Annotated in this window: 427 protein-coding genes, 4 tRNA genes, 1 other RNA gene, 5 pseudogenes and 1 riboswitch (2 of these 438 only partly in view); of the genes and pseudogenes, 195 read left to right on the forward strand and 242 right to left on the reverse strand. The window is 65.1% G+C overall.

The annotated features are described in order from the left end of the window. Nucleotides 1-49 carry the 5' portion of a homoserine kinase gene (locus AC0WRY_RS31625; RefSeq protein WP_194404629.1) on the reverse strand. It extends 935 nt beyond the left edge of the window, so the window shows 49 of its 984 coding nt (coding positions 1-49); its start codon is at nucleotides 47-49; its stop codon lies off the left edge, out of view. A gap of 6 nt (nucleotides 50-55) precedes the next feature. Then, nucleotides 56-1,024 carry a 4-hydroxy-3-methylbut-2-enyl diphosphate reductase gene (ispH, locus tag AC0WRY_RS31630; RefSeq protein ID WP_194404630.1) on the reverse strand — a complete coding sequence of 323 codons (969 nt, stop codon included), beginning with the start codon at nucleotides 1,022-1,024 and terminating at the stop codon, nucleotides 56-58. Nucleotides 1,025-1,288: 264 nt separating this feature from the next. On the opposite strand from ispH, the gene AC0WRY_RS31635 reads away from it, so the two are divergent. After that, nucleotides 1,289-1,984 (forward strand): DUF1013 domain-containing protein, encoded by a 696-nt coding sequence (locus AC0WRY_RS31635; RefSeq protein WP_194404631.1) that lies wholly within the window; start codon nucleotides 1,289-1,291, stop codon nucleotides 1,982-1,984. Nucleotides 1,985-2,114: 130 nt separating this feature from the next. On the opposite strand, the gene AC0WRY_RS31640 is transcribed toward AC0WRY_RS31635, so the two are convergent. The 5 genes from AC0WRY_RS31640 to AC0WRY_RS31660 all read right to left on the reverse strand — a co-directional run bounded on the left by AC0WRY_RS31640 (nucleotide 2,115) and on the right by AC0WRY_RS31660 (nucleotide 8,167). Continuing rightward, nucleotides 2,115-2,861, reverse strand: a complete 747-nt coding sequence (locus AC0WRY_RS31640; protein ID WP_194404632.1) for an OmpW/AlkL family protein — start codon at nucleotides 2,859-2,861, stop codon at nucleotides 2,115-2,117. 192 nt (nucleotides 2,862-3,053) lie between these two features. Further along, nucleotides 3,054-3,323: a hypothetical protein gene (locus AC0WRY_RS31645; RefSeq protein WP_491122322.1), complete on the reverse strand. Its 270-nt coding sequence runs from the start codon at nucleotides 3,321-3,323 to the stop codon at nucleotides 3,054-3,056. Between the two features lie 234 nt (nucleotides 3,324-3,557). Beyond that, nucleotides 3,558-5,468, reverse strand: a complete 1,911-nt coding sequence (locus AC0WRY_RS31650; RefSeq protein ID WP_491122323.1) for a propionyl-CoA synthetase — start codon at nucleotides 5,466-5,468, stop codon at nucleotides 3,558-3,560. Between the two features lie 360 nt (nucleotides 5,469-5,828). Continuing rightward, nucleotides 5,829-7,214 (reverse strand): tetratricopeptide repeat protein, encoded by a 1,386-nt coding sequence (locus AC0WRY_RS31655; protein WP_491122324.1) that lies wholly within the window; start codon nucleotides 7,212-7,214, stop codon nucleotides 5,829-5,831. A 188-nt stretch (nucleotides 7,215-7,402) separates the two neighbouring features. After that, nucleotides 7,403-8,167 (reverse strand): tetratricopeptide repeat protein, encoded by a 765-nt coding sequence (locus AC0WRY_RS31660; RefSeq protein ID WP_491123522.1) that lies wholly within the window; start codon nucleotides 8,165-8,167, stop codon nucleotides 7,403-7,405. A gap of 133 nt (nucleotides 8,168-8,300) precedes the next feature. On the opposite strand from AC0WRY_RS31660, the gene AC0WRY_RS31665 reads away from it, so the two are divergent. Continuing rightward, nucleotides 8,301-9,878 (forward strand): cation:proton antiporter, encoded by a 1,578-nt coding sequence (locus tag AC0WRY_RS31665; protein WP_491122325.1) that lies wholly within the window; start codon nucleotides 8,301-8,303, stop codon nucleotides 9,876-9,878. 66 nt (nucleotides 9,879-9,944) lie between these two features. Further along, nucleotides 9,945-10,715, forward strand: coding sequence for a hypothetical protein (locus AC0WRY_RS31670; RefSeq protein ID WP_194404637.1), 771 nt, complete (start codon nucleotides 9,945-9,947; stop codon nucleotides 10,713-10,715). A gap of 57 nt (nucleotides 10,716-10,772) precedes the next feature. On the opposite strand, the gene AC0WRY_RS31675 is transcribed toward AC0WRY_RS31670, so the two are convergent. The 5 genes from AC0WRY_RS31675 to AC0WRY_RS31695 form a co-directional block, all read right to left on the reverse strand. Further along, a complete protein-coding gene (locus AC0WRY_RS31675) occupies nucleotides 10,773-11,579 on the reverse strand; it encodes an SDR family NAD(P)-dependent oxidoreductase (protein WP_491122326.1) in 807 nt (268 codons plus the stop codon). A gap of 55 nt (nucleotides 11,580-11,634) precedes the next feature. Then, nucleotides 11,635-12,048, reverse strand: a complete 414-nt coding sequence (locus AC0WRY_RS31680; protein WP_491122327.1) for a DUF1850 domain-containing protein — start codon at nucleotides 12,046-12,048, stop codon at nucleotides 11,635-11,637. Then, nucleotides 12,009-14,120 (reverse strand): TRAP transporter permease, encoded by a 2,112-nt coding sequence (locus AC0WRY_RS31685; RefSeq protein ID WP_491122328.1) that lies wholly within the window; start codon nucleotides 14,118-14,120, stop codon nucleotides 12,009-12,011. Before AC0WRY_RS31685 ends, AC0WRY_RS31680 begins: the two co-directional genes overlap by 40 nt. A 184-nt stretch (nucleotides 14,121-14,304) precedes the next feature. Further along, nucleotides 14,305-15,252, reverse strand: a complete 948-nt coding sequence (locus tag AC0WRY_RS31690; protein ID WP_194404640.1) for a TAXI family TRAP transporter solute-binding subunit — start codon at nucleotides 15,250-15,252, stop codon at nucleotides 14,305-14,307. 194 nt (nucleotides 15,253-15,446) lie between these two features. Next, complete coding sequence (locus AC0WRY_RS31695) at nucleotides 15,447-15,926, reverse strand: hypothetical protein (RefSeq protein ID WP_194404641.1); 480 nt, start codon at nucleotides 15,924-15,926, stop codon at nucleotides 15,447-15,449. A gap of 193 nt (nucleotides 15,927-16,119) precedes the next feature. On the opposite strand from AC0WRY_RS31695, the gene AC0WRY_RS31700 reads away from it, so the two are divergent. After that, a complete protein-coding gene (locus AC0WRY_RS31700) occupies nucleotides 16,120-16,425 on the forward strand; it encodes a hypothetical protein (RefSeq protein WP_063203784.1) in 306 nt (101 codons plus the stop codon). A 148-nt stretch (nucleotides 16,426-16,573) separates the two neighbouring features. Here AC0WRY_RS31700 and AC0WRY_RS31705 read toward each other — a convergent pair whose 3' ends face one another. Continuing rightward, a complete protein-coding gene (locus AC0WRY_RS31705) occupies nucleotides 16,574-17,788 on the reverse strand; it encodes a hypothetical protein (protein ID WP_491122329.1) in 1,215 nt (404 codons plus the stop codon). A 53-nt stretch (nucleotides 17,789-17,841) separates the two neighbouring features. Next, nucleotides 17,842-18,468: an NUDIX hydrolase gene (locus AC0WRY_RS31710; RefSeq protein ID WP_491122330.1), complete on the reverse strand. Its 627-nt coding sequence runs from the start codon at nucleotides 18,466-18,468 to the stop codon at nucleotides 17,842-17,844. A gap of 70 nt (nucleotides 18,469-18,538) precedes the next feature. Between AC0WRY_RS31710 and AC0WRY_RS31715 the strand changes: the two genes are divergently transcribed. The 5 genes and pseudogenes from AC0WRY_RS31715 to AC0WRY_RS31735 form a co-directional block, all read left to right on the forward strand. Continuing rightward, on the forward strand, nucleotides 18,539-18,964 hold the full coding sequence (locus AC0WRY_RS31715; protein WP_194404644.1) for a PaaI family thioesterase: 426 nt from the start codon (nucleotides 18,539-18,541) through the stop codon (nucleotides 18,962-18,964). Nucleotides 18,965-19,261: 297 nt separating this feature from the next. After that, nucleotides 19,262-20,284 carry an aldo/keto reductase gene (locus tag AC0WRY_RS31720; protein ID WP_491122331.1) on the forward strand — a complete coding sequence of 341 codons (1,023 nt, stop codon included), beginning with the start codon at nucleotides 19,262-19,264 and terminating at the stop codon, nucleotides 20,282-20,284. Nucleotides 20,285-20,299: 15 nt separating this feature from the next. Beyond that, nucleotides 20,300-21,613 (forward strand): tetratricopeptide repeat protein, encoded by a 1,314-nt coding sequence (locus tag AC0WRY_RS31725; protein WP_491122332.1) that lies wholly within the window; start codon nucleotides 20,300-20,302, stop codon nucleotides 21,611-21,613. Nucleotides 21,614-21,814: 201 nt separating this feature from the next. Beyond that, entirely contained in the window at nucleotides 21,815-22,405 is a 591-nt protein-coding gene (locus AC0WRY_RS31730) for a hypothetical protein (protein ID WP_491122333.1), read from the forward strand. 1,377 nt (nucleotides 22,406-23,782) lie between these two features. Next, a pseudogene (locus AC0WRY_RS31735) lies at nucleotides 23,783-24,301 on the forward strand (sensor histidine kinase); the annotation flags it as partial. A gap of 132 nt (nucleotides 24,302-24,433) precedes the next feature. On the opposite strand, the gene AC0WRY_RS31740 reads toward AC0WRY_RS31735, so the two are convergent. Together AC0WRY_RS31740 and AC0WRY_RS31745 are read right to left on the reverse strand one after the other, a co-directional pair. Next, the gene (locus AC0WRY_RS31740) at nucleotides 24,434-25,993 is read right to left on the reverse strand and encodes an oleate hydratase (protein WP_194404649.1); all 1,560 of its coding nucleotides are present in this window, start codon (nucleotides 25,991-25,993) and stop codon (nucleotides 24,434-24,436) included. Between the two features lie 97 nt (nucleotides 25,994-26,090). Further along, nucleotides 26,091-27,953: an AMP-dependent synthetase/ligase gene (locus tag AC0WRY_RS31745; protein ID WP_491122334.1), complete on the reverse strand. Its 1,863-nt coding sequence runs from the start codon at nucleotides 27,951-27,953 to the stop codon at nucleotides 26,091-26,093. Between the two features lie 95 nt (nucleotides 27,954-28,048). On the opposite strand from AC0WRY_RS31745, the gene AC0WRY_RS31750 reads away from it, so the two are divergent. From AC0WRY_RS31750 to AC0WRY_RS31760, 3 genes are all read left to right on the forward strand, one after another. Beyond that, the gene (locus AC0WRY_RS31750; RefSeq protein ID WP_194404651.1) at nucleotides 28,049-28,396 is read left to right on the forward strand and encodes a DUF3088 domain-containing protein; all 348 of its coding nucleotides are present in this window, start codon (nucleotides 28,049-28,051) and stop codon (nucleotides 28,394-28,396) included. Between the two features lie 122 nt (nucleotides 28,397-28,518). Further along, nucleotides 28,519-29,088, forward strand: coding sequence for a cysteine hydrolase family protein (locus AC0WRY_RS31755; RefSeq protein ID WP_491122335.1), 570 nt, complete (start codon nucleotides 28,519-28,521; stop codon nucleotides 29,086-29,088). Nucleotides 29,089-29,251: 163 nt separating this feature from the next. Next, nucleotides 29,252-29,569 (forward strand): hypothetical protein, encoded by a 318-nt coding sequence (locus AC0WRY_RS31760; RefSeq protein WP_211415716.1) that lies wholly within the window; start codon nucleotides 29,252-29,254, stop codon nucleotides 29,567-29,569. Nucleotides 29,570-29,601: 32 nt separating this feature from the next. On the opposite strand, the pseudogene AC0WRY_RS31765 reads toward AC0WRY_RS31760, so the two are convergent. The 5 genes and pseudogenes from AC0WRY_RS31765 to AC0WRY_RS31785 all read right to left on the reverse strand — a co-directional run bounded on the left by AC0WRY_RS31765 (nucleotide 29,602) and on the right by AC0WRY_RS31785 (nucleotide 33,122). Further along, a pseudogene (locus tag AC0WRY_RS31765) lies at nucleotides 29,602-30,872 on the reverse strand (flavin monoamine oxidase family protein). Between the two features lie 8 nt (nucleotides 30,873-30,880). After that, nucleotides 30,881-31,588 carry a RibD family protein gene (locus AC0WRY_RS31770; RefSeq protein WP_491122336.1) on the reverse strand — a complete coding sequence of 236 codons (708 nt, stop codon included), beginning with the start codon at nucleotides 31,586-31,588 and terminating at the stop codon, nucleotides 30,881-30,883. Nucleotides 31,589-31,609: 21 nt separating this feature from the next. After that, complete coding sequence (locus tag AC0WRY_RS31775) at nucleotides 31,610-32,281, reverse strand: FABP family protein (RefSeq protein ID WP_491122337.1); 672 nt, start codon at nucleotides 32,279-32,281, stop codon at nucleotides 31,610-31,612. A gap of 233 nt (nucleotides 32,282-32,514) precedes the next feature. Beyond that, nucleotides 32,515-32,694 carry a hypothetical protein gene (locus AC0WRY_RS31780; RefSeq protein ID WP_211415712.1) on the reverse strand — a complete coding sequence of 60 codons (180 nt, stop codon included), beginning with the start codon at nucleotides 32,692-32,694 and terminating at the stop codon, nucleotides 32,515-32,517. A gap of 179 nt (nucleotides 32,695-32,873) precedes the next feature. Next, on the reverse strand, nucleotides 32,874-33,122 hold the full coding sequence (locus tag AC0WRY_RS31785; protein WP_491122338.1) for a hypothetical protein: 249 nt from the start codon (nucleotides 33,120-33,122) through the stop codon (nucleotides 32,874-32,876). 299 nt (nucleotides 33,123-33,421) lie between these two features. Here AC0WRY_RS31785 and AC0WRY_RS31790 point away from each other — a divergent pair, with 299 nt between their 5' ends. From AC0WRY_RS31790 to AC0WRY_RS31805, 4 genes are all read left to right on the forward strand, one after another. Then, on the forward strand, nucleotides 33,422-33,967 hold the full coding sequence (locus AC0WRY_RS31790; RefSeq protein WP_491123523.1) for a sigma-70 family RNA polymerase sigma factor: 546 nt from the start codon (nucleotides 33,422-33,424) through the stop codon (nucleotides 33,965-33,967). Continuing rightward, entirely contained in the window at nucleotides 33,964-34,605 is a 642-nt protein-coding gene (locus AC0WRY_RS31795) for a ChrR family anti-sigma-E factor (protein WP_491122339.1), read from the forward strand. Before AC0WRY_RS31790 ends, AC0WRY_RS31795 begins: the two co-directional genes overlap by 4 nt. Nucleotides 34,606-34,685: 80 nt before the next feature. Beyond that, entirely contained in the window at nucleotides 34,686-35,270 is a 585-nt protein-coding gene (locus AC0WRY_RS31800) for an RNA polymerase sigma factor (RefSeq protein ID WP_491122340.1), read from the forward strand. 19 nt (nucleotides 35,271-35,289) lie between these two features. Continuing rightward, entirely contained in the window at nucleotides 35,290-35,607 is a 318-nt protein-coding gene (locus tag AC0WRY_RS31805) for a hypothetical protein (protein WP_491122341.1), read from the forward strand. A 25-nt stretch (nucleotides 35,608-35,632) separates the two neighbouring features. On the opposite strand, the gene AC0WRY_RS31810 is transcribed toward AC0WRY_RS31805, so the two are convergent. Beyond that, nucleotides 35,633-36,034: a DUF2177 family protein gene (locus AC0WRY_RS31810; RefSeq protein WP_211416589.1), complete on the reverse strand. Its 402-nt coding sequence runs from the start codon at nucleotides 36,032-36,034 to the stop codon at nucleotides 35,633-35,635. A 138-nt stretch (nucleotides 36,035-36,172) separates the two neighbouring features. After that, entirely contained in the window at nucleotides 36,173-36,946 is a 774-nt protein-coding gene (locus tag AC0WRY_RS31815) for a DUF1295 domain-containing protein (RefSeq protein WP_491122342.1), read from the reverse strand. A gap of 192 nt (nucleotides 36,947-37,138) precedes the next feature. Here AC0WRY_RS31815 and AC0WRY_RS31820 point away from each other — a divergent pair, with 192 nt between their 5' ends. From AC0WRY_RS31820 to AC0WRY_RS31830, 3 genes are all read left to right on the forward strand, one after another. Then, nucleotides 37,139-38,452, forward strand: coding sequence for an NAD(P)/FAD-dependent oxidoreductase (locus AC0WRY_RS31820; RefSeq protein ID WP_491122343.1), 1,314 nt, complete (start codon nucleotides 37,139-37,141; stop codon nucleotides 38,450-38,452). A gap of 73 nt (nucleotides 38,453-38,525) precedes the next feature. After that, the gene (locus AC0WRY_RS31825) at nucleotides 38,526-39,245 is read left to right on the forward strand and encodes a DUF1365 domain-containing protein (RefSeq protein WP_491122344.1); all 720 of its coding nucleotides are present in this window, start codon (nucleotides 38,526-38,528) and stop codon (nucleotides 39,243-39,245) included. 3 nt (nucleotides 39,246-39,248) lie between these two features. Then, nucleotides 39,249-40,466: a class I SAM-dependent methyltransferase gene (locus tag AC0WRY_RS31830; protein ID WP_491122345.1), complete on the forward strand. Its 1,218-nt coding sequence runs from the start codon at nucleotides 39,249-39,251 to the stop codon at nucleotides 40,464-40,466. A gap of 25 nt (nucleotides 40,467-40,491) precedes the next feature. Here the strand turns inward: AC0WRY_RS31830 and AC0WRY_RS31835 are convergent, their stop codons facing one another. The 10 genes from AC0WRY_RS31835 to AC0WRY_RS31880 all read right to left on the reverse strand — a co-directional run bounded on the left by AC0WRY_RS31835 (nucleotide 40,492) and on the right by AC0WRY_RS31880 (nucleotide 48,045). Further along, complete coding sequence (locus AC0WRY_RS31835; protein ID WP_491122346.1) at nucleotides 40,492-41,643, reverse strand: hypothetical protein; 1,152 nt, start codon at nucleotides 41,641-41,643, stop codon at nucleotides 40,492-40,494. Nucleotides 41,644-41,963: 320 nt separating this feature from the next. After that, a tRNA-Phe gene (locus tag AC0WRY_RS31840) sits at nucleotides 41,964-42,039 on the reverse strand. 182 nt (nucleotides 42,040-42,221) lie between these two features. Further along, a complete protein-coding gene (gene yacG, locus AC0WRY_RS31845; protein WP_491122347.1) occupies nucleotides 42,222-42,407 on the reverse strand; it encodes a DNA gyrase inhibitor YacG in 186 nt (61 codons plus the stop codon). A 142-nt stretch (nucleotides 42,408-42,549) separates the two neighbouring features. Then, nucleotides 42,550-43,182, reverse strand: a complete 633-nt coding sequence (locus AC0WRY_RS31850; protein ID WP_194404668.1) for a Maf-like protein — start codon at nucleotides 43,180-43,182, stop codon at nucleotides 42,550-42,552. Nucleotides 43,183-43,467: 285 nt separating this feature from the next. Continuing rightward, complete coding sequence (locus AC0WRY_RS31855) at nucleotides 43,468-43,935, reverse strand: arsenate-mycothiol transferase ArsC (RefSeq protein WP_194404669.1); 468 nt, start codon at nucleotides 43,933-43,935, stop codon at nucleotides 43,468-43,470. 5 nt (nucleotides 43,936-43,940) lie between these two features. Continuing rightward, complete coding sequence (locus AC0WRY_RS31860) at nucleotides 43,941-44,438, reverse strand: UPF0262 family protein (RefSeq protein WP_491122348.1); 498 nt, start codon at nucleotides 44,436-44,438, stop codon at nucleotides 43,941-43,943. Next, nucleotides 44,435-45,730: a histidinol dehydrogenase gene (hisD, locus tag AC0WRY_RS31865; protein ID WP_194404671.1), complete on the reverse strand. Its 1,296-nt coding sequence runs from the start codon at nucleotides 45,728-45,730 to the stop codon at nucleotides 44,435-44,437. The genes AC0WRY_RS31860 and hisD overlap by 4 nt, the downstream gene beginning before the upstream one ends. A gap of 157 nt (nucleotides 45,731-45,887) precedes the next feature. Beyond that, on the reverse strand, nucleotides 45,888-46,337 hold the full coding sequence (locus tag AC0WRY_RS31870) for a DUF2948 family protein (RefSeq protein WP_194404672.1): 450 nt from the start codon (nucleotides 46,335-46,337) through the stop codon (nucleotides 45,888-45,890). 83 nt (nucleotides 46,338-46,420) lie between these two features. Continuing rightward, nucleotides 46,421-47,080 (reverse strand): Rossmann-fold NAD(P)-binding domain-containing protein, encoded by a 660-nt coding sequence (locus AC0WRY_RS31875; RefSeq protein ID WP_211415701.1) that lies wholly within the window; start codon nucleotides 47,078-47,080, stop codon nucleotides 46,421-46,423. A 26-nt stretch (nucleotides 47,081-47,106) separates the two neighbouring features. Further along, on the reverse strand, nucleotides 47,107-48,045 hold the full coding sequence (locus AC0WRY_RS31880) for an SDR family oxidoreductase (RefSeq protein ID WP_491122349.1): 939 nt from the start codon (nucleotides 48,043-48,045) through the stop codon (nucleotides 47,107-47,109). Nucleotides 48,046-48,129: 84 nt separating this feature from the next. On the opposite strand from AC0WRY_RS31880, the gene AC0WRY_RS31885 reads away from it, so the two are divergent. Further along, a complete protein-coding gene (locus tag AC0WRY_RS31885; protein WP_491122350.1) occupies nucleotides 48,130-48,759 on the forward strand; it encodes a TetR/AcrR family transcriptional regulator in 630 nt (209 codons plus the stop codon). A gap of 49 nt (nucleotides 48,760-48,808) precedes the next feature. Here the strand turns inward: AC0WRY_RS31885 and AC0WRY_RS31890 are convergent, their stop codons facing one another. The 5 genes from AC0WRY_RS31890 to AC0WRY_RS31910 form a co-directional block, all read right to left on the reverse strand. Continuing rightward, the gene (locus AC0WRY_RS31890; protein ID WP_194404676.1) at nucleotides 48,809-49,633 is read right to left on the reverse strand and encodes an alpha/beta fold hydrolase; all 825 of its coding nucleotides are present in this window, start codon (nucleotides 49,631-49,633) and stop codon (nucleotides 48,809-48,811) included. A 166-nt stretch (nucleotides 49,634-49,799) separates the two neighbouring features. Then, a complete protein-coding gene (locus AC0WRY_RS31895; RefSeq protein WP_491122351.1) occupies nucleotides 49,800-50,309 on the reverse strand; it encodes a hypothetical protein in 510 nt (169 codons plus the stop codon). A gap of 295 nt (nucleotides 50,310-50,604) precedes the next feature. After that, nucleotides 50,605-50,913 (reverse strand): EthD family reductase, encoded by a 309-nt coding sequence (locus AC0WRY_RS31900; RefSeq protein ID WP_194404678.1) that lies wholly within the window; start codon nucleotides 50,911-50,913, stop codon nucleotides 50,605-50,607. A 229-nt stretch (nucleotides 50,914-51,142) separates the two neighbouring features. Then, nucleotides 51,143-52,849 carry an FAD-dependent oxidoreductase gene (locus AC0WRY_RS31905; protein WP_491123524.1) on the reverse strand — a complete coding sequence of 569 codons (1,707 nt, stop codon included), beginning with the start codon at nucleotides 52,847-52,849 and terminating at the stop codon, nucleotides 51,143-51,145. A gap of 25 nt (nucleotides 52,850-52,874) precedes the next feature. Further along, on the reverse strand, nucleotides 52,875-53,063 hold the full coding sequence (locus AC0WRY_RS31910; RefSeq protein WP_194404679.1) for a hypothetical protein: 189 nt from the start codon (nucleotides 53,061-53,063) through the stop codon (nucleotides 52,875-52,877). A 318-nt stretch (nucleotides 53,064-53,381) separates the two neighbouring features. On the opposite strand from AC0WRY_RS31910, the gene AC0WRY_RS31915 reads away from it, so the two are divergent. The 3 genes from AC0WRY_RS31915 (at nucleotide 53,382) to AC0WRY_RS31925 (ending at nucleotide 54,789) form a co-directional block, all read left to right on the forward strand. After that, nucleotides 53,382-53,456, forward strand: a tRNA-Thr gene (locus AC0WRY_RS31915). 70 nt (nucleotides 53,457-53,526) lie between these two features. Beyond that, nucleotides 53,527-53,877, forward strand: a complete 351-nt coding sequence (locus AC0WRY_RS31920; RefSeq protein ID WP_491122352.1) for a RidA family protein — start codon at nucleotides 53,527-53,529, stop codon at nucleotides 53,875-53,877. A 732-nt stretch (nucleotides 53,878-54,609) separates the two neighbouring features. Continuing rightward, nucleotides 54,610-54,789 (forward strand): hypothetical protein, encoded by a 180-nt coding sequence (locus AC0WRY_RS31925; protein WP_211415695.1) that lies wholly within the window; start codon nucleotides 54,610-54,612, stop codon nucleotides 54,787-54,789. A gap of 30 nt (nucleotides 54,790-54,819) precedes the next feature. Here AC0WRY_RS31925 and AC0WRY_RS31930 read toward each other — a convergent pair whose 3' ends face one another. The 3 genes from AC0WRY_RS31930 to AC0WRY_RS31940 all read right to left on the reverse strand — a co-directional run bounded on the left by AC0WRY_RS31930 (nucleotide 54,820) and on the right by AC0WRY_RS31940 (nucleotide 56,566). Beyond that, nucleotides 54,820-55,296 carry a Crp/Fnr family transcriptional regulator gene (locus AC0WRY_RS31930; protein ID WP_491122353.1) on the reverse strand — a complete coding sequence of 159 codons (477 nt, stop codon included), beginning with the start codon at nucleotides 55,294-55,296 and terminating at the stop codon, nucleotides 54,820-54,822. A gap of 127 nt (nucleotides 55,297-55,423) precedes the next feature. Further along, a complete protein-coding gene (locus AC0WRY_RS31935; protein WP_491122354.1) occupies nucleotides 55,424-56,053 on the reverse strand; it encodes a ferric reductase-like transmembrane domain-containing protein in 630 nt (209 codons plus the stop codon). A 12-nt stretch (nucleotides 56,054-56,065) separates the two neighbouring features. After that, nucleotides 56,066-56,566, reverse strand: a complete 501-nt coding sequence (locus AC0WRY_RS31940) for a peptidase associated/transthyretin-like domain-containing protein (protein ID WP_491122355.1) — start codon at nucleotides 56,564-56,566, stop codon at nucleotides 56,066-56,068. A gap of 334 nt (nucleotides 56,567-56,900) precedes the next feature. Here AC0WRY_RS31940 and AC0WRY_RS31945 point away from each other — a divergent pair, with 334 nt between their 5' ends. Beyond that, complete coding sequence (locus AC0WRY_RS31945) at nucleotides 56,901-57,896, forward strand: LLM class flavin-dependent oxidoreductase (RefSeq protein ID WP_491122356.1); 996 nt, start codon at nucleotides 56,901-56,903, stop codon at nucleotides 57,894-57,896. A 7-nt stretch (nucleotides 57,897-57,903) separates the two neighbouring features. On the opposite strand, the gene AC0WRY_RS31950 is transcribed toward AC0WRY_RS31945, so the two are convergent. From AC0WRY_RS31950 to AC0WRY_RS31975, 6 genes are read right to left on the reverse strand one after another with little or no spacing between them, the layout of a single operon-like run. Further along, complete coding sequence (locus AC0WRY_RS31950; RefSeq protein WP_491122357.1) at nucleotides 57,904-58,779, reverse strand: amidohydrolase family protein; 876 nt, start codon at nucleotides 58,777-58,779, stop codon at nucleotides 57,904-57,906. A gap of 12 nt (nucleotides 58,780-58,791) precedes the next feature. Beyond that, a complete protein-coding gene (locus AC0WRY_RS31955) occupies nucleotides 58,792-59,187 on the reverse strand; it encodes a RidA family protein (protein ID WP_491122358.1) in 396 nt (131 codons plus the stop codon). A 25-nt stretch (nucleotides 59,188-59,212) separates the two neighbouring features. Beyond that, nucleotides 59,213-60,016, reverse strand: a complete 804-nt coding sequence (gene hpaH / locus AC0WRY_RS31960) for a 2-oxo-hept-4-ene-1,7-dioate hydratase (protein ID WP_491122359.1) — start codon at nucleotides 60,014-60,016, stop codon at nucleotides 59,213-59,215. A 3-nt stretch (nucleotides 60,017-60,019) separates the two neighbouring features. Next, on the reverse strand, nucleotides 60,020-60,880 hold the full coding sequence (locus AC0WRY_RS31965; RefSeq protein ID WP_491122360.1) for a fumarylacetoacetate hydrolase family protein: 861 nt from the start codon (nucleotides 60,878-60,880) through the stop codon (nucleotides 60,020-60,022). Between the two features lie 53 nt (nucleotides 60,881-60,933). Continuing rightward, the gene (locus AC0WRY_RS31970) at nucleotides 60,934-61,551 is read right to left on the reverse strand and encodes a flavin reductase family protein (RefSeq protein WP_212065199.1); all 618 of its coding nucleotides are present in this window, start codon (nucleotides 61,549-61,551) and stop codon (nucleotides 60,934-60,936) included. Nucleotides 61,552-61,554: 3 nt separating this feature from the next. Next, the gene (locus AC0WRY_RS31975) at nucleotides 61,555-62,520 is read right to left on the reverse strand and encodes a Bug family tripartite tricarboxylate transporter substrate binding protein (RefSeq protein ID WP_491122361.1); all 966 of its coding nucleotides are present in this window, start codon (nucleotides 62,518-62,520) and stop codon (nucleotides 61,555-61,557) included. Nucleotides 62,521-62,665: 145 nt separating this feature from the next. Between AC0WRY_RS31975 and AC0WRY_RS31980 the strand changes: the two genes are divergently transcribed. The 4 genes from AC0WRY_RS31980 to AC0WRY_RS31995 all read left to right on the forward strand — a co-directional run bounded on the left by AC0WRY_RS31980 (nucleotide 62,666) and on the right by AC0WRY_RS31995 (nucleotide 66,201). Beyond that, nucleotides 62,666-63,466 carry an IclR family transcriptional regulator gene (locus AC0WRY_RS31980; protein ID WP_491122362.1) on the forward strand — a complete coding sequence of 267 codons (801 nt, stop codon included), beginning with the start codon at nucleotides 62,666-62,668 and terminating at the stop codon, nucleotides 63,464-63,466. Between the two features lie 80 nt (nucleotides 63,467-63,546). Beyond that, nucleotides 63,547-64,842, forward strand: coding sequence for an O-acetylhomoserine aminocarboxypropyltransferase (locus tag AC0WRY_RS31985; protein WP_491122363.1), 1,296 nt, complete (start codon nucleotides 63,547-63,549; stop codon nucleotides 64,840-64,842). Between the two features lie 4 nt (nucleotides 64,843-64,846). Next, nucleotides 64,847-65,629, forward strand: coding sequence for an alpha/beta fold hydrolase (locus AC0WRY_RS31990; protein WP_491122364.1), 783 nt, complete (start codon nucleotides 64,847-64,849; stop codon nucleotides 65,627-65,629). Between the two features lie 68 nt (nucleotides 65,630-65,697). Beyond that, complete coding sequence (locus AC0WRY_RS31995) at nucleotides 65,698-66,201, forward strand: DUF6496 domain-containing protein (protein ID WP_491122365.1); 504 nt, start codon at nucleotides 65,698-65,700, stop codon at nucleotides 66,199-66,201. Here the strand turns inward: AC0WRY_RS31995 and AC0WRY_RS32000 are convergent, their stop codons facing one another. Further along, nucleotides 66,202-66,405 (reverse strand): hypothetical protein, encoded by a 204-nt coding sequence (locus AC0WRY_RS32000; protein ID WP_194408469.1) that lies wholly within the window; start codon nucleotides 66,403-66,405, stop codon nucleotides 66,202-66,204. Between the two features lie 393 nt (nucleotides 66,406-66,798). On the opposite strand from AC0WRY_RS32000, the gene AC0WRY_RS32005 reads away from it, so the two are divergent. Further along, nucleotides 66,799-67,530 (forward strand): SDR family NAD(P)-dependent oxidoreductase, encoded by a 732-nt coding sequence (locus tag AC0WRY_RS32005; protein ID WP_491122366.1) that lies wholly within the window; start codon nucleotides 66,799-66,801, stop codon nucleotides 67,528-67,530. A 186-nt stretch (nucleotides 67,531-67,716) separates the two neighbouring features. Here the strand turns inward: AC0WRY_RS32005 and AC0WRY_RS32010 are convergent, their stop codons facing one another. From AC0WRY_RS32010 to phnG, 9 genes are read right to left on the reverse strand one after another with little or no spacing between them, the layout of a single operon-like run. Then, entirely contained in the window at nucleotides 67,717-68,328 is a 612-nt protein-coding gene (locus AC0WRY_RS32010) for a pyridoxamine 5'-phosphate oxidase family protein (protein ID WP_491122367.1), read from the reverse strand. A gap of 22 nt (nucleotides 68,329-68,350) precedes the next feature. Then, complete coding sequence (gene phnN, locus AC0WRY_RS32015) at nucleotides 68,351-68,947, reverse strand: phosphonate metabolism protein/1,5-bisphosphokinase (PRPP-forming) PhnN (protein WP_491122368.1); 597 nt, start codon at nucleotides 68,945-68,947, stop codon at nucleotides 68,351-68,353. Continuing rightward, entirely contained in the window at nucleotides 68,944-70,098 is a 1,155-nt protein-coding gene (locus AC0WRY_RS32020) for an alpha-D-ribose 1-methylphosphonate 5-triphosphate diphosphatase (protein WP_194404698.1), read from the reverse strand. Before AC0WRY_RS32020 ends, phnN begins: the two co-directional genes overlap by 4 nt. An 11-nt stretch (nucleotides 70,099-70,109) precedes the next feature. Next, entirely contained in the window at nucleotides 70,110-70,808 is a 699-nt protein-coding gene (gene phnL / locus AC0WRY_RS32025) for a phosphonate C-P lyase system protein PhnL (protein WP_194408470.1), read from the reverse strand. Nucleotides 70,809-70,830: 22 nt separating this feature from the next. Next, on the reverse strand, nucleotides 70,831-71,628 hold the full coding sequence (phnK, locus tag AC0WRY_RS32030) for a phosphonate C-P lyase system protein PhnK (RefSeq protein WP_194404699.1): 798 nt from the start codon (nucleotides 71,626-71,628) through the stop codon (nucleotides 70,831-70,833). Then, nucleotides 71,621-72,517, reverse strand: a complete 897-nt coding sequence (locus tag AC0WRY_RS32035; RefSeq protein WP_211415677.1) for an alpha-D-ribose 1-methylphosphonate 5-phosphate C-P-lyase PhnJ — start codon at nucleotides 72,515-72,517, stop codon at nucleotides 71,621-71,623. The genes phnK and AC0WRY_RS32035 overlap by 8 nt, the downstream gene beginning before the upstream one ends. Beyond that, nucleotides 72,514-73,617 carry a carbon-phosphorus lyase complex subunit gene (locus tag AC0WRY_RS32040; RefSeq protein WP_194404701.1) on the reverse strand — a complete coding sequence of 368 codons (1,104 nt, stop codon included), beginning with the start codon at nucleotides 73,615-73,617 and terminating at the stop codon, nucleotides 72,514-72,516. Before AC0WRY_RS32040 ends, AC0WRY_RS32035 begins: the two co-directional genes overlap by 4 nt. A 3-nt stretch (nucleotides 73,618-73,620) precedes the next feature. Further along, the gene (gene phnH, locus AC0WRY_RS32045) at nucleotides 73,621-74,229 is read right to left on the reverse strand and encodes a phosphonate C-P lyase system protein PhnH (RefSeq protein WP_491122369.1); all 609 of its coding nucleotides are present in this window, start codon (nucleotides 74,227-74,229) and stop codon (nucleotides 73,621-73,623) included. 4 nt (nucleotides 74,230-74,233) lie between these two features. Then, a complete protein-coding gene (gene phnG / locus AC0WRY_RS32050; protein ID WP_491122370.1) occupies nucleotides 74,234-74,710 on the reverse strand; it encodes a phosphonate C-P lyase system protein PhnG in 477 nt (158 codons plus the stop codon). A gap of 120 nt (nucleotides 74,711-74,830) precedes the next feature. On the opposite strand from phnG, the gene phnF reads away from it, so the two are divergent. Then, the gene (phnF, locus tag AC0WRY_RS32055; RefSeq protein WP_491122371.1) at nucleotides 74,831-75,562 is read left to right on the forward strand and encodes a phosphonate metabolism transcriptional regulator PhnF; all 732 of its coding nucleotides are present in this window, start codon (nucleotides 74,831-74,833) and stop codon (nucleotides 75,560-75,562) included. 176 nt (nucleotides 75,563-75,738) lie between these two features. Here the strand turns inward: phnF and phnE (AC0WRY_RS32060) are convergent, their stop codons facing one another. From phnE (AC0WRY_RS32060) to phnC, 4 genes are all read right to left on the reverse strand, one after another. Then, on the reverse strand, nucleotides 75,739-76,584 hold the full coding sequence (phnE, locus tag AC0WRY_RS32060; RefSeq protein ID WP_491122372.1) for a phosphonate ABC transporter, permease protein PhnE: 846 nt from the start codon (nucleotides 76,582-76,584) through the stop codon (nucleotides 75,739-75,741). Next, on the reverse strand, nucleotides 76,581-77,465 hold the full coding sequence (gene phnE, locus AC0WRY_RS32065; protein ID WP_491122373.1) for a phosphonate ABC transporter, permease protein PhnE: 885 nt from the start codon (nucleotides 77,463-77,465) through the stop codon (nucleotides 76,581-76,583). The genes phnE (AC0WRY_RS32060) and phnE (AC0WRY_RS32065) overlap by 4 nt, the downstream gene beginning before the upstream one ends. Before the next feature lie 70 nt (nucleotides 77,466-77,535). After that, a complete protein-coding gene (gene phnD / locus AC0WRY_RS32070) occupies nucleotides 77,536-78,471 on the reverse strand; it encodes a phosphonate ABC transporter substrate-binding protein (RefSeq protein WP_211415670.1) in 936 nt (311 codons plus the stop codon). Between the two features lie 60 nt (nucleotides 78,472-78,531). Beyond that, nucleotides 78,532-79,341 (reverse strand): phosphonate ABC transporter ATP-binding protein, encoded by an 810-nt coding sequence (phnC, locus tag AC0WRY_RS32075; RefSeq protein WP_491122374.1) that lies wholly within the window; start codon nucleotides 79,339-79,341, stop codon nucleotides 78,532-78,534. Nucleotides 79,342-79,513: 172 nt separating this feature from the next. Between phnC and AC0WRY_RS32080 the strand changes: the two genes are divergently transcribed. From AC0WRY_RS32080 to AC0WRY_RS32090, 3 genes are read left to right on the forward strand one after another with little or no spacing between them, the layout of a single operon-like run. Then, on the forward strand, nucleotides 79,514-80,173 hold the full coding sequence (locus AC0WRY_RS32080) for a transferase hexapeptide repeat family protein (RefSeq protein WP_491122375.1): 660 nt from the start codon (nucleotides 79,514-79,516) through the stop codon (nucleotides 80,171-80,173). Further along, on the forward strand, nucleotides 80,170-81,363 hold the full coding sequence (locus AC0WRY_RS32085) for an alpha-D-ribose 1-methylphosphonate 5-triphosphate diphosphatase (protein ID WP_491122376.1): 1,194 nt from the start codon (nucleotides 80,170-80,172) through the stop codon (nucleotides 81,361-81,363). The genes AC0WRY_RS32080 and AC0WRY_RS32085 overlap by 4 nt, the downstream gene beginning before the upstream one ends. A gap of 18 nt (nucleotides 81,364-81,381) precedes the next feature. Continuing rightward, the gene (locus tag AC0WRY_RS32090) at nucleotides 81,382-82,080 is read left to right on the forward strand and encodes a DUF1045 domain-containing protein (protein ID WP_491122377.1); all 699 of its coding nucleotides are present in this window, start codon (nucleotides 81,382-81,384) and stop codon (nucleotides 82,078-82,080) included. A 118-nt stretch (nucleotides 82,081-82,198) separates the two neighbouring features. Here the strand turns inward: AC0WRY_RS32090 and AC0WRY_RS32095 are convergent, their stop codons facing one another. From AC0WRY_RS32095 to AC0WRY_RS32140, 10 genes and pseudogenes are all read right to left on the reverse strand, one after another. Continuing rightward, nucleotides 82,199-83,137 (reverse strand): dihydrodipicolinate synthase family protein, encoded by a 939-nt coding sequence (locus AC0WRY_RS32095; protein WP_491122378.1) that lies wholly within the window; start codon nucleotides 83,135-83,137, stop codon nucleotides 82,199-82,201. A gap of 127 nt (nucleotides 83,138-83,264) precedes the next feature. Continuing rightward, a complete protein-coding gene (locus AC0WRY_RS32100) occupies nucleotides 83,265-85,346 on the reverse strand; it encodes a methyl-accepting chemotaxis protein (RefSeq protein WP_491122379.1) in 2,082 nt (693 codons plus the stop codon). A gap of 105 nt (nucleotides 85,347-85,451) precedes the next feature. Beyond that, nucleotides 85,452-86,222: an enoyl-CoA hydratase gene (locus AC0WRY_RS32105; RefSeq protein ID WP_491122380.1), complete on the reverse strand. Its 771-nt coding sequence runs from the start codon at nucleotides 86,220-86,222 to the stop codon at nucleotides 85,452-85,454. Further along, entirely contained in the window at nucleotides 86,219-86,695 is a 477-nt protein-coding gene (locus AC0WRY_RS32110; protein WP_491122381.1) for a MarR family winged helix-turn-helix transcriptional regulator, read from the reverse strand. Before AC0WRY_RS32110 ends, AC0WRY_RS32105 begins: the two co-directional genes overlap by 4 nt. A gap of 48 nt (nucleotides 86,696-86,743) precedes the next feature. Beyond that, the gene (locus AC0WRY_RS32115; protein ID WP_491122382.1) at nucleotides 86,744-88,405 is read right to left on the reverse strand and encodes a tannase/feruloyl esterase family alpha/beta hydrolase; all 1,662 of its coding nucleotides are present in this window, start codon (nucleotides 88,403-88,405) and stop codon (nucleotides 86,744-86,746) included. Between the two features lie 77 nt (nucleotides 88,406-88,482). Then, nucleotides 88,483-89,727, reverse strand: a complete 1,245-nt coding sequence (gene serA, locus AC0WRY_RS32120; protein WP_194404717.1) for a phosphoglycerate dehydrogenase — start codon at nucleotides 89,725-89,727, stop codon at nucleotides 88,483-88,485. 160 nt (nucleotides 89,728-89,887) lie between these two features. Continuing rightward, entirely contained in the window at nucleotides 89,888-91,114 is a 1,227-nt protein-coding gene (locus AC0WRY_RS32125) for a rhodanese-like domain-containing protein (protein WP_194404718.1), read from the reverse strand. 71 nt (nucleotides 91,115-91,185) lie between these two features. Then, nucleotides 91,186-92,368: pseudogene (locus tag AC0WRY_RS32130) on the reverse strand (PepSY-associated TM helix domain-containing protein). Nucleotides 92,369-92,370: 2 nt separating this feature from the next. Further along, the gene (locus AC0WRY_RS32135) at nucleotides 92,371-94,701 is read right to left on the reverse strand and encodes a TonB-dependent siderophore receptor (RefSeq protein WP_491122383.1); all 2,331 of its coding nucleotides are present in this window, start codon (nucleotides 94,699-94,701) and stop codon (nucleotides 92,371-92,373) included. Nucleotides 94,702-94,904: 203 nt separating this feature from the next. Continuing rightward, the gene (locus AC0WRY_RS32140; RefSeq protein WP_491122384.1) at nucleotides 94,905-95,789 is read right to left on the reverse strand and encodes a dihydrodipicolinate synthase family protein; all 885 of its coding nucleotides are present in this window, start codon (nucleotides 95,787-95,789) and stop codon (nucleotides 94,905-94,907) included. A gap of 178 nt (nucleotides 95,790-95,967) precedes the next feature. Between AC0WRY_RS32140 and AC0WRY_RS32145 the strand changes: the two genes are divergently transcribed. Together AC0WRY_RS32145 and AC0WRY_RS32150 are read left to right on the forward strand one after the other, a co-directional pair. Then, the gene (locus AC0WRY_RS32145) at nucleotides 95,968-97,380 is read left to right on the forward strand and encodes an FAD-binding oxidoreductase (protein ID WP_491122385.1); all 1,413 of its coding nucleotides are present in this window, start codon (nucleotides 95,968-95,970) and stop codon (nucleotides 97,378-97,380) included. A 9-nt stretch (nucleotides 97,381-97,389) separates the two neighbouring features. Continuing rightward, nucleotides 97,390-98,070, forward strand: a complete 681-nt coding sequence (locus tag AC0WRY_RS32150; RefSeq protein ID WP_491122386.1) for a GntR family transcriptional regulator — start codon at nucleotides 97,390-97,392, stop codon at nucleotides 98,068-98,070. Between the two features lie 6 nt (nucleotides 98,071-98,076). Here AC0WRY_RS32150 and AC0WRY_RS32155 read toward each other — a convergent pair whose 3' ends face one another. From AC0WRY_RS32155 to AC0WRY_RS32165, 3 genes are all read right to left on the reverse strand, one after another. After that, nucleotides 98,077-98,241 carry a hypothetical protein gene (locus AC0WRY_RS32155; RefSeq protein ID WP_194404723.1) on the reverse strand — a complete coding sequence of 55 codons (165 nt, stop codon included), beginning with the start codon at nucleotides 98,239-98,241 and terminating at the stop codon, nucleotides 98,077-98,079. A gap of 126 nt (nucleotides 98,242-98,367) precedes the next feature. Next, nucleotides 98,368-99,324, reverse strand: a complete 957-nt coding sequence (locus AC0WRY_RS32160; RefSeq protein WP_491122387.1) for a DMT family transporter — start codon at nucleotides 99,322-99,324, stop codon at nucleotides 98,368-98,370. Continuing rightward, on the reverse strand, nucleotides 99,293-99,592 hold the full coding sequence (locus AC0WRY_RS32165; protein WP_491122388.1) for a hypothetical protein: 300 nt from the start codon (nucleotides 99,590-99,592) through the stop codon (nucleotides 99,293-99,295). The genes AC0WRY_RS32160 and AC0WRY_RS32165 overlap by 32 nt, the downstream gene beginning before the upstream one ends. Before the next feature lie 209 nt (nucleotides 99,593-99,801). On the opposite strand from AC0WRY_RS32165, the gene AC0WRY_RS32170 reads away from it, so the two are divergent. After that, nucleotides 99,802-101,823 carry a YgiQ family radical SAM protein gene (locus tag AC0WRY_RS32170; RefSeq protein ID WP_259217862.1) on the forward strand — a complete coding sequence of 674 codons (2,022 nt, stop codon included), beginning with the start codon at nucleotides 99,802-99,804 and terminating at the stop codon, nucleotides 101,821-101,823. A 15-nt stretch (nucleotides 101,824-101,838) separates the two neighbouring features. Here the strand turns inward: AC0WRY_RS32170 and AC0WRY_RS32175 are convergent, their stop codons facing one another. Then, nucleotides 101,839-102,132, reverse strand: coding sequence for a DUF718 domain-containing protein (locus AC0WRY_RS32175; protein ID WP_194404727.1), 294 nt, complete (start codon nucleotides 102,130-102,132; stop codon nucleotides 101,839-101,841). Between the two features lie 292 nt (nucleotides 102,133-102,424). Between AC0WRY_RS32175 and AC0WRY_RS32180 the strand changes: the two genes are divergently transcribed. The 3 genes from AC0WRY_RS32180 to AC0WRY_RS32190 all read left to right on the forward strand — a co-directional run bounded on the left by AC0WRY_RS32180 (nucleotide 102,425) and on the right by AC0WRY_RS32190 (nucleotide 104,137). Next, a complete protein-coding gene (locus AC0WRY_RS32180; protein ID WP_194404728.1) occupies nucleotides 102,425-102,883 on the forward strand; it encodes an Rrf2 family transcriptional regulator in 459 nt (152 codons plus the stop codon). Nucleotides 102,884-102,908: 25 nt separating this feature from the next. Beyond that, complete coding sequence (locus AC0WRY_RS32185; protein ID WP_491122389.1) at nucleotides 102,909-103,592, forward strand: class I SAM-dependent methyltransferase; 684 nt, start codon at nucleotides 102,909-102,911, stop codon at nucleotides 103,590-103,592. 239 nt (nucleotides 103,593-103,831) lie between these two features. After that, on the forward strand, nucleotides 103,832-104,137 hold the full coding sequence (locus AC0WRY_RS32190; protein ID WP_491122390.1) for a hypothetical protein: 306 nt from the start codon (nucleotides 103,832-103,834) through the stop codon (nucleotides 104,135-104,137). 159 nt (nucleotides 104,138-104,296) lie between these two features. Here AC0WRY_RS32190 and AC0WRY_RS32195 read toward each other — a convergent pair whose 3' ends face one another. Further along, nucleotides 104,297-105,487, reverse strand: a complete 1,191-nt coding sequence (locus AC0WRY_RS32195; RefSeq protein WP_194404730.1) for a sensor histidine kinase — start codon at nucleotides 105,485-105,487, stop codon at nucleotides 104,297-104,299. A 676-nt stretch (nucleotides 105,488-106,163) separates the two neighbouring features. Between AC0WRY_RS32195 and AC0WRY_RS32200 the strand changes: the two genes are divergently transcribed. The 3 genes from AC0WRY_RS32200 (at nucleotide 106,164) to AC0WRY_RS32210 (ending at nucleotide 108,234) form a co-directional block, all read left to right on the forward strand. Next, nucleotides 106,164-106,361: a hypothetical protein gene (locus AC0WRY_RS32200; RefSeq protein ID WP_491122391.1), complete on the forward strand. Its 198-nt coding sequence runs from the start codon at nucleotides 106,164-106,166 to the stop codon at nucleotides 106,359-106,361. A gap of 250 nt (nucleotides 106,362-106,611) precedes the next feature. Beyond that, nucleotides 106,612-107,085, forward strand: coding sequence for a hypothetical protein (locus AC0WRY_RS32205; protein ID WP_491122392.1), 474 nt, complete (start codon nucleotides 106,612-106,614; stop codon nucleotides 107,083-107,085). 126 nt (nucleotides 107,086-107,211) lie between these two features. Beyond that, nucleotides 107,212-108,234 carry an LLM class flavin-dependent oxidoreductase gene (locus AC0WRY_RS32210; protein WP_491122393.1) on the forward strand — a complete coding sequence of 341 codons (1,023 nt, stop codon included), beginning with the start codon at nucleotides 107,212-107,214 and terminating at the stop codon, nucleotides 108,232-108,234. A gap of 223 nt (nucleotides 108,235-108,457) precedes the next feature. Here AC0WRY_RS32210 and AC0WRY_RS32215 read toward each other — a convergent pair whose 3' ends face one another. Then, nucleotides 108,458-109,087: an IclR family transcriptional regulator gene (locus AC0WRY_RS32215; protein ID WP_491123525.1), complete on the reverse strand. Its 630-nt coding sequence runs from the start codon at nucleotides 109,085-109,087 to the stop codon at nucleotides 108,458-108,460. 21 nt (nucleotides 109,088-109,108) lie between these two features. Continuing rightward, nucleotides 109,109-109,270, reverse strand: a pseudogene (locus tag AC0WRY_RS32220) (helix-turn-helix domain-containing protein); the annotation flags it as partial. A gap of 238 nt (nucleotides 109,271-109,508) precedes the next feature. Here AC0WRY_RS32220 and modA point away from each other — a divergent pair. Both modA and AC0WRY_RS32230 read left to right on the forward strand, forming a co-directional pair. Beyond that, on the forward strand, nucleotides 109,509-110,285 hold the full coding sequence (gene modA, locus AC0WRY_RS32225) for a molybdate ABC transporter substrate-binding protein (protein ID WP_491122394.1): 777 nt from the start codon (nucleotides 109,509-109,511) through the stop codon (nucleotides 110,283-110,285). Nucleotides 110,286-110,416: 131 nt separating this feature from the next. Further along, complete coding sequence (locus AC0WRY_RS32230; RefSeq protein WP_491122395.1) at nucleotides 110,417-111,304, forward strand: class I SAM-dependent methyltransferase; 888 nt, start codon at nucleotides 110,417-110,419, stop codon at nucleotides 111,302-111,304. Between the two features lie 238 nt (nucleotides 111,305-111,542). Here AC0WRY_RS32230 and AC0WRY_RS32235 read toward each other — a convergent pair whose 3' ends face one another. After that, nucleotides 111,543-111,746 (reverse strand): hypothetical protein, encoded by a 204-nt coding sequence (locus tag AC0WRY_RS32235; RefSeq protein ID WP_491122396.1) that lies wholly within the window; start codon nucleotides 111,744-111,746, stop codon nucleotides 111,543-111,545. Between the two features lie 396 nt (nucleotides 111,747-112,142). Here AC0WRY_RS32235 and AC0WRY_RS32240 point away from each other — a divergent pair, with 396 nt between their 5' ends. The 3 genes from AC0WRY_RS32240 to AC0WRY_RS32250 all read left to right on the forward strand — a co-directional run bounded on the left by AC0WRY_RS32240 (nucleotide 112,143) and on the right by AC0WRY_RS32250 (nucleotide 113,730). Further along, entirely contained in the window at nucleotides 112,143-112,487 is a 345-nt protein-coding gene (locus AC0WRY_RS32240) for a DUF1236 domain-containing protein (RefSeq protein WP_194404737.1), read from the forward strand. Nucleotides 112,488-112,564: 77 nt separating this feature from the next. Further along, complete coding sequence (locus AC0WRY_RS32245; protein WP_491122397.1) at nucleotides 112,565-112,975, forward strand: hypothetical protein; 411 nt, start codon at nucleotides 112,565-112,567, stop codon at nucleotides 112,973-112,975. Nucleotides 112,976-113,196: 221 nt separating this feature from the next. After that, nucleotides 113,197-113,730 (forward strand): hypothetical protein, encoded by a 534-nt coding sequence (locus AC0WRY_RS32250; protein WP_371746207.1) that lies wholly within the window; start codon nucleotides 113,197-113,199, stop codon nucleotides 113,728-113,730. Between the two features lie 113 nt (nucleotides 113,731-113,843). Here the strand turns inward: AC0WRY_RS32250 and AC0WRY_RS32255 are convergent, their stop codons facing one another. Continuing rightward, nucleotides 113,844-114,113: a hypothetical protein gene (locus tag AC0WRY_RS32255; RefSeq protein ID WP_194404739.1), complete on the reverse strand. Its 270-nt coding sequence runs from the start codon at nucleotides 114,111-114,113 to the stop codon at nucleotides 113,844-113,846. Nucleotides 114,114-114,166: 53 nt separating this feature from the next. Between AC0WRY_RS32255 and AC0WRY_RS32260 the strand changes: the two genes are divergently transcribed. Continuing rightward, the gene (locus AC0WRY_RS32260) at nucleotides 114,167-114,595 is read left to right on the forward strand and encodes a hypothetical protein (RefSeq protein WP_491122398.1); all 429 of its coding nucleotides are present in this window, start codon (nucleotides 114,167-114,169) and stop codon (nucleotides 114,593-114,595) included. Between the two features lie 53 nt (nucleotides 114,596-114,648). On the opposite strand, the gene AC0WRY_RS32265 is transcribed toward AC0WRY_RS32260, so the two are convergent. The 6 genes from AC0WRY_RS32265 to AC0WRY_RS32290 all read right to left on the reverse strand — a co-directional run bounded on the left by AC0WRY_RS32265 (nucleotide 114,649) and on the right by AC0WRY_RS32290 (nucleotide 121,126). After that, nucleotides 114,649-115,119 (reverse strand): hypothetical protein, encoded by a 471-nt coding sequence (locus AC0WRY_RS32265; protein ID WP_491122399.1) that lies wholly within the window; start codon nucleotides 115,117-115,119, stop codon nucleotides 114,649-114,651. 10 nt (nucleotides 115,120-115,129) lie between these two features. Continuing rightward, nucleotides 115,130-115,348 (reverse strand): hypothetical protein, encoded by a 219-nt coding sequence (locus AC0WRY_RS32270; RefSeq protein ID WP_194408475.1) that lies wholly within the window; start codon nucleotides 115,346-115,348, stop codon nucleotides 115,130-115,132. Nucleotides 115,349-115,437: 89 nt separating this feature from the next. Beyond that, nucleotides 115,438-116,997 (reverse strand): hypothetical protein, encoded by a 1,560-nt coding sequence (locus tag AC0WRY_RS32275; protein WP_491122400.1) that lies wholly within the window; start codon nucleotides 116,995-116,997, stop codon nucleotides 115,438-115,440. Between the two features lie 84 nt (nucleotides 116,998-117,081). Next, nucleotides 117,082-118,221: a glycoside hydrolase family 5 protein gene (locus AC0WRY_RS32280; protein ID WP_491122401.1), complete on the reverse strand. Its 1,140-nt coding sequence runs from the start codon at nucleotides 118,219-118,221 to the stop codon at nucleotides 117,082-117,084. A gap of 2 nt (nucleotides 118,222-118,223) precedes the next feature. Beyond that, a complete protein-coding gene (locus tag AC0WRY_RS32285) occupies nucleotides 118,224-120,401 on the reverse strand; it encodes a GumC family protein (protein WP_491122402.1) in 2,178 nt (725 codons plus the stop codon). A 77-nt stretch (nucleotides 120,402-120,478) separates the two neighbouring features. Beyond that, nucleotides 120,479-121,126, reverse strand: coding sequence for a LysR family transcriptional regulator (locus AC0WRY_RS32290; protein ID WP_491122403.1), 648 nt, complete (start codon nucleotides 121,124-121,126; stop codon nucleotides 120,479-120,481). A gap of 198 nt (nucleotides 121,127-121,324) precedes the next feature. Here AC0WRY_RS32290 and AC0WRY_RS32295 point away from each other — a divergent pair, with 198 nt between their 5' ends. Then, on the forward strand, nucleotides 121,325-122,497 hold the full coding sequence (locus tag AC0WRY_RS32295; protein ID WP_194408476.1) for an MFS transporter: 1,173 nt from the start codon (nucleotides 121,325-121,327) through the stop codon (nucleotides 122,495-122,497). On the opposite strand, the gene AC0WRY_RS32300 is transcribed toward AC0WRY_RS32295, so the two are convergent. Both AC0WRY_RS32300 and AC0WRY_RS32305 read right to left on the reverse strand, forming a co-directional pair. Next, nucleotides 122,490-123,533, reverse strand: a complete 1,044-nt coding sequence (locus AC0WRY_RS32300; RefSeq protein ID WP_259217878.1) for a zinc-binding dehydrogenase — start codon at nucleotides 123,531-123,533, stop codon at nucleotides 122,490-122,492. The two genes, AC0WRY_RS32295 and AC0WRY_RS32300, sit on opposite strands and share 8 nt — an antisense overlap. A 13-nt stretch (nucleotides 123,534-123,546) precedes the next feature. Continuing rightward, nucleotides 123,547-124,212 carry a class I SAM-dependent methyltransferase gene (locus AC0WRY_RS32305; protein WP_491122404.1) on the reverse strand — a complete coding sequence of 222 codons (666 nt, stop codon included), beginning with the start codon at nucleotides 124,210-124,212 and terminating at the stop codon, nucleotides 123,547-123,549. Between the two features lie 268 nt (nucleotides 124,213-124,480). Here AC0WRY_RS32305 and AC0WRY_RS32310 point away from each other — a divergent pair, with 268 nt between their 5' ends. From AC0WRY_RS32310 to AC0WRY_RS32330, 5 genes are all read left to right on the forward strand, one after another. Then, nucleotides 124,481-124,807: a hypothetical protein gene (locus AC0WRY_RS32310; protein ID WP_491122405.1), complete on the forward strand. Its 327-nt coding sequence runs from the start codon at nucleotides 124,481-124,483 to the stop codon at nucleotides 124,805-124,807. A gap of 275 nt (nucleotides 124,808-125,082) precedes the next feature. Next, on the forward strand, nucleotides 125,083-125,568 hold the full coding sequence (locus AC0WRY_RS32315) for a GreA/GreB family elongation factor (protein WP_491122406.1): 486 nt from the start codon (nucleotides 125,083-125,085) through the stop codon (nucleotides 125,566-125,568). Nucleotides 125,569-125,578: 10 nt separating this feature from the next. Continuing rightward, nucleotides 125,579-126,013 carry a nucleoside diphosphate kinase regulator gene (rnk, locus tag AC0WRY_RS32320; RefSeq protein WP_194404748.1) on the forward strand — a complete coding sequence of 145 codons (435 nt, stop codon included), beginning with the start codon at nucleotides 125,579-125,581 and terminating at the stop codon, nucleotides 126,011-126,013. Nucleotides 126,014-126,247: 234 nt separating this feature from the next. Beyond that, a complete protein-coding gene (locus AC0WRY_RS32325) occupies nucleotides 126,248-126,511 on the forward strand; it encodes a hypothetical protein (protein WP_212065152.1) in 264 nt (87 codons plus the stop codon). A gap of 127 nt (nucleotides 126,512-126,638) precedes the next feature. Beyond that, on the forward strand, nucleotides 126,639-127,004 hold the full coding sequence (locus tag AC0WRY_RS32330) for a BA14K family protein (protein WP_491122407.1): 366 nt from the start codon (nucleotides 126,639-126,641) through the stop codon (nucleotides 127,002-127,004). Between the two features lie 107 nt (nucleotides 127,005-127,111). On the opposite strand, the gene AC0WRY_RS32335 is transcribed toward AC0WRY_RS32330, so the two are convergent. From AC0WRY_RS32335 to AC0WRY_RS32345, 3 genes and pseudogenes are all read right to left on the reverse strand, one after another. Continuing rightward, on the reverse strand, nucleotides 127,112-128,146 hold the full coding sequence (locus AC0WRY_RS32335; RefSeq protein ID WP_491123526.1) for a tripartite tricarboxylate transporter substrate binding protein: 1,035 nt from the start codon (nucleotides 128,144-128,146) through the stop codon (nucleotides 127,112-127,114). A gap of 10 nt (nucleotides 128,147-128,156) precedes the next feature. Further along, nucleotides 128,157-130,244: an acetate--CoA ligase family protein gene (locus AC0WRY_RS32340; RefSeq protein WP_491122408.1), complete on the reverse strand. Its 2,088-nt coding sequence runs from the start codon at nucleotides 130,242-130,244 to the stop codon at nucleotides 128,157-128,159. Nucleotides 130,245-130,247: 3 nt separating this feature from the next. After that, a pseudogene (locus AC0WRY_RS32345) lies at nucleotides 130,248-131,038 on the reverse strand (enoyl-CoA hydratase/isomerase family protein). A 206-nt stretch (nucleotides 131,039-131,244) separates the two neighbouring features. Here AC0WRY_RS32345 and AC0WRY_RS32350 point away from each other — a divergent pair. Further along, nucleotides 131,245-132,018 (forward strand): IclR family transcriptional regulator, encoded by a 774-nt coding sequence (locus tag AC0WRY_RS32350; RefSeq protein WP_491122409.1) that lies wholly within the window; start codon nucleotides 131,245-131,247, stop codon nucleotides 132,016-132,018. A 14-nt stretch (nucleotides 132,019-132,032) separates the two neighbouring features. Here the strand turns inward: AC0WRY_RS32350 and AC0WRY_RS32355 are convergent, their stop codons facing one another. The 4 genes from AC0WRY_RS32355 to AC0WRY_RS32370 form a co-directional block, all read right to left on the reverse strand. Then, entirely contained in the window at nucleotides 132,033-132,926 is an 894-nt protein-coding gene (locus AC0WRY_RS32355) for a hypothetical protein (protein WP_491122410.1), read from the reverse strand. Nucleotides 132,927-132,975: 49 nt separating this feature from the next. After that, on the reverse strand, nucleotides 132,976-133,332 hold the full coding sequence (gene queD / locus AC0WRY_RS32360) for a 6-carboxytetrahydropterin synthase QueD (protein ID WP_491122411.1): 357 nt from the start codon (nucleotides 133,330-133,332) through the stop codon (nucleotides 132,976-132,978). Between the two features lie 84 nt (nucleotides 133,333-133,416). Further along, nucleotides 133,417-133,493, reverse strand: a tRNA-Arg gene (locus tag AC0WRY_RS32365). A gap of 287 nt (nucleotides 133,494-133,780) precedes the next feature. Continuing rightward, a complete protein-coding gene (locus AC0WRY_RS32370) occupies nucleotides 133,781-135,280 on the reverse strand; it encodes a sensor histidine kinase (RefSeq protein WP_211415620.1) in 1,500 nt (499 codons plus the stop codon). Nucleotides 135,281-135,662: 382 nt separating this feature from the next. Between AC0WRY_RS32370 and rpmH the strand changes: the two genes are divergently transcribed. From rpmH to dapE, 11 genes are all read left to right on the forward strand, one after another. Further along, entirely contained in the window at nucleotides 135,663-135,797 is a 135-nt protein-coding gene (gene rpmH / locus AC0WRY_RS32375) for a 50S ribosomal protein L34 (RefSeq protein WP_008542748.1), read from the forward strand. A 27-nt stretch (nucleotides 135,798-135,824) separates the two neighbouring features. Further along, nucleotides 135,825-136,226, forward strand: a complete 402-nt coding sequence (gene rnpA, locus AC0WRY_RS32380) for a ribonuclease P protein component (protein ID WP_194404756.1) — start codon at nucleotides 135,825-135,827, stop codon at nucleotides 136,224-136,226. Between the two features lie 13 nt (nucleotides 136,227-136,239). Beyond that, a complete protein-coding gene (gene yidC, locus AC0WRY_RS32385) occupies nucleotides 136,240-138,099 on the forward strand; it encodes a membrane protein insertase YidC (protein WP_194404757.1) in 1,860 nt (619 codons plus the stop codon). Nucleotides 138,100-138,280: 181 nt separating this feature from the next. Beyond that, nucleotides 138,281-138,943: a ribosome biogenesis GTP-binding protein YihA/YsxC gene (gene yihA, locus AC0WRY_RS32390; protein ID WP_194404758.1), complete on the forward strand. Its 663-nt coding sequence runs from the start codon at nucleotides 138,281-138,283 to the stop codon at nucleotides 138,941-138,943. Further along, entirely contained in the window at nucleotides 138,943-139,308 is a 366-nt protein-coding gene (locus tag AC0WRY_RS32395) for a DUF423 domain-containing protein (RefSeq protein ID WP_212065130.1), read from the forward strand. Before yihA ends, AC0WRY_RS32395 begins: the two co-directional genes overlap by 1 nt. A 204-nt stretch (nucleotides 139,309-139,512) precedes the next feature. After that, nucleotides 139,513-140,400 (forward strand): acetylglutamate kinase, encoded by an 888-nt coding sequence (gene argB, locus AC0WRY_RS32400; RefSeq protein ID WP_194404760.1) that lies wholly within the window; start codon nucleotides 139,513-139,515, stop codon nucleotides 140,398-140,400. Nucleotides 140,401-140,582: 182 nt separating this feature from the next. Continuing rightward, nucleotides 140,583-141,569, forward strand: coding sequence for a DUF1036 domain-containing protein (locus AC0WRY_RS32405; protein ID WP_491123527.1), 987 nt, complete (start codon nucleotides 140,583-140,585; stop codon nucleotides 141,567-141,569). Nucleotides 141,570-141,583: 14 nt separating this feature from the next. Then, nucleotides 141,584-142,276 (forward strand): pyrimidine 5'-nucleotidase, encoded by a 693-nt coding sequence (locus AC0WRY_RS32410; protein WP_194404761.1) that lies wholly within the window; start codon nucleotides 141,584-141,586, stop codon nucleotides 142,274-142,276. Between the two features lie 121 nt (nucleotides 142,277-142,397). After that, a complete protein-coding gene (gene dapD / locus AC0WRY_RS32415) occupies nucleotides 142,398-143,243 on the forward strand; it encodes a 2,3,4,5-tetrahydropyridine-2,6-dicarboxylate N-succinyltransferase (protein ID WP_194404762.1) in 846 nt (281 codons plus the stop codon). A 153-nt stretch (nucleotides 143,244-143,396) separates the two neighbouring features. Beyond that, nucleotides 143,397-144,044: a DUF805 domain-containing protein gene (locus AC0WRY_RS32420; protein ID WP_491122412.1), complete on the forward strand. Its 648-nt coding sequence runs from the start codon at nucleotides 143,397-143,399 to the stop codon at nucleotides 144,042-144,044. Further along, on the forward strand, nucleotides 144,041-145,207 hold the full coding sequence (dapE, locus tag AC0WRY_RS32425) for a succinyl-diaminopimelate desuccinylase (RefSeq protein ID WP_194404764.1): 1,167 nt from the start codon (nucleotides 144,041-144,043) through the stop codon (nucleotides 145,205-145,207). The genes AC0WRY_RS32420 and dapE overlap by 4 nt, the downstream gene beginning before the upstream one ends. A 75-nt stretch (nucleotides 145,208-145,282) precedes the next feature. Here the strand turns inward: dapE and truA are convergent, their stop codons facing one another. The 3 genes from truA to def all read right to left on the reverse strand — a co-directional run bounded on the left by truA (nucleotide 145,283) and on the right by def (nucleotide 147,612). Next, nucleotides 145,283-146,020 (reverse strand): tRNA pseudouridine(38-40) synthase TruA, encoded by a 738-nt coding sequence (truA, locus tag AC0WRY_RS32430; RefSeq protein ID WP_491122413.1) that lies wholly within the window; start codon nucleotides 146,018-146,020, stop codon nucleotides 145,283-145,285. A 6-nt stretch (nucleotides 146,021-146,026) separates the two neighbouring features. Beyond that, nucleotides 146,027-146,950, reverse strand: a complete 924-nt coding sequence (gene fmt, locus AC0WRY_RS32435; RefSeq protein ID WP_194404766.1) for a methionyl-tRNA formyltransferase — start codon at nucleotides 146,948-146,950, stop codon at nucleotides 146,027-146,029. 137 nt (nucleotides 146,951-147,087) lie between these two features. Continuing rightward, a complete protein-coding gene (gene def / locus AC0WRY_RS32440; protein ID WP_211415612.1) occupies nucleotides 147,088-147,612 on the reverse strand; it encodes a peptide deformylase in 525 nt (174 codons plus the stop codon). Nucleotides 147,613-147,782: 170 nt separating this feature from the next. Here def and AC0WRY_RS32445 point away from each other — a divergent pair, with 170 nt between their 5' ends. From AC0WRY_RS32445 to AC0WRY_RS32455, 3 genes are all read left to right on the forward strand, one after another. Continuing rightward, nucleotides 147,783-148,979, forward strand: a complete 1,197-nt coding sequence (locus tag AC0WRY_RS32445) for a DNA recombination protein RmuC (protein WP_194404768.1) — start codon at nucleotides 147,783-147,785, stop codon at nucleotides 148,977-148,979. A gap of 174 nt (nucleotides 148,980-149,153) precedes the next feature. Continuing rightward, nucleotides 149,154-149,510: a GIY-YIG nuclease family protein gene (locus AC0WRY_RS32450; RefSeq protein WP_491123528.1), complete on the forward strand. Its 357-nt coding sequence runs from the start codon at nucleotides 149,154-149,156 to the stop codon at nucleotides 149,508-149,510. A 111-nt stretch (nucleotides 149,511-149,621) separates the two neighbouring features. After that, nucleotides 149,622-150,980: an AmpG family muropeptide MFS transporter gene (locus AC0WRY_RS32455; protein WP_491122414.1), complete on the forward strand. Its 1,359-nt coding sequence runs from the start codon at nucleotides 149,622-149,624 to the stop codon at nucleotides 150,978-150,980. 155 nt (nucleotides 150,981-151,135) lie between these two features. Here the strand turns inward: AC0WRY_RS32455 and AC0WRY_RS32460 are convergent, their stop codons facing one another. From AC0WRY_RS32460 to ffs, 5 genes are all read right to left on the reverse strand, one after another. Beyond that, nucleotides 151,136-151,573: a hypothetical protein gene (locus tag AC0WRY_RS32460; protein WP_194404770.1), complete on the reverse strand. Its 438-nt coding sequence runs from the start codon at nucleotides 151,571-151,573 to the stop codon at nucleotides 151,136-151,138. Nucleotides 151,574-151,603: 30 nt separating this feature from the next. Continuing rightward, complete coding sequence (recR, locus tag AC0WRY_RS32465; protein WP_194404771.1) at nucleotides 151,604-152,206, reverse strand: recombination mediator RecR; 603 nt, start codon at nucleotides 152,204-152,206, stop codon at nucleotides 151,604-151,606. Between the two features lies 1 nt (nucleotide 152,207). After that, a complete protein-coding gene (locus AC0WRY_RS32470; RefSeq protein ID WP_194404772.1) occupies nucleotides 152,208-152,528 on the reverse strand; it encodes a YbaB/EbfC family nucleoid-associated protein in 321 nt (106 codons plus the stop codon). Nucleotides 152,529-152,554: 26 nt separating this feature from the next. Continuing rightward, nucleotides 152,555-154,393 (reverse strand): DNA polymerase III subunit gamma/tau, encoded by a 1,839-nt coding sequence (locus AC0WRY_RS32475; protein ID WP_491122415.1) that lies wholly within the window; start codon nucleotides 154,391-154,393, stop codon nucleotides 152,555-152,557. Nucleotides 154,394-154,489: 96 nt separating this feature from the next. Further along, nucleotides 154,490-154,586: signal recognition particle sRNA small type (gene ffs, locus AC0WRY_RS32480), an RNA gene on the reverse strand. Between the two features lie 181 nt (nucleotides 154,587-154,767). Between ffs and AC0WRY_RS32485 the strand changes: the two genes are divergently transcribed. The 9 genes from AC0WRY_RS32485 to AC0WRY_RS32525 all read left to right on the forward strand — a co-directional run bounded on the left by AC0WRY_RS32485 (nucleotide 154,768) and on the right by AC0WRY_RS32525 (nucleotide 162,156). After that, nucleotides 154,768-155,613, forward strand: coding sequence for a transporter substrate-binding domain-containing protein (locus AC0WRY_RS32485; RefSeq protein WP_194404774.1), 846 nt, complete (start codon nucleotides 154,768-154,770; stop codon nucleotides 155,611-155,613). A gap of 135 nt (nucleotides 155,614-155,748) precedes the next feature. Beyond that, nucleotides 155,749-156,411, forward strand: a complete 663-nt coding sequence (locus AC0WRY_RS32490) for an amino acid ABC transporter permease (protein ID WP_194404775.1) — start codon at nucleotides 155,749-155,751, stop codon at nucleotides 156,409-156,411. Next, nucleotides 156,408-157,202, forward strand: coding sequence for an amino acid ABC transporter ATP-binding protein (locus tag AC0WRY_RS32495; protein WP_194404776.1), 795 nt, complete (start codon nucleotides 156,408-156,410; stop codon nucleotides 157,200-157,202). Before AC0WRY_RS32490 ends, AC0WRY_RS32495 begins: the two co-directional genes overlap by 4 nt. Next, the gene (locus tag AC0WRY_RS32500) at nucleotides 157,202-157,957 is read left to right on the forward strand and encodes an SDR family NAD(P)-dependent oxidoreductase (RefSeq protein ID WP_194404777.1); all 756 of its coding nucleotides are present in this window, start codon (nucleotides 157,202-157,204) and stop codon (nucleotides 157,955-157,957) included. Before AC0WRY_RS32495 ends, AC0WRY_RS32500 begins: the two co-directional genes overlap by 1 nt. Then, nucleotides 157,954-159,081: a muconate cycloisomerase family protein gene (locus AC0WRY_RS32505; protein WP_491122416.1), complete on the forward strand. Its 1,128-nt coding sequence runs from the start codon at nucleotides 157,954-157,956 to the stop codon at nucleotides 159,079-159,081. Before AC0WRY_RS32500 ends, AC0WRY_RS32505 begins: the two co-directional genes overlap by 4 nt. Nucleotides 159,082-159,252: 171 nt before the next feature. Continuing rightward, nucleotides 159,253-159,672, forward strand: coding sequence for an HIT domain-containing protein (locus AC0WRY_RS32510; RefSeq protein ID WP_194404779.1), 420 nt, complete (start codon nucleotides 159,253-159,255; stop codon nucleotides 159,670-159,672). 9 nt (nucleotides 159,673-159,681) lie between these two features. Further along, nucleotides 159,682-160,620 (forward strand): NAD(+) diphosphatase, encoded by a 939-nt coding sequence (gene nudC, locus AC0WRY_RS32515; RefSeq protein WP_194404780.1) that lies wholly within the window; start codon nucleotides 159,682-159,684, stop codon nucleotides 160,618-160,620. Nucleotides 160,621-160,626: 6 nt separating this feature from the next. Continuing rightward, the gene (locus AC0WRY_RS32520) at nucleotides 160,627-161,544 is read left to right on the forward strand and encodes a sugar kinase (protein ID WP_194404781.1); all 918 of its coding nucleotides are present in this window, start codon (nucleotides 160,627-160,629) and stop codon (nucleotides 161,542-161,544) included. Nucleotides 161,545-161,646: 102 nt separating this feature from the next. Further along, nucleotides 161,647-162,156 (forward strand): Lrp/AsnC family transcriptional regulator, encoded by a 510-nt coding sequence (locus tag AC0WRY_RS32525; protein ID WP_025032510.1) that lies wholly within the window; start codon nucleotides 161,647-161,649, stop codon nucleotides 162,154-162,156. A gap of 3 nt (nucleotides 162,157-162,159) precedes the next feature. Here the strand turns inward: AC0WRY_RS32525 and AC0WRY_RS32530 are convergent, their stop codons facing one another. Both AC0WRY_RS32530 and AC0WRY_RS32535 read right to left on the reverse strand, forming a co-directional pair. Continuing rightward, nucleotides 162,160-163,512: a sensor histidine kinase gene (locus AC0WRY_RS32530; RefSeq protein WP_491122417.1), complete on the reverse strand. Its 1,353-nt coding sequence runs from the start codon at nucleotides 163,510-163,512 to the stop codon at nucleotides 162,160-162,162. Beyond that, on the reverse strand, nucleotides 163,509-164,231 hold the full coding sequence (locus tag AC0WRY_RS32535; RefSeq protein ID WP_491122418.1) for a response regulator: 723 nt from the start codon (nucleotides 164,229-164,231) through the stop codon (nucleotides 163,509-163,511). Before AC0WRY_RS32535 ends, AC0WRY_RS32530 begins: the two co-directional genes overlap by 4 nt. 182 nt (nucleotides 164,232-164,413) lie before the next feature. On the opposite strand from AC0WRY_RS32535, the gene AC0WRY_RS32540 reads away from it, so the two are divergent. The 3 genes from AC0WRY_RS32540 (at nucleotide 164,414) to AC0WRY_RS32550 (ending at nucleotide 165,869) form a co-directional block, all read left to right on the forward strand. Further along, nucleotides 164,414-164,635: a hypothetical protein gene (locus AC0WRY_RS32540; protein WP_194404783.1), complete on the forward strand. Its 222-nt coding sequence runs from the start codon at nucleotides 164,414-164,416 to the stop codon at nucleotides 164,633-164,635. A gap of 73 nt (nucleotides 164,636-164,708) precedes the next feature. Then, the gene (locus tag AC0WRY_RS32545) at nucleotides 164,709-165,020 is read left to right on the forward strand and encodes a cysteine rich repeat-containing protein (RefSeq protein WP_491122419.1); all 312 of its coding nucleotides are present in this window, start codon (nucleotides 164,709-164,711) and stop codon (nucleotides 165,018-165,020) included. 9 nt (nucleotides 165,021-165,029) lie between these two features. Beyond that, nucleotides 165,030-165,869 (forward strand): sterol desaturase family protein, encoded by an 840-nt coding sequence (locus tag AC0WRY_RS32550; RefSeq protein WP_491122420.1) that lies wholly within the window; start codon nucleotides 165,030-165,032, stop codon nucleotides 165,867-165,869. Between the two features lie 10 nt (nucleotides 165,870-165,879). Here AC0WRY_RS32550 and AC0WRY_RS32555 read toward each other — a convergent pair whose 3' ends face one another. The 6 genes from AC0WRY_RS32555 to AC0WRY_RS32580 form a co-directional block, all read right to left on the reverse strand. After that, the gene (locus AC0WRY_RS32555) at nucleotides 165,880-167,379 is read right to left on the reverse strand and encodes a phosphomannomutase/phosphoglucomutase (protein WP_491122421.1); all 1,500 of its coding nucleotides are present in this window, start codon (nucleotides 167,377-167,379) and stop codon (nucleotides 165,880-165,882) included. Nucleotides 167,380-167,539: 160 nt separating this feature from the next. After that, nucleotides 167,540-167,896, reverse strand: a complete 357-nt coding sequence (locus tag AC0WRY_RS32560) for a HepT-like ribonuclease domain-containing protein (RefSeq protein WP_491122422.1) — start codon at nucleotides 167,894-167,896, stop codon at nucleotides 167,540-167,542. Next, on the reverse strand, nucleotides 167,877-168,173 hold the full coding sequence (locus AC0WRY_RS32565) for a nucleotidyltransferase family protein (protein ID WP_194404786.1): 297 nt from the start codon (nucleotides 168,171-168,173) through the stop codon (nucleotides 167,877-167,879). The genes AC0WRY_RS32560 and AC0WRY_RS32565 overlap by 20 nt, the downstream gene beginning before the upstream one ends. A 58-nt stretch (nucleotides 168,174-168,231) precedes the next feature. Then, a complete protein-coding gene (locus AC0WRY_RS32570; RefSeq protein ID WP_211415600.1) occupies nucleotides 168,232-168,744 on the reverse strand; it encodes a TIGR02281 family clan AA aspartic protease in 513 nt (170 codons plus the stop codon). A 127-nt stretch (nucleotides 168,745-168,871) separates the two neighbouring features. Continuing rightward, the gene (gene hrpB / locus AC0WRY_RS32575) at nucleotides 168,872-171,346 is read right to left on the reverse strand and encodes an ATP-dependent helicase HrpB (RefSeq protein WP_491122423.1); all 2,475 of its coding nucleotides are present in this window, start codon (nucleotides 171,344-171,346) and stop codon (nucleotides 168,872-168,874) included. Between the two features lie 119 nt (nucleotides 171,347-171,465). Continuing rightward, nucleotides 171,466-172,782, reverse strand: coding sequence for a UDP-glucose dehydrogenase family protein (locus tag AC0WRY_RS32580; protein WP_491122424.1), 1,317 nt, complete (start codon nucleotides 172,780-172,782; stop codon nucleotides 171,466-171,468). A gap of 202 nt (nucleotides 172,783-172,984) precedes the next feature. Between AC0WRY_RS32580 and AC0WRY_RS32585 the strand changes: the two genes are divergently transcribed. Continuing rightward, entirely contained in the window at nucleotides 172,985-174,052 is a 1,068-nt protein-coding gene (locus AC0WRY_RS32585) for an acyltransferase family protein (RefSeq protein WP_491122425.1), read from the forward strand. Between the two features lie 130 nt (nucleotides 174,053-174,182). Continuing rightward, complete coding sequence (gene polA / locus AC0WRY_RS32590) at nucleotides 174,183-177,263, forward strand: DNA polymerase I (RefSeq protein ID WP_491122426.1); 3,081 nt, start codon at nucleotides 174,183-174,185, stop codon at nucleotides 177,261-177,263. Here the strand turns inward: polA and AC0WRY_RS32595 are convergent. From AC0WRY_RS32595 to AC0WRY_RS32605, 3 genes are read right to left on the reverse strand one after another with little or no spacing between them, the layout of a single operon-like run. Continuing rightward, nucleotides 177,260-179,962: a hypothetical protein gene (locus AC0WRY_RS32595; RefSeq protein ID WP_491122427.1), complete on the reverse strand. Its 2,703-nt coding sequence runs from the start codon at nucleotides 179,960-179,962 to the stop codon at nucleotides 177,260-177,262. The genes polA and AC0WRY_RS32595 overlap by 4 nt on opposite strands. Further along, nucleotides 179,916-181,061 carry a cyclophane-forming radical SAM/SPASM peptide maturase GrrM/OscB gene (gene grrM / locus AC0WRY_RS32600; protein WP_491122428.1) on the reverse strand — a complete coding sequence of 382 codons (1,146 nt, stop codon included), beginning with the start codon at nucleotides 181,059-181,061 and terminating at the stop codon, nucleotides 179,916-179,918. The genes AC0WRY_RS32595 and grrM overlap by 47 nt, the downstream gene beginning before the upstream one ends. A gap of 14 nt (nucleotides 181,062-181,075) precedes the next feature. Continuing rightward, complete coding sequence (locus AC0WRY_RS32605) at nucleotides 181,076-181,399, reverse strand: hypothetical protein (RefSeq protein WP_194404794.1); 324 nt, start codon at nucleotides 181,397-181,399, stop codon at nucleotides 181,076-181,078. Between the two features lie 352 nt (nucleotides 181,400-181,751). On the opposite strand from AC0WRY_RS32605, the gene AC0WRY_RS32610 reads away from it, so the two are divergent. Continuing rightward, a complete protein-coding gene (locus AC0WRY_RS32610; protein ID WP_491122429.1) occupies nucleotides 181,752-182,387 on the forward strand; it encodes a LysE family translocator in 636 nt (211 codons plus the stop codon). 46 nt (nucleotides 182,388-182,433) lie between these two features. Here the strand turns inward: AC0WRY_RS32610 and AC0WRY_RS32615 are convergent, their stop codons facing one another. Continuing rightward, nucleotides 182,434-183,060: a glutathione S-transferase family protein gene (locus AC0WRY_RS32615; protein ID WP_259217922.1), complete on the reverse strand. Its 627-nt coding sequence runs from the start codon at nucleotides 183,058-183,060 to the stop codon at nucleotides 182,434-182,436. A gap of 185 nt (nucleotides 183,061-183,245) precedes the next feature. On the opposite strand from AC0WRY_RS32615, the gene pyrE reads away from it, so the two are divergent. Both pyrE and AC0WRY_RS32625 read left to right on the forward strand, forming a co-directional pair. Next, the gene (gene pyrE, locus AC0WRY_RS32620) at nucleotides 183,246-183,809 is read left to right on the forward strand and encodes an orotate phosphoribosyltransferase (protein WP_018320808.1); all 564 of its coding nucleotides are present in this window, start codon (nucleotides 183,246-183,248) and stop codon (nucleotides 183,807-183,809) included. A 217-nt stretch (nucleotides 183,810-184,026) separates the two neighbouring features. Continuing rightward, nucleotides 184,027-184,806, forward strand: a complete 780-nt coding sequence (locus tag AC0WRY_RS32625) for a DUF2865 domain-containing protein (RefSeq protein WP_491122430.1) — start codon at nucleotides 184,027-184,029, stop codon at nucleotides 184,804-184,806. Between the two features lie 60 nt (nucleotides 184,807-184,866). On the opposite strand, the gene AC0WRY_RS32630 is transcribed toward AC0WRY_RS32625, so the two are convergent. The 7 genes from AC0WRY_RS32630 to AC0WRY_RS32660 form a co-directional block, all read right to left on the reverse strand. After that, a complete protein-coding gene (locus AC0WRY_RS32630) occupies nucleotides 184,867-185,298 on the reverse strand; it encodes a hypothetical protein (RefSeq protein WP_194404798.1) in 432 nt (143 codons plus the stop codon). A gap of 295 nt (nucleotides 185,299-185,593) precedes the next feature. Beyond that, complete coding sequence (gene pdeM / locus AC0WRY_RS32635; RefSeq protein WP_491122431.1) at nucleotides 185,594-186,265, reverse strand: ligase-associated DNA damage response endonuclease PdeM; 672 nt, start codon at nucleotides 186,263-186,265, stop codon at nucleotides 185,594-185,596. Nucleotides 186,266-186,307: 42 nt separating this feature from the next. After that, a complete protein-coding gene (locus AC0WRY_RS32640) occupies nucleotides 186,308-188,905 on the reverse strand; it encodes a ligase-associated DNA damage response DEXH box helicase (RefSeq protein WP_491122432.1) in 2,598 nt (865 codons plus the stop codon). A gap of 258 nt (nucleotides 188,906-189,163) precedes the next feature. Further along, entirely contained in the window at nucleotides 189,164-189,529 is a 366-nt protein-coding gene (locus AC0WRY_RS32645) for a nuclear transport factor 2 family protein (RefSeq protein ID WP_194404801.1), read from the reverse strand. A gap of 154 nt (nucleotides 189,530-189,683) precedes the next feature. After that, nucleotides 189,684-190,034, reverse strand: coding sequence for a RidA family protein (locus AC0WRY_RS32650; RefSeq protein ID WP_194404802.1), 351 nt, complete (start codon nucleotides 190,032-190,034; stop codon nucleotides 189,684-189,686). 115 nt (nucleotides 190,035-190,149) lie between these two features. Further along, nucleotides 190,150-191,070 (reverse strand): CE1 family esterase, encoded by a 921-nt coding sequence (locus tag AC0WRY_RS32655; protein WP_491122433.1) that lies wholly within the window; start codon nucleotides 191,068-191,070, stop codon nucleotides 190,150-190,152. Between the two features lie 3 nt (nucleotides 191,071-191,073). Beyond that, the gene (locus AC0WRY_RS32660; RefSeq protein ID WP_491122434.1) at nucleotides 191,074-192,732 is read right to left on the reverse strand and encodes an FAD-binding dehydrogenase; all 1,659 of its coding nucleotides are present in this window, start codon (nucleotides 192,730-192,732) and stop codon (nucleotides 191,074-191,076) included. A gap of 277 nt (nucleotides 192,733-193,009) precedes the next feature. On the opposite strand from AC0WRY_RS32660, the gene AC0WRY_RS32665 reads away from it, so the two are divergent. The 5 genes from AC0WRY_RS32665 (at nucleotide 193,010) to AC0WRY_RS32685 (ending at nucleotide 197,389) form a co-directional block, all read left to right on the forward strand. Continuing rightward, entirely contained in the window at nucleotides 193,010-193,531 is a 522-nt protein-coding gene (locus AC0WRY_RS32665) for a hypothetical protein (protein ID WP_194404805.1), read from the forward strand. Nucleotides 193,532-193,639: 108 nt separating this feature from the next. After that, nucleotides 193,640-193,834 (forward strand): hypothetical protein, encoded by a 195-nt coding sequence (locus AC0WRY_RS32670; protein ID WP_194404806.1) that lies wholly within the window; start codon nucleotides 193,640-193,642, stop codon nucleotides 193,832-193,834. 24 nt (nucleotides 193,835-193,858) lie between these two features. Beyond that, nucleotides 193,859-194,449, forward strand: coding sequence for an SCO family protein (locus AC0WRY_RS32675; protein ID WP_194404807.1), 591 nt, complete (start codon nucleotides 193,859-193,861; stop codon nucleotides 194,447-194,449). Nucleotides 194,450-194,644: 195 nt separating this feature from the next. Continuing rightward, nucleotides 194,645-195,580: an ABC transporter substrate-binding protein gene (locus tag AC0WRY_RS32680; protein ID WP_491122435.1), complete on the forward strand. Its 936-nt coding sequence runs from the start codon at nucleotides 194,645-194,647 to the stop codon at nucleotides 195,578-195,580. A 165-nt stretch (nucleotides 195,581-195,745) separates the two neighbouring features. Continuing rightward, nucleotides 195,746-197,389: a lysine--tRNA ligase gene (locus tag AC0WRY_RS32685; protein WP_491122436.1), complete on the forward strand. Its 1,644-nt coding sequence runs from the start codon at nucleotides 195,746-195,748 to the stop codon at nucleotides 197,387-197,389. A gap of 103 nt (nucleotides 197,390-197,492) precedes the next feature. Here the strand turns inward: AC0WRY_RS32685 and AC0WRY_RS32690 are convergent, their stop codons facing one another. Together AC0WRY_RS32690 and AC0WRY_RS32695 are read right to left on the reverse strand one after the other, a co-directional pair. Continuing rightward, nucleotides 197,493-198,245 carry a carbonic anhydrase gene (locus tag AC0WRY_RS32690; RefSeq protein ID WP_194404810.1) on the reverse strand — a complete coding sequence of 251 codons (753 nt, stop codon included), beginning with the start codon at nucleotides 198,243-198,245 and terminating at the stop codon, nucleotides 197,493-197,495. Between the two features lie 97 nt (nucleotides 198,246-198,342). Continuing rightward, nucleotides 198,343-198,954 carry a TetR/AcrR family transcriptional regulator gene (locus AC0WRY_RS32695; RefSeq protein WP_194404811.1) on the reverse strand — a complete coding sequence of 204 codons (612 nt, stop codon included), beginning with the start codon at nucleotides 198,952-198,954 and terminating at the stop codon, nucleotides 198,343-198,345. A 93-nt stretch (nucleotides 198,955-199,047) separates the two neighbouring features. Here AC0WRY_RS32695 and AC0WRY_RS32700 point away from each other — a divergent pair, with 93 nt between their 5' ends. The 3 genes from AC0WRY_RS32700 (at nucleotide 199,048) to AC0WRY_RS32710 (ending at nucleotide 200,764) form a co-directional block, all read left to right on the forward strand. Beyond that, nucleotides 199,048-199,506 carry an ester cyclase gene (locus tag AC0WRY_RS32700; protein ID WP_194404812.1) on the forward strand — a complete coding sequence of 153 codons (459 nt, stop codon included), beginning with the start codon at nucleotides 199,048-199,050 and terminating at the stop codon, nucleotides 199,504-199,506. A 53-nt stretch (nucleotides 199,507-199,559) separates the two neighbouring features. Next, nucleotides 199,560-200,051, forward strand: a complete 492-nt coding sequence (locus AC0WRY_RS32705) for a DUF3237 domain-containing protein (RefSeq protein ID WP_194404813.1) — start codon at nucleotides 199,560-199,562, stop codon at nucleotides 200,049-200,051. 77 nt (nucleotides 200,052-200,128) lie between these two features. After that, on the forward strand, nucleotides 200,129-200,764 hold the full coding sequence (locus tag AC0WRY_RS32710) for an aquaporin (protein WP_305825907.1): 636 nt from the start codon (nucleotides 200,129-200,131) through the stop codon (nucleotides 200,762-200,764). A gap of 12 nt (nucleotides 200,765-200,776) precedes the next feature. Here the strand turns inward: AC0WRY_RS32710 and AC0WRY_RS32715 are convergent, their stop codons facing one another. Then, the gene (locus AC0WRY_RS32715) at nucleotides 200,777-201,430 is read right to left on the reverse strand and encodes a S24 family peptidase (protein WP_194404814.1); all 654 of its coding nucleotides are present in this window, start codon (nucleotides 201,428-201,430) and stop codon (nucleotides 200,777-200,779) included. A gap of 276 nt (nucleotides 201,431-201,706) precedes the next feature. Between AC0WRY_RS32715 and AC0WRY_RS32720 the strand changes: the two genes are divergently transcribed. After that, entirely contained in the window at nucleotides 201,707-202,051 is a 345-nt protein-coding gene (locus tag AC0WRY_RS32720; protein ID WP_194404815.1) for a DUF952 domain-containing protein, read from the forward strand. Then, nucleotides 202,048-203,145: a quinone-dependent dihydroorotate dehydrogenase gene (locus AC0WRY_RS32725; protein WP_194404816.1), complete on the forward strand. Its 1,098-nt coding sequence runs from the start codon at nucleotides 202,048-202,050 to the stop codon at nucleotides 203,143-203,145. The genes AC0WRY_RS32720 and AC0WRY_RS32725 overlap by 4 nt, the downstream gene beginning before the upstream one ends. Nucleotides 203,146-203,210: 65 nt before the next feature. On the opposite strand, the gene AC0WRY_RS32730 is transcribed toward AC0WRY_RS32725, so the two are convergent. From AC0WRY_RS32730 to AC0WRY_RS32750, 5 genes are all read right to left on the reverse strand, one after another. Next, entirely contained in the window at nucleotides 203,211-204,536 is a 1,326-nt protein-coding gene (locus AC0WRY_RS32730) for an MATE family efflux transporter (protein ID WP_491122437.1), read from the reverse strand. Between the two features lies 1 nt (nucleotide 204,537). Beyond that, nucleotides 204,538-205,272, reverse strand: a complete 735-nt coding sequence (locus tag AC0WRY_RS32735; RefSeq protein ID WP_194404818.1) for an MBL fold metallo-hydrolase — start codon at nucleotides 205,270-205,272, stop codon at nucleotides 204,538-204,540. Nucleotides 205,273-205,293: 21 nt separating this feature from the next. Then, nucleotides 205,294-205,599, reverse strand: a complete 306-nt coding sequence (locus tag AC0WRY_RS32740) for a DUF6460 domain-containing protein (RefSeq protein WP_491122438.1) — start codon at nucleotides 205,597-205,599, stop codon at nucleotides 205,294-205,296. 314 nt (nucleotides 205,600-205,913) lie between these two features. Then, entirely contained in the window at nucleotides 205,914-207,581 is a 1,668-nt protein-coding gene (locus AC0WRY_RS32745; RefSeq protein ID WP_194404820.1) for an ATP-dependent DNA ligase, read from the reverse strand. Continuing rightward, on the reverse strand, nucleotides 207,578-208,615 hold the full coding sequence (locus AC0WRY_RS32750; protein ID WP_194408485.1) for a ligase-associated DNA damage response exonuclease: 1,038 nt from the start codon (nucleotides 208,613-208,615) through the stop codon (nucleotides 207,578-207,580). Before AC0WRY_RS32750 ends, AC0WRY_RS32745 begins: the two co-directional genes overlap by 4 nt. Before the next feature lie 60 nt (nucleotides 208,616-208,675). On the opposite strand from AC0WRY_RS32750, the gene AC0WRY_RS32755 reads away from it, so the two are divergent. Continuing rightward, a complete protein-coding gene (locus AC0WRY_RS32755) occupies nucleotides 208,676-209,602 on the forward strand; it encodes a class I SAM-dependent DNA methyltransferase (protein ID WP_194404821.1) in 927 nt (308 codons plus the stop codon). A gap of 114 nt (nucleotides 209,603-209,716) precedes the next feature. Further along, on the forward strand, nucleotides 209,717-210,946 hold the full coding sequence (locus tag AC0WRY_RS32760; RefSeq protein ID WP_194404822.1) for an ABC transporter substrate-binding protein: 1,230 nt from the start codon (nucleotides 209,717-209,719) through the stop codon (nucleotides 210,944-210,946). A gap of 96 nt (nucleotides 210,947-211,042) precedes the next feature. Here AC0WRY_RS32760 and AC0WRY_RS32765 read toward each other — a convergent pair whose 3' ends face one another. From AC0WRY_RS32765 to AC0WRY_RS32815, 11 genes are all read right to left on the reverse strand, one after another. Further along, complete coding sequence (locus AC0WRY_RS32765) at nucleotides 211,043-211,894, reverse strand: amidohydrolase family protein (RefSeq protein WP_194404823.1); 852 nt, start codon at nucleotides 211,892-211,894, stop codon at nucleotides 211,043-211,045. A 3-nt stretch (nucleotides 211,895-211,897) separates the two neighbouring features. After that, entirely contained in the window at nucleotides 211,898-212,875 is a 978-nt protein-coding gene (locus AC0WRY_RS32770) for an aldo/keto reductase (protein ID WP_194404824.1), read from the reverse strand. A 108-nt stretch (nucleotides 212,876-212,983) separates the two neighbouring features. Then, on the reverse strand, nucleotides 212,984-213,916 hold the full coding sequence (locus tag AC0WRY_RS32775) for a sugar-binding protein (protein ID WP_194404825.1): 933 nt from the start codon (nucleotides 213,914-213,916) through the stop codon (nucleotides 212,984-212,986). A 96-nt stretch (nucleotides 213,917-214,012) separates the two neighbouring features. After that, nucleotides 214,013-215,083: an ABC transporter permease gene (locus AC0WRY_RS32780; RefSeq protein WP_194404826.1), complete on the reverse strand. Its 1,071-nt coding sequence runs from the start codon at nucleotides 215,081-215,083 to the stop codon at nucleotides 214,013-214,015. Next, nucleotides 215,083-215,841: an ATP-binding cassette domain-containing protein gene (locus tag AC0WRY_RS32785; RefSeq protein ID WP_194404827.1), complete on the reverse strand. Its 759-nt coding sequence runs from the start codon at nucleotides 215,839-215,841 to the stop codon at nucleotides 215,083-215,085. The genes AC0WRY_RS32780 and AC0WRY_RS32785 overlap by 1 nt, the downstream gene beginning before the upstream one ends. 10 nt (nucleotides 215,842-215,851) lie before the next feature. Next, nucleotides 215,852-217,174, reverse strand: a complete 1,323-nt coding sequence (gene xylA, locus AC0WRY_RS32790; protein WP_194404828.1) for a xylose isomerase — start codon at nucleotides 217,172-217,174, stop codon at nucleotides 215,852-215,854. Continuing rightward, a complete protein-coding gene (gene xylB, locus AC0WRY_RS32795; protein ID WP_194404829.1) occupies nucleotides 217,175-218,629 on the reverse strand; it encodes a xylulokinase in 1,455 nt (484 codons plus the stop codon). It abuts the gene before it with no gap. A gap of 82 nt (nucleotides 218,630-218,711) precedes the next feature. Beyond that, nucleotides 218,712-219,752, reverse strand: coding sequence for a LacI family DNA-binding transcriptional regulator (locus tag AC0WRY_RS32800; protein WP_194404830.1), 1,041 nt, complete (start codon nucleotides 219,750-219,752; stop codon nucleotides 218,712-218,714). Nucleotides 219,753-219,850: 98 nt separating this feature from the next. After that, a complete protein-coding gene (locus AC0WRY_RS32805) occupies nucleotides 219,851-220,315 on the reverse strand; it encodes a GNAT family N-acetyltransferase (protein WP_194404831.1) in 465 nt (154 codons plus the stop codon). Between the two features lie 2 nt (nucleotides 220,316-220,317). Continuing rightward, complete coding sequence (locus tag AC0WRY_RS32810) at nucleotides 220,318-220,830, reverse strand: GNAT family N-acetyltransferase (RefSeq protein WP_194404832.1); 513 nt, start codon at nucleotides 220,828-220,830, stop codon at nucleotides 220,318-220,320. Beyond that, entirely contained in the window at nucleotides 220,830-221,411 is a 582-nt protein-coding gene (locus AC0WRY_RS32815; RefSeq protein WP_194404833.1) for a helix-turn-helix domain-containing protein, read from the reverse strand. The genes AC0WRY_RS32810 and AC0WRY_RS32815 overlap by 1 nt, the downstream gene beginning before the upstream one ends. 169 nt (nucleotides 221,412-221,580) lie before the next feature. Between AC0WRY_RS32815 and AC0WRY_RS32820 the strand changes: the two genes are divergently transcribed. Further along, on the forward strand, nucleotides 221,581-222,573 hold the full coding sequence (locus tag AC0WRY_RS32820; RefSeq protein WP_194404834.1) for an alpha/beta fold hydrolase: 993 nt from the start codon (nucleotides 221,581-221,583) through the stop codon (nucleotides 222,571-222,573). Between the two features lie 5 nt (nucleotides 222,574-222,578). Here the strand turns inward: AC0WRY_RS32820 and AC0WRY_RS32825 are convergent. Next, nucleotides 222,579-222,652 (reverse strand) — tRNA-Gly (locus AC0WRY_RS32825). A 174-nt stretch (nucleotides 222,653-222,826) separates the two neighbouring features. On the opposite strand from AC0WRY_RS32825, the gene AC0WRY_RS32830 reads away from it, so the two are divergent. From AC0WRY_RS32830 to AC0WRY_RS32860, 7 genes are all read left to right on the forward strand, one after another. Continuing rightward, nucleotides 222,827-223,405: a methylated-DNA--[protein]-cysteine S-methyltransferase gene (locus AC0WRY_RS32830; protein ID WP_194404855.1), complete on the forward strand. Its 579-nt coding sequence runs from the start codon at nucleotides 222,827-222,829 to the stop codon at nucleotides 223,403-223,405. 96 nt (nucleotides 223,406-223,501) lie between these two features. Next, nucleotides 223,502-224,341: a helix-turn-helix transcriptional regulator gene (locus AC0WRY_RS32835; RefSeq protein ID WP_491122439.1), complete on the forward strand. Its 840-nt coding sequence runs from the start codon at nucleotides 223,502-223,504 to the stop codon at nucleotides 224,339-224,341. Between the two features lie 130 nt (nucleotides 224,342-224,471). Continuing rightward, the gene (locus AC0WRY_RS32840) at nucleotides 224,472-224,831 is read left to right on the forward strand and encodes a hypothetical protein (RefSeq protein WP_194404857.1); all 360 of its coding nucleotides are present in this window, start codon (nucleotides 224,472-224,474) and stop codon (nucleotides 224,829-224,831) included. 12 nt (nucleotides 224,832-224,843) lie between these two features. Next, nucleotides 224,844-225,122, forward strand: coding sequence for a hypothetical protein (locus AC0WRY_RS32845; RefSeq protein WP_194404858.1), 279 nt, complete (start codon nucleotides 224,844-224,846; stop codon nucleotides 225,120-225,122). Between the two features lie 118 nt (nucleotides 225,123-225,240). Further along, complete coding sequence (locus AC0WRY_RS32850; protein WP_194404859.1) at nucleotides 225,241-225,600, forward strand: VOC family protein; 360 nt, start codon at nucleotides 225,241-225,243, stop codon at nucleotides 225,598-225,600. A 146-nt stretch (nucleotides 225,601-225,746) separates the two neighbouring features. Continuing rightward, nucleotides 225,747-226,148, forward strand: a complete 402-nt coding sequence (locus tag AC0WRY_RS32855; protein WP_194404860.1) for an SRPBCC family protein — start codon at nucleotides 225,747-225,749, stop codon at nucleotides 226,146-226,148. Nucleotides 226,149-226,261: 113 nt separating this feature from the next. After that, complete coding sequence (locus AC0WRY_RS32860) at nucleotides 226,262-226,765, forward strand: hypothetical protein (RefSeq protein WP_194404861.1); 504 nt, start codon at nucleotides 226,262-226,264, stop codon at nucleotides 226,763-226,765. On the opposite strand, the gene AC0WRY_RS32865 is transcribed toward AC0WRY_RS32860, so the two are convergent. The 4 genes from AC0WRY_RS32865 to AC0WRY_RS32880 all read right to left on the reverse strand — a co-directional run bounded on the left by AC0WRY_RS32865 (nucleotide 226,762) and on the right by AC0WRY_RS32880 (nucleotide 231,186). Then, nucleotides 226,762-228,204: an MATE family efflux transporter gene (locus AC0WRY_RS32865; protein ID WP_491122440.1), complete on the reverse strand. Its 1,443-nt coding sequence runs from the start codon at nucleotides 228,202-228,204 to the stop codon at nucleotides 226,762-226,764. The genes AC0WRY_RS32860 and AC0WRY_RS32865 overlap by 4 nt on opposite strands. Before the next feature lie 166 nt (nucleotides 228,205-228,370). Continuing rightward, nucleotides 228,371-229,423, reverse strand: coding sequence for a hypothetical protein (locus tag AC0WRY_RS32870; RefSeq protein WP_194404863.1), 1,053 nt, complete (start codon nucleotides 229,421-229,423; stop codon nucleotides 228,371-228,373). Between the two features lie 104 nt (nucleotides 229,424-229,527). Beyond that, complete coding sequence (locus tag AC0WRY_RS32875) at nucleotides 229,528-229,944, reverse strand: PAS domain S-box protein (protein WP_194404864.1); 417 nt, start codon at nucleotides 229,942-229,944, stop codon at nucleotides 229,528-229,530. 105 nt (nucleotides 229,945-230,049) lie between these two features. Continuing rightward, nucleotides 230,050-231,186 (reverse strand): 2'-deoxycytidine 5'-triphosphate deaminase, encoded by a 1,137-nt coding sequence (locus tag AC0WRY_RS32880; protein WP_371746215.1) that lies wholly within the window; start codon nucleotides 231,184-231,186, stop codon nucleotides 230,050-230,052. Nucleotides 231,187-231,266: 80 nt separating this feature from the next. Beyond that, a riboswitch (SAM riboswitch) is annotated at nucleotides 231,267-231,346 on the forward strand. A 74-nt stretch (nucleotides 231,347-231,420) separates the two neighbouring features. On the opposite strand from AC0WRY_RS32880, the gene AC0WRY_RS32885 reads away from it, so the two are divergent. Then, nucleotides 231,421-232,608, forward strand: coding sequence for an O-succinylhomoserine sulfhydrylase (locus AC0WRY_RS32885; protein ID WP_194408487.1), 1,188 nt, complete (start codon nucleotides 231,421-231,423; stop codon nucleotides 232,606-232,608). Nucleotides 232,609-232,742: 134 nt separating this feature from the next. Here AC0WRY_RS32885 and AC0WRY_RS32890 read toward each other — a convergent pair whose 3' ends face one another. The 3 genes from AC0WRY_RS32890 to AC0WRY_RS32900 are packed head-to-tail and all read right to left on the reverse strand — an operon-like array spanning nucleotide 232,743 to nucleotide 235,789. Continuing rightward, nucleotides 232,743-233,741 carry an SGNH/GDSL hydrolase family protein gene (locus AC0WRY_RS32890; RefSeq protein ID WP_194404866.1) on the reverse strand — a complete coding sequence of 333 codons (999 nt, stop codon included), beginning with the start codon at nucleotides 233,739-233,741 and terminating at the stop codon, nucleotides 232,743-232,745. Nucleotides 233,742-233,753: 12 nt separating this feature from the next. Beyond that, the gene (locus tag AC0WRY_RS32895; protein ID WP_194404867.1) at nucleotides 233,754-234,524 is read right to left on the reverse strand and encodes an SGNH/GDSL hydrolase family protein; all 771 of its coding nucleotides are present in this window, start codon (nucleotides 234,522-234,524) and stop codon (nucleotides 233,754-233,756) included. Beyond that, entirely contained in the window at nucleotides 234,524-235,789 is a 1,266-nt protein-coding gene (locus AC0WRY_RS32900; RefSeq protein WP_194404868.1) for an OpgC domain-containing protein, read from the reverse strand. The genes AC0WRY_RS32895 and AC0WRY_RS32900 overlap by 1 nt, the downstream gene beginning before the upstream one ends. A 236-nt stretch (nucleotides 235,790-236,025) precedes the next feature. Here AC0WRY_RS32900 and apaG point away from each other — a divergent pair, with 236 nt between their 5' ends. Beyond that, nucleotides 236,026-236,418 (forward strand): Co2+/Mg2+ efflux protein ApaG, encoded by a 393-nt coding sequence (gene apaG, locus AC0WRY_RS32905; RefSeq protein WP_028138966.1) that lies wholly within the window; start codon nucleotides 236,026-236,028, stop codon nucleotides 236,416-236,418. Between the two features lie 147 nt (nucleotides 236,419-236,565). Here the strand turns inward: apaG and AC0WRY_RS32910 are convergent, their stop codons facing one another. The 3 genes from AC0WRY_RS32910 to AC0WRY_RS32920 all read right to left on the reverse strand — a co-directional run bounded on the left by AC0WRY_RS32910 (nucleotide 236,566) and on the right by AC0WRY_RS32920 (nucleotide 239,876). Next, nucleotides 236,566-237,585 carry an Hsp33 family molecular chaperone gene (locus tag AC0WRY_RS32910; protein ID WP_194404869.1) on the reverse strand — a complete coding sequence of 340 codons (1,020 nt, stop codon included), beginning with the start codon at nucleotides 237,583-237,585 and terminating at the stop codon, nucleotides 236,566-236,568. Between the two features lie 162 nt (nucleotides 237,586-237,747). Further along, complete coding sequence (gene argF / locus AC0WRY_RS32915; protein ID WP_194404870.1) at nucleotides 237,748-238,671, reverse strand: ornithine carbamoyltransferase; 924 nt, start codon at nucleotides 238,669-238,671, stop codon at nucleotides 237,748-237,750. Next, the gene (locus AC0WRY_RS32920; protein ID WP_194404871.1) at nucleotides 238,671-239,876 is read right to left on the reverse strand and encodes an aspartate aminotransferase family protein; all 1,206 of its coding nucleotides are present in this window, start codon (nucleotides 239,874-239,876) and stop codon (nucleotides 238,671-238,673) included. The genes argF and AC0WRY_RS32920 overlap by 1 nt, the downstream gene beginning before the upstream one ends. Before the next feature lie 457 nt (nucleotides 239,877-240,333). Between AC0WRY_RS32920 and AC0WRY_RS32925 the strand changes: the two genes are divergently transcribed. Then, nucleotides 240,334-240,846, forward strand: coding sequence for a GcrA family cell cycle regulator (locus tag AC0WRY_RS32925; RefSeq protein ID WP_014491301.1), 513 nt, complete (start codon nucleotides 240,334-240,336; stop codon nucleotides 240,844-240,846). 72 nt (nucleotides 240,847-240,918) lie between these two features. On the opposite strand, the gene phoB is transcribed toward AC0WRY_RS32925, so the two are convergent. The 13 genes from phoB to AC0WRY_RS32990 all read right to left on the reverse strand — a co-directional run bounded on the left by phoB (nucleotide 240,919) and on the right by AC0WRY_RS32990 (nucleotide 252,931). Then, nucleotides 240,919-241,626: a phosphate regulon transcriptional regulator PhoB gene (gene phoB, locus AC0WRY_RS32930; RefSeq protein WP_008143479.1), complete on the reverse strand. Its 708-nt coding sequence runs from the start codon at nucleotides 241,624-241,626 to the stop codon at nucleotides 240,919-240,921. 38 nt (nucleotides 241,627-241,664) lie between these two features. Next, nucleotides 241,665-242,381 (reverse strand): phosphate signaling complex protein PhoU, encoded by a 717-nt coding sequence (phoU, locus tag AC0WRY_RS32935; protein WP_194404872.1) that lies wholly within the window; start codon nucleotides 242,379-242,381, stop codon nucleotides 241,665-241,667. 11 nt (nucleotides 242,382-242,392) lie between these two features. Next, nucleotides 242,393-243,214 (reverse strand): phosphate ABC transporter ATP-binding protein PstB, encoded by an 822-nt coding sequence (gene pstB / locus AC0WRY_RS32940; protein ID WP_194404873.1) that lies wholly within the window; start codon nucleotides 243,212-243,214, stop codon nucleotides 242,393-242,395. Further along, nucleotides 243,211-244,056, reverse strand: a complete 846-nt coding sequence (gene pstA / locus AC0WRY_RS32945) for a phosphate ABC transporter permease PstA (RefSeq protein ID WP_194404874.1) — start codon at nucleotides 244,054-244,056, stop codon at nucleotides 243,211-243,213. The genes pstB and pstA overlap by 4 nt, the downstream gene beginning before the upstream one ends. Nucleotides 244,057-244,060: 4 nt before the next feature. Then, nucleotides 244,061-245,050, reverse strand: a complete 990-nt coding sequence (pstC, locus tag AC0WRY_RS32950; RefSeq protein WP_194408488.1) for a phosphate ABC transporter permease subunit PstC — start codon at nucleotides 245,048-245,050, stop codon at nucleotides 244,061-244,063. Nucleotides 245,051-245,224: 174 nt separating this feature from the next. After that, a complete protein-coding gene (pstS, locus tag AC0WRY_RS32955; RefSeq protein WP_194404875.1) occupies nucleotides 245,225-246,238 on the reverse strand; it encodes a phosphate ABC transporter substrate-binding protein PstS in 1,014 nt (337 codons plus the stop codon). A gap of 145 nt (nucleotides 246,239-246,383) precedes the next feature. Further along, on the reverse strand, nucleotides 246,384-247,682 hold the full coding sequence (locus AC0WRY_RS32960) for an ATP-binding protein (protein WP_491122441.1): 1,299 nt from the start codon (nucleotides 247,680-247,682) through the stop codon (nucleotides 246,384-246,386). Nucleotides 247,683-247,724: 42 nt separating this feature from the next. Next, complete coding sequence (locus AC0WRY_RS32965) at nucleotides 247,725-248,783, reverse strand: lysylphosphatidylglycerol synthase domain-containing protein (RefSeq protein WP_194404877.1); 1,059 nt, start codon at nucleotides 248,781-248,783, stop codon at nucleotides 247,725-247,727. Nucleotides 248,784-249,209: 426 nt separating this feature from the next. Then, nucleotides 249,210-249,641 (reverse strand): GNAT family N-acetyltransferase, encoded by a 432-nt coding sequence (locus AC0WRY_RS32970; protein ID WP_194404878.1) that lies wholly within the window; start codon nucleotides 249,639-249,641, stop codon nucleotides 249,210-249,212. A gap of 11 nt (nucleotides 249,642-249,652) precedes the next feature. Continuing rightward, complete coding sequence (locus tag AC0WRY_RS32975; RefSeq protein WP_194404879.1) at nucleotides 249,653-250,558, reverse strand: haloalkane dehalogenase; 906 nt, start codon at nucleotides 250,556-250,558, stop codon at nucleotides 249,653-249,655. Continuing rightward, the gene (locus AC0WRY_RS32980; RefSeq protein WP_194404880.1) at nucleotides 250,555-251,145 is read right to left on the reverse strand and encodes a TetR/AcrR family transcriptional regulator; all 591 of its coding nucleotides are present in this window, start codon (nucleotides 251,143-251,145) and stop codon (nucleotides 250,555-250,557) included. The genes AC0WRY_RS32975 and AC0WRY_RS32980 overlap by 4 nt, the downstream gene beginning before the upstream one ends. Nucleotides 251,146-251,237: 92 nt before the next feature. Continuing rightward, nucleotides 251,238-251,534 (reverse strand): hypothetical protein, encoded by a 297-nt coding sequence (locus AC0WRY_RS32985; RefSeq protein ID WP_194404881.1) that lies wholly within the window; start codon nucleotides 251,532-251,534, stop codon nucleotides 251,238-251,240. Between the two features lie 2 nt (nucleotides 251,535-251,536). Continuing rightward, a complete protein-coding gene (locus AC0WRY_RS32990; RefSeq protein ID WP_194404882.1) occupies nucleotides 251,537-252,931 on the reverse strand; it encodes an OmpA family protein in 1,395 nt (464 codons plus the stop codon). A gap of 164 nt (nucleotides 252,932-253,095) precedes the next feature. Between AC0WRY_RS32990 and AC0WRY_RS32995 the strand changes: the two genes are divergently transcribed. Both AC0WRY_RS32995 and AC0WRY_RS33000 read left to right on the forward strand, forming a co-directional pair. Beyond that, nucleotides 253,096-254,154, forward strand: coding sequence for a polysaccharide deacetylase family protein (locus AC0WRY_RS32995; RefSeq protein ID WP_194404883.1), 1,059 nt, complete (start codon nucleotides 253,096-253,098; stop codon nucleotides 254,152-254,154). Nucleotides 254,155-254,405: 251 nt separating this feature from the next. Further along, complete coding sequence (locus AC0WRY_RS33000) at nucleotides 254,406-255,206, forward strand: SDR family NAD(P)-dependent oxidoreductase (protein ID WP_491122442.1); 801 nt, start codon at nucleotides 254,406-254,408, stop codon at nucleotides 255,204-255,206. 83 nt (nucleotides 255,207-255,289) lie between these two features. On the opposite strand, the gene boxB is transcribed toward AC0WRY_RS33000, so the two are convergent. The 5 genes from boxB to AC0WRY_RS33025 form a co-directional block, all read right to left on the reverse strand. Then, the gene (gene boxB / locus AC0WRY_RS33005; RefSeq protein ID WP_194404885.1) at nucleotides 255,290-256,741 is read right to left on the reverse strand and encodes a benzoyl-CoA 2,3-epoxidase subunit BoxB; all 1,452 of its coding nucleotides are present in this window, start codon (nucleotides 256,739-256,741) and stop codon (nucleotides 255,290-255,292) included. Between the two features lie 149 nt (nucleotides 256,742-256,890). Then, nucleotides 256,891-258,579: a 2,3-epoxybenzoyl-CoA dihydrolase gene (gene boxC / locus AC0WRY_RS33010; RefSeq protein ID WP_491122443.1), complete on the reverse strand. Its 1,689-nt coding sequence runs from the start codon at nucleotides 258,577-258,579 to the stop codon at nucleotides 256,891-256,893. 118 nt (nucleotides 258,580-258,697) lie between these two features. Then, a complete protein-coding gene (locus AC0WRY_RS33015) occupies nucleotides 258,698-259,222 on the reverse strand; it encodes a DUF309 domain-containing protein (RefSeq protein ID WP_491122444.1) in 525 nt (174 codons plus the stop codon). Between the two features lie 18 nt (nucleotides 259,223-259,240). Next, on the reverse strand, nucleotides 259,241-260,059 hold the full coding sequence (locus AC0WRY_RS33020; protein WP_194404888.1) for an alpha/beta fold hydrolase: 819 nt from the start codon (nucleotides 260,057-260,059) through the stop codon (nucleotides 259,241-259,243). Nucleotides 260,060-260,154: 95 nt separating this feature from the next. After that, a complete protein-coding gene (locus AC0WRY_RS33025; RefSeq protein WP_491122445.1) occupies nucleotides 260,155-261,696 on the reverse strand; it encodes a benzoate-CoA ligase family protein in 1,542 nt (513 codons plus the stop codon). Between the two features lie 136 nt (nucleotides 261,697-261,832). On the opposite strand from AC0WRY_RS33025, the gene AC0WRY_RS33030 reads away from it, so the two are divergent. The 3 genes from AC0WRY_RS33030 (at nucleotide 261,833) to AC0WRY_RS33040 (ending at nucleotide 263,929) form a co-directional block, all read left to right on the forward strand. After that, nucleotides 261,833-262,741 (forward strand): helix-turn-helix transcriptional regulator, encoded by a 909-nt coding sequence (locus AC0WRY_RS33030; protein WP_211415534.1) that lies wholly within the window; start codon nucleotides 261,833-261,835, stop codon nucleotides 262,739-262,741. Nucleotides 262,742-262,743: 2 nt separating this feature from the next. After that, complete coding sequence (locus tag AC0WRY_RS33035; protein WP_194404891.1) at nucleotides 262,744-263,136, forward strand: group II truncated hemoglobin; 393 nt, start codon at nucleotides 262,744-262,746, stop codon at nucleotides 263,134-263,136. A gap of 112 nt (nucleotides 263,137-263,248) precedes the next feature. Further along, a complete protein-coding gene (locus tag AC0WRY_RS33040) occupies nucleotides 263,249-263,929 on the forward strand; it encodes a transglutaminase-like domain-containing protein (RefSeq protein WP_211415532.1) in 681 nt (226 codons plus the stop codon). Nucleotides 263,930-264,027: 98 nt separating this feature from the next. Here AC0WRY_RS33040 and AC0WRY_RS33045 read toward each other — a convergent pair whose 3' ends face one another. Then, nucleotides 264,028-264,813 (reverse strand): IclR family transcriptional regulator domain-containing protein, encoded by a 786-nt coding sequence (locus tag AC0WRY_RS33045; RefSeq protein ID WP_491122446.1) that lies wholly within the window; start codon nucleotides 264,811-264,813, stop codon nucleotides 264,028-264,030. 111 nt (nucleotides 264,814-264,924) lie between these two features. On the opposite strand from AC0WRY_RS33045, the gene AC0WRY_RS33050 reads away from it, so the two are divergent. Both AC0WRY_RS33050 and AC0WRY_RS33055 read left to right on the forward strand, forming a co-directional pair. Further along, nucleotides 264,925-266,283: an aromatic ring-hydroxylating dioxygenase subunit alpha gene (locus AC0WRY_RS33050; protein ID WP_491122447.1), complete on the forward strand. Its 1,359-nt coding sequence runs from the start codon at nucleotides 264,925-264,927 to the stop codon at nucleotides 266,281-266,283. 133 nt (nucleotides 266,284-266,416) lie between these two features. Beyond that, nucleotides 266,417-267,853 (forward strand): glutamine synthetase family protein, encoded by a 1,437-nt coding sequence (locus AC0WRY_RS33055; RefSeq protein ID WP_491122448.1) that lies wholly within the window; start codon nucleotides 266,417-266,419, stop codon nucleotides 267,851-267,853. Nucleotides 267,854-268,278: 425 nt separating this feature from the next. Here the strand turns inward: AC0WRY_RS33055 and AC0WRY_RS33060 are convergent, their stop codons facing one another. The 9 genes from AC0WRY_RS33060 to AC0WRY_RS33100 all read right to left on the reverse strand — a co-directional run bounded on the left by AC0WRY_RS33060 (nucleotide 268,279) and on the right by AC0WRY_RS33100 (nucleotide 277,031). Then, nucleotides 268,279-270,522 carry a TonB-dependent siderophore receptor gene (locus AC0WRY_RS33060; protein WP_491122449.1) on the reverse strand — a complete coding sequence of 748 codons (2,244 nt, stop codon included), beginning with the start codon at nucleotides 270,520-270,522 and terminating at the stop codon, nucleotides 268,279-268,281. Nucleotides 270,523-270,689: 167 nt separating this feature from the next. Further along, nucleotides 270,690-271,466 carry a helix-turn-helix transcriptional regulator gene (locus AC0WRY_RS33065; protein ID WP_246776375.1) on the reverse strand — a complete coding sequence of 259 codons (777 nt, stop codon included), beginning with the start codon at nucleotides 271,464-271,466 and terminating at the stop codon, nucleotides 270,690-270,692. A 191-nt stretch (nucleotides 271,467-271,657) separates the two neighbouring features. After that, a complete protein-coding gene (locus tag AC0WRY_RS33070) occupies nucleotides 271,658-272,371 on the reverse strand; it encodes an ABC transporter ATP-binding protein (protein ID WP_194404897.1) in 714 nt (237 codons plus the stop codon). Next, nucleotides 272,364-273,131 (reverse strand): ABC transporter ATP-binding protein, encoded by a 768-nt coding sequence (locus AC0WRY_RS33075; RefSeq protein ID WP_194404898.1) that lies wholly within the window; start codon nucleotides 273,129-273,131, stop codon nucleotides 272,364-272,366. The genes AC0WRY_RS33070 and AC0WRY_RS33075 overlap by 8 nt, the downstream gene beginning before the upstream one ends. Continuing rightward, on the reverse strand, nucleotides 273,124-274,068 hold the full coding sequence (locus tag AC0WRY_RS33080) for a branched-chain amino acid ABC transporter permease (RefSeq protein WP_194404899.1): 945 nt from the start codon (nucleotides 274,066-274,068) through the stop codon (nucleotides 273,124-273,126). The genes AC0WRY_RS33075 and AC0WRY_RS33080 overlap by 8 nt, the downstream gene beginning before the upstream one ends. Beyond that, nucleotides 274,065-274,982 carry a branched-chain amino acid ABC transporter permease gene (locus tag AC0WRY_RS33085; protein WP_194404900.1) on the reverse strand — a complete coding sequence of 306 codons (918 nt, stop codon included), beginning with the start codon at nucleotides 274,980-274,982 and terminating at the stop codon, nucleotides 274,065-274,067. Before AC0WRY_RS33085 ends, AC0WRY_RS33080 begins: the two co-directional genes overlap by 4 nt. 349 nt (nucleotides 274,983-275,331) lie before the next feature. Continuing rightward, on the reverse strand, nucleotides 275,332-275,550 hold the full coding sequence (locus AC0WRY_RS33090; protein ID WP_128922916.1) for a hypothetical protein: 219 nt from the start codon (nucleotides 275,548-275,550) through the stop codon (nucleotides 275,332-275,334). Between the two features lies 1 nt (nucleotide 275,551). After that, complete coding sequence (locus tag AC0WRY_RS33095) at nucleotides 275,552-276,211, reverse strand: acyl-homoserine-lactone synthase (protein ID WP_194404901.1); 660 nt, start codon at nucleotides 276,209-276,211, stop codon at nucleotides 275,552-275,554. Nucleotides 276,212-276,293: 82 nt separating this feature from the next. Next, entirely contained in the window at nucleotides 276,294-277,031 is a 738-nt protein-coding gene (locus AC0WRY_RS33100) for a LuxR family transcriptional regulator (protein WP_194404902.1), read from the reverse strand. A 169-nt stretch (nucleotides 277,032-277,200) separates the two neighbouring features. Here AC0WRY_RS33100 and AC0WRY_RS33105 point away from each other — a divergent pair, with 169 nt between their 5' ends. The 10 genes from AC0WRY_RS33105 (at nucleotide 277,201) to AC0WRY_RS33150 (ending at nucleotide 287,299) form a co-directional block, all read left to right on the forward strand. Next, entirely contained in the window at nucleotides 277,201-277,377 is a 177-nt protein-coding gene (locus AC0WRY_RS33105; RefSeq protein ID WP_194404903.1) for a nucleoside triphosphate pyrophosphohydrolase family protein, read from the forward strand. A 336-nt stretch (nucleotides 277,378-277,713) separates the two neighbouring features. Continuing rightward, the gene (locus tag AC0WRY_RS33110; RefSeq protein WP_246776376.1) at nucleotides 277,714-278,691 is read left to right on the forward strand and encodes a LysR family transcriptional regulator; all 978 of its coding nucleotides are present in this window, start codon (nucleotides 277,714-277,716) and stop codon (nucleotides 278,689-278,691) included. A gap of 153 nt (nucleotides 278,692-278,844) precedes the next feature. Further along, a complete protein-coding gene (locus AC0WRY_RS33115; RefSeq protein WP_491122450.1) occupies nucleotides 278,845-279,723 on the forward strand; it encodes a shikimate dehydrogenase in 879 nt (292 codons plus the stop codon). A 55-nt stretch (nucleotides 279,724-279,778) separates the two neighbouring features. Next, nucleotides 279,779-280,909: an ABC transporter substrate-binding protein gene (locus tag AC0WRY_RS33120; RefSeq protein WP_491122451.1), complete on the forward strand. Its 1,131-nt coding sequence runs from the start codon at nucleotides 279,779-279,781 to the stop codon at nucleotides 280,907-280,909. Between the two features lie 116 nt (nucleotides 280,910-281,025). After that, a complete protein-coding gene (locus AC0WRY_RS33125) occupies nucleotides 281,026-281,901 on the forward strand; it encodes a branched-chain amino acid ABC transporter permease (RefSeq protein WP_194404906.1) in 876 nt (291 codons plus the stop codon). Then, entirely contained in the window at nucleotides 281,898-282,896 is a 999-nt protein-coding gene (locus AC0WRY_RS33130) for a branched-chain amino acid ABC transporter permease (RefSeq protein ID WP_194404907.1), read from the forward strand. The genes AC0WRY_RS33125 and AC0WRY_RS33130 overlap by 4 nt, the downstream gene beginning before the upstream one ends. Continuing rightward, nucleotides 282,893-283,636: an ABC transporter ATP-binding protein gene (locus AC0WRY_RS33135; RefSeq protein ID WP_194404908.1), complete on the forward strand. Its 744-nt coding sequence runs from the start codon at nucleotides 282,893-282,895 to the stop codon at nucleotides 283,634-283,636. Before AC0WRY_RS33130 ends, AC0WRY_RS33135 begins: the two co-directional genes overlap by 4 nt. Nucleotides 283,637-283,638: 2 nt before the next feature. After that, nucleotides 283,639-284,376, forward strand: coding sequence for an ABC transporter ATP-binding protein (locus AC0WRY_RS33140; protein WP_491122452.1), 738 nt, complete (start codon nucleotides 283,639-283,641; stop codon nucleotides 284,374-284,376). Further along, entirely contained in the window at nucleotides 284,373-285,431 is a 1,059-nt protein-coding gene (locus AC0WRY_RS33145) for a Gfo/Idh/MocA family protein (protein ID WP_491122453.1), read from the forward strand. The genes AC0WRY_RS33140 and AC0WRY_RS33145 overlap by 4 nt, the downstream gene beginning before the upstream one ends. After that, entirely contained in the window at nucleotides 285,428-287,299 is a 1,872-nt protein-coding gene (locus AC0WRY_RS33150) for a bifunctional sugar phosphate isomerase/epimerase/4-hydroxyphenylpyruvate dioxygenase family protein (protein ID WP_194404911.1), read from the forward strand. The genes AC0WRY_RS33145 and AC0WRY_RS33150 overlap by 4 nt, the downstream gene beginning before the upstream one ends. Before the next feature lie 226 nt (nucleotides 287,300-287,525). Here AC0WRY_RS33150 and AC0WRY_RS33155 read toward each other — a convergent pair whose 3' ends face one another. After that, entirely contained in the window at nucleotides 287,526-288,698 is a 1,173-nt protein-coding gene (locus tag AC0WRY_RS33155; RefSeq protein WP_194404912.1) for an ABC transporter substrate-binding protein, read from the reverse strand. 321 nt (nucleotides 288,699-289,019) lie between these two features. Between AC0WRY_RS33155 and AC0WRY_RS33160 the strand changes: the two genes are divergently transcribed. Beyond that, on the forward strand, nucleotides 289,020-290,282 hold the full coding sequence (locus tag AC0WRY_RS33160) for an NAD(P)/FAD-dependent oxidoreductase (protein WP_194404913.1): 1,263 nt from the start codon (nucleotides 289,020-289,022) through the stop codon (nucleotides 290,280-290,282). A gap of 167 nt (nucleotides 290,283-290,449) precedes the next feature. On the opposite strand, the gene AC0WRY_RS33165 is transcribed toward AC0WRY_RS33160, so the two are convergent. From AC0WRY_RS33165 to AC0WRY_RS33175, 3 genes are read right to left on the reverse strand one after another with little or no spacing between them, the layout of a single operon-like run. Then, nucleotides 290,450-291,661, reverse strand: coding sequence for an ABC transporter substrate-binding protein (locus tag AC0WRY_RS33165; RefSeq protein ID WP_491122454.1), 1,212 nt, complete (start codon nucleotides 291,659-291,661; stop codon nucleotides 290,450-290,452). A gap of 52 nt (nucleotides 291,662-291,713) precedes the next feature. Further along, nucleotides 291,714-292,037 carry a 2Fe-2S iron-sulfur cluster-binding protein gene (locus AC0WRY_RS33170; RefSeq protein WP_194404915.1) on the reverse strand — a complete coding sequence of 108 codons (324 nt, stop codon included), beginning with the start codon at nucleotides 292,035-292,037 and terminating at the stop codon, nucleotides 291,714-291,716. A 12-nt stretch (nucleotides 292,038-292,049) separates the two neighbouring features. Next, on the reverse strand, nucleotides 292,050-293,258 hold the full coding sequence (locus AC0WRY_RS33175) for a cytochrome P450 (protein ID WP_194404916.1): 1,209 nt from the start codon (nucleotides 293,256-293,258) through the stop codon (nucleotides 292,050-292,052). Between the two features lie 83 nt (nucleotides 293,259-293,341). Here AC0WRY_RS33175 and AC0WRY_RS33180 point away from each other — a divergent pair, with 83 nt between their 5' ends. Continuing rightward, nucleotides 293,342-293,848, forward strand: coding sequence for a MarR family winged helix-turn-helix transcriptional regulator (locus AC0WRY_RS33180; protein ID WP_194404917.1), 507 nt, complete (start codon nucleotides 293,342-293,344; stop codon nucleotides 293,846-293,848). A gap of 399 nt (nucleotides 293,849-294,247) precedes the next feature. On the opposite strand, the gene AC0WRY_RS33185 is transcribed toward AC0WRY_RS33180, so the two are convergent. Further along, the gene (locus AC0WRY_RS33185; RefSeq protein WP_194404918.1) at nucleotides 294,248-296,107 is read right to left on the reverse strand and encodes a feruloyl-CoA synthase; all 1,860 of its coding nucleotides are present in this window, start codon (nucleotides 296,105-296,107) and stop codon (nucleotides 294,248-294,250) included. A gap of 149 nt (nucleotides 296,108-296,256) precedes the next feature. Here AC0WRY_RS33185 and AC0WRY_RS33190 point away from each other — a divergent pair, with 149 nt between their 5' ends. Together AC0WRY_RS33190 and atzF are read left to right on the forward strand one after the other, a co-directional pair. After that, a complete protein-coding gene (locus AC0WRY_RS33190; RefSeq protein ID WP_194404919.1) occupies nucleotides 296,257-296,745 on the forward strand; it encodes a MarR family winged helix-turn-helix transcriptional regulator in 489 nt (162 codons plus the stop codon). Between the two features lie 196 nt (nucleotides 296,746-296,941). Continuing rightward, complete coding sequence (gene atzF, locus AC0WRY_RS33195) at nucleotides 296,942-298,747, forward strand: allophanate hydrolase (RefSeq protein WP_194408490.1); 1,806 nt, start codon at nucleotides 296,942-296,944, stop codon at nucleotides 298,745-298,747. Between the two features lie 169 nt (nucleotides 298,748-298,916). On the opposite strand, the gene AC0WRY_RS33200 is transcribed toward atzF, so the two are convergent. The 10 genes from AC0WRY_RS33200 to ugpB all read right to left on the reverse strand — a co-directional run bounded on the left by AC0WRY_RS33200 (nucleotide 298,917) and on the right by ugpB (nucleotide 309,966). Then, the gene (locus AC0WRY_RS33200; RefSeq protein WP_194404920.1) at nucleotides 298,917-299,639 is read right to left on the reverse strand and encodes a GntR family transcriptional regulator; all 723 of its coding nucleotides are present in this window, start codon (nucleotides 299,637-299,639) and stop codon (nucleotides 298,917-298,919) included. 4 nt (nucleotides 299,640-299,643) lie between these two features. Beyond that, nucleotides 299,644-300,036: an oxalurate catabolism protein HpxZ gene (hpxZ, locus tag AC0WRY_RS33205; RefSeq protein ID WP_194404921.1), complete on the reverse strand. Its 393-nt coding sequence runs from the start codon at nucleotides 300,034-300,036 to the stop codon at nucleotides 299,644-299,646. Nucleotides 300,037-300,048: 12 nt separating this feature from the next. Next, a complete protein-coding gene (locus tag AC0WRY_RS33210; RefSeq protein ID WP_194404922.1) occupies nucleotides 300,049-301,443 on the reverse strand; it encodes an AtzE family amidohydrolase in 1,395 nt (464 codons plus the stop codon). A gap of 7 nt (nucleotides 301,444-301,450) precedes the next feature. Beyond that, nucleotides 301,451-301,630, reverse strand: a complete 180-nt coding sequence (locus AC0WRY_RS33215) for a DUF4089 domain-containing protein (RefSeq protein WP_194404923.1) — start codon at nucleotides 301,628-301,630, stop codon at nucleotides 301,451-301,453. A 15-nt stretch (nucleotides 301,631-301,645) separates the two neighbouring features. Next, a complete protein-coding gene (locus AC0WRY_RS33220; RefSeq protein WP_194404924.1) occupies nucleotides 301,646-303,415 on the reverse strand; it encodes a dipeptide ABC transporter ATP-binding protein in 1,770 nt (589 codons plus the stop codon). A gap of 91 nt (nucleotides 303,416-303,506) precedes the next feature. Next, a complete protein-coding gene (locus AC0WRY_RS33225; protein WP_194404925.1) occupies nucleotides 303,507-304,406 on the reverse strand; it encodes an ABC transporter permease in 900 nt (299 codons plus the stop codon). Nucleotides 304,407-304,415: 9 nt separating this feature from the next. Then, the gene (locus AC0WRY_RS33230) at nucleotides 304,416-305,429 is read right to left on the reverse strand and encodes an ABC transporter permease (RefSeq protein WP_194404926.1); all 1,014 of its coding nucleotides are present in this window, start codon (nucleotides 305,427-305,429) and stop codon (nucleotides 304,416-304,418) included. A gap of 232 nt (nucleotides 305,430-305,661) precedes the next feature. Beyond that, nucleotides 305,662-307,284: an ABC transporter substrate-binding protein gene (locus AC0WRY_RS33235; protein ID WP_491122455.1), complete on the reverse strand. Its 1,623-nt coding sequence runs from the start codon at nucleotides 307,282-307,284 to the stop codon at nucleotides 305,662-305,664. A gap of 225 nt (nucleotides 307,285-307,509) precedes the next feature. After that, entirely contained in the window at nucleotides 307,510-308,469 is a 960-nt protein-coding gene (locus AC0WRY_RS33240; RefSeq protein ID WP_491122456.1) for an aminoglycoside phosphotransferase family protein, read from the reverse strand. Nucleotides 308,470-308,631: 162 nt separating this feature from the next. Then, complete coding sequence (gene ugpB, locus AC0WRY_RS33245; protein ID WP_194404929.1) at nucleotides 308,632-309,966, reverse strand: sn-glycerol-3-phosphate ABC transporter substrate-binding protein UgpB; 1,335 nt, start codon at nucleotides 309,964-309,966, stop codon at nucleotides 308,632-308,634. Nucleotides 309,967-310,170: 204 nt separating this feature from the next. Here ugpB and AC0WRY_RS33250 point away from each other — a divergent pair, with 204 nt between their 5' ends. From AC0WRY_RS33250 to AC0WRY_RS33295, 10 genes are all read left to right on the forward strand, one after another. Then, nucleotides 310,171-311,181 (forward strand): TRAP transporter substrate-binding protein, encoded by a 1,011-nt coding sequence (locus tag AC0WRY_RS33250; RefSeq protein ID WP_194404930.1) that lies wholly within the window; start codon nucleotides 310,171-310,173, stop codon nucleotides 311,179-311,181. A 6-nt stretch (nucleotides 311,182-311,187) separates the two neighbouring features. Beyond that, nucleotides 311,188-313,266, forward strand: coding sequence for a sensor histidine kinase (locus tag AC0WRY_RS33255; protein ID WP_246776377.1), 2,079 nt, complete (start codon nucleotides 311,188-311,190; stop codon nucleotides 313,264-313,266). Beyond that, entirely contained in the window at nucleotides 313,236-314,981 is a 1,746-nt protein-coding gene (locus tag AC0WRY_RS33260; RefSeq protein ID WP_491122457.1) for an ATP-binding response regulator, read from the forward strand. Before AC0WRY_RS33255 ends, AC0WRY_RS33260 begins: the two co-directional genes overlap by 31 nt. A 10-nt stretch (nucleotides 314,982-314,991) precedes the next feature. Continuing rightward, complete coding sequence (locus tag AC0WRY_RS33265) at nucleotides 314,992-315,726, forward strand: response regulator (protein WP_194404932.1); 735 nt, start codon at nucleotides 314,992-314,994, stop codon at nucleotides 315,724-315,726. Between the two features lie 428 nt (nucleotides 315,727-316,154). Further along, nucleotides 316,155-316,766 (forward strand): sigma-70 family RNA polymerase sigma factor, encoded by a 612-nt coding sequence (locus AC0WRY_RS33270; protein ID WP_194404933.1) that lies wholly within the window; start codon nucleotides 316,155-316,157, stop codon nucleotides 316,764-316,766. 347 nt (nucleotides 316,767-317,113) lie between these two features. Further along, the gene (locus AC0WRY_RS33275) at nucleotides 317,114-317,812 is read left to right on the forward strand and encodes a cytochrome c biogenesis CcdA family protein (RefSeq protein WP_194404934.1); all 699 of its coding nucleotides are present in this window, start codon (nucleotides 317,114-317,116) and stop codon (nucleotides 317,810-317,812) included. Nucleotides 317,813-317,840: 28 nt separating this feature from the next. Then, nucleotides 317,841-318,404: a thioredoxin family protein gene (locus AC0WRY_RS33280; protein WP_491122458.1), complete on the forward strand. Its 564-nt coding sequence runs from the start codon at nucleotides 317,841-317,843 to the stop codon at nucleotides 318,402-318,404. A 102-nt stretch (nucleotides 318,405-318,506) separates the two neighbouring features. Beyond that, a complete protein-coding gene (locus AC0WRY_RS33285; RefSeq protein WP_194404936.1) occupies nucleotides 318,507-319,481 on the forward strand; it encodes a hypothetical protein in 975 nt (324 codons plus the stop codon). A 350-nt stretch (nucleotides 319,482-319,831) separates the two neighbouring features. Then, complete coding sequence (locus AC0WRY_RS33290; RefSeq protein WP_194404937.1) at nucleotides 319,832-320,425, forward strand: L,D-transpeptidase; 594 nt, start codon at nucleotides 319,832-319,834, stop codon at nucleotides 320,423-320,425. A gap of 86 nt (nucleotides 320,426-320,511) precedes the next feature. After that, entirely contained in the window at nucleotides 320,512-321,549 is a 1,038-nt protein-coding gene (locus AC0WRY_RS33295; protein ID WP_194408492.1) for an amino acid ABC transporter substrate-binding protein, read from the forward strand. A gap of 207 nt (nucleotides 321,550-321,756) precedes the next feature. Here AC0WRY_RS33295 and AC0WRY_RS33300 read toward each other — a convergent pair whose 3' ends face one another. Further along, entirely contained in the window at nucleotides 321,757-322,896 is a 1,140-nt protein-coding gene (locus AC0WRY_RS33300; protein WP_194404938.1) for an acyl-CoA dehydrogenase family protein, read from the reverse strand. Between the two features lie 128 nt (nucleotides 322,897-323,024). Beyond that, on the reverse strand, nucleotides 323,025-324,224 hold the full coding sequence (locus AC0WRY_RS33305) for an acyl-CoA dehydrogenase family protein (RefSeq protein WP_491122459.1): 1,200 nt from the start codon (nucleotides 324,222-324,224) through the stop codon (nucleotides 323,025-323,027). Between the two features lie 137 nt (nucleotides 324,225-324,361). On the opposite strand from AC0WRY_RS33305, the gene AC0WRY_RS33310 reads away from it, so the two are divergent. Both AC0WRY_RS33310 and AC0WRY_RS33315 read left to right on the forward strand, forming a co-directional pair. Further along, a complete protein-coding gene (locus AC0WRY_RS33310) occupies nucleotides 324,362-324,907 on the forward strand; it encodes a carboxymuconolactone decarboxylase family protein (RefSeq protein WP_491122460.1) in 546 nt (181 codons plus the stop codon). Between the two features lie 110 nt (nucleotides 324,908-325,017). Then, nucleotides 325,018-325,512: a VOC family protein gene (locus AC0WRY_RS33315; protein ID WP_194404941.1), complete on the forward strand. Its 495-nt coding sequence runs from the start codon at nucleotides 325,018-325,020 to the stop codon at nucleotides 325,510-325,512. Between the two features lie 89 nt (nucleotides 325,513-325,601). On the opposite strand, the gene AC0WRY_RS33320 is transcribed toward AC0WRY_RS33315, so the two are convergent. Together AC0WRY_RS33320 and AC0WRY_RS33325 are read right to left on the reverse strand one after the other, a co-directional pair. Further along, nucleotides 325,602-326,831 (reverse strand): MFS transporter, encoded by a 1,230-nt coding sequence (locus AC0WRY_RS33320; protein WP_194404942.1) that lies wholly within the window; start codon nucleotides 326,829-326,831, stop codon nucleotides 325,602-325,604. Between the two features lie 140 nt (nucleotides 326,832-326,971). Further along, nucleotides 326,972-328,219, reverse strand: a complete 1,248-nt coding sequence (locus tag AC0WRY_RS33325; RefSeq protein WP_194404943.1) for an MFS transporter — start codon at nucleotides 328,217-328,219, stop codon at nucleotides 326,972-326,974. Between the two features lie 188 nt (nucleotides 328,220-328,407). Between AC0WRY_RS33325 and AC0WRY_RS33330 the strand changes: the two genes are divergently transcribed. After that, nucleotides 328,408-330,477 (forward strand): prolyl oligopeptidase family serine peptidase, encoded by a 2,070-nt coding sequence (locus tag AC0WRY_RS33330; protein WP_194404944.1) that lies wholly within the window; start codon nucleotides 328,408-328,410, stop codon nucleotides 330,475-330,477. Nucleotides 330,478-330,584: 107 nt separating this feature from the next. Here the strand turns inward: AC0WRY_RS33330 and AC0WRY_RS33335 are convergent, their stop codons facing one another. Continuing rightward, complete coding sequence (locus tag AC0WRY_RS33335; protein ID WP_194404945.1) at nucleotides 330,585-331,256, reverse strand: DUF938 domain-containing protein; 672 nt, start codon at nucleotides 331,254-331,256, stop codon at nucleotides 330,585-330,587. A gap of 245 nt (nucleotides 331,257-331,501) precedes the next feature. On the opposite strand from AC0WRY_RS33335, the gene soxX reads away from it, so the two are divergent. The 11 genes from soxX to AC0WRY_RS33390 all read left to right on the forward strand — a co-directional run bounded on the left by soxX (nucleotide 331,502) and on the right by AC0WRY_RS33390 (nucleotide 340,913). Beyond that, nucleotides 331,502-331,849, forward strand: a complete 348-nt coding sequence (gene soxX / locus AC0WRY_RS33340; protein WP_371746372.1) for a sulfur oxidation c-type cytochrome SoxX — start codon at nucleotides 331,502-331,504, stop codon at nucleotides 331,847-331,849. Between the two features lie 25 nt (nucleotides 331,850-331,874). After that, the gene (gene soxY / locus AC0WRY_RS33345; RefSeq protein WP_491122461.1) at nucleotides 331,875-332,366 is read left to right on the forward strand and encodes a thiosulfate oxidation carrier protein SoxY; all 492 of its coding nucleotides are present in this window, start codon (nucleotides 331,875-331,877) and stop codon (nucleotides 332,364-332,366) included. A 13-nt stretch (nucleotides 332,367-332,379) separates the two neighbouring features. Then, nucleotides 332,380-332,691, forward strand: a complete 312-nt coding sequence (gene soxZ / locus AC0WRY_RS33350) for a thiosulfate oxidation carrier complex protein SoxZ (protein WP_194404948.1) — start codon at nucleotides 332,380-332,382, stop codon at nucleotides 332,689-332,691. Further along, complete coding sequence (soxA, locus tag AC0WRY_RS33355; protein WP_212065025.1) at nucleotides 332,691-333,554, forward strand: sulfur oxidation c-type cytochrome SoxA; 864 nt, start codon at nucleotides 332,691-332,693, stop codon at nucleotides 333,552-333,554. Before soxZ ends, soxA begins: the two co-directional genes overlap by 1 nt. Next, nucleotides 333,551-333,856, forward strand: coding sequence for a hypothetical protein (locus AC0WRY_RS33360; RefSeq protein ID WP_491122462.1), 306 nt, complete (start codon nucleotides 333,551-333,553; stop codon nucleotides 333,854-333,856). Before soxA ends, AC0WRY_RS33360 begins: the two co-directional genes overlap by 4 nt. A 117-nt stretch (nucleotides 333,857-333,973) precedes the next feature. After that, complete coding sequence (gene soxB / locus AC0WRY_RS33365) at nucleotides 333,974-335,725, forward strand: thiosulfohydrolase SoxB (RefSeq protein ID WP_491122463.1); 1,752 nt, start codon at nucleotides 333,974-333,976, stop codon at nucleotides 335,723-335,725. Next, nucleotides 335,722-336,180, forward strand: a complete 459-nt coding sequence (locus AC0WRY_RS33370; RefSeq protein ID WP_491122464.1) for a DsrE family protein — start codon at nucleotides 335,722-335,724, stop codon at nucleotides 336,178-336,180. Before soxB ends, AC0WRY_RS33370 begins: the two co-directional genes overlap by 4 nt. A gap of 274 nt (nucleotides 336,181-336,454) precedes the next feature. After that, a complete protein-coding gene (locus AC0WRY_RS33375) occupies nucleotides 336,455-337,492 on the forward strand; it encodes an MBL fold metallo-hydrolase (RefSeq protein ID WP_211415485.1) in 1,038 nt (345 codons plus the stop codon). Between the two features lie 99 nt (nucleotides 337,493-337,591). Further along, nucleotides 337,592-337,774, forward strand: coding sequence for a hypothetical protein (locus AC0WRY_RS33380; RefSeq protein ID WP_491122465.1), 183 nt, complete (start codon nucleotides 337,592-337,594; stop codon nucleotides 337,772-337,774). Between the two features lie 122 nt (nucleotides 337,775-337,896). Then, nucleotides 337,897-339,117 (forward strand): MFS transporter, encoded by a 1,221-nt coding sequence (locus AC0WRY_RS33385; RefSeq protein WP_491122466.1) that lies wholly within the window; start codon nucleotides 337,897-337,899, stop codon nucleotides 339,115-339,117. Between the two features lie 80 nt (nucleotides 339,118-339,197). Continuing rightward, nucleotides 339,198-340,913, forward strand: coding sequence for an N-acyl-D-amino-acid deacylase family protein (locus tag AC0WRY_RS33390; RefSeq protein ID WP_491122467.1), 1,716 nt, complete (start codon nucleotides 339,198-339,200; stop codon nucleotides 340,911-340,913). Nucleotides 340,914-341,109: 196 nt separating this feature from the next. Here the strand turns inward: AC0WRY_RS33390 and AC0WRY_RS33395 are convergent, their stop codons facing one another. After that, complete coding sequence (locus AC0WRY_RS33395) at nucleotides 341,110-342,459, reverse strand: MFS transporter (RefSeq protein WP_491122468.1); 1,350 nt, start codon at nucleotides 342,457-342,459, stop codon at nucleotides 341,110-341,112. Nucleotides 342,460-342,604: 145 nt separating this feature from the next. Here AC0WRY_RS33395 and AC0WRY_RS33400 point away from each other — a divergent pair, with 145 nt between their 5' ends. From AC0WRY_RS33400 to AC0WRY_RS33415, 4 genes are read left to right on the forward strand one after another with little or no spacing between them, the layout of a single operon-like run. Then, nucleotides 342,605-343,258, forward strand: a complete 654-nt coding sequence (locus AC0WRY_RS33400; RefSeq protein WP_491122469.1) for an ABC transporter ATP-binding protein — start codon at nucleotides 342,605-342,607, stop codon at nucleotides 343,256-343,258. Next, a complete protein-coding gene (locus AC0WRY_RS33405) occupies nucleotides 343,255-345,717 on the forward strand; it encodes an FtsX-like permease family protein (RefSeq protein ID WP_491122470.1) in 2,463 nt (820 codons plus the stop codon). The genes AC0WRY_RS33400 and AC0WRY_RS33405 overlap by 4 nt, the downstream gene beginning before the upstream one ends. Further along, nucleotides 345,707-346,789, forward strand: coding sequence for a lipocalin-like domain-containing protein (locus AC0WRY_RS33410; protein WP_194404960.1), 1,083 nt, complete (start codon nucleotides 345,707-345,709; stop codon nucleotides 346,787-346,789). The genes AC0WRY_RS33405 and AC0WRY_RS33410 overlap by 11 nt, the downstream gene beginning before the upstream one ends. Nucleotides 346,790-346,816: 27 nt before the next feature. After that, nucleotides 346,817-347,206 carry an MAPEG family protein gene (locus AC0WRY_RS33415; RefSeq protein ID WP_194404961.1) on the forward strand — a complete coding sequence of 130 codons (390 nt, stop codon included), beginning with the start codon at nucleotides 346,817-346,819 and terminating at the stop codon, nucleotides 347,204-347,206. Nucleotides 347,207-347,279: 73 nt separating this feature from the next. Here the strand turns inward: AC0WRY_RS33415 and AC0WRY_RS33420 are convergent, their stop codons facing one another. From AC0WRY_RS33420 to AC0WRY_RS33435, 4 genes are all read right to left on the reverse strand, one after another. After that, complete coding sequence (locus AC0WRY_RS33420) at nucleotides 347,280-348,212, reverse strand: IS110 family RNA-guided transposase (RefSeq protein ID WP_491122471.1); 933 nt, start codon at nucleotides 348,210-348,212, stop codon at nucleotides 347,280-347,282. A gap of 253 nt (nucleotides 348,213-348,465) precedes the next feature. Next, complete coding sequence (locus AC0WRY_RS33425) at nucleotides 348,466-349,659, reverse strand: ABC transporter substrate-binding protein (RefSeq protein WP_194404962.1); 1,194 nt, start codon at nucleotides 349,657-349,659, stop codon at nucleotides 348,466-348,468. Nucleotides 349,660-349,951: 292 nt separating this feature from the next. Further along, on the reverse strand, nucleotides 349,952-353,119 hold the full coding sequence (locus AC0WRY_RS33430; protein WP_194404963.1) for an efflux RND transporter permease subunit: 3,168 nt from the start codon (nucleotides 353,117-353,119) through the stop codon (nucleotides 349,952-349,954). After that, nucleotides 353,116-354,327, reverse strand: a complete 1,212-nt coding sequence (locus AC0WRY_RS33435) for an efflux RND transporter periplasmic adaptor subunit (RefSeq protein ID WP_194404964.1) — start codon at nucleotides 354,325-354,327, stop codon at nucleotides 353,116-353,118. Before AC0WRY_RS33435 ends, AC0WRY_RS33430 begins: the two co-directional genes overlap by 4 nt. A gap of 270 nt (nucleotides 354,328-354,597) precedes the next feature. On the opposite strand from AC0WRY_RS33435, the gene AC0WRY_RS33440 reads away from it, so the two are divergent. The 7 genes from AC0WRY_RS33440 (at nucleotide 354,598) to AC0WRY_RS33470 (ending at nucleotide 363,034) form a co-directional block, all read left to right on the forward strand. After that, on the forward strand, nucleotides 354,598-355,752 hold the full coding sequence (locus AC0WRY_RS33440; protein ID WP_491122472.1) for an iron-containing alcohol dehydrogenase: 1,155 nt from the start codon (nucleotides 354,598-354,600) through the stop codon (nucleotides 355,750-355,752). A 17-nt stretch (nucleotides 355,753-355,769) separates the two neighbouring features. Then, entirely contained in the window at nucleotides 355,770-357,320 is a 1,551-nt protein-coding gene (locus AC0WRY_RS33445) for an AMP-binding protein (RefSeq protein WP_194404966.1), read from the forward strand. 225 nt (nucleotides 357,321-357,545) lie between these two features. Further along, entirely contained in the window at nucleotides 357,546-359,144 is a 1,599-nt protein-coding gene (locus AC0WRY_RS33450) for an ABC transporter substrate-binding protein (protein WP_194404967.1), read from the forward strand. A gap of 40 nt (nucleotides 359,145-359,184) precedes the next feature. Continuing rightward, the gene (locus tag AC0WRY_RS33455; protein WP_194404968.1) at nucleotides 359,185-360,132 is read left to right on the forward strand and encodes an ABC transporter permease; all 948 of its coding nucleotides are present in this window, start codon (nucleotides 359,185-359,187) and stop codon (nucleotides 360,130-360,132) included. Nucleotides 360,133-360,141: 9 nt separating this feature from the next. Continuing rightward, nucleotides 360,142-361,035 (forward strand): ABC transporter permease, encoded by an 894-nt coding sequence (locus AC0WRY_RS33460; RefSeq protein WP_194404969.1) that lies wholly within the window; start codon nucleotides 360,142-360,144, stop codon nucleotides 361,033-361,035. Then, nucleotides 361,035-362,042, forward strand: coding sequence for an ABC transporter ATP-binding protein (locus AC0WRY_RS33465; RefSeq protein ID WP_194404970.1), 1,008 nt, complete (start codon nucleotides 361,035-361,037; stop codon nucleotides 362,040-362,042). Before AC0WRY_RS33460 ends, AC0WRY_RS33465 begins: the two co-directional genes overlap by 1 nt. Next, nucleotides 362,039-363,034, forward strand: a complete 996-nt coding sequence (locus AC0WRY_RS33470; RefSeq protein ID WP_194404971.1) for an ABC transporter ATP-binding protein — start codon at nucleotides 362,039-362,041, stop codon at nucleotides 363,032-363,034. The genes AC0WRY_RS33465 and AC0WRY_RS33470 overlap by 4 nt, the downstream gene beginning before the upstream one ends. A gap of 73 nt (nucleotides 363,035-363,107) precedes the next feature. On the opposite strand, the gene AC0WRY_RS33475 is transcribed toward AC0WRY_RS33470, so the two are convergent. Continuing rightward, entirely contained in the window at nucleotides 363,108-363,893 is a 786-nt protein-coding gene (locus AC0WRY_RS33475) for a hypothetical protein (RefSeq protein WP_194404972.1), read from the reverse strand. Between the two features lie 315 nt (nucleotides 363,894-364,208). On the opposite strand from AC0WRY_RS33475, the gene AC0WRY_RS33480 reads away from it, so the two are divergent. Continuing rightward, nucleotides 364,209-364,718 carry a hypothetical protein gene (locus AC0WRY_RS33480; protein ID WP_491122473.1) on the forward strand — a complete coding sequence of 170 codons (510 nt, stop codon included), beginning with the start codon at nucleotides 364,209-364,211 and terminating at the stop codon, nucleotides 364,716-364,718. Nucleotides 364,719-364,776: 58 nt separating this feature from the next. On the opposite strand, the gene AC0WRY_RS33485 is transcribed toward AC0WRY_RS33480, so the two are convergent. The 7 genes from AC0WRY_RS33485 to AC0WRY_RS33515 all read right to left on the reverse strand — a co-directional run bounded on the left by AC0WRY_RS33485 (nucleotide 364,777) and on the right by AC0WRY_RS33515 (nucleotide 373,509). Beyond that, nucleotides 364,777-366,753: an acetyl/propionyl/methylcrotonyl-CoA carboxylase subunit alpha gene (locus AC0WRY_RS33485; RefSeq protein WP_194404974.1), complete on the reverse strand. Its 1,977-nt coding sequence runs from the start codon at nucleotides 366,751-366,753 to the stop codon at nucleotides 364,777-364,779. Further along, the gene (locus AC0WRY_RS33490; protein ID WP_194404975.1) at nucleotides 366,750-368,366 is read right to left on the reverse strand and encodes an acyl-CoA carboxylase subunit beta; all 1,617 of its coding nucleotides are present in this window, start codon (nucleotides 368,364-368,366) and stop codon (nucleotides 366,750-366,752) included. The genes AC0WRY_RS33485 and AC0WRY_RS33490 overlap by 4 nt, the downstream gene beginning before the upstream one ends. Nucleotides 368,367-368,466: 100 nt before the next feature. Continuing rightward, complete coding sequence (locus AC0WRY_RS33495) at nucleotides 368,467-369,333, reverse strand: beta-keto acid cleavage family enzyme (RefSeq protein WP_194404976.1); 867 nt, start codon at nucleotides 369,331-369,333, stop codon at nucleotides 368,467-368,469. A gap of 204 nt (nucleotides 369,334-369,537) precedes the next feature. Beyond that, complete coding sequence (locus tag AC0WRY_RS33500) at nucleotides 369,538-370,338, reverse strand: helix-turn-helix domain-containing protein (RefSeq protein WP_194404977.1); 801 nt, start codon at nucleotides 370,336-370,338, stop codon at nucleotides 369,538-369,540. A gap of 174 nt (nucleotides 370,339-370,512) precedes the next feature. After that, nucleotides 370,513-371,169: a glutathione S-transferase family protein gene (locus AC0WRY_RS33505; RefSeq protein WP_194404978.1), complete on the reverse strand. Its 657-nt coding sequence runs from the start codon at nucleotides 371,167-371,169 to the stop codon at nucleotides 370,513-370,515. After that, a complete protein-coding gene (locus AC0WRY_RS33510; protein ID WP_194404979.1) occupies nucleotides 371,169-372,332 on the reverse strand; it encodes an acyl-CoA dehydrogenase family protein in 1,164 nt (387 codons plus the stop codon). The genes AC0WRY_RS33505 and AC0WRY_RS33510 overlap by 1 nt, the downstream gene beginning before the upstream one ends. Nucleotides 372,333-372,372: 40 nt before the next feature. Beyond that, complete coding sequence (locus AC0WRY_RS33515) at nucleotides 372,373-373,509, reverse strand: acyl-CoA dehydrogenase family protein (protein ID WP_194404980.1); 1,137 nt, start codon at nucleotides 373,507-373,509, stop codon at nucleotides 372,373-372,375. 235 nt (nucleotides 373,510-373,744) lie between these two features. Here AC0WRY_RS33515 and AC0WRY_RS33520 point away from each other — a divergent pair, with 235 nt between their 5' ends. Beyond that, on the forward strand, nucleotides 373,745-375,295 hold the full coding sequence (locus tag AC0WRY_RS33520; protein WP_194404981.1) for an acyl-CoA synthetase: 1,551 nt from the start codon (nucleotides 373,745-373,747) through the stop codon (nucleotides 375,293-375,295). Between the two features lie 71 nt (nucleotides 375,296-375,366). After that, nucleotides 375,367-376,590 (forward strand): ABC transporter substrate-binding protein, encoded by a 1,224-nt coding sequence (locus AC0WRY_RS33525; protein WP_194404982.1) that lies wholly within the window; start codon nucleotides 375,367-375,369, stop codon nucleotides 376,588-376,590. 79 nt (nucleotides 376,591-376,669) lie between these two features. Here AC0WRY_RS33525 and AC0WRY_RS33530 read toward each other — a convergent pair whose 3' ends face one another. Beyond that, nucleotides 376,670-378,181 (reverse strand): glycosyltransferase family 2 protein, encoded by a 1,512-nt coding sequence (locus AC0WRY_RS33530; protein WP_491122474.1) that lies wholly within the window; start codon nucleotides 378,179-378,181, stop codon nucleotides 376,670-376,672. Between the two features lie 52 nt (nucleotides 378,182-378,233). Beyond that, complete coding sequence (locus AC0WRY_RS33535) at nucleotides 378,234-379,004, reverse strand: helix-turn-helix domain-containing protein (protein WP_194404983.1); 771 nt, start codon at nucleotides 379,002-379,004, stop codon at nucleotides 378,234-378,236. Nucleotides 379,005-379,191: 187 nt separating this feature from the next. Here AC0WRY_RS33535 and AC0WRY_RS33540 point away from each other — a divergent pair, with 187 nt between their 5' ends. The 3 genes from AC0WRY_RS33540 (at nucleotide 379,192) to AC0WRY_RS33550 (ending at nucleotide 383,327) form a co-directional block, all read left to right on the forward strand. Next, a complete protein-coding gene (locus AC0WRY_RS33540; RefSeq protein ID WP_491122475.1) occupies nucleotides 379,192-381,453 on the forward strand; it encodes a marine proteobacterial sortase target protein in 2,262 nt (753 codons plus the stop codon). Nucleotides 381,454-381,623: 170 nt separating this feature from the next. Continuing rightward, on the forward strand, nucleotides 381,624-382,193 hold the full coding sequence (locus AC0WRY_RS33545; RefSeq protein WP_194404985.1) for a class GN sortase: 570 nt from the start codon (nucleotides 381,624-381,626) through the stop codon (nucleotides 382,191-382,193). A 141-nt stretch (nucleotides 382,194-382,334) separates the two neighbouring features. Next, nucleotides 382,335-383,327 carry a glycosyltransferase gene (locus AC0WRY_RS33550; protein WP_194404986.1) on the forward strand — a complete coding sequence of 331 codons (993 nt, stop codon included), beginning with the start codon at nucleotides 382,335-382,337 and terminating at the stop codon, nucleotides 383,325-383,327. A gap of 11 nt (nucleotides 383,328-383,338) precedes the next feature. Here AC0WRY_RS33550 and AC0WRY_RS33555 read toward each other — a convergent pair whose 3' ends face one another. Further along, a complete protein-coding gene (locus AC0WRY_RS33555) occupies nucleotides 383,339-384,988 on the reverse strand; it encodes a glycosyltransferase family 2 protein (RefSeq protein WP_194404987.1) in 1,650 nt (549 codons plus the stop codon). 210 nt (nucleotides 384,989-385,198) lie between these two features. On the opposite strand from AC0WRY_RS33555, the gene AC0WRY_RS33560 reads away from it, so the two are divergent. Together AC0WRY_RS33560 and AC0WRY_RS33565 are read left to right on the forward strand one after the other, a co-directional pair. Continuing rightward, the gene (locus AC0WRY_RS33560; RefSeq protein ID WP_194404988.1) at nucleotides 385,199-387,418 is read left to right on the forward strand and encodes an acetate--CoA ligase family protein; all 2,220 of its coding nucleotides are present in this window, start codon (nucleotides 385,199-385,201) and stop codon (nucleotides 387,416-387,418) included. Nucleotides 387,419-387,571: 153 nt separating this feature from the next. Next, nucleotides 387,572-388,402, forward strand: coding sequence for an MlaD family protein (locus AC0WRY_RS33565; RefSeq protein WP_194404989.1), 831 nt, complete (start codon nucleotides 387,572-387,574; stop codon nucleotides 388,400-388,402). A gap of 4 nt (nucleotides 388,403-388,406) precedes the next feature. Here AC0WRY_RS33565 and AC0WRY_RS33570 read toward each other — a convergent pair whose 3' ends face one another. The 9 genes from AC0WRY_RS33570 to urtA all read right to left on the reverse strand — a co-directional run bounded on the left by AC0WRY_RS33570 (nucleotide 388,407) and on the right by urtA (nucleotide 399,753). Next, nucleotides 388,407-391,544 carry an autotransporter outer membrane beta-barrel domain-containing protein gene (locus tag AC0WRY_RS33570; RefSeq protein WP_194404990.1) on the reverse strand — a complete coding sequence of 1,046 codons (3,138 nt, stop codon included), beginning with the start codon at nucleotides 391,542-391,544 and terminating at the stop codon, nucleotides 388,407-388,409. 189 nt (nucleotides 391,545-391,733) lie between these two features. Continuing rightward, nucleotides 391,734-392,774 carry an aliphatic amidase gene (locus AC0WRY_RS33575; RefSeq protein WP_194404991.1) on the reverse strand — a complete coding sequence of 347 codons (1,041 nt, stop codon included), beginning with the start codon at nucleotides 392,772-392,774 and terminating at the stop codon, nucleotides 391,734-391,736. A 38-nt stretch (nucleotides 392,775-392,812) separates the two neighbouring features. Beyond that, entirely contained in the window at nucleotides 392,813-393,190 is a 378-nt protein-coding gene (locus AC0WRY_RS33580; protein WP_194404992.1) for an FmdB family zinc ribbon protein, read from the reverse strand. 93 nt (nucleotides 393,191-393,283) lie between these two features. Beyond that, a complete protein-coding gene (gene fmdA / locus AC0WRY_RS33585) occupies nucleotides 393,284-394,513 on the reverse strand; it encodes a formamidase (RefSeq protein WP_157285379.1) in 1,230 nt (409 codons plus the stop codon). A 28-nt stretch (nucleotides 394,514-394,541) separates the two neighbouring features. Then, nucleotides 394,542-395,231, reverse strand: a complete 690-nt coding sequence (gene urtE / locus AC0WRY_RS33590) for an urea ABC transporter ATP-binding subunit UrtE (RefSeq protein WP_028133834.1) — start codon at nucleotides 395,229-395,231, stop codon at nucleotides 394,542-394,544. A gap of 223 nt (nucleotides 395,232-395,454) precedes the next feature. Next, on the reverse strand, nucleotides 395,455-396,210 hold the full coding sequence (gene urtD, locus AC0WRY_RS33595; RefSeq protein WP_194404993.1) for an urea ABC transporter ATP-binding protein UrtD: 756 nt from the start codon (nucleotides 396,208-396,210) through the stop codon (nucleotides 395,455-395,457). A 64-nt stretch (nucleotides 396,211-396,274) separates the two neighbouring features. Then, entirely contained in the window at nucleotides 396,275-397,417 is a 1,143-nt protein-coding gene (gene urtC, locus AC0WRY_RS33600; RefSeq protein WP_194404994.1) for an urea ABC transporter permease subunit UrtC, read from the reverse strand. 17 nt (nucleotides 397,418-397,434) lie between these two features. After that, nucleotides 397,435-398,361 carry an urea ABC transporter permease subunit UrtB gene (gene urtB / locus AC0WRY_RS33605; protein ID WP_194404995.1) on the reverse strand — a complete coding sequence of 309 codons (927 nt, stop codon included), beginning with the start codon at nucleotides 398,359-398,361 and terminating at the stop codon, nucleotides 397,435-397,437. A 132-nt stretch (nucleotides 398,362-398,493) separates the two neighbouring features. Further along, complete coding sequence (urtA, locus tag AC0WRY_RS33610) at nucleotides 398,494-399,753, reverse strand: urea ABC transporter substrate-binding protein (protein WP_194404996.1); 1,260 nt, start codon at nucleotides 399,751-399,753, stop codon at nucleotides 398,494-398,496. A 170-nt stretch (nucleotides 399,754-399,923) separates the two neighbouring features. On the opposite strand from urtA, the gene AC0WRY_RS33615 reads away from it, so the two are divergent. Together AC0WRY_RS33615 and AC0WRY_RS33620 are read left to right on the forward strand one after the other, a co-directional pair. After that, nucleotides 399,924-403,295 (forward strand): hybrid sensor histidine kinase/response regulator, encoded by a 3,372-nt coding sequence (locus AC0WRY_RS33615; RefSeq protein WP_194404997.1) that lies wholly within the window; start codon nucleotides 399,924-399,926, stop codon nucleotides 403,293-403,295. Then, nucleotides 403,279-404,205, forward strand: a complete 927-nt coding sequence (locus tag AC0WRY_RS33620; RefSeq protein WP_194404998.1) for a response regulator — start codon at nucleotides 403,279-403,281, stop codon at nucleotides 404,203-404,205. The genes AC0WRY_RS33615 and AC0WRY_RS33620 overlap by 17 nt, the downstream gene beginning before the upstream one ends. 21 nt (nucleotides 404,206-404,226) lie before the next feature. On the opposite strand, the gene AC0WRY_RS33625 is transcribed toward AC0WRY_RS33620, so the two are convergent. Together AC0WRY_RS33625 and AC0WRY_RS33630 are read right to left on the reverse strand one after the other, a co-directional pair. Beyond that, on the reverse strand, nucleotides 404,227-405,729 hold the full coding sequence (locus tag AC0WRY_RS33625) for a flavin-containing monooxygenase (RefSeq protein ID WP_491122476.1): 1,503 nt from the start codon (nucleotides 405,727-405,729) through the stop codon (nucleotides 404,227-404,229). A 125-nt stretch (nucleotides 405,730-405,854) separates the two neighbouring features. After that, the gene (locus AC0WRY_RS33630; RefSeq protein ID WP_491122477.1) at nucleotides 405,855-406,613 is read right to left on the reverse strand and encodes a S1 family peptidase; all 759 of its coding nucleotides are present in this window, start codon (nucleotides 406,611-406,613) and stop codon (nucleotides 405,855-405,857) included. Between the two features lie 99 nt (nucleotides 406,614-406,712). On the opposite strand from AC0WRY_RS33630, the gene AC0WRY_RS33635 reads away from it, so the two are divergent. The 4 genes from AC0WRY_RS33635 (at nucleotide 406,713) to AC0WRY_RS33650 (ending at nucleotide 411,457) form a co-directional block, all read left to right on the forward strand. Next, a complete protein-coding gene (locus tag AC0WRY_RS33635) occupies nucleotides 406,713-407,348 on the forward strand; it encodes an HAD-IA family hydrolase (RefSeq protein ID WP_491122478.1) in 636 nt (211 codons plus the stop codon). Nucleotides 407,349-407,411: 63 nt separating this feature from the next. After that, nucleotides 407,412-408,521, forward strand: a complete 1,110-nt coding sequence (locus AC0WRY_RS33640; protein ID WP_194402635.1) for an IS630 family transposase — start codon at nucleotides 407,412-407,414, stop codon at nucleotides 408,519-408,521. 77 nt (nucleotides 408,522-408,598) lie between these two features. After that, nucleotides 408,599-409,708, forward strand: a complete 1,110-nt coding sequence (locus AC0WRY_RS33645) for an IS630 family transposase (RefSeq protein WP_194402635.1) — start codon at nucleotides 408,599-408,601, stop codon at nucleotides 409,706-409,708. A 639-nt stretch (nucleotides 409,709-410,347) separates the two neighbouring features. Continuing rightward, the gene (locus tag AC0WRY_RS33650; RefSeq protein ID WP_194402635.1) at nucleotides 410,348-411,457 is read left to right on the forward strand and encodes an IS630 family transposase; all 1,110 of its coding nucleotides are present in this window, start codon (nucleotides 410,348-410,350) and stop codon (nucleotides 411,455-411,457) included. 106 nt (nucleotides 411,458-411,563) lie between these two features. On the opposite strand, the gene mtnA is transcribed toward AC0WRY_RS33650, so the two are convergent. From mtnA to AC0WRY_RS33665, 3 genes are all read right to left on the reverse strand, one after another. Then, nucleotides 411,564-412,670: an S-methyl-5-thioribose-1-phosphate isomerase gene (gene mtnA / locus AC0WRY_RS33655; RefSeq protein WP_491122479.1), complete on the reverse strand. Its 1,107-nt coding sequence runs from the start codon at nucleotides 412,668-412,670 to the stop codon at nucleotides 411,564-411,566. 30 nt (nucleotides 412,671-412,700) lie between these two features. Next, nucleotides 412,701-413,576 carry an S-methyl-5'-thioadenosine phosphorylase gene (locus AC0WRY_RS33660; RefSeq protein ID WP_194405003.1) on the reverse strand — a complete coding sequence of 292 codons (876 nt, stop codon included), beginning with the start codon at nucleotides 413,574-413,576 and terminating at the stop codon, nucleotides 412,701-412,703. 159 nt (nucleotides 413,577-413,735) lie between these two features. Next, on the reverse strand, nucleotides 413,736-414,008 hold the full coding sequence (locus AC0WRY_RS33665; RefSeq protein WP_194405004.1) for a phosphopantetheine-binding protein: 273 nt from the start codon (nucleotides 414,006-414,008) through the stop codon (nucleotides 413,736-413,738). A gap of 358 nt (nucleotides 414,009-414,366) precedes the next feature. Between AC0WRY_RS33665 and AC0WRY_RS33670 the strand changes: the two genes are divergently transcribed. The 7 genes from AC0WRY_RS33670 to AC0WRY_RS33700 all read left to right on the forward strand — a co-directional run bounded on the left by AC0WRY_RS33670 (nucleotide 414,367) and on the right by AC0WRY_RS33700 (nucleotide 423,943). Beyond that, nucleotides 414,367-415,584, forward strand: coding sequence for an acyl-CoA dehydrogenase family protein (locus AC0WRY_RS33670; RefSeq protein ID WP_491122480.1), 1,218 nt, complete (start codon nucleotides 414,367-414,369; stop codon nucleotides 415,582-415,584). Nucleotides 415,585-415,638: 54 nt separating this feature from the next. Continuing rightward, a complete protein-coding gene (locus AC0WRY_RS33675; RefSeq protein WP_259218070.1) occupies nucleotides 415,639-416,619 on the forward strand; it encodes an amino acid--[acyl-carrier-protein] ligase in 981 nt (326 codons plus the stop codon). Between the two features lie 38 nt (nucleotides 416,620-416,657). Further along, the gene (locus AC0WRY_RS33680) at nucleotides 416,658-417,533 is read left to right on the forward strand and encodes a GNAT family N-acetyltransferase (protein ID WP_194405007.1); all 876 of its coding nucleotides are present in this window, start codon (nucleotides 416,658-416,660) and stop codon (nucleotides 417,531-417,533) included. A 208-nt stretch (nucleotides 417,534-417,741) separates the two neighbouring features. After that, nucleotides 417,742-420,609: a PAS-domain containing protein gene (locus tag AC0WRY_RS33685; RefSeq protein ID WP_491122481.1), complete on the forward strand. Its 2,868-nt coding sequence runs from the start codon at nucleotides 417,742-417,744 to the stop codon at nucleotides 420,607-420,609. A gap of 203 nt (nucleotides 420,610-420,812) precedes the next feature. Next, on the forward strand, nucleotides 420,813-421,790 hold the full coding sequence (locus AC0WRY_RS33690) for a tripartite tricarboxylate transporter substrate binding protein (protein ID WP_491122482.1): 978 nt from the start codon (nucleotides 420,813-420,815) through the stop codon (nucleotides 421,788-421,790). A gap of 155 nt (nucleotides 421,791-421,945) precedes the next feature. Further along, complete coding sequence (locus AC0WRY_RS33695) at nucleotides 421,946-422,431, forward strand: tripartite tricarboxylate transporter TctB family protein (RefSeq protein ID WP_491122483.1); 486 nt, start codon at nucleotides 421,946-421,948, stop codon at nucleotides 422,429-422,431. Nucleotides 422,432-422,434: 3 nt separating this feature from the next. Further along, nucleotides 422,435-423,943 (forward strand): tripartite tricarboxylate transporter permease, encoded by a 1,509-nt coding sequence (locus AC0WRY_RS33700; protein ID WP_194405011.1) that lies wholly within the window; start codon nucleotides 422,435-422,437, stop codon nucleotides 423,941-423,943. A 98-nt stretch (nucleotides 423,944-424,041) separates the two neighbouring features. Here AC0WRY_RS33700 and AC0WRY_RS33705 read toward each other — a convergent pair whose 3' ends face one another. Beyond that, nucleotides 424,042-425,736 (reverse strand): EAL domain-containing protein, encoded by a 1,695-nt coding sequence (locus tag AC0WRY_RS33705; protein ID WP_491122484.1) that lies wholly within the window; start codon nucleotides 425,734-425,736, stop codon nucleotides 424,042-424,044. A 220-nt stretch (nucleotides 425,737-425,956) separates the two neighbouring features. Here AC0WRY_RS33705 and AC0WRY_RS33710 point away from each other — a divergent pair, with 220 nt between their 5' ends. After that, nucleotides 425,957-426,217: a hypothetical protein gene (locus tag AC0WRY_RS33710; RefSeq protein ID WP_194408493.1), complete on the forward strand. Its 261-nt coding sequence runs from the start codon at nucleotides 425,957-425,959 to the stop codon at nucleotides 426,215-426,217. A gap of 6 nt (nucleotides 426,218-426,223) precedes the next feature. On the opposite strand, the gene AC0WRY_RS33715 is transcribed toward AC0WRY_RS33710, so the two are convergent. From AC0WRY_RS33715 to mtgA, 3 genes are all read right to left on the reverse strand, one after another. Next, nucleotides 426,224-426,877 (reverse strand): hypothetical protein, encoded by a 654-nt coding sequence (locus AC0WRY_RS33715; protein ID WP_194405013.1) that lies wholly within the window; start codon nucleotides 426,875-426,877, stop codon nucleotides 426,224-426,226. A gap of 142 nt (nucleotides 426,878-427,019) precedes the next feature. Beyond that, the gene (gene rpmF / locus AC0WRY_RS33720; protein WP_007598106.1) at nucleotides 427,020-427,202 is read right to left on the reverse strand and encodes a 50S ribosomal protein L32; all 183 of its coding nucleotides are present in this window, start codon (nucleotides 427,200-427,202) and stop codon (nucleotides 427,020-427,022) included. 163 nt (nucleotides 427,203-427,365) lie between these two features. Beyond that, on the reverse strand, nucleotides 427,366-428,040 hold the full coding sequence (gene mtgA, locus AC0WRY_RS33725) for a monofunctional biosynthetic peptidoglycan transglycosylase (RefSeq protein WP_194408494.1): 675 nt from the start codon (nucleotides 428,038-428,040) through the stop codon (nucleotides 427,366-427,368). A 161-nt stretch (nucleotides 428,041-428,201) separates the two neighbouring features. On the opposite strand from mtgA, the gene AC0WRY_RS33730 reads away from it, so the two are divergent. Together AC0WRY_RS33730 and AC0WRY_RS33735 are read left to right on the forward strand one after the other, a co-directional pair. After that, complete coding sequence (locus AC0WRY_RS33730; RefSeq protein ID WP_194405014.1) at nucleotides 428,202-429,125, forward strand: polyprenyl synthetase family protein; 924 nt, start codon at nucleotides 428,202-428,204, stop codon at nucleotides 429,123-429,125. A gap of 9 nt (nucleotides 429,126-429,134) precedes the next feature. Further along, entirely contained in the window at nucleotides 429,135-429,827 is a 693-nt protein-coding gene (locus AC0WRY_RS33735) for a DUF1345 domain-containing protein (protein WP_194405015.1), read from the forward strand. Between the two features lie 32 nt (nucleotides 429,828-429,859). On the opposite strand, the gene AC0WRY_RS33740 is transcribed toward AC0WRY_RS33735, so the two are convergent. Both AC0WRY_RS33740 and AC0WRY_RS33745 read right to left on the reverse strand, forming a co-directional pair. Then, complete coding sequence (locus AC0WRY_RS33740; RefSeq protein WP_194405016.1) at nucleotides 429,860-431,686, reverse strand: caspase family protein; 1,827 nt, start codon at nucleotides 431,684-431,686, stop codon at nucleotides 429,860-429,862. 183 nt (nucleotides 431,687-431,869) lie between these two features. After that, the gene (locus AC0WRY_RS33745) at nucleotides 431,870-432,298 is read right to left on the reverse strand and encodes a GFA family protein (protein ID WP_194405017.1); all 429 of its coding nucleotides are present in this window, start codon (nucleotides 432,296-432,298) and stop codon (nucleotides 431,870-431,872) included. A gap of 93 nt (nucleotides 432,299-432,391) precedes the next feature. Here AC0WRY_RS33745 and AC0WRY_RS33750 point away from each other — a divergent pair, with 93 nt between their 5' ends. The 3 genes from AC0WRY_RS33750 to AC0WRY_RS33760 all read left to right on the forward strand — a co-directional run bounded on the left by AC0WRY_RS33750 (nucleotide 432,392) and on the right by AC0WRY_RS33760 (nucleotide 435,494). Continuing rightward, the gene (locus AC0WRY_RS33750; protein ID WP_194405018.1) at nucleotides 432,392-432,766 is read left to right on the forward strand and encodes a nuclear transport factor 2 family protein; all 375 of its coding nucleotides are present in this window, start codon (nucleotides 432,392-432,394) and stop codon (nucleotides 432,764-432,766) included. Between the two features lie 216 nt (nucleotides 432,767-432,982). Beyond that, entirely contained in the window at nucleotides 432,983-433,840 is an 858-nt protein-coding gene (gene bla, locus AC0WRY_RS33755; RefSeq protein WP_194405019.1) for a class A beta-lactamase, read from the forward strand. A 46-nt stretch (nucleotides 433,841-433,886) separates the two neighbouring features. Further along, nucleotides 433,887-435,494, forward strand: coding sequence for a Na+/H+ antiporter (locus AC0WRY_RS33760; protein ID WP_194405020.1), 1,608 nt, complete (start codon nucleotides 433,887-433,889; stop codon nucleotides 435,492-435,494). A gap of 9 nt (nucleotides 435,495-435,503) precedes the next feature. On the opposite strand, the gene AC0WRY_RS33765 is transcribed toward AC0WRY_RS33760, so the two are convergent. The 6 genes from AC0WRY_RS33765 to AC0WRY_RS33790 all read right to left on the reverse strand — a co-directional run bounded on the left by AC0WRY_RS33765 (nucleotide 435,504) and on the right by AC0WRY_RS33790 (nucleotide 441,631). Beyond that, nucleotides 435,504-436,319: an N-acetylmuramoyl-L-alanine amidase gene (locus AC0WRY_RS33765; RefSeq protein ID WP_194405021.1), complete on the reverse strand. Its 816-nt coding sequence runs from the start codon at nucleotides 436,317-436,319 to the stop codon at nucleotides 435,504-435,506. A 3-nt stretch (nucleotides 436,320-436,322) separates the two neighbouring features. Continuing rightward, a complete protein-coding gene (locus tag AC0WRY_RS33770; protein ID WP_491122485.1) occupies nucleotides 436,323-437,660 on the reverse strand; it encodes a Rieske 2Fe-2S domain-containing protein in 1,338 nt (445 codons plus the stop codon). Nucleotides 437,661-437,804: 144 nt separating this feature from the next. Then, the gene (locus tag AC0WRY_RS33775; protein WP_194405023.1) at nucleotides 437,805-438,701 is read right to left on the reverse strand and encodes a TauD/TfdA dioxygenase family protein; all 897 of its coding nucleotides are present in this window, start codon (nucleotides 438,699-438,701) and stop codon (nucleotides 437,805-437,807) included. A gap of 149 nt (nucleotides 438,702-438,850) precedes the next feature. Continuing rightward, complete coding sequence (gene ispG / locus AC0WRY_RS33780; RefSeq protein WP_194405024.1) at nucleotides 438,851-440,134, reverse strand: flavodoxin-dependent (E)-4-hydroxy-3-methylbut-2-enyl-diphosphate synthase; 1,284 nt, start codon at nucleotides 440,132-440,134, stop codon at nucleotides 438,851-438,853. Nucleotides 440,135-440,146: 12 nt separating this feature from the next. Beyond that, nucleotides 440,147-441,100: a DMT family transporter gene (locus AC0WRY_RS33785; RefSeq protein WP_194405025.1), complete on the reverse strand. Its 954-nt coding sequence runs from the start codon at nucleotides 441,098-441,100 to the stop codon at nucleotides 440,147-440,149. Nucleotides 441,101-441,136: 36 nt separating this feature from the next. Continuing rightward, nucleotides 441,137-441,631 (reverse strand): Fur family transcriptional regulator, encoded by a 495-nt coding sequence (locus AC0WRY_RS33790; RefSeq protein ID WP_194405026.1) that lies wholly within the window; start codon nucleotides 441,629-441,631, stop codon nucleotides 441,137-441,139. Nucleotides 441,632-441,788: 157 nt separating this feature from the next. Here AC0WRY_RS33790 and AC0WRY_RS33795 point away from each other — a divergent pair, with 157 nt between their 5' ends. The 3 genes in view from AC0WRY_RS33795 to AC0WRY_RS33805 are tightly spaced (at most 14 nt apart) and all read left to right on the forward strand, a layout consistent with a single transcriptional unit that may run on beyond the window. Beyond that, nucleotides 441,789-442,271 carry a MarR family winged helix-turn-helix transcriptional regulator gene (locus AC0WRY_RS33795; protein ID WP_194405027.1) on the forward strand — a complete coding sequence of 161 codons (483 nt, stop codon included), beginning with the start codon at nucleotides 441,789-441,791 and terminating at the stop codon, nucleotides 442,269-442,271. Next, entirely contained in the window at nucleotides 442,264-443,433 is a 1,170-nt protein-coding gene (locus AC0WRY_RS33800; protein ID WP_194405028.1) for an HlyD family secretion protein, read from the forward strand. The genes AC0WRY_RS33795 and AC0WRY_RS33800 overlap by 8 nt, the downstream gene beginning before the upstream one ends. Before the next feature lie 14 nt (nucleotides 443,434-443,447). Next, nucleotides 443,448-444,118: the 5' end (the start) of an MDR family MFS transporter gene (locus tag AC0WRY_RS33805; protein ID WP_194405029.1), read on the forward strand. Its footprint extends 886 nt past the window's final position; the window shows 671 of its 1,557 coding nt (coding positions 1-671); it begins with the start codon at nucleotides 443,448-443,450; its stop codon lies off the right edge, out of view.

Raw genomic sequence — 444,118 nt, forward strand, 5'->3', positions numbered from 1 at the left:
TCAAGAAGTCCGCAAGCTCGTCGGCGGCGACGTCGGTGTAGACCGCCATAAAGGTCTACTCGGCGGCAGCTTCGGGACGCACCTGACGCGGCAGCGGGAAGAACTCGTTCTCTTCCGCGGCCGAGACCGTCTCCACATGCAGCGTGTAGCGCTCGGCGAAGGCGTCCATGATCTCTTCGACGATCACCTCCGGCGCGGAGGCGCCCGCCGTGATGCCAAGGCTCGAGATGTTGCTGAACCGCTCCCAGTCGAGGTCAGCCGCGCGCTGCGCCAGCACCGCGATCCGGCAGCCCTCGCGCTCGGCGACCTCGCGCAGGCGCTGCGAGTTCGACGAGTTCGGCGCACCGACCACGATCAGGGCGTCCACCACCGGCGCCACCTTCTTCACCGCGAGCTGGCGGTTAGTGGTGGCGTAGCAGATGTCTTCCTTGTGCGGCCCGTTGATGTTGGGGAAGCGCTCCTTCAAGAGCGCCACGATCTCCGCGGTGTCGTCGATCGACAGCGTGGTCTGGGTCACGAAGGCGAGGTTGTTGGGGTCCTTCGGGGCGATGGTCTTGGCGTCCTCGGCGGTCTCGATCAGCGTCACGGCGCCGGTCGGAAGCTGGCCGAGCGTGCCCACCACCTCGGGGTGATGGGAGTGGCCGATCAGGAAGATCTCGCGGCCACGCTTGAAATGGATCGCGGCCTCGCGATGGACCTTGGTCACCAGCGGGCAAGTCGCATCCAGCGAGAACAGATTGCGGGACTGCGCGTCGGCCGGAACCGATTTCGGCACGCCATGGGCCGAAAACACCACCGGCGCGGTGGTGTTTTCCGGGATCTCGGCGAGCTCCTCGACGAAGATGGCGCCCTTCTTCTTCAACCCGTCGACGACGTACTTGTTGTGTACAATCTCGTGGCGAACATAGACGGGGGCGCCGTATTTATCGAGCGCCCGTTCCACGGTGTCGATCGCCCGGACCACCCCGGCACAGAAGCCGCGGGGAGAACAAAGCACGATCTTGAGGTCTGGTTTGGCTGACATTGAGCGATCTCGGGACCGAATCACCCGTTTCGCCTTCCGGCAGGGGCGGTCGATGGATGGAATGGGCTTAAAACGGTCGGCTTGAACTATACCGCGAGTTCTAAGGGAATTGGGCCCCCTTTCGGGCGCTGTCAAGGCACTATCTATAGCAGAACCATTGCGTGGCTACCCCCTCCGGGCTTATATAGCGCGAATTCCCTGTCATCGCTGATGACCACCGGTTTCGCCTCCAGAGGGGTGGGCGAAGCACAAAGGAGATTTGCCATGAGCAACGCACCTCTGATGCCCAAGGCGACCGCCGTCTGGCTGCTCGACAACACCGCGCTGACCTTCGACCAGGTCGCCGATTTCACCAAGATGCATCCCCTCGAGGTGCGCGCGATCGCCGACGGCGATGCGGCCCAAGGCATCAAGGGCATGGATCCCCTCTCCAACGGCCAGCTCACCCGCGAGGAGATCGAGAAGGGCGAGAGGAACCCGGATTACCGGCTCCGCCTTCAGGAGAGCAAGGTGGTGCTGCCGCCGCAGCCCAAGCGCAAGGGCCCGCGCTACACCCCGGTGTCGCGCCGCCACGAGCGTCCGAGCGCCATCCTCTGGCTGCTGCGCAGCCATCCGGAGCTCAAGGACGCCCAGATCATGCGCCTGGTCGGCACCACCAAGAGCACCATCGCCAGCGTGCGCGACCGCACTCACTGGAACACGTCCCAGCTCACCCCGATCGATCCCGTCACCCTCGGCCTCTGCTCGCAGATCGAGCTCGATTTCGAGGTGGCGCGCGCAGCCAAGGAAAAGCCGATCGACGCAGCCTATGGCGGCGCCACGCTGCTGCCGGCCTCCGAGACCACGAAGAAGGACGAGTTCGAGCCCGCCGAGCGATCAAGCGACGACCTCAACGTCGATGCCGTGTTCGCCAAGCTGAAGACGCTCGGTGGCAAGAAGCAGGAAGAAGAGGAGGAGTAATTCCTCTCTCTTACACTCATTATCGAATGCAAACGCGGCGGGAAAACCCGCCGCGTTTTTGTTTTTGCCCGCGCTCGCGAGGACGACAGCAGAACTTGTTGCCGCTGGATACTTTTTATCGGCAACGCCCTCAGAACTTATACGTCACGCCCGCGCCGACCAGCCACGGATCGATATGGGCGGTGCCGGTGACCGGCAGGCCCGAGACGGTCGCGCTGTAATCCGGGCGCAGCCAGAGCTTCTTGACGTCGACGTTGAGACCCCAGTGCCGGTCGATCATGTAGTCGAAGCCGAACTGCACGGCGCCGCCCCAGGCGTTGCTGACATGCAGGTTGGTCGTGGTGGCGACGATCGCGGGCGGACCGGCGATCGCGGCCGGCGCATTGGCCGCGGAATTGTTGAAGAACACGGTGTAGTTCACGCCGGCGCCGATATACGGCTTGAACGCGCCGAACTGATCGAAGTGATATTGCAGCGTCAGCGTCGGCGGCAGCAGCGTGGTCTTGCCGATCGGCAGGCTCGCGAGCGAGCCGGTGCCGGTGATCGAGTGCCGCGTCACGCCGAGGATCAGCTCGGCCGCGATGTTCTTGGTGAAGAAATAGCTGATGTCGAGCTCGGGAACGACCTGGTCGCTGATCGACAGGCCGGAGTTCGGCGAGGACAGCGAGGGCACGCCTGCCACATTGACGGTCGAGCCGCCGGCATCCGGCAACACGCCGAGCACGCGCAGGCGCACCATCCACGGATTGAAGGCTTCCACCGGCGGCGGTGCCTTCTTGTAAACCGGCAAATCGGCAGCTTGCACCGTTGCAAGCGTGCCCGCGAGCATCGCGCCAACGGTCGCAAGCCGCGCCAGGTTTCTTGTCGTTCTCTGCATTTCAATCCCCTTCAGCCTTCTCTCGCGCGTCGTTGCGCGACATGAGCGTCAGAGCAGAAAGGGACCGCTGAAGGATTTGACCTTGATCAATTCAGGCCAAGGTCGCCACGATTTGGCCATGGCGTTGCAGATGTGTCACGAAAGCCACGAAGGCGGGATGCATTGCGCGGCAAGATAGTGCCGCACATCATGTCAGGGCCGTTCGGGATGATTCAGCATGTATTCGCCGAGGTCGCGCTGGCGGCGGTCGGCGCGCGCGGTGGCGGCGTTGCGCTGGACGTCACGGTCCTTGCGGCAGGCCACGTATTCCGGCGAGCCCTGCGCGTAACCGCGGCCCTGGCAGACCGCATCGTCATCGTCGCCGCCCACCGCTACGGCATTCTGGTGACGCGCGGAGCAGGCGGAGAGGGCGATGGCGAGCAGCACGGCTGCAAGCAGGCGCGGCACAGCGGCGAGTGGCATACGAGGTCCCTTGTTGGCGGCCCCTGTTTAGCGCGGAATGAGGAGATTGTAAGTCCCCGGACGCCGTTCCAACCCACTGTCATTCCCCGCGAAGGCGGGGAATCCAGTACGCCGCGCCGGTCGTTGGGTCACACTGCTGCCGCGGAGTACTGGATCACCCGCTTTCGCGGGTGATGACAGCGGAAGGTGGTGAAGCAAAGTTGCACCTCACGAGCATGACCGCCAGAGCAAACCTCACACCCGCCCCTTCAGAGCGTCCCCGATCTCCTCGAGCGTCTTGGGATCCTCGATCGTTGCCGGCATGGTCCAGGATTCGCCGTCGGCAATCTTCTTGATGGTGCCGCGCAGAATCTTGCCGGAGCGCGTCTTGGGCAGGCGGCCGACGGTGATCGCGAGCTTGAAGGCGGCGACGGGGCCGAGCTTGTCGCGCACCAGCGCGACGATCTCCTTCTCGATCTCGGCCGGGGCACGCTTCACGCCGGCCTTGAGCACCAGGAAGCCGCAGGGCACCTCGCCCTTGATCGCGTCCTTGACGCCGAGCACGGCGCATTCGGCGACGTCGGGATGCGAGGCCAAAATCTCCTCCATGCCGCCGGTGGAGAGCCGATGGCCGGCGACGTTGATGATGTCGTCGGTGCGGCCCATGACGAAGACATAGCCGTCCTCGTCCTTGTAGCCGGCGTCCGAGGTTTTGTAATAGCCGGGGAATTCGCTCAAATACGCTTCCTTGAAGCGCGCATCCTGATTCCACAGAGTCGGCAGGCAGCCCGGCGGCATCGGCAGCTTGATGACGATCGAGCCCATGGTGTTGGGCCCCACTGGCTTTGCCGCCTCGTCGACCACGTCGACCTGGTAGCCCGGCATCGGCACCGTCGGCGAGCCGTGCTTCACCGGCAGCATGCCGAGCCCGACCGGGTTGCCGGCGATGCACCAGCCGGTCTCGGTCTGCCACCAATGGTCGATCACCGGCACCTTCAGCTGCTGCTCCGCCCATTCGACCGTCGGCGGATCGGCGCGCTCGCCGGCCAAGAAGAGCGTGCGGAACTTCGAGAGGTCGTACTCCCGGATGAATTTTCCTTCCGGGTCCTCTTTCCGGATCGCGCGGAACGCGGTCGGCGCGGTGAAGAACGCGACCGCCTTGTGCTCGGAGATCACGCGCCAGAATGCGCCGGCATCGGGCGTGCCGACCGGCTTGCCTTCGTACATGATCGTGGTCGCGCCATGCAGCAGCGGGCCATAGACGATATAGCTGTGGCCGACCACCCAGCCGATGTCTGAGCCGCACCACCACACCTCGCCCGGCTTGACGCCATAGAGGTTGAACATCGACCATTTCACCGCGACGAGATGACCGCCATTGTCGCGCACGACGCCCTTGGGGATGCCCGTGGTGCCCGAGGTGTAGAGGATGTAGAGCGGATCGGTGGCGGCCACAGGCACGCAAGGTGCCTTCTTGCCGTCGTTCAGCGCCTTGCGGCGCAGGCTCGCCCAATCATAGTCCCTTCCCGGCGCCAGATCGCAGGTGAGCTGCGGACGCTGCAGCACGATGCAGGCTTTCGGCTTGCTGCCGGCAAGCTTGATCGCCTCGTCGAGCAGCGGCTTGTACTGCACAATGCGGCCGGGCTCGATGCCGCAGCTTGCGGACAGAATGAGTTTCGGCTGCGCGTCGTCGATGCGGGTGGCGAGCTCCTTCGCGGCAAAGCCGCCGAACACCACGGAGTGCACCGCCCCGATCCGCGCGCAGGCGAGCATCGCGACCACGGCCTCCGGCACCATCGGCATATAGAGGATGACGAGATCGCCCTTGGCGACGCCGAAATCCTGCATGATGGCGGCAAGCGCCTGCACCTCGTTCAGCAGTTCGGCATAGGTCAGTTTGGTGACGCTGCCCGTCAACGGCGAATCATGGATCAGCGCGACCTGGCCGGCGCGGCCGCCTTCGACATGGCGATCGAGCGCGTTGTAGCAGGTATTGACGACACCGCCGGTGAACCAGCGGCCGTAGGTTCCTTGGCTGGGATCGAAAATCGTCTTGGGCGGCTCGATCCAGTCGATCTCCTTGGCCGCCTCAGCCCAGAAGCCTTCGGGGTCGGCGAGCGAGCGCGCATGGACCTCATGATAGAGACTCTTGCCCTGGATGTTCATTCCCGCGCTCCCGTTCCCTTTATTCGGCTGGCTTTGAGCCTCGTGGCAGGGCGGGCGTGCCGCCATGACCAGGATCAATCGCCGGCCTTGTTTGAGGGCTATTTTCCCGGGAACGGGCCGCGGTTCAAGCTGAAAAGGATGGGTCTTCTGAGGTAGAGTTCGCGCGGCATTGGCCGGTGCGCTCCCTCTCCCGCTTGCGGGGGAGGGCCGGGGTGGGGATGCTTCCGCGTCGGGATTGCTTGAGGCCCTAGCAGGTAATCCCCAAGGGGAGAGAGCCCCCACCCGCCGCGCTCTTCGAGCGCGTGTACCTCCCCCGCAAGCGGGAGAGGTAGCCAAGCCAGCTGCGCGACCTCGGTCCGCTCAGCTCTCGATCGCATTCAGCTTCTGCAAGCGTTCCTGCATGACCTTCTTGAGGTCATAGCCCGGGCGGCCGAAGCTCGTGTTGCGCGTCGTCAGGAAATCGCGCTGGGTCTTGCGCAGGTCGCTCGCCGAGCGCTTGCTCGCCGTCTTCAGCACGCGCGCGCAGGTCTCGGCGATCTGGCGGTCGAGCACGCCGAGGTCGGGATCGGCGCAGATCACCTTCTCGACCTCGCGCCTGGCGGTCGCGCATGCGAAGGACGGACCGTTACCGGACGCCGCATTCAGCGCCCGCGGCGGTTCGGTGCCGAATTTGGCGATCTCGGCGATCATGGTGCGGCGACCGCTCGCGGCATTGTCGTTGGCGGGATCGAGCCGCAGGGCCGCCTCGTAATCGGCCAGGGCCTTCGCGCGCTCCCCCATCTTCTTGTAGAGCACGGCGCGGTTGTTGTAGGTCTTCGCAAAGTTCGGATCGAGCTTGAGCGCGGCATCATAGTCGCTCAAGGCAGCGCCGAGCTCACCCTTGAACTGGTAGGAATCGCCTCGATTGGTCAGGAAGTTCGCGCGCTGCTCGCGCCGGATCGCCTGGTCGTAATCGGCGATGGCCTTGTCGTACTCGCCCATCGCGGCATAGGCGAGGCCGCGATTGTCGTAATATTCCGGCTGCTTCGGATCGAGCCTGATCGCCTCGCTATTGTCGGCAACGGACTTGTCGAACTGGCCGAGCTTCTTCCAGGCCGCGCCGCGGTTGGAATAGGTGCGGGCTCGGTTGGGATCGAGCCGCAGGGCCTCGTCGAAATTCCTGATCGCCTTGTCGTTGTCGCCGCCGAGATAATAGGTCGCGCCGCGGTCGGACCAGGCCTGCGCGTCATCCGGCTTCAGCTTGATCGCCTGATCGTAATCGGCGAGCGCGCGGTCGAGCCGGCGCTGATTGGTGTAGACGACGCCGCGCAGCCCGTAAGCCTCCGCATCCGAAGGATCGAGCTCGATCGCCCTGCTGAGATCGGCCGCGGCGCGATTGAGATCGCCGCCGGCCTCGCGCAGCAAGTCGCCGCGCAGGCGCCAGGCCTTTGCATTCTTGCCGTCGAGCGCAATGGCGCGGTCGATGTCGCGCAAGGCCTGGGTGAGGCCGCCCGAAGTCCGGGCATGGGCGTCGGCACGAACCAGCAATGCCGCGGCACGGTCGGACGTGGGATTGGCCGCCTGGTCGATGATGACGGCGCAGGCCGGGATCAGCTCGGCCGGGGGAGCCTTGCTGCCCATCACACAATCGGTGCCGGCGGAGGCTGGGTTTGCAACGACGAAGCTCATGGCCGCGCCAGCGAGAAGGATGCGCAGCGATGTCTTGGTAAACGAAGAGATTTGCGCGGAAAAATGCGTGCCGCACATGACAGAGGACTCCGTGACGTCAGGTTTTCACCATTGTCGCGGCGGGAAAGGGATGGGTTCAATTCGGGCCTGTCGTCGTCGTCATGGCCGGGCTTGTCCCGGCCATCCACGTCTAGCCCCCGGGACGGAAAGAACGTGGATGCCCGGGACAAGCCCGGGCATGACGAACTCTCACAAGGCGACGACGCTCAATATCCGTCCACCCCGTTGATCTCTTGCACCCGCTCCTGCATCGCCTTCTTCAGATCGTACCCCGGCCGGCCATACGCCGCGTTGCGGCGGGCGATGAACGCGTCCTGCTCACGCTGGAGCTTCTTCGCCGCCGCCGGATTGGGCGCCTCCCGGATCGCACGCACATGCGATCCGTAGATCTCGCGGTCGAGATCGGCGAGCTCGCGATTGCCGCAGATCGCTCTTTCCACCGCGCGACGCGCTCGTGCGCAATTGAAGCTGGGCTTGCCGGCGACGGCCATCTGCGCGCCGATCCGCTCTATCTCGCGCGCCATCGCCTTGTGGTTGGCCTTGGCCTTCTCGTGGTTCGGATCGATCTTCAGGGCCGCGCCGAAATCCTGCACCGCTTTGGGCTTGTCGCCCTTCCTGAGCCAGAGCTCGCCGCGCGCATTGAAGATGTCGGCAAGCGTGGGGTCGAGCTGGAGAGCGCGGCTGTCGTCGGCGATGGCGCGATCGACCTGACCGTGCCGCGCAAAGAGCGCCCCGCGCGCGATCAGCGCCTTGATCAGATCCCCCTTCGCGGTCTTCTCATTGTCGATCACGGCGGCACAGGCCGTGGCGGCCTTGTCCATGTCGTCGGCCGCGGTCGCCGCGAGGCACGATGCGACATCGACCTGGATCACCGCAGCCGGCTCGCCGCCGGTCGCAGCCTTCGCGCCGGCGAGCGGGAGCGCGCAAAGCAACAATGCACCTGACGATTGGATGAGTTTTCGAAAACGCATGCTCATGGCGGTCAGAAGTCTTGCTTTCGGTCTTGCCTTACGTCTTGCCTTTTTGGACTTGCCTTTAGGACTTGCCATCAAGACTTGCCTCGGGGCCGTACTATCCATCATACGGCCCGATTGGTGCTGGCTTGTGGCACCGCTCACATCGAGTTCGAGGATCATCGTGTCGACATTCGAATGGATCATCGTGCTGCTGCTCGGCGCCGTTGCCTTATCGGCGCTGGCGCGGCGGATCAAGGTCCCCTACCCGACCTTTCTCGCCATCGGCGGCGCGCTGATCGCCTTCGTGCCCTCCAGCCCGTCCTGGACGCTGGAGCCCGACCTGGCATTGGCCCTTTTTGTCGCACCGGTCCTGCTCGACGCCGCGTTCGACACCTCGCTGCGCGATCTGCGCAACAATTGGGTTCCCGTCTCGACCCTGGTCGTCGCGGCGGTCGGCCTGACCACGGCCGGCGTCGCCGTCGTTGCGCACCGGCTGATGCCCGAGATGCCCTGGGCCGCCGCGGTTGCGCTCGGCGCGATCGTGGCGCCACCCGATGCAGCTGCCGCAGTCGCGATCCTGAGCCAGGTCAAGCTGCCCCACCGCATGGTGAAGGTGCTGGAGGGCGAAAGCCTGCTCAACGATGCCAGTGCGCTGCTGATCTATCGCATTGCGGTCGGGGCGGTCGCCACCGAGCATCTGACGTGGAGCCAGATTGCACCGACCATGGCGCTGGCCCTGGTCGGCAGCGTCGTCGCCGGCCTGCTCGCAGGCCGCATCATTCCGCTGTTCCTGGAGCGGGTGACGGAGGCGCCGAGTGCCATCATCGTGCAGTTCGCCACCACCTTCATGGTCTGGATCGCCGCCGAGCATCTCGGCCTCTCCGGCATCCTCACCATCGTGGTCTATGCCATGACGATGGCGCGCTCGGCGGGGATGCGCATGCCGGCGCGGCTGCGGGTGCCGTCTTACGCGGTCTGGGAGACCATGGTGTTCGTGCTCAACGTGCTCGCCTTCATGCTGATCGGCATGCAGATGCGGCCGATCTGGACACGGCTGGATGCGGACGTGCGCTGGGAATATTGCGTGGCTGCGGCCTGGATCCTGCTCACCGTGGTGCTGGTCCGGCTGCTCTGGGTGACGTTCTACCGCACCACCTTGCGCGTGCTGGTCGCACAGGGAATCTATCATCCGAAGGACCCCAGGGCCGTCGCTTCGCCGAAGGGCGGCCTCATCATCTCCTGGTGCGGCATGCGCGGCCTCGTCACGCTCGCCACTGCCTTCGCGCTGCCGGAGAATTTTCCCCAGCGCGACTTCATCGTCTTCATCGCCTTTGCGGTGGTGCTGGGATCGCTGGTGATCCAAGGCCTGACGCTGCGGCCGCTGATCCTTGCGTTCGGCCTCAGGGATGATGATCCCGTCGGCACCGAGGTCGCGCACGCACGCGCCGTCGCTTATCGCGCAGCGCTCGATGCGATCGAGAGCGATCCGTCCGAGGAAGCGGAGATCCTGCGCCTCGAATATCGCGCCGTCCTGATGCAGGCCGAGAGCGATCCCAAGGGCGGCATCGCCAATGGCGAACTGCCCGCCGATCCCCTGCGCCGCCGCGCCATCGAAGCCGCTCGCAAATCGATCGTCGACCTCCGCGCCACCGAGGTGATCGGCGACGATGCCTTCCACCGGATCGAGGAGGAACTCGATCGCGCAGAATTGAGCGCAGGGGGATGAGGTAGCGACAGTGGAGGGGGAACAGCCGGCATTGAACCAAACCACTCCTTCCCAGACTCACTCCTGATGACGACCCTGACCGACGACCGTCGTGTACGCGCGCGAGATGCGTCGCCTGCACGATATTTTTATCTGCACATGGCTCTGGCCTGCGCCGCCACCGCCTTTCTCGGTTTTGCGCCGACCTATTGGGTCCCGCTCGCCCACCGGACGCTCTCCGCAAGCCCGGTGATTCATTTTCACGGATTCTTGTTCTTCACCTGGTCGCTTTATTTCGTGTTGCAGACCTGGCTCGCGGCCTCCGGCCGCGTGGTCAATCACCGTTCGCTCGGCATTGCCGGTGTCTCGCTCGCGACTGCGATGACCATCTTCGGCTTCCTTGCCTCCGTGCACGTGATGCAGCATTCCGCCGCGCTCGGGCAGCGCGAAGCGGGCATCGGCTTCTCGATCGTGCCGATGAGCGGCATCGCATTCTTCGCGGTGGTGTTCGTGCTGGCGATCATGAACACGCGCAAGCCCGAGGTTCACAAGCGCCTGATGCTACTGGCCGCGGTTTCGATTCTCGACGCCGCGATCGCGCGCTGGTTCCTGACCTTCCTGGCGCCTCCGGGACCGCCCGGCCCGCCCCCGGTGCCGGTGACGATCGCGCCGGCCGTCGTCGCCTCGCTGTTGCTCGTCGTCGCGATGGTGCGCGACTGGCGCACCGAAGGCCGCGTGCATCCCGTCTACATCTACGGCACGCTCGCGCTGCTGGCGGTGAAGGTGCTGAACTGGCCGATCAGCGAGACCGCGGCCTGGCATTCGTTTGCCGGCGGCATTCTGGCGCTGGCGCAGTAATCACCGCTGTCGTCCCGGACCGGCGCAGCCGCCGGGACGACGGCAGAGTGTGGGCGCCTACGCCCCCGCCTTGCACGTGATGCCGCCGTCCACCACGAGCTCGATCCCGGTCACATATTTCGACTCGTCCGACGCCAGGAACAGCGCGGCGTTGGCGACGTCGAAGGCATCGCCCATGTGGCCCATCGGCACTTGCGCATCGCGGGCGCGCCACATCGCCTCGACATCGCCCTTGGCGTAGCTGGCGGCAAGGCCTGCCGAATGCTCGACCATCGGCGTCTTCATCAGGCCGGGCAGGATCGCGTTGACGCGCACATGATGGCGCGCGAACTCGATCGCCGTGGTGCGGGTCATCTGGTTCATCGCCGCCTTGGAGGTGCCGTAAGTGACGTAGGAAATGCCCATGTGGCGGATCGAGGCGATCGAGGAGATGTTGATGATCGAGCCGCCGCCCTGCTTCACCATGACGGGAATGACGCGCTTCATGGCGAAATAGGCGCTCTTGAGGTTGACGCTGAAGACGCGGTCCCAGCTCTCTTCGGTCACCTCGACCACGCTGCCCATCTCGGCGATGCCGACATTGTTGTCGAGCACGTCGATGCGGCCATAGGCCTTCAGGCACGCCGCCACCATCGCCTCGATCTCGCTCGCCCGCGACACATCGGCCGTGAAGGCCGTCGCCTTGCCGCCCTCGCCGGTGATGATCTTCGCCGTCTCCTCGGCAGCGGCGCCGTTGCGGTCGACGCAAAACACCTGCGCGCCCTCGCGCGCAAAGGTCACCGCGGTTGCCTTGCCATTGCCCCAGCCGGGCCCGATCGAGCCGGCCCCCACCACCATCGCAACCTTGCCCTTGAGCCGATCCATTTGTGTCTCCTTGTTGTTGTTCTTGTAGCCCGGATGAAGCGAGGCGTAATCCGGGCTACGGATCGTCGCACACCTTCATCGTCGTCACGTTAGCACCAATGGGATGTCCGACAATCTCCGACAACGTCCGGCACTGTCCGTCATGGCACAACCGCCATTCGCCCGCCGCGCCGGAATTGCCGAGCACCACCTCTTGCATCGGTGCCCGCTTCGGCTGCCACTGAAACCAGCCGTCGACCAGCCGTGCCTCCGGCGGCGGCTCCATGCCGGGGCCGGTGCCCTTGACGCGGGCCTGCACCAGTTCGAGACCGGCGGGCGTGACGCGCCAATCCTCCTGCCAGTCGATCTTGGCGATCGAATGCGTCCAGACCAGCGTGAAGGCGGACAGCGTCAGCGCCTTCACCCCGAATGCCGTGGCGAAGCAGAGGCTCACACCGCCTCGACCGGCGCCGGCGGGCGCTGCCGCCATTGCCACAGCACGAGAGCCGCGGCGAGCACGAATCCGGCGGTGTCGCTGAACGCAAATTCGCCGAGCAGGCAGAACGCGGCACCAAGCCCGACCAGGCGCTCGATCAGCGTCAACCGCGTGAACAAGAAGCCGATCGCGACCATGCCGAACAGGGCGATCGCCACCAAGGCCTTAAGGCTCGCCAGCGCGACCGCGCCGTAGAAGCCGAGCTTGGCAGCCATGGGATCGCCGGCCTGCAGCATCAAGGCGGGCGAATAGACGAAGATGAAGGGGATGACGTAGCCGGCGAGCGCGATGCGCATCGCCTCCCAGCCGATCTTGTCCGGATTCTCCTTGGCGATCGGCGCCGCCGCGAGCGCGGCCAGCGCCACCGGCGGCGAGAGGTCGGCCATGATACCGTAATAGAACGCGAACATGTGGCTCGCGATCAGGGGCACGCCGAGCTTGGCGAGCGCGGGCGCGGCCAGCGCGGCGGTGATGATGTAGGTCGGGATGGTCGGAATGCCGGTGCCGAGCAGGATCGACAGCAGCATGGTCATGATCAGCGCCAGGAACAGGCTCTTCTCGCCGAGCCCGATCACCCAGCCGCCGAAGATGGTGCCGACGCCGGTCTGCGACATCATGCCGATGATGACGCCGACGATGGCGCAGGCCATGCCGACGGTGATGGCGGATTTCGCACTCTCGGCGAGCGCGTCGCGGCACTCGCGCAACGCCTTGAACCCGCCGCGTACGAAGGCGGCGATCAGGATCAACCCGACGACGACGCCCGCGACCGGCACGATCTTGAGACCGTCACGCGACAGCGCAGCGACGACGAGCGCAAGGCCGACCCAGAAGATGATGCGGATCGCATTGGAGGAGGCGCCCGTCGTGATGGCGGTGCCGAGGATCAGCGCCACCGTGAGCGCAAGGCCCATGCTGCCGGCATAAAGCGGCGTGAAGCCCTCGAACAGCATGTAGACCAGCGCGGCGAGCGGCAGCACGAGATACCAGCGCGTCACCAGCGCCTTCCACGCGCTCGGGATCTCCGAGCGCTTCATGCCGACGAGGCCGTGCTTGCCGGCCTCCAGATGCACCATCCAGAAGGCCGAGGCGAAATAGAGGATCGCGGGGATCGCCGCCGCCTTGACGATCTCCGAATATTGCACGCCGAGCGTTTCGGCCATGATGAAGGCGACCGCGCCCATCACCGGCGGCATGATCTGCCCGCCCATCGAGGCCGTCGCCTCGACGCCCGCCGCAAAGGCGCGGCGATAGCCGAACCTGATCATCAAGGGAATCGTGAACTGGCCGACGGTGACGACGTTGGCGACGCCGGAGCCCGAGATCGTGCCCATCATGCCCGAAGCGAACACCGCAACCTTGGCGGGGCCGCCGCGGGTCCTGCCAAACAGCCCGAGCGAAACATCGGTGAAGAGCTGGATCATGCCGGCGCGCTCCAGGAACGAGCCGAACAGGATGAACAGGAAGATGTAGGTCGCCGAGACGTAGATCGGCACGCCGTAGAAGCCTTCGGTACCGAACGACAGATGGGTGATGACCTGGTCGAAATCGTAGCCGCGATGGTTGAGCGGCGACGGCAGATATTGGCCGAAGAACCAGTAGACGAGGCACGCGCCGCACATCAGTGGCAGCGCCGCGCCCATCAGGCGCCGCGTGCCCTCGAAGATCAAAACCGCCAGCACCGTGCCGACCGCGAGATCGAGCCGGGTCGGATCGCCGTCGCGCGCGATCAGGTCGGCGTAGAAAATCCACTGGTAGAGCCCGCAGAGGAAGCCCGCGCCGCCGATCACCCAGCCGAGCGCGCGGCCGGCATTGCTCTTCGCGGTGAAATTGGCGATCAGGCCGAAAGTGAGGAGCACCAGGAAGCCGACATGGACGCCGCGTACCACCTGGCTCGGCAGATAGTTGAAGGCGGCGACATAGAGCTGGAAGGTGGCGAAGGCGATGCCGATCCAATAAGCGAGCGCGCCCCACCAGCCCGGGCCGAACCCTTCGGGGAAACCGTGCTCGAAATTGTCGAACTCGACCTTGATGGGGGCCTGGGTGGCCTCTGCCTTTTCCAGCATCTAAATCGTCCTTAGCCCGTGAGGGCGATAATAGCACCGGCACTGCTGCCGCATACGTCATGGCCGGGCTTGTCCCGGCCATCCACGGCTTACGGTGCCTCTAAGAACGTGGATGCCCGGGACATCTGCGCGAAGACGCGCTTCGCGCTTTTGCCCCGGGCATGACGTCGGCGGATGAGGCTGATTACTTGATCAGCCCTTTTTCCTTGTAATAGCGGATCGCGCCGGGATGCAGCGGAACCGGGCTGCCGCTGGCGGCGGTCTCGAGCTTGATCTCCTTGCCGGCGGCATGCGCATTCACGAGTTCCGGCAGCGACTCGTAGACCAGCTTGGTCATCTGATAGGCGAGGTCGTCCGACACGGCTGAGCTCGTGACGAGATAGTTGATCACGGCCGCCGTCGGCACGTCCTTGTCCTGGCCGGCATAGGTGTTGGCCGGAATGATCGCGGAGACGAAGGGCGGGCCGATCTTGTCGACCGTCTCCTTCGGCACCGACACCACCGTGATCGGGCTCGAGGTCGACAGGTCCTTCAGCGAGGCAACGCCAAGGCCGGCCGATTGCAGCGTCGCGTTGAGCTGCCGGTTCTTCATGAGATCGACGGATTCGGCGAACGGCAGATACTCGACCTTGCCGAGATCCTTGTAGCTCATGCCGGCCGCGGACAGGATGGCGCGCGAATTCAGCTCGGTGCCGGACTTCGGCGCGCCGACAGAAAGGCTCTTGCCCTTGAGGTCGGCCAGCGTCTTGATGCCGGACTCGGTGGTCGCGACGATCTGGATGTAGTTCGGGTAGATCGCGCCGATGGTGCGAAGCTTGTCGAGCTTGGTCTTGAAGCCCGCTTCCTCCTCGCCGTCCCAGGCCGCCTTCAGCGAATCGCCCAGCGTGAATGCCAGCTCGCCGCGGCCCTGCTGCAGCAGGATCAGATTCTCGACCGACGCCTTGGTGGCCTGCACCTGCGTCTTCACGTTCGGGATCTTGTCGCCGTAGATCTTCCCGATCGCGACCCCGAGCGGATAATAGACGCCGGAGGTGCCGCCGGTCAGCACGTTGATAAAGGATTGCGCCTGCGCGCAAGGTGCCGACGCCGCCAGAGCAAGAGCCGCGGCCGCGCCGAAAATGGTCCGTTTCATGGTTGTTGTTCTCCCCAAACCGGCCGCGAAATTGGCCGGATGACGCGAGCGGGTCAACCCATCCAAAAGATAAAGCTGGGCTGCGGTAAATGGCCGATCCGGCTCGATTTTTCGGGAACCGGCGGGTGCGGCGACGTGGCGCAGCGGCCGCTGCGCGGCCGGAACGCGTCAGATTCGGGCGCGCGATCCCGGTCTCACTGGAACGTCATGTCCAGACACTTGGAGATGTCGGAGCCGAGGCCGGAGGAGATGGTGATGCAGCCGCGGATCTTCTGCGCGCCGACGTCGGCGGCCCACACCGAATAGCCGCCGGGACCGAAGAACGAGTTGGTGTTCGGCGGCTCGGTCTCGGTCGCGTCGAAATCATACTTGCCGTCGGTCTCGAAGATGCGCGGCTTCTTGGTGCAGCCGCCGTCGGTCTGGACGTTGATGACTTCCTTGTTGTCGCGGGTCAGCGCCAGCGAAACCTGGCAGCGGAAATATTCCGAGGTCTTGGAATTGAAGAGATAGGTGTAGGACTTGCAGGTCGCCGTGTTCAGCTTGCCCGGGGCAAGGCCGCGGCTGCACGAAATGCGCTGGTTGTGGCTGAGCTGGTAGTCATCGGCCCGGGCGGCCGGCACCAGGGCCGTCAACGACAATGCCGCAGCCCAGCAAAGTTTAATCCCATGGCGCATCCGAATCATCCCTGCCAATAATTTTGTCGAGTTGCGTTCTAGACGGAAAGCGGAACATAGTCGCGAGGGGACGAAGGGAAAATCACAAACTGCTGGGCAAGACGTGATGTGCTGCGGCGCTTTCGCAAATTGACCCGGACATACCGTTCGTGATTTGTTCAAGCCCGGATGTCCCGACCGTGGGAGGATGGGAATGACGGCATTTTCAATCAAGCCATTTGCAATCGCAGTCGCACTCGGCGCCTTTTCAGCGCCCGCATTGGCGCAAGCCCCGGCAACGCCGTGGGAGCTCAAGCCCGACACCGGCTACGCCTATGACAAGGAGGGCAAGACCTTTTCCTACAAGATGGGCACCAGCAATGCCGGCGAACTGCTGAAGGGCGCCAAGAAAGTGCCGAAGGGCACGCTGTTCTTCATCGGTCACAACGGCCAGCTCTACATGCGCAGCGGCCCGTATCTGGAAGGCGACGGCAAGTTCAAGTTCGGCCCGGATCAGTAAGGGCTGCGGCTCTCGCCACAAACGAAGCTGTCGTAGTGTGGGCAAAGGCGCCCTTGCGCCGTGCCCACCATCTCTCTCCATCGCAGAAGGTGCGTGGGCACGCTTCGACTTGCCCAACCCTGCGGCAGGTCGCTACGGCGGCGGATTGCTAAAATGCCGCCGCCAATTCCCTCGCGCCGGGCTTGCTGCTGTTCGCATCCATCCGATCGTCCGTCACCGCGAGCAGCTTCGCCACCGTGTTGTGGCGGATCGCGACCGGGTTGCGCTCGTAGCCGCCGCGCTGGAAGAAGTTCGAGGTCGGCACCTGCTCGCGCATCGCCTGCGGCATCGTCACCATGTCGAGCCCGGTGCCGTCGCCGGTGAGGTTCATCATCTCGAGCTCGGCGGCGGTGAGCGGACGGGTGTAGCCCTTGGCGCGGGCGAACAGCACCGAGGTCAGCAGCTTGTGGGTCTGCAGCATCGGCCCGACATCGATGTCGAGCACCATCGCATGCATGGCCCAGCCCTGCGCGGTGTTGCCGATCTTCTCGTGCTCCGACCAGGTGTCGGGCACCGCCTTGGCATGCGCGACCATCTTCTTCAGCACGACGAGCTTGTGCTCGAGCGACTGCCGCGCCGGTCCTGATGTCCGCGCCACCTTGTCGGAGAGCGCACGAATGAGCTCGTGGCCCTGCTCGGCCAGCAGCTCGACGCTGTTGGTGGTCAGGAGTTGGTTGTAGCCCATCGCGGTCGAGATCGCTCGCTTGCCGCCATGCTCGATTCCCGCCTGCACATCGTGAGTGCCGGTGCCGCCGGTCTCGAACGAATAAACGCGCACGGCCTGCTCGCGGGTCAACCCGGAGGCGAGCGCGTAGCGCGCATAGGCGCGCTTGAACTCGACCTCGCTTGTGGGTCGCTGCGGCATGAACTGGTAGAGCTCCTGCGCCGCGCGCAGGAAATCGGCGACGACGGGGATCGGCTTTTTGACAGGCCGGTCCGGCGTTTCCTCCGGCTCCGGATTCACCGGCTTCTTCGGCCCGTTATAGAGCGGCGGATGCTCCAGCACGTAATCGTCGAGCGTCACCTGCTGCCCGCTGCGCCGCTTGGCGTTGCGGCCTTTGCGCTTCTCGGAGATCTGGCTCCAATAGGCGCCGGCCTCGGCGTCGAACGCCGCGCGCGCCGCCTGGTACTCCGCGAGCTTGCGGCGATATTCGAGCATGGCGGGCGAAGCGCCACCTTGCGCGAAAAACTGCGACAGCAGCTGGGCGTTGGCGTCGCGGATGCCGGGCGGCAGCGCGTCCAACTCGCCGCCATGTGCGATGGGTGTGACCAGGACAAGCGCGAGTGGAACCAGCGCCAATGTGTTTCGAATCGATCGATGCATGCCGCCCTCTTAGCAGGCATCCGGTAACCGTCACGTTAACGCGCCGTTTACCATCACTTCCAGGCGAATACCGGTTGTTCCAGGTCGGTGACGCGGGTGTGCCGCCCCGCCAGCACCTCGCGGAACTGGTAGATCAGCGCCGCCGTCGGCGCGTGGATCAGGCTCATCTGGTGATGGAAGCGGATCACGCGGCGGGTGCTTTCGGGGATCGCGGTGAAATCGAACGCGTCATCGCGCTCGATCGTGTCGAGCGCGATGCGATGGACGGAGGCGACCTCGTCCGGGTTCGGCGAGATCGCGGCACGGCCCGCCGCCCACACCACGACCGGCGTGATCAGATAGCCGGAACGGGTCGGATAATCGTCGAGCAGGCCGAGCACCGCGTCGGCTGAAAGTTTTAGCGCGAGCTCTTCATCCAGCTCGCGCAACGCCGCCTCGACCGGCGTCTCGCCGGCATCGCAGCGTCCGCCCGGCAGCGCCCACTGCCCGCGATGGGAGCGCAAGCTCGACGCGCGCCTGGTGAGGAGGAAGGCGGTGTCGTCACCGTCGCTGGATTCGGTCAGCGCCAGCACCACCGCGGCGCGCTTCAGCGCCGACGGCTCGGCCTCGTCAGGCAGCCGTGCGAAGGACGCGCAGGCCGCTTCGATATTCCGTCTGGTGGCATCGCCGAAAGGTCTCATGATGCTTGACTACACCAGGACCGCATCTGATGAAACGAGCAGAGACAGCGTTGCAGGGATGAACCTGAAGATGACGAACAAGGCCGCCGCAAGGCTGAAATCAGAGGGCTGGAGCATCCTCGAGACCACCGGCTTCATGCACCTGGTCGGTCCCCTGTGGGAGCGCAAGGTCGACGGCCATTACGAGTTCGCGCTCGCCACCGAAGACAAGCACCACAACCGCCGCGGCATGGTCCAGGGCGGCGTCATGATGACCTTCGCCGACCGCACCTGCGGCATGACCGCCCGTTACGTCTCCGGCAAGGAGTTCATGGCGACGGTGCAGCTCGACACCCATTTCGTCGAAGCCGGCCAGATCGGCGACATCCTCATTTCCCGTCCCCGCGTGGTGCGCTCGACCCGCAGCCTGATCTTCATGAGCACGGAAGTGACGGTCGACGACCGCTGCATCGTGATGGCGAACGGCGTGTTCAAGATCCTGAAGGGGCCGGGGTAGGCGCGCGTCAGCGGCCCCCGTTGCCACCAAACCCACCGCTGTCATTCCCCGCGAAGGCGGGGAATCCAGTACGCCGCGGCCTCTCTGCTCGATCACTGCCGCCTCTGGAATACTGGATCGCCCGCCTTCGCGGGCGATGACACCGATTGCAGGGCACCGGCGTACGCGTCATTGCGAGCGCAGCGAAGCAATCGAGAAATCTCCCCGCGGACGCAGCTCTGGATTGCTTCGCTGCGCTCGCAATGACCGACGTAGCTGGCTATGCTGCCCTCAATCGAACGATCGAGGAAATCGCCCATGCAATACCGTCAGCTCGGCCGCTCCGGCCTGAAAGTGTCGCCGATCTGTCTGGGCTCCATGATGTTCGGCGGGCCCACCGATGAAGCCACATCGAAGCGGATCATCGCGAAAGCTCGCGATGCCGGCATCAACTTCATCGACACCGCAGACGCCTATTCGAAGGGCGCATCCGAGGAGGTCGTCGGCCGCGCCATCGCAGGCAACCGCCACGCCTGGGTGCTTGCGACCAAGCTCGCCAACCCCATGACCACCGGGACGGGGGACGATCCCAACCGCGTCGGCCTGTCGCGGCGCTGGGTGCTGCAGGCCGCCGACGAAAGCTTGACGCGGCTCGGCACCGACCACATCGACATCTACTATCTGCACAAGGAAGACCATGCGACTCCGCTGGAGGAGACGGTGCGCGCGATGGGCGATTTGATCCGCGCCGGCAAGGTGCGCTATTTCGGCGTCTCCAACTACCGCGCCTGGCGCGTCGCCGAGATCTGCAACATCTGCGACCGGCTCGGCATCGACCGTCCCGCGGTGAGCCAGCCCTATTACAACGCGATGAACCGCATGCCCGAGGTCGAACATTTTCCGGCCTGCTCCTATTACGGCCTCGGCATCGTGCCCTACAGCCCGCTGGCGCGCGGCGTGCTCACGGGCAAGTACAAGCCGGACGCCGCCCCCGACAAGGAGACGCGCGCGGGACGCAACGACACCCGCATGATGCAGACCGAATGGCGGCCGGAATCGCTTCAGCTCGCACAGGAGATCAAGACTTACGCGGAGAGGCGCGGCATCACAGCCGGCCAGTTCGCGGTCGCCTGGGTGCTCAACTCCGCCTTCGTCTCCTCGATCGTCGCGGGGCCGCGCACCGAGGAGCAGTGGGACGGCTACATCAGCGCGCTCGACTATCGCTTCACCGCCGATGACGAAGCATTGATCGACCGGCTCGTCGTTCCCGGCCATCCGTCGACGCCGGGCTACAACGACCCCGCCTACCCGATCGAAGGCCGCCGCGCGCGGACGGCGTGAACTTCGGAGAGGATCATGCTCCACGAAGACCGCTACGGCCTGCCGCTCTCCACCGCATCCGATGCGGCTGCCTCTGCCTATCGCGAGGGCGTGGACCTCATGCTCGCGGGCTGGACCGGCATGGCAGAGGCCTTGGAGCGCGCCATTGCGGCCGACCCGGATTTTGCGCTTCCCCATATCGCCCGTGCCCGCGTGCACGCCTTCTATCAGCAGGGCGATCTCGCACGTCAGAAGGCGGCGCTCGCGCGCGAGCTGGCCGCCAGGCGCGGCACGGAGCGCGAGCGCTCGCATGTCGAGACGCTGGGGCTGGCGATCGAGGGCCGGCTGCCGGAAGCGATCGCAGCGACGTTGAAGCATGTCGAGAGCTGGCCGCGCGATGCCCTGGTGCTGTCGCTGCCACTCGGCGCCTTCGGCCTGTTCGCCTTCTCCGGCATGGCGGACCACGATCGCGCGCGGCATGAGCTGTGCGAGCGCGTCAAGCAGCATTACGGCGAGGACTGGTGGTTTCTCACCATGGCCGGCTGGGCGATGACCGAGAACGGCGACATTGCGCGCGGCCGCAGCGTGACCGAGCGCGGCTTCAATCTGCGTCGAACGAACGCCCATGCCGCGCATGCGGTGCTGCATGCGATGTTCGAGGACGGCTCGATCGACGCGGCCGACCGCCTCGTCGGCGAGTGGATTCCGACTTACGACCGCGCCGGAATCCTGCACGGCCACATTCGCTGGCACCAGGCGCTCGGCGCGCTCGAGCAGGACGATGCGGCCCGCGCGCTCGCGATCTATGCCGACGTGCTCCAGCCCACAGCCACGCAAGCGCCGCCGCTCAACGTCATCACCGATGCCGCCTCGCTGCTGTGGCGCCTGTCGGCCTACGGCCACACCGTACCAAAGGCGCTCTGGGCTGAAGCCGACGCCACTGCGCAAAAACTGTTTCCGAAGTCGAGCCTGCCTTTCGCTGACGTCCACATGGCGCTGTTCGCGGCGGCGACGCAGAATCAGGAGGCGCTCGCTGCACGTCTTGCGGTGATCGAGCAGCGGCTCGCCGAGGGCAGGTTGCCGGCCGGCCCCGTGGTGCCGGCGATCTTCCGCGCGCTGGCGGCCTTTGCCGATGAGGACTACGCCTCATGCGTGCAAACGCTCGCGCCAGTCCTCACGGAGGTCGTGCGGATCGGCGGCAGCCACGCCCAGCGCGAACTGGTCGAGGACACCTACATCGTCGCGCTCATGCGCAGCGGCGAGCTGCCCCGCGCCCGCGCCGTGCTGGACGCCCGCCTGCACCGCCGCCCCTCGCTTCGCGATGCACGCTGGCAGGCGGCGATGGGCTAGCTCTGCCACGAAAAAAACACCGGCCTGACGGCAAGTGCCGGCCGGGACGGTTGGGCGATTGCGGCGAATCGCCGTCGGGGTGGCGCGGTGGTATTCCAGAACGGTCTTGCGGAACAAACGGGATCGCAACCAATTTGCGGTTCGATCGTTATGGTGCGGACCTTTTCCGCCGCCACGGCCCTCCGGCACACGAGCCCGACGATGCGCCTTCGCCGACCGGTCCTCTTCGCCATGGCCATGATCTTGACCATGCCCTTGGCAAGTCCTTGTTTTGCCGAGACTTCCGAACCGATCCCGGTCAACAATCCGCCGGCGCAGCAGAATGCCCTCATCGACCTCCTGGCGCTGATGTCGGGCCATTGCAAGACGCTCAAGGTCGCCGGCCGCGCCTTTGCCTGCAAGACGGTGGCCTACGCCCATGGCGACAAGGGCCGGGTCAATTTCGCGGTCGCAGTCGACGATCCCTCCGACGACAGCCACGTGGTGTCGTTCTCCGGCGAGAACGGCAAGCGCGCCGACGACAATTCCTACGAGCTGCCGATCGACCGCATGCTGCTCAACTCCAAGGACCGCCCCAAGGTCGATGGCCTGCCGGTGCCGGCCGAGCAGACCTCCACCGGCCTCTGCCGCCAAACCGGCAATTTCGCCGCCAGGAAGGTGACCGACGTCACCTGCTCGGCGACCGACAACGAAGGCCGTCGATATGAACTGCTGTTCGTCTCCGACGGTACGCCGGTGAGCGTTCGCCGCATCCGGCAGTCCTCGCCGTCGATCCAGGATCCGTTCAAGTAGCGGCACTTCGTCTGGGCTTGCGTGGTAGCGCAACCGTCACGCATCGCTCCGTTGAAACTCCAGGCGAGGCGGTTATGCTCACGCCAGCGTTCTCATCGCGGAGACGCGATCGCAGTGGGGGCGGGCCGACGGTCCAGCAACGCGCGTATGATCACCGGGCTGGTGCGCATCCTGATCGTCTGCCTGCTTGCAAGCCTGTCGCGCGACTGCATCGCGGCCGAGGGCAAGCGGCAGCGTTCGATCCTGGTTCTTGAAGAAGCCGATTTTCGCTCGCCGTTTTATTCCGAGATCTTTGCCGGCATCCGCGCCGCCGCGAAGCAGAGCGGCACGGCTGACACGGTGATCTACGGCGAGAGCCTCGATCTCAGCCGCTTCCCGGGACCCGGCTATGAAGAGAGCGTGGTCGGCCACCTCAGGACCAAATATGCACAGCGGCCGATCGACGTCATCGTTTCCATTGGCGTCACATCGGCGAAATTCCTTCAAAAGCGCAAGCAGGAGATTTGGCCGGCCGCGCCGGTCGTCTACGGCTTCGTGCCCGATCTGCCCGATACGCGCGCGCTGTTTCTGCCCGATACCACCGCCGTCTTCGCCCGCGTGACGCCAGCACATTTGCTGAATGCTGCGCGCGCCATCGTCCCAGACCTGACCCGTGTCGTCCTCGTGGGCGATGCCTGGAAGAATCCGCTGGTGTATGGACATTGGAAGCAGGACTTCGCGGCCATGATGCCGGGCCTCGAAGTCATGGATCTCTCCGATGCCGTGCTGCGCGACGTCCGCAAGCAAGTCGCTTCGCTGCCGGACCGTTCCGCGATCCTGACCTCCGCGATGTATTCCGACGGCGAAGGCACCTATTATTCCCCGGCGTCGGCGCTCGCGCTCGTCGCCGAGACTGCGAACCGTCCGATCGTCATCACGTCCGACACATTCCTCGGGCGATCGGGCGTCGGCGGCTTCCTGCTGATGCCGGAGATCATCGGACGGGAAGCCGGCGAAGTCGCCATGCGGATACTCGACGGCGAAGCGCCGTCGAACATCGTCCCCTTCGGCGGGGACAACGTGAAACCGATCTTCGACTGGCGCCAGCTGAAGCGCTGGAACGTGAACGAGGCCAATCTGCCCCCCGGCAGCGAGGTACGTTTCCGTGAACCGACCTTCTGGGGGCAGTATCACTGGCACGTCACCATCGTTGCGAGCATCGTTCTGCTGCAGGCGATGATGATCGCGATTCTGCTGCGCGAGCGCCACCTGCGCTTCGTGGCCGAGGTCGAAGCGCGGCAGCGCATGTCGGAGCTCGCTCACTTGAATCGTCGCGCCACCGTCGGCGAGATGTCTGCCTCGCTCGCCCACGAGCTGAACCAGCCGCTCGCCGCCATCATGATCAATGCCGAGTCGGCCCAGCAGATATTGCGAAATCCGGCTCCCGACCTCGGCGAGATCGAGGACATGTTGGCCCACATTCGCCGAGACGATCAGCGGGCAGCCGAAATCATCAGCCGGCTGCGTGCGTTTCTGAAACGAGACCCGACGGTACGGCACGAGCTCGACCTCAATGCGATGGTCGGCGAGGTGTTTCGCTTCCTCTCCGTGCAGGCCTTGACGCACGATGTCGAGCTCGTGACGGAGCCCTCGCCCGCGGATATCCGCGTCAAGGGCGACAAGGTTCAGCTCCAGCAGGCCATTCTGAATCTGGCCATGAACGGCATCGATGCGGTGGCCCATCTACCGAACAAGCGGCGCCGCGTGGTCGGCCGAACCGGTCTCGCCGAGGGCAATCTGGCCCTCGTCTCCGTCGCCGATGCCGGTGACGGAATCCTCGCAGAGAAGGTGACGGAGATATTCAAGCCGTTCTTCACGACCAAGGCGCAAGGCATGGGCATCGGCCTGTCGATCGCCCATACCATCGTCGAAGCGCATGGCGGGCGGATCTGGGCCGAGAACGCGCCCTCAGGCGGCCTTCTTTCACGTCGCCCTGCCGCTGGCGGCGCCATAGCCGCGATCGCAGGCACCAGCGCCGCCGAACCGGCATCACGCGAACGCCTTTTCCAGCGTCGCGAAGATCACCGCGAGCGACTTGTCGTGCCGCGTCACCGGCGGCACCGGGCGGTCGATCTTCATGAGCTGATAGACCGCCATCTGTGCTGCCCGCACCGAATATTCGACGGTGAACACGACGTCGTCGGGGATTTCGACGAACTGGCTGACGAAAGCGAGGTTGACCGAATTCTTCGGCACCGGCAGCGGCCGATCGGTCAGGTTACGCGGCATGAACATGCTCGTGATGTAGGGCATGCGGCAGGGAACGCAGATCGCGTCGTCGAGCACGCTCGCATCGAAGTTCAAGTGGCCGCACAGCTCCTTCAAAATATCCGCGCCGCCGCAATCGGACATCGGCTTGCCGACGAAATTGCCGACGCGGTCGGGATGCAGCGCATAGCCCCAGAACACCTGCACGTTCTTCGGCTGGCCTGCGAAATGCGGCTGGTGATACAGCACGACCGACATCAGCCAGTTGGAATCCTTGAACGTCACGAGGCCGCCGGTGCCGGCCCTGTTGCCGGAGAACGCCTCCATCCGGTCGAAGAACTGCGGATCGCGGCAGGTGACGGTGAAGGACAGCCAATAGGATTCGGGGATCGACGAGTTGAAGGCGGCGGGATTGCCGAACTCGGGACGGCCTTGCGCGATCGTCTCCCACAGCGCCCAGCCCTGGCTCTCCTTCTTGGTCAGGCGCGACGGCGGCTCGGTCATCGAGCCCAGGCTCGAGGCGTCCGTCATCGAGCCGTTCTGGAAGAACACGAGATCGTCGTCCTCGAGCCGGACATTGGCGATGCGGCCGTCGCGGTCGAGCACGAGCTGGCGCACCCGCAAGCGTCCGCCTTCGCTCTCGATCGCCATGTCGGTGACGCGCGTGCCGCGCACGAATTGCACGCCCTGGCGCTTCAGCCAGTCGGCGAGCGGCCGCACGATCGCATCATACTGATTGTAGACGGTGCGCTTGACGCCGGCGAGCGTCTCGATGCGCGGAAACTCGTTCATGAAGCGATGCAGGTATCGCTTCAGCTCGACCGCACTGTGCCAGGGCTGGAAGGCAAAGGTGGTCTGCCACATGTACCAGAAATTGGACTCGAAGAACTTCGGCGAGAGCCAGTCGGTGATGCGGCTGTCGCCGAGCGTCTCCTCCGAGGCCTCAGTCAGCCTCAGCAGCTCCAGCCTGTCGCGCGCGGAGAAGCCCATATGCGAGACATCGACCTTGAAGCGGTTGCGGTCGACCAGCCGCGCCTGCGAATGCGCGGGGTTGTCCAGGTTGAACGCGATGGTCTCGTCGCGCACGCTGAGGCCGGGATGCTCGAGCGAGGGAATGCTGGAGAGCAGATCCCAGGTGCATTCGTAGTGGTCGGTAGTCAGCATGCGGCCGCCGCGCAGCGAATAGGCGCCGTTCGCGAGCAGCGCGCCGTCGAGACTTCCGCCGACCAGAGGCTGCGCCTCGTAGATCACGATGTCTCGCCCCGCCTGTTGCGCGTCGCGGATCAGGAACGCCGCGCCCGCGAGCGATCCAATGCCACCGCCGATGAAATACGCCTTCATGACTTGCCTCGATTGCCATACGAATTTGTCGTGGGCGACATTGCATGCGGAGGCAGCGGCCGAAGTTGCGCTGGATCAAGCGCGGCGGAAGCAACGTTCAAGAGGACGTGAGCGCGCTCGCGGGGAGAGCCGAAACATTCGCCTTCTTCGCATAGATGTGCTCGATCTCGTCCGCGAAGCGGCGCTCGAGCGCGGGCCGCTTGTTCTTCAGCGTCGGCGTCAGCAGGCCCGCCGCAATGGTCCACGGATCGAGCGTCCACCACACCGCGCGCGGTGTGGCGTAGGACGGATAGGCCTTCACGGCCGCGGCGATCCGCGCCAGCAGCGCCGCCCGTTCCGCCGCCCCGCCTTGCTGGCCGCGCGCCGCCAGCCTTTCCTTCTCCTCTACCCAGGCCTTGGCATTCAGCACCACGAGCGCGGCGAGGAACGGCCGCTGCTCGCCAACCACCAGCGCCTGCTCGAACAAGGGATCGGCGAGGATCGCGGTCTCCAGATCCACCGGCGCGATCTTCTCGCCGGTGGAGGTGACCAGGATGTCCTTGATGCGACCGGTGATGGTGATGCGCCCGTTCTCGATGCGGGCCTGGTCGCCGGTATGCAGCCAGCCATCGGCGTCCTTGACGCGGCGCGTCTCCTCGTCCTTGTGCCAGTAGCCGAGCATGACGCTCGGACCGCGCACCAGCAATTCGTCGTTCTCGCCGAGCCTGACCTCGACGCCGTCGAGGACATGGCCGACCGAATGCGGATCGTTATCCTCGACGGTATTCACGGAGACCACCGGCGAGGTCTCCGTCATGCCGTAGCCCTGGAGGACGTCGAGCCCGAGCGCGAGAAACAGGCGAATGACGGGCGCCGCGATCGGCGCGCCACCGGACACCGCGACGCGCAGGCGACCGCCGAGTTGCGCCAGCACCTTGTCGGCGACGAGCCGCTTCAGCAGCGGCCAGGCCAGCCGGTCCAGCAGCGACGGCATGGCGTGCTGCTGCCGCGCGTCGAAGCGCCGCCCGCCGACGGCGACGGTGAGATCGAGCAGCGCGCGCTCGATCCAGCCCGCGGATGCCCGATGCTGCATGATCTGCGCGTAGATGCGCTCGTAGATCCGGGGCACCGAGACCAGCACCGTCGGCCGTACATGCTTCAGATCCTCCGCCAGTTGCGGCACCGAGCGGGCATAGGCGACGCAGGCGCCGGCCGCGATCGGGTAGTAATAGCCGCCGGTGCGCTCGAAGGTGTGCGAGAGCGGCAGAAAGGACAGGAAGACGTCGTGCGGCTCGGCTTCGATGCGGCGCGCGATCGCCTTCACATTGGCGACGACGTTGCCTTGCGACAGCATCACGCCCTTGGGCCGCCCCGTGGTACCCGAGGTGTAGACGATGGCGGCGAGATCGTGCGGTTCGATCGCGACATCGGGCAGCGGCGCGCTCGCCCCAGGGGCTTGCGCGAGCCAATGGTCGAGCCCGATGATCCGCGCGTTCGGCGTGATGAGCCCGCTTGCATCCGCGCAGACGACGCGCTTGAGATGGTCGAGCGGCTGGCCGGTCGCCACGATCGCCTGCCAGCGCTCCAGGGTATCGACGAACAAGAGCAGTGCGCCGGCATCGACGAGGACGTAGGCGATGCTGTCGGGGTTGTCGACGGCGTGCATCGGCACCGGGACGAGGCCGCGCGACAACGCCGCCTGGTCCATCGCGATATGCGCGATGCCGTTCGGCATCAGGATCGCGACGCGCTCGCCGGGCGCGAAATTCTCCGCGGCCAGCGCCCGCCGCCACAGCTCGAATTCGGCATCGATTTCCCGCCAGGACTGGCTGACCCAGCGCTTGGCACCGGCGTCGAAATGGCGATAGGCCGCCGCCGCTGGCGTCGCCTTGATTCGCCAGCGCAGGAGCTCCGGCAGCGTCTTGATGTCGGCAAGACCGTCTGGTTGACTCGCCTGTCCCGGCATGGCGTTCTCTCGCATCTCGTCGATTCCCAACCATTTGGTGCCTCGACCCTAGGCCGGCCAGTCCTTGCCGCTTTGATCCTCAGCAAGGCGGCCATGCTTTGGAGCGACCCATGACGCGCGACCGCCTGTTTCTGCTGCGGCCCGGTTTCGAGGATCCGGCCTTTCCGGGGCGACTGTTCTACTGCTGGCATTGCGCGCTGATCGAGGGCGTGCTGGCCTCGTTTCCGCAGCTTGCCGCAGAGCTCGAGGTCGAGCGCATCGCGTGGCCGCGCCCGCGGCAGCCGGTGATCGCGCTTCTTGGCGAGGAGAACCAGTCGCTGCCGCTGCTGGTATTGGCCGACGGCGCGACATCGCCGCACCAGACCGGCAGCCATCAGGGCCGCGCCTTCATCGCCGACAAGGATGCGATCCTCGCCGCACTTTCCGAACGCCACGGCTTTCCTGATCCGCATCCGTGAGGCGCATCCGCCAGCCGGCATGACCGCTCTCGTGTCCCGTCGCAAAACGAGGGAAGATCGGCATTGCGCGCCTTCCCCATCCTCGCATATTCGCTTCCACGACCCGCGCGAAAGATCCGATCATGCCCCACGCCCTCCCCGCTCTCATCGTCATCGACGTCCAGCGCGCGTTCGACGAATGGGAGGCCGCGGGGAAACGGCGCAACAATCCGGATGCGGTGGCGCGGATCGCCGATCTGCTGCAGGCGTTCAGAACCCGCGGCGCGCCGATCTTTCATATCCGCCATGAAGGCACCAATCCGAACTCGTCGTTCCTGCCTCAAAGCTCCGGCTATGCCGTCAAGGACGAGGCGCGCGAGCAGCCCGGAGAGACCGTCATCGTCAAGCGCGTCAACAGCGCCTTCATCGGCACGGATCTGGAGACGCGCCTGCGCGCGGCCGGCATCGGCACGCTCGTGATCTGCGGCGCGACCACCAATCATTGCGTCGAGACGACGACGCGGATGGCCGGCAATCTCGGCTTCGACGCGCGCCTCGTGCGCGATGCGACATGGACGTTCGACCGCATCGGGCCCGACGGCGACGTGCACGCAGCCGAGGAGATCCATGCGATGACGCTGTCGAACCTCAACGGCGAGTTCGCCCGCATCGTGACAACGCGTGACGTGATCGGGTCATTCGCGGCCAAGTGATGGCAGCAATGTGATCGACGCGATAATGCGACAATAAATCTCACGACGCGCGTTCAAGGGTGCGAATCATGTACCGCGCACTGCGTCGTTTCGACGCCCGCACTGTCCTGGAACGCAGCCGACGCCCATCTGTTGTCTCACGACATTCAACTGGAGTGATGACATGAAATATCTCATTGTCGCGATGGCGGTCGGAGCTGCGGCGCTTGCCGGCGGATCGGCGGCGAACGCGGCAGGCAGTTCGAGCGCTAAGCAGAGCGCGCAGGGCGGCCAATCGACCGACATCAGCGCGCAGCACCGGCACCACGGCCATCACCATCATTGGCGCCGTCATCACCACCATCACGGCTACTACCGTCCGCACTACCGCAGCTACGGCTACTACCCGCGGCATCACGGCTATTACGGCGGCGGGCCGTATGGATATTACGGAGGCGGCGGCCCGGGCGTGACGTTCAGCTTCGGCGGCGGACGCTGGTGAGACATGAGGCCCGCAAGTGTGCGGGCCTCTTTTCATTTCCGCAGGATCATCCCCGCCGTCTCCGCCCCGCTCGCCAGCGCCGCTTCCACCGTGCCCATGTCGCGGCCGCGATAGAGCGCTTCACCGGAGAACAACACCAGGCCATCGGCCGCGCCAGAATCGCTTGCGCCTCGCGCGTCCGCGGTGTCGCCCAGGAATAGGCGCCGCGGGCGAAGGGGTCGTGCGCCCAGTTGGTCGCCGCCGCGGTCACCAGCTCGCTTGCGACATCCTCGCGCGGCAGCTTGAAGATGCCGGCGAGTGAATCGAGCCCGGCTTCGATCGATTCCTGCGCATTGAGCCTGTCCAGCTCCCTTGTGCGCGGGCCGCCGAACCAGCCGGTGAGCACGGCATGCTGGCTCGGATATTGCGTCCACCACACCGGGATCTTCTGTTCGGACAGCAGGAAGGTCATGCCTGCGAGCTCATGGTGCCGCTCGCGCCACCATGGCCGCGCGAAGCGCAGCAGGATCTTGATGACGTTGCCGAAGCCGATGTCATCAATGGCGGCAAGCCTCGCGCGCGCGCTCGCCGGCAGCGTCATCTCGCGCAGCAAAGGCAGCGGCACGGTGAGGATCACGCTGTCGCAGCCTTGTCGGTCGCCGCCGGCGCAGCGAACGGTAACTTCGCCGCGCTCCTCCTCGATCGCCGTCACCGCGCAGCCGAGATTGATTGTGACGCCAAGCCTGCGGCAGTCCGCCGCGAGAAAGTCGATCAGCGCGCCATAGCCGCGATCGATGCGCGCCTGCGGCGCGTGCCCGCCATCCATCCATTCCTCGCGCAGCGCCAGCGTCGAGGCGCGCTCGGGGTCGGCCGCGTCATAGCCCTCGACCATCCGCTCGATCGAATGGCGCATCGGCGCATACTCATCCCCGGAAAAATGCCGGCGCAGGAAATCGGCGACGGAGAGATCGTCCTGCAAATCCCTCAGCGCGGCCTGAAGCTCCGCCTCGTGCGGATCGTCACGCGCCTCGCGCGAGAGCCTCGTTCCGTCAAAGCTCCACTGCTCGCCTTCGATCTCCTGAAGCGACAGCCCGGCCTCGCGCAGCAATCCGCGCGTGACCGGCGCCTCGCCATGGACGAATTCGGCGCCGCCCGCGGCGGGATAGCCGAACTCCTCAGCCGGCAGCGGAAGGATGCGGCCGCCGCAGTGCCCGCGCGCCTCCAGCACCGTCACCTTCCGGCCGGCACGCGCCAGCTCGCGCGCCGCCATCAGTCCTGCCGCGCCGGCGCCGACGATGACGATATGCTGTAACGTCTCGGACATGGCCGGCTTTACCGGCTCGCGCCTGGCGGGTCGTTCTTGATCAGATAGCGCAGCAGCAGCACACCGCCGCCGAGCTCCCGCGTGCTCTCCAGCGTCATTGCCGCGATCGGCGCGCGCTTGTCGCTGTCCGCCTCCGTCGAGGAGAACACGAAGGGCGCACCCGTGGCGCCATCGATCGCGGGACTGAGGATCAGGTTGAACTCGTCGATCAGGCCGGCCCGCAGGAATGCGCCATTGGCGAGGCCGCCGCCCTCCACCAAGAGGCGCTTCACGCCGAGCTCGCGGTGGAGAATGTCCAGCGCCAGCGCCAGGTCGATCTCGGACTTGCCGGCAAAGACATAGGAGACGCCCTCGCCGCGGAGCCCTGCGAGATGCGAATCCGGAACGCTCTCGGTCAGCACCACGACGATGGGGTCGCCGCCGATGTCCGAGCGGCCCCAGCCGATCTTGCCCTGCGCATCGAGCACGATTCCATAGGTTTTCGAGTCGCGCCGCGCGAGCCAGTTTTCGCGCGGCAGCTTCTCCTTCGTCGCGGGATAGGGCTGGCCCTTGGCGAACTCCGATCCGGTGACGCGGCCGATCACCCAGGCATCGCCGCCGAGCTCCTCATGGATCTTCTCGAACCAGTCGGTGCCCGCCCCTTTCGGACGCCAGCGGCTGGGATGCGTGCGGCCGTCGAGGCTGGAATGCATCAGGCAGATGACGTAGGGCTTCATGCAATTCTCCGCAAATGCGCTTCACACCGCCGCATCGCTCTTCTCATCGCCTCTCGCGCGATCCCTGGCAATCGCCGCGAGCGGATTGAGCTTTGGCGGCGCGACCAGCTGCAGCGTGTTGGTGTCGTGATGATTGAACGGCGCGCCGCGCACGAACAACTCGGTCTGGATCAGATAGGTCCAACTGCCGTCGTCGTTGAAGGTGATGTCGCAGCGGTAGGAATCGGTGCGAAATGCCTGCTCCAGGAAATCGGTCGAGCAGATCCCGTAGGCGGTGTCGCCGCGCTTGGCAGTGACCGAGATCGTCTTGTCGCCGGGGCCGGCCTTGCCTGAGGCCAGCAGCACCTGCCCGCGCGGAATCGCCAGCGTCTGCATGATCAGCCCGGTCGCGGGCTCCCAGAGCCAGTAGCCGACCTGATCGTGGAAGGTGATGTCTTCCTCGGGCGTGTTGATGTGGATGTGGTAGCGCAGCCCGTAGAGGAGCTGCGGGCCGTTGGCCTGCGGATCGATCGGATCCATGCGAATGCGCTCGATGAAGGTCCGCCGCTCGGGTCCCTCCGCCTTCGGATTGACGTCGATGCCCTTGTCCGCCTGCCAACGGCCAGCGAGGCGGCGCAGCGGGCCGAGATTGGCAAGGCCGTCGGGCGAGACGTCCTCGGGCTCGGTGAAGATGTCGGCGGGAACGGGGAGCATGGCGGCCTCGCGGGAAATTTCAGAGGCAGCCATAGCACGGCGGCGCGAACCTGGCGCGTGCTCAGGCCTCACAATCGCGAATGGACACCGGCGTTGCGCGCGGAGCGATTGTCGGGCTTTCTGGAAAGATCGTGCATTGCTGGTCGCGGTAACGTCTTCGGGGAAGAGGCGTGTCGGCCACGCCGGCCGACGCGGAGTCGAACCTGTTCGATTCGACTCCGCCGCCAGAACGCTTAGTGGCGATGGTCGCGCACCTCGGGCTGATTGCGGTGATCGCGGACGATGGTCTGATTGCGATGGTCGCGCACGACGGGCGGATCGCGATGATCGCGCACGATGGTGAGCGCGCTGGCGGGGGTCACCGCGCCCGCCAGGGTGATCGCTGCGAAAGCCACGAGGATGAAATTGCGCATGAGTCTTTTCCTTTGCCTGGTGGATCACTGCGAACCACCTGACGCAAAGCTAGATCGACCCGCGAGGAAGTTATGTGTCACGCCTCACGCGCGGACGATCGATGCACTGGCGGCGGCGTCATCCGATCGGATGAGCGCAGCCCCTTGAATCACCGACCTGCCGCGTCAGCGACGAGCAGTCAAGCCGCCTCGGACACCGACTTCGCGCGCTGCTCGAGCACACCGATCGTGGAGACGAGATTGTCGCGCCGCGCGCGGAGGTTGGCGGCCAGCATCGGATAGGTCGGCTGCTGCACGTCGAACACCCCGGCTCTGGCTTCTTCCTCGAGAATGTCGGTGTTCAACAGCCGAACGCGCCACCACAGATCGGCGATCAACGCATCGAGCCGGAGCTCGCCGGCAGTACCAGAACGGGACATGTCTTGCATCGCTTGCCTCAACCTGAAACGGGCCTCGCCGCCGAGGCCTGACTTTGGTCATGACTGAGCAAGCGGGGTGCCAAGGCCGGATCGCCACGCCCGGCAGGCGTGGGGAACTCGCAACAATGCGCCTCCCGGGGTGATCCAGCGGCTGGCGGCGGTCGTTGTTTGTCCGAGAGGTCGCTTGTCGAGGTGTTATGATCGCTGCTATCCCGGCTTTGAAGGTGCCGATCCGGGCTGAAGCCGGTTTACCCCGGATGGTGCCGGCGCGGCCGTCGATTGGTGCGAGCAAAGGGCCAAAGGCAAAGGTGGATTGGGCTGATTTGATCGGACGGGTCGCCGCTGATGGCGACCGGGAGGCTTTCAAGCGGCTGTTCGAGCATTTCGCGCCCCGCATCAAGGGGCTGATGCTGAAAGCCGGTTGCAGCTCCGACGAGGCAGAAGAGATCGCTCAAAGCACCCTGATCGCCGTGTGGCGGAAGGCGCACCAGTTCGATCCTGCGACCGCGGGAGCGCCGGCCTGGATCTTCACGATCGCGCGCAATCTACGGATCGATTTGTTCCGCCGCAGGGCGCGGATAGACCGTTTGCAAGCCGGTCCCGAGCTGCCGGACGAGCCGGATCAAGCCGAGCCGGCCGATATCCTGATTTCGCGCGGGCAGGATGCGGCGCGGATCGCGTCGGCCATCCGGCAGCTCTCGGCGGAGCAATCCATGGTGGTGAGGCTGTCCTTCATCGAGGAGAGGCCGCATCCCGAAATCGCGAGCGCGCTCGGGATTCCGCTTGGGACGGTCAAATCCCGGATCAGGCTGGCGATGAACCGGTTGCGAGACATTTTGGACGAAGAAGCATGACGATCAGCCATCATCCGCCGGAAGATCTTCTGGCCGATTTCGCGGCCGGCAAGCTCGAAGAAGCCCATCATTTGGTCGTCGGTGTGCATGTGGCCGGCTGCGCGCGCTGCGCCCGTTTCGTGCAGGCCATCGAGCAGCTCGCGGGGGCGGCGCTCGAGGAGGTCGAGCCAGCACCGATCGCACCGGATGCGTTCGATCGCGTGATGTCACGAATTCACGAGGCTCCGAAGGAGATAGCCGCGCCTCCGCCGGCGTCGGCCACCGATGACGATGTTCCACCGGCCTTGCGCAAATATCGCATCGGCAAGCGCCGGCGGGTCGCGCCCGGTCTCAGCCTGCGGCCGATCGAGCTCTCCGGTTCGGGCACGGCGCGCGCCTTCCTGCTTCGGTCAGCGCCGGGCTCGCGGATGCTCGAGCATACCCACACCGGCACCGAGCTGACGCTCGTGCTCGAAGGCAGCTTCAGCCATGAGGGCGGACGCTTCGGTCCTGGTGATTTCGACTATGGCGACGACGAGGTCGATCACCGCCCCATCGTCGGCGACGAAGGTCCTTGCCTCTGCCTGGTCGCGATGACCGGCGACTTGCGCATGAACGGTTTCCTCGGCCGGTTGATCGGGCCCTTCGTGCGGCTCTGAACTGCTGCTCCCTTTCCCGTCAGGTGATCCGGGCCCGCGCTCGGAGCGTTTCGTAAGGAAACGCAAGGGAGAGACAGGACATGACCTGTTCGAGCCTCGCCAATCGGGCGCAAAGCGAGATGTTGCCCGGACTGCTGGTACGCGTCTCAGCAGGCGAGACACGCGCCTTCGCAGAGCTTCATACGATGACCCGCGGCAGGCTGCGCAGGATCGCGCTGGCCGTCGGGACGGCGCCGCACGATGCGGACGACATCCTGCAGGAAAGTTTCCTGAAGATCTGGCGCAATGCGGCTCGGTTCGATCCCGGTCGGGCGTCGGCCATGACCTGGATGGCTGCAATCGTCCGTCACACCGCGATTGACCAGCTGCGGACCAGGCGGCAGCCCAGTGTCGAACTGGACAAGGCGCTCGCGGTCCCCGCAACGGCCGGGCTGTCACCAACCGAGCACTTCGACTACGCCAGCGCCGAACCCATTGCGCTGGGCGCATTGGCCCGCTTGCCGGAAGATCGCCGCAGGCTGGTCGCACTGGCCTATCTCGAAGGCGAGAGCCGCGCGAGCCTGTCTCAGCGCTTCGGCGTGCCGGTGGGCACGATCAAGACCTGGCTGCACCGAACCATCTTGTCGGTGCGCAAGGATTGCCTCAGCGCATCGGCTGCGGCTTGAAGCCGGCGAGAACGCGTGCATGGACGCAGAGATCATTGAATTTCCCGAGCGTGGGCGCGAGAACCGGCTTGTCTCCTCGACGGCAAGGCTCGAAGCGATCGTGAGAGAAGTCGAAAGTGTCGTCGCCCACGAGCCCGCGGCCGGTGTCGATCGGCTGCTCGCAATCATGGAGCGCATGGCCGATCAACTGGTCGAGCTCGCGAGCCTCTTGCTCGACGAGCCGACAAAGATCCAGGCTCACGAGACCTTCAAATCCTTGTCCGACAAGATCGCGGAAACCAGAGAGGCGTTCGAACTGCTCGAAGGTCGGAAGCAATCGGACCCGACGGCCCCCTGATGCAAGGTGATGCGGTCGCGCCGACTCAGTGCGCCAGCTTCTGCGCGACAAGAAATCCGATCCAGGCACTGACGCCGGCGAGACAGGATCCCCAGCACACGTCCGCAAGGGTCAGTCCGGTCGACCAGTTTCGCAACGTCGCCTGGTTGGTCAGATCGTAGGTCGCATAGGTGAAGCAGCCAAGCAGCAGGCCGGATGTGAAAGCGCGCAGCGCGCCGCCATCCTGCTGCGCCGGCAGCACGGCAAACCAGATCAATCCGAGGGGATACAACACGTAGAACGCGGCCGCGGCCGGCAGGTTCGGCTGAGCCCGCAACATGTCACCCAGCACCGGTCGATACAGTCTTTCGACCATGATCGTCAGCCAGACCATGTCGACGGCAACGAAGGTCACGGCCACAGCCAGGTAGGTCAAGAACAGATTCATGTCGCGCGTCTCGTCGCCCTGCATCCGGCTTATCGGCCGCCCGTCAGATTAACGCTCGACAAGCCGTTGCGGATCACATCCGCCACGCATTCGGTTTGCCGGCCCAGCTGGCCGGCATCGCGGCGGCCTCGACACTGTTCATCGCGAAGCCTGCCGCGGCGGCCATGGAAAGAAGGCGCTGGTGCGCGCCTGATATCGGCGATAGCGGTCGCCGCGCGATCGCAGCATCTGCTCTTCGAGCGGTGGTATTCCCGTCACATGGACTAGGATCCAGTACATGATCGCCGGCGCCGCCAGGCTGGCCCAGCCCCAGGCATATCCTGATGATAGCGCGATGACCGGGTAAGCCAGCCACCCCAGCCATTCGAAGAAATAGTTCGGATGCCGCGACCAGCGCCACAGACCGACATCGCAGACCTGTCCCTTGCTTGAGGGGTCGCGTTTGAAGAGCCGCAGCTGCCGGTCCGCCATGGCCTCGCCGGCGACGGCAATCAGGACGATGACGATGCCGATGTAGTCCTGCAGCCGCAGCCCCGGCGCCGGTGCGTGCGCCGCGAGGAACACGGCGAAGGGGAGCGGCAGCGAGACCAGCGCCTGTGATTGCAGAAAAAAGAACATTCGGCGCGGGGCATCCGCTCCCCATTCGCGCGCATAGTTCGCATATCTGGGATCGTCGATCCCGGCTGCGGAGCGGCGCGCAATGTGCGTGCCCAGCCTTACCGACCAGAGCAGCACAAGCCCGGCAACGAGCGCCTGGCGGCCCGGCAAGGAGCCGGCAAGCGGCCACAGGGCACCTGCTGCACCGACGAGACCGCACGAATAGGACCAGATCGCGTCGACCCAGCCGGAATTTCCCGTGCGCTGCTGGATAACCCAGGCCAATCCCATCAAGAGACAGAAGCCCAGCGCCATGCAGCCGACCGCCTGAATGTACGGAAGGATCATGTCCTCACCCAAATTGACCCTGTCGATACGTCATGTCCGGGCTGCGGTTTCACCCCCGGCGCCAGGCTCGGGCGAGTGATCCGCGACCTCCCGCCGAACGTTTCCTAAGAGTTGCTTCAAGGGCCGCAGCTGACGGTACCGCAGTGGGGGCGAAATAGAATGCGTTTGGCCGTGATCGGGACGGGAATTGCCGGCAATGCCGCCGCGTGGCTCCTGTCGAAACGTTACGCAGTCACCGTTTACGAGCGCGAGCTGCAGCCGGGGGGGCATAGCCACACCGTTCGCGTCGACTATGACGGTGAGCCCATCGATGTCGATGTCGGCTTCATCGTGTTCAACGAGACCAACTACCCGCAATTGACGTCGCTGTTCACGCATCTCGGCGTGAAGACCGTCGAGACTTGCATGAGCTTCGCCCTGTCCTCCGACCACGGCCGGTTCGAATGGCGCGGTGGCGGCGAGACCGCCCTGCAAACGGTCTGCGGCCTGTTCGCGCAACCCCGCAACCTCGCATCCCCGTCATATTTCCGCATGCTGGCCGAGGTCGCGCGGTTCAACAAGCAGAGCGTGGCCGATCTGCGCGCCGGCCGGCTGCATGGCCTGACCCTCGGCGAATATCTGCGCCGGAAATCGTTCGGGCCGCGCCTGTTCTCCGACTATCTCGGTCCGATGGGGGCGGCGATCTGGTCGTCTTCGTCCGACGACATCCTGTCGTTCCCGGCGGAGAACTTCGTCGCCTTCTTCGACAATCACCGCCTTCTGCACCTCGATCGACCGCGCTGGCGCACGGTCGAGGGTGGCAGCCGGCGCTATGTCGACAAGCTGACCACTTCGTTCAAGCACAACATTCGGCTAGGTTGCGCGGTGACATCGATCGACCGGACGGGGCCTGGCGTGACCATCCGCGACAGTCATGGCGGTATAGAGACTTACGATGCTGTGGTGATGGCTTGTCACAGCGACCAGGCCTTGGCGACGTTGTCGGACGCCGACGCCACGGAGCGTTCCATCCTTGGCGCCATCAGATATGCTCCGAACACCATTTATCTGCACCGCGATCCCAGTCTCATGCCCCGGCGGCGTCAGGCGTGGGCCTCCTGGAACTTCCTGCGCTGGCCGCGGCAAACGCCTGCCCTGAACGACGTCGCGGTGACCTATTGGATGAACCGGCTGCAGGGGATCGACGAGCGCAGACCCTTGTTCGTCAGCCTCAACCCTCCCTTCGAGCCGGCGGCCGGTCTGACGTTCGGACAATTCACCTTCGCCCATCCGCAATACGACATGGCTGCGTTCGCGGCGCAGCGAAAGCTGCCCGCGATTCAAGGACGCCGTCGAACCTGGTTCTGCGGCGCCTGGACCGGCTACGGCTTTCACGAGGATGGCCTGCAGGCCGGCATTTCCGTTGCCGAGGCACTCGGCGTCGAACTTCCTTGGCGTCAACCGGATCCGGCCCTGGCCGAGGCTGCCGAGTAAGGCGATGGTCCGAACTACACCAGCCGAAACTGAGACTGCGACAGCGCCCGCCGCGCTCTATTGGGGAAAGGTGATGCACGCGCGCTGGCGCCCCGTGCAGCACAGGTTCACCTATCGCGTGATGAGTCTGCTGATCGATCTCGACCGGCTGGGCGAAGCGGATCGCCAATCCCGGCTGTTCGGCGTCAACCGAGCGGCCCCCTTCAGCTTTCACGAGCGCGATCATGGCGACGGCAGCGGCGCAGGCCTCAGCGAACACGCCCGACAGCTCGCGGCCGACCACGGCATCGACCTGTCCGGGGGCCGCGTTCTCCTGCTTTGCTATCCCAGGGTCTTCGGTTACGTGTTCAATCCGCTCTCGGTCTACTTCTGCTATGGCGCGTCCGGCAATGTCGCGCTGATGATCTACGAAGTCCGCAACACCTTCGGCGGGATGCACTCCTACGTCCTGCCAGTGCAACAGGACAGCGCGGGCTCGGCCATCCGCCAAAACCAGGCGAAGGCGTTCTACGTTTCACCCTTCATGGAGATGGAAACGTATTACCGTTTCAGCGTTTCTCCACCCCAGCAGGATGTGAAAGTCAGGATCCTGCAGAGCGGCGCGCAGGGCGCGATGTTTGCGGCAGCATTTTGTGGGCGACGCCGCGCTCTGACGAGCCGCTCCCTGCTGGCGGCGCTCTTTGGTCTGCCTTTCCTGACCTTGAAGGTCATCGCAGCCATTCACTGGGAAGCGATGCGGCTCTGGCTGAAAGGCGTTCCGTACGTGCCTCGTTTGAAACAACGCGAGATCTGAACCATGGACCTGGCAGCCACCCATCCCGCCGTTCGATTTGATGGCGTCCCGTTCTTCGCCCGCCTGGCTCTGCGCCTTGCATCACAGCTTCGCTGTGGCACCCTTCATGTGCGTCTCCCCGACCAGAGGATGGTGACGTTGCGCGGGCAGCTTCAGGGGCCGTCGGCCACGATCGAGCTGAAGAACTACAGGTTCGCGCGCAGCCTCGTCATCGGTGGCGACATCGGCATGGCCGAAGCCTACATCCGGGGCGACTGGACCACGCCCGATCTCGCTCAGCTTCTCTACGTGTTCTGTCTCAACGAGGAGCTGGTCGACAGCGCATTCGCCGGGAATATGCTGGTTCGCCTCTGCCGGCGAGCGCTCCATCGCCTGCGCCGCAACACCAAGGAAGGATCGCGGCACAACATCCACCAGCATTACGATCTCGGAAACGAGTTCTTCTCTGCATGGCTCGATTCCAGCATGACCTACTCGTCGGCGCTGTTCTCGTCCGAGACGACCGATCTCCCTGCTGCGCAACATCACAAATACGAACAGCTGGCAAAGGCGATCGAATTGCAGCCCGGTCAGAGCGTGCTCGAGATCGGATGCGGTTGGGGTGGCTTTGCGGAATTCGCCGCCAAGACTTACGGCGCCAGGGTTTTGGCCCTCACCATCAGCAAGGAGCAGCATGATTTTGCCCGCCGCCGGATCCACAAGGCCGGGCTGGCCGAGAAGGTCGAGATCCGCTTGCAGGATTACCGCGACCAGGACGGCCGCTTCGACCGCATCGCCTCCATCGAGATGATCGAAGCCGTCGGCGAGCAATTCTGGCCTGCCTATTTCAATCAGCTGAAGCAGCGGCTGAAGCCCGGCGGACTTGCCGGCATCCAGGCCATCACGGTTCACGACGAGCTCTTCGGCAGCTATCGGCAGCGGGTCGACTTCATCCAGAGATACATTTTCCCGGGCGGCATGCTGCCGTCGGCCGCCATTTTGCGGACGCTCGGCGAACGTTTCGAGATGCCCGTCGTTCGCGAGCGCATGTTCGGGCAGGACTACGCCAGGACGATCTCACTCTGGCGCGATAGTTTCAGCCGGGCCTGGATCGACTTGACCTCACTGGGATTCGACGAGCCCTTCCGCCGGATGTGGGAATATTATCTGTGCTACTGCGAGGCAGGCTTTCGCGCCGGAAAGATCGACGTCGGGCACTTCGTGTTTGCACGGCGTGGGTAAGGGGAATCGCGCGCCCGCTGGGCTGCTAAAACCCCGCTGCCGGCACCGTCAGTGGACGTCCGCGTATCGCCCGTCCCGCAATGTCCTTGCCGCTCTGGGTGTCGTCGGTCCAGGCCGCGAAGGCCACTTCGTCCCTTGGACCTGAAGCCGCGGCAACCGCGAGGCTGAAGCGGTTATCGCCGGTCGACGTGTTGAACTGGACGACCTTGCCCAGCGGACCCCCGGTCGAGAAAACCCGCGCCTTCACGTTGGTGGTGGCGGGCTGGTCGACGTTGAGCTGGACCCAGCCGATCAGGAAGCGTCCGCCCGAGAGCGGCGAGAGGGTCGGCCAGGTCGCCTGGATACGTTGTTCGCTGGTCGAGACGAGGTGGAGATTGGCGGGCGAACCATCGGCCTTGTATACGTCAGCTTCCACGACGATCAGGGTGCTCGCCGTGGCGTCTTCGCCGAAATCGTTCAGATGCGCGATGACAAACTGGCCGCCGTCGATCGCGGCCATGGCTGCCGCGGTGGTCGTCGAGGGCGTGATGTGCTCGCTGCCCACCGCTCCCTTCGCGTTGAAGAGCTGATAGCGGATATGCAGGGGACCTGTGATCCGCGCCCGCCATCCGATGACGACGTCGCCGGTGGTCAGGCACGCCACCATCGGGACCTTGTGCAGCCCGGCGGTGGTGTTGGCGCGAAACTCGGCGCCGATCCTGCTTCCGTCGGCGCCGAAACGTTGCGCGCGGATGCGCTGGTCGGCCCGCTTGTCCGCCCAGACGACAATGAAGTTTCCGTCCTGCAGGCGCGCCAGAGCGGGCCGGATCAAAGGCTCGACCGGCGACGTAGAGACCTGGATTTCCGGTCCGGACAGCGTATCGGCATCGAAGATACGAAGCTTGAGCTGGGTCGGCGCCGTCGCGGCACTGCCGGCCGCCTGCTCGTTCCAGGCCACAACGAAGCCCGATCCGTACTCCACGGCCACGGGAAGCTGCCGCCGCGGTCCCGGCGGCGTCGGCAGGTTGATCAGGATCTGGTCGCTGCTCCTGGCACCGCCCGCACCGAACATCTGGCCCTTGATCGTGTTGTCGCTGTGGTCCTCCCACACGACGACGAATTGGGTGCCCTGAAGGCCGCACACGCTGGGCTGGCTTTGATCGCCGGCCGTGGTCGTGTTGATCAAGACCTCGTCCATGGCGTTTCCCTTCCTCAATCCAAACGTGATGAAAAGCGCGGGGCCGACCGAAAGTTGGGACTATAACACGAGCGCTTGCGGCGATTGCAATCGAGCAAGGGGGGCAATGTGGCCCATGGCGCGCAGGTTCGGCGGGCGACGAGCGTGGTCGCCACTATGCATTTCCATTTGAGGCTAGGCTTCAACGTGGGGAAGCGACAGCGCCCGCCTGGATGCGGCAAGGACTTTCCGCGCTGCTGCGAACCATAGTCGGCGCCGGTCGGCGACCTTCACGCGTTCGCTGCGGGATGAGCGTGGCTACGCTAGGCGTAACCGAAGCGTGGTGCCCAGGGGCGGAATCGAACCACCGACACTGCGATTTTCAGTCGCATGCTCTACCAACTGAGCTACCTGGGCGTGCTCCAAGAGAGGGGCCAAAGCCCATCGAGCGGGCGGTTTATAGTGGGCCGGAAGCGGCCTGTCCACCCGGCTTCGCCAAGAGGCTTCGCCCGGCGCGGCCCGGCTGTGCACAAGCTCGCACGGGCTCGCCGCGGCTGGCGCGCAGCGTTACGACCGCTCAGTCAAGACATTGATAATATTTAGTATTCTACGTCGTCCACTTCGTCGTCGCGGCCGGGGATGACGTAGGAGCCTTTCAGCCATCGGTTCAGATCGACATCGCGGCAGCGCGAGGAGCAGAACGGGCGGGTGGCCTCTGACTGCGGCTTGCCGCAGATCGGGCAGGTTTTGAGCGGGCTGGCGGGCTTTTTGACCTTGTCGTCCATGATGTCGGCAGCTTGCAGGGGAGTGAAAGGGTTCAAGAGCCTGTCGGCAGACGGGTTCCCCAGATGGCGGCGCATCGTCCCCGTCAGGCCATTCTACTGTGCATGGGGTTGTTTTCGCGATTTTGTTGGGCGGCTGGCCGGCTCACACCGCAGTGGTGGCGTTGAGCCAGCCGAAGCGGATTGGGAAACCTTCACCGCCGAGCAGCGTCGTGGTCTCGTAGAGCGGCAGTCCGACCACGTTGGTGTAGGACCCCACCATCTTCACCACGAAGGAGCCGGCGATGCCCTGCACGGCGTAGCCGCCGGCTTTGCCGCGCCATTCGCCGGAGCCGATATAGGCCTGGATGTCGTCTTCCGAGAGACGCTTGAAGCGGACGCGGGTCTCGACCAGGCGCTGGCGGAAGGCTTCACGCGGCGTCACCAGCGTGATCGCGGTGTAGACGCGGTGGTTGCGACCCGACAGCAGGCGCAGGCACTGCGCGGCTTCGTCGACCAGATTCGCCTTGGGCAGGATGCGGCGGCCGACCGCGACCACCGTGTCGGCGGAGAGGATGAAGGCACCACGCAGCTCGTCGTCGAGCTGCACCGATTTCAGCGCCGCATCGGCCTTGGCCCGCGCCAGCCGATTGGCGCAGGCGCGCGGCAGCTCGCCCCGCTTCGGCGTCTCGTCGACGTCGGCCGGCCGGAGCGCGTCCGGCTCGATGCCGGCCTGGTTGAGCAGCGACAGACGCCGCGGCGAACCGGAGGCAAGTACGAATTTGGGGCGGCCAAGCATCAGGTGATTTGGGGGATGAAGCGGGGGTGAATTGCGCGCGGAACCTATCGGAAGGGGGCTGATTTCACAACCCGGGAACCCGAGGTTTGGTGATTCGAGGTTTCCGACATCCGTGCCCGCGGTCTGTGACGCCGGTGTTACGGAGGTCTCGCGTCCCGGACGCGGCGCGGCATGAAATGCTGCGACGCTGAGCCGGACCCACGGCTTCCCACCTGGAGGTGAGATGGGCCCCCGGCTCTGCAGCGCCTCGCGAAGACGCGCTGCGCTGCCTCCGGGGCACGCGCGCTATCCGCTGGCGGCACCCACCTTCGCGAACCGCCGGCGGATGCGCATCGAGAGCTGGTCGCAGACGTCGCGATAGGCCGCCAGCTTCTGGTCGCGGCTGCCCTCGATGGTGGTGGGATCCTGCGTCGGCCAGTATTCGACGTCGGCCGCGAGCGTCCGCGTCAGCTCCAGCGCCTTGTGGTGCGCCTCGGGCGAGAGCGTGATGATGAGGTCGAAATTCAGCCCCTCCCAGTCCTCCAGCTCCTCGAAGGTCTGCGGCTTGTGGGCAGAGATGTCCTGGCCGAGCTCGGCCATCACGGCGACCGCGAAGGGATCGAGCTCGCCCTTCCTCGCACCGGCCGACTTCACGTAGAGGCCCTGCGGAAACATGTGCTGCAGCAGGCTCTCGGCCATCGGCGAGCGCACGCTGTTCATCGCACAGGCGAACAGCACCGATTGCGGATCGCGTGCGCGTGGCGGCGCCGCCATCGCGCTTAACCCTTCCAGTGAAGGACGGTTATGAGCGTGAACAGCCGGCGCGAGGTCTCGAAATCGACCCGCACCTTGCCCTTCAGCCGCTCCTGCAGCGTGCGCGATCCCTCGTCATGGATGCCGCGACGGCCCATGTCGATGGCCTCGATCTTGTCGGGGGTCGCGGTGCGGATCGCCTGGTAGTAGCTGTCGCAGATCATGAAATAGTCTTTCACGATCCGCCGGAACGGCGTCAGCGACAACAGATGCGCGACGACGGGCGTGCCGTCCTCGCGGCGGATGTCGAACATCAGCCGGTTGCCGGTGATGCCGAGATGCAGCGTGAACGGGCCCTTGCCCTCGGCGCCATCGGGCGCGAACAGGTTCTGCTCGATCAAATCGTAGATCGCGATCGCACGCTCGTGCTCGATATCGGGCCCGGAACGGCCGATCGACTCTTCGTCGAGCGTGACGCCGACGATGCGATTGTTGGAGTCGTCCTGTTCGGGCAGCCCTGTCATGACAGATTGAGGCGCAGTCCAATCGAACGCGAATGGGCGTCCAGCCCCTCCGCTTGTCCGAGCGTCATCGCGGCCGGTCCCAGTGCACGCAGCTGGTCCGGGCCACATTTCAGGATGGAGGTGCGCTTCATGAAGTCGTGCACCGACAGCCCCGAGGAGAATCGCGCCGAGCGCGCCGTCGGCAGCACGTGGTTGGAGCCGCCGACGTAATCGCCGATCGCCTCGGGCGTATGGGCCCCAAGGAACACCGCGCCGGCATTGCGGATCTCTGAGGCAAGCGCATCGGGATCGACAGTCATGATCTCGAGATGCTCGGCGGCGATCGCATTGGCGAGCGGAATGCTGTCGGCAAGGCTCTTCACCATGATGATGGCGCCGAAATCGGCCCAGGACGCGCCGGCGATCGCGGCGCGCGGCAGCGTCTTCAACTGCGCCTCGACAGCCTTTTCGACGTCGGCGGCAAGGCGCGCGGAATCGGTGATCAGGATCGACTGCGCGCTGGCATCATGCTCGGCCTGCGCCAGAAGGTCGGCGGCGATCCAGTCGGCATTGCCGGTGTCGTCGGCGATCACGAGCACCTCGGAGGGACCTGCGATCATGTCGATGCCGACCTTGCCGAACACCAGCCGCTTGGCGGCGGCGACATAGGCATTGCCGGGGCCGACGATCTTGGCGACCGGCGCGATGGTCGCGGTGCCGTGCGCCAGCGCGGCCACGGCCTGCGCACCGCCGACACGGTAGATCTCGGTGACGCCGCCGAGATGCGCGGCCGCCAGCACCAGCGGATTGAGCTTGCCGTCGGGCGACGGCACCACCATCACGAGGCGCGAGACGCCGGCGACCCTTGCGGGCACCGCATTCATCAGCACCGAGGACGGATAGGCCGCGGTGCCGCCGGGCACATAAAGGCCGGCGGATTCGATCGCGGTATAGCGCCAGCCGAGTTCGACGCCGAGCGCGTCGGTGAAGCGTTCGTCCTGCGGAAGCTGGCGGCGATGGTAGGTCTCGATGCGGTCGCGCGCGAGCTTGAGCGCATCCAGCGTCGGGGCATCGCAGGCCTTCACGGCGGCCTCGATCTCCGCGGCGGTGACGCGCAGGCCGGATGCATCCAGCGTCAATCGGTCGAACTTGGCGGTGGCCTCGAGCAGGGCCGCGTCGCCGCGCCTGGCGACATCGTCGACGATGGCGCGCGCGGCGGCCTCGACGTCGGCCGAGACCTCGCGTTTGGCGGCGAGGAAGGCCGCGAATCGCTGGTCAAAATCGGCGCTGCTGCGGTCGAGGCGAACGGGCATGTCTGGCTTGATGTCTGGCTTGGCTTCTGGCTGGTCTTTGGGGCGGGTTGGCGCACCAGGTCCCCTGCTCAATGGCGCGGCGGGGAAGCGGCGTCAACCCTTGCGGGCTGCCGTTCTGGCGCAGGCCCGAGCCGGTGCCGCTGGTATACAGGCCGCCTCAACCTTCCCCCTCGATCTCCAGCCCCGTTCCCAGCGCGTCCGCCCCGAGATCGGTCAGCTCACATTCCAGGCATTCGACGTCGAGCCGGATGGCACCGCCTTCAGCGAACAAAAGCAGGGCACTGCCGGCGGGCTCCTCGTCGCGCCCGTCCCTCGGGTGAAACTCGATGCCGACGAGGTCCAGGACCTTGTCGGGAGCATTGAGGTCGATGTTGCGCGACTTGCAGGCGAGCACGCGGTCGAAGCGGAGCGCCGCAACCAGTCGGCGCGGCTCGGCCTCGCCCTCCAGCGTCTGCTCCCAGTCCAGCCGGCTCATTCCGACCACAAGCCGCTTCTCGCTTTGCCGCCAGATGATGTCGGAGGCATGGACACGGGCGTCCTGGACGTGGGTCGAGATCACGGCGAGATCGTCGGCGTCGAGCGCGATCAGTTTGAGCTGGGGCGACATCGCCGACGCTTCTCCTTCGGACATGGACAGGGCTCAACGCGTGCAGGCCCCGAAATTTCCGCACAAACTAACGGGCCGGCGGCCTAGAGGCTATTGATATCCTCCATCTCCAGCACCTTCCGCGGATACCCCTCCCGGACGACGCGGATCATGGCGCGGCCGATCTGCTCGGTCGAGGTGACGAGCGAAGGCGAGAGCCGGCGCAGCACCGACCAGAGCGGCCAGGTGGCGGTATAGACCGCCTGCACCCAGGCGGTCTTGGAACGGGCGCCGTGCAAGGGCTGGATCGCGCCGGGCCGGAACATGTAGGCCGCCCTGAACGGCAGCTTGAGCAGGTCATTCTCGGTCTTGCCCTTGATCCGCGCCCACATCCGCGATCCCTGCTCGGTGGAATCGGTACCGGCACCGGTGACATAGGTGAAGACCATCTGCGGGTTGAGGCGTGCCAGCATTGTCGCTGCCGCGAGCGTGAGGTCATAGGTGAGGTGGCGGTAGCGCTCCTCGCTCATGCCGATCGAGGAGACGCCCAAGCAGAAAAAGCAGGCATCGAAGCCGGTCAGCTGCGCTTCGATCGCCGAATAGTCCAGGAAATTGTCGTGGATGATCTCGACGAGCTTGGCGTTGCGCACGCCGGTCGGGCTGCGGCCGACCACGAGCACACGGCCAATTCCGGGATCGATCAGGCATTCGCGCAAGACGCCCTGCCCGACCATGCCGGTCGCGCCGAAGATGATGACTTGCATCGGAACGTCCCCCACGGGCTCGCGGCTCATGCGGCGGCCGCGATCTCGTCGAACGATACACCGGTGAGCGTGGCCGAGACATCCCACAGCATGGCGGCGGTGGCAAAGTCCTTCGCGTGCGGCATGATCCGCGCCGGTCCCGGTGCCCCCTTCATTTCGTAGAATCCGGTCGGACCGTAATAGCCGCCGGGCTCGGCTGTCGGCGAGGTCGCCGCGAACAGCGTGGGCAGCGCGCCCTCGGCGGCGGACTGGCTGAACAGCGGCTGGAGCAGCCGGCCGATCCGCCACTGGAACGTGTTGGCGCCCGGCCCGTTCGCAATGAGGTCGGTGCGCGCAAAGCCGGGATGCGCCGCAATGCTCTTCACGCCCCAGCCGGCCGCGAGGCTGCGACGTTGCAGCTCCAGCGCAAACATCAGCATCGCGAGCTTCGACTGGCAGTAGGCGCGCCACGGACGATAGGAATGCTTGGCTTGCAGATCGTCGAAATTGATCGCGCCGGAGCGGTGCGCGAGACTCGAGAGATTGACGACACGCGCCGCCTTGGCGCGGCGCAGCTGCGGCAACAGCCGCGCCGTCAGGACGTAGTGGCCGAAATAGTTGGTGCCGAGCTGCATCTCGAAACCATCCGCGGTCTGTTGCCGTTTCGGCAGCGCCATCACGCCGGCATTGTTGATGAGGAGGTCGAGCTGCTCGTTGCCGGCGGCAAAGCGCCTGGCGAAATCGGCGACGGAGGCGAGGCTGGCGAGGTCGAGATGCTCGTAGGCGATCAGCGCATTGGGAAACCGTTCGCAAATGCCTTCGATCGCCCGCAGGCCCTTTGCGTCGTTGCGTCCGGTGAGTATGACAATGGCACCGGCGCCCGCCAGCGCCATCGCCGTCTCGTAACCGAGGCCGCCCGTCGCTCCGGTCACGACGACCGTCTTGCCGCTGAGCGAGGGGATGTCTGCCGTGGTCCAGTCGGTCATGCCATGTCTCCGTTCGGGGCTGGAATGAGGCCCGCGGCCTGTCTAAATGTGCACTGAGTGCAACTTTGCAAGAGGTGAACCGATTTGAAGGCTTCGAAGGTTGCCCGGAAATTGCCCGCGGGCGGAAAAGCCCCTGATGTCACCGGCCTACGCCAGCGCAAGCAGCAGGAGACCCGCGCGCGGCTGACCCGGGCGGCAATGACGCTGTTCCTGGAGCGCGGCTTCGAGGCCACGACCATCGACGACATCGCGGCGTCGGCGGAGGTGTCGCGCCGGAGCTTCTTCCATTATTTCGCGTCCAAGGAGGACGTCGTCACCGCCTGGCAGGAGAATGCCGCCAGCGCATTGACCGCCGAGATCATCGCACGGCCTGCGGACGAGTCCATGCTGACGGCAGCGGAGAACGCGATCGCCGCGGCGATCAAGCGGATCGATCCGGCGGAAGCCGCGGCGATGTCGCGGCTCAAGCGCGACAATCCCGCGCTTCAGGCCCGCGACCAGCTCAAATACGAGAAGCTCGAGCGCGCGCTGGCCGATGGGCTCGCCCAGCGCGGGCGAAGCAAATCCGACCGGCTGAAGGCGAGGCTCGTCGCCATGATCGCCACCGGCGCGATGCGCGTCGGCGGCGAGAGCTGGATCGGCGACGGCGCGCGCGAGAAGCCGGAGGCGTTCGTCAAGCGCACCTTCGATGCGATCCGGGCGATCTTGAAGTGAGCTTCCCTTACCTTCTCCCTTGCGGGAGAAGGTAAGGAATCGCGCGCCCCTATTCCTTGAAGAACGCCAGCAGGTCCGCGTTGATGGTTTCGGCGTGCGTGGTCGGCATGCCGTGCGGGAAGCCCTTGTAGGTCTTCAGGATGCCCTTCTTCAGCAGCTTGGCCGAGAGCGGGGCGGAATCGGCGTAGGGCACGATCTGGTCGTCGTCGCCGTGCATCACCAGCACGGGCACGTTGATCTTCTTGAGGTCTTCGGTGAAGTCGGTCTGCGAGAACGCGACGATGCCGTCGTAATGCGCTTTTGCGCCGCCCATCATGCCCTGGCGCCACCAGTTCTGGATCACGGCCTCGGAGGGCTTTGCGCCCGGGCGGTTGTAGCCGTAGAAGGGGCCTGCGGCGATGTCGCGGTAGAACGCCGAGCGGCCGGCGGCAAGTTGCTTTTGGAAATCGTCGAACACGCTCTTGGGCAGGCCGCCCGGATTGGCCGCGGTCTGCAGCATCAGCGGCGGCACCGCCGAGAGGATCGCGGCCTTCGCCACCCGGCTCTCGCCGTGGCGCGCGATGTAGTGCACGACCTCGCCGCCGCCGGTGGAATGGCCGACATGGAGCGCGTTCTTGAGGTCGAGATGCGCGGTCACCGCCGCGAGGTCGTCGGCATAGTGATCCATGTCGTGACCGTCGGCGACCTGCGCCGAGCGGCCGTGGCCGCGGCGGTCGTGGGCGACGACACGGTAGCCGCGCGTGACGAAGTACATCATCTGCGCGTCCCAATCGTCCGACGACAGCGGCCAGCCATGGCTGAACACGATCGGCTGGCCACTGCCCCAGTCCTTGTAGAAGATCTCGACGCCGTCTTTGGTGGTGATGGTGGGCATGTTGGGGCTCCTTTGAGTGAAACGTCATTCCGGGGCGCGCGAAGCGCGAACCCCGGAACCTAGAGATTGTTGAATCGAGAATCTCAGGCGCGCGATTGCGCACCGGAGTTCATCGCTGCGCGATGCCCCGGAAATGACGGTGACTGCGTCGCGTGTTCGAGATCGCTCAGGCAAACGCGATCGGCTTGAAGCGGCGCCAGGCGCCGATGGTGAGCACGACGAAGAACACCAGCACGAGGCCCTGCACCGCGGCGAACACCGGTCCCGACGGCGGCGCCGGCGCCACCGCCGGTGCGAGCGCGGCGAGCGCCGGCACTTTGAGGAACGACTGGATCACCAGCACGAAGACGTTGAAATAGAGCGAGATCATCGCGGTCACGACATAGACCGGACGCCAGACTCCTTTGAGCTTCATGCCGTACAGCGCGACGCAGGCGATGGCGAGCAGCGCCAGCGAGATGATGCCGATGATGTGCGAGGGCAGCAGCTTCTCGAACGGGAACAGGAAGCCGGTGGCGCTGGTCAGGATCGTGAACGCCAGGAAGATCGCGGTGAGGCCCGGCATCGGCTTCGAGCCGAGCAGGCCGAACATCACGACGAGGCCGGCGGCGATGGCGATCAGGCTGATGACGACATGGACCAGCGTGAAGGCGGGTAGACTCAAGCCAAGGACCATGACATCCCTCCTACTCTCCATTGAGATTCAGGAGAGTAGTATTACGGCCCTCATGGGATTGCCACCTGCGTTGACGTCACAGGCACGTGCGAAGCCATGCGTCATCGTGCGAATCGACAAACGCATGGCTGAATTTTTTGCACCGCTGTCACAAACGACAGCAGGCTGTTGTTTGTAGCCCGGATGGAGCGCTGCGTAATCCGGGGTTCTCGCGTGTGGATGGCGCTGTCCCGGATTGCGCTGCGCTCCATCCGGGCTACGAGCTCTCAGGTTTCGACGAAAGTCGAATCGCGGCTCACACTTCCTTGGTGTCGAAGATCAGGAGGTCGGCGCCGCCACTGGCGAATTTCGGCACGTCGCCTGCGGCCGCCTTGCCGGCTTCGCTGCCGAAGGCCTTCTGGATATCGCCCACGCTGTCGAAGGTGAGGATGGCGACGAGATGAACTCCGGAGGGACCGGCGGGTGAGCCGACCGTGCCCGTGCTCACGGCGTATTTCTTCAGGCCGGGAAGTTTCTTCGCGAGCGGAATGTGCGTTTCGGCATAATGCTTGTCGAAAGCCGCAGCATCCTTGGGCGTCTTGTAGAGCACGACGAGTTCAGCCATTCCTAGTCCTCCCGTTAAGCGTTTTGTTTGTCAGTCTCAGATCCTCATGGTGAGGAGATAGTCTGCAGTTGGCGGCACGATGGCAAGCCTCATTCGACTTGCCATTCGCTTGAGTTCTCGTTGCCTAGAGCCTCGTTCCGCTTCCGATGCAATCGGAACGAGGCTCTAGATTCTTGTTTTGACGCGTTTTCTCGACGCGAACCGGAATCCACTTCGCTCGAAAACGCTTCTAAAGCGCCGGTTTTGCGGCATCGCCGAGATAGCCGTGCAGGGAGGCCACGACCTGCGCGCCCTCGCCGATGGCGCCGCCGACGCGCTTGACCGAGCCGGAGCGGACGTCGCCGACGGCATAGACGCCGGGAACGGAGGTCTCCAGCGGCGCCACGAGGCGGCCCTGGTTCTGCTCGGACTGCGCGCCCGTCACGACGAAGCCGCCGCGATCGAGCGTGACTCCGCAGCCGTCGAGCCAGGCGGTGGCGGGATCGGCGCCGACGAACAGGAAGAGGTTGCGGATGTCGGCAGCATCCTCGTCGTCGGACAGCCGGCTCTTCCAGCGGATGCGCCGCAGCAGCGCGGCCTCGTCGCCCTCGAGCGCAGTGATCTCGGTGTTGAACATCAATTCGATGTTCGGCGTCGCTTCGATGCGCTCGATGAGATAGCGCGACATGCTGGCGCCGAGACCGCCGCCGCGGATGATCATCAGGACGCGCTTGGCGTGACCCGACAGGAACACGGCCGCCTGGCCTGCCGAATTGCCGGCACCGACCAGGGCCACCTCCTCGCCGGCGCAGAGCCGCGCCTCGATCGGCGAGGCCCAGTACCAGACGCCGCGTCCCTCGAAGGTGTCGAGGTTTGCGATCTCGGGACGGCGATAGCGCGCGCCGCTCGCGACCACGACCGAACGCGCGCGCAGGGGATCGCAGCCGTCGAGCGCCACCGCGAAGGCGCCCTCCTTGCGCGTGCAGTCGAGCGACTTCACCGTCACGGGGATCATGATGTCGGCACCGAATTTCTGCGCCTGGGTGAAGGCGCGCGCGGTCAGCGCCTGGCCGGAGATGCCGGTGGGAAAGCCCAGATAATTCTCGATGCGCGCACTGGCGCCGGCCTGGCCGCCGAAGGCGCGGATGTCGAGCACGGCGACCGACAGCCCTTCCGACGCCGCATACACCGCGGTAGCGAGCCCGGCCGGTCCGCAGCCGACCACCGCGACGTCGTAGATGCGGCCATCCTTGGCGCCGCCGATCATGCCGATGGCGCGCGCCAGCTCGGTCTCACTGGGGTTGCGCAGCACCGCGCCATCAGCGGCGACGACCAGGGGCCAGTCCTCGGGCTTGGGCGAATAACGCGCGATCACCTCGGCGGCGTCGCGATCGCGCTCGGGATCGAGCAGATGATGCGGCTGACCGTTGCGGGTGAGAAAGCCCTGCAACCGCACGACGCCGGCGGAATTCGACGGTCCGATCAGCACCGGACCGCCGATGCCGCCCTGGATCAGATTGACCCGGCGCAGGATCAGCGCGCGCATGATGCGCTCGCCGAGCTCGGCCTCGGCGACCAGCAGCGCGCGCAGCCGGTCCGGCGGCAGCAGCAGCGTCTCGACATCGCCCTCGGCGCGGCCGTCGACCAGCGCCGGCTGTCCCGAGAGCTGGCTGAGCTCGGCCAAAAATTGCCCCGGTCCCTGGTCGATCACCGGCGTGACATGACCAAGACCGTCGCGCTGGGTGATGGCGACATGGCCCCTCAGCACGACGAACATGCCGGGACCGGGCTTGCCGGTCTCGAACAGGAACTCGCCGTCCCGATAGAGGCGGACCTCGCCGAAATGCCTGATCCGCTCGATCTCGGCCGGCGTCAGCGTCGGAAAGGTCTGTTCGGGGCGCGTGAACCGCGACATCAGCGCCTCACCACCGGTTCGTTGCTGTTCGTCCTGCCCCATGGTCATTCCCATTCATTCCAATGTCTCAAGTGCCGGCTTTCCCGGCGGCCCCCTCATTGAGGGAACCATCGTCGTTTGGCGAGGGCTCAGCGCTTGCGGCGCGTTCGCGCGCCTGCAGCTTCCGCCGCTTCAGGTTTTCGCGCAGCGCCGATTTCAGGCGCTCGTCCCGGGACGTCTTCGCCTGGCGCGCGCTCTTCTCGTTCTCGTCCATCATCACGGGGTCCGATATTGCCGTCGGCGATACCATGCCCAGAGATTGCGGCAGCTCAAGAGGCTCCTCGCGATCCGATCGTGCGAAACTCGAAATGGACCGAATCCGGTCGCGTGGCCACCTGGCCAGTTGGCGGGGGAGGAGCGGAACGCGAATCGGCGGAAAGCCGGTAGTTTCGAGCCGAAATGAGCATTTTGGCTCCGATATCGGCCCGATTTTCTCGTTTTGACCGGCCGAGCAAGCTTGCACAGGAGGGGGGCTTGTGGCAGATATCGGCCCGCTTGGTAGGCCCCTCGGGCGCCCGATTCTTCACCAGCACATGCTGCCGTAGCTCAGTGGTAGAGCACTCCATTGGTAATGGAGAGGTCGACAGTTCAATCCTGTCTGGCAGCACCATTCTCTTCCCCGATTGACGCGAGCCGTCTTCGCCTGACCAGCGAGCCGCCAACTTTCCACGGATGCCATCGTGATCAAACGTTCCCTGCCCTATGAAGGACTGCTCCACGAGATCGTCGAGCATAACGGCGTGCTCTATCTCGGCGGCATCGTCCCTGAGGATGCTGGGCTCGACATGGCCGGCCAGGCCGATGATGTGCTCCGACAACTCAAGACGTTGCTAGAGGGGGCCGGCTCCGATCTCTCCTGCGTTCTGCAGGTGACCATCTTCATGGCCGATCTCTCCGACAAGGCGGCGTTCAACGAGGTGTGGAAGCGCTATTTCACCGCGGACCAGCTGCCGGCGCGCGCCGCCATTGGCGTTGCGGATATCGGCAAGGGCGTCAGGCTGGAGCTGACGGCGACCGCCGCCCGTCGCTGATGGGCGAGGCGCGATCGTAGGGTCATTGTGATCTCCACACATGAAGCAGCATTCTCGCGGCTCGAAGCGCCCGAGTTTTGCTCGTTTCCTTGACCCTCTTCCTCGAAGAGGGTGCAGGGAAGGCCGGGTGCTGACATCGCACCCGCGGTCCGCTGCGCGAATTGCACGCGCACGCAGAAAACCGCACAGCAGCATACAGGTGGTGCCGATCACTCGGCCTTCCCTGCGCGGTGGTCGGACGGCTTATGCCGTGCTCTCCCGGGAGCCGAACTTTCCTTTGGCCTCCCTCGCCGTTCGAATTGACGATGCCGTCCACCCGGTTGGGCTCGCGCGCATCTTCGATCCGGCTTGACCGTAGCAACGACGGCCAGGACCACACGGTTTTGCCGTACGCACGGCCCGCCATGTCGCCGCAGTATTTCCAGCCCTGTCGACGGCGCTGCGAAACTTACAGGCGAGACGAAGCCTAGCAGCGCCGTTCGTCTGCACGCGGCCGCGAGCTCACAGGGACACCCCGCCTGCCCACACCTCTCATGCCGACGCTGCCGCGTCCACCGCAAACCCGGCTCGCGATCAAGACGACCTCGAGATCGCCCCTCTTGGTGAGCCGGGATGGGCGACACATACGCCAAAACCGAATTTCGGTAAACTGGAATATTTTTGCGGGAGGGACTTGACGGGGTTTCGGTGTTTTGCCCGACGGGTCGCGATCGGGGCCGCAGGTAAGGTTAATTGTTCCTTTCGATTGTCGGTAAAGTTTTATCTATTATTCTCTTTGCCGTGGATGACGAATTCGGGGCTTCGATAGTGCTTGCGTTTTGCCTGATCGTGATTGGGACTGCGTTGCTTCTCTCCGGCATTGTTGCCTTCGGCTTTCATCGAAACTCGCTGCACTCGATGGCGTTGCTGTAGCCGCATCGGGAGCGCTGGCTCTACCCGTGATCAATTGTCGTTATCCGCCGCGCGCCTCGCGAACCGCTCATCCGCGCGGCGCAGGCGCCGGCACAGTTCGCGGTTGATGTTCTGCAGGACGATCACATAGGCGTGGATGTCGGCCTTGTAGCAGGCGTAGAGATTCTTGGCGGTCAGCTCGTACAGCACCGTCGGCATTTCCGCGACCACCGTGGCGGAGCGGTTCTGCATCTCGATCAGCGTCATTTCGCCGAAGAAGTCGCCGCGCTCCAGAACGGAGATCGGGATGACGCGGCCCGCATGCGTCCGCTTGCTCACCGCGAGCCGGCCGGATTTGACGATGAACATCGAACGTCCCGGCTCGCCTTCCGCCACCACGGTGGCGCCTGCCTCGAAGCGGCGCTCGACCAGCATCGACATCAGGAGATCGAGGCTTCCGTCCGGAAGGCCGCCGAAGAACGGCGTCGCGAGCAGGAACACTTTCAGATCGGGGGCCGTGACGGTCATGCCGCAAGGATATGCCGCGTCGCCAACCGCGACAAGCAGTGCGACGTAGCCCGATGGAACGCAGCGTAATCCGGGGCTGTCGGCCGCGGGTACAGCGGTCCCGGATTACGCTTGCGCTCCATCCGGACTACGGGCTCTCCCCGCGCAGCGTCCGTCGCTTTCGCCAGACCTGCAGATCGACCATCACCTTTGCGGTGGCCGCGACGACCAGCACGCACAGCACGGCCTTCGAAACCATCTCCATGGTTCCTTCGATGAGGAGGCAGTGCACCACGCTGCCAACGACGATGACGATCGCGAGCGGCATGTGAATGAAGCGCCAGGTGCGCGGCCGCAGCTCGAAGCGACGGCGCAGGGACGCGAGCAGCGCGACGATGAAGATGGCCCACATCGCGGTGACGCCGAAGGGCGAGAACGGCGTCGGCGAGGCATAGGTCAGCGCGTCGATCATGTCGGGCGGGCTGGTGATCCAGAGGCCGGCGACGTGGATCACCACGGCCAGCAGCAGCGCGCCGCCGACCCAGTGATGGGCACGCCGGCCGCGATAGGCCGACAGCGGCGCCAGATAGCCGCCGATCAGCAGCGGCTGCACCAGCACGAGACCGAGCGCGGCGATGCCGGCGAAACCGGCGAGGATGTAGACCGGCCCGCGCCAGGCGAGCTGCTCGCTCGTTGCTGCAAACCCGGCCGGCACGCCGATGGCCACGGCAAGGGCGACCCAGATCAGGATCACCCGCGGCGACTTCCACCCCGTCATCCGCCGGCCCGGTCAGGCCGGCTGCAGCACGAAGTGCGCTTCGAGACTGGTTTCCTTGGCGCTCCGCATCACCGGCCGCAGGAAGACGGTCTTGAACTCGCCGCTGTCATAGGCGAGGTGGCCATGCGGCTGGCCGAAGATCGGAACGATCTGCGGCATCTCGAGCCGGAACTTGCCGTCCTTGTCGGTGAGCGTGGCGCCGTGACTCTGCGGCTCGTGCTCCTGGCCTTCGACCGTGTGCGCCCAGATCTGGATGCGCTGGCCGGCGAGCGGCGCGCCGTCACCGGCGCGGCGCACGGTGCCGCTCATCCAGAAACCGCCCTTGCCGATCCGCTCCACGACCGCCGCGCCCTTGCGGTAGTTGTTCGCGCCGCCGGACATCGACTCGGTCGGAGCGAGGCCGTCGGCGCGGGCGGGCAGAACGAGACCGGGCATGCCGGTTGCCACAATACCGGTTGTCAGGACCGCGCCGCCGGCGACGAGCAGGTTGCGGCGGTTGAGTACGGTGGTCATATCGGTTCCTCCTGGCGGTCGGCGCGATCGCGCGCCGCAAGATGATCTCTCGTGCCGCGGACGCGGTGCAGCACGAAGTGATGCGCCGCGTCCGGGACACGGGGATCGCCGTGCGATGGCTACGCCAAGCTACAACAGCAGGCGCCAAACTCCCAGTTGCGACTAACGGCACCTAAGGTCGCAATAACAGTGTTGTGAACGGGCGCGCGAGGCACTTAAGCACCCTTCGTAGGATGCTTGGAGCGGCGAAGATGATGGGTTTGGCAAGTGCTCTACCCATCCTACGCACCGACACTACATGTGGTGGCGCAGTTCCTCCTCGCCGGTATTCCTCATGATCCCTTTCTCCGTGCTCGACCTCGCGCCCATCCGAGAGGGCGGCGACGCCGCGCAGGCGTTTCGTAACTCGCTCGATCTGGCCCGGCATGCGGAAGGCTGGGGCTACAAGCGGTTCTGGCTGGCCGAGCACCACAACATGACCGGCATCGCCAGCGCGGCAACGTCCGTGGTGATCGGGCACATCGCGGGCGGCACCAAGACGATCCGCGTCGGCTCCGGCGGGATCATGCTGCCGAACCATTCGCCGCTGATCATCGCCGAGCAGTTCGGCACGCTGGAATCGCTCTATCCCGGGCGGATCGATCTCGGGCTGGGCCGCGCGCCGGGCACCGACCAGTTCACGGCACGGGCGCTGCGGCGCGACCTCGCGACGAGCTCCGAGAACTTTCCGCACGACGTGCTGGAATTGCAGGCCCTGCTCGGCGAGGCGCAGCCGAACCAGGCGATCCGCGCCGTGCCCGGCATGGGGACCAAGGTGCCACTGTGGATTTTGGGGTCGAGCACCTTTGGCGCGCAGCTTGCCGCGATGCTCGGCTTGCCGTTCGCCTTCGCCTCGCATTTCGCGCCGCAGATGATGATGCCGGCGCTGCGCGAATATCGCGCGCGTTTCGAGCCGTCAGCGCAGCTCGACAAGCCCTATGCGATGATCGGCGTCAACGTGTTCGCCGCCGATAGCGATGATGAGGCGCGGCGGATCTTCTCCTCGCTGCAGCAGGCGTTCATCAATCTGCGCCGCGGCACGCCGGGTCCGCTGCCGCCGCCGGTCGACGACATGGACGCGCGGTGGTCGCCGGCGGAAAAGGCCATGGTCGGCCAGTCGCTGTCGTGCTCCGCGGTCGGCTCGCCCGATGTGGTCGAAGCGAAGCTGAAGACGTTGATCGCCGAGACCGGCGCGGACGAGCTGATCGCCACCGGGCAGATCTACGACCACGATGCACGGCTGCGCTCGTTCGAGATCGCGGCCGAGGTGCGGGAGAGGTTGGGGGCGTGAGCGGGCCCTAATCCGCAAACCCGAACAACCTCGCCGGATTGTGCACCAAGATCTTTTCCAGCTCGGTCTGGTCCGCGACGTAGCGGTACATCAGCTCGAGCAGGTCGGCATCGTTCGGTGGCTGCTTCACCGACACCGGATGCGGCCAGTCAGAGGCCCAGACGCAGCGATCGACAGCGGCCTCGATATAGGCGCGCGCGGTCGGGATCACGTCGTCATAGGGCGCGCCTGTCTTCGAGGTCTTCTCGCCGAGCGACAGCATCACCCAGAAATTGCCCTTGGCCAGCAGCTCCAGCATCTTGCGCAAATTCGGATCGTTCCTGCCGGCCTCGGGATCGGGGCGGGCCATGTGATCGATCAGCACGGGGACGTCGAGATTCTCGTATTTGGCGACGCTCGACATGATGCCGTCCTTCTCCGGCTGGATCTTGGCGTACCAGCCGAGCTCGCGGATGCGCGCGATGGCGCGGGCGAAATCGGCGTCCGACAGTACGGCGCCGAGCTCCTGGCGGAAGCTGAAGCGCGCGCCGCGCACGCCGGCGTCATGCAGCTTGGCAAGATAAGCATCGTCCGCTTCCGCAAACACAAGCGCGTTGGCGCAGCCGCGATAGTTCGGACCCATCGCGGCCAAGCCGTCGAGCACGACGGCATGATCGGCGCCGTAGGTCGTGGTCTGCACGATGATGCCGCGCTCGATGCCGAGCGCCCTGTGCATGCGCAATGCCGCTTCCCAGGTCGCGGTCGGCATCCGATAGGCCGCACCGGGGCGTTCCGGATATTTCTCGATCGGACCCAGCACGTGAAACTGGCTGTCGATGGTTTTCGGCGGCGGCGCCTTGCTGGGGCGGCGCGGGTTGGGATCGAACGGCAGATAGGTCGGCATGCCAAAACTCCTTCAGTCGATCACGGCGGTGAAGTCGCAACTGACCAGTGCGCCGCCATCCATATTGTCCATCGGCAGCGCGTGGCGCGCCGGGCGCGAATGCTCGTCCGGAAACATCTTCAGCCACTCGACATTGACGGGGCCGCGGTTGCCGCGGTCCTTCAGCCATACCGTCATCTTGATGATGTCGTCGGTGGTGCCGCCGGCGGCTTCCACCGTCGCCTTCATATGCGCGAACATGTTGGCACATTGGGCGTCGAGGCCCTCCGGCATCGCGTTGGTCGCGGGGTCGCGGCCGAGGATGACGCCCGACATCACGAGATTGCCGATGCGGCAGGCGTTCGGGATCGGGTTGACGTGCTTGAAGCCGCCGATGTGGATGCTCTTGCGCCGTTTTTGACTTGTCATTGTGCGCTCCCTCTTGTGTGTGTTTTCAGACGAACTGGCACGACACCGAGCCGAACGGGCCGTAGTCGGCGTGGAACGTGTCGCCGCGCCGGATGTCGACGGGCCGCGTGAACGATCCCGCCAGCACGACCTCGCCAGCTTTGAGATGCTCGTCATGCGGCGCGAGACGATTGGCCAGCCAGGCGATGCCGTTGGCGGGATGGTTGAGCACGCCGGCGGCAAGCCCGGTCTCCTCGACCTCGCCGTTGCGGAACAGCAGCGCGCCGATCCAGCGCAGATCCGCATCCATCGGGCGGAACGGCCGGCCGCCGAGCACCAGCGCGGCATTGGCCGCATTGTCCGAGATCGTGTCCATCACCTTGCGCGTCTTGCCGGTCTCGGGGTCGACGCGGTGCATGCGCGTCTCCAGGATTTCCAGAGCCGGCGTGACGTAATCGGTGGCGTTGAGCACGTCGAAGATGGTGCAGTCGGGCCCCCGCAGCGGCGCCTTCAGCACGAAGGCGAGCTCGACCTCGATGCGCGGCGCATGGAAGCGGTCGAACGGGATCGGCGTGGCATCGGCGTAGAACATGTCGGCGAACAGCACGCCGTAATCGGGCTCCGAGATGCCGACCGCGTTCTGCATCGCCTTGGAGGTCAGGCCGATCTTGTGGCCCTTGACGATGCGGCCGCGGCCGAGCTGGAGTTTCGTCCAGGCGCGCTGGACGGCGTAGGCATCCTCGATGCTGAAATCGGGATGCTCCTTCGTGAACATCGGGATCAGCGTCTTGGTCCGCTCGGCCTCGTCGAGGCGCGCGGCAAGGCGTTCGATCGTGGCGGCATCCAGCATGGTCTACTGCTCCGCCGCGACAATGTTGCTGAGCACACCGATGCGGCTCGACTCGACCTCGACGATGTCGCCGGCTTTCAGCCAACGCGGCGGATCGAAGCGCGCGCCGGCGCCGGTCGGCGTGCCCGTGACGATCAGGTCGCCGGGCTTCAGCGTCGCGAAGGTCGAGAGATAGGAGATCAGGAAGTCGAACGGGAACATCAGCCGCTCGGTTGTGTCCTGCTGCCGCACCTCGCCGTTGACGCGCGTGGTGATGTCGTGCGGTCCGCGCGGATCCAATTCGTCCGACGTGACGATCCACGGGCCGATGCTGCCGGAGCGATCGAAATTCTTGCCCTGCGTGACGTTGAACTTGCCGTGGCGCAGCCAGTCGCGGATCGTGCCCTCGTTGCACAGCGTCATGCCGAAGATGTAGGACCATGCCTCTTCGCGCGGGATGTGCCGGCCGCCCTGCCCGATCACGATGACGAGCTCGCCTTCGTAGTCGAGCTGGTCCGACACTTTCGGCTTCTCCAGCGGCTGGCCCGAGCCGGTCATCGAGGACATGCTGCGCACGAACAGGCTGGGATATTTAGGCAGGTCCGAATTGTCCTTGTATTCGGCGTTGCGCTCGGCGTAATTGACGCCGATGCACCACAGCTTCTCCGGCGCCAGCACCGGCGGCAGCAGCACGAGCTTGTCCAACGCGTAGTCGGGCTTTTGTCCGGCGATGGCTTCCTGCGCATCGGCCAACCCATTGCCCGCGATCAGCGCCCTGACGTCCGAGAAGTCGCGGCCGATCCGCCTGGTCAGGTCGATCACGCCGCCGTCGACGGCCGCGCCGTAACGCGGCTCTCCGTCGACGAGATAGGTCAGGAGTCGCATTGTCATTCCTCCGATGATGTCGAGGCGTCCTGGCCGGTGACAGGCCTGCGCGTTCAGTCTTTCGATTTGGGCGTCTGGAACACCGTGTTCAGCGTCACGATCTCGCCGAGCCGGGCGTAACGGGGGCCGCCGATGCGCGCGATGGGGTCGAGCGCTTTGGTTTCGACCTTGCCGTCATTCACGAGGCCGTCGCGGATGTGAAACATCACGACCTCGCCGACGATGAGCCGGCTCTTGGCGTCACCGAATTCCAGGCACTGCCGGAAACGGCATTCCATCGCGACCGGTGCAAGGCTAAGCCGCGGCACCTTGATGCGCTCGCTCGCGATCGTCTCGAGCCCGAGATGCGCGACCTCGCTGATCTCAGGGGGATGCTCGACCGACGAGTCGTGCAAGGCCTGCATCAGCGGGGTGTCGGCGATGTGGATGACGTATTCCTCGGTGTCGAGGATGTTGTGCGCGGTGTCCTTGTAGTCGGCGCCCTTGCGGCCGACGCTGATGGCGAGCATCGGCGGCTTCTGCGAGACGAAGGTGAAGGCGCTGAAGGGCGCGAGGTTGAGCACGCCCTTGGCCGACAGGCTCGTGACCCACGCGATCGGGCGCGGCACCACGATGCCGGTCATCAGCCGGTAGATGCGCTCCGCGCCGAGCTCACCGGGATCGATCCGCATCGATCAATCCGCCCTGATGTTGGCCTTGCGCACGACCGGAATCCACTTGGCGTCCTCGCGCTCGAGATAGGCCTTGAATTCGTCCGGCGTCATCGGCGCGGCTTCGCCGCCGAGTTTTTCGAATTTGTCGACCACGGCGGGATCTCTGAGGATCGCGACCAGCGTCTCGTGCAGCTTGTCGATGACAGGCGCCGGCGTACCCGCGGGCGCGAACAGGCCGGTGAAGGTCTGGCCGTCGAAGTCCTTGTAGCCGAGCTCGGCGAAGGTCGGCACGTCCGGCAGCGACTTCAGGCGGTGCGGTGAGGTGACGGCGAGCGCGCGGAACAGGCCGGCCTTGATGTGCTGCAGGCTGACCGTGAGCTGGTCGAAGGCGAACTGCACTTGCCCGCCGAGCAGATCGTTGATCGCTGGCGCGTTGCCGCGGTAATGCGCGGTGACCCACTGCAGGCCGAGGTTCTCCTGCATCAGCTCGCTGAGCAGATGGTTGGTGGTGCCGGGACCGGGCGATGCCATGGTCAGCTTGCCGGGCTCGCGCTTGGCGAGCTCGATGAATTCCTTGAAAGTGTTGGCCTGCACCGACGGATGCACCTCGAGCACCAGCGGCGTCATCGAGATCGTCGAGATCGGCATGAAGTCCTTTTTCCAATTATAGGCTTCGCGCTTGTTGATCTCGGTCGCGAACAGCACCGGACCGTTGGCGCCGACGAACAGCGTGTAGCCGTCGGGCGCCGATTTCGCGAAGGCTTCGCCCGCGATCATGCCGCCGGCGCCGGCCTTGTTCTCGATGATGAAGGGCTGGCCGAGCTTTTCCTGAAGCTTGTCGGCGACGATGCGCGCGGCGCTGTCGACATTGCCGCCGGCGGGATAAGGCACGATCAGCTTGACGCTGCGCGCCGGCCATTGCTGGGCCGATACGGGCCTCGCCAGCATCGCGGCAGCGGCGGCTACGGCAATCCAGATTAATCTCATGTTAACCTCCCGGCAGCGCTTCCAATTTCTACGTCGAATGCCGCTGGCGTCGCCCAAGGAAAACGAGGACGGCATCTCGATCGCGGCGCAATCTCCAGATGCGCTCTTGTCCTGTCGAGAGAATTGTGGCGTTCTTGTCCATATTATGGACAAAACAAATTCCGCGAAAGCCGGCCGCGAAGCGCTGGAACCGCGACAGGGCGCGCAGGCGATCCGGCGCGCCCTCGCCGTGCTGCGTATTCTTGCCGCAGGCCGCGAGGACGGTGTGCCATTGGCCGAGGTGATCCGGGCGACCGGTCTCACCCGCCCCACCGTGCATCGCATCGTCCACGTGCTGATCGAGGAAGGCATCGTCGAACGGCACGAGCGCAGCGGCCGCTACGCGATCGGCAACCAGGTGCCGGAGCTAGCGCTGGCACGGCCGCGGCCGTCGCCGCTGCTGGTCGCCGCCAATCCCTCGTTGCGGCGCGCGTCCGCCGAGATCGGCGACACGCTGTTTCTGACGGTAAGAACCGGCAACGATACGCTGTGCGTCGACCGCAGGATCGGCATCTATCCGATCCAGGTGCTGTCGATCGAGGTCGGCGCGCGCCGGCCGCTCGGCGTCTCCAGCGCGGGCGTCGCCATCCTCGCCGCGATGCCGGCGCAGGAGGCGCGAAAGATCGTCGCAGCCAACGAGAAGCGGTTCGAGGCGTACCGGACCGACACGGCGAGGGTCCTGGGCGAGATCACCGCCGCGCGGCGGCTGGGATACGGCATGCGGGAGATCGGCCTCGTGCAGGGCACGAAGTCGATCTCAACCTGGATCAAGACCCCGGACGGGCGGCCGGCCGCGGCGATGACCGTCTCCGCGGTGCGGACGAGGCTCGGCCCAAGGCGGGAGCAGGAGGTTGCGGAGATCCTGCTGCGGGAGGCCAAGATCATCGAGCAGGCGATCGGGGGATAACCCGCGCTGTCAATGGGCTGACGCCGCGCGCCGTTTTGTGGCAAAACGACCGCCTCGCGACCGACCCAACGAGGCCATGCATGCCCGCGCCGAAACCGCCTGCCTTCGAGACCCTGAGCCTGCATGCGGGCCAGCATCCGGACCCCGTGACCGGGGCCCGCGCGGTGCCGATCTACCAGACCACGTCCTACGTGTTCCAGGATTCCGATCACGCGGCCGCGCTGTTCAATCTGGAGCGCGCCGGCCACATCTATACGCGCATCTCCAATCCGACCACCGGCGTGCTGGAAGAGCGGCTCGCCGCGCTCGAAGGCGGCGTCGGCGCAATCTGCACCGCGAGCGGCATGGCCGCGCTGCATCTGGCGATCGCCACGCTGCTCAACGCCGGCGACCACATCGTGGCGTCGAGCTCGCTCTATGGCGGCACCATCAATTTGCTGGCGCACACGCTGCCGCGCTTCGGCATCACCACGACGTTTGTGAAGCCGCGCGATCTCGACGCGTTCCGCAGCGCCATCAAGCCCAACACCAGGCTCGTGATCGGCGAGACCATCGGCAATCCCGGCCTCGAGGTGCTCGACATTCCCAAGGTCGCACAGATCGCGCATGACGCCAAGATTCCGCTGCTGATCGACAACACCTTTGCCACCCCCTATCTCAGCCGTCCCATCGAGCTTGGGGCCGACATCGTCATGCATTCGGCGACCAAATGGATCGGCGGCCACGGTATCGCGATCGGCGGCGCGATCATCGACGGCGGCCGTTTCGACTGGCGCGCATCGGGCAAGTTCGGCGTGCTGACCGAGCCCTATGGCGGCTATCACGGCATCGTCTTCGACGAGCAGTTCGGCACGGCGGCCTTCATCATGCGCGCGCGCACCGAAGGCCTGCGCGATTTCGGCGCCTGCCTGTCGCCGACCAATGCGTTCCAGCTGCTGCAGGGCGTCGAGACGCTGGGCGTGCGCATCGACCGCCACATGCAGAACACGCACCTTGTGCTGGAAGCCCTGAAGTCCAACAAGGCGGTCGACTGGGTGCTGCATCCCTCGCTGGAGACGCACACGGATTATCAGCTCGCCAAGCAGCTCCTGCCGCGCGGCGCGGGCTCGATCATCTCCTTCGGCATCAAGGGCGGACGACCTGCAGGGCGCAAATTCATCGAGAGCCTGCGCATGATCAGCCATCTCGCCAATGTCGGCGACGCCAAGACGCTGGTGATCCACCCGGCCTCGACCACGCATCAGCAGATGGACGCCGAACAGCTCAAGGCGGCCGGCATCGGCGAGGAATTGGTGCGGCTCTCGGTCGGCATCGAGACCGCGAGCGACATCATCGACGATCTCGCGCAGGCGCTGCGCATCTCGCAGAAGGTCTGACACCATGAAGCTCTCCGTCAACGGCCTCGAGGTGTTCGCCGCCACCGGCGGCCGCGACTTCGACAAGTCGCTGCCCGCGGTCGTCTTCATCCATGGCGCCGGCTTCGACCATTCCACCTGGGCGCTGCACACGCGCTGGTTCGCCCATCACGGCTTTGCCGTGCTCGCGCCTGACCTTCCCGGGCACGGCCGTTCGGCCGGCCCCTCGCTCGGCAGCATCGCCGAGATGGCGGACTGGACCGCGGCGCTGCTCGATGCCGCAGGCGCCGCGAAGGCGCAACTGATCGGCCATTCCATGGGATCGCTGATCTCGCTGGAGACCGCGGCGAGGCATCCGGACAAAGTCTCAGCGCTCAGCCTGGTCGGCACCGCCGCGACCATGACGGTGGGCCCGGATCTCCTGAAGGCCGCCGAAGCCAATTCGCAGGATGCCAACGACATGGTGTCGATCTGGGGCCTCGGCTTCAACGCCGAGCTCGGCGGCAGCCTTGCGCCGGGCCTGTGGATGCATGGCGGCGCGCAGGCCGTGTTGAAAGCTTGCGAGCCGGGTGTGCTGTTCAGGGATCTGTCGGCCTGCAACGCCTATGCAAATGCGCTTGCCGCCGCGGCGACCGTCAAGGTACCGACGACGCTGATCCTCGGCGAGCGGGACATGATGACGCCTGCGAAGGCAGGCAAGGCGCTTGCCGCCGCGATTCCGCATGCAAAAACCGTCGTGGTGCCGGGCGCCGGCCACATGATCATGGCCGAGCGGCCAGACGAACTGCTGGCGGCCTTACGGAGCTGAAAAGGATCAATCGATCCTCTCGCGCGTTGCGGTGAGACATCCCTGTACATGTTGAGGGAACTCACCCCATGCCAAGACAAGAAGTGATCCGCAAAGCGAAGCAGGACAAGCGCGCGGGCAAATCGGCCAGCACGCAGGCCGGCGAATTCGTCAAGGATGAGATCGATAGGATCCGCAAGGGCAAGCACGGCGCGCGCTCGACGAAGCAGGCTATCGCGATCGGCCTCTCCGAAGCACGCCGGGCCGGCGTCGACCTACCGCCTCCGCGCAAGGGAAAAGCCAAAAAGTCGACGCGCCGCAGCGCCAAATATGCCTACGAGGTCGGCCAGGGCAAACGCACGCCGAAGCGTAGGACGCTTGTGTCGCGCGCCGTCGAAGGCGTGTTGAAGAAGGAGCCGCGCTCGACCGCGTCGCGGAGCGCGCTGTCGAAGCAAAGCAAGCGTGCCGCGAGCCGGCGAAGCGCCGCGTCGCGTTCGGCGGCCGCGCGCAAGGCGAGCCATACCAAGGGTGCCAAGGTCCGCTCGGCCGCCGCAAAGAAGGCGGCACGCACCAGGGCGCGCCGCCGCAGCTGATCAACTGAGACGCCGGCCCCGCTCGGAGAGCACCGCACGTGCGGCGCGTTCAGCCTCGCGCGCCGAGCGGAACTGGCGGCCTTCGAGACTATCGAACAGCCGCTCGGAGGAGAAAAAACGGAAGCCGCGCTGGTCTCTGGTGACGATGCCGGCGGCGCGGTCGTGGATCTCGATGATGTAGGCGTTCGATTGGGCTTGGGACATGACTGCTCGCTCGCCGAGGTCCCGGCGTTCCTGTTTTGAGATTTGTCGTGTGGGCTGTTGCTGGAAGGCGATCAGCAATAACAACAGGCGCCGGTGGCCGCCGAGAAACAGCGCCGCGTCATGCACGCATGCATGTCGTTGGGATTGCGCTGGTGACCGGTTCTCATATGGCGGCTTCGGCTCGAGGAGCAGTTTCTATGCTGCGACTATCGAGCGATCGGGGCGATTGGTCAATGAAATGGCTCTCCATATTTGCGATGACGGCGCTGGAGCGCTTCTCCTGCGGCAAGCACCGGCAACTGGATTCATCTCGCGATGAGTTCAACGCGGGGACGCAGTCGTCATGATAGGATCTCAGCAGCCTACAGAACAGAAGAACCGGGAGGTCCAGCGATGACGCATGATTTGAAAGGACGCACCGCGCTCGTGACCGGCGGCTCGCGCGGGATTGGCGCTGCCGTCTGTCGCGCGCTGGCCGCATCAGGCGCGGCGGTGGCGATCAACTGCCGCGAACAGATCGGCCAAGCCGAGCAGCTTGCAGGCGAGATCGTCAAGCAGGGCGGCCGCGCCATCGTCGTTGCCGCCGACGTCTCGCAAGCTGGGGCCGTGGCCGGCTTGGTCGAACGCGTGACAGGCGGGCTCGGACCGATCGACATCCTCGTCAACAACGCCGGCATCGCCATCACGCGCGGCATCGAGAACCTCACCGAGGAGGATTTCGACCGAACGATCCTGGTCAATCTGAAATCCGTCTTTCTGTGCACGCAGGCCGTGCTGCCCTCGATGCGCGCGCGGAAATGGGGCCGCATCGTCAACATCTCCTCGGGCGCAGCGCGCGGCGCTGGCTCTATCGGACCGCACTACAATGCATCCAAGGCCGGCATGGAGGGCTTGACGCGAGGCTATGCGGCGCGGCTGGTGAAGGACGGCATCACCGTCAATGCGGTGGCGCCGTCGCTGATCGAGACCGACATGATGAGCGGCCAGCCCCAGCTCGTCAGCCGCATCCCGCTCGGCCGCTTCGGAACGGCGGACGAGGTGGCCAAGGCGGTGATGCTGCTCGTGGACAATGCCTATATGACCGGACAGACGATCGCGCTGAGCGGCGGTATGGCGTTCAATTGAGGGGGCGAAGCGGCAATCTCCACTTTCCTTCTCCCCTTGCAGGAGAAGGTGGCGCGAAGAGCCGGATGAGGGGTATCTCTCCACGAACTCGATCGCGAGAGATGCGCGAATGGAGAGATACCCCTCACCCATCTCGCCGCAATTGCGTCGAGCCGCCCTCTCCCGCAAGGGGAGAGGGTAAGACAATCACCACATCGTAGCGGCTGCGCGTTCCGGCCAGATCCGATCATATTCGTCGCCGCCGACCTTGTTGTCGCTCATCTCGGCGAGAATCTGACCGGGCGTCGGCAGAGTCTTGGGATCAACGCGCTTGTCGGGATTCCAGAGATTGGAGCGGACGATGGCGCGGGCGCATTGGAAGTAGATCTCGTCGACCTTCATCACCATGACGCTGCGCGGCGCCTTGCCTTCGACCTTGAACGAGGCCAAGAGCTCGGGATCGACCGAGAGATGGGCGCGGCCGTTGACACGGGTCGCGTTGCCCGAGCCGGGGATCAGGAACATCAGCGACACCCTTGGGTCGCGCACGATGTTGCGCAAGGAATCGACCCGGTTGTTGCCGCGGCGATCCGGCAGCATCAGCGTCTTGGGGTCGTGGATCCGGACGAAACCGGGCAGATCGCCGCGCGGCGAGCAATCGATGCCTTCGGGCCCGATGGTGGCGAGCGCGGCGAACGGCGCCTTCTCGATGAAGATCCGGTAGAGCGGGGTGACGTGGTCGGCGACTTTCACGGTCGAGGCGTCATTGGTGACGCCGTAGATGGCTTCCAGTTGCTCGACCGTCGTGATCACCGTCATTCCGTTCTCCTGGTTGCAGTGGCTATTCCTGCCGGCCTTGGTTCCTGATGACGCTCACGAGTTCGCGGCTGTGACGGTCCGCGCTGCCGGCGTTGAGGATCGTGACATCGGCCTGCGCCGAGGCGTCATCGACGCTGCGGGTGAGACGCTCCGCGATGTCGCCATCGCTCTGCCGCGCGCGCGCGGCAAGCCGCGCGGCCAGGACCTCCGGCGGCGCGGTGATCGCGACCACCACGACATTGGCGTAGGCCCGGCGCAGGGTACCAAGCACGGTGCGCGAGACGTTGGCGACGACCGTGCGGCCGGCACGGATATCGCCGTTGATCTCGCGCGGCAGTGCGTAGGAATGCCCATGCGCGTCCCAGTGCACGGCGAAATCGCCGTGCTCGCGCGCCCGGCGGAATTCGTCCGGGCTGACCGCGATATTGTCTTCATCGGCCGACGACGCACGCGTCACGACACGGCGCGGAAAGACGATGTCGCGATCACCGGCGCAGGCCGCCTGCGCGAGCCGCAGCAACGTGTCCTTGCCGGCGCCGCTGGGGCCGACCACGAGCACGAGCCGGCCGGGGCCGATCGCCCCCGCCTCGCCCTGCGCCGTGGCCGCGATCCCGCTCATGCGACGCGGTGTCCCTCGCGCCAGACGCTGCGGACGACGGGAACGTGGCCGGCGACGTGCACGCGGATCAGATCTGCGCGCTTGCCGGCCGCGACCTCGCCGCGGTCGGTGAGGCCAACCGCCTCGGCGGGCGCCTTCGTCACCGTGCGGACCGCCGCCGGAAGGCTGATCGCCGGCACATGCTCGGGAAGATGCAGCGCGGCCATCAGCAGGCTGGACGGGATGTAGTCCGACGAGAGGATATCGAGCAAGCCTTCGCGGGCGAGATCGACCGCGGCGATGTTGCCGGAATGCGAGCCGCCGCGCACGACGTTCGGCGCGCCCATCAGGATGTCGATGCCTGCCTCGTGCAGGCCGCGCGCGGCCTCCAGCGTGGTCGGGAATTCGGCGACCGAGACGCGATCGCGCACGGCATCCGCGACGTTCTCCTCGGTGGTGTCGTCGTGGCTGGCGAGCGGGATGTTGTACTGATGCGCCAGCGCGACGATCTCGCGCATGTTGGCGGCGGCGTATTGCTTCTGATATTCGAAGCGCTTTGCGAACAGCTCGTCGAGCTCGGCATCGGTCTTGCCGCCGTTCTTGCCGCGGTAATAGTCGCGCAGCTTGCCTTCGTCGCGGAACTGGCGCTGGCCGGGGGTGTGATCCATCAGCGACATCAGCTTGACGTCGGGACGGTCGATCAGCTCCCTGGCCTCCTCGACCACGCTCGGCATCGGGATCTCGCAGCGCAGATGCAGGAAATGGTCGGCGCGCAGCAGGCTGGCGTCACGCGCCGTGGCGATCGCTGCGGCCAGCACGCCGGCACGGCCGTCCACCTCCTCGGCGCCGTCCTCGCGCCAGACCCGGAGCGAATCGAACACCGTGGTGATGCCTGACGTGGCGAGCTGGCCGTCATAGGAGATCACGGCCGCGACGGGATTCCAGAACACTTTTGGCCGCGGCACGTAATGGGCTTCGAGATGATCGGTGTGGAGCTCGATCAGGCCGGGCATGATGAGGTCGCCACCGGCATCCTCCGCTCCTGCTGGCGCTGTCCCATCGCCGATCTCGGCAATGCGGCCATTGGCAAGGGCGAGCCAGCCTTGCTCGATCACCCGGTCCGCCAGTACGATCCTGGCATTGGCGATCACGATGTCCTTCGGGGCGTTCATGTCCATGTCCTTCAGGCGGCGGCGGCAAAGCTGGTGACGTCGACGATACGGTCGGCAATCAAATGGCGGATTTCGTCGTCATGGACAATGGCGACCATCGCAACACCCTGGCGTTTCTTTTCAGCGACCAGTTCGACCACCACAGCGCGGTTGGCGGCATCGAGCGAGGCGGTAGGCTCGTCGAGCAGCAGGATCGGCAGGTCCGAGATGAAGCCGCGCGCGATGTTGACGCGCTGCTGCTCGCCGCCGGAGAAGGTCGCGGGCGGAAGCTGCCATAGCCGCTCCGGGATGTTGAGACGATGCAGCAACTCGCCGGCGCGGGCCTGCGCATCGGCGCGGGCCATGCCGTTCACGATCAGGGGCTCGGCGACGACGTCGATGGTTGCAACCCGCGGCACCGCTCGCAGGAACTGGCTGACATAGCCGATGGTGGCACGGCGGACGTTGAGCACCTGGCGCGGCTCGGCGCTGGCGAGATCGATCAGCGCGCCGCGATGGCGGATGCCGATGCGGCCGCTATCGCAGCGGTAATTGCCGAAGATCATCTTCAGGATCGACGACTTGCCGGCACCCGATGGCCCCGAGAGCACGACGCACTCGCCGGGATTGACCTGGAAGGTCACGCCGCGCACGACCGGCAGCTCGATGCCGCCCTGCAGGTGCATCGTGAAGGTCTTGTTGGCATCGGCGATGTCGATCATGGCGGTCATTGCAATGCTCATATCGAAAGGCTCATGGCGGCAGAATCGAGGAGACAAGGAGCTGGGTATAGGGCTCGCGGGGATCGTCGAGCACCTGGTCGGTGAGACCGGTCTCGATGACGCGGCCGCCCTTCATCACCATCACGCGATGCGACAAGAGGCGCGCGACCGCGAGATCGTGGGTGACGATGATGACGGCGAGGTTCAGCTCGGCGACGAGGCTGCGCAGGAGGTCGAGCAGGCGGGCCTGCACCGACACATCGAGTCCGCCGGTCGGCTCGTCCATGAACACCAGCCGCGGCTCGGTGACGAGGTTGCGCGCGATTTGGAGCCGCTGGCGCATGCCGCCGGAATAGGTGCGCGGCGCATCATCGATGCGCGCTGTGTCGATCTCGACGCGGGTCAGCCAGTCGGACGCGGTGTCGCGAATGCGGCCGTAGTGGTTCCAGCCCACCGCCATCAACCGCTCGCCGACATTGGCGCCGGCCGAGACAGCCATGCGCAGGCCCTGCGCCGGATCCTGGTGAACGAAACCCCAATCGGTGCGAAACAGGAAACGCCGCTCGGCCTCGCCGAGCGTGGCGAGATCGCGCGCGACACCGTCGCGCATTCGGTAGGAGACGTGGCCGGCACTGGCGGCGAGCTGACCCGACAGCAGCTGCAGCAGCGTCGACTTGCCCGAGCCGGATTCGCCGACGATCGCCAGCACCTCGCCGGGATAGAGCGAGAACGAGACGTCGCGGCACGCGGCGATGCGGCCGAAGGACTTGCCGAGCGATGTCGCGACCAGCAGCGGCTCGTCGTTCTCGTGCAGGTCTGGATCAGCCATTCGACGCCTCCTGCGCCTTCTCCTTGTAGGGCGCAGCGCTAAGGCTGCCGTGATGGCCGGCGGCCTGACGGCCCTCGCAATAATCGGTGTCCGAGCAGACGAACATGCGCCCGCCCTTGTCGTCGGTGACGATTTCGTCGAGGTAGGAATTTTCGGCCGCACACAGCGCGCAGGGCGCGTTGAAGCGATAGGGCTCGAACGGGTGATCCTCGAAATCGAGCGACACCACTTGCGTATAGGGCGGAATCGCGTAGATGCGCTTCTCGCGGCCGGCGCCGAACAATTGCAGCGCCGGGCAATTGTCCATCTTGGGATTGTCGAATTTCGGCGTCGGCGAGGGATCCATCACGTAGCGCGCATTGACCTTGACCGGATAGGCATAGGCGGTCGCGATGTGGCCGAAGCGGGCGATGTCCTCATAGAGCTTCACATGCATCAGGCCGTATTCGGCGAGCGCATGCATGCGCCGCGTCTCGGTCTCGCGCGGCTCGAGGAAGCGCAGCGGCTCAGGGATCGGCACTTGGTAGACCAGCACCTGGTTTTCGCCGAGCGCTGCCTCGGGGATGCGGTGACGGGTCTGGATCACGGTCGCCTCTTCCGTCGCCGTGGTGGTGGCGACCCCGGCGGTCTTGGCGAAGAATTTGCGGATCGAGATCGCGTTGGTGGTGTCGTCGGAGCCCTGGTCGATCACCTTCAGCACGTCGGAAGGACCGAGGATCGCCGCCGTGACCTGCACGCCGCCGGTGCCCCAGCCATAGGGCATCGGCATCTCGCGGCTGGCGAACGGCACCTGATAGCCGGGGATCGCGATCGCCTTGAGGATCGCCCGGCGGATCATCCGCTTGGTCTGCTCGTCGAGATAGGCGAAATTATAGGCCGGCGCGTTCATTCCGCGGCCTCCTTCATGGCATCGGGCGTCTGGGCATCGGCAAATTCTTTCCGCAGCTTGCGCAGCAGGCCGAGCTCGGACTGGAAGTCGACATAATGCGGCAGCTTGAGATGCTCGACGAAGCCGGTCGCCTGGACGTTGTCCGAATGCGACATGACGAACTCTTCGTCCTGCGCGGGTGCACGCACCTCCTCGCCGAGCTCGCGGGCACGCAGCGCGCGGTCGACCAGCGCCATCGACATGGTCTTGCGCTCGCTCTGGCCGAAGGCGAGGCCATAGCCGCGGGTGAAGCACGGCGCTTCGGTCGCCGAGCCCTTGAACTGGTTGACCATCTGGCACTCGGTCAGCTCGATCGCGCCGAGCGGCACGGCGAAGCCGGCGTCTTCCGCCAAAAATTCCACCTCGACCTCGCCGAAGCGGATCTCGCCGGCGAAGGGATGGTTGCGGCCATAGCCGCGCTGGGTGGAATAGCCCATCGCCAGCAGGAATCCTTCGTCGCCGCGCGCGAGGTTTTGCAGACGCAGATCGCGGTCAGCGGGAAAATTCAGCGGCTCGCGGGTGAGATCGCCGACGCCGGCACCGTCCTCCGCCTGCGGCGAGGATTCGATCAGCCCGTCGCGGCCGAGAATGTCGGTCACGCGCGGCGTCGGCGCGGTGGAGGCTTCCGCCGTGGCCGGAGCCTCCGGCGCAAATCCTTGCGCGAGCGAGGGATCGAGCAGGCGGTGGGTGTAGTCGAAAGTCGGCCCAAGGATCTGGCCACCCGGGATGTCCTTGAAGGTCGAGGACACCCGCCGCTGCACGCGCATCGCGCCGGTATCGACCGGCTCGCTGGCACCGAAGCGCGGCAGCGTGGCGCGGAAGGCGCGGACCAGGAAGATCGCCTCGATCAGATCGCCGCGTGCCTGCTTGATCGCGAGTGCCGCGAGCTCGCGGTCATAGAGCGAGCCTTCGCTCATGACGCGGTCCACGGCGAGGCCGAGCTGCTCGGAGATCTGGTCGAGCGAAACCTCCGCAACGTCCTGGTCGCCGCGCCGCTTATGGGCGAGCAGGCGATGGGCGTTCTCGATGGCGCGTTCGCCGCCTTTGACTGCGACATACATGCTTCAGCTTCCCTTGCTCACGACGCGAATGGTACGGGGGATCGCTACCACCGAGTCATCGGCGACCAGCACCACGTCGATGCCGCGCGGAAACAGCGGCTCGTTGAACCGCAGGCGCTCGAACAGGTCGAACGGCTTGATCGAGGCCTGCAACGTCGCGGCGCCGTCGATGCCGGGACCGCGCAGCTCGAAGCTGCGGCCTGCGTCAAGGCTCTCGACCTGGAGGATGACCGTGGTCGAGCGATCCGGATATTCGCTGGTGCCGAGCGCGAATCGCTCGAGCGGAGGAAGCACCGCGCCGTCACCGATCAGTGCAAAACTCGCGATGGAAGAATCCTGCACCACCGGCGCACCGGTGTGGAATTTCAGCCATTTCACGACGTCCAGACTCTCAGCCATCCGCGCATCGAGCCAGAGCGGCGTATCGTGATCGAACAGCGTCAGCGCGATCGCGGCGGTGCCGCGCATCATCGTTTCGGGCGCCCCCGCTCCCGGCACGATGCGCTGGACCGAGCCGGGCCGCGCCATCGCGTCCATGACGGAGCGAAAGGTCGATTGCGCCGACAGCACCTTGTCGGCGAACCCCGGCGGCAATTCCGCAATCGTGGTCATGATCTCACCCCTCACCGCGCACCATGGTGTAGAAATCAACCTTCGTCGCAGCGGTCTCGGCCGCTGCCTGCTGGCGCCTGACCATGAGCTGCTCCCGCAGCGGAGCGATCACGTCGCGCTCCACGGCGCCGCCGAAATCACGGGATTGCACCAGCGCATCGCACAGCGCGATCAGCCGCGCCTTTTCACCGTCGCGCCCGAGCGTGTAGCCGAAGCCAACCTCGCCGCTCGCAAGCCGCACCGCCGCGCGTGACACCGTGGCTTCACCGAGATTGAAGGGCGCGCCGTCACCGCCGACCCGGCCGCGCAGCATGACGAGGCCGTTTTCGGGCGCGCGCAGGTCCTGATGGGCCGGAAGAGCCAAATCCAGGGCCAAGTCGCGGAGACGGGCGGCGATCTCGCCCGCCTCCGCGTGCGCCAGCACGACCATCGCGGCCTTGCGCTGGGCTTGCTGGTTGTTGTGCTGGGTCACCCGATCCACCGAACCTTTTGACAGAACTTGCCGCGCCGAAGTTGTCTATGATAATAGACAACTTCATACGGGAGCGCCATGACTGTTTCGTGACAAGAGCGTGATTTCTGGGCTAGGCTGACCGGCGATATGAGCATGCAAGACACCGCATCGTCCGGCGTTGCGCTGTGGCGCCTCGTTGCCGACGGCATCGAGCGCGGCATCGCCGACGGCCGCTTTGCGGCCGGCGACAAATTGCCGGGCGAGATGGAGATCGCCGAAAGCTATCGCGTGAACCGCCACACCGTGCGGCGCGCACTGGCGGCCCTCGCCGAGCGCGGCCTGGTGCGCGCCGCGCGCGGCAGCGGAACCTATGTCGAGGCGCAGAAGCTCGCCTATCCTCTGCGCTCGCGCACCCGTTTCTCGGAGATCGTCGGCGCCGGCGGCCGCGAGCCGCGTGGCCAGCTGATCGAGGCCTCCGACGATGTCGCGACCCGCGAGCTGGCGCGCGAGCTGGGCCTGAAGGCCGGCGCGCCGCTGGTGCGGATCGAGGCGATCCGCCTCGCCGACCGCACGCCGATCTGTGTCTCGACCACCTGGCTCTCGGCCGAGCTGTTTCCCGGCGCGGGCGCCGTGTTCGCAGCGACGCGATCGATGACGAAACTGCTGGCGCATTATGGCGTGCGCGACTATCGCCGCGGCGCAACCCGGATCACCGCCGGCATCGTGGACGCCACCGACGCGACTCGGCTGGATCTGGCGCTGGGACGCCCGATCCTGGTGGTGGACGCGACCGACCACGATCTCCAGGGCAAGCCGCTGATGACCAAGCACTCGCGATTTGCGGCAGAGCGGGTGGAGTTTCTGGTGGAGAACGGGTGACGTGACCGCTTCTTCCCCTCTCCCCTTGTGGGAGAGGGTGGTTCGCCGCAATTGCGGCGAGACGGGTGAGGGGTTCTCTCCGCGAGCGAATCTCTCGCGCCGAACTTGCGGAGACAGACCCCTCATCCGGCGCTTCGCGCCACCTTCTCCCACAGAGGGGGAGAAAGGAAAAAAACTCAGGCCACCGCCCTACGCCCAATGATCGCAAAGCGCAGCTTGCCCGAGATGAAATCTATCGCGGCGACGGCGACCAGGATCATCAGGATCAGGAACGACACCTTCTGCCATTCCAGGACGCGGATCTGCTCGGCGAGCTGGAGGCCGATGCCGCCGGCGCCGACGATGCCGATGATGGTGGCCGAGCGCGTGTTGGATTCGATGAAATACAGCACCTGGCCGGCGATGACAGGCAGCACCTGCGGCAACAGGCCGAAGCGGATCTCGTGCAGCGGGCTGCCGCCGGAGGCGCGGATGCCCTCGACCTGCTTCTGGTCGGCGCCTTCGATCGCCTCCGAGAACAGCTTGCCGAACGCTCCGAAATCCGACACGGCGATGGCGAGCACACCGGCGAACGGGCCGAGCCCGACGACGTTGATCCACACCAGCGCCCAGATCAGCGTGTCGACGCCGCGGATCGAATCGAGAAAACGACGGACCGGAAAGCGCAGGATCTTCGACGGCACCACGTTGCGCGCGGCCAGCAGGCTGACCGGCAACGCGAAGATTGCGGCGAGCGTCGTCCCCAGCAGCGCGATCGACAGCGTCTCGCCGAGCGCTTTCAGATAGATCGGCAGTGAGGAGCCGGGATCAGGCGGGATCATCATCAACGTGATCCAGCCGAGATGGCTGAGGCCCGCGAAGAACCGCGACGGCGAGAAGTCGAGATCGACGAGGCCGTAAACGAGCACCGCAAAGGCCGCGACGATCATCGCGGGTATGGCGAGCCGCGCCGAGGCGGGCCGGTCGAACACATCAGGATAGCGCGCGCGAAGCGCCTGCGGATCGACCTCGTGCGGCGTCACGTCCGCGCCTCCTTGCCGAACAGGCGTCCGCGCAGCCAGCCGGTGGTGATGTCGATGATGAAAACCGCGATGATGATGGTAAGCAGATTGGCGCTGACGTCCGAATAATAGAATTTGCGGATGGCTACGACGAGCTCCTGGCCGATGCCGCCGGCACCGACGAACCCCATGACGGAAGCTTCGCGGACGTTGATCTCAAAGCGCAGCAGTGCGTAGCTGGCATAGCCCGCCGTCACCTGCGGCACCACCGCGAAGCGCATGCAGGACAGCCAGCTGGCGCCGGTGGAGCGGATGCCCTCGACCGGCTTCATGTCGGCGTTCTCGACGATCTCCGAGAACAGCTTTCCGAGCGCGCCGGTCGAATGGATCGCGATCGCGAGCACGCCGGCCATCGGACCGAGCCCGAAGGCGATCACGAACACCAGCGCGAAGACGATGCCGGGAACGGTGCGGGCGAATTCGAGCAGGCGCCGGACGACGAAGCGCAGCCAGGGCGCGGGCGAGGTGTTCTCGGCCGCGAAGAAGTTGAGGCAAAATGCGACAGTCGCGCCGATCAGCGTGCCGACATAGGAGATCAGCAGGGTCTCGCCCAGCATCTTCAGCCATTTGCGCCAGCCCCACAGCCACTCGCCGACATCGGTCCAGACGCGCTGGCCGCTGTCGAGCGTGAGGATGCGATCGAAATAGCTGACGAAATTGCCAAAATGCGTGAACAGCGTGCGCAGATTCACTTCCGCGCCGATCGCGGCGAGAACCAGCGCCGCGCCGAAGATCACGATTCCCAGCAGCAGGCGGAGCCGCTTGCGCCCGACCGCCCGGCGATAGGCGGCGTCGAGCACGGCGAGCTGCTGGGCAGGGAGGATCGAAACCGCTGTCGTCATCGGCCTGAGATGGTCCCGTCAAAGAAAGAGCCGGGTCCAGGGACCCGGCTCAGGTGCGTTGTCCCGATACTCAGGACGCCTTCTTCTTACGCAGCGCGTCGACGAACTTGATCAGCTCGATCGTGCCATCCCAGTCCTTGGTGGTGGCGTGGTTGAACCCCTTCTTCTGGCCGTCCTGGAGGCGATCGAACGCCGCCTTGTCCTTCGCCGGCGCGTCGAAAAAGGCCTTCGCGATGGCCGCCTTGGCGTCATCAGGCAGGTCGGAATTGTAGGCGTAGGGACCGTTGATGATCGGCGCCGACTTGTGGATGATGCGGAAGTCGTCCTTCTTCATCGCCGAGCCGTCGGCATTCTTCAGCATGCCCTTGGTCAACATCTGCGCCAGCGTCGAATCGTCGTCGGTGGTCCACTGGTTAGCCGCGACGTCGACCGTTCCTTGCGACAAGGCCAGCATCGCGTTCTCGTGGCTGCCGGTGAAGACGACCTTGCTGAAATAGCCCTCGGCATCGTGGATGCCCATCTTGTCGAGCTCGAAGCGCGGCACGTTGTTGCCGGAGGTCGAGTTGGGATCGACGAGGCCGAGGTTCTTGCCCTTGAGGTCGTCGATCTTCTTGTAGGCGCTGCTCGCCTTGACGAAGAACACCGAATAGTAACCGGTGGAGCCGTCGGCGTTGATGTCGTTGGCGAAGGCGTCGGTCTTGACGCCGGTCAGGCGGGCACGCGCGAACGAGGCCGAGCCGTAGCTGGCGATGTGGATGTTGCCGGCGCGCTGGCCTTCGATCACCGCGGCATAGTCATTGGCGATGCGCAGCGTGACCTTCACGCCCAGCTCCTTCGAAAGGTAGCTCATGAACGGCGCCCAGCGCTCGGTGACGCCGGAAGCGTTCTCGGCCGGGACGACGGCGAAGGTCAGCTCGGGATATTTGGCCTTCCAGTCGTCGGCGGAGGCGGAGGCCGTGAACGCAAGCGCGGCGGCGCCGGCAAGAACCAGTCTGCGAGTGATCATGTTACCCTCTTCATCGGTTGGGGTCGGTTGACGCAAAGATTTGCAAACTAAACGAATGGATCAGGCGGCCGCGGCCGTTCCGAGCGCGGGCACGCCAGCGGGCGCTGGCACGGGCAACGCGCCCATGACGTCGGCGGCTTCGAGATCGTAGAGCTCACGGGCGACGTGGTCGGTCAGCGCGGACGGCGCGCCGTCGAACACCACGCGCCCCTGCGCCATGCCGATCAGGCGATCGCAATAGCTGCGCGCCAGATCGAGCGAATGCAGGTTGCAGAGCACCGTGATGCCGAAATGCTTGTTGATGCGCAGCAGCGCATCCATCACGATCTTGGTGTTGCGCGGATCGAGCGAGGCGATCGGCTCGTCTGCAAGGATGATGTCGGGCTGCTGTACCAGCGCACGGGCGATCGCGACGCGCTGCTGCTGGCCGCCGGAGAGCTGATCGGCGCGCTGCGCGGCGAGTGAAGCGATGTCGAACTGCTCGAGTGCCGACATCGCCAGCGCCTTGTCCTGCTCCGTCCAAGTTTGCGACAACGAGCGCCAGGCCGGCATCGTCGCAAGCCGCCCCATCAGGACATTGGTGAGGACATCGAGCCGGCCGACCAGGTTGAACTGCTGGAATATCATCGCCGAGCGCGCGCGCCATTGCCGCAACTCCTTGCCGCGCAGCGCGGTGACGTCGATGCTGTCGAACAGGATACGTCCCTCGGTCGGCGTCACCAGGCGGTTGATGCTCCGCAGCAGAGTCGACTTGCCGGCGCCGGACCGTCCGATCACACCGACGAAGCCGCCGGGGGAGATTTGAAACGAGGCGTCGTCCACCGCGGCTTTCGCGCCGAAGCGACACGTCAGACCATCCACCACCAGCATGCAAGGCTCCAGATTAGCTGGGGCCCACCGCTAACGCCGGCGCTTAACACTTGTGTGACAGATGCGTTGCGATGCGGCGATCCTACACACCTCATCCCCTGTCATCGCCGCGTCATGACACTGTCATCAAGCCGATCGAAGAGGAACGCCCGCCTCGCATTTCGGATTCACCATGGCCGCCAAAGCGCTTTCGGTCCCGCCGACCATCGATCCCTCGGCCAAGCTGCACGAGACCCGGCTCGGCACCTACACCGAGGTCGGCGCGCGCACGATCCTGCACGAGGTGGCGATGGGCGATTACTCCTATGTCGTGAACGACGCCCAGATCACCTACACCACCATCGGAAAGTTCTGCTCGATCGCGGCGATGACGCGGATCAATCCCGGCAATCATCCGATGCACCGCGCGACGCAGGCGCATTTCACCTATCGGTCCAGCGCCTATTTTGAAGGCGAGAGCGACGATGCCGATTTCTTCGACTGGCGGCGGCAGCATCACGTTCATATCGGCCACGACGTCTGGATCGGCCACGGCGCGATCGTGCTGCCCGGCCGCAACGTCGGCACCGGCGCGGTGATCGCGGCCGGCGCCGTCGTCACCAAGGACGTCCCGGCCTACACCATCGTCGCGGGCAATCCGGCCCGCATCGTGCGCCGGAGGTTCACCGAGGAGATCGCCGGAAGGCTCGCGCGGCTCGCCTGGTGGGACTGGGATCACGACAAATTGCGTGAAGCGCTGCCCGATTTCCGCAAGCTCGGGATTGAAGATTTCCTCTCGACGTATGAAGCACAGGCAGCTTCCCCTGCAAGCAAGCAAAGCGCGGTCGCGTGACAGACATTTTCCTTGAAGGCGGCCGGGCCCTGGTCGGCACTGAAATCGTCGAAACGTCATTGGCGGTGTCCGGGCAGGACATCGCAGAAGTGGACGCCTCCCGCCGCCGGGCGCGGCTGGCGATCGATGCACGAGGCCTGCTGGTGCTGCCCGGCATCGTCGACCTTCACGGCGATGCCTTCGAGCGCCAGATGATGCCGCGCGCCGGCGTCGACTTCCCGATCGACGTCGCGCTCGCCGACAGCGACCGCCAGGCCATCAGCAACGGCATCACCACCGTATTTCACGCCACGACCTGTTCGTGGGAGCCGGGCCTGCGCAGCAGCGACAATGCGCGCGGGCTGATGGAGGCGATCGAGCGACAGCGCCCGCAATTCGCCGCCGAGACCCGCTTCCATCTCAGGCACGAAACCTACAATCTCGAGGCCGAGACCGAGATCGCACAATGGCTCAGCGAGGGTCGTGTCGACCTGTTCGCCTTCAACGACCACATGGACGGCACGGTCGCCGACATGGCCAAGCCGCGCAAGCGCAACCGCATGGTGGAGCGCACCGGGCTGTCGGGCGAAGAATTCGACCGGCTGGTCGAGCGCGTGGTCTCGCGTGCCGACGAGGTGCCCGCTTCGGTGTCGCGGCTGGCCGCCGCGGCCCGCGCGGCCGAGGTGCGGATGCTCTCGCACGATGACGCGACGCCGGCGATGCGCCGGGAGTTTCGCGAGCTCGGTGCCGACATCGCGGAGTTTCCGATCAACGAGGAAACGGCGCAGGCGGCGGCAAGCCACGGCGATGCCATCGTCTATGGCGCGCCGAACGTCGTGCGCGGCGGCAGCCACACCGGCTGGACCAAGGCTTCCGATATGATCGCCAAGGGGCTCTGCTCGGTGCTGGCCTCTGACTATTATTATCCCGCGCAGCTGCTCGCCGCGTTCCGGCTCGCTGCCGATGGCGTGCTGCCGCTGACGAAAGCCTGGGATCTGATCTCGGCCGGGCCCGCACGCGCGACCGGCCTTGTCGATCGCGGTGTGCTCGCCGAAGGCCGCCGCGCAGATATCCTGCTGGTCGACGACGGCGTGCCGCTGCGGCCGCGGCTGATCGCGGTGATCTCGGGCGGCAAGCTCGTGCATCTCACCGATGCGACGCGGCTGCTCACCGCGGCAGCGACGCCGCGCGAGGCTGTCGTTGCGGCGTAAATTGGTTATGCTGAGGCAATGACAGGTTTTCCCCGCTACGCGATCTATTTTGCCGCCGGCAGCGACAGCGCCCTTTCCCGCTTCGGCGCCGAGTTGCTCGGCTATGATGCCTATACCGGCAGCGAACTGGCCTTTCCCGCGGACGCAGTGCGCGTCGCCCCGGACTGGCGCGACGTCAGCGCCGATCCCCGCAAATACGGCTTTCACGGCACGCTGAAGGCGCCGATGGCGCTGGCATCGGGCAAGACCGAGGCCGAGTTGATGAACGCATGCGCGGCATTCGCCGGCAAGGCGCGGCCCCTCCCCCTGATCCGGCCGGTCGTCGATTCCATCAGCGGCTTCATCGCCGTCATTCCGGCCGAGCCGGTCGATGCGCTGCAGCAGCTCGCCGCCGATTGCGTCCGCGAATTCGATTCGTTTCGCGCCGAGCTGACGGCCGAGGACCGCGCACGGCGCAGACCCGACAAGCTGAGCGAACGGCAGCGCGACCATCTCGACCGCTGGGGCTACCCTTACGTGATGGAAGAGTTCCGCTTCCACATGACTCTGACCGGGCGGTTGGATGCGGAACGGCGCGGGCCGATCCTGGAGATGCTGGGAGCGCGGTTTGCGACTCTCGAAATCGAGACGCTCGAAATCGACCGCATCGCGTTGTTCAAGCAGGATGATGCGAAGGCAAGATTCCGCATCATCGGCGAATGGGTCTTGGCGCGTTAGCCGAGATCTCCCGGCAGGCTCCGTCATTGCGAGCGCAGCGTAGGAATCCAGAGTCTTTCCGCGGAGTCAGTCTGGATTGCTTCGTCGCAAGGGCTCCTTGCAATGACGCTGGAGAGGCTTACTTCCCCCACCTGAGTGCCAGCGCATCGCGCTCTTTCGCCAGCTCCAGCAATCCCGCCCTTGCCGCCGGATGCAGCGGCTGCAGCGGGTGGCGCACGGCGTCCGATTTGATCACGCCGCCGGCCTGCATCATGACCTTGCAGGCGATCAGGCCGCATTGACGGTTCTCGTAATTGATCAACGGCAGCCAGCGTTCATAGGCGGCCTTCGCCTTCTCGCGGTCACCGGCGAAATAGGGATCGACGATCTGGCGGATGCCGTCGGGATAGCCGCCGCCGGTCATCGCGCCGGTGGCGCCGGCGTCGAGATCGGCGAGCAGCGTGATCGCCTCCTCGCCGTCCCACGGGCCCTCGAGGTCCTTGCCGCCCGCCTCGATCAGGCTGCGCAGCTTGGCCGCGGCGAAGGGCACCTCGATCTTGAAGTAGCGAATGTTGGAGAAGTCGTGCGCCAGCCGCGCCAGCAGCTCGACCGACAGCGGCGTGCCGGCCACCGGTGCGTCCTGGATCATGATCGGAATGTCGATCGCGCCCGAGAGCACCTTGAAGAATTCGACGACGCCTTTCTCGGGCACGCGGAAAGTGGCGCCGTGATAGGGCGGCATCACCATCACCATGGCCGCGCCCGCCGCTTCGGCCTGCTTGCTGCGCGCGGCGCAGACGGCCGAGCTGAAATGGGTGGTGGTGACGATCACGGGAACTCGGCCCGCGACGTGCTCCAGCACCGCATGCATCACGGTCTCGCGCTCGGCATCGGTGAGCACGAACTGCTCGGAGAAATTGGCGAGGATGCAGATGCCGTTCGAGCCGGCGTCGATCATGAAATCGATGCAGCGGCGCTGGCCCTCGAGATCGAGCTCGCCGCGCTCGTCGAAGATGGTGGGCGCGACCGGAAACACGCCGCGATAGGGGCGCTGGGCCTTGTGTGGGGTGACCGGCATCGAATTCTCCATCCCTGATGTCTTACGTCTGTCGCCGCAAATGTGATGCTGCGGCACAGATGTACCCGCCGAGCGGATCGGCGGCAATGCCGAACGCACGACGTCAGGATGGAAGAATGAGGCAAAACTACGCGGTCTTCACCGCGCCCAGGAAGCCCTCGACCGCGACGCGGAGACGATCGGCGTCGGCCGACATTTTCTTGACGGATTCCGACAACACCGTGCCGGCGTTGCCGGTCTCCTGGTTGAGCCTTGCAACGCTGCCGATGGTGTCGGTGACCTCGCGGGTGCCTTGCGCGGCCTGCTGGAAGTTGCGCGAGATCTCGGTGGTCGCGGCGCGCTGCTGCTCGACGGCGGCGGCAATCGCCGTCATCTTCTCGTCGATTCCGCCGATAGCGCCGCCGATCGAACGGATGGCTGCGACCGCCTGGCCCGTCGCGCCCTGGATCTCCGCGACCTGACGCGAGATCTCTTCCGTCGCGGTCGCGGTCTGGGAGGCGAGGCTCTTGACCTCGCCGGCAACCACGGCGAAACCGCGGCCGGCCTCGCCCGCACGCGCGGCCTCGATGGTGGCGTTCAAGGCCAGAAGGTTGGTCTGGCCGGCGATGGCGTTGATCATCTTCACGACCTCACCGATGCGGCTTGCGGTCTGGTCGAGGATCTCGACCGTCGCGTTGGTCTGCTCGGCCTGCGATACGGCTTCACGGGCCTCGCGGGCGCTGGCCTGCACCTGCGCGGAGATCTCGCCGACGGACGCGGAGAGTTCTTCGGTCGCCGCCGCGATGGTCTCCAGGTTGTTGGTGGCCTGCTCGGCGGCGGAGGAGACGGCGGCGGTCTGGCTGCTCGATTGCGACACCAGCGAGCGCACGCCGGTCGCGGTGGCATCGAGCTCCCGTGTCGAGGCCGCAACGCTCTGGATCACCGCCTGAACCGTATCGTCGAAGCTACGGCATGCGGAATCGACGGTGCCGGAGCGGGCGAGCTGCAGCGCCTGCTGCGATTGGCGCTCATGGCCCAGACGCTCGGCGGTCGCCGCGCTCTCGCGCAGGCTTTCGAGCGCGGCGGCCATGGTGCCGAACTCGTCAGGATGCCGGGATTGCGGCACCGGCGTCGCATAATCGTGCGCGCTGATGCGGGCGATGGCGTCGAGGATGGCGCGCACCGGGCGCATCAGGCGAGTGCGTACCACGAACACGCCGGCCAGAGTCACGGCCAGGGCGAGCAGGAACGCGAGCGACTGCACGATGAGATTGGTGAGGGCCTTGGCCTGAACCATCTCGGCACGCGCGATCGACTGGTCGAGCGCCTTGTTGGCGACCGCGACGATGGACGCGAAGGGCGACTGACACAGCGTGTTCCATTCCGCAGGGGGCATCGCCGGCTTGCCGCTGCCGTCAAAGTTCTTGGTGAGATCGTTGATCTGCTTGAGGACGCCATCGGTCTTGGCCTTCGCGTCCGTCGCCGCCGTGACCAGTTCCGCCGGCACGTCGGGCGCTGCCAGCAACTCGGCCATGCCTGCCCAGCCGGACGTGATGGTGCCATCCCATTGCGCCACCGACCGCTTCTGGGCGTCATCGAGCGGCTTGCTGCTGTTGACGTTCGAGCGAAGCGACGAGCAATGGATGCCGTAGCGATCGCGGACCTGCCAGGCGAAGCGGCGCACCTGAATCATGCGCGCGATATAGGGATCGTTCATCCAGGCACGGTTCGAGACCGCGGTGGAGGCAAGGTTCGCGGTATCAATGACCTTCGTAACGGCATCGTACCAGGAACTGGTCCGATCGATCTTGCGCTCCGCCCGCGGCAGCTTCGCCTCGTCGTAGAACAGCTGGAACTTCGGCGCGGCCTCGCTCCAGCGCTGCTTCAGCGTGCTGGCAAGCTCGTCGCGGCGGGCAAATGCGACGGTGGACAGCGCCCCGACGATGGAATCATAGCCGGCCTGCTCGGCCTTCTCGGCCACACCGAGCTTGGCGCGCGGATCATCCTCGCCGAGCAGCGCGCTCTGGGCATCACCGCGATTGTTACGCAAGGCCAGAACGCCATGGAAGATCGCCTTGTCGGCGTTGGCGAGCCGCTCGGTCTCCAGACTGTCGCTGTAGCGGCCGAAGGCCCCGAACATCTGGATCGCGGTGCTGGTCAGCGCGCCCAGAGCCAAAAGCGCCATCAGAACAAGAAGGAGCTTGCTTACCGATTTCTTAAAAAATGACATGGGCCAGGGGACCTACTCTCCACGAGAGGTCACCCTGCACCGCCACATGCCAATGTTCCGTTAAACTTGTATCAAATGTTAAGCGCCGTCCTGGCAGGCAGCCCCTCACGCGACCTTGGTGAAATCGGGCGGACGGCGCTCGGCAAAGGCCGTGAACGCCTCGCGCGCCTCGGCGGTGCGCAGGCGCTGGGCGAACTGCTCGCCTTCGGCCTGCATCTGCGCGACCAGCACCTCGCCGTTGCGCATCAGGCGCTTGGTGGCGGTGAGCGCGCCGGCCGGCTGGCGGGCCAGGCGCCGCGCCAGCGCGAGCGCCTCGGCATCGAGCCTGTCGAGCGGCACCACACGATTGGCGAGGCCCCATTGCAGCGCGGCCTGCGCGGGCACCGTCTCGCCGAGCGCGAACATCTCATAGGCGCGGGCATAGCCGATGCGCGCGGGCATCAGCAGGCTGGAGGCTGCTTCCGGCACCAGCGCGAGGCTGACGAAGGGCGTCGACAATTGCGCGTCGTCGGCGAGCACGACGAGGTCGCAATGCAGCAGCATCGTGGTGCCGACGCCGACGGCGCGGCCCTGCACCGCCGCGACCAGCGGCCGGGTGCAGCGCGCCAGCGACTGGATGAAGCGGATGACGTTGCGGCTGCCTTCGGACTTGCCGGCCGCGACCGCGGCGAATTCGCCGACGTCGTTGCCGGCGGTGAACATGTCGCCCTCGCCGCGGATCAGGATCACGCGGGCTGATACGTCGCTCACGGCGGCTTCGATGGCGTCGGCGAGCTTGCCGTACATCGCATCGGTCAGCGCGTTCTTCTTGTCGGGCCGCGCCAGCGTGAGGGTGAGGATTCCGCTATTGGTCTCGATCCGGACATGCTCGGTCATTGATCTGCTCCCTGGTCTGAATGTCGTGTTTCTGAAGATCTTGGAAACTTGTCCTGAACGCTGGTCAGCCAGCGCGCGACGATGTCGATCTCGGCCGCCGTAAATCCCTCCGTCAGCGCCGCGTTAACCTGCTCTGCGCCGGCTTTCGCCTGCGCCAGCGCGGTGCGTCCCTTCGGCGTCAGAAAGATGCGCCAGGCGCGTCCGTCTTCGCGATCGACCCGTCGCTCGATCAGCTTCGCAGCCTCCGTGCGGTCGACGAGGCCGGAAATGCCGGCCGGACCCATGTCGAGCGCCGCGCCCGCCTCGCCCATCAGGACACCGTCCTGCTTGCCGAGGATGAACAGCAGTCCCGCTTGTGCCGGCGTCACCTCGTTGTCCGGGCGCGCCGCCATCCAGCGCTGCAGGCGGCGCTGTGCGACGTTGAGCAGGTAAATCAGCCGATGATGCCGCGCGCCAGCCGTTTTATTTCGCATGCGAAATATTTAGCCGGGCGCGAGGTGGTTGTCAAACGAACCGTTTGACTACGGCGCGCAGGTGAAGCTCGCCGCCTCCGTCACCGGTCCCGACTTGTAGTGCGGCCAGGCCGGCCATCGGCACAGCGGCAGTGCACGGGTCACTGCGAAGGACGGCGCCTCGACTTTCTGCTCGCTGACTTCGAGATCGCCGGGCGCCTTGCCCTTCTCGACCCAGTCGACCAGCACGCTGAGCATGTCGACATTGGCCGGCGCGCCGGAGCCGACATGGTCGACGCCGGGTGCGGTGTAGAGCCGCGCGAATTCGGCCGTCTCGGCCTTGCCCAGCTTGCGCTCGACGCTCTCGAAATAGCGGATGCCGGCATAGGGGCTCTGGGCATAATCGGCCATGTGCTCGAGCATGATCAGCCGGCCGCCGCGCGCGCGGAAGCGGCTGAGATCGGGATCGGTCGAATCCATCAGCTTCGACACTTCGAGCAACCGCGCCTTGTGCTCCTCCACCTTGTAGGTGGTGACGTCGAGCTTGGGATCGCGCGCGAACACATATTGGATGCCGCCGGCGCCGTAGATCCAGGCGATGCCGTTGTTGGGCGCGGGCGGCTGGGCCGGCGGCGCCGTGCCGAGCCACCACGCGGTCCAGCCGCCGGTCGGCCCGATCGCCGGCGTGTCCTCGCCCGAGATCCCCCAACCCGGATAATCGTCGAGACCATTGGCAAGCGCGAACGGGAATTTGTAAGGTCCGTGCAAGGTCTCGATCGCCTTGATCTGCGCATCGGTGAGACACTGATCGCCTGTCTTTCCGTCCGCGCAGCGCAACGTTTCGGCCTTGAAGGCGGCCTTGCAGCCGACGGGATCCTGCACCAGCGCATCGTCGGAGCCGTCGGCCTTGTCGCACGCCGCCCGCACGGCCTCGCCGACGAGCTTCACCTGCGCCGGGTTGATCCAGCCTGCGCCCATGGTGACGAGACCCGAGCGCGTGCCGGCGTGCTGCAGGCCGACCCAGTTGATCACGGGCACGCGGGCGAAGATGCCGTCGAAATCGTCGGGGTAACGCTGTGCCATGGTGAGGCCTTCGCGGCCGCCCTCGGACGAGCCCATGAAGTACATCTTGTCAGGCTTCTTGCCGTAAGCGCGCTCCATCAGCCCAACAGCCGCGTCGCGCACCCGCTTGTAGGCGCGATGGGCAAAGTTCTCGAACGCCTCGTCATTGAGCGCAAAAACCTGCGGCAGCTCGCCTTGCTTGGTCTCATGGCCCGAATCCGTGCCGTAGGTGACGAAGCCGCGCGCCAGCGGCGACGGCTTGTCGAACGGATAGGCTGGCGGCAGCGCAAGGCCGGTGATCAGCACGCCGTTGAATCCGCCGCCGCCATATTGCAGCGAGCGCCCGTTCCACTCGACGGGAAGGTTGACCTGAAACTTGATCGGCGGCGCCTTGGGGTCGACGGGGTCGATATGGCCGAGCACCTTGCAGAAGGCGGGACTGGCCGGCGTGACGCGCCCCGACGGCGTCGGCCCGCGTTCGGCAATAGCGAGCGGCGACGGTGCTTGCAGCGTTGCGGAATCGATCTTCGCGGCGTCAGTGCCGCCGTTGAGGCCCTTGCAGACTGTTTCTGCATTCTCCGCCAGGGTGGCGGCGACCACTGCGTTCGCGCTCAGGGCGGCCGCAGCGCCCACGAGCCATGCGCACAGCTTCGCTGTTGTGAGCGTCATCGTTTCCACCCCTTGTGTCTTATTCAGTCTACCAGAGGCCGCATTCAATGCGACCTCCGGGCAGCCGTCAATGGACGTTAGTGCTCGAACACCAGCCGCGCGCCGACCGTGCCGTCGAGGCTGCGGATCTGCTGGAGCAGCGCGGCGGAATCCTGGCCACCGAGATCGGCATCGAGCACGACGTAGCCGAGATCGCCTGCCGTCTCCAGATATTGCGCGGCGATGTTGATGTCGCGCTGCAGGAAGACCTCGTTGAGCCTGCGCAGCATGCCGGGCACGTTGCGATGGACGTGACTGAAGCGCGCGCCGGAAGGCCGCAGATGCAGCTGCACCTCCGGAAAATTCACCGCGCCCATGGTCGAGCCCGTGATGAAATAGTCGACCAGTTTTCGCGCGACTTCCCCACCGATACGCTCCTGGGCCTCTTCGGTGGAGCCGCCGATATGCGGGGTTAGGATGACGTTCTCGAGGCCCTGCACCGGGCTCTTGAAGCGGTCCGCGTTCGAGGACGGCTCGACCGGAAACACGTCGATGGCGGCGCCGGCGAGGTGACCGTCGCGCAGGGCACGCGCCAGCGCGTCGAGATCGACCACGGTCCCGCGGCTGTTGTTGATCAGGAACGAGCCCGGCTTCATCGCCCGCAGCTCCTTCTCGCCGATCATGCCCGCGGTCTCCGGCGTCTCCGGCACGTGCAGGCTGACGACATCGCTCTGCGCCAGCAGCTCGTCCAGCCGCTCGACCGGCTCGGTGTTGCCGTGGCGGAGCTTGTCGGTGCGGTCGAAATAGATCACGCGCATGCCGATCGCTTCCGCCAGCGTCGAGAGCTGCGAGCCGATATTGCCGTAGCCGACGATGCCGAGGGTGCGGCCTCGCACCTCGCGGCTGCCGGTCGCCGACTTGTCCCAGCCGCCGTCGTGGGCCGACACCGAGCGCGGGAATATGCGACGCAGCAGCATCACGATCTCGCCGATCACGAGCTCGGCGACGCTGCGCGTGTTGGAGAACGGCGCGTTGAACACGGGAATGCCGCGCTTGCGCGCGGCCGCAAGGTCGACCTGGTTGGTGCCGACGCTGAAGCAGCCGACCGCGAGCAGCCCGTCGGCGGCGGCGAGCACCTCGTCGGTGATCTGGGTGCGCGAGCGGATGCCGAGCAGCGACACGCCTTTGAGCGCCTTGCGCAGATCCTCGCCGTCCAGCGCCTTGGTCAGCCGCTCGACATTGGCGAAGCCCGCACTCCTGAAAAGGTCGACAGCGCTATCATTGACGCCTTCGAGCAACAGTGCCTTCGCGCTCCGCTCAGGGCTTTGGCCTGGGGCTGACATGGTGTCTCCGTGGATCATGAGCTTTGGCTGAGCACATAGACCGCTGACGATGCACAGCACAATAGGGGTCGGATACGGGAAGAAGATGGCGGAACGCGAGATGCGCTTGGCATCCCACCAGCGCGGTCATATCAGTGCGCCGTGGTCGTTTCGCTCGCCGTCAAATCACATAAAACCCGTGCGTGCCGTCGCGGCGGAGCTGCTCGACGAGGCCGTATTCCCAATCGAGATAGGCCTGCATCGCTTTCTCCGCGACGTCGGTACCTTCGTAGGGACGGCGGTAGCGGTGCGCCGGATCTGGCTTGGGCAGCACGTGCGGCGCGCCGAGCTCGAGCGCGCCGTCATAGCCGCCTTCGAGCACATAGACCTCCCAGCCCATCTGCGCCAGCCACGACGCCGTCATGTCGGCGCGGACGCTCCTGTCGTCGGTCAGCACGATGCGCGCGCCGCGCACGGGCGCGGCCATGTCGGTTTCCTGCACGAGCTGGCCCCCCGGATAGTGGCGGAAGCCCGGCAGATGGCCGGCCGCATATTCTTCCGCATCGCGCACGTCGAAGCGGTACAGCGTGCGATCCCTCTGCGCGACGAGCGCAGCCATCTCGCTGGCGCCGATGTGGCGCACGCCGGCGCGATAGGCGACATCGCGCGCATTGGCCGGACCGCCGTCGAACGATCCGATCGCGCCGCGCCGGTCGGCGCCGTGATCGAGCGTGTGCCGCGCCAGCGTCCAGCCGATTGTGCCGTTGCGCAGCGCCCGCACTTTGTTGGGCACGCCGGCATTGATCAGCGATTGGGTGCCGATGATGGAGCGGGTGCGGCCGGCGCAATTGACGATGATGGTGGTGTCAGGATCGGGCGCGGCCTGGCCTGCCCGCAGCACCAGCTCCGCGCCGGGCACGCTGACCGAGCCCGGAATGTTCATGGTCGCGTATTCGTCGAAGCGGCGAACGTCGAGGATGGCGATGTCGGCCTTGTCCGCGATCAGCTTGGCCACCTCATCCGCGCTGAGCGAGGGCGTATGCCTGCGCGACTCGACCAGCTCGCCGAACGCCTTCGAATAGGAGTTGACGTCCTCGAAGACCTCATAGCCCGCCGCACGCCAGGCCTTCAGCCCGCCCTCGAGCGCACTGACATTGGTGTAGCCGAGCGCGGCGAGACTTTCAGCACCGCTCGCGACCAGCCCCTCGCCGTCATCATAGAGAACGATCGCCACGCCCTTGCGCGGCAGCCGCGTCTCGGCCTCGATCGCGATCCGGTCGGCGGCCATGTTGGCGGCGAACAGCGGATGCCCGGTCGCAAAACCCGCCTCGTATCTGAGATCGAGCAGCGCGATTTCTTCGCGCAACAGCAGCGCGCGGCGGATATCGGCGGGGGTGACGGTCTTCATGGCATCAATCCTGGCAAGGACAAGCCAGGGGCTTTTGACCGATTAGAGGCGCGTTGGCTAGCCTTGTCGGCTCACTCGCCGGGAACGAGCCGGGCCAGCGGCTTCTGCGCGGGTTGCCGCAGCCCGGCGCGACAGATAGAGCAGGATTCCGGTGACCGCGAACAGCGGCATCAGGATCGCGGCGATCATGAAGGCGAGCTTGCCCGGCCATCCCAGGATCTCGCCACGATGGATGTCGTAGATCGCCGCGAGGATCTTTTCGCCAAAAGTCTTGTCGGCGTAGCGCTCGGCGGAGACCAACTGGCCGGTGACAGCATCGATGCGGAATTCATCGCGCGTGGTCTCCAGAAGCGACGCCTTGCCCCACGAGCGGATTCGGATCGCCGTGCCCGATCCCGCCGGCAGCGTCAGCAAGGTCCGGGAGAACCGGTCGCCCTCCTCGCGCTGGAACGTCATCCAGGCCTGATCGAATCCGATCGGCTGCGCGGTCTCGGCTGGGCGCGCAGCACGTGGCGGCTTTGCGGTCATCTTTGTGGCGGCAACCTGCGGGCGCGCCAGCAGCCAGGTCACGCCGTCCTTGTACCATTCGAAGGAGAAATACAGCCCGGTGAGCGCCATCGTCAGATAGATCGGCAAAACCCAGGTGCCGATCACCGTGTGCAGAGAGCGATGCAGCGCGCGGCCTCCGGGTGCGATATTCGGCTTCAGCCACATCTTCATGCTGCCCGCGCGACGCGGCCAGCGCAGCACGAGGCCGGAGACGAGCATGACGATCAGGCCGAGCGCGATGCTGCCGGTGATCGGACGTCCCCAGCCCTTGCCGTCGCCGGGAACCAGCAGCCAGCGATGCAGCCGGCGCACGGTCGCGAAGAACGCCTCGCCGCGCGGTGAGCCCAGCACCCGCGCATCGGTGGGATCGACATAGAGCGAGGTCGGCCGGTCGCCCCGGTCGTCGCGCGCAAAGCGGACATGGATCGCCGCCGACGGATCGCTCGACAGCGTGACGGCCGAGACCTTGCCGAGGTCCTGCGCCGCCTTCAGCCGCGCTACCAGCGCGTCCGGCGTCAAGGCCGGCGCCTGACGCGGCGCGACCTGCATGATGCCGGCGTTGAGATGATCGACGATCTCGTCCTCGAAACTCATGATCGCGCCGGTCAGCGCGATCAGGGACACCAGCAGCGCCAGGACCAAGCCCGCGACGGAGTGGACCTGAAACAGGACCGCCTTGACCGTGTGTCCCAGCCGCGCCGCCATGGCTAGAACTTCACCGTCGCCGACAGCGAGACGCGCCTGGCATCGCCGATGGCGACGTTGAGATTGTTGACCGCTGAGGGATAGTAGACGGTGTCGAACAGGTTCTTGACGTTGAACTGATAGATGACAGGCGTGTTCTGATACTTCGTCTCATAGGTCGCGAAGATATCGGCGACGACATAGGACGGCAGAAAGAAGGAGTTGATGGAATCTCCTGGACGGTCGCCGACATAGCGCGCGCCGCCGCCGAGGCGGAGCTGGCCGGGCAATGCGGCGCCGAAGTCGTAGACCAGATAGAGCGATGCGGTGTTCAAGGCGACGTTTTGCAGCTTCTTGCCATACAGCGTCGGATCTTCCGACGCCGTCACGCGGGCATCCGTATAGCCATAGCTGCCGATCAGAGCCCAGCTGTCGGTGAGCCTCCCGGTGACGTCCAGCTCGACGCCGCGCGAACGCGCACGCCCGACGGTGTGGAGTTCCACGATACCCGCGCTGTTCGTCTTCGTCGTCTGCACGTTCTTCTTGTCGAGATCATAGAGCGCCAGCGTGCCGGAGATGCGCTTGTTCAGATCGAACTTGACGCCGGCCTCGTATGACACGCCCTCTTCCGGAGGGACGTTGGAATCGATCACCACGCCGATCGGCGCAATGGTCGAGTTCGGCTTCAGCGATTGAGTGTAGCTCGCATAGAGCGAGATCTGGTCGGTCAGCTTGAAGATGGCACCGCCGAGGGGCAGCACCTTGTCCTGGGACACGTTGGTATTGGTGTTGAACGGCTTTCCGCGACCCGCGATCTGATCGTAGTCCATGTAACGCACGCCGCCGACCAGCGCGAAGCGTTCGGTCAGATGCAGGGTGTCCTGGGCAAACAGCGACCATTGGCCGAGCTTGTCGGTCTGCGCGCTGTCGGAGTTCGATGCCGTGGTGCCCGGTCCGATCAGCCCGTAGACGGGATTGTAGACATTGAAGGCGGGCGTCGTCTGCCGGATCAGGGTGTCGCGATAGATCGTGCGATATTGCCCGTCACCGCCGAACACCACCTCGTTGCGCATGTCGCCGAGCCAGAAGCTGCCGGAAACATAGGACGTTCCGTAGCTGACGTTGCTGAGCGAACTTCCCGTGCCATCGTTGCTGCGCGTCTCCCTGCCGGTCGTGAAGTCAATATTGGTGATGCGGAGCTGGTTGGCGCTGAAGGTCTCCGTGTTGTAGCTGTAGCCGGCGTAGAGCTTCCAATCCTGGTTGAAGCGGTGCTCGACAGATGCCTGCATCAGGTCGGAGGTGCCCCAGGTGTTGTTGAAGGGTTCATCCAGCCGTCGCGTTGCAGGCACGGCCAGCGGCGCCTTGGTCACTGGATTGAACGCCGTGCCGCGATCGAATGGGTAGATGAACTCGCGGTGCTCGTAGTTGAGCTGCACCGTGGTGTCCTGGCCGTACCAGGCCAGCGACGGCGCTATGAGCATCTCGCGGTGCCGGCCGAAATTGCGCCAATAATCTTCGCTGACGCCGTAGCCGATGAAACGATAGGCGAGGCCCTGGTCACCGATCGGACCGGTGACGTCGAGCAGGCCGTCGGCGCCGGTCTTCGAAGCGCTGAAGGCCGAGCCGAGCAGCGTGACCGAACCGTGCTGGTAGAGCTCGGGCCGCTTGCTGATGGTGTTGACGATGCCGCCAGGATCCATGATGCCGTAGAGCAGCGACGCCGGCCCTTTCAGCACCTCGACGCTCTCGACCGCAGGATTGAAGCTGCGGCCTTGCACCAGCGGCATGCCGTTGCGCATGATCGAGCCGTCGCGGTTGTCGCCGAAGCCGCGGCGGATCACGGCGTCCTGGCTGCCCGCGAGCGTATTGGTCTGGGTAATGCCGGAGACGTTGATGAGCGCGTCGTCGATGTTGCGCGGCAGCTGGTCCTTCAGCACCTGCTCGGGCACGACGTTGACCGCCTGCGATGTGTCGAGCGGCGAGGCGCCGCTGCGCAGAGTCGTGGCGCTCGGCATCGCGCGGTATCCGAGCTTGGCGGCCTGCTGTGCGGCTGCGTCCGCGGCGGCGCGCTCCGAGAGCGTCGGCGTAGCAGGTGCCGGATTGCGATTCGACTGGCGGCGCGCCGCAGTCTGCGTGCGGCGGGAAGACTGATCCGAAGCGCGCGCCGGTTTCGGCCGCGGCGCCGGCGCGTCCACCGTGACGGGCGGCAGCGCCGATTGGGCCTGCGCAGCCGTCGTATTGAGGGGAGATGCGAGCAGCACCGCTGCACCGATGAGAAGACCTGCGCGGCTCTCGCCGGCGCGAAGACGATGGCTGCCGAGATGCAGGCCATCCACGGAGGCACGCACTTTCATTCCACTTCAATTCAGGAACATTGAAGTGTGCGCGTGTAACAGTCGTCTCGATTGAAGAGAACCGCAGACGGATTTGAATCGCTCTAGTGTTGAATCGTTCTAAGCGTAAATCCACGCCGAACGGCAATCACCGATCGATGCCGCAGCAAAGTCGGCACGCTGCGCGAATTTGCGAAGCAGCGTGCGGCGGAATTTTTGCGCCTTTACGCGGTGGCGGGCGCCGTCAACTCGTCGATCTTGCGCTTCAACGCAGCACCGTCGGACGACGCGCGCAGCGGCGGGCGCACGCGCAGCCAGGCGGCATCGCCGGCCTGTGCCGCGAGGATCGCCTTCAACGTCGCAGTGAAGGAGGCCGTCTTCAGCACGACGTCGATCGCAGCCTGCATCCGCGCTTCGACATCCTTGCCCTCGACCATTCCCTTGACCAGCTCGGGCACGACATTGGCCATGCCGCAAATGGTGCCGGCACCGCCCGCGGCAATCGCGCGGGCGATATCGGCTTCGTTGCCGACGGTGATGGCGAGTTCGGGAGCTGCAGCACGGAACGCCTGGAACTGCTTGAAGTCGCCGCTGGAGTCTTTCAGACCCGCGACCACCTTGCCGTAACGCTTGCGCAAGCTCGCAGCGACGGTCGTGGGGATCGCAACGCCCGACGTCTGCGGGATGTGATAGAGATAGGCGCGCAACCGATCGTCGGCGACGCCGTCGATGATCGCAGCAAAGGCATCCTCGATGCCTTCAGGCGTGACGCTGCGGTCGAAATAGGGCGGCAGCACCAGCACGTGACGCAGGCCGAGGCCGAGCACGGCGCGCGTCAGGGCGATGCTGTCGTTGATGGCAGGGAAGCCGCCGCCGATGCCGATGCGCTCCGGCGCAATGCCGGCCTTGAGCACGGCCTCGATGGTCGCGGTGCGCTCGCTGACATTGAAGGAGGTGCCCTCGCCCGTGGTGCCGAACAGCACGACGCCGTCGACTCCCTTGCCGAACAGCTGCCTGGCGTGGGCCGCGAGCTTTGCCGAATCCACGCTGCCGTCGGACGCCAGCGGCGTCGCCGATGCCACCCAGAACCCGCGAATTGCCTCGGTCATCACACTGCCCTTTGTTTCGATCCCGACCTAAGCCTCTGATCTCTAACGATCTTACGGAGCTGCGCCGAGCCTTGTTTTTGCTTTACTTTTCATCTTGTACCTTACATACAAGAGACACGCAAACTCTTTCCGGCGTCACGGCGCGCATGGGCGCAGCCAAATATTGAGGAGGTCTCGCATGAACATGGTGACCCCCATAGGGCGACCCGACCAATTGCTCGGCGCCCTGCGCGACAAGCTTGGCGCGGCCGCCGTGTTGATCGGCACCGACGTGCCGGCACGCAATTGCAACGACTGGAGCGCGAGCCTGCCGCAGGCGCCGCTGGCGGTGATCCGCCCCGTGGACGCGCAAGGCGTGGCTGATGCGATTGCGACATGCCGGCAGGCGCATCTGCCGTTCGTGCCGCAGGGCGGACTGACCGGACTGTGCCGCGGCGCCTCGCCCGAGGCCGGCTGGGTCGCGATCTCGCTGGAGCGCATGACCGGCATCGAGGAGATCGATCCGGCGTCGATGACGATGACGGTGAAGGCCGGAACGCCGCTGGAGACGATCCAGAAGGCCGCGGACGAGGCCGGCTTCTTCTTCCCGCTCGACCTCGGCTCGCGCGGCTCCTGCGCGATCGGCGGCAATCTCTCGACCAATGCCGGCGGCAACCGCGTGATCCGCTACGGCATGACGCGCGAGCTGGTGCTCGGTCTCGAAGTAGTGCTGCCCGACGGCACCGTCATCACCAGCCTCAACAAGCTGATGAAGAACAATGCGGGCTATGACCTCAAGCATCTCTTCATCGGCTCCGAAGGCACGCTCGGCATCATCACCCGCGTGGTGCTGAAACTGTTTCCGAAGCCGCGCTCGACCATGGCCGCGCTGTGCGCGCTGAAGGATTATGCCGCGGTGGTCGCGCTGCTCGGCGCGGCGCGCAGTGGGCTCGGCCCACTGCTGTCGGCCTTCGAGGTGATGTGGCCGGACTATTGGGACGTGATCACGACACGCGCCGGCGTGAAGCCGCCGGTCGCAGCTAACCAAGGCCTCTACGTGCTGGTGGAAGCGCAAGGCACCGACGAGAGCGTCGACGCGCCGCGCTTCCAGGCCTGGCTCGAAGAGCTGATGGAACGCGGGCTGCTGGCGGATGCCGCCGTGGCGCAGTCGCTGACGCAGACGCAGGCCTTCTGGCGCGTGCGCGACATCTGCGCCGAGTTCGGCCAGGTGCTGGGCCCGCACATCTCCTACGATATCGGTCTTGCCGTGGCGCGGATGGACGAGTTCGCGACGCGCTGCAAGGCGGCGTTGGCCTCCGGCATCAAGGGCTGCGAAAGCGTCTATTACGGCCATATCGGCGACGGCAATCTGCACCTCGTCTCCTGGGTCACCGGCCTTGCCGTCGAGCAGCAGCCGAAGGAAGAGATGGATACGATCATCTACGGCCTAGTGCGCGAGCTCGGCGGCAGCGTCTCGGCCGAGCACGGCATCGGCACCATCAAGAAGAAATGGCTGGGACATGCCCGGAGCGAGGCCGAGATCGCGCTGATGCGAACGCTGAAAGCGGCGCTCGATCCCGACCAATTGCTCAATCCCGGCAAGGTGGTCTGAGACAGGCAGATGCGCTCGCTCAAGCTCGATACGCCGAAATCGCTGTCGCAGCGGGTGATACAGCGGCTGCGGCAGGCGATCATCGACGGCGAGTTCGCGCTGGGGGCCGCGATCTCAGAGGAGATGGTGGCGAATTCCTTCGGCGTCAGCCGCACGCCGGTGCGCGAGGCCATGGGACAATTGCAGGCGCAAGGCCTCGTGGTGATCCGCCCGCAGGTCGGCAGTTTCGTCTTTACGCCGAGTGCGGAAGATATCAATGCGCTCTGCACCTTCCGCATCGCGCTCGAACCCAGGGCCGCCGAGCTCGCCTGTCGCCACGACCGCGACGGTGCGATCGCCGCGATGAGCGAGGCGATCGCGGCGATGGAGCCGGCGGTCGCGGCCAAGGACAACATCGCCTATGGCCGCGCCGATGCCGCCTTTCACGAGGCGCTGTTCACCCATTGCGGCAACCGCTACCTCGCCGAATCCTATCAGCTGGTCTCGGGGCGCGTCGCCGCGCTCCGCACCAATCTGACCTCGCCGATCGACGTGCGCACCCGCACCTCGTTCGACGAGCATCGCAAGCTGCTCGATCTGTTCGCACGCGGCGAGCTGGCCGCCTTCGAGGAATTGATGACCACGCACATCACCAATTCGGGGCTGGTCTATGCCAGGGCTTTGAAGGTCGAGACATCTGAGGTGGATTGAGCGCGGCTATTTCGCGTCCTTCGATCCCGGCCGGTCCAGGAAATCCAGCGCGGTGTTGATCTGATCGAGCTGGTGCTCGATCTTGTCGCGATCCTCGACCGACGGCGCCTTTTCGAGCTGCTCCACGAGCTTCTGCTTCCGCAACAGCAGGTTCTCTATGACTGTACTCACAGCTCCCCCAGCGCCAGAGGCGAACGTTGCGAGCGCGCGCGAGCCGGGCCCGCCGCAACACCTCCATCAGAATGTTCACGAGACCGGATGGTTCCTGCGGATGAACCGGCACGCGTGCGGATGGAACTAGCGGCGCAGGCTGGCCCAGACTCCGCCCAGGATCAGCAGGCCGCCGAAGAGATGGATCAGCTTCGGCGGTTCGCCGAGGATGGCAAAAGACAGCAGCGCGCTCGCGATCGGCCCGAGATAGAGCACGAGCGAGGTCCGCACCGAGCCGAACTTTCCGCCGAGCCAGGCAAAGCCGGCGTAAGCGAGCAGGCCGGGAACGATCCCGGCGAAGACATAGGCCGAGAACGCCTTGGTGCTGAAGACCTGAGCGGGCATCGCCCACATCTCCATGGCCGCCAGCGGCAGCGAGAACAGGGCGCCGGCGCCGGAGAACAGGCTGATGCGTGCCAGCAGCGAGGCCCTTGGCGCGGCGCGCGATTGCAACAGCGTGTAGCCGGACCAGCCGAGCATGGCGATCACGACGAGGCCGTCGCCTGCCGCGGTCTGAAGCTCGATCAGCGTCTGCGGATGGCCGCCGGAGATGATCAGCAGCGCGCCCGCGAGCGCGAGCGCCGTGCCGAGCCATTGCAGCGGACCGACATGCTCGATGCCGCGCAGGGCCGAAATCAGCAGCACTGTGATCGGCGACAGCGCCATGATCAGCGCGATGTGGATCGCCGTCGTCGATACGCCGGCGGCATAAACCGGGCCGCCGCACAGGAACATGCCCATGAATCCGGCAGCGAGGATGGGCCAGATGTTCCCGGCCAGCGGCACGCGGCCATCGCGGATCTCCTTGAGCGCGATCGGCGCGAGCCCGATGGCGACGATGCTCCAGCGGAAGAAGGCGAGCGCGAAGGGCGGGACCGAGCCGGCAAGTCCGCGCGCCAGAATCTGATTGGAGGCCTGCGCGGTCGCCACCAGGATGAAGCCGATCAGCGCGATCGCGCCGAGCCAGGCGTGCGTGGACGGTGATGCACCGGTGCTCGCGTCACGACCGCCGTCAGAGGTTTCCTTGCCCGTTCCCTTGCCCATGGATCAATCGGATATCCGATGTCCGCCGCGGTGAGAACCCCGACGACGGCTCGTCCATATGCATATGCGGCACGCGCACCATTCCGGGAGGGGCGGAGATGCTCGCGAGCAGCACCGGCACGACGGGGGTACGGGTGACCGAGACCGAGAACACCGCGAGCAGCGCGCACAGCATGCAGAGCCTCATCCGCACCGTCCGGCGATCGGTGATCGGCAGGAACAGGAAAAACAACATCGCCAGGATCAGCAGCGCATCGACCAGAAACATTGGGGCTCTCCTTGAGGGCTGGAGGGAGCATGACGCGACGGCACCGGCTGGTATGTGGACGGCGTCACACACCTGCCGCCGCGGGTCGGGGAGGAGACGGCAGGCGCTCGCGAACCCGTTAACGCACCGCATGGGGCGGCTCGGGAACCGCCATCTTTCACGCGTCCGTCGGTTGTATTCGCAGGCCCGGAGTCCTATGCCTACGCCCCATGGACACCCAGATCATCACCGCCGCAAAGCCCCTGATGGCGCACGCCCAAAAGCGCAAGCCGGCGCCGTTCCTCCCCATGAGCCGCGCCGAAATGGACGCGCTCGGCTGGGACGCCTGCGACATCGTGCTGGTGACCGGGGATGCCTATGTCGACCATCCCAGTTTCGGCATGGCGATCATCGGCCGATTGCTGGAGGCGCAGGGCTTTCGGGTCGGCATCATCTCGCAGCCCGACTGGCACTCGGCCGAACCGTTCAAGGCCTTGGGCAAGCCAAAGGTCTTCTTCGGCGTCACCGGCGGCAACATGGATTCCATGGTCAACCGCTACACGGCGGACCGCCGCATCCGTAGCGACGATGCCTATACGGCGGGCGGCGAAGGCGGCAAGCGGCCGGACCGCTGCACCGTCGTCTACGCCCAGCGCTGCCGCGAGGCGTTCAAGGACGTGCCGATCGTGCTCGGCGGCATCGAGGCCTCGCTGCGCCGGATCGCACATTACGACTATTGGTCCGACAAGGTGCGCCGCTCGGTGCTGGCCGACGCCAAAGCAGACCTCCTGCTGTACGGCAATGCCGAGCGCGCCGTGGTCGAAGTCGCGCAGCGGCTCGCCGCGGGTGAAGCGCCGCGCGCGCTCGACGACATCCGCGGCGTCGCGCTGTTCCGGAAAGTCCCGGAGGATTACACCGAGCTGCACGCCGACGATCTCGATTCCGCCGACGAGGGCGCGACGCGCCAAAAGGGCGCGACCGTGATCCGGCTGCCGGCGCTGGAGCAGGTCGAGCAGGACAAGGAAGCCTATGCGCGGGCCTCACGCGTGCTGCATCGGGAGAGCAACCCCGGCAATGCGCGGCCGCTGGTGCAGCGCCATGGCGACCGCGACCTCTGGCTCAACCCGCCGCCGATCCCGCTGAGCAGCGAGGAGATGGACGCGGTCTACGATCTGCCCTACGCCCGCGCGCCGCATCCGTCCTATGGCGATGCGAAGATCCCGGCCTGGGACATGATCAAGTTCTCGGTGACGATCATGCGCGGCTGTTTCGGCGGCTGCACCTTCTGCTCGATCACCGAGCACGAAGGCCGCATCATCCAGAACCGCTCCGAAGGTTCTATTTTGCGCGAGATCGAAAAAATCCGCGACAAGACGCCCGGCTTCACCGGCGTGATCTCCGACATCGGCGGCCCCACCGCCAACATGTACCGGATGGCCTGCAAGGATCCGAAGGTAGAAGCGGCGTGCCGGCGTCCGTCCTGCGTCTTCCCCGAGATCTGCCCGAACCTCAACACCTCGCATGACGATCTCATCAGGCTCTATCGCAAGGTGCGCGAGACCAAAGGCATCAAGAAGGTGATGGTCGCCTCCGGCGTGCGCTACGACCTCGCGGTCGAGAGCCCGGAATACATCAAGGAGCTCGTCACCCATCACGTCGGCGGCTATTTGAAGATCGCGCCTGAGCATACCGAGCGCGGCCCGCTCGACAAGATGATGAAGCCGGGCATCGGCGCCTACAACAAGTTCAAGCGGATGTTCGACGAAGCCGCTGAACGCGCCGGCAAGAAATATTACCTGATCCCCTATTTCATCGCGGCGCATCCGGGCACGACCGACGAGGACATGATGAACCTCGCGCTGTGGCTCAAGAAGAACCGCTATCGCGCCGATCAGGTGCAGACCTTCCTGCCCTCGCCGATGGCGACGGCGACCGCGATGTATCACACCGGCGTCAATCCCTTGCGCGGCGTGCGGCACGGCGGCAGCGACAAGGTCGAGGCGATCAAGGGCCTGCGCCAGCGCCGGCTGCACAAGGCATTCCTGCGCTACCACGATCCTGATAATTGGCCGGTGCTGCGCGAGGCCTTGATCGAGATGGGTCGCCGCGACCTGATCGGCTCGCAGCCGCATCAGCTCGTCCCCGCGCACCAGCCGCCCGGTACCGGCAAGGCCGCCGGCACGCGGCGGCCGGTGCGGCCGGGCGACAAGGCGCAGCGGTTCACGACCAAGGGTCTGCGGGTCATGAAGTAGCGGTTGGCGCGGCTCCTAAAGAGCCAGCACCACCTCACCCGACACCGCATCGGTCACGCCGCGGCCGTTGCCCTGGTCCTCGAGCACCGACCTGAAACTGTCGAGCGTCTTGATCATCGCCGGACGCGCCGCGATCATCGCGTCCTGACTTGACCAGGTGCCGATCAGGCAGAAGGTCTGCTCGCCGGTCTTGATGATGACGCCATGCTCGAGGCCCGGCCATTTCGCCTTGCCGTTCCGGTGCGCGTCGAGGAAGGCGGCTTCCTCGCCCTGCTTCACCCTGAACTTCACCACATTGTAAACCTGCATGACGCGCCTCCAAAAAAATGGATGAATGAAAACGGCGCCGCGCGAGGTGACGGACGAAAAGTCCACGCGGTGCCTGGCCGATTGTTGTCCCGGCGCGCGACGGCGTCACCGTGACAAATCGGCATGGCGGTGTCGGTCTTCATGCCTGCCGAAACAAAAAGCCGAAAACAACCCCATGCACAGTAGCCGGCATGAGCGGAATCAATGGGTTAGCGCGTAGCAAAATTGGGAGAACGTCATAGGGCCTTGGCAGCGATTGACATTTGAGCTATCACGCAACATATAAAGTTACATGAAACGAGATTCCCGACTGTCCGGCGTGCTCCATGTGCTCTTGCACATGACGCAACACCCCGGCCCGTTTACGTCCGAGACGCTGGCGAAAGCCATGGACACCAACCCCGTGGTGATCCGCCGCATCATGGCGGGCCTGCGCGACCTCGGTTACGTCCACTCCGAGAAAGGCCATGGCGGCGGCTGGACGCTGGCGTGCGACCTCTCGAAGGTGACGCTGCGCGACGTCTATGCCGCGCTTGGCAGCCCGGCGTTGCTGGCGATGGGCAATCGCACGGAAGCGCCGGGTTGCCTGGTCGAGAAGGCCGTCAACGCCGCGCTCGATCAAGCCTTTGCCGATGCGGAAGCGCTGCTGCTGTCGCGGCTCGGCGAGGTGACCCTGGCGATGCTGAGCGAGGATTTTCGCAAGCGCCTCGGCTCCCGCAAGCTTCAAGGCATCAGCGCACATCACGCCTGATGCCGGCCTAGCCAAGGACAACGCAATGACCAGCATTCAAGATATGTTCTCCGATCCGCAAGCCGTGGCGACCTACACCGAGGGACCGCCGCGCTTCGTTCCCGGCTACAATTCCATGCTGTCGATGGCGACGATCCTGCTGGCCGAGCGCGCGCGTGAGGATGCACGGATCCTCGTGCTCGGCGCCGGCGGCGGCCTCGAGTTGAAGACGTTTGCGCAGGCGCAGCCCGCCTGGCGTTTCGAGGGCGTGGATCCGTCCGCGGCGATGCTGGCGCTCGCACGGAAGACCCTGGGCCCACTCGCATCGCGCGCACATCTTCATCAAGGCTATATCGACGACGCGCCGCAGGGGCCGTTCGACGGTGCGAGCTGCCTGCTCACCCTGCACTTCGTGGACGTCACGGAGCGACGCCGCATTGCCTCGGAAATCCGCCGACGGCTCAAGCCGGGCGCGCCCTTCGTGGTCGCGCATTTGAGCGCGCCCGACGGCGAGGAGGAACGCCCGCGATGGCTGTCGCGGTACTCCGCGTTCCTCGCTTTCTCCGGCGTCGAGCCCGACAAGGCGGCAGCCGCGCGGGACGCCGTCACCAACCATCTGGACATCCTCACGCCCGCGCAGGACGAAGCGGTTTTGCGCGACGCCGGCTTCGCCGAGCCGACCCTGTTCTACACCGGCTTCACGTTCCGCGGTTGGGTGGCCTACGCGTGAGGCGGCACGGCTTTGTCATCTCTGCAGGGATGCAACCGCTGAAGCGATCCTGCCTCGGGACATGAACCGATTGCGAAGCGTTATCTGCGGGAAGACCGAATTCATCGGTGTTCATGAAAGCAGCCGATCCAAGCGAACACACACGTTTTTCCGCGCAGGAGTTTCTTCATGGGCTCACGGAACCATTGTTCCTCGAGTCCATTGGCTCACTGACACAAGCTTCATTCAGGAGATACTTCATGAGAATATTCACAGTCTTGGCCGCCGCAGCCGGCACCCTCATGGTAACGGCTGCTTCGGCAGCACCGCTTACCCTCAGCACGTCGTCCGCGCCGGAAAGCAACCTTCAAAACGTTCGCATGGTGTGCAACGAAGACGGACGGTGCTGGCGCGGGCGCAGCGAAAGACGCGTCATCATCCGCGAAGGCCGCGATGCCTACGGATATGCACCGCGTGAGCGCTACATCGAGCGGCGTGGCTATGAGGAACGCAGCGGCGTTGGCTTCCGTGCTCCGGGCGTAAGTGTCGGAATCGGCACCTACTGAGCGGCGAAGCGAGTGGATTCAAGAGGCCGCGGTGCAAACCGCGGCCTTTTTGTTTGATTCTCAGGCGATCGGCGAGCCAAGCAGCGCCGGCCCAGCTGGGCAAGCCAGGGTATCGGACGCTTTCGACAGAGCTCGCGCACGGCTCGAACCAAAGCCAGCTCACGCGACCGTGGCGATCGAGCCGAGTGGCACGTCCAAAGCGTAAACGAATCCGTCCCGTTCATATGCGAGGCTTACCTGTCCGGTCAGTTGCTGACCGAGAGACCCCATCATCCGGGTGCCGAAACTCCGGCGTGTTGGCGGTTCGACCGGGGGACCGCCCCTTTCGGTCCAGACAAGGCGAAGCCTTTGCTTCGCCTCATCAATCGCCCACGAAATCTCGACGCGGCCTGTCGGGACCGACAGCGCGCCGAACTTGGTGGTGTTGGTGCACAGTTCGTTGAACGTCATCGCAAGCGCAATGACGGCAACGGAGGTAATCCGGATATCCGGTCCATTGAAGTGGAAGCGTCGGTCTCCCTGACTGTCGTAGGGCTCCGTTGCGCTACTCAGCGTGTGGGTCAGGCTCGCATCGGCCCAACTCACCTGCATCAAGAGATCATGGGCTCGCCCCAATGCGAGCAGCCTGCCCTCCATGGCCTTCTGTCCATGCTCGATACTCGGCGCTCCGCGGAAGCTCTGGGACGCGATCGCACTCACCATCGCAAGCGTATTCTTGACGCGATGATGCAGCTCTCCGAGAATCAGCTTCTGCAGCTTGTCTGCGGCGCTTCGCTGCTCGGCATCGATACCGGCCTGAACGATCATAGCCTGTGCGTCGATCTCGGCCTGTTCGAGCAGCAAGCGAAGGCTGTCGTTCTCGGCAGACAGGGAAGCCTCCTGCTCCGACCGGGAGGTGGGCGCAGCGGTCCGCGCGGCGTCAAATATCCTGCTTGGCGTCCAGTCGCCTGCCGTCGGAACGATCTGCAAAGCACCCGCGCCGACCATGGCCTGCAACTCGGTGATCATTTGCTCGACACCGAGCGGTTTACCGAAAAACCTGCTGTCCGCTGGCCGTTCCGCCTCGGACGGCTTCACTTGGCCGGACACCAGAATGATCTTGATCGAGGGCCAGCGCTCGTGCACCGCATGGGCGAGCTTGAGGCCATCGATGCTGCCGGGCATCTGAATGTCGGTCAGCAGCAGCGAGATGTCCGAGCGGGACTCCAGAACCGAGATTGCCTCGTCGGCATTGATCGCCTCTATGGGACAGAACCCGGCATCCTCCACGATGTCGACCGCACGCATCCGCAGGATCATCTCGTCCTCCACGACGAGGACGTTCGGCACCTGGATTGGATCTGTCGACATGGTGATCTCGCTCTCTCTCGGCGGGCCCGAGCGGTCTCGGCACCCGCGCAATGCTCTAGGCCGATTGCACTTGACCGACGTCCGCACCCATTGCTGCGCTTCTCGAGCGGAGAAGGCGAGCCAATTCGCCTGCGTCAGCGGTATCTCGTCTCGGCGCGACGGTCCGATCACGACCAGGCTGATTGGATGGAAGCACTGGAGGTTGGGCTGATCCCTCAGGCGAGCGGATTGACGGACGACCGATCTATCGCCGGGCAGTCACGAGGCGAGCTTCCTGGATCTTCGTTCCAGCACCGGCGTGTCGCAAGCAGGACGTGGTAAGGTCCGGCCAGACCTGTGCTGAGCAATCCGATGAAGCGGCTTGGATTGCGAGCCGGTCCCCTTTGGCCAGTGCCTGAAGCTCATCCGCCTGCACTTTTGGAGCAAAAGCCGGCAAAGCGATCACCGACGCTCCAAGGAGCACGAAAGCCGCGAGGGATGACAGAGATCCTACCATTTTGTTCTGCTGACTTTTTGTCGTCGACCCTGCCACGTCTGAGGATCCGGCATGACAACAACCATAACGAGATATCGTTCCCCCTTCTCAACTCTGCCGTTTGGCCTTGCTCGTTCCTGTGGCTGCTGCGCCTCGGGTATCCTGCGGAGCGACGCGCGCTGATGCAACAGATCTGAACCATTGGCCCTGCTGATCGTCATCCTCCGTGGAGGACAACAGATGATGGAAGACCAATTGGCGCGCCAGGAGCAGATCGCTTCTCGTTTAGAGCAATCCAAGCGCCTGCTGCGGGCTGCGAAAAGCCCCACGACCACCCAGCGCATTGGGAAGCTGATCAGTGCCCTGGAGCGGGAGCAAGCGGAAGAAAGCGAAAAATAATCACCGCTCGCGGCCGCGAGCCAGCCCCGGATCAGGCTTGCGCCGGCATGGAGCGTCACGGCGTCAGCGGTAGCGGTAGCGGTGGGTCGCAGCTCCCACTCGCCGAACTGAAAGACCCGCCAGCTATCATCAGCACCGCCCCCGTTAACCCTGTCGGCAAATGATCCGCCGCAGGTCGGCAGCCGCCGGCAAAGTTGCCTTATTGGCGCGGAGAATTTTCCGCGGGGCTAACTTGGGTTAGAGGCGCGTGATGCTGAGAATGGCGCTGTTGGGCCTCCTCATCCTGTTGAGTGTGGGAATGCTGTCGGCCATGGAGCTGAGCGCCCCGCCGCGTCGCGCCGCCGCGATCGTCCAGCCGCCCGCCGAAAGCACAGGCATCTCTGCTACGCATGACGCGCTTGAGAAGGGGGATCGCCTCGAAGTCGCCGCCGTAAGCAGCGCGGTGCCGATGGCGCCAACTTCGGTCGGCACCCCCGTTGCTCCGCAGGACGTCCACGTCGGTTCGTCCGCGCCGGCGCCGATCGTCCGTCAGCGAAACAAGCCGAAGCCGGTTGCCACCGCCGAACATCCCAAGCCCAAGCCAAAGCCAAAGCCAACAGCAGCTGTCGTCAAGCCGACAGCCAATATTCAGCGTGCAAAGGCCGCCAGCGAGAGCGAGTCCTGTCGGCTCAAGGCGTTCGGCGGCTTGCTAAAAGCGCTGAACTTGGCCCGCTGCGAAATCTGAGGACTCCGCGAGCACTCCAAGCCTGCCTGCTTGCTTCAAGAGGCACTTAGGGGCGACACGCATTGTCGCCATCTTTCCCTCGGCCAACGTCTCGCAAACTGTTCCGATCATCCCTAAATTGCCCGCATGAAGAAGATCGGATTCCTGTCCTTTGGGCACTGGACGCCCTCGCCGCAATCGCAGACCCGCTCCGCCGGCGACACGCTGCTGCAATCGATCGAGCTTGCGGTTGCGGCCGAGCAGCTCGGGGCCGACGGCGCCTATTTCCGCGTGCATCATTTCGCGCGGCAGCTGGCTTCGCCCTTTCCGCTGCTCGCGGCCGTCGGCGCCAGGACCAGCACGATCGAGATCGGCACGGCCGTGATCGACATGCGCTACGAGAACCCGCTCTACATGGTGGAGGACGCCGGCAGTGCCGACCTCATCGCCGGCGGGCGGCTGCAGCTCGGCATCAGCCGCGGCTCGCCCGAGCAGGTGATCGATGGCTGGCGCTATTTCGGATATCAGCCGGCCGAGGGCCAGAGCGATGCCGACATGGGCCGGCGGCACGCCGAAGTTTTCCTCGACCTCTTGCGCGGCGAAGGCTTCGCCGAGCCCAATCCGCGGCCGATGTTTCCCAATCCGCCGGGCCTCTTGCGCCTCGAGCCGCATGCGCAAGGCCTGCGCGAGCGGATCTGGTGGGGCGCCGGCTCGAATGCGACCGCCATGTGGGCGGCCAAGCTCGGCATGAATTTGCAGAGCTCGACGCTGAAGAACGACGAGACCGGCGAAGCCTTTCATGTGCAGCAGGCCGCACAAATCCGCACCTACCGTGCGGCATGGAAGGAAGCCGGCCACGCCCGCGAGCCCCGCGTGTCCGTCAGCCGCAGCATCTTCGCACTGATGAACGATCGCGACCGCGCCTATTTCGGCGGAGAGCGCGGCGGCGAGGACCAGATCGGCTTCATCGACCCGCAGACCCGCGCGATCTTCGGCCGCTCCTATGCAGGGGACCCTGACGTGCTGATCGAGCAGCTCAAGCAGGACGAAGCCATCGCCGAGGCCGATACGTTGCTGCTGACGATCCCGAACCAGCTCGGCGTCGATTACTGCGCGCATGCGATCGAGGCGATCCTGAAGCACGTCGCGCCTGCGCTGGGGTGGCGTTAAGGCACTGCCGTGCGTTCAGCCTGTTCACGCGAGCCGCGCCCCGGGCCGCTTGCGGGAGGGCTTCTCGCAGGCCGAACTAGGGCGTGTACTCATGAACGTCAGCTTTCGAGGCTTAAGCGGAAGTCGCCCCGCTCGGTCGGCATCGCCTGCTTATGATCCGAACCGGACCTGCCCCCGTATTTGCATTGGCGAAGCCGCCTGGCAAAGCTAACGGCGCGGAGGCTCAGGTTGGCCGCTTGCTGAGTTCAAATTCAACCGCCGCGGCGTGCCTGCGAAGGCAAGCTGCGATCTCCTCGGTGCGTTCGGGCGAGCGCTGCCGCGTTGTTGGCGTTATGGTAAGAGCGCCACGAGCTACGCCACCAGTAGACCGGATGGTCACGGATATGGGGCTTGCGCCAGGAATGAGGGATATCGCGCGACTTGCAAAGCCTTTCGATCGTGCCATTGCGACCTCCTGCAAGATCGCTTCCGTCGACAAATCGTAGCGAGAGAAACGCGATCGGTTCTTGACGAGCACTTCGCGCGCCGCGTCGGGTTGCATGCTGGATAGGATCGCAATTCCGGCATTGGTAACGCCAAGGGGGCGACGTTCACCGACATCCCAAGCGAGCGCCTGGATAGGGTAGCTTCCCAGTTGTCTTGCAACGCAGACCGTCTCAAGGCCCACACGGCGTGTGAAAAAGCCGGTGTCACCGAGTTCACTGACCGCGGCCCGCAGATGAGGGCTAACGATATCGAGGAGGGGATCGCGTATCCGCCGCGACAGCGCCAGCAATGGTACCTGCTCGCCGATCAGATATCGCCGAGAGCCATGTCGCCTCTCGACCATGCCTTCAGCAATCAAGACGTTCAAGATGCGATGTGTCGTTGGGCGGGTTAGTTCCGCCTGTTTCGAAATTTGGGTGAGTCCCAGGCCTGTCTCGCGGGCCGTCGCCAGGATCCGCAACACAGCCACAGCTCTCTGAATACTTTGCGTTCCGCCAGGCTTATCGAGCAATGGGGCGCCGGTGGTATCGCGAGGGCCAGGAGACGTCATGGGATGCGCCTTCAAGAAACGATGTTGCTTCCCGGTGAGGTGCCGACGTTACTGTGGCACAGCTGCTCGTCAGTGTCCACGATGTGGAAACAATCTGCGCTTTTCCATTGCGTCGCACCGGTTTGCGCCAAACTCTGGGCGAAGAACTCGGCGCGGGGAGCCATGAGCGTGCGTCCTGATCATTGGATGATTGCGCATCTCGCCGAAACCGAAACAAAACGTACAAGGGGGAAATGCCATGAACCGGCACGACTTGCTAAGTACATTTGCGGGAGTTGCGATTGGGCTGGTATCGCTCGGCGTTACAGTGGGAGCTGCCGCCAAAGCCGCCGAAGTCAAGCTCCTATCCGCCTCTGCCTTGCATCCCGCGATTGATGCCCTGATCCCGGAGTTTGAAAAATCCTCAGGGTACAAGGTGACGGTCGAGTACGGGACCGCCGGTGCTGTCGCGGAGCGCGTTCTAAAGGGTGAGGCAGCCGACATCATCTTGAGTTCGGTTCAAGCAGTCGGTCGGCTTGAGACGCAAGGCAAGGTCGAGCCTGGGAACCGCATCGTTGTCGCAAAGGTCGGCGTTGGTGCGTTTGTGCGCAAGGGTGCCGCGAAGCCCGATATAAGTTCGGCCGACGCTTTCAAAAGCGCCATGCTGGCCGCAAGATCGATCGCTTATCCCGATCCGGCAGGCGGAGGTGCCAGTGGCATCTACGTGGCCAAATTGCTCGAACGAATGGGGATCGTCGCGGAAATGAAATCCAAGACCAGGCTGTCAACGCTCGAAACACTTTATGCAAGCGTGGCCAACGGCGAGGTCGAGATAGGCTTCAATCAAGTAAGCGAAATCCTGGCTCAGCCGACGGTTGAACTCATTGCCCCGTTGCCGCCGGATATACAGAATTACACCCAGTTCGCCCCCGGGATCATAACCGGCAGCAATCAGGCTGACGCCGCAAAAGCGCTGGTCGCATTCCTGTCCTCGCCTGCCAGCCGGGCCGTTTTGAAGGCTAAAGGCTTTGAATAGTGTCGCGCAGCGTGGAAAGATCCGCTCGGGTTGACGATTATCCGTCAACCTCGTTTCGTGCGCAGCAGTGGCTCGTCTCCTTGACGAATGATGGGGATCCTTCCGGGCGAAGCTAATCCGGTGTGCTGGACTTGAGCAGCGGCGATGCCACGAGCCCTGTACCCGTTGCCGAGATCATCATGCGCGATGGACAACCTAGTCAGACCGCTCAGGGTGCAGCTGCTTATCGTGCCATTCATCAAGACCTGGAGGGCGGAGCGATCTTCAAAGATCCGTTGGCGTCGAGGATATTGGACCAAGAGACAGCCGCTGCCCTAAAGGAGATCGCTGCAAATGACGCGATGCGGCCCTGGCGCCTATTTATCGCAGCGCGCAGCCGGTTTTCCGAGGACACGATGGGCAATTGCATCGCATCCGGCGTCCGACAGGTCGTCGTGCTGGGCGCAGGCCTGGATACCTTCTCGTTGCGAAATCCCTATGCTCATCTCGGCGTTCGCGCTTTCGAGGTCGACCATCCGTCGACACAAAATTGGAAACGCGACCGGATAAAAGCCGCCGGCCTCGCGGAGCCGCCGTCGCTTGTTTTCGCACCGGTAGATTTTGAACGAGAAAGCCTCGCGGAGGGGTTGGCAAGAGCCGGGTTTAAGCTGAATGAGCCGACATTTTTCCAGTGGCTTGGGGTAGTGCCCTATCTGACAAAGGATGCGGTCTCTTCCACATTGAGGTTTATTTCCGAGGTGCCGCGGGCCGCCGTGGTTTTCGACTACGCCGAACCATTCGAGAACTATCCTGTTGAACGCCGCGCTGGCGTCATGGCAACGGCAGAAAGGGCGGCGTCGAGAGGCGAACCCTGGCTCAGCTTTTTTGATCCAATCGAACTGCTGCAACTGCTGCGACGCAAGGCGTTTGATGTGATCGAAGATCTAGGGCTTTCCGAAATCGCGGATCGGTACTACGGCGTCCTGAGGCGAAACATCGTGCTCGGGCCTGGTCCTCACATCGTGCGGGCGCACCGATAGGCCATTGCCCAAGCATAGCTCGGGACCAGTTTCGACTTCCGGTTCTGGCCCAACCCCGGACGGCGTCCCCGATTAATGAGTACCCGCCCAGCCAGCCGCATGGGCCGCGAAAGGACCAGCGATCGATAGAGAGCGAATGACGAAAGGGTGACAATTCGATGATGCCGCCACGCCAAGTGCCGGCGTGACGGGCTCACCGTCCCGTTCGCTCCGCCGAAGCGGAGCAACTCATCCGATGTCACCAAAAGGCGGCGTTCGCGGCCTGCTGGTAGATCATCGCGGCAACGAGGGAGAGCAGCAGGCCTGCGCCTGCAAAAATCGCCAGCACCTTCAGAGTTTCGACGTCGACATTGGTTCGCGTCGCGCGGGATATTGCCCTTGCCAGTGCAGCCATCATCGCCAGCTCCGAACCGGGCCGCGCGGCAGGCGGGGCCTGCTTCATCTAACGTCATTGGCGCGGTTTGCGTGTGAAGCAGATTACAAGTGAGCTTGCGTTACGAAGGCGCGCCGCGGCTCGATCGCGAAAAAGGCTGCCACCGGCATGATGGTCGGTGCAACCTCGGCTACTTCAAAGCAGGCAGATGACGGGCCCCGGTTCTCCGTCACAGAACCGGGGCCCTTGACGCTCAATGCATATGGCCAATGAGATAGATGCCGCCGCCGACAACCAGGATGGCGGGCACGGCCCAGAGAATCAACACAGGCATTTTCCTCTCCTCCAATCGCTGCTCCCACCGATAAAAACAGGAAAAAGTGGCAAACGTTCCCTCGTCGGCGGAACGGGCAGGTAGATGGCGAGTTCATTGCAGCGCCGCACACAGCGGCGAGGGAGAATGCGATGAAGAAGTTCATACTGATATCGGCCGCCGCTTTGCTCGTGTCGACGAGCGCGATGGCCCAGACCACTGTCGTCACCACGACCGGCGCCGGCCATGGCGCTGCGGTGCAGATCGAGCCGGAATATCGCACCAAGATCCGGTCTTACGTCACCGAGCACAAGATCCGGCCCGTCGAAACGCGCGAGAAGATCGTGATCGGCTCGCCGGTGCCCCGCGACGTCGAGCTCGCGACCGTTCCGAGCGACTGGGGTCCTTCGCTCACCAAGTATCGCTACGTCTATTCGGGCAGCCACGTGATGCTGGTCGATCCCGAGACCCGCATGGTCGTCCAGGAGGTCGACTAACGCCCCGCGCGGCGGGCCGTGGAAGAGCGGCCCGCCGCGTCATCGCACCTTGTTCATTCCCCCCGCGGTCTTCCCTGATGCCCATTGTTCGATACTTTCTGTTTGCAGGCGCATTCGTCGTCGCGCTGCTGTTCGCACTCGATCGCGCTCTGCCACCGCTCGCCGAGAGTTCCGTAGGCCCCGGCGTCGACCGCAGCATCATCCGCATCCACTCCGCACGCGCCTGGCCCGAAAAGATCATCTTCGATACGTCCACAGAGATCGCGACCATGGTCTCATCGCCCCTGCTTGCCACCGAGCGGCGGAACGATTCCAGCCAGGCGTTTGCGATGGCGGCGCCGCAGAAGCCGGAAACGAAGATCACAGCTGCATCTCAGCCGAGCGCCGTTCGAGCAACGAGCTTTCGCGCGAAACGAACGGCGCGTACAGCCGCTGCCCGCCGGCCCTACGAGCGTCAGGTGATGGTCGGCGCATTCTCAGAGAATTGAACTCTGCCCCGGCGCACGTCGCGTTCGTTGCCGCGAGCGTTCAGCGCGGATGAACAACGAATGAATGAGCGAGCGCGGCGCGCGGCCGCGTCGCCGCGGAACTCAGCACGAGCACGAATCTGTGTGTCAGCGTCTTCCGACACAGGAACGTTTGCGCGATTGCCAGTTTATCCCGGGCCTGATTTGGCAATTTGGTTTTTGAAAACCTGGAGGAGAACGACATGAGGATCCTGAAGCTTTCTGCGGCTGCGGCCGCGCTGCTCGCCGGCACGGCGCTCGCCGTTGCGCAATCGAGCTCGACCGTCGGCACCGGCGGTTCGTCGGCGGGCGGCGGCACCAGCAGCTCGACCGTCGGTACCGGCGGATCTTCCGCAGGCGGCAGCGGGTCGGGCTCGGCCTCGACGCTCGGCACCGGCGGCTCGTCGGCCGGCGGCGGCACCAGCAGCTCGAGCGTGGGCACGGGCGGCTCGGCGGCGGGTAGCGGCTCGGGCAGCGGCTCGGCTTCGACACTCGGCACCGGTGGTTCATCGGCCGGCGGCGGCAAGAGCTCGTCCAGCGTCGGCACCGGTGGCTCGGCGGCTGGCAGTGGCTCCAACTCCGCATCGACCGTCGGCACCGGCGGCTCGTCGGCCGGCGACGGCAAGAGCGGCTCGACGGTCGGCGCAGCCGGCTCGTCTGCGGGTCACGCCAGCGACATGGGCATGGAAAAGGGCAAGGGCCACCACAAGGACGAGATGAAGAAGGACAAGAATTGATGCCTTGACCGGGGAGCGGCAGCGATGCCGCTCCTTTGTCTTTGTTGGAGGAGAACTCGCATGAACAGATCAATCAAAGCGATCGCAGTGTTGGCCTTGATGACCGGCGCTGCTCAGGCGGCGACCGTGGAAAAGACAGGCAAGACGGCATCGGGCGAGACCTGCAAGGTCACGGTCGAAAAACATGCCGACGGCAGCATCAGCGCGGTCGGCTCATCGGGTTCAGGCACCACCGGATCAACCGCGTCGAGCGGTTCGCTGTCGAGCTCGAGCTCGGCGGGCGGATCGTCCGTGCACGTACAGGCGGGCGGCGGCAGCGTCTCGAGCTCCTCGTCGACGGCGGGCGGTCCTGGCACCACCAGCGCCAGCACCATCACCGTCAACGGATGCACGATCTCGACGTCATCCCCATAAGATTCACCGAGAGGATTGAAACATGAAAACCCTGCTTACGACCTCGGCGGTCGCATTGCTGCTCGCCGCCACTTCACCGGTTCTCGCCCAGAAGAGTGTCACGGGCGGAAGCGGCGGGTCGGCCGCGGCGGGCGGCACCTCCGCCTCCACGGTCGGCACCGGCGGCACCTCCACCTCGGCGACAGGCAATACCGGCTCGTCGATCGCCGCCGGCGGAAGCGCAGCGGCCGTCGACGGCAAGACGCAGACCGGCGTCAGCACGAACAAGGGCAACGGCCCCGTGATGAACTCCAACGCCCGGGCGCAGGCCCATGACGGCGGCACGTTCAGCCGCTCGCATACGCGCACCCAGGTCAAGGCCGGCGAGCAGGTCGGCTCGACCACCAAGACGATGTCGCATGTGCCGGGCTCGAAGCCGACCATGTCGACGACGTCAACGACCTCGCGCTAATCCTCACGACCTGCTGCCCGGTTCGACCGGGCAGCTTTTTTCTTCGAGCCTGCTCACCCGCCGCTCAGGCTGTGGCTGATCCGCGTGACGACCCGGTCCCATTGCCGCTTCTCGGCCGCGGGATAATTGACCAGCACGCAGTGCACATAGCCCCGCGTAAAATTGCAGCGGTCGTACCAGATCTTGTCGCGCTTGATGCTGGAGACCACGAAGAAATTCGGCGTGATCCGCTTATAGACGATGTCGGAGGGCGGATCCTTCCTGGCCAGGAATTGCGCCGGCGAAAGACCCTGCCGGTTGGAAACGGCCTGGACGGTGAGATCGGCCCTGCCGTCGGACGTGCGAAACTGCTGGCCATAGCCGTCGGGCTTGCCGGCCATCTCCGTGAAAATCGAGACGGGAATGTCGACGGAGGTCCCCGACTCGGGAATCCGGTAGCTGCTCCAACTGTCGGCCCGGGCAACGAAGGGGGTGGCAGACAGCGCAAGGGCGGCGGCAAGGATCGTCTTAAGCATCGTCTTCATGTCGGCCTCATCAGTTGCGCGGCGCCAGTTGCAGCTCCATCAGAGCGATCCGCTGCAAATTCCCGACGTTGCGCTCGCCCGCACCAGCCGTGCGCAGGATGGATTCCGCGAGCGCGTTGACGTGCGAGGCGTGCACCGGCTCCGGCAGGGTGGCAACCGCAGCTTCCAGGGCGGTCGTCATGATCTCGATCACCTCGGGGGAGAATTCAGCGTTGGAAAAGTTCTTCATCGTGTGCATCGGCCGCTGGTGCGGGCCGTCGGTCAACGCCAGGAAAAAGTGGAAGTTCCTGAACGGCGCGCATCGAGCTGAACGTCCGCTTACGTCACGGGCTGGTAGCCCGCGAGCTGCGCCGGCTCCGCGTCCTCGCTGGCGACGGCCTGCATTCTCACATGGCTGCCGATGACGAGGCCCGTGAGCGAGAGCATGAGCCCCAGCGCGAGCGGCGCGAACAGGGCCTCTTCCTGAAACAATCCGTTGAGCAGCACGACCATGACGCCGAAGCCGGCGAGCCCCTGCGTCAAATAGCCCGACGAGGCGTAGAGGCGCCAGGCCTTGAGCGCCACCGCGAAATAGAAGGCCAGCGGCACGAAGGCGGCGATGCCCATCTGGTACAAGAGAACGCCGATCGCGCTCTCGACCGCGCCATCGATCGTGCCGGCCGCCTGCGCGGCGCTCCAGTCGATGGAGAAATAGCTGTCCGACAAATTGCCGCCGATGCCGAGGCCCCGGCCGAAGGGTCTCTGCACGAACCCGTCCAGGCCACCCATCAGCCCGATGACGTGATAGTCTCCGATCTGCAGTCCGAGGCGGATCGCCAGAACCGCGAAGGCGATCATGCCGAGAAAGCCGAGCAACAAGGTCAGCACGGCGCCGATCAGCCGGGTCGCGATCCAGGCCGCAACCACGAAGATCACCACGATGATCGCGCCCTTCACGCTGCAAAGCACCAGCAGCGGCAAGGCCGCGAGGGCCAGCAGCGGTCGTCCCACCGAGAACAGGAACAGGGCGAGAAAGCCGATCCCGTAAGCGAAGCTGATCGGGTGCATGTTCGGACCGTTGATGCGCAGCAGCTTCGACAGGCCGAACCCTTCGAGCAAGGGCGTATTCAGAAAGTCGAAGCTGAATCGGTCCTTGAGATCGACGGGCACATTGCCGGTGGCCCTCATCTGGGCCTCCCAGACACCCGAATGGGTCGCCTTGAGCTCGTCGAAGCCCCAGAACGTATAGCCGTTGGTGATGGCCAGCCAGACATCGCGGAACACGAGCTCGACATACCCACACAGGATGAGCATGGCCGCCAGCGTCACCAGGAACGGCGTGATGCGCACCTCGTAGGTCGCGGCCGTCAGCAGCGACAGCTGGAACAGGAACAGCGGCAGCACGATGTTGCGCAGATAGACCGCGGCCGGCTGTCCGTCCTGAATGAAGCCGATCGCGAAATACACCGACACCACGGCGAGAGTGACGACACCCCATCGCATGATCCGGTTCACTTCAGGCGACTGATTCCTCTGGCCCAGCACGTAGAGGCCGAACGTCGCCAGCCACATGACGGAGCAGACGAGGAAATTGTAGCCCTTGATGAAGTCGAGATCGGACGGCAGCGGCACCAGCGGCGACAGGATCGAGACGAACAGGTTCTGGAAGAACAGCACGAAGATCGCGATGGCCGGCGCATAGGTCGGAACCGCCAGAACGATGGCGATGCCGACGAGGACCTCGACAGCGATAGCCAGCGCCGGATTGGCCAGATGCAGGACCGGCGCAAAGCCGATCGTGGCCGTGGCGATGCAGAACATCGCGATCATCTCACGCAAGGCCGGCACCGATGGTTCGGCCTGCACGCTTTGATCCTGGGTCAAGTCCCCGGCGCTCATCGATCGTCCTTTGCAACGCGCGGAGGTCACGATAGCGGGCCGATGCGTAAGGATTCGTTAACGATAGCGGCCCGCGCCTGGCGATCAGCGCCGGCGGGGGCGGGTCGCGCCGAGCAGCGCCCGCATCACGTCGGGATCGGGCCTGCCGGTGCTGCGGTCGACCAGGCCAAAGCCCTGCGCCAGCTCCCAATGCGCCCAGCCCCAGCAATGCTCCCTGGCATAAGCGGTGAGTTCCGCCAGCCAGCGCAGCCGGCTTTCCCGGGGCGCGCCGGCTTTCAACACGCCGAATTCGTTGACGATGATCGGCCGCGCGAATTGCTGCTGCCATTGCAGCGCGGGCGCGAGCCAGCGATCGGCCGTCGGCTTGTCCTTGGCGGCTGTGATCGCGACATCGATCATGCCGAGCGCCTTGGTCGCGCCCCTCGCCTGCAGATCCTGGCGGATCGCCTGAACCTTGGGATCGCTGGCGTTGAGCGGATAAGGCAGATCGATGATGTCGTGCAGCGGATCCTGTGCATCCCAATGCGCCTGATGGGTGAACACCATGGGATCGTAGAAGTGGATGGCGTAGACGACGTCAGGATCCGCCAAGGGGCGGAATCGCGGCAGCGAGTCCGCGCGCTGCCAATTGACCGGACCGACGATGAGCGTGGTCGCGGGAAGCAATTTGCGCACGAAGGCGGTGAGCGTCTCGACCTCGGTCTGCCATCTGTCCGCGTCGATATCGGGCTCGTTGAGCAGCTCGGCGAAAACGCGCTCGGCCGGATAGGATCGAATGACTCCGGCAAGCCCGGCCCAGGCCTCCTGCATCTGATGCAGCGCCGCGTCCGGATCCTCCTTGTGCAGGCGATTGAAGCGATCGCCGGGATGAAGATCGACGGAGGTGGCATAGCCGAGCGCGGTGAGCTGCTTCAGCGCCTTGTCGAGCGCGCGCAGCGTCGTCTCGCGCTCTTCCTTCGATGCGAAACGAGGCATCACGCGCTCGGCCGGCACCGGCAGCCGGACATGGCTCATGCCCGACCTGCGCAATTGCTGCAGCAATTCGCGGCTCGGCACCTCGCCGTTGATCCAGCCATCGGCATTGAAGCCGCGCGACAATGCGGCGAGCCTGCCGGATGCGACAGTCTGGGGCAGGGGCACGCAAGTTTCAGCGAAGGCCGGCGGGCTGAAGCAGATCGACAGCAGCATCGCAGCACTCAGCAGACGACGGCGCGAGCCTGTCATCGCTAGACCGCAAGACCCAATGCGCCGCCCTCGGGGTGCGGCGCTTGCGAGCCCGCGGGCGCATGATTGACGACGAGCCCCGTCGGCACGGCCTCGTACCGCGACAATGCCGCGGTCACCCGGCGCATCGCTGCCGATCCCAGCTCGCCGGCGCGCGCCACCAGCACGATCAGATCCGCATGGGCCGCCAGCGCGATCGCGTCGGGCTGCAAGGCGAGATTGCCGGCGTGGACGATGATCAGATCGAACTCCGACCGGATATCGTCCTCAGGTCCCGCATCGAGCTTGCGGCCGGCGCTCAGCAGCTCGTCGATCGACTGTAGTCCCGCTGTGGTCGAGCCGTCGTTCCACTCGGTCACCGGCGGCTGGTGACCTGCGAATTCGCCCTGCAGGCGGATCAGGACGCTCATCATGCCGCGATTCACGGCGGCGCGATTCAGCGAGCGCGCGACGGTGTTGCCGCCGGCACTCTTGCCGACCGACAGCACGAGGGCGACCTTGCAGCCGCGCACCGGCACGCGATCGATCCGCTCCAGCAGCGGCCGCAGATGGGCACTGAGATCGAGCTCGGCGGAGGTCGCGATCGGCCTTTGCCAGACGGTGTTGGTCGCGGTCGCCGGTGCCAGATCGGGGATGCGTGCCCAGACCGGAAGCTGCGGCATCGTCTCGGGACGGGTTGCGTCAGCGGCCGGAGGTTGAGCTTGAGGCTGAACTTGCGGCTGGACTTGAGGCTGGACTTGCCGGCCTCGCGTGTTCTCCGCCGCGGCCTGCATGGGAGCTTCAGCAGGCGCGGACTGGTCGGACAGGCTCGTCATCACCGCGACGGCCGCGGTCGATGTGAGGAGCGAGCCGATCGCCAGCGCCGCCAGCAGCAGCGCCAGCGGCGGGCGCGTCGAGCGCAGCGGCGGAATGGCGGGTGACGCGATCTTGGTCTGCGACGCCTGCAGCTGACGCTGCTCGTTGGTGGTCTTGAACCGCGACAGGAACTGCTCGTAGATGTTGCGGTTGGCGTCGGCGTCGCGCTGCAACTCCTGCAGCTTCACCAGCGCCTGGCCATCGACCAGCATCTGCGTCTCGACCGATTTGAGCTGCTTTTCCAGAGCGTTCTGCTGCTCCAGCTGAGCTTCATATTCGGACTTGGCGGTTTCGATGTTCTTCTTCCGCTCGACCTCGATCTGCCGGTTGATGTCGGCGAGCTGGCTGTAGGAGATCGCGAGGTCGGGATGGCGGTCACCATACACCGCCTTCTTCTGCGCGATCTGGTCGTTCAGGGTCGAGCGCTGCGCCCGCAGCATGCTGAGGAGATCCTGCTTCACCGGCCCTTCGACATTGGCCTTGAGATCGCGCTGCACCTGCTCGTAGCGCGCCTTGGCTTCCTCGGTGCGAAGACGCGCGGCGGAGACCTGCTGGTTGAGATCGGTCACCCGCAATTGCTGCGTGGTGGAATCCTTGCCGGCATTGAGGATCTTGTGCTCGAGCCTGAAGGCGGCGACGGCGTCTTCGGAGGCGCGCAGGCGCTCGTTCAATATCTTGAGCCGGTCCTTGAGCCAGTCGGCCGCCTCGTCCGTGGCCTCGGTGCGGACCCGGCCCTGGCTCGCGACGAACGCCTCGGCGATCGCGTTGGCATAGTAGGCAGCGCGTTCCGGGCGGTTCGAGGTGAAGGAGATCGCGATGACATAGGTGAGCCCGCGGCGCGTGATCTCGAGGCGGCTGCGGAATTTTTCGAGCAGGCGCGTCATGTCGGTGTGACCGCCGGCGATGTCGTCGTCCTCGGCGATCTTGAGCAGTTCGATCAGATGGCGGAGAAAGCCGTCCGACTTGGCGATCTCGATCTGGCTCTGCAGCGCCGCGGCGTCCTGGCCGATGCCCGGCAAGACGTCTTGCTCCGTCGTGACACGCAGCTCCCGGGGATCGAGCACGACCAGCGCCGTCGCGGCATAGCGGACCGGCAGAACCATGAGAACGATGACGCCAAGAGCAAACAGCGCCACCGCCAGGGTGAGAATGCGCCGGCCGTTCTCGCGCAGGAAAGAGAGTGCTCCGGAGACGGTCAGCGATCCCTTGATCAGCCCCGGCGCAGCGGCGTCGGCCTTCGGCCTCGCAGCCCGCGGCGCTTCCCACGAAGCCGCAGGCTCCGTCGGGGCGATGCTTCGCGGAGATGCGCGGCTACCGAACGCCATGGGGTTGGACTCGAAATCAACTGACTGTCATAGCTCAAAGGCTTTTCACACCGTAAATATCCATGGTTAACCGGCGGTTACGGCCGGCGCGAAGCCGTCATGGTGCGCGGCTTGGCTGGGCCGGCGACCAGGGGCGCTCTGGGTATGGCGCCCTCGAGCTCGACATCGCCAAGCAGGCAGGACCGCAGGGTCTCGATCTCCGGGCAATCGGCGGTTCCGAGCGGGCCGATCAGGAAGCCGCGCTCCAGAGGCTCGCATTTGTAGCCTGGACAGCGCTGCACCCGGTCCGCGATCACGACATCGACCTTGCCTTCGAGCAGCTCGTGCAGCCCCGCCGGCTGACTGATGCGGATGGCGAGCTGCGGCTCGGCGCGGCGGAACCGGGCCAGGCGCGCCCGCAGCCCGTCGACGACAAAACTGGCGTGAAGCCCGATATGAAGCATAGCAGTGACGCCGTCGGGCTTGAGCTCGGCAGTGGCCTCGGCAAGGCAACGAAACGCCTGACGGACCTGCTCCAGATAGATCTCGCCGGCCGACGTCAGAATGACCTGCCGTGTCCGGCGCTCGAACAGCTGCACCCCCAGCCGCTCCTCCAGCAGGCGGACCTGCTGGCTGACCGCACCGGCCGTGACATGCAGCTCGTGGGAGGCCTGCTTGAAGCTGAGATGACGGGCGGCGGCCTCGAAGGCACGCAGGGCATTGAGTGGCGGCAGAAGATACGTCATGGCCGGCTCCGGACGATGCGGGGGGAGACCGGCAGGATGCATGAGTTTTGCTCGCGCGACAAAAGAGAAATCCTGCTTTGTCGCCGGCGACGGCGAGCGATACCCCAGGGCCGACCCTAGCGCAGCCCGAGGAAACCAGTGCCGCTCGAAAAGCCGTCGATCGAAAATTCGTACTCCTGGATTCGTCTCACCGTCTCCATGGCCCTCAGCACGCTGGGCTGCGTCGGCATGTGGTCGCTGGTGGTGGCATTGCCGGCAGTGCAGGCCGATTTCAATGCGCCCCGTGCCGAGGCGGCCCTGCCCTACACGCTCACCATCATCGGCTTCATGATCGGCGGCATCGTCGTCGGCCGCCTGGCCGATCGCTTCGGCATTCTGCTGCCGCTGGCCGGCGGCACGATCCTGATGAGCCTCGGCTACGTCCTCACCGCCTTCGCGCCGAGCCTGCCGATGTTCGCGCTGATCTCAGGCGTCACGATCGGCCTCGGCGGCGCGGCGAGCTTCGCGCCGCTGGTGGCCGATGTCTCCTTGTGGTTCGACAGGCACCGCGGCCTCGCCATTTCCCTGGCGACGGCCGGCAGCTCCGTTGCCGGCGTTGTCTGGCCACCCATTGTCCAGCAGGCCATCGCCTCCTACGGCTGGCGGCAGACCCATGTCGGCATCGGCCTGTTTTGTTTGGCAACGATGCTGCCGCTCTCGCTGGTGCTGCTGCGGCGGCCGCCCGTACAGGCGGCTGCGCGCGAAGCGACGAGCCGCGGCAACACGATGCAGTCGATCGGCCTGTCCCCTTCCGTCACCCAGGGCCTGCTGGCCCTCGCCGGCATATGCTGCTGCGTCGCCATGGCGATGCCGCAGGTCCATCTGGTCGCCTATTGCGGCGACCTCGGCTACGGCTCCGCGCGCGGCGCCGAGATGCTGGCGGTCATGCTCGGCTTCAGTGTGGCGAGCCGTCTGTTCTTCGGCTGGCTGTTGAACCGCATCGGCGGCCTTCCGACGCTGCTGCTGGGCTCGGCGATGCAGGCCACGGCACTCGCACTCTATCTGCCGTTCAACGGCCTGGTCTCGCTTTATGTGGTGTCGGCTATATTCGGACTGGCGCAGGGCGGCATCGTGCCGAGCTACGCCGTGATCATCCGCGAGCTATTCCCGGCGCGGGAGGCCGGCTTTCGCATCAGTCTCGCCATCTCGGTCACGCTCGCGGGCATGGCGCTGGGGGGCTGGATGGCCGGCGCGATCTATGATGCGACCGGCTCCTACGCGTCGGCGCTGATCAACGGCATCGCCTGGAATATCGTGAACATCGCGATTGCAGCCTGGCTGCTGCAGCGCCAGCGCCGACATATCGTCGGCGCCTGCGCCGCGCTCAGCTGATGTTCAGCAGGATTCGCCCCGACGTGCCGCTGCGCATCAGGTCCAGCGCGTCGTTGACGCCGTCGAGCGCGAACTCGTGTGTGACGATCCCACGGTAGTTCACCTTGCCGGCGTCGCTCAGGCGAACCAGCCGCGGGATATCGCGCGCCGGCTGGCATTGCCCGCCTTCCGAACCCTTCAGCACCTTCTCGAAATGGAGCGGCAGCGTGTAGATCTCGGCCTTCTCGCGGGGAACACCGACGAGGATGCAGCGGCCCTTCTTCGCGGTGATCTCGTAGGCGAGCTCGATCAGATTCTTGACGCCGGTGGTCTCGACGACCTTGTCGGGTCCGTCAGCGCCGGTGATCGATCGAACCTCGGCGGCGACATCCTTGACCGCTTCGGAGTTGATGAGGTGCGTCGCGCCGAACTGCCGGGCCATCTCGAGCTTGTTGTCGAGGCGATCGATCGCGATCACGGGATAGGCACCGACCATCGCGGCAAATTGCACGATGTTCAATCCGACGCCGCCGACGCCGAACACGACGACGGCTTCGCCGATGGCGATCTGCGCGTCGTTGTTGACGACGCCGAGCGCGGTCGTCACGGCACAGCCGAGCAGCGGCGCGCTGGTGCGGTCGATCGAAGCCGGAACCGGGGTGACGCGATTTTCCGATACCACGGCATATTCATTGAAGGTGGTGACCCAGCCGGCGTTGAGCCGCTTGCCGCGCCAGGAATAGACCGGCGTGTTGGACTGGACGCCCTTGCCCGGGCGCCAATGCATGACGACGGTATCCCCCTCTTTGCAGGACACGACGCCGGGTCCGGTCTCGACGATCGTGGCCAGCGCCTCGTGACCCAACAGGTGCGGCAGGAACTTGTCGACGCCCTTGACCGCGTCGATCTCGTTGATCTGCGCGCCGCAGATGCTCGACGTGTGCACATGCGCGAGCACCTGGCCGTGTTCGAGCCTGTCCGGCAAGGTGAACTCGTCGACGATCAGCGGCTTGCCCGATTCGACGAGAATGGCCGCCTTGGCAGTCTTGATGTCCATGGAGATCGCCCGATCACTCGAAATAGATGAATTCGTAATCGCCGGTGTAACCGAGCTTTCCGTACAGCCAGACCCATTCCGAGGTGTGCAGGATGGACTCCGCCGTCAGCGCCCAGCATTCGAGATTGTGCAACTCGGCGACGTTCCGGTAGCCCTCGACCATGACGTATTTGTTCTTGCCGACCCGCTCGACCTCCTTGAGGGCCGCCTCGAGCTCGTACAGTCGCAGATTGTGCAAGGTGCCGAGCGAGATGACGAGGTCGAAACTGTCGTCGCCATAGGGATAGACGTCCTGAGCGCGATAGTTGAACAGATACGGCCTCACCTGCTCGTGCGAATTGGCGAGCCCGTGCTTGGAGATATCGAAGCCGACGACCTTCAAGCCCGGCAGAATCTTCTGCATCTCGTACAGCAGGAATCCCTTGCCGCAGCCGACGTCGAGCACGCTGGAGCCGTCCTTCAGACCATAGGTCTCGATCAGCGCCTTGGCGACCGGCGCCCAGCGCCCCTCGATGAAGCGGTAGCCGCCATAGCCGAAGCGGCGGTCGCCGTCCCAATAATCGGCCTCGTATTCCCGCGCCTTCAGCGAGCAGCCGATCTTGTCGTCGTTCATACGGCCCATGTAATCGCGCTTGGTCGCCGTATGCAGCGGCGTCACGATATTCAGCAGTCGTCCCATTCAACCCTCGGATTCCAAAGCGCGTTGCGATGGCCGCGACCGGCCGGGGAGCCGTGAGTCGCGACTTGCGAGTCCTTCTAGCATTGGTGGTCGAGATCATCATTGCTGCAGATCAATGATGGGGAGTCCTGCGACGGCTTAGGCAGCAGCGCGACGGAGCCTTGCGGGGCGCGGAGCCCGGCGAGGTTCCAATGCGGCTGGCAGCAGTGACATGAAGACGCGGGGAACGCGAATGCGAAGCACGGCGTTGGCGCGAAGGGAGATCACCATGCCGACCAAACCGACCATCGCCCGCATCTGGCGCGGTCGCACCCGCCGCGATGTCGCCGACGCCTACCAGGCCTATCTGCAGGCCGAGGGCATTCCGCCGCTGCGCAAGACCGCGCTCGGTGTGCTGCAATTACGCGAGGACCGCGACGAGGAGACCTGGTTCACGACCATCTCCTATTGGGCGGACATCGCAGCCATGACGGCCTTCACCGGGGGCGAGCCGACCAAGGTTTATCATCTCGCGCGCGACGCGGAATTCCTGATCGAGCTGCCGCAGCGCATCGAGATTCACCGCATCCTGATCGACGAGCAAGGACTGCGGTGAAAGGCCGAGCCACGGAATGTGAGGCTCGCATCGCTGCCCGAATCGCGGCTTGCCGCAAATATCCGATCGCCCGCGGCTGTGCGGTTTCGCCGCAATGTTTCCAGCGGAATGAATCACTATAGTCAGAATGTCATGGCATATGTCGTCGACATAGACGCGCGCACCGCGCGTTTCGGTCTTCACGCCGGCCGCCTCCAAGCAGGCGGTTAGCCGGACGGTGTTCGCGCCGTCCGGGCTCTTTTCCAGCTTTCGTGACCTCTGCCTGAGAGGTCGTCTTGAAGCAGAAGGAGTGTGCCGTGCTGCCTCTTCCGAAAATTGCGCTCGTCGCATCTGAATATCCGCGGCTCGAACAGCTTGCCCGCCACGCCGCCCAACGAGGTGATTTGGACGGAATCTTCCTGCTGGGTGAAATCAATCGCGCCGACATCGTGCCGGACGAATGGGACGATCTCCGTTCGCGCGTGATCGTCGGATCATGGGTCACCTTTTGCACGAACTGGGGCGTTCCGCGTCGCATCGTGCAATTGGTCTGGCCCGAGGAATGTTGGTCGGATCCCGCCCGCATTTCGGTCCTGACGCCTTTAGGAGCGGCTTTGATCGGCCTGCAGGTCGGCGATCAAATGCCGTACGTCGTCGCCGGCTGCCTGAACGTCGTCAGGGTTTTGAACGTCACCCGATCAAGCCCGAACGTCGTTCCGCTCTTTCCCGCAAATCGGCGCAGCCGGCCGCTCGACGATGATCCTGGACCGACTGCAGCATAGGAGAAGCCAAATGCAGAACTTCGAAGCCGAGATTCGGCGGGACCAGCCCGCGCTGCCGCCGATCAAGCTCGCAAAAGACGAATCGCGGCGTCTCAGCTCGCTGGCGAATTCGACCATGGATCTGTTTCCCCGTGTCGCCCAGTTTCTGGCCCGCGAGCTGGACCGCGCGACGGTCGCGGAAGAGAACGACTTGTGCGGCGTGGTCAGGATGGGCTCCAAAGTGACCTATCGCGATGACAGGGGTGCGAGCCGCGAGATCGTGCTGGTCTATCCGCACGAGGCCAACATCGCGCTCAGCCGGATCTCGATCCTGACGCCCGTCGGAGCGGCCCTGATCGGCCTCTCGGTGGGACAGCGCATCGCATTCGAGACGCCGGACAAGCGCATCAGAGGGTTGACCGTTCTTGCCGTCTCCGAATCGGAAGGGAACGACCGATCCAAATGAGCATGACTCTTTCGCGTTAGCGGGCGCGCCGCTCCTTGATGCGCGCCCCGCCTGTCGCACGGGTTTGACAGACGACCTGCGATGGAACTTGCTGTAGCACAACGAGCTCCCTTCCAAGGCTCGCTAGCGTGTTTCCGCAGGCGAACTCTCAGAAGCAGCCGAAGGTGGGCGTCGTCAGTAACGCCTCGTCGCCCTTCGCAATTGACCTCGTCAGGCACGGGAACGAAAACAATCATGAAGAACATCAGTGCCGGCCAGATCGCCCTGTTGGTTGCGCTCGGAGCCTTGTTGATCCTGACGTGCGTCTGGGGATTCTCAGTCTGGGAAACCAGCAGCGGCGTCGAGATGGGCAAGCATGGCTGGATCGCGCTGGGCCTCGGAGCCTTCTTCTCCCTGCTGATCGGCTGCGGGCTGATGGCCCTGATGTTCTTCAGCAGCCGCAGCGGCCACGATGATGTCGCCGATCCCTTCCGCCGGCGGGACGGCGAGGACCGCTAGCCACATCTCAGGCTTGCATCCTTACCAACAATTCATGTTCCGCGACCCTCTGTCGCTCGTCTCGCGCTGAAGGAACGGAGCGGGCAAGCGGCCGTTGCTCCCCATCCTCAACAACACGGAGCCCGACATGAAAATGCGCAGAACTTTCGTCGCCCTCGCGGCCGCTGGAGCGATGCTCTCGACCGCGGCATCACCGGTGCTTGCGGCGCCTCTGCCGATCGCGAATCCGGGTGCTGACTCCGGCTTGCAGCAAGTGCAGTACCGGCACTGGCACGGACATGGGTATCGGCATGGCTATTACGGGCACCATCACGGTGGGAACGGCGCAGCCGTCCTTGGCGGCTTGGCGGCCGGCGCCATCATCGGCGGCGCAATCGCCAGCAGCCAGGCTCAGGCCAACGCGACCTCCTACTGCGCCCAGCGCTATCGCTCCTATGACCCCGGCTCAGGGACTTTTCTAGGTAACGACGGTTTGCGTCACCCCTGTCCGTGACGCACGCATGAGAGGCGACGGCAGCCTCCCCCGCGATGCGAGAGGCTGCCGGCCTACGGTACAGACGTTGCGGCCCATCCCAAGGGTGATCGAACGCGCCTGCGATGCTATTGCACCTCGATGTTCGCGTCCTTGACCAGCTTGCGCCAGCGCGCCTCCTCCTGGCCGACATAGCGGTCGAGCTCTTGCGGCGCGCTGCCGACCATGATGAGGCCCTCGTTCGCCTCCAGCTTCTTGAAGGCACCGGACTGAACCGCCTTTGCGATCGCCTGATTGAGGCGCGCAATCACCGGCGCCGGCGTCTTGGCCGGAGCGTACAAGCCGTACCAGGATTCGGCGGCGTAGCCGGGCACGCCGGCCTCGGCAACGGTCGGCAACTGCGGGAACGCCGCCGAGCGCTCGGCGGATGTGACGGCCAGCGCCCGGAGCTGACCTGCGGCCACCAGCGAGGCCGCGCTCGCCACGGTGGTGAACATCACGTCGATCTGGCCGCCCAGGAGATCGCTGATCGCGGGCGCCGCGCCCTTGTAGGGCACCGCCGTCATCTTGACCTTCGCCATGGAGTTGAACAGCTCGCCCGCGAGATGCGCCGAGGTGCCGGTGCCGAACGTGCCGAAGTTGAGCTTGCCGGGATTGGCCTTGGCCTCCGTGATCAAATCCGAGATCGAGTTGATCTTCGATGCCGGGTTGACCACGACGATGTTGAAGGAGCGCGCGATCAGCGAGACCGCCGCGAAGTCCTTGTGCGGATCGAACGGCAGCTTGTTGTACAGGCTCGGGTTGACCGCGTGCGCGAACGTCGCCATCAGCAGCGAATAGCCGTCGGGCTCGCTGGTCGCCACCGTCTGGGTTCCGATGATGGTCCCGGCGCCCGGCTTGTTCTCGATGATGACGGACTTGCCGAGATCCGTCTGCAGCTCCTGCGCCGTCGTACGCGCCATGATGTCGGTGCCGCCGCCGGCTGCGAAGGGCACGACGATCTTGATGATCTTATCAGGATATTCGGCGCGCGCCGGCGTCAGTCCGAGCCCCGCGACGATCGCACAGGCGAGGATGGCGAGGCTCTGCCGGCGCCGCACGGAATTCTTCTGCCGCGCGCCGTCGTGATCGATGCTTCCGCTGCTGGCCATCTGGAGCTCCATCTCACTCTGTCTAGACATTGAGAACAACCAATCCGTCCGCTGCCTTCACGCCCTGGCCCGCCGGCAGCACGAACACCGGATTGATCTCCGCCTCGGAAAGTCGATCCCCGAGCTGCGCAACCATCCGCGAGAACGCGACCACCGCTTCTGCGAGCGCTTCGACGTCGCATGTCGGCCGGCCCCGAAAGCCATCCAGCAACGGCCATGTGACGAGATCGCGCGCCATCGCGCGCGCCTCGGACAGATCGAGGCCGCCATTCGGCGGAAGCAGACGCATCGTCGTGTCCTTGAACAGTTCGGCCGCGACGCCGCCCATGCCGAGAAGGATTGCCGTTCCCAGGGAATCACGATGCATGCCGAGAATGATCTCGACGCCGCCTGAGATCATCTCCTGAACCAGGAACTGCTCGGGTCGCTTCCCGGCCCTGGCCTCGACCTCAGCCGCCATCGCAGCCAGGCGATCGCCGATCACTTCAGTGGTCAGGTTAATCGCGACGCCGCCGACATCGCTCTTGTGCGCGATCTCGCGCGAGAGGATCTTGAGCACGACACGGCCCCCGAGGCCGCGCGCCGCCTGCTCGGCTTCGCGCGCTGTTGCAACCACTTTCTCCGCCACGACAGGAATCCCAAACCGGGCGAACAGCGCCTTGGCCTGTGCTTCATCGAGCGATCCCGCCGGAAAACCGCTGGCATCCGCCGCCGTCGGGGGCGAATCGGATGCCTGGACCTGCTCCGGCATTGCGGCTCGCAACAGCCCGTCGAGCGCCGCAGTGCAGCTCTCGGCCGAGGTGTAGGCGGGGACGCCGCGCCGGGTCAGCACAGCCACCACCTCGGGCGCGTGGGGACTGACATAGGCGATGACCGGCTTGTCGCTGAGCGGCAAGCAGTCATGGATGGCGTCGGCCATCAGGGCCGGCGACCCCACGGCCGACGAGCCGGCAATGACGATGAGCGCGTCATAGGACGGACTTGCGAGCAGGATGCGGATGGCGCCGCGCAGCAAATCCGGCTGCAGGCCGGCGAGGGTCACGTCGATCGGATTGCGATCGAGGTTGGCATGCGAGCCCGACTGCAGGCTGCGCAATTGCGCGGCCGTCTCCGCATCGGGTGCGGGTGTCACAAAGCCTGCGACACCGAGACTGTCCGATACGATCGTGCCGGCGCCGCCGGTCGAGGTGAGGATCGCGACACGCCGGCCGGAAAGCTTCCGTCCCGCGCTGAGGGCCGCGGGAATGTCGAGCAGATCTTCGAAGGTCCGGGCGCGGATCACGCCGAGCTGCCGGAACAGGGCGTCGTACATGCGGTCGGAGCCGGCCAGCGCGCCGGTGTGCGAAACGGCCGCCTGTGCACCCGCCTCCGATCGCCCGATCTTGAAGGCGACGATGAGCTTGCCGGCGCGGCGCGCCTTGAGCACCGCCTCGCGAAAGCGGAGCGGATTGCGGATCGCCTCGATATAGAGTGCAATGACTTTGGTCGCATCGTCTTCGGCGAGGAAGTCGATGAAATCGGAGAGCTCGAGATCGGCCTCGTTGCTGGTCGACACCAGCTTGGACAGCCCGATTCCGCGCGCCGCGGCGCGCGACAGCACGGCGCCGAGAATCCCCCCGCTTTGCGAGATCAGCCCAATGCCCCCGGCCGGGAAGTCGTCCATCGCCAGCGCGCCCGACGCCGACAGCACGATATTGTCGGTGAGATTGACGAGACCGATCGTGTTCGGCCCGAGGACGCGCATCGATCCGGCGGCTTGCATGAGCTGGTGCTGGCGCGCGGCACCTTCCGCTCCGGTCTCGGTGAAGCCGCTGGCGAGAACGATCGCGGCGGCGGCTCCCCGCTCGGACAATTCGCGCACCGCGATATGCGCGCGCTCGGCGCCGACGAGGACAAGGCCGACGTCGGGCACATCAGGCAGCGAGGCGACGTCGGCGTAGCACTTGATGCCGCCGATCTCTGCGACCTTGGGATTGACGGGATAGATCGCGCCCGCAAAGCCGTGCTTCTGAAGATAGGACACAGGTCGCCCCGACGTCTTGCTGGGGTCTGCGGACGCGCCGATGATGGCGATGCTGCGCGGCCGGATCAGGCGTTCGATCGCGTTCATCGCTCAGTCCTTCGACGAGGATTGCGCGAGGAACGCCGCCACCGCGTCGCGATGCTCCGTGCTGGTGTAGCAAATGGCCTGCGCCTGGCTGCCGAGATTGAAGATGTCGTGCGCGGAATGCTCGAAGGTCTCGTTCAGGATCTTCTTGCTCAGCGCCAGAGCCGTCGGAGACCCCTGAGCCAGCTCGGCCGCCCAGGCCTGCGCGGCCGGCAGCAGCTCGGCCGAAGCCACCTTGCGATCGACGATGCCGAGCGCGAGCGCCTCGTCGGCCTCGACGACGCGGCCGGTGAAGATCAGCTCCTTGGCCTTCGCGAGCCCGACCCGTCGCGGCAGGAAATACAACCCGCCGCCGTCGGGATCAAACCGCGCTTGATGTAGGACCAGGTGAATTTCGATCGTTCCGTTGCCATGACGAAGTCGCAGGCCAGCGCGGTATCCGCACCGAGCCCCGCGGCGGCGCCGTTGACGGCGGCAATCGTCGGCTTCGGAAGGCCCAGCAGCAACGACTGCACGTGATGCACGCCCTGCTGACGGCTCCATCCGTTGAATGCGACCTCGCCCTGCGGCGCTTCGAGCCGGCGCTTCATGCCGCTGATGTCGCCGCCGGCACAGAAGGCCTGGCCGCGCCCGGTCAGCACCAGGGCCTTGATCGCCTTGTCGCGGGCGACGGTTTCGAGCGCGCCGGTGAATTCGGCGCGCATCTCGTCGCTCATGGCGTTGCGGCGTTCCGGCCGGTTGAAGGCGAGCGTCGCGACACCGGCCTCGACGGAAAATTCGATGAGCTGATACGGCATGAGCTGATAGGACATGGCAGGCTCCGTGGTTGGAGTCGGATCGATCACCGCGACCCAGCGCGGATGTCGAATGGCTGTTCGGGCCGTGCCGTTTCCTCGTCGAGCCAGTTGCGGCCGGGCATTTTTCTCCCGGTGGTAATAGCGGCTTGCACTTGCCGCAACATCCCCCTAATTCCACTAAGTGGAAATGCCGATGGAGGCTGGATGTGGCGCAGGCGCCCAGATATGCGGGCGGGGTTGACGGCAACCGGTCGCTCGAACGGGGCATCGAGATCCTCAGGGCGTTCCGGCCCGGTGTCGACACGCTCGGCAATGGCGAGATCGCGGAGCGAACAGGCCTGCCACGATCGACGGTCAGCCGGCTGACGCGAACGCTGGTCAATTCCGGGATGCTCGACGAAGTCCGCAGCGAGAGGACCTACCGGCTTGCCGCATCCGTCATCAGCATCGGTCACGCGATGCGGACGGGATCGCCCGTGCTCAACGCGATCGGACCGATGATGCGGGCCGAATCGGCCAAGCGCCGGCTGAACGTCGGACTTGCGACCGCGGATCGAACCATGATGGTTTACCTGGAGTCGATCCGCTACAGCCCGCGCGCGGCGCTGCGCAACGTGGTCGCCGGCCAGCAGGTCCCGATGGAGCTGACGTCGCTGGGCCGCGCCTACCTCGCCGGCCTTGCCGAGACGGAGCGCGAGCGATTGCTGAAGCAGTTCAAGCGGCGCAGCGCAGCCGCCACCAAGGCGCTGCTGGCAGAGGTCAGGAGATCGATCAGCGCCGTCGAGCGCGACGGATATTGCGCCGTATCATGGCAGCCCGCCGTTCTCGCCGTCGCAACGCCGATCGTGCTGGACGGGCTCCCGGTCTACGCCCTCAATATGAGCCTGCAGAATGTCGACCGGTCCGATGCGCTGGCGAGCGAGATGGGCACGTACCTCAAGGCGTTTGCGGCGAAGTGCAAGGAGGTGCTGGCGGGCTGAAGCGACCAGCGCCCTTACAATTTTCCATAGACCCGCGCCGCGACCACCTTCAGGCGCTCGACCGATCCGGACTCGGGGTGCGGCTTGACCGGTGCGAACAGGATCGATGCCTGCCTGCCGTTCTTCCAGACGAAGATGTTGACGGCGTTGCCGTTGCCCTTGGTGCAGGAATGCTCGCCGAACGCTTCGCCGCCGAGCTCGGGTATCGCCACGTGCTTGCAAGGGCCTGCGCGCTTCATCATGCCGGCGGCGGTGTCGCGCGAGGTCGCGATCACCGCGACCGTCATGGTGTTGGCCTCGCGATCGAACATCATGCAGCTGCCTGCGCCGGTCCGCTGCACCGTCAGCGTGCTCGCGTCGAGAAAACCGTCGGCATCGGCAGCCGCGAGCCACTCGCAAGTGCCGAACCGCTCGCTGCTCTTGCTCACGTTGGCAATGGCAATGCGCGAGGCCTCGGTGAGCGGCCCGAGCAGCGCATCGTCGGCACGCCGGCCGATCGGATAGACGGTGATCTGGAGAATGTAATCGCCGGACAAGACGACGACCGCGGCCTCCTGGCGCTCCGCGCCGGCGGCGCTCGTTCCGCCCTGGCCTTCCTCGCCGATCCCCGCCACGGTGCTCAGCTTCATCCGTTCGCCAAGCGTCTTGACGAAGGTCGCGTACAACTCCCTGGCGCGGTCCTTGTCGGGATTGCGGAACACGGTGAGCATCATCGTGTCGCCGCGCCCGGCCTGATAAATGCAGCCGCGGCCGTCCTGATTTGAGATCAGCGACCATTTGAACGCCGGCATCGCGCGGGCGAGCTCCTGGCTGCTGATGAACGGGCAGGTTTCGGCCGCGCGCGCAGGGGCAGCCGCGATGGCAAGGAAAAGAACGAGACTGGAGAGCAGGCGATCGATGGTGTGCATCAGATGAACGTACTATCGAAATGCCGTGCCGGAAACGTTCGACTGTCCGTCACTGCCCGTTGAATTCAGCCCAGCAATCGGCCGTTTCATAGACCCGAACCGCCGACAGCTGTGAGAGGCTCGGCTTCAACCGGTCCCAGATCCAGATCGCGATATTCTCGGCGGTCGGGTTCTCGAGGCCTTTGACGTCGTTCAGGCAGTGGTGGTCCAGCGCGCCCATGATGTCGGCGAAGGATTTTTCGATATCGAAGAAGTCGGCAACGAAGCCGGTGTGCGGGTCGACCGGTCCGTCCAGCTGGACCTCGACCCGGTAGGAATGACCATGCAGCCGGCAGCATCGATGGGTCTCGGGCACGTTCGGCAGCCGATGCGCCGCCTCGAACTTGAACGCCTGCGATATCTTCATTCCGCTCCTCACACGGCGAAGCCATCCGGTCTCGTGCCCGTCTGGCGACCAGATGCTGCTTTATCCTGACCTTTCGGCGAAGAATGGCGCGCCCGGAACGATTCGAACGTCCGACCCTCAGATTCGTAGTCTGATGCTCTATCCAGCTGAGCTACGGGCGCGTGTTTCGCAAACAGCGCGGGCAGGACCCGCGACGCAGCCCCCGGCAGGGCCGGAGGGGGTGCGAAAGAGCGCTCTGACTAACCGCTCTTGTCCCGATTGGCAAGGTCCGGGATGGGGAGATTTTCGCGGATTTTCACTCATCTCTCCCCTCCGTCATTCCGTGGCGACGCGAAGCGGCGAGAATCCATAACCACCAGCCGGGGTTATGGATTCCGGACACGGCCCTTCGGGCCATCCCGGAATGACGGAAGGAATGAAATTGCCGCCCGCTCGGCCGCTGGCCGACTTACGCCCTCTGCCGCTCGTTGCGGATGGAGAGCAGCTCCACGGGGCGGTCCGGGATCACGATGCGGAAGGTGGCACCGATGGTGCCTTCGACCAGGTGGATATCGCCGCCATGGGCGCGAACCAGCTCGGCGGCGATGGCCAGGCCGAGACCGCTGCCGCCGGGACGCCCGGAGGTCTGGAACGCCTCGAACAGATGCTCCCGCGTCTTCTGGGGCACGCCGGGACCGGTGTCGGAGACCTCGACGATCGCGACGGCGCCTTCGCGTTTTCCGGTGATCCGGATCTGCTGCGGGCCATTGTCACCGGAGGCGTGGCTCTCCAGCGCCTGGGCGGCGTTGCGGACGAGGTTGAGCAGCACCCGGAACAGCTGATCGGGATCGGCATCGATCGCCAGCCCGCGCTCGATGGCGGCGACCCAGGCGATCGAGGCATCGGAGGCGAGGCCCGCGGTCTCGCGCACCTCCAGCACGACGGGCTCGATCAGGATCATGCGACGGTCGGGCGCGGCCTCTTGGGCGCGTCCGTAAGACAGCGTCGACTGGCAGAAGGCGATGGCCCGCTCGAGCGAGCGCACCAGTTTCGGCGCGAAGCGTTGCACCCGCGGATCCGGCACGCTGGCGAGTTGGTCCGACAGCAACTGGGCCGAAGCCAGCAGGTTGCGCAGATCGTGATTGATCTTGGACACGGCGAGGCCGAGGGCGGCGAGCCGGCTCTTCTGATGCAGCATCGACATCAGATCGCGCTGCATGTCCGACAATTCGCGCTCGGCGACCCCGATCTCGTCGCTGCGCTGGCTCGGCACGATGATTCCCGCCGAGCTTTCCGGATTCTCGTGGAAGCCGACCAGGCTCGCGGTCAGCCGCCGCATCGGGCGCACGAAGAGATAATGAAGCGCGAGATAGACGAGGCCGGCGGTCAGCACCGCGATGATCAGCGCCACCACCACGACGTTGCGGGAGAAGCGGTACATCTGCTGCCGCAGCGGCAACTCGTCGGTGACGATCTCGATGAACTGGGCATTGCCGACGCCGGGCCCGACGATGCGAATGGCCTGGTTGCCGGTCTCCAGCATCATCCGGAACGAGCCGGTGATCGCCTCCCACGCCGTCATGTCGCGCAAATCGATGTCATGCTCGATGGCGGCCGGGATGTTGTCGCTCGCGAGCAGCCGGCGCTGCTGGCCCATCTTGATGGCGACGGCGCGGGCATTGATGCTTTTCAGGATCTGGCGCGACAGCGAATCGGGAACCATGCCGAGCGGCGCCGCATCCAGCACCAGCGCCGCCGTATTCGCCGCCGCGACGCGATCGTTGAGCCGGTTGACCCAGAAGTTGGCGATGGCTGGGACATAAAGCAGGCTGGCCGCGATCATCACCAGGGGAACCGTCAGCAGCAGCAGCTTGCCCGACAGCCCGAGCCCGCGCGTGCCGCGGGGACTCGCCGCCGGCTGGTCCGGCTGGTCCTGATCCTGGACCGGCTGGAGGTCTGTCGCTGCCACGGAATCGCCCTCGCTGCCTAGACCGGGTTAAGAATTGGGCCGGGTGAAGGATTAGCGGGTATGAGAATGCGGCCCGCCCCTGGCCCCGGTCAAATTACGGATCGCTAATCTGCCAAGGTGGGATGTAGGCGCTGATATCGCTACCCGCCACCTCAAGCGTTAAAAACCCCGCACAAACAGCGATATTCACGAAAATCGCGCGCTTGTGCGGCGTTGACGAAAACAAGGCGCTCGCTTATAAGCCGCGCAAATTGTCCGCGATGACCCGGTGTGACGCCGGGAGCGGCTCTCTTGGGGCCGAAAAGGGTCCGTTGTGGGCCGCATCTTCCGGACTTTACCATCAATTCTACAGGCAAATTGCCCGGTCAGCGGAGAAAAACCCGTGAAGCGGACTTATCAACCCAGCAAACTGGTGCGCAAGCGCCGTCACGGCTTCCGTGCCCGTCTCGCCACTGCCGGCGGCCGCAAGGTTCTCGCCGCCCGCCGCGCCCGCGGTCGCAAGCGTCTGAGCGCCTGAGCCAGACCCCCTTTTTGGGATTTCATCATGGATCGGCTGAGGCAGCGGGCGGATTTCCTCGCCGTTGCCAATGGCGCGCGGGTGAACAGCCGCGCGTTCGTCCTGCAAAGCCGTCCCCGCGATGACGGCGGCCCGATCCGGATCGGCTTCACCGTTACCAAAAAGAACGGCAACGCCCCCGAGCGCAATCGCATCCGGCGCCGGCTTCGCGAACTCGTGAAGCGGCTCGATCCGGTGTCGATGCAGCCCCATCATGATTATGTGCTGGTCGGACGAAGGGACGCGCTCTCGCGCGACTTCACGACCATGCTCGACGATCTGCGCATAGCGTTCACGAAGCCCGCGCGGCATACGCACAAGGGACGCGGCCCGAAAACCGACGGCTCAAGACCCGGCCCCACTCCCGCGACCAGCCGCAAACCGGATTGATGACGAGAGAATGATGACCGACAACCGCAATACCATCCTCGCCGTCATTCTGTCGGGCCTGGTGCTGATCGCCTGGCAGTATTTCTACAACGTGCCGGCGATGGAGAAGCAGCGCGCCCAGCAGCAGGCCCAGGCCGAGCTTCAGAAGGGCACCCCGCAGCCGACCGCGTCGGCGACGCCCGGCGCCTCGGCGACGCCCGGCGCCGCGCCGCAGCCCGGCGCAGCTCAACCGGCGACGCCGGCCGCGAACCAGGCCCAGCCGGTCGTTGCGCGCGATGCCGCGATTGCAGCCAGCCCGCGCGTCAAGATCGACACGCCGCGGATCGCCGGCAGCATCTCATTGAAGGGCGGCCGCATCGACGACATCGCGCTGGTGCAGTTCCGCGAGACGGTCGACCCGAAATCGCCGCCGATCATTCTCTATTCGCCTTCGGGCACCGCGGAACCCTATTACGCCGAGTTCGGCTGGGTGCCGGCGACGGGCGTGACGGCGAAGCTGCCCGACGCGCAGACCGTCTGGCAGCAGGACGGCAGCGGCAGCCTGACGCCGACGACGCCGGTGGTGCTGAAGTGGGACAATGGCGAGGGCCTCACCTTCCGCCGCACCATTGCGGTCGACGACCATTATCTTTTCACGGTCAAGGACGAGGTGAGCAATGTCGGCAACGCGCCGGTCACCCTCTATCCGTTCGCGCTGATCTCGCGCCACGGTGCGCCGCAAGTCTCCGGCTATTACATCCTGCATGAAGGCCTGATCGGCTATCTCGATGGCCTGCAGGAATATGCCTACAAGAAGATCGACGAAGCCAAGTCGGTGAACTTCAAGGCCACCAATGGCTGGCTCGGCATGACCGACAAGTACTGGGCCTCGGCGCTGCTGCCCGACACCAGCGCGCAGCTTCAGGCGCGCTTCTCGTCGAACCCATCAGGCAACGTCCACACCTACCAGACCGATTACCTGCTCGACCCCGTCACCGTCGCGATCGGCGGCACCGCGACCGCGAATGCGCGGCTGTTCGCGGGTGCCAAGGAAGCCGGCGTCGTCGGCCTCAATTTCCCGCTGGCCGGCCACGGCGGCTACAACAAGGAGCTGGGGCTGAACCATTTCGATCTCCTGATCGACTGGGGCTGGTTCTACTTCATCACCAAGCCGATGTTCATCGGCCTCGACTTCTTCTTCCGCTTCTTCGGCAATTTCGGCATCTCGATCCTGCTCGTGACCGTGATCGTGAAGCTGTTGTTCTTCCCGCTGGCGAACAAGTCCTACGCCTCGATGGCGAAGATGAAGTCGGTCCAGCCGCAGCTGCAGGCGCTGAAGGAACGCTTCCCCGACGACAAGGTGAAGCAGCAGCAGGAGATGATGGAGATCTACCGCAAGGAGAAGATCAATCCGGTCGCCGGCTGTCTACCCGTCGTGATCCAGATCCCGGTGTTCTTCTCGCTCTACAAGGTGCTGTTCGTCACCATCGAGATGCGGCACGCGCCGTTCTACGGCTGGATCAAGGACCTTTCGGCGCCGGATCCGACCAACCTCTTCAACCTGTTCGGGCTGATCCCGTTCGATCCGACCACGATTCCGGTGTTCGGCCACTACCTCGCGCTCGGCATCTGGCCGATCATCATGGGCATCACGATGTGGTTCCAGATGAAGCTGAACCCGACGCCGCCGGATCCGACGCAGCAGATCATCTTCAACTGGATGCCGCTGATCTTCACCTTCATGCTGGCGGGCTTCCCGGCGGGCCTCGTGATCTACTGGGCCTGGAACAACCTGCTCTCGGTGGTCCAGCAGAGCTACATCATGCGCCGCAACGGCGTGAAGGTGGAGCTGTTCGACAATCTCAAGGCGACGTTCGCGAGGAAGGCGACGTAAGTCTCACGCGAGTGTGCCCCGTCATACGGGTGCAAATGCCTCCACATCGTCATGCCCGGGCTTGTCCCGGGCATCCACGTTTTGGAAGCTTGTCCAGTAACAAGACGTGGATGGCCGGGACATTTTGGAAAGCCGCGCTTCGCGCTTTTGCCCGACCATGACGAGAGGATAGGTCCTTCTCATGAACGAGAAGAACGACGACAAAGATGCGAAGCTGATCGAGGCCGGGCGCAAGCTGTTCGCCCGCGACTGGCAGTTCATCTGGGCCTCGCCCTCGATCCAGACGCTGCCGCCGATGGCGGGGCTGGAGGTCGCCTTTGCCGGCCGCTCCAATGTCGGCAAGTCGAGCCTGATCAACGCGCTCACGGGACGCAACGCGCTGGCGCGCACCTCGCACACGCCGGGCCGCACCCAGGAGCTGATCTTCTTCGAGGTCCCAGGGAAGACCGACCTGCGTCTCGTCGACATGCCCGGCTATGGCTATGCCAAGGCGCCCAAGAGCCAGGTCGCGTCCTGGACCGAGCTGATTCACAAATTCCTGCTCGGACGCGCCAGCCTCGCGCGCGTCTACGTGCTGATCGACGCGCGCCACGGCATCAAGGACGTCGACCTCGAAGTGCTGGGGACGCTCGACCGCTCCGCCGTCAGCTACCAGATCGTGCTGACCAAGGCCGACCAGGTGAAGGCGTCCGAGTTGCAAGCGCGCATCGCCGAGACCGAGGCCGCGCTGGCCAAACATCCCGCCGCGTTCCCGAACGTGCTCGCGACATCGTCACGCAGCTCGACCGGCATGGAAAGCTTGCGCGCCGCGATGGCGAAGCTCTTGGAAGAGCGGAGCAAGTAGTGGCGGCCCATCGCCTCCTGATTGGGCTTGCCGGCTTGATGGGCGCCGCCGGCGTCGCGCTGGCCGCGGCCTCCGCCCACGGCGCGGATGCAAGCCGGCTCGCCACGGCGAGCGCCATGCTGCTGTTTCATGCAACTGCCATACTTGCGACCACCGCTCTGCTCGCGCGCGGCCTTCTGCACGGCGGAATTGGCCTCACCGCCGCGTTCGGCTTCGTGATCGGCGCCGCGCTGTTCGCGGGCGATCTCAGCTTGCGGCAATATGCCGGGCATGCGCTGTTTCCGATGGCGGCACCGACGGGGGGAACGGTGATGATCGCGGGGTGGCTGGCGGTGACGCTGGCCGCGGTGGTGGCAAGGAAATGAGCCTCGCGCCCCGAACGCAGCGCAGCGCCTTAGCGGTGCGCTGCTGAGCCGGGGCCCATACTGCTTTCCGGGTCCCGGCTCAGCGGCGCGGCACTACGCGCCGCACCGCGTCCGGGACACGAGATCGCATGCCAGCCACACTTTGCGCCCCGCCCGCCAATCGGATAGAACGCGCACCGACCGTCCCGCCAGCGAGACCGCGACATGACCGACATCTCCCCGCTCGACCAGGCCCGCATCCTGTCGGAGGCGCTGCCGCACATGCAGCAGTATGACGAGGAAACCATCGTCATCAAATATGGCGGCCATGCCATGGGCGACGAGGAGACCGCGAAGAATTTTGCCCGCGACATCGTGCTGCTCGAGCAGACCGCGATCAATCCCGTCGTGGTGCATGGCGGCGGGCCGCAGATCGCGACCATGCTCAAGCGCCTCGGCATTCAATCGGAATTCGCAGCGGGCCTGCGCATCACCGACGCCGCGACCATCGAGATCGTCGAGATGGTGCTCGCCGGCTCCGTCAACAAGCAGATCGTCGGTTACATCAACGAGGCCGGCGGCAAGGCCGTGGGGTTGTCGGGCAAGGACGGCAACATGGTGAAGGCGTCGAAGACGACGCGCACCATCATCGATCCGGGCTCGAACATCGAGAAAGCGATCGATCTCGGCTTCGTCGGCGACCCCGAGAAGGTCGATCTCACGCTGCTCAACCAGCTGATCGGCTACGAGCTGATCCCGGTGCTGGCGCCGCTCGCGACCTCCAAGGACGGCCAGACGCTGAACGTCAACGCCGACACCTTTGCCGGTGCGGTCGCGGGCGCGCTGAAGGCCAAGCGCCTGTTGCTGCTCACAGACGTGCCGGGTGTGCTCGACAAGTCGAAGAAGCTGATCCCGCAATTGTCGGTGAAGGACGCCCGCAAGCTGATCGCCGACGGCACCATTTCCGGCGGCATGATCCCGAAGGTCGAGACCTGCATCTACGCGCTGGAGCAGGGCGTCGAGGGCGTCGTCATCATCGACGGCAAGATGCAGCACGCGGTGCTGCTCGAGCTCTTCACCAACCAGGGCACGGGCACGCTGATCCACAAGTGATGCGGAAGCAAAAAACGAAAGCCGTCATGGCCGGGCTTGTCCCGGCCATCCACGATCTTTCGGCCCGCACCGAGAACGTGGATGCCCGGGACTTGCCCGTCCAGATGCGCTCCGCGCTTTTGGCCGAGCCTGACGGATCGAGAGCGAAGCAACGACGCCGCTCTGCCCTCACCCGCTTCCTCATGACGCTGCCGGCCGCGGCCGTCTCGTTCTTCTTCTCCTCCGCTCCCGCCTTCGCCGACCTCAAGATCTGCAACCGCATGTCTTACGTGGTCGAGGCTGCGATCGGCATCGACGACAAGGCGGCGACCGCGACGCGCGGCTGGTTCAGGATCGATCCCGCCACCTGCCGCGTGGTGGTGCAGGGGACGCTGACCGCCGACCGCATTCTGCTGCACGCCCGCGCGCTCGGCGTCTATGGCGCCTCCCCGATCCCGCAGAGCGGCAGCGATACGCTCTGTGTCGCGCAGGACAATTTCGTCATTGCGGCGGCCCGGCAATGCCGCAGCGGCCAGGCCCAGGCCGCGTTCACGCAAGTGACGCCGACGCAAGGCGCCGACGGCAACCTCGTTGCCTATCTCGCCGAGGATTCCGAATATGACGACGAGCAGGCGCGCCTTGCCGGCATCCAGCGGCTGCTGGTGATCGCAGGCTATGATGCCGCGCCGATCGACGGCGTCGACGGGCCGAAGACGCAAGGCGCGCTGGCCGCGTTCCTGAAGAGCCGCGGTCTGTCGTCGGACGTCGTGGGCTCGCCGAACTTCTTCAAGACCATGGTCGATGCGGTGCAGACGCCGTCTGCGACCGGCCTCACCTGGTGCAACGACACGCCGCACAAGGTGATGGCGGCGATCGCGACCGACGACGGCAAGTCCGTGACCAGCCGCGGCTGGTACCGCATCGATCCCAAGACCTGCCTGCATCCTGATGTGACCGGCACCCCGAAGCAGATCTTCAGCTTCGCGGAAGCCGTCGACGCCGACAACCGCGCCGTCAAGTTGAAGGACCGGCCGCTGAACTGGGGCGGCGACAGGCAGCTCTGCACGCGCGAGACCAAGTTCGAGACCAACGAGCAGACCGATTGCGGCGTGCGCGGCTTCGCGGCGACGGGATTTGGCGCGGTCGATATGTCGAGCGGCGGCAAGACGCTGCGCTTTGCGGTGCCGTGATCGAGAGGGTTTTGATGACTTCACCCCGCGCCTTCACCCATGTCGACACCTGGGTGTTCGACCTCGACAACACGCTCTATCCGCATCACGTCAATCTGTGGCAGCAGGTCGATGCGCGGATCGGGGAGTTCGTCTGCAACTGGCTGAATGTCGGCCCGGAGGAAGCGCGGGCCATTCAGAAGGATTATTACCGGCGCTTCGGCACCACCATGCGCGGCATGATGACCCTGCATGGCGTTTCCGCCGACGACTATCTCGCCTACGTCCACAAGATCGACCATTCGCCGCTGGAGCCGAACCCGGCGCTCGGCGAAGCCATCGCAAAATTGTCGGGGCGCAAGCTGATCCTGACCAACGGCTCGGTCGACCATGTCGACGCGGTGCTGGCGCGACTTGGGCTCGGCTCGCATTTCGACGGCGTGTTCGACATCATTGCCGCGGAGTTCGAACCGAAGCCGGCGGCGCAGACCTACCGGAAATTCCTCGCCGACCATTCGGTCGACCCGACCCGGGCCGCGATGTTCGAAGACCTCGCCCGCAACCTCACCGTCCCGCATCAGCTTGGCATGACCACCGTGCTGGTGGTGCCTGATGGAACGAAGGAGGTGGTGCGGGAAGACTGGGAACTGGAGGGCCGGGACGCCGCCCATGTCGATCACGTCACGGATGATCTGACGGGGTTTTTGGGCAGGCTGTCCCACAAATAGTGCCGTCGCGGGGCGCGAAGCCAGCCCGGGACGACAGTGGAGTATGCCTTGACTCCGCTCCTCCAAATCCCGAAAAAGCGCCCCAATCCATCAAAATTCCCGCTTCCCAGAGGAAATCCCGATGTCCCTTGCAGCCCTCGAATCCACCATCAACAGCGCCTTCGACGCGCGCGAGACCATCTCGACCTCGACCAAGGGCGAGGTGCGCGAGGCCGTGGACCAGGCGCTGGAGACCTTGGACAAGGGCGAGGCGCGCGTTGCCGAGCGCGGCGCCGACGGCAAGTGGAAGGTCAATCAATGGCTGAAGAAGGCCGTGCTGCTCTCGTTCCGCCTCAACGACATGGACGTCATTGGCGGCGGTCCCGGCAAGGCGAGCTGGTGGGACAAGGTGCCCTCGAAGTTCGAAGGCTGGGGCCCGAACCGCTTTCGCGACGCCGGTTTTCGCGCGGTGCCGGGCGCGGTCGTCCGCCGTTCGGCCTTCATCGCCAAGAACGTCGTCTTGATGCCGTCCTTCGTCAATCTCGGCGCCTATGTCGATGAGAGCACCATGGTCGACACCTGGGCGACCGTCGGCTCGTGTGCGCAAATCGGCAAGCGCGTGCACATCTCCGGCGGCGCCGGCATCGGTGGCGTGCTCGAGCCGCTGCAGGCCGAGCCCGTGATCATCGAGGACGATTGCTTCATCGGCGCGCGCAGCGAGGTCGCCGAAGGCGTGATCGTGCGCAAGGGCGCGGTGCTGGCGATGGGCGTGTTCCTGGGCGCCTCGACCAAGGTCGTCGACCGCGAGACCGGCGAAATCTTCATGGGCGAAGTCCCCGAATATTCGGTGGTGGTGCCCGGCGCGCTGCCCGGCAAGCCGATGAAGAACGGCCAGATCGGCCCCAGCACCGCCTGCGCCGTCATCGTCAAGCGCGTCGACGAGCGCACGCGTTCCAAGACCAGCATCAACGAGCTGCTGCGGGACTGAGCTGCGCCACGAGCGCTATTCCCTGCCCGTCACCCTGGGGTGGCCGCCTCTTCGGCGGCCCGCGAAGGGCGACGGGCCTGATCCTGTATCGAACCCCCTCTGCCTCCATCGCGACCAATTTCCGGGCGGCCCCTTTCCGCCGGAGCCTTCGCCATGGACTGGACCTCGTACCTCTTCCGTTTCGACGGCCGCATCAATCGCGCCCTGATGTGGCAGGCGCTGCTGATCGTCGCGCTGCTGGCGGCGGTGCTGGAGAACCTCAGTCCCGTCATCGGCCTTCTCGACGGGACCAGATCCGCAGCCAGGCTCGGCATCGAGTTCGACTTTGACTTCGGGCTCGACGACCTCTTTCGGGTGGTCGATCCCGGCGCCTGGCATTTGCTGGCCTCGACCGACCGCGTGACGCTGATCCTGAAGTGCTTCGGCACGCCGCTATTCCTCTGGATTTATCTGGCGACCGCGATCAAACGGCTCCACGACCGCGGCAGGAGCGGCTGGTGGATCGTGCTTTTCTTTTTCCTCCCCAACCTGCTGCTTCACCTCTCGAACCGGCTGCCTCCAGCGTTCGCTTTCCTCGACTGGGCCGGCTACGCACTTTGGCTGTGGGGCTTCGTCGAGATGTTCATTGTGCCCGGCACGTCGGGTACCAACCGGTTCGGCCCCGATCCGCTGGCCGAAGCCGAGAACGATTCCACGCCCGCAACGCCGGCTGCGAAAGGCTGGGACCAGAGCCGCGAGCTCGAAATTGTCCCGCCCAGTGCTAGCCCACCCGGCGGCATGCATGTTAAGCGGGGCGCATGACCGATGCTCTCTCCATTGCCCGCGATCTCATCCGCTGCCCCTCGGTAACCCCTGAAGATGCCGGTGCACTCGGGGTGCTCGAAAAAGCCTTGGGCGACGCAGGCTTCACCTGCCACCGCGTGACCTTCAGCGAGGAAGGCACCGCCGACGTCGACAATCTCTATGCGCGGATCGGCACCGAAGGCCCGCACATCACCTTTGCCGGCCACACCGACGTGGTGCCGCCGGGCGATGAGAGCGCATGGAGCGTCGGCGCGTTCTCCGGCGAAGTGAAGGACGGCGTCCTGCACGGCCGCGGCGCGGTCGACATGAAGGGCGGCATCGCCTGCTCGGTCGCGGCGGTGCTGGAGCATCTGGCCGCCAACGGCGGCAAGCCGCGCGCCGACGGGGCGGGCTCGATCTCGTTCCTGATCACCGGCGACGAGGAAGACGTCTCGATCAACGGCACCATCAAGCTGCTGAAGTGGGCGGCAGAGCGCGGCGAGAAATTCGATCATTGCGTGCTGGGCGAGCCCTCCAATGTCGAGACGCTCGGCGACACCATCAAGGTCGGCCGCCGCGGCTCGCAATCCGGCACGCTCTATGTCGACGGCGTGCAGGGCCACGTCGCCTATCCGCATCGCGCCTCCAATCCGGTGCCGGATATTTCGCGGCTGATCGTCGCCATCAGCGACGAGCCGCTCGACCATGGCAGCGCGCAGTTCCAGGCGTCCAATCTCGAATTCACCTCGGTCGACGTCGGCAACAAGGCCAACAACGTGATTCCGGGCGAAGCCCGCGCCAAATTCAACATCCGCTACAACGACAACCACACCCAGGCGAGCTTGCGCGAACTGGTCGAGACGCGCCTCACCAAGGCCTGCGGCAACCGCATCAAGGCCCGCATCGTCTGGGAGCCCTCGAACTCCAACGTGTTCGTGACCAAGCCCGGCCCGTTCACCGATCTCGCGGTGTCCGCGATCGAGGAAGTGACCGGGCGCAAGCCGGAGCTGTCGACGTCAGGCGGCACGTCGGATGCGCGTTTCATTTCGAGCTACTGCCCGGTGATCGAGTTCGGCCTGGTCGGCCAGACCATGCACCAGGTCGACGAGCGCGTGCCGGTCGCCGATCTGGAGAAGCTGACGAAGGTCTATCGCGGGATTTTGACGCGGTATTTTGGGTAGGCCCCTATATCGCCCAGCCCTCCGCCGTCATGCCCGGGCTTGTCCCGGGCATAACGTCCGTGGCGGTATCAGGCCCTAATAATCCACCTTCATCAGATACAGCCCGTCCGGCGGCGCGACGATGCCGCATGCGGCGCGGTTGCGGGCTTCAAGTGCTGCGGAGAGATCATCCGCGGTCCAGCGGCCCTCGCCGACCCAGACCAGCGAGCCCACCATCGAGCGCACCTGGCTGTGCAGGAACGAGCGCGCGGAGGTAACGATGATGATCTCGCGGCCATCACGCGTCACGTCGAGCTGGTCGAGCGTTTTCTCCGGCGACTTGGCCTGGCATTCGGTGTCGCGAAACGTCGTGAAATCGTGCTTGCCGAGCAAGCGTTGCGCCGCCGCATGCATCGCGTCGGCATCGAGCTTGCGCGGCACGCGCCAGGCGTGGCCGATGTCGAGGGCGAGATTGGCGCGGGTGTTGATGACGCGGTAGCGGTAGTGGCGCTTCACGGCGGAAAAGCGCGCCTCGAAACTATCAGGCACGACCTCGGCCTCCAGCACCGCGATCGGATGCGGCCGCAGATGCGCATTGAGCCCGTCGCGAAAACGGCCCGGCGGAAATGATTTGTCGACATCGACATGCGCGACCTGGCCACGCGCATGCACGCCGGCATCGGTACGGCCGGCGCCGTGCACGCGCAAATCCGCACCGGTCATCGCCTTCACGGCCGCCTCCAGCGCGCCTTGCACCGAGGGCAGCGTGTCCTGGATCTGCCAGCCGAAGAACGGCGCGCCGTCATATTCGATGGTGAGCTTGTAGCGGGGCATCGCTGACTAGTTGAACCTCGCTCCCGCCTTCAACGGCGTGCCGCGCAAAAAGTCCGCGGCCTGCATCCGGCCCTTGCCTTCGCGCTGCAGCTCGATGATGCGGATCGCGCCTTCGCCGCAGGCGATGGTGAGCTGATCGTCGAGCACCGCGCCCGGTTCGCCAGAGTCTTGTCCCAGCTCGCAGCGCAGGATCTTGACGCGCGAATTCTCCAGCTCCGCCCAGGCGCCGGGGAACGGCGACAGGCCGTGGATGTGACGCAGCACCTCGCGCGCCGGCTTGCTCCAGTCGATCCGCGCCTCGGCCTTGTCGATCTTGGCGGCGTAGGTGACGCCGTCCTCGCTCTGCTTCCTGAGCTGGAGCCCGCCGCGGGCGAGCGCGGCCATCGCGCGCACCATGAGATCGGCGCCTAACCGCGACAGGCGATCATGCAGATCGAGCGCAGTCATGCTGTCGGTGATGGCAAGCCGCTCGGCCATGGCGACGTCGCCGGTATCCAAGCCGACATCCATCTTCATCACCATGACGCCGCTCTCGGCATCGCCGGCCATGATCGCGCGGTTGATCGGCGCCGCGCCACGCCAGCGCGGCAGCAGCGAGGCGTGCAGATTGTAGCAGCCGAGCTTCGGCGCATCGAGGATCGCCTGCGGCAGGATCATGCCGTAGGCGACGACGACAGCGGCATCAGCCTCGAACGCGCTGAATTCGGCAAGTGCCTCTTCGGTCTTCAACGTCTTCGGCGTCAGCACGGGCACGCCGAGCTTTCGCGCGGCTTCCTCGACCGGGGTCGGCTGCAATTGCAGGCCGCGCCGCCCGCCCGGCTTCGGCGCGCGGGTATAGACGGCTGCGATCTCGTGGCCGTGCGCGACGAGCTCGAGCAGCGTCGGCACGGAGAAATCGGGCGTGCCCATGAAGATCAGGCGAAGGGGCATGTGGCTGCGTTCGGGTGAGAGTTCTGGTTCTCCGTCATGCCCGGGCTTGTCCCGGGCATCCGCGTTCTTGGCCGAGAAGGAAGCAAGGCGTGGACGGCCGGGTCAAGCCCGGCCATGACGGCTGGAGACGTGTCGCTTTATTCCGCTCGCTTGGCGGCTTTCTCGAACTTCTTCATCACGCGGTCGCGCTTGAGCTTCGACAGATAGTCGACGAACAGGACGCCGTTGAGATGATCGATCTCGTGCTGGATGCAGGTGGCGTAAAGGCCTTCGGCGTCCTCCTCGTGCACCTTGCCGTCGAGATCGGTGAAGCGCACGCGCACTTTCGCGGGGCGTTCGACCTCCTCGTAATATTCGGGGATCGAGAGGCAGCCTTCCTCATAAACCGACAGCTCCTCGGACGAGGCGATGATCTCGGGGTTGATGAAGACGCGCGGCAGCGGCTTGGTCTCGCCGTTCTCGTCGCGCTTGGCAAGGTCCATGGTGATCAGCCGCAGCGGCTGCGCGATCTGGATCGCGGCCAGGCCGATGCCGGGCGCGTCGTACATGGTCTCGAACATGTCGTCGGCAAGCTTGCGGATCTCCGAGGTGACCTTCTCGATCGGCTTGGAGACCAGACGCAGCTGCTTGTCGGGCAGGATGATGATTTCTCTGAGGGCCATGGCCGCGATTTAAGCCCCAGGCCGGATGCGGTCAATGCGGCCAGGAACCCTGTTAACCCCTCGCTAACCATAAAGCTTCGTCTTTTGTTAACCATAAAAATTAGGGGAGCATTAACCGCCTACGTTCTCCCTTCGTTCGCTAATGCCCGGCGAATCGGCTACAAGGCGCCATGAACGAGATCATTTTCATGCTGGGCGAATGGCCGGTGCGCACCATCGATGCGCTGATCGGCTTCGGGGCCCTCGTCCTCATCCTGCTGGTGGCCATCGCAATCGTCATCGCGCGGTCCGGCCGGCGCGGCGCGGAACTCGCGATGGCACATGCGATCCGGGCTGACGAGCTCGAGGAGCGCTTGAGCGAGGTGCTGCGCGCCCAGAGCGAGTCTTCCGGCCGGGTCGACGCCATGACCCAGGCGCTGGCGGGACGCCAGGCCGAGATGGCGCGGGCGGTCAACGAGCGGCTGGATTCGGTGACCCATCGCGTCGGCCAGTCCATGGAACATTCGACCCGCAACACTATGGAGAGCCTGCGCGCATTGCACGAGCGGCTCGGCATCATCGACAGCGCGCACAAGAACCTCACCGATCTCACCACGCAGGTGACGACCTTGCGCGACGTTCTCGCCAACAAGCAGTCGCGCGGCGCCTTCGGCCAGGCGCGGATGGAGGCGATCGTCCAGGACGGCCTTCCCAAGGGGGCCTACGAGTTCCAGTTCACGCTCTCGACCGGCAAGCGGCCCGACTGTGTCGTGTTCCTGCCGGACCAGCGCCCGCTCTGCATCGACGCGAAATTCCCGCTGGAGGCGATGACGGCGCTGCACGACGCCCGCACCGACGAGGAGAAGCGCGTTGCCACGCAGCGGCTGCGCGGCGACGTGATGAAGCATGTCAGCGACATCGCCGAAAAATATCTCGTTACCGGCGAGACCCAGGAGATGGCGCTGATGTTCGTGCCGTCGGAATCGGTCTACGCCGAGATCCATGACGGCTTCGACGACGTGATCCAGAAGGCCTACCGCGCCCGCGTCGTGCTGGTGTCGCCCTCGCTGCTGATGCTGGCGATCCAGGTGATGCAGCAGATCATGAAGGACGCGCGCATGCGCGATGCCGCCGACCAGATCCAGACCGAAGTGATCAAGCTCGGCGACGACCTGGGTCGTCTCAGGGATCGCGTGGTCAAACTGCAGAAGCATTTTTCCGATGCGAACGAGGACGTCCGCCAGATCCTGATCTCCGCCGACAAGATCGAAAAGCGCGCAGGCCGCATCGAGGAGCTCGATTTCAGCAAGAGCGATACTCCGGAAGGACCGCGCCTGGTGGCAGGCGCCGGCGAGCTGTTTCCGCGGAAGCTGCAGGCGGGGGAGTGATCGGGGCGACACTGTCATGCCCCGCGCAGGCGGGGCATCCAGTACGCTGCGGCGGTTATGATTGAATCGAGATGCCGGTGAATCGAGATGCCGGTGATTACTGGATCGTCCGCCTTCGCGGAGGATGACGGCGGTGGAGGCGGTCAAGCGGGTGCACGCCATTACTACGTCTACATTCTCGCGAGTAAGATTGGCGGCACTCTCTATATTGGTGTCACGAACGACCTGATCCGCCGCGTCGCAGAGCACAAGTCAAAACTCATCGAGAGCTTCACGGAAAAGTACGACGTCGCGAGGCTCGTCTACTTCGAACAGTTCGACGATCCCGAGAACGCGATCAAGCGGGAAAAGCGTCTCAAAAAGTGGAACAGGGCCTGGAAGGTTCGGTTGATCGAGCAGCAAAACCCAAATTGGAATGATCTTTATCACGAGATCGCTGGCCACCATGACGCCGTCTCGATCTGTCATGCCCCGCGAAGGCGGGGCATCCAGTACGCCCCGGCGGTTGAAATTGAATCGAGCCGCTGGTGATTACTGGATCGTCCGCCTTCGCGGACGATGACACCGAGGATGCATCGACGACTTTCCGTCTCGCTGGCGTCACCAGAGTCTTTTCCCCCAGAATCTGCTAACACCCCCCTCATGACCGCACCCGACGCGACCTCCCCCGCCGCCGCTCCTGCGACCTCCTGGCGCGATAGTCTTGCCGTTTACCTGCAGCCGCGGGTGCTGATCGTGCTGTTCCTCGGCTTCTCCTCCGGCCTGCCGCTGGCATTGTCGGGCTCGACGCTGCTGGTGTGGATGCGCGAGGCGGGGGTCGACCTCAAGACCATCGGCCTGTTCGCGCTGGTCGGCACGCCCTACACGCTGAAATTCCTCTGGGCGCCGCTGGTGGACGCGCTGCATGTGCCGCTGTTCACCCGCGCGTTCGGGCGGCGGCGCGGCTGGCTGCTGTTCTCGCAGCTCTTGCTGATCGTCGCGATCCTGCTGCTGGCCATGACCGACCCCGCGCGCTCGCCGTTCTACGTCGCGCTGGGCGCGCTGCTGGTGGCGACGACATCGTCGACGCAGGACATCGTGGTCGACGCCTTCCGCGTCGAGAGCCTGCCGGAGAGCGAGCAGGCCGCCGGCATGGCGGCTTATGTCGCCGCCTACAGGATCGGCATGCTGGTCTCGACCGCGGGCGCGCTGTTCATCGTCTCGGGCTTCGAGGGCACCGGCATTCCGCGGCAATCGGCCTGGATGTGGGGCTATGTGGTGATGGCTGCGATGGTGCTGATCGGCACGATCACGGCGCTGGCCGCGACCGAGCCCGGGCAATCGGAGCGGGCTGAAGCCGCGAGGAAAACGGAGACTGCGTTTGCGCGCGTGCTGCGCGCGGCGATCGGGGCTTTCTCGGAGTTCCTGTCGAGGAAAGACGCGCTCGCCGCGCTGTCTTTTGTCGTGCTGTTCAAGTTCACCGACGCTTTCTGCGGCACGATGACCGCGCCGTTCGTGATCGACCTCGGCTTCACCCGCAACGACTATGCAGCCATCGTGAAGGGCGTCGGCCTCGCCGCGACCCTGATCGGCGGATTTGCCGGCGGCTTCGTCGCGCGGCGCTATCCGCTTGCGGCATCGCTCTGGATCGGCGGCGTGGTGCAGGCGCTGGCCAATCTGACCTTCTCCTGGCTCGCCATCGTCGGCACCAATCAATGGGCGCTGGCGCTCGCCATCTGCGCCGAGAATTTCACCAGCGCCATCGGCACCGTGATCTTCGTCGCCTATCTCTCGGCGCTGTGTCAGAACCCGCTGCACACGGCGACGCAATATGCGCTGCTCACCGCGCTCGCGGCGGTGGGGCGGACCTATCTCTCGTCGGGTGCCGGATTCGTGGCGGCTGCGACCGGCTGGCCGCTGTTCTTCGTGATCTGCGTGCTGGTGGCGATCCCGAGCCTGATTCTGCTGGCCTGGCTGCAGAGGCGCGGGCATTTCGAGGCGCTGGGGCCGGTGAGGGTGTAGCCACCACTCGCTGTCATGCCTCGCGAAGGCGGGGCATCCAGTACTCCGAGACAGTTGTGATTGACCGAGAGGCTGCGGCATACTGGATCGCCCGCCCCTGTGCGCAATTGCGCACTAGGCGGGCGATGACACCGGGATCGAAGAGAACACGCCGCCTATTGCTTCCTGATGATGCTCCACTTGGTGATCACGGCTTCGCTCATCTGGCCGGCATCGCTGGCGCAGGCGATCTCGTCGACCTTGACGGAGATTTCCTTGCCGACGAACGATTTCAGCTGCGTGGCCTGCGCGTCGCTGGAGGTGACGAGCTGGAAGGTCTCCGGCCCGGTCTCCAGATTGCAAAGCCCGTTCGGCGCCGGCAGGCGGCGCGGCTCGGAGGTGATCTGGTACATCGCGATCCGCTTGCCCGCCTTCTTGACGTCGCGCACCTTCATCGCGTTCAGCTCGCCCGACAGCACGTCGCCGGTATTGATCGGCTTGCCGGGCTTGGACGGCGGCGGCGTGTCGTCACCCTGCTGCGCGGCGATGGCCGGAGTCACCAGCATCGCCATCGTCGCGACCAATGCCAATCGTGTGGCGAAGAGTTTCGTCATGTCGTCCGTTCCGTGAGATCTATGGGATGGCTAGAACAGGGTCCGCTGCCGCATCGCTGCCGATAGCGTACCTTCATCGAGATAATCAAGCTCGCCGCCGACGGGAACCCCGTGGGCGAGCCGCGTCACCTTCACATTGGCGTCCTGAAGCAGGTCGGTGATGTAATGCGCCGTGGTCTGGCCGTCGACCGTCGCATTCAGCGCCAGGATGATTTCGTGCACCTCGGCCGCATGCGCGCGCGCAACCAGCGCGTCGATGGTCAGATCCTGCGGGCCGACGCCGTCGAGCGGCGACAATGTCGCGCCCAGCACATGATAGCGCCCTTGGGTCGCGTTGGCCCGTTCCAGCGCCCAGAGGTCGGCGACGTCGGCGACGACGACGATGATGGATGGATCGCGCTTCGGATCGGTGCAGACCGTGCAAGGATTCTGCGTGTCGATGTTGCCGCAGGTCTTGCAGACCTCGACCTTGTCGAGCGCGACCTGCAGGGCCGAGGACAGCGGCATCATCAGCGCTTCGCGCTTCTTGATCAGATGCAGCGCCGCGCGCCGCGCCGAGCGCGGACCGAGGCCCGGCAGCCGCGCGAGCAGCTGGACCAGCCGCTCGATTTCAGGACCTGCAACAGCGCCCATATTATTGGCCGAACAGCCCCGGCGGTAGGCCGAGCCCACCGGTGAGAGCCTGCATCTTCTCCTGCATCGCAGCCTCCGCCCTGCGGCGCGCATCGCCCATGGCGGTGACGAGCAGGTCTTCCAGCACCTCGCGCTCTTCCGGCTTCATCAGCGAGGGATCGATCTTGACGGCCTTGACGTCCATCTTCGCGGTCATGCGCACGGCAACGAGGCCGCCGCCGGAGATGCCCTCGACTTCCACGTTGGCGAGCTGCTCCTGCATCTCCTGCATCTTGGATTGCAGCTGCGCCGCCTGCTTCATCATGCCGAGAAAATCAGCCATCGGTGTCTGTCCTTGAAAAGGCCGGCTCAGAGATCGTCGTCGACGTCGGAACCGTCGGGCGGATCATCACTGCCATAGTCGGTGTTTATATTGGTTTCCGGCGTCTCCGGGGCAAGCCTGCGGACCTCGACGACCTTCGCGCCGGGGAAACGCGACAGCACCTCCTGCACGCGCGGATCGGCCTCAGCGGTACGCGCATGCTCCTGCTTGGCAGCCTGGTTCACCGAGCGCAGCGTCGGCTGGCCCTGCTCGTTCGACACGATGATGGTCCAGCGCCGGCCGGTCCACTGCTCGAACTTCTTTGCGAGCTCGGAGATCATGGTCTTGGAGGCGTTGGGCTCGAGCGCGACCTCCAGCCGGCCCTCCTCGAAACGAACGAGGCGCATGTCGCCTTCGAGCGCGCCCTTGGTCATGAGGTCGCGCTTCTGGCCCGCGAGCGCAACGAGCTGGGTGAAACTCGTGATGCGCAGTTGCGGCGCGGCGCCTTGCGGATCCGGGGCGGGCGCGGCCATCTGCGGCCGGGCGCCACCGCCGAAAGCTGATGGCGATGATGTCGGCATGCGAACAGGCGCGGCAGAAACCGGCGCTGCGGAGGCCATCGGCGCGGCCGGCGCGCTGCTGCGCGCAGCACTGCCGCCGCTCACGACCGGCGAGCCGCCGCCGTTCTGCTCCAGCATCCTGATGGCTTCGTCGGGTGTCGGAAGGTCGGCGACATAGGCGATGCGCACCAGCACCATCTCCGCGGCGGCGGCGGGACGCGTCGCGGCCTGCACCTCGGCGATGCCCTTGAGCAGCATCTGCCACATCCGCGACAGCACGCGCATCGAGATCTTCGCGGCGAACTCCTTGGCGCGCACGCGCTCGGTCTCGCCATAGGCGACGTTGTCGGCGGTCGCCGGCACGATCTTCACGCGGGTGACGAAATTGACGAATTCGGCGAGGTCCGAGAGCACGACGATGGGATCGGCGCCGACATCGTACTGATCACGGAACTCCTTGAAAGCAGCCGCGATGTCGCCGCGTGCCAGCGACGCGAAGAGGTCGATGACGCGGGTGCGGTCGGCAAGGCCCAGCATCTGCCTGACCGCATCGGCCTTCACGGTGCCTGCCGCATGCGCGATCGCCTGGTCGAGCAGCGACAGCGAGTCGCGCACCGAACCCTCGGCGGCGCGCGCGATGATGCCGAGCGCCTCCGGCTCGATCTCGACGTTTTCCTTGGTGGCGATATTGGCAAGGTGCTTCATCAGCACGTCGGCCTCGACACGGCGCAGGTCGAAACGCTGGCAGCGCGACAGCACCGTGACCGGAACCTTGCGGATCTCGGTCGTCGCGAACACGAATTTGGCGTGCTCCGGCGGCTCCTCCAGCGTCTTCAGGAAGGCGTTGAACGCCGCCGTCGACAGCATGTGGACTTCGTCGATGATGTAGACCTTGTAGCGGGCGCTGGCCGGCGCGTAGCGCACGCTGTCGTTGATCTGGCGGACGTCGTCGACGCCGGTGTGCGAGGCCGCGTCCATCTCCAGCACGTCCATGTGCCGGCTTTCCATGATCGCCTGGCAATGCACGCCCAGCGTCGGCATGTGGATGGTCGGCCCCTTCACCGAACCATTCGGCATCTCGTAGTTGAGTGCGCGGGCCAGGATGCGCGCGGTGGTGGTCTTGCCGACGCCACGGACGCCGGTGAGGATCCAGGCCTGCGGAATGCGCCCGGTTTCGAACGCATTGGAAACGGTGCGGACCACGGCCTCCTGGCCGATCAGATCGTCGAAGCTGGAGGGGCGGTATTTGCGCGCCAGCACCCGGTACGGCGCGTTGCCGGCCGGGCCGGCGCTATCGGGGTTGGGAGGGGCGCCAGCGTCGGTCATCAGTCGATCCGCAATGAAATGTCTCGTGGCCGGCTTTTTGCGGAAAGGAGCGCGCTGGCGGCTGGTGCCGCCGGCGCTGGTTCGCTCGAAAAACAGGTAGGAGACTGACGAGCGACCCGATCCGGACCTCGTTAGGGCTGCTTCCTTCCGGACCTGACCCGGTTGGCGAGTGGCTCGTCCACCGCCAATCTCCCGGTCCCTATTTGGGGCCAAAGGAGCCGGAAAGCAAGCGGGTATCGCCCGGATCAGGTTGCTCCTGCCCAGCATCCGGGCAATTGCCGGCCTGCCCAGCCGATAGGCTGTGCTTTCGCCGATGGGACCGCCTTGCTAAGAACGCTGACGGAACCCGTCCAACCAGAAGAGCAGTGATCCCAATGGTTACACGTCGTGATGTTGCATCGATTGTCGGACTTGGCGCGATGACCGCGGCTGCGCTGGCCGCGCCCGCCGTGGCCCAGACCGCCGAGCCGAACGAATCGACCTTCGCCCGCATCCGCCGGACCAAGAAGATGCGGATCGGCGCGGTCGGCGGCGGCGCGCCCTATTACATGAAGGACCTGTCCAGCGGCCAGTGGAAGGGCTTCTACATCGACATTGCCAAGGGGCTCGCCGACGACATGGAGGCCGAGCTCGAGATCACCGAGACCACCTGGGGCAATTCGGTGCTGGATCTGCAGGCCAACAAGATCGACATCTTCTTCGGCCTCAACCCGACCCCGAAGCGCGCGCTGGTGATCGACTTCTCGGTGCCGGTCTTCAACAACGCCTTCGCCATCCTCTGCAAGAAGGACTTCAAGCCGAAGAGCTGGGCCGAGTTGAACTCGCCCGACATCAAGATCGCCGTCGACCAGGGCTCCTCGCACGACCAGGTCGTCAGCCGCCTGACGCCGAAGGCGCAGATCACGCGGCTGAAGACCGCCGACGACGCCACCGCCGCGCTGCAGACCGGCCGCGTCGACGCGCAGTGCCTGATCACGATGCTGTCGCTGACCGTGCTGAAGAAGAACCCCTCGCTCGGCCAGCTCGTGCTGCCGACCCCGATCTTTGCGACGACGTCCAATGCCGGCTTCCGCCGCGAGGCCGACAAGACCTGGCGCGACTACGTCAACACCTGGATCGACTTCAACAAGGGCCTCGGCTTCATCCGCAACGCGATCATCACCAACATGGAGCTGGTGGGCGTGACGGAAGCGGACATTCCGCCGGGCGTTTCGTTGTAAGTTTCACCCGTCATTCCGGGGCTCGCGAAGCGAGAACCCGGAATCTCGCGCTACAATCTCTGGATTCCGGGTTCGCGACTTCGTCGCGCCCCGGAATGACGGTGCAAACGGAACCCACGATTGAGTTAATCACGCATGTATCAGTGGGACTTCGGCATCCTCTGGAGCTATCGCTGGCTCTTTCTCAACGGGCTTGGCGTCACCGTCGGCTTTACCGTGGTGATCGTCGTGCTCGGCCTGGTGTTCGGCCTGTTCGGCGCGTTCGGCAGCCTGTCACGCTTCAAGCCCGTGCGCCTTCTCGCCCTCACCTTCATCGAAGCGTTCCGTTGCACGCCGCTCCTGGTGCAGCTGATCTGGTTCTATTATGCGCTGCCGATCCTCGCCGGCGTCGAGATGACGCCGATCACGGCCTCGGCGCTGGCGCTCTCGCTCTATGGCGGCTCGTTCTATTCGGAGATCATTCGCGGCGGCATCATCTCGATCGACAAAGGCCAGTCGGAAGCCGGTGCCGCGCTCGGCATGACGCCGGGACAGAGCATGCGGCGCATCGTGCTGCCGCAGGCGATCAAGCGCATGATCCCGGCGCTGATGAATCAGTCGATCATCCAGTTCAAGAACACCTCGCTGGTCTCGGTGCTGGCGGTGCCCGACCTCGTCTACCAGAGCCAGGTCGCCGCCCATGACAGCTACCGGCCGCTGGAGACCTACACCGCGGTCGCAGTCGCCTATGCGGCGATCCTGATCCCGCTCACCATCCTGGTCCGCCGCGGCGAGAAGCGACTGGCGGTGAGCGAATGAGCGAGACGCAAAAGATAGAGATCCGAGCCTTACGCAAGAGCTTCGGCAGCAACGAGGTCCTGAAGAACATCAATCTCGACGTCGCCAAGGGCGGCGTCGTCGCGCTGATCGGACCGTCGGGGTCAGGCAAATCGACGCTGCTTCGCTGCATCAATCTGCTGGTCGTACCCGACGGCGGCAGCGTCCGCGTCGGCGACACGCGCTTTGCCTTCGGCGACGGCGCAGAACTCCCGGACGTGAAGACGCTGGCAAAATTCCGCGCCACCACCGGCATGGTGTTCCAGCACTTCAACCTGTTTCCGCACATGACGACGCTGCAGAACGTGATGGAAGGGCCGGTCACGGTGCGGCGCATGGCCAAGGCCGATGCCGAGAAGCTTGCGCGGGCGCAGCTCGCCAAGGTCGGCCTTGCGGAGAAGGCGGACCAATATCCGGCGACGCTCTCGGGCGGCCAGAAGCAGCGCGTCGCGATCGCACGCGCGCTCGCCATGGAGCCTGACGTCATGCTGTTTGATGAGGCGACCTCGGCGCTCGATCCGGAGCTCGTCGGCGAGGTGCTGAACGTGATCCAGCAGCTCGCGTCCGAAGGCATGACCATGGTGATCGTCACCCACGAGATCGCCTTCGCTCGCGAGGTTGCCGACCGTCTGATCTTCATGCGCGACGGAATCGTCGTCGAGGAAGGCCCGGCGCGGCAGGTGATCGACAACCCAAGGGAAGCGGCAACGCGCGCCTTCCTCAGCCATTTCCATCGCACCGGCGCATTGCCGCCGGTCAATGCAGCATCCTGATGTCTGATATCAATCGCGTCTATCTCGTCACCGGCGCCGCCAGCGGCATCGGCCGTGCCACCGCAAAACTGCTCGCCGCGTCCGGCACCGGGCTGCTGCTGCACACGCGCTCCAACGCGGAAGGTCTCGACACGACCGCAACGGAAGCCGAAGCGAAGGGCGCTGCCGTCGCCAAATGCCTCGGCGATCTCGCCGAAGCAACAGCAACCACCGACGCCGTCGCGGCCACGCAAGCTGCATTCGGCCGGCTCGATGGATTGGTTCTCGTCGGCGGCCATGCCCGGCGCGGTAGTGCGATTGGCACGCCAGCGGATGAGTTCCGCAGGGCCATGGACGAATCGGCGCTGGCCTTCACGCGGCTGGTCGATGCCGCGCTGCCGCTGCTGCGCGCGGGGCAAGACGCGCGCATCGTGGCGGTATCGTCCTTTGTCGCGCATGCGATACGACCTGATTTCGCGCCGTTCGCTGCGACCGCCGCGAGCCGCGCCGCGTTGGAAGCGCTGGTGCGCCTCACCGCGATCGAGCTCGCGGGCGACGGCATCACCGTCAACGCGGTGGCGCCGGGCCTCATCGTCAAGGACAGACCGAGCGAGAACCGGCTGTCGCCCGATCAGATCGCGGCCACCGAAGCGCTGATCCCGATGCGCCGCCGCGGCCGTCCGGAGGAAGTCGCAGAAATCATCGCCTTCCTGGCATCACCGAAGGCGTCCTACGTCACCGGCCAGGTCTGGCACGTCAATGGAGGCCTGACATGAGCGAAGCAACCGTCGAGCGCATCAGGCTGTTCCTGATCGAGAGCCCGATCAAGATGGCCCGCCTGCAGGGCGTCGGCAACGTCAAGGGCACCGTGAAACGGGTGCTGATCGAGCTGACCTCGAGCGACGGCGTGGTCGGCTGGGGCGAGGCGGCGCCGTGGGAGGTCTTCACGGGAACACCTGAGGCCGCGTTCTCCGCGCTCGACATCTATTTGCGGCCCATCGTTCTGGGCAAACCGGTTCGCCGCATCCGCGCGCTGATGGCGGAGCTCGACCGCGCGCTGGTCGGACACGCGGAAGCAAAAGTCGCGGTAGAGATGGCGCTGCTCGACATCGTCGGCAAATCATCGGGGCTGTCGGTCGCCGATTTGCTCGGCGGCCGCGTGCGCGACACCATTCCCCTCTCCTTCTCGATCGCCGATCCGGATTTCGCTGCGGACCTCGAGCGCATGCGGAAAATGGTTCCTGACGGCAATTTCATCTACAAGGTCAAGACCGGCGTGAAATCGCATCGCGAGGACCTCGATCATCTCGAGACGATCCGCAAGGAATTCGGTGACAAGGTGGACTTGCGCGTCGACTACAACCAGGCGCTGACACCGTTCGGCGCAATAAAAATCCTGCGCGATGTCGAGGCGTTCGCCCCGACCTTCATCGAGCAGCCGGTGCCGCGCAAATATCTCGACGTGATGGCGCAGCTCACCGCCGCGCTGGAGACGCCCGTACTCGCCGACGAAAGCTGTTTCGATCGCCGCGACATGATGGAGGTGGTACGCCGCGAGGCGGCCGACGCCGTCTCGATCAAGCTGATGAAGGCCGGCGGCCTGTTCGAGGCGCAGGCGATCATGGCGATTGCCGACATCGCCGGCCTGCCCGGCTATGGCGGCACGCTGTGGGAGGGCGGCATCGGGCTGGCCGCCGGCACGCAGCTGATCGCGGCGACGCCGGGCATTTCGCTCGGCTGCGAGTTCTACATGCCGCATCATGTGCTGACCGAGGACGTGCTGGAAGAGCGCATCGCCAATCGCGGCGGCCATGTCGTGGTGCCCGACGGCCCCGGCCTCGGCATCCGCGTCAGCGAAGCCTCGGTTCGTGCTAACGCAAGGGTGCTGGCGGAGGCGTGAGCCGCCGGTCGCGCGACGAACCCAGCTGTCGTCCCGGGTCTGCGCTGACGCTTGTCCGGGACGACGATCGTGTATGCGTGAGCAGCGGAGCCGCCAACCTTCCCCTTGCCAACTCCCTATCGTATGCTCGTGCCCAACAAGCCCGATCCCATCGGGCATTCGGAAACACCTATGTCTGATCCCGCCTGGTCGCTGCACTCCCGCCTGAAAGAGGACACCATCGACATCGGCGACTTGCCGCTGTCGAAGGTGCTCGTCATCAAGGACGCGCATTATCCCTGGTTGCTGCTGGTGCCGCGGCGCCCCGATGCGGTCGAGATCATCGATCTCGACGAGGTGCAGCAGGCGCAGCTGATGACCGAGATCTCCCGCGTCTCGCGCGCGCTGAAGGAGATCACCAAATGCGACAAGCTCAATGTCGCCGCGCTCGGCAACCTCGTGCCGCAGCTTCACGTTCACATCATCGCGCGCCGCACCAGCGACGCCGCCTGGCCGCGGCCGGTCTGGGGCGTGATGCCGCCCTTGGCGCACGACGCCGCAGAAGTTCAGAGTTTCATCAGCGCGCTTCGCCGCAAGATCTGGTTGGGTTGAAGGAATATAATGTCAGCATTCGACGCCTTTCCGCTGGGACAGCCCGCCTTCGTCACCAACATCCTCGATCGCGCCGCGCATCTGCGCCGCGACGACGAGAAGCTGTTCGCGATGGAGCAGAAGCCGACTTCGCGCGCCTATGTCGTTTATCGCGACTCGCTGCTGGTCAAGCGCGAGGGCGACAAGATTCGCGCGCTGCTCTCGATCGACGAGGCCCTGAAGTGCGGCGCCAATCCCGGCACCATCTTTCTCGGCCTGCGTGACGGCGCCGCGGTGTTCGGCATGGGCCTGGCGCAGGCCGCCGCCGAGAAGCTGGTGGGGCGTGAGGACTACACCGTGACCGAGCTGCGTGGCATGGCGATGCAGGGCGCGATCCCGCCCGAGGAGCTCTCGGCGATCGCGATGGCGAAATCGATGGTGAGCTGGCACCAGCGCCACGGCTATTGCGCCAATTGCGGCGCCCGCAGCGCGATGAAGGAAGGCGGCTGGAAGCGCGATTGTCCGGCGTGCAAGGCCGAGCACTTTCCGCGCACCGATCCGGTCGTGATCATGCACGTTGCCTCCGGCGACAAGTGCCTGCTCGGCCGCCAGAAGCAGTTTCCCCCCGGCATGTATTCCTGCCTCGCCGGCTTCGTCGAGGCCGCCGAGACCATCGAGGACGCGGTGCGCCGCGAGATCCTGGAGGAATCCGGCATTCGCTGCACCGACGTGCAGTATTACATGACGCAGCCCTGGCCCTATCCGTCGTCGCTGATGATCGGCTGCAGCGCGCGGGCCGTGAGCGAGGACATCGTCGTCGACCGCATGGAGCTGGAGGACGCGCGCTGGTTCACGCGCGAGGAGGCCGCCCTGATGCTGACGCGGACGCATCCAGACGGGCTCGCCGGCCCGCATCCCTTCGCCATCGCCCACCACCTGCTCGGCCGCTGGGTCCACGACAAGAGCTGACCGCCGATGGCGCTACCGAAGGCCGCGCCGCGCATCCTTTGCATCGGCATTCCCGTGCGCGACCTCACATTTCGGGTCGAGGCCGTGCCCGCGCGCGGCAGCAAGGCCAACGCCACGCATCTCGCCGAGATCTGCGGCGGCAATGCGCTCAATGCCGCCATCGCGATCGCGCGACTTGGCGGCCGCGCCGCGTTCACCGGACCGATGGGCGATGCGCGCGAGATGTCGAGCGGCTTTATCCTCGATCGCATGACCGCCGAAGGCATCGAGACCAGCCATATCGTGCGCATGCCCGATGTGAGCACGCCCGTATCTGCGATCATCATCGACGCGACAGGTGAGCGGACGCTGACGATTTATCGCGATCCCGCGCTGTGGACGGTCAAGCTGCCCGATGACGACACGCTGCTCGACGACTGCCGGGCTGTCCTGGTCGAGAGCCGCTGTGCGGAGTTCGCGATCTCCCTCTGCACCGAAGCACGCCGGCGCGGCATTCCCGTCATCGTCGGCGTCGACCGCGCGATGTCGTTGCAGGACGGCCTGCTGACCGCCGCCTCGCACCTGCTGTTCGCCAGCGAACAGGTGCAGGAGACGGCCGGTATCGCTGATGACGGCGAGGCCTTGAGGCGCCTCGCGCAGCTGACGCCGGCCTTCCTCGCCGCAACCCGCGGCCCGCGCGGCACGATCTGGCTGAACGAGACAGGCGAACTGGAGGAGATCCCGGCCTTCCCGGTCGAGGCGGTCGATACGCTCGGCGCGGGCGACGTCTTCCATGGCGCCTTCGCGCTTCGCCTCGCCGAGGGCGCGGAGGTCCGGGAGGCGCTGCGATTCGCCGCGGCCGCCGCAGCGCTGAAATGCACCCGCCATGGCGGTGGCCAAGCCGCCCCACAACGCGTTGAAGTTGAAGAGCTTTTGCACAACTGACCCTGGAGCAATCCACTGTTGCGCCGAGATTATGGGCTTGCTGTGGAAGGATTTTCTCTATATCAGGGAAATCAGCCCTTGAAATGGAACAACGTTCTTCAAATGACTGATGTCGCCGTCCAGATCCCCGAGACCAGCCGCCGCCTCGATGCCATCGATCGCAAAATCCTGATGGTACTCCAGGAGGATGCCTCCCTCTCCGTCGCTGAGATCGGCGACCGCGTCGGCCTGTCCTCGACCCCCTGCTGGAAGCGTATCCAGCGGCTGGAGGCCGACGGCGTGATCATCAAGCGGGTTGCCCTGGTTGACCAGAACAAGATCGGGCTCGGCATCTCCGTGTTCGTGTCGGTCGAGAGCTCCGACCATTCCGACGCCTGGCTGAAAAGGTTCGCCGAAGCCGTCAGCGCCATGCCCGAGGTGATGGAGTTCTATCGCATGGCCGGCGACGTCGATTACATGCTGCGCGTCGTGGTCGCGGACATGCAGGCCTATGACGTGTTCTACAAGAAGCTGATCAGCGCCGTGCCGCTGAAGAACGTCACCTCGCGCTTCGCGATGGAGAAGATCAAGTCGGTGACGGCGCTGCCGATCCCGGCGGTGGTGGCGGCCTGAGTCTCACGCCGGCCGAAATACCGGCAGCGCGACGTTGACGCGGGTGCCTCCGCCCGGGGCCGCTGCGATCTCGATCGTTCCGCCATGGGCCTCGACCAGGCTGCGCACCACCGCGAGGCCGAGGCCCGCGCCGCCGGTCGCGCGATTGCGCGACTTCTCCAGCCGATGGAACGGCTCCAGCACGGTCTGGCGTTGATCGGCGGGAATGCCGGGCCCTTCATCGTCGATCGACACGAGGAAGACACCGTCCTTCGTCGCGGTTCGCACATGCGCAGCGTGGCCATAGGCGAGCGCATTGTCGATGATGTTGGCGAAGATCCGCCGCAGCGCCAGCCGGTCGCCGAGCACGACGGCATTCCGGGCGCGCTCGTCCGTCACCAGGGCGACCGGTTTGCCCTGAACGCGCCGGTCGTGCACCTCGACGCCGATCAGCGCAGCGAGCTCGACCATTTCCTGTGACAGGCCGCCGGCGCCGGCCCGCGTCGACAGCAGCGCATCGTCCAGCAGCCGGATCATGTCGTCGATGTCGGCGACCGCCCGTTGTCGCTCGGTATCGTCGGCGATGTGCTCGACCCGTAGCCGCAGCCGGGTCGCGAACGTCCTGACGTCATGGGCGATGCCCCCGACCAGCGTCATGCGTGCACGCAACATCTCGGCGAGGCGGCCTTGCAGGCGGTTGAACGCGGCGATGACGGCGCGGATTTCCGGCGCGCTGCGGCGGGCGTCCGGCAGCGTCGGAGGATCGGCCGACAGATCGACCCGATCGACCGCCGCGGCGAGCTGCGCCAGCGGTCGCGTCTCGCGCTGCATGACGATCAGCGCCAGCAGCGCCACGATCGAGCCGAACAGGCCGGCGCCAAAGCCGACGGGCAGGCCGAACGGGGTCACCGGCAGGCGGGTATAGGCATCGATGATGAGAAGATCGCCGCCGCGCAGTCCGATGCGGAATTCGACGGCATTGGCCATCAGCCGTGCGAGACGGGGAAACAGACGGCTGGCGCGATGATCGGGCGGAGATACGATCTCCACCGCGCGGCCCGCAAGGCCGGCCGCATAGGTCTCGCGCAACTGTGCCTGCTGCGGCGGCGTCTCGCCGGCAACCGGCGCGCCCGACGGCACGATCCGCGCCATGAATTGCGGCGACGACACCGCATCGAGAACGGCCTGCCGCGCGTCGCCGGACATGCGCTCGAGCAGCGTTGCCAGCGCATCGAGCCGCGCCGGCGAAGGCCGCGTCAGCTCGTTTTCGTGCACCGTGGTTCGATAGAAGACCGCCAGGACGACGGTGACCACAACCGTGAATCCGACCAGTCCGATCAGAGCCAGCCGGGCGGCGAGCGTCACGCGCAGCATCATGACACCTGCTTCACGTTCGCGGTGAAGAGATAGCCGCCATTGCGCACCGTTGTGATCAGGTTGGAGCCGGGACTGGCGCCGTCGAGCTTCTTGCGCAGCCGCGAAATCAGCATGTCCACGGTGCGGTCGAACGGTTCGGCCGAACGTCCACGCGTCCAGTCGAGGATCTGGTCGCGGGTCAGCACCCGGCGCGGGCGCTGCACGAAGCAGCCGAGCAGATCGAACTCCGCACTGGTCAATTGCAGCGCCGCGATCGGGTCCTCGACGGTCTCGACGCTGCGCGAATCAAGATCGATGACGAAGCGGTCGAACGCAAAGCGCCGAAGCAGAGGCTTTACCGGTACCCCGCCGGCACGACGGAGGATGGCACGGACGCGCGCCAGCAGCTCGCGCGGCCCGAACGGTTTCGTCAGATAATCATCGGCGCCCATTTCGAGACCGACGACACGATCGATCTCGTCGCTCTTGGCGGTGAGCATCAGGATCGGAAGCGAATCGTCCGCCCGCAAGCGACGACAGATCGAAAGCCCGTCCTCGCCCGGCAGCATCAGATCGAGGATGACGAGGTCGGGCCGCACGCGCTGGAGCATCGAGTCCATCGCCTTGCCGTCGGCGACGCAGGCGATCTCGAACCCCTCGCGCCGCATGAAGTCGGCGACGAGGCGGCTGATCTCCGGGTCGTCTTCCACCATGAGAATCGTGGCTGCTTGCGTGTTCATGACCGCATTGTGGGCAACGGCCGGCGTCAAGCAAGGGCGCGGGCCCTCTTGTTACATAGTGTTACACGAGGCCGACAAAGCCATAACAATCGTTTCGTGCCGGCAATGCGCCGCAGACGCGGCTCGACCAGTCTCTTCCCGTGGCTCCGCTTAAGGCAGCCTCCCACAAGGAGACGACGACCATGACCAAGTTCTTCCTGACCTCACTCGTCATCGGCACCCTCTCGGTTGCCGCGGCAGCCGATGCCAATGCCTGGACGCGGTCGGCGACGGCGAGCGGGCCGCGCGGCACCTCGAGCGTCACCGTGAGCGGCAGCTGCGCCAATGGCAGCTGCACGCGCAGCGCCACACGTACCGGTCCTGCCGGGAACACCTACACCCGCACCGGCACGGTCTCGCGCTGAGCGGGCGGACCGTCGCCGCATCTGCCCCCGGGCGGCGACGGTCCATCGAAACAGACCAGAAAGGATCAGCACCATGACATCAATCGTCCGTGCCCTGCCGCAAGCTGCGGCCATCGTCGTCCTCGGCGCCTCGACCTCCGCATGGGCCCAGAGCCAGCTGCAAACGCAGATCACGCCGCAGATGCGCAACGAAGCGCGTACCGTCATGCAGGCCTGCCGTACCGATTATGAGGGCCTTTGCAGCAACGTCGCGCCGGGTGGCGGACGCATCCTGGCCTGCTTGCAATCCCATGCCGGCCAGCTCACCTCGTCCTGCGCACAGGCGCTGCCTCGCGCGCAGGCGCTACGGGACGGCGCCGTCCGCGCCGGCGTCGCCCCGAAATAGGGGGACGTCGTGGCCTATGCTTCTCTCCTGCTCGATCCGCCGATTCGGCGCGCGATCCTGGCAACCGCTGTCGGCCTGATGCTGCTCGAATATGGCATCGGCCGGCTCGCACACCACGACACCCACGACTGGCGCGAGAGCGTCGCCTCGTTCGGCGTCGCGCTGGGACAGAACCTGCTCCGTGCGATCGAGGCCGGTATTCTCGCCGTGCCGTTCGCCTTCCTGTACGAACACCGGCTGTTCGACTTTGAGCAGACCGCTCCGCTTGCGCTCGCAGGATTATTCATGGGCAGCGAGTTTCTGTACTATTGGCAGCACCGCGCCTCGCATCGGATTCGCTGGATGTGGGCGACCCATGCGGTGCATCACTCGACGACGCGACTGGACCTGACGGCGGCGATCCGGCTCGGCTGGACCGGCAACATCTCGGGCAATTTCCTGTTCTTCCTGCCGCTGGCTCTGATCGGCTTTCACCCGCTCGCGATCGTGGCGATGCTCGGGATCAACCAGCTCTATCAGTTCTTCATCCACAGCGGCTTCGCGCCGAAGCTCGGCGTGCTCGAATGGGTGCTCAACACGCCGAGCCATCATCGCGTACATCATGCCTGCAACGAGCCGTGTCTCGACAGGAACTACGGCGGCATCCTGATCGTGTTCGACCGCCTGTTCGGCACCTTTGCCGAGCGTCCCACGGATCAGCCGCTCCGTTTCGGCCTGGTCGGCGGCACCCCGTCCTTCAACCCGATCCGGATCGCGCTGGGCGAATGGATCGCAATGCTGGGCGACGCCTGGAAAACGCGCGGCGCAAGCGCGAAGCTGCGCGCCCTGTTCGGGCCGCCGGGAGGCTGAGCGCGAACGATCAGATCTTCTGATTGTACTCGCCGACTTCGGGATGGGTGCGCAGCACGCTGTTCACCATCTCGAACATGTCGTGCATGCGTTGTTCGGAGACCGGGCTCTCGACCACCACGACGAGCTCGGGCTTGTTGGAGGAGGCGCGGACCAGGCCCCAGCTGCCGTCCTCGACCGTGACGCGTACGCCGTTGACGGTGACGAGATCGCGGATCGACTGTCCGCCGATCTTGGCGCCCTTGGCCTGCAGACCTTCGAAGTGCTTCACCACCTGGTCGATGACGCCGTATTTGGTCTCGTCGGCGCAATGCGGCGACATGGTCGGCGACGACCAGGTCTTTGGCAGCGCATCCTTCAGATCCGCCATCGACTTGCCGGGGGCGCGGTCGAGCATGTCGCAGATCGCGATCGCCGACACGAGGCCGTCGTCATAGCCGCGGCCATAGGGCTTGTTGAAGAAGAAATGGCCGGACTTCTCGAAGCCCGCGAGCGCGCCGGTCTCGTTGGTGCGGCGCTTCATGTAGGAATGGCCGGTCTTCCAATAGTCGGTCTTGGCGCCCTGCTTCTGCAACACGGGGTCGGTGACGAACAGGCCGGTCGACTTCACGTCGACGATGAAATGCGCGTCCTTGTGGATCGCCGACATGTCGCGCGCCAGCATGACGCCGACCTTGTCGGCGAAGATCTCCTCGCCGGTGTTGTCGACGACGCCGCAGCGGTCACCGTCACCGTCGAAGCCGAGGCCGACATCGGCCTTGTGATGCAGCACCGCATCGCGGATCGCGTGCAGCATCTCCATGTCTTCCGGATTCGGGTTGTATTTCGGGAAGGTGTGATCGAGCTCGGTGTCGAGCGGGATCACCTCGCAGCCGATCGCCTCCAGCACCTGCGGCGCGAACGCGCCCGCTGTGCCGTTGCCGCAGGCCGCGACGACCTTGAGCTTGCGCTTCAGCTTGGGACGGGAGGTGAGATCGGCGATGTAGCGCGCCGGATAATTCTCGTGGAATTGGTAGGAGCCGCCCGCCTTGTTCTTGAATTCGGCATTGAGCACGATTTCCTTCAGCCGCGTCATCTCGTCGGGGCCGAAGGTCAGCGGACGGTTGGCGCCCATCTTCACGCCGGTCCAGCCGTTGTCGTTGTGCGAGGCCGTGACCATTGCAACGGCGGGCACATCGAGATCGAACTGCGCGAAATAGGCCATCGGCGTCACCGCGAGCCCGATGTCGTGCACCTTGCAGCCCGCGGCCATCAGGCCGGAGATCAGCGCGTATTTGATCGAGGCCGAATAGCCGCGGAAATCGTGGCCGGTGACGATCTCCTGTTTGACGCCGAGTTCGGCGATCAACGCGCCCAGCCCCATGCCGAGCGCCTGCACACCCATCAGGTTGATTTCCTTCTGGAACAACCAGCGCGCGTCGTATTCACGAAAGCCCGTCGGCTTCACCATCGGCTCGGATTCGAAGGCGTAGGTGTTGGGCAACAATACGGATTTCGGCTTCGGGAACATTGAGACGGTCTCGTGAATGGGGGCGGGAATTGAGGCAGCCTTAGCGAATGCCGGGCCGCGGCGGAAGGCGGGAATGCAGGCTTATGGCCGATAATTGCGGCAGTTTGGTAACGAAGAAACGTTACCGCGAAGGCGACACCAAATGTATGACCGGAATGGGCTAACTCTGCAGCCGTGCTATCTCCTCTTCGACGACTGCCTTGAGAGCTGGCAGAGCCTGCTGAACAGTCTCCCACACAAGATGTGCTGCAACATCTTCATAGTTGTGGCGATAGACATTGCCTGCCGCCGCCATCTGTCTCCATGCGATCGCTGAGTGCCTTTCTTTCAGCTTCTCCGGCAGACGGCGAGAGGCTTCTGAAATGATCTCCAGACAGCGCGTTACAGCATAGACCGCCCGCAGGTCCGCCGCGAATGCCTGGCGATCTGCCGTGCCGGCGAACTCGGCTGCCAAATCGATGTGATGCAAGATGTCCCGCAGGGTCCCGTCGATCCGATTAGAAGGCATAGACAGCATCGGCCGTCGCGGCAGGAGCAACGTATGATTTCAGACCGTCGCGATTGACGACGTCAACCGGGCCATCAAACAGATTGGAGATGTATTCCTTGAGCTCGACGTAGTCGAAGACAGTGATCCGCGCGTCTGGATCGATCTCGACCATGATGTCGATATCGCTGCCGGGATGATTGTCACCCCTCGCGACCGAACCGAACAACGCGGCATGCAAAACGCCCCGCTCGCGAAGGGCGTGCTCGGACTGTCGCAGGATGGTAATCGGGTCGGGCCTGTCCATGGGCGGAATATAGCACCCAAACTGGCCTTAAGGGAGGCCTCCCCGGCCCAGAGCCAGTCTATTGCTCCAGCACCATCTGGCCGTTGGCATACTCGAAGCGCTTCAGGCGGGACAGAAAGGAGAGGCCGAGCAGGTTCTCCGACAGCGCCGCGTCGGGCAGCACCATGGCATCGACGTCGCGCACGATGAGGCCGCCGACATCGAGCATGGCGATGCGGGTGCGCGCGGCCTTGATGGTGCCGTTGGCCGTGGAGACGGTGGCGTTGTACTCGCTGCGCGAGGGACGAAGACCAAAGCGGGCCGCCGAGGTCTCATTCAGCGCAACCACGGAGGCGCCGGTGTCGACCATGAATCCGATGCGCTGCCCCTCGATCCGGCCCTCGGTCTGGAAATGACCGCGGCCGTCGCGGGAAATGGCGAGGCTGCGGCCTCCGGCCGGCGCGGTCGCCGCAACGGCAATCGTTGTGCGCGGCGCTGACGTGGCGGACGCCGAGCTCATCTTGTCCGCCATCTGCGCCATGAAGGTGCCGAGGCCGATCATGACGGCCGCGAAGATCATAATGTTACGCATTACACCACTTCCGAGCCGAAAGCCCGATTTCACCACGCGAGGCGTCCGTCCGCGAGCGGAGCCGCAGCCGGAGCGCTGCTATTTTGACGAAAAGGATGAGCGGAGGGTTAATGGGCCGGCGTGTTTCTCACGTCCCGCGCGGCTTCGCCCGGCGGGTCGGCACTGCGCTGGCCGGATCGTCCGGCCAGGGATGGCGCGGGTAGCGGCCGCGCAGGTCGGAGCGCACGGCACTGTAGCTGCCACGCCAGAAGCCCGGGAGATCACGCGTCACCTGCACCGGGCGCTGGGCCGGCGACAGCAGTTCCAGCACCAGCGGCACCTTGCCGGCCGCGATCGAGGGGTGGGTGTTGAGGCCGAACAATTCCTGCAGCCGCACCGCGATCGTTGGCCCCTGCTCCGCCTCGTAGTCGATCGCGAGCACGCTTCCGGTGGGCGCCTCGAAATGCGTCGGCGCCTCGCGGTCGAGCCGCGCGCGCATCTCCCAGGGCAAGAGCGCCATCAGCGCGTCGGAGAGATCGCCGGGGGAAATGTCCTTCAGCGCGATCTTGTCGTAGAGCGCGGGCACCAGCCAGTCGTCACGCCGCGCGATCAGCCCTTCGTCCGACAGGTCGGGCCAGTTGTCGCCCTCGGCCTTGCGCAAGAACATCACGCGGTCGCGCCATTGCTTGGCGGCCTTCGACCAGGGCAGCCGGTCGAGACCAGCGGCGATCAATCCATCGGCGAGGATGCGCGCGGTGTCCTCCGATGGCGAGACCGCGAGCGTGGCTTCCGACAGCGTGATCGCATGCAACACGCGCTTGCGCCGCGCGCGCAACGCCATCGCGCCGCGATCGAAGGAAATCTCGTCGGCGCTCTCGATATGCTCGGCGAAATGCCGCTCGATCTCGCCCTCCGTGATTTGCGCGGCGAGCAGGATGCGGCCGCTGGCCGCCGCGCCCGTCATTTCGCCGATCGCGATATAGGGCGCGCGGGCGAGCGAGGAGGTCTGCTCGACGGCCGCGCCACGGCCATTGGCGAGCACGAAGCTGCCATTGCCGCGATTGCGTGCGACGCGGTCCGGGAACGCATAAGCGAGCATCAGGCCGGTCGAAAGATCCTCCTGCGGCCCCGCTTTCTCCGACGCCGCCACTTGCGAGGCCCAGCGCCGCGCCAGGTCGCGCGCGCTTGAAGCGCGCTGTGAGCGATCGCGGCGGAACTGGTCGCGCCGATGCTCGAGGTCGACGCTGTCGCCGCCAAGCCCGCGCTCGGTGATGATGGCGGCGATCTCCGCGGCGGCTTCGCCCTCGCCGGCGCGATGCGAATCCACGATCATGCGCGCCAGCCGCGGCGGCAGCGCCAGCGCGCGCAGGCTTCTTCCCTCCGCGGTGATGCGGCCGTCGCCATCGAGCGCGTTGAGCTCGGAGAGCAGGCTCTTGGCTTCCTTCCAGGCCGGCGCCGGCGGCGGGTCGAGGAATGACAGCGCGGCGGGATTGGCGACGCCCCATTGCGCGAGATCGAGCACCAGCGAGGACAGGTCGGCGCTCAAAATTTCCGGCTGGGTGTAGGGCGCGAGCGACGCGGTCTGCGGCTCGTCCCAGAGCCGGTAGCAGACACCGGGCTCGGTGCGGCCGGCGCGGCCGCGGCGCTGGTCCACCGCCGCACGGGAGGCACGCACGGTCTCGAGCCGCGTCAGGCCGATGTCGGGCTCGTAGCGCGGCACGCGGGCCAGCCCGGAATCGACCACGATGCGCACGCCTTCGATGGTCAGCGAGGTCTCCGCGATCGAGGTCGCCAGCACCACTTTTCGCGTGCCCTTGGGTGCCGGCGCGATGGCGCGGTCCTGCACGGCGGCATCGAGCGCGCCGAACAGCGGCACGATCTCGATCGATGCATCCTGTACGCGCTCGCCGAGAAAATTCTGGGTGCGGCGGATTTCAGCGGCGCCCGGCAGGAAGGCCAGCACGGAGCCGCTGTCGGCGCGCAGCGCGGATGCAATCGCATCGGCCATCTGCCGCTCGATCGGTGCATCCGCCTTGCGGCCGAGATAGCGGGTGTCGACCGGGAAGGCGCGGCCCTCGCTTTCGACGACGGGTGCCTCGCCGAGCAGCTTTGCGACGCGCGCGCCGTCGAGCGTCGCCGACATCACGAGGATGCGCAGATCCTCGCGCAGGCCGGTCTGCGCATCACGGGCCAGCGCGAGGCCCAAATCGGCATCGAGCGAGCGCTCGTGAAATTCGTCGAACAGGATGGCGGCAATGCCTGACAGTTCGGGATCGTCGAGGATCTGGCGGGTGAAGATGCCCTCGGTCACCACCTCGATGCGCGTCGCGCGCGAGATCTTGGAGCCGAAGCGGACACGGTAGCCGACGGTCTCACCAGCGCGCTCGCCCAGCGATTTGGCCATGCGGTCGGCGCTGGCACGCGCCGCGATACGGCGCGGCTCCAGCACGATGATTTTCTTGCCCTTAGCCCAGGGGGCATCGAGCAGGGCGAGCGGCACGCGCGTGGTCTTGCCGGCGCCGGGCGGCGCCACCAGCACGGCGGCGTTATTGGCCTCCAGCGTGCGCGAGAGCTCGTCGAGCACGGCATCGATCGGGAGGGGCGTGTCGAAATTGCGGGGCAAATATCTATCCGGTCGTCATGCCCGGCCTTGTGCCGGGCATCCACGTCCTGGACTAGAAAACAGACGTGGATGGCCGGGGCAAGCCCGGCCATGACGGAATCATCCGCGATCGAGAATCATCAGCCCTGTACCGGCGGACGGCCGACGCTGTCGTAGGTGAAACCGGCGGCTTCCATGTCTTCGGGGCGGTAGATGTTGCGCAGATCGACGACGACGGGCTGCGCCATGACGCTCTTCAGCCGGTCGAGATCGAGCGCGCGGAACTGCACCCATTCGGTGACGATGACGAGCGCGTCGGCGTCTTGCGCGCAGGAATAGGCGTCCTCGCAATAGGTGATGTCAGGCAGCTCGCCCTTGGCCTGCTCCATGCCGACGGGATCGTACGCCTTGACCGTCGCGCCCATGTCGATGAGGCCTGTGACCAGCGGGATCGACGGCGCATCGCGCATGTCGTCGGTGTCGGGCTTGAAGGTGAGGCCGAGCACGGCAACCGTCTTGCCGCGCAGATTGCCGCCGAGCGCCTGGCTCACCTTGCGCGCCATCGCGCGCTTGCGGTTCTCGTTCACCGCCAGCACGGATTCGACGATGCGCAAGCTCACGTCGTAGTCCTGCGCGATCTTGATCAGAGCCTTGGTGTCCTTCGGGAAGCACGAGCCGCCGAAGCCGGGACCGGCATGCAGGAATTTGGTGCCGATGCGGTTGTCGAGGCCAATGCCGCGCGCGACCTCCTGCACGTTGGCGCCGGCCTTTTCGGACAGGTCTGCGATCTCGTTGATGAAGGTGATCTTGGTCGCAAGGAACGCGTTCGCGGCGTATTTGATCATCTCGGCGGTGCGGCGCGCGGTGAACATCAGCGGCGCCTGGTTCAACGACAGCGGACGGTAGATGTCGCCCATCACCTTGCGGCCGCGCTCGTCGGAGGTGCCGACCACGACGCGATCGGGAAACTTGAAGTCGCGGATCGCCGCACCCTCGCGCAGGAACTCTGGATTGGACGCGACCACGACGTCGGCGTTGGGATTGGCCTCGCGGATGATGCGCTCGACCTCGTCGCCGGTGCCGACAGGCACGGTCGACTTCGTCACCACGACAGTGAAGCCGGAAAGCGACTGCGCGATCTCTTTCGCGGCGGCGTAAACGTAGGACAGGTCCGCATGGCCGTCGCCGCGGCGCGACGGCGTGCCGACCGCGATGAAGACGGCATCGGCTTCTGCGACCGGCTTCTTCAGGTCGGTGGTGAAGTCGAGCCGCTTGGCTTTCACGTTGGTCGCAACCAGCTCGTCGAGGCCGGGCTCATAGATCGGGATCTCGCCGCGATGGAGCGCCGCGATCTTCTTCTCGTCCTTGTCGACGCAGGTGACGTCGTGACCGAAATCGGCAAAGCAAGCTCCGGACACCAGTCCCACATAGCCCGTGCCGATCATCGCGATACGCATGAAAATCCCTGTTTTTAGATTGGTTAACGAAAATGAAACCCCGGCGCGGGGCGGTTTAGCATTTTCTCGCGGGGAAGGAACAGTCCGCAGCGAAAAAAGCGGCACGGGAAGTGAATCGGTAAAGAAGTGGGAAACCGTAGCGGCCCCACACTGACCCACCCCCGAACAGGACGGGGCGGAACACGCCTCGAAAAGAGACACCATGGCACCAACAGGCACAATCGCAGGCAGCGGAGGCGTTGAGGCCACGGCTGCCGCACGTGTCGACTGGGTCGACTACGCCAAGGGCATCTGCATCATCATGGTCGTGATGATGCATTCGGTGCTGGGGGTCGAGCTCGCCGCCGGCGAGACCGGTTTCATGCATGTCGCCGTGGCCTTCGCAAAGCCATTCCGGATGCCGGATTTCTTCCTGATCTCGGGCCTGTTCCTGGCGCTGGTGATCGACCGCGACTGGCGCACCTATCTCGACCGCAAAGTGGTGCATTTCGCCTATTTCTATGTCGTCTGGGTGACAATCCAATTCGGATTCAAGGCGCCCGCTTTCGCCGCCGAGACGAGCTGGCACCACGCCGGCCTGTTGTATCTGGAATCCTTCATCGAGCCGTTCGGCACGCTGTGGTTCATCTATCTGCTGCCGATCTTCTTCGTCGTCACAAAACTGACACGCAAGATGCCGCCCCTCGCGATCTGGCTCATTGCCGCCGCGCTGGAGACGGACCGCATCACGACCGGCTGGACCACAATCGACGAATTTTCCGCGCGCTTCGTCTATTTCTATTCGGGCTATCTGTTCGCGCCTTACGTGTTCGCGCTGTCGGATCGCGCACGGAAGCATCCAGCGCTTGCGCTCGCGGCGCTCGCGACCTGGGCGCTGGTGAATGCCGGCCTCGTCGCTTGGGGCGTCAGCGAATGGGCGATCGTCTCGCTGTTGCTCGGCTTTGCCGGCGCCTGCGCGATCATTACGATGGGCACGTTGCTCGCGCGTGCAAATTGGATGAACGCCTTGCGCTTCTGCGGCGAGCATTCGATCGTGATCTATCTCGCCTTCTTCCTGCCGATGGCGGCAACACGGACGCTGCTGCTGCGCAGCGGAATCATCCCCGACGTCGGCACGGTGTCGCTGATCGTCACCGTCGCCGGCGTGCTCGGCGCGCTCGCGATCTGGCAGATCGCGCTGCGCCTCAACGCGCGCTTCCTGTTCGAGCGGCCGGACGCGTTCTGGATCGCGCCGAAGAAGGCCGGCGTGCGGTTGCAGGCGGCGGAGTAGCCACACCCTCGCTGTCGTCCCTGCCTAGTGCGCAATTGCGCGGGGGGCGGGGACGACGAGAGGTGTGAATCCGCCCAAAAATCCCCCACTCAAGGCTGTCAAAGCCCGCAAAAATTCATACATTGCGGCCATGCCAAAAACCTCTCCGAAGACCCCCGCCAAGGCTGACACCAAGCCTGCCACGCCGAAAGCCGCCGATAAGCCTGCTGCCAAGGCGGCCGCCGCGCCAGCTGCTGCCAAACCGGTTGCGGCGAAGGCCGCCGGCAAGGGCGACCACGTGTTCCTGGTCGACGGTTCCTCCTACATCTTCCGCGCCTACCATGCGCTGCCGCCGCTGAACCGCAAGTCCGACGGGCTGCAGGTCAACGCCGTGCTCGGCTTCTGCAACATGCTGTGGAAGCTGCTGCGTGACATGCCCGCCGACAACCGGCCGACGCACCTCGCCATCGTTTTCGACAAGTCCGAGGTGACTTTCCGCAATGCGATCTACCCCGAATACAAGGCACACCGGCCGCCGGCGCCCGACGATCTGATCCCGCAATTCGCGCTGATCCGCGAAGCAGTGCGCGCCTTCGACCTGCCCTGCCTGGAGCAAGGCGGCTTCGAGGCCGACGACCTCATCGCGACCTATGTGCGCGAGGCCTGCGAGCGCGGCGCCAGCGCGACCATCGTGTCCTCCGACAAGGATTTGATGCAGCTCGTGACCGATTGCGTCACGATGTACGACACCATGAAGGACCGCCGCATCGGCATCCCCGAGGTGATCGAGAAGTTCGGCGTGCCGCCGAACAAGGTCGTCGAGGTGCAGGCCCTGGCCGGCGATTCCACCGACAACGTGCCCGGCGTGCCCGGCATCGGCATCAAGACCGCGGCGCAGCTGATCACCGAATATGGCGACCTCGACCAATTGCTGTTCCGTGCCGGCGAAATCAAGCAGCCCAAGCGGCGCGAGGCGCTGCTCGAGAACGCCGAGAAGGCGCGGATCTCGCGCAAGCTCGTGCTGCTCGACGACAAGGTGAAGCTGGACGTGCCGCTCGACGACCTCGCCGTCCACGAGCCCGACGCGCGCAAGCTGATCGCCTTCCTCAAGGCGATGGAGTTCACCACGCTGACGCGCCGCGTCGCCGACTATTCGCAGATCGATCCCGCCAATGTCGACGCCGATGCGAGCAACAGCAGCAGCGCCCGGGGCGGCGATGGCGCGGCGAAAGCAAAGCCATCAGGGGATTCCGGCGATCTCTTCGCGGCCCCTGCTGCGGGCCCGACGGGCGGCGACAAGGGCGACAAGTCGGCGAGCCTGAAGGGCGCGCCGGTCTCGCTGGCTGCCGCGCGTGAAGAGGCCATGCGCAAGCTGCCGGTCGACCGCAGCAAATATCAGGCGATCAAGTCGCCGAGGGAGCTCAGCGCCTTCATCGCGCGCATTCATGAAGCCGGGCATGTCGCGATCGAGATCAAGGCCAACTCCATCGATCCGATGCAGGCCGATCTCTGCGGCATCGCGCTGGCGCTGGCGCCGAACGATGCCTGCTACGTACCGCTGGCACACAAGCAATCCGGCGGCGGTGCAGGCCTGTTCGACGCCGGTCTCGCGCCCGACCAGGTCAAGCACGAAGAAGCGGTTCAAGCGCTGCGGCCGGTGCTGGAATCGGCAGGCATTCTCAAGATCGGCTTCGACGTCAAATTCGCCGCCGTGCTGCTGGCGCAGCACGGCATCATTTTGCGCAACACCGACGACGCCAAGCTGATCTCTTACGTGCTCGATGCCGGCCGGGGCTCGCAGGAACTGGACTCGCTGTCCGAGCGCTGGTTCGGCCATGCCATGCTGAAGGAAAACGAGCTGCTCGGCAGCGGCAAGGGCAAGATCACCTTCGACCAGGTGCCGATCGACAAGGCCGCGGCGCTGTCGGCCGAGGGCGCCGACGTCGCCTTGCGGCTCTGGCGCGTGCTGAAGCCGCGCCTCGTCGCCGAGCACATGACCGCGGTCTACGAGACCCTGGAGCGGCCGCTGGTCGCGGTGCTTGCGCGCATGGAGCGGCGCGGCATCTCGATCGACCGCCAGGTGCTGTCGCGTCTGTCAGGCGATTTCGCCCAGACCGCAGCGCGGGTCGAGGCCGAGATCCAGGAGATCGCGGGCGAGCCGGTCAATGTCGGCAGCCCCAAGCAGATCGGCGACATCCTGTTCGGCAAGATGGGACTGTCAGGCGGCACCAAGACCAAGACCGGCGCATGGTCGACCACCGCGCAAGTGCTGGACGAGCTCGCCGAGCAGGGCCACGACTTCCCGAAGAAGATCCTGGAGTGGCGCCAGGTCTCGAAACTGAAATCGACCTACACCGACGCGCTGCCAACCTATGTCAACCCGCAGACCCATCGCGTGCACACGACCTACGCGCTGGCCGCGACTACAACGGGCCGGCTGTCGTCGAACGAGCCGAACCTGCAGAACATCCCCGTGCGTACCGAGGACGGCCGGAAAATCCGCCGCGCCTTCATCGCCACGCCCGGGCACAAGCTGGTCTCTGCCGACTATTCGCAGATCGAGCTGCGGTTGCTCGCGGAGATCGCCGACATTCCCGTGCTGAAGCAGGCCTTTCGCGATGGGCTCGACATCCACGCGATGACGGCGTCCGAAATGTTCGGCGTGCCGATCAAGGGCATGCCGAGCGAGATCCGCCGCCGCGCCAAGGCAATCAATTTCGGCATCATCTACGGCATCTCGGCCTTCGGCCTCGCCAACCAGCTCGGCATCGCGCGCGAGGAAGCCTCCGCCTACATCAAGAAGTATTTTGAGCGCTTCCCCGGCATCCGCGCCTACATGGACGAGACGCGGGACTTCTGCCGCAGCCACGGCTATGTCACCACGCTGTTCGGCCGCAAGTGCCACTACCCTGATATCAAGGCCTCAAACGCCTCGGTGCGCGCCTTCAACGAGCGCGCCGCGATCAACGCGCGGCTGCAAGGCACCGCCGCCGACATCATCCGCCGCGCCATGACGCGGGTCGAGGACGCGCTCGCCGCCAAGAAGCTGTCGGCGCAGATGCTACTGCAGGTGCACGACGAACTGATCTTCGAGGTGCCGGACGCCGAGGTCGAGGCGACGCTGCCCGTCGTGCAGCACGTGATGCAGGACGCGCCGTTTCCGGCCGTGCTGCTGTCGGTGCCGCTGCATGTGGATGCGCGCGCGGCGAACAACTGGGACGAGGCGCATTAGGACGGTGGTGCGCCTGGAGCAACGCCGGCACCGCTGGGAACGTCGGTTTTTGATTTCGACTTACTTGGCTGATCCGAGCTTCTCTGGTCACAAGCTACCTTCTGGTGCTTGCCGGCCACCTTCGTCGGCCAGATAAACCTCACGGGCAACGGCTCGGCCACCCCTTCGCTGGTCCAGACGCGCACGAGATCATTCGTGACCGTCTGGTCGGCGTCGACCGACTGACGCGTCAACACCTCTCGGTCACCGGATGGAGGCAGCACGCATTCGAATTCCGCAAGGATCCCTTCCATATTTGGCAGGATCGTAATCTTATCAGCACGCTGCGCGCCTGCCGTGACTTCCGTGCTCCGCCAAAGTCTCTGTCCCTCGATCAGCAAAGCGCCAGCTTGCCCGACGATCAATTCTTGCTGCTTCGGATTGAAGATGGACGGCTGCCTTACTACGTCAAATCCCAGCTTGTGAGATATTTCGGGTACGGCCGCCGGTAGGCGAACGGGAATATTGTCGTTCGCAGCCTCGATGCCCGGACATATATTCTTCGCCGAGAGAATTGGCGCGAGTTCGGATACATCGCTTCGGCTGAGCCAGCACGTTGCAATCGATACTTTGACGGTCTGCCACCATCCAGGGACCGAAATGAAAGCAGAAAGGGGGTATTGCCCATCGATCTGCTCGAATGTGTCATCCTCGGTCATCCGCCCGGCCACGATCCAGCCGAAATCGACGTCCCGAATTGAGGAGCCCCGCGTGGTCGCTGACGAGTAGTCGGAGGCGCCGAATCCGACGACGATCGGATGGGACACTATGGCTCGGTAGTCACGGGACCGCTTATTCAGAAAGTTGGCGAAGTCGACTCCCTTTCCCTCGGCCCTCATGAGCAGTTCATAGGCATCTCGGGTTTCAGCACTTGTCGAGATATTCTCGGAGAGATTCTTCGGCGTCACGCTGTACGCGAACGCATCCGTACCTTCGTTCAGCGCCTCTACAAATGCCTGGAGATATGGCGGGTTGGAAGCCAGCAACGCCGGACTTGCCTCCGCCTCAAACTCCTTTGGAAAGGGAGACACCGCGAGATTGCAATCCACCGTTTCACGCCCAACCACTCGCAATGTCAGGAAACTGCCGATGCGCCTCAAACGTCTAGCTGAAGGATTCGCGAACTCGTCAAGCTTTGATTTCAGAAAATCCGCCGAGAAACACCTGAGCCGACGGGGAGTGACAAAGCAATCCTCGATCACATTGCAGTCGAGGAGATCACCAGCCACCAGTCTGGCTAGATTGCCATAATCAGTCTGCTCGCCCTGCTTCTGCCCGGACTGCTCGTCCTGTTTGTCCTGTTTCTTCAGCGACACAATTGCAAAGAGCTTTTCGTACAACATCACGCCCGAGACGAGGCGCTCTCTAAGGCTGTCGGAGAACGGGCAGCCTATTTGCGTAAGAGACAGATTTGAGCCGGAATTGAGTGACACCCCGGATGGATTTGGGGAGCTTGCATCTTGCGCTCCCGAACTTTGCTGCGAACCGCCGGCGGTCTGCATTTGCTGCGCCGGCTTTATTCCCAATCGCCAAATTTCGATCGAATTGGCCCCGTTGCTGTTGACGCAAATATTGGCTGCGGAGGCGATGAACGATTCCCTCGAAACATTCGGAAATATTAGACTCGGGTTATCTCTAAGATTTGTTAGAGACTCCCAGAATATCTTGTCTTTGGTATCGCGCAGCAGCGCAAGACGCCGCGCCGTATAAGATGCAAGCAACTCCTCCGCCTTCTCCCTGTCGCCAGCCCGGCAAGGCAACGGACCTTTGCGCAGGTCCACATCGCCACGAGCAAACTGACAGACACGTCGCAGCAAAAAATCGTTGAACAGCAGTCGCAGGCGCTGGTCGGGAAACGCGGAGTCAATTGACTGCGCTACTTTCTCCATGGACGAAGATATATTGTCTTGGAATTTGGTCGCCCACTCCTCAAAGAGATCCTGGTAATCCTTTTCGTACAGATTTTTGATCCAAGTCGCCTGCTCATGCTCCGGATCATGACTCAACCTCACGACGATGGCCGCAACAGAACCTCGCTTGGTGCTGGCAACTATTGACGTGTCGAACGTCAGCCGAAAGATGGTATTGCCCTTGATGTCATGCCTATCATCGAGTTCCGTCTGCGTGATCTCTGATCTGACTTCCTCCCGATACGCATTTTTTGCGCGAAATTGCGACATCGTGGTGGATTCGACCGCTATATCCGCCTGATCCTTCTTCGAGTTGGCATCTTCTTTCTTTGACACATCATCGGTCGATGGCGATCGCGATACGCCGCCGCTGATGGTCGCGCGTTGCTCGCTGGCCACTTTATGAATCGCGTCGATGCTCCTGAATTCGGACTCGCGCTTGTCCAGTTCGGTATAATCAAGCTGTTTCCTGAGCCATCGCGCCTGATCCAGACGGTCATTGACCAAACGTTGGCGCGTATAGACTGTCGGACTGTTGACGATGATTTTGCCGTCTTTGCCGTTCTCCAGCAGGCTGGTCAGCTTCAACCGGTGTCGATATGCCTCGATTGATCCTGCGGCGACCACGGCAATCAAGATGAGCACGGCCAATGGATTTGACGTCAGGATTCCGGTGGTGGATTGCAGACTTGCGTTCAACCGTTCATAGAGCGAGGTGAAGTTCTGCTTCCATACGTCCCAATACGACATCGATGACTGCCTTCTTGCTCAGCCGGCAAAATAATGTCTCAGTGCTGTCGAACCTTCCGTTCTCGAACAGCTTGTTGGCCGGCGATCCTCCCAAACAGATTGAAAAATATTCGCAGCTCGTTCTGCAGCGGGCCTGTCCGCGCGCGATTTCCTCGCTCACCGCGAGGAAGGTGGAATCCTGCAGCACATCCGCGATCTCGTGCTGGTGGATATTCCCAAAAACAAGATGGCCATGACGTGGGCTGGCGTAGCCGAGGAGTTCAGGCGAGAAAGTACTGATTTCGCCATTGGCTCCAATGGAAAGCGTACGGAGCGGCTCGGCAAGCGGATTGCCGTAGCCAGCGCTTTCGGGCCTGGCGATCGCATCGAATGCACCAACGAATTCGCGCACCTCGATCTTGGCGCCGGCAGACTCTGTCAGAGCCATGAACGTTTCGTAGAAGCGGCGGACGTTCCGATCGGCGCCCTCGCCGGACAAAGAGGAGGTGCCGTGAACCCCCTCGATCTCCTCAACATTGAAGGCGATACGTTCAATCCCGTTGGCGACATAGAAGTCGAATAGTTGTTGCGGCTGCTGGAGCGATTGCTGCGTCAGTACAGTGATCACATGGAATGGATAACGGTGCTCCTGCAACAAGCGAATGCCACGCATTGTTTGCTCGAAGCTGCCCCCGCCCGAACGCGTCTTACGGCTACGATCGTTGATCTCCTGCGGACCGTCAATGCTCGCGCCGACGCGCACGTCATGGGCGCGAAAGAGATCAATCCATTCCTCATTCAGGAGAGTGGCGTTGGTCTGGATGCTATGGCTGACGACTAAGTCGGCGGGACGCAGCCGCTCGATGACCGCAAACGCATCTGCGTAATATGCGGTACCGGGAACCAGCGGCTCGCCGGCGTGCCAAAGGACCGTGAGGTGTCCCGACAAGAACGGGCTTCTGAACACCTTCTCAAAGGTGCGCTCGACGGTTGCCATCGACATTTTGCGCTTCGAATTGCGGTCAGGCAGATAGCAATATGAGCAGTCGAGATTACAGAACGGCGTCGACTGCAGGACCAGCATTTCGATCGACGGACGGGGCACTAAGGCAGTCCGCATTTGAAAGCTCTTGGCTAGAATTTTGGAAAATTTGGAAAGTTCGGAAAGTTCTGAAAATTGGGGAAATTCGGAAAGTTGTTGAAGTTTGGAAAGTTCGGAAAATTGAAGAACTGGCTCAGACGATAGAACACCGGATTGCCGGGCTTCGAGCCTTCCAGCGCCATGCGCTCGCGCACGGCCGCAACTCGCTCTGGGATCGACTTCGAAGCAGCTGGCTCAAAAGGAGGTGAGGCAGCCTGCGCGGGAGCACCCCCCAGGAGGGCCGCAGCCCCCAGCCATGCCGAGCGCCGAACTGCCAACTGAAAAATCCGAGCGACGCATTTGATCAGCGGCTTCATGGAGTGCTTCTGTCCTCCTGCGGATTGAATGTTACACTCAGATGCCCGTTCAGGTAAACCCCATGGATATACTCAACCCGACGAGAATTTGGGGCGCATCGGATGTGGGCCATGTGACTGACAATTTCGCATTGCAACGAAGACCCGAGCTCTCGCCCCGGACATGGCATGGGCCGAGTTGGCCAATCTTCGTCATCCAATTTCGTGGTTAAGGCCGCACCCCGATCGCGGCAACGTGCTGCAGAGAGGGCGCCTGAAACAGCAGGCCTTGTATTGTCCTCCGAGCAATTGCGCGATGGCTCCGCCGCACCTTGCATATTAGAACCGCTGCATCTCCCGCACCGGTTCGCCCATGCCCCACACCTCCGCCCTGCTCGGCTTCGCCCTCGTCTGCCTCGGTCTCGTGCTGACGCCGGGACCGAACATGATCTATTTGATCTCGCGCTCGATCACGCAAGGGCCTGCGGCGGGCATCGTCTCGCTCGGCGGCGTGGCGCTCGGCTTCGTGTTCTACATGTTGTGCGCGGCGTTCGGCATCACCGCGCTGCTGCTCGCCATCCCCTTGGCCTATGACGCGTTGCGCTTTGCCGGCGCGGGTTATCTGCTCTGGCTCGCCTGGCAGGCGGTGAAGCCGGGCGGCCGCTCGCCGTTCCAGGTCCGGAAGCTCGCCATCGACAGCCCGCGCAAATTGTTCGCGATGGGCTTCGTCACCAACCTGCTCAACCCGAAGATCGCGATGCTCTACATGGCGCTGCTGCCGCAATTCATCGATCCCGCCGCCGGCAGCGTGCTGACGCAGTCGGTGGTGCTGGGCGCGATCCAGATCGCGATCAGCGTCAGTGTCAACGCGATGATCGCGCTGGCCGCCGGATCGATCGCGTTGTTCCTGGCGAGCCGGCCGAGCTGGATGCTGGTGCAGCGCTGGCTGATGGGCACGGTGCTGGCCGGGCTCGCGCTGCGGATGGCGGTGGAAGCGAAAAAGGTGTGAGGCGGTTGTTGCCTCCCCCCGCAAGCGGGGCGAGGCAGGAGAAATCTCAATCCAGCTTCGCGTCCATCCCCCGCTTCACGGCCGGACGGGCCATCAGGGCCTCATACCAGCGCTTGACGTTGGGGAAGTCGGCCAGATCAACCTTGTGGCGAGGATGACGCCAGGCCCAGCCCAGGATGGCAAAATCGGCAATCGAGAGGTCGCCGGCGACGAAGTCGTGGTCCGCCAGGCGTCGGTCGAGCACGCCGTAGAGCCGGCGCGTCTCCGCCATGTAGCGCTTCAGGCCATAAGCGCGGTCCTGCTCGTTCTCGAGTGCGATGAAATGATGCACCTGCCCGGGCATCGGGCCGAAGCCGCCCATCTGCCACATCAGCCATTCGTAGACGGGGACGCGGCCGGCGAGCGATTTCGGCAGGAATTTGCCGGTCTTTTCACCGAGATAGAGCAGGATCGCGCCGGACTCGAAGATGCTGACAGGCTTGCCGTCCGGGCCCTCGGGGTCGACGATCGCGGGAATCTTGTTGTTCGGGGACAGCTTGAGGAACTCGGGCGCCATCTGCTCGCCCTTGGTGATGTTGACCGGGATCACCCTGTAGGGCAGGCCCATCTCCTCCAGCGCGACCGAGATCTTGCGGCCGTTCGGCGTGTTCCAGGTGTGCAGCTCGATGGTCATTCCCGTTTCCTTCCCCAGGCAGGCGTCGTGCCCGATCCGGGCTCTCAACTACTCCAGAAGGCCGCAGCCCCACAACCGGCAGGCCTGGATGGCCGATCCCTGTTGACGAGGGACGCCCCCTCTGGAATGTCGCAGCCGTCGCGGATAAATTCCGCCTCCTCCAAAAAGCTGTTCGAGGGACCGTCGTGTCGAAATCTGCCTCCCGCGCCCGCCTGTTCGAAATCATCCGCCGGCGCTCCTTCGGCCGCGGCGAGGTGACGCTCGCGTCGGGCCGCAAGAGCGATTTCTACTTCAACCTCAAGCCGACCATGCTCGACCCGGAGGGAGCGACCCTGCTCGCCGAGCTGACTTACGAGGCGCTGAAAGACGACAATCTCGATTTCATCGGCGGCCTCGAGATGGGCGCGGTGCCGCTGGCCGGCGCGCTGGCGCAGATCTCCTGGATCAAGGGCCATCCGATCGCGGCGTTCTTCGTGCGCAAGAAGCCGAAGGAGCACGGCGCCAAGCTCGCGATCGAGGGCCTGCCCAAGGGCGAGACGCTCGCAGGCAAACGCGTCGTGATCGTCGAGGACGTCACCACGACCGGCGGCTCGGCGATGAAGGCCGTGGAATCCGTACGCGAGACCGGCGCCGAAGTGGTGCTGGTGCTGACCATGGTCGATCGCGAAGAAGGCGCCACCGACACGTTCGGCGCGGCCGGCCTGCCGTTCCGCTCGCTGTACAAGGCCTCGGAGTTCTTGAAGGCGTAAGACGGCAGAACTTTCTCCGCCGTCGTGCCTGGGCTTGCCCCGGGCATGACGAAACCTCGCCCTGTTCCGAACCACTCCCCCTCAACCGCTCATTTACCATCCCGCCTTATGGTGAATCATGTGCTGAGATCCCCTGAGGTCCCGGCCGGTTCAGTAGCGTCGGGTGGAGTGAGCGTTGCGTACAGTCCTGTCCCATGCGCGCCGGCGGCGTCGCGCGATGCTTGTGGCCGCCACCCTCGCAGCACAGCTGCTTGCGGCTCCCGCCCCGGTCTCGGCCGAAGGCCTGTTCGACTTCTTCTTCGGTGGCATGCAGCAGCAGCGTCCGCAGCGCGAAGTGCCGCAGCAGGCGAGCTCCTACGCCGATCCCTTCACCGGGCAACAGAACGCCGCAAACCCGCAATATGTGCCACCGACCCGCGCGGCGGCGGCGGGCGGCTCGGGACCTGCCTTCTGCGTGCGCAGCTGCGACGGCAAATATTTTCCGCTGATGCGCGGCCTCACCTCACCGGCGCAGATGTGCCAGGCGTTCTGTCCCGCCAGCGCGACCAAGGTCTATTTCGGCTCCTCGATCGACGGTGCCGCCTCGCAGAACGGCGAGCGCTACGCCGACAGCGAGAACGCGTTCGCCTATCGCAAGGCGCTGCGCGCCGATTGCACCTGCAACGGCCGCGAGCCGGTCGGCCTTGCCCCGGTCGATCTCGCGCTGGATTCCTCGCTGAAAGCCGGTGACGTGATTGCCACCACCGACGGGCTCGTCGCCTATACCGGCATCCGCGTCGGCAACGACCAGGCTGCGGATTTCACCCCGGTCGCCTCCTATCCCGGCCTCACCGCCCAGGTCCGCGCGCGGCTCGGCGAAATGAAAGTGGCGCCGGTGCGCGCGGAAACAGTGTCGGCGGATACGCCCGCCGCGGAGATCGTGCGCGAGCCGCTGCCCAGCGTGACAGTGCCGAAGACGACGGCGCAGAAGCCGGCGAAGCGGGCGGGGTTGGAGTAGCTCTCGCATCCCGGACGGCGACGCAGCGCGAAGCGATGCGCTTTGTCCGGGGCACGGCGATCACCTCCCGATGATCACCCCGATCACGTTCGGCGCGGCCAGATATTTCTCCTCGATCGCCGCGCGCGCGGCGGCGCGGTTGTCCGGCGTCAGGAGGCCGCGCTTCTCGGCCAGGATCATCCAGCAGAAGCCCCACCAATCGGTCAGCATGCCCTGGTCGCCGACAAGGTCGTAGCCCTGCTCGGCCGCGAAGATGCGCGCCTGGGCTTCGTCCAGCGTGTCGAGAAACAGATGATCCTCGGTCGAAAACAGATCGTCGCTGACGTCGTCGATGGTGTAGCCCCAGATCGACTGGCACACCGCGTTGAACTCGCGGTCGAACTGGTCGTCGTCGATGCGCTGGCGCCGCGCTGCCTGATGCAGCCGCGACAGCGAGCGCGCGAAATCAGCGATCCGGGTGAGGGCAAATTGATCGAAGGCGATGGTGGACATCTAGTCCTCGCAAAGTCTGACAGACGCTAGATATTGTGTCGGCAACGCGCCGAATCACAATGATATATCAAAGACTTGCTAAAGTGTTCTTAATTTGTTCTGTAATCGATCATGATCCCCGCTGGCCTGCCTGGGCGCCGGAATCGAAAGGGGCCGCCTCGCAGCGGCCCCTTGCCGGTTACAATCTTGTTCGGGATCAGAAATGCCAGCCCCGGCAATCGTGACGTTAGAGCCGGCAACGCGCTTGGGCGATTCCGGAAAACTACCGAACGTAGTGCTGTCCTATTCAGCCGGCTCAATAGCAGCGTGAGGCCGCAATGGCATGGACGCGGCGGTCGCCGAGCAGGTGAGCGACGAAGCCATTGGCCGGAAAGATCTTGGCGAAAGCGGCGTCGCGGATGCTGAGGCCGCCGGCATAAGCGCCGAACGCCGGCATCACCGCGCGCATCCCGTCGCAGGCGAAGCAGCGGCGCTCCATGGAGCGGCCGCGCGCGGAGACGCGCGCCTTGGGATGGAGATGGCCGGCGATCTCGCCGTGTGCGCCGGTCGGCTCGTGGCGAAACGTGATCGGGCCGATCGCGACCTCTTCGGCGACGGTGCCGCCGAGATCGCGCGGCAGCATCGGATCGTGGTTGCCGGAGATCCAGATCCAGTCGCGCCCGGCCTGCAGCGCGGCAACGGCCTCGCGATCATCAGGCGACAACCGCTCGTGCGCCGTGCGGTCGTGAAAGCTGTCGCCGAGCGCGATCACGGTGCGCGGATCATGGCGGGAGATGACAGCAGCGAGACGGCTCAGCGTCGCCAGCGTGTCGTAAGGCGGCAGCAGCACGCCGCGCATGGCGAAGCTGGAGCCTTTTTCCAGATGCAGGTCGGAGACGACGAGCAGGCGCTGCTCCTCCCAGAACAGCGCGCCGGAGAGATCGGCGGCGAAGGTCACATCGCTGACGGTGACTGTGGACACGCGCATGTCGTCGACATCCCCTGAAAGCTGCGCGCCTGTCGTCACGTCTTACCCGCTTCTATCCATCGCCTCTTTGACGAGCTCGTCGGCGGCTTCGGCCAAAATCTCGTCTGCAGCCTCGCCATAAACTGACTCGCGGCCGATTTCCAGCATCACGGGGACAGCCAGCGGAGAAACGCGGTCGAGTTCCCGCAGCGTGATGCGACCCTGGATGCGCATCAGCATGTCGCTGAGGCGGCGCAAATCGAGCAGGCCGGTGGCGGCATCGGCGCGCGCGGCGCGCAACAGGACGTGATCGGCCTGATGCTTGCGCAGCACGTCATAGACGAGATCGGTCGAGAACAGCACCTGGCGGCGGCTCTTCTCTTCGCCGGTGTGCCGGCGCGTGATCAGGCCGGAGATGATCGCGCAGTTGCGGAAGGTGCGCTTCATCAGCGCGGATTCGGCAAGCCAGGCCTCGAGATCGTCGCCAAGCATGTCGGGGTCGAACAGCGCGTCGAGATCGATCCGGCCGTCGCGGATCATGAAGGAGAGATCGCCGAGCGCCCAGATCGCCACCGCATATTCATTGGCGACGAAGCCGAGCGGCCGCGCGCGGGCGCGCTCCAGCCGCCGCGTCAGCAGCATGCCGAGGGTCTGATGCGCGAGGCGGCCTTCGAAGGGATAGCAGACCAGATAATGCTTGTTGGCGCGCGGAAAGCTCTCGACCAACAGCTCACGCACCGCAGGCACTTTGCTGACATCCTTCTGCAGCGACAGCCAGTCGCGCACCTGCTCCGGCAAGCCGCCCCATGCGCGGCCGTCGTCGAGCAGCCGGCGCACGCGTTCGGCGAGATAAGTCGAGAGCGGAAACTTGCCGCCCATATAGGACGGTACCTTCGGGTCCTTGTCATGCGCGCGCGAGACGTAGACCTGGTCCTCGACCAATGTTTCGTAGCGCACCACCTCGCCGGAGAATACGAACGTGTCGCCGGGGCTGAGGCCCTCGATGAAGGCTTCCTCGATCTCGCCGAGCAACCGGCCGCCGCGCGCGATCACGCCGGTCGATCCGCCTGTCTTTCCCGCACCGCCGCGGCGCGAACGCACCAGCCGCACCTTCAGCATGTCGTCCTCGACGATGGTGCCGACATTCATGCGGTAGCTCTGCCGCACCTTGGGATTTGCGACGCGCCAGCGCCCCTCCTTGTCCTGCTTGATGCGGGCGAAGCGTTCATAGGTCTTCAGGGCGTAGCCACCGGAGGCGACGAAATCGACGACGTCGTCGAAATCCTGCCGCGACAGCTCGGCGTAGGGCGCTGCGGTGCGCACCTCGGCATAGAGCTCATCGGAGAGGAACGGCTCGCCGCAGGCACAGCCGAGCACATGCTGGGCCAGCACGTCGAGGGCGCCCGTGCGCAAGGGCGGCGTGTCCTGCGCGTTCTCGGCGATGGCGTCGATCGCGACGCGGCACTCCAGCACTTCGAAACGGTTGGCGGGCACCAGCACCGCGCGCGAGGCCTCGTCGAGGCGGTGGTTGGCGCGGCCGATCCGCTGCATCAGGCGCGAGGATCCTTTGGGCGCGCCGATATTGACCACGAGATCGACATCGCCCCAGTCGACGCCGAGGTCGAGCGAGGAGGTGCAGACCACGCCGCGCAAGCGTCCTGCCGACATCGCGTCCTCGACCTTGCGGCGCTGGGCGACGTCGAGCGAGCCGTGATGCAGCGCAATGGCAAGGCCGTCATCGTTCATGCTCCAGAGATTCTGGAACAGCATCTCGGCCTGGCTGCGGGTGTTGACGAAGACCAGCGTGGTCTTGTTCGCCTTGATCAGCTCGTAGATTTCTGGGAGCGCATGGCGCGCGCTGTGGCCGGCCCAGGGCAGGCGCTCGCGCGTGTCGAGCATCTCCACCTCGGGCGGCGCGGCACCGCCGGCGACGACGATGTCGGCTGCCCGTTCCTGGCCATCGGGTTGCGGCACCAGGAAGCGCGCCAGCTGCTCCGGCTCCGCCACCGTTGCCGACAGGCCGATCGCGCGCATCTGCGGCGCCAGGCGCCACAGCCGTGCAAGCCCCAGCGAGAGCAGATCGCCGCGCTTGGACGTCACCAGCGCGTGCAGCTCGTCGAGCACGATGCGCTTGAGGGACGAGAACAGGAACGGCGCGTCGTCGGAGGACAACAGCAGCGCAAGCTGCTCGGGCGTCGTCAGCAACACGTCGGGCGGATAGCGCCGCTGCCGCTGGCGCCGCGACACCGGCGTGTCGCCGGTGCGGGTCTCGACCTTGATCGGCAGCGCCATCTCCGCGATCGGCCGCTCCAGATTGCGCGCGATGTCGACGGCGAGCGCCTTCAGCGGCGAGATGTAGAGCGTGTGCAGGCCGCCGGAACGTTGCACGCCGCGGCCGGTGGAGACGAGGCTTTGCTTCTCAGCCGCCTTGCGCTCAGCCGCCTCCGTCGAAAGCTCCACCAGCGTCGGCAGAAATCCCGCCAGCGTCTTGCCGGCGCCGGTCGGTGCGATCAGCAGGGCGCTGGCGTCCTGGCGCGCCTTCTCCAGCAGCGCCAATTGATGCGCGCGCGGCGACCAGCCCCGGCCTGCAAACCATTGCTGGAAGCGGCCAGGCAGCAGAGCGGCCGGCTCGGCCTGAATTCTAGGGATACGGCGGGTCACACCATGACAGGTAGGCCGTGGCGATGGCTTCGTCGAGGGGGGCGGGCCTTCGCGTACGCACTGCCGATTCGAGGCGAGCGTGTCTCTAGATCGTCATGGCCGGGCTTGTCCCGGCCATCCACGCCTTCTGACGGCGCACCGAGAACGTGGATGCCCGGGACATCTAGCGCGAGACGCGCTTCGCGCTTTTGTCCGGGCATGACGACCTCTTGTGAAGGCCGGAATTGGTTCCTCCCCGTACAAGGAGGGCCAGCGGCCTCACGCCCCGGCCGGCACCTGATCGAGAAATCCGGTCACGCTTCTGATCCGGCCGTCCTTCAGCACGGCGAAATCCGTGCCCTTGATCGGGCTGTCGGTGCCGTCGGGACCAAGTCCCCAGGAAAAGCGGATGTGGTCGCCGTAGCCGTTGGGCTCGCCGATCAGCTTGAATTTGAAATCGGGAAAGCGCTGCTGCACGCCTGATATCAGCGCCTCGATGCCGTCGCGGCCGTCGCCCTTCATCAGGGGATCGACATAGCTCGCATCATTGGTCCAGTTCTCGCTGAGCAGCTCGCGGCGTCGGCCGGCCGTGCGCTCGTTCCAGAGCTCGATGTAGCGGCGGGCGATGGTGACGGGGTCGGTCATGGTGCTCTCCTTCGATGGGGCCGTGATCGGCTGTCCCTGACTATCGAAGGTTCGCGCGCGCGGATCGATTACCTCGCGGGTCATCTTTGCGCAAAAAAGGAGCGCGATGATCTCGTCATCGCGCTCCCCATCGCATGCGAATTGCTCGTGAAGACTACTTCGCGGCAACCACCATGATCTCGACGGTGTATTGCGGCGCCGCCAGCTTGGCTTCGACGGTGGCGCGCGCGGGGGTGTTGCCGGGCGAGACCCAGGCGTCCCACACCGCGTTCATCTCGCCGAAGGTCTTCATGTCGGTGATGTAGATCGTGGCCGAGAGCAGCTTCGACTTGTCGGTGCCGGCCTTGGCGAGATGGCCGTCGATGGTCGCCAGGATGTCCTGGGTCTGTTTCGTCACGCTTTCGCCGGCGGCCTTGTTGGCGACGACACCGGCGAGATAGACGGTGTTGCCGTGCACGACGACCTGGCTCATGCGCGGGCCGGTTTCGAAACGCTCGATGCTCATTTGCGGATCTCCTCACTGGAATGGCGGCCCTGTCTAGCCCAGAGCCCTTCGCGGTGCCACCCCCGGCACGCATGCGTTATCTGCGGTGCATGCGTCGCCGCCGCACATGCCGCACTTACGGAAACTGACTGAAAAAAGCCCAGATCGTCTCGGCGCCGTCGATGTCGCTGTTCTGCGGCCCCAGCATCTTCGTCGCGACCCTGGGGAAGCGGGCATCCGGAGAAGACCCGGGCATGCGATGGCCGCCATGATTGACGCGGTAGAGCACGACGTCGTGGCCTGCAGGACAGCGCGAGGTGATCCGGGTGACCGTGGACTGATCCGCAGGAGGCTTGTCAGGCAGATCGGCCGCCGCCGCGTCCCCCGTCTCGCAGCCATTGAGCTTGCGCCAGAACGCCAATGTCTCCTCGGTCGACCAGAATCCGTCTGCGGCATAATAGCTCGATCCGCGTCCGCCCTCGTAAGGCACCAGCGGATCGGCCGTGCCGTTCATGAGCAGCATCGGCAGCGGTCGTGACGGATGGCAGGTGACGGCGGCCTCGTCCGTGAGGTTCATGATCACGCTGGCGCCGGCCGCGAACAAATCGGCGCGGGCGCAAGCCAGCGTCATCGCCATGGCGCCGCCATTGGAGATGCCCGCGACGAACACGCGCTTTGCATCGGCCGTCCCGTCAGCCACCAGCTTCTCGACGAGCTTTGCGATGAAGGCGACGTCGTCGGTGCCCGGAGGCGGCCCGCTAAGCGCGGGCCCCGCCTTCGTTCGTGCATCCGCCCATGCATGGTTGAGGCCGTCGGGAAAGACCACGGCCAGGCCCTCGCGCTTTGCGACCTGCGGCCAAGCCGTCCGCGAGATCATGTCGGCGCCGCGCTGGGTCTTGCCATGCAGCACGATGACGAGCGGTGCGGGCTTCCTGGCCGGCAGCTGTGCGGTGTAGGAACGCTTCGCACCGTTAACGTCGATCGTCTCGGCGGATGCCGGCGATGCGGCGGCCAATGCCGCAACCAGCGCGCCGATGCGCAGCATCCAATGCCGCATGACCTACCCGACCGCCTTTGCCGCCGCGCGGCCCGCATTGCGGCCCGAGAACAGACAGCCGCCGAGGAAGGTGCCTTCGAGCGAGCGATAACCATGCACGCCGCCGCCGCCGAAGCCGGCGGCCTCGCCGACGGCATAGAGGCCGGGAATGACGCCGCCCTCGCCGCCGAACACGCGCGAGTCGAGATCGGTCTCGAAGCCGCCGAGCGTCTTGCGGGTGAGGATGTTGAGTTTGACCGCGATCAGCGGCCCCTGCGCGGGATCCAGGATCCGGTGGGGTGAGGCGGTGCGGATCAACTTGTCGCCGATATAGCGGCGCGCATTGTGGATGTTCATCACCTGCGCATCCTTGACGTAGGGGTTGGCGATCTCGCGGTCGCGCGCCTCGATCTGCATCCTGATATGCTCGAGCTTGAGGAGGTCGCTGCCGGCAAGCTTGTTCATCTCCGCAACGAGGTCCTCGATCTTGTCGCGCACGATGAAGTCGACACCATGGCTTTTGAACGCCTCCACCGGCGCCGGCGCACCCTTGTTGGTGGCGCGCTTGATCGTCATGCGCCAGCTCTTGCCGGTCAAATCGGGGTTCTGCTCGGAGCCCGACAGCGCAAACTCCTTCTTGATGATGCTCTGGGTCAGGATGAACCAGGAATAATCATAGCCGGTCGACATGATGTATTTGAGCTGGCCGAGCGTATCGGAGCCGGGGAACAGCGGTGCCGGCAGCCGCGTGCCCGTGGCGTCGAACCACATCGAGGAGGGGCCGGGCAGGATGCGGATGCCGTGGCGCGGCCAGATGGGATTCCAGTTCTGGATGCCCTCGACATAATGCCACATCCGGTCGCGGTTGATCAGCCGCGCACCCGCTGTCTCAGTGATGCCGATCATGCGGCCGTCGACATGCTCGGGCACGCCGGAGATCATGAATTTCGGCGGATCTCCGAGCCGCTTCGGCCAGTTCTGCCGGACCAGCTCGTGATTGCCGCCGATGCCGCCGGACGCCACGATCACGGCCTGCGCCTTCAGCGCGAACTCGCCGACGACGTTGCGCGACGAGCTCTTGCCGCGCTCGACGTTATCAGGGGCGAGCACGGCGCCGCTGACGCCATCCACCGTGCCGTTAGTGATCGAGAGCGCGTCGACGCGGTGGCGGAACCTGAAGCTCAGCCGGCCGCTCTTCATCGCCTCGCGCGCGCGGCGCTCGAACGGCTCGACGATGCCGGGCCCGGTGCCCCAGGTGACGTGAAAGCGCGGCACCGAATTGCCGTGGCCCATCGCGTCATAACCACCGCGCTCGGCCCAGCCGACCACGGGAAAGATGCGATGGCCCATCGCCCGCAGCCAGGCGCGCTTCTCACCGGCCGCGAAAGCGACATAGGCCTCGGCCCATTGCCGCGGCCAGAAATCCTCGTCGCGGTCGAAGCCGGCGGCGCCGATCCAGTCCTGCATGGCGAGGTCGAAGGAATCCTTGATGCCGAGCCGGCGCTGCTCGGGCGAATCGACCAGGAATAATCCGCCGAACGACCAGAATGCCTGGCCGCCGATCGACTGCTCGCCTTCCTGATCGACCACGATCACGCGCTTGCCGGCGTCGGCAATCTCGGTGGCGGCCACGAGGCCCGACAGTCCCGCGCCGACGACGATGACGTCCGTTTCCTCAGCCATGCATGTCCCCCTCCAAGTTCGTCCCCATGAGTTCCCCCCTGTAATCGCCCGGATTGAAGCCAGCGGTTGTAACTGAGATCAAGGGCGTGGCGCGCAAGACATCGTTAACTTGTTCCACTTTGGGATAGAGACCCTTCGAGTGCAGCGCGGACGCAACACTGGATTTGAATTTGTTTTGAGCCAGCCGGCCTGCCTAGACAAAACCTCGGTTACGACGGACGCTAGCCGTGCATCACCACCTGACACGCAGATTCGAATTCGACTGGGGCGGGGGCCAATGAAGTTTCTCACGGGGTTGCTTGCGGCGGTTCTGCTGATCGCTGGCATGGGGGCTTCTCACGCGGTGGTTCGGATCGCGGATGACCGCGGTGGGCGGATTGGAACCTACGTCGACAAGTACCAGGACCTCAGGCAATCAGGCGAGACCGTCATCATCGACGGCCTCTGCGCATCCGCCTGCACCATCGTCCTCGGCGCCATCCCGCATGATCGCATCTGCGTGACCTCGAGCGCGACGCTCGGCTTCCACGCAGCCTGGGATTTCGGCAGCAATGGCCGGGCCGTCACCAATGCCGAGGCGACCCAGATGCTCTATGCGATGTACCCCTCGCAGGTGAAGCGCTGGATCAGCCAGCGCGGCGGCCTCACCCCGCACATGCTCTTCCTGAAGGGCAGGCAGCTCCAGGCCATGTACAAGCCCTGCTACCTGGACGCGCAGGCCTCGACCATCAAGCCGGCGCGGCGTCCACTCCCGCAAACGGACCAGATCGAATCTGCCCGGGGCCAGCTCCTGCACTGACCCTCTCAGCCTGACGAAACCGTTTCGGCCCGCCCGTGGCTTGCCCGCCGGCGGGCCAAAGCTTATCTGAGAGCTTGGAACCGGGGCCTTCGCCCCCCGATCGTTGTCATGGCTCAACCACTGCACCCGACGCATCCGCTACAGGACAATTCGCCCACTGCCGGCCGGACGCCTTCCGTGCTGCTTTGGGCGGGCGCGGCGACCTCCGGATTGCTCGTCCTCGGCGCCCTGGCGCTGTGGTTCCACTACGGCACGCAGATGTTCTTCGAAATGATCAGGACCGGTTTCGCCGCCTGCTTCTGATCCGCGACAGGAAGTTTTCCGCTCATGAGCTCCGCCACCCGTCCGCTGGTGATCGCGACCGCCTTCGCCGCAAGCCTCGTCGTCGGGCTGCTGATCATGTTCTGGGCCATGGGCGGGGTCAGCAAGGTGGCGCAGCCGGCCGCGATCGGCGGCCCGTTCCAGCTCACCGACCAGAACGGCAAGGCCGTCACCGACAAGAACCTGAAGGGCAAGCCGACCTTGATCTTCTTCGGCTACACCCATTGCCCCGACGTCTGCCCGACCTCGCTGTTCGAGATCTCGGAAGTGCTGCGCGCGCTGGGCAAGGATGCCGACAAGGTCAACGCCGTCTTCATCTCGGTCGATCCCGAGCGCGATACGCCGGCGACCATGAAGGAATATCTGTCGAGCTTCGATCCGCACCTTGAAGGCCTGTCCGGCGATCCCGCCGAGACCGCCAAAGTCGTCACCTCCTACCGGGTCTACGCCAAGAAGGTCCCGACCAAGGACGGCGACTACACCATGGACCATACCGCGCTGATCTACCTGATGGACCGCGACGGCCGCTTCGTCTCCCCGTTCAATCTGAAGCGGACGCCGGAAGAGGCGGCGGCGGATTTGAAGAAGTATCTCTGAGGGCCGAGCGAGGCATTCCACGCCGTCATGGCCGGGCTCGTCCCGGCCATCCACGTTCTTGGGGCGGCCGGAAAGTTCGTGGATGCCCGGGCATGACGGCGGACGACCTTCACCTATCCGCATTTCGGCTCGCCTTCCCGGCCGGATGGTCTATAAGGCCCTCCGATCCCAACGAAATTCGTTCATTTCCGGCCGATGGCTCCATCGCACCAGGCGAAATCGTCCAAATCTGCCCGTAGCTTGCTGACCGGGCTCGTCGTGGGCGCCTGCCTGCTCGCGGCCCCGCCCGTCGCGAACGCCCAGGCTCCCGCCAAGCAAGCCCCGGCGGCCCCCCAGGCTACGCCGCAGGTCGCGCCCCAGGCGGCCCCGCAGGCCGTGCCCGGCTTCTGGGACCCGCGGCGGCGCCCCGAGCGGCCCGACCTGTCGCGCCTGACCGTGATCCGTTTCCTGACCGAGACCGATTATCCGCCGTTCAACTACACCGGCGCCGACGGCAACCCGGCCGGCTTCAACGTCGATCTCGCCCGCAGCCTGTGCGAGGAGATCAAGGTCACCTGCACGGTGCAGATGCGTCGCTTCGAGACGCTGGTCGACGCGCTCTCCTCCAACCGGGGCGACGCCATCATCGCCTCGATGGCGGTGAGCCCGCAGCTGCGCGCCCGCGTCGATTTCACCGATCCCTATTACCGCGTGCCGGCGCGCTTCGCCTCGCGCAAGGACGCGGTGATGCCGGAAATCCGCCCCGAATATCTCGAGGGCAAGAAGGTCGGCGTCATCGCCGGCTCGGCGCACGAGGCCTATCTCAAGGCCATGTTCACCGATGCCGAGCTGCATCCCTATCCAAGTGACGATGCGATGCGCGCAGCCTTGCGCAAGGGCGAGGTCGATTTCATCTTCGGCGACGCCATCTCGCTGGCGTTCTGGATCAACGGCACCGATTCCGGCGATTGCTGCGCCTTCTCCGGCGGCCCCTTCGTCGAGAGCCGCTTCTTCGGCGAAGGCATCGGCATCGCCGTGCGCAAGGGCAACGACGTGCTGCGCCAGGCCCTGAACTGGGCGCTGTTCCGCGTCTGGGAAAAAGGCCGCTACACCGACCTGTGGCTGCGGTATTTTTCGGTGAGCCCGTTCTGACCATCAATCGTCGTTCCGGGGCGCGCGAAGCGCGAACCCGGAATCCCGAGATTGTTGAACTGTCGCTCCAGGATGGTCCGAAGGACCAGACCCGGAATGACAACAACCGTTCTTTTGCATTCTGCCCGGAAATCGCTATTTTCCGCGGCCCGGAGGCCCTTCTTGATGTCCGTTATCGATCCCAGCATGAGCCCGAGCGATTTGCGTGCGCTCGCCGAACAATCCAACGCCTGGCCGTTCGAGCAGGCCAAGGCCATCGTCGCGCGGCTGAAGAAGAGCCCGAAGGACGAGGTGCTGTTCGAGACCGGCTACGGGCCGTCGGGCCTGCCGCATATCGGCACGTTCGGCGAGGTCGCGCGCACCTCGATGGTGCGGCACGCCTTCCGCGTGCTGACCGAGGACAAGATCAAGACGCGCCTGCTGGCCTTCTCCGACGACATGGACGGCTTCCGCAAGGTGCCCGACAACGTCCCCAACAAGGAGATGCTGGCCGCGCACATCGGCAAGCCGCTGACGCGGGTGCCGGATCCGTTCTCCAACGAATATCCGTCGTTCGGCGCGCACAATAACGCGCGCCTGCGCGCGTTTCTGGATCATTTCGGCTTCGACTACGAATTCGCGAGCTCGACCGACTATTACACGTCGGGCCGCTTCGACGCGACGCTGCTCAAGATGCTTGCCGCCTACGACAAGGTGATGGACATCATCCTGCCGACGCTCGGCCCCGACCGTCGCGCCACTTATTCGCCGTTCCTGCCGATCAGCGAGACCAGTGGCGTCGTGTTGCAGGTGCCGATGATCCGCCGCGACGTCGCGGCCGGCACGGTGACCTATGTCGACCCCGACACAAACCAGGAAGTCGAGACGCCGGTGACGGGCGGCAACGTCAAGTGTCAGTGGAAGGCGGATTGGGCGATGCGCTGGGTCGCGCTCGGCGTCGACTATGAGATGGCCGGCAAGGACCTGATCGATTCCGTGAAGCTCTCCGGCGCGATCGCGCGGGCGCTCGGCGCCACGCCGCCCGAAGGCTTCAATTACGAGCTCTTCCTCGACGAGAAGGGCCAGAAGATCTCGAAGTCGAAGGGCAACGGCCTGACCATCGACGAATGGCTGCGCTATGCCTCGCCGGAATCGCTGTCGCTGTTCATGTATCGCGAGCCCAAGGCGGCCAAGCGGCTGTATTTCGACGTCATTCCGCGCAACGTCGACGACTATCAGCAGTTCAGCGACGGCTTTGCCAAGCAGGACGGCAAGCAACAGCTCGGCAATCCGGTCTGGCACATCCACAACGGCAAGCCGCCGACGAGCGACATGCCCGTCACCTTCCAGCTGCTGTTGACGCTGGTGTCGTCGTCGAACGCGGAGAATGCCGAGACGCTGTGGGGCTTCATCGGCCGCTACCGCCCGGGCGTCAGCCCGCAGACGCATCCGAAGCTGGATGCGATGGTCGGCTATGCCATCAACTATTATCGCGATTTCGTTGCGCCGACGAAGACGTTCCGCGTGCCCACCGACACCGAGCGCGCGGCGCTGCAGGATCTGCGCGATGCGCTGTCGCAGCTTGCGCCGGACGCCTCGGCCGAGGACATCCAGAACGTCGTCTACGAGATCGGCCGCCGCGAGCCGTTCCTCGACCAGGTCAAGAAGGGCAAGGACGGCCGCCCCGGCGTCACGCTGGACTGGTTCAACATGCTCTACCAGGTGCTGCTCGGCCAGGAGAAGGGCCCGCGCTTCGGCTCCTTCGTCGCGGTGTACGGCGTGCAGAACGCGGTCAACATGATCGACGGGGCGCTGGCAAGGAGCGCGTGAGGCCGGTGTAGCCCGGATGGAGCGAAGCGCAATCCGGGGTTCTCACCAGATGCACGAGCCGCCCCGGATTGCGCCTCGCTCCATCCGGGCTGCGAACTCCCGCTCAGATCGACCTTAGCACGTAGCGCCGGTTGTCCTTCTGCACCGGGCGCGCATTCATCGGATAGAGCTTTGCGAATGCGGCGACGTCGGTGGCCGACACCTGGATCGGGGTGGTCAGCAGCAGCCATTCGACCACCTCCGAGCACGGCGGCGTCGTCAGCGAGCCGGGATAGCGGAAATAGCTGAGCTTTTGCGGCAGCATGGCGTGCGGATCGATGCCGGCATCGGCCTTCACCGCCGGGCCTTCCGCCGCCGGCATGGTCTTGACGATCTTGCCGAAGGCCGCGTTCGGCCTGCCCTCGGCCATCAGCACGCCGACCACGGCGAGCCCGCCGGCCTCGTTGCGATGGACGAAATGCGCCTCCATCGGAAAATTCTTGCCGCCGATCATGTGCTCGCTCGGCCGGTGGAAGTGCACTTGAAGCAGCTTGTACTTGACGTCGCCGAGCATCAACGTGCTGCCCTCGGCGAAATTGAGCTGGATCGTGTGGCCGTTGTTGACGATGGTGTCGGCGCTCTTGCCCCAATTCAGTTTCAGAACCGGCAATTGCGACTTGATCGTCCCCTCGATGTCGATCGGCGATTGCTGCAGGCCGACCGCGCAGGCCTTGTTGGCCGCGTCGAGATCGCCCCATTTGGCCGGGCCGCCGACGCCCTCATAGCTCCAATGCGCGCCTTCGGCGGCAAAGGCCGGCTTGCACAGCGGACAGAGCGCGAGACCCGCGAGGGCCTTCAAGGCATGACGGCGATTCATCGTATTCCCCTAAGATAAAGCTGGGCCGGCAATATCGGCCGCAACCTATGCGAGAGGGTCGGTGAGTCGCAATGGCGATCACGGGGATCAAGAAGGCTCACGTCTTGTTGCGGAAGGTCTCCAATACCTCCGCGACGATCTTCTGTCCGTTTCTGCGCAGCTTCCTGGAATCGTCCGCGTACGGGAGCAATAGCCCGATCTTGCAAATCATCGCGTCGATCATCCGGCTGAGCAGATCGACATCCTCCGCATTCAATTCGCCATCGCGCTTCAGCGCCCGCAGCGTCGCGATCAGGAGCGCGGTCGGATAGGTCTCCTCGATCTCGCGATAGCGCGGTTCGCCGAGCACGGCCTGCGCTTCCTGGATGACGATGCGCGCATAGGCCGACTCTTCGCAGGCGTCGAGATAGGCGTCGATGCCGGCGCTGAGACGGTCCCAGATCTTGCGCTCGCCCCTTGCCGCGGCCTCGATTCTGGCGGCCGCCTCGCGCTGCATGGCAACCACCACGGCGTCGAACAGCGCCTTCTTGTCCTCGAAGTGATGGTAGAACGCGCCGCGCGTGACCCGCGCCGCCCGCGAGATCGCCTCCATGCCCGCCGCCTGAAATCCATTGGCGGCGAACGCTTCGCGTCCAGCATCGAGCAGCGCCTGCCTGGTGGCCTCGCTGTACTCTTCCCGACGGCTCTTTGGAGGATCCTTCGCCCGCATCGCGCGCAACCTAATGCTTGACGCGTCGGTATCAAACCGCATATAACATACTCTATGTATGTATTAGACATATAGAATGTTGCGAGGCGGCCCATGGACGGCAGGCGGATGTTCGAGCTGGCGGAACGGCTGGCGATCGCGAAAAGCCGGCAGGACGTTCCTGCGGCGCTGGAGGTGCTGCATCCGGACATGGTGCTGGAGACGCCGGCCTTCGGCACCAGGGTGCAAGGTCTCGCCGAAAACGAGCGCATCCTGACGCGCTTCTTCAAGTCCTTCCCCGACTATCACGTCACGCTCGACGGCCACGCCAATTCCGCCGATACGCTGATCTGCTGGGGCACCGCCCAAATGACGATGACGGGCGATCGCTTCGGGGGCGAGCCCAACGGACGCCGCGCCGAGCTGCCCGTGTTCATCGCCTTCGCCTTTCGCGACGACAAAATCGTGCATGAACGCTTCGTCTTCGATCTCTCCGAGCTGTGCGCCCAATCCGGCCTCTCGACCGACACGGTCAGGCGCAAGCTGTTTGGCGATGCGACGCAGGCCGCTTAGCCGGCACATTCCATTCAAGACGTCCATCCGAGACAATCAAGGAGTGCCAGACCATGGCCGATCCCCGCCTCAAATCCGTCGGCGATCTCGAGACCCGGCATCTCCTGGACATCGTCGTCGATCTCGATCCCCGCCTCAATTTCGGTGCCGGGCCCGTCGGGCAGCGCGTGCTGTTCCGTGCAGCCAAGGGATCGTTCGAAGGCCCGCGCCTGCGCGGCGAGGTGCTGCAGGGCGGCGGTGACTGGGCCTTGTTTCGCGCCGATGGCACCATGACGCTCGATGTCCGCCTGTCGCTGCGGACGCATGATGGCGAGTTGATCTACATGACGTATGGCGGCCGCTGGGTGACGCCGCAGGCTCTGCGCGCCGAGATGGCGGATCCCGCGCGGCGCACCAAGGTCGATCCCGCCGGATATTACTTCCGCACCAATCCGCTGTTCGAAACCGGCTCGCAGAGCTACGCCTGGCTCAACGACATCGTCTGTGTCGGCAAGGGCTATCTCGTCGAGGGCGCGGTCGCCTACAAGATCTTCGAAGTGCTGTGAGGCGCTTCGTGGATGCAGTGAGCGAGTTGCGTCATGCCGGTGGTCGCAATGACAGACCTTCCCTCGCGCGGTCACTGGTGGCAGAGGGACTCGGCACCGCCTACCTCCTCATCGCGATCGTGGGTTCCGGCATCCTTGGCGAGAGGCTGGCCGCAGGCAATATCGCTCTGGCCTTGCTCGCAAATGCGCTCTCGACGGGGGCAGCGCTCTACGCCCTGATCGTCTGGCTCGCGCCGTTGTCGGGCGCTCATTTCAATCCACTGATCTCGCTGGTACTGGCATTTCGCGGCGACATCGCGCCGCGCGTCGCCGGATTATATGTGCCAGCCCAGCTGGCCGGCGCCATCGCCGGCGTCGCCATCGCTGACGCGATGTTCGACATGCCGCTCTACGCGCTGTCATCCCATCTGCGCAGCGGTCATTCGCAATGGCTGAGCGAATTCCTGATCACGTTTGGCCTGATCGGAATGGTGTGGACCTGCTCGCGCGTGCGGCCCTCCGCTCTTGCTGGCGCGGTCGCCGCCTATATTGGAGCCGGCTTCTGGTTCACTGCGACGGATTTTGCCAATCCAGCAGTCGCTCTGGCGCGCGCATTCACCGACACTTTCTCAGGAATTCGTCCGATCGACGTCCCCGGCTTCCTCATCGCGGAAATGCTGGGCGCTGTGGCGGCCGTGGCGTTGTTTCGCTGGCTCGTGCCGAGCTTGCGCTGACGACGAGCACCGTCACTGGCTCGTCCACACGATCCGCGCGACCCACGCCACCTCCCCGACGGCCATCGTCCGTCCGGCCGGTGACGCATCGAGCGACTGCAGCTCCAGGGTCTTCGCGGTACGGCGCCTCAGCGTCGCGATGGTCACCTCGCCCGCCTTGCTTCTCACCACCACGCGATCACCCTTGCGGATCGGCGCGCCCGGCGACACCAGGACGATGTCGCCGTCGCGGTAAACGGGGGCGAACGCATCGCCGGACATCTCCAGCGCAAACGTGTTGCTGTTCTCGGTGGTGGGAAGCGCGGTTTCGGTCCAGCCCTTTCCCGAGGGAAGGCCGGATTCGTCGAAGGCGCCGCTCGTGCTGGCCTGCGCGAAGCCGAGCATCGGGACCGAGCGGCCGTCGCCTGCATCATCGTCGATCAGCCGGGCGAAGCTGTCGATCGAGGAGTCGGTCGCCGCCAGCGCTTTTGCGATCGACTCGGTCGAGGGCCAGCGCTCGCGGCCGTCAGAGGTGACGCGCTTGGACCTGTTGAAGGTGGTCGGATCAAGCCCGGCGCGCTTGGCAAGGCCGGACGGCGACAGACCGGCGCGGGCCGCCAGCCGATCCAGCGCGACCCAGATCTGGTCGTGAGTCAGCATCCTCTGCGCTTTGGCCTGTCTGACCATGGAAGGTCCAGCCCGTCGCAACTCAGGAAAACTGTCCTCAAATCAACCGGTTTTCCGTTTTTCGCGCAAGAGGCAAGCGAGCCCGGTACCGGCTCGCGACGAGAAAACGCGTCAAAACAAGAATCTGCAGCCCCGTTCCGATTTCCTCGGAACGGACATGACCTGAGGTCTTGAGTTCGGCAGGGGCGGCCTTTACGGTCGCGCCGGGGTTTTTGAGGACCCGCAATAGACGAAAAAACCCAAAAGACTCAAAGAGCAAACGGGGCTGCGCAAGCGGTGGTCAAGATCTACAAAATCTGTCCGGCCTCGGCCTGGCGTGAGGCGGAGCGGCAGGGTGTCTACCTCGGCAGCGCGGACGATACGCGCGATGGCTTCATCCATTTCTCGACCGCCGCCCAGGTTCCCGAGACCTTGCGCAAGCACTATTTCGGGCAGCGCGCGCTGTTCCTGGTCGAGGTCGATGGCGACGCGCTCGGCAGCGAACTGCGCTGGGAGCGCTCGCGCAATGAGGAGCTGTTTCCGCATCTCTATGGCGAGCTCGATCTCGGCGCCGTCATCGCGGTGATGAACCTCAACATCCGCTCCGACGGCGGCCACGACGTTCCGGAGCTTACCCCGTGATCCGCGCTTTCGACGCCTTTTCCCTGCCGGTGCTGCGCTGGCTCGATCCGGAAGACGCGCACCGGCTCGCGATCCAGGGCCTGCGCTTCCTGCCGCCGATCAAGCCGCGCGCGGACGATCCCAAGCTCGCGATGCGCGCCTTCGGGCTCAACTTCCCCAACCCGATCGGCATGGCCGCCGGCTTCGACAAGAGCGCGGAGGTGCCGGATGCGCTGCTCCGGCTCGGCTTCGGCTTTGTCGAGATCGGTTCCGTGACGCCGAAACCGCAAGCCGGCAATCCGCGGCCGCGGCTGTTCCGGCTGGAGCGCGACGAGGCCATCATCAACCGCATGGGCTTCAACAATGACGGCGCGGACGCCGCACTGCGCCGCCTGGCCGCGCGCGCACAGCACGGCGGCATCGTCGGCGTCAATGTCGGCGCCAACAAGGATTCGCCCGATCGCGTCGCCGATTACGTCACGCTGATCGAGACCTTCGCGCCGGTCGCGAGCTACTTCACTGTCAACGTGTCTTCGCCGAACACGCCGGGCCTGCGCAGCCTTCAGGAAGGCGCGCTGCTCGACGATCTCCTCGCGCGCGTGATCGACGCGCGCGAGCGGGTCAGGCAGAAGGCCGGCGACACGCCGGTGCTGCTCAAGATCGCACCGGATCTCAGCCTCGCCCAGCTCGACGACGTCGTGCAGGTCGCGCGCTCGCGCCGGGTCGACGGTATGATCGTGTCGAACACGACGATCGCGCGGCCGAGTACGCTGCGTGAGCAGATGCGCGCCAAGGAGCAAGGCGGCCTGTCTGGCCGGCCGCTGTTCCGCCTGTCGACGCGGATGGTCGCCGAGACCTATGTGCGCGTCGAGGGCGCCTTCCCGCTGATCGGCGTCGGCGGCGTGGATTCGGGCGGCGCCGCGCTGACCAAGATCCGCGCGGGCGCGAGCCTGATCCAGCTCTATTCGTCGCTGGTCTACAAGGGCCTCGGCCTCGTCGACGAGATCAAGCGCGACCTCACCTCGACGCTGCTCCGCACCGGGCGGGATTCGCTGTCCGAGATCGTCGGCGCGGATGCCGCGACGCTGACGGCGGAAGACTGGCCGGGGATGTAAGCCACTCTCGTGCCCGGGCTCTGCGCAGCAGCGTTTCACGCTGCGGCGCGTCCGGGACACCCAAGCTACGATTTCGCGAACGTCGCCCGGAACTGCGCCGGATAGCGCGCAGCCTGCAAGCCGCCGCGCGAGAGGTAGGAGGCCATCAGCGCCCACCACAGGCCGGCATTGCCGAACGATTGCAGCGCCCACCAGGTGGCGAGGAAGATCGCGAGCGAAGCCAGCATCAAATTGCGCATCTCGCGCGCCCAGGTCGCACCGATATAGATGCCGTCGAAGCCGAAGGCGAACACGCCGGGGATCGGCGCGAGCACGACGAAGGGCAGGAATTCGCGCGCGGTCCGGCGCACGTCTTCGCTCGCGGTCATGACATCGATCAGAGCCGGCCCGAACAGCGCGAACAACACCGCGACGACGATGGCGAAGCCGAGCCCCCAGAGCAGCACCAGCCGGGTCGAGGCGGCAAAGCCTTTTGCATCGCGTGCGCCGAGGGTGCGGCCGCAGAGCTGCTGGGCGGCATTGGCCAGGCCGTCCAGGAAGAAGGCGCTGATGAACAGGAAATTGTTGAGCACGGAATTCGCCGCCAGCGTGACGTCGCCGGCCTGCGCGCCCTTGGCGGTGAAGAACAAGAACACGGTGATCAGCGCACCGGTGCGGATCATGATGTCGGAGTTCACCGCCAGCATCCGCAACAGCTTGTCGCGGTCGAGCAGGGTCGCGGTGGGCACGGCGAAGCCGCCCGCGGCATAATGGCGGCAGACGAGCACGCCGAGCACGAACCCGATCGCTTCCGACACCAGCGCGGCGATCGCGGCACCGGCGATGCCGGCATCGTAGACCAGCACCAGCAGGATCGTCGCCGCCATGTTGACGAGGTTGATGACGACCTGAAGCAGCAAGGCCGAGTTGGCGCGGGCCTGACCGATCAGCCAGCCGAGGATGACGTAATTGGCGAGCGCGAACGGCGACGACCAGATCCGGATCTTGAAGTAGGTCTGTGCGGCCCGCGTTACCCCCTCGCTGCCGCCCATGAGGTCGAACAGCACCGCGGCCAGCGGCCATTGCAGCACGATCAGCGCGCCACCGATCAGGCCGGCGACGATGAAGCCGCGCGCCAGGATCGCGGCGGGCTCGCGCGTGTCGCCCGCGCCCAGCGATTGCGCGGTGAAGGCGAGCGTGCTCATGCGCAGGAAGCCGAACAGCCAGAACAGGCAGTCGAAGATCACCGACGCGATCGCGACGCCGCCGAGCAGCGCGGCATCGTCGAGCCGTCCGATCGCCGTGGTCGAGACAATGCCGATCAGCGGCGTGGTGAGGTTCGCCACCATCGCGGGACCGGCGATGGCGAACACCTGGCGGGAGCCAATCTTGAGGGGAACGGGCGCGTGCATCTCAGAATACGAGGACCATGCCGTCTTCGGCGGCGAGATGCGCAATATCGTCCAGGCGCGCGAGCATGTCGTCGCTCATATGGGTGAGGACAAGGCGTTTTGCGCCGATGGCGGGCAGATGCTGTTCCAGGGTTTTCAGGCTGAGATGGTTCTTGACCACCTTCTCGTACATATAGGCTTCGGCGATGAAAAGGTCCGCGCCATGCGCCAGCGGAATGAGCGTCTCCGTCCACTCGGTATCGGCGCTGTAGGCGAGCGTGCGGCCCTCGGCCTCGACGCGGTAGGCGAGGAAGGGGCCGCCGGACTCGCCGTGCACCACGGGGTACGGCGTCACCGTCACGGTGCCGAATGTCCGGTTTTGCCCGGGCGCGAGCTCGACGACATCGAGCTCGAAGCGCTGTTTTGTCTTCGAGGAGTGCTCGAACAGCGCCTCCATGACGTCACGCAGCCGCCGCTCGATGCCTTGCGGGCCCGCGATCGTCAGGGGCCGCGTCCGCCGGGAGAATTGGGCGTCGAGCAGCAGGAACGGCAGCCCGGCAAAATGGTCGCCGTGGAAATGCGTGATGAGAATGAGGTCGATGTCGGCGCGATCAATCTCGAGCCGCTTCAGCGCCGGCAGAGCCGACGCGCCGCAATCGATCAGGAAGTTGGCCTCGCGCCCCGATATATGGAAGCAGGTATTGAGCCTGCCGCCGGAGCCGAAGGCGTCGCCGCAGCCGACGAAACGGAGTTGCATCGGCTGCGGACTCCCAATTCCTTACCGGCTGCGCGGCGCGCCGAACACGCGCGAGAGCAGCCAGATCGGGATCACGATGACCGCGCCAAGCAGGAAGTAGCGCCACAGCCAGTTGATGGTGTCGAAGCCGAGGTCCCACAGCCGCTGGAACAAGAGGCGGATGCTATAGATGATGTTCCAGGGATCGAAGCCGATCGCCGCGAGCACGACGCCGACCAGGATCGAGAGCAGCACTAGGCGGAATGCGACAGCCAGCGGGGAGCCGCCGAGAAAGCGGTGCAGGCCATCGCTGCGGCCGGCCGGCAAATCTCTGACGTCTTGGACCATCGCAAGCTCCTCAAGCGGATTCGACCCCATTATAGGGCACGGCGAGGCAGATGGGGAACCCGCAAGGGCGCGTCAATCGGGTTACGGGAGTTTAATTCGGGCGAGCGGGCGAATTCGGTGGTGATGCGCTGCTCGCCGCGGGCTCTTTAGCCTCTCCCGCTTGCGGGAGAGGCCGCGCCGAAGGCGCGGGTGAGGGCTCTCTCCTCTGGGGGAATCCCAATGCGGAAACAGCCCTCTTCCCCACCCCTCTCCCGCAAGCGGGAGAGGGAGCGCACCTCCGCCTTGGCGACAGTCGAGCCGGCTCATCACGCGCCTCAGACCTCAATCTCCGCCGCCTCCGCCTCGGCCTTCAGCATCCGCTCCAGCGTCTCCAGCCGGTCCGCCTCCTTCGGCGGCTTGTCCCAGCGCAGGCGGCTGATGCGGGGGAAGCGCATGGCGACGCCGGATTTGTGGCGCGGCGAGCGCTGCAGGCCTTCGAACGCGACCTCCAGCACCAGCCCCTTGTCGCCCTCGTGCACGACATGGCGGACGGGACCGAATTTCTCCGTGGTGTTGCGGCGAACGAAGCGGTCGATCTGCAGCAGCTCCTCGTCGGTGAAGCCGAAATAGGCCTTGCCGACGGGCACCAGTTCGTCACCGCCCTCGCCTGCCGTCCAGACGCCGAAGGTGTAGTCGGAATAATAGGACGAGCGCTTGCCATGACCGCGCTGCGCATACATCAGCACGGCGTCGATGATGTGAGGATCGCGCTTCCACTTCCACCATTGGCCCTTCGGCCGTCCCGGCAGATAGGGCGCATCGCGCCGCTTCAGCATCACGCCTTCGACGGCATCCGCGTCCTCACCGGCGCCGGCACTCGCGGGATCGGCGCGCGCGGCGGTCAATGCTTCCCAGCTTGCGAAGGGAACGGTCGGCGACAGATCGATGCGGGGATCGTCGAGTTTTGTGATGAAGGCCTCCAGCCGCTCGCGCCGCTCAGCGAACGGCAGCTCGCGCAGATCGTTCTCGTCGTCGCCGAGCAGATCGTAGGCGCGCAGATGGATCGGAAATTCTTTGATCAGCTTGGGCGAGACAACCTTGCGGTTGAGCCGCTGCTGCAGGACGTTGAAACTCTGCACGCGGCCCTCGCGCAGGATCAATAGCTCGCCGTCGATCGCACCCGGCAGCCGCAGCGACGGCACGAGATCGGGAAAGCTGCCCGTGATGTCCTCGCCGGTGCGCGAATAGAGCCGCGCGGTGATGTGGCCATGCTCGTCGCGCCCCGCAACCGCCTGCACGCGGATGCCGTCCCATTTCCATTCGGCGATGTACTCAGCGGGATCGAGCGCGGCGAAATCGCTATCCTCGATCGCATGCGCCAGCATCACCGGCCGGAACGGCGCGGGATCGCGGTTGATCGGTTTGTCGCCGCGGCCCTCCAACCAGGCGAACAGATCGAGATAGGGTGGTGCGAGGCCGGGCCAGATCAGCTCGACCTCATGCGGATCCTTGTCGCCGAGCGCGGCCGCCGCTGTCTTGGCGAGACGCGCGGAGATGCCGATGCGAAGCGCGCCGGTGACGAGCTTCAACAGCGCCCAGCGCCCGGTCTCATCGAGCTCGTCGAGCCAGCGCTCGAGCTGCTTCGGCAACTCGGTCTTGCCGAGCGTGCGCAGCGTGGTGACGACTTCGGTGAGCGTCGGCGGCGGTGGATTGTTGTGGGCGGCGAGCCCGGCCTTCGGCCACATCAGCGCCACCGTCTCCGAGAGATCGCCGACATAATCGTAACTCAACCCGAACAGCACCTCATCCGTCCGCGACGCAATGAGGTCGCGGATCAGCGCCGGTTTCGCGTGCTTGAAGCTGAGCGCGCCGGTCAGCGCGGCCAGCGCGTAACCGCGGTCGGGGTCGCCGACCTCGCGGAAATAGCCGGTGAGCAGCCGCAGTTTGTTGTTGCGGCCGGGCTCGTAGGCGAGACGGTCGAGCAGTTCGGCGAAGCGATTCATGCGTCGGCCTCGCCTGCGGCCGGCGCCTCGCTCTCCTCCTCGTCGCCATAGCCGACGAGATCGAGCGGCTGCGCTTTCAAGCCTTTGCTTCGGCACCAATGCACCAGCGCATCTTCCTGGCCGTGGGTGACCCAGATTTCGCCGGCGCCGGTGGCACCGATTGTGGCGGTGAGGCCATCCCAATCGGCATGGTCGGAGATCACCAGCGGCAGCTCGATGCCGCGCTGCCGCGCCCGGGCGCGCACCCGCATCCAGCCCGAGGCGAACGCGGTGACGGGATCGGGAAAGCGACGCGTCCAGAGGTCTGATGTCGCCGAGGGCGGCGCCAGCGTGATGGTGCCGGCCAGCGCGGCCTTCTTGACGCCCTTCGCCGGCCTGAGCTCGCCAAGATCGATGCCGCGGCTCTGGTAGTAATGCGTGATCGTCTCCATGGCGCCATGCAAATAGATCGGTGCGTCGTAGCCGGCCTGCCGCAGCAGCTTGATGACGCGCTGCGCCTTGCCGAGAGAGTAGGCGCCGACCAGATGCGCACGCTCCGGAAACAGCGCGGCAGAAGCGAGCAGCTTCTTCACCTCGTCCGCCGCATCGCCATGGCGGAACACCGGCAGGCCGAACGTCGCTTCGGTGATGAAGACGTCGCAAGGCACCAGCTCGAACGGCGTGCAGGTCGGATCAGGCGCGTCCTTGTAATCGCCGGAGGCGACGATGCAGGTCTCCTTGCAGGTGACGGCGATCTGCGCCGAGCCCAGCACATGGCCGGCCGGGTGAAACTTCACTTTGACGTCGCCGAGCCGGATCTCCTCGCCATAGCGGATGGCCTGCGTCGATCCGGCGAAGTTCTCGCCATAGCGCAGCCGCATCATGTCCAGCGTTTCCTGCGTCGCCAGCACCGCGCCATGGCCGGCGCGGGCATGGTCGGAATGGCCGTGGGTGATCACGGCCCGCTCGACAGGGCGGACAGGGTCGATATGGAAGCCGCCGGGCTTGCAGCACAGGCCGGCAGCAGCTGGCAACAGGATGTCTTGGGGACGCATGCCTGCTATATAGGTTGCCACGACACATCTTCTACTCATCACCGCCTGCCCTGGTTCCTAATGCCGCTGCGCCTGTTCCTGACCTCCGGCGATCTCATGGCCGACCGCCGCTTCGAGTTCGCGCGCGACCTCCAGCTCAAGGGCGATCTGCCCGCGGCCGCCGACCTGATCGAGCAGGCGATCGAGCTCGCGCCGAACTTCACCTCGGCCTGGTTCACGCTAGGCGAGATCCGCCAGCAGCTCGGTGAGCGTGACAAGGCCATCGCGGCGTTTCGCGAAGCGCGGAGGTGCGACCCGGGGGACCAGCACGGCGCCGGCCTGCACCTGATGCGGCTCGGCGACGCCGAGATGGCGGAGATGCCCAAAGCCTATGTGCAGGCACTGTTCGACCAATACGCGCCGCGCTTCGAGCACGCGCTGATCAACGATCTCGGCTACCGCGCCCCCAGCATCATCTTCAAGGCGGTGCTGGCCGCGCGCGTTGCCGCCAAGAAGCCGGCCTTCTTCAAGCGCACCATTGATCTCGGCTGCGGCACCGGCCTCGCGGCCGCCGCCTTTGCCAAACAGGTCGACCATTTCATCGGCATCGATCTGTCGCCCGGCATGATCAAGGAGGCGCGCGCCACGGGCCTCTACGCCGAGCTCGAAGTCGCCGACATGATCGAGGGACTGCGCACCAAGAGTGATGGATGCGCGAACCTCATCGTCGCCGCGGACGCCTTCGTCTATCTCTCCGATCTCGCACCGGTGCTGACTGAAGCCAGGCGCGTGCTCGTCTCGGGCGGCGTGCTCGCCTTCACGCTGGAGACGCATGACGGCAGCGGCATCGTGCTCGGCGAAGGCCTGCGTTATGCCCATTCGGCGGAATATGTGCGCGGCGCCATCACCAAGGCGGGCCTGAAGCTGCTGACGCTGGAGCCGGCCTCGCCGCGCATCGAGAACAACGAGCCGGTGCGCGGCCTTGTCGTCGTCGCCGAGAAAACTTGAGTCTAGGCGCTAAAGCTGGCGATTTAAGCGTCATTGCGTCGCAAAGCTGCGACTTCCCACTTGCGAGCCATGCTGCGTTCCCAGCACAATGCGCGCACCAGGGAGAAAACAATAATGACGAAAAATCCATCGCGGCGCGATTTCAACGCCGCCGCGCTCGCCGCCGTCGCCGCGTCCACCTTGCCCGCGCCTTATGTCTGGGCCGCGGAGAAGAAATACGATGCGGGCGCCAGCGACACCGAGATCAAGATCGGCCAGACCGTGCCGCATTCCGGTCCCGGCTCGCTCTACGGCGTGCTCGGGCGCATCGGCGAGGCCTATTTCCAGATGCTGAACGAGAAGGGCGGCATCAACGGGCGCAAGGTCAAGTTCCTGACCATGGACGATGCCTACAGCGCGCCGAAATGCGTCGAGGCGACGCGGCGCCTGGTCGAGCAGGAAGAGGTGCTCGCGCTCTACGGCTCGCTCGGCACCGCGCCGCAGACCTCCGTGCACAAATATTTGAACTCCAAGGGCGTACCGCAGCTGCTGCTCAACACCGGCGCGTCGAAGTGGAACAATCCGAAAGAGTTCAAATGGACGATGGCGGGCTTGCCGCTCTATCCGACCGAGGCGCGCATCCTGGCGCGGCACGTCGTCGCCGTGAAGCCGAACGCAAAGGTCGGCATTCTCTACCAGAACGACGATTTCGGCCGCGACTTCCTCGGTCCGTTCAAGAAGGTGCTGGCCGATGCCGGCGGCACCGCGCAGGTCATCATGGAGCAGACCTACGATCTGACCGATCCGACCGTCGATTCCCAGCTCATCAATCTCTCGAAGTCCGGCGCCGACGTCTTCTACAACATCTCCACCGGCAAGGCGTCGTCGCAGTCGATCCGGAAGGTCGCCGAGCTCGGCTGGAAGCCGCTGCAGCTGCTGTCCGCCGGCTCGACCGGCCGCTCGATCCTCAATGCCGCGGGCCTCGAGAACGCCACCGGCATCGTCGCCATCCGCTACAACAAGGAGGTCGGCCTGCCGAAATGGGAGAAGGATCCCGACGTGATGGCGTTCGAGGAATTGCGCAAGAAATACACGCCGGCGATCGACCCCGACAACACCATCGCCTTCGCCGGCTACGGCCAGGCCGTCACCATGGGCGAGATCCTGCGCCGCTGCGGCGACGACCTCACCCGCGCCAACGTGCTGAAGCAGGCGTCCAACCTCAAGGGCTTCCACTCGCCCTACTTCCTCGACGGCGTCACCTACGACTACACGCCCGAGGACTACACGCCGATGAAGACGCTGTTCATCTCCTCCTTCACCGGCAAGGATTGGGATATTTCCGACAAGCCGATGTCGGAATAGCACTCACTCGTCATGGCCGGGCTCGTCCCGGCCATGACGGCCTCGGCTGAATGTTCAAATGCGATTGCCCACTCTCTAATAAAAAGGCCAGCACAGCTAACGCGCGATCGCCAATTGATACGCCTGGGCGGCGTTCACGCCAAAAGCCTTGTCCCGCACCTCCGGGCCAAGCTTCACCAGGCAGGCCTCCAACGCGCCCTTGATCTCGCCGTAGCTGCCCGCAAGCAGGCACACCGGCCAGTCCGAGCCGAAAATCAGCCTGCCCTCGCCGAAACAGCTCGCGGCGTGCGCGACGAACGGAAACAAGCGCTCCGCATCCCAGTCATTCCAGACCGCTTCGGTCGCAAGGCCCGAGATCTTGCACCAGACATTGCCGCAGTCCCCGAGCCCCTTGATGCGATCGGACCATTCGGCACTGCCGCCGTCAGCGATCGGCGGCTTGGCCGCGTGGTCGAGCACGAAGCGCGCTTGCGGGAAGGCCTGCGCGGTTGCGATCGCGGCCGGCAACTCGCGGCTGCGGACGAGGAGATCATAGGTGAGATCATGCGCGAACACCGCCGTGAGCCCGCGCTGGACATCCTCGCGCAACAGCCAATCGGGATCGGCCTCGTCATGCACCTGGTGGCGGATGCCGACGAGCTTGTCCCCGCCCGGCAGGCCGCGCAGCCGTTGTAGCGTGTCGCCGAGCGCGCCGTCCGTCAGGTCGGCCCAGCCGACGACACCGATCACCGACGGTGTTTCATGCGCGATGCGCAGGAATTCCTCGGTCTCCTCCAGCGCTGAGCGGCATTGCACCACGATGCTGGCATCGATGCCGTTCGCCTGCAGCAGCGGCGCGAGATCAACGGGACCGAACGCGCGGCGGATCGGCGTGAGCTCGTCCGTCGCCATCCAGGGATAGTTGGCACGCGCCGGATCCCAGAAATGCTGATGGGCGTCGATGATCATGGCTTACGCAGCGCCCGGCAGCGGCGCGCGGGCATCGACGAGGTTTCGCGCGCGCAGCTCCCGCCAGAAGGCCGGCGGCACCACTTTCTCGGACATCGCGATGTTGTCGGCGACCTCGGCGGCATTGCGCGCGCCCATCACGGCGACGGTGACCGCCGGATGCGCCATGCAGAACTGCAGCGCGGCCGCCTTCAGCTCGGTGCCGTGCTTGCGGCAGAGCGCATCGAGCTCCAGCGCCCGCGCCACCAGCGAGGCATCGGCGTCCTGATAGTTGAACTTCGCGCCGGTATGCGGATTGGCCAAAATGCCGCTGTTGTAGATACCGCCGAGCAGGATGCCAATGCGCTTCGCCGTGCAGACTGGAAACAGCGCATCCAGCGCGCCCTGGTCGAGCAGCGTGTAGCGCCCGGCGAGCAGGAAGCAGTCGACCGGCACGGCTCCTGCAAAACGCGTCAACATCTCCGACTGGTTCATGCCCGCACCGATCGCCTTCACCGTGCCTTCCGCGCGCAGCCGCTGCAGCGCGCGGAAGGCTCCGCTAACGGCCTCGTCATAGTGATCGTCGGGATCGTGCACCAGGAGGACGTCGACGCGGTCGAGCCCGAGGCGGCCAAGGCTTTCCTCCACCGACCGCATCACGCCGTCATAACTGAAATCGAACACCGGCCGCTCGCGCGACGTACCCTTGTAGTGCTCGTCCTCGGCGGTGCTGCCGTCCGGCGCGCGCAGCAGGCGACCGACCTTGGTCGAGATGACGTAGGAGTCGCGTTGCTGCTGCCGCAGGAAGGCCCCTAGCCGCCGCTCGGCGAGGCCAAAGCCGTAGAGCGGAGCGGTGTCGAAGAAGCGCACCCCGGCCGACCAGGCGCGCGCAATCGTCGCTTCCGCATCGGCGTCGCTGACGGGGCTGAACAATCCGCCGAGCGGCGCGGAACCGAGCCCGAGTGAGGTGACGTCGAGCGGGCCCAGCCGCGAATGTTTCATTCCCATTGTCTTCCGCCAGTCTTCATTCCAACAATCCAGATCATCTCCCCCGCTTGCGGAAATCGCAAGCGGGGGAGGCACGCAGGAGCGCGGGGCTGGCGGACGCTCCTACTTCAACATCTGCGCGACGTTGTCCTTGGTCACGAGATCGAGGCCGGTGTAGACGATCTCCGGAACCTTCTCGCCCTTCTTGATGGCGAGCAGCGTGTCCATCGCCTTCTCGCCCATCTCGAACGGACGCTGGCCGACCAACGCATTGGCATAGCCGTCGCGCAGCAGTTCGAGCTGCATCTTCAGCGTATCAGCGACGACCAGCGTGAACTTGCCGGAATCGATGTCCTTCTTGTTCCGGCTCGCGAACGCCTTGAAGCCCTCGGGAGCGAACATCGGCCAGCCGCCGATGGGAACGATGGCGGCGAGATCGGGCGTTGCGGTGCGCATGTCCGTCATCTGCTGCACCGCCAGCGCGGGATCGTCGTTGCAGAAGGTCGGGGAACCCGCGACCTCGATCCATTTCGAGCCTTTCAGCGCCTCGCGAACGCCATCGACACGCTCGGCGAGGTTTTTCGCGCCGGGGCCGCCCGAGACCATGGCGTACTTGCCGCCGTCGGGTCGCATCTTCACGAGTTCCTTGCCGAGCGCGACGCCGAACTCCTTGTTGTTGGTGCCGATATAGGCGATGCGCTTGGAGCCGGGCGCATCGGCATCGAAGGTGATGACGGGGATGCCGGCGGCGGTCGCCGCCTCGATCGACTTGGTCATGGCCGCGACGTCGGCGACCGAGATGGCGAGGCCGTCGACCTTCTGGGTGACGAAGTCCTGGATGATCTGCGCCTGCGTCGCCGGCTCGTGCTCGACCGGTCCCTTGTAGATGCACTCGATATTGCCGAGCTCCTTGGCGCGCTTCAGGCAGCCGTCGCGCGCGAAATCGAAGAACGGATTGTTCATCGCCTTGGGCACGATGACGAAGCGGTAGTTCGCGGCGAATGCAGGCGTCGCCATCATCGCAACGGCGATGCCGGCCAGAAGCAGTTTCCTCATTGTCTCCTCCACCCTTGTTTGGTGCCCGTCCTTTTCGAAGATCGTCCGGGAAGCGGACAGGCGGCGTTTTGTTTGCCTTCCCGAGATGACGTCATTTCAGCTCATCCGCGAACGGATACGGTCGACCAGCACGGCCAGAATGATGATCACGCCGACCAACGTCTGCTGCCAATAGGAGGAGACCTGCGCCAGCACGAGGCCGTTGCGGATCACTTCCAGCAGCACGCAGCCGACGATCGCCCCGAGCGGGCCACCGATGCCGCCCGCAAGGTTTGCGCCGCCGATGACGGCCGCCGCGATCACGTTGAGCTCGTAGGAGGTCGCCATGTTGGCCGGCGCCGACCCGAGCCAGCCGGAGATGATGATTCCCTGCAGGCCAGCTGCGAGCGCGCAGATCACATAGACCTCGATCTTCACCCGCACGACCGGGATGCCGGTCAGCTCCGCGGCCTTCTCGTTGCCGCCAAGCGCGAAGACGTGGCGGCCGAACGCGCTATGATGCAGCACCACCGCCATAGTCAGCGCAAGGATGACGAGATAGATGAAAGGCACGGGGACGCCGAACACGTCGCCCGAGGTCGCGGCGTAGAAGTAATCGGCATCCGGCCCGCCCGGAAAACTACCGCGGCCGTTGGAGACGACATAGCCGAGGCCGCGCACGATCGAGAGCATGCCGAGCGTGGTGACGAAGGGCGAGAGGCCGAGCACGGCGATGCAGAAGCCGTTGATGAGTCCGGCGATCAGCGCGACGCCGAGCCCGGCAAGGACCGAGACCAGCAGGATGAGCCCGGGCACGTTGGCCAGCACCGTCTTGCCGTCAGCCGCCATGTGCACCAGCGGCGAGCCGGGCGCTGACAGCTCGGTCATCACCATCGAGGTGATCATGGCGGAGAAGCACATCATCGATCCCACCGAGAGGTCGATGCCGCCGGTGATGATCACGAAGGTGACGCCGAGCGTTGCGATGGCAATGAACGAAAAGTTCTTCGCCACGTTCTGCATGTTGCCCTGGGTGAAGAAGTACGGGCTGGCGAAATGCATGATCACCAGCAGCACCGCGAGTGCGAGCAGCACGTAGCCGGTCTGGGAGGCGAAGATGCCGCGCTGCCACCATTTGATCCGGCCCACATTGGTGAAGCTGATCGGAGATTCCATGGGCATGGCCATCACGCCGCTTCCTTCGCGCCGGTGATGAGAGCGGTGACTTCCTCCGGCGAGGTCTGGTGGATCGGCTTGTCGGCCCGCTTCTCGCCGCGGCGCATGACGATGACGCGATCGCACACCGCGAACACGTCGGGCATGCGGTGCGAGATCAGCATCACGGCAACCCCCTGCTCCTTCAGCCGGTGGATCAGCCCGAGCACCTGCTCGACCTGACGGACCGAGATCGCTGCGGTCGGCTCGTCCATCATGACGAGCCGCGCGTTGGAAAGCCTGGTACGCGCGATCGCGACCGCCTGGCGCTGACCGCCGGACATCTGCTTGACGAGATCGTCGGGGCGCGTCTCCGAGCGCAACTCGCCGAACAGCTCCAGCGCCCTCGCCGCCATCGCCTTGTGGTCGAGCAAAGCGATGGGTCCGAACTTGCGCTTCAGCTCGCGGCCGAGGAACACGTTGGCGGCCGCCGTCAGATTGTCGGCGAGCGCGAGGTCCTGATAGACGACCTCGATGCCGACGGCGCGGGCGTCGACGGGCCGGCTGAAATGGACCGCGCTGCCGGCGAAACGGATCTCGCCATGGCTGGGACGGAAATTGCCGGCGATGATCTTGACCAGCGTCGACTTGCCCGCACCGTTGTCGCCCATCAGGCCGACGACCTCGCCGGGCTGGACCTGCAGATCGACACCGTGCAGCGCACGGATGGCGCCGAATTCCTTGCCGATGCCGGTGAGCTCGAGGACCGGTGTCGCATCAACCTGTGCCATCAGCGGTCCCTCAGACATGACGATTGACCAGGGATTCCAGATATTCCTGCCGGCCCGAGCGCGGCTGCGGATCGAAGCCGGGCTGGAGCGCGCGGTCGGCAAGATCGGCGAGCGAGCGCTGGCCGCCGAGAATCGCCCGGCCCTCGGGGCCGGACCAGCCTTCGTAGCGCTTGGCGAGCGGCGCGGTGAGAGCGCCGGCATCGAGCATGTCGGCGGCGGCGAGGAAGGCCCGCGCGCACGCATCCATCGAGCCGACATGGGCGTGGATGAGATCATCGGGATCGATCGACTGACGCCGGATTTTTGCGTCGAAATTCAGCCCGCCCGAAGTGAAGCCGCCACGGTTCAGGATCTCGTGAAAGACCAGCGCCAGCTCCGGCACGTTCATCGCGAACTGGTCTGTGTCCCAGCCGAGCAGGTCGTCGCCCCGGTTGATATCGAGCGAGCCGAACACGCCGAGCGCCTCGGCGAGCGCGACCTCGTGATGGAAGGAATGGCCGGCGAGGATGGCGTGGTTCTGCTCGATGTTGAGCCTGACGTCCTTGAGCAGGTCGTAGCGTTCGAGGAAGCCGTAGCAGGTGGCGACGTCGAAGTCGTACTGATGCTTGGTCGGCTCCTTCGGCTTCGGCTCGATCAGGATCGGGCCCTTGAAACCGATTCTGTGCTTGTGCTCGACGACGAGCGAGACGAAGCGGCCGAGCTGGTCGAGCTCGCGCTTGAGATCGGTGTTGAGCAGCGTCTCGTAGCCCTCGCGCCCACCCCACAGCACATAGTTCTGGCCGCCGAGCCGGTGCGTCACTTCCAGCGCGGCGCGGACCTGGCCGGCGGCATAGGTGAATATCTCCGGGTCCGGGTTGGTCGCAGCGCCCGCCATGTAGCGGCGATGCGTGAACAGGTTCGCGGTGCCCCAGAGCAGGCGGACCTTGGCTGATGCCATCTTCGCTTCGAACAGATCAGCGATGGCGTTGAGATTGGCGACGGACTCGGCGAGCGACGCTCCTTCCGGCGCCGCGTCGACGTCGTGGAAGGTGAAGTAGGGCACATCGAGCAGGCGGAACAGCTCGAAGGCGACATCCGCCTTGGCCCGCGCCTGCGCCATCGCATCCGTGCCGTGGTGCCAGGGCCGCAGGAACGTCTCGCCGCCGAAGGGATCGCCGCCGGGCCAGCAGAGCGAATGCCAATAGCAGACCGCAAAGCGCAAATGATCCTCGAGCCGGCGGCCGTGGACCATGCGATCCCTGTCGTACCAGCGAAAAGCGGGCGCCTGTCCCGCGTTCTCGCCGGCGAAGGCGACGGGTACGCTTGCATCGAAGAATTTGGCTGACGCGTTCACTTAATTCGTCTCCTTCAATGCGGGATAGAGCGCGCGCCATCGCCGATAGGCTTCGTCATAGGCCGCAGCGACGGAGGCGCGAGGCGTGAAGGTCGCAAGCCGCCGCGGGCGGGTGCAGACCGCCGAGGCGCTCTCGCCTGTCGCGGCGAGCCTGCCGAGCCTGGAGGCGCCGAGGGCCGCTCCCACCTCGCCCTCTTCGACCCGGTGAACGGGAATGCCGAGCACGTCGGCGCAGATCTGTGCCCACAATGGCGAGCGCGAGCCGCCGCCGACGAGATCGAGCTCGGGAATCGGCCCGCTCGCCGCGCTCAGTGCCGCCAGATTGTCGCGCGCGGCAAAGGCGACGCCTTCGAGCACGGCCTGCACGATCTGGCTGCGGCCGGTCGCACCGCGCAGGCCGACGAAGGCACCGCTGGCAGAGGCATCGTTGTGCGGCGTGCGCTCGCCGTCGAGATAGGGCAGGAATTTGATCGGGCTCGGCGCATCGACAGATTCACCAAGCGGAGCCAAGAGCGCTGCGGCGGCCGTCTCCATCACCCCGGAGAGCCAGGCGAGCGACGCCGCGGCCGACAGCATCACGCCCATCTGATGCCAGAGGCCGGGCAGCGCATGACAGAAGGCATGCACGGCCGACGTCGGCGCCGGCGCGAAGCGATCGGTGACGCGGAACACGACGCCGGACGTTCCCAACGACAGGAACGCATCTCCCGGCGCGATCGCGCCGAGCCCGATCGCGCTCGCGGCGTTGTCGCCGGCGCCGCCCGCGACCACGACGGCTTTCTTCATACCCCAGCGCTGCGCATAGTCCGGCGCGAGCACGGCGCTCTCCGCGCTGCCCTCGACGAGGCGCGGCATGTGGTGGAGATCGAGCCCGGTGGCGTGCAGCAGCAAGGCGGACCAGCGCCGCTGGCCGACATCGAGCCACAGCGTGCCGGCAGCATCGGACATGTCCTCAACCATCTCGCCGGTGAGGCGGTAACGCACATAGGCCTTGGGCAGCAGCACCTTTGCGACACGCTCGAAGATTTTCGGCTCGTGCCGTGCGATCCACAGCAGCTTCGGTGCGGTGAAGCCGGGCATCGCGAGATTGCCGGCGATCGCGGGCAGCGACGGACAGCGTCGCTCCAGCACGGCGCATTCGGCCTGCGAGCGACCGTCGTTCCAGAGGATCGCGGGGCGCAGCGGCTTGCCGTCCTCGTCCAGCAGCGTCGCGCCATGCATCTGGCCGGACAGGCCGATGCCGGCCACCTGCGCCACCTCGCGCGGATGGCGGCTGGCGAGATCGTCGACCGCGCCGATGGTCGCATCGACCCAGGAATCGGGGTCCTGCTCGGACCACAGCGGCGCCGGATGCGACAGCGCGAGCTCGCGCGTTGCCGTCGCGAGGATCGCGCCGGATTCGCTCACGAGCACCGCTTTTACGCCGGACGTGCCGATGTCCAGTCCGAGATACAAATCGTCCTCCTCATCATCCATTGCGATGCGCGATCTTGACGTCGCGCTTTTCCGCTACGGCCCGTTCGATAGCCGGCTGCCGCTAGGGCAGATTGTCCCGCATCACGATGTCGATCCTGATCTTCTCCTGCTCGCGCAAGATCGGCTCGCCGCGGGCAAGCGCGAGCAGCACGCGCACGGCGGCGCGCGCCTCATGTCCGGGGTTCTGCGAGATCGCGGCATCCATCACGCCCTGCAGCAGCAGGCGGCGCGTCAGCAGGGTGACGTCATGACCGACGAACACCACCTTGTCGCGGCCGGCATCGCTCAACGCCTTGGCGACGCCTTGCGTGCCGGCGCCGACGTTATAAAGGCCGACAATGTCGGCATGCTTGGCCAATAGCCGCGCCATCACCTGTTCCGAGCGGCCATCCTCGTCGCGCCCTTCGAGCACGGGCAGCACGCTGAGACCGGGGAATTCCGACGCCATCACCTGGTTGAAACCGAAAATTCGCTCGGCATGGTCGCGCAAGCCCTGCGAGCCCGCGACGATCGCAACCTTGCCGGACTTTTGGCCGACCAGCCGTCCGACCAGCGCGCCGGCGGTGCGGCCCGCCGCGATGTTGTCGATGCCGACATAATGGTGGCGGCGCGACGACGGCACGTCCGACACCAGGGTCACCACCTTGGTGCCGGCATCGACGAGGTCGTTGATCGCGGCGCGAACGCTGGGGTGATCCAGCGCCACCACGGCGACGCCGTCGCAATCGCCCGACAGCGCCTCCAGCGAGGCCGCGAGCACCGATGGATCGAACACATCGGTTGTAACAGTCTCGACGCTGAGGCGGCGGGCCGAGAGCCAAGCGGACATCTCGCCGAGATAGGCCTCGATCTGCTGCATGAACGGGTTCGGCCCCGACGGCATCACGAAGGCGAAGCGGCGGGCGCGGCTGCGAGCGAGTTCGGCGGCGGCGACGTGGGGCTGGAACGAATTGCGCTCGATCGCCGCCTTGACGCGCCGCACCGTGTCGGGCCGCACGCCGGGCCGGTTGTGCAGGACGCGGTCCACCGTCGCCAAGCTGACGCCCGCCTCGCGGGCGATGTCCTTCAGCGTCAGCACCGTCGTGGTCAGGGTCTCGGCCATGGCTGAAGGCTAGCAGAGGTGTTTTGAGGTACGCAACTCATTTTGAGGGGCAGCAGTGCGATTGTTGCCGGCTCAAGTCTAACAGCCGGGTCCGGCAGTCACCCCTCGAGCAGGTCCAGCGTCAGGAACAGGCTGTTGGGATCCTCGGCATAGCCCTCGAACGGACCGCAGAGAATAAAGCCATGCGCCTGGTAGAGCGCATGCGCCGGCTTGAAATAGTCCCACGAGCCGGTCTCAAGACTGAGCCGCTTCAGGCCCCGCGCGCGGGCCTCGGCGATGATGTGGCGGAGCATCTGGCCGCCATACCCGCGCCGCCGCGTGGTCTGGAGCGTGTGCATCGACTTCACCTCGCCATGGGTTGCCGAGAGCGTCTTCAGCGCGCCGGCGGCAACCAGCTGCTCGCCGTCCCATCCGGTCCAGAACGCGACGTCGCTGGCACGAAGGCCGGCGAGATCGAGCGCATGCGCACTGCCCGGCGCGGTCTGCGCCCGCGCCGCCGTGACGTGATGATCGAGCAGCGCGACGACGCGCGGATCGAAGGTGTCGCCGGTCCGGATCTGCATGGTCAGGGCCTCACGCCGCTTGCAAGCTGCTTCTGCATGAAAACGAGATCGAGCCAGCGGCCGAACTTGCAGCCGACCTCCGGCATGCGCGCGACCTCCGCGAAGCCGAGCGAGGCGTGCAGCGCGATCGAAGCCGCGTTGGTGCCGTCGATGCCGGCAATCATGACATGCTTGTTCATGGCGGTGGCGCGCTCGATCAACGCGGCGACCAGACCGCGGCCGATCCCCGCCCTGTGATGCCGCTCGTCGACATAGACGGAATTCTCCACGGTGTGACGATAGCCGGGGAAGGGACGGAAATCGCCGAACGAGGCGAAACCGACGACCTCCCTGCCCTTCATCGCGACCAGCACGGGATAGCCGGCGTCCCGTCGCGCGGAAATCCATTGACGCCGCGAGTCCAGATCGGATGGACCGTCGGTCCAGACCGCCGTGGTGTTGAGCGCGGCGTAATTGTAGATGGCGAGGATATCCTCGGCATCGTCCAGCGTAGCGTCCCGTACGATCAGCGACATCACATCTTCCCGTAGGAGGCGCCGCGCCGCGTGATGATGACGTAGCGCGCGTCCTGTTTGGTTTCGTTCTCGAAGGTCACCGCGCGCATCACGTCGAAATCCAGGCAGTCGCCCTCGCGCAGGCGCACCGTCTTGGCGTCGATGTACACGGCGATCGCGCCCTCCAGCATCAACAGCTGCTGGGTGAAGGCGTTGCGGCCCCAGGGGCTGTACGGCACCCGCGCGCCGGCCGGAAGGTCGACGACGATGATCTCGATGCCGCTCGCCGCGTCCGTCGGCGAGGCGTGCCGCCTTCGATAGCCGCTGTCGGGATCGCGCCAGTGCGGCTGGTCGGCAAGCCGCATCAGGCGCTCCGGCGGCTTCTCGGCGAGCGCGACGACGTCGCTGAGCGAGACGTCGAGCGCGGCGCACAGCCTGCCGAGCAGCGCAGCCGTGGCGCTGCTCTGCGCGCGCTCGACCCGCCCGATCATGGCTCGGCTGACACCGGAGCGCGTTGCAAGTTCGTTCAACGTCATCCCCGCCTGCGTCCGCAGCGTCTTCAAGCGGCGACCGATCGCACGGTCGAGTTTCTGCTGGTCCATGGCCCTCATTCCGACATCACCCGGCGCAGGGACCGCATCCACCGGGCAAGATGAGCTTAAGGCGGGCAAGGCGGGCGTGCCGAGAGCGAGAGGCTAACATATTAGAATCTTTGCGCAGCCTGCAGGGCGGATTAGGATACGCCAGCCGCGATGACCGGGAGGCGATGACATGGGCGAGCCAACGCAGCGGACGATCACGGCCAACGGTATCAGCCTCAACGTCGCCGAGCAGGGCGAGGGGCCAATGGTCCTGCTCTGCCACGGCTTTCCGGAAGGCTGGTACTCCTGGCGCCACCAACTCGACGCGCTGGCAGCGGCCGGCTACCATGCGGTCGCGCCCGACATGCGCGGCTATGGCAAGAGCGACCGGCCTGAGGCGATCGACCAGTACACGATCCTCCACATGGTCGGCGATCTCGTCGGCGTGCTCGACGCCTTCGAGGCGAAACACGCCGTCATCGTCGGGCATGATTGGGGCGCCACGATCGCCTGGCACACGGCGCGCCTGCGGCCGGATCGCTTTCGCGCCGCCGCCATCCTCAGCGTACCCTATCGGCCACGGAGTCCGGTGCGACCGACGAGTGTCATGCCGCAGACGGCGGATGCGCAGTTCTATCAGCTTTACTTCCAGGAGCCGGGTGTCGCCGAAGCCGAATTCGAACGGGATCCGCGCGCGACACTGGGCGCCATGCTCTATGGCGGCTCCGGCGAGGGAGCGGCGGCGATCCGCGCCAATGCCGAGCGTCAGGGGCGGACCGTCGGCGCCGGCATGGTCTCACGCAAGGACGGGATGCTGCCGAAGGTGCAGGTGCCGCTGCCGTCATGGCTGACCGCCGCCGACCTCGACCATTTCGGCGCCGAGTTTGCCCGCAGCGGATTTCGCGGACCGCTCAATTACTACCGCAACATCGACCGCAACTGGGAACTGATGGCGGCCTTCGAGGGCGTGAAGGTGACGGTGCCCTCGCTCTTCATCGCGGGCGACCACGACATGGTCCTGGCTTTCCCCGGCAGCACCGAGCTTCTCGTCAACATGAAGCAATGTGTGCCGCAACTGCGCGAGATCAGGATGCTGCCCGGCTGCGGGCACTGGACGCAGCAGGAGCGGCCGGCGGAGGTCAACGCGGCGATCGTGGAGTTTCTGCGAAGCCTGTCGAACTGAGGGCTTGGAGCGGGCGAAGGGAATCGAACCCTCGTATGCAGCTTGGGAAGCTGCCGTTCTACCATTGAACTACGCCCGCGGATGCGCGAGGCCGCGCGCCTCCTGATTAGCCGAGACGGCGCCTTCCGCCAAGCGGTTTGGCGCGCCCGGCCGGGCGGTTGTTAACGCCCCAGTAAGATTTTGGGTGCGCCGGATTGTGGCGGTGTTATGATCGTATGTCTGGGGAGAGACGTGCACTGAGTGGGGCGTGTGCATGGTGGGGCGTGGCTATTCGATATTCGACACGGCCATAGGCCGCTGCGGCATCATCTGGAGCGGCACTGGCGTCGTCGCGGTGCAATTGCCGGAGGCGCGGGAGATCGACACCCGCCGCCGCATCTTCCAGGCCCATCCCGAGGCGCGCGAGCAGCGGGCATCCGAAAATGCCGAGCTTGCGATCGAGGGCATCACAGCCCTGCTGCAAGGCGGCGATCCCGATTTTTCCGAGGTCAGCCTCGATGCCGGCGGCGTGTCCGGCTTCAACCGGCGGGTCTACGAGTTCGCCTGCTCGATTCCGCGCGGCGAGACGCGGACCTATCACGAGGTCGCCAAGGCGCTGGGCGCTTCGGGCGCCGCGCATTCGGTGGCGCAGGCGATCACGAAAAATCCCTACATGCTGATCGTGCCCTGCCACCGGGTGCTGGAGGCCGGCAATTACACCGACCGGCTTTCGCCCTATGGCGGGGTGATCTCCAAGCGGCGGCTGCTGGCGCTGGAGGGCGCCCATCCCGTCGCCAGCAAGACGCTGTTCGAGGTGCTGCTGCCCGTTGCTCCGCCGCGCGCGCCTGGCTAAGGCGCGATCTCGATCGCACCTTAACTTTGATTTTTTGGGCATGATCTTGTCGGACAGCCGCTACACACTTGTCCGGATCATGCCTAAATAGGCCGGATGGACGCGACCACGCTGCTGACGTCACAATCGATCACGGTCTGCGAGTTCCGCTGCGACGCGGGACCGGACGACACGCCGTTTGCCGAATGCCGCACCGGGCACTCCATCGCCTATGTCCGCTCGGGCAGCTTCGGCTGCCGGTGCCGCGCCGGCTTCTTCGAGCTGGTGGCGGGCTCGATGCTGGTCGGCGCGCCCGGCGAGGAATACACCTGCACGCACGAGCATGTCAGCGGCGATGTCTGCCTGGGATTCTTCTTCAGCGAGGACATGGTCGATGGCCTCAGTGGGCGGCGCGAGATCTGGCGGATCGGCGCCACGCCGCCGCTGCCCGAATTGATGGTGCTGGGCGAGCTCGCCCAGACGGCCGCAGATGGCAACAGCGACATCGGCCTCGACGAAGTCGGCCAGATCCTGGCCGGCCGCTTCGTCGACGTCGTCTCGGGCAAGCCGCGCACGCCGGCCACGCCCAATGCGCGTGACCGCCGCCGCGCCGTCGAGGCCGCGCTGTGGATCGACGACAATTCGCATGACGAGGTCGATCTCGAACAGGCCGCCAAGCAGGCGGGCCTCAGCCCTTTCCATTTCCTGCGGCTGTTCTCCAGCGTGCTCGGCGTCACGCCGCATCAATATCTGGTGCGCTCGCGGCTGCGGCACGCGGCGCGGCTGCTCGCCGACGACGCCATCGCGGTCACTGAAATCGCCTACGACGTCGGCTTCGGCGATCTCTCAAACTTCGTCCGCACCTTCCATCGCGCTGCCGGGGTCTCGCCGACCAAATTCCGCCAGGCCTCGAAGGGCGCGCGCAGCATCTTCGCCGAACGCCTCGTCCTCAACTGAGACAGGTCCGCCGCCCTGCGGGGTAACAGTCTGTTGACCAGACGGCCGCGTCGCACTGGGCTTATGGCACGCCGCGCGGTACTACAACCACAGAGCGAACAGGCGCTCTTTCAGTGCGGCGAGCCGGCAGATGAACAATGCTCCGAATGACGTGATTGCGGCCACATTGGTCGCGCTTGCCGTCGGCCTCGCCTTCATCGCCGGCTGCGCCATCTACTACGGCCGTCAAATCACGTCGCGCAGGATTCCGATGCAGTGGGGCACCGATGGCCGGCCGGCCTGGTTTGCGCCACGCTTCATCGGGCTCTGGTTCAGCTTCGGCGTCACGGCGGCGTTCTCCGCGTTCCTGCTCGCTCTCGCCCTGCATGACCCGCAAAAGCTGACGGCGCTGATCGTCGCAACGGTCAGCGTGATCGGAACCAACATGTGGGTTCAGGTCCATCACCTGAAACGCGTGATCCGGTGGCAATCGGAGGCGCCGGCGAGCTAGCCGGGCAACGCCATGGGATTGGTTCTTGCGATCAGCGTTTTCGCGTTCTTGTGCTGGACTGCGCAGGGAGCTCGCGAACGGGCCGCCGAGTATGCCGCGACCGGCATGCTGCGCTCGCCGCTCTACTGGTCGGCCGTGGCGCTTACGATGACGCTGTTAGGCCTTGCCACGTACATGGCTCACCTCGGCCATGAAGGTCCCATTCCATGGCCTTTCTGGCTGCTTGTGGGCATCCTGACCATCATCATCCTGATGCTGCGCCGCGCCTTGAAATGGCGCTACCCGATCTAGCGTTGCGATCCGCGCCGTTCGAGGGATGCGCAAGATTCTCCAAGTGCCGCCCGCCTCGAGCCGACTAGGTTCGTCTCCGGCGCGCCGTTTGCGGCGCGCATTGCAAATGGAGACGACCATGTACGACCACATCGGACTTCGCGTTGCCGATCTCGACGCCGCGACGCGCTTCTACACCGCGGTGCTGGCGCCGCTCGGCTACGTCCTGTGCTCGAGCGGCGAGGGCTACGCCGGCTTCGGGCCGGAGGGCGCGCCGGCGCTGTGGCTGCACCTCAACAAGGGCCGCAAGGCCGACGGCGCGCACATCGCGTTTCGCGCCGGGAGCCATGACGCGGTGAAGGCGTTCCACAGCGAGGGCTTGAAGAGCGGCGGCCGCGACAATGGCGGCGCCGGACCACGCAAGGATTACAGTCCGACCTATTACGCGGCGTTTTTGATCGACCCCGACGGCAATAATGTCGAGGCGGTTTGTACGTGAGGCGCGACCTGATGTGCCACATGCGCCGTCATTCCGGGATGGCGCGAAGCACCAGACCTCAGGTGCGCAATTGCGCACCGGGGAATCTCGAGAATCCGGGTTGGCGGTCCGCGCGCCCCGGAATGACCCCAACAACAGGAATTTCCATGGCCTCCATCCACAACGACATCCCCCTCTCCGCCCCCGCGCACGACGTCTGGGACGCGGTGCGCGACTTCGGTGCGCTGCCTGAGCGGCTGGCGCCCGGCTTCGTCACGGCCTGCACGCTCGACGGCGATGCGCGCATCGTCACCTTCGCCAACGGTTCGGTGGCCCGCGAAGTGCTGGTCGATTGCGACGACGCGCGGCGGCGTCTCGTCTATGCCATCAGCAACGAACGGCTGAAGCATTACAGCGCCTCGGTGCAGGTGATCGCCGACGGCGAGACGAGGTGTCGGCTCCTCTGGATCATCGACATGCTGCCGAACGAGCTTGCACCTTACGTTCAGGGTCAGACCAGGGATGCCGTCGTCGCCATCCAAAAGGCATTTCCGCCTGCCGCGCCCTGACCGCCCTCTGTGAGCTTTTTCACAGAGCTCCGCCCTCGCCGCCCGCAATCATGCCCGCGTGCGTCCGGTTGGCTCCGCTCTCCCGGCGGCGCTGCGCACGCGAGGAGCATGCCATGAGAGGTGCGGACAAGGTGATCTGCCAGGCGGCCGCCGTGCTGCTGCTGTTTTCCGTCGCGAGCACGCCGGCAAAGGCGCAGCTCGCAGGGTTCGGCGGCGGCGCCGGCGGCGAGGACATGATGACCCAGATGGCCCCGATGCTGGAGATGATGAAGGCGAAGATGGGCAAGCGCCGCTTCGCCATGATGATGCAAACCATGGGCCCGATGATGAGCCGCATGATGGAGAACGGAGGCGGCGGGCTCGGTGGCATGATGGGCGGCGGAGGCCTGGGCGGCCTGCCCGCCGGCAATTTTGGCGGCGGCTTCGGCGCGCCCTATTACGGCGGCTACACGCCGATGGGCGGCGGCGCCATGCCGGCCGGCTTCGGCGGGGGTGGCGACATCATGGGCATGCTCGGTGGTTCCGGTGGCGGCGACATGATGGCGATGATCCCGCAGCTGATGCGGCTCGCCAATGTCGGCGGCGGCAGCGGCCATCGCCGCCACAAGCGCCGCTAGTCTGCGGCACCGGACAAAGCTGGCCTGATCGCAGGCTTGCTCGCGCGCGGCCCCCAGCGCGTCAGCAGGACGCTGGAGGATGAGAGCAGGCCGAGCACGACCATCGAACTCGCGGCCAGCCAGAAAAAGCTCTGCGCGGTGGCGTCATGCGTCGACAGCCACCAGCCGGCTCCGGAGATGTAGACCAGCCGCGCGGTCTGCGCCAGCACCGGGCCGATCACCTTGGCCGCGCCTTGCGAGGAGAAGTACATGACCGTGGCGATGCCGAAAAAGGCGTAGAACGGTCCGACCGTCGACAGATATTGGTGGCTCGCCGCACGCACGGCCGCGCTGTCGGTGAAGATGTTGATCCAGAGGTCGGGGAACATCGCAACGAGGCAGGCCGGTGCGCCGACGGCCACGAAGGCGGCCGCGCTGGCGATCCAGGCGATGCGCCGGGCGCGCGCGATATTGCCTGCGCCGATCGCCATCCCGACCATCGGCACGCAGGCGATGCCGAACGAAAACGCGATCGAGGTCAGCAAAAATTCCAGCCGCGCGCCGATGCCGTAGCCTGCGAGGATCGTGGTGCCGAACTTCGCCAGCATGTGGGTGAAGATCGAGATCGTCAGCACCGATTGCAGCGGCGAGAAGCAGGCGATGGCGCCGACTTTCAGGATGTCGAAAAACATCGTCCATTGAATGCGCAGGCCGCGCAGCTTCGGCGTGACTCGCGCGCGCCCGGAGAACAGGTACCAGCCCATGATGCAGATGTTCATGGTGTAGGCGATCAGCGCGCCGGCCGCGACGCCGCGCATGCCGAACTGCGGTACCGGCCCGAGTCCGAGGCCGAGCGTGCCGCCGAGCACGATCTGCCAGGCTGCGGAGTTGAGGATCAGGAACGACGGCAGCTTCATGTTGCCGGTGCCGCGCAGCACGCCGGCCATGGTGTTGAGCAGCCAGGGCAGCACGGCGCCGCCGAAAAACACCTGCGTGTAGGCGATCGCATGCGTCAGCACATCGCCGCGGCCGCCGAGCATTTCCAGCACTTTGGGCCCGAAGATCAGCATGCCCAGCATGAAGACGAGGCCGAAGCTGATGCCGATCAGCATCGCATGCGCGGCCAGCGTGCTGGCGCGTTCGCGGTCGCCCGCGCCGAGCGCGCGTGCAATGGCGGAGGCCACCGCGCCGCCCATCGCGCCGCCCGACATGGTCATGGTCAGGATGATGGTTGGGAACACCAGCGCCATCGCCGCCAGCGCCTCGACGCCAAGCCGGCCGATATAGGAGGTCTCGGCGATCACCGTGCAGGTGCCGGCCGAGAGCGCGATCGCGTTGGGCCAGGCAAGGCCAAGCAGCGTGCGCAGGATCGGCCCGTCGGTCAGCGCGCTTCGCACCGGCCGCGGCGGCGGCAGCGGACGCTCTTGCTCATCGACCGGGATTTCGGCGATGTCGGACATATCCTCTCCGGGGCACGGGCGCCCTTTGCGGCGCGGCAATGAACAGGTGTGCCAATAAATTTGTTCGCGCACAGGGCGCGGTGCGCCCTTGTTAGCACGGCACGGAGCGATTCCTCCTGCGCCGGATGCAGGCGTGCCCTGCGACGGCGTATTTCAATAGGTGGACCTAATCGATCGTCCAGACCAGCGGCGGACGACCGCCCGCCGCCGGGCGCACATGCACACCGATATGCCGCCCGCATCCCGCAGCCAGGCCTTCGAACAGTCCCTCCAGCACCGCAGCGCAAGCGGGATGATAGTCCGAGACGTCGTCCATCAGCTCCCAGCTTTGCTGGCGGATTTCGAAGCTGCCTTCAGACGTCGTACTCTCAGCCGTGTCGTCCTGCGCAGCAAACAGCGCGTTCAGGAACGAGGCGAATTCACTCGCCCCGCCGCGGCCCATGGCCAGCGCGGCCGCGACCTCGTCGAAATATTGCATGCCGATCAACTTGCCGGTGAGGTGCAGCAGATAGCCGGCATCTTCGGGACCGAACAGCTGCACCATCACGGGCGCGGCGGTGCGGACATATTCCATCGCGTAGTTGCGATAGGCCTTCTCCAAGCGCGGCTTTGGCCAGCTCGCCACGGGAAGCGCCGGCGCCGTCTTCGCATCGAACAACGGCGCTTCCAGATGACGCGCGAACATGAGCCGCTGGTCCAGCTCGAGCGGGTGATCGTATTGATGGTAGTAGCCCTCCAGCCCGTCCTGGCCGTCGACGCTCTGCTTGGTGCAGACGAAACCGAGCCTGAGATCTCCGAGGGCCGCGCCATTGTTGGCGTGCCAGCCGCGCAGCATCGCACGGGACACCTCGCCCGGCACGCCGCAGATCGCCGTGCCCTTCCAGATCCAGCGCGGCGGCGGATAGCGGATCCAGGCCTTGGCGTCGCTCTCATACATGTACTCGACATGCACGCCGCCGATCCAGTTGGAGAGGTAGTGATATTGCGCGGCCGCGACCGCCGGCGGCAGATGATCGATCCCGAGCTTCTTCAGGCCCGGCAGGAAGCGCTCCTGCTGCTGGCGACGAAACACACGGAAGACGAACTCGGCCGCATCAGCCGTGCCGCGCCGCGTGACGACGGTGAGGATGAGCCCGGTGAAATAGGCGTGATAGAGCTCTGCAACCGCGCGCCAGCGCTTCCATTGGGCTTCCTGCGCGGCGTCTGAGGCGGTGGCCATGTTCACTCCCGATCATGATTTCGATCGAGTGTGTCACCGCACCCAATGGCAGGCAACATGACGGCCGCGCAGGGCGCCCTGCGCGAGCGCCCGCCAATTCCGCATCACGAAGTTTGCGGCGGCGCCTTGGCTGCGCGCTCACGCTCGACCCGTTCGGTGACGTCGCGCGCCATCGCCACCGATCCCAGCACGTTGCCGCCGGAATCCCGCACCAATGCGAACGTCATCTCGATGTAGAGCTTGCGTTCGCTCTTGTGCAGCGCGCGGGTCAGCGTCGGCTTGCCCGCAAGCTTCATGCTGCCGCTCGCGAGCGCGGCCTCGAAACCTTTCCAGTGCGCGGCGCGCAGATGTTCGGGAATGATCAGGTCGAGATTCTGGCCGAGCGCTTCCGCGGCGGTGAAGCCGAACAGGGCCGTCGCTGCACCGTTCCACCGCATGATCGTGCCGGACCGATCCGAATAGATCAGCGCGTCCGCGACATTCTCGGCAATCTTTGCGTCGAGTTCGGATGGATTGCTCATCTCGTCACCTCGTAGCCCGGATGGAGCGGAGCGCAATCCGGGATCGTGCCACAAGCGAGACTGCCCCGGATGACGCTTGCGCTCCATCCGGGCTACAGGATCGTGCTACACCCGGAAATGCTTCGATAGTTTGAGGCCCTGGGCCTGGTAATTGGAGCCGATGCGCTGGCCGTACATCGCGTCGGGACGGGCCAGCATCTTCTCGTAGACGAGGCGGCCGACGATCTGGCCGTGCTCGAGGATGAACGGCACTTCGCGCGAACGCACCTCCAGCACGGCGCGCGAGCCCAGCCCACCGGCGCCGGCATAGCCGAAGCCGGGATCGAAGAATCCGGCATAATGCACGCGGAATTCACCGACCAGCGGATCGAACGGCACCATCTCCGCGGCGTAGTCCGGCGGCACCTGCACGGCTTCCTTCGACGCCAGGATGTAGAACTCGCCGGGATCGAGGATCAGGCTGCCGTCGGGACGGGCCGAGATCGGCTCCCAGAAATCTTCCACCGCGTAGCCGGAGCGGCGATCGACGTCGACGACGCCGGTGTGCCGCTTGGCGCGGTAGCCGACGAAGCCGCTCGCCTTCTCGCCGGAGAGGTCGACGGAGACGGCGACACCGCCCGACAGATCGGCATCGTCGACGTCGACGAGGCGCTCAGTGGCGTGCAGGCCGTCGAGCTCGTCGGCGTTGAGGATGGCATCGCCGGTGCGGAAGCGCACCTGGCTGAGGCGCGAGCCCTCGCGGACCAGCACCGGAAACGTCTTCGGGCTGATCTCGGCATAGAGCGGACCGTGATAGCCGGCGCCGATCATGTCGAAGCGGCGGGTGCCGTCGGCGATCACGCGGGTGAAGACGTCGAGCCGGCCGGTGGAGCTCTTCGGATTAGCCGCCGCGACGATCTCCGGCGGCAGCGCGAGGCTTTCCAGCAGCGGCACGATGTAGACGCAGTTGGTCTCCAGCACCGCACCGTCGGCGAGGCTGAACTCGTGCAGCTTCAATTCGTCGATGCGCTCGGCGACGGTTGAGCCGGGACCGGGCAGGAAGCTGGCGCGGACGCGATAGGCGATGTCGCCGAGGCGCAGATCGAGGCTGGCCGGCTGGATCTGGCTCTCGACGAAATCATAGGCGGGCAGGATGAGCCCGGCCTCCGCCATCGCCGCGATCATGCGGTCGGGCAGGATACCATTGGCGTCGGGCGCGACCGTGAACGTCAACCGGGGGTCCTCATCAGGGGTCAATTGCATCCGGACATGCCGGAAATACAAGTCTTTTACGGCTATCCGATGGACGCCTTGACGGAAAGGGCATTGCGGAATATGAGCATCACTTATCCCGTGGTGATTTGAGCCGGCCGGCTTGCAGCCACGTTAAATAAGTCGCTAAACAGGCCGGGGACCTCTGTGATCCCGGCCCGTGGAGATATCCAGGCCGGTTTTTTTGTGACCGTTTTCGACGAGACGGTCATGTCGGAGGTACCTATGTCGAAGTCGCCTGCTGCTTACCGCCCCGAAACCCGCCTGGTCCATTCCGGCACCCTGCGCTCGCAATATGGCGAGACCTCGGAGTCGCTGTTCCTGACCCAGGGCTACGTCTACAACAGCGCCGAGGAGTGCGAGGCGCGGTTCAAGGGCGAGGATCCGGGCTTCATCTATTCGCGCTACTCCAATCCCACCATCGCAATGTTCGAGCGCCGCATGATCGAGCTCGAGGGCGCCGAGGCCGCCCGCTCGGCGGCGACAGGCATGGCCGCGGTGACGACCGCGATCCTGGCGCCGCTCAAGGCCGGCGATCACGTGGTGGCCTCGCGGGCGCTGTTCGGCTCGTGCCTCTACGTCGTGCAGGACCTGTTGCCGCGCTATGGCATTGAGACCACGCTGGTCGACGGGCTCGACCTCGACCAGTGGCAGCGCGCGCTGCGACCGAACACCAAGACGTTCTTCCTGGAGAGCCCGACCAATCCGACGCTTGATGTGCTCGACATTCCCGGGATCGCCGAGATCGCGCACAAGGGCGGCGCGCGGCTCGTCGTCGACAACGTGTTCGCGACGCCGATCTGGCAGAGCCCGCTCGCGCTCGGCGCCGACGTCGTGGTCTATTCCGCGACCAAGCATATCGACGGCCAGGGCCGCTGCCTCGGCGGCATCATCCTGTCCTCGGAAGCCTTCATCGCCGAGCACATCCACAATTTCATGCGCCAGACCGGCCCGTCGATCTCGCCGTTCAACGCCTGGGTCCTGCTCAAGGGCCTCGAGACGCTGGGCGTGCGCGTGCGCGCGCAGACCGATACCGCCTCGCGCATCGCCGAGGTGCTGGCGAGCCATCCGAAGATCGCACGGCTGGTCTATCCCGGACGCGCCGATCATCCGCAGGCGGCACTGGTGAAGAAGCAGATGCGCGGCGGCTCGACGCTGGTCGGCTTCGAGGTCAAGGGCGGCAAGGCTGCCGCGTTCCGCGTGCTCAACGAGCTGAAGCTTGCGCGGATCTCGAACAATCTCGGCGACGCCAAGAGCCTCGTCACGCATCCGGCCACCACGACGCATCAGCGCCTGAAACCGGAAGACCGCGCCGCGCTCGGCATCGGCGAAGGTTTCATCCGCTTCTCGGCAGGCCTGGAGCATCCGGACGATCTGATCGAGGATCTGACGGCGGCGCTGGAGAAGGCGTGATCGCTTGGTAGGGCGGGTTGGCCGAAGGCGTAACCCGCCGCTTCCGTTTCCGCACAGACAGACAATGGCGGGTTACGCCGAGCAGATGCGCTTCGCGCATCTGCAGGGCTAACCCCGCCCTACGCGCCGTCTTTTCACATCGGCCGGTACGTCCGCACGTCCGCCGGCACGTTCACGCCGAGCCTGATCTGGCCGACGGAGCGGATGATGTCGTCGCCGAGCAGCTGCGCGAAGCAGGCATAGCCCCAATCGTTCATGTGCAGGCCGTCCGCGATGACGAAGCTCTCGACCGGGATCGATTGGTTCTCGTGCCAGTCGCGCATCACCTCGAAGCGCGGGAAGATGCCGACGTGACGCAGCTCCGCGACCTTGCCGAGCAGGTGCACCATCTTGCCGGCGCTCTCCTTGCGCTGGTTGACGGCGGGCGAATATTGCGGATCGACCAGCACGATGTCGGCGCCGCCCGCGGCCTGGATGCGGCTGATGCCGTCCTCGACCAGTTTTGCGGTCTCGCCGGGATCGAGATTGCGCAGCACCGCGTTGGTGCCGACCTGCCAGATCACGAGATCCGGATGCACGTCGATCACCTGCGTCTGGAGGCGCTTCATCATCTCGGGCGCGTCCTCGCCGCCGACGCCGGCATTGACGACGGTGATGTCCGCGGTCGGATAGTGCCGGCGCAGCTGCGCGGCGAGCCGGTTCGGATAGTTGAACTCCGGCGAGCTGGCCCCGAAGCCTGCGGTCGACGACGAGCCGAACGCGACGATGAGGACGGGTTTGCCCGCGACGAGCTTGCCCGCGACGTGCGGCAGCGAGCCCATCGCCTTCGCGCCGCCCTTGTTCGCGTCTTTGGGCGGCAGGCAAGGCACGCGGCTGAAAATATCGGCGGCGGATTTGGCGACCTGCTTCACCTTGTCGATGGCGCGCGACGTGACGCCGCGCTGCTCCGGTGAGGTCACCGCAACGGTGGTCTGCGAGGGCGAGGTGGGGGCGGGATCAGCCGATTGCACTGGCGCGGGCGTCGCCTGTGCGGTCTGCGCATGCGATTGCGAGGCCGGCGCCAGCAACAACAGCGCTGCTGCCGCAGGCGCGGTCAGCCATGCCGTCAGGCAAAAAGGGCGAAGAGAACTCATTAACGCTAGACCTCAATTTTGCTGCTGGGCCGGCTCCAGATGGGCAGCGTCGATCACGAACTGTGCCAACGCCCGGCCGAGGCAATCATGAACCTGTTTCGCCAGCTCGGGCCCGCGGGACGGGCTGAACAGGTCGAACTGACCCTGGTCATTCCACTGCCGCATGATCGCGAAACGGTCGAACAGCGGAATATCATGCTCCTGGGCCACCACGCGCATATTGTCGAGAAATGGTTGGGCCGAGATCATCGTTTCGGTGCGCGGGCTGTACTGCAAATTCATCAAGACGACGTCGGTCCCTGCCTTTTGCAACGCAACAACCCCTGAGGTCACGGCGCTGCGGAATTCATCGGGATCGATGGATCGGATGGCGTCCACGGTCCCGGTCTGCCAGACCACCAAAGTAGGCGTTTTTGCTTCCATCAGCTTAACGAAGGTCGAGGCGGTCTCCTCGGCCGTCTTCTTGCTCTGTATTTCTACGGAGACGTGCACCACCTCGGACGCCGGCAGCTTGTCCTTGAGGATCGCCTCCATGCGCGCGGGATAGGAGCTGCTCTCCGAGGACGGAATCGTGGTCGAACGGCTGCCGATGACCAGGATCTCGAGCGGCTTGCCGGCCTTGATGGCGTCGGCGACCTTGGGAAGCTGACTTTCGCTGGTAAGCAGATAGGACGGCAATTCGCACGTGGCAGGTACGGCAGGCGCAGCATCGCCCGCGCGCGCCACAGGCGCGGCGAGGCTACCGCATAGCAGGATCAGGCTCAGGAGAACCTTCGCCTTCATCAGCCCCCTCCCGCCAGATCGGCGTTGCCGACGGCGTTTTTGGTTTTCGCACCGCTCTTGTCAGCCACGCGCTTGTACCACGAAATCACCCAGGCCACGCCCCACATGATCAGCACCCCGGAGAGACTAATCAGCGCATGCATGGCTGCCCCGCCGGAGACTTCGGCGAGAATGAAATGGCCGGCAAAGGCCAGGAAGACGCCGAGGCAGAAAATCTCGAGGGAGTGCTGCCCGCATAGAATCAATGGTCGTAGCCAGCGCGATTTCAAGCCCGGCCAATCCCGGGGTAGGAAGCGCACGGTGAGCGCCGCCAGCGCCAGGAAATGCGTGAAGCGCAGCACGTCGAGATCGGTCTTGTCGATCGGGTACATCCACTGCTCGATCCGCTTCGGCATGAACTGGGAGAGCTGCGGCACGTACCAGGTCAGCGTCACGTAGAAGGCCGCGACGAGATAGGCGATCGAGATCCACATCGTCACCGGCGAAGCCAGGATACGGGACATGCGTCGCGCACCTCCGAGCGCGCACCATGCACCGAACACGAACAACAATTGCCAGGCGAAGGGGTTGAAGGCCCAGAAGCCGTTCGGATAGGCCGACAAATAGAGGTCATACTCCCAGGTCACCGCGTAGAGCACGACCGAGAGGCCGAGCGTGACGTCGGGCCGCCACTTCATCGACCACAGGATCAGCGGCAGCGCCATCATCAGCACGATGTAGAGCGGCAGCACGTCCATGTTGACTGGGCGGAAGCGGAGCAGCAGCGCCTGCACGATGGTGACATCGGGCTGCTTGAGGAAATCCATGATGCCCATCTCTTCGGTGTAGAGCGGGTTCTCGAAGCTGGTCGCGACATAGGAGATTTCGGCGAGGAAGATCGTGAACAGGAAGACGTGGGCGACGTAGATCTGCCAGACCCGGCGCAGGATGCGCGCGGTGGCGATAACGAAACCGCTCTCCAGCATCGCCCGTCCATAGACGAAGGCGGCGGTGTAGCCGGAGATGAAGATGAATATCTCGGTGGCGTCGCTGAAGCCGTAATTGCGGATCGTGAACCAGGTCAAAAGACTCGGCGGCAGATGGTCGATGAAGATCAGCCACAGCGCGAGCCCGCGGAACAGGTCGAGCCGGAGCTCGCGCTCGCCGATTGCGGGCAGCGTGATGGCCGGCGCCCGCAGGCGCGGCTTCGCCTCCGCAGGCCTACTGTCTGCAGGCTTGGCGGTTCCCGCGATCGTCGATCCCGTTACTTGGTCGGCAATGGTCATCGGGGCGCAAAAACCCTTCCGCAAATCGCGACGTCTGAAGGAGTGTACCGGTCCGGTCGTACTCTCGCAAAGCGGCCGGATCACATAGGGGTCTTCCGAAGGTGTTTCCCTCCAAGGGGATGTCCTGCGGGGGTTTCCCTCAGGGGTGTCATTCCCTTCGAATTCTGGCGGGACGATGTCGCCAAACCCGGCCGCGGCGTTTGGTTCCGGCGCCCGATTTCGGTATGGTGGCAGCCATGTACCGCGCCGTGACCCGCCACATCGAAGTGACCGTCGAGCCGAACTTTGTTCCGGAGCAGTCGTCGGCCGACCGTTCCCGCTATTTCTGGTCCTACACCATCGTCATCACCAATTCAGGCGAGGAGACCGTGCAGCTCAAGACGCGGCACTGGATCATCACCGATGCCTCCGGGCGCCAGCAGGAGGTGAAGGGCGAGGGCGTGGTCGGCGAGCAGCCGATCCTGGCCCCGGGCGAGCGCTTCGAATACACCTCGGGCGTCCCGCTCTCGACCGCCTCCGGCTTCATGACCGGCCGCTACCAGATGGTCAGCGAAAGCGGCGAACGCTTCGAGATCGACGTGCCGGCGTTTTCGCTGGACAGCCCGGACAGCAAGCGGGTGTTGAACTAAGGGGCCGGTCTCGCAGGTGCCGCAGGGTGGGCAAAGCAACTTGTCCGCCGTAGCTCGAAGAGCGAAGGCGTGCCCACGTATCGTTCGCAACCGAGAGAGCTCGTGGGCACAGCGCAAATGCGCCTTTGCCCACCCTAGGAGAGCTCGCTACGCGTCTTCCACGCCCGCTTCGTGCGGGGTGAACTGATACACCGAGCTGCAGAACTCGCAGGTCACGACCACCTTGTCGTCCTTGACCATCGCAGCACGATCATCCGGCGAGAAGCTCTGGAGCATCGAGGCGACCGCATCGCGCGAGCAGGAGCACTGCGCCTTGAGAACCATCGGATTGAACACGCGCACGCCGCGCTCGTGGAACAGGCGGAACAGCAGTCGCTCGCCGGAGAGCTCGGGATCGATCAGCTCGACGTCCTCGACGGTCTCGATCAGCGAGCGTGCCTCGACCCAGGCATCGTCCTCGGCGACGGCATGCACCTCGATGCCGTCAGGAGCATCGCCGGGATGCAGATCAGCCTGCCGCGCGCGCTCCGGCGCCTTCGGCAGAAACTGCATCAGCATGCCGCCGGCGCGCCAGCGATGCTTGCCGCCGTCGGCGGAGCGCCACTCCTCGCCGACCGCGAGGCGCACGCGCGTCGGGATCTGCTCGGAGCGCAGGAAATATTCGTGGGCGGCGTCTTCCAGGGTGCCGCCGTCGAGCGCGACCAGACCCTGGTAGCGGCTCATGTCGGGGCCCTGATCGATGGTCATGGCGAGATGACCGCGGCCGAGCAGCGCACCGGAATCCATGCCAGATTTCTGGGCTTCCCCAAGGCGCGCGGCATCGAAGCGCGCATAGGCGCGCAGGCGATCCGGCGCCTGATAGTCCACCACCAGGAACGACACCGGACCGTCGGTCTGAGCCTGCAGGATGAAGCGGCCCTCGAATTTCAGCGCCGAGCCGAGCAGCGTGGTCAGCACGATGGCCTCGCCCAGCAGCTTGCCCACGGGCGCGGGATAATCGTGCTTGGTGAGAATGTCGTCGAGCGCCGGGCCTAGCCGCACAAGGCGGCCGCGTACGTCGAGCGCATCGACCTCGTAGGGCAGCACGGCGTCATCGATCGGAATCGAAGATGGCGCGCGAACCGGACCTTCGGGCCCGGTTTTCATGTCAGGGGATTGGGAAACCATGGCGCATATCTGGGGTCGGTCGATGCAAATTGAAAGAGGCATGCCCGCATTCCTCACGGAACGACGGCTCGCGTAGCCCGGATGGAGCGCAGCGTAATCCGGGAGATCTTTCCGCGCGTTGAGAACCCGGATTTTGCTGCGCTCCATCCGAGCTACAAGAAGCTACTTCACCGCGTCGAAGCACCAGGCCAGAATGCCCTTCTGCGCGTGCAGGCGGTTCTCGGCCTCGTCGAACACGACCGATTGCGGGCCGTCGATCACCTCATCGGTGACCTCCTCGCCGCGATGGGCGGGCAGGCAGTGCATGAACAGCGCATCCGGCTTGGCCAGCGACATCAGCTTGCCATTGACCTGATAGGGCTTGAGCACGTTGTGGCGATGCTCGCCTTCCTTGTCGCCCATCGACACCCAGGTGTCGGTGACGACGCAGTCGGCGCCCTTCACGGCGGCCTCGGGATCGGTGCCGAGCATGATCGGCGCGCCCGTCGACTTGATGAAGTCGCGCATCGCCTTTTTCGGCGCGAGCTCCGGGGGCGTCGCGACATTGAGCTGGAACTTGAAGCGTTCGGCGGCGTGCGCCCAGGACGCCAGCACATTGTTGTCGTCGCCGGTCCAGGCCACCGTCTTGCCCTCGATCGGGCCGCGATGCTCCTCATAGGTCATGAGGTCGGCCATCACCTGGCAGGGATGCGAGCGCCGCGTCAGGCCGTTGATGACGGGCACGGTGGCGTTGGCCGCAAGCTCCAGCAGCGCATCGTGATTGAGGATGCGGATCATGATGGCGTCGACATAGCGCGACAGCACGCGCGCGGTGTCGGCGATGGTCTCGCCGCGGCCGAGCTGCATCTCGGCGCCGGTGAGCATGATGGGCTCGCCGCCGAGCTGGCGCATGGCGACGTCGAACGACACCCGCGTCCGCGTCGAAGGGCGCTCGAAGATCATCGCCAGCGTCTTGCCTTCGAGCGGCCGCACCGGCTGCTGCGCCTTCTGCTTGGCCTTCATGGCGCTCGACGCCGCGAGCATGCGCTTGAGCTCCGACAGCGGGAGCTCGTTGATGTCGAGGAAGTGCTTCGGGGACTTGCTCATCAGCTTGCCCGCTTGGTCTGGCCGGCCGCCAATGCGGTGCAGGCACGCTCGAGCCTGATGACGCTGTCCTCGATCTCGGCTTCGGTGACGATCAGGGGCGGCAGGAAGCGCACGACATTATCGCCGGCGCCGACGGTCAGCAGCTTCTCGTCGCGCAAGGCGGCCACCAGATCGCCCGAGGGCACGACGGCCTTGATGCCGATCAGGAGGCCCTCGCCGCGCACTTCGCTGACGATGTCGGGGTGACGATCGATCACGGAGGCGAGCTTCTGCTTGAGCAGCAGCGACATCTTCTGCACGTGGTCGAAGAAGCCGGGCTTGAGCATGACGTCGAGCACGGCGTTGGCCGCGGAGATCGCCAGCGGATTGCCGCCGAAGGTCGAGCCGTGGGAGCCCGGCCCCATACCGGCCGCCGCATCCGCGGTCGCCAGCACCGCGCCGATCGGGAAGCCGCCGCCGAGCGCCTTGGCCAGCGACATCACATCAGGCGTGACACCGGTACGCCGATAGGCGAACAGATCGCCGCTGCGGCCCATGCCGGTCTGCACCTCGTCGAAGGCGAGCAGCAGGCCCTTCTCGTCGCAAAGCTGGCGCAACGCCTTGAGGAAATTGGGAGGTGCCGAGCGCACGCCGCCCTCGCCCTGGATCGGCTCGATCAGGATGCCGGCGGTGTTGGGGCCGATCGCCTTCTTGACGGCTTCGAGGTCGCCATGCGGCACCTGGTCGAAGCCGTCCATCGGCGGTCCAAAACCTTCGAGATATTTTGCAGAGCCGGTCGCAGCCAAGGTTGCCAGCGTGCGGCCGTGGAACGCGCCTTCGAAGGTGATGATGCGGTAACGTTCCGGATGGCCCTTGGAGAAGTGATGATGGCGGACCAGCTTGATCACGCCCTCCAGCGCTTCGGCGCCGGAATTGCAGAAGAACACGAAGTCCGCAAAGCTCTCGTTGCACAGGCGCGCGGCGAGCTTCTCGCCGTCCGGGCTCTGGAACAGGTTCGACATGTGCCACAGCTTCGTCGCCTGCTCCTGCAACGCCTTGACCAGCGCGGGATGGGCGTGGCCGAGCGCGTTTACAGCAACGCCCGAGGTGAAATCGAGATAGCGATCGCCATTGGTCGCGATCAGCCAGCAGCCTTCGCCGCGCTCAAAACCGAGGTTGGCCCTGGCGAAAACGGGGAGCAAATGCGGCGCTACGCTGTTAGTCATGACGGTCACTTGATGTTGCGGACGGTGTGAGGCGTGCATTGCGCAACGCACCATTGACCGGCCCGGAAAACGAAACGTGCCGCCTTTTAAGGGCGGCACGCGGGACTATCTTAGGCCTGGTGAAACGGGTGTCAATGCCGCCCGAAAGCCTCGGGAAACGCAGATTCCGTAGTCTTGCGGTGGCGATTTTGCGGGTTTTACACCACGGAACATGTGGAAGCGAGTCGGCGGACTCTTGCGCGTGAGTCACGCCATATTGTAGCGTTTGGGCTGTCAGATACGACATCTCGTGCAACAGTTCTGATCCCAAGAGTCCTCATGTACCGGCGTAAACGTTCGGGCGCGAGTAGCGCGCCCGGCGAGCCTTAAGGGATTCTGACGGCACGGGTTTTTGAGGCTTAGGCATTCGCCGCACGGACCGCCAGGATGGCAGAAGCGCAGCGAGGGAAAGGGTGCAATGACGGTTTTGACCTGGTCCGACGATCGCGTCGAGCAGCTGAAAAAGCTCTGGGAGGCCGGATTGTCGGCCAGCCAGATCGCAGCAGAGCTCGGCAATGTGACCCGCAATGCCGTGATCGGCAAAGTGCACAGGCTCGGCCTGTCCGGCCGCGCCAAGAGCCCTTCGTCGGCCGCGCCGCGGCCGCGCAAGGCACGCCCGGCGCAGCACATGATGCGGGTGACCCGCCCCATTGCGCGCGGCAACACCGCACTGGCGCAGGCCTTCGAGGTCGAGGTCGAGGCCGAACCGGTCACCTATGACAACGTGGTGCCGATGAGCCAGCGGCTGTCGCTGCTCGAGCTTAACGAGGCGACTTGCCACTGGCCGGTCGGCGATCCCTCGAGCCCGGATTTCTTCTTCTGCGGCGGCAAGGCGCTGTCCGGCCTGCCCTACTGCGCCCAGCATTCGCGCGTGGCGTATCAGCCGGCAGCGGATCGCCGGCGCGCACCGGCGAAGCCGGGCCCGCGGTAAACACGGTCTCAGGCATCGAGACGAAAAAGCGCGCCAGCTGGCGCGCTTTTTGTTGGATTACGGAAGCAGGTCCTACGTCTGCTCAGCCTTCGCAAAGCGGTCATCCAGCGCGTAGCCGGCGCCGCGGACGGTGCGGATCGGGTCCTGCTCGCGACCGAGATTGAGCAGCTTGCGCAGGCGGCCGATATGGACGTCGACGGTGCGCTCGTCGATATAGATGTCGCGGCCCCAGACGCTGTCGAGCAGCTGCTCGCGCGAGAACACGCGGCCGGGATGCTCCAGGAAGAACTCCAGAAGCCGATATTCGGTCGGGCCGAGATCGATCGGGCGGCCCGAGCGCGCCACGCGGCGCTTGTCGCGGTCGAGCTCGATGTCGCCATAGGCCAGCACTGTGGCGAGCCGCTCGGGGCTGGCGCGCCGCAAGAGGCCCTTCACGCGCGCCAAGAGCTCCGGCACCGAGAACGGCTTGACGATGTAGTCGTCGGCGCCGGTCGCAAGGCCGCGCACCCGCTCGCTCTCCTCGCCGCGCGCGGTGAGCATGATGATCGGCAGCTGCTTGGTCTCGGGCCGGGTGCGCAGGCGCCGGCACAGTTCGATGCCCGAGAGGCCCGGCAGCATCCAGTCGAGCACGATCAGGTCGGGAATGTGCTCCTTGAGGCGGGTGTCGGCGTCGTCGCCGCGCATCACCGTCTCGACGTCATAGCCGTCGCCTTCGAGGTTGTAACGCAGAAGCTCGGTGAGAGCTTCCTCGTCCTCAACCACCATAATGCGTGCGCCCATGGTGTCGTCGCTCCTTAGGTCTTCAGCTATTCAAGTCTTCAGGTATTCGGAACCGTCGTGGCGAAAGTCGTCATGTCGCCCTTCGGCCGCTTGTCGGTGATCGCCTGGCCCTCGATCATGTAGAACACGGTCTCGGCGATGTTGGTGGCGTGGTCGCCGATCCGCTCGATGTTCTTGGCGCAGAACATCAAATGGATGCAGAACGAGATGTTGCGCGGATCCTCCATCATGTAGGTGAGGAGCTCGCGGAACAGCGAGGTGCAGATCGCGTCGACTTCCTCGTCGCCCTTCCACACGGCCATCGCCGCCGGCAGATCATGCGCGGCATAGGCATCCAGCACCGACTTGACCTGCTGCTGCACGAGGTCGGTCATGTGCTCGAGGCCGCGGAACAGCTTGAGCGGATGGAAGTCGGTCTCCAGCGCGGCGACGCGCTTGCCCATGTTCTTGGCGAGATCGCCGATGCGCTCGAGGTCGGTCGCAACGCGCATGGCGCCGACGATCTCGCGCAGATCCACCGCCATCGGCTGGCGGCGGGCGATGGTGAGCACGGCGCGCTCCTCGATGCGCTTCTGCAGCGCGTCGAGATCGGCGTCGATGGTGACGACGCGCTGGCCGAGCGCGACGTCGCGGCGGATCAGCGCACCGACGGAATCGACGATCATGCGCTCGGCGATTCCGCCCATCTCGGCGACCAGGCGGGTGAGCTCCTGGAGGTCAGTGTCGAAAGCCTTTGCGGTATGTTCAGAACCCATGTTGCGTCTCCTCAGCCGAACCGGCCGGTGATGTAATCCTGCGTACGCCGATCGCTCGGCGACGTGAAGATCTTGCTGGTGTCGTCGAACTCGATCAGCTCGCCGAGATACATGAAGGCGGTCTTGTCGGAGACGCGCGCCGCCTGCTGCATGTTGTGGGTGACGATCGCGATCGTGTAGTTCTCGGACAATTCCTGGATCAGCTCCTCGACCTTGGCGGTCGAGATCGGATCGAGCGCCGAGCAGGGCTCGTCGAACAGGATCACTTCAGGCCGCACCGCGACGGTGCGGGCGATGCAGAGGCGCTGCTGCTGGCCGCCGGACAGCGACAGGCCGGAGGCGTTGAGCTTGTCCTTGACCTCGTTCCACAGCGCGCCGCCGCGCAGCGCCTTCTCGACCCGGTCGTCCATCTCGGACTTCGAGATTTTCTCGTAGAGGCGGATACCGAAGGCGATGTTCTCGTAGATCGTCATCGGGAACGGCGTCGGCTTCTGGAACACCATGCCGACCCGGGCACGCAGCAGGTTGAGGTCGAGCTTGGGGTCGAGGATGTTGGTGTGGTCGAGCAACAGCTGGCCGGTGGCGCGCTGTCCCGGATAGAGGTCGTACATCCGGTTGAAGATGCGCAGCAGCGTGGACTTGCCGCAGCCCGACGGGCCGATGAAGGCCGTGACGCGATTGGCGCCGAGCGCCAGATTGATATTCTTCAGCGCGTGATGCTCACCGTAATAGAAATTCAGGTTGCGCGCGGTGACCTTGGCTGGCGCCTCGGGCAGCGGCTGCGAGCCGGGGTGAACGCTCGGCGCGCTGACGGAAACAGAGATTTCACTCATTTTGCAGTCCTCTCGGCGCCGATGATGCGGGCGCCAATGTTCAGGGCAAGCACGGTCAGGGTGATCAGCAGGGCGCCGCTCCAGGCGAGCTGCTTCCAATAGGCGTAGGGGCTCTGCACGAAGTTGTTGATGGTGACCGGAAGGTTCGCCATCGTCTTGTCCAGGCCGAGACTGAAGAACTGGTTCGACAGCGCGGTGAACAGCAGCGGCGCCGTCTCGCCGGCGACGCGCGCGGTGGCCAGCAGCACGCCGGTGATGAGGCCGGAGCGCGCCGCGCGATAGGCGATCCGCTTGATCACCAGCGAGCGCGGCAGGCCGAGCGCGCTGGCGGCTTCACGCAGCGGGTTCGGCACCAGCAGCAGCATGTCCTCGGTGGTGCGCACCACGACCGGGATGACGATCACGGCAAGGGCCAGCGCGCCTGCAATGGCCGAGAAGCCGCGCATCGGCACCACCACCGCGCCGTAGATGAACAGGCCGATGATGATCGAGGGCGCCGAGAGCAGGATGTCGTTGATGAAGCGGATCACCGAGGTCAGCTTGTCGTTGCGGCCGTACTCGGCGAGATAGGTGCCGGCGAACAGGCCGAGCGGCGCGCCGATGCCGACGCCGAGCACGGTCATGATGATCGAGCCGACGATGGCGTTGCGCAGGCCGCCCTCGGTCGAGCCGGGCGGAGGCGTGTCCGCGGTGAAGAGCTGAACGTTCAGGCCCGCCACGCCGTTGTAGAGCAGCGTGATCAGGATCAGCGCGAGCCAGGTTACGCCGAAGGCGGCAGCCGCGAAGCAAAGGCCGCGGATGATGAAATCCTTGCGGCGGCGGCGTGAATAGATCGGATTCATGGCGCTAGTTCCCCGCCTTCTTTTCCAGCCGCATCAGCATCAGCCGCGCCGCCGCGAGCACGAAGAACGTCAGCACGAACAGCAAGAGGCCGAGCAGGATCAGGCCGGACTGATGCAGGCCGTCGCTCTCGGCGAATTCGGAGGCGATCGCCGCCGAGATCGTGGTGCCCGGGGCGAAGATCGACGACGAGATGCGAAACGAGTTGCCGATGATGAAGGTCACCGCCATGGTCTCGCCGAGCGCGCGGCCCAGCGCCAGCATGACGCCGCCGATGACGCCGACGCGGGTGTAGGGGATCACCACGCTGCGGACGACTTCCCAGGTGGTGCAGCCGACGCCGTAGGCGGCTTCCTTGAGGACCGGCGGCACCGTCTTGAACACGTCGACCGAAATCGAGGTGATGAAGGGCAGCACCATGATGGCGAGGATCAGCGCGGCGTTGAACAGGCTGAGATAGGACGGGGGACCTGCGAAGATCGCGCCCAGCACGGGGACGCCGTCGAAGATCCTGATCATGAAGGGCTGGAAGGTGTTGGCCAGAAACGGCCCCAGCACGAAGAAGCCCCACATGCCGTAGATGATCGACGGGATTCCGGCGAGCAGCTCGATCGCCATGCCGATCGGGCGGCGCAGCCATTGCGGGCAGAGCTCGGTGAGGAAGATGGCGATGCCGAGGCCGACGGGAATGGCGATCAGCATCGCGATGAAGGAGGTGACCAGCGTGCCGTACATCGGCCCGAGCGCACCGAGCACCGGCGGATCGGCGGACGGCGCCCAGCGCTGCGTCCACAGGAAGGAGAGGCCGTATTCCTTGATCGCCGGGAACGCGCCGACGATCAGCGAGATGATGATGCCGCCGAGAATGAGCAGCACCGAGATCGCGGACAGCCGCGTGATCCAGTAGAAGGTGACGTCGCCGAGCTTGAACGCGCTCAAGGCCTTGGCGCGGTCATACGGTCCGGCGTCGTCGATTACATCGCTCTGAACGGCCATTTCTGCCACGCCGATCCCCTGTACCAAAGACTACACTTTTTTGTTGGTCTTGTGCCCCGGATGCGGTGCAGCGCGTAGCGGTGCGCCGCCGATCCGGGGCCTAGCGTTTGTGGGTCCCGGCTCTGCGCCGCAACGTTTCACGTTGCAGCGCGTCGGGACACGAGAGGAGAGCGCTTAGCTCTTGATCTCGGCAGCCCAGGTCTTCTCGATCAGCTGGACGACGCTGTCCGGCATCGGGATGTAGTCGAGCTCTTCAGCCGCCTTGCCGCCGTTCTTGAAGGCCCAGCGGAAGAACTTGATGGCTTCCTGCGAGGCCGCCTTGTCGGTCGCGGACTTGTGCATGAGGATGAAGGTCGCCGCGGTGATCGGCCACGACTTCTCGCCGGGCTGGTCGGTCAGGATGACGTAATAGCCGGGCGCCTTGGCCCAGTCGGCGTTGGAGGCGGCCGCCTGGAAGGCTTCGACGGTGGGCTGCACCGGCTTGCCGGCCTTGTTGACGAGACCGGTGTAGGTCAGCTTGTTCTGCTTGGCATAGGCGTACTCGACATAGCCGATCGAGTTCTTGGTCTGGCTGATGTTGCCCGACACGCCTTCATTGCCCTTGGCGCCGACGCCGACCGGCCACTCGACCGCGGTGCCCTCGCCGACCTTGCTCTTCCAGTCCGCGCTGGCCTTGGAGAGATAGTTGGTGAAGTTGAAGGTGGTGCCCGAACCGTCCGAGCGGCGGACCACGGTGATGGCGTCCGAGGGCAGCTTCGCGCTCGGATTGAGCTTCTTGATCGCAGCGTCGTCCCATTTGGTGATCTTGCCGAGATAGATGTTGGCCAGCGTCTCGCCGTCGAACACCAGCTCGCCCGGCTTCACACCCTCGAGGTTGACCACGGGAACGATGGCGCCCATCACCATCGGCCACTGCACGAGGCCGTCCTTCTCGAGCTGCTCGGCCTTGAGCGGGGCATCGCTGGCGCCGAAGGTCACGGTCTTGGCCTGGATCTGCTTGATGCCGCCGCCGGAACCGATCGACTGGTAGTTCAGGCCATTGCCGGTCTCTTTCTTGTAGGCGTCAGCCCACTTCGAATAGATCGGGAACGGGAACGTCGCACCGGCACCCGTGATGTCGGCGGCAAGCGCCACCGTCGTCGATGCGGCGACCAAGCCGGCAGCGACGATCGTTCTGAGGAAATTCATGCTGGTCTCCATTGGGGGGAGCGAAGCGCCATCCGCGCCCGATCGCGCTCCCCGCGCCGCCCCCTTTAGGAGCGGTCGGCTGTGCTTTTACGAAGGTATCGTGACAGTCGGATGACACCAGCAAGCTATTGAAATTGCTCGCGTTTCAGGTCGATGCGGGAGTCTTGATCTGGGGAAAACAGGCGGTGAAAGTGGCGCCCTGCTTGGGCACGCTTTCGATCAAAAGCCGGCCGCGATGGCGGTTAAGGATATGTTTCACCAGCGATAATCCGAGCCCGGTTCCACCCTGCAAGCGGCTGTCGCCCACGTCCACGCGGTAGAACCGCTCGGTCAGCCGCGGCAGGTGCTCGGGCGCGATGCCGGGGCCGAAATCGCGCACCGTGATCCGGATTTCCTGAGTTCCGTCAGTGGCCGCGGCGGAGGTCAGCGACACGATGACGCGTCCGCCGGAGGCGCCGTATTTGAGCGCGTTCTCGATCAAATTCTCGAACAGGCGGAGCAGCTCCTCGCGGTCGCCCGCGATCATCACCGGCCCATCCGGGAGATGAATCTCGACCTCGACCTGGCGCTCGCGCGCCAGCGGCTCGAGCCCGTCGGCCACCTGGCGGATGATCGGCAAGAGATCGACCAGGGTGTCGGGGCGGACATGGGCCGACAGCTCGACCCGCGACAGCGACAACAGATCGTCGATCAGGCGCGCCATGCGGGTGGCCTGGTTGTGCATGATGCCGAGGAAGCGCTCGCGCGCCTTTGGATCGTCCTTGGCCTGGCCCTGCAGCGTGTCGATGAAGCCCGACAGCGCGGCCAGCGGCGTGCGCAGCTCGTGGCTGGCATTGGCGACGAAGTCGGCGCGCATCTCCTCGACCCGGCGCAGCGGCGTCTGGTCGTGGAAGGTCATCAGCATGCATTTGTCGGTGCCGCCGAAGCTGGTCGGCACCGGCACCGGCGTGATCGTCAGCTCCAACCAGCGATCGACCGGGACGTGGTCGAGATAGGTCGCGCGCCGCGGCTCGGAGGTCGCGATCGCCTCGCGCAGCGCCGTGATGATCTCCGGCGAGCGCAGCGCGAACTGGGCGAGCTCGTTCCGGCGCAGCGCCGGCGCGAGCTGGGCGGCGGCGGCATTGAGGTGGATGACGCGGCCGGCACGGTCGAGCAGCACCGCCGGATCCGGCATGCCGGCGACGACCGCGGCCACCGCCGCGCTCTCGACCGGGTTGATGCGCCTGACGTCGTCGCGGGACGCGGCGGGATCATGCAGGCGCCACGGGATCAGCGCAGCGGCGGCGATGCACAGGAACACGATCGCGGCGTGCAGCGCCGACAATTCGCCGAGCGAGACGATGACGGACAGCGCAAGCGCCGCGGCGATCAGGATGATCGTCGAGTGCCGCAGCCGGTCGGACCAGGGCTGGGTGGAGGGAGAAGATGGGGCGTCGATCGCCATCGGGGCGGACTTCTCCTAAAGGGCCTGTCGTGGACTCTGGTCCTAAGATTTGGCGCCGTCGCTACGCTCTCTCACGTAAGCGGCTTCACGCGCCGGACCGGGGTCGAGCTTGAGCGCCGCCTGCTGCAGGCGCTTCGATCGTGCGCCGATGATAACTTCGCGAAACGTCAGCAAGATTACAGAGATGACGAAGGGCGAGAGATAATAGAGGACGCGGAACAGCAGCATGCCGCCGAGCAGCTCCTCGCGGTCCATCTGCCAGAGGCCGACCAGCATGGCGGCGTCGAACACGCCGAGCCCGCCGGGGGAATGGCTGGCGAAGCCGAGCAGGGTGGCCGAGACGAAGATCACCGCGACGACCACAAAGCCGAGATTGGGCTCGTCCGGGACCAGCACGTACATTGCGAGCGCGCAGAAGCCGAGATCGATGATGCCGATCGCGATCTGCAGCAGCGTCAGCGGGCCGCCCGGCAGCACCACGGTCCAGGGCCCTCGGCCGACCACGCGCGGCTGGGTCCAGACCCAGACCACGTAGCCGACCAGCCCCGCGATGATCGCCAGCGCCAGCGTCCGGTTCAGCCATGGCGGCAGCTGATCGATCGAGGCGGCGGCCTCGGGATGATAGGAGATGCCGAGGCCGAGCACGGCGGCATTGCCGAGCCAGAAGGTCAGGCCGGCGAGGAAGCAGATCTTGGCGACGTCGATTGCGTTCAGCCCGTAGGCCGAATAGATGCGATATCGCACCGCGCCGCCGGTGAAGACGGACGCGCCGACATTGTGGCCGATGGAATAGCTGGTGAAGGCCGCAAGCGCGTTGATGCGATAGGGCACATGGGCGTGGCCGATCGCGCGCACGGCGAACAGATCGTAGAAGGTCAGCGTGAAATAGCCCGCGGCGACGAACAGCGCCGCCATCGCAATCTGGCTCGGCTCGGTGCTCTTGATCGCTTCGAGGACCTCGTTGAAATCGATGCCGCGCAGCATGTGGTAGAGCACATAGCAAGCGATGCCGATGACCGCGACGCTGATCACAACGCCAAGCTTATGCAGGATTTGCTTCTCGCGCAGAAACGATATCGCCCTGCGTATGGCTTCCAGCATCTAGACCTCGAACAACGCTTCAGCGGCCAGAACGGCCGGCGGACAGGACGGCGCACAGGCACACGACGACCCCTCGCCGCCGGCTCCGGCATCGCGCATGCCCCCCGCCCCTCCACTAGCGCGTTTTCGGGCGGAGTGGAATTCGCCAATTCGAACAAAAACACGTGCCTTCAATATTTTAGGCAGGGTTATGTGCTCCTGATGCACGGTTTGGCGCCTTCGGCGGCAAGGCTTGACGCGAATCTCCCTGGCAATCCTGCGCAGGCGCCGTGAAGTTTTGATGATTTCGGCCGCACATTGTTCCGTCACCGCCTTAAGCCGAAATCAATCTATGGACGGCGCCCCCCTGTTGAAAGAGGGGGCAATCCCGGCTTCGTTCACGGGTTGTCCGATGCGCCGGAAGGTCGCGGCCTCCCGTGCCCAGCCTCAAGGCGCGGTCAAATAGCCGCGGCCATAGGCTGCGGCCTGATCCTCGAAGATCGCCATGGCCGTGGTCATCCGCCTGAAGCCCAGGCGTTCGTAAAACCCCTCCTTGCCCGGCACGGCATAGAGGATGATCTTGCGATGGCCGCGGCAATGCGCAAGCAGACGCTCGATGATGTCGCGGCCGAGACCCCGCCCCTGACAGTCCCGGTGCACGGCGATATCACAGAGATAGGCGCAGTCGCGGCCGTCGGCCAGCACGCGCCCTGCGGCCACGAGGCGGCCACCCTCCCTGGCGAAGGCGCGAAACATGCTGTTGCCGAACACCAGCGCAAGATCGCCCGGCTTCTTGTTGCCGAGCGGGGCAATGCGATAGAGCTCGGAGAGCTCGTCCCAGTCGATCCCGGCGAGGTCGTCAGCCCAGACAATCGACATCGCGTCCTCCGTCAGGCCGCAAGCTGGGGACGTACTGCCTCGATGCCGGCGATCCAGCCGGCAATTGAGCGGCCAATCGCGTCGGGGTAATCCTCCTGGAGGTAGTGCCGGCCGGGCCCGAGGCGGACGAGCGCGCAGTGCTGCAGCGAGGCTGCGAACGTCTCGGCAAATCTTGAAGCGACGACGGCTCCCGGCTCGCCTGCGAACAGCAGCTTCGGATATGTGGACGCTTTCAGCGACGCATGCGCCGATTGCAGCGCCTGAGCAACATCGGCGGGCTCGCCGGCGATCGGCAATTCCCGAGGGAACGCAAGAACGGGACGGCGGCTCTCCGGCGTCGGAAACGGCGTGCGGTACGGCGCCATCTCCTCTTCGCTCAATGTGCGCATGATGCCGCCGGGCAGCACGCGTTCGACGAAGGCGTTGGCCTCCAGGATCATGGCCTCGCCCTCGCCCGGCGTCCTGAATTTGCGGAACGTCTCGCGCGCGGCATCGACCTGGTGGAAATCCTGCCAGGTCGGCATCGGCCGGATGAACTCCATGAAGGCGAGGCCGCGCACGAAGGCCGGCCGGCGCGCGGCGAGATGAAATGCGAGCGCCGTGCCCCAATCCTGCGCAACGAGATAGGCCGAGGCGATGCCGAGCTCCTCGATCAGCGCGTCGAGATAACGAACGTGGTCGAAAAAGCGGTAGGCGATATCGGGCTTGCCGGACTGGCCGAAGCCGATCAGGTCGGGCGCGATGCAACGCGCCACGGGGGACACCAACGGCAGGATGTTTCGCCAGATATGCGACGATGTCGGATTGCCGTGAAGGAAGAGCGCGACCGGCGCGTCCTTCGGGCCCGTCTCACGATATGCCATCGTGCTCCCCAGCACGGCGACGGAGCGGATCTGGATCTCGGCTTGCTGGCTCATGTCGACTCCTTGAAGACAGTTTTGAAGGCGATGGTCTTGAAACGCTCGAGCGCCTGGGGCGTGCGGTCGACTTTCATGCGCAGGATCGCGCCCTGCCAGGAGGCGAGCAGGAAGTCGGCAAGCTCCTCAGGCTCGAATTCGGAATCGATCTCGCCGCTGCGCTGCGCCTCGCTGATGCAGGCCGCGAAGGGCAGGCGCCACTCGGCAAATATCTCGGAAAGACGGGTGCGCAGCATCTCGCTGCTGCCGGCCGCCTCGAGGCTGAGATCGCCGATCAGGCAGCCGCGGCCATAACCGTCGGCCTCGAGCCGTCCGGTGATGATGTCGAGATAGCGCTTGAGCCGCGCCCGCGGCGTCAGCGAGGCGTCATCCAGAGCCTCCGCCACCAATCCCTTCGTGATCTCGAAATAGCGATCCAGCACCTCCGAGGCGAACGCCTCCTTGGAGCGAAAATGATTGGTGAAGGAGCCCTGCGGGGCACCCGCCGCTGCGGTGACATCACGCACGCTGGTGCCGTGATAGCCGGTCCGGAACATGACCTTGAGGCCGGCGTCGAGGATGGCGTCTTTGAGCGAAGGCTTGGGCATGACGAAATAATACGTACGTACGTATTCTTGTCAAGCGCGGTCTTTCGCGTGCTTCGTGGCGTGCCGATCGGAGGGCGAACCTGGGGCGGCGGTTAGCCGGCCCGCATGCTGCGCGCCACCACGCGGTCGCGCAGCCAGGCGCCGATGGTGCAGCCGACGAGGTAGCAGGCGAACATGATCAGGCCGAGGTCGAGCCAATAGCCGAAGCGGCCGGGGACGACATGAGCGAGCGAGGCCGCGACCAGGGCCGCGGCGAGCGCGGCGAGCCAGCGCGCGGTCACCTTCGATGTGCCGTTGCCGCGCTGGACCACCGAGATCCAGCCCATGCAGAAGCCGAGCAGCACCGAGCCGATCAGCCAACCCAGATGGAACGAGACGAGATAGGGCATCGTCACCTCACCAGAAATTCGATGCGGCGGTTCTGCGCCTTGTCGTCGTCGGTGTCGTTGCCGGCAACGGGTTGCGTGCTGCCATGGCCGACCGCGGTGAAGCGGCTGGCGGGCAGGCCGGCCTTGACCAGATAGTCGATCACCGCCTGCGCGCGCTTTTCCGAGAGAGCCCGGTTGAAGCCGTCCTCGCCATCCGCATCGGTGTGTCCGGCGACCTCGACATTCGTCGTGGGGCAGCGCAGCGCCGTCTCGATCAGATGATCGAGGATGGCGGCGGAATCCGGATCGATGTCGGCACGCTTGGGCGCGAAGCGGATCTTGCCCTTGGCCAGCAGGTCCGTGAACAATTGCTGGCACACGGTGCCGTCGACCGGCCCTGCCGCGGGCTTCACGGTGATCTCCGGCTTGTATTGCCAGTTCTTCGGGAAGTCCTTGCCGAGGCCTGCGCGGATGTCGTTGGCGGCCCCCTCGTAGAGCGCATCGCCCGACAGCTTCACCTCGCGATCGGACACGACGAGCGTGCCGGTCGACAGTCGTGACAGCGCGCCGAGCGCTGCGACCACGGCGGTGTTGAACGAGCCGGGCGCGCCGAGGCTGGCCTTGAGATTGTCGACGACCTTTTCGGTGAAGAATTTTCGCGCGGCGCTGGTCGCGATCGCCGCGTGGATGGTGTTGTCGGGGACGTAGCCGGTCAACGTCACGGTTGCGGCGACCGGGTCCTTGTAGGCCTGGAAGATATAGGGCGGCGCCTTGACGTCGTTGGCGGCGACAGAGAAGCCCTCGGGCAGGTTCTTCAGCGCGGCTGCGATCGCTTCACGGCCGCCGAGCTCGCGCGCCATGCCCGACAGATTGACCTTGGTGTCGGTGATCGTGATCTTGCCGTCCTTGAGCTTGCCGATCTGGTCCAATAGCAGCATCGCGGCCGCTTCGAAGCGCGGCGGCGCGCCGCGCGCCAGGCCCATCTGGTCGGCCACCTCGGCGCCGCCGACCTCCTTGCGGGCCGCCTCGGTCAGCCGGCCCTTGATCGCCGGCAGGGGCGCGGAGCCCGACAGCGTCACCCGCACCACGTCGCGCTCGGCGTTCCAGACGAACGGCTGGGCTTCGGGAACAAGGCGGGTCCGGTCGTCGACCAGGCGCACGCCGGGGACGGTTTCGACCGCCGTCACGGCATCGCGGCGCCCCTCCTCGGAGAAGGCGTCGGCGACCAGGCTGACGTCGCGACCGTCGACCGCGATCCGGGTCTTGTCCAGAACGGTCCCTTTCAGCGCGGCCGAGCTGCGGGCCGAGAGGTCGGCTTCGACCGGTAAGGTATTATTCCAGGCCGCAAATCCCCACATGACGGCCAGGGGAATCAACCCCGGCCACCATTTGCTGGCCCACCTGAAAAGCTTCTGCATTCGACGACCCGAACTCTGGAAACGGAGACAAAACAAACCCTTGGCAGGCTGTCAAACCGGAAATGGCGCCCTGCCGGGGGCACGGGTCGGACAATCGGAATAACTTTTTCTTCAAGGGTTCTTCCGTAAGTTGAAAGCGGAATGCCAGAGTCCGCCAGCCGGTCATGAAACAACTGCGTAACAACGTCATCCGCGCCGGGCTGGGAGCACTTTACTTCAGCGGGGCGCACCACCTCTTGCGCCCGCTTTTGTCGGGCGTCGGCGCTATTTTCATGCTGCACCACGTGCGGCCGGCCAGCGAGGCCGCGTTCCAGCCGAACCGGCATCTCGAGGTCACCCCCGAATTCCTGCGCGCGACGCTGTGCCATTTGCGCTCCCGCGACATCGACATCGTCACCATGGACGAGCTGCATGAGCGGCTGGTGCAGGGCCGGTTCGACCGCCGCTTCGCCGCCTTCACCTTCGACGACGGCTATCGCGACAATCTGGACCATGCGCTGCCCGTGCTGCGCGAATTCAACGCACCGCTGACGGTCTATGTCGCGAGCGATTTTGCCGAAGGGACCGGACGGCTGTGGTGGGAGGCGCTGGAGGCCGTGATCGCCAAAGCCGAGCAGATCGACGTCAAGATCGGCCATTCCGCGCTGCGGCTCGATGCGACGACGCCCGCGGCCAAGCAGGCCGCGTACGACCGCCTGCACGACTGGCTGCGCGCGCTGCCGGGCGAGCATGACCTCAAGCGAGAGATCGAGGCGCTCTGCACGGCATACGGCGTCGACATGGCCGCGCTGTGCCGCAGCCTCTGCCTGTCCTGGACCGAGCTGAAGACATTTGCAGCCGATCCGCTGGTCACGATCGGCGCGCATAGCGTCAGCCATTGCAATCTCGCCAAGCAGGCGGAAGACATCGCCGCACAGGAGCTGGCCACCAGCCGCGCGCGGATCGAAGAGGCGCTCGAGCGCCCCGTGCTGCATCTCGCTTATCCCTATGGCGACCGCGAGGCCGCGGGCACGCGCGAATTCGGCCTGGCCGCGACGGCCGGCTTCAAGACCGCGGTGACGACGCGGCCCGGCATGCTGTTCGCCGAAAATGCCGGCCAGATGACGGCGCTGCCGCGCGTCTCGCTCAACGGCAACTACCAGGACGCTCGCATCCTGCCGGTGCTGACCTCGGGCGCCGCGACCGCGATGTGGAACGGCTTCCGCCGGATCGCGGCGGCGTAGGCGCGCTCCAATCCCCCGCCGTCGTCCCTGCGAAAGCAGGGACCCATACCGCGGAATTTATCGATCTCGGTTGGTCGCAGTCCCGATCGACGAATCTTCGCCCAACTGCCCCTGGGGTTCTGGGTCCCCGCGTACGCGGGACGACATCGAGAGAGTCGAAGCGCCTTCCCGCCACACTCGCATATCATCAGCCCCTTCCTTGACTCCCCTCTCCTCCCCGCCCAAAACAGCGCCAAACCAAGGGAGGCCTCATGTTCAACGACCTGTTCTCGCTCAAAGGCCGCGTCGCGCTGGTGACCGGCGGCTCGCGCGGCATCGGCAAGATGATCGCGGCGGGATTTCTCAGCGCCGGCGCCGCAAAGGTCTACATCACCGCGCGCAAGGCCGGACCGTGCGAGGCGACCGCAAAGGAGCTCACCGCGCAATATGACGGCGAATGCATCGCGCTGCCGATCGACATCTCCACCATCGAAGGCTGCGACCGGCTCGCCTCCGAGATCATCAAGCTGGAGCCGAAGCTCGACATCCTCGTCAACAATGCGGGCGCGGCCTGGGGCGCGGAATTCGACGAATTCCCCGAAAGCGGCTGGGACAAGGTGATGGACCTCAACGTCAAGTCGCTGTTCTTCCTGACCAAGGCGCTGGCGAAGCCGCTGCGCGCGGCCGCAAGCGCGGAACGTCCGGCGAAGGTGATCAATATCGCCTCGGTCGACGGCATCTTCGTCAATCCGAGCGAGACCTATTCCTACGCCGCCAGCAAGGCCGCGGTGATCCATTTGACGCGGCGCATGGCGACCAAGCTGATCAAGGACAATATCAACGTCACCGCGATCGCCCCGGGCGCCTTCAAGTCCGACATGAACCGCGCCGCGCGCGACCATGCCGACGAAGTCGCCAAGCGCATCCCGGCGCGGCGCATCGGAAGCGACGAGGACATGGCGGGGGTGGCGATCTATCTCGCCTCGCGCGCCGGCGATTACGTGGTCGGCAACACCGTCGCGGTCGACGGCGGCGTGGTGTATGCGAATGCGGGGCTGGAGATCGCGGGGTAGGCTCGACTGCGAATGGCGAGTAGCGAATGGCGAATAGACTATCGTTCTCTATTCGCTACTCGCCATTCACCATTCGCCGCTCCTCACGACTCGATCTTCACGTACTCGAAATCGCCCGGCTTGTTGTCGATGCCGACTTTCGGCGGCGAGATCCAGGAGGCGTACTTGCCTTGCTCGGTGACGGGCTGCATCAGCGAAGTGATGAAGTCGCCGTCGGCGGTCGATGGCAGCCACTCGTCCTTGCGCTTGGCCCAGGTGGCGTCGTCGATCAAAATGCCGTCGGGCGTCGCATGCACGTCCTTGAACTCGCCGATGTGGCGGTGGAAGGCGACGTTGGGCAGCTTGAGCTGGAACTGATACCCCGAGGTCGAGATCACCTTGTTCCAGCGCAGCATGCCCTTGACGCAGTCCTGGCTGTAATCGTCGCGCAGGCGCATGTTGAGCGCGGTCAGCGCGGGCTCGTCGACCAGCTTGATCTCGCCGTTGATCAGCTTGAGCACCGGATAGGTTGAGTTCTTGAGCTGATGATCGTCCTCGATCTGGGTCTCGTGATAGCGGCCCTTGATGCCGGCGTTGAAGGCGTTGGCCGCGTTGGTCGAGACTTCCGAGCCGAAGAGATCGAGCGACAGCGTGTAGTGCAGGTTCAGCTTCTTCTGGATGGTCGGCAGGTCAATCACCCCGAGCGCGCGCACTTTCGCGATGTCGGTGGGATCGGTGATGCCGGCCTCGCGCATCGCGTCGCAAGTGCGCTGCACGACGCGGGTGATACCGGTCTCGCCGACGAACATGTGGTGCGCTTCCTCGGTCAGCATGAAGCGGCAGGTGCGCGACAGCGGATCGAAGCCGGACTGCGCCAGCGAGTGCAGCTGCATCTTGCCGTCGCGGTCGGTGAAGTAGGTGAACATGAAGAAGGACAGCCAGTCCGGCGTCGCCTCGTTGAAGGCGCCCAGCATGCGCGGCGCGTCGGCGTCGCCGGAGCGGCGACGCAGGAGATCATCGGCTTCTTCGCGGCCGTCGCGGCCGAAATATTTCTGCAGCAGATAGACCATCGCCCAGAGATGGCGGCCTTCCTCGACGTTCACCTGGAACAGATTGCGCATGTCGTAGAGCGAGGGCGCGGTCTTGCCGAGATGGCGCTGCTGCTCGACCGAAGCCGGCTCGGTGTCGCCCTGGATCACGATCAGGCGGCGCAGCATGGCGCGATGCTCGCCCGGGACTTCCTGCCAGGCCGGCTCGCCATAATGCTCGCCGAAGGGAACGACGCGGTTCTCTTCCTGCGGCGCAAGCAGAATGCCCCAGCGATATTCGGGCATGCGGACATAGTCGAACTTGGCCCAGCCGCGCGGATCGACCGAATAGGCGGTGCGCAAATAAACCAGCGATTCCTGGAAGCCTTCCGGCCCCATGTCGCTCCACCAGTCCATGTAGCCGGGATGCCAGCCTTCCAGCGCTTTGAGCACCTGGCGGTCTTCGGCGAGATTGACGTTGTTGGGAATCTTGGTCGAGTAGTCGACGTTCATGATGTTCATGTTCATGGCCGTGCTCCTTGATCGGTCTCGTGCCCCGGACGCAGTGCGGCGCGAAGTGCCGCACTGCTGAGCCGGGACCTATTGTCTGGTCCGTCTGGGTCCCGGTTGTGCGCAGCGTCACTTTGTGCCGCAGCGCGCCCGGGACACGAAGGTGGTTACACTCGCGTCATATCGAATTTCGGCTTCTGGCCGCTGCCGTAGCGACGCAGCGCGCCTTCCTCGCCGACCGCGTTGGGGCGCTGGAAGATCCAGTTCTGCCACGCCGTGAGGCGCGCGAAGATCTTTGATTCCATAGTCTCGGGACCGACGAAGCGCAGGCTCGCTTCCATGCCGGTGAGGCTGTCGGGCGAGAAGCTGGCGCGCTCCTCCAGGAACACGCGGACCTCGTCGTCCCAGTCGATGTCGTCGAGCGCGAAGGTGACGAGGCCGAGCTCCTCGGCCTGTTCGGCGTCGAGGCTGGTGCCGAGCGTGGCTTCCGCGCGCTCGACGTCGGAGGGATCGGCCTGGAAGCGCGATTGCAGCCGCGTCAGGCCATGGCTCATCGGATAGGGGCCGAAATTCATCGCGGAGAGCTCGATCGACGGCGGCGGACGGTTGTCGCCCTGGCGCGTGCCGATCAGCATGTAGGAGCGGTCGGCGGCGAAGACGAGCTCGGCGAGCGTGCCGGCAAAGCAGGAGCCCGGCTCGACCAGCGTCACCAGCGTGCGCGAGGTGACGTCGATGCGCTTGAGCACGCGCTTCCAGTAGTGCCTGATCTCGTTGACCAGCCAGTGCGCCTTGTTGGCTTCGAGGAAGGCATCGGCTGCGAGCACATGAGCGCGATCGCCATGGCTCTTGAACACCAGCATGGCGATCTCTAGCTCGTTGATGCGCAGATGCAGGATGGCATCGTCGAGCTCGCGCGCCACTTGCAGCGGCCAGAACGAGGCGCCCTGCGCCATCATACCGTCGATGTCGGCGGGCGGCGCAGCTTCGGGGGCCTTGATCGAGATGGTGGCGATGCGGGCGGCACGGTCGATGTCGACGGTGACGAAGCCGTAACGGATGCTGTTTTCGTCGATGACGCGCTTGAGCGGCGTCAACAAGATACCCTTGCCGCTGCCCTTGCGCTTGGATTGGCCCGCGAATTCCTTGGCACGCTCGGCGATCCTGGCCTCGAGCTTGGAGTTCGGCGCGATCTCGTCGACGAGGCGCCACTGCACGGCGCGCTTGCCCTTCACGCCTTCCTCGATGGTGCAGAAGAAATCGGCGTGGTCGCGGCGCACCTTGCGCTTGTCGACGACGCGGGTGAGACCGCCGGTGCCCGGCAGCACCGCGAGCAGCGGCACCTCGGGCAGCGCGACGGCAGAGGCGCCGTCGTCGGCGAGGATGATGTGGTCGGTCGCGAGCGCCAGCTCATAGCCGCCACCGGCGGCGGAGCCGTTCACCACGGTGATGAAGCGCTGGCCGGAATTCTCGGACGAATCTTCCATGCCGTTGCGGGTCTCGTTGGTGAACTTGCAGAAGTTCACCTTGTGGGCATGCGTGGAGCCCGCGAGCATGCGGATGTTGGCGCCGGCGCAGAACACGCGGTTCTTGGCCGAGCGCATCACCACGACCTTCACCTCGGGATGCTCGAAGCGCAGGCGCTGGACCACGTCTGCCAGTTCGATGTCGACGCCGAGGTCATAAGAGTTGAGCTTGAGCAGATAGCCTTCGAACAGGCCGCCATTCTCGTCGACGTCCATGGTCAGCGTCGCGACGTCGCTGTCGACCGCCAGCTTCCAGTGCTTGTAGCGGGACGGTTCGGTCTGGAAATCGATGAATGTCGCGCCGCCTGCGAGGCGCCGATCTTCCCCGGCCATGGGTCATCCCTGAGCTTGATTATGCATTTTCGCCGTAGCGTTAGATGCACAATAGTGCATCTTTTCGGTCGCGTCTAGCCCTTAACGGGGCTCACATGCATTTTGTTTCATGCAGGGTTTAAGACCGCACGGTCGCTCCGAGTGCGATCCAATCCGCCTTGGAGAGGCTTGGACGGTCGAGCTTGGCCGCCAGTTGCGCGATCAGCGCCACGACCGGAAAACTCTCGACGAAGCCGTCGCCACCCGTGGCCGCCTTGCGCGAGTTCAAGCTGCGCAGCTCCGCCAGCGCATCGCCGAACAAGCGCGCCGCCGAACGCGACTTCTGCATGCGCAGCCGCAAATTCGCGTTGGCGATGTGGATGCAGGCGCGCAGCAGAACGCGCTCGCGGCCGCCTTGGGGCGCCGCGGCCCACACCGCCTCGAGCACCTCCTGCGCCTCCCAGAAATAGCCGCGGTCGTTGAGCGCGAGGCCGTAGCGCAGCGCCGGATGCCGCGCCGGCACGTGGCCGCGGAAGGCCGACGGCACCAGCGCCTTGGCCATGTCCAGCGTCTCGGAATCGGCATCGGACGCGCCGGTCTCGCCCGGCACATGGGCCCATTGCGGCCATGGCAACGGACCGCTCACATGTGAAGGCACATTCATGGATGTGCCTCCGCATGGTCATGCGGCGTGCACCTGAAGTCCCTGATCGTCGCGCAGGGCCGCTCTTGCAAATTGCTCAATCGCGTCAAGCGTCGCCCCCGGCGCTTCACGATGCGGGGAATGGCCCGCCTCTGAAATGACTTTAATATCGACCGGACAATAGCACTCTTCCCGGGCGATTTCGAGCTGGCGCAATGTCCCATATTGGTCGTTCGCGCCCTGCAGGATCAGGACGGGGACGCGGATATAGGCGAGGTATTCGGAGATGTCCCAGTCGCGGAATTTTGGATCGAGCCAGGCGCCGTTCCAGCCGTAAAAGGCGTTGTCGACGTCCTGGTGCCAGCGCGCCAGTTTCGCCCTGAGGTCGGCGGTCTCGAACGTCGTCTTGATCGCCGCGATGGATGTCACCGAGACGTCCTCGACGATGAAATGCGGTGCGATCAGCGCAACGCCCTGAAGGCGGTGATCCTGGTGTGAACCGGCATAGATCGCCGCGATCGAGGCGCCGTCGGAATGGCCGAGCAGAAGGCCGCGCTTGAAGCCGATTGCGTCGAGCACTTTCGGCAACACGTCGAGCGCCTCGCGCTGCATGTAATCGAGCGGCCGCGGCAGCGTGACCGGGCTCGACTGGCCGTAGCCCGCGCGCGAATAGGCGAAGATGCCGGCGCCGGTGGCTTGCTGAAGTCTTTCCGGGAAATCGCCCCAGAGCCCGACCGAGCCGAGGCCTTCATGCAGCATGACAATGGTGGGTGCATCCGCGGCTTGCGGCGCGAGCCATTTGCATTCGAGGCTGGCGCCGTCGATGCTGAGGAAGCCGGTGGGGGAAAGATTGGTCATGGCGTCACTCTTCTTCGCAATGAGCAGAAGGCGCTTTCCGCGCACTCAGTCGTCCAGCGGAGTTTGCGGTGGCCGCCGACATGGCATCAGCGATTTCAATTTGCCCCTTCGCGCAGCTTGAACCGCTGGATCTTGCCCGTCGCCGTCTTCGGCAAGGAGTCCACCACGTCGATCCAGCGCGGATATTTCCAGGGGCCGATCTTCTGCTTGACGTGCTCCTTGAGCATCTCCTGCAGCTCCGCCGTCGGCGCTCCGGGGCGCAGCACGACGAAGGCTTTCGGCTTCAACAGGCCTTCCGGATCGGCTTCCGGCACCACAGCCGCTTCCAGCACGGCGGGATGGGTGACCAGCGCGCTCTCGACCTCGAACGGCGAGACCCAGATGCCGGAGACCTTGAACATGTCGTCGGCACGGCCACAGAAGGTGTAGCGGCCGTCGGCGTCGCGGACATATTTGTCGCCGGTGCGGGTCCAGGGTCCCTCGAACGTACGCCGGCTCTTGTGGCGCTGATTCCAGTAGCCCTCGCCAGCGGAGGGCGCGTCGACCAGGAGCTCGCCGACCTCGCCGTCGGCGACGTTCTGCCCGGCTTCATTGACCAGCCGCACCGCATAGCCCGGCACCGGCTTGCCCGAGGAGCCGTATTTGATGTCGCCGGGCGCGTTCGAGAGAAAGATGTGCAAGAGCTCGGTCGAGCCGACACCGTCGAGAATGTCGACGCCGAAGCGCTTCTTCCAGCTGTGGCCGACCGATTCCGGCAGCGCCTCGCCGGCGGAGGTGCAGATGCGCAGCGCCTTGCCGCCACGCTCGCTCTTCATGGTCTCGTCGTTGAGCATCGCCGCGAACAAGGTCGGCACGCCGTAGAAGATCGAGGGGTTGTAGCGGTTCATCAGATCAAACATGCGCGCCGGCGTCGGCCGCTCGCTGTTGAGGATCACGCTGGCGCCGACCGACATCGGGAAGGTCAGCGCATTGCCGAGCCCATAGGCGAAGAACAACTTCGCCGCGGAGAGGCACACGTCGCTCTCGCGGATGCCGAGCACCTGTTTTGCGTAGGTGTCGGCAGTGGCCTGCAGATTGGAATGGATGTGGCGCACGCCCTTGGGCATGCCGGTCGAGCCGGACGAGTAGAGCCAGAATGCCGGCTCGTCCGGATGGGTCGCGGCCGTGGTGAACTGATCGCTCTCGCCCGCGATCTCTTCCGCGAGCTGCTTGTGGCCGTTCTGCTTGGCGCCGGAGACCACGACATGCTCGAGATCGGGCTTGCGGCCGACCACGTCCTTGATGACGGGGTAGAGCGCCTCGGAGACGAACAGCACGCGGGCGCGGCAGTCGGCGAGGATGTAGGCGTATTGGTCCGCCGTCAGCAGCGTGTTCAGCGGCACCGGCACGATGCCGGCGCGGATCGCACCCAGGAACACGACCGGAAAGTCGACCGTATCCAGCATGATCATCGCCACGCGCTCCTCGCGGCGGACGCCGAGCCGGCGCAGCATGTTGGCGGCGCGGCAGGTCTGCTGCTGGAGCTCGCCATAGGTGAGCCGCGAGACGGTGTCGTCGAAGGCCAGCTTGTCGCCCCGGCCTTCGGCGACGTTACGGTCGAGCAGCCAGGTCACCGCGTTGTAGGATCCCTCGCTCACGGACTTCTCCCCCGAATTTAGAATTATAATTCATAGAAAGACACCGCGGCGGCTTGCTGTCAATGCTGGCAGGCATTATGTTTCATTAAATTGCGCCGCAGGACAACCTTCAAAAGACACCTTTTAAAGAAGGCTCATGACCGACAGTCCCGACGCCGAATCCCGCTTCCTCGAACAACTCGGCCAGCGCGTGCGCACCATGCGCGCGTTGCGCGGCATGTCGCGCAAGGTGCTCGCCAAGGTATCAGGAATCTCGGAGCGCTACATCGCGCAGCTCGAAAGCGGCAAGGGCAATGTCTCGATCGTGCTGCTGCGCCGCGTCTCCGACGCGATGGGCGCGCATCTCGAAGACCTGCTGCCGTCAGCCGATCCGACGCCGGACTGGCAGATGTTTCGCGATCTCCTGCGCAAGGCGACGCCGGCGCAGATCGCGCAGGCGAAAGATTTGCTCGCAGGCGGCAGCGCAACCGCGCCGCGCCGCGCGCCGTTCTGCGGCATCGCGCTGATCGGCCTGCGCGGCGCCGGCAAGTCGACGCTCGGACGGATGCTGGCGAAGAAGGTCGGCTGGAGTTTTGTGGAGCTCAACAAGGAGGTCGAGCAGCAGAACGGCCTCTCGGTCGCCGAGATCATCGCGCTGTACGGCCAGGAAGGCTTTCGCCGCATGGAGCAGGCGGCGCTGCAGCAGCTGCTGGCGCGCAACGAGCTGATGGTGCTGGCGACCGGTGGCGGCATCGTCTCGGAGCCGCTGACCTTCGACCAGATCCTGACCTCGTTCTACACGATCTGGCTCAAGGCCGAGCCCGAAGAGCACATGGCCCGCGTCCGCCGCCAGGGCGATCTGCGTCCGATGGCGGATGATCGCTCCGCCATGGCCGAGCTGCGCAACATCTTGCTCAGCCGCGAGCCGCTGTATTCGCGCGCGACGGCGGTGGTGGATACGGCGGGGCTCAGCGTCGATGCGGCCGCAGCACGGCTGATCGATGCGGTGCGGCCGGTGCTGCAAAACGAAGCCCGCAGCTTCGGCCTGCGGAGTGTGGCGCTGTAGAAATGACCTCCACCGACGTCACCACCTCCATGTTCGAGCGGATCGGCGGCAGCGCCACCATCGACCTTCTCGTCGACCGCTTCTACGAGCGCATGGACACGCTACCGGAAGCACAAATCATCCGTGCCATGCACGCGAACGACCTCGGCCTGATCAGGGACGTCTTGAAGCGTTACCTCACAGAATGGACCGGCGGGCCGCGGCTCTACACCCCCGAGAAGGGCCATCCGCGGCTGCGTCAGCGGCACATCGGCTTTGCCATCGGCGATGCCGAGCGCGATGCGTGGATGCTCTGCATGCGCGGCGCGATGGAGGAGACGGTGACCGACGCCGCCGCGCGGCAGGACCTCGACAAGGCGCTGTCCGGCCTCGCCGACTGGATGCGCAACCGGTAGTGAGACGGAAGGTCAGCGCCTCGACGCAAGTCGAGAACACGCAACGTCCTCGCGCAAAGTCCGTGTATCGCGTGATTTGAGTTCCGTGCAAATCGCCTGCTAAGCTGGCGCCATGACCGACATCCTCCCCGATACGATCCGCCGCCTCTACACCGATCCCGGCGAGTACATCGACAGCGATCATCCTGCCGTGCAGCGATTTGCCGAAGGCGCCGTGCGCGCGGATGCGAGCGCGCGCGACAAGGCGAGCGTGCTCTACAAGGCGGTGCGCGACGGCATCCGCTATAATCCTTACGTCAGCATGCGCGTCGCCGAGACCTTTCGCGCCTCAAGCGTGCTCGCCGCGGGCCAGGGCTATTGCGTTGGAAAGGCCGCGCTCTATGCCGCTGCCTGCCGCGTCCATGGCATTCCCGCACGGGTCGGCTTCGCGGACGTCAAGAACCATCTCACCACCGAGAAGCTGCGGGCGAGCATGGGCACGGACATCTTCACCTGGCATGGCTTTACGGAGGTGCATGTCGACGGCGCCTGGCGCAAGGCGACGCCCACGTTCAACGATACGCTCTGCGCCAAGGTCGGCGTGGCGCCGCTCGATTTCGACGGTCACACCGATGCGCTGCTGCATCCCTTCGACGGCGAGGGCCGCGCCTACATGCAATATGTCAACGATCGCGGCACCTACCACGACGTGCCGGCGAAATTCCTGATGCGCGAGATGGCGCGGGACTATGCCAACATGCAGGGCGAGGACCTTTCGGGCCGCGACATGGAGCGTGAGGCGGAGGGGCGGTGACGAGGCGGCGTAGGGCGGATGAGCGAAGCGTAATCCGCCCTCTTCGCCAACACTTGAAAGATGACGGATTACGCCCACGGCTAATGCGCCCTACGCAGTCACAGCAGTTGCGACTGCACCTTCTCCGCGCCGTCGCGCAGCAGCGGCAGGAAACGATCGATCAATTCCTGCACCGGCACGCGGTCGACATGGGCGCCCATGTTGATCGCGGCGACGATGACGCCGTCGTAGCGGCGGACCGGGACCGAGATCGAGCGGAAATGCGGCTCGGCCTCGCGGTCGACCAGGGAATAGCCCTGCGCACGATCGGCCGTGATGCGCGCGAGCAGCGCCTTGGCGTCCGTCACGGTCTGCGGCGTCAGCGGCTCGCGCCTCATCGCCGTCAGGCGCGCGGCGAGCGCGTCATCGTCGAGCTGGCCGAGCATGGCACGGCCGACCGAGGTGCAGAAGGACGGCAGGCGGTAGCCGATCTCCAGCCCGCCCGAGAACACCCGCGCCGGGCTGCCACGGGCAATGAAAACGACGTCATCGCCGTCGAGCACCGCGAGCGAAGAGATTTCGTTCGCTGCGGTCGCAACGCCATCGAGCACGGGCTGCAGCACCGCGACGAGCTGGTTGGAGCGCAGGTAAGACGCCGCCAGCGTCAGCACGTGCGGCGTCAGTGAGAACAACTTGCCGTCGCCACTGACAAAACCGCCGCGCTGGAGCGTGAACAGCATGCGCCGCGCGGTGGCGCGCGGTAGATCGGCGGCGCGGGCGAGGTCGCTCAGTGTCATCGGACCGGCGTTCGTGCCGAAACATTGCAGCAGGCGCAGGCCGCGATCGAGGGCTTCGACGAAATCCGTCGCGCGCTCGTCCGTGTCACTTCGCTTCAGCTTGGGCATGGGTGAGGGATAATCCTGCAAAATAGTGCTTGCCGCTGATCCAAGGCATGTCATAATTCGCCCATTCGTTCAATAGGCGAACAATCGCCACTCCACAAGGATGCACACACCATGATGAGCCAGGAGCAGAACGACCTGATCACCCGCACCGGGCCGAAGGATCCGTGCGGAAAGCTGATGCGGAGCTATTGGCAGCCGGCGGCGCTGGTGGATGAGCTCGAGGGCTCGCGGCCGATCCGCCCCGTCAGACTGCTCGGCGAGAACCTCGTGCTGTTTCGCGACGAGACGGGACGCTACGGCCTGATGGATCGCCACTGCGCCCATCGCGGCGCCGACCTCGCCTTCGGGCGGCTGGAGCATGGCGGACTGCGCTGCGCCTTCCATGGCTGGCTGTTCGACGCCACCGGCCAGTGCATCGAGACGCCTGCCGAGCCGAAGGATTCAAAGCTCTGCCAGAACATCCGGCAGCGTTCGTATCCGGTGGTGGAGAAGAGCGGCATCCTCTGGGCGTATCTTGGCGAAGGCGAACGGCCGGCCTTTCCCGAGCTCGACTGCTTCGTCGCACCTGATACCCACACGTTCGCGTTCAAGGGCCACATGGCCTGCAACTGGCTGCAGGCGCTCGAGGTCGGCATCGATCCGGCGCACGCTTCCTATCTGCACCGCTTCTTCGAGGACGAGGACACTTCCACCGCCTATGGCAAGCAATTCCGCGGCGCTTCCGCCGGCTCCGACCTGCCGATGACGAAGATCCTGCGCGAATACGACCGGCCGATCATCAATGTCGAGCACACCGAATACGGCCTGCGGCTGATCGCGCTGCGCGAGATCGACGAGGAGCGCACCCATGTGCGCGTCACCAACCAGCTGTTTCCGCACGGCTTCGTCATCCCCATGAGCACGGAGATGACGATCACGCAGTGGCACGTCCCGGTCGACGACGAGAACTGCTACTGGTACGCGATCTTCACCAGCTATGCGAACCCGGTCGACAAGAAGAAGATGCGCGACCAGCGGCTCGAGCTCTATGAATTGCCCGACTACAAGTCGCGCAAGAACAGAGCCAACGATTACGGCTTCGATCCGCACGAGCAGCAGACCGCGACCTATACCGGCATGGGCACCGACATCAACGTCCACGACCAATGGGCGGTGGAATCGATGGGCGCGATCCAGGACCGCACCAGGGAGCATCTCGGCTCGAGCGACAAGGCGATCGTACAGTACCGCCGCCTGCTGCGGCAGGAGATCGAGAAGGTCTCCGGCGGCGAGAAGCCGATGCTGTTTTTGGACGAGGCCAATGCGCGCAGCATCCAGGGCCCCGCGACCATGGACGGCATCGGGCCGACGCGGGGCTGGGAGCCCTACTGGATGGAAGTCGACGTCAAGCGCCGCCGCGGCGCGCCCTGGACCGCGCCGGTGCCGAAGGAGATCGCCGACAACGTGCACAAGCTGACGGCGGCGGAGTAGTCTGTAGCACCGTCATTCCGGGGCGATGCGCCAGCATCGAGCTATGGTGCGCAATTGCGCACCTGAGAATTTCGAGATTCCGGGTTCTCGCTTCGCGCGCCCCGGAATGACAGGTAGCAAGGGAGCAATCAAAGTGACTTTCGTCGCGCGTCATGCGCTGTGGTCGGATGAGCAGAAGGACGCGGCGGCGCGCATGCGGCGTCTCGTCGAGGACAAGAACCTCGAAGTCATCCGCCTCGCCTTTCCCGACCAGCACGGCATCTTGCGCGGCAAGACCATCATCGCCTCGGAGGCGATCGCGTCGCTGGAAAGCGGCTGCTCGATCACCACCACCATGCTCGCCAAGGACACCTCGCACCGCACGGTGTTTCCGGTGTTCACCGCGGGCGGCGGCTTCGGCATGAAGGAGATGGAGGGCGCGGCCGACGTGCTGATGGTCGCCGATCCCACGACGTTTCGCGTCTTGCCTTGGGCGCCGGCGACGGGCTGGGTGCTGTGTGACCTCTTCTTCGGCGATGGCCGCCCGGTGCCGTTCGCGACGCGCTCGCTCTATCGCAAGGTGCTCGACGAGCTCGCCAGCCGCGGCCACGATTTCGTTGCGGGCCTCGAGGTCGAATTTCACATCTTCAAGCTCGACGAAGCGCATATGCGGCCCGAGGACGCCGGCCAGCCCGGCACGCCGCCATCGGTGAGCCTGCTCAGCCACGGCTATCAATATCTGACCGAGCAACGCTTCGATCAGATGGAGCCGGTGCTGGAGATTCTGCGCCGCGACATCGTCGCGCTCGGGCTGCCGCTGCGTTCGGTCGAGGTCGAGTTCGGGCCGAGCCAGTGCGAGTTCACCTTCGCGCCGCGGAAGGGGCTGGAGCCCGCCGACAACATGGTGCTGTTCCGCAGCGCCGTGAAGCAGATCGCACACCGCCATGGCTATCACGCCACCTTCATGTGCCGCCCGAAGCTGCCGAACGTGTTCGCGAGCGGCTGGCATTTGCATCAGTCGATCGTGTCGCGCGCTACGGCTGAGAACCAGTTCATGGTCAAGGACGGCACCGAGCCGCTCAGCGCGTTCGGCAGGGCCTGGCTCGCCGGCCTGCTCGACCATGCCCGCGCCTCGACCTTGTTCACGACGCCGACCATCAACGGCTACAAACGCTACCGCTCCTATTCGCTGGCGCCGGACCGCGCGATCTGGGGCCGCGACAATCGCGGCGTGATGATCCGCGTGCTTGGCTGCGCCAACGATGCCGCCACGCGCCTGGAGAACCGCATCGGCGAGCCTGCCGCCAATCCCTATCTCTACATGGCCTCGCAGATTCTCTCCGGCCTCGACGGCGTCGATCGCAAGCTCGATCCCGGCCCGTCCGCCGACACGCCCTACGAGACCAAGGCGCCGCTGCTGCCGAAGAGTTTGCGCGATGCGGTCTCGGCGCTGAAGGACGATCCCTTCTTCCGCGAGAAGCTCGGGGCGGAATTCGTCGATTATTACACCCACATCAAGAACGCCGAGATCGACCGCTTTCTGTCTGAAGTGACCGACTGGGAGCACCGCGAGTATTTCGAGGTTTTTTGATACCCGACGCTTCCCGAGGGCATAGAGAGCGCTGCCCCCTCACGCCCCTGTGAAGTGACTTCGTCGCCCCCTGTTCCGACGACATCCTGGCACATCCGACGAAGCCGTTTTCCGGCGCCTCGAAAACCGCCCGAAAGACGCAGGGTCTACGATCATGGCCGTGATCAACAGTGGAGTTCGATCATGTTTGCTCAATTGTTCAGCCTGATTTATCGCTTGTCTTGCCGGGCGACGCTGATCGAAATCGGCACACACAGGCTCGCGCGCTAGCGCTCCCTGGTGGGAATTTAGGTGAGCTGGATTGGCCAGTTAGCGGTGATGACCATGCCCCTCTGTCGCGACCCGCGTGGTCCGCGAGTTGCAGCGCCACCGGATTTATTGGACCACGGACCTTGGTTCAGGCAACCCACCCCTCGCGAAGAGACTCACCAGCGATAGCCCAGCGTAGCGATGACGGTCAGCGGGGCTCCGCGGTAGCAATATCCGACCTGGCACGTCGTGTAGTGCAGATTGAACAGGTTCTTGGCGTTGACCTGAAACGACAGGCCCTTCAGCTCCCTTGCCGCCTGGCCGAAATCATATTTCAGCGCCGCGTCGACCAGGGTCACCGAGCTGTTCTTGAACGTATTGAGATCGTCGCCATAGTTCGAGGACATGTAACGCGCGCCGGCGCCGAGGCTCAGTCCTGCGAACGGGCCTGCCAGCGGCATGGCATAGTTCGCCCACAGCGTCGCGGTGTGCGGCGGATTGCCCGACGGAAACTTGCCGATCAACGCGCTGTCTCCGGCCTGCTTGGTGACCATGTCGAGATAGGTATAGGACGCGGTGACGTCGAAGCCGCCGCCGAGGCTCGCGAGCCCCTGCAATTCGAAGCCGCGGCTTTGGATCTCGCCGCGCTGGACCGTGATGCCCGTTCCCGTCGTCACGAGGCCGCCGGTCTGGGTCAGGTCGAACAATGCAGCGGTGACGAAGCTCCGCGTCCCCGGCGGCTGATACTTGATGCCGATCTCGGTCTGCTCGCCGGTGGTCGGCTTGAAAAAGGCACCTGAGGGATCGACGCCGAGATTGGGAAAGAACGAGGTCGAATAGGCGACGTAGGGCGCAACGCCGGAATCGAACACATAGGTCAGTCCGGCGCGCCCGCTATAGGCCTGGTCGGACTGCGTTTGCCTTGTCACCGCGAACAGGTCCTCGCCGGTGGTACTGACCCAGTCGCTGCGGCCGCTCAGCGTCAGGATCCAGTGGTCGAGCCTGGCCTGATCCTGGATGTACACGCCGGACTGGGTCTGCCGCTGCCGCGTCGAGGTCGAGATCGCGGGATCGGGAATCGATTCCGGCACATAGGCCGGCGCGGCCAGATTGAGGTCGGAGACGCCGAAGCCGAAGCCCTGCTTGTCGTTGAATTTCGACGCGGTGTAGTCGGTGCCGACCAACAGCGTGTGCTGCACGGGGCCGGTCGAAAGCTTCGCCTCGACCTGGTTGTCCATGATGGCCGATTGCAGGGTGTCGTGGACATAGCCGGTATAGCGCGAGACGACGTTGTTCACGGGAGCGCCGAGAAAGCCGACATAGCGGGTGACCGCGTCGACGTCGACATAGCGGAATTTCTGGCGGACGGTCACGGCATTGTTGAACGCATGCTCGAACAAATAGCCGACGCGTCCCTGCTCCTGATCGAGCGAGTTGTAGGACGGGCTGCCCGTGAAAATGTCCGTCGCGGTCCCTGTGCCCGAAGAATAGGTGAACATGGACCCCGGCGTCTTCGATTTCTGGTAAGCGCCGAGAATCGTCAGGGTCGACTGATCCGGTTTCCAGGTGACGGCCGGAGCGACATAGGTGCGATTGTCCTTGCCGCCGGGCACGAACACGTCGGCGTCGCGCACCACGCCGGTCAGCCGATACGAGAACTGGCCGTTGGGATCGATCGGCCCCGAAAAATCGAAATTGCCCTGCGCACGCTCGCGGTCGCCGAACAGCGTCTGCACCTCGTGGAACGGCTGGCTGGTCGGCAGCTTGCTCTGCAGGTCGATCAGTCCGCCGGGCGAGCCGAGACCGTAGAGGGCCGAGCTCGGCCCGCGCACCACGGTGATGCTGTCGGCGCCATAGGGTTCGGTCTTGAACACGCTGAGACCGGCGCCGACGAGACGCAAGCCGTCGAGATAGACGCCGTTGTACGTGATGTCGAAGCCGCGGATCGAGATGGCGTCGAAGCGCGGATCGTAGCCGGACGCATCGATGCGGACGCCCGGTTGATAGCCGACCGCCTCCGTCAGCGTCTGCACGGCGCGGTCGTTGAGCTCCTTGCGGGTCACGACGGAAATCGACTGCGGCGTCTCCAGCAACGGGGTGTTCGTCTTCGTGCCGGCCGAGCTGCCGCTTGCGACATAGCTGCGCTCGCTCGACGCGTTGCCGCTGCTGTCACCAGCCTCGCGCGTGTTTCCGGCTTGCGCGCCCTCGGAACTGCGCCGCGACGCGACGCGGCCACGCTGCGATTGTGAGGCGCGCTGGGCAGACTGGGCACGCGGACGCGCCTGGTTCGGTGCCTCCACCGTGACGGGAGGCAATGTCGCCGCCGTCGACGTCGAATTGGTCCCGGAGGTCTGTGCCGCCGAGGGCGTCGCGTGAAGGACTAGTCCCAAACCGGCCGCGCCGAGACCAGTTCTCACCATTCGTTCCCAGCCGGGTGTTTGCCCGTCATTCCGCGTCATCATCGTCCCCGAGTTCCGTGTTCGAACCCGGGTGTAACCAGATCGGGACGTGCGCCGCCTTTGCGCGCGCGCAAATCACCTTTGATCGCGCTTGGAGGCTTTCAAGTTCGGTGCAGTTCAGTGCAAGCTCACTGGCAGCCGCTCGGCGAGTGGCCGAAGCGCCTGCGGAACGCGGTGGCGAAATTCGCGGGATGCGCGTAGCCGACGCGATAGGCCGCCTCGGTGACCGACAACCGCTGATGAATCAGCAGATCGCGTGCGGCATCAAGCCGCTGGCGCCGCAAATAGTCGATCGCGCTCTCGCCATACGCCATCTGGAATTTCTGGTTGAAGGAGCGGCGGCTCAGCCCCGCGTTCCGCGCCAGCTCGTCGATGCTCCAGGGATAGGCGAGATCGGCATCCATCCGCTCCTTGACCGATTGCAGGCGCGTGCGCTGGAGATCGGCGGCGGGATCGACCGCGATCCGGCCGCGCTCGCCGAACAAGGCGTGGACCACGATCTCGGCGGCGTGCGCCGACAGCAACAATTGCGCGGCGCTTCCGGCGACCGGCGGCGAGAACATTTCCGCCGCAACGGCCTGCACGCGCGCCGACACCGTCAGCGATACCGTGGCCGCGCCCGCGTCGCCATCCCTGAACAGCGTCCGAAACGCGTCGCCAAATCCGAGCTCGTCGATGGAGGCCTGCGGGAGCGCCAGGCCGATCGCAGGACGCTCGTCACACCGAACCGAATGTCCCGCAGCGGCGGCTTCGCGCACGGCAATGGCCGTCATCTGCCTTTCCCCGGCTGCGCGCGTCAGAATGCCGCGGCTTGCGCTCTCGTCGAACGCGACGGAGATGAACAGGCCCGGCGCGACAATCGCGGGCCCGTCGAGACCGGCGCGAAACTCACCTCTGACGAACACGCAGCCCGGGAAATCCAGCCATTGAGCGGAAGACCCTCGCTGTGCGGCACCGATGACCTCGTCTTGAGGCCGTCCGACAATTTGATCGTAAAAGTCCCGCATCGCATCCGCTTACGCGGCGACATTGACGGCCCGCGGCGGCGTACTCAAGACCTCTGCGCCCAGTTTGGAGAGCTTCGAAACTGGCGCGCTCAGATGCCCAGATATTTGTGCTGGAGATCCGGCTCGGCCATCAGCTCGTCGGATGTGCCGCTCCACACCGTCTTGCCGCGCTCGATGATGTAATGGCGATCGCAGATGCGGGCGAGATGGTCGACGTTCTTGTCGACGACCAGGATCGACTGTCCGCGGCTCTTGAGCAGCGACAGGCAGTGCCAGATCTCCTCGCGGATCAGCGGCGCGAGGCCCTCGGTCGCTTCGTCCAGAATCAGAAGCTTCGGATTGGTCATCAGCGCGCGGCCGATCGCGAGCATCTGCTGCTCGCCGCCGGAGAGCTGGTTGCCCATGTTGGTCGCGCGCTCGGCGAGGCGCGGGAACAGCACGTAGATCGCCGCCAGCGTCCAGGGATTGGAGCTGCCGAAGCGATCGGCGGCGGCCGCCACGAGATTTTCGCGCACGGTGAGGTTCGGGAAGATCTGGCGTCCCTCGGGAACGAGACCGACGCCGAGTTTTGCAATCCTGTAGGACGGCAGCTGCCGTACTTCAGTGCCAGCAAACCGGATCGCGCCGGCGCGCGCCGGCGTCAGGCCCATGATGGAACGGATCGTGGTGGTCTTGCCCATGCCGTTGCGGCCCATCAGCGAGACCATCTCGCCCGGCTTGATTGACAGCGACAGGCCGAACAGCACCTGGGAGAGGCCGTAGCAGGTCTCGATGCCGTCGACGTCGAGCAGCGTGTCAGCCATGATGCGTCACCACATGCTGGTCGCCGAGATAGGCGCGCTTGACGTCTTCATTGGCCCGGATCGCGGCTGGATCGCCGGAGGCGATGACGCGGCCATAGACCAGCACCGAGATGCGGTCGGCCAGCGCGAACACCGCCGGCATGTCGTGCTCGACCAGCACGATCGAGACCTCTTTCCGCAGCTCCTGCAGCAGCTTCACCATGCCCTGGGATTCCGTGACGCCGAGGCCGGCCATGGGCTCGTCGAGCAGCAGCAGTTTCGGCTTGCTGGCGAGCGCGACCGCAAGCTCGATCTGGCGTCGCTCGCCATGGCTGAGCTTGGAGACCAGGACATCGGCGCGATGAGCGAGACCGACGCGATCGAGCGCGGCATGGGCGGCATCGCGCAGACCCTTCTCCTTGCGCGCATCGGCGAAGAAGCGGAACGAGGTGCCGGCATGCGCCTGCGCCGCCAGCGCGACATTGTCGGCAGCGGTGAAATCGAGCAGCAGCGAGGTGATCTGGAACGAACGGGCAAGGCCCAGCGCACAGCGGCGATAGGCCGGCAAGTAGGTGATGTCGCGCCCCGCCAGCGAGACGCTGCCGGAATGCGGCTCCAGATGCCCGGTGAGCTGGCTGATCAGCGTGGTCTTGCCGGCACCGTTCGGGCCGATGATGGCGTGCAGCTCGCCCGCCGCGACATCGAGCGAGACGTTGTCGGTGGCGATGATGCCGCCGAAGCGGCGCACAAGCTTCTCGACGCGGAGCAGGGGTTCAGCCACGGCCAGCCCTCCCGAGCAGGCCCATGATGCCGCCGCGGCCGAACAGCACGATCAGCAGCAGCAGCGGGCCCATGATCAGCGCCCAATATTCGGTGATCTGCGACAGGAACTCTTCGAGCAGCAGGAACACCACCGCGCCGATGATCGGGCCGAACAGCGTGCCCATGCCGCCCAGGATCACCATCACCATGAGGTCACCGGAGCGGGTCCAGTACATCACGGCCGGGCTGACGAAATCGGTGTTGTTGGCGAGCAGCGCGCCGGCGAGCCCGCACATGGTCCCTGAGATGACGAAGCAGACGAGCTTGTAGCGCTTGGCGGGAAAGCCGATCGCCTGCATGCGCTGCTCGTTGGAACGCAGGCCCTGCACGACGAGGCCGAAGCGCGAATTGACGATGCGCCAGATCAGGAAGACGACGCCGAGCAGGCAGGCGAGGCAGAGATAGTAGAACTGCGTGCGGTTCGAGAGGTTGATCAACCCGGAGAAGTCGCTGCGCTTGTAGACGGTGAGGCCGTCATCGCCGCCGTAACGCGCAAGGCCTGAGGCGACGTAATAGGCCATTTGCGCGAAGGCCAGCGTGATCATGATGAAATAGACGCCGCGGGTGCGCAAAGAGAGCGCGCCGATCACCAGCGCATAGATGGCGGAGGCCGCGAGCGCGACCGGGAACTGGATGAAGCCGGACCCTATGCCTTCCTGCGCGAGCATGCCGACCGCGTAGCCGCCGATGCCGAGATAGGCGGCGTGGCCGAAGCTCATCATGCCGCCAAAACCCATGATGAGGTTGAGGCTCGCGGCCGCCAGCGCCAGGATGATGATGCGGGTGAACAGCGTCAGGATGAAGATGTTGCCGCTAAGCTGCGAATAGAGCGGCAGCAGCAGGAGGCCCGCCAGCATCAGGGCCGTGACGGCCTTGCTCACAGTCAAACTCTTCATCGGCGATTGGCCGGAAACAGCCCCTCCGGCCGCACCACCAGCACGATCGCCATCAGGAGATAGATCAGCATGGAGGACAGCGCGGGCGCGGCGGTGGAGGCGGCGGCGCCGCTCAAGATCTGCCGGAGCAGATTGGGCAGGAAGGCGCGGCCGAGCGTGTCGATCATGCCGACGAAGATCGCGGCGAGGAACGCGCCGCGGATCGAGCCGATGCCGCCGATCACGATGATGACGAAGGCGAGGATCAGGATGTTCTCGCCCATGCCGATCTGCACGGTGAGGATCGGCGCCTGCATCAGCCCGGCCAATCCGGCGAGCGCCGCACCGAGGCCGAACACCAGGGTGTAGAGCAGCTTGATGTTGATGCCGAGCGCACCGATCATCTCGCGGTTGGAGGCCCCTGCCCGGATCAGCATGCCGATGCGGGTGCGCATCACGCCGAGATAGAGCAAGAGCGCCACCAGCAGTGCCACGACGATGATGGCGAGGCGATAGGCGGGATAGTGAATGCCGGGCAGGATCGGCACCGGCACCGTGAGCCAGGCCGGCAGCGGCAGCGCGAGGCCCGCCGGGCCCCAGATCAGCCGCACGGCTTCGTTGAAGAACAGGATCAGGCCGAAGGTTGCGAGCACATGGTCGAGATGGTCGCGGCCGTAGAGATGCCGCAGCGCGCTCATCTCGAGCACGATGCCGAGCACCAGCGTCGCGCCCAGCGCCAGCAGCGCGCCGAGCAGGAAGCTGCCGGTCCACGCCGCGAAGGTCGCGGCGAAATAGGCGCCCATCATGTAGAGCGAGCCGTGCGCGAGGTTGACGAGATCCATGATCCCGAACACCAGCGTCAGGCCGGCGGCGAGCAGGAACAGCAGCAGGCCGAACTGCAATCCGTTCAGGAACTGTTCGACGACGAGCAGCATCAGGACTCTTTCAGGCGCATACGGACGCGCGCCGATGTTCGAACACAGTCGCCATCAGTGAAAGAGCTCCCCCTGCCTCATCAAGGCGGAAAAATGGGTAATGGCAGTATCGTTCCGAGGCAAGAGCGATTCGACACCAAACATGCACTTTGTTGCATGCCGATGCATGCGATCAAAATGACCTTGCAAAATGACCTTGCAAGAAGGCTGCCGCGCCGGGCTGGGGCAACCTGCCGCACGTCGTCATGCCCGGCTTGTCCCGGGCATGACGACCTCTGTCGCATGAATGCGATCACCCTCCCCCGTTGCCGGAGGAGGGTGCCGCAATCTGTCGGATCCCTGGATGCGTCTAGTGCGACGTCATCTGCTGGGGGAGGTCATCCGGTTCGGCGAGCACGCTGTTGGCCGTCGAGGCCTCCAGCGCCGCCATCCGGAACAGATAGGCGAGTGTCGCCAATCCGGTGTCTTCCGCCATTTGCGCCAGCTCCAGCGCCATGTCGGACATGTAGCCGAGAGTCTCGTCCCTGGTCTGCGCCATGATCTGGCTGTCCCGCATCATGTTCGACATCTCAGGCACTCTTTCGTTGCGCGGCTGCAGCGCCGCAAAGGTTGGCACGGGCGACGGCGTCCAGATGCGGGCCGTCCTGGCGCACGACCGAAGCCATGCCGATACGATCGTGCAGGGCGTCGACCGTCTCGCGACGAATATCGATGGTGGCCGCCATGGTCCATGCGTTCTCCACCAGCGCCGGCAGGCCAAGCGGGGTCACCACGAAGCCGGCCTCGTGGAAGCGCGGCAGCCACCAGGTTTCCATGATCGCGCTGACCTGCGCGATTCCTTGCGCGAGGCAGAACTCCTGCACCGCGGCCATCAGTTGCAGATTGAGCGCGCCATCGCGACGATCGCGCACGACGAAATAACGCGACCATTCCCAGATCAGCGGATCCGCAGGGCAGCCGCGAACCGACGCCAGATGCGGGAACACTTCGCTCATCATCGAGGGCTTGGTGGTGGGATAGAGCCGGTGACCACCGATGACCCGCCGTCCCTCCAGCGCGAGCAGATAGACGGTATCCTCGTCGTCGTAGGAATCGATCTCGCGGCAATCCGGCCTGCGCAGCGTCTCCCAGCGCCGCTCCTCGACGAAGACCTCATGACGCAGCCGGAAATGCTGCTCGATCACGTCTTCATAGAGGTGGCGATTTACCGCAGAAATTGCGTGAATCATAAAAACCCCCATTCAGCCTCAATGGGAGCAGAGTCTGCGAAAACAGCCGGGTTCGGTATTGGGAAATTTCCCAGTACGGCGCTCAAGGAGCGATGATCTTGCTCCGAATCGCAAGCGCGACCGCATGCGTGCGGTTGACGGCACCAAGCTTGCGCGCGGCGGTTGCAAGATGCTCTTCGGCAGTGCGTTGCGTGATGTGCAGGATCTCGCCGATTTCCCAGGCCGACTTGCCCTGCGAGGCCCAGGAGATCACTTCGCGCTCGCGCGGGGTGAGGCGCGTCGACGGATAAGGCGCCGGCTCGAGCAGTCGGCGAATGTGGTCGAAGCCGTACATCGCCATCAGGTGCAGTGCCGGCTTGCTGCGCGGATTGAGGTCGAGATGAACGCCGCCAAGCGACACCGCGGCTTCATAGCCGGTGAGGCCGTGGATCGGCACGATGAAGCCCCGCGACATCCGAAAGTCGGTGGCGCGGTTCATCACCTCGGCCGCATTCGGCTCGAGGTCGGCATCGTAGGGCGCTTCCGACCATTCGAACGGATTGACCGACCGCCGGCACAGCCGCACCACGGGATCGAAGCGGTCGTAATTGTTCTGGGTGTAGAGGCTGAACCAGCCCGCCGGCCAGCGCTTGGCGAGCACCATCTGTGCAAACCGCTGGTCGGGATTTGGCAATCCCGTCACGATGATGGTTTCGAAACCGAAGCGGCCGAAAGCCGTCTCAAGCGCATTCATCGCGTCCGGAACCTTGGTATAGGCTCCGAGCCCTTCGATGAAGTCGAGCGCCTCGCGGCCATAGTCAACGGCATCAACGGCGGACATCGGTACGTTTCCTGACCTTGGCCCTCGCCATATAGCACGTATTTGGGCGCGGCCTCAAATCTGCTGCGACCGTAGTTTCCCGGTGCGCATCCGGCCTGAAGAATTAAACTACTTGTGGCAGAATTGACCTCACGATACACCTCAACGCGTCCGAAGCGGGAAAACCACGATGGAAGACGAGGACATCGCCCTCAACAGCGTGCTCGGCCTGGAATTGAATCGCGTGTTTTTCGCCGTCCGCGAAACGGCAAACAAGCAGAAGATCATCGAGTTCGCGCGCAAGGTGCTGCAAAGCGAGTGTGCGGAGTTGGCCGACAGCGTCTCGCCCGAGGGCCCGGCGAGCTAGAGCGCAGTTGCGGTAAGCGACCATGCGACAGATCGCGCGCCGCCGCCCTTCCATTTGAGCGCGCTGTCGAAACAATCCGGCCGCGAAGTTACTCTCCTCCCATTTGAGAAGGCGACGAGCCCACGTGCCCTCGGACGCAGCGCAGCGTCTCTTCGACGATGCGCTGCAGAGCCGGGGCCCACCCGTCCGCAACCTCCTCTCTGGCCTTTTGGGTCCTGACTCCGCGCCGGGAACGCGAGAGCGGCTCGCTCTCCACAGCGACGCACTTGCCGCTGGATGACACCGATGCTCTCGTGAGATGATCGCCGCCACGATCCTCTTTCGGATGCCAAGAGCATGATGACGCTGCGTCAGGTTGAAGTGATCCGTGCCGTGATGGTGACGGGTACGATCGGCGGCGCGGCGAAGCTGCTCAACGTCTCCGCGCCGGGGATCAGCCGCCTCGTCAAATACACCGAGCGCTCGCTCGGCATCCGCTTCTTCCAGCGCCAGAACGGACGCTACTTCCCGACGCCGGAAGCCGAGAACATCTTCGAGCAGATCAACGGCGTCTACAAGAAGGTCGACGACCTCTCCGAGATCATCTCCAAGATCGGCCGTGGCGGCCTCTCCGAACTGCGGATCGGCTCGGTGCCCAGCATCTCGCAGGTGATGGTGCCCCGCGCGATCGAGCGCGTCCGGCGCCGCTATCCCGACCTCGGCATCGACATCAACATCCTCAAGCTCGAGGAGGCCATCGACTATCTCATGCTCGGCCGCGGCGAGTGCGTCGCGATGAGCTACCGGCTCGAGCATTCCGCGCTCGACTTCATGCCGCTCGCCTCGGGCGAGCTGTATTGCATCGTGCCGCCGGGCCACGAGCTTGCCGGCCGCAAGCAAGTCTCGGCCGCCGAGATCACCCGCTATCCCTTGATCGGCATCGATCCCAACGACCCTTACGGCCGGATCATGGCCGAGATCTTCGCGCGCCACCGGCTCGACTACAACATCACCATCCGCGCGCGCTTCGGCACCACGGTCTGCGCGCTGGTGAAGGCGGGGCTCGGCATCGCCATCATCGACCAGTTCACCGTAGCTCATGGCGGCTATCCCGGGATCGAGCTCCTGAAGATCACCGAGCCGACGCGGTTCGACACCTACATCGCGGTCAAGCGCGGCGCGCCGCTGTCGCTCCATGCCGAGTCTTTCATCGAGGCGCTGCGCGCCGAGATGCGTGCGGTCGAGCCGTCGCGCGGCAACGGCAAGGGTGGCAACGGCAAGGCCGTGCCGGGCGGTCCCGGCAAGGCCGCGCCGGCGCGCGGGCGGAAGAAATAACATGATGTTAGGTTTGTCGGATAAATGGGTAATTGTGTTAGGCAGGGGAAAGGCTATCGTCGGGCCGGAAGCCCCTTTGACGCCCCGTGGAATTGCGCGGGGTTCTCCGCTAATGACCGGGACCGAAAGCTCTCAACGAGACGATAGCGAACCATGTCGACGCGCGGATCCGCCGCCAGCAAGAAGCTCCTCACCGGCCTGATCGGCGCGCCGATCGCGTCGTCCGCGTCGCCCGCCATGCATGAACGTGCCGCCGAGGCGCTCGGCCTGCGCGGGCACTATCAGCTCATCGAGGTCGCCGGCGCCGATGCGGCCGGCCTTCGCATGATGCTGGAAGGCGTACGGCGGCTCGGCTTTGCCGGCGTCAATGTCACCTTTCCCTACAAGGAAGCGGTGGTCCCGCTGCTCGACGAGCTGGCGCCAACTGCGGCGACCATGGCCGCGGTCAACACCGTCGTCGTCAGGGATAACAGGCTGATCGGCCACAACACCGACACGACCGGCTTTGCGCGTGCCGTCGCACCGCTGCTGGCGCGCACCGGAAACGCGGTGGCGGTGATCGGCACCGGCGGCGTCGGCAAGGCGATCGCCTTTGCGCTGGCGAACCTGAAAGTGGCTGACCTCCGCATCTTCGACAGCGAGCCGGCGCGAGCGGAAAAGCTTGCGACGCTGCTGGCCCCGCACGGTGGTGCGCGGGTGGCCCGAAGCGTGGAGGACGCAGTTGCCGGCGCAACCGGCCTCGTCAACGGCACGCCGGTCGGCATGCTGCCGAACCGGGACACCCCGGTCCCGGCTTCGCTGCTGCGCGAAAACCTGTGGGTCGCCGACGCCGTCTATTCGCCGCTGATCACACCGCTGCTTGCCGCAGCGCGAGAGAAAGGCGCTCGGATCATGACCGGTCGCGAGCTCGCGATCTACCAGGCCGCCGACGCCTTCGAACTGTTCACCGGCCTTGCCCCATCGACCGAAGTCATGGGAGAGGCTTTCGACGCCGTGATGGCTGCGCGCAACGCCGCCTATCAGGCAGCTTGAGGCAAAGCGGCCGGCACAAGGCCGCTTGCAAGATTTGAAACGGGAGGAGAGGACGATGAAATCAACGCTACTGGTGGGCGCGCTGCTGACAGCCCTGACTGCAACGAGCGCCTTTGCCCAGGCGATCAAGCTCGCCGACGTCGCCGAGCTCTCGGGTGGCGGCGCCACCGTCGGCACCAATTGGAAGAACGGCATCGACCTCGCGATCGAGGAGATCAACGCCAAGGGCGGCGTGCTCGGCCGCAAGCTCGAGGTGACCCACGCCGACTCGCAGTCCAATCCGGGCGTAGCGCGCGCCCAGGTGCAGAAGGCGCTCGATGCCGAGCCCTATGTGCTGCTCGGGCCCGGCTATTCCGGCTCGGTGAAGGTGACGGCGCCGCTGGCGGCCGAAGCCGGCATCGCGCAGATCATGGGCGGCGAGGCCGCCGAGCTGACGCAGGCAGGCAACAAGTTTCTGTTCCGCACTTCCTTCGGCCAGCAATCCTCGATGCCGAAGGTCGCAAAATACATCCACGACGACATGAAGGCGAAGACGGTCGCGGTGGTCTGGGTCAACAACGATTTCGGCCGCGGCGGCCGCGACGTCGTCATCAAGGAGCTCGAGCGGCTCGGCTCCAAGGTGGTCGCCGACCTCTCCACTGAAGCCGGGCAGGCCGATTTCGCCGCCGACGTCGGCAAGATCAAGGCTGCCAATCCCGATGCCGTGTTCGTCTATCTCAACGAAGAAGAGAGCGCGCGCATTCTGAAGGAGCTGAAGCGCCAGGGCGTCACCGCGCCGCTGATGGGCGAGACCACGCTGATCGGCCAGAAGGTGATCGAGCTTGCGGGCGATGCCGCCAACGGCGCCCGCGGCCATGTCGGCCTCACCACCGATGCGCCGGTCGACCTCGTCAAGCAATTCCGCGAGAAGTTCTCCAAGAAGTACAATTACGTCCCCGATCACAACGGCCTGAAGGGTTATCTCGCCGTCTACATGGTGAAGGCCACCACCGAGAAGATGGGCAAGGTCGACCCGAAGAAGTTCGCCGATACGCTGCACGGTCTCACCATCAAGGCCGCGGACGAGCCGGGCATCCTGATGGACGTCACCTTCAGCGACACCGGCGACATCGATCGCCAGAGCTTTCTGGTCGAGGTGGTCGAAGGCAAGCAGGTCGTGAAGCAGGTGCTGCCGAAGGTTAAGTGATCTTTGCCTCTCCCCGCGAGCGGGGAGATCTTTCTTCTCCCTCGCCCCGTTCTTGCGGGGAGAGGGGGCGATAGACCTGAATTCGCGTCGAGTTCACTCGGGCTCAAAGAGAACCCATGTCCAACCTATTCGATCTTCTGGTCGCAGGGCTCGCCACCGGCGCGATCTATGCGCTGGTCGCGGTCGGCTTCACGCTGCTGTGGCAGACCTCGCAGACCATCAATTTCGCGCAAGGCGAGTTCGTGATGCTGCCGGCATTCCTGATGCTGGCGGCGATGCACGCCGGCGCGCCTTTCTGGCTCGCGATCATCCTCGGCATCCTGCTCTCGATGATCCTGCTCGGGCTCGCCTTCAAGATGCTGCTGGTCGACCCGATGATGCGCCACGGCGTGCTGCCGCTGGCGATTGCGACCATGGCGCTCGCCATTGGCCTCAAGGAAGCCGTCAAGCAGTTCTTCAGCGCGGAGGCCTCGCCCTTCCCCTCGATCGTGCCGACCGGTGACGTCTCCATCTTCGGCCACGCGGTGTCGCTGCAGAGCATCGGCGTGCTCGTCGTCGCCATCCTCGCCGTCCTCGGATTGACCACGCTGCTCAACCGCACCTCGCTCGGTCACCAGATGCAGGCGGCAGCACAGAATCCGACCGTGGCGCGCATCATCGGCGTGCCCGTCGAGCGCATGATCCTGCTGACGTTCCTGATCAATGCCTTCCTGGTGGCGCTGGCCTCGCTGCTGATCACGCCGATCTACCTCGCAAAATTCTCCTCCGGCGAGGTGCTGGGCCAGGCCGCTTTCATCGCGGCCATCGTCGGCGGCTTCAACCAGGTGCGCGGCGCGATCGCCGGCGGCCTCCTGATTGGCGTGCTCGACAATCTCGCGGCCGCCTATGTCTCGACGCAGTACCGCGCCGCCGTGCCGATGATCTTCCTGATCGCGGTCATCCTGTTCCGGCCGCAAGGATTGCTCGGTCGCGCCGAGGAGCGCACGGTATGACCGGCTTCGCCAAATCCTTGAAGATCGCGCTCGGCCTTGCCGTCATCGCCGGCCTGATCATCATCCCCATGAACTTCAACCGCTACGGCCTGTTCATCCTCAGCCAATGGGCGGTGATGAGCATCGCCGCGATGGGGCTGAACCTCACGCTCGGCTATGCCGGCCAGGTCTCGCTGGCGCAGGGCGCCTTCGTCGGCATCGGCGCTTATGCCGCGGCGATCATGACGACGCATGGCTGGCCTCTGCCCGCCGCGATCCTGGTCGCGATCGTCTTGAGCTTCGCGGTCGGCTGGGTGCTCGGCTATCCCGCGCTGCGCGTGCAGCACCACTATCTCGCCTTCGTCACGCTGGCCTTCTCCACCCTCGCCTTCCTGGTGTTCCGCAACGAGAGCTGGCTCACCGGCGGCATCTACGGCATCTCCAACATCCCGCGTCCCCATATCTTCGGCTTCGCGACCAACAAGCCGCTGCCCTTCTACTATGTCTGCCTCGGCGCGCTCGCGATCGTGTCGCTCGCGGTGTGGTGGCTGATCCGCTCGCCCTGGGGCCGCGCCTTCATGGCGCTGCGCGAAAATCCGCTGCGCGCGCAATCGCTCGGCATCGACACGCGGCGCTACACGCTGATGGCATTCGCGATCGGCTCGGCGCTCGGCGGCATCGCCGGCGCGCTCTATGCGCCGCTGACGCAATATATCGACCCCGTCCCCTTCAACCTGTCGCTCTCGCTCGACCTGCTGATGATGGTGATCGTCGGCGGCGCGGGCTTCTATTTCGGCCCGTTCCTCGGCGCGATGATTGCGGTGCTGCTGCCGGAATGGCTGCGCTTCACGGAAGGGTATTATCTGATGCTGTATGCGGTGGCGGTGATGCTGCTGCTCATCTGGTCGCCCACCGGCATTCTGGGAATTCTCGATCGCTATCTCGCCGAACGCCGCACCAAGGCGGCGTCCGCGCTACGCGCCGTCGCAAAATCCCGCCTGGAGACGGCGCAATGAGTGCGGTCCTCGAAGTCACCGACATCAAGAAGAACTTTGGCGGCATCAGCGCCGTCGACGGCGTTTCCTTCGAGGTGCGGGAAGGTGAGATCCTCGGCCTGATCGGGCCGAATGGCTGCGGCAAGTCGACCCTGTTCAACTGCATCCTCGGCCAGCTCACGCCGTCGGGCGGTGAGGTCAAGCTCGACGGCAAGCTCGTCACCGGCCTGCGTCCCGCCGAGCTCAACAAGCTCGGCGTCAGCCGCACCTTCCAGCTGTTGCAGGTGTTTCCGAAGCTCTCGGTGCGCGAGAACCTGATCCTCGCGGGACAGGAGCACCAGGGCAGCATGGCCTCGCGCCTGGTCGGCCGCTCCGACGCCGGATTGACCGACGCCGCCAACCAGATGATCGGCTTCTTCAAGCTCGACCATCTCGCCGACGAGCCGGCGGGCGGACTCTCCTACGGCCAGCAGAAACTGCTCGATGCCGCCATGGCCTTCATGGGCGGCCCGCGCCTCGTGCTGCTCGACGAGCCCGCCGGCGGCGTCAACCCGTCGATGCTGGCGGACCTCAAGGAAAGACTGGTTGCGATCAACCGCGAGAAGAACGCGACCTTCGTCGTGATCGAGCACAACATGGAGTTCGTGATGTCGCTGTGCTCGCGCGTGATGGTGATGGCGGAAGGCAAGGTGCTGGCGATGGGACGCCCCGACGAGGTGCGCAAGAACCCCGCCGTGATCGAAGCCTATTTGGGACATTGACCATGAGCGACCCGATCCTCTCGGTTCACAATCTCGTCGGCGGCTACGGCAAGATGACCATCCTGAACGGCACCACATTCGGCGTGCCGCGGGCGACCATCACCACCATCATCGGGCCGAACGGCGCCGGAAAATCCACCGTGTTCAAGGCGATCTTCGGCCTGCTCAAGCTGCGCGAGGGCAAGATCAGCTTCGCCGGCCGCGACGTCACCAATCTGAACCAACGCGCCCTGCTCAATGCCGGCATCTGCTACGTGCCGCAGGGCCGCAACATCTTCCCCGAGCTGTCGGTGCGCCACAACATCGAGCTGGGCGGCGTCGCCGCCGGCAAGGGCCTCGACCTGCCGAAGCGGATCGAGGCGGCGCTCGATCTTTTCCCGGCGCTGCGGCGGAAGTCGACACAGCAGGCCTCGACGCTGTCGGGCGGCGAGCAGAAGCAGCTCGAGATCGCCCGCTCGCTGCTGCTCGAACCCAAGCTGGTCCTGATCGACGAACCCTCGATCGGCCTGTCGCCGCTGATGGTGCAGCAGACCTTCGACATCCTCAAAAGCCTGCGCGACCGCGGCGTCACCATCCTGATGATCGAGCAGAACGCACGCTCGGCGCTGGAGATCTCCGACATCGGCATCGTGCTCGAGCTCGGCCAGACCCGCATGGTCGACGACGCCAAGCGTATCCTGAACGATCCGCGCATCGGCCAGCTCTTCCTTGGCGGCACCATGGAGGAGAGCGCGGCATGAGCGCGAGAATGCGCATTGCGGTCGCGGGCGGCGGCCTGATAGGCCGCCGCCACATCGAGTTGATCGAGGCGTCGCCGGATTGCGCGCTGGCCGGCATCGCCGATCCCTCGCCCGCCGCGAAGGATTTTGCCTTGGCGCATAATTTGCCCTGCTATCCCGACCATCGCGCGTTGCTGGCACAGGAGAAGCCGGACGGCCTCGTCATCGCCTCGCCCAACACGCTGCATTTGCCGATGGCGCTCGACTGCGCGCAAGCCGGCGTGCCGGCCCTGATCGAGAAGCCGGTGACCGAGACGGTCGCCTCCGCGCAGCGCCTCTGCGCCGCGGTGAGGCGTACCGGCGTTCCGATGCTGGTCGGCCACCACCGGCGGCACAATCCGATCATCAAGTCGGCCCGCGAAACGGTGGCGAGCGGCAGGCTCGGCCAGCTCACCGCCGTGGTCGGGCTGTGGCTGCTGAAGAAGCCCGACGACTATTTCGAAATGACCTGGCGGCGTGAGGCGGGCGGCGGGCCTCTGCTGATCAACCTCATCCACGACATCGACAATCTCCGCTTCATCTGCGGCGAGATCGTCGAGGTGCAGGCGCTGACGTCGAACAAGGCGCGCGGCTTCGCGGTCGAGGACACCGCCGCCCTGCTCTTGCGCTTTGCCAATGGTGCACTCGGAACCGTGACAGTGTCGGACGCAACGCCGGCGCCGTGGAGCTGGGAGCTGACCGCGGGCGAGAATGCGGTCTATCCCAAACAGGACCAGCCCTGTTACGTCTTCGCCGGCACCAACGGTTCCCTGTCGGTGCCGACCATGGAGCTGTGGTCGTATCGACAAGATCCCGGCTGGCACGCGCCGCTGGTTCGCGAGCCCGTTGCACTCTCGGCTTACGATCCGCTCGTCGAGCAGCTCCGGCATTTCCAGGCTGTGATCGCCGGCCGCGAGCAGCCGCTGATCTCGGTCGAGGACGCCATGGGCACGCTCGCCGTCGTCGAGGCCGTCAGCGAAGCGGCGCGCACCGGGCAAAAGATCTCGCCAAGCCGGATCATGGAGCAGGCAGCATGAACAAACGCTCGATCGCCACCGTCTCCCTCTCCGGCGCTCTCGACGAGAAGCTCCGCGCCATCGCGGCCGCGGGCTTCGACGCGGTCGAGATATTCGAGAACGACCTGTTGTCGTTCGGCGCAGGCCCGCGCGACATCGCAAAGCTCTGCAAGGATCTCAATCTCGAGATCTGCGCGTTCCAGCCGTTCCGGGACTTCGAGGGCATGCCCGAACCGCAGCGCGCGCGCAATTTTGCCCGTGCGGAGCGCAAGTTCGATCTGATGCAGGAGCTCGGCACGGATCTCCTGCTGATCTGCTCCAACGTCTCGCCCGCCTCGCTCGGCGGCATCGACCGCGCCGCCGACGATTTTCGCGAGCTCGGCGAGCGCGCGGCCAAGCGGTCCTTGCGCGTCGGCTACGAGGCCTTGGCCTGGGGCCGCCACGTCAACGACTATCGCGACGCCTGGGAGATCGTGCGGCGCGCCGATCACCCCGCGATCGGGATCATCCTCGACAGCTTCCACGCGCTCGCGCCGGGCTTTCCGGTCCGTGCGATGGCTTCGATTCCCGGCGACAAGATCTTCCTGGTGCAGCTCGCGGACGCGCCGAAGCTCGAACTCGACATTCTGTCCTGGAGTCGGCACTTCCGCTCCTTCCCCGGCCAGGGCGATCTGCCGGTCGGTGAATTCATGGCGGCGGTCGCGGCAACCGGTTATGCCGGACCGCTGTCGCTGGAGATCTTCAACGACCAGTTCCGCGCCGGCTCGGCCGCGCAGACCGCGCTCGACGGCCTGCGCTCGCTGATCCTGCTGGAGGACCAGCTTGCGCCGGATTGGCCGAAATTCGCCGCCGAGCCGTTGGCGCCGAAGGCCAGGAGCCGCGGCACCGGCTTCGTGGAGTTTGCCGTCAACGAGACCAAGGCCGGCGAGCTCGCCCGGCTGTTCTCGCAACTCGGCTTCCGCAAGACCGGTCAGCATCGCAGCAAGGCGGTGGAACGCTGGTCGCAGGGCAAGGTCGAGCTCGTCATCAACAGCGAGACCGACGGCTTTGCGCATTCCCACTACGTCACGCACGGCCCCGGCGTCTGCGCCATCGCGCTCGACGTCGACAATGCGGGCCTTGCCATGCAGCGCGCCGAGATGCTGAAGACGCGCACCTTCTACCAGCCCGTCGGACCGGGCGAGCTGGAGATTCCCGCGATCCACGGCGTCGGCGGCAGCCTGCTGTATTTCCTGGATCAGGCCGGCAAGAACTGGGACACCGATTTCGAGCCGGTGCCGAGCGAGGCGAGTGCCGACGCCCTGCTCGCGGTCGATCACATTGCGCAGTCGATGCCCTATGACGAGATGCTGTCGTGGCTGTTGTTCTACACGGGCATCCTCGACCTGAAGCGGCTGCCGCAGATGGAGATCGCCGATCCCAGGGGCCTCGTGCAGAGCCAGGCCATCGTCAACGCCGACCAGAGCCTGCGCTTCGTGCTCAACGGCTCCTCCGCCAACCGCACGCTGCCGGCGCGCTTCATCTCCGAATTCTTCGGATCAGGCGTGCAGCACGTCGCGTTCTCGTGCCGGGACATCTTTGCGACGGTCGCGGAGATGCGGGCGCGGGGAGCGGATTTTCTCGACATCCCCGCCAATTACTACGACGACATCGAAGCCAAATACGACCTCGCACCCGAGCTGATGGCACAGCTGCGCGCCAACCACATTCTCTACGACCGCGAGGGCGACGGCGAGTTCTTCCAGGTCTACACCCACATTTTCGACGAGCGGTTCTTTTTCGAGATCGTCGAGCGCAGGAATTATCAGGGATTTGGCGCGGCCAACGCCGGCATCAGGCTCGCAGCGCAGGCCCGCGAAGTGCGACCCGCGAGCATGCCAAGAGTGTAGGCTCTTGTTTCCCTAGCCCCTTGGGGGAGAGGGTGGCTCGCCGCGCTAGCGGCGAGACGGGCGAGGGTTCCCTCCTCACTCGCAATTGCAAGAGTGGAGAGAACCCCCTCATCCGGCGCCATAGCCGAAGCTTCGCTTCGGCGCTCTTAAGAACGGCCGCCGCAGGTGGCCTATGCCACCTCCTCCCACAAGAGGAGAAGAGGCCACGTCACTTGTAGCTACGACCTCACTTCATCTTGCACTTGTCGTGGAAACGGTCCTGGTCGTTCTCCACGATGGTCGCCACCGTCTTCAGCGCCAGCTGGCCTTCGGCGTCCTTGACCACGTCCTGCAGATAGAAGCTCTGCACCGGGATGTGATTGTTGCCGTATTTGAACGCGCCGCGCAGCGACTTGAAGTTGGCCTTCTCCATCTCGGCCTTCATCGCGTCCTTCTTGCTGGTGTCGCCCTTCACAGCGACCACCGCGCTGTTGATGAGCTGGGCGGCGTCATAGGATTGTGCGCCGTAATAGGTCGGGCGCAGGCCGGGATATTTCTTGCGGTAGTCGGCGACGAAACGCTTGTTCTGCTCGTTGGGCAGGTCGTTGACCCATTCCTGCGCGCCGGGCACGCCGAGTGCGTTCTCCTTCTGCAGCGGCAGCGAGAGCTCGTCGACGGTGAACGCCGTGTAGAGCGGCATCGTGCTCTTCAGGCCGGCCTGCGCATATTGATTGAGGAACTGCACGCCGGCCGCACCGGGATAGAACACGAAGATCGACTCGGCGCCCGAGGCGCGCGCCTTGGAGAGCTCGGCGGAGAAATCGAGCTGGCTCGGCCAGACCGTGTATTCCTCGCCCTTGATTTCGCCCTTGAAGGTGTTCTTCAGGCCCGCGAGCATGTCCTTGCCGGCGGCATAGTTCGGGCCGATCAGGAACACGCTCTTGACGCCCTTCTGGTTCATGTAGAGGCCCATCGCCTGCGGCGTCTGGTCGTTCTGCCATGAGGTCGAGAACACGTAAGGCGAGCAGAGCTCGCCAGCGAGCTGCGACGGACCGGCATTGGCCGAGATCAGGAAGGTCTGCGAATCCACGGCCGTCTTCAGCGAGGCCAGGAGCACGTTCGACCAGATATAGCCGACGATGAAATCGACCTTGTCCGACTGCACCAGCTTCTCGGTCTTCTGCTTGCCGACATCGGGCTTCTGGCCGTCATCCTCGTAGATGACCTCGACCGGCTTGCCGTCCATCTTGCGGCCCATGTGATCCAGCGCGAGCTCGAAGGAGTTGCGCATGTCGTTGCCGATCACGGCGGTCGGGCCGCTGAAGGTCGAGACGAAACCGATCTTGATGGTGTCGCCGGCGAAAGCCGGGCTCGCCAGCACCAGCGCCGCTGCGCCCGCCAGCCAGAATGCCGTCCTCATAATCACTCCCCTCCTTATGATTGAGCCCGCAAGCGGGGTGATCGCCGCCCCGGGCCTTCTCTATTGAACGCAAAATCTGTCGCGCCGCCAATGGCTCAGCGCCCGCCCCTGCACCATATTTCGCCCCCGACGCGGATGGCAAGAAATATAATTCTACTCACTTTGACCGAGGCCGGCCTAAGGCCGGTCCGGAACCGCGGCGTTTTCCCGCGCCGGAACGATACACCCCGCCTATGTCGCGATTGATGACCTCTATTGGACCGCGGCCCCCGATCCGCACTTAAATGGGGAAGAGGCAGCAGCGAGATTCGAGGACGTATCATGGCCGCACATCCCCATCGCGTCGTCATTGTCGGCGCCGGCTTCGGCGGGCTGGAGGCGACCTACCGGCTTGCAGGCGCGGGCGTCGAGATCACGCTGATCGACCGCCGCAACCATCATCTGTTCCAGCCGCTGCTCTACCAGGTCGCGACCGCCTCGCTGGCGACCAGCGAGATCGCCTGGCCGATCCGCCATCTCATGCGCGACCGGCCCGACGTGACGACGCTGTTCGCGACGGTCAGCGGCGTCGATGCGGCAAGGCGCTGCGTGCTGATCGACGACGGCAGCGAGGTGCCCTACGACACGCTGGTGCTGGCGACCGGCGCGCGTCACGCCTATTTCGGCCACGACGAATGGGAGCAATGGGCGCCGGGCCTGAAGACGCTCGAGGACGGCACCACCTTGCGCCGTCACATCCTGGTGGCGTTCGAGCGCGCCGAGCGCGAGACCGATCCGCAGAAGCGCGCCGCGCGGTTGACCTTCGTCATCGTCGGCGCCGGCCCCACCGGCGTCGAGCTCGCCGGCACCATCGCCGAAATGGCGCGCCACACCTTGCCCGGCGATTTCCGCAACATCGACACGACCAAGGCGCGCGTCGTGCTGATCGAAGCGGGGCCGCGCGTGCTCGCGGGCTTCGCCGACGACCTCTCGGCCTATGCGCAGGCGTCGTTGGAGAAGATCGGCGTCGAGGTCGTGCTGGGACAGGCCGTCACCGAGATCAACCGCGAGGGCGTCGTGTTCGGCGGCAAGCTGCTCGAAGCCAAGACCAGGATCTGGGCCGCCGGCGTCCGCGCCTCGCCCGCCGCTGAATGGCTGGGCGCACCAGCCGATCGCGCCGGGCGCGTGCAGGTCGAAGCGGACCTCACCATTCCCGGCCATCCCGAGATCTTTGCGATCGGCGACACCGTCAGCATCAACGCCTGGGAGGGCAAGCCGGTGCCCGGCATCGCGCCGGCGGCGAAGCAGCAGGGCCGACACGTCGCCGAGACCATCAAGGCGCGGCTGCGCGGTGCTGCGACCGGCCCGTTCCGCTACAAGCACGCCGGCAGCCTCGCCCAGATCGGCAAGCGGCTCGCCGTCATCGATTTCGGCCGCTTCAAGCTGCGCGGCGCGATCGCGTGGTGGATCTGGGGCATCGCCCACATCTACTTCCTGATCGGCCTGCGCCACCGTCTCAGCGTCGCGCTGAGCTGGCTTTGGATCTACGCACGCGACCAGCGCGCCGCGCGGTTGATCACGCAGGGGAGTAGCAAGGTGGTGTAACCTTCTTCCTTCTCCCCTTGTGGGAGAAGGTGGCGCGAAGCGCCGGATGAGGGGTTCGCTCAACTCGCGAGATCCTCCGTGAGGAGAGAACCCCTCACCCGGCTTCGCTTTGCGAAGCCACCCTCTCCCACAAGGGGGAGAGGGTGCAGCAGCGCTCGCTGCTGCAGCTACTTCACCAGCTCACACCCGCCCTCCGCCAGCGGGCGAAACGCCTGCTCCGCCGGAATCGTCGAGACCAGCTTGTAATAATCGTACGGATATTTCGACTCCTCCGGCTTCTTCACCTCGAACAAATACATCGGATGCACGACCCGGCCGTCCTGGCGGATAATGATGTCGCCGAACAGCCTGTCCTTGCCTCGAAACTTCTTCATCTCGGGGACGGCGTCCCTGGCGTTGTCGCTGCCGATGGCGGCAACCGCGTTGAGATAGGCGAGCGTCGAGGCATAGACGCCGGCCTGGTTGCCGCTCGGCATCTTGCCGTTCATGCCGGGGCGCGCGGCGAAGCGTTTTGCGAAGGCGCGGGTCTCGTCGTTCATGTCCCAGTAGAAGGCTTCCATCAATTGCAGGCCCTGCGCGACCTTGATGCCCATGCCGTGGACGTCGTTGATGAAGAGCAGGAAGGCGACGAGCTTTTGTCCGTTCTGCTGGATGCCGAACTCGGCGGCCTGCTTCACAGCGTTGATGGTGTCGCCGCCGGCATTGGCAAGGCCGATCACCTGCGCCTTCGAGCCCTGCGCCTGCAACAGGAAGGAAGCGAAGTCAGAAGTGCCGAGCGGGTGTTTCGAGGAGCCGAGCACCTTGCCGCCATGCCCCTCGATATACTTTTGCGCCTCCGCCTCGATGCCCTTGCCCAGCGCGTAATCGACCGTGAGGAAATACCAGTCCTTGCCGCCGCGCGACATCATCGCAGCTGCCGTGGTGTTGCCGGTGGCCCAGGTGTCGTTGACCCATTGAATGGTGTTGGGCGAGCAGGCCTTGCCGGTGAGATCGGAGCTTGCGGTCGAAGACGCCAGGAATGTCATGCGGCTGTCGCGCAGCAGCGTGTTGATGGACAGGCCTACGGCTGAATTCGGCACGTCGACGATGGCATCGACGCCCTCGACGTCGAGCCATTTGCGCGCGATGGCGTTGCCGACATCGGCCTTGTTCTGGTGGTCGGCGTAGACGATCTCGACCTTGATGTTCTTGCCGCCGCCGTTGAAATCCTCCGCCGCCATGCGCGCGGCTTCCACCGAGCCCATGCCGTTGGTGTCCTGGAAGATGCCGGAGATGTCGTTGAGCACACCGACACGCACGACATTGTCCGAGATCTCGGCGCTCGCCGCGCTACCGATCAGGCTCGCGGCCAGCGCTAGCGTCCACTTCAAGTGCTTCATGGTTCCCTCCCCTGCTGATGCATTGACGCGCCGGTGCTGCCGGCGCGGAAATTCAGATCTGCCGCTCCGGCAGCTTCACGACGATCCCGTCGAGCTCCGGCGTCATCTTGATCTGGCAGGACAGCCGGCTGTTCGGCCGCCGCTCGCTCGCGGTGCCGTCGAGCAATGCGTCCTCGTCGTCGGCCATGGCAGGCAGGCGCGCGAGCCAGCTTTCATCGACATAGACGTGGCAGGTCGCGCACATGGCGTTGCCGCCGCATTCCGCCAGAATGCCGTCGAGGCCGTGACGGGTCGCGGCCTGCATGGCGCTCTCGCCGCCCGAGGTCTCGACGCGATCGGACTTGCCGTCGGGATGGATGAAAGTGATGGCGGGCATCAAGGCTCCTCGTCAGGCCGGGGTGATGGTGACAGGCAGGCTGTCGAGCCCGCGCAGCGTGTTGTTGAAGCGGCGTTTCGGCTCGCCGGTGATCTCGATCTTCGCGATGCGCCGGGCCAGCGCCGTCAGCATCACCTCGCCTTCGAGGCGGGCGACGAGCTGGCCGACGCACATGTGGATGCCCGAGCCGAAGCCGACATGGCCGGAAGTGCGGCGCGTGATGTCGTAGCTGTCGGGCTGGTCCCAGCGCCTGGGATCGCGGTTGGCCGCGGCGAGGAACATCAGCACCTTCTCGCCCTCGCCGATTCGAACGCCCGAGAGCTCGACATCGCGCGTGGTGGTGCGGAAGAAAGTCTGCACCGGGCTCTCGAACCGCACGGCCTCCTCGAAAGCGTTGCGCGCCAGCGTCGGATCATCGCGCAGGCGCTGCCACTGCTCGGGGAAGCGCGCGAGGCAATAGACGGCGGCACCGATGCCGTTGACGGTGGTGTCGAGGCCGGCCGACAGCAGCGAGCGCACCAATAGCGGCGCCTCGGTGGCCGTGACGGCACCCACGTCGGCCTGCGCATGAATGCAGGCCCCGAAGCCGCCGGGTGCGAGATTGTCGCGTTGGCACTGCTCGGCGACATAGGCCTGGTGCGGCGCCGAGCGCGCGATCGCCTGCTGGCGCAGCTCGTTCGGCGGGCCGAACGCGTTGAACACGACGCTGGCATAGGGAATCAGATGCTCGCGCCCCTCCGGCTTCAGACCCAGCGCATCCGGAAAGATCGAGAGCGGATAGGCCTCGGCGAGATCGGCGATCGCATCGAAGCTGCGCTTGTCCAGCAGCGCGTCCACCCGCTCCTCGGCCGCGGCGGCAAAACGGTCGCGCACCTGCTTCATCGCGGTCGGCGACAGCACTTTCGACAGCACGGCACGGGTGCGGGTGTGTGCGGGCGGATCGGCTTCGAGGATCAGGCTCGGCGGCCGCCACGGCGTCTCCTTCTTGAAGTCGGACAGGCCGACGCCGCGGCTGGAGCAGAAGGTCGCGGGATCGTTCAGCACCGCATGGACTTCGGCATAGCGCGCCACGCCGTAGACGTTCCACTTGTCGAGATAGACCACCGGTCCCGCCTCCCGCAGCAATTGATGCGTGGGATAAGGGTCGGCGAAAAAATTCATGTCGAAGGGATCGACGTCGAGATGCGGGACACCTGACACAGCCGAGCCGGATGCGCTCATTGAAGTCCTCCCTCATTTTGATCTTGTGAAAGGCCGGCGCATGCCCTTAGGTCGTTTGACCCGCCGCGAGTCCGAATCCCGCCATGCCGCCGTCCTTGACCCGATCCCGCCAAAAGCCAGCGCCCACCGACGCGGGACCGACGCTCGATCTCGACCGTTACGTTCCGGCGTTCGTCACCTTCATCGCCAACAAGCTCTCGAACAGCGCGACCGCGCTTTATCAGCGGGAGTTCGGCGTCAATGTCACGGAATGGCGGATCATGTCGCTGCTGGCGATCGAGCCCGGCATTCCAGCCTCGCGCATCTGCCACGTCATCGGCTTCGACAAGGGACCAGTGAGCCGGACGCTGGCGGGCCTGGAGAAGCGCGGGCTGGTCTCGATCCGCACCGACCCGAATGACGGCCGCACCCATTCGATCGCGCTGACGACAAAGGGCCGCGCCACGCATGACAAGGTGATCGTCGCCGCGCTCGAGCGCGAACGGCGGCTGCTGTCCTGCCTCAACAAGGACGAGCGCGAGGTGCTGATCGATCTGCTGCGCCGGCTGCACGAAAATCTCGGTGCGGTCACCGGCAGCACAGAGGCCTGACGGGCCGCGCACCAGGCACCACCTTCCGTTACATCCAGGCATGCGCCGTCGTTTGCCGGCGGCACTGTGCGGGCCGAGCATCGTTTCCTCCAGGACCGGACGCGACAGTTTTCCCTGCCGTCATCACTCCCTGGAACGGTTCGCATAAATTAGTTGCTTAGGCAACAAAAGAATCGGAGATATATTGCGGCAGGGTCGCTGGCTTAGTGGGAAGTATGGCGCCTCGTGTCCCGGCCGCGCTGCAGCGTGAAACGCTGCTGCGCAGAACGGGACCCATGCGGCGGCTTATACTAGGAGAGATGGACCCCGGCTCTGCAGCGCATCACACCGGACGATGCTTCGCATCGCCGGCGTGCTGCGCTGCGTCCGGCGCACGAGAGTGGTTGAGCGACGAGATAGCTATTCACGCTGCAACCCAATCCACGCGCCCGGCGCATCATCATTCAACTGCGCCACCGCCTCCGCACGCCGCGTCAGCACGGCGCGCTGGTTGATGTAGCCCTTGTCGGTGATCTCGCCGCCGTCGACCGACGGCGGTTCGGCCAGCAGCAGCGCGCGAGTGGCGTGGCCGGAGGAGTTGGGACCCTGCTGCTTCAACTTTGCGAGGCCCTGCGCAATCGCGGTCCTCACCTTGTCGTGGGCGAGCACCTCGTTCACCTCGGCCGTTTCGCCCAGGCCGGCCTGCGTGCGGCAGGCCCCGATGTTCGGAAACACCAGGAAGCGCACCTCGTCGCCGCCATGGCCCGCGACGACGATGTCCTGCGCCAACGGCGAAAGCGCCGCGATGCCGGCGACGCGCAGCGTGCCGACATTGACCCAGGTGCCGGAATTGAGCTTGAAATCCTCGGCGACGCGGCCGTCGAAGAACAGGCCGCGCTCGGGCCGAGCACTATCAGCAAGCTTGACGGCATCGCCGATCAGATAGAAGCCCTCGTCATCGAACGCCTGCTTCGTCTGCTCCGGCGCCTTCCAATAGCCCGGCGTGACATTGGGGCCGCGCACGCGCACTTCCAGCTTGTCGCCTGATGTGACGAGCTTCAGCTCAGTGCCGGGGATGGGCACGCCGATATTGCCGGAGCGTTCGGCGAGGAAATGACAGTCGGTCGCCAGCGGCGAGGTTTCGGTCGAGCCCCAGGCCGAGACCATCGGCAGCGCGCGGCCGACGGTCTCGATGGAGAGCTCCTCGATGGCATCCCAGAGATTCTGCGGCAGCGCGGCGCCGGCATAGAAGGCGAATTTCACCTCGCTGAAGAAGCGGCGGCGCAGCTCCTCGTCGCCGCGTAGCGCCGCGATCAGCATGTCGAAGCCGCGCGGCACGTTGAAATAGACCGTCGGCATCACGCTTTTCAGATTGGCGAGCGAGGTCGCGAACAGCCCCGGCGCGGGCTTGCCGCCGTCGATATAGAGCGAGCCGCCATTGCGCAGCACGAGATTGAAATTATGGTTGGCACCGAAGGTGTGGCTCCAGGGCAGCCAGTCGAGAATGACGAGATCGCCGCGACCCGGTTCGAGAAAGGTCCAGGTCTGCGCCTTGGCCTGCTGGCTCGAGGTCAGCATGCGCTGGGTGTTGATGACGGCCTTCGGCGTGCCGGTTGAGCCTGACGTGAACAGGAATTTTGCGATCGTGTCCGGAGTCACCGCGGCGAACGCCTTTGCGACGTCAGGCGTCTCGGGCGTTGCCGCGATGACGTTGAAGGCAAGCGTGACGGCATCGTCGGCCTTGCCGCTGATGATCTGCGCATTGTGCAGCGGCGCGATGGCGGCCAGCGCGGCCGCGAAGGGTTTCGTAGCGGAGACGTAGATCGCACCCGGCTCGAGCAGCATGATCATGCTCTTGAGCTTCTCGAAATCCCTCGACATCAGCGAATAGGCCGGCGAGATCGCAGCCGAGGGCACGCCGACATGCTGGGCGGCAAGCGCAAGCAGCGCGTGGTCGACGCTGTTGTCGGAGAGGATCGCGAGCGGGCGCTCGGCGCTGAGGCCCTGCGCCAGGATCCAGGACGCCGCCGCACGCACCTGGCGCAGCGCCTGCGCATAGGTGACCGTGGTCCAGGGCGCATCGATCTGGCCGCGCTCGGCGAGGAAGATCGCATCCGGCGCGTGCTGCGCAAAATGCTCCAGCCAGTCGCCGACGCAGCGGGCGCTGTCGCCCAAGGGTTCGGGCGAGCGCAACACGATGCTGCCATCGGCGCGATGCTCTGCGAGCGTCCTCGGCGTTGCGAACAGGCCTGCAACGTCACCGCGTGGGGCGGCTGTCATGGGTTTCCTCCTCCGTCCGGATACGGATCGGCGGCAGCCTCGTTCGGGCTGCTTTGACCATAATGTTGGGCATGACAATTGTTGTCGTCAACAACAATCTTTCGCTCGCGTTGTCGAAGCGCTAAGGTTGGCGTGGCGGGAGATACGATGTGACAGCCAGCGCAACCCAGACTGCCCCACGCAAGCGCAACGGCGCGGCGCCTCGCGATGCCGCCGACGAGATTGGCCTCGACGCGCTGGTCGGGCACGCCGGCTACGCGGTGCGGCGCTTCCAGATCTGGATCTTCCAGGACTTCATCAAGACGCTCGGCGAGGTCGACATCCGGCCGACGCAATATTCGGTGCTGACGCTGATCGGCGCCAATCCGGGCCTGTCGCAGATGGCGGTGGCAAAGCGCCTCGGCATCGAGCGCGCCCGGCTGGTGCACCTGCTCGACAGCCTCGAGCAGCGCAAATACGTCAAGCGCGTCAAGTCGAAGGCGGACCGCCGCTCCCATGCGCTGCACCTCACCGCACAGGGCGAGACGGCACTGGCGGAATTCAAGCGGCTCGCGGCCGAGCACGAGCGGCATGTCGAGGAGAAGATCGGTAAGGACAACCGGACGCAGTTGCTCCGGATCCTCGCTGGCTTCACCTGATCTGGGCTGCCTACGAATTGGGCAGATGCCCGTCGCGGGGCGTCGGCGCGACCTCGTCCAATAAATCTCAAGCTATTGATTACTCGATAATATCCTGAGCATTCGCCCGGCCGACGGTCTTGTACACAATGGCACATCGCTTGCTTCGCTCCGAGCGAGGACGGATTGCCGGAGTTTTGTCGCCATGAGGGCTGAGATGGGGGCTGAGCAGCCTGAAACGATCGCCGCGATTGTGGCCGCGCATCGCGCGGGCACAATGACGCCGGCAGAAACCATCGCGCGGACCTATCAGCGCATCCGTGACCGCAACGATCCCGCCATCTTCATCAGCCTGCGTGACGAGGCGGATGCGGTCGCGGAGGCCGAGCAGCTTGCCGCGCGCGCGGATGCCGCTGGCCTGCCGCTCTACGGCGTGCCGGTCGCGGTGAAGGACAATATCGACGCACTCGGCTTTCCGACCACCGCGGCCTGCCGCGCCTTCTCCACCACGCCGACGCACGACTCGACCGCGGTGGCGCGGCTGCGTGCCGCCGGGGCCATCATCATCGGCAAGACCAATCTGGACCAGTTCGCGACCGGCCTCGTCGGCGTGCGTTCGCCCTACGGCATCCCCAAAAATTCGGTCCGTGAGGATCTCGTTCCCGGCGGATCGAGCTCGGGCTCCGCGGTGGCCGTCGGCGCAGGTCTCGTGCCGCTGTCGCTCGGCACCGATACCGCAGGTAGCGGACGGGTGCCGGCGATGCTCAACAACATCGTCGGGCTGAAACCGAGCCTCGGCATGATCTCGAATGCCGGTCTCGTGCCGGCCTGCCGAACGCTCGACTGCATCTCGGTCTTCGCTCTGACGGTGGATGATGCTGCGCTCGCCTTGTCGGTGATGGCGGGACCGGACCCGGCCGATCCGTTCTCGCGCGACCGGCCGCTTCAGCCGATCACGCCGTTTCCCGCAAACCTGCGCCTTGGGGTGCCGCGCAACGGGCAACTGATCTTCTTCGGCGACAAGACATCGGAGGCCGCCTACGCCGATGCCTTGAAGCGCTGGACCGCGCTCGGCGCCACGCTGGTCGAGTTCGACCTCGAGCCGTTCTACGAGACGGCGCGGCTGCTCTATGAGGGCCCGTGGGTCGCCGAGCGCTATCTCGTGATCAAGGACCTGCTGGCGTCCGCGCCGGATGCGATTCATCCCGTGACGCGCGAGATCACCGCGGCCGGCGCACGGCTGACGGCGGCGGAGACCTTTGCGGCGCTGTATCGCCTGCAAGGCCTGCGCAAGATCGCCGAGCGGACGTTTGCCAATATCGACGCACTGGTGCTGCCCACCGCGCCGACGGCCTACACGACCGCGCAGGTGCTCGCCAACCCGATCGAGCTCAACAGCCGGCTCGGCACCTACACCAATTTCGTCAACCTGCTCGACCTCTGCGGCCTGGCGTTGCCGGCATCGATGCGCGCCGACGGCATTCCGTTCGGTATCACGCTGCTGGCGCCGGCGGGACGCGATGCGCTGCTCGCGAGCATCGGGCGTGTGTTCCATGCGGATACGAAATTGACCGTCGGAGCGAAGGGCGTGGCCCAGGCACCGCTCGCGCCGCTGCCGGCAAGCTACAATGACGACATCCCGATCGCCGTCGTCGGCGCGCATCTGTCCGGCATGGTGTTGAACGGCGAGTTGAAAACGCTGGATGCCAAGCTGATCGAAGCGACCAGGACGGCGCCCGATTACAAGCTGTACGCGCTCAAGACCACGCCGCCGAAGCCCGGCATGCTGCGCGTCGCGGCCGGCACGGGCGCATCGACCGAGGTCGAGATCTGGTCGCTGTCGCCGGCTGCCTTCGGCAAGTTCGTCAACGCGATTCCATCGCCGATGGCGATCGGCACGGTGCGGCTGGCGGATGGCCGCAGCGTGAAGGGGTTTTTGGTCGAGCCGGAAGTGCTGGGGGATGCGCGTGACATCACGGCTTATGGGGGATGGCGGAAGTTCATGGCGGAAAAGTCAGAGTGATTTTCACTCCGCTGTCGTCCCGGACAAGCGGAGCGCCGATCCGGGACCCATACCCACAGGGTGAGTTTTGCGAAGACTCGGAGTGGGCGCGTCGCCACACACCTCTCCCTCGGGTTATGGGTCCCCGCGTTCGCGGGGACGACAGCGAGTGTGTAGCGACAGAGCTGTCCTATACCGACACCGCGTAAATCTCATACTCGCCGCGCACCAGCTCGATATGCGCGCGCATGGCGGCGGCGGCGCCCTGCTTGTCGCCGCGCATGATGGCGACGACGACGCGGTCGTGCTCGGCTTGCGATTTGGCGAGGCGTCCGAGATTGCGGAACTGGGCGCGGCGGAACGGCTGCACGCGGACGCGGGTCGCGAGCGTGATCTCGGCGATGTAGCCGTTCTGCGATCCCGCATAGATCGCGTTGTGGAAGCGCTCGTTGACCTCGTGAAAGCGATCGGGATTGCCGGTGTAGCTGAGCACGCGCAGCTCTTCGTGGATCGCCTCGAGGCCATGTCGCTCGCTCGCTGCCATGCGCTCGGCGGCGAGGCCGGCGCACAGCGCTTCCAGCTCTGCCATCGCCTCGAACATGCTTTTCAGCCGTTCGATAGAAGGCTGCGCCACCACCGCGCCGCGGTGGGCGCGCGCTTCGACGAGGCCGCTTGCCACGAGCTGACGCAGCGCCTCGCGCACCGGCGTCCGCGAGACGTTGAAGCGGCGCGCGATGTCGGTCTCGTCCAGCGGCGCGCCGGGGGCGAGAGCGCCGCGCACGATCTCGTCCGCGAGCTGCAGGCGCAGCTCCTCGGCGCGCGTGATCTTGTGCACGCTGGGCTGCGCCCGGTCGACGCGCGGCACCACCGGCTCGGCCGGCACGGCGCCTGGCGGAAGATCGTCGAGCGTCATGCGGTCACGCCTCTTTCGGCTCGTCGATAATGCTGACATGGGCGGCGACGACGCGCCAGCCCTCGGGAAAACGAACCCAGGTCTGCATCTGCCGGCCGACCTTGCCGGGCGCCGTGTCGCGATAGAACAGAGTGGAGGCCACGGCGGTGTCGCGGCCATAGCTGGTGATGACCGTCCTGGCAGTGCGGCGATTGAGGCCGACGGGTGAGCGCGCGGCGCGGAAGCCCGAGATCGCCTCATAGCCGTAGAGGTTCTCGCCGATGCCATAGCGCAGCGTGCGGGAATCGTTGCGGAACAGCTCACCGAGCACGGCGACGTCATTGCTGACCAGGGCCTGCTCATACCGGTCGAACGCGGCTCTGACGTCCGCGATCACGTCGGGGAGATCGATCTCCATCTCAAATTCCTCTCAAAGTCCCCTTGGCGCGGGCGCGGCGGCTACGCCCATCTTTTCCAGCGCATAGGCGGCACGGAGCGCGATATCCTCGCGCCAGGGCGCGGCGATGATCTGCACGCCGATCGGCAGCGGCTCGAGCGGCACCGGGACTGCCACCACCGGCAGGCCGATGAAGGAGATCGGCTGGGTGTGGACGCCGATATTGGCACGTACCGGCAGCTCGACGCCGTCGAGGTTGAAGTTCACCTGGCCGAGCTTTGGCGCGGTGCAGGGCGTTGCGGGCGCCAGCAGCACATCGACCGATTTGAAGATCTCGGCGAGCTGCGCGCGGTACCAGCGGCGGAATTTCTGCGCGCGGTCGACCAGCGGCGCCGGCACCATGGCGCCGGCGATCAGCCGGTCGCGCACCGCCGGATCGAAATCGTTCGGGCGCTGGCGCAGGCGGTCGAGATGCAGCGAGGCGCCTTCGGTGGTGGTGATGACATAGGCCGCGGCGCGAGCGCGCGCCGCCTCGGGCACGTCGACGACTCGCGTTGCGCCGAGCGCCTTGGCGACGCGGCTGACCGCTTCGACCGCTTCCGGAAACACGTTCTTCTGGAAATACCCGCCGGCGATCGCGATGCGCAGGTCCGAGACCGGATTGGCGATCAGCGGCAGCGTCGGCTCGAGCCCGCGCGTCGTGCAGGCGCTATCCTCCGTGTCCGGGCCCTGCATGACGTCATAGGCGAGCGCGAGATCGGCGGCGGAGCGTGCGAACGGACCGAGATGATCGAGGCTCGCAACGAAGGGGAACGAGCGCGCCCGCGACAGCCTTCCATAGGTCGGCTTCAGGCCGAAGATGCCGCAGAACGAGGACGGCACGCGGATCGAGCCATTGGTGTCCGAGCCGAGGGCAATCGGCACCAGCGCGCCGCCGACGGCGCTGCCCGAGCCGCCGGAGGAGCCGCCGGTCATGCGCGTCGTATCATGCGGATTGCGCGAAGGGCCGTCATGGACGTTCTCGCCGGTGAAGTCGTAGGCGTATTCGCCCATGTTGAGCGCGCCGACGAGCACGGCGCCGGCGGCTTCCATGCGCTCGATCAGCGTCGCATCGCGCTTGGCGGGTGCGCGGTCGCGGTTGATCTTCGAGCCGGCGCGTGTCGGCAGGCCAGCAACATCGAACAGGTTCTTCACCGCGAAGGGCACGCCGGCGAGCGGGCCGACGTCCTTGCCGGCGGCGATGTCGGCATCGACCGCGCGTGCCTTCGTGCGGGCGCGATCGGCGGTGATATCGGTGAAGGAATTGAGGATGCCGTCATGCTGCTTGATGCGCGCGAGCGCTGCTTCCGTGGCATCGAGCGCGGACATTTTGCGGGTCGCAACCGCGCTGGCGATCTCGGCGGCCGTCATCTCTGGCTTGCTGGTCATGGCAGCATCAGGCCGTGAAGATCGGCGCCGGCTCGGTCTCGTCCGGCAGCGCGAATTCGTCGACCATGCGGCCAAGCCGCAGCGAGACTTCGAGATTGGCGCGCACCGCTGGCCGCCAGGCTTCCTCGACCGGCAGTGCCAGCGCTTTCGATAAGGCGTCGATATAATCGTCTAACGGTTCGGCCATCACGCGTCCCAGCAATCAATGTGTCGGCAACGGCGGATGCGGGATCGCCGTCAGCAGTTCCTTGGTGTAGTCGTCTTGGGGATCGCCGAGCACCTGCTCGGAAGTGCCCTCCTCGACGATCCGTCCCGTCCGCATCACAATGACACGATCGCACAGCAAGCGCACCACATTCAAATCATGCGAGACGAACAGATAGCTCATACCTAAGCGCGCCTTGAGGTCCTGAAGCAGGTTCAGCACGACCGCCTGCACCGAAACGTCCAGCGCCGCCGTCGGCTCGTCCAGGATGACGAGCTTCGGGTGCAGGGCGATGGCGCGGGCGATGCCGACGCGGGCCTTCTGGCCGCCGGACAATTGGTGCGGGAAACGGTCCAGCAGATTGTGCGGCAGGCCGACCATGGTCGCCAGTTCCTCACAGCGCGCGCGCAGCGCATCGCGTCCCCTGATGTCGCCGAGCTGCATGATGGGGTCGGCGATGGCGCGGGCGGCGGTGAAGCGCGGGTTGAGGCTGTCGGTCGGATCCTGGAACACCATCTGGATGCGGCTGCGCTGCGGCATCCGGGCAAAAGCTGATGGCGCGATGCCGGAGATGTCCTCGCCGTCGAACTGGATCAGGCCGGAGGTCTGGTCCAACAGGCGCATCACCATCATCGACGTCGTCGATTTGCCGCAGCCGGATTCGCCGACGAGGCCGACGCTCTCACCATGGCTGATCGAGAAGCTGATGCCGTCGACGGCGCGGAAGGCGTCCGGCTCCACGGGCGGCTTGCGGCCGAACAGTTTTCCCAGCACGGCGGTGGCGCCTTGGCGGGGATATTCTTTCACGAGCTTGTCGACGAGGAGGAGGGGCTTTGAATTGTCATCACCCCCGGGCTTGACCCGGGAGTCCATCGGCGAAGATGGATCTTGCGAAGTGTGATGGATGGCCGGGTCAGGCCCGGCCACGACGGTGGAGTTCTCTTCCTCCGGCAACAGGTCTCTCAAGTTCACACCCAGCCGCGGCGTCGCGCGCATCAGCTTTTTTGTGTAGGGATGCTGCGGATTGGCGAAGATGTCGGCGGCGTTGGCGGTCTCGACCACGCGGCCCTTCTCCATCACCACGACGCGGTCGCAATAGGCGGCGGCGAGGCCGAGATCGTGGGTGATCAGGATGGTCGACATCGCGCGGCGTTTCGTCAGCTCGACGATCAGGTCCATCACCGCCTTCTGCGTGGTGACGTCGAGGCCGGTGGTCGGCTCGTCCGCGATCAGCAGCTGCGGATTGCAGGCAAGCGCAAGCGCGATGACGACGCGCTGGCACATGCCGCCCGACAGCTCGAACGGATAGGCGTGGTAGCGCTCACGCGGGCGGGCGATCTTGACCTGCTCCAGCGCCTCGATCGCCTTCTCGCCGCGGTCGGCGACCTGGGCCTGCTGCACATGGGTGCGCAACACGTCCTCGATCTGGTCGCCGACTTTGCGGATCGGGTTCAGCGCCGCACGCGGGTTCTGGAAGATCATCGAGACTTCGCGGCCGCGCAAATCGCGCATCTGGTCTTCGCTCGCGGCCTTGACGTCGATGCCGGAGAATATCACCGAGCCCTCGGCGATGCGGCCCGCACGGTCGAGGATGCGCATCACCGCATAGGAGGTCACCGACTTGCCGGAGCCGGACTCGCCGACGATGGCCAGCGTCTCGCCCTTGGCGACGGAAATGTTGACGTGCTGCACGGCTTTGACGATGCCGCGGCGAGTGGTGAATTCGACCGTGAGGTCCTGGACGTCGAGCAGGGGCTGGGCGCTCATGCGGGCCTGCCGATCAAGAAACGCGAAAACAACCCCATGCACAGTAGAATGGTGTTGGAATCGTTACGGAATTTTGGACAGAAATTGTCCATCACGTCCTCCGCTGGGGATCGACGATGTCGCGCAGGCCGTCGCCGAGGAGGTTGAAGCAGAACACGGCGATCATCAGCGCGAGGCCGGGGAAGAGCGCGATCCACCATTCGCCCGACACCATGAAGCCCGCGCCTTCGGCGACCATGATGCCCCATTCCGCCGTCGGCGGTCGGACGCCGAGGCCGATGAAGGAGAGGCCGGCAGCGTTGAGGATGGCATAGCCCATGGTCAGCGACATCTGCACGATCATGATCGGCATGATGTTCGGCAGGATGTGCACCAGCAGGATGCGGAATTCGCCGTTGCCGGAGAGCCGCGCGGCCTGCACGAAGCCGGCGTTGCGCCGGACATTGGCCTCGGCGCGCGCGACGCGGGCATAGAGCGGGAAGTTCACGATGGCGGTGGCCAGGATGATGTTCTGCACGGTATTGCCGAGCGCGGCGACGATGCCCATGGCGAGCACGAACAGCGGAAAGGCCATGATGGTGTCGGCGATGCGGCCGACGATCCGATCGGTCCAGCCGCCAAAGTAACCGGCCGCGATGCCGGCGAGGCCGCCCATCAAAAACACCAGCGCGACGGAGGCGATTGCGATGAACGTGTCGAGCCGCGTCGCCACGACAACGCGGCTGAAGATGTCGCGCCCGAGCTGATCGGTGCCGAACCAGTGCGCGGCGGAGGGCGGTTTTAGCGCGGCAGCGGTGTCCGACGCGAGCGGATCATACGGCACGACATAGGGGCCGAAGATCGCGGCCGCGAGGATCAGGATCAATAGCGCGAAGGCAAAGCCCGTGACCTTGTTCTCGCTCAGAACGTAGCGGGTCTGTTCGAGGATTGCGGTAAGCCCTGACGTGCGGGCGGGACCGACGGGTTCAACAGCAGGCGCAACGGAGCTCATGGAGTCCCCCTACCCTTCCAACCGCACGCGCGGATCGATCACGCCGTAGAGAATGTCGATCACGAGATTGAGCAGCACGTACATCACCGCCATGGTGAGGACAAAACCCTGCACCGGTGCGAAGTCCGACGAGATCAGCGCTTCCACCGCGTAGGAGCCGATGCCGGGCCAGGCAAACACTTTCTCGACCAGCACGTTGGCGCCCAGCAGGAACGAGAACACCATGCTGAGCGTGGTGATGACGGGCAGCATGGCGTTGCGGAAGGCGTAGGTGACGATCACGGTCGCGGGCGATAGGCCGCTGGCGCGCGCGGTGCGGACGAATTCGGATGCCAGCACCGCCAGCATCGAGGCGCGCGTCATGCGCGCGATTGGCGCCAGCGAGAAGATCGCAAGGGTCGTTGCCGGCAGGATGAGCTGGCTCAGCGCGGAACGGAACGCCTCGAGGTCGCGCGCGAGCAAGGTGTCGACCAGATAGAAGCCCGTCACCGTCGGCGGCGCGCTGTAGAACACGTCAAGGCGCCCGAGCGGCGCGGGAGACCAGCCGAGCCGGAAATAAAAGACGTAGACCAGCACGAGGCCGGTGAAGAAAACCGGCAGCGAGACGCCCGCTGTCGTCGTGATGCGACAGAGATGATCGACCCACGATCCCGGCCGTGTTGCCGCGAGCACGCCGAGCGGGATGGCAATGACGATGGAGACTATGAGGCCGAGCAGTGTCAGCTCGGCCGAGGCCGGCAAGCGGTTGCGGATTTCGGCCGCGACCGGCTGGCCGGTCGTCAACGAGTTGCCGAAATCGCCGTGGGCGAGATCGTTGGTGTAGCGGAAGAACTGCTCGATCAGCGGCTTGTCGAGGCCGAGTTTCTTGCGGATCTGCTCGACGGCTTCCTTGGTTGCGGCGGGACCGGCGAAATAGGCCGCGGGATCGCCGGGCAGCGCGCGCGTCAGCAGAAAGGTAACGATGACCACGCCGATCAGCGAGGGGATCGCGAACATCAGGCGCTTGCCGATCATGGTCAGCATGGAGTGCTCCTGATGAGAGGAGATGACGCAACAGGTCGAACTGCGCCCCCTCTCCCGCTTGCGGGGGAGGGTTGGGGTGGGGGTGCTTCAGCATAGGGATTCTTCGTGTGGAGAGAGCCCCCACCCGCCGCGCTCCTCGAGCGCGTCGGCCTCCCCCGCAAGCGGGAGAGGCGAACGGAGCAAGCCGATAAGCTTCTGAACGCCATATGCGGTGCCTAGCTCTACTTGTTACTCACCCCTTCACGAGCGCGCGATAATCCAGCCTCCGGTGGAACCAGTATTGGTAGCCGCTGATGTTCTTCTGCATCGCGACGTTGACGAAGGGCTGGTAGAGCGGGATGCGCGGGATGTCGGTGAAGGCGAGATCGACGAAGCCCTTCACGTCGGCATCGTAGGCCGCCTTGTCGCCGGCAGCGGCCGCGGTGCGCGCGCCGTCGATGAGCTTGTCCATCTCCGCCGACTTGTAGCTCATGGTGTTGAAGACGGAATTGTTGCCGTGATAGCACCAGTAGAAGAAGTATTCGGGGTAATCGAGCCAGCCCGAGAACACGTTGGTGAAGAGCGGCATCTCCTTCTTGTTGAGTTCGGTGCGCCAGTTGGCGCCGGGCACCTTGTTGATGGTGGTCTTGATGCCGATCTGTGCGAGAGATTCCTGCACCAGCACGCAGAGCGGCTCGTTGACGCCTGCGAAATTCAGGTCGAACGAGATCGTGGTCTCGAAGCCGTTGGCATAACCCGCCTCAGCCAGCAGCGCCTTCGCCTTGTCCATGTCGGTGTTGAACTTGTGCGGCTGCGGCCAGGCGACTTCGGTCGGCTTGTCCTTGGGCGCCCCGAACATCGGGTTGGCGAGGCCGAACATCACGGCGTCCATGATCTTCTGATAAGGCAGCGCGTAGGCGACGGCCTGGCGCACCTTCGGATTGTCGAAGGGCGGCTTGGTGACGTTCATGCCGATATACTGGATGCCGTTGGAGAACGGCAGCGACACCACGTTGAGCTTGCCGTTCGCCTTCATCTCCTGGAAGTCCTTGTTGGGCAGCTCGTAGGAGATGTCGGCGTCGCCGCGCTCCAGCAGTGCGCGGCGGTTGCCGGCCTGCGGCACCATGCGCCAGATCACGCGCTTGATCTTCGGCAGCGGACCACACGCCCAATCGTCGTTGCGCTCCATGATGACTTCGGTGCCGGCGGTCCACTTCGTCACCTTGTAGGCGCCGGAGCCTGCGGTCTGCTGCTTTGTAAACTCGAGGCCCCAGGGATCCTTCTCGCTCGCATTCTTCTTCACGAGCTCCGAGTTGACGATGCAGGGCACGATCACGGCGAGATCGGGGATCGTGAGCCTGTCCTTCTTCAGGAAGTCGACGCGCACGGTATAATCGTCGATCACGACGAACTGCTCGGGCTTGGTCAGCGAACCCGCGCTCATCTGGAAGGTCGGGAAGCCGCCGACGCTGACGGCGCGGTCGAGCGACCATTTCACGTCCTTGGCGGTGACGGGCGTGCCGTCGTGGAATTTGGCGTTCTTACGCAGCTTGAAGGTGACCGACTTGTCGTCGATCTTGAAGTCCTCGGCGAGCTCGCCCTTGAACTTGTCGCGGTCGTAATAGGGCACGCCGCCGGGGCCGACCTTCATCTCGTGGCTGATCAGGCGGTCGTAGCAATTCCACGACACCTCATAGCCGGGCACGTTGGTGCCGATGCCGTGAATGTCGAGATTGTTCGGCCCGCCCTCCGAGACGATCAGCAGCGTCTCCGAGCGCCCGTCGGCATAGGCGGTGGAGATCACGGACGGCATCGCCGGAAGCGCCGCTCCGGCGGCCAATCCGGACACGGACTTGAGGAAATCGCGGCGCTTCATGAAATGGCTCCAACGCAAAGGGTTTGGTTGGAACTGGATTCGCAAGGTTCGTGCCAAGGGTTAAGAAGCGATTATGATCGATCTAAACTACTGGATTAACACGATAATCTAGATTTTTGGCCTATGCGCGGCCTTCGCCTCGGCTCATCACATTGCATACAAAGATGCGGATTTGCTTACTTTATAGGCGATGACTAACAGTCGCCCGCCTTCTAATCAGGGTCGTCAGGTGGCCCAAATCAGCTCCTGCAATTCGATGAGATCATCGGCCCTGTCCTGCCAGCCCTCAATGCAGATGTGGCTGTTGAGGTCGCTGGCGCGGTGCAGCAGCATCAGGGCCATCAGGCGGCGCTTGAGCGCGAAATCCGGCTTCGGATAGCCAAAGCCTTCGAGCAGGCTCTTCACCCTCCCCGGCTGGCCCGCCGCCATGAAGGCGCCGGGGCCGAGCAGGTCGTAGTCGCGCCATCCCGCCAGCACGTCGCCGAAGTCGAACAGGCCGGCGAGCGACCATTGGTCATCATCGCAGGCGAGCAGAAAATTCTCGGGAATGTATTCGCCGATCAGGATCACCGGCGGCGCGACCATGGGGATCAGCTTTTCCGCGTCACGCAGGAGATCATCGAGGCCGGCGAGAAACTTTGGCGCGAGGCCGAGACGGGTGTGACGCGCGCGGCAGCCCCGCATCTGTCCGCGCATGAAATCGTCCCAGCGCGGCTCGATCTGCGCGAGCGGGCCGAGCGGCGCGCACTGCACGGCGGCGATGGTCTCGCCGATCTGGCGCAGCACACGCTCTTTCTGGTTTTCCGGCAATGAGGGCCAGACCTCCGAGCCGAGCGTGCCTGATAGCCGCGTGATGACGAGATAGGGCCAACCGTCATGCTCACCTTCCGCGACGATCTCCGGGATCGGCAGATCGAGACGGCCTTTGAGCTGCGCAAGCGAACCGCGCTCGGAGACGAACTGGGCGCGGAGCAGCGGCGGGAAGATCTTCAGGATCAGTTGTTCGCCAAGCCCGACCACGAGATTGGTGCCGGTTACAAACACATGCGGCGCGCTGGTGTCGAGACCATGGCTGCGCGCGATGTCGAGCGCGATCGGCAGCCATTGTGAGGGAGCGGCGCGAAAGGTGCGGAAGCTCTCGGCGTCGGGGAGGTCTGGCAACCCCTGCAATGGAGCGGAGATCATTTGGGATAGTTCAACGATATGAGCGTCATTGATTCAGTGCGAACCGAGCAGGCGGTGCACCTCTCCCGCTTGGTGGAGAGAGCCCTCTCCCCAACCCTCCCCCGCAGGCGGGGGAGGGAGCGCACCGAGCTTGCGGCGACAGCTACGCTCATTCGCAAGACGCTACCGGTCCGGGCTGGCGCGCTCGAACTGGCGGAGCAGCTTGTTGCCGCGCTCGACGGCGGAATCGAGGGCTGATTGCGCGCTCTTGTGGCCGGCAAATGCCTGCTCCAGCTCGTCCTCGATCGCGCCGCGGATCAGCACGAAGGAGCCGAGGCGGATGCCCTTCGAATTCTCCGTCGGCGGATGCAGCGTGATCTCCTCGAACGAGATCGCCGAGCCCGGATTGCGCTCGTAGAAGCCTTGCGCGCGCGTCAGCTCGGAGGCGGCGCGGGTGATCGGCAAATAGCCGGTGTTCTGGTGCCAGGCCGCCTGCACGCCGGGCTGCGACAGATAGGCGAAGAACCGCGCCACGCCCTTGTACTCCTCGCGCGGCCGGTCGCGCAGCACCCACAGCGTGGCGCCGCCGATGATCGAGTTCTGCGGCGCGTCCTTCACGTCGGGCCAATACGGCATCATGCCGTAGCCGATCTCGAATTTCGAATTCGCCCTGATGTCGGCGCGCGTCGCCGAGGAACCGATGAAGATGCCGCATTCGCCGTTCTGGAAGCGCGGCTCGGCGGCCTGTCCGCGTCCGCCATAGTCGAACACCTTGGTCTTCTGCCATTCGGCGAGCTGGGCGACGTGGCGCACAAGGGTGGGATTGTTGATGGTCAATTCCGCATCCAGCCCGGCAAAGCCGTTCGCCCGGCTCGCCACCGGCAGATTGTGGAAGGCGGAGAAATTCTCGACATGGATCCATGAGGGCCAGGACGTGGTGAAGCCGCACGCAGCGCCGCGGTCGCGCAGGCGCTGTGCCGCGAGCCCCAGGGCCGGCCAGGTCTTCGGCGGCGCCTCCGGATCGAGGCCGGCGTCGCGGAACATGGTCTTGTTGTAGTAGAGGATCGGCGTCGAGGAATTGAACGGGAACGACAACAGATTGCCCGCCGCGTCGGTGTAATAACCGGAGACCGCCGGCAAATAATCGGCGAGCGAGAACGGCTCGCCCTGGTCGCGCATCAAAGTGAACACCGGATAGATCGCGCCCTTGGCCGCGGTCATGGTGGCCGTGGCGACCTCGTTGACCTGGACGATGGCTGGCTGGCTGCGCGAGCGGAACGCGAAGATCGCGGCGGTCACCGTCTCGGTGTAGTTGCCCTTGTAAGCGGGCACGATGCGGTAATCGGACTGCGAGGCGTTGAAATCGGAGGCGAGCTTTTCGAGCTGCCGGCCGAGCTCGCCCGACATCGCGTGCCACAGCGCGATGTCGGTGGCGGCGCCCGCAGGCACAGCCCATGAGAAAGCCGATGAGAAGGCCGCGAGGGCGGCGACGATTCGTAGAACGCGCAAGGCTGGCATTGCGATGGCTCTTCCCACGCCGCGGTCGACAAGGCGGCCGCCCTGCTTAAGGCGCGGCATAGCCGGTTTCAACCGTGAATGAACGGCGGCCGCGCCGCACAATCGATCCCAGCCCCCGCGGCGGGATGGTCTTCCCCCGACCATCTGCTAGATTGCATTGAACCTTTTGCCCCCGCCATAGACTCCACCACTGAGGGGTTGAGTGTGCCAGTGCTGAACCGTGCCGAACTCTCGCGGACCGGGGTAATCTTCGTCGCGCTTTTGCTCGCCGCAGTCTCGATGGGCATGCGGGCGACGGGCGCCGTTGCGCGCGAATTTCGCGCCGCCGATACCCAGACCGAGGATTACCCGACCGTCCAGGCGCTGCGCTACATGGGCGCCCTGATCGCCGAGCGCACCCAGGGCCGTCACGAGATCAAGGTGTTCCACTCCCGTCAGCTCGGCGAGGAAAAGGAGACCATCGAGCAGACCCGGGTCGGCGCGATCGACCTCAACCGGACCAATGTGGCGCTGATCGGCAACTTCGTTCCCGCGATGAACGTGCTCGCCATGCCGTTCCTGTTCCGGTCCATCGAGCACATGCAGAAGGTGCTGGACGGGCCTGTCGGCAGCGAGATCCTTGACAGTTTCGAGCCCTACGGCTTCGTCGGGCTCGCCTTCTACGATTCCGGCGCGCGCTCGATCTACAACGGTGTCCGTCCGGTGAAGAGCATCGCGGATCTCAAGGGATTGCGGATCCGGGTGCAGCAGTCGGAGTTGATGAGCCAGATGATCCGCGCGCTCGGCGCCGAGCCGGTCGAGATGCCCTATGGGCAGGTGCTGACCGGGCTCGCCAATCATCTGGTCGACGGCGCCGAGAACAATTGGCCATCCTTCGTGACGACGGACCATTACAGGCATGCTGGCCACTACACGCTGACCGAGCACACGATGAGCCCCGAGGTGCTGGTGATCTCGCTGAAGGCCTGGCAGAGCCTGTCGCCGGACGACCAGAAGATCTTCCGCGAGGCCGCGCAGCGCTCCAGCCGGTTCATGCGCGAGAAATGGCGCGACCTCGACGAGCAGTCGCAGCGTAAGGCAGAGGAGGCCGGCGTCACCATCATCAGGGACATCGACCGCAAGCCGTTCGAGGACGCGATGGCGGCGATCTACGCCAAGGCTGGGCGCGATCCCGCGGCGGCCGCGCTGATCGAACGCATTCGCAAGGTGGAGTGAGCCGCGTTGGCTGCACTTGGACATCACGAGCACGCGGAGCGGCCGGCCGGCCCGATCGGTCGGCTGCGCGCGCGTCTCGTCGGCGTGCTGCGGGCGGTGCCGATCCGCTGGCGCATCCTGTCGATCGCCGCGCTGAACTCCGCCGTGGTCGTGGTGCTGGTCGCCATGATCTGGAACGGCGCGCAGGTGCTGGGCTCGGCCTGGGACGACGTCCGCCAGGTGCGCGAATCCGACCGCATCCTGGCGCTGCTCGAAAGCGAGACCGGACGCCTGCACAATCTGATCCACCGCTACATCAACCAGCCGAGCCCGGACCTGTTCGCCGAGATCCTGCTGCTGCGCGAGGCGGTGCTGGGCACGCTGAGTAACCGCGCCGCCAAGGACCCGATGCTGTCGGGGTCGGTCGAGGAGCTGGAGCGCACCACCGACCGCTTCCTCAACGGCTTCGGCGAGCTGCGCAGTGTGCAGGCCACCATCGCCAAGACCTATGAGGAGCAGGTGCAGGGTCCGGCCCGGGACATGGCGGGCCTCTATTCCATCATCGAAGGCGCCACCGGCCATCGCGACGCGCTGATCTGGCCCTCGCTCGGGAAGTCCCGCGAGGCCTTCACCGCGATGCTGGTGGCGGCCAATTCCTATTATCTGTCGCTGTCGACGGGCGCGGCCGATGACGCCCGCCGCAACACCGAGACGATCGAGAGGACCATCCCCGTGATGATCGATCTCGCCGACAACGATCTCCAGCGCATGGCGCTGCAGCGGCTCGGGGCCCGCACCGCCGCGCTGCGCGAGGGCTTTGCAAAGCTCTCCGAACAGCTCGCGAGCCGCACCGAGCTGCTGCGCAACACCATCGACGCCAGCCAGGCCGAGGCGATCGGCGCCATCGACGACCTCTCGACCATGATGCGCCAGCGCGAGCAGAAGGCGCAGGAGACGTTCGACCGCACGCTGGCGGATATCTCACGGCGGGTGCTGTCGATCGCGGTGATCTTCCTCGGCATCATCCTCACCGCCGGCGTGATGATCGCGCTGTCGATCCGGCTGCCGCTGCAGCAGATCATGACCGCGATGCGCGCGATCACGCTCGGCGATCTCGACCGCGAGGTGCAGGGCACCAAGGCGCGCGACGAGGTCGGCGCCATGGCGCGCGCGGTGGAGGTATTCCGCGAGAACGCGATCGCCAAGCGCCAGACCGAGGACGAGCTGCGCGCCTCCAAGGAGAAGGCCGAAAGCGCGCTGCTCGAGCTCAACACCGCGCAGCAGAATCTGATCGACGCCGAGCGGCTGGCGGCGCTCGGCGGCCTCGTCGCCGGCGTCGCCCACGAGGTCAACAACCCGATCGGCATCAGCCTGACCGTTGCCTCCAGCTTCGCCCGTCGCACCGAGATCTTCGAGGCCCAGCTCAAGGGCGAGGGCGGCCTGCGCCGCTCGCAGCTGGAGGAGTTCGTGCAGTCCTCGCGCGATGCCTCGCAGCAGCTGGTCGCCAACCTGCAGCGCGCCGGCGAGCTGATCCAGTCGTTCAAGCAGGTCGCGGTCGACCGCTCCCATGCCGAGCGGCGGCAATTCTCGCTCAGCGAGGCCACCGACCAGATCATTGCAAGCCTCAGGCCGGTCCTGAAGCGCTCGCCGATCACGCTCGAGGTCGACGTGCCCGAAGGCCTGCTGCTCGACGGCTATCCGGGCTCCTATGGCCAGATCCTGACCAACCTCTTCCTCAACGCCGCCAACCACGCCTTCGCCGACGGGCGCGCCGGCACGATCACGATCTCGGCGCGGCCGCGCGGGGCCGACGACATCGAGCTCAGCTTCACCGACGACGGGGCCGGCATGACCCCGGACGTGCAGCGCCAGGCCTTTGACCCTTTCTTTACCACCCGGCGCAATGAAGGCGGCACGGGACTTGGCCTGCATATCGTCTATAACCTCGTCACCCAGCAGCTCGGCGGCCGCATGATGCTGGAATCCAAGCTGGGACAAGGCACTACTTTTCGCATTATCATGCCCCGCATCGCCAAGGGCGGCGCGCAAAGCACAGAAAGCGACGGGACTTCTCAATGGCCGAACAGGACGATGTCCTCCACCTGATCGACGACACCGGTACCGCGTCGGAGGATAGCAACGCCCGGAAGTGGAAGATCGCCGTCATCGACGACGATCCGGCGGTGCATGACGGCACCCGTTTTGCCCTCTCGGATTACAGCCTGAACGGCCAGAGCCTGGAGATCCTGTCGGCCTATTCCGCGGCGGAAGGCCGCAAGCTGATGGCCGAGCACGGCGACATCGCCGCCGTGCTGCTCGACGTCATCATGGAGACCGACGTCGCCGGCCTCGAGCTGGTCGAGTTCATCCGCAACGAGATCAAGAACGAGACCGTGCGCATCATCCTGCGCACCGGCCAGCCCGGCCAGGCGCCGGAGCGGCGCGTGATCGTGCAGTACGACATCAACGACTACAAGGCCAAGACCGAGCTCACCGCCGACAAGCTGTTCACCTCGCTGACCGCGGCGCTGCGCTCTTATCAGCAGCTCGAACGCATGGTGCAGACAAGGCGCGGGCTCGAGATCATCATCGATGCCGCCTCGACGCTGTACGACTTCAAGTCGATGCAGCGGCTCGCCGAGGGCGTGCTGACCCAGCTCGCCTCGCTGCTCAATGTCGACTGCGCCGGCATCCTGGTCCTGCGCGACAATGGCGGCATCGATCCCGAACTCTCGGTGCTCGCCGGCAGCGGCTGCTACAGCCGCTTCATCGGCACCACGACGTCGAAGGCGCTCGACCCCGATCTGCGCGAGATGGTGGAGGCGGCATTCCAGCGCCGCAAGAACGAGTTCGCCGACCATCGCAGCGTGATCTATCTGCGCACCGGGTCCGGCCGCGAGGTCGTGGTGCTCTTGCAGGCCGAGCGCGAATTGTCCGAGACCGACCGCTCGCTGGTCGAGATCTTCTCCTCCCGGCTCTCGATCGCCTTCGACAACGTCATCCTCTACCAGCAGCTGCAGGACGCCAACACCCAGCTTGAGGACCGCGTCGCCCAGCGCACCCGCGCATTGATGCAGGCCAACCGCCGCCTCTCCGCGCAATGGCTGCGGCTGCAGCGGGCCAACGGCTTCAAGAACGAGATCCTCGGCACCGTCGCGCACGATTTGAAGAATCCGCTCGGCGTCATCCTCGGCCGCACCGAGATGCTGAAGGAGCTGATCTCGACCGGCGCTTCGGAAAGCGGCGTGGTCGCCCAGGTCGATCACATCCGCGATGCGACGAAGCGCCTGACCACGATGGTCGACCACCTGATCTCGGACGCGATGGCCGACGCCTTCGACATCACCATCCGCCGCGAGCCGGTTGACGTCGCCGCCCTGGTCAAGGAGGTCGCCGAGGCCAACCAGCCGCTCGCCGTCAACAAGCAGCAGACGATCAGCGTCATCGCACCGGCCAACATCGTCACCATGTGCGACACCGACCGCATCCGCGAAGCCATCGACAATCTCATCAGCAACGCCATCAAATATTCGCCGATCGGCGGCAAGATCGACGTCGCCGTCAGCCATGAGGGCGGCGACACCATCGTCCGCGTCAGCGACGAGGGCGCCGGCCTGTCGCCGGAGGATCTCGGCCGCCTGTTCGGCCGGTTCCAGCGACTGTCGGCCAAGCCGACCGCCGGCGAGAGCTCGACGGGGCTCGGCCTCTCCATCGTCAAGCGCATCATCGACATGCACGGCGGCGAGGTGACCGCCGACAGCGACGGGCCCGGCAAGGGCTCGACCTTCACCATCACCCTCCCCGCGACCGAAATGCCGTGATCAAGAGACCATGACCCAAAGCCAGCACATCATGATCGTCGACGACGAAGCCCCGGCCCGGGAGATGGTCGGCGATTATCTCAAGATGCACGGCTTCACCGTGACGCTGTGCGACGGCGGCAAGAGCTTGCGCGCCGCGATCCAGGGCAGCATGCCGGATCTCGTCGTGCTCGACCTCAACATGCCCGAGGAGGACGGCCTCTCGATCATCCGCGACCTCAAGAGCCGCATCAACGTACCGGTCATCATGCTCACGGCGACCGCGAGCCCGATCGACCGCGTCGTCGGCCTCGAGCTCGGCGCCGACGATTACGTTGCAAAGCCGTGCGAGCTGCGCGAGCTGATGGCGCGCATCCGCTCGGTGCTGCGCCGGAGCGTGCCGGCCAAGGCCGCCGCGCCCGAGGCGGCGGCGAAGTCCGACAAGGAGCAGCTGGTACGGTTCGGGACCAAGTGGCTCGATCTCGAAGCCCAGGCCCTGCGCGACGACGAGGGCAACGAGCACCCGCTGACCGCGTCCGAGTTCGGGCTGTTGAAAGTGTTCGCGGCCAATCCCAAGCGCGTGCTGTCGCGCGAGCGCCTGTTGGAATTGGCCAATGCGCGCGACGCCGAAGCCTTCGACCGCGCCGTCGATCTGCGCATCATGCGCATCCGCCGCAAGATCGAGCCCGATCCGGCCAAGCCGGCCGTGATCCGCACCATCCGCGGCGGCGGCTATCTGTTCTCGCCCCAGGGCGAGAAGGCGTAGAGGGCAGGCGGCGGAGCGCGGTGCCGTAGCCCGGATGGAGCGCAGCGTAATCCGGGGGCGCTGTATCCGCGGATCGAATTGTCCCGGACTTCGCTGCGCTCCATCCGGGCTACAAGAGCAAGCCGGTGTAGGTTCGCGGAGCGCCCATCTGGGACGACATCGGTGGGTGCAGCGCGACCGAACGCAAGACCCAGAAATACGTTCCCGACTGCTCAGGGCGCCGCCAAATCCCCACCCCGTATTTTCCGTACATTGAAATTCCACGGCTTTTTGCCCCGAATGTTTCGTCGCGCCCCCTTCGACGAAACAATTTGGCGGCGCACGAAACCATTTTCCGCTTTTCGTGCAGACGTCCCGAAACGTTGGCTCATTAACACTTTGGTCCAAGGAAACGCCGCTCGGTTGCGGCGCTACGGGGAGCCAAGTCCATGCGGAACGTCATCGCCATCAACGCCCAAGCCAGCCAGAGCATCATCGCCGCTCAGGCGACCTCGGACGACATGCTCCTCGAAAGCATTGCCGACGGTAACCGGACGGCCATGCACATCCTTTACTGCCGGCACAATGTGCGGGTGTATCGCTTCATCCTGCGCATCGTGCGCGACGCCACCGCGGCGGAAGACCTGGTCAGCCAGGTGTTTCTGGACGTGTGGCGGACCGCCGGCCAGTTCCAGGGCCGCTCGCAGGTCTCGACCTGGCTGCTCTCGATCGCCCGCTTCAAGGCCCTGACCGCGATGCGCCAGCGCCGCTTCGAGGACATCGACCAGGAGGACGTGCGCCAGATTCCTGATGGCAATGACACGCCCGAGACCTCGCTCGACCGCAGCGACACCAGCGCCATCCTGCGCGCCTGCGTGCAGAAGCTGTCGCCCGCGCATCGCGAGATCATCAACCTCGTCTACTACCACGAGAAGTCGGTGGAGGAGGTCGGGCAGATCATCGGCATCCCCCAGAGCACCGTGAAGACGCGGATGTTCTACGCCCGCAAGCAATTGGCCGAATTGCTTAAAGGCGCCGGCGTCGAGCGTTTCGCGGCCTGAGGCCAACGATTTCAAAGGGTTGGGGCCCGCCAGGCGGCCCCGCCCCGGGACACGGAAGTGTTACCGCCGACGAAACAATTGAAACAAAGCACAACATCAGGCGGAAAAACTTCCTCCCTATAAAGCTCACATACGGTTTTGCTTAAACCTCCCAAGGACCTCCAGCGACCCGGACGGGATGCCCCCCTCCGGGTCGTTTTGTGTTTGGGGGTCGCAGACGCTGGAAGCCACGGCTGCTTCCACATCGTCATGGCCGAGATTCGACCCCCGTCACGAAGGCGTGACGGTGCGTAACGACCACCCCACCGCGCCCGAACTGCCCTCGTGACCTCCCTCGCGAGTGCGCCATGCTCGAACTGCTCTTCGCTCTCCTTGCCGGCATCCTCACCATCGCCGCGCCTTGCACGCTGCCGATGCTGCCGATCCTGCTCGGCGCCTCGATCGGGCGCGACGGTCGGCTGCGCCCCCTGATGATCGCGCTCGGCTTCGTCGTCTCGTTCTCGGCGGTCGCGCTGCTGCTCGGCGCGCTGACGCGGCTGTTCGATTTCGATCCGAACGTGCTTCGCGAGGCCGCCGCGATCCTGCTGCTCGGCTTCGGCCTGTTGATGCTGTGGCCGGCGCCGTTCGAATGGCTGTCGATCCGGCTCAATGGCTGGCTCGATCTCGGCAGCGCGGGCGGCGCGCCACGCGAGGGCGCGCTCGGCGGGCTGATCCTCGGCACCACGCTGGGCCTGGTCTGGACGCCCTGCGCCGGCCCGGTGCTAGGCTCGATCCTGACGCTGGTTGCGACCTCGAAGAATCTGGCCTGGGCCGGCACGCTGCTGATCGCCTATGCGATCGGCGCGGCGATCCCGATGCTGGCGATCGCCTATGGCGGACAGGCCGCGACCACGCGGGTGCGCAGCCTTTCGCGGATCACCCCACGCCTGCAGCAGGGCTTTGGAATCGTCGTGATCGCCTTCGCCCTCGCCGCCTATTTCCAATACGACACGCTGATCGTGGCGTGGCTCACCGGCTTCTACCCGACCGGCCAGATCGGCCTGTAATCCCTCATCTTCACCGGAGGACTCGCCCATGACGTTCAAACTGCTCGCCGTCTCAGCTGCACTTGTCGGCCTCACTGCCACCGGCGCCGTCATCCCCGGCTTCTGCGACGAAGCCGCACCCGCCGTGCCGATCCAGGTTGCCGCAGCAAGTCAGCAATCCGCGCCCGACTTCGCCGGCATCAACAATTGGTTCAACTCGAAGCCGCTCAGCCTCGCTGAGCTCCGCGGCAAGGTCGTGCTGGTCGACTTCTGGACCTATGGCTGCGTCAACTGCGTCAACACGCTGCCGCACGTCACCGAGCTCTACGCCAAGTACCGGGACAAGGGCCTCGTCGTGGTCGGCGTGCACACGCCGGAATTCCCGTTCGAGCGCTCGGCCTCCAACGTGCAGGCCGCGCTGAAACGCCACGGCATCACCTATCCGGTGGCGCAGGACAATGAGTCCAAGACCTGGAACGCCTACCGCAACCAATATTGGCCGGCGCAATACATCATCGACCAGAACGGCAAGATCGTGTTCCAGCACGCCGGCGAAGGCCGCTATGACGAGATCGACCGCACCGTGGCCAAGCTGCTGAACGCCAACAGCTGATGCCGCACGGACGCCGCGCGGCGGGTTTCGGTTGTCGCCCTTGTTGCTTGACTCCACGGACCCGTCCGTGGAGGTTCGCGGCATCGGAATCAGCCGCCCGCGATGGACGATACAACGACCGCTCCCGACATCCGCCTTCGTGAAGGCTCTTCGATCGCGCAGCGGCTGGTCGTGGCCGGCTTCGCGGCGGCCGTTGCGCTGTGCTTCACGCCGGGCCTGTTCACGCACGACACCCTGGAAATCATCATTTCGGTGGTGGCGCTGCTCATCGGGGCGGGATTCGTCGTCGGCATCATGCTGGCGCCGGCGGTGGTGTGGATCATCACGGCGAACGAGATCCTGATCGGACGGCAAAGCCCGTTCGGAAAGCTGCGTACGCGCATCGTCGCGAAGGACGACATCACGGCGTTGCAGGTTCCCGGCAGCAAGCGGGTGAAGGCGCGCTTTCAACTCGTGTTTACGCTGGCCTCGGGAGAGCGCTTGACGTCGCCGCCTATCTCCGACGTCACGCATGTGCGCGACACCGTGGCCCGGATCGCGGCGCAGTTCGAGGTTCCCAATGTCGAGGAGCCCGTCAATCCGCTCGATGCCAGCAATCCGGAGATGCATCTCGGCGAGCCGCTGGAGGCGTTTCCCGCGCGGGACATCAGGATCGTCTCGCTGATCGTCGTCGCTCTGTCCGCCGTGCCCTACGCCTATAAGCTTTGGCGCGGATGGCCGCCCAGCCATGTCGACATCCTGCTGCTGCCGCTCGGCGTGCTCGCGGCGTTCGCCGTGCATCGCTATGCCAACCTCCTCACCGGCGCGCTCTGGATCATCCGCGAGCGCGACATCCGCGTCGAACGGCTGTGGGGCGACGGCACGCCGCGCACGGATAATATCGAGGGGCCCGACGTCAAGACGATCACCGTCGACCGCCGCGGCCGGTCCGAGGACGAGCACTGCATCATCACGATCCGGTTGCGCTCGGGGCGCAGGTTTCGCAGCCCCCGCATCGGCTCGCGGGTGGAGGCGCGTGCGGTGGGGGCGGAGATCGTGCGGCGGCTGGGGATCGCGGCGGAGAGCAACAAGATCTGACTGGCTTCCGATCACAATGGTCGATGTAGATAACGCGGGCTCGGTCTGAGCCTCTCCCGCTTGCGGGAGAGGTCGCGCGGGTGAGGGTTCTTTCCTCTGGGGGAGTGTCCCGTTGCGGAGACACCCTCTCCCCGGCCCTCCCCCAAGCGGGGGAGGAAGCGCAGCCCCGTTGCCGCCGCGACCTAAGCTTTTCGCGCCATCCCCTGTTTGTGGCATTGCCCGGCACCGTTAAAAAACCATAGGCATTCTCGTGACATATCAGGGCGGCGCGCCATCAACTTGCCATGAACCTGCCCCTCAGGTTTGATGCTTCTGAATGATTTGCGCTGTGGCAGCGGGGAGAGCTTGAGATGACGGATTTTCGTCGCCTGACCGGGATGTTCATGGCTGCGGTGGGGCTCATTCTGTCCACGCCCTCTGCCTTTGCCCAGCAGCCTGACCGCGGCGACGAGCCGGGCCTGGTCGCCGACGACGCCTACCAGCTCGAGCCGGAATGGCAGAAGCAGGTCGTCTATTTCCGCACCACCGAGGCGCCGGGCACGATCATCGTCTCGACCGCCGAACGGCATCTCTATCTGGTGCAGCCGGGCGGGCGAGCGATCCGCTACGGCATCGGCGTCGGCCGCGACGGCTTTCAGTGGCAGGGCCTCGTGACCATCACCAACAAGAAGGAGTGGCCGGACTGGACGCCGCCGCCGGAGATGATCCAGCGCCAGCCCTATCTGCCGCGCTTCATGGCCGGCGGCCCCGGCAATCCGCTGGGCGCCCGCGCCATGTATCTCGGCACCACCGTGTACCGCATCCACGGCACCAACCGCCCCGACACGATCGGCACCAAGGTGTCCTCAGGCTGCTTCCGTCTCGTCAACAACGACGTCGCCGATCTCTACGACCGCGTGCCTGTCGGCACCAAGGTCGTCATCCGTCAGAAGCCTGAGCTGTAAGGCTATCGTTGGAGCATGATCCCCGGGGATCATGCTCTGCGCCCTCCTCCCAATTTCTTTTCCCGATTTTTCGAGAGAGCAACATGATGCGCACTTTTCGAGGCGGCCTGCTGATCGGGCTCGCGGTCGCCGTGCTGGTCGCCGTTCTGGCCATCATCTACGAGTTCTACGACACCCGCACCCTGAAGCGCACCGTGCGCCGCGGCGAGGTGCTGTGCGGCGTCAACAAGGGACTGCCGGGCTTCTCGATCCCCGACGACAAGGGCAACTGGACCGGGTTTGACGTCGATTTCTGCCGGGCGGTGGCCTCGGCGATCTTCAACGATCCCGGCAAGGCCAAGTTCGTTCCGCTCGACGCCAACGAGCGCTTCAAGGAATTGCAGAGCCGGAAAGTCGACATCCTCTCGCGCAACTCGACCTGGAGCATGGCGCGCGAGCTCGACTACGACCTCTATTTCCCGGCCGTGGCCTACTACGACGGCGTCGGCTTCATGCTGCCTCGCGCTCGCAACAAGGAAACCTCGCTGGACCTCGCGGACAGCAAGGTCTGCGTGCAGAGCGGAACAACAACGGCACTCAACGTCTCCGACTACTTCCGTGCCAACAACATGAAGTATGAGGAGGTCAAGCTCGACAATCTCAACGACGTCGTGAAGGCCTACGACAGCGGCAAGTGCGACACGCTCTCGGCCGACGTCTCGCAGCTCTACGCGCTCAGGCTGAACCTGACCAAGCCCGGCGACCACATGATCCTGCCGGACATGATCTCCAAGGAGCCGCTCGCCCCGGTCGTGCGCCAGCGCGACGACGACTGGATGATGATCGTGAAGTGGACGCTCTACGCCATGATCAACGCGGAGGAACTCGGGGTGACCTCGGAGAACATCGACGAAGCCCTGAAGTCGAAGAAGCCGGAAGTGATGCGCCTCGTCGGCACCGAGGGCAATTACGGCGAGCAGCTCGGCCTCACCAAGGACTGGGTCGTCCGCATCATCCGCCACGTCGGCAATTACGGCGAGATGTACGAGCGCAATATCGGCGAGAAGTCGAAGCTGAAGATTCCGCGCGGCATGAACCAGCTATGGAACGCCGGCGGCGTGCAGTACGCACCGCCGATGAGGTAGGAAGGGGCGGCTCCCCTGGTGTCGTCCCGGCGAACGCCGGGACCCATACCGCGTGGTCTATCGATCAACGCAGGTGACGGCACCGCGGAGAGACTCTCCTAAAGTCCGAGCCGTCGTCAAACTACTCCTTGGGGTTATCGGTCCCGGCGTCCGCCGGGACGACACCGGGGGTGAGGCGCTACCGTGCCGCCCCTTGAGGCCGTCGCCTCAATACCCCCGCGCCCGCGCCAGCTGCTCGGTGTGGTAATTGGCATCGCCGAACAGCTCCTCGCAGACCCTGGCGCGCTTCATGAAGAAGCCGATGTCGAACTGGTCGGTCATGCCCATGCCGCCGTGCATCTGCACGCCTTCCTGCACCGCGCGCGTGGCGGTGGTGCCGGCCTTCGCCTTGGCGACCGCGACGGCGGAGGCCGCCTTCGCGAAATCGGCGTCCAGCGCCTGCAGCGCCTTCATGGTGGCGGCGCGGGTGATCTCGATGTCGACATAGAGCTCGGCGGCGCGGTGCTGCAGCGCCTGGAATTCGCCGATCAGCTTGCCGAACTGCTTCCTGTTCTTGAGGTATTCGACGGTGCGGTTGAAGACCTCCTCGCTGAGCCCGACCATCTCGGCGGCGACCGCGCCGCGGCCGATGTCGAGCACGCCGTTGAGCAGGCCGGCTGCCTGATCGACTTCGCCGAGCACGCTGTCGGCGGTGACCTCGACATTGGAAAGCTCGATCCGCGCCGCATTGTGCGCGTCGACCATGATGGTGCGCTCGACCGCAACGCCCTTGGCCTTGGGGTTGACCAGGAACAGAGTCAGGCCGTCCCGCTCGCCGGCAGCGCCGGACGTGCGCGCGGCGACGATCAGGAGATCGGCGACGTGGCCGTCGACCACCAGCGCCTTGGCGCCGGAAAGTTTAAAACCGTTGCCGGCGCGCACGGCCTGCAGGCTGGTCTGCAGCGGACGATGTTTTGCGCCCTCGTCGATCGCGAGCGTGGCGAGCAGCGAGCCGTTCGAAATCTTCGGCAAATATTCCGATTTCTGCGCGGCACTGCCGGCGCGGGCCAGCGCCGAGGCCGCGACCACCGAGGTCGCGAGGAAGGGCGACGGCATCAAGGTGCGGCCGATCTCCTCCATCACGATTCCGGCTTCCATGACGCCGAGGCCGCTGCCGCCGAATTCTTCCGGCACCAGCAGGCCCGCAAAGCCCATTTCGGCGAAGGAATGCCAGAGCTCCTTGGAGAAGCCGATGGGGTCCTTGCTGTCGCGCAGATGCCGCAGGTGCGACACCGGCGCCTTGTCGCTGATCAGCCCGCGCGCGCTATCGCGGAGCATCGATTGTTCTTCGGTGAGGACGAGGGCCATGGTGCTTAAGTCTCTAATATCGCGTGACGCATATTGTTGGTGTCATTCCAGGGCGATGCGCAGCATCGAACCCGGAATCTCGAGGTTCCGGGTCGATCCTTCGGACCGCCCCGGAGCGACGGAAAGCCTCACGCCCCCGGCAAATCCAGGATGCGCTTGGCGACGATGCCGAGCATCACCTCCGTCGTGCCGCCCTCGATCGAGTTGGCCTTGGTACGCAGCCAAGCGCGCGGACGAGCGCCCTGCCTGGAGCGCTCGCTCTCCCATTCCAGCGCATCGACGCCGCCGGCCGACATCAGGATCTCGTAGCGGCGCTTGTTGAGCTCGGTGCCGTAATATTTCATCGCCGAGGAGAACGCCGAATGCGCCTGCCCCGCCTTGGCGAGATCGACCGCGCGCTCGGCGCAGGCCGCGAGTGCGGCTTCATCGACGTCGAAGGTGGCGATCTTCCCACGCAGCATGGCATCGTCGAGCTTGCCCTGCGTATCGGTGCCGACGGAATCCGCCGCGATCTGGCCGAGCGGACGGCCGGCGCCGCGCTCGCCCATCCCTGAGATCATCGCGCGCTCGTGCTGCAGCAGATATTTGGCGACGTCCCAGCCGCGGTTGACGGTGCCGACCACATGCGACTTCGGCACGCGGACGCCGTCGAAGAAGGTCTCGCAGAACGGCGAATAGCCGGAAATCAGAAGGATCGGCTTGGTCGTCACGCCCTTCGAGGTCATGTCGAACAGGATGAAGCTGATGCCGTCGTGCTTCTTCGCCGTGGGATCGGTGCGGACGAGGCAGAAGATCCAGTCGGCGTAATTGGCGTAGGAGGTCCAGATCTTCGAGCCCGTGATGACGAAATCGTCGCCGTCGCTCTCGGCGCGGGTCTGCAGCGAGGCCAGATCGGAGCCGGCATTCGGCTCGGAATAGCCCTGGCACCAGCGGATTTCGCCGGCCGCGATCTTCGGCAGATGCTCCTTCTTCTGGGCCTCGTTGCCGTATTTCAAGAGCGCCGGCCCGAGCATCCAGATGCCGAAGCTCGACAGCGGCGGACGCGCGCCGATTTTCGCCATCTCGGCGCGTAGCACCTTGTGCTCGGCCGCGCTCAAGCCGCCGCCGCCATACTCCTTCGGCCAATCAGGCACGGTCCAGCCCTTGTCGCGCATGCGCTCGAACCAGATGCGCTGCGGCTCGGAGGAGAATTTTGCGTTGCGCCCGCCCCAGAACACGTCGGCATCCGAGGTCGCGGGCTTGCGCATCTCGGCCGGGCAATTGGCCTCGAGCCAGGCGCGCGTCTCGCTGCGGAATGTTTCGAGCTCGGTGGAGTCAGTGTCACTCATGGTCGTTTCCATCAATCAAATCGACTTGTTGGGCACGACTCTGGGCCAAGCTCCTGCGGAATTCAACCACTTCCGCGCGCCCGCATTCCGCTATAGTCGCGGCCAAGACGGTGCTTGAAAACAAAGAGGAAACGACGATGCGCCTGAAACTTCTTTCGCCTGGCGAAATGAACGAGAGCCAGCGGCAGACCTATGACGAGTCGATTGCCGGCAAGCGCGGCAAGCCGCCGGCGCCGATGATGGCCTGGCTGAACAGTCCCGACATGGCCCGCCACGCCACGCGGCTCGGCGAGGTCTTGCGCTACGACACGATCTTTCCGGCAAAGCTCTCGGAGATCGCGATCCTGGTGACGGCGCGGCACTGGACCGCGCATTACGAATGGTACGCCCATAAGCGCCTCGCGCTCGCGGGCGGCATGGACCCTGAAATCATCGACGCCATCCGCGATCGCCGCACGCCCGAGTTCGACGACCCCAAGGGGAAGATGATCTACGATCTCGCGAAATCGCTGCACGAGGGTCACGGCGTCGAGAAGGGCCTCTATGATGAGGCGGTGAAGCTGCTCGGCGAGCGCGGCGTGGTCGAGGTGATCGGCCTGTGCGGCTACTATACGATGGTGTCGATGACGCTGAACACCTTCGAGTTCGAGCTGCCCAAGGGCGAGGTGAAGGAGCTGGCTTGATTGCCGATCCTGGTGCGCAATTGCGCGTCAGGAAACGCTGGGTTTCAGGATAGGCCAATAGCAGTGTCCCGAGGTCCACCCTATGTGGAGTTCATCAACGGAGCATTCACATGTCGCAAAGCCCAGCCGTCGCCGCCGGCACCAGGATCGGCCACGTCCACCTCAAGGTCGCCGATCTCGATCGCGCGCTCGCCTTCTATTGCGGCGTGCTCGGCTTCGAGCTGATGCAGAAGATGGGATCCGGTGCGGCCTTCATCTCGGCCGGCGGCTATCATCACCACATCGGGCTCAACACCTGGGAGAGCAAGGGCGGCTCGCCGCCGCCGCCGGGAACGACCGGGCTCTATCACACCGCGATCCTCTATCCGACGCGGCCAGCGCTGGCCGATGCGCTGCACCGGGTGCTCACGGCCGGCATCGCGCTCGACGGCGCCAGCGACCACGGCGTCAGCGAGGCGCTGTATTTGCGCGATCCGGATGAGAACGGCGTCGAGCTGTATTGGGACAAGCCGAGGGAGCAATGGCCGTTCGGAGCGGACGGCAAGCTTGCGATGTTCACCAAGCGGCTGGACGTGGAAGCGTTGTTGGCGGCGCGGGAGGCCTGATGCCGTAGGGCGGATTAGCGAAAGCGTAATCCGCCGCGCTTCAGCACATGCGGAACGAAGTTGGCGGATTACGCTTTCGCTAATCCGCCCTACTGGACCTGTTTTCCTCGCACCGTGATCAGCGCGGCGGCCGCCAGCTCCAGCGCGATGCAGAGATAGAACGGCAGCGCATAGCCGCCCGACCAGTCGCGCAAGGCGCCGACCACGCCGGGGCCGAACGCATACGTCACCTGGTTGATCGCGGTGTTCAGGCTGATCAGCACGCCGAACGCGGCGCTATCGAACTCCTGTTGCACGATCAGCGACGGCAGCGTGATGAGATTGCCGACCGAGAAGCCGAACAATGCGCAGGCCGCGATCAGCACGTAATCATTGTGCAGGTTGATGACGACCAGAAGCGCCGCGGCCTGGCTGAGGAACGACAGCGCCGAGGCGAGGCGCTGGTTGAGTCGGTCGATCACCAGCGAGAACAGCACGCGGCCGACCACCGCCATCGCGGTCAGCACCGCGACCGCCACCGCGGCGCGCTCGCGGCCGATCACGGGATCGAGAAACGAGATCAGGTGCACGATGAAGCCGACCTGCGCGAACAGCACGAGCGCGAATGCAATCGTCACCGAGAGGAAGCCGACGTCACGCAGCGCCCAGGCGCGGATCTGCGCCGATGATTGCACCTTCGTCTTCGTCGCCGCGTGCCGGCCGTGGGACGCGGGCGGCCGGCCGACGACGAACAGGATCACCGGCAGAAGCAGCACCAGCATGGCGCCGGCCGCGGCGTACATCGCGCTGGCGAAGCCGACATGACCGATCAGGGTGACCAGCAGCGGCACGCCGACGATGCCGCCGAAGCTGGCGCCGTTGAGCGCGAGGCTGATCGCCATGCCGCGCTTGCGGTCGAACCACAGGCTGATCGTGTTGGTGATCATGGCGAGGCTGGTGCCGGCCCAGCCGAAGGCGAGCACGGCATCGGCGAGATAAAGCTGCCACGGCTCGCGCACCGCGCCGATCGCGACGCTCGCTGCCGCCATCGCCAGCGTGCCGGCGACCAGGCTGAGGCGCGGACCATATTTTCGCACGGCTTCGCCGACGAAGACGACGAGCAGCGCGCCGAACAGATAGAAGAACGTCGTCCCGGAGGAGATTAGCGTGGTCGGCCAGCCCCGCGCGCGCTGCAGCTCGGCGACATAGACGCTCTGGCCGTAGAAACCGAGCCCCCAGCCGAAGGTCGCGAGCAGGAAGCAGACCGCGACGATGCGCCAGCCTTCGTAACGGAGGGAGGATTCGTCGATGGGCGCGGCGGTATGGGGATTGTCGAGCATTTGCGCCGGTCTTTCATTCCCCCGCGAGCGCCGTGCTTTCGCGCTCGCTGTTCATGACAAGCATCACGTAACAACCGAGCGTCCGAAAATCACTTCGACGGCGATCGAACTGTCAACGCTGCTGACAACCTCCTGCCAGCTCACACCGCGTCCGGGAACTCGCCGATCGCGGCCTCCAGCCGCGCCCTGCGGCGGCGGGCCCAGGAGACCAGCGAGAGCACGACGAGACCGAGAATCACCGGCGGGAACACCACCAGGTTCACCGCCGACCAGCCGGAGCTGGCGAGCAGCTGCCCGGAGGAGAACGAGCCGATCGCCATCATGCCGAACACCAGGAAGTCGTTGAAGGCCTGCACCTTGTTGCGCTCCTGCGCGCGGTGGGTCTCCAGCACCAGCGCGGAGGCGCCGATGAAGGAGAAATTCCAGCCCACGCCGAGCACGACCAGCGTCGCCCAGAAATGCATCGCCGTGAGGCCGGAGAGTCCGATGCCGGCAGCACCGGCTTCCAGCAGCAGGCCGGCGGCCACGACCTTCGGGGCTCCGAAGCGGGCGATCAGCGTGCCCGTGAAGAAGCTCGGCCCGTACATGGCGACGATGTGCCATTGAATGCCGAAATTGGAATCGGACACGGACAGGCCGCACATCTTCATGGCGAGCGGCGCCGAGGTCATCACCAGGTTCATCATGGGATAGGAGATGACGCCGCACAGCGCCGCGGCGATGAAGCGGGGCTGGGTCACGATGGTGAGCAATGGCCGGCCGCCATGCAGATCGGCCGGCGCGGGCTTCGGGATATCGACGCCGGCGACGATGCCCATCGCGACAAGCGCCACGGCGGCCTGCACCAGGAAGCTGAAGGCGAACAGATAAGGCTGCCAGACATCCATGGTCCATTGCACGAGCTGCGGACCGAGCACGCCGGCGAACACGCCGCCCGCCATCACCCAGGACACCGCCTTGGGCCGGTAGGCCGCGCTGGCGCCGTCGGCAGCGGCGAAGCGATAGGATTGTGCGACGGAGCCGTAGAGGCCGCCGAGGAAGGTCGCGATGCAGAACAGCGCGAACGAGCCGTGCAGGATCGCGAACGAGCCGAGCAGCCCGGTCAGCGCGCCGAGGCCCGTGCCGATGACGAAAGCCACGCGGCGGCCGAAACGGCGCGAGATCGCGCCGGTCGGCAGCGTGCCCGCTGCGAGCCCCAGCACGTACATCGACAGCGGCACGGTCGCCAGCGACATGTCCGGTGCAAGCGTCGCGCCGACGATCGAGCCGGTGGCGAAGATCACGGCCGAGTTGGCGCCGGTCAGCGCCTGCGCGGCGGCCAGGCGCACCACATTGGCGCGCGCGCGGGCGTCCTCGGCAATCTCGTGGGTTGAAGTCACGTCAAGCATCGGCTGTTCCGCCCAACGGGCTTGGTTGATTCCCGGGCACTATGGAGGGACGCGAGTGGGCGGGCAACCGGCGCAAACGGGCGCAGGCCATGCCGGTGGCGCAATCGGCTGGATGATAGCGGGCCCGCGCGCTTGACGGCTTGCGCTCGATCAAATCCTATTCTCCGCGACTTCCAGGAGTTTCGCTCATGACCGTCGACGACAGGCCCACGCTCAACGCTCCCGACGACGATCCCTTCCTGTGGCTGGAGGAGATCGAGGGCAAGCAGGCGCTCGATTTCGTCGAGCGGCAGAACGAGCTGACGCTGCAGGCGTTCGGCGGCAAAGCCTACGAGCACGACCGCGATGTGCTCGCGGCGATCTACGATCGGCCGGACAACATTCCCTATGTCACCCGGCGCGGCAATGACCTGCACAATCTCTGGAAGGACGCCGTCAATCCGCGCGGCCTGTGGCGGCGGACGACGCTGGCGGAGTTTCGTAAAGCAACTCCTGCATGGGAGACCATGCTGGACATCGACAAGCTCGCAGCGAGCGAAGGCGAGGACTGGCTGCTGAGCGGCATCGCCACGACGCCGGGAAGCTCACGGGCGGTTCTGAGCCTGTCGCGCGGCGGCAGCGACGCGGTGACATTGCGGGAATTCGACCTCGGGACGAAGAGCTTTGTGGCGAACGGCTTCACGCTGCCGGAGGCCAAGGGCGGCGTCGATTGGCTCGATGCCGATACGCTGCTGCTGTCGAGCGCCCATGGCGAGGGCATGGCGACGAGCTCGGGTTATGCGCGGACCGTGCGGCTGTGGCGGCGCGGCCAGCCTGTCGATCAGGCCGAGGTGATCATCGAGACCACCGCCGACCACATGGTGATCTATGGCAGCACTGACGACACCGGGCCCGAGCCGCGCGTGTGGATCGTCGATCAGATCGACTTTTTCAATGGCGCGATCTGGCTGCGCGATGCGGCCGGCAGCATGACGAAGCTCGATCTGCCGACCGGCGTCTGGATGCAGGCCCATGGCGACTGGTTCGCGATCAAGCTGCGCAAGGACTGGCAGGTCGAGGGACGGACCTACGCCACCGACACCGTGCTCGGCATCTCGCTCTCGGCGTTCCTTGCCGGCAGCCGCGATTTCGCGGTGCTGTTCGAGCCGGCGCCGCGGCGCGCTCTGCAGGGTCTGTTCTGGGCGGCGGGCAAGCTCGTGCTGTCGATCCTCGACGAGCTGCGCCCGCACTTCGAGATCTGCACGCCGTCCGCCGCCGGCTGGCGCCGCGAGACGCTTGCTGGCCTGCCCGAGATCGGCGTCGTCGACGTCTGGGCGCTCGATCGTCATCCAAGCGAGAGCAACGGCGATCTGCTCGCCAATGTGCAGGATCCGCTCACGCCGCCCTCGCTGCTGCTGCTCGAACGCGGTGTCGCCAGCCCGACCGTGCTGAAGCAGGCGCCGAAGACCTTCACCGCCGACGGGCTCGTGGTGACGCAGCACGAGGCGATCTCGATCGACGGCGAGCGGATTCCCTATGTCCAGACCGGCCCGGCCAAGGAGACCGGCGATGCGCCGGTCTATATGAGCGCCTATGGCGGCTTCGCACTCGCGGTGAAGCCGTATTACAATTCCTCGCTCGGCAAGCTGTGGCTGGAGCGCGGCGGCACGACGGTGCAGGCGAATTTGCGCGGCGGCGGCGAGTTCGGCACGCGCTGGCACGACGCCGGCCGGCTCGCAGGCAAGAAGCTCTCGCATGACGATTTCGCCGCGGTCGCCGCCGATCTCGTCCGCCGCGGCGTGACGCAGCCGAAGCGCATCGCAGCCCAAGGCGGATCGAACGGCGGCATCCTCATCACCAACATGCTGGTGCGCTATCCCGAGCGCTTCGGCGCGCTGTTCTGCACCATCCCGCTGATCGACATGCGCCGCTACACCAAGCTGCTCGCGGGCGCGAGCTGGATCGCGGAATATGGCGACCCCGACAAGCCCGAAGAATGGGAGTGGCTGAAGACCTACTCGGCCTATCACAACGTGAAGGCCGGCCAACCCTATCCGCCGATCCTGATCGCCACCACGCGGCGCGACGACCGCGTCCATCCCGGCCACGCGCGCAAGATGGCGGCGAAGCTGCAGGCGATGGGCTACGAGGCCTGGTTCTACGAGCCGGCCGCCGGCGGTCACGGCTACGGCAAGGACAACAAGGAACGTGCGGGATTCGAGGTGCTGGGCTTCCGGTTCTTAAAGGAGAAGATCGGGTGGAGGGATGGTGAGGGCTGACGGCCGCTTGATGGGTAAACGCGAGCGTCGGGTGGTGCACCTCTCCCGCTTGCGGGAGAGGTCGACGTGCGAGGCACGGCGGGTGAGGGAGTGCACCTCCCACGTAGCTAGCGCGCAAACACCAGCGTCAGATTGTTCGCAGGCATGTCGGTGGAATCGACGAGGCGGAGGCCTGTCGCTTTCGCGAGCGCCTCGACGTCACTGACGTCGCGGACGCCCCATTCCGGATTGCCTTCCCGCAAGGAGGTGTCGAACACCGCATTGCTGAGCGCGGTGTGTTTGCCGTCGCGCTTGAAGGGGCCGTAGAGGAACAGCTTGCCGTCGGGACGCAGATAGCGGCCGGCCCCGGCGAACAGGCCCTCGGCCACCGCCCAGGGCGCGATGTGGATGACATTGGCGCAGAACACGGCGGCAAGGCTCGTCGGTGCCTGCCCGTTCTTCATCTCCACGCACCAGTCGGGATCGGTGAGATCGATGCGCAGGGGCGGGCGGATATTCGGCAGGCCCGCATACACGCGCCAGGCCTCGATGCTCCTGAGATGGCGCTGATTGAGGTCGCTCGGCCACCAGATCAGGCCGGGCGTGTGGCGGGCGAAATGGACCACGTGCTGGCCGGTTCCGCTGCCGAGTTCGACCACGTTGCCGGTCAGCCCGGCGAGTTGCTTTTCGAGCGCAGCCCAGATCGGCACGTGATTGCGATGGAACGCCGGCGCATCGAGCCGCCCGTCCGGCTCGACCCGCCCACCATCCCTGCCAAATTCGACGACATATTCAGCCAAGCGAGATCCCCAAAATATGTGAAACAACAACGAAGGCCTGAGGGCCAAACGCCCCTAGAATAATTTGCTAGCGCCAACCCGCTTGATGAACGAACTATCTCATCGGTTGCAATGCGCAGGATATTAACTCCATTTTGCTGCGTGCATAGTCTTGATTGTCAGGCGGTGCCCTTTGTGCTTTGGAACGCCTATATTTCCACAAACGAGATCATCGACATAACGCTCGGGACGATGCCTTGACCGCCATTCCTTGCAAGCCTGCCATCCTGGTGGCGCTGGCCTTCGCCGCCGCCGCTTCCGTGGCCCCGGCGCAGGCGCAATCCGCTGTGGCCGACGGCCAGAAGCTCGCCTTCGACCGCGGCAAGGGCAATTGCCTGACCTGCCACGTCATCAAGGGCGGCGACCTGCCGGGGACGATCGGTCCGGAACTGAAGGACCTCAAGGCCAAGTATCCCGATCGAAACGAGCTCACCGCGATCATCTTCGACGAGACCAAGCGCAATCCGCAAACCATGATGCCGCCGTTCGGCCGGAACCGGATTTTGACCGAACAGGAGATCAGCGCGATCGTTGATTTCCTGCAGACCCTGTAACGGCCGGCTGCCCAGGAGATTTGAGATGACCACGACCACCGGCCCGCTTGCGACGAGGCGCCTGATCCTTCAGGGCGCGGCCTGCGTCGCACTGCTCGGCCTCGGCAATCTGCCGTTCGCGGCGAGCCCCGCGCGTGCCGCGGCCAACGACAAATATCCTGAAGAGGCCTTCAAGCAGAAGAACGAGGCCGACGCGATCAAGGCGCTCTATGGCAAGACCGCCGAGCCCTCCGACAAGGTCAAGCTGGATGCGCCGGAGATCGCCGAGAACGGCGGCGTGGTGCCGGTGTCGGTGACGACGACGCTCGACAAGGTGAACTCGATCTCGTTCTTCGTAACCGAGAACCCATACGCGCTCGCGGCGTCCTACAAGATCGCCGAGGGCACGATTCCTGCTGTCGCCAACCGATTGAAGATGGCCAAGACCACCAAGCTGGTCGCCATCGTCGAGGCTGACGGCAAGCTCTACAGCGCGACCAAGGAAGTGAAGGTCACCGTCGGCGGCTGCGGCGGCTAGGAGGATCGGTCCGATGGCATCAAGCATTCGCGTGCGCGCAACATCCAACGGCGACATCACCGAGGTGCAGGCGCTGATCCAGCACCCCATGGATACCGGCCTCGTCAAGAATCCCGCCGGCGAACTGATCCCCGCGCATTACATCCAGCAGCTGAAATTCGAATGTAACGGCAAGGACGTCTTTGTCGCCGATTGGGGCACCGCGGTCTCCAAGGACCCCTATGTGAAGTTCAGCTTCAAGGGCGCCAAGAAGGGCGACGAGCTCAAGATCTCCTGGACCGACAACAAGGGTGCGTCGGATACGACCACCGCGAAGATCGCGTGATGAAGACCCGCACCTCCCTGCTGCTTGGCTCGCTCAGCGCCGCGCTCGTCGCTTTCGCCCTCACCTCTCCGCGCGTCGTCGCGGCCGACAAGGTCGATCCCGTCGCCGACGCCAAGGCGTTCCAGAACTTCTTCTTCCAGAAATTTCCTGATGTGAAGCACGAGGACTTCGTCAACGGCCCCTATTCCATGAACGCCGATCTGAAGCGGCAATGGCAGGAGAAGGAAGAATTCCCGCCTTACGAGTTCGCGCTCGATGCCGGCAAGGAGATGTTCGCGACGCCGTTCAAGAACGGCAAGACCTATGCCGACTGCTTCCCGAATGGCGGCGTCGGCATCCGCCAGAACTATCCCTATTTCGACACGAAGGAAGGCAAGGTCGTCACGCTGGAGCTCGCGCTCAACCGCTGCCGCGAAGCCAATGGGGAAGCGCCCTACTCCTACGTCAAGGACGAGATGGCCTCGCTGACCGCGTACATGGCCTACACGTCGCGCGGCAAGCTGATGGACATCAAGATTCCCGATGATCCGCGTGCGCTCGAAGCCTTCGAAAACGGCAAGCGCTATTTCTACACCCGCCGCGGCCAGATGAATTTCTCCTGCGCGAGCTGCCATGTGCAGAGCCCGGGCGAGCGCATCCGCGCCGAGATCCTGGCGCCGGCGCTCGGCATCCTGAACGCGATGCCGATCTACCGCTCCGAATGGAGCGGCATGGGCACGACCAGCCGCCGCTTCGTCACCTGCAACAGCCAGACTCGCGCGGTTCCGCTGGCGCCGCAGGCGGATGAATATCGCGACGTCGAATATTTCCTGTCCTACGTCGCCAACGGCCTGCCGATTTCGGGCCCGGGAGCGCGGCCATGAAGCGGACACTTGCCTTGGCCATGCTGCTCGCGCTCGACCTCGCGGCCACGGCGCGCGCGGCAAATGAAGCAGACTACAAGGCGGCCTACACCGCCGCAGAAGCCGCATCGAAGGAGGCCGCCGGCTTGCGCAACCAGTGGACCGTGACCGTCTCTGCGCTGGCCGCGGCCAAAAAAGCGGCGGATGGCGGCGATTTCGACCGCGCCACCGCCGCGGCCAAAGAGGCCGAGGCGCTGGCAAAGGCGTCGATCTTCCAGGCGACGTCCGAAAAAGAAGCCTGGAAGGCGATGGAAATCCGCTAGACTGTTCGCTAGAGCTTCTTTTTGACGCGTTTTCTTCGCGCGAAGCGGTATCCACTTCGCTCGAAAACGCTCTGGTGCAACAGCCTTGCGATCACTGAGGGCGCGGAGATTTTTTGGATGGCGATCCGCCGCCGCGATTTCCTGAAGTCTGCCGGCCTTGCCGCCGCATCGCTCAGCCTGCCGCGGTTTGCGCGTGGCACCGAGGCCGCGAGCCTTTACGACCTCGAGCGGTTCGGCAATGCGCGGATCCTGCACATCACCGACACGCATGCGCAGCTCAACCCGGTCTATTTCCGCGAGCCCAGCATCAATATCGGCATCGGCGAGATGGCCGGGCGGCCGCCGCATCTGGTCGGCCGCGCCTTTCTCGACCGTTTCGGCATCCGTTCCGACAGCGCAGATGCCTACGCCTTCACTTGCGTCGAGTTCGAGAAGTCGGCAGGCCGCTTCGGCAAGCTCGGCGGATTTGCCCATCTGAAGACATTGGTCGACCGCCTGCGTGCCGATGTCGGCGAGAAGCGTTCGCTGCTCCTCGACGGCGGCGATCTCTGGCAGGGCACCGGGCTTGCCAATGTCATGCAGGGCCGCGACATGGTCGAGGTCGCCAATCTGCTCGGCATCGAAGCGATGACCGGGCATTGGGAATTCACCTATGGCGAGCAGGTGCTGCGCGACAATCTCGAGCGCTTCAAGGGCGAGTTCCTGGCGCAGAACGTTTTCCTGACGGAGGAAGCCGCGTTCAACGACGCCGCCGCCTTCGACAAGGCCAGTGGGCGCGTGTTCAAGCCATCCATGATCAGGGAGATCGGTGGCCACCGCGTCGCGATCGTCGGTCAGGCCTTCCCTTACGTGCCGATCGCGCATCCCAAGCGGTTCACGCCGGACTGGACCTTCGGCATCCGCGAGGAGGAATTGCAGAAACATGTCGATGCCTTGCGCGGCACCGAGAAGGCCGATGCGGTCATCCTGCTGTCGCACAACGGCATGGATGTCGACCTCAAGCTCGCAAGCCGCGTCACCGGGATCGATGTCATCCTCGGTGGCCACACCCATGATGCCGTTCCGCAGCCAATGCCAGTGAAGAACGCCGGCGGCACCACGCTCGTCACCAATGCCGGCTCCAACGGAAAATTCCTCGCCGTGCTCGATCTCGCGATCGATAAGGGCAAGGTCAGCGACGTGCACTACCATCTGCTGCCGGTTTATTCCGAGCTGCTGAAGCCCGACCCGGCAATGGCTGAGCTGATCGGCCGGCTGCGCGCACCGCATGTGGCCGACTGGTCGGCGAAGATCGCAACGCCGGACCGCCTGCTCTATCGCCGCGGCAATTTCTCCGGACCGGTCGACGAGCTGATCTGCACCGCGCTGCGCGCCGAGCTCGACACCGAGATCGCGCTGTCGCCGGGATTCCGCTGGGGCGTCACCGCGCTGTCCGGCCAGGCGCTGACCATGGAGGATCTGCTCGCGGAGACGGCGATCACCTATCCCGAGACTTATGTGCAGGAGATGACGGGCGCAGAGATCAAGGACGTGCTGGAAGACATCTGCGACAACCTCTTCAATACCGATCCCTATTACCAGCAGGGCGGCGACATGGTGCGCGCCGGCGGGCTCAGCTACACCTGCACGCCGAACGCCGCGATCGGCAGCCGCATCTCGGAGCTGAAGCTCAATAGCGGCAAGACGCTCGGCGCCAGCCACCGCTACAAGGTCGCGGGCTGGGCTTCGGTCACCGGCCGGCAGGGCGCTCCGGTGTGGGACGTGGTCGGCAAATATCTGCGCTCGGGCCGGATGTTTCCGGAACGGCTCGGCTCCGGCGTGACGCTGAGGGGTGTCGAAGACAATCCAGGCATTACGGGACAGGGATGAGGCGCGCGCAGATCCTCTCCGCGCTGATGCTGGCGCTGCTCGCCTTCGCCGCCGTCGCGCCGGCCTCGGCACAACAGGTGCCGCTGCAGGACAAGCCGTTCGCCGAGCACAGGATCGTGCTGCAGCTCTCCGACGGCGATGCCAGGAAGCAGGCGCTGGTGCTGAGCGTCGCCAACAACCTGCTGAAGGCCTACGACCCCGACAAGATCGCGGTCGAAGTGGTGGCGTTCGGCCCCGGCATCGAGCTCCTGCTGTCCGGCAACGAGCGTCGCAAGCAGGTCGAAAGCCTGATCGCGCAAGGCGTGCGCTTCGACATCTGTCTGAACACGGTGGATACGATCGAGCGCGAGACAGGCAAGCGGCCGGAGTTCATTCCCGCGGCGACGCCGGTGCAGGTGGGCGTCGGGCAGATCCTGTTCCTGGCGGAGAACGGGTACACATTGGTGCGGCCGTAGGGCTGTCTGACCGTCCCCACAGTGTAACGCCCCCATTCGGGGTCATTCCCCGCGCAGGCGGGGAATCCAGTCCTCCGCAGCACCTCCGTATCCCACTTCGGCCTGCGGATTAACGGATCGCCGGCCCCCTGTGCGCAATTGCGCACCAGGCGGGGAATGATAACACACAACAATAATCTTCCATATTTTGCTCGCCTCGCAGCAAAATACTTCTCTCTCCGACCCCGGTTGTAGTAGAATCCTCGACATCAGTTCCACTGCCGGACCTCCTGCCATGATCTTCCGTCAGCTCTTCGACAGCGTTTCGGGCACCTACAGCTATCTCCTTGCCAGCCGTCCCGGCGGCGAGGCGCTGATCCTCGATCCCGTGCTGGAGAAGGTCGACCGCTACTGCCAATTGCTGCGCGAGCTCGACCTCAAGCTCGTCAAGGCGGTCGATACCCATCTGCATGCCGACCACGTCACCGGCCTCGCCGAGCTGCGCGACCGCACCCATTGCATGACGGTGATGGGCGACCAGACCAAGGCCGACGTCGTGGCGATGCGGGTCGCCGACGGCGACAAGGTGACGATCGAGGGCCTGTCGCTCGACGTGATGTACACGCCCGGCCACACCGACGATTCCTATTCGTATCTGATGGGCGACCGCGTCTTCACCGGCGATACGCTGCTGATCCGCGGCACCGGTCGCACCGACTTCCAGAACGGCTCGTCGCGCGCGCAATACGACTCGATCTTCAACCGGCTGCTCAAGCTGCCTGATGAGACGATGGTATTCCCTGCGCACGACTACAAGGGCGACACGGTCTCCACGATCGGCGAGGAGAAACGCTACAACCCGCGCCTCCAGGTGCGCTCGGTCGACGAATATATCGAGCTGATGGCCAATCTGAAGCTGCCCAATCCGAAGATGATGGACGTGGCGGTGCCCGCCAACATGCATGTCGGCCTGCATCAGGAAGAGCTGGAGAAGGAAGGCCGCGCGCTCAGCGCCGTCGAGGCGATTCGTGCGCTCGGCCGGCCCGACATCCTCCTGGTCGATCTGCGCGAGGCCAACGAGCGCGCCAAGCACGGCATGCTCGAAGGCGCGCTGCACACGCCCTATCCGTCCGTCGAGGACAGCCTCAAACCAGGCGGCATGCTGCGCGAGGTCGCGGCCGCGACGGGACGCCGCGTGGTGTTCTTCTGTGCTTTTGGGGAGCGCTCGGCGATGGCGGTGGCGGCCGCCAAGGCGGCCGGCCTCTCCAACACAGCGCACATCGCCGGCGGCGTGGATGCCTGGAAGAAGGCAGGCGGGCCGCTCGTGCATTGACGGGCTTGGCCAACGCCACGCGCGGTCCTTGCGCTACGTCAGGGACCGCTCATATTTTCAGGGTAGGATCGGGTGCAGCATCACCATCCGGGACCAGCCATGACCAAGATTTGCAAACCGGGCGAGCCGCCCAAAATGGCCGAGAAGAACACCGTCGAGAAGAAGCCGGCAGACAACAAGGCGAAGCTCCCCCCGCCTTCTCTCGATGACGACGATTACGAGGACGGCGACATCGCAACGCCCAAACGCGATCGCTATGGTGTGGACGACGAACCGTTGTGAGGGGTGGCCTCAAACTCCGCGGTCGTCGCCACCCGCACTACCTGCCATGCGCCTGCGTTCATGGACAAATAACCGCTCTCCCCGATAGTTTCCGCCTCCATCGGGAGTGAAACGGAACTGCAATGGTCGACGTTCTCGCCGCACCGCAGCAAGGCAAGGCGGACAGCGCGCTGCGCACGCTGACGGGAATCTCGATCGCGCATTGGGTCAGCCATTTCCATCTGCTGGTCCTGCCGATGCTGTTCCCGTTCCTCAAAGCGCAGCTCGGCGTCGGCTATATCGAGCTTGGCTTCGCGCTCACCGTGTTCGCCGTGGTGTCGGGGCTGACGCAGGCGCCGACCGGCTATCTCGTCGACCATTTTGGCGCGCGCAAGATCCTGCTGATCGGGCTGACCCTCGGCGGCTGCGCGCTGATCCTGCTTGGCCTGCATCTCAGCTATGTCTCGCTGATCGCCTGCGCGGTGCTGCTGGGCCTCGCCAACAGCGTCTATCACCCCGCGGATTACGCGATCCTCGCCGAGCACATGGACGAGGCGCGGATGGGCCGCGCCTTCTCGATCCACACCTTTGCCGGCTTTCTCGGCGGCGCGGTGGCGCCCGCGATCGTGGCTGGCCTCGTCACAATGTCCGGCGGTGTCGGCGCGCTGATCGCATCCGGCGCGATCGGCATTCTGGTGGCGCTGCTGCTGCTCAGCATGAACATTCCCGACGCCGGCGCCAGCAAGAAGAAGCCCGGTGCCGAGAACGCGCCGAAGCAAGCCGTCATCACCCCGGCGCTGATCACGCTGACGGCGCTGTTCATGCTGCTCAGCCTGTCGGTCGCCGGCATCAACAATTTCGGTGTCGTCGCGCTGATGAGCGGCTACGGGACGTCCTATTCGGCGGCCAACGTCATGCTGACCGCATTCCTCGGCGCCAGCGCCGCAGGCGTGCTCGCCGGCGGCTTCCTCGCCGATCATACCGAACGCCACGGTTACGTCGCCGCGGCCTGCTTTGCCGTCAACGCGGCCATCGTGCTGCTGATCGCGCTCGTGACGCTGCCCGGCTGGATCCTGACCGCAGCGATGACGCTCGCCGGCTTCCTCTCCGGCGTGATCGCTCCCTCGCGCGACATGCTGGTGCGCAACGCCGCGCCACCGGGCGCAGCGGGCCGCGCCTTCGGCATCGTCTCCACCGGCTTCAATCTCGGCGGCATCGTCTCGCCGCTGCTGTTCGGCTGGATCATGGACCAGAGCGCACCGCACTGGGTGTTCGGCGCGTCGGTGGTGTTCATGGTCGCGACCGTGGTGCTGTCGCCGTTCACGGAACGGAAGCGGGAAGCCAACGCGGCGACGCAACCCTGAGCGCACTTCCCCGCGGTTGACACTGCGCAGGCGCGCCTGAAAATGCGCCCAAGCAAAACAACCATTCGGGAAGAAACACCATGAGCACCCCTGATCTCGTGATCCGCGGCGGTACCGTCGCGGACGGACGCGGCGGCGAGCTGTTCGAGGCGGACGTCGCCATCACCGGAGGGAAGATCAGCGAGGTCGGGAAGGTCGCCTCGAAGGGACACGAAGAGATCGACGCACGCGGCAAGCTCGTGACGCCGGGCTTCGTCGACGTGCACACGCATTACGACGGCCAGGTCACCTGGAGCCAGGACATCACGCCGTCGTCGCAGAACGGCGTCACCACCGCGATCATGGGCAATTGCGGCGTCGGCTTCGCGCCTTGCAAGCCCGCCGACCACACCCGCCTGATCCAGCTCATGGAAGGCGTCGAGGACATTCCCGAGCCGGTGCTGAGCGCCGGCATTCCCTGGGCCTGGGAGAGCTTTCCGGACTACATGGACTGGCTCGCCAAGCGCGATTTCGACATCGACGTCGGCGCGCAGCTGCCGCATGCCGCGCTGCGGGTCTATGTCATGGGCGAGCGCGGCGCGCGCCGCGATCCTTCGACCGCGGAAGACAATGCCGCGATGGCAAGGCTCGCGGGCGAAGCGGTGCGCTCGGGCGCGCTCGGCTTCTCGACCTCGCGCACGCTCAATCATCGCACGTCGACCGGCGACTTCACGCCGACGCTGAAGGCCGGCGAGGACGAGCTCACTGCAATTGCCGACGCCATGCATCGGCAGGGGCGCAGTGTGCTGCAATTCGTGCTGGATCTCTCCACCATCCACGAAGACCTGCCGATGATGCTGCGGGTGGCGGATGCCACCAAGTGCCCGATCTCGTTCTCGATCACGCAGAACGACAAGGCGCCAAATCGCTGGCGCCAGACGCTGGACGAGATCAACGCGGCCGCCAGGCGCGGCCTTTCCATCACCGCGCAGATCGCGGCGCGCCCGGTCGGCCTGCTGCTGGGCCTCGAGCTGTCGCGCAACCCGTTCCAGACCCATCCGAGCTACAAGGCGATCGCGCATCTGCCGCTTGGAGAGAGGCTCGCGCGGCTGCATCAACCGGAGGTGCGCAAGGCGATCCTGAGCGAGACGGCGACCGCGACCGACGATCCGCTGTTCTTCCGGCCCAATTACGACAGGATGTTCCTGCTCGGCGATCCCCCCGATTACGAGCAGCCGCCGGAGAACGCGCTGGGGCCGCAGGCGCGCAAGCAGGGGCGCCGGCCGGAGGAGCTCGCCTATGACGCGATGCTGTCGGACGAGGGCCGCGGCATGCTCTATGTGCCGTTCCTCAACTATGCCGACGGCAATCTCGACGCGACGCGCGAGATGCTGATCGACCCGCAATCGGTGCCGGGCCTGTCCGACGGCGGCGCGCATTGCGGCATCATCTGCGATGCGAGCTTCCCGACCTATCTCTTGACGCACTGGACGCGCGACCGCACGCGCGGCGAGAAGCTGTCGATCCCGTTCGTGGTCGCGGCGCAGTCGCGCAAGACCGCGCTGTCGGTCGGCCTGACCGACCGCGGGCTGATCGCGCCCGGCTACAAGGCCGATGTCAATGTGATCGACTATGACCGCCTGCACCTGCATCCGCCCAAGGTGCACTACGATCTGCCGGTCGGCGGGCGACGGCTGCTGCAGGATGTCGACGGCTATGATGCCACGATCGTGTCGGGCGTGGTGACGCGGCGGCATGGCGAGACCACGGGGCGGCGGCCGGGGAAGCTCGTTCGTGGCGCGCAGGGGGTGAATTAGGCAGCGGCGCAGATGAGACGCGAAGGCGTATCGACAATCTCGGTGTCGTCCCCGCGAACGCGGGGACCCATAACCACAGGAAGAAGTGTGGCGGAGGATCGCAGCTCGGTACTGCGATTTATCATAACCGAGAGATCACGCGGTATGGGTCCCTGCGTTCGCAGGGACGACAGCGGAGTGTGATACCATTAGTCGCCTACGTCGGCGACACCGCGCCCTTCAGCGCGCTCGCCTGCGCCGCGGCACCGCGGCTCAACCTCGCCTTTTCCGTGTTCGGCCAGAGCAGCAGCAGGCCGAGCAGGCCGGAGCCGACCATGATCACGGCGTTGATGGTGAAGCCGGTCATGTAGCCGTCGATCGTGCTGCCGGCACGCTGGATCATCGCCCCCATCACGGCCGGCGCGACGATTCCGGCCAGCGTGTAGAGCGCGCCGTAGATGGCGAGGATCGCGCCGCGCTGCGACGTCGGCGTGAACTCGCCGAGCATCGGCGGGCAGACGACATAGATCGCCCCGCACAGGCCCGAGCCGACCACGAGCAGCGCGATCTGCAGGCCCGCGCCCTGAACATGCGGCATCATCGCCAGGATCAGCCCGCCGATCACCAGCGGCACCGAGCCGAGCACGCCGCGAGCCGCGCGGGTGTTGTAGCCGCGCGCCATCATCACCTGCGAGATCCATCCCGTGAGAATGACGATGGTGGCGCCGAACACCCAGGGCAGGATCGAGATGAAGCCGGCCTGGCTCTGCGAGAAGCCGAGCCCCTTGACGATGAACGGCGTGAACCAGGTCAGGCCGAGCGACAGCGCCCAATAGGCGCCGAAGGTCGCCGCGACGCAGCCGACGAAGGTGCGCGAGGTGAGAAGCTGCAAATAGGGAATCTTCGACTCGGTCGCGGCCAGGACCTGCGTGTCCTCCAGCGGTCCTTCCTTGCCGAGCGCGAGCCAGGCACAAACCCAGATCAGGCCGACGACGCCGAGCGCGCCGAAGGCATAGTGCCAGGAATGATTGACGATGACCCAGTTCAGTGCGGGCACGGCGAGGATCACGCCGAAGGCCGATCCCTGCGACAGGATCGCGGTCGGCAGCGTGCGCTTCTCGTCGGGAAACCATTTGTAGATCGCGTGCGCGGCGACCGAGAAGGCCGGGCCTTCGCCGGCGCCCAGCACGATGCGGCAGATCAACAGCGTCGTGAAGGAGACGGTGCCGACCATGGGAAATTGCGCCAGCGCCCAGACCACCGCGAGCGCCAGCAGCACCCAGCGCGTCGGCACCTTGTTGACGATGAAGCCGACCACGATCGCGGCGATCGAGAACAGGAAGAAGAACGAGGAGCCGAGCAGGCCGAACTGCTCCGGTGAGAGCTTCAGATCGGTCATGATCGGCACGCCGGCGAGGCCGACGACGATCTTGTCCGCGAAGTTCACGACCATGAAGAGAAAGAGGAGAAAAGTGACGGTCCAGGCGCCCTTCGGCGTCGGCTTTGCCGAAGCGTTGGAGTTCCCCGCCGTGCTGCCCGCCGTATCAGGCGTTCCCTGAGCGCTCATCGTTCTCCCCGCATGTCTTTTTTGGCACTTTTTTGATTTGGCCGTCTTGGGAGCTAACAACGGCTTCGAGACCAACGCAACCCGGCATTTCCGCAGCAAGTGTGCTACGCAACAAGTCCGCTAATTCCGTCCGGCGCCATTCATCGTGCTGAGCATCCGTAATCTTTCCAAGACCTTCTCCTCGGCCGGCGAACCGGTCCATGTGCTGCGCGGCGTCGATCTCGACCTCGCCGACGGCGAGCGCGTCGCGCTGACCGGCGAGTCCGGCAGCGGCAAGAGCACGCTGCTGCACCTGATCGCGGGGCTCGATGCCGCCGATGGCGGCTCGATCGGGCTGGGAGACATTGAGGTTACCAAGCTCTCTGACGCGGGGCGCGCCAGCTTGCGGCGCGACCGGATCGGCCTAGTGTTTCAGCAATTCAACCTGATCCCGAGCCTGTCGGTCGCGGACAATCTGATCTTTCAGGCGCGGATCGCCGGCCGGCACGACGCCGCCTGGACCAAGGAGCTGACCGAACGTCTCGGGCTCGGCGCTCTTCTGAAGCGCTATCCCGAGCAATTATCCGGAGGTCAGCAGCAACGGGTCGCCATCGGCCGGGCGCTGGCGACGAAGCCGTCGCTGCTGCTGGCGGACGAGCCGACCGGCAATCTGGACGAAGACACCGCCGAGGATGTGCTGGCGCTGACGCGCGACCTCGTTGCGCGCACCGGCTGCGGCTTCCTTATGGTGACGCACAGCCTGCATCTGGCCGCTCAGCTCGACCGCCACCTCACCTTGCATGCGGGACGGATCGCATGAGAGGCGCGCTGTGGATTCTCGCGGTGCTGCTCAGCCATTGGCGGCGTCACAAGATGCAGTTCGCGACGCTGCTGATCGGGCTGATCGCGGCGACCGCGCTGTGGAGCGGCGTGCAGGCCATCAACCAGCAGGCCCGCACCGCCTATGACCGCGCCGCGGCGACGTTCGGCGGCAGCCGCACGGCCATGCTGGTCGCGCCGCATGCGGCAACCTTCTCGCAGGACCTGTTCGTCAAGCTGCGCCGCGCCGGCTGGCCGGTGTCGCCGGCGCTGGAGGGCCGGGTCCAGATCAACGGCCGCTCGGTGCGGCTGCTCGGGATCGAGCCGGTGACGCTCCCGGTCGATGTCGGCAATGCGCCGCGCCTTGGTGCCGCGGATCTCGGCAGTTTCGTTGCACCGCCGGGCCAGACGCTGGTGGCACGGGAAACGCTGCGCGATCTGCGGGAGCAGGAGGGCGCGGCGCCTCCGACCAGCGACGGCGCTACATTGCCGCCGCTGCGCGTGCTGCCGCAGCTGGTGCCCGACGTGCTGGTGGTCGATATCGGCGTGGCGCAGCGTCTCCTCAACAGGCCGGACCAGGTGTCGCGGCTGCTGATCGGCAAGCCCAGAAGCAAGCCCGCGCCGCTGGCCAGCGTTGTCGGCGATCAGTTGCAGCTGATCGAGCCGAGCGCGGAGACCGAGCTGGAGCACCTCACCGACAGCTTCCATCTCAACCTCACGGCGTTCGGCCTGCTGTCGTTTTTCGTCGGCCTCTTCATCGTCAACTCAGCCGTCGGCCTCGCCTTCGAGCAGCGGCTGCCGATGCTGCGGACGCTGCGCGCCTGTGGTGCCTCGGCGCGGCTCGTCAACAGCGTGCTGGTGGTCGAGCTGGTGGCGCTGGCTCTCATCGCCGGGCTGATCGGGCTAGTTTGTGGCTATTTCATCGCGGCCGTGCTCCTGCCCGACGTCGCGGCCTCTCTGCGTGGGCTGTATGGCGCGCAAATCCCCGGGCAGCTCAGCTTGCGGCCCGAATGGTGGCTCGCCGGCATCGGCATCAGCATTGCGGGCGCGCTCGTCGCGGCGGCGACCAGCCTGATCAAGGCGATCCGGATGCCTGTGCTGGCGACGGCCCAGCCGCATGCCTGGCAGCAGCGGCAGCGCCGCTGGCTGATCCTGCAGAGCCTGGCCGCCTGCGCCGTGTTCGCGGTCGCGCTGTTGCTGCTGCGCTATGGCGAATCGCTGATTGCGGGCTTTGGCGTGCTGGCGGCCCTGATGCTCGGCGCGGCCCTGATCCTGCCGGCCTTCCTCGAACTGCTCCTGCTGGCCGGCCAACGTGCCGCGCGAAAACCGCTGGCGCTGTGGTTCTGGGCGGACAGCCGGCAGCAGCTCTCTGGATTGTCGCTGGCGCTGATGGCACTCCTGCTCGCCCTCGCCGTCAATGTCGGGGTCTCCACCATGGTGGGGACGTTCAGCCGCACCTTCATCGGCTGGCTCAACGGACGGCTCGCCGCCGACGTCTACATCAGCGCTGCCGACAACGCGCAAGGCACGGAGATCCGCAACTGGCTGAAGCAGCGCAGCGACGTTGAGGCGATCCTGTCGGGCGGCCGCGCCGAAGCGCAGGTCCAGGGCCAGCCGGTGGAGCTGCTCGGCCTGCCCGATCATGCACTCTATCGCGAGCGCTGGCCGCTGCTGGACGCCGCGCCCCGCGCCTGGACCCGGCTCGTGCCGGGGAATGCCGCCTTCATCAGCGAGCAGCTCAGCCGCCGCCTGAATGTGCGCATTGGCGACGTCGTCGAGGTGCCGGCACCTGGCGGGACCTGGGAGCTCGACATCGTCGGCATCTATGCCGATTACGGCAATCCCAAGGGACAGCTCGCGGTGAATGCCGCGGCGCTGATGCGGCAGTTTCCGCAGACGGCGCAGACGCGGATGGGCCTGATCGTTGCCAGGGAGAATATCCCCGGCCTGATCTCGGCGCTGCAGAAGCAGTTTGCGCTCGACGACCGCAGCGTCGCCGACCAGGCGACGGTGAAGGCAGAATCGATCCGCATCTTCAACCGCACCTTTGCGGTCACGTCCGCGCTGAATGCGTTCACGCTCGGCGTCGCAGGCATCGCGCTGTTCACGAGCCTATTGACGCTGGCGAACTCCCGCCTGCCGCAACTCGCGCCACTATGGGCGATCGGCATCACGCGGCCGCGCCTCGCCGCGATCGAATTGACCAAGACGCTGTCGGTCGCGCTGTTCACATCGCTGCTGGCCGTGCCGCTCGGCCTCCTGGTGGCGTGGTGCCTGATCGCGATCGTCAACGTGAAGGCATTCGGCTGGCGGCTGCCTTTCCATGTGTTTCCGGCGCAGTTGATCGGGCTCGTCGCGGTGGCGCTGCTGGCCTCGTTGCTCGCGGCCTTGTTGCCGGTCGTGCGGCTCGCACGGATGCAGCCGGCCAGCCTCGTCAAGGTGTTCGCCAATGAGCGCTGATCGAATGTCGCGCCGCGCCTTCGCCGGGGGCATCGCCGCGCTGGCGCTCGCTCGCTGCGCCGGCGCGCAAGGCTATGCCGGCCTCGGCGAGACCGCGGACGGCTTTGCGAAGGTGACGCCGGGAAAGACATTCGCATTTCCGGCTGATCACGGGCCGCATCCGGAGTTTCGCATCGAGTGGTGGTATCTGACGGCAAATCTCGTCGATGGCAGCGGTGCGGCGTGCGGCCTGCAATGGACGCTGTTCCGCCAGGCATCACAGCCGGGTCCGCAAGGCGAAGGCTGGGCCAATCGGCAGATATGGATGGCGCATGCGGCGGTGACGCGCGCCAACACCCATCGCTTCAACGAAGTGTTTTCACGTGGTGGCGTGGGCCAAGCAGGGGTCACGGAAAAGCCGTTTGCGGCCTGGATCGACGATTGGGAGATGAAGGGGCTTGAGCACGCCGACGATCCCACCCTGGCACCGCTGACGCTGAAGGCCTCCAGCACGGATTTCAGCTACGCCCTGACGCTGGAGGCCAATCGTCCGGTCGTGCTGCAGGGCGATCACGGCTACAGCCGCAAATCGGAGCGCGGGCAGGCGTCCTATTATTACAGCCAGCCGTTCTACCGCGCGCGCGGCACGCTCACCATCGACGACAAGCCGGTCGCTGTCTCAGGGCAAGCCTGGATGGACCGCGAATGGAGCAGCCAGCCGCTCGACACTGACCAGACCGGCTGGGACTGGCTGTCGCTGCACCTGTCGTCCGGCGACAAGCTGATGCTGTACCGGCTGCGGAAGAAGGACGGCAAGGACTATCCGTTCGGCAATTGGATCAGCGCTTCCGGCGAGACGCAGATGATCGCAGGCGGCGACATCCAGATGATTCCGAAAGCGACCGCGCAGGTCGCGGGACGCAAGCTGCCGGTGGAATGGCAGATCGCGATCCCGTCGCGCTCGTTCTCGATCCTCTGCAGGCCGCTCAATCCGAAGGCCTGGATGGGCACCGGCTTTTCCTATTGGGAGGGACCGATCAGTTTTGCCGGGAGCCATGACGGCGTTGGCTATCTCGAGCTGACCGGGTATTAAGCGCGGTCTCTTCAAGGGAACCGAGCGATGTATCACCTCACCGCCCTCGTCACGCTGCTGGCGATCGCATTTTATTTCTTCACCGCCATCAACGTCTCGCGCTCGCGCACCAGGACCGGCGTCAAGGTGCCGGCGATGTCGGGCCATCCGGATTTCGAGCGCGCCTTCCGCATCCAGATGAATACGCTGGAATGGATGCCGATTGTCCTGCCGGCGCTCTGGCTGTTCGCGGTCTATATCGGCGATGCCGCCGCGGCCGGACTCGGCGCGGTCTGGATCGTCGGCCGCGTCGTCTACTTCATCGGCTATTCCAAGGCGGCGGCCAAGCGCGGTCCCGGCTTCATGATCCAGGGCGTCGCCGCGATGGCGCCGTGGGCGGGCGCACTGGGGGCGGTGGTGTTGCGGCTGGTGAAGTGAAGCATGGCATCACACCTGCTCGTGTCCCGGGCGCGGTGCAGCGTATAACGCTGCGCCGCTGTACCGGCAACTGTTATGTTGGCCTAGTGTACAGGTACGGCTTTCGATCGCGGATGATGGCGTTGAGGACCGTCAACAGCTTCCTGGCAACGGCAATGAGAGCGAGCTTGGCAGGTTTACCGGCCTGTCGCAGTCGAGCGTAGAAGGCCTTGAATGGATCGGCCCGGCGGACCGCATTGAGAGCGGCCATGTAGAGGGCATCGCGGACGCGCTTTCGGCCCCCGACGATCTTCCGCTTGCCGCGGTAAGCGCCGCTGTCGACGTTGAAGGGAGCCAGGCCGGCGAGCGCGGCCACCTGCTTCGGTCCGAGTTCCGGCATCTGCGCGATCAGCTGCATGCAGGTTACGGGGCCCACGCCGGGAAGTGACCGCATCAACTGCGCATCATCGGAGACCTCCGGCTCAGTCTTGATCAGTGCGCTAATATCGGCCTCGATTGCGGCGATCTCATTGTCGAGGACTTCAATGAGCCGACCGATGCGATCGGCCATGGCGCGGTCCTCGGCCTCGCTGCGCCTGTTCTTCTCCTGGGCACGCATGAGAACCAGTTGATCCCGCCGTTTTGCAAGCCCCGCCAGGGCATTGCGGGCAGGATTGGCAGCCTGCTCAGCGGCAGGCTGCATGGCCCGGGCAAAGCTCGCCAGCATCCGGGCATCGATCGGGTCGGTCTTGGCGAGCTGGCCGCTGGCGCGCGCAAAGTCCCGGGCCCGGGCCGGGTTGATCCGGGCAAAGCGGATGCCGGCCTGGCTGAGCGCCTCACGAAGCTCAAGGTCATAGACGCCCGTGGCTTCAAAGACGACCAGCACATCGCAGCGCCAACGCGCCGCGATCTGTGTGATGGCCTGCGGCGCGTTGGCGATGCGCTCCGGCACGCCCAGGCTCTCATCGAAGATATCGAGATATCGTTTGGAGACGTCGATTCCGACGTAACGAGGGCGTATGATCATGGTGCCTGTCCCTGTGATGCGAGGTCTGTTGGCGCAGCCTCGTGCAACTGTTCAGGTTGATAGATGGAACGGGCGGGAGACCGAGCCGGCTCACGGCGTCAAGCGCCAAGGACCCAACGGCTTCCCGCCCACTCCACCATGACAGGATTTCGATACACAGGGACCCAGCAGGCGGCACGCTGTGCGGAGAGATGGGCCCCGGCTCTGCATCGCACCGCTGCGCGCTGCGATGCGTCCGGGGCACGAGAGAGCTTCACTTCGTCAGCGGGCAGCCGCTGTCCTTGGCGGTGAAGAATGCCTTGTCGCCGGGGACGGTGGCGAGCAGCTTGTAATAGTCCCAGGGCTTCTTCGACTCCGCCGGCTTCTTGACCTCGAACAGATACATGTCGTGGACCATGCGGCCGTTCTCGAGCACCTTGCCGCCTTGCGCGAAATCGTCGTCGACCGGCAGCTCCTTCAGCTTCTTGGCGACGGCATCGGGATCCTTGGTGCCGGCGGCCTTGACTGCCTTGAGATAGCTCAGCGTCGCCGAATAGGTGCCGGCCTGGATCATGTTCGGCATCCGCCCGGTGCGCTTGAGGAAGCGCTCACCGAGATTGCGGCTCTTGTCGTTGACGTCCCAGTAATAGCCTTCCGTCAGCACCAGGCCCTGTGCGGCCTGCAGACCGAGGCCGTGCACTTCGGCGAGCGTCATCAAAAGACCCGCGAGCTTCTGGCCGCCGGAGACGATGCCGAATTCGGACGCCTGCTTGATCGAGTTGGTGGTGTCGAGGCCGGCATTGGCGAGGCCGACGATCTTGGCCTTGGAGCTCTGCGCCTGCAGCAGGAAGGAGGAGAAGTCCGAGGAGTTCAGCGGCACGCGCACCGAGCCGACCACCTTGCCGCCATTGGCGGTGACGATCTCGCTGGTGTCCTTTTCCAGCGCATAGCCGAAGGCGTAGTCCGCGGTGAGGAAGAACCAGGTGTCGCCGCCGGCCTTGGTCAGCGCGCCGCCGGTGCCGACGCCGAGCGCGCGGGTGTCGTAGGCCCAGTGGAAGCCGTAGGGCTGGCAGGCATCGCCCGTCAGCCGCGAGGTCGCGGCGCCGACGACGATGTCGATCTTCTTCTTTTCCTTGGACAGCTCGTGGATCGCGAGCGCGACCGAGGAGGTCGTGAGCTCCGTGATCATGTCGACGTTCTCGACGTCGTACCAGCGCCGCGCGATCGACGCTGCAAGGTCGGGCTTGTTCTGGTGATCCGCGGTGACCAGCTCGATCTTCTGGCCGAGCACCTCGCCGCCAAAATCCTCGATCGCCATCTTGGCCGCCTCGACCGACCATTTGCCGCCGTAATCGGCATAGACGCCGGACTGGTCGTTGAGGATGCCGATCTTGACGCCTTGCGCGCCAGCCGGCGCCGCCAGCACCAAAGCAGAGGTTGCGACGGCGGCCAAAAGTGCTGATTTCATCTGTTAGCTCCCAGCAGTTTTCTGTTTTGAAATCGCGCGGATATTAGGGAAGAACCCCGGCCCTGCCCATGCATTTCAAGTTGGTCGTTAGTATGGGATTCTGCGCGCCACATTCTCAGTCGTCGTCCCGGGGCGCGACGAAGCCGCGAACCCGGGACCCATAACCACAGGACGTGGTTTGGCGAAGACTCGGAGTGACCAGTTTCGCCCCACACTGCTCCCTGGGGTTATGGATCCCCGCGTCCGCGGGGATGACAGCGGAGGGTGTGGGCGACAGACGTGGCCTCACTGATTAAGCCACCATCTCCGGCTTCTTCCCCTCGTTCCGTCCCTCCGCCAGGTTCCGCACCACCACATAGAAGATCGGCGTGAACAACAGGCCGAACAGGGTGACGCCGATCATGCCGAAGAACACGGCGACACCGACCGCCTGCCGCATCTCGGAGCCGGAGCCGGTCGAGACCACGAGCGGCAGCACGCCGAGGATGAAGGCGAAGGAGGTCATCAGGATCGGCCGCAGGCGCAGCCGGCAGGCCTCGATCACGGCCTCCAGCCGCGGCTTGCCTTCGTTCTCGATGTCGCGCGCGAATTCGACGATCAGGATCGCGTTCTTTGCGGCTAGCCCCACCAGCACGACGAAGCCGATCTGGGTGAGGATGTTGACGTCCTGTCCCATGAGGCGCACGCCGATGGTGGCGGCAAGCAGGCACATCGGCACGATCAGGATCACCGCGAACGGCAAGGTCCAGCTGCCGTATTGCGCGGCGAGCACGAGATAGACGAACAGCACGCAGATCGGGAACACGTAGAGGCCGGCATTGCCGCCGGTGATCTGCTGATAGGAGAGGTCCGTCCATTCGAAGGTGAAGCCGCTCGGCAAGGTGTCGTCCGCCAGCTTCTTGATGGTGTTGAGCGCCGTGGTCGAGCTGGTGCCCGGCGCCGGCTCGCCCTGGAGCTCGGATGCGGCATAGAGATTGTAGCGCGCGACGCGGTCGGGGCCCGAGACATCCCTGAACTCGACCACGCTGCCGAGCATCACCATGTCGCCGGAGGCGTTACGCGTGCGCAGGCGCGCGAGATCGCTGGGCTCCTTCCGGAACGGGAAGTCGGCCTGCGCGGTGACGTGATAGGTGCGGCCGAACAGGTTGAAGTCGTTGACATAGGTCGATCCGAAATAGCTCTGGATCGTGTCGTTGATGTTCGAGATCGGCACGCCGAGCTTCTGCGCCTTGGTGCGGTCGATGTCGACGAAGAGCTGTGGCGTGTTGGCGCTGAACGGCGAGAACACCGAGGGGCCGAGCAGCGAGGGCGATTTGCGCGCCGCGGCGACAAGCTCGTCGGTGGCCGCAGCGAGCATTTCGGGCCCGCGGCCCTGGCGATCCTGGATGCGGATGGTGAAGCCGCCGCCGGTGCCGATGCCGGGCACGGCCGGCGGCGGAATCACGATGATGAAAGCACCCTGGATCGCGGACAGGCGCTTGCGCAGCTCGACCGTGATGGCGTTCGCGGACAATCCCTTCTTGATCCGCGCCTCGGGCTCGTCGAACACCGGGAACAGAGCCGCCGCGTTGCCGGCCTGCGTGCGCGTCGCGCCGGAGAAGCCGGCAAAGGCGGCAACGCGGACGATGCCGGGCGTATCCAGCGCGATCCGCTCGATCTCGCGCACGACCTCGGTGGTGCGCGCCAGCGAGGCCGCACCCGGCAATTGCACGGACACGATGACGTAGCCGCGATCCTGCGCCGGGATGAAGCCTTGCGGCGTGGTCGCGATCAGCCAGCCGGCGCTGCCGATCAGCACGACGTAGATCAGCAGCATCAGGACCGAATGCCGGATCACGAAATTGGCGAGGCCGGCATAGCCGTGCGCCAGCCGGTCGAACACGCGGTTGAACACGCCGGTGAAGGCGCCCCATGCCCGCGCGATGACATTCCAGTTCGCGGGCGGCCGCTTCGCCTCGTGGGGGGTGAGGATCTGCGAGGCCAGCGCCGGCGACAGCGTCAGCGAGCAGAAGCAGGAGATCGCGGTCGCAACCGCGATGGTGACGGCGAATTGCTGGAAGAACTGCCCGGAAATTCCGCCGAGGAACGCCGTCGGCACGAACACCGCGCACAGCACCAGCGCGATCGAGACCAGCGCGCCGCCGACCTCCTCCATGGTTTTCAGCGCGGCGTCGCGCCGGCTCATGCCGTGCTCGAGATGCCGCTCGACATTCTCGACCACGACGATGGCGTCGTCGACCACGATGCCGACGGCGAGGACGAGGCCGAACAGCGTGAGATTGTTGATGGAGAAGCCGAGCGCCGCCATCACCGCAAATGTGCCGACCAGCGACACCGGGATCGCGATGATCGGAATGATCGCGGGCCGCCATCCCTGCAGGAACACCAGCACCACGATGACCACGAGCAGCATGGCCTCGTAGATGGTCTTGATCAGCTCGTGGACGGACTGCGCGATGAACTCGGTTGGATTGTAACCGATGTTGTAGTCGAGACCTTTGGGGAAACTCTCCTTGAGCCTCGTCATGGTGTCGTTGATGTTTTTTGCGGTGGCGAGCGCATTGGACCCGGGCCGCTGCGTCACCAGCATCGCAACCGCGGATTTGCGCAGCAGGAAGCTGTTGGTGGAGTAGGCCAGCGCCCCGAGCTCGATGCGGGCAACGTCGCGGAGCCGCACGACGCGGCCGTCGGAGCCCGCCTTGATCAGAATGTCCTCGAACTGCTTCTGATCCTTCAGGCGGCCGGTGAAGGTCAGGTTCGGCTGGAAGGCGCGGTCGGCGATCGGCGGCTCGGCGATCTGGCCGCCCGCGATCTGCACGTTCTGGGCGCGGATCGCCGCCAGCACCTCGGCCGAGGTCAGGCCGAGATTGGCGATCCGGTCAGGGTCGAGCCACAGCCTCATCGAATAGTCGCGCGCGCCAAAGATCTGGATGTCGCCGACGCCGTCGAGGCGCAGCAACTGGTCGCGGACCTGGAGCAGCGCGTAGTTGGAGATGTAGAGCTGGTCGAACGTGTCGTCGGGCGACAGCATGAACACGACCATCAGGATGTCGGGCGAGTTCTTGCGCGTGGTGACGCCGTTGCGCTGGACTTCCTCGGGCAGCCGCGGCTGCGCGATCGCGACGCGGTTCTGCACCAGCACCTGGGCCTTGTCGAGATCGGTGCCGAGCTTGAAAGTGACGGTGATGGTGAGCTGGCCGTTCGAGGTCGCCTGGCTGTAGAGATACAGCATGTCCTCGACGCCGTTGATCTCCTGCTCGATGGGCGCTGCGACCGTGTCGGACACGGTCTGCGCGGAGGCGCCGGGATATTGCGTGGTGACGACCACGGTCGGCGGCACCACCTGCGGATATTCGGAGACCGGCAGCGTGGTGTAGGCGAGCGCGCCGACGATCAGGAGCACGATCGACAGCACCATCGCCAGGATGGGCTGGTTGATGGAGAGACGGCCGAGATTCATGACTTGTCACCCGGCTTGCCACCGGCGGGCGCGGTCTGCGGCGCGACCTTGGCGCCGACGCGGGCGCGCTGGATGCCGTTGACGATGACGCGGTCCTCCGCCTTCAACCCTTCGCGGATCACGCGCAGGCCGTCATCCAGCGGCCCGAGCACCACGGGACGCGCCTCGACGGTGTCGTCGGGCTTCACCACGAACACGATCTTGCGGGACTGGTCGGTCGCGACGGCAACATCCGGAATCAGCAGCGCCTCATAGGGCGCGCTGCCGATCAGCCTGACACGCCCGAACTGGCCGGGCAGGATCGACAGATCGGTGTTCTTGATCACCGCGCGGCTGCGTAGCGTGCCGGTGGAGACGTCGAGCCGGTTGTCGAGGAAGTTGATGGTGCCCTCATGCGACGGCTTGGTCTCGCCGGCGAGCGTCACCTGCACCGGGTTCGCCGTGTCGCGCGAGCTCGGGCGCCGGCCTTCGAACCACAGCTTGCTGTATTTGATGAAGGTCGCCTCATCCATGTCGAAATAGACGTAGATCGGATCAAGAGTGACGATGGACGTCAACAATGTCGACGTGCCGCTGTCGCTGCCCTGCACGAGATTGCCGGGACTGACGAGATGACGGCTGACGCGGCCCGTCAGCGGCGCCGTCACATGGGTGAACTCGATATTGAGCTTGGCGGCCTTCAGCGCGCCCTCGGCCTGCATCTCGGCGGCGTGTGCCGCCTGCAGGGCCTGACGGCGCTGGTCGACGGCTTGCTCGGAGACGGCGCTGCTCTGCACCAGGCTGAGGCCTCGGTCGAGCTCGCGCTTGGCAAGCTCCACCTTGGCGCGTGCGTCAGACAGCTGGCCCTCCGCTTGCGTCGCCACCGCCTCGAACGGGCGCGGGTCGATCACGTAAAGCAGGTCGCCCTGACGCACGATGGCGCCATCCTGGAATTCGACCGAGTTGACGAAGCCGCCGACGCGCGGGCGCACCTGCACCTCCTCGACCGCCTCGAAGCGCCCGGTGAACTCGTCCCAATCGGTGACGGTGCGCTTGACCGGCTGGGCGACGGTCACAGGCGCTGGCGGGGGAGCAGCGCCCTGCGAGGCCGGCTGCCCGCAACCGGTGAGCGCGAAAGTCGCACCGACAAACGCGGCGATTGCGCCCAGTCGAGCCAGGACGAGATCGTGCTTTTTGACAAACCGCTCGCTTCCATCCGGTCCGCTCATCCCAAATCCTCGCCAGTCCTCGTGCAAAAGCCGCAGGAAATGCAGGGTACGCCTCTACCTGCGGGCGCCACAAGATGGGTGGCAAAGATGAACTCTTCAAGACCGCGGTGCGCGCAATGCTCGGACGAACGCCCTGGCCGGATGGCGGGTTGACAGCCCGATAGCCGGCTTCGCGCGCGGCGATGGCCAGCGTCTTCGCGCATGACGCCCGCAATGGGCTCGGCTAAGCTCTCCCTACAAAAACAAGGCAAATTGTCCGGGAGGACAGGCGTGCACCAGGGACGTGTCGTTTTCGGCGCGATCGAGGAGGTCGTGTTCGGCCATCCCTCAGCCGGCGCCATTGTCGCGCAGATGGACCGGCTGGGAACGCGCCGCGCCTTCCTGATGGTCTCGGGCACGCTCAACCGCCAGACCGACGAAATCCAGACAATCAAGCAGGCGCTGGGCTCCCGCTGCGCCGGGCTGTTCGACGCCATGCCGGCGCATACGCCGCGCGAGGCGGTGATTGCAGCCACAAATGCAGCCCGCGAGGCTGGAGCTGATCTGATCGTCACCGTCGGCGGCGGCTCGATCACCGACGGCGCCAAGGCGGTGCAGCTTTGCCTCGCCAATGGCATCACCGACATCGACGGCATCGAGCGCATCCGCGTCCGCAAGGGCGTCGCGCCCGAGATGATCGCCCCTCACGTGCGGCAGATCAGCGTGCCGACCACGATCGCCGGGGGCGAGTTCAGCGCGATCGCCGGCGTCACCGACCGCAGCACGAATGTGAAGCAGATGCTACGGCATCCGCTGACGGTACCGCGTGCCACCATCCTCGACCCTGCCATTACCGTCCACACGCCGGAATGGCTGTTCCTGTCGACCGGCATCCGCGCCATCGACCATTGCGTCGAGGCGATCTGCTCGCATGAGACGCATCCCTATGCCGACGCGCAATCGGTCAAGGGGCTCGCCATGCTCGCCGACGCGCTGCCGCGGGTGAAGGCGGACCCTTCCGACCTCGACGCGCGGATGGACGCGCAGATCGGCACCTGGCTGTCGATGGGCGCCCTTGCCGCCGGCGTGCCGATGGGCGCGAGCCACGGCATCGGCTATGTGCTCGGCGCGGCCTTCGACGTGCCGCACGGCTACACCTCCTGCATCATGCTGCCGGCGGTGATGCGCTGGAATGCGCAGGCCAATGCCGAGCGGCAGATGATCGTCGCCGCCGCCATGGGCTTTCCCGGTCACAACGCCGCCGACGTGCTCGACGCCTTCATCCGCTCGCTCGGCATGCCGCGCAGACTCGCCGAGGTGCATGTGTCGTCCGAGCATTTCGAGACGATCGCCGAGCAGGCGATGCGCACGCCCTGGGTGCCGCGCAATCCGCGCAAGATCGAAGGCCCGGCGCAGGTGCGCGAAATCCTGCTTCTCGCCGCATGATCTGAACCGGAGGATCGATGTACACAGGTACACACGCCCGCCTGCGCCCGCTGCAGCCCGCCTTCATCATGGCGTCCACCGGCGAGGCCGTCACCTATCGCGAGCTGGAGGCGCGCAGCAACCGGCTGGCGCATCTGTTCCGCAAGCACGGCTTGAGGCGGCTCGACCATTATTCGATCTTCATGGAGAACAATTCGCGTTACCTGGAGGCCTGCGGCGCGGGCGAGCGCTCCGGGCTGTACTACACCTGCATCAACTCCTTCCTGACGCCGGGCGAGCTCGCCTATCTGCTGGTCAACAGCCAGTCGAAGATCCTGATCACGTCGGTGGCCAAGCTCGACATCGCGCGCGAGGCGATCCAGGCCTGCCCCGATATCAAGCTCTGCATCGTCGCCGATGGTCCCGGCGAGAGCGAGCGCATCGTCGGCCTTGCGGAGGTGACCGCTGGTCTGCCGGCGACGCCGATCGCCGACGAATGGCTCGGCACCGCCATGCTCTATTCGTCCGGCACGACCGGGCGGCCGAAAGGCATCCTGCGACCGCTGCCGGAGGAGCCGCCGAAGCATAATCTGCAGCTGTTCGATTTCCTGACCAAGCTCTGGCACTACCGTGAGGGCATGGTCTATCTCTCGCCGGCCCCGCTCTATCATTCCGCGCCGCAAGCTGCCGTGAACCTCACGATCCGCATGGGCGGCACCGTGATCATCATGGAGAGTTTCGATCCCGAGCGCTATCTCGAGCTGGTCCAACGATGGGGCATCACGCACACCCAGCTGGTGCCGACGATGTTCTCGCGCATGCTGAAGCTGCCGGAAGAGGTGCGAAAGCGCTACGACCTGTCCTCGCTCGAGATCGCGATCCACGCCGCCGCGCCGTGCCCTGCTCTGGTCAAGGACGACATGATCAAATGGTGGGGACCCATCATTCACGAATATTACGGCGCAACCGAAGGCCTCGGCTTCACCGCCTGCAACAGCGAGGAATGGCTCGCGCATCGCGGCACCGTCGGCAAGGTGCTGCTCGGCGATCTCCACATCCTCGACGAGAACATGCGGGCGTGCCCGACCGGGACGCCGGGCCAAGTCTGGTTCAAGACGGGATCGCCGTTCGAATATTTCAACGACCTTGAGAAGACCAGGGAGGCGCGCTCGGTCGACGGCAGCATGAGCACGGTCGGGGATGTCGGCTATGTCGACAAAGACCGCTTCCTGTATTTGACTGACCGGGCGACCTTCATGATCATTTCCGGCGGGGTGAACATCTACCCGCAGGAATGCGAGAACCTGCTGATCACCCATCCGAAGGTCGCCGATGCCGCCGTATTCGGCGTACCCAATCCCGATCTCGGCGAAGAGGTGAAGGCGGTGGTGCAGCCGATGCCCGGCGTCGTGCCGGACGCGGCGCTGGCCGAAGAGCTGATCGCGTTCTGCGCGAAATCGCTGTCGCGGCAGAAGGTGCCGCGCTCGGTCGATTTCGAGAAGGAATTGCCGCGGCTGCCGACCGGGAAGCTCTACAAGCGCCTGCTGCGGGATCGGTACTGGGGAAACAAGGCGTCAAGGATCGTGTGAGGGCACGGCTCCACTCGCTGTCGTCCCGGCGCGCAACTACTGAACGCAGCACAGGCCCCATCTCTTCGCACCTGCACTCTCACATTGTGAGATATGAACCCCTGCGGCTTCCGTCATCCGAATTGTCGAGGCGGCATGCGGCGCTATCGGGGTTGCCTCGCTCGGCTTGCGTGCTATCGTCAGGTCAAACAGGCCGCAAAAGGCCGATGTCCAGGGAGGATGAGCATGCGGAGCGTGTGGGCGCTCGCCGTAACGGCGGCGCTATCTGTGCTGACAACCTCAACCACCACGCTCGCCGGCGAGCCCAAGCAGGGCGGAACCTTGCGGATGTATCACCGCGACAGTCCGGCCAACGCCTCGATCCTCGAAGGCGCGACCTATTCGGTCAACGTGCCGTTCATGGGGGTCTTCAACAATCTCGTCATCTACGACCAGCACATCGCGCAGAACAGTCCTGACACCCTCAGGCCCGAGCTCGCCGAAAGCTGGTCCTGGAGCGGCGACAACAAGAAGCTGACATTCAAGCTGCGCCAGGGCGTCAAATGGCACGACGGCAAGCCGTTCACGTCGGCCGACGTCAAATGCAGCTTCGATCTCTTGATGGGCAAATCGCAGCAGAAGCTGCGGCAGAACCCGCGCAAGGCCTGGTACAACGAAGTCAATGAGATCACGACGAATGGCGATTTCGAGGTCTCCTTCGACCTGAAGCGGCCGCAACCCTCGCTGCTGGCGATGCTCGCGTCCGGCTATACGCCGGTCTATCCCTGCCACGTCTCTCCGGCGGACATGCGCACCCATCCGATCGGGACCGGGCCGTTCAAATTCGTCGAGTTCAAGGCCAATGAATCGATCAAGCTGACGCGAAATCCTGACTATTGGAAGAAGGGCCTGCCTTATCTCGACGGCGTCGAGTACACCATCATCACGAACCGCTCGACCGCGATCCTCGCTTTCGTCGCCGGCAAGTTCGACATGACATTCCCGACGCACATCACGATTCCGCTCTTGAAGGACATCAAGTCGCAGGCCCCGAACGCGACCTGCGTCGTCGAGCCGACCAATGTCTCGACCAACATCATCGTCAACTCGACGTCCGCGCCGTTCGACAACATCGATATTCGCCGGGCGGTGTCCCTTGCGCTCGACCGCAAAGCCTTCATCGACATCCTGTTCGAAGGCCAGGCCGATATCGGCGGCACCATGCTGCCGCCGCCTCAAGGCATCTGGGGCATGCCGAAGGACAGGCTGGAGACCATTCCGGGCTACGGCCAGGACGTGAAGGCGAACCGCGAGGAGGCGAAGAAGCTGATGCAGAAGGCGGGCTACGGCCCCGACAAGCATCTTGCGGTGAAAGTCTCGACCCGCAATCTCGCGGAATATCGCGACCCCGCCGTGATCCTGATCGACCAGCTCAAGAGCATCTACATCGACGGCGAGCTCGACGTCGTGGAAACCGCGAACTGGTTCCCGAAAGTCGCGCGCAAGGACTACATGCTCGGCCTCAATCTGACCGGCAACTCCGTCGACGATCCCGACCAGTCCTTCTACGAGAACTATTCCTGCGGCTCCGAGCGGAACTACACCAATTACTGCAACAAGGAGATCGAGAAGCTGTTCGACGTCCAATCGCAGGAGATCGACATCGCCAAGCGCAAGCCGCTGGTGTGGGAGATCGACAAGAAGCTGCAGGAGGATGTCGCCCGCCCGATCATCTTCCACGCGCGGGCCGGCACGTGCTGGCAGCCTTACGTCAAGGGCGTCACGATCATGTCGAACAGCTCCTATAACGGCTTTCGCTACGAGGATGTGTGGCTCGACAAGTAGCACGCCTGGCTGAAGATTAACGGCTCGCGGAGGGCGAAGGATGTTTGCCTATCTGGTGCGACGCCTCTTCCTGATGCTCGTGACCCTGTTCGGGATCTCGGTCGTCATCTTCGTTCTGCTGCGCATCGTGCCCGGCAACATCGTCGACATCCTGTTCGCCGCGGCCGGCTATGTCGATCCCGCCGACAAGGCCAATCTGGAGAAGGAGCTCGGCATCGACCAGCCGATGATCGTGCAATATTGGCACTGGATCAGCGGTTTTCTGCGCGGCGATCTCGGCTATTCCTATGTTTCCGAGAAGCCGGCGCTGCAGGAAATCCTGCCGCGGATCCCGATCACGGCCAAGCTGGCTGGCCTCGCGCTGCTGTTCTCGGCCTCGATCGGGATTCCGCTGGGCGTCATCAGCGCCGTCAAGCAGGGCACGCGGCTTGATTACGCCCTGCGCGTGGTGAGCCTGAGCGGATTGTCGCTGCCCTCGTTCTGGCTCGGCCTGCTCATCCTCACCGCGGCGGTCGCGATGTTCGGCCAGATACCGATCTTCAATCCAAACCCGAAGACCTGGCTCGAGGCGTTCGCGACCTACGCCGTGCCGGCCGCCGCCGTCGGCTTCCGCAGCGCGGCGCTGACCATGCGCATCACGCGGTCCTCGATGCTGGAGGTGCTGCGGCAGGATTACATCCGCACCGCGCGCGCCAAGGGTGCCTCCGAGACGGCCGTGAACTATCAGCACGCGCTGAAGAACGCGATCCTGCCCGTCATCACCGTGATCGGCATCGAGGCGGCGTTCCTGATCGGCGGCCTGATCGTCACCGAAACGGTGTTCAACATCCCCGGCGTCGCGCGCTTCCTGGTCGAGGCGATCCGCTGGCGCGACTATCCGATCGTGCAGAACCTGGTGATGCTCATCGCCGTGGTCGTGGTGGTCGCGAATTTCATCGTCGACATGCTCTACGCGGTGTTCGACCCGCGGATCAGGTACACGGATTAGGAGAGCTGTTTGGCCGCAATCGACTACGATCTCGAACTACGGCGCGCCGGCGCGCATGCCACCGGTGGATGGCGGCGCGTGCTGTTTTTGGCGCAGCGGCACGTGCTTGGCGCGGCCGGGCTCATCATCATGGGTGTGTTCGTGTTCACCGCGATCTTTGCCGACTTCATCGCGCGCTACGACCCACTGACCGTCGATTCCGCCAGCGCGCTCGCCCGCCCGAGCTGGGCGCACTGGATGGGGACCGATTCCTTCGGCCGCGACGTGTTCAGCCGCATCATCCACGGCGCGCGGATCTCGCTCGCCGTCGGCATCGGCTCGACCGCCCTCGGCGGCACGATCGGCGTGATCGTCGGGCTGACGTCGGGCTATCTGTCCGGCTGGGTCGATCTCGTCTTCCAGCGCGTCTCCGACGTGCTTCAGGCGCTGCCGCTGCTGGTGCTGGCCCTGATCATGACGGCGGCACTCGGTCCGTCCCTGCCGAACGTCATCATCGCCATCGCCATTCCGCTGATCCCGACGGTGTCACGCGTGATCCGGGCCAACACGCTGGCGCTGCGGGAGCTGCCCTTCGTCGAGGCCGCCAAGTCGATCGGCATGAGCGAGGTGCGGATTGCGCTCCGCCACGTGCTGCCGAACACGCTGGCCCCGCTGATCGTGCTCGCAACCGCCCAGCTCGGCTCGACCATCCTGACCGAGGCCTCGCTGTCCTTCCTCGGTCTCGGCATTCCCGAGCCTTATCCGTCATGGGGCCGCATGCTGTCGGAGTCCGCCGCCGAATATGTCCGCACGGCGCCGTGGCTGGTGATCTTCCCGGGCATCGCCATCAGCCTCGCCGTGTTCGGCGCCAATCTGTTCGGCGACGCGCTGCGCGATATTCTCGATCCGAGGCAACGCGGCTGATGGCGGACAAATCCGATCTCGTGCTCGAGGTGAAGAACCTGAAGACGGTGTTCTTCACCAACTCAGGGCTGTTCAAGGCGGTCGACGACGTCTCCTTCACCGTCAAGCGCGGCGAGACGCTGGCGATCGTCGGCGAATCCGGCTGCGGCAAGAGCGTCACCGCGCTCTCGCTGATGCGCCTGGTGCCCGACCCGCCCGGCCGCATCGTCGGCGGCTCCGTCACGCTCGAAGGCACCGATCTGCTGGCTCTGAATGAGGCGGAGATGCGCGCCGTCAGGGGCAACCGGATTTCCATGATCTTCCAGGAGCCGATGACCTCGCTCAATCCGGTGATGCGGATCGGGGACCAGATCGTCGAGGCCGTGCGGTTGCACCGGAACATCCCGGCCAGGGAGGCACAGACCATCGCCGTCGAGATGCTGCGCCTGGTGCGCATTCCCGAACCGGCGCGACGCGCGAAGGAATATCCGCATCAGCTGTCCGGCGGCATGCGCCAGCGCGCGATGATCGCGATGGCACTGGCCTGCCGGCCGGCGCTCTTGATCGCGGACGAGCCGACCACCGCGCTCGACGTCACGATCCAGGCGCAGATCCTGGCGCTGATCCTCGACCTTCAGAAAGAGCTCGGCACCGGCCTCGTGCTGATCACGCATGATCTCGGCGTCGTCGCGCAGACCGCGCAGCGCGTGATCGTGATGTATGCGGGGCGGAAGGTCGAGGAAGCCAGCGTCGAGGCGCTGTTCGCCGCGCCGAAGCATCCCTATACGCGCGGGTTGATGGCGTCGATTCCGGCGGTGCCGGCACCCGGCGTCGTCGCACCGGCGCGGCTCAACGAGATTCCCGGTACCGTGCCGTCACTGGTGCGGTTGCCGCAGGGCTGCGCTTTCGCGCCGCGCTGCAAGCTCGCGATCAAGCGCTGCGAGGCCGAATATCCGCCGCTGGCGGATTGGGGCGGCGGCCATCTCGCGGCCTGCTGGCGCGCGGAAGAAGTCGCGGAGGTGGCATGACCGAGGCACTGCTCGAGGTCACCGACCTCAAGAAATATTATCCGGTGCGCGCCGGCGTGCTGCGCCGACAGGTCGGCACCGTGCACTCGGTCGACGGCGTCTCGTTCTCCCTTCAGGCCGGCGAGACGCTCGGGCTGGTCGGCGAATCCGGCTGCGGCAAGTCGACGGTGGCGCGCAGCGTGCTGCGGCTGGTCGAGCCGACCTCAGGGCAGATCCGCCTCGACGGCGAGGACATCACGCATCTGTCCAAGGCGGCGCTGCGCCCGCACCGCCGCTCGATGCAGATCGTGTTCCAGGACCCGTTCGCATCGCTCAATCCGCGCATGACCGCCGGCGACATCGTCGGGGAGCCGCTCGCCGTGCACGGGCTCGCGAGCGGCAAGGACCTTGCAGCGCGGGTCGCAAAGCTGTTCGAGCAGGTGGGCTTGCGTCCCGACCAGATGCGCAACTTCCCGCATCAATTCTCCGGCGGCCAGCGCCAGCGCATCTGCATCGCGCGGGCGCTCGCGCTGGGGCCGCGCCTCATCGTCTGCGACGAGCCGGTCTCCGCGCTCGACGTCTCTATCCAAGCGCAGGTGATCAATTTGTTGATCGACCTGCAGCGGCAGCACGGCTTCTCCTATCTCTTCATCGCGCACGACCTCGCCGTGGTCGCCCATATCAGCCACCGCGTCGCCGTGATGTATCTCGGCCGCATCGTGGAGATCGCCGACAAGGACGAGCTGTTCCGCAATCCCAGGCATCCCTACACGCAGGCCCTCCTCGCTTCCGTGCCGGTCGCCAATCCGCTGGCGAAGAAGCTTGCGCCGCTGGTCGACGGCGACGTGCCGAGCCCGGTCAATCCGCCGCCGGGCTGCGCGTTTCACACCCGCTGCCGGTTCGCGATGGACCGGTGCAAGATCGAGCGACCGGCGATGCTGGATGCCGGCGACGGGCATCAGGTGGCGTGTCTGCTCAACGACGGGACGGGTCGGAGCAACGCGACGCTGTAGCCCTGTGGGGTGGATTAGCGTCAGCGTAACCCACCCCTTAGCCAACACGGAACGAAAAGTGGTGGGTTACGCCCTACGCTTGCCGATCATGCGGCAACGCGCGGATCACCGGCCAGGCCGCCAGCGCGGCAGCCAGATGCTTGAGCGTGTGGCCCGAGACGAAGTGCCCTGTCGCTTCGAAAACGATCTCGTCACCCAGTTCGAAAAGCTTGGCGAGCACATAAAAGAAGATCACGCCGCCGAGCGGCACGCCGAGCGCGCCGGGTCGAGGACGCGTCAATGCCAGTCCCACGGCGAGCGCCATGCCGCCGAACTGCACGACCACCCACGGCGTGAGATTTTCGCGTGCCACCCAGGCAGCCATCAGGCCCGCAATCATCATCAGGACCAGCACGGCTTCACCGGCACGCACGCTGATGCGCTCACCGGCCGCGATACCTAGAAAGCCCGCGAACGCGACCGCCATGCCAAGACGATCGGCGACGAGCCGCTGCGGCATGTCGGGATCCAGGTGATAAAAGCCTGAGACCAAGCACGTGAGGATCAATCCCACGAAGAACCAGCTTGCACCCACGGGGGCATCGTGGCGCGCGCGCAGTCGCTCCGAGCCCCAGACGGCCATCGCGAGAAACGCGAGGTTGCTGAGCGCGTCGCCGGCGTTGGGCACGCCGAGCCAAGTGCGAGTGTCGATGAAATGCGGGATGTGCCAGTTGGCGGCGGGCAGCGCCGGCGCGAAGAGCGTCACCAACGCCAGCGCCGAGAGTGCGCCGATCAGATATTTTTCGGATGGCTGCGGTGCGGCAAATGAGAATCGGCGGGTTAGAGCCCGTATTGCGGCGTGACCGTCGGCAGGGGACATGTGAATCTTGAATTGAACAGTGTTCAATATTAGTAGACTCAACGTGAACAATGTTCAAGATACATTTCGAGCGTCTAGCCCTCGCTCCGACCTCATTGTAATGACTTGGTTTTTCCCTTTGCTCGGAGATCAAGCATCAAAGGCGGGGCAGGCCGAAGCGCGCCATGCGCCCTCCCATGGAGAGATCGCGAACAGCAGCTCCATCGTCGCGTGCTGTGCTAGCCGGTTAATCCTGTTCCGGCCGACCAGTTGAGAACGTGGCCCCGCCCGGGCTAGATCGGCGTTTTCCAGGGAGGCGTTATTATGATGATTATGATGGCTACGAGATCATTGATCGCTTCCATGCTGCTGGCCTTGATGGCATCTCCGGCCTTCGCCGCTCCGCCCGCCAGCTGCGCCTCCAAGTTCGTCGGCGAATGGCGTCATTCGGGAAGCGGCAACCGAGGGTCCGTCTTGCGCGACGGCCGCGCGCTGTGCAGCGAGCATCCGGCGTGCGTGCAGGGCACCTGGACCTGCTCGGGCAACGTCCTGACCTACACCAACAGCCTCGGCAGCTGGAACTACACGCTGGCCCCCGGCGGCCGGACCATGTCGACTGGCACCGCCGTCTCGACCCGCATCGGCCCCGTGCCGGCCAGCGCGCGTTCGGCCGCGCCGACGCCGTCCGCACAAAGCCCTTCGTCCGATCACCCGGTGAACCCCGGCAACCCGGTCCTGCTCTGGATGATCGACAAGGTCCAAAAGACGTTTCCTTGCGACCCCAAGACAGACAAGTACAAATGCAGGCCACGGTCGCCGGAGGGCTCCCTGGGATCGAGAGGTTAGTCCTCCTGCCGCGGGCGGTCGCGGCGCGGCGCTTTGCGTCTTTGCCGCGATTCCACAGCTAGCCGACCCCGATCTCCGCCACGATTCTGCCCGTGGTGACTTGCTCGCCCTCGGCGACGTCGATCGCGGCGACCACGCCGTCGACGCCGGCCTTGTGGACGTGCTCCATCTTCATCGCTTCCAGCGTCATCACCGGCTGACCGGCCGTCACGCGATCGCCCGGCTTGACCAGGACGGCGACGACGCGGCCGTTCAGGGCCGCGCGCACCTTGCCGTCGCCGCCGTTGCTCGCGGCGGCCTTCGGCGCGGCGAGGGTGAGATCGGCGACCACGAGCGGGAGGCCGCGGTGCTGGAGGTAAAGGCGATCGCCATCGCGCAGAAATCTTGCACTGTCCATCACACCGTCATGGCGAAAGCGGATCGTATCGGCGTCGAGTTGCTCGATCTCGAACCTGTCTTGGCGATCATCGATGGCAACGGTGTAGCTGCCATCGCGCTCACGCACGATCTCAAGTTCCAATATCTGGCCCGCGATCTCGATTTTGGCCGGCAGCGGGAACGTTGCCGACAGGCTCCGGCCACTTTGCCATGACGGGGCGCGCGGGTTGGTCACGTAGAGCAGCAGGCCCGCCAAAGCCGTATCGAATGCGGCATCCGCCTGCGGCGCCAGCAACTCGTCGCGGTGTGTGCCGATGAAAGCCGTCGTCGCCTCGCCCCTGGCAAAGCCGGGATGACGCAGGCACGACATCAGGAAGGACTGGTTTGTGGTCACGCCGAACGCGGTGAGCTGCTCCAGGCCGACGATCAGCCGCCCCCTCGCCTCCTCCCGCGTCGTACCATGGCTGATCACCTTGGCGATCATGGAATCGTAGAACGGCGGGATCTCCGAGCCTGAATGCAACGCGTGCTCGACGCGGATGCCGTCAGGCACCTGCCAGCGCGCCATGCGGCCGGACTGCGGCATGAAATCGTGCGCGGCATCTTCCGAGCACAGCCGCACCTCGATGGCGTGACCGGAAAACTTGATGTCCTGCTGCTTGATCGGCAAGGACTCGCCGCGCGCAACGCGCAACTGCAGCTCGACGAGATCGAGCCCGGTGATCGCCTCGGTCACGGGATGCTCGACCTGGAGCCGTGTGTTCATCTCCATGAAGTAGAACTCGCCGCTGGCATCGAGCAAAAATTCCAGCGTGCCGGCGCCCTCGTAACGCAGCGCCTTCACCGCGGCGACCGCGACCTCGCCCATTTTTGCGCGCAGCTCCGGCGTGACCGCTGGCGACGGTGCCTCCTCGATCAGCTTCTGGTGCCGCCGCTGCACCGAGCAATCGCGCTCGCCGAGATGGATGGCGTTGCCATGGCTGTCACCGAACACCTGGATCTCGATATGGCGAGGATTCTGGATGGCGCGTTCGAGAATCACGGTGGGATCGCCGAACGCCGCCTTCGCCTCCGACCGCGCGCTGCGCAGCGCATCCGGGAACGACGCGGCGTCGAGCACGAGCCGCATGCCGCGGCCGCCGCCGCCGGCGACCGCCTTGATCATCACGGGGAAGCCGATCTTTTTGGCTTCGGCGAGCATGACCTCGTCGCCCTGATCGGCGCCCTGATAGCCTGGCACGACGGGGACACCGGCCTTCTTCATGATCTCCTTGGCACCGGCTTTGTTGCCCATCGCCTCGATCGCCTGCGGCGACGGGCCGATGAAGACGAGGCCGGCATCCTTGCAGGCTTGCGCGAAATCGTCGTTCTCGGCGAGGAAGCCGTAGCCGGGGTGAACGGCATCCGCGCCGCTCGCCTTGGCGGCGGCGATGATCGCGGCGATGTTGAGATAGGACTGGGCCGGCAAGGCTTCGCCGATGCGCACGGCCTGGTCGGCCTGGCGCACATGCAGCGCATCGCGATCCGCATCGGAATAGACCGCGACGACGCCGAGGCCGAGCTGCCGCGCGCTTCGCATCACGCGCAACGCGATCTCGCCGCGATTGGCCACCAGGACCTTGAAGAACAGCCGGTGCTGCACTGATCCGTTCCTCATGGGCGGGCCACCGAAAACTGCATGCGCTGAGGCGTGCGCGCATCGCCCTCGCGGCAGATCGCGAGCACCTCGGACAGCACCGCGCGGGTATCGCGCGGGTCGATCACGCCGTCGTCGAGCACGCGCGCGCTGGTGGAGAACACGTCCATCTGGCCGTCGAAGACGCCGATGATCTGCGCCTTCATCGCGTCCAGCTTGTCCTTCTCGATCGGCTTGCCCCGCCGCGCCGCAGCCGCCTCGGTCACGATCGCCATGGTCTCGGCCGCCTGCTCGCCGCCCATCACAGCGGTCTTGGCGTTGGGCCAGGAGAAGCAGAAGCGCGGATGGAAACCGCGGCCGCACATGCCGTAATTGCCGGCGCCGAACGAGGCGCCGCAATAGATGGTGATCTGGGGCACCGTCGCCGAGGTCACCGCCTGGATCATCTTGGAGCCGTGCTTGATCATGCCGGCCTCCTCATAGGCCTTGCCGACCATGTAGCCGGTGGTGTTGTTGAGATAGAGGATCGGCGTGCGGGTCTGGCAGCAGGCCTGGATGAAATGCGTCGCCTTGTTGGCGCCGGCGGGATCGAGCGGCCCGTTGTTGGTGATGATGCCGATCGCCTGGCCCTCGATGCGGGCATGGCCGCAGACGGTGGCCGGGCCGTAATTCGGCGCCATCTCCGTGAAGTCGGAATCATCGACGATGCGGGCGATCACCTGCTTCATGTCGACGGTGCGCTTGTGGTCCATCGGCATGATGCCGAGCAATTCGTCCTGGTCGTAGCGCGGCGGCTTGAACTCGCGCGCCGCACGGCCCGGCCGCTCCCATTCAAGGGCCGCCATGATCTCGCGCGCGATGCGAAGGGCATCGCGATCGTCTTCGGCGAGATAATCGCCGAGGCCGGAGACTTGCGTGTGCATCTCGGCGCCGCCGAGCTCCTCCTCGGTCGCGATTTCGCCGGTCGCCGCTTTCAGCAGCGGCGGTCCCGCGAGGAAGGCGCGCGTACGACCGCGCACCATGACGATGTAGTCGGACAGGCCGGTCTGATAGGCGCCGCCGGCGGTCGAGGAACCGTGCGTGACGGTCACGACAGGTAGTCCCGCCGCCGAGAGCCGCGCCAGATTGCGGAAGATGTTGCCGCCACGGACAAAGTCCTCGACGCGGTAGCGCAGGAGATTGGCGCCGGCGCTTTCGACGAGCTGCACGTAAGGCAGCCTGTTCTCCAGCGCCAGCTCCTGCACCCGCAGCGTCTTGTCGAGGCCGAAGGGCTGCAGCGCGCCGGCGTCGATGCCGGAATCACTGGCGCTGACCATGCAGCGGATACCCGAGACGAAGCCGATGCCGGCGATGACACCGCCGCCCGGCACGCTCTTGCCGGCATCCGGCACGTCGAACATGTAACCGGCGAGCGTGGAGAGCTCGATGAAGGGCGCGCCGGGATCGAGCACCAGCGCGACGCGCTCGCGCGGCAGCAACTGGCCGCGCTTGTGGAAGCGGTCCTTGGCCGCGGCGGACGCGGCGCGCGTGCGCTCTTCCAGCGCGCGCATGCGGTCGATCAGGCCGAGCATGCCGTCGCGGTTGGCGTGGTAGGCGGCACTGCCGGGGGAGATGGCGTTTTCGATGGTGGACATGACAGACCTTGATCGTCATTCCGGGGCACGCGAAGCCTGAACCCGGAATTTCGAGGTTCCGGGTTCGATGCTTCGCATCGCGCCGGAACGACAGTGATATTCAGCGATTCGTCCCAAATATCTTCCGCGCTTCCGCCGGGCTCGCGATCTCGCGGCCCGCACGCCTTGCGCAGGCGGCGATGGCCTCGATCAGCTGGCCGTTCGACGTCACCTTCTTGCCGTCGGCGAGATAGAAGGTGTCTTCGAGACCTGTGCGCAGATGACCGCCGAGCTCGGCACAGCGCTGATGCAGCGGCCAGATCTCCTCGCGGCCGATGGCGGTGACCTGGAAATGCGCCTCGGGGCGCTTCAGCTTGATCAGGATCGGCAGCAATTCAGGGTCGGCGGGCATGCCTGAGGCGACGCCCATCACGAAGTTATATTCGAGCGGTCCCCTGTACATGCCGACCTGGTGGTACATGCCGACGCAGCGGACGATGCCGACGTCGAAGCATTCGAACTCGGGGATTGTGCCGACCGCGTTCATGACGTCGAGATAGTCCTTCACCTTCTCGACCGCGTTGTCGAACATCATCGGCGGCCAGGCCCAACTGTTGTCGGCCTTCACCTTCAGATAGTTCAGCGAGCCGGCGTTGCAGGCCGCGATCTCGGGCTTGGTCTCGCGGATGCAGTCAAGCGCGCCGGAGTAGTTCGGCCCCGACACGCCCGAGGTGTGGTTGATGATGACACCGGGGCAGGCTTCCCGGATGGCCTGCTGGATCTCCTTGCTGACAGCGACCTCCCAGGACGGCAGGTGCCCCTTGCCCGGCGCCTGCTGGCGCAGATGGATGTGCATGATGGACGCGCCGGCATCGAACGCAGCCTTGGCCTCCCGCGCCATCTCTTCGGGCGTCACGGGCACGTTGTGCTGCTTGGGGTCGGTGAGCACGCCGTTCAGCGCGCAGGTGATGACGGCCTTGTCGCTCATGCCAATGATATCTCGCACGTTGAGAATTCAACGATTGCGATCATGTGATGGGCGGCATGTGGCTTCTTGCGCGGAGAAGCTGGAAAAAACGACGAATCGTAGGGCGGGTTAGCCGAAAGCGTAACCCGCCACTTCTGCCTCCGAGGAGATCAAAGAGGCGGGTTACGCTGCGCTAACCCGCCCTACCAAGGATAACGAGCGGAGTTAACTCGCTTCCGCCAGCCGCACCGTCTCGGTGCTGCGATAGATCGCAAGATCGCGCGAGCCGACGAAGATCGCGCGCGGCTTCAATCCGTAGAAGCGACGGATCGAGTGGCTGAAATGGGTGGAGTCGGGATAGCCGATGTCCTGCGCGAGATGGGCGAGGTTGAGATCCTGATTGGCGAAGTGCAGCAAATGGCGCGCACGCTTCCAGGCGCGGAAGGAGCGGAAGGAGATACCCGTCTCTTCCTTGAACAGATGCAGGAAGCGCGAGGCCGAGAGGCCTGCTTCCGCCGCACAGGTGTCGGCAGTCACCGGCTCACCGGAGAAACGCTCGATGCGGGCGACGGCGCGGGTCACACGCGGATCGAGCACGCGGCGCGGCAGCGCCTCGCCAAAACACATCTCGTCGAACTCGGCGGTGGTGATGTCGCCATAGCGGCGCTGGCGGAGTAGCGCGTAGGCGGCCAGGATCTTGCGGGCATAGGCGGCCTTGTCCGGCCCCCGCAGCCGCTCGGCCAAGGCCTCGATCACGCCGTCCGGCATGCTCTCCGGCTCCAGCGTCACGCTGATGGCGGTGCGATAATCGCTGGCAATGGAGTGTCGCTGGTTCGGCAGGGTGACGAACAACTCGCCGGTGGCAAGCGTGTCATCGATCGTGAGATGCAGGCTGCCCTTCACCGCGACATAGACATGGCAGCAACCGGGGGTTCGCTTCCGGGGCCGTCCGAGCAGGCCGGCGTAAAATACCCGCTCCGGCGTGATCAGCATGAGATGGTCGGATTCGCGACCTTTATCTTCCATTGGGGTCCTCCTCGCGCGGCTCTCTGGCCGCTGCGGACGGAGGTCACCTTAGCCGAAATTTGGGCGCTGTCACGACGCGATAGCGCTGTCATGGAGCGCAAAGCGTTGGCATTCCAGGACGGCGGCGAGCCGTTCGGGACCATCGCGGGTCTGTAGTTCCCGACCTGTGAAGGCTCACGCCCTCACGCGCGGTGCAACATTCTGCTCGGCGCCGGCCCTTTGCTCCGCAGCAACAGCACGCTTGAAACCGTCGCGCTGCTGCAGGCGCGCCCAATAGGCTGCGACATTTGGCCCAAAATCCTTGGCGAGCCCGATATTATCGGCCAGCCGGAGGGCGTAGCCGATGACAATGTCAGCGGCAGTGAAACGCCCTGCGCACAAGGTTTCGGCATTCGCGGTCGCTGCCTCAACGGCGCGCAAGCGTCCCAGGAACCATTTTGCGTAGTCGGTCGCGACCTGCGGATTGCGGCGCTCTTCCGGCTCGAGCTGGGTGTATCGGAGCACCAGCGTCTGCGGAAAGGTTAACGTGGCATCGCTGAAATACATCCAGTTCAGGAACGCGCCATAGGCGGGATCTTCCGGCCCGACCATTAGCGGCGTCGGCCCGTGCTTGATGCCGAGATAGTGGCAGATGCCCGACGACTCCGTCATCTTGGTCTCGCCGTCGACCAGGAAGGGAATCGTGCCGAGCGGATTGAGCGCCAGATATTCCTTGGCAAAGACCCGCGGCGGGAACGGCAGCATCTTCAGTTCGTAAGATAGCCCCATCTCCTCCAGCATCCAGAGCGGACGGAACGAGCGCGCGGCGTCGCAATGATAGAGCGTGATCATCAGGCGTTTCCTTTACTCCCCGGCAGCGTGCCCATCATCTTGCACAGGACCATCAGCATGACCTCGTCGGCACCGCCGCCGATCGAGGTCAGGCGGCTGTCGCGATAGGCGCGGCTGACGGGCGTCTCGTTGGTAAAGCCCATCCCACCCCAATATTGCAAGCAGGCATCGGTGAGCTCGCGGCCGAGCCGGCCGGCCTTCAGCTTGGCCATGGTCGCGAGCCGCGTCACATCCTCGCCCGCGACCAGCTGCTCGGCGGCGCGATAGATCAGCGCGCGCAGCAGCTCGACCTCGGTCTGCATCTCGGCGAGCTTGAAGTGCACGACCTGGTTGTCGAGAATACTTTGGCCGAAGGCCTTGCGATTGCGGGTGTATTCGATGGTCTGGTCGATGATGTATTCGTGCGACTTCAGGCAGGCCGCCGCACCCCAGAGCCGCTCCTCCTGGAACTGGATCATCTGGTACGTAAAGCCCTTGCCCTCTTCGCCGATCCGGTTGCGCTTGGGCACGCGGACATTGTCGAAGAAGATCTGCGCCGTGTCCGACGAGCGCATGCCCATCTTGTCGAGCTTTCGCGCGATGGTGACGCCCTTGCTCTTCATGGGCACGCAGATCAGCGATTTGTTGCGGTGAACGGGCCCGTCGCCGGTGTTGGCGAGCAGGCAGATCCAGTCGGCTTGCGTGCCGTTGGTGATCCACATCTTGCCGCCGTCGATCACGTAATCGTCGCCATCGGAGCGCGCCTGCGTCTTGATCGAGGCGACGTCGGAGCCCGCGCCGGGCTCGGAGACGCCGATGCAGGCGACGAAATCGCCCGAGACCGAGGGTGCGAGGAATTCGCGGCGCACCTCGTCCGAACCGAAGCGCGCCAGAGCCGGCGTCGCCATGTCGGTCTGCACCCCGATCGCCATCGGCACGCCGCCGCAGGTGATGGCGCCGAGTTCCTCCGCCATCATCAGCGCATAGGAATAATCGAGGCCGGAGCCGCCGAATTCGACCGGCTTGTTCAGCCCGAGGAAGCCGAGGCTGCCCATCTTCTTGAACAGCTCGTGCGCCGGGAAGATGTCGGCCTTTTCCCATTCATCGACGTGCGGATTGATCTCATTGGCGATGAATTTCTGCAGGGAACGGCGGATGTCGTCGTGGTCGGCGGTGAATAGCATTTCTTCCTCTTCGTCATTCCGGGGCGCGCGCAGCGCGAAGTCACAACCCCATCTGCCGTGACGCCAGATCCTTCATGATCTCCTCGGTGCCGCCGCCGATGGCGTTGACCTTGACCTCGCGGTAGATGCGCTCGGCCTTGATGCCGCGCATGAATCCGGCGCCGCCAAAGATCTGCACGGCTTCGGAGGCGCAGAACGCCATGGTCTGCGTCGCCTGGTTCTTCATCATGCAGATTTCCGCGACCGGGCTCTCGCCCTGCTCGAGCCGCCAGGCCAGCATCTCCAGCATCGCCTGACTTGCCGCGACCTTCTGCGCCATGTCGACGATCTTGTGGCGGATGACCTGGTGCTGGGCGAGCGGCTTGCCGAAGGTCTTGCGCTCCTTGGCATAGGCGATGGCCTCGTCGAGGCAGACCCGGGCGAAGGCGGTGCAGCCCGCCGCCATGCCCATGCGCTCGCTGTTGAAATTCTGCATGATGATCTTGAAGCCCTGGCCCTCCTCCCCGATCAGGTTTTCGGCCGGCACGCGGCATTCGTCGAAATGCAAGGTCGCGGTGTCGGAGGCCCACCAGCCCATCTTCTTCAGCTTGGTGCGCGACAGGCCCGGCGTATCGCCCTCGATCAGGAGCAGGCTGACTCCGCCGGCGCCCTCGCCGCCGGTACGCACGGCGACGGTCAGATAATCGGCGCGCATCCCCGAGGTGATGAAGGTCTTCTCGCCGCTCACGACGTAGTGATCGCCGTCGCGCCGCGCCCTCGTGCGGAGGTTTGCAACGTCAGAGCCGCCGCCCGGCTCGGTGATCGCGAGCGCGGAGATCTTCTCGCCTGCCAGCACCTGCGGCAGCACGCGCGCCTTCACCTCGGGCCGAGCCGCCCGCGCGATCGGCGGCGAACCGATGGTGTGGCTCATCAGGCTGGCGCTGACGCCGCCGGCCCCGGCACGCGCGAGCTCCTGGCTGGCCACGATCTTCATGAACTGATCGGCGGCGATCCCGCCATATTCCTCGGGGAATCCCAGGCCCAGCAGGCCGATCTCGGCGGCCTTGCGATAGAGCCCGCGCGGGAATTCACCGGCCTCGTCCCACTCATGGGCGAACGGCGCGATCTCCTTGTCGACGAAGCGTCGCATCACGTCGCGAAACGCGTCGTGCTCGGCGGTATAGAACGGGCTCTTCATCGCACTCTTGCCCCATAGGCGGATTCGTCTCAGCTACCATCGCTGGAACATGGCCGGTCCACTTGCGCGCAGTGGCTGACAGGAGCCGGCGCTTCGGGAAAGGCCGCAAGCCAGCAACTCAACGCAAGACGATTTTCCCCGCTCGCAGGCCAACTCTGGCGCAAAAAAACGTTGCTGCACAGACTCCGGCTGGCCCCAGGGCCACGCCGGGCATGGTGCGCCGAGGGAGGTATTCTTGGCCGTTCGCTACTACGACTGGATCGTCCATCATGGCCGCCGCACGCCTGACAAGGTCGCGGTCATCGACCTCGCGAGCGAGCGCCGTTTCACCTATTCGCAGCTCGATGCCCGCGTCTCGCGCCTCGCCTCGTTCCTGCGCCACACGCTCAACATCTCGCGCGGTGACCGTGTCGCGGTGCTGGCGCTGAACACCACCGATACGCTGGAGGTGCAATTCGCCTGCGGGCGCCTGGGCGCCATCTTCGTGCCTTTGAATACCCGCCTCACCGTCCCCGAGCTTCAATTCATCACCAGCGATTGCGCGCCGAAGGTGATGATCCACGACACCGATCTTGCCGAGACTGCGCTTGCCGTCGCAACGCGTTGCGGTGTCACGACGAGCCTGCTGCTCGGCCCCGGCGGGTCCTATGAGGCCGGCATCGCCGCCGCGAAGCCGCTCGACCGCGCCGAAGAGGTCACGCTCGATGATGTCTCGACCATCATGTACACATCGGGCACGACGGGCCATCCGAAGGGCGCGACCATCACCCATGGCATGACCTTCTGGAATTGCGTCAATCTCGGCGGCCCCGCCTGCATCGGGCCGGCCTCGGTGCTGCTCACCGTGCTGCCCCTGTTCCACACCGGCGGTCTCAATTGCTACACCAATCCCGTGCTGCATGCCGGCGGTACCGTGATGATCATGCGCGCCTTCGATCCCGGCGCCGCGCTCGGCCTGATCAACGATCCCGCGCAGGGCATCAACGTGTTCTTCGGCGTGCCCGCGATCTACCAGTTCATGGCGCAGCATCCGGCCTTCGCGACCACCGATCTCAGCCGGCTGATCGTCGGCGGTGTCGGCGGCGCACCGATGCCGGTGCCGCTGCTCAAGGTGTGGGAAGCGCGCGGCGTCGCCCTGCAGCAGGGCTACGGCATGACTGAGACCTCGCCGGCCGTGCTGGTGCTCGATCGCGAGGATGCGGCGCGCAAGGCCGGCTCCGCCGGGAAACCGGTGCTGCATACCGAAGTGCGCATCGTGCGCCCCGACGGCAGCGATGCCGATGTGGGCGAACTCGGCGAACTCTGGGTCAAGGGACCCAACATCACGCCGGGCTACTGGAACAGGCCGGAGGCGAACAAGACCTCCTTCACCGACGGCTGGCTGCACACCGGCGACGCAACGCGCGTGGATGAAGAGGGCTTCTACTACATCGTCGACCGCTGGAAGGACATGTACATCTCCGGCGGCGAGAACGTCTATCCGGCCGAGGTCGAGAACGTCCTGCATCAGCTCGAGGCGATCGCGGAAGCCGCCGTGATCGGCATCCCCGATCCGCAATGGGGCGAGGTGGGCCTTGCCATCGTCGCGGTCAAGCCAGGGCAGAAGCTGACCGAGGCCGATGTCTTCACGCACTGCATGGCCAATCTGGCGCGCTTCAAATGCCCGCGCCAGATCCGCTTCGTCGACGCGCTGCCGCGCAACGCCACCGGCAAGATTCACAAGCCGACCTTGCGCAAGGCGTTCTCGGTGGCCTCCGAGGTCGACAAGAAGGTCGCCAACGCCTGACCAGAGCGCCCCTCGCGGGCGCTTTTCTTTTTGAAGTGCCTGCCAACCCACAAGAAACCCAAGGAATTTCCATGAAGAACAAGAAACTCTCCCTGCTCGCGGCGGCGGCAGCCCTGACATTGCTCTCGGCCCAGAGCGTCCAGGCGCAGAAGAAATACGATACCGGCGCCAGCGACACCGAGATCAAGATCGGGAATGTCGAGGCCTATTCCGGCCCCGCTTCCGCCTACGGCGTCATCGGCAAGACCGAGGAAGCCTATTTCAAGATGATCAACGATCAGGGCGGCATCAACGGCCGCAAGATCAGCTGGATCTCCTACGATGACGGCTATTCGCCGCCCAAGACCGTGGAGCAGGTCCGCAAGCTGATCGAGAGCGACGAAGTGTTCCTGGTGTTCAACGCGCTGGGCACGCCGACGCAGACCGCCGTGCAGAAATATCACAATGCCAAGAAGGTACCGCAGCTCTTCCTCGCTACCGGCGCCAGCAAGTGGAACGACCCGAAGAACTTTCCCTGGACCATGGGCTTCCAGCCCAGCTATCGGGTCGAAGCCCAGATCTTCGCCAAGTACATCCTGAAGGAGAAGCCGGACGCGAAGGTCGCGATCTTCTATGCCAACGACGACTTCGGCAAGGACTACCTCGCCGGCATCAAGGACGTGTTCGGCGACAAGGCATCGAAGCTGATCGTGGCCGAAGAAAGCTACGAGACGTCGGAGCCGTCGATCGACGCCCATATCGTCAAGCTCAAGGGCACCGGCGCCGATGTCTTCGTCAACATCGCCACCCCGAAATTCGCGGCTCAGGCGATCAAGAAGATCGCCGAGCTCGAGTGGAAGCCGATGCATCTGATGACCGACGTCTCGGTCTCGATTGGTGCGGTGATGAAGCCCGCCGGCCTCGAGGCCTCCGAGGGTGTGCTGTCCGCCGGCTACCTGAAGGACGCGTCGGATCCGCAGTGGAAGGACGATGAGGGCATGAAGAAGTTCATGGCCTTCATCGACAAGTACATGCCGGGCGCGAACATTTCGGATGCGAACCTCGTCTACGGCTATGCAGCGGCCCAGACCATGGTTCAGGTGCTGAAGCAGGCAGGCGACAATCTCACGCGCGAGAACGTGATGAAGCAGGCTGCGAGCCTGAAAGATTTCACGCCCGATACGCTGATCCCGGGGATCAAGATCAACACCTCGGCCAACGATTTCGCACCGATCGAGCAGCTCAAGATGTGGCGCTTCAAGAAGGGCCAGTGGGAGCTGTTCGGCGACATCATCAGCGCCGAAACCGGCGGCTGAGGCGGCCCTGCCGCACCGCAAGACACCGAATGGCGGCTGCGAGGCCGCCATTCTTCTTGCCGGCGAACCGACAAATCCTTCATCCCGTCGCGATGGCCGCAGGAAAGGGATTTGCACCGCCCGGCTCGCGCTTCCGTTCCAGGTCGATCGACACCACGGCCAGACCGAGATGGCGCGCATCGCCGCTACCACTGAATGGCGGGCATATCCATGCAAGGATCGCCGTGCCGGATGACGGCAGATCGAGCTCCAGCGTGTAGCTGTCACGACCGATCACGATCGCGGCCGGATCGACGCGCGCGCCATCGAGATAGAAATACGCGCCGATCCTCCCCAGCGAGGCACGGAGAGCGGGACTTCGAATGCAGACCGTGTTGCGGCCGGGACGTCCGTTGATGCGAACGGCAGCCTGCGGCTCGCTCCAACGGAAGGTGTGACCAGCCGACACCTCCACCTCGTGGAATCCCACTTGTGCAATGACATGTTCGCCAAGCGGGCCGGCAGTGGGAATGGGAACCTGTTTGAGGCGATGAATGCAGTCGAGCCTCTGAAGCCGGATCAGCGAGGCGATGTACCGCCTCAGCCATCGCTCGATCGCGTTGCTCGCCCCGACGATCGTCAAGAGGGACAGCACGGCGCGCGCTCCTGATGCCGCCAGCCGCGCGGAGACGCGCGCGGGAAGATCGCCGAGCAGCGCCGGCGCCACCCAGCGACGGAAGGCGCGCAGCTTCTCGTCGGGCCGCTTCCAGCCTCGGCCCGCAAGGCTGTAACGCAAGAGCGCGTTCAATGCGTGGCGAGCGAGCGAAGCATCGCTTTTGTCCCGCTCGCTCCACTCGACCGGCACGTCGAGCAGCTCGCTGCCGGGATCGCGGCGCGCCTCGCCGAGATAGCGGATCTCGCCCTGCACGAAATCGAGCGTGAACGTCTTCAGCTCGCCGATCTCGCCGATGTAATAATGATGGAAGCGCGCCTCTTCCAGATAACCAATGGCATAGCCTCGCGCGTGATACGCCGCAGCCAGCACCCATTCGGCGAAGTGGCCGAGCTCCTCGCGCAGGCCGCCGCATTCCCAGTAGACGTCACGCCGCGTCACGAAGCACTGATCGAGCACTTTGCGCCAGGGATGCTGCTTCATGCCGAACTCGATGTCGGCCTGGTACATGGCGGCCTCTGCCACCGACAACCGGTTGTGGCAGATCGGGACCGAATGGCAGGAAAAGCCGGCCCAGTCGGGATGCGCCTCGATGGCGCGGATGCACAGCTCGATCACGTTGGGCTCTGGCCAGCAGTGCGATTCGGTGAAGAACAGATAGCGGCCGCGGGCTTTGGTGGCGCCGAATGCGCACAGCCCGATGTCATGTTCGGACTCGGTGAACTCGATACGGGCCTTGTCGGCGGCCAGCGCCTCCAACTCCTCTCGCGTCTTGAAATCCGGCGGCACGACCAGAATGATTTCGTAGAGCGATTTGTCCGCGGTCTGCGAGGTCCAGCCGAGCCAGGACTGCTCCCATTGCCCGCGGTGATATTCGAGCGGGATGATGATGGAGAACAGCGGAGTTCCGCCGTCGTTTCGCGCGGGCGCGTCCTGCATGGCAGATCCTTATAGACACATGCGAAGCCGCAGCAGGACTATTTCTCGCGGACTATAGCGTCAAAAACAGCGCAAAGGATTCATCAACCGTGCGGCGCAGATGCTTTCGATACAGGGCATGGTTGGCATCATCGGGCGCAACCCGCCCCAGGGACGGCTGGGGGATGTTCCTGAGGGGCACGTAGGCGATCGGCGCCGCGATCGGTGTGAGCTGCGAACCCGGGCCTGCACGCAGCGTCGAGATGATGCCGTACATCTCGCCGGCGACCGTCGGCCGCGACACCGTGATCACGCGATGCTGGCCGTGCTTGATGATGACGAGGTAGATGAAGCCGGACTGATGGGGAACGGCGACCTCACCGGTATGCTCGTAAGCGGCATCGGTCCGATCGCCCTCGCGGAAGACCAGTGACGAGACCTTCGGCTCCCAGACAATCTCGGTGCGGTAGGCGAAAATCGCATCCTTGTCACCGAAGGACGGCCGCAACGTGATGTAGACGTCCTCGAGCCAGGTCACGGCGCGATGCGCGTAGGAGCCGAGACTGTCGGGAGCGACATCGCTGGCGGGCTGAGGCGCCAGCACGACGGGATTTTTGCGCAAGGAGACGCCCAGCGCCTGCTCCAGCCGGACCGTCGTCGCCAGCGTGAACGGCCGCCGCCCGCCGAGCACCTTCTCCAGCGTCGACAGGCTGAGCTTGGCCTGCTCGGCCAGCGTCTGCCGGGAGATCCGGCGCCTGGCGAGCTCCTCGCGAATGGTCTCGGCGATCTCGCGGCTCTGCTCGTCCGAAAGCTGCCTGTCGGTCAGTTTGTCCTGCATCTGCATCGTGGGCCCCGCTTCCAGCACGGCCATTCTAGCAGGCCGGACAAACCAGCACAAAACCGCACATGGCCCCCTCGGGCACGGCGCACCCGGCCGGGCGTGGCGGAACATTGCCGATCATTCTGCTCGCGACATCGGCCCCTCCCGGCGAATGCTCGGAGCCAGCAAACGTCCTTTCGGGAGCAGGTCAATGGACACCTACGACGCAGCCGACAACGAAGAGCACCCCCTGTTGAAGGGGCTGATCAAGCTCGGATTGTTTCTTCTCGCGCAGGGCATCGCGGTGATGCTGATGGCGTTCGTAGCGCTGCTCGTCAGCTTCGGGACGAGCTGGTCGGCAACGACCGAGCAGGCCAGCCTGCTCCAGCCCGGCGAGGCCAAGTCCGGAAGCCTGCTCCTGAAGGACGACGGCGCTTACACCGAGGCGATCCGCCTCGGCATCGACGTCGACATCACCGTTTCCGGCCCGACCTTGCGCGCCCGGATCACTCAGGTTTTCCGTAACCCGACCCAGGATTGGGTCGAGGCAACCTATGTCTACCCGCTCGCGACCGGCGGCGCCGTCGATACGCTGAAGATGGTGGTCGGCGATCGCGTCATCGTGGGAGACATCAAGGAGCGGCAGCAGGCACGCGTGATCTACGAAGAGGCGCGCCGCGCCGGTCAGAGGGCCGCGCTCACCGAGCAGGAACGGCCGAACATCTTCACTAATTCGGTTGCCAATATCGGCCCCGGCGAAACCGTGCTGGTGCAGATCGAATATCAGGAGCCTGTCCATCAATCCGGCAACGAATATTCGCTCCGCCTGCCGCTGGTGGTCGGACCCCGCTACAATCCGGCGCCGATCGTCCAGAGCGTCGACTTCCGCAAGGACGGGTCGGGTTGGGGCGCGGCGACGTCGGACCCGGTCGCAGACCGTGACCGCATCTCGCCGCCTGTGCTGGACCCCGCCAAGTCTGCGCCGGTCAATCCGACCGGCATCACGGTGCGCCTGAAGGCCGGCTTTGCGCTTGGCGAGGTCGCGAGCCACCACCATAAGGTCACGATCGAGAGCCCGGACAGCACGACGCGCGTCGTCACGCTCGCCGACGGCGTCGTCCCAGCCGACCGCGACTTCGAGCTGACCTGGAAGCCTGCCGCCGAGAAGGCGCCGTCGGTCGGCTTGTTCCGCGAACATATCAGCGATGCCGATTATTTGCTTGCCTTCGTCACCCCGCCGCGCGCCGAGCAGACAGCGCAAAAGCCGCTGCCGCGTGAGGTCGTGTTCGTGATCGACAATTCGGGGTCGATGGGCGGCACGTCGATCGTCCAGGCCAAGGCGAGCCTCACTTACGCGCTCTCCCGCCTCCAGCCGGCCGACCGCTTCAACGTCATTCGCTTCGACGACACCATGGACATGCTGTTTCCCGCGTCCGTGCCGGCGGATGCTGCGCATGTCGGCGAGGCGACCTCGTTCGTGAGCGCTTTGCAGGCGCGCGGCGGCACCGAGATGGTGCCGGCGATGCGCGCCGCGCTGGCCGACAAGCTCGGCGACACCGGCATGGTCCGGCAGGTCGTATTCCTGACCGACGGCGCAATCGGCAACGAGCAGCAATTGTTCGAAACGATCACGGCGATGCGCGGCCGCTCGCGGGTCTTCATGGTCGGCATCGGGTCGGCGCCCAACACCTATCTGATGACCCGCGCCGCCGAGCTCGGCCGTGGGGCCTTCACCCATATCGGTTCGGTCGAGCAGGTCGAGGAGCGCATGCGCGGCTTGTTCGCCAAGCTGGAAAACCCGGCCGTGACCGGCCTCACCGCAAAATTCTCCGAGGCCACGGCCGACGTTACCCCGGCGATCATCCCCGACGTCTGTCGCGACGAGCCGCTGGTGCTGGCGGCTAGGCTCGACAAGCTCGCAGGCTCGCTCGAGATCAGGGGACGCGTCGGCGACCGTCCGTGGTCGGTGACGCTGCCGCTGCAAAATGCCGCCGAAGGCAAGGGCCTGTCGAAACTCTGGGCCAAGCGCAAGATCGGTGACGCCGAAGTGGCACGCGCCATGCGGGAGCTCGCGCCTGAGGCGGCCGACAAGGCGATCCTGACGCTGGCGCTCGACCATCAGATCGTCACGCGCCTGACCAGCCTTGTCGCCGTCGACAAGACGCCGAGCCGCCCCGAAGGCGCGCCGCTCAAGCTCAGCGAATTGCCGATCAACCTGCCGGCCGGTTGGGATTTCGAGAAGGTGTTTGGCGAACGGCCGCAGATCCCGCCGCTGCTGCGTGAACGCCACGCCGATGCGAGCACATCACCGTCGACGCGGCGCGCGACGCCTGCAGCGCCCGACGCGATCCGTCTGCCCAAGACGGCAACCTCGGCCGAGCTGAAGATGATCGGAGGCTTCGTCCTGATCGTGCTCGCCTTGTTGCTGTTCGTGTTCAACCGGCGTCGGCTCTTGCTCACCAACGCCGCTTGAGAGAGGAGCACCCCGACTCCTCTGTTAGCGCGCGCGGTCGCCCGTCCCGTACCCAACGGCCCCGCGCGCCTTTTTCTCAACGTCATTGCGAGCAGCGAAGCGACGAAGCAATCCAGGCTGCCGCTCAGGGGACAGCTTCGCGTCGCTCGCAATGACGGAAGGGAAACACAATGCCCCGCCTGCTATCTCCTCTGGTTCTCGCCCTGATCGGCCTCATCCTGTTCGGTGACGGCACCTACATCCATGCCAAGGCGTGGCTCGCGCAAGTGCTGCTGGAGCGCGCCTTCGACAGAAGCCTTGCGACCGGCGAAATGATCAAGCCGTGGTCATGGGCCGACACCTGGCCGGTGGCCCGGATCGAGGTGAAGCGGATCGGCGCCAGCGCAATCGTGCTGGAAGGTGTCAGCGGCCAGGCACTTGCTTTCGGACCAGGCCATATCCCCCAAACGGCTGACGCCGGCGAACGCGGAGTTGCCGTATACGCAGCACATCGTGACACACATTTCCGCTTCTTGCGGAACGTTGCCATCGGAGACGTCATTGAGATCACCCGCCGCGATGGCAAGCAGTACCGCTACCGGGCGGATCATGCGGACGTTGTCCGTTCCGACGCGCCGAGCATCGATCCTTCAACGCAGAGTAGAGAGCTCGCGCTTGCAACCTGCTGGCCGTTCGACGCCGTCACATCCGGCCCGGAGCGCTATGTCCTGCATGCCACCTTGATCGAAACAGGTGAATAGCCGTTCGCAATCAGGTCCGTCCGGGATCGATCGAACCTCCCAAATCACGCCGGACAGGCCCGGGCTTCTGGCGCCACCGCCCGGAGCGCTGTAAGATTAGCCCATTGATTTTTGTACGTTGCGATTTCTGAAAGAGCGATAATGGACGACGAGTTCAGGCAGCGCCTCGAACAGCGATTGGAGCAGCTCGAAAATCGCGTCGCGCTCCTGGAAAGGAACCAGGATCTCATCGCCGCCGGGCAGAGACGGTCCTCGCTCCGGAGCCTGTGGCGGCGGCCGCCGATCTGGACCTTCGAGCAATATCCGCCGCGCCTGCTCAATCTGACGTCTTTTCCGCCAGCACCCTCGATTCCCGAGAATGCACCGCGGATCGCGATGGTCACGCCGAGCTACAACCAGGCGCAATATCTCGGGGCCACGATCGAGAGCATCGTCGGTCAGAACTACCCGAACCTGCATTATCACGTTCAGGACGGCGCCTCGATCGACGGCACGACGGATCTCCTGAAGCGTTGCGGCGTGAGCATCAGCTGGAAGAGCGAACCTGACAACGGGCAGTCGAACGCCATCAATCTCGGCTTCGCCGGCGTCGACAGCGAGATCATGGCTTATCTCAACAGCGACGACATGCTGCTGCCCGGGACGCTCGCCTATGTCGCCAATTATTTCACGTCGCACCCGCATGTCGACGTCGTCTACGGCCATCGCGTCTTCGTCGATCGCGAGGGGCTCGAGGTCGGCCGCGCCGTGCTGCCGCCCCATGACGGACGCGCGCTGCAATATGCCGACTACATCCCGCAGGAGACGATGTTCTGGCGCAGGCGCGTGTGGGACAGGATCGGGCCGCTCGATGAGAGCTTCCACTATGCGATGGATTGGGACTTCATCCTGCGGGCACAGGCCGCAGGATTCAAGTTCGTGCGGCTGCCGCGATTTCTCGCCTGCTTCCGAATCCATGACGCCCAGAAGACGGCATCAACCTATGCGATCGGCGTCCGGGAGATGGGCATCTTGCGGCGGCGCGTTCTCGGCTTCGATCCGACACAAATGCAGATCCGCCGCGCCATCGCACCGTATCTCACGCGGCAGCTCGTCTTCCACTACGCCCACAAGCTGAGCCTGCTGAGGTACTGAGCCCGCGGAGATCAGCGCCCTCCTGACGCACCGACATCGTCATCGAGCCAGATCCGCTCGAGGCCGATGCCGAGCGGTCGCGCGTCGAAGCTCAATCCGAGATCGGCGGGCGAGCGCGGATCGGAGAGCGACAGGCTGATGGTCAGCGTCCCGTCGGCGGCAATCGCGGCGGGATCGAGCATCAACCTGCGCTGGCCCGCGAAGGCCTCTTTCGAAAACGTCAATTGCTGCTGCACGCCGTTGCCGACGCGGCAAACCGCGTGCAGTTGTGGATTTCCGTCGGAGACGAACGCCCGGCACGCCAGCACGAGCGCGACCGGTCGAGACGGAACGGGGTGGACGGCGAAGCGGAGCACGCAATTCCTGGCGACGGACCAGGTGCCCCATTGCTCCGGCTCGCTCCATCCCTCGATCAACGCAGCGACGCCAGCACCACCACGCGCGAATTCGAGCTGCTCGGCGCCGAGGACGGGCGCGGACACCGGGGCCTCCAGCGCAGCCGGATCGAACGGCTCCTGATCCGGAACGAATTGCGCGATCACACGCACGGCATCCGCGATCGAATTGAGCCCGAGCACGGAACCGTCCAGCTCGTAAACCACATGGTTCTGTCCGGTGACGCGGACACGCTGGCCGGGTGGTGGCGGCCGATCCGCAAGGCGGGCGGGGATGACGATGTCAGCGACGTCGAACCCGTGCGTACGGGCGAGTTCGCCGATGGTCCGCACGGTCCTGTCATACAAGGGCGGGCGGTTATTGATGTCGGTCGCGAGCGCCTGTGCCAGCGCCTTGAAGTCGAGCCGCACGTCGTCGTCATCCGCCAGCAGCAGACGTTTGAGGACGAGCATGTCCCAGGCGATGAAGAGCTGGAGCGCGTTGAGATCGGGGAGCTCCGGATCGCCGTCAACGGGTCCGAAATCGCGCGCCCCGCGCGGCGTTTCGAGCAGGTCGGTGGTCTCGAAGAACAGCGCGTGGCCGGTGCTGTGCTGCGAAAATCCGGCCATGCTCAGCGGCCGCGACAGCCGGACGAAACTGTCCGTCAGCGCAGCGTTGGCGATGCCGGACGCCACATCCGGCGAGAGGCCGATGAAGTAGCGGCCGCCGATTGCACGCATCCGATCGATGACGCTGCGGCGGACGAAGGAATTGTAGATCATCGGCAGATGCGCATAGTGCGCCTGGAAGCCGAAGACGCGCACGAGCTCGCCGCGCGACGGGACGCGCTTTGCCGACGAGGTCAGGTCGATCTCGGCCAGCAACCGGTTGCGGAACGCCGGGTGGTAATAGCCCGGCCAGTAGTAGCTGTAGGCGCTCCAGCTCAGGAGATCGATCTGTCGGCTGGAGAGCATGTCCGATGCCGTGGCACATGCATAGGGCATCAGCCCGTCGTCATCGCCGAGGAAGGTGATGTACTCGCCCGAGGCACGGCCGAGCGCCGCCTCCCAATTGTCGGTCATGGTCAGGACGGTGTCGCTGGCAAAATATTTGAAGCGCTCGTCCTGGAGGTCTGCGACCATCTTCGCGATAGCGGGGTTGCCGCCATTGTTCTGAACGATGAACTCGCAATCTGCTTGCGCAGGCTGGCACGCCATGGTCGCGAGCGCGTGGCGAAGCGTGTCGGGACGATCGAGCGTCGGTATCACGATGGACAGCAGCGGCATGATCACCAAAGAGAGAATGAGCGCTACGATTGCGTAGCATCTTGCCTGGTCGTTCGCACTTTCGCCAAAAGTCTCGTGATGCTAGCCTCATCGACAAGTCTTGTCGTCAAGGCTTGCCATTCCGCCTCGCGGCATGGAGCCCGTCACGATCAGGCACCAGACCGGCGCACGACAGCGCATTGCAACAAGAACAAGAGGCGAGGAACGCGCATGGAAGCTCAAGTGCCGGCTGCATCGGTGTCACAACGCCCATGGTCTCCATCGCCCGACGCCGGAGACATCGTCAAGGGCATCCACGCCATGCTGCACCCGCTCAACATCGTGCTGGTGGGCGCAACCGACAAGCCCGGCAATTACGCCGAACGCATCTGGAATAACCTGGTCAAGTACGGCTACGAGGGCGGCCTCTATCCGGTCAACGCCAAGCGCGAGACCATCTGGGGGGTCCCCTGCTTCAAGGACTTTGCGAGCCTCCCTGAAAAGCCCGATCACGTTCTGGTGCTGGTGCCGGCGCGCTTTGCCGTGCAGGTGATCCGCGACGCCGCAGCGGCCGGCGCGCGGTCGGCCACCATCGTCACCTCCGGCTTCAGCGAGTTGCAGGACGAGGAAAGCCAGAAGCTCGCCGCCGAATTGCAGACGGCCGTGCGCGAGACAGGACTTGCGGTCACGGGCCCGAACTGCCTCGGCAATCTCAGCGCCGGCGAGAAGCTCTTCACCAATATCGACGACCGTGTCGTGACCATGGAACAGGGCGCGGTGGCCATCGCCGGGCAGTCCGGCGCCATCGTCATGGCGATTCGTCAGGCGCTGGAAGATCGGGGTGTCGGTGTCGGCTATATGGTAACGACCGGCAACGAGGCCGGACTCGAGACGCCGGACCTGATGCGCTATTTCGCCGAGGATCCGAGCATCAAGGTGATCGTCGTCTACCTCGAGGGCGTGCGCAACACCAAGGCGTTCCGCGATGCCTGCAAGGCGGCGCGCGCCGCGAGCAAGCCCGTGATCGCGCTCAAGCTCGGCGCCTCCGAGGGCGGCCGTGCTGCGGCGATGGCACACACCGGCGCGCTCGCGGGCTCGATCGAGACGTTCGACGCCGTTGCGACGCGCGAAGGGGTGATCCGGGTCGGCGGGCTCGACGAGCTGATAGAGACCACCGAATGCTTCGTTCACGCGGCGGTGCCCAAAGGCAACCGCCTCGCCGCCGTTACGCTGTCGGGGGGCAAGCGCGGCATGCTGCTCGATGCCTTCTACAAGGAAGGCCTGAACTTCGCGCCGCTTAGCCCGCATGTCGGCTCCGAACTGGCCAAAATGCTCGGACCGGGCTCGATCGTCGGCAATCCGCTCGATGCCGGCTTTGCCGCGGTGGTCGATCCCTCCGTTTACATGAAGTCGATCAAGCTGATGATCGACGACCCCGATATCGACATCGTCATCGTCGATGCCGAGCTACCCAAGGCGCCGCATGAGCTGCGCGAACGCAATCTACGCATCGTCGACGAGATGGCGCGCGAGGGCGGCAAGCCGGTGATCTACATCAGCGCGATGTCCATCGGCTTCACCGAGTTCACCAAAACCTTGCGCAAATCGCTGCCGCATCTCGCGGTGATGCAGGGCATGGACCGGGCGGTGACCGCGATCAAATCGCTGCTCGACTACGCCAAGCTGCGCAAGGAGGTGCCCGATATCGTCTCGAGCTCGAAGCCTGCCGCGCGCGCCGTGCTGGAGAAGGCGCTCAAATCGGCGAGCGGCGCCGCGCTCGACGAGGTCGCCTCGAAGAAGCTCCTGAAGGCCTATGGCATCCCGATCTCGAAGGAGGCGATCGCTCAGACGGCGGCGGAGGCGGTGAAGATCGCCAAGCAGATCGGCTTTCCGGTCGTAGCAAAAGTCGTCAGCGCGGAGATCCTGCACAAATCGGACATCGGCGGCGTGGTGTTGAACCTGAATAGTCCGGCCGAGGTGAAGAAGGCGTTCGCCGACATCACGGCACGGGTCGCGAAGCTGAAGGGTAAACCCAGGCTCGACGGCATCCTGATCGCGCAGCAGGTCAAGGCCGAGCTCGAGCTCGTGGTCGGCGCCTCGCTGGATGCCGAGATGGGGCCTGTCGTGCTGTTCGGCACCGGCGGCATCGACATCGAGCTGATGAAAGACGTTGCGCTCGCCGGCGCGCCCTTGGACGAGGCCGAGGCCCGGCTCCTGATCGGCCGGACCAAGGCCGGAATCAAGATGCGCGGCTATCGCGGCAAGCCGGCCCTGCACGAAGCCTCCGCGGTGAGGGCGCTGGTCGGCTTGTCCAATTTGATCGCGGATGCCGGCGACCGGATCGCCTCGATCGACATCAACCCGTTCCTGATCAACGCCAAGACGGGCGTCGCCGTCGATGCCCTGATCGTGCTGAACAATGCTGCGGCAAAGCGCGCGGCAGGACATTGAGGCGCCGTAGCCCGTAGGGCGGATTAGCGCCAGCGCAATCCGCCAGCTTGCACGGCTAGAGGCGAGAACGGCGGGTTACGCTTCGCTAACCCGCCCTACGTAACATCGCGGGCTCCTTCCAACTTCCCTGCTTTGGCCGTAAAACCTTCCCGTATGGCACGTGCGAGCAATCTGGTGATCGGAACGGCGACGCTGGCGGTGATCGCCGTGGCGTTCGGCGGCGTGCTCGGCGTGCAGAAATGGCGCACCATCCAGAGCCGCAGCCAGCTGCGCGTGGTGTTCGAGGGCGGGTCCGCCAGCGGCCTGCGCCGCGGCGGGCCGGTCAATTTCGACGGTGTCCCGGCAGGCCAGATCCTGTCGATCAAGCTGGATAGCCCGCGCAGAATCGTGGCGCTGGTGATGCTCGACAACACCGCGCCGATCCGCAAGGACACCGTGGCTGGCATCGAGTTCCAGGGCCTCACCGGCGTCGCCGCGATCTCCCTGATCGGAGGCGCTCCCTCCGCGCCACCGGTGCCGCTGGACTCGGACGGCGTCCCTGTCCTGACTGCCGATCTCAGCGACGCAGAATCCATCGTCGAGACGCTCCATAGCGTCGACCGCACGATCGTCAGCAATGCTCCCGCCATCAAGGAAGGCCTGCGCACGTTCGAGGATTACACCGCCGATCTCCGCAGCAAGGGCAGCGAGATCGATTCCGTCATGGCCAAGGTCGACAGCGCCTTCGCGGGCTTCGACAAGGCGGTCACGAAGATCGAGGGCGTGGTGCCCGGCTTCGTCGACGGCAAGGCCGACGAGCTGTTCGAGAAGATCAAGGGACTGCACGAGCTTGCCAACACCATGAAGAAGAAGTCGGCCGGCTATCTCGAGGACATCCGCCGCTCGCTGCTCGACGTCAGCGAAGCCGCCAACAAGATGAGCGGGATATCGACGCCTGCCGCGGCCCCGCGCCCACCGCGCAAGCCTCCGCAGCCGAAGCGATAGATCCCTACCAAGCGTAGCGGACGACGCCCTTGCCGGCGTAGGAGCGGGAGACGTTCGAGAACTCGCCTTCGAAGGTCGCCGACGCAGACCAGCCGTTCATCCAGTTCATCTGCACCGCCGCCGTGGTCAGCGCGGAATCGCGCGCCTGGGCGGCACCGTTCACGACGAACGCCGATCCCGGCAACGTTTGGAAGACCGCGCCGACGATGCGATCCGGATCGTAGTCATGCGCCCAGGCGACGCGGCCGCGCAGGGTCATCAGGCCGCCGGCTGCGGCGAATGACTTGTCCGCGCGCAGGCCGAGCTCGGTGCGGGTGCTGGTCACGTCCTTGGCGGCATAGTTCAGCGCGAAGACATTGCTGCCGACCACCGCGAACTCCGAGTAGCTAGGAAGGCTGAACATGGTGGCCTGCACCGCCGCATAGGGCGTGAGGCCGATCCACTGCGAGGCATGGCGATAGCCGCCCTCGATACGGCCCGACAGCGCGTTGGCGTTGAACTGCGCACGCAACTGATCGACGCCGGCAGCGGTGACGATGCGGTTTGTCGTGACGTCCTGCCAGCCGTAGGCCAGCGCGGCCGTCACATAGGCAGGCCCCGCCGTGTGACGAACGAAGGCGCCGGCCTGGAACAGGTCGGAGCGGCCCCAGCCGAGCCCGTTGACGTTGAAGCCGGTGCCGCCGCCCGCAAGTGCAAACCCGGCGATCGTCGACGGCGAGAAGCGGTAATCGAGGCCGACGGCGGTGCCATAGACGCTGCTGCTGGTGGTGTTGGAGCCGAGGCCGGTGTTGCCGTCGGTGGTCTGCGACCCGCCATAGCCGGCCGCCCACACGTCCCAGCGCTGCTCGAACGTCGCAACCGGTGCTTTGCGGTAGATCGAAGCGAAGGCATCGCGCGTGGTCTTGTCGCGAGCGTTCCTGCCAGTTGCGGCATAGGCATTCGCGCTCGCGTCGTCCGCATACGGAGTCGCGCCGGGTGCACCGCTGCGCCCCGTGCCGAACACGTCCGTCAGCAGACTGATGAACAGGTTCATCGCGTTGAAGGTCGTCTGCTGCGAGCCGGTGCCCGATTCGCCGGAAGCCTGTGTGAGGCCGGCCGGCGAGAGATTGGCGAGCGCCACGGGAAGGCCGCCGGCGCGGTTGAAATAGTCCGTCAGCACATTGGCGACGTTCTGTTGATTGATGTTGAGGCCGCCGCCATAGCCGAGCGCGAGATCAAGGTCGACATTGTTGAGGCCATAGCTCAGCGTCGCATGCAGGTTCGGCGATAGCCCCGCGACCACGGGATTGAACGCATCGGGCAGCGTCCCCGCGCTGAGGATCGTGTAGTGCTTCGCGATCGATCCGGTCGGAACCACGACGACGGTGGCGCCGCCAAGCGTCGCCGTGCCCGCGACGACCGCCAGGCCGTTGCTCGCGCCCGAGACCTGCACCATGTAGCTCGACGCGCTCGTGAACGAGAGGTCGCCGGACACGGTGAGCGTCCCGGTCGGATTGCCTGGCGCCAGTGTGCCGCCATTCACGGTGATCGTGCTGACCGTGCCGACGCCACCGAAGGTACCGCCGGTGGCGACGGACACGGTGCCGTTGATGGTGCCGGCGAGCATCAGCGTGCCGCCGAGCACGTTCCAGTCCTGATTGCCGGTGCCGGTCACGGTCCAGGTCGAGCTGTCTACCTTGTTGAAGGTCGAGAACCCGTCGTACTGGAGGCCAACGCCGATCAGGTCGAGATTGAACGTATCCTTGCCGGTGCCGCCGAGCTGGAAGGTGTCGGTTCCGGATGCCAGAACCTGGCCGTTGATGACGCTACCGGGGCCGAGGGTGAGCGTGTTGCTGCCGCATCCGCAGAAATCGATCGCGATGGCACCGGCCGCGCCGGCATCGATGGTGCCGGAGTTGAAGACGCTACCGCCGCCACTCAGCATGATACCCGTGCCGTTGGCGCCGACGGTGATGGTGCCGGTGTTGACGATCTGGTTGGTCGTGCTGAAGGAGCTGACGTCGATACCGACACCGGCGTCGCCGACGGTGATCTTGCCCGTGTTGGTGACGATGTTGGAATCGCCGACAACGAAGATGCCTTCGACAAAGTCGGCGCCCGTGATCTGCCCGCTGTTGGTTATCGTTGAGGACGAGCCGGTATAGGCGATGGCCACCCCGCCCAGCCCGACATTGATCGCGCCGCTTTGGCTGATCGTGGCCCGGTCACCCTGCAACGAAATGCCGGCCGTCCCGCTGCCCCCGACCGTGATCGTGCCGCCGTTGGTGACTTTCGAGTCGTCGCCCAGCACGGCGATGCCGACGCCAAAATCTCCGGCCGTGATCGTGCCGAGATTGCTGACAGTCTGGAAGTCGCCTTGCAGGAAGATGCCGGCGGCGTTCTGCCCGACCGTGATCGTGCCGGTGGCGGTGTTGGTGATCGTGTTGTTGTCACTGATCGCCAGAATGCCGCCGGAGAATCCGGCGGAATCGCCGACCGTGATCGCGCCGGCATTGGTGATGATTGCACTGCCGAACGCAAAAATGCCGCTTGCACCGTCGCCGCCCGTGATCGTGCCGGTCGCAGAGTTGGTGATCGTGTTGTTCTGGCCGGCGAAGACGCCCGCACCTGACCCGCCGACCGCCAGCGCACCGCCGTTGGTGACGGTGTTGCTGTCACCGACCGAGATCGCAGCGCCGCTGTCGCCCGTCGTGATCGTTCCGGCATTGGTGATGACGTTGTGATCGATCGCCTGGATGCCGAGTCCGTTGTCGAGCACCGTGATGGTGCTGTTGTTGATCACGGTGTTGGAATTTCCAACGGCAATGCCGGTGAGGCCCGAGCCTGCCGACACGGTGCCGTTGTTGGTGACGGTGCTGAAATCGTTGACGCCGATCGAGACCGCGCCGTTGTCGTTCACCGCTGCGCCTGAGAGCACGTTGACATTGAGAGCATCGACGCCGGCCCCGGCCTGAAAGCCGTCGGTATCGGTGCCGCTACAGGTGACGGTCTGGCCGCTCGTGGCCGGATCTGGTGTGCAAGTCGCCTTCGCCGGCGATGCGCACAGGCTGAATCCCAAAACGAACGCAGATGCGCCGACGAGCAACGCGGCACCGCGCCGGCGCAGTCGATCCTGCCGCCTCGATAGCCCCTCGCCCCTCACGTTACGCCCTCGCTTCCCCGCCAGTTCCGCGGGAACTTAGGCCATGAGAAGGCTCCGTAGAACTACGGCGCCATCGGAATGCGTCCGTTTGACCCACAACCGAGGCAGAATCCGGCGGTCATGTTGCAACCGGGACACGGTTTGCAGGGCCAAATTCCCATTTGGCGCATGAAGCCGGGTCGCAATGGCTCAGTAATTGGTGGCCGCCGCTTCATTCGGGATGCCGTCGATCGGGCATTCCGCGGTCCCTGGCGTCGCGCGGGTCATCGCCTCGACCATGTCCCGCGTGCCTTCGGGATCCTTGATCCAGTTCTTGTAGAAATCATACGGGCATGCCGCAACTCCGCGCGGGCTGTCGCCGGAATTGATCATGCCGGTGTAGCCGCGGTGGACCAGCTTGTAGAGATGGTTCTGCGACTGGCCGTTGCGGCGCGCGTCGCGGATCAGGTGTTTCGAGAGCTGCGCGTACTGGATGCCGTAATCCTCCTCGCCGCATTCACCGAGCGTGCGGCCGTCGAAGCCGATGATCGCGGAGTGGCCGAAATAGGAATAGACGCCGTCGAAGCCGGCGGCGTTGGCGACCGCGACATAGACGTTATTGGCCCACGCCATAGCCTTGGAAATCATGACCTGCTGCTCCTTGGCCGGATACATGTAGCCCTGGCAGCGCACGATCAATTCCGCGCCCTTCATGGCGCAGTCACGCCAGATCTCCGGATAATTGCCGTCGTCGCAGATGATCAGGCTGACCTTGAGACCTTTCGGGCCTTCGGACACATAGGTGCAATTGCCGGGATACCAGCCTTCGATCGGTACCCATGGCATGATCTTGCGGTACTTCTGCACGATCTCGCCCTTGTCGTTCATCAGGATCAGGGTGTTGTAAGGGGCCTTGTGCGGATGCTCCTCGTGGCGCTCGCCGGTTAGCGAGAACACGCCCCACACTTTCGCCTTGCGGCAAGCCTCGGCGAAGATGGCCGTCTCTTCACCTGGCACCGAGCACGCCGTCTCGTACATCTCCTTGGAGTCGTACATGATGCCTTGCGTGGAATATTCCGGGAAGATCACGAGGTCCATGCCGGGTAGACCGACCTTCATGCCCACCAGCATGTCTGCAATCTTGCGGGCGTTGTCGAGCACCTCTGCCTTGGTGTGCAAGCGGGGCATCTTGTAATTGACGACCGCGACGCCGACCGTATCGTTGCTGCTGGAAATGTCGCCGTGAAGCATTTTGAGCGCTCCTGTCTTTTGTCTGTTTGAGGTCTTCGCTAGTGGCTGATCATCCAGGGCCGCGCGGTCGGAAAGCCCTTGGCGCCGCTCTTGGTCTTGGTCACCAGCCGTGCCGGTTTCTTGCTGTCCGCCGAGCCCTTGTCCTTGACTGTCTTTCCCGAGGAGCAACAGCCACAGCCAGGGCCGTGCGAGGCCTTGTATTGCGCCAGGGTCTGCGGCGCATGCGAGCTGCGCTCGTTGACGGCGTGGGCCTTGCGCCTGTCCGCCGGCATGCAGAAGAAATTCGGCGCGGTCAGGATCACCCGCGGCGCCATGGTCTCGCAATGCGGGCAGCTTTGCGGATCGTCGCATTCGGCCATCGGGCGGAGGTCCTTGAACGGACCGCAATCGTCACAGAGATATTCGTAGACCGGCATTGTTGATTCCTAGGCATTTAGTGACCGCATGTGCGGAGACAGCCCTTCACCCCAACCCTCTCCCCGCAAGAACGGGGAGAGGGAGCACAGGCATCATTTGTCCGGCGAGATCGGCATCTGGATGTCGCCGGTGATGTGCTTGATGGGCCCGGCCGCCGACGGCATCACGTCGAAGTCGAAGATTTCCGTCGGCAGCCATAGCGTGGCGCAGGCGTTGGGTACGTCGACCACGCCGGAGATGTGGCCCTGGCACGGCGCGGTGCCGAGGATCGAATAGGCCTGGGCGCCGGAATAGCCGAACTTCTTCAGATACTCGATCGCGTTGAGGCAGGCCTGACGGTAGGCGATGTGGACGTCGAGATAGTGCTGCTTGCCGGCCTCGTCGACCGAGATGCCTTCGAAGATCAGATAGTCCTTGTAGTTCGGCGTGATCGGCGACGGCTTGAAGATCGGGTTCTTGATACCGTATTTCGACATACCGTCCTTGATCACCTCGACCTTCAGGTGCAGCCAGCCGGCCATCTCGATGGCGCCGCAGAAGGTGATCTCGCCGTCGCCCTGGCTGAAGTGAAGATCGCCCATCGACAGACCGGCGCCGGGCACATAGACCGGGAAGTAGATCTTCGAGCCGCGCGAGAGATCCTTGATGTCGCAATTGCCGCCATGCTCGCGCGGCGGCACGGTGCGCGCGCCTTCGGCGCCGATCTTGGCCTTGACGTCGCCCTTGGCACGGCCGCCATGGGCAGTCGGCGCGAACGGCGGGTTGGCGAGCCCAGGCACACGGGTCGGGTTGGTCGAGATCAATTCGGCCTCGCGCTTGTTCCAGGTCTCCAGCATCTTGGGATCGGGCAGACAGCCGATCAGTCCGGGATGGATGAGACCCGCGAAGTTCACGCCGGGCACGTGGCGGGAGGAGGTGTAGAGGCCCTTGATGTCCCAGATCGACTTCTGCGCCAGCGGGAAATGGTCGGTCAGGAAGCCGCCGCCGTTCTGCTTGGAGAAGAAGCCGTTGAAGCCCCACAGGCTCTCCTTGAGCGGACCGACGTCGAGCAGATCGACCACCAGCAGGTCGCCGGGCTCGGCGCCTTTGACGCCGATCGGACCGGACAGGAAGTGGACGATCGACAGGTCGATGTCGCGCACGTCGTCGGCGGAATCGTTGTTCTTGATGAAGCCGCCGGTCCAATCATAGGTCTCGATGATGAAATCGTCGCCGGGATTGACCCAGGCCACGATCGGGATGTCGGGGTGCCAGCGGTTATGCACCATGTCGTTTTCATAGGCCGACTTGGTGAGATCGACCTTGATCAGTGTCTCTGGCATCGAGATGCTCCCCTTTGACTACGGTTGGTTAGACGGACAGATATTTCGAGACCTGCGCGGCATCGACGGCGTCGCGCGGATCGTCACGCACGATCTCGCCGTTCTCGATCACCAGCACACGGTCGGCGATGTCGAGCGCGAAGCTCAGCACCTGCTCGGACACGACGATCGAGAGGCCCTTCTCGTCACGGATGCGCTTCAGGGTGCGCGCCATCTCCTTGATGATCGACGGCTGGATGCCTTCGGTCGGCTCATCCAGCAGCAGGACTTTCGGCTTGGTCGCGAGCGCTCGTGCGATGGCGAGCTGCTGCTGCTGGCCGCCGGAAAGATTGCCGCCGCGACGGCCTTTCATTTCCAGCAGCACCGGGAACAATTCGTAGATGTCGCCCGGCACCTCGGAGCCACCGGAGACGACGAGGCCGGTTTCGATGTTCTCCTTCACCGTCATGGTGGAGAAGATCATGCGGCCTTGCGGGACGTAGGCGAGGCCCTTGGCGACGCGCTCAAAGCTCTTGAGGCTGCCGAGCTCGGCGCCGTCCATGGTCACCGAGCCGCTTTTGGCGGGCAGGATGCCCATCAACGACTTCATCAGCGTGGTCTTGCCCATGCCGTTGCGGCCCATGATCGCGACGATCTCGTTCGGCGCGACCTTGACGTTGAGCCCGTGCAGCACCTCGCTCTGGCCGTAGGCGACGTGCAAATCGGAAATTGCCAGCATCGATACGCTCCTAGGCTCGATATGTTTTCTTCCTTCTCCCCTTGTGGGAGAAGGTGGCGCGGACGAAGTCCGCGACGGATGAGGGGTCTTCATCCGCGAATGCGAGGAGCAGTTTCTCTCGCGGAGAGATACCCCTCACCCGGATCGCCTGCGCGATCCGACCTCTCCCACGAGGGGAGAGGTGCACCGGCGTTGCCGCAACAGGCTCGCTCGACGTCATGCCTCAGTGCCCCAGGTAGACTTCAACGACCTTGGGATCGTTCTTCACCTTCTCCATGGTCCCCTCGGAGAGGATCTGGCCCTGGTGCAGCACGGTCACCTTGTGCGCGATGTCCTCGACGAACTTCATGTCGTGCTCGATCACCAGCACCGAGCGGTTCTTGATGATGCGGTTGAGCAATTCGGCGGTCTTGGCGCGCTCGGACACGCTCATGCCGGCGACGGGCTCGTCGAGCATCAGCAGGTCCGGATCCTGGATCAGCAACATGCCGATCTCGAGCCACTGCTTCTGGCCATGGCTGAGCTCGTCGGCATAGGTGTTGAGCTTGTCCTTGAGGAAAATCATCTCGGCGACCTCCTCGACCCGGTCCTTCACCGGCTGGTCGCGCTGGAAGGTCAGCGAGCCGAACACGGTGCGCCCGCGCGGAAACGAGATCTCGAGGTTCTCGAACACGGTGAGATCCTCGAACACCGACGGCGTCTGAAACTTGCGCCCGACGCCGGTCTGCACGATCTCGTTCTCCCTCATCTTCGTGAGCTCCTTGCCACGAAACTGAATCGAGCCTGAGGTCGCCTTGGTCTTGCCGCAGATCAGGTCGAGCACGGTGGTCTTGCCGGCGCCGTTGGGACCGATGATGACGCGGATCTCGTTCTCTTCGACGTAGAAGGAGAGGTCGTTGACCGCCTTGAACCCGTCGAACGAAACGGTCAGTCCGGAGACCGCGAGCAGAAATTCCTTGGGCTGATGACCGATGAGCATGATCTATCTCCTCACTGCCGGCGTGGCATCGACATCGTGATGACCGATGAGCACGATGTCCTCCTCACTCTGCCGGCGCGCCGTCGGCGACCGAATTGTCGTTCCAGCCCGGCTTCGCCTTCCGCGAGGCGAACAGCCGATCGATGCGCGGCTGCACGTAGTCGGCCCAGAGCCCGGACAGACCGTTCGGGAAGGCGAGCACGACCGCGATGAACAGCGCTCCGAGACCGAACAGCCAGAGTTGCGGGAAGGATTCGGACAGGCTGGTCTTGGCGAAATTCACCAGGATGGCCCCCCATATCGCGCCGAAGATCGACATCCGCCCGCCGACCGCGGTGTAGATCACCATCTCGATCGACGGCACGATGCCGACAAAGGACGGCGACATGAAACCGACATTGAGTGCGAACATGGCACCGCCGATCGCGGCGAAGACCGAGGCCATGCAGAAGGCAAAGATCTTGAAGTTGGCGACGCTGTAGCCGGAGAAGCGGACACGGTCCTCCTGTTCGCGCATCGCCACCAGGATGCGGCCGAGCTTGGTCAGCCGGATGAACTGTGCGATGCCGATGCAGGCGAACAGCAGCACCACCTCGACGAAGTACAGGATGATCTTGGCGTGGTCGGGCCGGATGTCCCAACCCTTCAGCGTGCGCAGGTCGGTCATGCCGTTGATGCCGCCGGTATAGCCCTGTTGACCGACGATCAGGATGGTGAGGATGGCGGCCACCGCCTGGGTGATGATCGCGAAATAGGTGCCGCCAACACGACGCTTGAACATCGCTGTCCCGATGATCAGCGCGAACAGGCCGGGGACCAGGATGATGGCGAGGATGGTGAAGGTCAGGCTGTGGAACGGCTGCCAGAACAGCGGCAGTGACGTGATCTGATTCCAGTCCATGAAATCGGGGATGCCGGGTGTCGACTGGATCTTGGTGTTCTCGACACTCGATGCCTCGAGCTTGAGGAACATCGCCATGCAATAGCCGCCCAGACCGAAGAACACGCCCTGCCCCAGGCTCAAGATGCCGCCATAGCCCCAGCACAGCACGAGGCCGAGTGCGACAAAGGCGTAAGTCAGGTACTTCGCGACCAGATTGAGGCGGAAGACATCGAGCGTCAGCGGCAGGATCACGAACAGCACGGCGGCGAGCGCAATGAAGCCCATGAGTTCGGATCGATTGAAGAAGCGTGAGTTAATGACCATGGCTTGCCTGCTTCTCGTTATTTGCGAACCTTGAGGGCGAAGAGACCCTGCGGCCGCAGCATCAGGATGCCGACGACGGCGAGCAGCGTGAGTACCTTGGCCATCGAACCCGACATGAAGAATTCGAGCGTCGATTGCGTCTGCGAGATCGAGAACGCGGAGGCGATGGTACCGAGCAGGCTGGCGGCGCCGCCGAACACGACGACCAGGAACGTATCGACGATGTAGAGCTGTCCCGAGGTCGGCCCGGTCGAACCGATCATGGTGAAGGCGCTGCCGGCGATGCCGGCGATGCCGCAACCGAGGCCGAAAGTATAGCGATCGACCTTCTCGGTATTGATGCCGACGGCGCCCGCCATGATACGGTTCTGCACCACGGCACGGACCTGGCGGCCCCAGCGCGACAGGTAGAGAACGTAGGCGACAGAGATCGTGATCAGCACGGTGAGGCACATCACGAAGACGCCGTTGATCGGCACTTCGATACTGTCGCTGACGTGCAGCGAACCGAGCATCCATTGCGGCAGCTCGACGCCGACTTCTCGTGCGCCGAACACGGAGCGATAGGCCTGCTGCAGCATCAGGCTGAGGCCCCAGGTGGCCAGCAGCGTATCGAGCGGACGCTTGTACAGATGCCGTATCAGCACCCATTCCACCAGCATGCCCAACGCACCTGACGCGACGAAGGCCAGGATCATCGCGAGGAAGAAGTAGCCGCTGAACAGGCTCGGCAAATAGGCCTGGAAGAGATTGGACGTCATCCAGGTGACGTAGGCCCCCAGGATCATGAACTCGCCATGGGCCATGTTGATGACGCCCATCTGCCCGAAGATGATCGCAAGCCCGAGCGCCATCAGGACGTAGACCGAAAACAGGATCAGTCCTGCGAAACCCTGCATGACGAAGATCGAGCCGAGATCACCAAGCGAGTAGTCGCCGAACATCGATGTCCTCCGTCGGGGATAAGGGTCCCGCGTCGCGATGCAGAGTCGCGACGCGGGGTCTTGCGGCGTGGACTTGCGATCCACGCCAGGGAGCGGTTTTGGCTTTTGGGAAACTGCGGCGGAGGCCGCGGCTTACTGATAGCCCTTCGGGAACGGATCCGGCTCGACGAGATCGGCGGTCTCGTAGATCAGCTCGAACTGACCATCGAGCTTGGCGCGGCCTACGCGGGTCTTCGACCACAAATGATGATTCTCGTGGATGCGCACGTAGCCTTCCGGAGCCCCCTTGAACTCGACGCCCGGCGAGGCCGCCGCAATCTTGTCGACGTCGAAGGAGCCGGCCTTCTCGACCGTCAACTTCCAGAGCCACGGGCCGAGATAGGCAGCCTGGGTGACGTCTCCGATGACGGTCTTCTCGCCCCACATCTTCTTGAACGCCGGCACGAAGGCCTTGTTGTTCGGATTGTCGAGCGACTGGAAGTACTTCATGCAGGCATAGGCGCCCGCGATATTCTCGCCGCCGATGCCGTCGATTTCGTCTTCGGTCACCGAGATCGTCAGCAGCGCTTGCTTGGAAAGGTCGATGCCGGCGGCCTTGAGCTGCTTGTAGAAGGCGACGTTGGAGCCGCCGACGACGTCGGTGAAAATGACGTCCGGCTTGGTCAGCTTGATCTTGTTGATGACCGAGTTGAACTGGGTGTTGCCGAGCGGATAATATTCCTCGCCGACGACCTTACCCTTCAGCACGTTCTCGACGTGCTTGCGCGCGATCTTGTTCGAGGTGCGGGGCCAGATGTAGTCGGAGCCGATGAAGAAGAACGATTTTGCGCCCTTCTCCTTGGCGATCCAGTTCAGGCCGGCGAGGATCTGCTGGGTCGCTTCCTGGCCGGTGTAGATGACGTTCTTGGACTGCTCGAGGCCTTCGTAGAAGGTCGGGTAGTAGAGCATGCCGTTATACTGCTCCATGACCGGGAGCACCGCCTTGCGGGAGGCCGAGGTCCAGCAACCCATGATCGCCGCGACCTTGTCGTTGACGAGCAGCTTCTTGGCCTTTTCCGCAAAGGTCGGCCAATCGCTTGCGCCGTCTTCCTGGATGAACTTGATCTTGCGCCCGAGAACGCCGCCGGCGGCGTTGATCTGCTCGATGGCGAGCTTTTCAGCTTCGATCGAGCCCGTCTCGGAGATCGCCATGGTGCCGGTCGCCGAGTGCAGGATTCCGACCGTCACCTCGGTGTCGGTGACGGCAAGGCCCGTGGTGTTGACCGCCGAGGTCGCCGGGGCCTGGGCAAAGGACGCCCGCGGCAGCATCGTCATGGCCGGCACGGCGGCCATTCCCATCAATAATTTGCGCCGAAGCGGCGATAACAGGCCCTTTTTTCCTTCGTCCGACATGAGCACCCCACTTTTGTTCGAGAACACGCGATTGGTGCCGTGAGGATGGCTCGGATCTGGGCGGCGGAAGCATACGCAAGATCGCGTATATTGCACCGCAAAATGCCGACGTAGGCTTTTGGTACGGAAATTGCGAGGGCTCCGGGTCCGTATCGGGAGTGGGGTAGAGCGTGGCAGGGCGGCAGCGAATAGACCGCGTCAGGCGCCAGTACAATCAGTGGGTCGCCAACCAGACGTTGGAAGACTACGCGCTGCGCTTCACGGCCAAGAGCGCGCGCCGCTGGTCCGCCGCCAGAGTGGCCAACACCGCGCTGGGCGCGATCTCGTTCCTGGCGATGGAAGCGATCGGCGGTACCATCACCCTGAACTATGGCGTCACCAATGCGACCGCCGCCATCCTCGTGGTCTCGACGATCATCTTCTGCTGTGGCGTGCCCATCGCCTATTACGCCGCCAAGTGCGGCATCGACATCGACCTGCTCACGCGCGGCGCGGGCTTCGGCTACATCGGCTCGACCGTCACCTCGCTGATCTACGCGTCCTTCACCTTCATCTTCTTTGCGATCGAAGCCGTGATCCTGGCGTCCGCGCTCGAGATGTGTTTCGGGATTCCGCGGCCAATCGGCTATCTCATCAGCGCCGTCGTCATCATCCCGCTGGTGGCTTATGGCATCACGCTGATCAGCCGCTTCCAACTATGGACGCAACCGCTGTGGATCGTGCTCCACATCATTCCGTTCGCGGCGATCGCCTGGCACAACCCGCATTCCTTCACGGAATGGCGCAAATTTGCGGGCGAGCACGGCGACCTCAACGGCCAATTCGATCTGCTGCTGTTCGGCGTTGCGGCCTCGGTGGTGTTTTCCCTGGTGGCGCAGATCGGCGAGCAGGTCGATTTCCTGCGATTTTTACCGCGCGACCGCCGCGCATCCAGGGCCTCCTGGTGGGTGGCGCTGATGAGCGCAGGGCCGGGCTGGATCGTGCTCGGCGCGCTAAAACTCCTGGCGGGTTCGTTCCTCGCCTTCTTCGCCCTCAGCCACGGGGTACCGCCCGAGGAAGCCGCCGAGCCGGCCCACATGTATCTCGAAGCGTTCCGCTATGTGCTGTCGCAGCCCGATCTTGCGCTGGCCCTGACCGGCACGTTCGTGATCCTGTCGCAAGTCAAGATCAACGTCACCAATGCCTATGCCGGCTCGATCGCCTGGTCGAACTTCTTCTCGCGGCTGACCCACAGCCATCCCGGCCGCGTCGTCTGGCTGGTTTTCAATGTCATCGTGGCGCTGCTGTTGATGGAGATCGGCGTCTACAAGGCCCTGGAGCAGACGCTGGCTCTGTATTCGAACGTTGCGATCGCCTGGGTCGGTGCGCTGGTCGCCGATCTCGTCGTCAACAAGCCGCTTGGCTTGCGGCCGCAGCAGATCGAGTTCAAGCGGGCGCATCTCTACGACGTCAATCCGGTCGGCGTGGGCGCCATGACGATCGCGACAATCGTCTCAATCAGCGCCTTTTACGGCCTGTTCGGGCCTAGTGCGAAGGCGCTGTCAGCCTTCATAGCGCTTGCGGCCGCCTTCATCACCGCACCGCTGATCGCCTGGGCCACAGGCGGCAAGTACTACATCGCACGCAAGCCGAAACGGAGCTGGCAGAACATCGAGGCGATCCAGTGCTGCATTTGCGAGCACGCGTTCGAGCCGGAGGATATGGCCTCCTGCCCGGCTTACGCCGGGCCGATCTGCTCCTTGTGCTGTTCGCTCGACGCCCGCTGCCACGATCTCTGCAAGCCGCACGCCCGGATCCAGGCGCAGGTGTCGGAGACGCTGGGCAAGCTGATGCCGCAGCCGATCTACGCGCGGATCAACTCGCAGCTCGGCCAGTATATCGGCGTTTTCGTGGTCTCCGCCGGCCTCGTCGCGCTGGTGCTTGGCCTGATCTATCTGCAGACCTCGGCGAGCGTGCATGGCGAGAACATGCTGGTTTCCGACGTGCTGTGGAAGGTGTTCTTCTCGCTCAGCATCATCATCGGCGTGGTGGCCTGGCTGTTCGTGCTGGCGCAGCAGAGCCGCCGCGCGGCCGAAGCCGAGACACGGCGGCAGACCACGCTGCTGATCCAGGAGATCGACGCCCACAAGCGCACCGATGCCGAGCTCCAGCGCGCCAAGGAAGTCGCCGAATCCGCCAACCTCGCCAAGAGCCGCTATGTGGTGGGCCTGAGCCACGAGCTACGCTCGCCGCTGAATGCGATCAGCGGCTATGCGCAGCTGCTGGAGCAGGACGCGACGCTGAGCACCAAGCCGCGCGACCAGGTCCGCGTCGTCCGCCGCAGCGCCGACCACCTTTCCGGCCTGATCGACGGCATTCTGGACATCTCCAAGATCGAGGCGGGGCGGCTGTATCTGTCGCGCGACGAGGTGCGGCTCAGCGAATTCCTCGACCAGCTCGTCGGCATGTTCCGCCTGCAGGCCGCCGCCAAGGGCATCGACTTCGTGTTCCGGCGGCCGCCACACCTGCCGCTGGTGGTCTATGCCGACGAGAAGCGGCTGCGCCAGGTGCTGATCAACCTGCTCTCCAACGCGATCAAGTTCACCCAGACCGGCAGCGTGCAGTTCGTCGTGCATTATCGCAGCCCCGTTGCCGAGTTCGAAGTGATCGACACTGGCCCAGGCATCCAGGGCGGCGATCTCGAGCGCATTTTCGCGCCCTTTGAGCGCGGCGCGCTCGGCGTCTCGCAGCCGCAGACCGGCACGGGACTCGGCCTGACCATCAGCCGCCTGCTGGCCGGGGTCATGGGCGGCGATATCAAGGTGACGAGCACGGTCGGCGCCGGCTCGACGTTCAAGGTCAAGATCCTGCTGTCCGAGGTCACAAATCCGCAGCGTATCGCGCCGATTGAGGCCCCGGTCTCCGGGTATCACGGCGCGCGCAAGACCATCCTCATCACCGATGACGATCCGGTTCACCGCGACCTCCTGCGCGAGGTGCTGACGCCGCTCGGTTTCATCCTGCTCAGTGCTCCCGACGGTCCCGGCTGCCTCGCGCTGGCGCAGCATTGCCGGCCCGATTTGTTCCTGCTCGACATCTCGATGCCGGCCATGGACGGCTGGGCCGTGGCGGAGGCGTTGCGCACGAGCGGCCACCGCCAGGCGCGCATCCTGATGGTGTCGGCGAGCGCGCTGGAAGCTCACGGCACGCCGCTGGCGCAGCCCTTCCACGACGGCTACCTGATGAAGCCGATCGACATCCCCCGGCTCCTGGAGGCAATCCGCCAGCTGCTCAAGATCGAATGGCAATACGGCTCGGACGAGGTCGCGGTGTCGTTCTGGCGCCCCGAAAGCGGGTCGAGGCCGCCGGCGCGGCATATCGAGGCGCTGATCGGGCTCGGCCAGATCGGCTACGTCAGGGGTATCCAGTTGAAGCTGGACGAGATCGGCAACGAGCATCCGGAGCATGCCGACTTCGTCGCGCAGATGCGGTCCCTGGTGGACCGCTTCGATCTCGAGCAGTACATGGCCACATTGAAGACATTGCATGCGCATGAGCATTGAACCAAAGAAGCGCGACGTCGCGCTGGTTGTCGATGACTCTCCGGAGACGCTGCGGCTACTGACCGACGCGCTTGACGGCGCCGGCATGACGGTGATGGTGGCGCTCGATGGCGCGGCCGCGATGCGCATCGTCGACCAGATCACGCCGGATATCGTGCTGCTCGATGCCGTGATGCCCGGCATCGATGGCTTCGAGACCTGCCGCCGGCTGAAGCGCGATGCGGACCTTGCCAATGTCCCGGTCATCTTCATGACGGGCCTTGCCGAAACCGAGCACATCGTGCGCGGGCTCGAGGCCGGCGGCGTCGACTACGTGACCAAGCCGATCGTGATCGAGGAGATGCTGGCGCGTATTCGCGTCCATCTCGGCAATGCCCGGCTGACGCAGAGCGCGCGCGCCGCGCTCGACGTCTCCGGCCGCTTCCTGTTCGCAGTGAACCGCCAGGGCAATTTGCTATGGGCGACGCCGCAGGCGCAGAAGCTGATGTCCGATCATCAGGGCGCACGGGCCGACGACTTCGTCCTGTCGCCGACGCTGCTGCAATGGCTGGAGCAGGCCAAGACCAAGGGTAGTTCGAAATCCCAGGCGACCTCGTTACCAGACAATCCGCAACTCCGGCTCTATTATATGGGCGAGACGGCGCCGAACGAGTTTCTGCTGCGGCTCTCCAGGGACTCCGGCACCGCGCTGCCGCCCGAATTCACCAGCGAGCTCGGCCTCACCACCCGGGAGGGCGAGGTGCTGGCCTGGCTCAGCAAGGGCAAGACCAACCGCGACATCGCGCAGATCCTGGGCCTCAGCCCGCGCACGGTCGACAAGCACCTGGAGCAGATCTACGCCAAGCTCGGCGTGGAGAACCGAACGGCAGCCGCCGCGATCGCGGCGAATGCGACGCGAAGGAATTCGTGAGCGGGGTGAGGACGATTGTCCTCACCCATACACGAACGCCTTGTCGTCCAGATCCGTCTTCGGAATCTCGTCCTTCTCGGTCCAGTAATCCTGGCTGTGCTGCCATTCCGGCTTGTCGCCACGCTTGGGCAACAGGTTCATGTTGCGCATCATGTAGCCAGGATTGAAGTTCTCGGGATCGATCCAGGGCAGGATCGGCATGTTGTGGTCTTCGGGGCGAAGTTTCACCTCGACCTTCTTCTTGCCGTTGGCCTTCATATGACCAAGCAGCCGGCAGACGAAATCGGCAACGAGGTCGACGCGCAGCGTCCAGCTCGCGCGGAAATAGCCGAACACCCAGACCATGTTCGGTACGCCCGTGAACATCATGCCGCGATAGGTGACGGTGTCGCCGAAGGCGAGCGGCTTGCCGTCGATCTCGAAGGCGATGTCGCCGAGCGCCGCGAGATTGAAGCCCGTTGCCGTGACGATGACGTCGGCTTCCAGCAGCTTGCCCGATTTGAGCTGGATGCCGTTCTCGACGAAGCACTCGATCTCGTCGGTGACAACCGAGGCCTTGCCGCTGGCGATGCCCTTGAACAAATCGGCATCCGGCACGAATGCGATGCGCTGCCGCCACGGCCGGTAGGTCGGCGTGAAGTGCGTCTCGACGTCGTAATCGGGACCGAGCACGGCGCTGATCTGGCCGATCAGCTCCTTCTTCACCTGCTCGGGCTTGGACACGCAGAGCTTCGTGAAGGCATCCTGCTCGAACAGGATCTTGCGGCGGACGATCTCGTGGATCCAGGCCTCGTCGACCTGGAGCCGGCGCAATTCCTCGGCAATCTCGATGGCGTTGCGCCCCAAGCGGAAATAAGTCGGCGAACGCTGCAACATGGTGACATGCGCGCATTTGTCCGCAATGTTCGGCACCAGCGTCGCCGCGGTGGCGCCCGAGCCGATCACGACGACCTTCTTGTTTTCGAGATCGATATCATCGGGCCAGGTCTGGGGATGGACGATGCGCCCCTTGAAGCGGTCCATGCCCTTCCATTCCGGCGTGTAGCCTTCCGAATGGCGGTAATAGCCCTGGCACATCCAGAGGAAATTCGCGGTGAACGTCTTTGCTTCGCCAGTGTCGGTCGTCACCGCCTCGATGGTCCAGAGGTTCTGCTCGCTCGACCAGCTCGCGGAATTGATCTTGTGCTTGTAGCGAATGTGCTTCGCGATGTCGTTGTCCTCGATCACCTCGTTCATGTAGGTGAGGATTTCCTCGGCGGTCGCGATCGGCGGACCAACCCAGGGCTTGAAGCTGTAGCCAAACGTATGAAGATCGCTGTCCGAACGAATTCCGGGATAACGGTGCGTGGTCCAGGTTCCGCCGAACGTCGCCTGGGTTTCCAGGATCACGTAGCTGGTGCCCGGAAGCTGCTTGTCGATGTGATAGGCGCTGCCGATGCCGGAGATGCCGGCGCCGACGATCAGCACGTCGAAATGTTCAGAGGCCTGCTTGGTCGTGGCGTGACTGCGAACGGCGACATTCATTGTTGCTTCTATGCCTTGCTTGTTTTGGTGGCCGCCCTTGACTGGGCGACGCGTTTCCTCCGCAGCGGGCATGATCACCCGCCGCGCTTCCGCTTCAAAATGACATAGATCAAGTCGCGGTCAAATCACAGTGCCGCACCCCAGCTCCGCGCGGTCTGCAAGATCCAGTCGCGGTAGAGCGTGAGCGGTGTGACACCGGTCAAGCCGCCGCAACCGGCAGCGCCGTTCGGCCCCGTAGACCAGCTGACGAGACCGACGAGAACGGCACCATTCGGCTTATCCTCGAACACAGGCCCGCCGGAATCGCCTGTGCAGGCGCCGATTCCTTCACGAACACCGTTGGTTACGGGATCGACCAGCCGGATCTGGAGCGTGCCGGGCTGGCCCGTGGCAACGAGTCCGGCGACACGAATCGTGCCGCCACTCTTGCCTTCCCCGCGCACCGTGACGCCAATGCCGGCGATCGTGAAGCGGCCGCCCACCCGAATTGGAATCTGCGGCACGCCGACCGTCACCGCGGATTTTCCCTTGAGTGGAATTTCCAGTTGCAGCAATGCCACGTCGGCAGTGGCACGATGTGATTGCATCGCCTGCATGTTGAAGTTCGGATGGATCGCGACCGTGCGCACGTTCAGCAATTGCGGCGCACCGTCGGTGCCGCGATCGACGATCTTGTAGTCAGCGCCGGGCTGGACACAGTGCGCGACCGTCAGGACCACACGTGGCGCAATCAGGCTGCCGGTGCAGAAATTGCCGCGCGAGCCGACGATGGTGACGACCGCGCGCGCCACGCCCTCGGCCTGCGGCGTGCCGCCGCCGACGATCGCGTGAGCAGGCGTAGCGAGCAGCAGCGCTGTCGTGACGAACGTGGCAAGCTTCTTCATGGGAACACGCTTCGGTCTGCGGCGGTGGATTGCTTCGGACTGGCCCTTGCCGATAGCGCATGCTAGCCCTCTTGGAAAGCAATTGACGAGGGCAGGATCGTGACGATCGAGGCGGTGATCTTTGATTTTGGCGGGGTGCTGACGAGCTCGCCGTTCGAGGCGTTCACGCGGTTCGAGACCGAACGCGGCCTGCCTGCCGACATCATCCGACGCACCAATGCCGCCAACCATCTGGAAAACGCCTGGGCCAGGTTCGAGCGCGCCGAGGTCGACATCGAGACGTTCGATCGTCTGTTTGCCGAGGAATCGCTGGCCCTCGGCGCCGAGGTGCGCGGCCGCGACGTGCTGCCCTTGCTGCAAGGCGACCTCCGCCCCGAGATGGTCGAAGCCTTGAAGCGCATCAAGGCGCAATTCAAGACCGGCTGCATCACCAACAACCTGCCCGCCAATGCGATTGGCAGCATGACGGGGCGCTCGCTCTACATCGCCGAGGTCATGGTGCTGTTCGATCACGTGATCGAATCCGCCAAGATCGGCCTGCGCAAGCCCGATCCGCGCATCTACAGGATGATGGTTGAGACCCTGAAGGTCGATCCCAAGAGGTGCGTCTACCTCGACGATCTCGGCGTCAATCTCAAGCCGGCGCGCGAGATGGGCATGACCACGATCAAGGTGACGAGCGGCGCGCAGGCGATCGCCGAACTTGAAGCCGCGACGGCGCTGAAGCTGAGCTAGTCATCTGGAACGCAAGTTCGTCACATTAGTTGATAGCTCGAAGCTCTACAGAGGAGAGTGCTCGTGGCGAATGCGGGTGTGCGAGGCCGGCCGATTGCGCCGTTGGTGCTGAGTCAGCAGGAGCGGACGTACCTGGAGAGGCAAGTTCGTCGTCATCGTGTTGCCCGGTCGCTATCTGAGCGATGCCGCGCGATCCTGCGATGCGCGGATGGATTGCCTAGCAAGTCTGTGGCTGCCGAACTCGGCCTCCACGAACACACCGTTGGCAAGTGGCGTCGCCGATTTTTGAAGGACCGCTGTGATGGCCTGCTTGACGAGGCACGCCCTGGCCGCCCTCGAACCATCAACGATGATCAGGTTGCCGCGGTGATCGAGCGGACGTTGCGGACGACGCCAGCCGATGCGACGCACTGGTCGATCCGCTCGATGGCTGCGGAAACCGGCTTTTCCCACACCACGATCCGCCGAATGTGGGCGGCGTTCGGCTTGCAGCCGCACCGTAGCCAGACATTCAAGCTATCGAGCGATCCGCTGTTCGTCGACAAGGTACGCGACATCGTCGGCCTTTACCTGTCCCCACCGAACCGAGCCCTTGTTCTGAGCATCGATGAGAAAAGCCAGATTCAGGCACTCGATCGCGAGCAGCCGGTCTTGCCGATGATGCCCGGCATACCGGAGCGTCGTACGCACAGCTATGTGCGGCATGGTACGACCACGCTGTTTGCCGCGCTCGATGTCGCCTCGGGGTTCGTCATCGGCAAATGCTACAAGCGCCACCGGGCAGTCGAGTTCTTGAAGTTTCTAAAAGAGATCGATGCTCAAGTCCCTGAAGGCCTCGATGTCCATATCGTCATGGACAACTACGCCACCCACAAGACACCCAGGATCAAAGCGTGGCTCGCCCGTCGGCCGCATTATCATGTCCACTTCACGCCGACTTCCGCGTCATGGATCAATCAGGTCGAACGCTGGTTCGCTGAGCTCACCAGAAAGCAGATCCAGCGAGGTGTTCACACCTCCGTCAGGCAGCTCGAGGCCGATATCCGTACCTTCATCGACCTGCACAACAAAAATCCCAAGCCCTTCAAATGGACCAAGTCCGCAGACCAGATTTTGGCTTCCGTCAAACGCTTCTGCCACAAAGCCCAGCAGACTTTATGTGGCGAACTTTAGATTCACGTGACTAGTCATCTGGAACGCAAGTTCGTCACATTAGTTGATAGCTCGAAGCTCTACAGAGGAGAGTGCTCGTGGCGAATGCGGGTGTGCGAGGCCGGCCGATTGCGCCGTTGGTGCTGAGTCAGCAGGAGCGGACGTACCTGGAGAGGCAAGTTCGTCGTCATCGTGTTGCCCGGTCGCTATCTGAGCGATGCCGCGCGATCCTGCGATGCGCGGATGGATTGCCTAGCAAGTCTGTGGCTGCCGAACTCGGCCTCCACGAACACACCGTTGGCAAGTGGCGTCGCCGATTTTTGAAGGACCGCTGTGATGGCCTGCTTGACGAGGCACGCCCTGGCCGCCCTCGAACCATCAACGATGATCAGGTTGCCGCGGTGATCGAGCGGACGTTGCGGACGACGCCAGCCGATGCGACGCACTGGTCGATCCGCTCGATGGCTGCGGAAACCGGCTTTTCCCACACCACGATCCGCCGAATGTGGGCGGCGTTCGGCTTGCAGCCGCACCGTAGCCAGACATTCAAGCTATCGAGCGATCCGCTGTTCGTCGACAAGGTACGCGACATCGTCGGCCTTTACCTGTCCCCACCGAACCGAGCCCTTGTTCTGAGCATCGATGAGAAAAGCCAGATTCAGGCACTCGATCGCGAGCAGCCGGTCTTGCCGATGATGCCCGGCATACCGGAGCGTCGTACGCACAGCTATGTGCGGCATGGTACGACCACGCTGTTTGCCGCGCTCGATGTCGCCTCGGGGTTCGTCATCGGCAAATGCTACAAGCGCCACCGGGCAGTCGAGTTCTTGAAGTTTCTAAAAGAGATCGATGCTCAAGTCCCTGAAGGCCTCGATGTCCATATCGTCATGGACAACTACGCCACCCACAAGACACCCAGGATCAAAGCGTGGCTCGCCCGTCGGCCGCATTATCATGTCCACTTCACGCCGACTTCCGCGTCATGGATCAATCAGGTCGAACGCTGGTTCGCTGAGCTCACCAGAAAGCAGATCCAGCGAGGTGTTCACACCTCCGTCAGGCAGCTCGAGGCCGATATCCGTACCTTCATCGACCTGCACAACAAAAATCCCAAGCCCTTCAAATGGACCAAGTCCGCAGACCAGATTTTGGCTTCCGTCAAACGCTTCTGCCACAAAGCCCAGCAGACTTTATGTGGCGAACTTTAGATTCACGTGACTAGGGCGTATATTCATTAGTCGGGGACGCCGTCTGACGTCTGCTATGCCTCTGATAGCAGTCCGAAATCGGAATGTTGCAGGAGGTCCGCGTTGGGCCCAACAGCGGAAATCACCTGCCGGCGATCCCGCTCTATCGCCACCTCACCACCCATTTCATCAGGACGTACGGGACAGCGAAACTTAGCACGACCAGAGCCGTTCCGAGGTTTTTCCATTCCCGAGAGCTATAGCCCCAGAGTACATACCCGACGTGAGACGCATAGTAGACAAGCGGGCATACAACGGCGAAGCCAATTACGCCTGCTAAGACTGCCTCGCGCGGCTCTAATACCTCGTACCACTCTGGCTCTTTCATCGCTGGCCCTGGTAACGAACACTTCTTGTCAATTATGATACGATATCCGAATAAGCGTAGGCTAAATATGCCTACCTTTGATGTTGGCGAACGCTCGATTTTGAATGAAGCGGCCAAGTCAGCTACGGGTCATAGGGCGTCGATCCCGACCGAGCGAGGCGACTTCCGCTTAACTCTCGAAAGCTGACGTATATGAGTACACGTCCTAGTCATCTGGAACGCAAGTTCGTCACATTAGTTGATAGCTCGAAGCTCTACAGAGGAGAGTGCTCGTGGCGAATGCGGGTGTGCGAGGCCGGCCGATTGCGCCGTTGGTGCTGAGTCAGCAGGAGCGGACGTACCTGGAGAGGCAAGTTCGTCGTCATCGTGTTGCCCGGTCGCTATCTGAGCGATGCCGCGCGATCCTGCGATGCGCGGATGGATTGCCTAGCAAGTCTGTGGCTGCCGAACTCGGCCTCCACGAACACACCGTTGGCAAGTGGCGTCGCCGATTTTTGAAGGACCGCTGTGATGGCCTGCTTGACGAGGCACGCCCTGGCCGCCCTCGAACCATCAACGATGATCAGGTTGCCGCGGTGATCGAGCGGACGTTGCGGACGACGCCAGCCGATGCGACGCACTGGTCGATCCGCTCGATGGCTGCGGAAACCGGCTTTTCCCACACCACGATCCGCCGAATGTGGGCGGCGTTCGGCTTGCAGCCGCACCGTAGCCAGACATTCAAGCTATCGAGCGATCCGCTGTTCGTCGACAAGGTACGCGACATCGTCGGCCTTTACCTGTCCCCACCGAACCGAGCCCTTGTTCTGAGCATCGATGAGAAAAGCCAGATTCAGGCACTCGATCGCGAGCAGCCGGTCTTGCCGATGATGCCCGGCATACCGGAGCGTCGTACGCACAGCTATGTGCGGCATGGTACGACCACGCTGTTTGCCGCGCTCGATGTCGCCTCGGGGTTCGTCATCGGCAAATGCTACAAGCGCCACCGGGCAGTCGAGTTCTTGAAGTTTCTAAAAGAGATCGATGCTCAAGTCCCTGAAGGCCTCGATGTCCATATCGTCATGGACAACTACGCCACCCACAAGACACCCAGGATCAAAGCGTGGCTCGCCCGTCGGCCGCATTATCATGTCCACTTCACGCCGACTTCCGCGTCATGGATCAATCAGGTCGAACGCTGGTTCGCTGAGCTCACCAGAAAGCAGATCCAGCGAGGTGTTCACACCTCCGTCAGGCAGCTCGAGGCCGATATCCGTACCTTCATCGACCTGCACAACAAAAATCCCAAGCCCTTCAAATGGACCAAGTCCGCAGACCAGATTTTGGCTTCCGTCAAACGCTTCTGCCACAAAGCCCAGCAGACTTTATGTGGCGAACTTTAGATTCACGTGACTAGTCCACAAATGCCGCAGGGTGAGCAAAGCGAAAGCGTGCCACCGCAAGCATGGATGGGCACGGCGCTTCGCGCCTTTGCCCACCCTACGAGACCTACTCTGCCGCGGCGGCGACGCGCTCGGGAAATGCCGCCGCCAGCGCGGCGCGATCCGGCTTCAGCACACCGCGCTCGGTGATGAGACCGGTGACGAGCCGCGCAGGCGTCACGTCGAAGGCGTAATTCGCGACCGGCGAGCCCTCGGGCACGATGCGCACCGTCTCCAGCCGGCCGTCGGCGGTGCGGCCGGTCATGTCGGTGACCTCCACGCCGCTGCGCTGTTCGATCGGGATGTCGCGGATGCCGTCATGGACGGCGAAGTCGATCGTCGGCGACGGCAGCGCGACGTAGAACGGCACGCCGTTGTCATGCGCGGCGAGCGCCTTCAGATAGGTACCGATCTTGTTGCAGACGTCGCCATTGGCAGCAACGCGGTCGGTGCCGACGATGGCGAGATCGACCATGCCATGCTGCATCAGATGGCCGCCGGTATTGTCGGGGATCACCGTGTGCGGCACGCCGTGATGGCCGAGCTCCCATGCGGTGAGCGAGGCACCCTGGTTGCGCGGACGCGTCTCGTCGACCCAGACATGGACCTTGATGCCGCGCTCATGCGCAAGATAGATCGGCGCGGTCGCCGTGCCCCAATCGACCGTGGCGAGCCAGCCGGCGTTGCAATGGGTCAGCACGTTGACCGTCTCGCCCGGCTTCTTCGCTGCGATCGCCTCGATCAGCTTCAGACCGTTGCCGGCGATGCCGCGGTTGATCTCGACGTCCTGCTCGACGATCTCGTCGGCACGCGCGTAAGCCGCCTCGGCCCTTTCCACCGGATCGATCGGCGCGAGCGCGATGCGCATCTCGTCCAGCGCCCATTTCAGATTGATCGCCGTCGGCCGCGCCACCACGAGCGTCTCGTAAGCACGCTTCAACCCGGTGTCGGAGGAATCCTCGCGCATGGCGAGCGCCATGCCATAGGCCGCGGTCGCGCCGATCAGCGGCGCGCCGCGCACCAGCATGTCGCGGATGGCGACGGCAGCGTCCTCGCACGAGGTCAGCTTCGCGACGATGAACTCATGCGGCAGCCGGCGCTGGTCGATCGCGCCGACCGACCACCCATCACGCTCGCGCCAGATGCTGCGGAAATGCTTGCCGTCGACCTTCATGGCATTCTGCCTTTTCGTCTCTCTTGCGTCTCACGCACGCAGCACGCGCCCCGCGACTGCGTCGAGCTTCCTGAGGAGCTCCGGATCGCGCGCCTCGGGCGCCGTGATCAGCGCGGTGTCGAGTGCGCGGTCCGAGCCGATCGGGCACGGTTCGTGCTCGCGCGGAAAATCCTTGGCCAGCCGCGCCACCAGCGCCTTCGCCTTGTCGGCGTTCGACGTCAATACGCGAATGATGTCCTGCACGGTGACCGCATCGTGGTCGGGATGCCAGCAATCGAAATCCGTCACCATCGCCACCGTGGCGTAACAGATCTCCGCCTCGCGTGCGAGCTTCGCCTCGGGCATGTTGGTCATGCCGATCACGGAATAACCGAGCGTCTTGTAGGTCATGCTCTCGGCGTAGGTGGAGAATTGCGGCCCCTCCATGCAGACATAGGTTCCGCCCCGCGCGATCGCGATATTCTCGGCTTCAGCCGCTGCCGCGAGGTGGATGCGCAACCGCGGCGAGACCGGGTGTGCCATCGACACATGCGCGACGCAGCCCCTGCCGAAGAACGAGCTCTCCCGCTTGTGGGTGCGGTCGACGAACTGGTCGACGAGCACGAAGGTGCCGGGGGGCATCTCCTCCTTGAAGGAGCCGCAGGCAGACAGCGAGATCAGGTCCGTGACGCCGGCGCGCTTGAGCACGTCGATATTGGCGCGATAATTGATGTCGGAGGGCGACAGGCGGTGCCCCTTGTCGTGCCGCGGCAGGAACACGATCGGCAAGCCGGCGATGGTGCCACGCCTGAGGGGAGCCGACGGCTCGCCCCACGGGCTGCTGATCACCTCTTCGCGCGCACCTTCGAGGCCCGGCAGGTCATAGATGCCCGAGCCGCCGATGATGCCCAATACTGCCTGCGCCATGCCTGCTCCACCATGTTCGTCACATACGACATGGTTAAGCTATGCCAGCTTTGGGGCGGTTTTGGAACGGGGGAGGGGTGATGGCGGTGGTGTGGGTGGCGCGCGCTCCACACTCGGTGTCGTCCCCGCGAACGCAGGGGCGATAGCCGCAGTTTTGGCTTAAGCCGCGGTCGCCAACCGCAGCTGGGCCGCGATCATCCGCTCCAGCGTTTCGACGGACTGGAAGTTCTCCGGCGTGATCTCGGACTGTGGGATGGTGAAGTCGAACTCGGCTTCGACGCCGAGCATCAGATTGACCATGTCCATCGAGGTCAGGCCGGCATCGACCAGCTTGGCGGACGGCGTGACGTCGGCGCTGAGCGAATTCTGCTCGAGGATGCCCTTCACCAGCTTGATGATGCGATTGCGCAATTCGGTATCAAAGGCTTGCATCGGCAAATTCCCGTCTGTCTGTCGAAGGTCCGGACCGGCTTGCCGCTACGATGGGCGCGGCCCGCCGGTCCCGCAATGGCCAGCACCAATACTTCGCGTTTCTTAGTAAACGATGACTCAGATTGTCTGGAATTCGCCCTTCTTCCAGAATCCTAACGCGATGCCGGAAAATCAGGAGATGCAAACAACCCGAACTTAACTGTTCGTTCGGAATTGGGCTTTGTTTACCCTCTATTTCATCGACGAATTTGAATTAAATCCGTAGCCTCATCTCACAAGCAAAGATGGCCGGAGGATCGCTTACGCGCATCGCGAATGATGCCGGCGATCTCGAACGGCAAACCGGAGGCGGACGAGTATGAACGTGCGTGAAGCAGTCCTCACTGTCGACGAAGCGCAGACAAGCTTCCTGGAGCAGACGCCTTCCCTGATCGAGCGCGCCGCCCGGACCGCTGCTGCTGCTGCGGCCGACGCCGACGGCGTCGACCGCGACGCCCGTTTCCCGCACAAGGCCTTCGAGGTCGCGCGTGAGCAGAAGCTGCTCGGCGTCATGATCCCGGTCGAGTTCGGCGGCTTCGGCGCCTCCATCTACGACGTCACCGACATCTGCTACACGCTGGGACGCGCCTGCGCCTCGACCGCGATGATCTACGCGATGCACCAGACCAAGGTCGCCTGCGTCGTCAGGCACGGCCACGGCATCCCCTGGATGGAAACCATGATGCGCCGGGTCGCCCGCGACCAGTGGCTGCTCGCCTCCTCCACCACCGAAGGCCAGAACGGCGGCAACATCCGCGCCAGCGCCGCGGCCGTCGACCACGCAGGCGATACCGTTTCGCTGGTGCGCGACGCCACCGTGATCTCCTACGGCGCCGAGGCCGACGGCCTCGTCACCATCGCTCGACGCGCCACCGAGGCCGCAGCCTCCGACCAGGTGCTGCTGGCGCTCGCCAAGGACGATTACTCGCTGAAGCGGACGCTGGGCTGGGAAACGCTCGGCATGCGCGGCACCTGCTCGACCGGCTTCGAGCTGAAGGTCGATTGCCCCGCCGACCGCGTCTTCCCGGAAGCCTATGACAAGATCCATGCCCAGACCATGACGCCGTTCGCACATCTGTGCTGGTCGTCGGCCTGGGCCGGCATCGCCGCCGCAGCCGTGACCCGCGCGCAGGCCTTCATCCGCAAGGCGGCGCGCTCTTCAGGCGGCCAGATGCCGCCGGCCGCTGCGCATTTCACCGCCGCGAAGATGTCGCTGGCCAAGCTGCGCGCGCTGATCGCGGCCAACATCGATGCTTTCGCCCACGCCGAACACGACGAGCGCGCCCTCGCCTCGCTCGACTTCCAGTCCTCGATCACGCTTCTCAAGGTGCAGGCCTCCGAGCTCGCGGTCGAGACCGTGATGCACGCGATGCGCACGGCCGGCCTCTCCGGCTATCGCAACGACGGCGAGTTCACCATGGGCCGGCATCTCCGCGACGTGCTGTCGTCCCCGATCATGATCAACAACGACCGCATTCTGGCCAACGCCGCAACATCGACGCTGATGAGCGGGGTGCCGACAAGCCTTCGTGACTAAGTACCTGGCGACTGAACCAACAAGAACAATTTTGAGATAGCAGGACACCGAACCATGAACATTGCCGTCCTCCCCGATTCGCCCGCCACCGCGCCGCAGATGATCGATCCGCTCGATCATCTCGCCGACAAGCTGTTCCATCGCATGGGCGCCGACGGCGTCTATGCCCGCACCGCGCTCTATGAAGGCGTCGTCGAGAAGCTCGCCGCGCTCATCACCGGCCATCGCGAGGCCGGCACCGAGGTGATGCGCTTCCCGCCGGTGATGAGCCGGGCCCAGCTGGAAAAATCCGGCTACCTCAAGAGCTTTCCGAACCTGCTCGGCTGCGTTTGCGGCCTGCACGGCACCGAGCGCGAGATCAACGCCGCGGTGAGCCGCTTCGATGCCGGCGGCGATTGGACCACCTCGCTCTCGCCCGCCGATCTCGTGCTGTCGCCGGCTGCCTGCTACCCGGTCTATCCGATCGCGGCGAGCCGCGGCCCCTTGCCGAAGGGCGGCCTGCGCTTCGACGTTGCCGCGGATTGCTTCCGCCGCGAGCCGTCGAAGCACCTCGACCGGCTGCAATCGTTCCGGATGCGCGAATATGTCTGCATCGGCACGCCCGACGACGTCGCCGACTTCCGCGAGCGCTGGATGGTGCGCGCGCAGAAGATCGCGACGGACCTCGGCCTGACCTTCCGCGTCGACTATGCCAGCGACCCCTTCTTCGGCCGCGTCGGACAGATGAAGGCGGTGAGCCAGAAGCAGCAGCAGCTCAAATTCGAGCTCCTCATTCCGCTGCGCTCGGAAGAGCAGCCGACGGCTTGCATGAGCTTCAACTATCACCGCGAGCATTTCGGCACGACCTGGGGAATCCAGGATGCCAATGGCGAGCCGGCCCACACGGGGTGCGTCGCCTTCGGCATGGATCGTCTGGCGGTCGCCATGTTCCACACCCACGGCACCGACCTTTCCGCTTGGCCCGCCAAAGTGCGGGAGATCATGGGCATGCAGCCGTCGGCGACGGTCGGCGCCCATGGCGAAGGTTGGCGCTAAAGCGAACGAGGCCTGCCATTTCCACGGGTAAGACGAGCGTGATCCACACCAAAATCCGATGCCGCGAGATCACCGAGTCCGACGCAGAAGCGGTCGCGGACCTGCTGACGCGTGGCTTCGTGGGCCGCTCGCGTAACTATTGGATCCAGGGCCTGCGCCGGCAGGCCTTCCGGCCCGTGCCGGAGGGCTATCCGCGCTTCGGCTACATGCTGGACAATGAGGGCACGCCGGTCGGCGTGCTGCTGCTGATCTATACGGAACGCAAGAACGGCGAAGAGACCGCCATTCAGTGCAACCTGTCCAGCTGGTATGTCGATCCGGCCTACCGCAACTACGCCCCGCTGCTGACCAAGATCGCCCAGCGGCACAAGGACGTGACCTATTTCAACATCAGCCCGGCGCCGTGGACCTGGCCGATCATCGAGACCCAGGGCTTTCGCGCTTATTGCCGCGGCATATTCTTCTCGGTGCCGGCACTGGCGCGCGTCCCGCGCTGGAGCGAGATCGAGGTCATCTCGCCTCACGCCAAGACGATCGAGGGACTTTCCGAAGCCGAAACCGAGTTGCTGACGCGGCATGCGCGCTACAATTGCCTCAGCCTCGTCTGCCGCACGCCGAAAGGAACATTTCCGTTCATTCTGCAACCGGTGCGCATCCGCCGCGGCTTCATTGCGCCCCCAGCGATGAAGCTGATCTATTGCCGTAGCGCCGCGGAATATTCCGCCTGCGCAGGCCGTATCGGCCGGTTGCTGCTTCGGCTCGGCAAGATCGCGGTGGCGATCGATTCCAATGGACCGGTTCCCGGCCTTGTCGGTATTTATACCGAGCGGCGCGGCCGCAAATATTTCAAGGGCCCGCATCGGCCGCAGCTCGGCGATCTCACGGATACGGAACTCGTGTTGTACGGGCCGTAGCGAAGGCTTTCGGACCCAATCATCACTGGAATTTGCCGCGTCCTGCCGGCCAACTCTTGCAGGCGCCTCGGCATTCCGCCCCTCTCTCCATCGCCGGTCACCTCCCGTAAACTACTGCGCTTAAGGGAATTTTCCGGCCTCTTCGTTACCCTCGGTGGCTGAATTAGGTTGCGTTAAGTCTATTGCCCGCCGAGATCCTGCCGATCCCATGATTCCGACCTGCGACAACGAGCTTGGTGCGCGCCGCGAGCAGGGCCCGGAAGCCCTGGTCGCGCTGAGCCAGCTTGCGCTCGACCACATGGAACAGGGCGTCTGCGTCTACGATGCTGACAACCGGATCGTGCTGGTCAACCAACGCTACCTGTCCCTGTTCGGCATGTCGGCCGACATCGTGCGGGTGGGGACGAGCTACCGCGAGGTGCTCGCGCACAGCGCCGGCCGCGGCAACTTTCCGGAAAGCGAGATCGATGCGCTCTATTCGGCGCGGATCGCGGAGATCGCGGGGGGAAAACCGTTCCGGACCGAGCAGCGGCTAGCCACCGGCCTCGTCATGTCGCTCGAGTTGAAGCCGCTTCCCGGCGGCGGCTGGATGACGATCTGCGACGATGTCACCCGCCTCGCCCGGCTCGAAGCGGAATTGCGCGTGCAGACCGAGCGCAGCCAGCACGCGCTCGCCAACATGTCGCACGGCCTCATCATGTACGACGCCGATAGCAGCGTCGTCGTCTGCAACGAGCGCTTCCTGAACCTCTACAACCTCGATCCCGCAATCGTGAAACCGGGCGTCTCGCATCATGCGGTGCTCGACCATTGGCTGTCGCGCGGCAACATGCCCGGCATGCCGGCCGACGAATTCCAGCATTCCAGATTGGAGGACGTGCGCGCCAGGCGGGCCAAGACCATGCTGGTGATGCGCTATGACGGACGCATGGTGCAGACGGTCTCCCGTTTCCTGCCCGATGGGGGCTGGGTGACCGTGCACGAGGATGTCACGGAGCGGCTGCAATATGAGGAGACGCTGAGGCAGCAGAACTTCATCCTCGACGCGGCGCTGGAGAACATGGCGCACGGGCTCGCCTTCTACGACAGCGACATGCGCCTGCGCGTCTGCAACACCACTTATCGCAAGATCTACCTGCTGTCGCCGGAAGAGACCAGGCCCGGCACGCATCTCGCCGAGCTGATCGAGCGTTCGATAGCGAACGGCGCGTTTGCCTCGGAATACAGCCCGCAGCAGATCCTCGAAGCTGCCCGCGCGCGGATCGCGAGCCGCGATTGCTCGCCGATGCGACGGCGCATGTCGAACGACGCGGTCATCTCGGTACGCTATTGCGCGCTGCCCGAGGGTGGCTTCGTCGCCACCTATGAGGATATCACCGAGCGCGAACATGCGATCGGGGAGCTGAGCGAGCAGTACCGCCGCTTCGACGCGGCGCTGAACAACATGAGCCAGGGTCTGTGCATGCTCGACTCGAGCCTGCGCGTGATCGTCTGCAATCGCCGCTATATCGAGATGTACGGCCTGTCGCCCGACATCGTGAAGCCCGGCGTCTCGATGCGCGAGATCATGGAGCATAGCTGCGAGCTCGGCATCCACCCGAACATGACGGGGGCAAGGCTCTATGCCGACTATGTCGAACGGCTGCGCGAGGGCGAGCACACGCTGCACCGGCACCTGAACGACGGCCGCATCATCAAGCTCAATCACAAGCGCATGGAGCAAGGCGGCTGGGTCGTCACCTATGAGGACGTCACCGAGCGGCACAAGGCCCAGGCCCGGGTGGCGCATATGGCGCGGCACGATTCTCTGACGGATCTGCCCAATCGCACGCTGTTCCGCGAGAAGATGAGCGAGGGTCTGAACCAGGTCGCGATCGCCGGCGGCGCGATGGCGGTGCTGTGCTTCGACCTCGACAATTTCAAGACGGTCAACGACCGCCTCGGCCATGCCGCGGGCGACCGCCTGCTGCGCTGGGTCGCGGCGCGCCTGAAGGAGAATGTCGGCGAGCACGACACCGTCGCGCGTCTCGGCGGCGACGAATTCGCCGTGCTGCAGCGCGGGCCGCAACCACAATCGGCGGAGAAGCTTGCGCGGCGCCTGGTCGAGATCATTGGCCGTCCCCCGCCGCTGGAGAGCCAGTCGATCCATGTCGGCGCCTCCGTCGGCATCGCCATCGCGCCCGATCACGGGCTCGATGCCGACGAGCTGATGAAATGCGCCGACCTCGCGCTGTACCAGGCCAAGGCCAAGGGGCGCGGGGCCTATCAGCTGTTCGAGCCCGAGATGGAGGAAGAGGCGCGCAGCCGCCACGCGCTCGAGCAGGATCTGCGCGGCGCGCTGGAGGCACGCGAATTCCACCTGGTGTTCCAGCCGCAGATGCGGCTCGATTCGTCGGAGCTCACCGGCTTCGAGGCCCTGCTGCGCTGGAAACATCCGTCGCGCGGCTTCATCTCGCCGGCCGAGTTCATTCCGATCGCGGAAGAAAACGGGCTGATCGTGCCGCTCGGCGAATGGGTGCTGCGCAGCGCCTGTGCGACCGCCGCGTCCTGGCCTGGTGTCGCCGTCGCGGTGAACCTGTCGCCGGTGCAATTCCGCTCGCGCGGATTGGTGGCAATGGTCACGAGCGCTCTCGCCGAAGCCGGCCTGCCGCCGCAGCGGCTCGAGCTCGAAGTCACCGAGACGGCCCTGCTCGACGACAGTGAAGCGACCATCGAGATCCTGCACCAGCTCCGCGCGCTGGGCGTCCGCGTCAGCCTCGACGATTTCGGCGTCGGCTATTCCTCGCTGAGTTACCTGCGCAAATTTCCGTTCGACCGCATCAAGATCGACCGTTCCTTCGTCGGCACGCTCGGCGAAAGCCCCGAGAGCGTTGCCATCGTCCGCACCATCGCCAGCCTCGGTTCCGTGCTCGGCGTCGAGACCACGGCTGAGGGTGTGGAGACCGAGGAGCAACTCGACTTCGTGCGCGAATGCGGCTGCACGGCCGTGCAGGGCTATTATTTCGGCAAGCCCTGCCCCGCATCGGAAGTCGGCCGCACCATCGAGACGCTGAACACGGTCCGGCGCGTGGCGTAACGGCTTTCTGCTCGCTCAAATTCCGCCTCTCGGCACACGGCCAAACGACGAATTGTCGCATGTGCCGGTTTGACCGGCATTGCTGCACCGACCGCCGCGCGCCTATCGCGCAACGCGCTTTTCTTCTCCCGCGATTTCGGGAACAATCCTCTCACAAGAACGAAGAACGGCGGCCCCCAAGCGGCCCCGAGGGAGGAATTCCGATGCCGCGATACCGGCTGAAGACGATCGCATTTGCCGCGATGCATGCTGTCCTGGGCACATTGCTCTCGACCGCCGCAATGGCGCAGGACTATCCCACCAAACCCATCACGCTGATCGTGCCATGGCCGGCCGGCGGCTCGACCGATATCTCGATGCGCGCCATCGCCGACAGCGCCTCGAAGGTGCTGGGGCAGCCGATCGTGATCGACAACAAGGCCGGTGGCGGCGGCACTGTGGGGCCCGCGACCATGGCCGCGGCCGCGAAGCCCGACGGTTACACCATCTCGCAGATTCCGATCACAGTCTTCCGCCTGCCCTTGATGCAGGAGGTATCATGGGATCCGGCCAAGGATTTCACCTACATCGTCCATCTCACCGGCTACACGTTCGGCGTGACCACCAGCGCAGAGTCGCAGTTCAAGAGCTGGAAGGACGTGGTGGAGTTCGCCAAGGCCAACCCGGGCAAAGTCACTTATGCCACGCCGGGCGCCGGCACCTCGCTGCATATCGGCATGGAGCAGATCGCCGGAATGTCCGGCATCAAGCTGACGCAAGTCCCGTTCAAGGGCGGCGCGGAGACCAACGCCGCGGTGCTGGGACAGCACACGATGCTTCAGGCCGATTCCACGGGATGGCGACCGCTGGTCGACGCCGGCAAGCTGCGCCTGTTGATGGTGTGGACCGGCTCACGCTCGCCGAACTATCCCGATGTGCCGACGCTGAAGGAGCTCGGCTATCCCATGGTCTATGATTCCCCGTTCGGCATCGCCGGCCCGAAGGGCCTCGATCCAAAGATCGTCGCCAAGCTGCACGATGCTTTCAAGAAGGCGGTCGAGGATCCCGCCGTCGTGGCAACGCTCGCCAAATACGACATGGTGCCGAACTACAAGAACACCGAGGACTACAAGAAGTTCGTCGTCGAGGTCACGGAGTCCGAGCGCAAGGTGATCGAGACGCTCGGGCTGGCGAAGAAGTAGGACTGAGCCACCAGCGTGTCCCGGACGCGGTGCAGCGCTTCTTCAGCGGTGCACCGCAGAGCCGGGACCCATCCTGCCAAGCATCCATGGACCCCGGATCTGCAGCGCGTCACTTCGTGCCGCGCAGCGTCCGGGGAACGGCCGAGAGGGTGTCGATGACCAACCAAACCAACGTCAAACTCCGCCTCGACAATTCCGAGCTCTGGGGCGGGCTGATCGGGCTCGCGCTCGGCGGCTTCGTGATCTGGTCGGGCATGAAGCTCAAGCTCGGCACCATCAACGATCCCGGCTCCGGCTACGTGCTGTTCTACACGGGCATCCTGATGTGCCTGTTCGCTGGCGCCATCATCGTCTCGGCGGTCACCGAGGGCGGCCCGACGCTGGCCTCGCGCTGGGAGAATGTGCGCTGGAGCAAGCCGCTCTTGCTGATCGCATGTCTCGTGGCATTCTCCGTTGTACTGGAGCCGCTCGGCTTTCTGCTGTCGTCGATCCCGTTGATGCTGCTGCTGCTGCGGCTGATCGATCCGGTGCGCTGGACGCTGGCGATTCCGATCGCCGTGTTGGTGCCCATGGGCATGTGGTGGGTGCTCAAGCGGCTGCTGCTGATCCAGTTGCCCTCGGGCCTGTTCGGGATCGGCTGACCCATGGATACACTCGTCAACGTCGCGCATGGATTCGGCGTCGCGCTGCTGCCGGTCAACCTGCTCTATTGCTTCATCGGCGTCTTCATCGGCACGCTGGTCGGCGTGCTGCCGGGCATCGGGCCGATCTCGGCAATGTCGCTGCTGCTGCCCGTGACGCTGTCGGGCACGCCGGAATCCGGCATCATCATGATGGCCGGCATCTATTACGGCTCGATGTATGGCGGATCGACCACCTCGATCCTGGTCAATATCCCCGGCGAGGCGGCTTCCGTCGTCACCTGCATCGACGGCCACCAGATGGCGAAGCAGGGCCGCGCCGGCCCCGCGCTCGGCATCTCGGCCTTCGGCTCCTTCATTGCGGGCACGTTCGCACTGATCGCCTTGATGCTGGTCGCGCCGAAGCTTGCCAGCGTCGCCATTGCGTTCGGCCCGGCCGAATATTTCAGCCTGATGGTGCTCGGCCTCGTCGTGCTCACCTTCCTGACCCAGGGCTCGATGCCGAAGGCGTTGCTGATGGCGTGCATCGGCGTCGTGCTCGGACTGATCGGGCTCGACAGCATCACGGCGCAGCCGCGCCTGACCTTCGGCCGCATGGAATTGATCGACGGCATCGGGCTCGTGCCCGTCGTGATGGGCCTGTTCGGCGTCGCCGAGGTGCTGCTCAACACCGAGCAGGCGATCAAGCGCGACGTCATCAACACCAGGATCACGCACCTGCTGCCCACCAGGGAGGACTGGAAGGCGAGCGCAGGCCCGGTCGGCCGCGGCACCATTCTCGGCTTCTTTCTCGGCATCCTGCCGGGCGGCGGCGCGGTGGTGGCCTCCTTTGCGTCCTACGCGCTGGAGAAGCGGCTGTCGAAGACGCCCGAGCGTTTCGGCCATGGTGCGATCGAAGGGGTCGCGGGGCCGGAATCGGCGAACAACGCGGCGGCAGGCGGCGCCTTCATTCCGCTGATGACGCTCGGCATTCCGCCGAACGTGGTGATGGCGCTGCTGCTCGGGGCCTTCGTCATTCACGGCCTGCAGCCGGGGCCGCTGCTGATCACGCAAAACCCCGGCCTGTTCTGGGGCATCGTCGCCAGCATGTATATCGGCAACGTCATGCTGCTGATCCTGAACCTGCCGATGATCGGCATGTGGGTGCAGCTGCTCAAGCTGCCCTACAACATCTTGTTTCCCCTGATCATCCTGTTCACGATTCTCGGCGTCTACTGCTCCAGCAACAACGTGTTCGACGTCTATGTGATGATCGCGTTCGGCATCATCGGCTATTTCATGCGCAAGCTCGGCTACGAGCCGGCGCCGCTGGTGCTGGCCTTCGTGCTGGGACCGATGATGGAGAATAACTTACGCAAGTCGCTGATCCTGTCGCAGGGCGATCTCTGGACCTTCGTGCAGCGGCCGATCTCGGCGGTGTGCCTCGCATTCGCAATGATGCTGCTGATCGCACCGCTCCTGCCCGCACTGCGCAAGAAGCGCGAGCTGGTGGCGCTGGACGAGGGGGCGTGACGTTTTGCAGAGGTCGGCTAAGATGCAATTTCGCGAAAACAACCCCATGCACAGTAGATGGGGGATTGATTTCACAGGGAAAATTCTAGCGTGACACGCTACCCCGCCGCCGGCAGCGCGCTATCCGTCGGCGCGCCCCACGGCCGCTCTGCCGATGCCAAGCCGATCAGGCGGCCCTGGATATAGTCGCAGCCCCAGTCGCGCAGCATGCTTGCTGCCTCTTCGTCCTGCACCCATTCAGCCACGGTCTTGATGTCGAGCCGTCGCGCGAGATCGATCAGCGTCTGCACGAAGGCACGGTCGTCCGCGGAATGGGTGATGTTCTGCACGAAGGCGCCGTCGATCTTGACGATGTCCACGCCGAGCTTGCGCAGGTTTCGGAACGAGGTGTAGCCGGCGCCGAAATCGTCGATGGCGATGCGGCTGCCGAAATTCTTCAGCCGCGTGACGAAGCCACGGACGTCGTCGATGTCCTGGATCGCGACCGTCTCGGTGATCTCGACGATCAGCCGCTCGGCAACGCCGGGATGGGCCAGCATCAGCGATTCGATTCCCGCCCACCAGTCCGGATCCATGGTGGTATCGGGCGAGATGTTGAGGCTGAGGCAGATGTCGGGGGCGGCGGCGAGCTCGGCGACCACGAGCTCGAGCACGCGGTGATCGACCAGGCGGATCAGGCCGAGCCGTTCGGCGACCGGCACGATGTCGGGCGCGAGCAGCACCTGGCCGCCGCCCTGGTCCATCCGCACCAGGCATTCGTGGAAGGCACGCTCGCGCGAGGCGGCCGACACCACCGGCTCATAGGCCAGCTTGATGCGGCGCTCGTTCAGCGCGGTGACGATCTCGTCGGTGACGCGGATATTGACGCGGCGCTGCGCGTCGCGCGCGGCATCCGGACGCCATGCCGCGAAGGAGCCGGCGCGGCGGCGCTTGGCGGCGTCCAGCGTCTCATGGGCGCGGTTGACGGCCTCGTCGGTGTTGCGGGCGTAGCGCGGCAGGCTGACCGCGCCGATCGAGGCGGTGACCGAGACCGGGCCGGATTTGGTGGGCACCACCTCGTCGCGAATGCCGGCGAGGAAACGCTCGGCGGCGACGTTCATGTCGTCGACGCTGCAGTTCTTCAGGATCAGGCCGAACTTGTTGCCGGAAAAGCGGCCGAGCACGTCGCCGCCACGCAGGCGCGAGCGGATGCGCTTGGCGATGTCGAGGATCACGGCGTCGGCAACGTCGAAGCCGAAGGCGTCGTTGACGCGGGCGAGATGGTCGATGCCGACCAGCATGAACGCCGCAGTGGAGCGGAAGCGGGTCGTCTCCTCGATCGCCTCGGCCAGCGCCGCGATCAGGTGCGAGCGGTTGAGCTCGCCGGTCAACGGATCGAGCCGTGCCAGCTTGGTCAGCTCCTCGTCTCGGGCATGGCGCTCGTTGTTGATACGGATCGAGCCGATCGCGCGCGTGGGGCGGCCGTCGGGGCCGGCGAACCAGCGGCCGGTCTCCTCGATCCAGATCACGGGATCGGCGGCGCTCATACGGACGCCGTACTCGACACGGTAGGGCGTGCCGTCGGCGCCGTGCACGGCGGACGTCTGCGCCAGCGCCGTGGTCCGCAGCGACGGCGCGGGTTCGATCAGTTTGGCAAATTCGGCGCCGGTCGCGAGGCGCTTGGTGGGAATGCCGGGAAAAATGCTGGCGACCTGGTCACCCCAGACAATGGCATCGCTGGCGACGTCCCAGGCGAACACGGCCTGGCCGAGCGCGGCCAGAATGTCGGAGGCTTGCGGCAATGCAGGGGTCAAGATCGCCTCGTTTCGGGACAGCGGGTAAGTCCTGGGCCGGCACAGAATAGGACCAGATTCGCCTTCGACCCTAGGCAAAGTTCATAAACAATTTGGAAACCACGTTTCCGAGCCGCCCAGGAACGATTAAGCTCGGCCGGCATAGGCCTTGCGAGACCATCACATGCACCGGCGCCGATGTCCGAAAACGCGCCAGCTCAACCTGATGAACGGTGTTGCGATGGCGACGACGGATGGAATCGAAGAGATCAAGCGGCAGGGCGGCACGGCCCTGGTCCCGCTGATGCCGACATTACGCTGGGTGCACAAGACGCCGATACTGCGCCCCGATCCGAGCTTCGTCACCCAGCTCATCGCCAATGCCGAGCAGCTGCCCCAGGCGAGCCGGCTGCGCCGCGGCTCTTTCGAAGACGTGCAGATGGCCTATGGCGGCAAACGCCCGCTGCAGAGCGTCAGCGCACGGACACGGCAGGTGGCTTGAGGCCGGTCAGCGCGGCGGCGTCTCGGAAGACGGCGGCGTGCCGTTACCCGGCTGAAGCTGCGGCGAGGGAATTTCCGGCGAAGACGCGCCCTGCACGGGCTTGGGCGCAGGATGATCCATCAGCACGGATTCCGCGACGGACTGCGCCGAGGGTGCGGGAGGCTCTCCCGGCACCGGCTGCGACGCAATCACCGGCTCGAACTTGCGCTCGGACGCCGCATCCTCCACCGGCGCCTCGGCCTGGCGCTTGGCCTTGCGCGGCGCCGGCACCGTGGTCTCGGCGACATAGGTGACGCGGCGGCGCGTGCGCTGGGCAATGCCGCCGAGGAAATCCGCCATCGCCAGCAGCACCAGCAGGAAATAGGTCGAGTTGCCGAATTTGGGCCACATCACGAATTCGGCCGCGGCCGCGCCGAAGATGATCAGCGACAGCAGATGGTCCATCAGGAATTTCGATCCGGGCCGCGCGCCCTTGACCACCTCGAGCAACAGCAGCACCACGCCGAGCGCGAGCATGAGATCGGCCAGCGTGACCGGCCAGGCCTCGCCCGTGATCATCGGCACCCGAAACAGCACGTCCGAGAAGGACACGCTGGGCATCAGGAAAGCGATGATGTTGTACACCGCGAGCGGGATCAGAAGCAGCGGGAAACCGACCATCGGCAAAATGCCTTCTCAAGCATGATATCCGGACAGAACAATGCAGCGGCGAAGCATTCGCTCCGCCGCCGTCACCGTCTATCTCATGGGTGGGCCGAAATCAGGCAGGCGAAATCCTCCTGCCCGGAGAAAGGTCCGGGGATCAGGACTCTTTCTTCTTCAGGACCTGCCGGCCCTTGTACATGCCGGTCTTGAGGTCGAGATGATGCGGACGACGGAGCTCGCCGGAGTCCTTGTCTTCCACATAGGTCGGCTTCTTGATGGCGTCTGCCGAGCGGCGCATGCCACGGCGCGACGGCGAGGTTTTTCTTCTCGGAACGGCCATTTCAATATCCTCTAGGGATTGGTGTCATCAGGGCATCGTCCGCCGGACGGCTCAGCACCCAAACGGGGCGAGCGAAATGCCGATCAAGGCCGGGCTTATAGAGGAAGGCCGGGCGTAAAGCTAGGCTTTTGGGCCGGAAAATACGCTCCGAATGGGCCCAAAATCAGCGATTTTCGCGCCAGCAGGTGGCAAGCGAGCTCGCCTGCCCCCGGGCCATATAGGTGGCCGCCAGCCGCCGGACACCCGGGCCGGGGGTTTTGGCGCTGCGTTTGACCGGATTCGGCAGGATCGAGGCCAGCAGGGCCGCCTCCCGGGGGGAAAGGTCCTCGGCCGACTTGCCGAAAGCATAGGCGCTGCCGGCCTCGACGCCGAACTGGCCCTTGGGGCCGAACTCGGCGATGTTGAGATAGATCTCCAGGATCCGCGGCTTGGGCAGGACGAGATCGATCCAGAGCGCCAGTGGGAATTCGAGCGCCTTGCGGACGAAATCCCGCCCCTGCCAGAGGAACAGATTTTTCGCGACCTGCTGGGTGATCGTCGATGCGCCCCGGAACGGCGTACCGTCCTCCTGGGCATCGTCGATCGCCTCGCGCAGCGCGCCCCAATCGATGCCGTGATGCCTGCAGAAATGGGCGTCCTCGGCTGCGATCACCGCTCGCGGCAGATAGGGCGACATCGCCGCCAGATCGATCCATTCCCGCTGCATCGGCGCGCCGCGGAGCGAGCGCCACGCCATCAGCGTCGAAACGGGATGGCCGATGCGGTAGAACGGCGCGATCACATAAGGCGCGAGAATGACGACCGCGAGCGCTACGAGCAGGATTTTGACGATGCGCAAATCGACCTTTCCGGCATGGAACGAGAAGCGGCCACGGATCACCCCATTAAGTCTGTGATAATTCGGGCCTTTTCCAGCACTTTTTAGGCCTTCCAAACGATTGACTGGGGCGGGCGCATAAAGGATTGTCCCGCCGAATTTTAGTTCTGGAGCCTTTCTTGATGACCGGCACGTCCCCGTCCGATTTCGCCAAACGTCTGGACAAGACCGCTGATGACACCGAAGCCCTGCTCGGGCGCCTGCTGTCGGACGACATCCTGCACGATGAGATCGCCCGGCCCAAGCGACTGATGGACGCAATGCGCTATTCGAGCCTCAACGGCGGCAAGCGCCTGCGGCCGTTCCTGGTGGTCGAGAGCGCGGCCGTATTCGGCGTATCGCGCGAGGCCGCCCTGCTCGTCGGCGCCGCGCTCGAATGCATCCACTGCTATTCGCTGATCCACGACGATCTGCCGGCGATGGACAATTCGGACCTGCGTCGCGGCCGTCCCACCCTGCACAAGCAGACCGATGACGCGACCGCGATCCTTGCCGGCGACGGCCTCCTGACGCTCGCCTTCGACATCGTCACCCGCGACGAGATCCATCGCGACGCCAATGTGCGCCTCCTGCTGACACGCGCGCTGGCGCGCTGCGCCGGCATCGGCGGCATGGTCGGCGGCCAGATCCTCGATCTCGCCGGCGAAGGCCGCTTCGGCGGCAACGAGCCGATCGATGTCGCCCGCATCCAGCAGATGAAGACCGGCGCGCTGCTGCGCTACGGCTGCATCGCCGGTGCGATTCTCGGCCAGGCCTCGCAGAAAGAGTATCAGGCACTCGACGATTACGGCCGCGCGCTCGGCGAGGCCTTCCAGATCGCCGACGATCTGCTCGACGTCGAAGGTGATGCCGCCGCGCTCGGCAAGCCGGCCGGCGCCGATGCCGCGCTCGGCAAGACCACGTTCGTCACCCAGCTCGGCATCGAAGGCGCCAAGCAGCGCGTGCGCGACCTGCTCGCCCGGGCCGACAGCGCCGTGTCGATCTTCGGCGACCGCGCCGCCGTGCTGCAGGCCGCCGCGCGCTTCGTCGCCGAGCGGAAGAACTGACGCGCTGCTATGGCGGGCAACGGCAAGGAAGATCCCGCCCTCGCCCGCTTCCGCAAGATGTCGCGACCGGTGCGGCTGATCTATGCGCGGCCGCGGACCTTCATCGCGGTTGCGGCCGGCATCCTGGTCGGCCTGCTGCTGCCGGGCTCGTACCGGTTGGTGACCCGCCTGTTGTTCGGCTGGGATGCGCTGATCGCGGTCTATCTCGTGCTGGTCTATGCGATGATGCTGTGCAACGACCACCAGCACATCCGCCGCTCCGCCGCGATGCAGGACGACGGCCGCTTCCTGATCCTGCTGGTGACGGCCACAGGCGCATTCGCCAGCATCGCCGCGATCGTCTCCGAGCTCGGCACGCCGCATCGCGGCGTGTGGGAGCTCACGATCGCGATTGCCACCATCGCGCTGTCATGGGCCGCCGTGCACACGACGTTCGCGCTGCATTACGCGCATGATTATTACCGCGGCGCCAAGCCCGGCGGCCTGCAATTCCCGAGCGGCGACAAGGAAGACCACGCCGACTATTGGGACTTCGTCTATTTCTCGTTCGTGATCGGCATGACCGCGCAGGTCTCCGACGTCGGCATCACCGACAAGACCATCCGCCGCACGGCCACCGCGCATGGGATCGTGTCATTCATCTACAACACGGCCCTGCTGGCCCTGACCGTGAATATCGCGGCGAGCGCGATTTCGAACTGATCGTCCCGGCGTTGCCGGGACGATCAGAATTGTCAGTTGCAGACCTCGGCATTGGCGTCATTGGAGGGGCCGCCACCGCCGCGATATTCGAGATGGCAGCCGCGGCTGACGGGACGGCAGCCGGTGCTGTTGCAGAACATCTGCCCGCCGCCCGAGGCACGGCTGGCGCCAGCGGCAGCGGCAATGCCGGCCGCAGCACCATAACCACCCGCGGCCCCGGCCGCCGCACCGCCGGCCTGACGACGCTGCCGCGCAGGACGCTCATCGCCGTCGTCGCGCTTGGCCGTCGCGGGTTTGGCCGGCTTGGCCGCACGCTGCTTTTCGCACTCATTGTCGTCGTTGACCGCATAGCCCTCGCGGCAGACGATCTTGCTGCACTTGTCGCCGTCGGCCTTGAAGCCATGCTCGCAAACCAGCGGACAGACGCGCGACGGCTTGGCCTTGACGGCGTCGAGCGCGTCGGTGCTCGCAACCTTCACGTCGAGCTTGGTGCCGGCGTAGCGGTTGAACTGCGACAGTGAGCGCTGCGAGGACGTACTCCAGTTGCCGTCGGCTGCGCCCGAGAAGCAGCCGACGCGGCCGAGCTCGGTCTGCACCGAGCGGCTGAGATCGGCCGGCGCAGTCGCCGGCGTCAGCGACGCGACGTTGGTGCCGGCGGGGCTCGCCGTGCTGGCCGGCGCCGCGCTCGGGGCCGCAGCGGCGAGATTGACGCGCTGCTGCTCGGCGGCAGCAGCCTGCTGCTGTGCCTGCTCCTTCGTCTTCTGCGCGGCAAGCTGCGCCTGCTCGGCGGCCTTGGCATCGGCTGCGGCTCTGGCCTGCGCATCCTTCTGGGCGCCGAGGGCGGCGAGACGATCCCGCTCGGCCTCGGCCTGCTTCGCCTTTGCGATCGCCGCTGCGTGGGCCTGCTCGGCGCCGATCTTTTCGACCTGGAGCTTGGCGAGGTTCGCATAGAAACCATCGGGGTGCTGGGCGAGGAAGGCGTCCCATGCCGCCTTGTTGCCGACCTGGAGCGCGAGCTCATAGTCGCGGCGGATATCGGCCTGCGGGTTCGCCACGGGCGCCACGGGTGCGGCCGCCGCGACCTTGACCGGAACCAGCGGCACGTCGTCGCCGCCGAGCGAGCCGTAGACGAACGGCTCCTGCTTGTTACCGGTCGACTTGAGCACCTCGTCGCGCACGAAGCCGAAGGCGCGGCGAACGTCGAGGCCCGGCGTCGTCAGATATTTCGACAGTGCAACCGTGAAGGGGCTGTTGGCACCGTCACCGTCCTGGGCGGTGAAGCCGGCTTTCGCCGAATAGGCGATCAGCGTGTTGGGGCTGGTCGGCTCGACCTGGGCGAGGCCACGGCCGATGCCGCGCGAGGCCACCGTACGTTTCATCGTCTTGCCGAACGGATTGTCGCGGCAGGCATCCAGGATCACCAGACGAAGCTGTTTTGCCGGTTCGACGGCAACCAGCACGCGATCGAGCGAGAGCGCCTCGTCATAGACGTCGGTGTCGCGCTCGAGCTTGGCGTCGACAGGGATCAGGTAATTGGAACCCTCGACCTCGATACCGTGACCGGCATAGTAAACCACGGCAATGTCGGCATTGCGGGTCGCGTCGGCGAAATCGCGCAGCACGCGCCGCGTCTCCTGGGCCGACAGATCGTGTCGGTAATCGACGGTGTCGAAACCGGCCTCTTTCAGCGTCTTGGCCATCACCGCACCGTCGTTGACGGGGTTGGTGAGCGACGGCGCGTGCCGATAAGCCGAGTTGGCAAGCACCAGCGCGACGCGGTTGCCCGCGAACGCGGGCTCTGCGCCGAACAGCAGCGCTGCGGCGAGGAGAAGCGGGCAGAGTCTGAGCAGATTGCGCATGACACAACTTCCGAAGTTCGGGACGTTTCGAGCCCCTTTGGGACCGCTTTAGCAGGATCTGGCGGCGGCGCTTGTGATGGAGGTCACGAAGACAGCACCGGCGACAGCCCGAAAGTCCCCCTCTGTTTGTCGCGCCAGTCCGGTCGCGGTTCGCGGCCAAGCCGGCGTGCGGACCAAATTCCCCTAGCCATCGCCGATATGCCCCCGATATTGCGGCAGATTGTCCGTAATGTCGTGCCAGGACGCCTTCGAGGCCACGAAAATATGGGCGCTCGGCCGGATCGAGGGGGTATCGACCAGGGTTCCCATGGCGACATGGACCCATTGTCCATCTCGCACCCGGGAATAAAGCAGCGATCCGCATCGCGCACAATGCGCGTCGTGGGTGGTGTCGTCGCCGAAAATCAGCCGTTGGTCGTCGCCCCGGACGATGCGGAGCTTGTCCTGCGCGATGCCGGCGAACGGCTTGAAGGCGGAGCCGGTGGTGCGACGGCAATTCGAACAATGGCAGTTCATCGCATAGGAGAATGCGTCGGCGACCTCGAAGCGCACGGTGCGGCAGCAGCATTCGCCGATCAGGATACGAGCGTTCGAATTTTCTGATCCGGTCATGGCGACGCCTCACGCAAATGGCTGACACACCCATAGCGCATTTTGATGTCTACGACTAAGTTCGCCGCAAGCCATCATGCAAAAGGATGACCCATGAACCAGAACCGCTCGAGCGTCGAAGCCGTCGTGCAATGCTATTTTGACGGCCTTTACGAGGGCGACGCCGAAAAGCTCGGCGCCATCTTCCATCCCTCGGCGGATTTGCGCTGGGTCGAGAAGGGTGAGCTGCAGGTGCTGACCGTGCCCGACTGGCTCGACCGTGTGCGCAAGCGCCCCTCCGGCAAGGCCGAAGGCAAGCCGCGCGAGGACTTCATCGTCACCATCGACCGTTCCGACGAGAAGACCGCCTTCATCAAGGTCCGGTGCCAATTGCCGCCGCGCTTCTTCACCGACTATCTGGTGGCGATGAAGCTCGCCGACGGCTGGCAGATCGTATCGAAATCGTATCGCTATGATTTGAGGGAGTGACGGGGCCTGATCGTCCGCTGCCCAATATCTGCCGCGCTCACCCTCCAATCTCCGCGACGCGTAAGTCTCTCGCCCCGTCATTGCGAGGAGCTCTTGCGACGAAGCAATCCGGAATCCCTCCACGGACAGACTCTGGATTGCTTCGCTGCGCTCGCTATGACGGCGCGGATGAAGCGTGCGCTATTTCTTCCGTCTCCTCTTCCCTGAAAGCCCCCCATGCATCTCGACCGCCGTTCCCTGCTCGCCTCGCTCGTCTGGATGGCCGCATCGCCCGCATTCGCAGCCGAGGCGCCGCCCGAGCTCGAATCCTATGAGCGCGAGAGCGGCGGGCGGATCGGGGTCCATGCCGAGAACCTTGCAACCGGCAGGAAGCTCGCCTGGCGCGCTGATGAGCGCTTCGTGATGTGCTCGACGTTCAAGGCCTCGCTCGCGGCCTGCGTGCTGGCACGGGTCGATCGCGGTGAGGAGCAGCTGGCGGCCATGATACCCTACGGCAAGGCCGATCTGCTGGACTATGCACCGGTCGCCAAGCAAAATCTCGCGGCCGGCACGATGTCCGTGACCGAGATGTGCAAGGCGATCGTCGAGCTCAGCGACAATACCTGCGCCAATCTGCTGCTGGCACGGATCGGGGGGCCGGCTGCCCTCACGGCATTCTGGCGTTCGATCGGCGATAGCACCTCGCGGCTCGATCATAATGAGCCCGAGCTCAACCGCTCACCGCCGGGCAATCCCCAGGACACCACGACGCCGGCAGCGATGGCGGGCAATTTGCGGCGCCTGGTGGTGGGTGAAGCCCTGTCGCCGGCCTCGCGCGCCCTGCTTACGGATTGGATGGTGAACTGCAAGACCGGCGCGAACCGGCTGCGCGGCGGCCTGCCCGCAAGCTGGACCATCGGCGACAAGACCGGCAACAACGGCAAGGATGCATCGGGTGATATCGCGGTCGTCTGGCCCAAACCCGACACGCCGATCCTGATCACGGCCTATACCCAGGGTGGCACGCCGAATGCGGCGCAGATCGAAGCCGTGTTCGCGCGGATCGGGCGCATGGTGGCCGAGCGGCTGGCGTAAGCCGCGCATTGACGCAGCAGTCGCTTCCGGGTCAAGACAGGCCACTATGGAAGCGAAATTTCAGACCTTTCTCATCCTGCTCGCCGTGCTGGCGGGCACCGCACTCGCCGCGCGCCGCTTCAACATCGCGCCCGCGATCCTGCTGATGCTGGCCGGCGTCGGCCTCGCTTTCGTTCCGGGCATGCCCTCGGTGGAATTGCCGCCGGAGCTGGTGCTGCTGATGGTGCTGCCGCCGCTGATCTACTCGGCGAGCGTCGCCATGAGCTGGCGCGAGTTCAGGAAGAATTTGCGTCCGATCGTACTGCTCGCGGTCGGCGCGGTGATCTTCACCGCGGCGATGGTGGCGGCCGCGACCCACTACGTGATCGGCCTGCCCTGGACCATCGGCTTCCTGCTGGGCGCCATCGTCGCGCCGCCCGACGTGGTGGCGCCGCTCGCGATCGCGCGCCGGCTCAACTTGCCGCGGCGGCTCGTGGTCATCCTCGAAGGCGAAGGGCTCGCCAACGATGCCACGGCGCTGATCCTCTACCGCTTCGCGCTGGCCGCGATCATGGTCGGGCATTTCTCGCTGCCGCTGGCGGCCGGAGAATTCCTCCTCATCGTCGCCAGCGAGATCGCCTTCGGCATCGGCGTCGGTTGGCTCTCCCTCCGCTTCCGCAAATGGTCCGGAGATCCGCAGGTCGAGCTGACGCTGTCGCTGATCACGCCCTACGTCTCCTATTGGCTGCCCGAGCATGTCGGCGGCTCCGGCGTGATCGCGACGGTCGCCTGCGGTCTCTATGTCAGCTGGAACGGCCCGCTGCTGATCTCGTCGGCGACGCGCCTGCAAGGCATCTTCTTCTGGGATCTCGTGATCTACCTGATCGAGGGCGTGCTGTTCCTGCTCACCGGCTTTCAGATGCGCGCGCTCTACGAGAAATCGAAGGCGTTCCCGCTCGACGACATCCTGATCGCGACCGCCGTGGTGCTGGTGATCGTCGTGACGGCGCGCTTCGCCTGGCTCTATCCTGCAACCTATCTGCCGCGAATGCTCAGCAAGTCGCTGCGCGAGCGCGATCCGTCGCCGCCATGGCAGTGGCCTTTCGTGCTCGCCTTCACCGGCGTGCGCGGCGCGGTGTCGCTCGCGGCCGCGCTGGCGCTGCCGTTCACGCTGCCTGGCGGCGAAGCCTTCCCGTATCGCGACCTGATCCTGTTCGTGGCCTTCGGCGTCATCTTCGTCACGCTGATCGGCGTCGGCCTCACCTTGCCGCCGGTGGTGCGCTGGCTCGGTGTCGCGCAGGCCGGCCGCGACGAGCATGTCGCCGAGCACGAGGCCGAGATCGCGGCACGGCGCCAGGCGCTCGACGCCGCGCTGAAGTCGCTTGACGCAATGACCGAGGCGAAGGACGTCTCGGACGAGGTCATGCGGCTTCTGCGTGCACGTCACGAGATTCGCGCCAACCAACTGCCGGAGTCGCTCGATCCCACCCGCCATGACGTTTCCGCCGCCGGCACCGCGCTGACCCGCGACCTGATCGCCGCCGAGCGCAAATTCATTCACAACCTGCTGCGCGACGGCCAGATCACCGACGAGACACGGCGACGGATCGAGCGCGACCTGGATCTGGAGGAGGCGGGCCTGGCGAACCGGGAGTATCGGGACGTGCCGCTTTAGCGTCGTGAGCTACCGCCTCTCGCAGAACTCCCTCATCGCAGCCGCAACGGCGCCCGCGACCACCTCATGCCGCTCCGCCGAGTTCATCGCCATCTCCTCGTCGCGGTTGATGATGGAGCCGGCTTCGAGCAGCACCGCGGCGCTGCTGGTCCGTGAGAGAACGACGAGCCCGTCATAGCGGTAGACGCCGACATCCTTGTCGAGCAGCTGGCGCCGGTAACGGCCCATCAGCGGCAAGGTATATTGGCTGGCATAATGCAGGCCCTGTTCCTTCAACTGCCTGCCGATCATCCGGGCCAGTTTCAGGCTGGTGGCGAAATGCGAATTCTGCTGCGACACGAACAGCGAGTGGCCCGAAAAGCGATCGCTGAAATAGCTCTTCGCGCCGTCGAATTCCCAGGTCTCGAGCAATTTGTCCGGGACCGAATCGTGATGGATCGACAGGAAGAGATCGGCCCGGCCGTCATTTGCGGCACTGACCCGCTTGAACAGGCTCGGCCGCGCCTTGCCGTCGGTGACGAGCAGGCGGGTTGCCGCAAAACCCTCAGCCTTCAGCTTCGCCGTGACGAGGCGCGCGAGAACGAGGTTGAAGCCGAACTCCGGATCGTTGCGCGCGCTGAGTGCGCCGTAGGAGTCCGGGGTGTGCCCGACATCGACGACGATCCGGAACTTCGGCATCTCGCATTTGGCCGATGATTGCGGCTGCTTCAGCGTGGCCTTGGCGGCCTTTCGCGCGGCCGCGGCCTCGCTGCGGCCAACAGGCGCAAGCCATGACAACAGGATCGCGGCGACCAGTCCGGCGATGATGCTGCGCGATTGCCCCACGCGTTACTCCGCCGCTGCGGTCCTGGGTCGGCCGACGAAGCCCGCGACATCGCCAAAACGTTCCAGCATCACGGCGGGCAGATCCTTGGACTTGCTGGTGACGCAGGCCCCGGAGCGCACCGCATAGCGATCCTGATGCGCGGCCTGCGGCGGCGGCTCACCCTTCTGGAGCGCGCGGGCCAGATCCATCACGACTTTGCGGAAATGCATGATGCCGAGATCGGTCGGTCCGAGATGCTCGCGGGTGCGGTCGGCGATCGGGCCCTGGCTGTCCTGCACGGCGGCATCCTGCTCGGAGACGCCCTTGATGCCGGTGTAGCTGCGGGTCTTCTGCAGCTTGCGGTCGATCAGGTAGTCGTTACCCTTGTGGCGCAGCGGCACGTAATTGTCGTCGACCTCCGCGATGACGCCGTTGCCGTGGTCATAGGCGTCGCGCTCGGCTTGCGAGAGCGGTCGTTCCGGATTCCACACATAGGTGTAGATCCAGCAATTGGTATCGGTGACGGGCACGAAGGTCTGGCCAAAAATATTCTCGCCCGGCATCGCGCTCGGGGCATAGGCATGGAACGGCATCAGGAACTGCGCGATGCGCCAGTAGATGTTGTCGCCACCGGTGAGCCGGCCGCCGGCGATCGTCAGCCCGGCCTCGTGCGGAGCGACCTTGATGACGGGGCGCGGGTCCTCCGCGATCCAGCGCATGTGATCGCTCGACATTCGCGCGATGGGATTCACAAAATGCTTCTTGATGTCCAGGATCTCGTTCTCCTGCTTGTCGAAGGAGAGATGGGCGAAGGTGAAATGCGCGGTGTCGATCGAACCCTCCAGCGCCTGCACCCAGTTGCAGTCCTGCCATTTCTTGCTGACGTAGCGGTGTGATTCCGGCAACAGCGCCATTTCGAGATCAGGCAGCTCAGGCATGGCTTCGAGCGGCCCCATATAGGCCCAGATCATCTCGCCCCATTCGCGCACCGGGTAGGACTTGATGCGGATCAGGTCCTTGGCATTGAGATCGGGATAGGAGGTCGGCATGTCCACACAGCGCCCGTCGGTGTCGAACTTCCAGCCATGATAGACGCAGCGGATGCCGCACTCCTCATTGCGCCCCAGCCAGAGATTGGCGCCGCGATGCGGGCAGTATTGGTCGATGATTCCGACGACGCCGCGCGTATCGCGGAAGGCGAGCAGCTCCTCGCCGAGCACGACGATCTTCTTCGGATCGCCGTCGGGCTCGGAAAGTTCTTCCGAGAGCAGGACGGGAATCCAGAAGCGGCGCAGCAATTCCCCCATGCCGGTTCCGGGGCCGGCCTCGGTCAGGAATTTATTGTCCTCTGCGCGAAGCATGAAGAAGCCTCCCGATGTGTTTTTTGGGAAGATTGGCGCGGGAGCAGGAGGACGTCAACGCAAGAACGAAGCACTTGTCCCCCGACGCGGCGCGGCGTGAAATGAGGCTGAAGCAGCGCTGCGCTGCGTGGGGCACAAGCAGCCCTAGACCGGCCGCTCGCCCTTCACCGTCACGCGCGTGCCGGAGCGCGTGTGCGGCCAGTAGTCCCACATCGCGCGATGCTGGGTGCAGCGGTTGTCCCAGAACGCGATCGCGTTCTCGGTCCAGCGGAAGCGGCACTGGAACAGCGGGTTCTCGGCGTGCTGGTAGAGATAAGCCAGCATCGCATCGCTCTCATCGCGCGGGATGCCGTTGATGTGGCGGGTGAAGCCGCGGTTGACGTAGAGCGCCTTCTTGCCCGTGACCGGATGGGTTCGCACCACGGGATGCTCGGCTTGCGGATAGGAGGGACGATCGGCAACGCCATAATTCGCATAGAGCCCACGGTAGATCGGCTCGCCGTCGTGCAGCGCGGTGAGGCCGTCGAGATAGGCCTTCATGCGGTCCGACAAGGCTTCGTAAGCCGCATACATGTTGGCGAACAGCGTGTCGCCGCCGCGCGGCGGGCATTGCTTGATGTAGAGGATCGAGCCCATCGGCGGCTCGAGATCGCAGGACACGTCGGAATGCCAGCCCTCGCCATTGGCGCGCGGCGAGTTCTTGTCGGCGTAGATCTTCATCAGGGCGGGGTCTTCGTCCTCATGCGGCGCTGCGGGGTGAAAATGCAGCTCGCCGAATTTGCGGCCGAAGGCGAGGTGCTGCTGCGGCGTGATGTGCTGGTCGCGGAAGAAGATGACGAGGTTTTCGGCAAGCGCGCGGTGGATCTCGTCCATCTGCCGGTTGGAGCGCGCGTCGCCATCAACCAGCGAGCCGATGTCGATCCCGGAGATCTCCGCGCCGATGATGGGCGTGAGCTTTTCGACCGCGATGGTCTCGTAAGGCGCGCCGTCCTCGGCCGTGTGGCGATAGCGCGGACCCTGCTTGCCGGCGAGTGAGCTCATGGCGTGTCTCCCGATCATTGTTGATTGGGAGCCATGGTAGCAACGTAGCGCGGGTTCGCGAAGCGTAACCCGCCACTTCGCGTCCGCAAAAAAAATAAGGCGGGTTACGCTGCGCGAACCCGCCCTACGATCCAATGTTGAGGAGGCGCCTACTCCGCCGCGGTCACCGGCACCTTGGCGCCCTGGCCGTAGCGCTGGTCGATATAGTCGATCACCAGCGCCTTGAAGTCGGCGGAGATGGTGGGGCCGCGCAGCGTGCGGAACTTCTTGCCGTCGACGAACACGGGCGCGGCCGGGGCTTCGCCGGTGCCCGGCAGGGAGATGCCGATATTGGCGTGCTTGGATTCGCCGGGGCCGTTGACGATGCAGCCCATCACCGCGACGTTGAGCTCTTCCACGCCGGGATATTTCGTCTTCCACGCCGGCATCTCGTCGCGGATGAAATCCTGGATCGAGCGGGCCAGCTCCTGGAACGTGGTCGAGGTGGTGCGGCCGCAGCCGGGGCATGCCGCGACCAGCGGCACGAAGGTGCGGAAGCCCATGGTCTGCAAGAGCTCCTGGCCGACCTGCACTTCACGGGTGCGGTCGCCGCCGGGCTCCGGCGTCAGCGAGATGCGGATGGTGTCGCCGATGCCCTGCTGCAAGAGGATGCCGAGCGCGGCCGAGGACGCCACGATGCCCTTCGAGCCCATGCCGGCTTCGGTGAGGCCGAGATGGATGGCGTAATCGGAACGGCTGGCGAGGTCCTGATAGACCGCGATCAGATCCTGCACCGCCGAGACCTTTGCGGAGAGGATGATGCGGTTCTTGGGCATGCCGAGCTCTTCGGCGCGCGCGGCCGAGAGCAGCGCGGACTGCACCATGGCCTCGCGCGTCACCGCGCGCACGTCGCGCGGATTGGCGGAGGCGGCATTCTCGTCCATCAGCTTGGTCAGGAGCTCCTGGTCGAGCGAGCCCCAATTGGCGCCGATGCGGACCGGCTTGCCGTTCTTGTTCGCGATCTCGATGATGTCGGCGAACTGGGTGTCGCGCTTGTCCTTGAAGCCGACATTGCCGGGATTGATGCGGTACTTGGCGAGCGCCTCGGCGCAGGCCGGATAGGCCGCGAGCAGCTTGTGGCCGATATAGTGGAAGTCGCCGATCAGCGGCGTCGTGATCCCGCGCTTGGCGAGGCCGTCGCGAATGTGCGGAACGGCGGCCGCAGCTTCCTCGCGGTCCACGGTGATGCGGACCATTTCGGAGCCGGCGCGCGCGAGCGCTGCGACCTGGGCAATGGTACCGTCGATGTCGGCGGTGTCGGTGTTGGTCATCGACTGCACGACGATCGGCGCACCGCCGCCGACGGCGACGTCGCCGACCTTGACCTGGGTGGTACGATGGCGCGGTGCGGGTCCCGCGAGATCGGAATCGATGGTGGTTTCGGGCTTGTTCATGGGGTCCAAATATCAGGTTTTGGTGACGTTCAGCAATGCATCAGCTGGCGCCGCAGCCGTTTGGCTCGGACGGTTAACCAGAAAAAGCCCAGCAATTACAAGGACAGCAGCCGCCCCGAACGCCAAGCTTAGGGTGTCGTGCATGATGAAATAGCTACCCACCACGCCAAACAAAGGGGTGATGAAGGTAAAAGCCGACAATTTGCTGGCCGAATAGGCCTTCACCAGAGCGAACCAAAGCGTGAACGTGGTTCCAACCACCCAGATCGCCTGGAACGCCATCAGGCCGAGCGAGAGCGGCGCCGGGGTGTGGGTGATGGTCTCGCCGAACAGCCAGGCCGCCAGCCCCAGGATGGGGATCGAGGTGGCGACCTGATAGCCCAGCGCCTTCTCCGGCGCAGCGAACCGCAACCGCGTGCCCTTGGCCACCAGCGTCGTCGCCGCCCACAGCGCGGCACCACCGACGATCATGAGGTCGCCCAGCAGCACATGTGAATCGACATTGGGCTGCGGCACGCCGATTGCGAGCGCGACGCCGGCAAAGCTGATGGCAAGGCCCAGCCATTGCGAGGCGCCGAGCCGCTCGCCGAGCACCTGATAGGAGCCGAGCGCGACGAAGAACGGCGCGGTGTAGAGGAACACCACCGCGCGCGAGGCCGAGGTGAGGCGCAGGCCCTGGAAGATCAGCACGAATTCGATGCCGAACATCAGCCCGGCGACCAGGCCCGGCTTCCACGTGCGGTCGTTCTCGAAGAATTTGACGCCGCGAAGCGTGCCGATGATGAACAGCACCGGCAGCGCGCCCGCCGAGCGGATCGTGGCCTGGAGCATCGGCGGGATGTCCGGCAGCACCAGCTTCACCGCGATCTGGTTGAACCCCCAGGTCAGGCACAGCATGAGCATCAGGGCAATGGCGCCGGCACTGAGGGGGCGTGCAGCGGATAGGTTGGCTTGGGTTGCGGACATGTCTTCCTGGAAATCCGGCTTTGCGCCGTTGTTGCTTCAAGCAGCTTTCTGACAATGGGTGCAGACGCCCGTGATCTCCACCACGGACAATTTGGGAGCAAAGCCCGAGCTGCGCGCCGCGGCATTGAGATCGCCGGCGAAGGACGCCGAGGGAATCTCGCCGACCAGGCCGCAGCGCTCGCAGATCAGGAACGCCACCGCCGAGGTCGCGTCATGGTCGTGCGCGGCGCAGGCGAGGTAGGCGTTGCGGCTTTCGATGCGGTGCACGAGGCCGTTGGCCATCAGGAAATCGAGCGCCCGGTAGACCGTGATCGGCGCCGGCCGCGGCATCGACTTGGCCAATTCGTCGATCACCTCATAGGCGCCGAGCGGACGGTGGCTGGAGAGCAAGGCGCCCAGCACCTGGCGCCGGATCGGCGTGAATTTCTGCGCGCGCTGCTCGCAGACCTCCTCGGCATGCGCCAGCGCATCCGCGGTGCAGCGGCCGTGATCGTGGTCTGGCGCGGGAAAGGCCGTCTTCGCGGGGGTCATGCGACACAGCTTCTAGCATTTCGCCGATGGAACCCAAAGCGCGACGGGCGCGGCGGCTGTCAGCCATGCTCTCATGGCGGGACAGCCACCCGGTAAGCCACCGTGCAACAATCATAAGCTTGCTTATTATATTCCAAGCTTATTGGAGACCAAGCTCATGAGCCGCGGGTCCGTGGACCAGAATTTCCTGTTTACGCTAGGTGAGCTCTACCGCCTGTTGCGCGTCTATGCCGACAAGGAAGCCTCGCGCTTCGGCATCACGCGCGCGCAATGGGCCGTGCTGGCCAAGGTCGAGCGCAGCGAAGGCATGAAGCAGTCGGAGCTCGCCGAGCTGCTCGAGATGCAGCCGATCACGCTGACCCGCCTGATCGACAAGCTCTGCGACAATGACTGGATCGAGCGGCGCAACGATGCCTCGGACCGGCGCGTCAAGCGCCTGCACCTCAAGAAGGCCGGCCGGCAGCTGCTCGGCCGGATGAGCGGCCTGAAGTCGGAGCTCACCGCGAACGCGCTCGACGGCATCAGCCCGGCCGACGCCCACCGTCTCCTGACCCAGCTCGAAACCATCAAGGAAAACGTGCGCAACGCGATCCAGACGTCGGGCGCGGAGCAAGCACGTAAGGAGCAGCGCTATGGCTGACCAGGTCCTCAAATTCCAGCCCGAACAGAAGACCGACAGCGGCAAGCCGACCAAGAAGGCCGGCACCGATCCGCGCCGCCGCCTGGTCGCAGGCCTGCGCCGCTATCGCCGCTTCCTGCTGCTGGTCGTGCTGCCTGTAGCCGCCGCCATCGGCGGCCTCACCTTCTACCTGCATGGCGGCCGCTATGTCGGCACCGATGACGCCTATGTCGGCGCCCAGAAGGTGCTGGTGACGCCCGATATCTCCGGCAAGATCCTGAAGGTGGTCGTGAAGGAAGGCCAGTCGGTCAAGCACGGCGACGAGCTGTTCGAGATCGACCCCGTTCCGTTTCGCCACGCGGTGGACGAAGCCAAGGCGCAGCTCGCCCAAGCGCGCACGACCTATGACAACCTCGTCGCCAACATCAAGATCTATGGCGACATGCTGGATCTCGCCCAGCAGGGCATGGATCTGAAGAAGCGCGATGTCGAGCGCAAGCAGGCGCTGGTGAAGAACAATTACGGCTCGCAGCTCGATCTCGACAACGCCTCGAATGCGCTGGTGACCGCCGGCGCGCAGGCGCAATACATCAAGCAGCAACTCTCCAACGCCAAGACGCAGCTGCTCGGCGACGCGGAATTGCCGCTGGAGCAATTCCCGCCCTACGCTCAGGCGAAAGCCAAGCTGGACGATGCCCAGCGCAATCTCGACCACACCGTGCTGCGCGCGCCGATGGACGGCGTGGCGACGCAGGTCGAGCAGATTCAGCTCGGCCGTTTCGTCACCGCGGGCACGCCCGTCTTCTCGATCATCGACGTCGCCCATCCCTGGGTCGACGCCAATCCGAAGGAGAGCGACCTCACGCACGTCACCGAGGGACAGCCCGTCACGCTCGAGGTCGACGCGTTCCCGAACCATGTCTTCAAGGGCAAGATCGGCTCGCTCTCGCCCGGCACCGGCGCGCAATTCGCGATCCTGCCGCCGCAGAACGCCACCGGCAATTTCGTCAAGGTCGTCCAGCGCGTGCCGATCCGCATCTATTTCGACGAGACCGACAAATACGTGCGGAAGCTGAAGGCCGGCATGAGCGTGTACGCCACCATCGACACCGGCCATCAGCGCTCGCTCGCGGGCCTGCTCGGCCTGTCGGCGACCGCGAGCCAAGATCAAGATAAAGACTGACAAGGACTGATCGGATGTCCGGTCCCAATGCCCATCTGATGGTCCCCGGCCTGCGCCGGAACATGGTGACGATCTGCGCCATGACCGCGACCATCATGCAGGCGCTGGACACCACCATCGCCAACGTCGCCCTGCCCTACATGCAGGGCACGCTGTCGGCCTCGCAGGACCAGATCAACTGGGTGCTGACCTCCTACATCGTCGCCGCCGCGATCATGACGGCGCCGGTGGGCTGGATCGCCAACCGCTTCGGCCGCAAGCGCATCTTCATCATCTGCTCGGCCGGCTTTACCATGGCCTCGGTGCTGTGCGGCCTCGCGCAGGACATCAACCAGATGGTGCTGTTCCGCCTGCTGCAGGGCGTGTTCGGCGCGGCGCTGGTGCCGCTGTCGCAATCGGTGATGCTCGACTATTACACGCTTCAGGAGCGCGCCAAGGCGATGTCGATCTGGGGCATGGGCGTGATGATGGGTCCGATCATGGGCCCCTCGCTCGGCGCCTGGCTGACCGAGACCTATTCCTGGCACTGGGTGTTCTTCGTCAATTTGCCGTTCGGCTTCATCACGGTGCTCGGCCTGATCGTGTTCATGGACGAGACCCGGAAGGATTTCAGCCTCAGATTCGACTGGTTCGGCTTCGCCGCGCTGGCGGTTGCGATCGGCGCGCTGCAGCTCGCGCTCGACCG

Source organism: Bradyrhizobium sp. T-12 (genome assembly GCF_058314695.1).

What these genes read in the sequence shown, in the direction of transcription:
- ispH (WP_194404630.1), bottom strand. Translation starts at nt 1,024, where the DNA reads ATGTCAGCCAAACCAGACCTCAAGATCGTGCTTTGTTCTCCCCGCGGC.
- AC0WRY_RS31635 (WP_194404631.1), top strand. Translation starts at nt 1,289, where the DNA reads ATGAGCAACGCACCTCTGATGCCCAAGGCGACCGCCGTCTGGCTGCTC.
- AC0WRY_RS31640 (WP_194404632.1), bottom strand. Translation starts at nt 2,861, where the DNA reads ATGCAGAGAACGACAAGAAACCTGGCGCGGCTTGCGACCGTTGGCGCG.
- AC0WRY_RS31645 (WP_491122322.1), bottom strand. Translation starts at nt 3,323, where the DNA reads ATGCCACTCGCCGCTGTGCCGCGCCTGCTTGCAGCCGTGCTGCTCGCC.
- AC0WRY_RS31650 (WP_491122323.1), bottom strand. Translation starts at nt 5,468, where the DNA reads ATGAACATCCAGGGCAAGAGTCTCTATCATGAGGTCCATGCGCGCTCG.
- AC0WRY_RS31655 (WP_491122324.1), bottom strand. Translation starts at nt 7,214, where the DNA reads ATGTGCGGCACGCATTTTTCCGCGCAAATCTCTTCGTTTACCAAGACA.
- AC0WRY_RS31660 (WP_491123522.1), bottom strand. Translation starts at nt 8,167, where the DNA reads ATGCGTTTTCGAAAACTCATCCAATCGTCAGGTGCATTGTTGCTTTGC.
- AC0WRY_RS31670 (WP_194404637.1), top strand. Translation starts at nt 9,945, where the DNA reads ATGACGACCCTGACCGACGACCGTCGTGTACGCGCGCGAGATGCGTCG.
- AC0WRY_RS31675 (WP_491122326.1), bottom strand. Translation starts at nt 11,579, where the DNA reads ATGGATCGGCTCAAGGGCAAGGTTGCGATGGTGGTGGGGGCCGGCTCG.
- AC0WRY_RS31680 (WP_491122327.1), bottom strand. Translation starts at nt 12,048, where the DNA reads ATGGCGGCAGCGCCCGCCGGCGCCGGTCGAGGCGGTGTGAGCCTCTGC.
- AC0WRY_RS31685 (WP_491122328.1), bottom strand. Translation starts at nt 14,120, where the DNA reads ATGCTGGAAAAGGCAGAGGCCACCCAGGCCCCCATCAAGGTCGAGTTC.
- AC0WRY_RS31690 (WP_194404640.1), bottom strand. Translation starts at nt 15,252, where the DNA reads ATGAAACGGACCATTTTCGGCGCGGCCGCGGCTCTTGCTCTGGCGGCG.
- AC0WRY_RS31695 (WP_194404641.1), bottom strand. Translation starts at nt 15,926, where the DNA reads ATGCGCCATGGGATTAAACTTTGCTGGGCTGCGGCATTGTCGTTGACG.
- AC0WRY_RS31700 (WP_063203784.1), top strand. Translation starts at nt 16,120, where the DNA reads ATGACGGCATTTTCAATCAAGCCATTTGCAATCGCAGTCGCACTCGGC.
- AC0WRY_RS31705 (WP_491122329.1), bottom strand. Translation starts at nt 17,788, where the DNA reads ATGCATCGATCGATTCGAAACACATTGGCGCTGGTTCCACTCGCGCTT.
- AC0WRY_RS31710 (WP_491122330.1), bottom strand. Translation starts at nt 18,468, where the DNA reads ATGAGACCTTTCGGCGATGCCACCAGACGGAATATCGAAGCGGCCTGC.
- AC0WRY_RS31715 (WP_194404644.1), top strand. Translation starts at nt 18,539, where the DNA reads ATGACGAACAAGGCCGCCGCAAGGCTGAAATCAGAGGGCTGGAGCATC.
- AC0WRY_RS31720 (WP_491122331.1), top strand. Translation starts at nt 19,262, where the DNA reads ATGCAATACCGTCAGCTCGGCCGCTCCGGCCTGAAAGTGTCGCCGATC.
- AC0WRY_RS31725 (WP_491122332.1), top strand. Translation starts at nt 20,300, where the DNA reads ATGCTCCACGAAGACCGCTACGGCCTGCCGCTCTCCACCGCATCCGAT.
- AC0WRY_RS31730 (WP_491122333.1), top strand. Translation starts at nt 21,815, where the DNA reads ATGCGCCTTCGCCGACCGGTCCTCTTCGCCATGGCCATGATCTTGACC.
- AC0WRY_RS31740 (WP_194404649.1), bottom strand. Translation starts at nt 25,993, where the DNA reads ATGAAGGCGTATTTCATCGGCGGTGGCATTGGATCGCTCGCGGGCGCG.
- AC0WRY_RS31745 (WP_491122334.1), bottom strand. Translation starts at nt 27,953, where the DNA reads ATGCGAGAGAACGCCATGCCGGGACAGGCGAGTCAACCAGACGGTCTT.
- AC0WRY_RS31750 (WP_194404651.1), top strand. Translation starts at nt 28,049, where the DNA reads ATGACGCGCGACCGCCTGTTTCTGCTGCGGCCCGGTTTCGAGGATCCG.
- AC0WRY_RS31755 (WP_491122335.1), top strand. Translation starts at nt 28,519, where the DNA reads ATGCCCCACGCCCTCCCCGCTCTCATCGTCATCGACGTCCAGCGCGCG.
- AC0WRY_RS31760 (WP_211415716.1), top strand. Translation starts at nt 29,252, where the DNA reads ATGAAATATCTCATTGTCGCGATGGCGGTCGGAGCTGCGGCGCTTGCC.
- AC0WRY_RS31770 (WP_491122336.1), bottom strand. Translation starts at nt 31,588, where the DNA reads ATGAAGCCCTACGTCATCTGCCTGATGCATTCCAGCCTCGACGGCCGC.
- AC0WRY_RS31775 (WP_491122337.1), bottom strand. Translation starts at nt 32,281, where the DNA reads ATGCTCCCCGTTCCCGCCGACATCTTCACCGAGCCCGAGGACGTCTCG.
- AC0WRY_RS31780 (WP_211415712.1), bottom strand. Translation starts at nt 32,694, where the DNA reads ATGCGCAATTTCATCCTCGTGGCTTTCGCAGCGATCACCCTGGCGGGC.
- AC0WRY_RS31785 (WP_491122338.1), bottom strand. Translation starts at nt 33,122, where the DNA reads ATGCAAGACATGTCCCGTTCTGGTACTGCCGGCGAGCTCCGGCTCGAT.
- AC0WRY_RS31795 (WP_491122339.1), top strand. Translation starts at nt 33,964, where the DNA reads ATGACGATCAGCCATCATCCGCCGGAAGATCTTCTGGCCGATTTCGCG.
- AC0WRY_RS31800 (WP_491122340.1), top strand. Translation starts at nt 34,686, where the DNA reads ATGACCTGTTCGAGCCTCGCCAATCGGGCGCAAAGCGAGATGTTGCCC.
- AC0WRY_RS31805 (WP_491122341.1), top strand. Translation starts at nt 35,290, where the DNA reads ATGGACGCAGAGATCATTGAATTTCCCGAGCGTGGGCGCGAGAACCGG.
- AC0WRY_RS31810 (WP_211416589.1), bottom strand. Translation starts at nt 36,034, where the DNA reads ATGAATCTGTTCTTGACCTACCTGGCTGTGGCCGTGACCTTCGTTGCC.
- AC0WRY_RS31815 (WP_491122342.1), bottom strand. Translation starts at nt 36,946, where the DNA reads ATGGCGCTGGGCTTCTGTCTCTTGATGGGATTGGCCTGGGTTATCCAG.
- AC0WRY_RS31820 (WP_491122343.1), top strand. Translation starts at nt 37,139, where the DNA reads ATGCGTTTGGCCGTGATCGGGACGGGAATTGCCGGCAATGCCGCCGCG.
- AC0WRY_RS31825 (WP_491122344.1), top strand. Translation starts at nt 38,526, where the DNA reads ATGCACGCGCGCTGGCGCCCCGTGCAGCACAGGTTCACCTATCGCGTG.
- AC0WRY_RS31830 (WP_491122345.1), top strand. Translation starts at nt 39,249, where the DNA reads ATGGACCTGGCAGCCACCCATCCCGCCGTTCGATTTGATGGCGTCCCG.
- AC0WRY_RS31835 (WP_491122346.1), bottom strand. Translation starts at nt 41,643, where the DNA reads ATGGACGAGGTCTTGATCAACACGACCACGGCCGGCGATCAAAGCCAG.
- yacG (WP_491122347.1), bottom strand. Translation starts at nt 42,407, where the DNA reads ATGGACGACAAGGTCAAAAAGCCCGCCAGCCCGCTCAAAACCTGCCCG.
- AC0WRY_RS31850 (WP_194404668.1), bottom strand. Translation starts at nt 43,182, where the DNA reads ATGCTTGGCCGCCCCAAATTCGTACTTGCCTCCGGTTCGCCGCGGCGT.
- AC0WRY_RS31855 (WP_194404669.1), bottom strand. Translation starts at nt 43,935, where the DNA reads ATGGCGGCGCCGCCACGCGCACGCGATCCGCAATCGGTGCTGTTCGCC.
- AC0WRY_RS31860 (WP_491122348.1), bottom strand. Translation starts at nt 44,438, where the DNA reads ATGACAGGGCTGCCCGAACAGGACGACTCCAACAATCGCATCGTCGGC.
- hisD (WP_194404671.1), bottom strand. Translation starts at nt 45,730, where the DNA reads ATGCCCGTTCGCCTCGACCGCAGCAGCGCCGATTTTGACCAGCGATTC.
- AC0WRY_RS31870 (WP_194404672.1), bottom strand. Translation starts at nt 46,337, where the DNA reads ATGTCGCCCCAGCTCAAACTGATCGCGCTCGACGCCGACGATCTCGCC.
- AC0WRY_RS31875 (WP_211415701.1), bottom strand. Translation starts at nt 47,080, where the DNA reads ATGCAAGTCATCATCTTCGGCGCGACCGGCATGGTCGGGCAGGGCGTC.
- AC0WRY_RS31880 (WP_491122349.1), bottom strand. Translation starts at nt 48,045, where the DNA reads ATGACCGACTGGACCACGGCAGACATCCCCTCGCTCAGCGGCAAGACG.
- AC0WRY_RS31890 (WP_194404676.1), bottom strand. Translation starts at nt 49,633, where the DNA reads ATGCCCACCATCACCACCAAAGACGGCGTCGAGATCTTCTACAAGGAC.
- AC0WRY_RS31895 (WP_491122351.1), bottom strand. Translation starts at nt 50,309, where the DNA reads ATGGTCCTTGGCTTGAGTCTACCCGCCTTCACGCTGGTCCATGTCGTC.
- AC0WRY_RS31900 (WP_194404678.1), bottom strand. Translation starts at nt 50,913, where the DNA reads ATGGCTGAACTCGTCGTGCTCTACAAGACGCCCAAGGATGCTGCGGCT.
- AC0WRY_RS31905 (WP_491123524.1), bottom strand. Translation starts at nt 52,849, where the DNA reads ATGGGGCAGGACGAACAGCAACGAACCGGTGGTGAGGCGCTGATGTCG.
- AC0WRY_RS31910 (WP_194404679.1), bottom strand. Translation starts at nt 53,063, where the DNA reads ATGATGGACGAGAACGAGAAGAGCGCGCGCCAGGCGAAGACGTCCCGG.
- AC0WRY_RS31930 (WP_491122353.1), bottom strand. Translation starts at nt 55,296, where the DNA reads ATGACCGTCACGGCCCCCGATCTGAAAGTGTTCCTGCTCGCGACGCCG.
- AC0WRY_RS31935 (WP_491122354.1), bottom strand. Translation starts at nt 56,053, where the DNA reads ATGACGGGGTGGAAGTCGCCGCGGGTGATCCTGATCTGGGTCGCCCTT.
- AC0WRY_RS31940 (WP_491122355.1), bottom strand. Translation starts at nt 56,566, where the DNA reads ATGACCACCGTACTCAACCGCCGCAACCTGCTCGTCGCCGGCGGCGCG.
- AC0WRY_RS31945 (WP_491122356.1), top strand. Translation starts at nt 56,901, where the DNA reads ATGATCCCTTTCTCCGTGCTCGACCTCGCGCCCATCCGAGAGGGCGGC.
- AC0WRY_RS31950 (WP_491122357.1), bottom strand. Translation starts at nt 58,779, where the DNA reads ATGCCGACCTATCTGCCGTTCGATCCCAACCCGCGCCGCCCCAGCAAG.
- AC0WRY_RS31955 (WP_491122358.1), bottom strand. Translation starts at nt 59,187, where the DNA reads ATGACAAGTCAAAAACGGCGCAAGAGCATCCACATCGGCGGCTTCAAG.
- hpaH (WP_491122359.1), bottom strand. Translation starts at nt 60,016, where the DNA reads ATGCTGGATGCCGCCACGATCGAACGCCTTGCCGCGCGCCTCGACGAG.
- AC0WRY_RS31965 (WP_491122360.1), bottom strand. Translation starts at nt 60,880, where the DNA reads ATGCGACTCCTGACCTATCTCGTCGACGGAGAGCCGCGTTACGGCGCG.
- AC0WRY_RS31970 (WP_212065199.1), bottom strand. Translation starts at nt 61,551, where the DNA reads ATGCGGATCGATCCCGGTGAGCTCGGCGCGGAGCGCATCTACCGGCTG.
- AC0WRY_RS31975 (WP_491122361.1), bottom strand. Translation starts at nt 62,520, where the DNA reads ATGAGATTAATCTGGATTGCCGTAGCCGCCGCTGCCGCGATGCTGGCG.
- AC0WRY_RS31980 (WP_491122362.1), top strand. Translation starts at nt 62,666, where the DNA reads ATGGACAAAACAAATTCCGCGAAAGCCGGCCGCGAAGCGCTGGAACCG.
- AC0WRY_RS31985 (WP_491122363.1), top strand. Translation starts at nt 63,547, where the DNA reads ATGCCCGCGCCGAAACCGCCTGCCTTCGAGACCCTGAGCCTGCATGCG.
- AC0WRY_RS31990 (WP_491122364.1), top strand. Translation starts at nt 64,847, where the DNA reads ATGAAGCTCTCCGTCAACGGCCTCGAGGTGTTCGCCGCCACCGGCGGC.
- AC0WRY_RS31995 (WP_491122365.1), top strand. Translation starts at nt 65,698, where the DNA reads ATGCCAAGACAAGAAGTGATCCGCAAAGCGAAGCAGGACAAGCGCGCG.
- AC0WRY_RS32000 (WP_194408469.1), bottom strand. Translation starts at nt 66,405, where the DNA reads ATGTCCCAAGCCCAATCGAACGCCTACATCATCGAGATCCACGACCGC.
- AC0WRY_RS32005 (WP_491122366.1), top strand. Translation starts at nt 66,799, where the DNA reads ATGACGCATGATTTGAAAGGACGCACCGCGCTCGTGACCGGCGGCTCG.
- AC0WRY_RS32010 (WP_491122367.1), bottom strand. Translation starts at nt 68,328, where the DNA reads ATGACGGTGATCACGACGGTCGAGCAACTGGAAGCCATCTACGGCGTC.
- phnN (WP_491122368.1), bottom strand. Translation starts at nt 68,947, where the DNA reads ATGAGCGGGATCGCGGCCACGGCGCAGGGCGAGGCGGGGGCGATCGGC.
- AC0WRY_RS32020 (WP_194404698.1), bottom strand. Translation starts at nt 70,098, where the DNA reads ATGAACGCCCCGAAGGACATCGTGATCGCCAATGCCAGGATCGTACTG.
- phnL (WP_194408470.1), bottom strand. Translation starts at nt 70,808, where the DNA reads ATGACCGCCATGATCGACATCGCCGATGCCAACAAGACCTTCACGATG.
- phnK (WP_194404699.1), bottom strand. Translation starts at nt 71,628, where the DNA reads ATGGCTGATCCAGACCTGCACGAGAACGACGAGCCGCTGCTGGTCGCG.
- AC0WRY_RS32035 (WP_211415677.1), bottom strand. Translation starts at nt 72,517, where the DNA reads ATGAACGCGCCGGCCTATAATTTCGCCTATCTCGACGAGCAGACCAAG.
- AC0WRY_RS32040 (WP_194404701.1), bottom strand. Translation starts at nt 73,617, where the DNA reads ATGTATGTCGCAGTCAAAGGCGGCGAACGCGCCATCGAGAACGCCCAT.
- phnH (WP_491122369.1), bottom strand. Translation starts at nt 74,229, where the DNA reads ATGACCACGATTGCGGAATTGCCGCCGGGGTTCGCCGACAAGGTGCTG.
- phnF (WP_491122371.1), top strand. Translation starts at nt 74,831, where the DNA reads ATGAGCATGCAAGACACCGCATCGTCCGGCGTTGCGCTGTGGCGCCTC.
- phnE (WP_491122373.1), bottom strand. Translation starts at nt 77,465, where the DNA reads ATGACGACAGCGGTTTCGATCCTCCCTGCCCAGCAGCTCGCCGTGCTC.
- phnD (WP_211415670.1), bottom strand. Translation starts at nt 78,471, where the DNA reads ATGATCACTCGCAGACTGGTTCTTGCCGGCGCCGCCGCGCTTGCGTTC.
- phnC (WP_491122374.1), bottom strand. Translation starts at nt 79,341, where the DNA reads ATGCTGGTGGTGGATGGTCTGACGTGTCGCTTCGGCGCGAAAGCCGCG.
- AC0WRY_RS32080 (WP_491122375.1), top strand. Translation starts at nt 79,514, where the DNA reads ATGGCCGCCAAAGCGCTTTCGGTCCCGCCGACCATCGATCCCTCGGCC.
- AC0WRY_RS32090 (WP_491122377.1), top strand. Translation starts at nt 81,382, where the DNA reads ATGACAGGTTTTCCCCGCTACGCGATCTATTTTGCCGCCGGCAGCGAC.
- AC0WRY_RS32095 (WP_491122378.1), bottom strand. Translation starts at nt 83,137, where the DNA reads ATGCCGGTCACCCCACACAAGGCCCAGCGCCCCTATCGCGGCGTGTTT.
- AC0WRY_RS32100 (WP_491122379.1), bottom strand. Translation starts at nt 85,346, where the DNA reads ATGTCATTTTTTAAGAAATCGGTAAGCAAGCTCCTTCTTGTTCTGATG.
- AC0WRY_RS32105 (WP_491122380.1), bottom strand. Translation starts at nt 86,222, where the DNA reads ATGACCGAGCATGTCCGGATCGAGACCAATAGCGGAATCCTCACCCTC.
- AC0WRY_RS32110 (WP_491122381.1), bottom strand. Translation starts at nt 86,695, where the DNA reads ATGCGAAATAAAACGGCTGGCGCGCGGCATCATCGGCTGATTTACCTG.
- AC0WRY_RS32115 (WP_491122382.1), bottom strand. Translation starts at nt 88,405, where the DNA reads ATGACGCTCACAACAGCGAAGCTGTGCGCATGGCTCGTGGGCGCTGCG.
- serA (WP_194404717.1), bottom strand. Translation starts at nt 89,727, where the DNA reads ATGTCAGCCCCAGGCCAAAGCCCTGAGCGGAGCGCGAAGGCACTGTTG.
- AC0WRY_RS32125 (WP_194404718.1), bottom strand. Translation starts at nt 91,114, where the DNA reads ATGAAGACCGTCACCCCCGCCGATATCCGCCGCGCGCTGCTGTTGCGC.
- AC0WRY_RS32135 (WP_491122383.1), bottom strand. Translation starts at nt 94,701, where the DNA reads ATGAAAGTGCGTGCCTCCGTGGATGGCCTGCATCTCGGCAGCCATCGT.
- AC0WRY_RS32140 (WP_491122384.1), bottom strand. Translation starts at nt 95,789, where the DNA reads ATGACCGAGGCAATTCGCGGGTTCTGGGTGGCATCGGCGACGCCGCTG.
- AC0WRY_RS32145 (WP_491122385.1), top strand. Translation starts at nt 95,968, where the DNA reads ATGAACATGGTGACCCCCATAGGGCGACCCGACCAATTGCTCGGCGCC.
- AC0WRY_RS32150 (WP_491122386.1), top strand. Translation starts at nt 97,390, where the DNA reads ATGCGCTCGCTCAAGCTCGATACGCCGAAATCGCTGTCGCAGCGGGTG.
- AC0WRY_RS32160 (WP_491122387.1), bottom strand. Translation starts at nt 99,324, where the DNA reads ATGGGCAAGGGAACGGGCAAGGAAACCTCTGACGGCGGTCGTGACGCG.
- AC0WRY_RS32165 (WP_491122388.1), bottom strand. Translation starts at nt 99,592, where the DNA reads ATGTTTCTGGTCGATGCGCTGCTGATCCTGGCGATGTTGTTTTTCCTG.
- AC0WRY_RS32170 (WP_259217862.1), top strand. Translation starts at nt 99,802, where the DNA reads ATGGACACCCAGATCATCACCGCCGCAAAGCCCCTGATGGCGCACGCC.
- AC0WRY_RS32175 (WP_194404727.1), bottom strand. Translation starts at nt 102,132, where the DNA reads ATGCAGGTTTACAATGTGGTGAAGTTCAGGGTGAAGCAGGGCGAGGAA.
- AC0WRY_RS32180 (WP_194404728.1), top strand. Translation starts at nt 102,425, where the DNA reads ATGAAACGAGATTCCCGACTGTCCGGCGTGCTCCATGTGCTCTTGCAC.
- AC0WRY_RS32185 (WP_491122389.1), top strand. Translation starts at nt 102,909, where the DNA reads ATGACCAGCATTCAAGATATGTTCTCCGATCCGCAAGCCGTGGCGACC.
- AC0WRY_RS32190 (WP_491122390.1), top strand. Translation starts at nt 103,832, where the DNA reads ATGAGAATATTCACAGTCTTGGCCGCCGCAGCCGGCACCCTCATGGTA.
- AC0WRY_RS32195 (WP_194404730.1), bottom strand. Translation starts at nt 105,487, where the DNA reads ATGTCGACAGATCCAATCCAGGTGCCGAACGTCCTCGTCGTGGAGGAC.
- AC0WRY_RS32205 (WP_491122392.1), top strand. Translation starts at nt 106,612, where the DNA reads ATGCTGAGAATGGCGCTGTTGGGCCTCCTCATCCTGTTGAGTGTGGGA.
- AC0WRY_RS32210 (WP_491122393.1), top strand. Translation starts at nt 107,212, where the DNA reads ATGAAGAAGATCGGATTCCTGTCCTTTGGGCACTGGACGCCCTCGCCG.
- modA (WP_491122394.1), top strand. Translation starts at nt 109,509, where the DNA reads ATGAACCGGCACGACTTGCTAAGTACATTTGCGGGAGTTGCGATTGGG.
- AC0WRY_RS32235 (WP_491122396.1), bottom strand. Translation starts at nt 111,746, where the DNA reads ATGAAGCAGGCCCCGCCTGCCGCGCGGCCCGGTTCGGAGCTGGCGATG.
- AC0WRY_RS32240 (WP_194404737.1), top strand. Translation starts at nt 112,143, where the DNA reads ATGAAGAAGTTCATACTGATATCGGCCGCCGCTTTGCTCGTGTCGACG.
- AC0WRY_RS32245 (WP_491122397.1), top strand. Translation starts at nt 112,565, where the DNA reads ATGCCCATTGTTCGATACTTTCTGTTTGCAGGCGCATTCGTCGTCGCG.
- AC0WRY_RS32250 (WP_371746207.1), top strand. Translation starts at nt 113,197, where the DNA reads ATGAGGATCCTGAAGCTTTCTGCGGCTGCGGCCGCGCTGCTCGCCGGC.
- AC0WRY_RS32260 (WP_491122398.1), top strand. Translation starts at nt 114,167, where the DNA reads ATGAAAACCCTGCTTACGACCTCGGCGGTCGCATTGCTGCTCGCCGCC.
- AC0WRY_RS32265 (WP_491122399.1), bottom strand. Translation starts at nt 115,119, where the DNA reads ATGAAGACGATGCTTAAGACGATCCTTGCCGCCGCCCTTGCGCTGTCT.
- AC0WRY_RS32270 (WP_194408475.1), bottom strand. Translation starts at nt 115,348, where the DNA reads ATGAAGAACTTTTCCAACGCTGAATTCTCCCCCGAGGTGATCGAGATC.
- AC0WRY_RS32275 (WP_491122400.1), bottom strand. Translation starts at nt 116,997, where the DNA reads ATGAGCGCCGGGGACTTGACCCAGGATCAAAGCGTGCAGGCCGAACCA.
- AC0WRY_RS32280 (WP_491122401.1), bottom strand. Translation starts at nt 118,221, where the DNA reads ATGACAGGCTCGCGCCGTCGTCTGCTGAGTGCTGCGATGCTGCTGTCG.
- AC0WRY_RS32285 (WP_491122402.1), bottom strand. Translation starts at nt 120,401, where the DNA reads ATGGCGTTCGGTAGCCGCGCATCTCCGCGAAGCATCGCCCCGACGGAG.
- AC0WRY_RS32290 (WP_491122403.1), bottom strand. Translation starts at nt 121,126, where the DNA reads ATGACGTATCTTCTGCCGCCACTCAATGCCCTGCGTGCCTTCGAGGCC.
- AC0WRY_RS32295 (WP_194408476.1), top strand. Translation starts at nt 121,325, where the DNA reads ATGGCCCTCAGCACGCTGGGCTGCGTCGGCATGTGGTCGCTGGTGGTG.
- AC0WRY_RS32300 (WP_259217878.1), bottom strand. Translation starts at nt 123,533, where the DNA reads ATGGACATCAAGACTGCCAAGGCGGCCATTCTCGTCGAATCGGGCAAG.
- AC0WRY_RS32305 (WP_491122404.1), bottom strand. Translation starts at nt 124,212, where the DNA reads ATGGGACGACTGCTGAATATCGTGACGCCGCTGCATACGGCGACCAAG.
- AC0WRY_RS32310 (WP_491122405.1), top strand. Translation starts at nt 124,481, where the DNA reads ATGCCGACCAAACCGACCATCGCCCGCATCTGGCGCGGTCGCACCCGC.
- rnk (WP_194404748.1), top strand. Translation starts at nt 125,579, where the DNA reads ATGCAGAACTTCGAAGCCGAGATTCGGCGGGACCAGCCCGCGCTGCCG.
- AC0WRY_RS32325 (WP_212065152.1), top strand. Translation starts at nt 126,248, where the DNA reads ATGAAGAACATCAGTGCCGGCCAGATCGCCCTGTTGGTTGCGCTCGGA.
- AC0WRY_RS32330 (WP_491122407.1), top strand. Translation starts at nt 126,639, where the DNA reads ATGAAAATGCGCAGAACTTTCGTCGCCCTCGCGGCCGCTGGAGCGATG.
- AC0WRY_RS32335 (WP_491123526.1), bottom strand. Translation starts at nt 128,146, where the DNA reads ATGGAGCTCCAGATGGCCAGCAGCGGAAGCATCGATCACGACGGCGCG.
- AC0WRY_RS32340 (WP_491122408.1), bottom strand. Translation starts at nt 130,244, where the DNA reads ATGAACGCGATCGAACGCCTGATCCGGCCGCGCAGCATCGCCATCATC.
- AC0WRY_RS32355 (WP_491122410.1), bottom strand. Translation starts at nt 132,926, where the DNA reads ATGCACACCATCGATCGCCTGCTCTCCAGTCTCGTTCTTTTCCTTGCC.
- queD (WP_491122411.1), bottom strand. Translation starts at nt 133,332, where the DNA reads ATGAAGATATCGCAGGCGTTCAAGTTCGAGGCGGCGCATCGGCTGCCG.
- rnpA (WP_194404756.1), top strand. Translation starts at nt 135,825, where the DNA reads ATGGATCGGCTGAGGCAGCGGGCGGATTTCCTCGCCGTTGCCAATGGC.
- yidC (WP_194404757.1), top strand. Translation starts at nt 136,240, where the DNA reads ATGACCGACAACCGCAATACCATCCTCGCCGTCATTCTGTCGGGCCTG.
- yihA (WP_194404758.1), top strand. Translation starts at nt 138,281, where the DNA reads ATGAACGAGAAGAACGACGACAAAGATGCGAAGCTGATCGAGGCCGGG.
- argB (WP_194404760.1), top strand. Translation starts at nt 139,513, where the DNA reads ATGACCGACATCTCCCCGCTCGACCAGGCCCGCATCCTGTCGGAGGCG.
- AC0WRY_RS32405 (WP_491123527.1), top strand. Translation starts at nt 140,583, where the DNA reads ATGACGCTGCCGGCCGCGGCCGTCTCGTTCTTCTTCTCCTCCGCTCCC.
- AC0WRY_RS32410 (WP_194404761.1), top strand. Translation starts at nt 141,584, where the DNA reads ATGACTTCACCCCGCGCCTTCACCCATGTCGACACCTGGGTGTTCGAC.
- dapD (WP_194404762.1), top strand. Translation starts at nt 142,398, where the DNA reads ATGTCCCTTGCAGCCCTCGAATCCACCATCAACAGCGCCTTCGACGCG.
- AC0WRY_RS32420 (WP_491122412.1), top strand. Translation starts at nt 143,397, where the DNA reads ATGGACTGGACCTCGTACCTCTTCCGTTTCGACGGCCGCATCAATCGC.
- dapE (WP_194404764.1), top strand. Translation starts at nt 144,041, where the DNA reads ATGACCGATGCTCTCTCCATTGCCCGCGATCTCATCCGCTGCCCCTCG.
- truA (WP_491122413.1), bottom strand. Translation starts at nt 146,020, where the DNA reads ATGCCCCGCTACAAGCTCACCATCGAATATGACGGCGCGCCGTTCTTC.
- fmt (WP_194404766.1), bottom strand. Translation starts at nt 146,950, where the DNA reads ATGCCCCTTCGCCTGATCTTCATGGGCACGCCCGATTTCTCCGTGCCG.
- def (WP_211415612.1), bottom strand. Translation starts at nt 147,612, where the DNA reads ATGGCCCTCAGAGAAATCATCATCCTGCCCGACAAGCAGCTGCGTCTG.
- AC0WRY_RS32445 (WP_194404768.1), top strand. Translation starts at nt 147,783, where the DNA reads ATGAACGAGATCATTTTCATGCTGGGCGAATGGCCGGTGCGCACCATC.
- AC0WRY_RS32455 (WP_491122414.1), top strand. Translation starts at nt 149,622, where the DNA reads ATGACCGCACCCGACGCGACCTCCCCCGCCGCCGCTCCTGCGACCTCC.
- AC0WRY_RS32460 (WP_194404770.1), bottom strand. Translation starts at nt 151,573, where the DNA reads ATGACGAAACTCTTCGCCACACGATTGGCATTGGTCGCGACGATGGCG.
- recR (WP_194404771.1), bottom strand. Translation starts at nt 152,206, where the DNA reads ATGGGCGCTGTTGCAGGTCCTGAAATCGAGCGGCTGGTCCAGCTGCTC.
- AC0WRY_RS32470 (WP_194404772.1), bottom strand. Translation starts at nt 152,528, where the DNA reads ATGGCTGATTTTCTCGGCATGATGAAGCAGGCGGCGCAGCTGCAATCC.
- AC0WRY_RS32475 (WP_491122415.1), bottom strand. Translation starts at nt 154,393, where the DNA reads ATGACCGACGCTGGCGCCCCTCCCAACCCCGATAGCGCCGGCCCGGCC.
- AC0WRY_RS32485 (WP_194404774.1), top strand. Translation starts at nt 154,768, where the DNA reads ATGGTTACACGTCGTGATGTTGCATCGATTGTCGGACTTGGCGCGATG.
- AC0WRY_RS32490 (WP_194404775.1), top strand. Translation starts at nt 155,749, where the DNA reads ATGTATCAGTGGGACTTCGGCATCCTCTGGAGCTATCGCTGGCTCTTT.
- AC0WRY_RS32495 (WP_194404776.1), top strand. Translation starts at nt 156,408, where the DNA reads ATGAGCGAGACGCAAAAGATAGAGATCCGAGCCTTACGCAAGAGCTTC.
- AC0WRY_RS32500 (WP_194404777.1), top strand. Translation starts at nt 157,202, where the DNA reads ATGTCTGATATCAATCGCGTCTATCTCGTCACCGGCGCCGCCAGCGGC.
- AC0WRY_RS32505 (WP_491122416.1), top strand. Translation starts at nt 157,954, where the DNA reads ATGAGCGAAGCAACCGTCGAGCGCATCAGGCTGTTCCTGATCGAGAGC.
- AC0WRY_RS32510 (WP_194404779.1), top strand. Translation starts at nt 159,253, where the DNA reads ATGTCTGATCCCGCCTGGTCGCTGCACTCCCGCCTGAAAGAGGACACC.
- nudC (WP_194404780.1), top strand. Translation starts at nt 159,682, where the DNA reads ATGTCAGCATTCGACGCCTTTCCGCTGGGACAGCCCGCCTTCGTCACC.
- AC0WRY_RS32520 (WP_194404781.1), top strand. Translation starts at nt 160,627, where the DNA reads ATGGCGCTACCGAAGGCCGCGCCGCGCATCCTTTGCATCGGCATTCCC.
- AC0WRY_RS32525 (WP_025032510.1), top strand. Translation starts at nt 161,647, where the DNA reads ATGACTGATGTCGCCGTCCAGATCCCCGAGACCAGCCGCCGCCTCGAT.
- AC0WRY_RS32530 (WP_491122417.1), bottom strand. Translation starts at nt 163,512, where the DNA reads ATGATGCTGCGCGTGACGCTCGCCGCCCGGCTGGCTCTGATCGGACTG.
- AC0WRY_RS32535 (WP_491122418.1), bottom strand. Translation starts at nt 164,231, where the DNA reads ATGAACACGCAAGCAGCCACGATTCTCATGGTGGAAGACGACCCGGAG.
- AC0WRY_RS32540 (WP_194404783.1), top strand. Translation starts at nt 164,414, where the DNA reads ATGACCAAGTTCTTCCTGACCTCACTCGTCATCGGCACCCTCTCGGTT.
- AC0WRY_RS32545 (WP_491122419.1), top strand. Translation starts at nt 164,709, where the DNA reads ATGACATCAATCGTCCGTGCCCTGCCGCAAGCTGCGGCCATCGTCGTC.
- AC0WRY_RS32555 (WP_491122421.1), bottom strand. Translation starts at nt 167,379, where the DNA reads ATGTTCCCGAAGCCGAAATCCGTATTGTTGCCCAACACCTACGCCTTC.
- AC0WRY_RS32560 (WP_491122422.1), bottom strand. Translation starts at nt 167,896, where the DNA reads ATGCTGTCTATGCCTTCTAATCGGATCGACGGGACCCTGCGGGACATC.
- AC0WRY_RS32565 (WP_194404786.1), bottom strand. Translation starts at nt 168,173, where the DNA reads ATGGACAGGCCCGACCCGATTACCATCCTGCGACAGTCCGAGCACGCC.
- AC0WRY_RS32570 (WP_211415600.1), bottom strand. Translation starts at nt 168,744, where the DNA reads ATGCGTAACATTATGATCTTCGCGGCCGTCATGATCGGCCTCGGCACC.
- AC0WRY_RS32580 (WP_491122424.1), bottom strand. Translation starts at nt 172,782, where the DNA reads ATGCGTATCGCGATGATCGGCACGGGCTATGTGGGACTGGTGTCCGGA.
- AC0WRY_RS32585 (WP_491122425.1), top strand. Translation starts at nt 172,985, where the DNA reads ATGGCACCAACAGGCACAATCGCAGGCAGCGGAGGCGTTGAGGCCACG.
- polA (WP_491122426.1), top strand. Translation starts at nt 174,183, where the DNA reads ATGCCAAAAACCTCTCCGAAGACCCCCGCCAAGGCTGACACCAAGCCT.
- AC0WRY_RS32595 (WP_491122427.1), bottom strand. Translation starts at nt 179,962, where the DNA reads ATGTCGTATTGGGACGTATGGAAGCAGAACTTCACCTCGCTCTATGAA.
- grrM (WP_491122428.1), bottom strand. Translation starts at nt 181,061, where the DNA reads ATGCGGACTGCCTTAGTGCCCCGTCCGTCGATCGAAATGCTGGTCCTG.
- AC0WRY_RS32605 (WP_194404794.1), bottom strand. Translation starts at nt 181,399, where the DNA reads ATGAAGCCGCTGATCAAATGCGTCGCTCGGATTTTTCAGTTGGCAGTT.
- AC0WRY_RS32610 (WP_491122429.1), top strand. Translation starts at nt 181,752, where the DNA reads ATGCCCCACACCTCCGCCCTGCTCGGCTTCGCCCTCGTCTGCCTCGGT.
- AC0WRY_RS32615 (WP_259217922.1), bottom strand. Translation starts at nt 183,060, where the DNA reads ATGACCATCGAGCTGCACACCTGGAACACGCCGAACGGCCGCAAGATC.
- AC0WRY_RS32625 (WP_491122430.1), top strand. Translation starts at nt 184,027, where the DNA reads ATGCTTGTGGCCGCCACCCTCGCAGCACAGCTGCTTGCGGCTCCCGCC.
- AC0WRY_RS32630 (WP_194404798.1), bottom strand. Translation starts at nt 185,298, where the DNA reads ATGTCCACCATCGCCTTCGATCAATTTGCCCTCACCCGGATCGCTGAT.
- pdeM (WP_491122431.1), bottom strand. Translation starts at nt 186,265, where the DNA reads ATGCGCGTGTCCACAGTCACCGTCAGCGATGTGACCTTCGCCGCCGAT.
- AC0WRY_RS32645 (WP_194404801.1), bottom strand. Translation starts at nt 189,529, where the DNA reads ATGACCGACCCCGTCACCATCGCCCGCCGCTACATCGAGCTCTGGAAC.
- AC0WRY_RS32650 (WP_194404802.1), bottom strand. Translation starts at nt 190,034, where the DNA reads ATGAGCATCGAGCGTTTCGAAACCGGCCCGCGCATGAGCCAGGTCGTC.
- AC0WRY_RS32655 (WP_491122433.1), bottom strand. Translation starts at nt 191,070, where the DNA reads ATGCGGCATTGGATGCTGCGCATCGGCGCGCTGGTTGCGGCATTGGCC.
- AC0WRY_RS32660 (WP_491122434.1), bottom strand. Translation starts at nt 192,732, where the DNA reads ATGGCTGAGGAAACGGACGTCATCGTCGTCGGCGCGGGACTGTCGGGC.
- AC0WRY_RS32665 (WP_194404805.1), top strand. Translation starts at nt 193,010, where the DNA reads ATGAAGTTTCTCACGGGGTTGCTTGCGGCGGTTCTGCTGATCGCTGGC.
- AC0WRY_RS32670 (WP_194404806.1), top strand. Translation starts at nt 193,640, where the DNA reads ATGGCTCAACCACTGCACCCGACGCATCCGCTACAGGACAATTCGCCC.
- AC0WRY_RS32675 (WP_194404807.1), top strand. Translation starts at nt 193,859, where the DNA reads ATGAGCTCCGCCACCCGTCCGCTGGTGATCGCGACCGCCTTCGCCGCA.
- AC0WRY_RS32680 (WP_491122435.1), top strand. Translation starts at nt 194,645, where the DNA reads ATGGCTCCATCGCACCAGGCGAAATCGTCCAAATCTGCCCGTAGCTTG.
- AC0WRY_RS32685 (WP_491122436.1), top strand. Translation starts at nt 195,746, where the DNA reads ATGTCCGTTATCGATCCCAGCATGAGCCCGAGCGATTTGCGTGCGCTC.
- AC0WRY_RS32690 (WP_194404810.1), bottom strand. Translation starts at nt 198,245, where the DNA reads ATGAATCGCCGTCATGCCTTGAAGGCCCTCGCGGGTCTCGCGCTCTGT.
- AC0WRY_RS32695 (WP_194404811.1), bottom strand. Translation starts at nt 198,954, where the DNA reads ATGCGGGCGAAGGATCCTCCAAAGAGCCGTCGGGAAGAGTACAGCGAG.
- AC0WRY_RS32700 (WP_194404812.1), top strand. Translation starts at nt 199,048, where the DNA reads ATGGACGGCAGGCGGATGTTCGAGCTGGCGGAACGGCTGGCGATCGCG.
- AC0WRY_RS32705 (WP_194404813.1), top strand. Translation starts at nt 199,560, where the DNA reads ATGGCCGATCCCCGCCTCAAATCCGTCGGCGATCTCGAGACCCGGCAT.
- AC0WRY_RS32715 (WP_194404814.1), bottom strand. Translation starts at nt 201,430, where the DNA reads ATGGTCAGACAGGCCAAAGCGCAGAGGATGCTGACTCACGACCAGATC.
- AC0WRY_RS32730 (WP_491122437.1), bottom strand. Translation starts at nt 204,536, where the DNA reads ATGCACGCGCCCGTTCCCCTCAAGATTGGCTCCCGCCAGGTGTTCGCC.
- AC0WRY_RS32735 (WP_194404818.1), bottom strand. Translation starts at nt 205,272, where the DNA reads ATGCAACTCCGTTTCGTCGGCTGCGGCGACGCCTTCGGCTCCGGCGGC.
- AC0WRY_RS32740 (WP_491122438.1), bottom strand. Translation starts at nt 205,599, where the DNA reads ATGGTCCAAGACGTCAGAGATTTGCCGGCCGGCCGCAGCGATGGCCTG.
- AC0WRY_RS32745 (WP_194404820.1), bottom strand. Translation starts at nt 207,581, where the DNA reads ATGAATCGCTTCGCCGAACTGCTCGACCGTCTCGCCTACGAGCCCGGC.
- AC0WRY_RS32750 (WP_194408485.1), bottom strand. Translation starts at nt 208,615, where the DNA reads ATGCGTCCCCAAGACATCCTGTTGCCAGCTGCTGCCGGCCTGTGCTGC.
- AC0WRY_RS32755 (WP_194404821.1), top strand. Translation starts at nt 208,676, where the DNA reads ATGCCGCTGCGCCTGTTCCTGACCTCCGGCGATCTCATGGCCGACCGC.
- AC0WRY_RS32760 (WP_194404822.1), top strand. Translation starts at nt 209,717, where the DNA reads ATGACGAAAAATCCATCGCGGCGCGATTTCAACGCCGCCGCGCTCGCC.
- AC0WRY_RS32765 (WP_194404823.1), bottom strand. Translation starts at nt 211,894, where the DNA reads ATGATCATCGACGCCCATCAGCATTTCTGGGATCCGGCGCGTGCCAAC.
- AC0WRY_RS32770 (WP_194404824.1), bottom strand. Translation starts at nt 212,875, where the DNA reads ATGAAACATTCGCGGCTGGGCCCGCTCGACGTCACCTCACTCGGGCTC.
- AC0WRY_RS32775 (WP_194404825.1), bottom strand. Translation starts at nt 213,916, where the DNA reads ATGAGGAAACTGCTTCTGGCCGGCATCGCCGTTGCGATGATGGCGACG.
- AC0WRY_RS32780 (WP_194404826.1), bottom strand. Translation starts at nt 215,083, where the DNA reads ATGGCCATGCCCATGGAATCTCCGATCAGCTTCACCAATGTGGGCCGG.
- AC0WRY_RS32785 (WP_194404827.1), bottom strand. Translation starts at nt 215,841, where the DNA reads ATGGCACAGGTTGATGCGACACCGGTCCTCGAGCTCACCGGCATCGGC.
- AC0WRY_RS32800 (WP_194404830.1), bottom strand. Translation starts at nt 219,752, where the DNA reads ATGGCCGAGACCCTGACCACGACGGTGCTGACGCTGAAGGACATCGCC.
- AC0WRY_RS32805 (WP_194404831.1), bottom strand. Translation starts at nt 220,315, where the DNA reads ATGCAGATCCGGACCGGCGACACCTTCGATCCGCGCGTCGTCGCGCTG.
- AC0WRY_RS32810 (WP_194404832.1), bottom strand. Translation starts at nt 220,830, where the DNA reads ATGTCGCTGATCGTACGGGACGCTACGCTGGACGATGCCGAGGATATC.
- AC0WRY_RS32815 (WP_194404833.1), bottom strand. Translation starts at nt 221,411, where the DNA reads ATGGACCAGCAGAAACTCGACCGTGCGATCGGTCGCCGCTTGAAGACG.
- AC0WRY_RS32820 (WP_194404834.1), top strand. Translation starts at nt 221,581, where the DNA reads ATGGGCGAGCCAACGCAGCGGACGATCACGGCCAACGGTATCAGCCTC.
- AC0WRY_RS32830 (WP_194404855.1), top strand. Translation starts at nt 222,827, where the DNA reads ATGGTGGGGCGTGGCTATTCGATATTCGACACGGCCATAGGCCGCTGC.
- AC0WRY_RS32835 (WP_491122439.1), top strand. Translation starts at nt 223,502, where the DNA reads ATGGACGCGACCACGCTGCTGACGTCACAATCGATCACGGTCTGCGAG.
- AC0WRY_RS32840 (WP_194404857.1), top strand. Translation starts at nt 224,472, where the DNA reads ATGAACAATGCTCCGAATGACGTGATTGCGGCCACATTGGTCGCGCTT.
- AC0WRY_RS32845 (WP_194404858.1), top strand. Translation starts at nt 224,844, where the DNA reads ATGGGATTGGTTCTTGCGATCAGCGTTTTCGCGTTCTTGTGCTGGACT.
- AC0WRY_RS32850 (WP_194404859.1), top strand. Translation starts at nt 225,241, where the DNA reads ATGTACGACCACATCGGACTTCGCGTTGCCGATCTCGACGCCGCGACG.
- AC0WRY_RS32855 (WP_194404860.1), top strand. Translation starts at nt 225,747, where the DNA reads ATGGCCTCCATCCACAACGACATCCCCCTCTCCGCCCCCGCGCACGAC.
- AC0WRY_RS32860 (WP_194404861.1), top strand. Translation starts at nt 226,262, where the DNA reads ATGAGAGGTGCGGACAAGGTGATCTGCCAGGCGGCCGCCGTGCTGCTG.
- AC0WRY_RS32865 (WP_491122440.1), bottom strand. Translation starts at nt 228,204, where the DNA reads ATGTCCGACATCGCCGAAATCCCGGTCGATGAGCAAGAGCGTCCGCTG.
- AC0WRY_RS32870 (WP_194404863.1), bottom strand. Translation starts at nt 229,423, where the DNA reads ATGGCCACCGCCTCAGACGCCGCGCAGGAAGCCCAATGGAAGCGCTGG.
- AC0WRY_RS32875 (WP_194404864.1), bottom strand. Translation starts at nt 229,944, where the DNA reads ATGAGCAATCCATCCGAACTCGACGCAAAGATTGCCGAGAATGTCGCG.
- AC0WRY_RS32880 (WP_371746215.1), bottom strand. Translation starts at nt 231,186, where the DNA reads ATGCAATTGACCCCTGATGAGGACCCCCGGTTGACGTTCACGGTCGCG.
- AC0WRY_RS32885 (WP_194408487.1), top strand. Translation starts at nt 231,421, where the DNA reads ATGTCGAAGTCGCCTGCTGCTTACCGCCCCGAAACCCGCCTGGTCCAT.
- AC0WRY_RS32890 (WP_194404866.1), bottom strand. Translation starts at nt 233,741, where the DNA reads ATGAGTTCTCTTCGCCCTTTTTGCCTGACGGCATGGCTGACCGCGCCT.
- AC0WRY_RS32895 (WP_194404867.1), bottom strand. Translation starts at nt 234,524, where the DNA reads ATGAAGGCGAAGGTTCTCCTGAGCCTGATCCTGCTATGCGGTAGCCTC.
- AC0WRY_RS32900 (WP_194404868.1), bottom strand. Translation starts at nt 235,789, where the DNA reads ATGACCATTGCCGACCAAGTAACGGGATCGACGATCGCGGGAACCGCC.
- apaG (WP_028138966.1), top strand. Translation starts at nt 236,026, where the DNA reads ATGTACCGCGCCGTGACCCGCCACATCGAAGTGACCGTCGAGCCGAAC.
- AC0WRY_RS32910 (WP_194404869.1), bottom strand. Translation starts at nt 237,585, where the DNA reads ATGGTTTCCCAATCCCCTGACATGAAAACCGGGCCCGAAGGTCCGGTT.
- argF (WP_194404870.1), bottom strand. Translation starts at nt 238,671, where the DNA reads ATGAGCAAGTCCCCGAAGCACTTCCTCGACATCAACGAGCTCCCGCTG.
- AC0WRY_RS32920 (WP_194404871.1), bottom strand. Translation starts at nt 239,876, where the DNA reads ATGACTAACAGCGTAGCGCCGCATTTGCTCCCCGTTTTCGCCAGGGCC.
- AC0WRY_RS32925 (WP_014491301.1), top strand. Translation starts at nt 240,334, where the DNA reads ATGACGGTTTTGACCTGGTCCGACGATCGCGTCGAGCAGCTGAAAAAG.
- phoB (WP_008143479.1), bottom strand. Translation starts at nt 241,626, where the DNA reads ATGGGCGCACGCATTATGGTGGTTGAGGACGAGGAAGCTCTCACCGAG.
- phoU (WP_194404872.1), bottom strand. Translation starts at nt 242,381, where the DNA reads ATGGGTTCTGAACATACCGCAAAGGCTTTCGACACTGACCTCCAGGAG.
- pstB (WP_194404873.1), bottom strand. Translation starts at nt 243,214, where the DNA reads ATGAGTGAAATCTCTGTTTCCGTCAGCGCGCCGAGCGTTCACCCCGGC.
- pstA (WP_194404874.1), bottom strand. Translation starts at nt 244,056, where the DNA reads ATGAATCCGATCTATTCACGCCGCCGCCGCAAGGATTTCATCATCCGC.
- pstC (WP_194408488.1), bottom strand. Translation starts at nt 245,050, where the DNA reads ATGGCCGTTCAGAGCGATGTAATCGACGACGCCGGACCGTATGACCGC.
- pstS (WP_194404875.1), bottom strand. Translation starts at nt 246,238, where the DNA reads ATGAATTTCCTCAGAACGATCGTCGCTGCCGGCTTGGTCGCCGCATCG.
- AC0WRY_RS32960 (WP_491122441.1), bottom strand. Translation starts at nt 247,682, where the DNA reads ATGGCGATCGACGCCCCATCTTCTCCCTCCACCCAGCCCTGGTCCGAC.
- AC0WRY_RS32965 (WP_194404877.1), bottom strand. Translation starts at nt 248,783, where the DNA reads ATGCTGGAAGCCATACGCAGGGCGATATCGTTTCTGCGCGAGAAGCAA.
- AC0WRY_RS32970 (WP_194404878.1), bottom strand. Translation starts at nt 249,641, where the DNA reads ATGTCGATTGTCTGGGCTGACGACCTCGCCGGGATCGACTGGGACGAG.
- AC0WRY_RS32975 (WP_194404879.1), bottom strand. Translation starts at nt 250,558, where the DNA reads ATGAGCCAGCAAGCCGAGATCCAGATCCGCTCCGTCGCCGTGCTGGGG.
- AC0WRY_RS32980 (WP_194404880.1), bottom strand. Translation starts at nt 251,145, where the DNA reads ATGCCCAAGCCTTCGCTCAAAGACGCCATCCTCGACGCCGGCCTCAAG.
- AC0WRY_RS32985 (WP_194404881.1), bottom strand. Translation starts at nt 251,534, where the DNA reads ATGCCCTATCTCGTCTCGTTCCATCTGGGTTGGCTGATCGGCTCGGTG.
- AC0WRY_RS32990 (WP_194404882.1), bottom strand. Translation starts at nt 252,931, where the DNA reads ATGCAGAAGCTTTTCAGGTGGGCCAGCAAATGGTGGCCGGGGTTGATT.
- AC0WRY_RS32995 (WP_194404883.1), top strand. Translation starts at nt 253,096, where the DNA reads ATGAAACAACTGCGTAACAACGTCATCCGCGCCGGGCTGGGAGCACTT.
- AC0WRY_RS33000 (WP_491122442.1), top strand. Translation starts at nt 254,406, where the DNA reads ATGTTCAACGACCTGTTCTCGCTCAAAGGCCGCGTCGCGCTGGTGACC.
- boxB (WP_194404885.1), bottom strand. Translation starts at nt 256,741, where the DNA reads ATGAACATGAACATCATGAACGTCGACTACTCGACCAAGATTCCCAAC.
- boxC (WP_491122443.1), bottom strand. Translation starts at nt 258,579, where the DNA reads ATGGCCGGGGAAGATCGGCGCCTCGCAGGCGGCGCGACATTCATCGAT.
- AC0WRY_RS33015 (WP_491122444.1), bottom strand. Translation starts at nt 259,222, where the DNA reads ATGAATGTGCCTTCACATGTGAGCGGTCCGTTGCCATGGCCGCAATGG.
- AC0WRY_RS33020 (WP_194404888.1), bottom strand. Translation starts at nt 260,059, where the DNA reads ATGACCAATCTTTCCCCCACCGGCTTCCTCAGCATCGACGGCGCCAGC.
- AC0WRY_RS33030 (WP_211415534.1), top strand. Translation starts at nt 261,833, where the DNA reads ATGACCGACAGTCCCGACGCCGAATCCCGCTTCCTCGAACAACTCGGC.
- AC0WRY_RS33035 (WP_194404891.1), top strand. Translation starts at nt 262,744, where the DNA reads ATGACCTCCACCGACGTCACCACCTCCATGTTCGAGCGGATCGGCGGC.
- AC0WRY_RS33040 (WP_211415532.1), top strand. Translation starts at nt 263,249, where the DNA reads ATGACCGACATCCTCCCCGATACGATCCGCCGCCTCTACACCGATCCC.
- AC0WRY_RS33045 (WP_491122446.1), bottom strand. Translation starts at nt 264,813, where the DNA reads ATGCCCAAGCTGAAGCGAAGTGACACGGACGAGCGCGCGACGGATTTC.
- AC0WRY_RS33050 (WP_491122447.1), top strand. Translation starts at nt 264,925, where the DNA reads ATGATGAGCCAGGAGCAGAACGACCTGATCACCCGCACCGGGCCGAAG.
- AC0WRY_RS33060 (WP_491122449.1), bottom strand. Translation starts at nt 270,522, where the DNA reads ATGGTGAGAACTGGTCTCGGCGCGGCCGGTTTGGGACTAGTCCTTCAC.
- AC0WRY_RS33070 (WP_194404897.1), bottom strand. Translation starts at nt 272,371, where the DNA reads ATGGCTGACACGCTGCTCGACGTCGACGGCATCGAGACCTGCTACGGC.
- AC0WRY_RS33080 (WP_194404899.1), bottom strand. Translation starts at nt 274,068, where the DNA reads ATGAAGAGTTTGACTGTGAGCAAGGCCGTCACGGCCCTGATGCTGGCG.
- AC0WRY_RS33085 (WP_194404900.1), bottom strand. Translation starts at nt 274,982, where the DNA reads ATGCTGCTCGTCGTCGAACAGTTCCTGAACGGATTGCAGTTCGGCCTG.
- AC0WRY_RS33090 (WP_128922916.1), bottom strand. Translation starts at nt 275,550, where the DNA reads ATGTCGAACATGATGCGGGACAGCCAGATCATGGCGCAGACCAGGGAC.
- AC0WRY_RS33095 (WP_194404901.1), bottom strand. Translation starts at nt 276,211, where the DNA reads ATGATTCACGCAATTTCTGCGGTAAATCGCCACCTCTATGAAGACGTG.
- AC0WRY_RS33100 (WP_194404902.1), bottom strand. Translation starts at nt 277,031, where the DNA reads ATGTCCGCCGTTGATGCCGTTGACTATGGCCGCGAGGCGCTCGACTTC.
- AC0WRY_RS33105 (WP_194404903.1), top strand. Translation starts at nt 277,201, where the DNA reads ATGGAAGACGAGGACATCGCCCTCAACAGCGTGCTCGGCCTGGAATTG.
- AC0WRY_RS33110 (WP_246776376.1), top strand. Translation starts at nt 277,714, where the DNA reads ATGATGACGCTGCGTCAGGTTGAAGTGATCCGTGCCGTGATGGTGACG.
- AC0WRY_RS33115 (WP_491122450.1), top strand. Translation starts at nt 278,845, where the DNA reads ATGTCGACGCGCGGATCCGCCGCCAGCAAGAAGCTCCTCACCGGCCTG.
- AC0WRY_RS33120 (WP_491122451.1), top strand. Translation starts at nt 279,779, where the DNA reads ATGAAATCAACGCTACTGGTGGGCGCGCTGCTGACAGCCCTGACTGCA.
- AC0WRY_RS33125 (WP_194404906.1), top strand. Translation starts at nt 281,026, where the DNA reads ATGTCCAACCTATTCGATCTTCTGGTCGCAGGGCTCGCCACCGGCGCG.
- AC0WRY_RS33130 (WP_194404907.1), top strand. Translation starts at nt 281,898, where the DNA reads ATGACCGGCTTCGCCAAATCCTTGAAGATCGCGCTCGGCCTTGCCGTC.
- AC0WRY_RS33135 (WP_194404908.1), top strand. Translation starts at nt 282,893, where the DNA reads ATGAGTGCGGTCCTCGAAGTCACCGACATCAAGAAGAACTTTGGCGGC.
- AC0WRY_RS33140 (WP_491122452.1), top strand. Translation starts at nt 283,639, where the DNA reads ATGAGCGACCCGATCCTCTCGGTTCACAATCTCGTCGGCGGCTACGGC.
- AC0WRY_RS33145 (WP_491122453.1), top strand. Translation starts at nt 284,373, where the DNA reads ATGAGCGCGAGAATGCGCATTGCGGTCGCGGGCGGCGGCCTGATAGGC.
- AC0WRY_RS33150 (WP_194404911.1), top strand. Translation starts at nt 285,428, where the DNA reads ATGAACAAACGCTCGATCGCCACCGTCTCCCTCTCCGGCGCTCTCGAC.
- AC0WRY_RS33155 (WP_194404912.1), bottom strand. Translation starts at nt 288,698, where the DNA reads ATGAGGACGGCATTCTGGCTGGCGGGCGCAGCGGCGCTGGTGCTGGCG.
- AC0WRY_RS33160 (WP_194404913.1), top strand. Translation starts at nt 289,020, where the DNA reads ATGGCCGCACATCCCCATCGCGTCGTCATTGTCGGCGCCGGCTTCGGC.
- AC0WRY_RS33165 (WP_491122454.1), bottom strand. Translation starts at nt 291,661, where the DNA reads ATGAAGCACTTGAAGTGGACGCTAGCGCTGGCCGCGAGCCTGATCGGT.
- AC0WRY_RS33170 (WP_194404915.1), bottom strand. Translation starts at nt 292,037, where the DNA reads ATGCCCGCCATCACTTTCATCCATCCCGACGGCAAGTCCGATCGCGTC.
- AC0WRY_RS33175 (WP_194404916.1), bottom strand. Translation starts at nt 293,258, where the DNA reads ATGAGCGCATCCGGCTCGGCTGTGTCAGGTGTCCCGCATCTCGACGTC.
- AC0WRY_RS33180 (WP_194404917.1), top strand. Translation starts at nt 293,342, where the DNA reads ATGCCGCCGTCCTTGACCCGATCCCGCCAAAAGCCAGCGCCCACCGAC.
- AC0WRY_RS33185 (WP_194404918.1), bottom strand. Translation starts at nt 296,107, where the DNA reads ATGACAGCCGCCCCACGCGGTGACGTTGCAGGCCTGTTCGCAACGCCG.
- atzF (WP_194408490.1), top strand. Translation starts at nt 296,942, where the DNA reads ATGGGGGCTGAGCAGCCTGAAACGATCGCCGCGATTGTGGCCGCGCAT.
- AC0WRY_RS33200 (WP_194404920.1), bottom strand. Translation starts at nt 299,639, where the DNA reads ATGACGCTCGACGATCTTCCGCCAGGCGCCGTGCCGGCCGAGCCGGTG.
- hpxZ (WP_194404921.1), bottom strand. Translation starts at nt 300,036, where the DNA reads ATGGAGATCGATCTCCCCGACGTGATCGCGGACGTCAGAGCCGCGTTC.
- AC0WRY_RS33210 (WP_194404922.1), bottom strand. Translation starts at nt 301,443, where the DNA reads ATGACCAGCAAGCCAGAGATGACGGCCGCCGAGATCGCCAGCGCGGTT.
- AC0WRY_RS33215 (WP_194404923.1), bottom strand. Translation starts at nt 301,630, where the DNA reads ATGGCCGAACCGTTAGACGATTATATCGACGCCTTATCGAAAGCGCTG.
- AC0WRY_RS33220 (WP_194404924.1), bottom strand. Translation starts at nt 303,415, where the DNA reads ATGAGCGCCCAGCCCCTGCTCGACGTCCAGGACCTCACGGTCGAATTC.
- AC0WRY_RS33225 (WP_194404925.1), bottom strand. Translation starts at nt 304,406, where the DNA reads ATGAGCTCCGTTGCGCCTGCTGTTGAACCCGTCGGTCCCGCCCGCACG.
- AC0WRY_RS33230 (WP_194404926.1), bottom strand. Translation starts at nt 305,429, where the DNA reads ATGCTGACCATGATCGGCAAGCGCCTGATGTTCGCGATCCCCTCGCTG.
- AC0WRY_RS33235 (WP_491122455.1), bottom strand. Translation starts at nt 307,284, where the DNA reads ATGAAGCGCCGCGATTTCCTCAAGTCCGTGTCCGGATTGGCCGCCGGA.
- AC0WRY_RS33240 (WP_491122456.1), bottom strand. Translation starts at nt 308,469, where the DNA reads ATGATCTCCGCTCCATTGCAGGGGTTGCCAGACCTCCCCGACGCCGAG.
- ugpB (WP_194404929.1), bottom strand. Translation starts at nt 309,966, where the DNA reads ATGCCAGCCTTGCGCGTTCTACGAATCGTCGCCGCCCTCGCGGCCTTC.
- AC0WRY_RS33260 (WP_491122457.1), top strand. Translation starts at nt 313,236, where the DNA reads ATGGCCGAACAGGACGATGTCCTCCACCTGATCGACGACACCGGTACC.
- AC0WRY_RS33265 (WP_194404932.1), top strand. Translation starts at nt 314,992, where the DNA reads ATGACCCAAAGCCAGCACATCATGATCGTCGACGACGAAGCCCCGGCC.
- AC0WRY_RS33270 (WP_194404933.1), top strand. Translation starts at nt 316,155, where the DNA reads ATGCGGAACGTCATCGCCATCAACGCCCAAGCCAGCCAGAGCATCATC.
- AC0WRY_RS33275 (WP_194404934.1), top strand. Translation starts at nt 317,114, where the DNA reads ATGCTCGAACTGCTCTTCGCTCTCCTTGCCGGCATCCTCACCATCGCC.
- AC0WRY_RS33280 (WP_491122458.1), top strand. Translation starts at nt 317,841, where the DNA reads ATGACGTTCAAACTGCTCGCCGTCTCAGCTGCACTTGTCGGCCTCACT.
- AC0WRY_RS33285 (WP_194404936.1), top strand. Translation starts at nt 318,507, where the DNA reads ATGGACGATACAACGACCGCTCCCGACATCCGCCTTCGTGAAGGCTCT.
- AC0WRY_RS33290 (WP_194404937.1), top strand. Translation starts at nt 319,832, where the DNA reads ATGACGGATTTTCGTCGCCTGACCGGGATGTTCATGGCTGCGGTGGGG.
- AC0WRY_RS33295 (WP_194408492.1), top strand. Translation starts at nt 320,512, where the DNA reads ATGCGCACTTTTCGAGGCGGCCTGCTGATCGGGCTCGCGGTCGCCGTG.
- AC0WRY_RS33300 (WP_194404938.1), bottom strand. Translation starts at nt 322,896, where the DNA reads ATGGCCCTCGTCCTCACCGAAGAACAATCGATGCTCCGCGATAGCGCG.
- AC0WRY_RS33305 (WP_491122459.1), bottom strand. Translation starts at nt 324,224, where the DNA reads ATGAGTGACACTGACTCCACCGAGCTCGAAACATTCCGCAGCGAGACG.
- AC0WRY_RS33310 (WP_491122460.1), top strand. Translation starts at nt 324,362, where the DNA reads ATGCGCCTGAAACTTCTTTCGCCTGGCGAAATGAACGAGAGCCAGCGG.
- AC0WRY_RS33315 (WP_194404941.1), top strand. Translation starts at nt 325,018, where the DNA reads ATGTCGCAAAGCCCAGCCGTCGCCGCCGGCACCAGGATCGGCCACGTC.
- AC0WRY_RS33320 (WP_194404942.1), bottom strand. Translation starts at nt 326,831, where the DNA reads ATGCTCGACAATCCCCATACCGCCGCGCCCATCGACGAATCCTCCCTC.
- AC0WRY_RS33325 (WP_194404943.1), bottom strand. Translation starts at nt 328,219, where the DNA reads ATGCTTGACGTGACTTCAACCCACGAGATTGCCGAGGACGCCCGCGCG.
- AC0WRY_RS33330 (WP_194404944.1), top strand. Translation starts at nt 328,408, where the DNA reads ATGACCGTCGACGACAGGCCCACGCTCAACGCTCCCGACGACGATCCC.
- soxY (WP_491122461.1), top strand. Translation starts at nt 331,875, where the DNA reads ATGACCACGACCACCGGCCCGCTTGCGACGAGGCGCCTGATCCTTCAG.
- soxZ (WP_194404948.1), top strand. Translation starts at nt 332,380, where the DNA reads ATGGCATCAAGCATTCGCGTGCGCGCAACATCCAACGGCGACATCACC.
- soxA (WP_212065025.1), top strand. Translation starts at nt 332,691, where the DNA reads ATGAAGACCCGCACCTCCCTGCTGCTTGGCTCGCTCAGCGCCGCGCTC.
- AC0WRY_RS33360 (WP_491122462.1), top strand. Translation starts at nt 333,551, where the DNA reads ATGAAGCGGACACTTGCCTTGGCCATGCTGCTCGCGCTCGACCTCGCG.
- soxB (WP_491122463.1), top strand. Translation starts at nt 333,974, where the DNA reads ATGGCGATCCGCCGCCGCGATTTCCTGAAGTCTGCCGGCCTTGCCGCC.
- AC0WRY_RS33370 (WP_491122464.1), top strand. Translation starts at nt 335,722, where the DNA reads ATGAGGCGCGCGCAGATCCTCTCCGCGCTGATGCTGGCGCTGCTCGCC.
- AC0WRY_RS33375 (WP_211415485.1), top strand. Translation starts at nt 336,455, where the DNA reads ATGATCTTCCGTCAGCTCTTCGACAGCGTTTCGGGCACCTACAGCTAT.
- AC0WRY_RS33380 (WP_491122465.1), top strand. Translation starts at nt 337,592, where the DNA reads ATGACCAAGATTTGCAAACCGGGCGAGCCGCCCAAAATGGCCGAGAAG.
- AC0WRY_RS33385 (WP_491122466.1), top strand. Translation starts at nt 337,897, where the DNA reads ATGGTCGACGTTCTCGCCGCACCGCAGCAAGGCAAGGCGGACAGCGCG.
- AC0WRY_RS33390 (WP_491122467.1), top strand. Translation starts at nt 339,198, where the DNA reads ATGAGCACCCCTGATCTCGTGATCCGCGGCGGTACCGTCGCGGACGGA.
- AC0WRY_RS33395 (WP_491122468.1), bottom strand. Translation starts at nt 342,459, where the DNA reads ATGAGCGCTCAGGGAACGCCTGATACGGCGGGCAGCACGGCGGGGAAC.
- AC0WRY_RS33405 (WP_491122470.1), top strand. Translation starts at nt 343,255, where the DNA reads ATGAGAGGCGCGCTGTGGATTCTCGCGGTGCTGCTCAGCCATTGGCGG.
- AC0WRY_RS33410 (WP_194404960.1), top strand. Translation starts at nt 345,707, where the DNA reads ATGAGCGCTGATCGAATGTCGCGCCGCGCCTTCGCCGGGGGCATCGCC.
- AC0WRY_RS33415 (WP_194404961.1), top strand. Translation starts at nt 346,817, where the DNA reads ATGTATCACCTCACCGCCCTCGTCACGCTGCTGGCGATCGCATTTTAT.
- AC0WRY_RS33420 (WP_491122471.1), bottom strand. Translation starts at nt 348,212, where the DNA reads ATGATCATACGCCCTCGTTACGTCGGAATCGACGTCTCCAAACGATAT.
- AC0WRY_RS33425 (WP_194404962.1), bottom strand. Translation starts at nt 349,659, where the DNA reads ATGAAATCAGCACTTTTGGCCGCCGTCGCAACCTCTGCTTTGGTGCTG.
- AC0WRY_RS33430 (WP_194404963.1), bottom strand. Translation starts at nt 353,119, where the DNA reads ATGAATCTCGGCCGTCTCTCCATCAACCAGCCCATCCTGGCGATGGTG.
- AC0WRY_RS33435 (WP_194404964.1), bottom strand. Translation starts at nt 354,327, where the DNA reads ATGAGCGGACCGGATGGAAGCGAGCGGTTTGTCAAAAAGCACGATCTC.
- AC0WRY_RS33445 (WP_194404966.1), top strand. Translation starts at nt 355,770, where the DNA reads ATGTACACAGGTACACACGCCCGCCTGCGCCCGCTGCAGCCCGCCTTC.
- AC0WRY_RS33450 (WP_194404967.1), top strand. Translation starts at nt 357,546, where the DNA reads ATGCGGAGCGTGTGGGCGCTCGCCGTAACGGCGGCGCTATCTGTGCTG.
- AC0WRY_RS33455 (WP_194404968.1), top strand. Translation starts at nt 359,185, where the DNA reads ATGTTTGCCTATCTGGTGCGACGCCTCTTCCTGATGCTCGTGACCCTG.
- AC0WRY_RS33465 (WP_194404970.1), top strand. Translation starts at nt 361,035, where the DNA reads ATGGCGGACAAATCCGATCTCGTGCTCGAGGTGAAGAACCTGAAGACG.
- AC0WRY_RS33470 (WP_194404971.1), top strand. Translation starts at nt 362,039, where the DNA reads ATGACCGAGGCACTGCTCGAGGTCACCGACCTCAAGAAATATTATCCG.
- AC0WRY_RS33475 (WP_194404972.1), bottom strand. Translation starts at nt 363,893, where the DNA reads ATGTCCCCTGCCGACGGTCACGCCGCAATACGGGCTCTAACCCGCCGA.
- AC0WRY_RS33480 (WP_491122473.1), top strand. Translation starts at nt 364,209, where the DNA reads ATGGCTACGAGATCATTGATCGCTTCCATGCTGCTGGCCTTGATGGCA.
- AC0WRY_RS33485 (WP_194404974.1), bottom strand. Translation starts at nt 366,753, where the DNA reads ATGAGGAACGGATCAGTGCAGCACCGGCTGTTCTTCAAGGTCCTGGTG.
- AC0WRY_RS33490 (WP_194404975.1), bottom strand. Translation starts at nt 368,366, where the DNA reads ATGTCCACCATCGAAAACGCCATCTCCCCCGGCAGTGCCGCCTACCAC.
- AC0WRY_RS33495 (WP_194404976.1), bottom strand. Translation starts at nt 369,333, where the DNA reads ATGAGCGACAAGGCCGTCATCACCTGCGCGCTGAACGGCGTGCTCACC.
- AC0WRY_RS33500 (WP_194404977.1), bottom strand. Translation starts at nt 370,338, where the DNA reads ATGGAAGATAAAGGTCGCGAATCCGACCATCTCATGCTGATCACGCCG.
- AC0WRY_RS33505 (WP_194404978.1), bottom strand. Translation starts at nt 371,169, where the DNA reads ATGATCACGCTCTATCATTGCGACGCCGCGCGCTCGTTCCGTCCGCTC.
- AC0WRY_RS33510 (WP_194404979.1), bottom strand. Translation starts at nt 372,332, where the DNA reads ATGCTATTCACCGCCGACCACGACGACATCCGCCGTTCCCTGCAGAAA.
- AC0WRY_RS33515 (WP_194404980.1), bottom strand. Translation starts at nt 373,509, where the DNA reads ATGAAGAGCCCGTTCTATACCGCCGAGCACGACGCGTTTCGCGACGTG.
- AC0WRY_RS33525 (WP_194404982.1), top strand. Translation starts at nt 375,367, where the DNA reads ATGAAGAACAAGAAACTCTCCCTGCTCGCGGCGGCGGCAGCCCTGACA.
- AC0WRY_RS33530 (WP_491122474.1), bottom strand. Translation starts at nt 378,181, where the DNA reads ATGCAGGACGCGCCCGCGCGAAACGACGGCGGAACTCCGCTGTTCTCC.
- AC0WRY_RS33535 (WP_194404983.1), bottom strand. Translation starts at nt 379,004, where the DNA reads ATGCAGATGCAGGACAAACTGACCGACAGGCAGCTTTCGGACGAGCAG.
- AC0WRY_RS33540 (WP_491122475.1), top strand. Translation starts at nt 379,192, where the DNA reads ATGGACACCTACGACGCAGCCGACAACGAAGAGCACCCCCTGTTGAAG.
- AC0WRY_RS33545 (WP_194404985.1), top strand. Translation starts at nt 381,624, where the DNA reads ATGCCCCGCCTGCTATCTCCTCTGGTTCTCGCCCTGATCGGCCTCATC.
- AC0WRY_RS33550 (WP_194404986.1), top strand. Translation starts at nt 382,335, where the DNA reads ATGGACGACGAGTTCAGGCAGCGCCTCGAACAGCGATTGGAGCAGCTC.
- AC0WRY_RS33555 (WP_194404987.1), bottom strand. Translation starts at nt 384,988, where the DNA reads ATGCCGCTGCTGTCCATCGTGATACCGACGCTCGATCGTCCCGACACG.
- AC0WRY_RS33560 (WP_194404988.1), top strand. Translation starts at nt 385,199, where the DNA reads ATGGAAGCTCAAGTGCCGGCTGCATCGGTGTCACAACGCCCATGGTCT.
- AC0WRY_RS33565 (WP_194404989.1), top strand. Translation starts at nt 387,572, where the DNA reads ATGGCACGTGCGAGCAATCTGGTGATCGGAACGGCGACGCTGGCGGTG.
- AC0WRY_RS33575 (WP_194404991.1), bottom strand. Translation starts at nt 392,774, where the DNA reads ATGCTTCACGGCGACATTTCCAGCAGCAACGATACGGTCGGCGTCGCG.
- AC0WRY_RS33580 (WP_194404992.1), bottom strand. Translation starts at nt 393,190, where the DNA reads ATGCCGGTCTACGAATATCTCTGTGACGATTGCGGTCCGTTCAAGGAC.
- fmdA (WP_157285379.1), bottom strand. Translation starts at nt 394,513, where the DNA reads ATGCCAGAGACACTGATCAAGGTCGATCTCACCAAGTCGGCCTATGAA.
- urtE (WP_028133834.1), bottom strand. Translation starts at nt 395,231, where the DNA reads ATGCTGGCAATTTCCGATTTGCACGTCGCCTACGGCCAGAGCGAGGTG.
- urtD (WP_194404993.1), bottom strand. Translation starts at nt 396,210, where the DNA reads ATGCTCATCGGTCATCAGCCCAAGGAATTTCTGCTCGCGGTCTCCGGA.
- urtC (WP_194404994.1), bottom strand. Translation starts at nt 397,417, where the DNA reads ATGGTCATTAACTCACGCTTCTTCAATCGATCCGAACTCATGGGCTTC.
- urtB (WP_194404995.1), bottom strand. Translation starts at nt 398,361, where the DNA reads ATGTTCGGCGACTACTCGCTTGGTGATCTCGGCTCGATCTTCGTCATG.
- urtA (WP_194404996.1), bottom strand. Translation starts at nt 399,753, where the DNA reads ATGTCGGACGAAGGAAAAAAGGGCCTGTTATCGCCGCTTCGGCGCAAA.
- AC0WRY_RS33620 (WP_194404998.1), top strand. Translation starts at nt 403,279, where the DNA reads ATGCGCATGAGCATTGAACCAAAGAAGCGCGACGTCGCGCTGGTTGTC.
- AC0WRY_RS33625 (WP_491122476.1), bottom strand. Translation starts at nt 405,729, where the DNA reads ATGAATGTCGCCGTTCGCAGTCACGCCACGACCAAGCAGGCCTCTGAA.
- AC0WRY_RS33630 (WP_491122477.1), bottom strand. Translation starts at nt 406,613, where the DNA reads ATGAAGAAGCTTGCCACGTTCGTCACGACAGCGCTGCTGCTCGCTACG.
- mtnA (WP_491122479.1), bottom strand. Translation starts at nt 412,670, where the DNA reads ATGAAGGTCGACGGCAAGCATTTCCGCAGCATCTGGCGCGAGCGTGAT.
- AC0WRY_RS33660 (WP_194405003.1), bottom strand. Translation starts at nt 413,576, where the DNA reads ATGGCGCAGGCAGTATTGGGCATCATCGGCGGCTCGGGCATCTATGAC.
- AC0WRY_RS33665 (WP_194405004.1), bottom strand. Translation starts at nt 414,008, where the DNA reads ATGCAAGCCTTTGATACCGAATTGCGCAATCGCATCATCAAGCTGGTG.
- AC0WRY_RS33670 (WP_491122480.1), top strand. Translation starts at nt 414,367, where the DNA reads ATGAACGTGCGTGAAGCAGTCCTCACTGTCGACGAAGCGCAGACAAGC.
- AC0WRY_RS33675 (WP_259218070.1), top strand. Translation starts at nt 415,639, where the DNA reads ATGAACATTGCCGTCCTCCCCGATTCGCCCGCCACCGCGCCGCAGATG.
- AC0WRY_RS33685 (WP_491122481.1), top strand. Translation starts at nt 417,742, where the DNA reads ATGATTCCGACCTGCGACAACGAGCTTGGTGCGCGCCGCGAGCAGGGC.
- AC0WRY_RS33690 (WP_491122482.1), top strand. Translation starts at nt 420,813, where the DNA reads ATGCCGCGATACCGGCTGAAGACGATCGCATTTGCCGCGATGCATGCT.
- AC0WRY_RS33695 (WP_491122483.1), top strand. Translation starts at nt 421,946, where the DNA reads ATGACCAACCAAACCAACGTCAAACTCCGCCTCGACAATTCCGAGCTC.
- AC0WRY_RS33700 (WP_194405011.1), top strand. Translation starts at nt 422,435, where the DNA reads ATGGATACACTCGTCAACGTCGCGCATGGATTCGGCGTCGCGCTGCTG.
- AC0WRY_RS33710 (WP_194408493.1), top strand. Translation starts at nt 425,957, where the DNA reads ATGGCGACGACGGATGGAATCGAAGAGATCAAGCGGCAGGGCGGCACG.
- AC0WRY_RS33715 (WP_194405013.1), bottom strand. Translation starts at nt 426,877, where the DNA reads ATGGTCGGTTTCCCGCTGCTTCTGATCCCGCTCGCGGTGTACAACATC.
- rpmF (WP_007598106.1), bottom strand. Translation starts at nt 427,202, where the DNA reads ATGGCCGTTCCGAGAAGAAAAACCTCGCCGTCGCGCCGTGGCATGCGC.
- AC0WRY_RS33730 (WP_194405014.1), top strand. Translation starts at nt 428,202, where the DNA reads ATGACCGGCACGTCCCCGTCCGATTTCGCCAAACGTCTGGACAAGACC.
- AC0WRY_RS33735 (WP_194405015.1), top strand. Translation starts at nt 429,135, where the DNA reads ATGGCGGGCAACGGCAAGGAAGATCCCGCCCTCGCCCGCTTCCGCAAG.
- AC0WRY_RS33740 (WP_194405016.1), bottom strand. Translation starts at nt 431,686, where the DNA reads ATGCGCAATCTGCTCAGACTCTGCCCGCTTCTCCTCGCCGCAGCGCTG.
- AC0WRY_RS33745 (WP_194405017.1), bottom strand. Translation starts at nt 432,298, where the DNA reads ATGACCGGATCAGAAAATTCGAACGCTCGTATCCTGATCGGCGAATGC.
- AC0WRY_RS33750 (WP_194405018.1), top strand. Translation starts at nt 432,392, where the DNA reads ATGAACCAGAACCGCTCGAGCGTCGAAGCCGTCGTGCAATGCTATTTT.
- bla (WP_194405019.1), top strand. Translation starts at nt 432,983, where the DNA reads ATGCATCTCGACCGCCGTTCCCTGCTCGCCTCGCTCGTCTGGATGGCC.
- AC0WRY_RS33760 (WP_194405020.1), top strand. Translation starts at nt 433,887, where the DNA reads ATGGAAGCGAAATTTCAGACCTTTCTCATCCTGCTCGCCGTGCTGGCG.
- AC0WRY_RS33770 (WP_491122485.1), bottom strand. Translation starts at nt 437,660, where the DNA reads ATGCTTCGCGCAGAGGACAATAAATTCCTGACCGAGGCCGGCCCCGGA.
- AC0WRY_RS33775 (WP_194405023.1), bottom strand. Translation starts at nt 438,701, where the DNA reads ATGAGCTCACTCGCCGGCAAGCAGGGTCCGCGCTATCGCCACACGGCC.
- ispG (WP_194405024.1), bottom strand. Translation starts at nt 440,134, where the DNA reads ATGAACAAGCCCGAAACCACCATCGATTCCGATCTCGCGGGACCCGCA.
- AC0WRY_RS33785 (WP_194405025.1), bottom strand. Translation starts at nt 441,100, where the DNA reads ATGTCCGCAACCCAAGCCAACCTATCCGCTGCACGCCCCCTCAGTGCC.
- AC0WRY_RS33790 (WP_194405026.1), bottom strand. Translation starts at nt 441,631, where the DNA reads ATGACCCCCGCGAAGACGGCCTTTCCCGCGCCAGACCACGATCACGGC.
- AC0WRY_RS33795 (WP_194405027.1), top strand. Translation starts at nt 441,789, where the DNA reads ATGAGCCGCGGGTCCGTGGACCAGAATTTCCTGTTTACGCTAGGTGAG.
- AC0WRY_RS33800 (WP_194405028.1), top strand. Translation starts at nt 442,264, where the DNA reads ATGGCTGACCAGGTCCTCAAATTCCAGCCCGAACAGAAGACCGACAGC.